Here is a 371,117-nt window from a genome sequence, read left to right as displayed (position 1 = left end):
CGCTACAGTAATGGGCGACTACTTGCCGCTTAAAGGCCAAATCATGGATACTACGACGGCCCCTTCTTTTTAATTGATTCATTGGTTTACATTTTTGGGTGTAAACCTATTTTAGGATGTGACCCTTTGCCCTAACTGAAACCCCTTTACAGGTAGCCGGGAGGCCCCGATACGCCCTAAAGCGTCTTATGCTAAACCCCGTTTGTGACACATTTGCCCTTTTGCCGGGCAATATGGGCATGATCCGGGCTGCAGTGATAGTTGGATCAGGCAAATGATATTTACGGCCTGTATGCGCCTGAAAAAGGCTGTTTTTCCCATAATGAACGCAAGGGGGCAGGAGGAGGAAGGCGGCTTTTCTGCAAAAAAGAGGTCATTTCACCGGTTTTTGCGTGCTTTTTCAGTCCCGATTTTTGTTTTTCAGGGGGTGGGAGTGCGTGGTTTTAAGGGTATGTTTTTGGAAACCGCATTTTTGTGCGTCCCGGATGCGGGACTGCGGCGGTCCTGGTTTCGGGTCTGTGCAGTCCCTTTTCCGGGACTGATGCAGTCCTGTTTACAGGACAGGGATGAGCGTAGTTGTATTCAAAAAAACCTTAGCTTTAGCGTATCCCAAAAAGCGCCCCATGACAAAACTGTTTTTCTTCGCCGCAACCCTTCTTACCATGAACGTCAACAATTGTTCCGCGCAGGAGATCCCGAAACTCGGCCAGGCCTGGACGGGAAGTACAGAAGGAGGGTTGTACGTACCGCCACCATACGGCTTTGAAGACATGATACGTTTCGATGTAGGCAAGATTAAATTTTCCGGAGCGGTACATAAAGGGAAAATCATATTCATCAGCACCAGGGACACGGCGTTCCTTATCAACGGCAAAAAGTATATAGGCCAGCCGCTTTCTTCTCTTGAGAATAAACAAGACATTGAAAAAGTGCTCGGTTGGGGGCATTACGTGAAGATTGACGATGAATGGTATGCGGGATTTGACTTTAAAAGTGTGAATCCCGAGTCTAAGGTGCTGTTTGTATTTAAATACGAAACACCGAAGGGTAAGGTGTTTGACAAGTAGTAACGTTCAAACTTTGATAATTGCACGTTAACCCGATGTTCCAACACCAATTTCCCTTTCGCGTAAAAACTTTTCCCGATTCGAATACCGCATCCCCATACCGCTCCGCACCTTTGTACCCAATCTAACTAACTCAAAAAACCGAGCATGAAACGTTCTTTCCTGCTGTCAATGCTTTTTGTATTGACGGCGTTAATTTCCTATGCCCAGACCGGCGCTATCAGGGGCGTTATATCCACCACTGAAAACAAACCCCTGGCAGGGGCTTCCGTGCAGCTGCAGGGTACCGCCCACAAAACGGTCACAGATGAAAAAGGCAGTTATCTCCTGCGAAATATACAGCCCGGCAACTACCTGCTCCATATTACCGCCAGCGGCATGTCCGCCCGCGAGCGGCAGGTGCAGGTAGACGCCGGCACTACTCAAACCATAGAAATAGTGATGGAATTCCAGACCCAGCTGCTCCAGGAAGTGGTGGTGGAATCCAAATCTTTCATGGAAAAGAGTAACGAAGACGTATCCAAGCTGCCGCTCCGCAACATGGAAAACGCGCAGGTGTACAACACCATCTCTAATGTGGTGCTCCGCAAACAGATAGCCATGACGCTGGAAGATGCCATGAAGAACGCGGCCGGCGTGTCCAAACTCTGGGATGCCACCAACCGCATAGACGGCGGCAGCTTCTTCACCTCCCGCGGTTTTTCTACCTCCACCAAAGCCCGCAACGGCCTGGCCAACATCGTGAATACCAACGTAGACATGACCAACGTGGAAAGGATAGAAGTGATCAAAGGCCCTTCCGCCACGCTCTTCGGCGGGGTTATCACCTCCTATGGCGGCCTCATCAACCGTGTTACCAAACAACCTTACTTCCGCAACGGCGGCACGGTAGACCTGGCTTTCGGCAACTACGGCTTCTTCCGTACCTCCGCAGATGTGAACGCCGTGCTGGATAAAGACCAGACCATGGCCATGCGCATGAACATGGCCTGGCAGCAGCAAAACAGCTGGCAGGATGCAGGCTTCCAGAAGAACTACAACATTGCGCCTTCTTTCACCTACAAGCCGAACGACAAGCTCCGCATCACCCTGGACGCTGAGCTGACCGGCAGCAAAGGCAACTCCAACGGCGGCAACTTCATCTTCTTCATGCCCCCTACGCAGATCAACAGCGCCCTCCGCGGCCTGCTGCTGCAGCAAGGCTTGCCGGAAGGAACGGTAGACGGCATCATGGCCAACGCGCCCAAAACCTTCGTGGAAGCGCTGGGCACCAACCGCATAGACCAGCTGAAAGTGGACTACAACCGCTCTTTCATCTCTGACGAGCTGTATAACAGCACCCAGTCCAACTCCATTTTTGCAGACATAGAGCACAAGCTCTCCGGCCATTGGAAATCCCGTACGGCGGTTACCTATAACAATACGCAGAGCAGCGGCTACATGGGTTATTCCTACCTGCTGCCCAATTATTTCGGCACCTTCATCCGTTCCGCGCTGGGTGGCAACCCTTCCTTTGGCGGCGCTGGGCACGACAGCCTGGCGCGCATGGTGTGGAACCCCACCGGTCACACGCGCACCGTGGAAGTGCAGCAGAACTTCATCAGTGACTACACCTGGGGTAACGTGCGCAACCGCGCGGTGGTAGGGCTGGACTATTCCAACTTTTACTCCCGCACCACCTACCGCCGCTACGTGGGCAGCCTGTTTGGAGTAGTACCTTATACCGATGTGTTCGATGTAGTGTCTGCCCAGGGTAACGTGCCCAACTATCGTGACCTGAGCTATAACCGCGTGCTGGACATGTACGCCAAAACGCCCAATTCCAGCCTGGATTACAATTACGATAACCGGGTGTACAGCGCCTATGCCAATGATGTGGCCAACCTGGGCAAATACGTGATCGTATCTGCCGGCGTTCGTGTAGATCATTTTGACGCCAGAGGCGCCTATAACAATACTACGGGCGAATATGAAGGCGGCTACAAACAGACGGCGGTGTCTCCCAGGGCAGGCCTCATCATCATGCCCATCCCTGACAGGATCTCCGTTTTCGCCAACTACCAGAACGGTTTCGTAAACCAGAACGGTACGGATGCGCAGGGCAACACTTTCAAGCCTGAACAGGGCAACCAGTGGGAGGGCGGCGTGAAGTTCAGTGACGGCAAAGGCAAGATCACGGGCAGCCTCAGCTACTACGATATTTTTGTGAAGAACGTGGTGCGTGCGGACGTGAACAATCCCCAGTTCAGCGTGCAGGACGGCGAGCAGCGCAGCCGCGGTTTTGAAGCAGACGTATTGGCCAACCCGCTAGATGGCTGGATGGTAATGCTGGGTTATGGTTATAACGATGTATGGATGGTGAAGGCAGACGCCGCTACGGAAGGGCTCCGTCCCGCCGGCACCGGCCCGCGTAATACGGCCAACTTCTGGACCAACTACACCTTTACCGGCACGGCGCTGAAAGGCCTGGGCATTGGCATCAGCGTCAACTACGCCGGCGAGTCTGTAGCCGTGAACCAGAAACCGGACGGCGCGCTGATGCTGCCGGAATACACACTGGTAGGCGCTTCCCTGTCTTATGACCACCCGCGTTTCCGCTTTGGCCTGAAAATGAATAACCTGACCAACAAGCGCTACTGGATGGGCTGGACGAACATGATCCCCCAGATGCCGCGGCAGTTGATCGGCACTATGAGCTTTAAGTTCTGATAACGAAAATGGCCTGGAAGAACCTCCAGGCCATTTTTTTATAAATAGTATTGAAACCTACCAGATCACCCTCAACTCAGACCGCCTGTTCAGCCGGTATTCTTCCTCGTTGCAAGGCACGCCGTCCGCACACCTGTTCACCGGGTCAAGCTCTCCTTTATTCACGTAGTAGAGCCGTTTTTCGCTGATCCCTTTCCCTGCCAGATAGTTGATAGCAGAGAGGCAACGCTTGGCAGACAGGTTATTGTTATACGCATCTGACCCGCGGCTGTCTGCGTAGGAGATCACAATGATCTTCCACTCAGGATGCCGCTGCATCACGCCCGCTACCTGGTCAAGGATGGCCTGAGATTCCGGCAGCAGCCGGGCGCTGTTGTAGTCATACAGGAATTTCAGCTGTTCCAGGGTTTGTTTATCTGCTTCCTCTTCCGCGCTATGCTGCTGCCTGGCAGGGGTATTTTGGTGTTGCGGGGCAGGAGGGTGGATGTTATGCGCGGTAGTAACGGCGGGGGGCTGAATGCCGTTGAGCTTGTTGAAAAAGTCTACGTCTGTAAAATAGTAGATATCATCACTGCCGGCGCCGCCCTGTTTGTTGGAGGCAATGTATCCCTGCCGGCCGTTGTTGTCTGCAATAAAACCGATGTCATCCGCGCCGGAGTTGAGCGGTGCTTTCAGGTTCTCCGGTGTTTGCCAGCTGGCTTTCTCTCCCTTGGCGCGGAAAATATCATAGCCGCCGAAGCCGGGGAAGCCCTTGCTCGAAAAATACAGTACGCCTTCTTCGTTTATTGTAGGGAAAGATTCCGCGGCTATGGTGTTGATGCCGCTGCCGCAGTTCACAGGCGCGCCCCAGGTACCGTCTGCCTGTTTTTCTGAGTACCAAAGGTCTGTTTGCCCCTGGCCGCCGGGACGGTCTGATACGAAGTAGAGCACATTGCCTTCCCGGTTCAGCAGCGCGTGGCTGGAAGAATAGCCTGCCAGGTTGATGCCGGGCAGCAGCACGGGCTGGCTCCAGCGGCCGTCCGTTTTCACGGATTGCCATATCTGCAGCTGGCGCTTGCCGTTCACTGCGCCTTTGCGGCTGGTGAGGGGAACGTTTTTGCCCTGTATGTTGATGGTGGCGTACAGCGTGTCTTCCGCGCTGCTCAGGCAGGCGGGGCCGATGTGATAGTCGAATGTACCCATTACGCCGGGCAGCAGCTCTTCCAGGTGCATCACAGGGTTGCCGGGTGTGTTTTGCCGGTAAGTGTATGCTTTGTAAAAAGGTTGTTGTGTGCGTTTGTCTGTTGACGGGTTGGCTTCGGAAAGCCCGCTTAGTACCAGCTCCCTGTAGCCGTTAGACATGAGCAGCAAGCCGCTGCTCACCCGGCCGTTCACCAGGTCTGAGCCGGGTGTGTTCAGCTCTTTCAGGGGCTGCAGCTGCAGGGAGGCGGGCGTTTGTTTCCATATGGCCGCACTGTCGCAACCCTGCAGGGCTATGTTCTTCAGCTGCGCGCTGTCTGCGTTGGTAGTGGTGAACAGGGCGTATTGCTGCCGTGCGGAATCATATTGTTCCAGCTGCCGCAATACTTCGCCGTAGGCAAAGTAAGCAGCGGCGGGGTGATTGGGCCGGGCAATGATCTGGCGGTAGAACAAGGCTGCTTCCGTGAAGCGGCCGGTTTCCCGGTGGCTGTGGGCCATCTTCATCATCAGGGGCAGCGGCGTTCTGTCTTTTTTGCTGCGGGCTATGCGCTGGTACAGCGCGCCGGCCACGGCGTACTCTTCCCGTGCATAGGCTTCTTCAGCCAGCTGCAGCACGCTTTTCTGCTCCTGTGCTTGCAGGCTGCCGGCCAGCGTTATGGTGAGGATAAAAGTTAAACTGCGTTGTATCATACTTCCTGCATAATAAGGTTAAAAATACCGGGGGCTCTGTACGGAATACTTTTTGGACCGCAGCAGGAACCCAAGGGATATTTCGTGGGAGCCAGACTGGTAACCGGCCATTTTGTTCACGTTCAGGTCATAGGAATAACCGATGCGCAGCTGCTCCGTGGCGAAAAAATCCACCATGGCGCTGGCCGCGTTCTCTTCCTGCAGGTCGCGCTGCAGGGCCGTCTTTTTCCAGATGTTCACATTGGTGCGGTAAGAGCCGCCTACCCAGAGCTTTTCGCCGATCAGCAAAAAGGCATTGAGGTCAAGCGCGGTGGGGCCTTTGAAGTCTTCCTTCATCAGGAAAGACGGCTTCAGCTTCAGGTGCTCTCCCAACGGGAATACCGTACCGGCCGTGAGGTACATATGCTGCGTTTTGCGGATGGTGGAATAGTTATTCCCTTTCCAGTTATACCGCGAAGCGTCTGTATATAGTGAAAAGAGGTCCATCACGGCAACGCCCGCGTAAAACCGGGAGGTGTAATAATAAATGCCGAAACGCGCGTCTGGCACCCAGGTGCTGGTTTTGCCGGTGGGGATGGCTTCGTCGTTATTGTCTACATATTGCAGCGCGGCGCCGTCAATGGAGTACTGGCTCACCCCGCCGCCGATGCCGATGCAGAGGCGGCGCGTGTTTTCCGCATCCAGCGGGATGCGGTAGGAGTAGGAGCCGTAGAAAGATACAGCCTCCTGCGGCCCCAGGCGGTCAAACAGCACCTGGCCGCCCAGGCCTACGCGGCCGTCGCTGCCGGGCGTTACCCCGTCTAAAGACACGCTGCCGGTACGCGGCGCGCCGGGAAAACCGGCCCACTGGTGGCGGTAGGTGGCGTTCAGGTAAAGGTCTTCCTTGTAACCCGCATAGGCCGGGTTCACGGTAAGCCCGTTAAACACATACTGGCTGAACTGTATGTTCTGCTGCGCTACTGCGCAGGCTCCCGGAATGAGGAGCAACACCGTTATCACTGCCCTGAGCATTGTTTGCATGTTGTATGTTTAAGATCAGCAGAGAATTTTGTTATTATCGTACTATGAGCACCCATCCTTTGTATGTTTTGATACCGTCAGGTTTCTTCACTTCCAGTATGTAGAAATAAGTGCCTTCGTTCAGGTCTGAGCCGTTCCAGTCGTTGCGGTAGTCATTAGACCGGTATACCTGGCTGCCCCAGCGGTTGAACACCTGCAGTTTGGCGCCGGGGTATTTTTCAACACCGCCAATGATGAACCTTTCGTTCTTGCCATCCCCGTTGGGAGAGAACACGTTCGGGAAGCTCATGTCCTGCCCGTCTATCTGCAAGCGCATGGTGGCCTTGTTATTGGACGGGTCAGCGTCCATGGTAGTGCTGCCTGCCTCTGCGGTAGCTTCCAGCGCGCCGCCTTCCACTATCCTGCAGCGTACTTCCAGCTGCAGGGAGCCGTTGGGCAGCATTTCACCGATGGTCCAGATCACTATTTTATTGTCTGTATTCACCGTTACCTGGCCTCCAGTTGCCGTGGTGTTGGATGGCAAACCCAGCTGGATGGGCAGGGTATCTGTTACCACCACGCCGCTGGCAATACCGTTGCCGATGTTCCGCACGGTGATGCGGTAGGTGATGTCCTGGCCAAGACGGTACGGGCCAGTAAGCGGTTGTACCATTTCCTTGATGATGATAAGGTCTCCCACCGGAACGTCTTCACTGGTAATGGTGACGGTGGCCTGGGCTGCGCCTGCTGCATAAGTGAAGCCGGCAGACTGGCCGCCGGTGATGGTCAGCGTTACGGTTTCAGGGTCTTCCACCAGCAGGTCATCTGTTATTCTTACGGGAACGGTTACACTGTTCTCTCCGGCAGGGATGGTGATCACGCCGATGATGGCCTGGTAATCTGCGTCAGCAGTGGCTGTGCCGCTAATGGTGTAGGCAACGGTAACTGGTTCCAGGGTACGTTTGCCGCCTGCAATGCTGATAGTAAACTCGCCATTGATGGCCGGTTCAGCGGCATCGGGCTGGCTGGCGGTTACTTCCAGGCTGAGGTGGGTGGCGTCATCGTCTGCAATGGTAACGGTGGCCTCCGTGGTACCCAGGATATACGTGATACCGGCAGCGCTGGCGCCGGTAAGGGTCAGCGTTACGGTCTCGGGGCCTTCCACCAGTTCATCGTCAGTTACCGTTACAGGCACGCTTACGCTATTGCCGCCGGCGGGTATTTCCGCTGTGCCGGAAAGCGTGGTGTAGTCTGTTCCGGCCGCTGCCGTACCTGCTACGGTGTAGGTAACGGTAATGGGAGCGGAGGGTGTTACGCCGGCGGGCAGGCTGATGGTGAAGCTGCCGTTGGCGCCGGGCTCAGCACCGTCTGCGCCCCTGGTAACGCTTACTACCAGCTTGGCCGGGTCTGCCTCATCGTCCATAATATCGAGAGAGGCGGTATTATTATCACCGGGCGTCAGGGTGAAGCTGGCGGAGGTACCGCCTGTCACTTCCAGGATAAGGGTTTCGGTGCCTTCAATCAGCAGATCGTCTACTACGGTTACCGGTACGTCTACGCTGCCGGAGCCTGCGGGTATTACGGCAACACCGCTGAGGGCGCTGTAGTCATCATCTGCCGTTGCGGTACCGCCGGTTACATAACTCACCGTGATGTCTTCGGTAGCTGTGATGCCATCCGGCAGTGAAATGGTGAAGCTGCTGTGTATATCCGGCTCTGCCGCGGTGGTGTTGCTGATAACGTTCAGCACCAGGTTGGCAGGGGCGTTGTCATTGTCAGTAATATTGATGGTCACGCTGCCGCTGCCGGTAAAGGCATTGCCGTTGCTGCTGCCGCCGGTGAGCGTGAAGGTCACGTTTTCCAGCGGTTCTATCACCTGGTCGTCTATCACGGCAACGGGTATTTGTGCGCTGCCTTGACCGGCCGGGATAATCACGGTGCCGGTAAGCGCGGCATAATCTTCGTCTTCCGTGGCGCTGCCGGTTATGGTGTAGGTAACCGTGATGTCTTCCGCGGTGGTGATATTGGCCGGCAGGGATACGCTGGCGCGACCGGTGGTGCCGGGCTCTGCCGCATCGTTCACCTTGGTGAGGGTGAGCACGCGGTTGGCTGCGGTGTTATCATCATCTGCAATGTTGACGACGGCGTTGCCCGTGCCGGTGAAGGTAAAGCTGGTGCTGGTACCGCCGGCCAGGGTCATTATAACGGTTTCCGTGGGCTCAATCACCTGGTCGTTGATGATGGCAACAGGTACGGTTACATGAGGCAGACCAGCCGGGATAGTAACGGCGCCGGTGATGGCGGTATAGTCAGTTCCCGCAGTGGCGGTGCCGCTGATAGTATAATTAACGGTGACATCTTCCGTTGCAGTCACGCCCGTTGGCAGGCTGATGGTGAAGCTACCGTTGGAGCCGGACTCTGCGCCGTCTGCGTTTTTGCTGACCGTCAGCTCCAGGCTGCCGGGTGCGGTACGCTCATTGTCTGCAATGGTTACGGTAGCGTTGCTGGTGCCGGTAAAGTTAAAGTTGGTGCTCGTGCCGGCCGTAAGGGTGATGGTGACGGTCTCATCCAGTTCTATGAACTGGTCGTCAGTCACGGTAACCGGTACGCTGACGTCGCTCCGGCCGGCGGTGATGACCGCTGTGCCGGAAAGGGCGGTATAGTCTGCATCCGGAGTGGCGGAGCCGCTGATGTTATAGGTCACGGTTACATCTTCAGCAATCGTAATGCCTGAAGGCAGGCTGATGGTGAAACTGCCGTTGGTGCCGGGCTCTGCCGCATCTGCGGTTTTGCTGACAGTGAGGGTCATGTTGGCGGGTACGCGGCTTTCATCGTCCATGATGTTCACAACTGCGGTGCCGAAACCGCTGAAAACAATGCCGGGGCTGTGGCCGTCAACTACCATTATCTCAACGGTTTCGGCCGGTTCTATCTCCTGGTCGTTGAGCACGGTTACCGGTACGTTCACGCCGCTCTCACCCATGCGTATCTCCGCTATGCCTGTAAGGGCGGTATAGTCTGCGTCAGGGGTAGCGGTACCGTTGATTGTGTAGCCTACCAGTACAGGGCCATCCACCAGCACGCCATCGGGCAGCGAGAAGCGGAACATGCCGGGCGTACCGGGTTCCCTGCCGTCTGTTACTTTCGTGACAGTGATGGTGCGGTTGGCCGGTGTGTTATCGTCATCAGCTATGTTCAGCGTTGCGGTTCCCGCTGTGGAACTAACGCTCCAGCTGAAGCTGTTGGAGGCAGCGCTGAGGAGGGTAAGGATGACTGTCTCCGTGTCTTCAATGTACGGATCGTCAATGGCGGTAATGTTGACCGTTACGCTGGGCTGGCCGGCGGGAATTACCGCAGTGCCGGTCAGAAGATTGTAGTCCCTTCCTCCAACGGCGGTGCCGGTGATGCGGTAGGTAACCGTTACGTCTTCCGTAGCCAGCACAGAGCCTGGCAAGCTGATGGTGAAGCTGGTGGCTGCCCCGGCGCCTTCTGTAATATCGGCTCCCGCTGCAACGCTGATAACCGTGTTGGCCGGGCTGCTATCATTGTCTGCGATATTCACGGTGGCGCTGTTGTTACCGCCGGCCGTGAAGGTCAGGCCGCCGTCTGCACTGCCGCCGGTAAGCGTCAGGGTAACGGTTTCTGTTTTCTCTACCAGGTCGTCATCATCCACCGTTATTGTTACGGTAACGCCGTCATCACCGGCGGGGATGGTGAAGGTGGATGGCAATGCGGTAAAGTCGCTGCCGGCCGTAGCGGTGCCGCTGGCAGTATAGTGTACGGTGATGTCCTCCGCGCAGGTAACCCCTTCCGGCAGGCTGATCCTGAACGAGCCATTAGCAGCACCCTCAGCGGCGTTGCCGGTGTTGGTAATGGACAGCACCATTTTGGCGGGGTCTACATCATCGTCCGCTAAATTCATGGTGGCTGTGCTGGCCCCTGGCATCGCGGTATAGATAAAATCATTGCCATCTGTACCGCCATTCAGGCTCATGATCACTGTTTCGGTGCCTTCAATGATCATGTCATCCGTTACGCGGACGGGGATGGACAGGCTATTCGAGTATGCCGGCAGGGTGATGGTGAAGACGGAGTAGTCTGTATTCCGGGTTGCCGTACCACCCATGCTGTAAGTGAGCGTGGTGTTGGCAGACGATGAGTAGCCCGCAGGCAATGATACTGTGAAAGTACCACCAGCTGATGGCTCAGCGGCATCTATAGTTTTGACAACAGAGAGGCGGCGGTTGTTGGCTAAAGCTGCGTCATCGTCCGCAATGAGCAAGGTGATTTGCTTATATGCCTCGTCCGGCTCGAATACATAGACATTGCTGCCATCAGTAGCGCTGCCGGAAAGCAGCGTGAATGTCATCGTTTCCAGATCTTCAATGATCTTGTCATCCTTCACCTTGAGGTCGACGGTAACGCTATTCACGCCGCGCGGTATCACAATATCGCCGAAAGACTCGTAGTCCAGGCCACTTGTGGCGGTACCGGAGACACGGTAACCTACCGTAACGGGCCAGGCGGACGTAGTGGTGACGCCTGCCAGTTTTACTGTAAAGGAAGTATGTGATGTGGGCTCTGCGGCATTGCCCCCTGCAATGACCTGCAAAGGCGTTGTTGCAACGGCGTTGGCATCAATAATGTCTACGGCTGCCGAACTGTTGGACGGATCTACCGTGAACGGGTAGGAGGCTGATCCTGCGGTGGTGAGGTTGAGGATCACCTTTTCCGGGCCTTCAAAAATACCGTCATTGCCGGCGTCAACATCGATATATACTTCATTGGCTCCGGCCGGTATTACAATATTGCCACCGCTGAGCCCCAGCAAATTGAAGTCTGTATTAGGGGTTGCGGCTATGACTCCGGGAGGCGGAATGCCATAAACATACCGGATCACCACATCTTCCGAACTGGTAACTCCCGGCTGCAACGAAATGCGGTATTGCCCGTTGGTGCCACCTTCTATAGCATCTGATACTTTGGTGAGCAACACCACGTTGCTGTTACCGGCAAAGTCATTATCCGTAATGTTCACCGTGGCACTGCCGCCGCCGGGAGCAACCGTAAAGGCAAAGTTGGTGGAATTGCCGCCGGATATGTTCAGGATCACGGTTTCCGTGGGCTCTATCACTGTATTGTCTATAACAGTAACCGGCACCAGTACGTCCGAAGAACCGGCGGGTATAATGACATTCCATGTAATAGCCGTGTAATCTGTACCCGGCGTAGCCGTTCCTGCGCCTACCGAGTAGGTAACCCTGATATCCTGAGATGTTCGTACGCCCGCTGGCAGCGAAACACGGAAGTTGCCGGAGGTGCCGGGTTCCGCCGCGTCAGCTACCCTGGTAATGGTCAGCGCCCGGTTGGCCGGCGTATTGTCATTGTCTGCAATAGTCAGAGAGGCGCTGCCGGCAGTGGTGCTGGCAGGGAAAGTAAAGTTGGTGGAAGTGTTGCTGCCGAGCGTGAGCGTAACAGTTTCGTTTAATTCAATCAGGTCGTCGTTCGTAACGGTAATTGGAATCACCACTTTGTTCTCGCCAGCGGGTATCACTGCTGAAATGGCAACGGCCGTATAATCCTCCCCGTTCGTAGCGGTGCCGCTCATGGTATAATTCACCGTAATTGCTTCTGCTGCGGTCATATCCGTTGGCAGGCTGATGGTGAACGAGCTGTTGGTGCCTGATTCAGACGCATTGCCGGCGGTAGTTACACTTAAAGTGCGGCTGGCGGCCGTGTTGTCATTATCCACAATAACCAGGCTGGCAACACCTTGTGTGGCGCTAACGGTGAAACTGCCGGTAGATGTGCTGGTACCGCCGGTGAGTGTGATGATGACGTCTTCGTTGCCTTCAATGATCTTGTCATCGGTAACGGTAATGAACACGTCTGCACCATTGCTGCCTGCAGGGATCACCACGCTGCCAGTCATGTTCGTATAGTCTGTTCCGTTGATGGCCTTGCCGCTCATGGTGTACGTAACAGATACATCTTCTGATGCGTTGATGCCTGTTGGCAGGCCGATGTAATAACGGCCTGCGGTGCCGCCTTCCGCGCCATTGCTGCCTGTAATTACAGACAGTATCCGGCTGGCCGGGGAGTTGTCGTCATCCAGGATATCTACGGTGGCAATATTATTGGTAGTGCTGATGGTATAGGTATAGCTGGCGCCGGTGGCTTCGCCAAGCGTTACCTCCACGGTTTCGGTGTTCTCAATGAAACCGTCGTTGGTAACTATTACCGGCAGGTCAACGCTGTTCTGGCCGGCGCCAAGAATGGCCGTGCCGGTCAGCGGCGTATAATCTGTTGGGCCGGCAGTGCCGCCAATGGTGTAAGTGATCGTAATGTCTTCTTCCGCGTTCACGCTGGCCGGCAGGCTGATAGTAAAGTTGCCGTTAGTGGTAGGTTCCTGCGCATCCGCAGTTTTGGTGATGGAGAGAACGCGTTTGTTCGGAGAGAACGCATCTACCGTAACGGTCACCGTGCTGGATGCCGTACATCCGCCCGTACCGGTTACTGTATAGGAGATGTTTGCCGTACCTCCGGTTACGCCGGTTACAACACCGGCTGCGTCTACAGTGGCTACGGCCGTGTTGCTGCTGGCCCATACGCCGTCTGGCGTGGTGTTGGAAAGGGTGGTGGTACCGCCCGCAAACAAGGTAAGGGTACCGGTGGTGGCAGGTACCACAGGCATGTCATTCACTGTCATTACCTGCTGCTGGCTGGCGCCGCAGCCGTTTGCATTGGTAACGGTGTAAGTGATGGTGGCCGTGCCCGGCGCTACGCCCGTTACTTCACCGGTGGCGCTTACCGTGGCAATGGCCGCGTCACTGGTAGTCCAGGCGCCGCCGGTGGTAGTGCTGGCCAGGGGAGTGGCTTCTCCCTCACAAACGGCTGTGTTGCCGGTGATGGGGGCAACGGTGACGTCGCTGCGGGTGATAACGATATTATCTGAACGGGAGCAGCCGTCCGGGTAGGTTACAGATACGCTATAGGTGCCCGGTTCTGTTACTGTAATTGTTTTGTCTGTGCTGCCGGTGCTCCAGGCAAAGGAGGCCAGGGGAGAGGCAAAGAAGCCGTCTGTATTCAGCGTATGGGGGAACTCCGTTGGGCAAAGGGTAATATCAGGGCCCAGGCCTAATATAGGCGTAGAGCCGTTGTAAGGTGCAATGTTCCAGTTGGTATTATTGCCCAGGTCTTCGCTATGTTCCAGCGCCCTGAACGGCGTAATGCCGGCCGCGGTAATATTGCGCAGCCTCACGTAGTCAAACTCTACGTCGCCAGCCGTTTTTGTAACGGTAAAGGTGCCGGTGGCGGTTGAGCTGGTGATCTCCGTCAGGTTGCAGGGGGTGCCGCTGCCGAACCATTCTTCTGTAATGGTGGTGCTGGAGCCGTTCAGGAAAGTATATGTCATGCCGGGGGAAAAGATCAGCGTACCTATGGTGTTGCCGGTACCGTTGATGAGCCCCCTTCCTTTAAACTCCAGCCGGCCGATGGTATTGTTGGCGGCAATGTACGCCTGTGATGTGCCGATGGCAGCGCTGAATACAAGATCGGTAATCGTGGTTTGGCCGATGCCTATATTCGCTGAGGAACCGGTGAGCACATCCACGAAGTTATATTCTCCGCCGTTCACCTTAAAAAGCGTTGCATTTATCCGTGAACCGGCCGCCTGTATTGTTTTGTTGCTCCCAATGTATTGCCACTTGCCGGAAATGGTGGCATTCCTGATATCCATATGGGTGGGTTTGCCTTGCGTTTCATCCTGAACAACGGACACATTAACTGTGCGGCCGCTCAGGTTCAATCCACCGCTTGCCAGTACTATTACTGAATTGGGATTATTGAAGTTGTCAGCGAAAGTAAGGCTGCTGCCGGCCGGCTTGATGATGTCCATGCTCAGGGTGCCCAGGCTGGAACTATTGGATGTAAAGGTGGCGTTGGCCGGGCCCATGAAGGCAACCCTGACATTATTGTCTACGGCCGGGTTCATCACAAGGTTCCCCCATATCTCAAGAGTGAGCGTTGCGGTTTTGGTGAACGACGGTGCGTTGGCGGCCCCTGTCCAGTCCATATTCCGGCAGTAGGCATTCCCCTGGGCAATAGTAACGGCGCTGCTGCCGGCCGTAAAGCTGTTAGCATCAAAGAATACATCGTTACTGACTGTTGGCACACAGGCGCCACCGGCGCCGCCGCTGGTAGTGCTCCAGTGGGCAGACTCGTTCCAGTCTCCGGAACCGCCCACCCAGTAGCGCGGGCCAGCCGCGGAAGCCGTTATATTAAACCCTGTATTGCCGCCTGCATCCGCACCCGATACGGAAATGGGAACGCCAGTGCCAGTGGCGGTCATATTCAGCAGGTAAACATTATTAACATCCTGTGTGGAGGAAGGGCCGAAGTTGAGTATGGCGGGAGTGCCGTCTAAATCCCTCAATTCTCCCAGGCCATTACAGTCAGGGCTGTTGAAGCGGAAAAGGCCGTTGATGGTCTGCGTGCCCCTGAAATAATAAGTTCGGGACGGGGCCAGTAACAGGTTATTGATGGTATTGGTGCCACGAAAATCTACCCCGCCGCAACGTACCTCCAACGTGCCAATCGTGTTGCCGCCGTTGCCGCTCAGGGCAGTAACGTCTGTGGTAAGGCTGGTACTAGTAAATACCAGCTCGTCAATGGTGGTGCCGGTGATGTTGACCGTGTTGATAACGGCATCGGAATGTACTTTCGGATAAGCATGGCCGTTTACAACAAAGTACACCTTTGCAGTAATAAATGAGCCTGCCCCGTTGTTCTGGGAAACGGCGTTCCTTGCATCTATGGCCCAGTCATTCACATTGATGGTGGCATTACTGAAATCAAGGGTACGTACGGCAGTGGTCTGGCTTCTGAACTCGGCCACGTTTACCGTGCGCCCCGGCATCAGGAACTTGCCGCTGGCCACTCTCAGGCTGCAGGTGGGGAAGGTTACGTTGTCAGTAAGGGTGATGCCGCCATCTGTACCTGTTTTGTCAACATTGAACAAGGGGTTGCCCAGGTTGCATCCGTTGAAGGTGAGGGTGGATGCTTCCGTGCCTTTCAGCGTTATGACATCTCTTACATATTGGGTATGTACCGCCTGCAGGGTCAGCGTAGGATCTAGTGAAACGGAGCCCCAGATCTCCAGCGGGTACCCGCTGGTTGCCAGAATGGGTGAATTGGCCACGTTTGTCCAGGTCATGTTATGACACCAGGCGGTGGTGGTTAAGCTCACTGTTTTGCTGGTACCGGTAAAACCGCTGTTGGCGTCAAAGATCACATTGTCTGTAATGAACGGTACGCAGGCACCGCCGGGCCCGCCGCTGGTTGCGCTCCAGTGGGCCTTGTCGTTCCAGTTACCGGCGCCGCCTACCCAGTACAAGGTGGAGTTGCCGGAAGCCATGGGCTGAATGTTCCAGCCGGTATTGCCGCCGCCATCGTACCCGGGAGCGGAGACAGGGGCAACGCTGCCGGCAACGGTGAGGCTGGTCACATAAACGTTCCGGATATCTACGGTAGCGCCTGCGCCAAAAGTAAGCTTTGCGTTGGCGTCTGCCCCCCTCAGTTCACCCAAAGCATCACAGTCAGGCGTATTTGCCCGCATTAGTGTATTAATAGTATTATTACCATGGAAAATGTAACCTTTCCCCGGCGCCAGTATCAGCTCGCCTATTACGTTGCCGGCACCTGCCAGACGGCCACCGCCCTTGAATTCGAGGCGGCCTATGGTATTGTTCGCACCTATGCGCTGGGTACCTATATTTGAATTGGCGGCGGCAAGCGTCAGTTCCTCGAAGGTGTTGCCGACGATATCCATATCCGGGTTGTTCCTTTCTGCGAATACTTTCGAGAACGTAAGGCCTACTGAGTGAAACATGTCTGAAGTGACGGTGGAGCCTGCGGCAGTCAGCGTCATATTGGAGCCCCTGCTATCCCAGGTACCGCCAAGCTTGATGGTAGCGTTGGTGATGTTCAGGCTTCTGAGGGTAGCACCGTTAGCTGTCAGGCTGCCAAACTCGTGGTTCAGCCCTGACATATTCAATGTTCCCGTTGTGAGCACAAGGTTGTTAACACCGCCATCAGCGGTAAGCCCGTCCAGCAAAGTAAGCGAGCCACCGGGCTTGTTTACAATGAAATTGTTATACAGTCCGTAACCAACCCTGGCCGCACCATTATTCCGGAAAGTGGCGTTAGTGCTGCCGGTAAAATTGATGGTCTGGATGGCATACCGGACGGTGGCAGATAGCTCGAGGTTGCCGCTCACCTGCAGCTGGAAGGAGCCGTAGTTCCTGAACACGGCGGCTGTAGTAACGCCTGCCCAGGACATATTGCGGCAATAGGCATGGCCGGTGGTAGGCAGCGTCACAAGCGTGCCGGCAGCCAGGCCGCTGTTCGCATCAAAATACACATCGTCTTCTGAACTTGGTACAATCGATTTATTGGCCACGCCGCCTGAAGTGGAGGCCCAGTGGTTGAGATCGCTCCAGCTGCCGGCGCCGCCTACCCAATAATAATCATCCGCATAGGAACGGGCTGCCAATAATGTGAGGATGCTGAACAGGATTAGTTTTTTCATCTGGTGTTGATATAACAGGGGATAATAATAAATGCATCAGTCACGCTCCGGGGGAAGCATGATGAGTTAAACAAGACCACTTATGTTGTGTAGGAAAGTAGCTTTCTTACATAGGACTGGTAATGATTAATTTTTCTTACAGTTAATGCTGCGCTAAATTAGCAGCAAGCGGAGGTAAACAGGGTAGTATTACTACGATTTGAGTGTCGAAAATTTACTACAAATTACAGTTGCTTTGAATTTGAGGGCAACGCTGACATGTACTTGTCAGGGAGAAATGCAGAGATAAACTTATAACTTTTTTATTATATTTGCCATGCTGTTTTAAAAAATGCGCCCTGATAGCCTTACATATGAAGTTGCGTTTCCCGGCGCCACCCTGCAGCACTATGTGAGCCACTTCTGGCAAAGCCGTTGGGCTACCGGCGTGCAAGACCATTTCGTGTACCATTCCACTGCCAATACAAACACGGAGCTGGCCTTTGCCTTCCGCCCTCGCAACAGGCACGGCCATGAACCGGTGTTTTCCGCCGTACAGGGCCATACGGACAGCCACAGCCGCATTGATACCGGCGGCTTCTCCGAAATGTTCGGCGTATCGATCCATTCGTACGCCATCCCTTTCTTCTTCGATATTCCTTCCGCGCAGCTGGCCAACCATGTAATAGACCTGGCGGAACTGCCGGGCGCCAACGCCGCCTTCCTTGCCAAGAGCCTGGCTGCCGGCCGTAGCTTCAGCCAGCGCATGGCCATCATGACGGCATACCTGGAAAAGCGGTTGAGACGGGGGCATGAAGACCAGACCATCCTCCACGCCATCAGGAAGATGAAAAACATGCGGGGGCTTGTCAGTATCCGGGAGCTGGCGGCAGAGTGCGCGTTGTCACAGAAACAGTTCGAGAGACGGTTCAGGGAGTTTTCCAGCTTCAACCCCAAGCTGTATGCAAGAATACTTCGTTTTGAATCCTCCCTGTCCGCATACAAAAAGCTGGACAGCCTCACGGCCCTGGCCCACCACCTGGGTTATTACGACCAGGCCCATTTTATCAACGACTTCCGGCAGTTTTCCGGCTTCAGTCCGCGTCAGTACATGGCCGTGATGCCATATTGAGAATGTCTCTTTTTTCCAATTCCGGTAAAACACCGGCGGCTACCTTTGCCCGATATGGCAACTTCGCAAAACAACCTCCGGGAGAAGGTGATACCCATTATGCCCTGCCCTGACATCAGGGCCCAGGTGGCGTTTTACAAGGAACTGGGTTTTGAGGTGCTGGGCGTATACACGTCCCCCAACCCGTACGCCGCCTTGCGGCGCGGGGATATTGAGCTGCATTTTTACGGCACCCGCAAGGTAGCGCCGCATGAAAACGCTACCATGTGTTTCCTGATGGTGCAGGACGTGGATGAAACGAACCGCCTGTTTACCGACGCATTAAAACAGTACTACGGCAAAATTCCGCGCACGGGCTTCCCGCGCATCACCAAAATACGTAACCTCGTGGGAGACCGCCGGTTTACGCTGGCAGACCCCGGCGGCAATACACTGTTCATAGGCGTAAAGAGCACTGAAGAAGACCGTTTTTTTCGCACGCTGAACAGCGCTGCGCATGCCAAGGCTTTTGCCGCATTGTATGATGTACTGTATTCCAAAGAAGATCCCGGGCTGGCAGACAGCATGCTGCCGAAATACAAAAGCATGGGTGAAAACCTCACCGGGCTTGACAAGGCCAAATACCTGCTGCTACTGCTGGATGTACAAAAACACCTCGGCCGCAAGCCGGAAGACGCCGGCCTGGTGCAGTTTATCAGGCAAGAGGCGGAGAATACCCCGGACTGGAAGAAAATAAGAGAGAAACACCTTGAAATACTAAAGGGCGAAGGGTAACTACAATACCACCGGGTTCAGCTCGGAAGCCGCCGGCCCGCCTATGGGCAAGCCCATCAGCCAGGTGGCGTGGTCATTCCGCTGCCACTTGTGTTTAGGTTCGGTGATCTTTGCGTCTTCCGCCATATAGATCACCGTCATCACTTCCCGCATGTTGGGAGAGTTATTGCCAGGCGCGCTGTGAATGGTGTAACCGTAATGCCAGGTAGCGTCTCCCGCGTTCATGGCTGAAGCCCGGGTAACGGGGAACTGCTGCTTGCGCACGTATTGGTTGAACGCATCTTCAGATTCGTCTGATATTTCATAGTCGAAAACAACCCCGTTTTTGTGGGAGCCGGAGGCAAAGGTGAGCATGCCCATGTCTACATCAATATCCACCAGCGGCATCCACATGGTAATGGTGTTGTGGGTGTCAATAGGCCAGTAATACTGGTCCTGGTGCCAGGGAGTAGGGCCGCCGCCGGGTTCCTTGAACAGCGCCTGGTCGTGGTAAATACGTACGTTCACCACCCCCATCAGGTCTGCCGCCATTTTTGCAAAGCGCCGGGCCAGCACAAATTGTTTCACCCGCTCGTCTACCCGCCAGAGGTTCATGATCTGCAGGAAGGCCTTGCCATAAGTATCCCTGTCTTCCATTTTCCGCTTTTCCGTATTATACCGGCTGGCCGCGTCAACAATCACATTGCGGTAAGCGGCCGCTTCGCCGGCATCCAGCACGTGGGGGATAAGGATATGCCCGTTTTTACGGAAGTTTTCCGCCTGTGAAGCGGTAATTTCCCTGGCATCGTTCAATGCAGGCAGGGTGGAAGTGATGGTATTCATAACGCATAGATTTAACAGTACGAAGTAAGGCATCTGCCCGCGGGAAAAAAATGGGGAAATTGGTTGTTTACTGGGGTATTTTATCCATTCAGGCCAAATATGTTTACTTTACAATAAAAAAGGCAATGCTGAAAGCATCTTACGAAGTGCTGCAGCCCGCGGGCAATCACTCCTTCCTGGTCAGAACGTTCGGGAAATCAGGCTTTGCCGCCCCCTACCATTTTCACCCGGAGTATGAACTGACCTGGATCGTGAAAGGGAGCGGCAAACGCTACGCCGGCAGCAATATGGCCAATTTTTCGGATGGAGACCTGGTGCTGCTGGGCCCGCATGTGCCCCATTGCTGGAAGCTGCAGCCTGAGGGAAAGAACAGACCCGCCGCGCGCTCCATCGTGATCCAGTTCACGCCAGATTTCCTGGGAGACGGTTTTTTCTCCAGGGCCGAACTGGCCAACATCCGCCAGCTGTTCCAGAGAAGCGGCAGCGGCATCCAGTTCCTCCAAAAAACACAGGCGCAGGTACAGGAACAGATCAAAGGATTGGCCGAAGAGCGGAACAATTTCCGGAAGCTGATGCGGCTGCTGGACATCCTGCAGCAGCTGGCCCTGTCAAAAGAATACCTGCTGCTGGACCAGCAGCGCCTGATGGCCGAGCTATCGCCCGCCAACCAGGCCAGGATCAGCCCCATCTTTGCCTACCTGGTAGAGCACTTCAGGAGAGCCGTGTCACTCAACGATGCCGCCGCCATTGCCGGCATGACGCCGAACGCTTTCTGCAAATACTTCAAGCGCATCACCCGCAAAACGTTTATGGAAACGGTGATAGAATACCGTATCAATTACGCCACGCAGCAGCTTATACAGTCAAACAAAAGCATCACTGATATTTGTTATGACAGCGGGTTTGGGGATGTGTCTCATTTTTACAAGATGTTCAGGGGGAAGATGGGAGTGAGCCCGTTGCATTACAGGCAGCAGTTTGGGGCGTTGTGACAAGCATTTAACAATCTATGATAAGACGAAATAGAAAAATATCACTGGCCATCTCCCTTTTTTTAATGGGAACGATCAATGCATTTGCTTGCAGCTGCCAGGGCGAAGGCTCTGTTCCTCAAAACATGAAGCGGTCAGACGCGGTTTTCAGCGGGCAGGTGATATCCTTCACACTGACAACCAATTACGACAGCTTGAGAATTGTAGTAACCGGTGATACAAGCAGTTTAGATATGAATTGGCGCCAAATCCCAATTGCCGTGGTGAAAATAAAGGTTGATAAAATGTATAAAGGGAAGCACGCTTCCGATACATTGACAATTTTGACGCCTTCAACCAGCGCTGCCTGCGGTGTCCGTTTCCAAACAGGACGGAAGTATATTGTCTATGCCAGGGCATCTGATGAATTGCCACTGGTACCCAGAAGACGATCATTGGACAAAAGAACATTCTGGACTCACCTATGTACCCGAACACAGGGCTGGAACACATTAGAAGAAAAAGAAATTCTGAAACAATATGTTTGATAGGGGCAGCCTGCGCTGGTAAATTCAACTTATTGGCAAATATTAAATATGTTTATGCATGATGAATAAGTATTTTTATCCAATAATTGCCAAAGACTTCCCGAAGTCGTAAATTTGCCAAAACAGATGAATATGGAAAATCTATTGGCCCGTATTACTTTAAACCCGGAAATTAGTCACGGTAAACCTTGTATCCGAAATACGCGATATACAGTAGAGTCCATTTTAGAATACCTTTCTGGTGGTGACACAATAGAAGACATCCTGGAGGAGTTTAAAGACCTGGAACGCGCTGACATATTTGCATGCCTTGCCTATGCTGCAGCTTCTATGAAATTTAAAGACATTGAAGTGCCTGCTGCATGAAATTCATTATAGATGCACATCTTCCGCCGTCTTTAACAGTTTACTTTGAAGGGCATGATGTTATTCATACATCATTGCTCGAAGACGGAAATTTTACAACCGATGGAACAATTAATGATCTTTCCATAGCACAGAAGCGAATTGTAATCACGAAGGATACTGATTTCTACTACTCGTTCACCACAAAACGGGAGCCTTATAAGTTAGTTTTAGTGAAGTTGGGAAATATGCGGTTAAAGGAAATTAAAGGCTATTTTGAACGTAATGCCGCGCAATTGATAGAACTTCTGGAAACTCATTATTTTCTCATCCTGGAACCAGAGCGTATCAGAATACTGGAATAGGCAAGCCAATAAGAAAGCCTACACAGCTTCATGCCCAGCTCGCGGAAGGCGGGCAACACTTAAGCCCCAATGTCACGGCTCCAGGTCAAATTCCCCCCGCCAATTGTCGCGTTCAACCCTGCCCTTATACGCATGCATAGCTTATTTTTGTAAAGCCATGAAAGCAACATATCTCACACCCGCTGCAAGCATTGCTGAATATGTGCAGGAAATACTTGTCATCGAGCATTTCCGCGTAACCACTCCTTTTGTATTGCCCATCTTCGCCAACGGCATGCCTACGTTGCTGTTCCAGACGGCGGGGGGACAGATCGGGAATGCCACCAACAACCTCACCCTCTTCGGGCAAACGGTATTCCCGGATACGCTGACCATTACGGAAAACTTCACCCTGATCGCCTATTTCTTTAAGCCCTACGCCCTGAATACATTATTCGGCGTTTCCGCACGGGAACTGACAGACAGCCCCATTGACCTCAACCTGCTGCCTGCCCCGGTGAGGGCCGGCCTCCAGGAGCAATTGCTGAACGCTGCTACCAGCGCTGAAATGATGGCGCTGCTGGATAAGTATATTCTCAGCCTTACCACCAAGATCAAAACCGATGTGCGCATTATCAAATACGCCGTAGAGAAAATTGCCGGCGCTCCCTCCAAAAAGAACCTGGCGGAAGTGCAGCAGGAGCTGTATATGACGGGGCGCACCTTTCAGCGGCTGTTCGAGAAAAACATAGGCATTGTCCCCACCCAGTACAGGCGCATCAGCCAGTTCAATGCCGCCTTCCGCCAGCTGAACGGGCGCCGGTTCAAAAGCCTGACAGACCTTTCCTTCCATCACGGCTACGCAGACCAAAGCCACTTTATCCGCACCTTCAAGGAGTTTACGGCCCTGACGCCCGGTGAATACCTGGCCTATACCGGCGCCTGAATTTTGTCAGTTTCGTTCTATTTCCCCGCTTCAGCCCGGCATAACTTTGACCTATCATTAAAATATTATCAACATGACAAACAACATCTATCCCTGCCTCTGGTTTGACGGGCAGGCCCAGGCAGCAGCAAAGTTTTATTGTTCCATTTTCAGGAACTCAAAGATCAAGGCAGACAACCAGATGGTAGTAGAGTTTGAGCTGGACGGTAAGAGGTTCATAGGTCTCAATGGCGGGCCCCAGTTCAAATTCAATGAAGCTATCTCGTTTGTGATAGACTGCGAAACCCAGGAAGAAATAGACCACTACTGGGAAAAACTCACAGCAGACGGCGGCAGTGAAGGTAATTGCGGCTGGGTGAAAGACAAGTTCGGCATATCCTGGCAGGTGGTGCCCACCATTTTACCGAAGCTGCTGAGCAACCCGGAAAGGGCGCAGCAGGTGATGGAGGCCTATATGAAAATGAAGAAGTTTGACATCAAGGCGCTGGAAAATGCGTAAAAAGTAAAAGCCGCCTCAATAGTTACTGAGGCGGCTTTTATTGAATGACATTAAAAAGTTGGAGGCGGTGCGTTCAGGTCTGCATCCAGGAAGTCTGTTACCATAGGTACCCACCAGTCTGCACGCAACATCATGCCTATATGTGTGGTACCCGGTAAAATAGCCAGGCGGGAATGGGGCATGCCGTGTATGTCTCCCATCTTTCCGCCGCCTTTGGCGCGGAACAGCTCCAGCGCATGCTCGTACCGTACGCCGTCTGCATCGCCAATGGCCATGAAGATGGGCGCCTTTATGTTCTTGACCTCTTTGGTCCAGTTGTAAGGCTTCAGATCTATGCTGATTATTTTTTTGATATAGTCCGCAAAGCGGGCCGGGTCGTTGCCCAGGCTGTCATACTGTTTTTGGATGGCGGTGCCTTTGAACATGTCTGCCGTCATGGTAGCAAAGCTGGCTTCTACGTCCGGCCACCAGCCGTCGTGCGTATAGGTGCCGGACAATACCACCAGGCGGCGTACCTGCTCAGGGTGGCGTACGGCCATCTGGAAGGCTATGCCGCCGCCCATGCTGTAGCCCAGTACGTCTGCGCTGTCTACCTTGAGGTGTTTCAACAGGGCGGATACATCGTCTGCCATTCCTTCATAACTGAGTTCGCGGGGAATATCTTTTGTGCGGCCATGGCCCTGCATTTCCGCTACTATCACCTGTCTGCCTGCAAATTTGGGTATGATGTCAGCCCAGTTGATGGGGATGTTCATAAAAGAGCCATGCAGCAGTACAATGGGTTTCCCTTGCCCGTATACCTCATAATACATGCTCAGCCCGTTTATTTCAGCGTAGCCGCTTTGGCCGGGCTTTACATGCTGACTGTCTTTTTTTTCCGCTGTTGTGGCGGAAGCATTTTGAGCATCCCGGGGGCGGGGCTGGCAGGCTGTGATGAGCGCCGCTATAACAAAGGCGAACGAGATACCGGTTAATACATGCTTGTTCATATCGTGTGTGTTTTTTACGATACAAATCTCGTCAACAAACCGATACCGCTTGCAGTGCGTATGCGACAATTGAAGGGTAAAAAACGACAGTATGCTATGGATATTGCGGGTTGGGCTGTTGCGGCACCGGCGCGTTCACATCCCGCTGCCACTGCTGCAGCATGGCCTTGAGTTTTGCCAGCATCTGCGGTTCCGAAGCTGCCAGGTTTTGCTGCTCTCCGGGGTCGCGCTCCAGGTTGTACAATTCAAACGCATTGTCTTCAAAGTACTGGTGCAGCTTCCAGTTGCCAAGCCGCATGCTGCTGCCGGGGCGGGTACGGAACAGCGGGTCCTGGGCCTGGTCTTCCTTTTTATCATAGGCCTGCAGGTAAACGGGGTAATGCCAATACAGCGGCCGTGTTGCCATAGTGCCGCCGTTGAGCACCGGCAGCATGCTTTGGCCGTCCAGTTGCAGCGTGTCTTTGTTGATGGCCAGCAGGTCAAGCAGCGTGGGGAAAAAGTCCATATTGGTGACGGGCTCGCTGGTAACAGCCGGTTTGATGCGGCCGGGCCAGTGAAAGGCCAGCGGTACCCTGATGCCACCTTCATAATAGGAGCCTTTGCCGGCTCTCAGCGGCGTTTGGTGTGAGGTGGCCCTGATGCCGCCGTTATCTGATGTAAAGATGACCAGTGTATTGCTGTCCAGCTTCAGCTCCTGCAATTTGTTCAGCAGGCGCCCGGCGTTCATGTCCATATTCTCTATCATGGCTGCATACACGGCATTGGCCTGCCCCGGCGCCTTTTGTTTCTGCCCGTATTTTTTCACCAGCCCGTCAGGGGCCTGCAGCGGGGAGTGAACGGCGTAGTAGGGGAGATAGAGAAAAAAAGCTTTGTTCCTGTTTTCTTCCAGGAAACTGATGGCTTCATTGGTAAGCCTGTCTGTGAGGTATTCACCGGGCTTGCCGTCTTCGAGGGCGGGAATTTTATAGGGAGAAAAGTAAGACGGTGGATGCCCCTGGTGCGTGCCGCCTTTGTTAATATCAAAGCCGTAGAGCAGCGGGTCGTTGCTCAGGTGCCATTTGCCGATGATGGCGGTAAGGTAGCCTGCCTGCTTCAGTACTGCGGGCAGGGTGGTAAAGCGGCGGTCGAGCACATTTTTATTGGGCGTAGGGATGATCTTTCTTGTTTTTGCATTGCCCCGTTCTGATGTGCCAACGGTGTAAATGCCGTGGCGCGGCGTGTTGAGCCCGGTGAGCATGCATGCCCTGCTGGGAGCGCAATTGGCGGCAGCGGCGTAGCCGTTGGTGAAGATGAGGCTTTGTTTGGCAAGCTTGTCCAGGTTAGGGGTTTCGTAAAACCGGCTACCCATAAAGGCGAGGTCTTTCCAGCCCAGGTCATCTGCTACTATGAGGATGATGTTGGGGCGGTGGTACTGCTTTTGCTGAGCTTTAGCGGTGAGTGTTGCAGCGGCAATGAGCAACGCTACGGCGCACCGCAATATATGTTTACGGGAGAATACGGCTATTTGCATGCTGTAAAATAGAAAATTTTCTGACCATCAGGCAAGCCCTTCATTCAGGATGGCAGTTAGTACATTCCCGGCTTTCCCATCATCGTCCAGCAAGGGATTGTAAATGGTGACCGTCATGCCCATGGCCTTCGGGTGCTGGCTGAGGGTGCGGATGGCAAGTGTGGCTTCTTCTTGTGTGAGCCCGCCGGGCAACCGGTATTCAACTGCCGGCATCATATCATCAGATAATACGTCAGCATCAAAATGTATCCAGAAACCCTGTACCGCAGATTGTTCCATGTACGCAACGGTTTTTTGCAGGGCAGTGTTGATGCTATGCCGGCGGATGAAGTCCATGTCAAACCGGAGGATGGTGGTATCACGGATGTCACGTGAGCCATAGCGCTCCGCTTCTTCCATGTCCCGCTGCCCGATCTGTACAATGTCTTCATCCGGCACGTAGGGAGACATGCTGTTAATATCGCTGATCACAGCGGGGCCGCGCCCGGAAACAATGGCCAGGTCCATATCCGCCACTTCGCCCAGTGTGGAGGCGGAGGGCTGGTAAAAATCCGCATGGGCGTCTACATGCACCAGGCCGTAACGCCCGCGTTGCTTCAGTGACAGGGCGGGGCCCAGCAATATGCTGCAATCTCCGCCCAGCACCAAGGGGAAATATGTGTCATATAGCGGCGTTAATGTGTCCGCCAGCCGCAGGGCAAACGCCGCAATACCGGGGCCGTTAAGCAGCAAGGTGTCTTCGTCACGCTCCGGGTTAAAGCCTGCATTCAAGTCCGGCATTTCCGTATAGCCGTTCTTCGTTTTGTAAATGGCGGGTAACAGGCCGGCTTTGCGCAAGGCTGCCGGCAGCTTTTCAACACCGTTCGGTTTTAACCCCAGGATAGAGGGGGCTGCTATGATCTGGAGGGGCTTCATAACAGGGCGGTTTCCATAAAAGTATCAAATAACCCGCCAACAGCTCATCGATATATCGCCCGGGAATAAACGAAACTATTTGCAATACAATGAAACTTTTTGTAGTTTTCATCGAAACTTTTTAAAAGCGAGTAAAACTACCATTTAATCTATGAATGCAAGAAGAACGTTCTATCAACTGATTTGCCTGGGGGCTTTTACGGGCCTTGCCAGCGCAGGATTTAGCCAGGCGCCGCAATGGGACAAAGGGCAGCCCTTTACCGAAGCGGGTGACCCCGTAAAGACTGACAACAGCGCCTGGCAAGCCGTAAAACCGGGTTTGCACAGCTCTTTTGTTTCTATAGACAAGCGTTACGCCAAATCAGCAGTTCCCGGGGTAAAGGTGGAAAAGACTGCGCAGGTAACAGGCTGGAAAGGGGAGCGTTTATCTGCCCAGTTGCTGCTGTGGACTACCGACTCCATTCCCGGTGTGAAAGTACAGCTGTCTGATTTTACATCTCAAAACGGCAAAAAGCTGGGTGCTTCCGCCTATGCCCGCTTTGAGCGCTATATACTGACTGACGAGTTTGGGCCGGGATGCGGTAAACGCAAACCGGGAGACTTTGCAGCCTCTCTGTCTCCAGACCTGTTGGACGATCTTTCTTCCTTCAACCTGGAAAAGAATAAGGTAAGGCCGGTGTGGATCACCATAGAAGTACCCCGGAACGCCGCGAAAGGCATCTACGCCGGGAAGGTACAGATCACCACTCCCGGTGGCAGGCAGCAGGAGCTGAGCCTCTCTGTAGACGTGATAGACCACGTGCTGCCCGAAGTCTCCACCTGGAGCTTCCACCTTGACCAGTGGCAGCACCCTTCCGCCGTGGCCCGCGTCAACAACTTGGAAATGTGGAGCCAGGCGCATTTCGACGCCCTGAAGCCGCAAATGCAAATGCTGGCCAACGCCGGGCAAAAAGTGATCACCGCCACGCTGAACAAAGACCCCTGGCATGTACAGACCTTCGATCCGTATGCGGACATGATCATCTGGACGAAAGAAAAAGACGGCAGCTGGTCTTACAACTATGACGTGTTCGATAAATGGGTATCTTTCATGATGGGCCTAGGCATTAAAAAGATGATCAACTGCTACTCCATTGTTCCCTGGAATAACGAGATACATTACAAAGACGCCGCCACCGGCAAGTTTGTAGACGTTGTGGCCAAACCCGGTACAGATACTTTTGCCATCATGTGGGAACCCTTCCTGAAAGACTTTGCAAAACACCTGCAGCAGAAAGGCTGGCTTGAAATTACCAACATAGCGCTGGATGAAAGGAACAAAGATGAGATGGGCGCGGCTTTTGCCCTCATATCGAAAGTAGCGCCCTCGCTGGGAGTTGCTTATGCAGACAACCAGAAGACCTACAAGCGTTATACTAACAGCGATGACGTGAGCACGGCGGTACACCACCCCATAGATCCCAAAGATCTTGCGGAACGCCGCAGCAAAGGCCTGAACACTACATTTTATATTTATTGCGGCAATAGCTTCCCCAACCAGTTTACTTTCTCAGACCCCGCAGAGTCTGTGTACGCCGGCTGGTATGCCCTGGCGGCGGGGTACGACGGGGTGCTGCGCTGGGCTTTCAATTCCTGGGTAGAAAACCCGCTGGTAGATTCCAGGTTCCGCACATGGCCTGCCGGGGACACCTACATCACCTACCCGCAAGCCAGAAGCTCCATCAGGTATGAGCGTTTGCTGGAAGGCATACAGGATTATGAAAAAGCGCTGATCGTGAAAAAGCTGCTGGAGCAAAAGAAAGACCATAACCGGCTGAAAGCGTTCAACGCGGCCATAGTCAAGCTGAGCAGCCACTCCAGGTATGACGGCTGGAATGAGGATTTGAATGCGGCTAAAAAGCTGCTGAACAGTATTTCGGCAACGCTCACCAAATAATTAACGCTCACCAAATAATTATTAAAAAGAATGCTGCAACCTGGCAGCATTCTTTTTTTCAGGTTATCGACTTCCTGAATGCAGAAGGGGATAACCCGGTATGTTTCCTGAAATATTTGACAAAGTAGGAAGGGTCGTCAAACCCAAGCCTGAAAGCGATCTGGCTGATGCTGTGCCCGGAATGGAGGATCATCCGCTGCGCTTCCAGCACTATCCGCTCCTGGATAATGGTAGACGGGCTCTTGCCAACCAGCTGCATGGTCAGGTCAGATAAGGTCCTGGTGGAGATATGCATCATACCGGCATATTCCGCTACTGAAAAGCCTTTCCTGTAATGCTCCTCTACTGAATTGACAAACCTGAGCAACTGCTGCCTTTTTTCGTTCACCCGTATGCCGGGCGCATGGGCCTCCGGCTCATTTTTCCTGCGCTGCACCTGTATCAGGAACGCTTTAAGATAACTCCGCAGCAGCTCTTCCTGGGCAAACGCAACATGCAGCAGCAGCTCTTTTTTCATCAGCCTGATATAGTCGTCCAGCATTTTACCCATACCGCTTTCTACACTACAGGAAGGCTGCTGGTAGGGATTGTTGAAAAGATTGAATTTCAGGAACAGTTCCATTTCACTGCTCTGCTGGATGAGGAAAGATTCGTTAAAATGGATCAATATACCGGCGTAGTCCGTTTTTTTGTCAAAGTAATGCACCTGGTTTTTGCCGATAAAAAAGATAGTGTTATCCCTTACGTCATACGCTTTAAAGTCAACGAAGTGTTTCCCTTTTCCTTTCTTGAACCAGATGATCTGGTAGAAGCTGTGGATGTGCGGGCGTGATGCGTTGTGCAGATGCTCCCGGAGGTAGGGCCCCAGCTCATGCAGGGCAAACTGCAATTTGCCGGGCGGGTGAAGGTCAAGGTGATATTCCTCAATTTTTCCTGGTAGGTTCCTAGGCATGAAATGGTGCTGATGTCTGCCGCAAAATATTGAATTTTACCAATTTGCAAACCGCCCCTCTTGCACCGGAGGGGCTACCTTGCCGATTTTTACCATTATTTCTCTCATTATTGCATGCCCGTTACTGCGGTAAAACCCCAACTTCGCGCCATGAAAATACCGGAACGTGTCATCATAGCCGGGGGCGGGCTCAGCGGCCTGTTGCTGGCATACCTGCTCAGGAAAAAAGGAACGAACTATCTTTTACTGGAAGCGGCGCCAAGGCTGGGAGGCAGGATACAAACAGTGAATGGGGCACTCGGTACCCCGCTGGAACTTGGCGCCACCTGGTTCTCTGAACAGCATCCGCACCTGTGTTCCCTTGTTGAAGAGCTTGCGCTGGAGAAATTCCCGCAGTTCTCGGCGGGCATTTCCATTTTCCAGACAAAGTCTTTTGAACCGCCGCAGCAATTCTTCGTGCCGGAATCTGAATCTCCCTCATACCGCCTGCGCGGCGGAACAGGCCAGCTGATAAAAGCGCTGTCTGATCAGCTGGATGACAAGAAGATCGTTTTAAACGCCAGGATTGAGACTGTGGAAGAGGCCCACAACGGCATAAAAGCCACCACCAGCCGCGGAACACAGTACGAAGGGAGCAAGATCGTTATCTGCCTGCCGCCTCAACTAGCCGGTACTACCATCCAATTCAAGCCTTCGTTACCCGGCGCAATTGCCGCGCTGCTGCCGGATGTACAGACCTGGATGGCCGGCGCCATAAAATTCACCCTGGAGTACCCCACCCCGTTCTGGCGGAACAGGCAGTTCTCCGGCATGTTATACAGCCATGCCGGGATAGTAGTTGAAATGTATGACCATACAAATTTTGAGGAAAACAGGTTTGGTTTCACGGGCTTCCTGAACAGCGGCGCATCCGCCTACCATCAGGATGTGCGCAAGGAGCTGGTGCTGGGCCAGCTGACCGGGTTGTTCGGGGAAGAAGCAGGGAACCCTTCCGCGTACTTCGATAAGGTGTGGACGGATGAATACCTGCAGGCCGGCGCGCCTTCCTTCAGCTATCCGCACCAGCACAACGGGCATGAGCTGTTGCAGCGATCTTATTATAATAACAAGCTGTTCTTTTGCGGAACTGAAACATCCACGCAATGTGGCGGATATATGGAAGGCGCTGTAACAGCGGTAAAGAGATGGGCCGCCGCGCAATTGTGAGGACAAAATTTGTATTTTGGCCCAATATCCTTCATGCTAAACCAATGTTGTACAATGGCCGGTGAAGAAAGTAAAGCGGTAAAACTAAAGGAGATAGCTGTGTCTTGCCTGAAGCTGGGCACTATTGGCTTTGGCGGCATAGCCGGGATGATCACTACCATAGAAAATGAAATGGTGATCAGGCGGAAATGGATAGACCACCAGCATTTTATGGATGTGCTAAGCACCTCTTACATCATTCCGGGGCCCAATGCTGTGGAAGTGGTGATGCATTGCGGAAAGGAACGCGGCGGCCGCGCGGGGCTGGTAGTAGCCGGGGTTTGTTATATCATGCCAGCCATGCTCATGTGCCTGCTCATCGGTTATTTTTACCGGCAATACAGCGCGCTCCCGGATGTGCAGCACTTCATTTTCGGCATCAGGCCGGCCATCACCGCGTTGATAATCGGTACCGTTATCCGGCTATCGGGTACCACATTGACAAATAATAGACTGCTTATTGCGTTGTGCGTCCTGGTCTTTATCGGTTCTCTTTGCGGTTTGAATGAAGTATTGCTGATCATTGGCGCAGGAGCGGTTAACTATCTTTATTACTCCGCCAGGAGCCACCTGCCGGTAATAGCAGGCCTGCTTTACTCGCCCATATTCCTGCAGGCAGGCGCCCGCTTTTCAGACAGTAAACTGTTTTTGATATTCCTTAAAATAGGCGCTGTATTGTATGGTAGTGGTTATGTGCTGTTTGCCTACATGGATGAAGCGCTTGTGCGGAATAATCACTGGCTGAACCACCAGCAGCTGATGGACGCAATAGCCGTGGGGCAGATCACGCCAGGGCCCATATTGTCAAGCGCAACATTTGCAGGGTATATTATTGGCGGCACAACGGGAGGGGTGGTGGCCACCATCGGCATTTTTCTGCCTTCCTTTTTTATTTCTTTCTTCTTGCACAAGTTACTCTCGTCTGCCCGGAAGAGCCAAAAACTGCGGGCGTTTTTAGATGGCCTCAGCGCCGCGTCTATTTCAATCATAGCGGTGGTAGGGATACATCTGTTCACTTCATCTATCCGGCAATGGCAGGGCTCCGTGATTTTGACCGCGTGCCTGTTCCTGATGCTTTTTGTCAAAAAGCTGAGCCCTGTGCTCATTATCCTGGCCGGCAGCATCGGCGGTTTTTTATTGCTGGGGATCTAGTTCATGAATGCTCTCAGCAGCAGCCCTGCTACGGCCGCAATCAATATGATCAGCGGCTCCGGCATTTTTTTAAGCTTCAGCAAGGCCAATACTGTTACCAGCGCAATACCGGCAGTATAAAGGTCTGTGAGCGACCGCCTCCCCAATACGATCACCGCCCCTGATATGGCCCCGATGGCGGCGGCCGTTACCCCGTCTACAAAAGCCTTGATGCCGGGGTGTTTCCCGTACTTGCGGAAATAGGGGGCCGGCAATACCGTAAACAGGTAGCAGGGAAAGAAAGTGGCAAATGCCGCTACGCAGGCGCCTGGAAAACCCAGTACAAGGAAGCCGATGAAACCAACCGTGATCACTACCGGGCCGGGCGTTATCATAGCCACCGCCACGGAATCCATAAACTGCTGTTCGTTCAGCCAGCCAAACTCTTTTACCACACCGCCGTAAAGGAACGGCACAATGGCCAGCCCGCTGCCGAACACAAAGGCGCCGGCCTTCGTGAAGTACAGGAACATCTGCCAGAGGGAGCCTGCCGGCGCCTGGGTGGCAGCCTGCCATACAGCAGGGAAAAGTACCGATTTTGTTATGCCGGACTTGCTGCCGGAAAAGCTGATGTTCCTGGGCGGCGCTTTTACCAGCCAGTACAAGGTGCCAGCGCCCAGGAAAAGCCATACGCTTTCCGTTTCAAACCAGACGGTATATACGGCAGACAGCAAGTAGATGCCAATCAGCCATGGGTTGCTTCCGATGGATTTGCGGGTCAGTTTATACGCGCTCACGGTTATGATGCCTATTACCGCCGCGCCAACGCCATAGAAAATTGCCTGCATCCAGGGGATGCCGCCCCAATGTACATAAGCTGCGCCCAGGGCAAGCACCATAAAAAAAGAGGGCAGTACAAAGGCCAGTCCTGCCAGTGTAGCGCCTAATACCCTGTAATGCACATAGCCGATGTAAATGCCCAGCTGCGCCGCCAGCGGGCCGGGAGCCAGCTGGGCAAGCGCCAGGCCTTCCCGGTAGTCTTCTTCGCTGATCCATTGGCGCCTTTCCACCAGGTCACGGTGCATGTAGCCTGCCAGTGCTACAGGGCCGCCAAACCCCCATGTTCCCAGCTTCAGAAAGTATAATACCAGCTCTTTCAGCGTATATGGCAAGTGGTTATTTCCCATTTATGATTGTGTCTTTGCTGCAATTTGGGGCGTTGCGGGTGCAAAAAATAGAACGGAAATGAGGGTTTGCACGCTTTTTACTTTTTGGGAATTTTTTTCCCGATCCGATCAAACATCCTTCCCCCAAACGGCTACCTTTGCGCCGTTACAGGTCAAAATAAAGGAAGAAATACAGGAAAACTTCTTCCGGGAAGCAAAACATTACAATATTAAGAAATACATTTTGTCATGAGAGTATGCTATTTAGCATTAATGATATCGATGCTGGCCACCGCCGGCACTTCAGCACAAGACAGCAACCAGCCAAAAAGACTAACAGATACCACCAGCCAGCTAAAGGAGATCATTGTCACGGCCAGCCGCGTTGCGGAAAGCATCGATGAGGTGCCATCTTCCGTAACCTTCTTGTCCCAAAAAGACATTGTGCAGCTGGGCCAGATCAATAACAACCTCCCTAACATCCTCATGCAAAAGGTGCCCGGACTTTCCCCCAGTGAAGAAAGCCAGAACAATTTCATCGGCAAGCTGCGGGGCCGGAACTTCCTGGTGCTGATAGACGGCGTACCGCAATCCACCCCCTTGCGCAACGGCGGCCGCGATCTGCGGACGATAGACGTTTCCGCCATAGACCACATCGAAGTGATCAACGGGGCCTCTGCCATGTACGGCAACGGCGGCGCCGGGGGCATCATCAACTACATCACCAAAAAACCGGTGGCCGGCAAACCTTTCAGCTCTTCCACCTATTTCAATAACAGCCTGAACCTTGCCCATTCCGGAGATACTTACGGCTATAACCTTTCCCAGGTGTTCAGCGGGCAAACCGGTAAATTCAACTACCTGGTACAGGGCAAAATGGCGCGCTCCGGCGTGGTGAGGTCTTCAGACGGTACGGTGATGAGCCCGTTTTACGGCCTGGGAGAAACCAAAACCTATAATGCGCTCGTGAAGCTGGGGTACGATTTTTCTGCGAAACACCGCATTGAGGTGATGGGCAACTATTTCAACAGCATCCAGGACAGCAAATACATCGGCACCAAAGGCAACTTCGGCGTTTCGCCGGCCGTGGGCATTAAAGGAGATACCAACATCCTGGGCGGCACGCCATATAACAAAACCCTCAACATCAGATACACCGGCACTTTCGGCAAAACGGAAGGCAGCGTCACAGCGTACTATAATGATGTCAACGCTGTGTTTGAGGCGTTCAACCAGGTTTATGCAGACCACTGGGGGGCGCGGCTCAACCTGACCACGCCGTTTGTGCTGCCGGGCAACAACTCCGTACAACTGATCTACGGCATCGACTTCCTGAAAGACCATACCGTTCAGAAAGACATGGCGGAAAAACTGGTAACGCCTGACATGAACGTGAACAGCGTTGCGCCCTACCTGCAGTCCAAGTTCATCCTGGGGCAATACTGGATAGTGAAAGCAGGCGCCCGGTATGAAAACCTGGGGTTCAAGGTGAGCGATCTTACCAAAGGCACCCAGTTTACCCCCGGCGCCTCCAATACTTATAATGCCCTGGTATTTAATGCGGGCCTGCGGTATAACAAACTGCGCTACCTGCAGCCCTTCGCCAGCTTTTCACAGGGCTTCTCCATTGGAGACGTAGGGCTTGTGCTCCGCAACGGCATTTCCCTGAACGCCATTGACGCATCTCCGGTGAAAGTGAACAACTATGAAGTGGGGCTGAACGGTGAGATCAGCCGCGTACAATATGAGGTGACAGGCTATTATAGCACCACTAAAAAAGGTACTTCTTTCGCAGAGATCACCACGGGCAATTTCGGGCTCACCCAACTGCCGCAGCGCATTTACGGCGTTGAAGCCGTGGTGGGCGTGAAGGCTACAGACTGGCTTGGCATAGGCGGCCTCCTGGGCTATATGGACGGCAAGGAAGACCCTAAAAATGACGGCTCTTACGATGCCAAGGTGGATAACGCTTCCATTTCCCCCCTGAAAATAGGTGGCAATGTAGACCTGAAGCTGACACCCAAATGGGATTTCTCGGTGCGGATGGTCAACATCGGCAGCCGCAACGTGTTCCCGAAAGACAAATGGAACTACGGCAAGTACCCCGTATCAGGCTACACGCTGTTTGACCTGTATACTTCCTATCAGCTGAAATGCGTAACACTGAGCTTCGCCGTCAATAATCTCTTTAATGCGGATTATTATCCTGTTCATTCAGAAGTGCGCGGGGCTACAAGTGAGGGGCGGTATTATATCAAAGGGTCAGGCACAGTGGCTAACCTCGGGATAGCGGTGAACCTGTAGTTCCCGGCTTAACCGGTTGATGGCTGCACCACTACCACCACATTCCCTTTTTTATGCTGCTGCTCTACGTAAGCATGCGCCTCCGCAACCTGGCTGAGGGTATAGCGCCGGTCAATGACAGACTTTACATGCCCGGCTTCTATCAGCTCTTTCAGGGAATTTAAATATTCGGCCTGCAGCTTCACCGTTCCCCTGGCAACAGAAACATATCTTCCCCCAGGCGCCAGGGCTCTTTTGCAGGCGGATGCCTGTTTTTTGCCAACGGCATCGAAAATGATATCATATTGTTCGCCCTGGCGGGTAAAGTCTTCTTTGGTGTAGTCGATCACTGTATCCGCCCCCAGGGACTTTACCAGCTCCACATTGGCCGTGCTGCACACTGCGGTAACCCTTGCCCCGCAATATTTTGCGATCTGCACGGCAAAAGTGCCCACACTGCCTGAAGCGCCATAGATCAGCACGCGCTGCCCGGCTTGAATATGCGCCTTTTGCTGCAGGAAATACAGGGCGGTAATGCCTCCAACGGGAACGGCCGCGGCCTCCTCATAGCTCATATTGACAGGTTTTAATGCCAGCGCGGCCTTTTCAGGCATGCATTTGTATTCGCTGTAGCCCCCAAAGGCAAAGCCGGGTGTGGCAAACACCTGGTCTCCCTTCCTGAACAGCTGCACGGCCTTGCCGGTTGCCTCCACTTCCCCCGCCAGCTCAAAGCCCAGTATGGTGACCCTGGAAGGCTTAAAAAGGCCATTGAAAAACCGCGCCAGGAAAGGGTCTGCTTTCCGCATGCGCCAGTCACCCGCCGTAACGGTGGTGGCGTAGACCTTTATCAGCACTTCATTGTCTTTAGGAACGGGCTTTTCAACATCTTCCAGCTGCAATACATCAGGCGGGCCATATTTTCTGTATACAACGGCTTTCATTTTCCGGAATAGTTTAGCTGCTGTAAAATAAGGCGGACCATCAAGTATTAAACTTTTTTGTTCTTTAAAAAGATATTAACTTTTATTGAACAGATGATACATCGGGCGGAAAAAACCTGATAATATGCATCGTTGTTAAAATACAGCCGGAAATAGCGCCATAACAGCTGACAGGAGCGGCGTTTTATGGCTAATTGTAATAAGGATAAGGAATACCCTTGCCGGTTTCGCACAGCAGCCGCAAGCTCCTGAGAAAAAGGGCCCAGTCGTAGCTGCAGCTGGCAAACCCCGGCGTATATTCTTTCCAGCCATCGTGGCGGAGAGACAATACAGTGCCTTTATCTGTAGATTGCAGCTGGAACGTAACCGTTGTGCCAATCCAGTCCTCATAACCTTTAATACAAAGCCATTCTACTGTTTGAGGCGGTTCCAGCCTGGTGACCTTCATTTCCTTGAAATACTCGGGGCCAAAGGCAAAGCGCAGTATACGGCCTGTTTCCGGCTGTGCTGTTGTATCAGGCGTCCACCATCCTGCCAGGCCTTTTTCAAGGGTCAGCGCATCGTAAACCGTTTCAATGGAGGCCTGGATCAGCAGCCTGTGATAAATGCTTTTCATAACAGATCTTTTTTATGATAAAGTTATTTTCTAAAAATGGCTTTGAGGGGTGGTTAACTGGACTTTCTGACGGGTTGATCTGGACAGCAATAAGGGATAAGCAATAGAGCTGGCACCGGATTTGGGGTAACGAATGTCCAAACCCAAAAAGGATCTTATGGACCCAATACAACAACACAAGGTTTTTCACCGGAACATGGAGGTGAACGGCCTGGATATTTTCTACCGGGAAGCCGGAGACCCTGCCAACCCCGCTGTTTTGCTCATGCACGGGTACCCCAACTCTTCTTTTTTGTACAGGAGACTAATACCGGCCCTGGCCGCGGAAAATTTTTATGCTATTGCGCCAGACTTTCCGGGAATGGGTTACAGTTCTTACCCTTCACAGGAAGCGTTCCCGTATACTTTTGAGAATTATGCCAATACCATCTCTGCTTTTGTGGAGAAAAAGCAGCTGAAGCAATTTGCGTTATACCTGCATGACTACGGGTCAGTAATAGGCATGCGCGTTGCTCTAAAACACCGGGAGAAAATAACCGCGTTAATGTTCCAGGACAGTAATGCCTACGAAGAAGGGCTGGGCAAGGAATGGGATGCCTGCAAAGTGTATTGGGATAACCCCACAAAAGAGAACAGGGAAAAAATAGGGGAGTTCCTGAATGAAGAAGGCTGCAAGGCGCAATACCTGGCAGGTGTACCGGAAGGGCAGGCCGAGCTGTTCACGCCAGACGCCTGGACGCTTGACTGGAACCTGATGAACCGCCCCGGCCACACGGCAGCGCTGTTTTCTTTGTTTGAAGATTACCCGTCTCACCGCGCACTGCTACCCAAATTCCAGGAGTTTTTCCGCAGCGCCAAACTGCCTACCCTGGTGATCTGGGGTAAATACGACGCGTTCTACAGCGTGGCGGAAGCGCCCTGTTACAAGCGGGATAACCCTGATGCGGAGGTGCATATCCTGGAAGCGGGGCATAAGGTGCTGGAAAGTCATTTTGAGGAGCTGGCGCCTGTTATTATTGATTTTCTGAAGAGGAAGATCGTTTAGAATACCCGGGCCATATACCGCTGCAGATAAATATTACGTAAATTCAGAATTACTTTAGAATTGATCGTAAACTTGCACGGTGTATGAAGATCCTCATAATTGAAGACGAACCAGACCTCAGCAGAAGCATTGCCGGGTATCTTGCTGATGAGAATTACCGCTGTGAATTGGCTGCTACATATGACGAGGCCATCGAAAAAACGGAACTATATGATTATGATTGCATCCTGCTGGACCTGATGCTTCCGGGCGGAAGCGGTTTAAAGATACTGGAAAACTTGAGGTCAAGAAATAAGCAGGACGGGATTATTATAATTTCTGCAAAAAACTCGATGGATGATAAAGTGACGGGCCTTCAGACAGGCGCAGATGACTACCTGGCCAAACCTTTTCATCTGCCTGAGCTGGCCGCCCGCATCTATTCCGTTATCCGCAGAAAACAATTCAGCACCACCAATATTGTAGAACAAAATGAATTGAAAATTGACCTGCTGGCTAAAACGGTGACCATACATGATAAAGAGGTGCCGCTTACAAAAAAGGAATTCAGCCTGCTGTTGTATTTTGTCAGCAACAAAAACAAGGTAATTTCAAAAAGTTCCATTGCAGAACAGCTTTCCGGCGATATTGCGGATATGTTTGACAGTTACGATTTTATATATACCCACATCAAGAACCTCAAAAAGAAGCTGCTCGATGCTGGCTACGGAAATTATCTTAAAACCCTGTATGGGTCAGGATATAAATGGGTGATATGAGCAAGTTGATGAATCGTTCATTGAAGAAGTTTATTATATATGCCGCGGTGGTATTGGCTTGCAGCATACCGGTGTATTACTTTTTTTTAAGCGAGTTGTGGCAGTATGAACTGAACGAGCATGAAATTATTCTCACGGAACAAGCCGGCCGGGAAGACAGTTTCCTGATTATTGGCACTGTAACCCTGCTCACCATTTTGTTTTTCAGCTTGTTGATTGGCGGACTGGTGCTGCTGAACCGCAATATTTCCCGTCAGCTCTGGCAACCCTTCTATGACAGCCTGGCCAAGATCAAGAACTTTGACCTGAACGGCCAGCACGCAGTGCATTTTGAAAAAACAGACATTACGGAATTTGCAGAGCTTAATCTGCAACTGGACAAGTTGATAAGCAGGTCCATATCGGCATATAACCAGCAAAAGGAATTTGCAGACAATGCTTCCCACGAACTGCAAACGCCTCTTGCGATCATACAATCCAAGCTGGATTTGCTGCTGCAAAACAAATCAGTAACAGATGAACAGTATGTTCTGATTGAAGACGCCTACAGGGCCCTGATGCGGGTAGGGCGTATCAACAAGAACCTGCTGCTGCTTGCCCGTATAGATAACAGCCAGTATATGGATGAACAGCTGGTCAACCTCTCCGAACTGCTGGAAACATCTGTTGCCGCATTCAGCCAGTTCGCGGAAGCAAAACAGCTCATACTGGAATCTTGTATCGCTAAAAACGTAGAAGTGAAAGGGAACAGGGACCTGGTAGAGATACTGGTGAATAATTGCCTCAACAATGCTATCCGGCACAGTGCGCCCAATAACACAATTGGGATCAACCTCTCTGAAAAAATACTTGTTTTTTCCAACCAGGGCAATGAATCACTTGTTCAGGAGCAGCTGTTCAAGCGTTTTGGCGTTGCCTCCTCCAAATCTCCCGGCACGGGCCTGGGTTTGGCGCTTGTAAAGCAGATAGCCGGCCGCTATAACTGGAGGGTAGATTATGCTTTTTCGAACAAGCGTCACGTCTTTTCTTTATATATCTAGTTCAGAATTTCCCCCAAATCAGATCGTACCTATGCAGTGAAAAAAGTTAAAATGAAAAAAAAGGCCTTATCTGTACTGGTCCTGCTGTTAGTGCTGAAAATCAATTTGTATGCTCAGCAGGGCAAGGCAACAATATCCGGGTTGATCAGGGATGAGGGAAATAAAGCTACATTGTCCTTTGTAAATGTTGTGCTCAGGAACGTCAAAGACAGCTCGCTGGTAACAGGTACAATTTCGGGTGAAGACGGCAGGTTTTCCCTGCAGGGAGTGGGCAGCGGGAACTACCTTTTATCTGTCAGCCTCATGGGGTACCGGCCCGTAACGCAGCCACTGCTGGTAGGCCATCTCAGCAACTTTCTCGACCTGGGGAATATTGAGCTGGAACGGGATGCAAAGATGCTGGACGAGGTAACAGTGAATGCCAGGCAGGAGATCATTTCTTCAAAAATGGACAAGAAAACCTTTGCACTGTCTGACAATATCAGCCAGGCTGGCGGCTCCGTGCTGGAGGCCATGAGGAACCTGCCGGGTATCACTACCAGCCAGGACGGCAAGGTACTGCTCAGGGGCAGTGAAAAGGTGATGATACTGATAGATGGCAAACAGACGGCGCTGACCGGCATGGGCGGCCAAAGCGGCCTGGATAACATTGCTGCGTCTGCCATTGAAAAAATAGAGATCATCAATAACCCCTCCTCAAAATATGATGCCAACGGCAGCGCCGGTATCATTAATATCATTTACAAAAAGGAGAGAAATGAAGGGTTCAGCGGAAAGGTGGGCCTGGCAGGCGGCCTGGGAGCGCTTTGGGAAAAGAAGGGCAACTATCCCGGTATAAGGCCCCAATACCGCGCCACGCCGAAAATAAACCCGTCCTTATCATTAAACTACCGGAAGAGGAAGGTGAACCTGTTTTTCCAGGCAGACAACCTCTACACCCAAACCTTGAATAAAAATGAGTTTGTTGACCGGTACTATGACAATGGGGATGTTGTACGGCAGCAAACAAAAAGGAACAGGAACACCAACTTTGCTACCTTGAAAACAGGGATAGACTGGCTGCTGAATGATAATAACACCATTACCGTTGCAGGGCTTTTCAGCAGCGAAAAAATTATAGACAGGGGAGATGAGCCCTTCTTCAATAAGGATTTAAATGAAAGGATGCGGCTCTGGCAGTTCCTGGAAGACGAGGTGAAAACAACCGCCACCGCCTCTGCAAACTGGCAGCACAAGTTCAGGCAACCGGGCAGGGTATTGAATGCGGGCTTTAATTATACCTTTCACCGGGAAGACGAAAAATATTTCTTCACGAATATTATGCCTGCCTATACCGGGCTTGACTCGTTCAAGCTGCTCTCTGATGAGCATGTTGCCGATCTGAATATAGATTATGTACAACCGTTGCGATACGGGCGTTTCGAGACAGGTGTCAAATTCCGCAGAAGATACATACCCGTAAACATGCAGTTCAAGCCGGGCCTGCATTCTCCGCTGGATGAAAGTGCCGGAGGAGCGGCCAGCTATACGGAAACTATCCCGTCTGTTTACGGAAATTATATTTACGAAAGCAACAAGCTGGAAATGGAAGCCGGTTTAAGGGTGGAGCATGTAAGCCTGGATTATTATGTGAACCCCAACCACCCAACCTATAAAAGTGATGGCTACAACTATACGCAGCCTTTTCCTAACTTGCGGCTGGCGTATAAATTTGACGAAAACAACAAACTCTCGCTCTTTTATAACCGCCGGGTAGACCGGCCTAATGAGGTAGATATCCGTATTTTTCCGAAGTATGACGATGCGGAGATCATAAAAGTAGGCAACCCTGCGCTCAGGCCTCAATTCACCAACATTTTCGAACTGGGGTACAGGACAGGCTGGAAAGAGGGATCCCTGTTCTCTTCGCTATACCATAAGAGAATGGATGCCACCATTGCCAGGATAGGCACCACCATACCGGGCAGCACCCTGATCTACAATATTTTTCAGAATACAGGCAAAAGCTTCAATAGCGGTATTGAGCTGATGTTTTCCCAAAAGCTGGCCAGCTGGGTAACGCTCGGCCTGAACCTCAACGGCTACCAGTCTGTTATTGATTCCTTTGCTGTCGTAAACAAATATCCGGTAGAGAACGTGTTTGCGGCGGCCAGGGAAGATATGTTTTCCGGAAACATCAAACTTAACGGGCTCTTCCGCCTCCCGCGTAAACTGGAGGCCCAGCTTACGGCCATTTACCAGGCGCCTGACCTGGTACCGCAGGGCAAGGTATTCTCCCGCTTTTCTATTGACGCCGGCCTTAAAAAAGGAATACAAAACGGAAAAGGAGAACTGTTTGTGAACGCTACGGATATTGCCAATACGCTTGTACTGAAAAGGGAAATAAAGGGGGCCAACTTCAGTTACATCAGCACGGATCATTATGAAACGCAGGTATTCCGTATAGGATATAGTTATAAATTTTAGTGCAGGGTGCCCTCCTGCAAAGGGCACCCCGTTCTGGTTATACTACTCGCCTACAGGGATCGGCATATCTACACCGGTTGCCGCCGCCACGCCGAAGTTTGGCGAACCGTCGCTGTTCCAGCTGAGCTTCTGCATCCTGGGGGCCCTCATGCCATTGGTAGTGCTTGCCACGCTGCGGGCGTGATAGATAAACCAGTGCTCCTTTTTCGTTACGCCATTGGGATCTGTATAGCTGCTGGTGAAGAAGCCATTATGGCCTGGCCCGTACACGGAATTGGCATCATTTCTTACAAATACCTGCTTTTTATTGATCCAGTCCGCCGCCACAGTGGGGTTGCCGCCGCTTCTCAGCTGTATCTGGGCAAGGCAATAATTGTCACTCGTATACCGGCTGGCGGAATAGATGATGAATACCGGGCTGCTGGCATCCCGCTGCAGCATGATGGGGCCTTCATTCACGCCCAGCCCGATGGAGCTGGGCTCATGTTTCTCCCAGGTATTGGTAGGGGAGGATATTTTGATCCTTGGGCCGCTGATGGTCCAGGGGTTAGACATGGCAGCCAGGTAAAGATACTGCTTGTACCTGCTGGCAGTGCTTTCCCAGCCAGACCAGATGAAATAGTTAGTTGACCCTATGGTGAGTATGGAGCCGTCAATGGCCCACTGATCGCTGGAGTCGAAGATCTTTCCTTTGAATGTCCAGGTGCCGGTCATGGGGTCTGCATTGGGGTTTTCCAGTACATACATACGGTGAGAATCTCCGGTGCCATCATTAGCCGCAAAATAGATGTACCACTTACCGGACAGGAAATGCAGTTCCGGCGCCCATATGTTGGAAGAGTACGCCGTACCTGCAGGCGGTGTCCAGATAACAGATTCCGGGGCTGTTGATAATAAAGACATGGAAGTAGTTTTCCGCAGGCCAATGTTATTACCCCGGGTATACATGAAATAATAGTAACCGTCTTTTTCGGCAACAAAGGGGTCTGGCCTGCTGGCATTGATCAGCGGGTTCTGAAAATAGAGATTGTGGAAATTGAACAGGTCCTGGTTGCCGGTGATGGCCGATTTCTGCCTGAGCTTGGCGCCAGGGGTAGTGCTTTGCGGGTCCAGCACCATTTTCATGCCGGTGGCTTTGTTGGTCAGTGAAAACACGTTATTGCTCCCCGAATAGGTTATAGACCAGGCCTGGGAATCGCTGCCGCTATCCGTTCCCTGCTGCAGAATATCCCCGGAGGTGGAGGAAGGGGACTGCAGGCATTTGTTGCTGGTCACGTTCACCAGCTTGTAATACGTAGCGTCAATTTTTACCAGCTTCCATTTCTGGCCGTTATTGGGGAACCACCACCACTGCTGAATTTTCTGGCCTTCCGCGGTGGAATTACCGGTTACTTCCACTACCGGGCCGGCGGGGGCAGATGAGGTAACGCCCCTGATGCGGTAGGTAGCGCCATCTATCAACGTTCCCAGCGGCGGCGCCGCACTGAGCTTGGCGCTTCCGGGTAGCAATTCGCCACGGGTATCAGCATTTTCTTTCGGGGTTTCTTTCTGGCAAGCCGTTGCCAGCAGCCACATAGTGGCGGTGAGGGTTGTGAGGGTCTTGATTTTCATAACATAGTTCTCTGTGCGGCAATTCACGTGGAAAAATTGCAGCGGGGTTTATAATTGGTTAATCAGGATAGAAGTTAAGCAATATATTCCGGAAATGGAACAGCACCTGCTGAAAGAGGTGCTGTTCCCGGAGATTATTGTGAGGTAATGATTTTGTAATCTTCCGTTAGTCCATAGTCATATAGGTCATACGCATTACCAGGCGGCTGTATCTTTATGTTATACCACTTCCCGGGGTCTGTCAGGCCGGGAGCCGGCTTGTTGTAGAAGGGCCCCAAAACGTTTTTCAGGCTGCCTGTTACCGTGATCTCCACCTTGTTATGGCCTTTCTTTACAAATTTGCCTATTTCAAGCCTGTTGGGCTCTCCAATGATGATGCCGGCAAACGCGCCGTTCACTGTTACGGATGCCACGGTACCTTTCCAGCTACCCAGTTCCACTGCATATGCTTGGGCAGGGTTGGTTACCTGGAAGGTTTTACGGTAAGTAATACCCTCACCGTATAACGGCAAGCCCTGTTTGTTCCAGTATCCTAATTGCAGCGGCTGGGGCGCTGCAATGTTCCATCCCCGCTCTGCCGCTTCCAGGTTAAAATCTCCCAGGATGTACACCGGTTCAATTTCTGCAAATACGCTCATGGGAGACACTGTTAAGGCCAGCTGGTTATCACCGGCTTTGAGGTGGCGGCCTATGTTAAATACGCCATAAGAACGGTCAAGCCACCACTGGCCGGGCTCCATTTTGACCGCCACACCGTTGATCTTCACCTGTTGCCAGAGGCCGGGCTGCTCTATTACCGCCTTGAAGTGGCGGGCATCCACACCGGCTGCCAGGTTAAAGTGATAGATGGCGGTATAGCCGGTGCCGGTGGAAAAGGTATCTCTGCTCACAATGGCATTTTTATATTGGGTGCGGTTATTCCAGGGGTTGCCTACACCATCGGTAAACCCGAAATGTTTGAACGCGGTATTGGAGGCTATACCTGTATGGAGGCGGGTATAGCTGGTGTCTGGCTTATACAGCTGCAGATCGCAGAAGTCTATGGTGAGCGTGTTGTAGGCAGGCCTGTTCACCACAGTGGCGGAGGCATTGAGCGGTATCCATTTGGCAGGCGTATTTGCCTCCCTGTAACCGGGCATTTTTTTGTCTGCTATGAACAGCATCAGGCTGCCGGCGGGGGGAACGTTAAAGTTAAACATCACCTCCTTGTTACGTACGGTATGTGCATAGCGGGTAACACCGCCATTGAACATATCCAGGGCCAGTATGTCATTGCCGTTCATGGTAACCTTGCCGACGGAGGCATGGGTCATGCTGGCATTGGTGAGCAGCAGCAACTGGCCGTTGGCCAGCTTGCGGCGGTGGTGGTAAATATTGCCGCCAATGCTGTCTCCCTGCGCAGGGGCTATGGTAAAGCCCTGGTTATGCAGCTGCTGCAGGAGCGCTTCACGGCTCGCACTACTGACCTTTGGCAACGGCAGGGCAGCCAGTTCGCTGCTGGCCGCGCCGTCTACCAGCTGCAGCTGTTCGAAACAAACTACCCGTCCACCGGCTGCCGCAAATGCTTTCAGCAACCGGAAAGCAGGCCCGTCTATGTTTTCCATGCCCGGCGGGACCACCACCGTATTATACCCCCGCTGGCCGATCACAAAGTTCTTCCCGTCAATGCGGCCATGGTCTTTGATGATGTTTTCCGAGCCCAGGTCATACTCCAGGTGCAGGCGTTGCATCAGCGTCACAAAATCATTGAAGCTTTTCCCTATTTCTGACAAGCGTTTGTTTTCACCGTCACGGGCGTAATACATCCATGCAGAGGTAGTAGGCTCAATTACCAGTATGTTGTTGAATTGCTGCCCGCGAGACAACAGGTAATGCATCCGCGCGTAGTAGTTGTTCATGACCTTGTAGTACCGCCACCATGGCTCATGGTAAGAGAAGCTGGGCGGGTAGTCATATTTCCGCGCGCCCTGCAGCGTCATGAAAGACAGGTGCTGGTTCATGAAGTTGACGCCCAGTACATACTGCCAGTCTGCCAGCCGCTTCATGTCTTTAAACGTCAGTTCCCAGCCGGCGCCGCCATAGGTTTCGGAGAGCGTACGCGTTTTCCCCAACTGGTTGGCCACGCTGCTCAGTTCCTTCACCGCGCGGATATTGCCAAACTGAACGGGTTTGTCTTCGTTGTACTGGTTAAACAGCATGTCTATACCGGGCATCTGGTGCCAGGCGTACATGGCCATGTTATCAGGGCCATGGTAGGGGCTTGGCCAGCCGTGCTCCCAGTAGTGGCCCGTCCAGACCAGGTTCCTGGCTTCCATGTAAGCAGATACCGGCTTTGACCAGCGGTCAATAAACAATTGTAGCAACACAACGTAGTAGTTGTGGCGTACGCGTTTCCACTCGCCGGTTTCTTTAAAAAGAGAAGGCAGGTGCAGGCGCAGGTCGTAGCCCCAGGTTTTGCTGAAGGCGTCAAACAGGTCTGGCGTCCAGCGAACGGAGTGGCGGCCCTCATTGATAATGGTGGGCTCGTCGGAGAAAACGCCTTTGATCGTTTTGCCGAACTCGTTGCCGGCTATTTTTTCGTATCCCTTATAGGTAACGTCAATAAACTTTTCCGTAACGCCTTTTGCCATCAGGTCTACGTAAGACACGCCGATGGGGCCTGCCACCGTTCCGCGGTTGGAACGCTGGTAATTTGTTTTTCTGAACAAACGGTAAGCGCCGGTTTTCCCTTTTTCATCCGCCACGCTGTTGGTGACGTCTTTGTAGCTGCCGTTTACGTCTTTAAGGATGAGGAAGCAGGCAGACAGGGTATCCGGCAACTGGTTTGTTTCTTCCATGTACAGCATCTGCCCCTGGTTGTAGGCCTCCGGCATCTCATCTGCCAGCAGCCCGCCGGCAAAGCCGGTGGGGTAGGAGTTCTCATCATAGATCCAGGTATTCAGGCCCAGCTTTTTGCCCTGCTCCATGGCATACCTGAACAAACTGTACCATTCTTCAGACAGGTACTCCGTAATTAATCCCGGCCGGGGGTGAATGATAACGCCGCCAAAATCATTCTTGCGGAAATCATGCAGCATGGAGTCTATATCCCGCCTGTTCACTTTTGAGTTCCATACCCAGAGCGGCGCTGTGCCGAAATCTTTACCCGGTGCTTTAAACCCGGCAGTAATGTCTTCAAACCGCTGCTCCTGTGCATGTACGGTGCCGGTAGCCAGCAATGCCGCAAGGAGTATGAACCCGTATATCTTCTTATACATGATTGTTACTGGTAATTGTCGTAAACTATTTTCACTTTATAAAAGCAGGCGCCGTGTACCGGCCTGGAGCCCTGGAACTGGCCGCCTGCAGTATAAAAGTCAACCGTGCTGGATGACCAGGCGTTGAGTGAACAATATACAACAGGACGGGGATTTTTGTTAACATCCGGCCGTATCAGCACTATTTGCCCGTTTGGCTGGTTGCCTATTCCTTTTACGAAGGTGAGGTTATTGGTAGGGGATACGGACAGACTCTTGCTGGTTTTGTTGAAAACATATTCCCCGCCGTTGCTGGTTACCCACAACAGGTTGCTGTTGCCATGGTAGGCGCTGACCTCGTGGCCCCAGGGCGTAGGCAAGGTTACCCTGTATTGTTTCAGTTCCGTCAGCTCCGGCTGGGCATCCGTACCCCCAACCGCCAGCGCCGTGAGTATATGCGCATTGTTGGTCACATCCTGGCCGGTTACCCAAAGGCAATTAAGCGCCGGGTCCCACAGCGCGGCATGTGCTGCGCCCAGGGTGAACTCTGCGTAGGTGTTGTTACTGGCGCCCTGTGAGGTAGCGTATACGCGCACCCAGTTACCGTCAGACGCGGCCAGGGCCAGGTTGCCGTTGGGGAGCAGCTCGGCTGAATGCAGGTTGCCTGTTATTACCCTTGACCATATGCGCTGCCCGGAGTGGTAGGCAATAATGGCGGCAAAACTGTTATCGCTAACGGCAGCGAAGGTACCATTCTGCCACACAGGCATCTTCCTGATCTTAAAATCCGTACCGCCGCCAAACTTGTTGACCTCATCAGTGGAGAAGCCCATCGCAGTAGTAGGGGCCCAGCGCCATTTTTTTGCTTCAGCGGTGTTCCAGTCGGTAACAGCCGGGTCATAGATCTCTATTTGCTTCGAAGCGTCGTTTGTCAGTGCCAGCAGGTTGCCGGGGTAGGGTTCAGGGGCCTGGACCGGCGGCGGGTTGGTGCCTGGACCGGGAGCTGTATTAGCTCCCGGTTTTTTACTGCAGGCTGAGAGGATGACTAACAAACCGATGATTATTCTCTTCATCAATATCCGAGGTTTTGTGTGAGCTTATCGTTTAGCAGTATTTCTGCGTTGGGAATAGGAAACAGCAGCCGCTCCTGTGTTACATTATAGCTGCCGGATTCCAGGTAGCTGTATGTTGCTTTCTGTTTCACGCCAAACGCTGTCATCACGGCAATGGCTTTGCCGGTACGTACCAGGTCAAGCCAGCGCTTGTTCTCGAAAGCCAGTTCCACTCTTCTTTCATGCAGGATGGCGGTTTGCAGCACGCCTTTATCGGTACTGGAAATATTATGTGTAGCATCGCCGAAGGCCCTTTCCCTTACCGCATTCAGGTATGGCAGCGCTTCACCTGCTTTGCCCTGTTCAACCAGGCTTTCAGCAAGCAGCAGCAATACTTCCGCATAGCGGTAAACCGGCCAGTTGTCATTGGTCTGGCCGCCGATAGTATGCACATGCAGGAATTTCTTCGGGAACGGGCGGCCTACCTTACCTGCGGGCGGGGTGTAGTTCAGGGCGGGTTTCACCGCAGTGGCGGCAAAATCGTCGTTGGCGTTGAAGGAGCCCTCCGCAATGGCAATAGTTGCATTTAGCCGCAGATCTCCGCTTTCATAGGCATCTATCAGGTCTTGCGTGGGAGTATTGTAACCACCGTCGTTGGTAACGTTGTTGTAGTTAATGCCGGTGACAACAGACGTATTGGTCATGCGCGGAATGAAATTGTAGACAGATGCCTGCGTATTGGCCTGCGGTACTGCCAGCGCGGTGTTGAACTGGATGTCGAACACGGATTCCCTGCTGTTTTTGTTAACCAGCTCAAAAGCGTCGCTGTATTTCGGGAAAAGGGAATAACCCATGGCCGTTACCTGTTTCAGCACGCCTTCAGCCAGGTCGTATTTCTTCAGCGTTACATATACGTCTCCCAGCAGGGTTAACGCAGCGCCTTTGGTTGCGCGGCCTGTTTGCGGGAACGTGGGCGCAGCCAGTTTGGCGGCGGCGTCTGTAGCATCGGCAATGATCAGGTCATATACTTCCTGTTCGGTAGCGCGGGGAACATAGGTTTCATCACGGGAGAGGGGGGCGCGCTTATAGATGGGCACACCGCCGTAGTAACGCACCAGGTCAAAGTAAACGAGCGCACGGATGAATCTGGCCTGGCCCAGAATGGCATTGCGGTTGGCCTCTGCCAGTTGGATGTCGTCTATATGATCTATGATAACGTTGGCGGCGGAAATGGCGCTGTAGGCCGAATTCCACTTGCCGGGCGTCTGGTTATTGTACTTGTCATCCAGGAAGTCTGCAATGGCAGTGCGGTTGGTAGTGGCTACCGCCCGGTCTGAAGATTTATAGTCGTAGTGCGCATTGTCAGACCGCATTTCACTCATGGCCCAGGCACTTTTATTGTTATAGAGGCCGCGCAGCTGGGCATATGCGCCGTTCACTGCCAGCTCGTAGTCATTCAGGTTTTTAAAGTAGCTATCCAGATTAACCCTGGTGGGATCGGTTTCTTCGAGGAACTTTTTGCAGGAAGTTTGCCCCAGGCTGAATATTACCAATATTAAAGCAACGATCTTTTTCATGTTTACTGATTTTAAAGGCCAAGGTTCAAACCGAATGTGAATGTTCTTTGCAGCGGGTAAGCGCCCAGGTCTTGCCCCTGTTGCGTCACAAATGCCAGCCCTCCGCCGGCGCTTACTTCAGGGTTGCCGGGGTAGCTGGTGAAGATGTATACGTTCTGCGCGGAAGCGTATAATCTCAGGCTCTTGATGAAAGGCGTTCTGAACTTCTTCAGCATATACCCCAGCGTGATGTTGTTGATGGTAAGGTGAGACGCGTCGTGCACAAACAGTGAATTGTCTGTACGGTACGCTGCGGTAGTACCGGCTAAAGTGCGTGCCACGCGGCCATTGCCCGGCTCGGATTCAGAACGCCAGCGCTGCAGCAGCTCCGGTGGACCGTTAAACACGCCATCCAGGTTGTAGGTACTCTCCTGCATGCCGTTTTTCAGCTTGTTGCCATAGGTGCCAGACATGGTGATGCTCATATCAAAGTGCTGGTACTGGAAGCTGTTGGTGAGCCCGAAGATAAATTCGGGATTGGGGTCTCCCAATACGGTCTGGTCTTCAGGGAACGTGATCTTGCCATCTCCGTTGAGGTCTTTGAAACGCACCGTGCCGGCCTGAGACAGGGTAGTAGTGCCCGTTCCGTAGTATTTAGGCCCTGCATCCGCCTCTGCCTTGTTTTTAAAGATACCGTCAAACACATACCCGTAGAATTGCCCGATGGGCTTGCCTACCAGGGTACGGAAATCCGTAAATTCAGATAAAGTGATAGTAGGGTCTGCGGCAAACGGAATATTGTTCAAACCGATGCGTTTCACAAGGTTCCTGTTGAAGGCAATATTGAAATCGGTATTCCACTTTAATTTCCCGGTCAGGTTCTTGCTGCTCACAACAATTTCATGCCCCCATTGGCGGATGTCTCCGAGGTTATCCTGTACGGTGCCGAAGCCGGATGAACGGGGCACCGGGAGCTCGAAGAGCAGCCCTTCCGTCAGCTTGCTGTAATAGTCGTATGACAGGTTCAGCCTGCCGTTCAGGAATCCTATGTCAATACCGGCATCAAACTGGCGGTTGCGCTCCCAGCCAAGGTTAGCGTTGCCAAGGATGTTCTGTACCTTGCCGGAGGCCAGGCTGCCGGAGAAGGTGTAGTTGGAATTCCCAATACGCGCTATGGAGGAGTAGTTGCCTATTTCGTTCATGCCCGTTAAACCGTAGGTAACTCTCAGTTTCAGGAAGCTCAGCGGCTTGAAGTCTTTAAGGAAAGCCTCATCGCTGGCTATCCAGCCTGCGCCGAAGGAGGGGAAGGTACCCCATTTGTTGTTGGCGCCAAAGCGGGAAGACCCGTCACGCCTTACGGAGGCCTGGAGCAGGTACCGGTCTTTGAAGCTATAGTTCAACCTTCCCAGCAAAGACACCATAGACCACGCTGCAAAGCTGGTATTATTGGTAGTGAAGCGCGTAGCTGCACTCAGGTAGGGTATCCTGTTATCCGGGAAATCGCGGCCTACCATATCGCTGGAAAAACCGGTGGAGCGCTGAATGGTAAAGCCGGCCAGCGCGCCCAGGGAGTGGTCTCCAAAACGCTGATTGTAATTGAGGGTATTCTCGTTCAGCCACACATAATCATTATTGACCAGGGCCTGGCCATAAGCGGAGTTATTGCCAGGCGGCGGGTTCTCCATGGGCAGGGCATTGAAGCCGCCCATGGAAGTGGAAGGGATGAACCGCTCACGGTTCACCTTGAAAAGGTCAGTGCTGCCGGAGGTGCGGAAGGTGAGGAAGTCTGTCAGCTTCACTTCAGCAAAAACGTTGGCCAATACGCGCAGGCGGTTGGCGTCGTCTTTTACCTCGGTCAGCTGCCTGAGCGGGTTGGCCCATACGAACTGGTTGGTGAAACCTGTAATACCTAATGCCAGTGAACCGTCTGGGTTGTAAGGAGAGCCCATGGTGGGAATCATGGAGGCCGCAGCAAAGATGGCGCGCTGGCCGTCTACATTGAAGCCGTTACCCTGCCTGTTGTTATGTTCCAGCTGCAGGGAAGGCGCTACGCCAAAGCCGATCTTTACACGTTTGCCGGGGGTAAAATCCCCATTCACGCGCAGCGAAAAGCGCTTGTAGCCGGTGTTTACAAGAATACCCTGCTGATCAAAATATCCGGCCACCACGCTGTAGGCCGCCTTCTCCGTACCGGAGTTGATGGCTATGCTGTAGTTCTGTACCGGTGCTGTTCTGGTAAGCTCACTGAACCAGTCCGTTCCTTTACCATATTGCTCAGGGTTCTGGTATACCGCGGGAATGCCGCCGGTATAACCCTCATACCTGATCTTGTCTTCATAAAAACCTTTCATGTAAGTAGCCAGCTGGGTGGCGTTCATTACAGGTGGAATCAGTTCACGCATGAGTGAGGCGGTGCCATAGTAGGAGTTGACATTGATCTGTGTGGCCCCTGCCTTGCCGCGTTTGGTGGTGATCATGATCACGCCGTTGGCCGCGCGGGAGCCGTACAGGGCGGTAGAAGCCGCGTCTTTCAGGATGGTGAAAGATTCAATTTCGTCAGGGTTGATGTTATTGATATTATCCGGGTTGCCAAGCATGGGCTGCCCGTCTACCACCACCAGCGGCCGCACATTTGATGTAAATGAAGCAGCTCCGCGGATGCGCAGGTCCATACCCTGGCCGGGGCGGCCGGTGGTTTGCGCCACCTGTGCTCCCGGCAGCTTGCCCTGCAGCCGCTCAGCGAAAGTACCGGTGGGCTGGTCTTTCATATCGTCAGCATTCAGTTTGCTGACAGAACCCACAATGTCACGCGTGTTCTGGCGGCCATACGCCACCACTACTTCCCCCAGCTGGGCGGTAGCTTGCTCCAGTTGTACGTTAATGGTGGCCTGCCCGTTGATGGCCACTTCTTTGGGGGTGTAGCCCAGTAACCTGAACTCCAGCACGCCGCCGGTTTCAGGCACATGCAGCGAGTAGGTGCCGTCCGGGAGGGTAGCCGTACCCGTTGATGAATTTCTCAGCCGGATGGCCACGCCCGGCAAAGGGTTATTATTCACGTCCGTGACGCGGCCTTTGATGGTAACCGCCACTACGGCAGGCTCCGGCGTGCGGGTGATGACGATGGTATGCTGACGGATGGTATAGGTAAAAGGTTGGTTGGCGAAGCATTTTTTGAGCACTTCTTCCGCCGTTGCATCCGTTACCTGCAACGCTACCGGCTTCGCATCCTTCAGGATGTCTACATTCCAGAGAACGTTATAGCCGGTTTGTTTCCTGATCTGGTGGAACACGTCCCTGAGCGTGATCTCCTTGGCTGACAAGGTCATCTTCTGGGCATAGGAGGAGGCGCTGACTTCCATTAACGCTGCGATCATTAAAACAACGGTCAGTTTCATAACCAACACAATTTTTTTGAGCGTAGCGCCAGCATTCCCCTGGCGCACGACAGGTATGTAAAATTTCATTACATTTGGATGTTTGAGTTTAAAAATCAGATTACTGTGACTACAATAAGCCTAAGAGACTTGTTTTTTGCAGGGTCTGCTCAAATTACCGGCCGGGGGCGCTGGAACGCTCCCGGTTTTTATCTGGCCCCTGCCTGCGGCAGATTTTTTATGGCATAACGGTGATCCTCCTTCCTTCTAGTTTAAAGTGAACAGCGCCGGTTAATTCCAGCATATTTAATACTTCAGATACGTTTTTGGAACGGGAGAGGCTGCCGGCAATGGCTTTCTTCGAAATATCTCCCTCATAGCGCACTTCTACATCATACCATCGGCTCACCTGCCGCATGATGTCTTCCACTTTCTCGTTATCGAACAGGAAGTAGCCGTTTTTCCATGCAACGGCCGCTTCCGTATCTCCGTCCTTCACCTGCATACTGCCGGCGGCCACATTCAGTATGGCTTTCCTGCCCGGCGTCAGCAAGGCATTTGCCGCATGGTAATTCACCTTCACCCCGCCTTCCAGGAGGGTCACCACATGCTGCGGTTCATCAGGGTAGGCATTAATGTTGAAATGCGTGCCCAGTACCCGCACGTTCATAGCCGTGTCTGCCCCGGCCTTGATGGCAACATAGAACGGCCGGTTCCGGTCTTTGGCCACTTCAAAATAGGCTTCTCCGGTGAGGGTCACTTTCCGTTCGTTCTGCGGGAAAGCGGCGGGGAAATGGAGAGACGAGCCGGCATTCAGCCACACATTGGTGCCATCCTGCAGGGTAAGCCGGTATTGGCCGCCAAAGGGGGTGCTGAGCGTATTGTAAACAACGGTACTGTTCCCGGAGGAGGAAAGATTATCGTATTGCACATGCCCGCTGTCCGTTTTGTTCACGGCCGAGCTGCCTTGCTGGCTGATAGTGCCATCCCCGGCTTCTTCCAGCACCACTTTCTCCCCGTTGGCCAGGGTGAGAACGGCTTTGTTGCCGCCGGGGCCAACATCCTGCACAAGCGGGGTATTGGCAGGCTGCCCCTGCCTTTGCAGCCGGGGGAAGGCAAAATATCCCGCCACCGCCAGTATGAGCAGTACAGCCGCTGCGGCCGGTATAAAGTACCGCCGGCGTTTAACGGCCGGTGTGCTGATCTGTTGCTCCAGGCGGTTGAGCATGCGTAGGCGCACCTGCTCTTCTTCATCGGCATTATCAGACAGCCATTCAACGTCAGCTTCGTTATGCTCCTGGTACCAGGCCATCAGCTCCGCTTCTTCCGCAGGCGTAATGGTGCCGTCAAGGTATTTTTCAATGAGGTGGATGATGTTGTTTTTCAACGGAGGTAATTTATCGTTACAGGGAGATGTACCCTAATGGGGTGGTTGACCCTTAGTAGCCGTAAAAAAAATTCATCATGGCAAAGACCGCAGCTTCAGCTTCAGCTCTTTCAGTGCCTTGGTGAGATGTGCTTCGGCCGTTTTTTCGGAAATGCCCATGCTGCAAGCTATTTCCCGCATGCTGAGGCCTTCCGCTCTGCTCAATCTGAATACCAGCCGGCATTTTTCAGGGAGCGCTTCCACAATGCCGTTGATCTGCTGCTGCAGAAACCTGGTGTGGATCTTTTCTTCATCCCATACCACTCCTGGAGAAACGGCCGCCTGTTCAACAATCTGCGCCCTCCGTTTCTGCCGCACGTACTGTTTGAATACAGACAAGCGCACGGCTGTAGCCAGGTAAGCGCCAATGTTGTCTATACGCAGGTTTGTCCGCCTGTTCCAGAGGCTGATGAACACCTCCTGTACAATCTCTTCCGCAATGGTCTTATTCCTGCTGTGGGAATAGGCAATGGCCAGCAGGGATTTCCAGTAACGCTCATAAATTTCGGCAAAGGCCTCCCTGCTGCCCTCCCGGAGGGACACAAGTAAGGCTGCATCAGGTAATTGCCGGTGCCATTTCATACTACAAGCGCATATGACGGGTATTGGCACCGTTCGGTACAATGCCCTTCATGACGTGGATCTTCTGGTTACAGGAATATGTACCACCAGGGCGGGCAATACCCTTAGTGGCATCACAAATTTTTTCAGGGAAGCAGGAACCCGAGGAGAATAATTGCCCAGATGAGGGGGCGGTTGAGGTGTATTTTCAGTACTTTCAGCGCTTTGGTGAGATGCGCTTCGGCGGTTTTCTCCGCTATGCCCATCCATTGGGCTATTTCCGGTATGGCCAGGCCTTCTTCTCTGCTCAGCCTGAACACCAGGCGGCATTTTTCCGGCAATTCCTCTACTATACCATTGATGTGCTGCTGCATGAAGCGGGAGAAGATCTTTTCTTCGTCCCGGGAAGCCGACAGCGGGTCTGCCGCCTGCTCCGCTATCTGGCTCCTGCGTTTCTGGCGGGCATACTGCTTGAAAACAGACAAGCGCACCGCGGTAGCCAGGTAGGCGCCAATATTGTCTACATACAGTTCATTACGCCTGTTCCAGAGGCTGATGAAAACTTCCTGTACTATTTCTTCGGCAATAACCTTGTTGCGGCTGTGCAGGTAGGCAATGGCGAGGAGCTTCTTCCAGTAGCGGCGGTAGATTTCGGTAAATGCCTCCCTGGCGTCTTCACGGAGAGACGCTAACAGGTCTGCATCAGAAAGTTGCCGGTGCTGGTCCATGCGGGTGGTTATACTTCGCAAGATTAAAAAAAATAATCGAGCAATTGCAGGGGGACATAAAAATATAATATTGTTACAGATATCAATAGCAGAGGTCTGTAAAAAAGCTTATATTGAAAGCACCGGAATCCGGTATCAGACCAAATCAATCATCATGTTATCACGTAAAATGAAGCTCACCTATACTATTTTGTTATTTCTCCTGCCTGTGACTGTTTGTGCCCAAACCGATCTTCCTGTGCTGCAGGCCGGCACTGTTAGTGTAAGCGGCGAAGTAACCATCCCGGTATCTCTCAGGAAAGATAGTATATGGTTATTTTTGAGAATTCCCCAGCCATTTACAGGCGAATTCAAAACCTATAAAACGCTGCTCGATTTTGCCGGGCAGTTTGAACTGAAGGTCAATACAGAAACAAATCTGAGCAGATGCGTAGTAAGTACGGACATCGATTTAAATAACATGGTGACCGTGCTGTTAAAAAACGGCGAGGAAAGTAAAATATCCTTCAGTTATAATAACGATGGCGTGATTGATAGGCTGGAGGTCAATGATATGCACGGATTTACTGAAGAAGAGCTTATCCAGGGCCCGGCGAAGTTTTCCGAATTGACCACTTATAGGACCGGTACGCCTATCGCTCCCTTATATGATAAAGCTTTTAGCGTCTATATAGATCACGTAAACGGTATATTGAAGAGAAAGCGGATGGTTTTGACCAAACCGCCCCTTTTATCCGGAAAGATCAACGAGATCATATTCAGGGATTATTCACTGGCAGTATACCACATGTATGTATTCAGTTATCATGATCAAATGGTTTTAAACTACAGGAGAACGAATGATGGAAAAATGCCGGACAGTTCAGCGATAAGAAAGCCTGTACGGGAGGATTATGCGTTCCTTAAAGACCTTGATCTGAATAACCGGTTATATCTGTATAGCTTTAATTACCCGCTTTTTACGCAAGAGCTGCTGCAAAGCAATGCATTAAATATCCCGCGTATTCAAGACACGCCCATCAATGAATGGATGAAAAGTGTAAAGGATATGCTGGGCACGCTGACCGGTTCTGATCAAGGCCTGTTTTATGACATACTGGTAGGGAATGCGTATGCCATGCAATTAAATACAGAGCTGAAACCATTGACGTCAAAGCAGGTTGAAAACATCAGAAACTATTACAAGGGAGGCGATCTGGAGAAGATACTGCTGCGAAAAAACGAAGAAGTAACGCGGCTGGCCATGCTAAAAGAGACTTTAGTAGTTAACAATACACCAGTTACCGCTCCCGAAGAATTAATGAGTGCTATTGTCTCCAGGTATAAAGGAAAAACCGTTATTGTCGATTTTTGGGCAACCTGGTGCGCGCCTTGCCTTGAAGCCATGCAAGCATACAGGGACTTAAAAAAACAGTTGGTTGGTAAAGACGCGGTATTTGTCTACATAACCAGCCCGTCATCACCCCAAAAATTATGGGAAAGGCACATACAAGGCATCGGAGGGCAACAGTACTACCTGACCTCAAAAGAGTGGAGGCATGTATTAGACAGCTTCAATTTCAGTGCTATCCCCACGTACATGATATTTGACAAGACCGGAGCATTAAAGCAGCAATTTACCGGGTACCCCGGGAACGAGGAGATGCAGCGGCGAATTGAAGCGGCGCTGTAAGCCGGCTTTCATACACTCTTCAACACCTCCACCGGGTTGCTCCTGGCCGCCCGCATCGTCTGTGACCCTATCATCATGAACGCAATCAGCAGCACTACCACCAAACCAATAAACAGTTCCGTAACCTGCACCGGCGTGTGGTAAGGGAAATTGACCAGCACAACATTCCTGAAGAAGAGGTAGGTTGCCGGCAGGGCAATGAGTGCCGATATAGACAGCAGCAGCAAAAAGCCGCGGCTCAGCAGGAACACCAGGTTGCCGGAGCTGGCGCCCATCACCTTCCGGATGCCGATCTCTTTCAGCCTTGTTTCGGTGGTGAATACCACCATGCCGAACAATCCCATAGAGGCAATGGAAATAGCCAGGAAGGAAAGGAACCCGATGATCTTGATCATAGTGGAAAATTCGCTGTAGGCATCTTCTATGGCTTCATCGTAAAACTCGGCCTCCAACGGGTGCACCCGGTCAATCTTTTTCCAGGTAGAGGCTATTTTGGCCATGGTGGCCGGCATATCTGCGCTTTTTATTTTGGCGCTGATGATGGCCCTGTCTTCAGGCGTCCAGAAGGTGAAGGCCACCGGGCCAATGAGGTTCTCCACTTTGCCGTAGTGAAAGTCCTGCATGACGCCTACAATGGTCATTTTACGCCCGTTCAGGGAGACCTGTTCCCCGATGGCTTTTTCCGGGTTGCCGGCGCCGATGTTGAACCGCCTTAGCACCTGCTGGTTCACGATCACCTCGCTGACGGCCTGCGCGGTGGCGGGGCGTGCAATAAAGTTCCCGCCGGCCAGGAGTTTGTAACCGTGCAGCGGCAAATAGTTCTCGTCTACGTGGTTGGTCATCACCAGCACAGAATCTTGGGAATCTTTGTATTTCATATTACCGCCCCAGGCGTTCCCTACGCCGGTAGTAACCAGTGACCGGGAGAGGGCGGTTACTTCCGGCATCTCGCCCAGCTCCTTGAGCATGGCATCGGGCTTATTGCCCAGCATGTTGATGTTGAGGATATTTTCGGTGTTGAAGCCCAGGTCAAACGCCAGGATGTTTTTATACTGCACATACCCCACGGCGGTGGTGGTAATGAAGATCAGGGTAACGGTGTATTGCACTACCACCAATGCGCGCCTGAGCGTCAGGTGTTTGAACACCTTCCCCGGAGAAACATTGCCGAATGCATTCAGCGGGCTCACTTTCGAGAAGAATACGGCGGGCATGAAGCCGGCAATCACCCCCACGGTCACTGAAAAAACAATGAAGGCCGCCACCATGGCAGGCGTAAGATCGAGCTTTACCAGGCGTTGCATTTCCGGGGCCATGTTGATCAGCAGCGGCCGCAGCAGGAGGAACAGGAGGAATGACAGCAGGAGGGCGGCCAGGGAGATCATGACCGCTTCGGCCAGGAACTGTTGCCATATCTGGCCCCTGCCGGCGCCTATAGCCTTGCGGAGCCCTATTTCCTTAAAGCGGCGCATGGCGCGTGCAATGGAAAGATTGGTATAGTTGAAACATGCGGATAATATCACCACCAATGCCAGCCCGCCGAGTATCCAAAGCACAACAGGCGGCATGTGAGGGCCCATGAATGGAGGGCCGCCCTCTGACTGGCGGAGGCTTTCTCCAACCACTATATTATACAATGGAAGCAGCTCCAGCTGGATCCTGGTGTCTTTTTCGGCAAGGTTTTCTTCCCGCGCCAGCATGTTGAGCTGTGACTGGATGGCGGCCATGTCCGCATTTTCAGCGGGCAGGAGGTACACGGCGTTGTGCCACATATTGGTCCATGCGGCAAAATTTTTATCGGCTTTGTTGACTTGTACCGCGGTAGACAATGATACCAGCGCTTCAAAATGGAGGTGTGAAAAGAATGGGATGTCTTTCATGATACCCGTCACCAGGTAATCAAGCGTATCTATTTTGACAGCCTTGCCCAGCGCGGCCTGGTTGCCGAACAGCTTCCTGGCGGCTGTTTCAGTGAGCACAATGGAGTAGGGGTCTTTCAGCGCCGTTTCGGGGTTGCCTTCCATCATCGGGAATGTAAACACCCTGAACAGCGAAGGCTCCGCCCAGTAGCCCTGAACGGGGAGGATGTTGTCTCCCACCTGCGCATCTCCGGAAAAGTTGTTGCGCATAATAACCACTTCTTCGATGCCGCTCACTTTCTGGCGGATGAGCTGGCCGGTTTTGATAGAGGTAGATGCAAACTTGCCGCTTTCTTCACCTTTAGATGTGTAGATGTTGGTGATGCGATAGATCCTTTCCCCATGCTTGTGGAACTTGTCGTAAGACCGGAGGTCCAGCACAAACGCTATCAGCAGCAGCCCAACAGACATGCTGATGGCCAGGCCTATGATGTTGATGGCGGAGAACAGCTTGTTGCGCAGGAGGTTGCGCCCTGATGTTTTGACGTAGTTGCCGATCATGATCCGGTTCATAAAAGAGGTGGAGAATATTGATTTTCGTACCGTATAACTTCTGAAGAACTTGATGGCGTCAATCATATAGATCAGCCGGGCACGGCGCGGCCCCAACCGCTGCACGTTGCGCTCAAAACATTCGTTGAGGTCTCCCGTCAGGTCTTCCACAAGCCCCGGCTTGCAATACCATGCTATAAACTGCTGCGCCCAGGAGGGGGGACGGTGCTGCCCTTGGTCTTTCATGCTACACGTTTTTCCAGGCAAGCGCCGGTATCCGGGCCCACAGCTGGTCCCGCATAGACTTGGCGTTGAGCAATGCCGTTTTTCCCTGCATGGTGAGTTCATAGAATCTCTTGCGTTTGCCGCCACGGGCCTTGGTGGCTTCTCCCAGCTCGCTTTTCACCAATCCTTTCTCTTCCAGGCGGTTGAGCACCGCATGTACCACGCCCAGTTTTACGGAACGGCCTGTATGGTCAGAGAGCTCGTCGCAAATGGCTACGCTGTAGGCGTCGTTAACCAGCGCAGCAACGGTGAGCAGCACCAGTTCTTCAAATTCTCCGAGGTTTGTGCCTTTCATGTTCAGTATTAATTACGTAAATGTATGTAAAAGTCGGATATTATACATACAAAAGGTGAATATTACGGATGGTGTGCATAAAATATACCCTGGTATTTGAATTCCCGCTGGAGCAAACTATATTTGCAACGTTATTGCATTTTTATAGTGCCTGATGAGAGAGAGTAAACAAATATGGTTCAGAAATATCCTGGCAGGAGTGTTGATGCTCCTGCTGGCTGCACCTGCTACCTTAAAACATCTCCATCATCATCATGAGCACCAGGTTCACCACGTTGACAAAGAAGGGAGCAGGATAACGGCGGTATGCCCCGTTTGTGAAGCGCCCTACACGCACGTGTCTTTTACCTTGCCTGTTCCTGGCGGCGAACCCATCGTACCCCATTTCTTTGAAATATCTTTGCGGCATCCCCGCACGGTATGCTGGCCGCAACGGGCCTTTATCCACTCCGGCCCTGGCAGAGCGCCACCCTTCACTGCCTAACTGCTTCCTTCCATTACCCGCGGTACCCTTTCCGCGCGGCATTTCCTTTTTCTAAAAAAGTGGATATTGAAAAATATTTACGCGGGCTTCCTGTGGAAGCTGGTCAGCCGGCATGCCATGGCCGTGTCTGCCTGCATATGCGTGGCGTTGCCTTCAACAGCGCAGCCATCCTATACTATCAGCGGCTCCGTCAGGAGCGAGACCACCAAAGCTCCATTGGCAGGGGCGAGGATAGATGTTCTTCCCATAGAACAGTTCGCGCTGTCCGGCCATGACGGGGCTTTTCTGCTGAAAGACGTTCCGGCAGGGAAGTACAGGCTCAGCGTTACCCGGCCGGGCTTTGCACCGGTACTGGTTGATGTTACCGTTCCCGGCCCTTACCTGGGGGATATTACCCTGAGAGAACGCATTATGGGGCTCAGGGAAATATCCGTTACCGCCAGGCCAAGAATATTAGGATCGTCTTCCATCATTGACAAATCTGCCATCATTCATACCCAGCCCGTAAGCCTGGCTGATGTGTTACAACTTGTACCGGGGCAGCTTGCAACCAACCCCAATCTCGGCGCTGCCCAGCAAACCATGTTACGGCAGGCATCCGCTACAACTGATGCGTCCAGGGCCAGCGCGCTCGGCACGCAGGTGGTCATGGACGGCGTGCCTGTTTCAAATAATGCCAACCTGCAGAGTGATGTAACCATACTTAACTCGGCTCCAGGCGCGTTGCCGCCGTTCTCTTCCGTTGCCGGGAGAGGAAATGACCTCCGGCAAATACCTGCGGATAATATTGAGAACATCGAGGTCATCCGCGGAATTCCCGGCGCGCGGTTTGGAGACCTCACTTCAGGACTGATACTTGTGCAATCCAGGATAGGCGTCATGCAGCCGGAACTGCGCACAAGAGTAAATCCTGACCTGGTGCAGCTTGCATGGCTATGGGGCTTCCAGGGAAAGAACAAAAACAGCACCTTCAACGTTGGCGCAGACCTGGCGCGCTCCCGTGCGGATGTACGGGACCGGCTGAACCAGTATAGCCGCTTCCAGGGCCAGCTGTCCTGGCAACAGGCATGGGGAAAGGCAAAACGTTTTTCCACTACCAACATTCTCTCCGCGTACAAAACGCTGGACAAGCAGAAGCAATCTCCCGATGACCTGCGCTATCAGAACACAAACTACGCTGATGACTATGGCGTGAAGGTCAGCTCAGAAGGGAAATGGGAGGCCAGCCGCCCCTGGCTGCAAAACCTCCACTACACGGTAGCGCTGACCGCCAGCCGGCAATCAGCCTATTATCAAACGCTGGTAACGCGGGATGTTTTCCCGCTTTCCGATGCCACCACAGATACCACCCAACAGGGGTTCTTCGGAAAAAGCGAATATCTCAACCAAACCACGGTAGACGGGCGCCCGGTTAACGGCTACGCCAGGCTGGAAGCCTCCGCCGTAAAAAGTACGGGCGCGCTGATGCACCGCCTGTCTGCAGGCGCGGAATGGCGCATGGATGTAAACTTTGGCGAGGGGAGGCAGTTTAACCCGCTCTACCCGCCTCGGCAGAACTATAGCATGGGAGACCGCCCGCGGAGTTATGCCAGTGTTCCCGCCTTGCACCAGCTTGCCTATTACGCGGAAGACAAGGTGTCCGCATCCCTGGGAGACCGCAAGCTGATGGGCCAGTTCGGCCTCCGCCTGGATAATGTGGCGCCCCGGGGCATTTTCCGCAGCAGGTACAAAACCATTGCCGCGCCAAGGATCAACCTGGCCGCCGAAGTGGTGCGTAACCTGTGGCTGCGCGGCGGCTACGGCATTGCGGCAAAGGCTCCCCCGCTCAGCTATCTCTACCCCGGCAACCGTTATTTTGACCTGGTGAACTTTAACTATTTCGCGGAGAACCCGGCGGAGCGCCTGGCCATCATTACCACGCGCGTGATTAAGCTGGATGGGCTGCAGCTAAACCCATACACCGCCGAAAAGTGGGAATTCGGGTTTGACCTGGAACAACCACTTTTCTCCGCCAACATTTCATTCTTTAACGAAACCACCCGCAACGCCATTGCCATCAACCGGGAGCTGAAAGCCTTTGCGTATGACAAGTTCAAGGCCATAGAAAAACCCGTTGGGGCCCCGCCGGTGCTGGGCTATGAACGGACGGACACCTTCTTCGCCCCGTATGACGTGCCCGTCAATAACAGGAAGATCATGAACCGCGGTGTTGAATATGCTATTGACATCCCGGAGATACGCAACATCCGTACATCATTCAACATTACGGGCGCTTACATCCGCACGGAAACTTATGACAACGGCCCGTTCATAGATGCGGCAAAGGCTTACCAGGGCGCTACGGTGCCGGAGCTGATCGGCATTTACCGTTCCTCGGGGCGGGTGGTGTCTTCACGGATGAATACGAGCGTGCGGTTCATACACCGGTTCCCGCAGCTGAACATGATCTTCTCCGCGTTGTGGCAAACGGTGTGGATCAGCAGGAACAGCCCCGTGCCGCTCGGCATATACCCGGAGGCCGTACTGAACAGGAGGGGAGAAGTGATCCTGCTATCGCCGGAACAGGCAAAACTGCCCGAATACGAGTCATTGATCAGGGTGCAATCAGACCTCAGGGCAACCGCCTATCCGCCGTTACACCTCTTCAACCTGCGGCTCACCAAAGAATGGAAAAACGGCGCCGGCTTTTCTTTTTATGCCAATAATTTCCTGAACTACCGCCCGCTGCATTACGATGCCAACCTGAACGGGCTTATAAGGCGCAATGAACCGCTTTTTTTCGGGGCCGAGTTCAACTTCAGATTAACAAAAAAACAAACCAATAAATAAATATGAAAAAGATTACCACTCTCGTGCTGCTGGCAGGCATGCTGTTTACGGCCTGCAACAATAACCGTTCAGGAGATATCAGAACGGCCAACGTTACGGTAAAAGTGAATTATCCCTCCACCTACAGCCAGCAAAACGCTTCACAGGCAAGCGTTACCATCACCAGCATGGCCGACGGGTCAACAAAAACCGCTACCACGGGAGATGACGGCCAGGCCGTTTTTTCAGGCGTATTGCCCGGCAGCTATAACATCAGCGTTACCCGCAGCCTGACCGCCCAGCAGGCGCTGACGCTTACCGGCGTCAGCCAGGAGCTGACGCTGAACGCCGCATCCAGCAACGTAGCAGTAAGCGGTACGCAGGATGCAACGTTCACGCTGGAGCTGCAGGGCACAGTGGCCGGCAGCCTGCTGATAAAGGAAGTATATTATACCGGCAGCAAAACAGCAGCCGGCGGCACGTACTTCAGCGATCAGTTTGTGGAGATCTATAACAATTCAACGGATACGCTGTACCTGGACAGCCTCTGCATTGGAGACGCCTACGGCAACTCCGGCCTCATCAATCCCAACTCGCTGCCCACGCCCTTCAATACAGACAACCAGCATGTGTACCTGAATAATGTATGGCGCATCCCCGGCACCGGGAAAGACCGGAAGCTGGCGCCGGGCCGGAGTATTATCGTTGCGCAGGACGGTGTTAATCATAAAGACCCGCTCCTGAACCCCGCCAGTCCCGTTGATCTTTCAAAAGCCGATTGGGAAACGTACAATGAGCGCCCTGACGGCAGGGATGCAGACGCTCCCGGCGTACCTAACCTGGAGCGGGTGTACTTCACCGGCGGCTTTGACTGGCTGCTCACCGTATTCGGGCCCGGTGTGGTGATCTTCAAGGCAGACTTCAATTCCCTGGAAAAGGTGGCCATCCCCGGCACTACGCTAGACCCCAGGATAAAGGTGCCGAATGCAGCGGTAATTGATGCCTTTGAAGGTCTTAAAGATGCCGGCAGCGTTGCCTACAAACGTATCCCCACAGCGCTGGACGCCGGTTTTGTTCACGCTGACGATACTTACAATATGCAGAGTTTCCGCCGCAAAACCGCTACTACCATTAACGGCAGAAAAGTATTGCAGGATACGAACAACAGCAGCACAGATTTTGAAAAACTGGCCGCACCCGCGCCGAAAGTATTCCAGTAATGCAAAAGCTCAGTATGTCCCTGGCCGTTCTGGCAAGCCTGTGCTGTACCGCTGCTGTACAGGCACAGGCGCCCGGCCGGGACACGTTGCATGCTTACGAAGATGGCCGCCTTCCAGACATGTTCCCGCTCACGCGGAACCCCGCTTCCTTATGGCAGTCAAACCGGCCCCATTATACCCGCGTGGCCGGCGGGTGGGAACATACTGGCGGAAAGCTGCGCAGGCCGATGGCCGCCGCGGCGGCCAATCACTTCGGTATAGCAGCCGCCGGGTATGCAAAGGCCAATGGCTGGACCTACCAGGGCGCCGTGTCATACAACAAGCAGCTGGAGCAGGATGTTGCATGGAGCGGCGTTTATGACCCGTATGAAGGCAACCCGTTCTTATGGACGGACAGCAGCAGCGGCAATTGGGAGCGAGACCATCTCCGGGTGTCCGCCACCGTTAATACCCCCGTATTCGGGCGCCGCTGGCATGCGGGCCTGAACATTGCTTACCACGTTGGCTCCGGCGCGCGTAAAAGCGACCCCAAGCCGTTCTACCGTTACAGGAATATTTCACTGGCGCCCGGCCTCACCTGGAAGGCCGGGAAACATGCCGGCATTGGCGCCTATGGAAAAGTACAGTCTGTGCAGGAAGACAATGAGCTGGGGTTTTATAACACCGGCACCGGTAATGTGCTCCTGTACAGGCTGCGGGGCTATGGCACCTACACACGGGCGCCGTTCGTAAACGCGGAAAGGCAGCGCCGCGGCATGTTGTATGAAGCAGGCGCGCACTACAGTTACAGAAAAGGCCGGCTCTTTACACTGGTCAGCATCTACGGAGCGGTAAACGAAGAAACGGTGTACGAAGGCGTGATCAAACGGCAGGCATATGGTTATTACCACGAGAACCGGTTTGGCGGAGCGGCGTCGTTGTTTGCTGAAGGCATAGACAGAGGCCACTTTGCCGCCATTTCTTTCGATGCCGTTAATGGCCATGCCGATGATGTAGCGTACCATGCACAAACCGCTTATTCCACACGGCGCCGGCTATCGGCAAAAGCAGGGTACTGGAAAAGGAACATCCAGTTGGAACTGCGCCCCTTCCTGCAGCAAGACGAGTTTGCCGACATGGCCACCGCTACCGGTTTTAATACCACAAGCGCCGGAGGGCTGCTGGTGCTCAACTGGAGAAAACAACTCTCTCCCCGTACCTGCCTGCAATTGAAGCCCGCTGCAGGGTACCGTCACGTGCTGCAGGATAGTTGGCAGCAAGGCGCCAGCAATGTGATAGTGCGGGAATTGATATTCCCGGACTACCGGTATTTTGCCAGCTCCCGCACCATGGCGTCCCTTACATGTGCTTACATGCTGCATTCAGGCCTACACATAACACACGGTATCGAAGCACATGCAGGAGGGGAGCTTGGGCCTGAAAACACTGCCAACAAAACCATCCGTTTAAAATATTCAATCCTTTTTTAATGAAGTATTTACTTTTTTCTCTCACCATCATCATGGTGGCATCCTGCCAGGTAACACGCCCGCTGGCCAAACTGCAGGCTGACCACCGTAGCCTGGCAGACAGTATGCTGGCTTATGCGTTAGACCATGAGGCTATCTACACCTTACTGGATACCATCAAACCGATCAGCAGCGTAAAATTCCTCCGGCTCCCGGTGGCAAAACCGGCTTCCGTAAAGGACGGTGACCAGGTGGTGACCCCGGCAGACAGCCTGCCTGCGCTGGCAGGAAAGTATGCGAAGATCTGCGCTGCTTTAAGCAAGGGAGACCACCAGTTTGTAATGATGCCCTTTGCCCGTGCTGAGGGGCATGTGCGGTATGTGGAGATATATGTTGTGCGCAAAAGCAGGTTTGCCTCCTTGATGGCGCAGCATGCCGCTTTCTTCGGCCAATGGGGCTTTACGCCGGATAGTGACCCTGCCGTAGTGCTCCCCGTCATTGAATACGAAAGCCGGCACGACCGTAACCGCGCGTACGGGCTGCTGTTCGGCTATCCTTTATACGCCGTGGATTTCTTCGTGGCCGCCAACCAGCAAACCGAGCGGGATACCACTATCAAGCTGGTGCCAAGGGATTTCTTTGCCATCCCCGTATACGCAGGCAACAAAGGATATTTTACCTATGCCATGCCCAAGGGGCATACACCCTCCGAAACCGATTCCAGCATTTACCGCCGCGCCGTCAACACCCTTGCACAATATAAAGCACAAAGGCAGCGGTACCTCACCGCTACGGGCTTGAATGCGCTGCAACTCTGGAATAACTGGAAAAACAAACCATAAGCATGGCGAGGTTCAGGCCCGCGCCATACGTTGTGCTGGTGGCAATAGGCCTCATCTGGGGCAGCACCTGGATGGTGGCGAGGGAGGCACTGGAGCGCATGCCCGTGATGCTGCTTATGGGGATTAGGTACTTGATGGCTGGCGCACTGCTGACGGGGTTCTACCTATGCAAAGGCCGCCCCATACCTTCCGCCGGTACCATGTGGCGGCTGCTGCCTGGCTCTATGCTGATGTTTACACTAAACGGCTGCCTCAGCTACTGGAGCATTCTTTTTATCCCTTCCCACATTGCAGCCATCATTGGCAGTCTTGCCCCGCTGTTCATATTCCTTCCCGTAGTAACTGCCGGGAAGGCGAACATCAGGCTGCCCGCTGCCATGCTGCTATGCGTGGCGGGGGTGGCGCTGCTGGTGGCCCGGCCTCCGGGGCAAATGCAGATGGCGCATATTTGGGGATATGTATTGTCTTTCGCAGCTGTTTTGTGCTGGAGCGCAGGCGTCATATTCATGCGCCGCATCAGGCCGGACGTAAGCGTTTACTACGGGCTGGGCTGGCAGATGTTATGCAGTGGCCTGATCTTGTTTATGGCAGCAGCGGCGGCAGGGGAGATGCAGCAATTCCCGGCAGTAGACCTGCCTTTACTGGGCGCCCTGGCATACCTGGTAGTGCCGGGTTCAATTTTCGCATTTTGGGCGGTAGGGTATGTGTATGACCATCTCCCGGTGGGCGTTGCATCTTCCTATGAGTATATCAGCATACTGGTAGCATCCGCACTGGGCTATCTGTACCTTGAAGAGAAGATCACCCTGTACACAATTGCCGGCGGGCTTGTTACGCTGACCGGTATCTGGCTCATACGGAAGTACAGTAAGAGCTAACGCCGCCGGGATTTGCACACTACTCCACCTGCTGCTCTTTCAGCAATGCATCACCCGCCTGCCTGTGCTTCAGCAGCCGGATGTATTTCAGCGCAAGGCGGTTGTTATATTCCTCATACGCCTTCTGAGACCATTTAATGGCAAGTTCCAGCTCTCCGTTGATCTCGCAGATGATGGCCATATTGTAGCAGGCCCTGCCCGCCACGGTGCTGCTAGGGTTGGTGGTTTCTTTCTTCCACAGTTCCGCTGCGCCGTCCCAGTTGCCGGTTTGCGCTTTACGCCGGGCTGTTCTGAAATTGTCGGTGCCTTTTACATAATAATCCCTGGTTACCCTTGTGCGGTAGGGAATGATCCGCATGGCATAATATTGCCCCGCTTGTGCGCTCACTTCCTTTACCGCCTCTTTGCGGTTGATCAGCGCGCCGGCGGCAGCGGCCGGGTTGATGCCCCTGCCGGAGAAAGTAAGGTCCCTGGCAAGGGGAAATTCATCCAGGATGTTCCTGCTGGCAGGGTCATAGATCCGCCAGCCCGTTTTCACCGTGGTCAGCATGCTGGCGCGGTGTTCCAGTCCCGGTACATTGCCCAGCGGGGTTTTCAAAGTAACCGGTGCGGTGGCGTAGCTGACCTTTGAATCGGTATCGAACAGCTCCAGGGAGAAGAGGGCGTCTACTTCATGTTCCTTGCAAATTTTATCTACCGTTTCCCAGGAGAGCGGGGCGGAGAAGAGGCCCGGGGCATTGATGGTCAGGTCCAGCTCGCCCAGCGCTTTTACATCGTTGAAGCGGTTGTTCTTCAGCAGCTCTTCCGTCAGCCCTCTTACGCTGCTTTGCGCCCCTTCGGCGTCCAGCTGTTTCCCTTCCAGGCTGAATATCTTGTCAACAGCGTCTACCGTCTTGTGCTGCGCGGTAATGGTAGTCCTGTTCACCACACCGGGATGTTTAACATAGGCCGGTATGGTTACCGGCGCCGGTTTCAATACATTGATGTGTACCAGCTCGGTAGTTTTGCAGGAAATGCAGGTAATTGCGGCTAAAGCAATGAAAAGCAGGCTTTTCAGCTGTGTTTTTACAGGCATAGGATTGGTGGTTGTCTCTCGTTGAATAGGTGCTCGTCATAAAGTTACATATAATAAAATTAACATGCAACTAGCGGCCGATCCTGTCCTTGATCTCCTCATTCGCAGAACTTTTGTTTTTGTTCAGCTTCAGCTTGTTGTTGCCGAAAGCATACCGGAGGCTCAGGGATACCGTGCGCGTGTAGTACTGCTCTTCCTGGTAATGATAGGCATATGCAGGGTTGGGGTGGTACAGCAAGCGAGAGTTCCCGTTGGTACTAAAAATATCCGCCAGGTACAGCGTGGCGCTGCAATTCCTGACGGTTTTCCGGATGCCCAGGTCTGCCGAGAACAGGCCATTCTGCCTTTCATACGCCATGTTTTTGAAAGCGCTGTTATACTTGAAAAGTGCGAACCCCAGCCAGTTCCCCTTTCCGGAGATGGTCAGGGTGTTGTTCCATGCCAGGTTATAGTGGAGATTGGCGAGGCGCGTGGTATGGAAAATTGCCTGCTGTTGCCTGATGCTGTACCGGGTGTAATTTACATTGGTCGAGAGGCTTGCGTTCCAGACCTTCTTAACGAGGTACTGCTGGCTGAAGAATGAAAAATAAGTATTGTTCGTATTGCCGTAATTGAGGTATGTTTTCTTGAGCAAGGTGGTATTGTTCTCAACAAGCGGGACGATGAGCTGGCCAAACTGGTTCCTGTTAACGGTATGCCCGGCGGAGAAGTAATATTTGTTTTGCAGGGTGTACATGATTTCCGCGTTATACGTGGTCACGGGCTGCAGAAAGGGATTGTTTTCCTGGATGTAACCCCGGTTCAGGTAAGTTCTGCCGGGAAAGAGCTGCCTGATACCGGGGCGGTTCAGTTTTTTGGAAAGCGAGAGCGAAATATTGTTTTGTTTACTGACAGCACAGGAGAGGGAAAGGCTGGGAAACAGCCCCAGGTAATTGGTATCTGACTGAATACCGTCTTTGACATTTACGGAAGCGTAATTGAGCTGTTCCGCCCGCAGGCCCGCAACGCCGTTGATCTTGTCAGAGAAGGATTTCGAAAGGCTGAGATACGCTGCTACATACGTTTCCCGGTATTTGTAATGGTTGGTGAGTTGCTGGTTGAGCTGGAATTTGCCGGCAATGTCATCCCAGCTGTAGTAGGTCAGGTTGTTGGTTAGCCGGGTGCTGCTGAATTGTACGCCTGTACTGATTTTGTTTTTGCTGCTGAGCTGCACGCTGTAATCCGCCCGCTGGGAAAGGTTGAAGAATTGCTGGGGCAGATGGCTCCTGTACCGGGCTGTTTCCCCGAAACGGCCTTCCGTCTTGTCTTCCTGGTAAAACTGGTTGTAATCGATATTGACCGTAAACGTGCGTTTGCCCAGAGAATCAAACGCATGCTGAAAATAAATGTTCCCGAAATTGTAGGTATAGCGGTCTTTCCCGGATACCGGGGAAAAATAGGGAGAGCCGGAGGATGGAGGTGGAACAGTTTGGCTGGTGCTCCTGCTTTTCCCGTTCACGGTTGAGTAAAACCCGTTAAAGCTGAACAGGCTGCTTTTCCCCATGTCATAGTCCAGCCCCAGCCCGCCGCCGGTCACCATATACCGGCGGTATGATGCCGAAGAGATATTTTCCCGCCCGGCCTCCTTAATGATCCCGCTCTCTTTTGTGTGATAATTAAAGCTGTTGTTCAGGAAGGGAGACACACGGATGCCCGTTTTACCTTTCCGGTAATTGACCGCGCCATTCAGCAGAGTGGTATTGTACCTGGCCTGGTCGCTGCCGGCCACCAGGTTGCCAGACCATCCTTCATTGAACATTTTCTTAAAGTTGATATTGATCACTCCTCCGGCGGCATCTGCCGGGTATTCGCTGCCGGGGTGGGGAATGATCTCGATGTTTTTGATGTCAGCAGCGGCGGTAGAGCGGAGCGTTGCCATGATCATTTCCTTCGGAAGGCTGGATTTCCTGTTGTTGATGTAAACAACGGTTCCTGCTTTATTGATGATGGAAAAGAGGGCGGTCTTTTCATCGTACTGCACCAGTGGCGCAAATTTCAGCACCTCCAGGGCGGTAGCGCCGGCAGACAGGGACTTGTCTGGCGTAAAAATGAAACGGTCTGCCAGTTTTTGGACGATGTGCGCGGCGGATGCAACGGTCACTTCCTGCAAAAGCGTTTCCGTTACCCGGATCGTTAACGTATACGGGCTGTTTTGCCCGGTAACGGCTACCGTGTCTGACCGGTGGTTCAGATAAGAAGCGAAAATAAAGCATTGGGCGGCCAGGAGGCTGTCTATGTTGAACCACCCCAGGCTGTCAGACAATACGGTTTGGGCAATGGCCTTTTTGCTGCCGCAGAGCAGGTATACCGATGCATGGGGGACAGGGGAGCCGTTGCTGTTCTTGACGTGTCCGGATACCGGACGTTGCGGGAATAGGAAGAGCGGCGTTAGCAGTAAAGCTAACACGAGCATAGCGTGTTTCATACAATAAATTGAGGGGATTACTTCATACCGATGGCCTGTTTCACCTTTTCCTTGCTGTTCCGGGAAATGGGTATCTCATGGCCTTCTTCCATCAGCAGCCGGTCTCCGTCTACCCGTATCCAGCTTTTGATAAAGGCGCTGTTTACCAGGTAAGACTGGTGGCACCTGATGAAGCCATGCGCGCTCAGCAGCTCCTCATACTCAAATATGGGTTTGGAGGAGGTGAGCTTCTGGTTGTGCTGCAGGTAAAGCACGGTGTAATTATTATCCGATTTGCAGAACAAGATGGTTTCCGGGCTGATGAACAGCGTCTCTTTGTTGCCGGGTACGGCAATCTTGAGCTGGTTTTTGTGGCTGATGGAATACACCAGGTTTTGCAGGCGTTCGTTTTGTTTTTCTTTCTCAATGTTGGCTATGGCCCTGTTGACGGCATTCACCAGTTCCGTGGTATTGATGGGTTTTAACAGGTAGTCAATGGCCGAGAACTTGATGGCCTGTATGGCATATTGATCAAAGGCGGTAACGAAGATCACCTCAAAATCGGGCGCTGCTATGCTTTTCAGCAGGTCAAACCCGCCCTTGTCCGGCATCTGGATGTCAAGGAACAGAATAGCGGGGTTTGTTTCCATCATCACCTGCAAGCCCTGGTCTACGCTGGTAGCGGTGCCTGCAATGGTAATTTTCGGGCAATACTTCCGGAGCATGATCGTCAGGTTCTCAATATTGCTGATCTCGTCATCTATTATAACTGCGCGGAACATTTTATAACCAGTTTTTGAATGATATAATCACGGTGGCGCCTTTGTTCGTACTATCCAGCTGCAGGCCTGTCAGCTCTTCGCCATATTCCCGGTTTTGCAGGCTGATCCTTTTCCTGGAAAGGCTCAGGCCGTAACCTTCCTGCAAGGCCGCGGTATCGAAGCCCGGGCCGTTATCGGTTATCTTTACCAGCATGTCATTTTCCTGCTTCAGTATATTGATTGTCAATACGCCCTCTCCGTTCATTTTGGAAAAACCGTGCTTGATGGCATTTTCAACAAAAGGTTGCAGCAGGAAGGGCGGTATCACGGTGGTGAAAAGGTCAATGTCCGCATCCACTGCAAGATCATAAACAAAGTGATACCGCAGCTGCTCCAGGCCAATGTAAAGCTGCAGGTTTTCCAGCTCTTTGGTGAGGGGGATGTGATCTGACTTGCTTTCTTTGAGCGTTTCCCGTAAAAGCGCCCCGAAAGAAGAGAGGTAGGTGCTGGCGGCGTCTACCTGCCCCTTCATCACCAGCCCCTGGATGGAGCTTAGCGCGTTGAACGTAAAATGCGGGTTTAACAGCGCATGGATGTTCTGCAGGGCTTCCGTAGATTGTTCGGCTTTTTTATGGGCCAGCGCGGACGCCTGTTTCTGTTTACGGTATTTGGCCAGGAAGTACCAGCCCGCGGCGGCCACAGCCAGAAAGGCCAGGGTAGCCGCATAGAAGCCGGCTGTGTTATACCAGGCAGGGGCCAGGGAGAACCGCAGCTCAGTGATGCTCTCCGGCTGCCGGGTAAACCGGGTAAGGAGCCGGTAGTTGCCGGGAGCGAGGTTTTCCAGGAGGATGTAATTGTTGGCCCGCTCATTGCCCGCCCACTGCCTTATTTCCGTGTTCCCTTTGTACAACGCGTATTCCAGTGCTTCTTTCCGGTAGATCTTTGCATCTATCTGCACCAGTATATTGTTTTCGTTATGCGCCAGCTGCAGCCGGGCAGAATCCCCGGCCAGGCTGCTGGTATACTGGCGGTGCCAGCCCAGGTCTTGCCGGTTATCCGAAAAATGATCCTCATTTTTTATAAGGCTGGTAAAGGCCCGGGCATTGTCAGACGTACTGAGCAACGCTATAGCCGGGGCTTTTTTCTTAAAATAGACAACCCTGGAAGAAATGACCTGGCCGGCCTTGTTCCTGAGCTGCGCCACCAGGTATTGCCCGGTGCCGGCGCGGTAGTTCCCGCTGATGCCGCTGCCGGCCTTCATGCTGCCGATGGATTGTTCCGTAAAGCGGTTCACCGGCCCCCAGGGAGTAATGACCGATTTATTATCCAGTAAAACGGTGAATTCATAATCCCGCGCGTTTTTTTCATTCACGCCCGGCAGCAGGAAATACACGCCGGCAGTGTCATACACAAAGAAAAGCGGAGTTTGGGCATTGAGCGCTGTGTCAATGCCTAATTTGCTGCCGGGGTTCCAGTGGGAGATGCCCACCACGTTCTTGTCAAAATTGTGGTAGTTGCCGTTATAGGGAATGGCCACGCCAATGGAAGGCGTTCCTTGCGCATTGTCAATGGAAGTGGAGTAGTTGGGCCAGTCCAGTTGTGAATAGGCCCTGGTGGATATAATTAATACCGATATAAGTAGCAGCTTTTTCATGCCGTAAAAATACTTCCATGAAATCCGGGCTAAGGGCGGCATTGTGCGAAGTGTATGAAATACTGTGAATGCTGCAGTTATTGCCGGAATCCGGCAGCGGCTGTCATCCAATTCTACTATTTGCGTCACGGGAATCAATATACGTCAAACTTATAATAGAATTTTCGCCGCAAAAGTCAATTTAAATGACTATCTTTGTCAAAATAAACAACTGGCTTCTGCCCCCGCTTCTTCTGAATTAGTTGGAATTACTTCTTTTCTTCCTCAGTCTCTACTCTTCCAGCGGCCGTACTGCCTTTTATCGTTTATTGATATTTCATACCGCAATTTTGCGACATCACTAAAACAACAAAATATGGCTGAATCTTTTTCAAAAAAGGAAAAGAGAAACAAAAAAGCAAAGCTGAAAGAAGAAAAGGCCCAGAAAATGAGGGACCGGAAGCTGAACAATGACAAGGGAAAAAGCCTTGAAGACATGCTGGCCTTTGTTGATGAGAATGGAAACCTTACCCCCGTACCGCCCAAAAGCGCCAATGAAGGCATGGGTTTGCACGAGCTGGCAACCGTAGCCAGAAACAGGGCCATTCCCCAGCCAGAACCCGCCAGAACCGGTGTTGTTACCTTCTTTAATACCTCCAAAGGATTCGGGTTTATTGCTGATGACAATTCAAAGGAAAGTGTATTTTTCCATGCCAACCAGCTGCTGGGGCCTGTGAAGGAAAAGGATAAGGTCTCTTTTGACCGGGAAAGAACATCACGCGGGTACAACGCGCGTGATGTAAAGCCCCTCGGGTAAAAAGATATCAGGCGCTAAAAAAGTTCAAAAGCCACGCAGATCATGCCATCTGCGTGGCTTTTTATTTAAATTCGTAGCCTAAACCTGACTAGCCATGAAGTGGAAACTCATTTTATCATTTTTGCTTTTAACCACGTGTTTTGTTGCATCCGGCCAGGAGAAGCCGGCTGAAAAAGGCCTGATCAAAATATCCGTCATGTACCCTTATGCCGAGGGTAAAACCTTCAACATGGCGTACTATGAAGCCAAACACATGCCCATGGTGGCAGGGTTTCTAGGCTCCAACCTGGTGAAGTATACTATTGAAAAAGGGCTTTCCAGCGGTATTCCTGACCAGCCTTTGCCTTTTATGGCCATCGGTACCTTTTATGTAAAAAGCCTGCGTGAGTACCAGGCGGCTATAGCTCCAAACAGGGAGGCGATCCGGGCGGATTTTGCGAAGTATACTGATGTGGCGCCGGTTATTCTGGTGAGTGAGGTGGTGAAGTAGGCTATTATACATAAACCATATCTTTGTCTGCTACACTACTCAATTGGCTTATGAAACGAACCGCATGCTTCTTCCTGGCTTTTTTTACCTGCCAGTATTCTTTTTCTCAATCTGCCAAAGATTCCGCGAATGTAACAAAAAACGCAGCAGCGTTATTTGCTCCATGGCACCGTTCAGACGCACCTGGGCTTTCGGTAGCTGTTTTAAAGGGGGAACAGGTTTTATTCAAAAGAAGTTATGGGATGGCAAACCTTGAGTACGGCGTTCCCATGAAGAGCAATACGGTTATGAATGCCGCTTCCCTGTCAAAGCAGTTTACCGCTTTTTCCATTGCCCTGCTGGCCGGCAACGGCACTATTTCTCTTTCGGACGATGTGCATACATACATCCCTGAGCTTCCAGACTACGGGCATAAAATTTCTATCTTACACCTCGTTACGCATACAGCAGGGCTGAAAGACCAATACGATCTGCTCTACCTGGCCGGATGGGGGCCGGATGATGTGATTACCAACCAGGACGCGCTCCGGTTGATCCTCCAACAAAAAACCTTGAATTTCACGCCCGGCAATCAATTTTTGTATTGCAATTCCGGGTATTCATTATTGGCGCTTATCGTAGAGCGGGCTACGGGGCAATCTTTCCCCCAATGGACAAAACAGCATATTTTTCTTCCGCTTGGAATGAACAACACCTTTTTTCCTGAGGATTACCAGCAGATCATTCCCAATCGTGCTGAATCCTACAGTATAACCGAGACCGGCTACAAAAAAAGTATTATTCATTCTACTACCAGGGGTGCAAACGGCTTGCACACAACAGTGGATGACCTGATAAAATGGGTATCCAATTATTCCAGGAAAATTGCAGGTAATGACAGCATAATCCGCATGGTGGAACATTTGCCAGGCAATGCCGGCCAGGGGCCGGAACTGAAGTATGGGTTCGGACAGGCCATCACCAGCTACCGCGGGCAAAAACTGATCTGGCATGATGGTTATGACGCCGGCTACCGCTCATACATCGGCCGGTTTCCTGACCAGGCGCTGTCTATCATCATTTCAGGGAACATGGAACTGCTGGACCCAAAGAACATTGCCATGCAGTTGGCTGATATTTACCTGAAAAACTCCTTTAGCCCGGGTACATCTCCCACCACGGCCCCGCAAGTGAAAAACATGGCCCCTGAAACAGTGGAGAAGGCAATAGAGGGCTATTACAGGTTCTCAAAAGACAGCCTGCTCTACATTTATGTGGTTGACCATAACATCTATGGCAAATTTGCCAATGAACCCAGCCGGTTTGATATTTATAGGGTATCGGGTAACAAGTTTGCCGGCAAGGATAAACCGGTTCAATTCACCTGGCATAAAGCACGGCAGGGCAGTGCGGATACAATGCTGTTCACTGTCGGGAACAAAACCTGTCCGCTCGTCAAATTGCAGGATGTTGACCTGGGCGCCTACCGGGAGTATACCGGAGATTACTATTGTGAAGAATTATCCGTCAACTTTAAAATTCAGCTAAGCGGCGATAAAATAGTGGTTGTGCAGCCCCGGAACAGGGTTGTTACGATAAAACCCATAGACGCAGACCACTTTGGAGGAGAGCACTGGTGGCTGCGCGATCTTATTTTCCAGAGAGACGCCAACAAGTCAGTTGCCGGTTTCGAGATCAATAACGGGCGTGCGAAGCATATACGGTTTAGGAAGTTATGATCCTGGGTAGTCTGTAAATCATCTAAAAAACTGCCACTCGCCATCACAGCACTGCTTCTTTACACAAAAAATTTTTGCGCAAAAAGACAGTTTGATCAGCCAATTGGAAACGAAATGAGCAAACGCCAAAATATACACGTTGAAAATGGCGGAATTGATGCCGGATGAGTAGTCTTCAGGCGCCCCCGGTTGGATTCAATTTCAATAGTTCCTCTACTAACACCCACACCATTGTACCTGGGTTATGATCTGCATAGTCCCGCCTTTCGCCATAGGTTTCGGCAAGCCGTTTCCCATTCCGGATCGCATTTTCGATACTGCCATATTTCTTTAAGAAAGTATACATTTCTGCACTATTCTTTTCATAAGTATAATCATCTCCCAAATGTGGCTTTAAGTTCTGCTCAATCAAAGCCTGGTATTGCTGCCGGCTCATGCCATTCTGGTAATAATGAAAATGCAGCAAATACCATAATTCAAACGCTTCGTTACTCCATGCACAGCCAATTACGGGGTTGTTTTGTGCACAACGATTAATCGCATTGTTAAAGTCATTCGCGGCAAAGCTGTCCCTGTCAAAAACCACCCAAAGCTTGTCTACAGGACGTGTACTGTTTTTTTCACAAATAGCTTTTAAACGCAACGCTTCATCTACCAGGGATTGTGTATTGCATCCTGTACCCTCAATATCTATCTGGTATGCAGTCAGAACGCCTTTAGGTAAATCCCGCTTTAAGCCTTCGAAATAGTTGGGTTCAGTTGCTTCGCCTTCGCATACAATTAAATAGTACATGCGTTTGGCACGAACATTCTGTTTACGCTTTTGTTCCTGCCTCGCATAGCGCTTAAGATGTTCATTGGGTATCTTTATCTTTCTTGCCATTCCTTAACCACATTTGACAGGTTACCAATGAAAGGAATGGCACCGTACCGGCCTTCAATATAGTCTTTCTCAAAAGAACGGTCTTTACGAACGGTTTTGCCTTCTTCCTTATATTCAACCAATGAATACATTTCGGATGCGCCATACTTATTTTTCTCTACAAAGTAGATTTGATCTCTTCGGTAATTTCCATAATTCAGGAGATTGGTATCGTGAGTGGCAAAAACCAGCTGTGCGTTTTTTTGATTGAATTCAGCTGAATTGAACAACCTGGTGATAGCAAGTGTTAGCAAAGGGTGCAAGCTGGCATCCAGCTCATCAATTATTAAAACCCCGCCATCATTCAATACATCGAATACAGGACCTGAAATATTGAATAACTTATTGGTACCCGAAGATTCCTGGCTTCGCATGTCAAATTCCACCTTCCCGGCCACTTTATTTTTAGCGTCATATTTTCTGTGAATGGTCCGGATGTCAATGCGGAAAGAATCCTGAAGGTCTGTAATCAGTTGTTTTACCACGCTTTCCGGGATATTATCCGGCAATTCTTTGGGATCGAAAGGTAATTTATCTGTTGTAATGTCATCAAATCCCAAATCCAGTTTTTTATAAAAATCCAATAGAAGGGGGCGGGTATTCCTGTTCTCCAGCAACCCAAAGGTCACTCCTTTATAGTCTTCGTGGCTTAGCCCTGATACAGTAATAAAGTTGTTGAACCATTGCATGATCTTTTTTGCCGTCTTGCCATTAAACTGGTCAATCACCGTAAGAAAAAGAGCATTTTCCCTTGTTCTTTCTTCCAGGTCTTTTGCTTCAGGGAAGGCCTTTTCCATTACCTCTATGCCGTCTTTTTCCCGGATGAACAGCGGCTTTTCAGATTGTTTGACTGCTTCATACAGCCACTCAGCATGTATGGCGGTATTGTCCACTTCAAACCCGTACCTATACCGGATATTGTCAATAAGGAAAACCACTTCAAAAAAAGAGGGCGCGCTTTCTGTTTCAGTATTTAAAAGAAAAGGAGTAATACCGAGCTCTTCGGTCGAAGATTTTTCAAAGGAATAAAGGATAAGTCTCCGCATTGTTGACATGGCCCTGATAAAATTGCTTTTCCCACTTGCGTTGGCACCATAGAGTACGGTACCTTTTAGCAGATCATATCTTTCTGCAGAGAATATATTGGTACCCTTATGTTCTTTAATTGAAGCAGCAAGAAGGCTTAAAGTTGTTTTATCCTTGAAAGACAGGTAGTTAGCTATCGAAAATTCGATCAACATTTTGAGAGATTTTCTCAAAAATACCAATTATTTTGTTTAATTGAGAAATTTTCTCAAAAATGGAATAGGTGAGGCCAGTTAACAACCCATTGTTGCCGGCCAGTATGCTATAACTGAGGCTGATGTTAATCATTCCAGGCAGCTGCATTAAGCGGTTACGCAGGTAGTCCATCTACCATCACCTGGGCAATTGCAAACTGTAATATCACCAATTCCTTCCGCAAGGGGATGCCGCGCTGTTAACTAAAAGAATTTACCTGCGAAAAACTGCAATTTATTATTTTACACCTATGGATTCTGAGACAAACAAAATGAAACTCTCTTCAAAAGCAGCAACCATTCTGGATCAAATCAATACCCAAACTAACCTTGGAGACCTGAGGAAAATTGCTAAAGACATCAAAACGGATCACGGGCTGGCTATAGAATTATGGTCAACTGGCCAGCTCCTTCCCAGGCTATTGGCCATCTTATTGATGGATCATAAGCAAGTTTCACAAGACCTGGTCAATACGCTTGACAAGGATATGTATACCCATTCATTTGACGAGCGAAATCAGTTAATGGACTGGTTCATGGCCAACCAGCTCACGAAAAACAAGAAAACAGTTGCACTGATCGAATCATGGGAAAATAGTTCTTCCGCTCTGCAAAGACGGGTGTTCTGGTACTACCAGGGCCGTTTAAGGTGGACAGGACAAACACCGCCTGCCAATACACCGGAATTATTAACTAAAATAGAGGCTAACATTGCCAGGGAAGAACCGGAAGTTCAATGGGCCATGAATTTCACAGCGGGCTGGATTGGGGTTTATGAAAAACAGTACCGAAACCGGTGTGTTGCGCTTGGAGAGAAAACAGGCCTTTATAAAGGTGACAAAGTATCAAAGGGGTGTACGCCAGATTATTTGCCGGAGTTCATTGCTATTGAAAGTAACAAGCGGAATTTATGATGTCGGAGTACCTGGCCGGCCAAAGGAAGAGCAGTCCCGATTTTCGTCTTTCGATCTGCCATTTTTCGATAACTTTCATCCCTGTACGCTCTCCTTTTTGTCAATATCTAACCCGAACCTAGTTGCTCTTCGAAAACCGCTAACGCCAATCGTTCTCCTTTTAGAATCTATTGAATCCCCCTTGCCGCCCGGCCCCGCCGAATGCCTTAAATTCAGTGAAAAAACATGTTATGGCAAAGCAAACAAGTTTGTTAAAATTCACCGGCAAGCTGGGTAACGTTATCGGCTACAAAGTGGGCAAAAAGTACTACCTGCGCAGTATGCCTGAGGAAGTACGGCAAAGCCCGCACAGCAAGGTGAGCAGCCGCCACTTCGGCAAGGCCAGCCGCCTGGGGGCTACCGTACGCCACGCCCTGCATGGCCTGCTGCATGTAAAGCAGGACAATAAGCTGATCAACAAGCTGAATGGAAGCTTGCTGGGCGTATTGCGGCAGGATGACCTGCACCGGCAGAAACGTTTTATACCGCGGTACTTCCGTGACCTGGAGCGTTTTTGTTTCACCACGCATGCAGACCTTGCAAAGGTATTGCCCGTACAGGCTTCTGTTGTCCGTAATGCGGGGGGCAACATCGAGGTAACCGTTCCTGCCATCCTGAAGCATCTGGCTAATCCCAGGGCCACGCACGTGGGCATCAGGGCGGTGGCCGTATGCCTGGAGCGCGGCTTCACCAAGGCCAATGCAGCAGCGTCTGAAATGGTGATGCTGAAGGCAGACGAACCTTCTGCGGCGTTTTCGCTGACGGTGCCGGCTGACCGGGACGCGGTCACCTGCGTGATACTGGAGGTTACTTGCTGGCAGGTGGAACATGGCCGCCGGTATTTAATGGGCAACCAGAAATTTATGGCGGCACAGATCATTGCGGTGCTGCAGCCGGAAGCGGCGGTGGTTGTGCGGGAAGAGCATGTACCGCATGGTGCACAGCGGCAGCCGCGCATGCAGCTGCCGGTAATGCCGGGATTGGTCATTCATCATCCGCAACGGGAATAGTATGCGCTTTGTTCTTCGTTTTTACGCCCTTTACCGCCTTTCCAGCCCCGCTGAACGCCCCTGCATGCCCTCACCTCACTTTTTCGCCCTTAAAACGCCCTGAAAGCACTGTTCCCCGCAGTTTTTTGTCTTACCCGTGATACGCCGAACGTATTTTTGCACCCTTTTTTGCCGGTATTAGCTCAGAACGGCATCCCCACATCATCTCTACACCAAATGCAGGGCATTTCCGCATCAAGTCCACCTGGCGTTCGCTTTCCCTTCGCTGACCCTTCGGTATTCCCTTTATGTTGACTCGGTGATGCAATTGTCTAGTATAGATACGATAAGCCTCACTTATAGGTCTGGCTACTTTTGATCATACAGGCTGTACCGAAATAGTTGTCTCAAAGGTAAATTCTGTTCAGGACAGTCATTTCTGTTCTATGTTGCTCCCGCATTCCTGCGTAAACTTGCCTTTGACCGGATTTTCAACAACTTAAACTGCATCAAAGTGATTAACAGCAAAGGCTTTGCAAGCCAACCATTAAAAACATCCGTTCTGGCAGCCCTTATTTTCTTCAGCGCTTCCGGCATGGCTGCAGCGCAACAGGCTGCGCCAGGCGGCTATCCTAAAGTTACCGGTTATGTGGGCCTGCTTCATCCCATAGTGACTTTTAGCGCTGACAAACCGCATTATAATTTCGACGGAGCCTATACCGTAGGCTTGCCTACCGGAATCAATCTCTGGAAGAGCCAGCATACAGGCTTCTCAATGGAGTTTGTACCCACTATTCGCGCTACGGGCGGCACCAGCAAGATGAGCAATTTCTGTTTCCATCCGGGCGTACTTTTCGGGCTGGGCAAGGGTTGGGTGGCAGCGGCTCGCGCTGCATTTGAAACATCCGGCAGGTACGGCTTCACGCCGGTATTGAATAAAACAGTGATCAAGGGAAACCATCTTAGTATGTTCGCGGCTGTTCCCATACCCGTGCGGTTCGGTAATGACCAGCCGGCTACTTTAACCATCGGCTTCCAGTTCGGAGTCACTTTTTAGCGAGATAGTTTCTTTGTCATTCTCAAAAAAAACTTAAATTCGGCCTACTCCTGGTTTAGCGATATCATCTTTTACTCACAAACAAATTTGTGTTCGGTGAATCCCAAAAAACAAGATTTTGATATGCTGTTTTCCGGTTTAGAGCGCCTTGGGCAGCAGTTATCAGATGCCGTTATGAAAGAGATCAAAGCCGCCGCGCAGCTATGCACATTCAAGAAAGGTAACCCTGTGCTGGCATATGATGATGGTCCGGAGAGCGTTTATTATATTACGCAAGGCATGGTAGTCATCAAGTTCAGGGAAGATGGAGAGGAAGGAGTGCGCCATTTCATGCTGGAGGGCGATATATTTGTTTCCAGCAGGCAATTGTTCCGCTTGCTTAGAAGCGAGCACAACATTATAGCGCTGGAAGATACCCGCTGCCTGGCTATGGACAGGACCGCCCTGCTGGATATGAGCGACCTTCATCCATCACTGGCCAGAGTGAGCAGACTATACTCTGAACGTTACTGTGTAAGCGCTAACGAGAGGAGGCATATTCTGTTCAAGGCTCCCCCGAAACGCTGTGAGCACATGTTAGACAACCACCCAGAGGTATTTCACCGGGCGGATGATTATCACCTGGCGTTGTACCTCGGCATGAAGGAGCGTACCGTGAAGCTGACCAGGGAACGGATGCTTAGTAAAAAAACATAGCGGGCGTTCAAACCAGGCTGTATTCACGTGAGTTAATCCTGGTGGAAGTTTTGTTGGCAATGTGGTAGACCGCTTTTACCAGGTTTTGGAGCAGCTCAACGTGGAACATCATACCGGCTCTTTCTTCCTTGCTCCATGCATCCGCGTGAGAACTGCCCATGGCGGCGAGCAATAGCTCCCAGGTGCGGAGGTTTGCTTCATCGGGGGAAGCGTAGGAGGAGAGGAGTTCCTGCACCGCGGGGGTGTTTAGAAAATTGTTAGTTTTAGGGTTAGCGTTAAACATATGGTTGAGTTTTTGATGCTGTATGAAGGTACTAAATTATTTAGTATTATGAATTGATCGGTTAACTTTTTTTATCCATTTTTTGATAGCATGATGAAAAGTAATGAAGACTTCCTGAAAGAGCTTGGCGAGCGGTTGAAGATTGCAAGGAAAAAGAAAGGTATCACTATTGCGGAACTTGAAAACCTTACTGGTATTCATGGTACGGTGATCTCCAAAATTGAGAACGGGAAGAAGAATATTTGGATTACTACCTTGGTGCGGTTGGCGGAGGGGTTGGAGGTGAAGATGGGGAAGTTGGTGGAATAAACGTTTATTACACCAATGCCTGATGCCGTCTCTTTCGTTGACAATTAGTCCAATAGCACAAATATGCTATTGGTTCCAATGTTGCAGATTTATAAATTCGTTAAAAGAGAATGACTGGTGTCATATGCCCCGCAAAGTTGTTCACCCCAAAAACTGTTTTGATCGAAATTTGCTATTACCAACTAACTTATGAAAGCTTACACACCAATTATATTCTTCTTCGCAATCACGTGTATTCCTGGATTTGGATGTATGAACAAAACAGCCAATGTTACCAGCCTGACATTATACAATACCATTTCTGAAGATAAAAACTTTGGCAGTTACCATCTAAAGGATATGGGAAGGTACCATAAACAAACTTACAATGATCAAAAGGTATTGGATCTCATTAAGTCTGCAAGGCCTTCTAACGAACTTTTTCTATGGAAGGGGTATATAGTTGGTGCATTCAGCTACAAAAATAAAGATACTGTTTTAGTTAAAATCAGCAGGTATGGGGGATTTTTTAGTATTCACAATAGAGTGTACATATTTAATGAAGAGGAGGAAAGAAGTGAATGGGGAGGGGTAATCGATGAGTTTGTGGACAAGTCAACGCGGGAAACGCTGCAGTGATTCCAGTGGGGAAGACGGAACAGAAAGGCAACGTTGAGCATTGTGCAGATTGTTCAGGTGAAACATTAATCGCATTATTCGCCGTTAGTATATTATATTTAATACAATAAAACATACCATGAATTTCACTGACCGGGAGATTGAAGAATTTAATGCAGCCTACGATTTCGCATGTAAAAAAATGGAAGGGTTATTAATACTTGAGGAATACCGGAGGGGAAAATTGAATTTCTTTGAAAGGATCAGAGCAAAAAAGGCCATTGAATCGTTTGAGCGAGCTTTGTTAATCGATCCCGCGCATTGGCAAAGCATGTTCTTTCTTGGTAAAATCTACCAAAGAATGAATTTGCATGAAAAGTCCCTGGCATATTTTGAGTTGGCACTTGGGATTGAGCATGTCAACCACAATTTACCCCAGGAAGCAGCCCTGGCTGCTATGCACTTGAGCCAGACCGATAAGGCGATTAAATATTCCGCGGAGGCTATTAGACGCAAACCTAATGATGCTGCATTGCTGGGGAATCATGCAATGAACCTATTAATTGCCGGGCAGGATCAGGAAGCTTTGGAAACCATAAGTCTCGCAATATCTTTAAACTTTGATGATAAAATTAACCGGCACATCTTTGATAAGATTTCAGGTGTGATTTCCGGAAGCATGAAGCGGCCGACTTTTGCTGATGTAATTTGATAAATGACTTCAAATCTCTTGCCTGTGAATTCCTTCATTTTCCGTTGTATCCCAGCTAACGCCAATAGAGGTTGAGAATTCAAAATTCCCTATATTATGAACAGATACTATTCTTTCTTAGTGTTATTCCTTCTGATTATGGAATGTAAGTACAATTCCCACCAGGTGGAAAAGGACTACATTAGGAACCTAGAAGAAAAGAACAAGGCTTTGGAAAGAGAATTAGAAACTTTAAAAAAGCAATTCAAATTTGTCAGTAATCCTCAAAGGGAAAAGCACGTGACTAAAACCTCCAAAGATCATTTTACCTTGGGCTCTACAGAGGCAGAAGTAATCATAATCATGGGCGATCCAGGAAGCTATATTATCACTGCTCCAGAGGCAAAAAGATTTCATTACGGATTAAGTACAGTGTATTTCTATAAGGGGAAAGTCATAAGTTATGACAACCTGGAAGGAAACTTGAAAGTTAAGGTAAGGAGATAGACTTAAGCTGAAAGAACCACCGCTGAACAGGCTGCAATTTGCTATTACACTAGCAGCCAAACGACATACCGCCTGCCGCACAATATTTTGACCTGACCGTTAGATCAAATGGGAACTATCAAGTATTACTGATTGCATTACTATGACCAATACTTATCACCTGATTCCTTTCTTATGTGTGAATAAACCACCCGATCTAAATAATTTATCGCCTCAACCATATTTTTAAAATGCCTTTCAACGTCATTAAAAGTAACTGCTGGTGCACCCTGATGAGCAATCGCCTCTCTGAGACTCAAAAAAGACTCAATATTAGTTTTAATATCTTTTCGGGCTTTTCGATTAAGGTCACTTATAATATTGTTAATTCCAACTCTGAAGTAAAGAATTTGCAAATTCTTAATTGATGGATACTTATTTGTGCCGATAATATTTGTTGGAAACACCTGATTTGTAAAATTAGCGGCATTATCAATAATTCCATAATACGGGCTGTCAATTGAAATGCTCTTCAAAAGTGAGCGCTCATCGGAACTATTGTAATAACTTCTGTAAAAATTCACTTGTCTATCCAGTAAAGTCTTAGTTCTAATATTTCTAGGAATTGCATTAAGTGTCGCTCCCTTACTCCTATAACTGTATAGTAAGTCCTCGATTAAGTTTTTAGTAAAATCCTCTATTCTTGCTGATAAGAGAAAAATACACGATTGGTTGACCAGCTGCTTGTGGCCATAAGTTAGTGGAGATGATTTATAAGAAACTTTTTTGGCAAGCTTCAATAGTTTGTTAACTTCAATTTCAAACTCTTTTCTTGCCCTACTCTTTGAATACGGCATTACTTAAACACTGTTTGAATGAAGTTTGAATAGTCTGTAACCCTCTTTATAACAACATTCTTATCCGTAGTTGCCTTGGTAATTGTGCTATAAAATTCTTCATTGCTTAGTAAGGTCTCAAGCCTGTCAATTACATCATCCTTATTTACTGCATCAATTTGCTCTAATGTTGGATTTAAAGTATTCATTGAAAGCATCTGCGCTTCATACAAGGCCGTATTTGCTTTAAGTCTTTTTCTATTTCCATCAAATGTCTTAAACGAAAAATCTCCATAAAGGAAATGGCACTTATTGAGATTTGCCTCGAAATTGTTTGCAAGATTATTGACGGCTGCCTCTGGCATTTGCCTATTATCCTCTGCATACTTATTAAGAAAGACAGTCATTGGCTTTTCATAGATATTCAACCGATCTAATAAAGCAAAATATCTTAATACTAATTCATCTCCTTTCATTCTATTATCATTAGACGTTGAAGTCAATTTTTTGAACAACGAACCTTTCGCCAATTCTTCCACCTTAGTCATTAAAGTTCCGTTGTAAATTCCATGTCTTAATTCTTGAGGGTTCAACTTCACCGATCCAGTATTTAGTCGCTCAAAAACATCAAACTTAATTTGTGGGTGAGTTTCCTTTAAGATTGCGATGCAGCGTATTGTTCTATTGATAATGTGACGCTGAAATCTAGGATCCAATTCAGTAAAAGTTAGCCCATCTAGCTCTGGATATGTTGCAAGACCTGTCAACGGGAATCCATCGTTAAGGAAGAGGCTTATACTGGTTAGCCTTTGATTACCGTCGATGACAGACAAAGTCTCATCTGCATTCTGACTTAAGTACACAACCGGAATGGGACACTGGATGATTAAAGACTCAATAAGCCTAGACGCTTGAGTTCTATTCCAAACATATCCTCTTTGGAAGTTGGGAATAACAATATGTTGGTTGTTGATATATTCATTAATGGTGGAAACAGTGAAATCATAGGTTTCTGTTATTAATTTCCTCTTTTCTGCAGGGATGTTCAAGACTTCCACTTCAAATTCATCTGTGTCTGGAAAAATCCTATTTGCAAGTATTGTCGATTTATTATCCATATAGCCATCATATTTAGGGATCAGCATAGCCAGGTAAATATAGGCATAAATATTTATATTTAAAACACCAAAAATAACACTCCAAATCTGCCGTATTGAGAGACTGGGAAATACTTTTATCCTATACTAGCAGCTGTTGGCATGTAAGTTCAACCCAGAGCTTTATTTTACCCCGTAATAGAGGTGTTAGTTCATAAAGTAAATTTCTGATTAGTGCTGGGTTCACAGTTTGAATGTGCCGCTTTGGTGCTTGTTTGTATAATCGTCAATTCAAAGAGGCGTCCGTCCGCTTTAACTTGAGCTACAGTATACTTTCCTGCATTCAAGACATTTGCTAAATTTTCGCTATTTTTTAAATTGTGAGAATGGCTAGTTTTTATTGATGGCTTTTCTGACAATGATTGGTTAAAATTTTCAGTAAAAAAGACGGCCAATAAAAATGAACAAGCGTACCACAAGCATATATTACATTTTGTTACACTGCTGATTTTCCATATTTATTTATGAACAAAAAGGAAAGGCAAATAAAGGCACAGGAGAACTGGCTCAATTATTATCAGGAGCTCGAACATCTTATCTCTATCCAACAGAATGTCATTACAAAGTACTGGAAAAAGGAGGTCGAAATAGTACCAAGAAATAGTACCAAGAAATAGTAAAATGCACTACAGAAATCGATAAGAATTCTGGCTCACATGTCTTTAAATATCACATACCAGTAATTATAATTTCCTCCGCCAATGATATTAAATAATTACTGTCGCTGGCAATGATTAGCTGGTTGGCGACTTCTTTAACATAATTATTTATGGCGAGCACTTCTGAGGGTGTGGCATCGAGACGGTTACATCGTTTATGAGTACTACTATCGGCAAAGTCACTGTCTATAATCACATTTTCAATACGCAAACAATGTTTATAACTGATTGGGAGATAGAAAACACCCACCACGAAGTTAGTATTGAGACATTCTTCATTATTTACACCAACACCCGGATTGTCAGTGGTAATGAAAAATGGCCCATCTACAGGTGATTGCAGAATTGTCCACCTGTTTCCTAGAATCGCTTTTCGGAATGCGGCGTTCCGTATACTGTCCTTCTCAAATCTCTCTATGATGCTAAATTTATGCGCCCGCTCCATGAGAGTAGGGTCACCTAGTATACGCGCTTTCATAATCTGAGCTATTACAATCAACTCTTCTGGCGAATCATGATGAAACCTAGCTCTAGTTTGTGGATCGTTGATGATATCATCAACAATTTTGTCTATTGATGTATTTAGAATCCCCTGCATAGTATTTCTCCACGCTGGATTTCTTATTTTTAATTGTATTATGAAATCTGATACTTTTGTGGCTTCGTCTCGGGTAATTGCGCTTGTTTCCGTCAGTTTCTGAATAATATTTCCATAAGTATTTTCAAGCAATTGAAATAGATCTACCTCTATATAAAGTTTAGAATAAGCACTTAAATCGAATATTTTTTCTTTTAACGCCGATTTTATAAGATAAAAATTATCAAGAAAACAAATAGTGCTTGGTTGTTTGTAATTAATTTTAATCTGGCCCCATTTTTTAACAGAATCAATATTTAAGACATGTAGTTCTTTATTGGCAATGAATTTCCGTAGATAGCATTCGGGAACAAAATGGTGTTTCCTGGGATCATTATGCATCAGTATGGCAGCTTGGTTCATATTCTGACTCTTTGCAAGGAATTTTAACTGAAATTGTCTTTTTCTATTTCTTTTAATATTATTTGTAGCTAGTATATTCCATGAATTTTTCCCAGTACGGTTTTGACGGTGATTCAACAGATCTGGTTTCTGGATTATAGTTGACAATTTGAAATCCATCATTACTCATCACAGGACTATTTGGGTTGTAGTTTTCAGAAAACTCAATTTTAATCCCCTCTAAGACCAATCCAATATTTAAAACAGCTTGTTTAATCAATGTAAATGTCACATACGTTATGCAGTAGTTTTTGTCCTTAGCAAATGTTTTTTTAAAAGCGGATTTTATTTTGTCCGAACACTTAAATTTTACTTCAACTTCACCGGAAAATAATTCCCAAGAAACACTTGCGAAGGAAGTTGATTTTTTGCGGTGAATTAGTTCAGCTCTGTAATCATTAAACTTACTTATAAAATCCCGGTCTACATTTCTTATACTTTCTTTAAACTTCCGTTTATCAAAGTCACTGGCGTCAGAATAGCAATGTTTAGCTAATGTAATCCATTGCAGATTTGCCTGTGGATTCTTACCAAATACAAATTGCACAAGCATTGCTAGATAGTCAAATGCAGAGGAAAGATGAAAGATTGTGCTGTCATAAATTGCCATTATTTCATCAGCCGCAAAATCAAAATATGGATTCCCCATAATAAATCCATCAAAAACCTGTGGATTTTCCTTTAGCATCTTGGCAAATCTGTCTTCAATATCTATTTTCCGTGTTAACATTAGGTAAAAATGAAGCTTTGAACTATTAAGTCGATAGTGGATATTATCTCTCAACTCAAAAATAGCGTGCTTCCCGTCTTTCGATTGCCCCAATACGTTATTTATGTGATAACTATAATCCATGGCTAATGCCATAAAGCCATTGAAAACTACTTTAATTAGTTCTTCAATTTTGTCAAAGTATTCTTGGGGCTTGTCTATAGTTTGAATGGTTATCATAAAAATTCCTTCTATCTCTAATATACGCACGAATAACAAGTAAACCTAGAGTTGAAACGAAACCGACAATTATCTAGTTTTCAATAGGGGGCTCGGAAAGGGCCGTAGCGTCGACATTTGTATCATTGTAAGGCGGATTTTATTAACCGTTGGCACAAAATCCTAGCAACCATTTTTCAGCGAGTTTGGCGCCAATTTCACAGGAATCGATAGCTGAATTTGAAAATTGCAAGTATAGCTATCGATTGTTCACCCAACCGCCATATTGGGAGTTTATTTTTGAGGCAACGGCAGCTCAAAAATACCTACCAAATATATTTTAACTGCTTCACAACCCAACTAAATCAACCCCATCTCCCTGGCTTTTTCCAGCAGGTTTATCGTTTTGTTTACATTAAACTTAGCCAGCAGATTCTTCCGGTGAGTCTCAACCGTCCGCGAGGATATAAACAGGTTCTCAGCAATCTGCTGCGTACTCAATCCATCTTTCAGACAGCGCAGTATGTCTTTTTCCCGGCGGGTTACGAGCGGTTGCTCCCCCCGCAGGGTGTCACCGAGTAAGGAGGCTACCAATTGCTGCATTTCCCGGCTGTAATACGTGCCGCCGCTGTAAACCAGGTTGATGGCCCGCTCAATCTCATCTACCGAAGCATTTTTTAGCAGGTAACCGGAAGCTCCGTTGCTGACCATTCTGACCAGGGTGCTCCGGTCGTCCCGTGAGCTGATGGCCAATACTTTTATTAATGGGAATTGCCTTTTGATGGCGGCGCAGACATCTGATCCGTCCCCATCGGGCAGGTTAACATCCAGCAACACAATATCCGTATCCTGCTTTTCCAATTGAGCAAATAGCTCCGAGATGTTCTGCGCGGCGCCCACAATTACCATGTTGTCTATATTGGCAATCATCTTCTGCAGTCCTTCGTTGATCAACGGATGGTCGTCACAGACCATTATTTTTATGGTTTCCATGGCTATAACATGATTTCAATATTAACAACGGTGCCCTTACCTTCCGTGGAGTCGATCTGCATGCTGCCGTTCAGCATTTTTATACGGCTCCGGATATTGTACAGGCCTATTCCTTCTTTTTTTATTGCAGGGTCAAAGCCAACGCCATCGTCCTCAATGGTCAGGAGCAGCAGCCGGTCTTCCTGGATGCAGTTGATCAGGATGTTGCCGGCCTTTGCATGTTTTACGGCGTTTGTTATCAGTTCCTGCAGCACCCTGAAAATAACCAGCTCCTTTTCTTCAATGTTCAGCCCTTGCAACCCTTTAAAGTAGAAATGGAAATTGACACCTGATGCCCGGAGGGAGTGACAAAAATCCCTCAGGTTGTTCTCCAGCCCATTGTGCTTGAGGTGTTCCGGCACCAGCCGGTGCGTGGTGTGGCGAAATTCCCTGATGGCGTCATCAAGCAACCCTACCGTGCCGTTGATCCCGAATATATCCTGCCGCTTGATGGCATTTTCCAGGTTTAGCTTAATGCCTGCAAAAGTGCCCCCCAGGCCGTCATGAAGCTCCCTTGCCAACCGCTTGCGTTCCTGTTCCTCCCCGTAGATCAGGGCGCTCTTTACCTCCACCTCTCTTTCGGAAGCCATCAACTGTAGCTGCTGGCGGACTTGCTTCTTCCGGTTGCGGAGCGTGACGATGAATATCCCCCCGGTTAACAAGGCGGCTATTACCGCAAGGGCAATAATGAACAGTTTTCTCCGGTTGGCATTCTCCAGTTTCAGGATCTTGTTTTCTTGCTCTGCGTTTCCATACCTGGCGGTGATCTCGGCAATTTTCGCCTTTTCCTGCACCGTCCGGATGCTGTCTGACAATACCTGCCAGCTTTTCAGGGAGTGGTAGGCAGACACAAAATCTCCCAGGCGGGCCTCCACCTCCGCCCGGAGCTTTAGGGTACCAGCCCGGTTGACACGTGAAAAATCATCACTGTTCTGCGCAAGAAGGCTGTTTAGAACCGCCCTGCTTTCCTTGTATTTTCCAAGTTGCAGCAGGGAATTGGCTTTTTCATAGTTGAGTTTTATGACGGAAATAGTGGTGGTGGGGCTCTTTGCAGCATAGGTCAGCCCCTGGTTGAATTGTTCCACGGCAGCACTGTGGTTATTTTTCAAGCCATAATACTTGCCAAGGTTAAGGTAGTAATCAGCATGGTAGGCCGGATCACCAACCTGGCCAAGGTGCTGCTTTCCAAGTTCCAGGTAGCGATACACTTCGCCGGGGGATTTATCCAGGTAGATCAGGCAGCCGGCGCTGGAGATATAGGCATCGGCAAGGATCATAGACCTTTTGACCGATGGCTGAACGTGTTCAGCGGCTTGAATACCCTGGCTGAAACAGGAGAGGGCGGCCTGGTAGTCTTCCTTGTTGCTATATACCGTACCGATGGCATTGTATGCGGACGCCACGCTGCTCATATCCCCGATCTTCCTTGCAAGGGGGATCACCTTGTTAAGCAGGATGTCCGTGTACTCATCCTGCCTGCCGTCTATCTGCAGAAAGATGCCATAGTTGTGCCACGCCCTGGCAATGGTCTGTGTTGCCCTGTAGGTATCATAGAAACTAAGGAGCGTGATGGAGCGCTGATAAAGGCTTTTGGTACGCGCACTGTCTGCCGTCCATATAATTTGTCCCTCAAAAAAGGGATCAAATGCCTGTAGATATTTGTTTCCGCCGGTCAGTTTCCTGGCTTCCCTGAGGGTGCCATATGCCAGTGCCGTGTCCAGCTCCGATTGCAGGTTGACTATATCATACAAGAGGAACACCTTGTTTTCGACGTTCCGTTCTTTTTCCACCAGCTGCTGCAGACTGTCTATAGCAGGTGTCTGCGCCATCACCGGCAGGTAAAAAGTCAGGCACACAGCCAACAGTAACCCCCTAAGATCCATCCGGATTAATTTTCTTCAAAATCTGCAAATATTTTCAGTTAAGGAACCCCTGGATATAAATATACCGTTTTCACGGTATGAAATATACCGTTTTCGCTGTATAGTTCTTCGTATCAGTCCGCGATAACTTTGCTAAAAATGTATTTCTATGATGAGAAAGCAAAATTTAAAAAGAACATTACTCGCGGCGTTCACTGCGCTTTTTATCGTTGCAGGGCTGATGGGATGCAGCAAGAAAAATGATCCGGGCCCCGGATCAGGCAATGGATTCAAAACTACGGATATCCAGATTTCGAATATCGTTGCGGAGCAGGAGGGTGCCGGCGGCCAGGTGCATGTATCGTACGACGTGAAAAATGTTTCCGGGAAAGATATGGTTGTATATAGTCCTTTTGATATCCTCTGGACGGTCAAGACAACAGACGGTACGCTCTACCAGCAAGAGCGGAGTGTTGCTGCATTAAAGAAAGATGCCGTCAGCCCGGACGATGTATGGATCAGTGTTTCTGCGGGTAAGGTGGCGGATTTGTCAACATTGAAATATGAGGTGCTGTTGGATGAATAGCTGGTTTATCACGGCTCTTCAAAAAACGTCACCGCCCCGGTTTCGAGATGATAAACGCCCCCAACTATCTTAATGGCCCCGCTGTTAGCCAGTTCCGCTATAGTAGGGCTTTGTGCGGTGATCTGCTTGATGACGTGACGTACATTGTTTTCCGTAACATTCCTTACAAAATCAGCATTTTTCCCGTTCCTGCTTCCGGCAGGGGTCATTGTTTCATTATCAATTGCCGGCTTGATTTTTTCCAGCAACTGCGTGAGGCTTCCAAGGCTCACATCGTCACAGGCGCCTTTTATTGCACCGCATTGGGTATGGCCCAGCACTACTATGATCTTTGAGCCGGCCAGCCGGGTACCAAATTCCATGCTGCCTATAACGTCCTGGTTAAGGACATTCCCTGCTATCCGTATGCTAAAAATGTCTCCCAATCCCTGGTCAAAGATGAGCTCAACGGAAGTACGGGAATCCATACAGCTAAGTACCGTCGCAAACGGGTATTGGCCATCCCTGGTGGCATTCACCTGGCTCAACAGGTCCCGGTTCGCTCTCAGGTTGTTAACAAACCGTAAATTGCCCTCTTTAAGGTACTGAAGTGCTGTTTCAGGTGAAAGGTTGCTTTGGGACTCTTTGGAATGCTTATACATAATCTGTGATTGAAGGTGCTTTCGTAATTTCAAATTATCCAATCGTATCAATATCGAGCCCAAGGTCTATTGCATGCCGTATGATCATGGCGCCCAGCTGCCCGCCTCCCAATATTCCCATTTTTAAATTTTTGCGCATAAAATTCAATTGGTCCGCAAAGGTATAAAACTATCATAAAAGATAGCAATGCTATCCTTTCAGCTTATTGTTGTTCCCGTCAAGTTTAAAATTCACCCCCTTCAGGTCAGTGTTATACGCATAGCACTTTTCCGTATTTCATGGCAGGCGCGCCTGAGGCCAGCCAACAATTAAACCGACTCAAACTTTCCGTTATCACTTCTCGTATATTATGTGCATCTGATCAATTTTGCATTTGAAAGGTTCACAAAGATATACTGAACAGGAGCTCGTTTATTTGTTAAAGCAGCGCCAGCAAGCTGCTTTCGGATATTTGTATGATCACTATTCTGCAGCATTGAATGGCGTTATCAGCAGTATCGTACCTGATGCCGAAATGGTAAGTGACGTATTGCAGGAAGTGTTTGTGAAAATCTTTCGCCAGATAGAAAATTATGACCAGTCCAAAGGAAGGCTGTTCACCTGGATGTATCAAATTGCCAGGAGTACGGCTATAGACACCATCCGAAGCGCGGACTGGCAAAATTCCCGCCGCAATAATTCACTATTGGAGAACTATACGTCATTGCCGGATAAAACGCAACATCTTTCAGAGCAGTACGGATTGCGTAAAATAGTGCAAATGTTGAAGGAAGAGCATAAAGTACTGGTAGATTTAACATATTTTCAGGGTTACAAGCAGGATGAAATTGCAAAAATGCTCAATATCCCGTTGAGCACTGTTAAAACCAGGCTGAGGGCAGCATTGGTCCAATTGAGAAAACAGGTTAAATTATAACGTGAATATACAGGCATACATAAAAAGCGGTGTGATCGAAAGCTATGTACTTGGCATAGCAGACCCAGCCGATGTTGCCGAACTTCAGCGGTTAAGTCTTCTGCATCCCGAAATTGCCGAAGCTATCCGGGAATGTGAACTATGGCTGGAAGCGGCTTTCAGGGCTGAGGGCGAAGCAATACCTGTATCCGGCGATGCCAGGCAAAGAATACTTGCCGCCCTCGGCAGTAAGCCTCCATCAACCGAAAGGCTTGCCGGCAATGTTCCCGCCGCCGGGAAATTACGCTACAGCAGCATTTCGAGATACCTGGCAGCCGCCTCATTATTATTGCTAATGATAAGCCTTGGCGTTAACCTGCATCTCTACAATAAGTACAAAAAGGCCGCTAGTGATTACAGCTCGCTGCTGGGCGAAAGAAGTTTGATGCTGGCGGAAAACAAAGTTTACAAGGCAAAGCTTATTTCACTGGATAGCAGCATACAGTTAATGTCTGACCCGGCCGTAGTGAAGATTGCCATGTCTGGCGTACCCGGCAGGGAAATCAACAAGGCAACGCTCTTCTGGAATACAAGCAGCAAAAATGTCTACCTGGTCACCAGCAATCTCCCGCCGGCGCCGGCCGGCAAACAATACCAGCTTTGGGCGCTGGTAGATGGAAAGCCTGTTGACGCAGGCGTATTGCAGGATTGCGACGGGCTTTGCCAGTTAAAGCCGGTAGAAAAAGCGCAAGCCTTCGCCATTACGCTTGAAAGAGCAGGCGGCAGCCCGGCGCCTACCCTGGAGCAAATGTATGTAATCGGGAATGTAGCATCCTAGTGCACATTGAATCATACGCCGGTTCACCCATCAGAATATTACACCGTTGAAACTTTTTGCTTTTTTCACTCGTATATGAAATATGCCGTTAAGCAAAACATAATGGCGTACGAAAAACAGGCCTCCGCGCCCTATTTTATTCATCAGCGGTAGATAACCATCAATCTCATTTGTTATGAAAAGATCAAACACGCAATTGCCGTATTCCGGCAAGAAGGGAAACGCTTTGCCCGGCGCAATTGACCGGAGAAAATTCCTTTCCTACATTGGTGTAGCGGGCACTTCCGCGGCGGTTATTGCCGCCTGCAGCAAAAACGACAATGATAACCGGCCGCCTGCTGGCAGCATAGATCTGGGAAGTGGCGACATCGGCATCCTCAACTATGCGTACGCGCTGGAACAGCTGGAGGCGGCATTCTACACACAGGTAATTGCATCTCCGTTCAGTGGCATCACCGCCAATGAGCAGGCCCTTCTTACGGACATCCGGGACCATGAAGTAGCACATCGTGATTTCTTTAAAGCAGCGCTTGGCGCAAAAGCAATTGCAAACCTACAGGTGAATTTCTCCGCGGTCAACTTCGGCAGCCGGGACAGCGTACTGGCAACAGCCAAAGCATTTGAAGACCTGGGCGTATCTGCATACAATGGCGCCGGGCAGCTGTTGATGGACAGCAATTACCTGCTGCTGGCCGGCAAGATCGTATCTGTAGAAGCCCGCCATGCGGCGTTGATCCGGGACCTGATCAGCAACGGTACCTTTGCCGACAACACGGTTATAGATGCAAACGGGCTTGATCTGGCCAGTAAGCCGGCAGACGTACTGAAGGCTGCCGCGCCGTTCCTTAAATCCGTAATATTTGCCGGCAACCTGCCTGCCTCCTGATAAAAGTTCGTTCACCTAAAAAAGTTTACCATGAATATTCATAACATAATTACCGAGCTGGAAAAGGTTGACCCGGAAGTAGGTGACCGCCTGAACTCCCGCAGAAGCGCCATGAAGCAGTTTGTATCATTCAGCGGACGGGTAGCCCTGGCTGCGCTGCCGTTTGCCCTGGGAAGCATGTTCAAAAAGGCGTATGGCCAAAGCGCTCCAGGCATTGCAGGCGTATTGAACTATGCGCTGACACTGGAATACCTGGAGGCGGAATACTACACCAAAGGCGCCGCTTCCGGAGTAGTACCTGCGGGAACACCCGCTGTTGGCGCCATCAACACCATACGTGACCACGAAAATGCGCACGTTGCCTTCCTGAAGACAGCGCTGAATTCACTGGGAGCCACTCCTGTGGCTAAACCAACATTCGATTTTACAGCAGGCGGCGCATTTGCCAACGTATTCACCAATTATGATACATTCCTGGCAGTTGCCCAGGCGTTTGAAGATACCGGCGTCAGGGCCTACAAAGGACGGGCTGCCGAGCTCATCAGCAACAATGCCGTGCTCACAGCCGCCTTGCAGATCCATTCGGTGGAAGCGCGCCACGCGTCCCATATCCGTCAAATGCGAAAAGCCCGCGGCGCCAACCTCAAGCCGTGGATTACCGGTAAAGATACGGGCGGGATCGGTGCGGCCGTTCAACCGGTATACGACGGCGAAGAACTTACCACGCAGGCCGGCGTAAATATCACACAATTTGTATCTGCCAACGCCGCCAGCGAAAGTTTTGACGAGCCGCTGTCAGCCAACCAGGTATTGGCTATTGTTGACCCGTTCATCGTATAATTTTTTCAACTCTAATACTTAACAGCAATGAAAATTACAATGTATACAGCAGGAATTTGTTTACTCCTGCTGACAGGCAACTGCATGCACGTGCAGGCCACTGCAGTGAATACCTTGAAACATGCGGCCAATGAAGGAGAATGGAAGAAATCTCCCAATGGCAGCTGGCCGGGTATGAAAGACGGGAAAACCTACTGGTATAAACTGGATAAAAAAGGCGGGCTGTGGTGGAGCACCGACGGGGAGAAATGGGAGGCCGTTAAAGAAGGCGCCTGGGCAGACAAGGAGGGTAAATGGTTAAAGATCCACAACAAAAAGCTGGTGTGGAGCGCAGACGGCAAAACCTGGTCAGAAGTGCCGCAGTGGCAATGGCAGGCATCTGATGGCAAGTGGTATAAGTTTGACAACAAATGGGGGCTTTGGGTAAATGGTTAATTGGACATGTGATCTGCAGAATTATTTGCAGTGAATCAGCGCCATCCTTCCGGATGGCGCTTTTTTTAATGTAACGTGCAGGTACTTCCATGCTCCTTTTAAATGCCGGTTGCCGTTGCCGGCAGCCACCCGGCTAACGGAGGCATGCTGAAATACGCGAAAGCCTGTGAGAAGGCGATCAGGGCTATTCTCAAATAGCGAATGGTCATAAAAAGCAAAAAAACGCTCCATCAGGGGCGGGTTTTTGCTTTTACTTTGTATATTGGCTGGTCATGAGAGTTTAACACGGGGGCAAACACTACAAAATCACACTGCAGGGGTATGGACGACCAAAAACTGTTGACTTATTTACAAGTTGATAACGAGCTGGCTTTTGAGGGAATATTCAGAAAGTACTTTATTCCGCTCACGGGTTTTGCCAATGGTTATATGGACGATACCGAGCAGGCCAAAGACATTGTGCAGGCAGTGCTGCTGAACATCTGGGAGCAACGGGACTCGCTCAGGATACATACTGCGCTTAAACCCTACCTTTTTAATGCGGTCCGGAACAGTTGCCTGAATGAGTTGAAGAAAAGCAAAGCCCGGCAAAAGCGGCTGGCGGGTTTGCTGACCGAAACCTCTGACGAGGTGAATTCCCGGATGGAATACGCCGAATTGCGGCAGCAAATATATGCGGCCATACAAAAGCTCCCCGAGGAATGCAGGCGCGTATTTGTGCTGAGCCGGTTCGAAAAGCTGAAATACAGTGAAATCGCTTCCCGGCTGGGGATTTCCGTAAAGACCGTTGAGGCCCAGATCAGCAAAGCCTTGCGGGTTTTGCGCGTACAACTGGCCGGAGCGTTGTTGCTGCTGCTGGCGTTGCTGAAACTGTAATCACGGCTCCCAGAAAAATTTTCACTCACCCGTAAGGGTATCCCCATCTTTTTTTGTCTTGTAAATAATTTATGGAACCTTTTGATCAAACAGACCTGGAATTAATCAGCAAATACCTGGGCGGGAACGCTACAGCAGCGGAAATCGAACAGGTGTTAGCCTGGGAGGCGTCTGACCCTGCCAGGGCGCAAATGCTGAAAGAATGGAGGAAGTTATGGCAGCAGTCCGCCGAAGCGGCTTTGTACGGGCAGATAGATATGGAAGGGGAATGGGCAAAAATGAAGGGGCGGATGACGCCGGTACCCGGCAAAGTCGTTCCTGTCCGCCGTAATGCCGGGTGGTGGAAATGGGCGGCCGCAATATTGCTGGTCGGAGGCACGGCCTGGTGGGCGTTGACCAGTCAGCGGAAAGTAATGCCACCGGTCGCTTACAACCAGGTGACCCTTTCAAAGGGGCAGCGTATGCAGCTGGTGCTGACCGATGGCACCAAGGTCTGGCTGAATGGTAACACGGTACTGCGGTACCCCTCCGCCTTCGGACCGGACCGGCGGGAAGTGGAGATCACCGGTGGCGCATACTTTGAAGTGGCGGAGAATGCTGACGCGCCGTTTATCGTCAAAACGCCAGATTACGCCGTACGGGTGCTGGGAACGGAATTCAGGGTGATGGCTTATCCCGGCAACCCCGTATCTGTGACTACCCTCGTAAAAGGCGCCGTACAGATTGAGGGATATGACAGCGCGGGAAGGGTACAGGTACTGAAAGCCGGGCATGAAGCAGTGTTCGACCGGGAAAACAAAACGATGAGCGTACATGCCTCGGACCTTACCCGCAACATGCAGATGAAGGGAGTGGTATTGTCTTTCAAAGGTATTACCATGAAGGACCTGGCGAAAAAACTTGAAGCGACTTATGGAATAAATATAAAACTGGCTGATGACAGTCTCCGAAATCTAAAGTTCACAGGAAAATTCTACGATGATGAAACGGTATGGAAGGCGCTGGATGTAATCAGCCTCACAGCGCCCGTCAAGTACACTTTCACTGGAAACGAAATCTATATCTACTGGCAATGACCGGCTGACACGCCGCGATTAGCAGGAAGGCCGGACCTGTAGCACAAATAAGGAATTCCTTACGGTTCATGTATGGAAAATGCATTGTATCACGCAATAGCAATGGCTATGCCTATGCACAAAAAAACGGGAAATGTTAGGACCATTCCCCGCTTGGATGATTGCTGATACAACTTGAACCGTTGTTATCAACAATACTCAACCAAAGTAAAAGTATGAAAAAAAAATCCATTCTGCCTGCATCCCTGTGGTGCCGGCCCAAAATTCCACTTGCTATGAAGCTTTCTGCATTTCTTACCTTTTGCTGTATCCTGCAGGCGAATGCATCGGTCGTATTCTCGCAGCATACCAAACTGACCGTCAAGGTCAAAAACGGCACCCTGGATTCCGTGTTCAGGGTGATCGAAAACAACAGCGATTATTCCATTTTTTACAAACAGGGCCAACTGGATGTAACTAAAAAAATCAACCTGAACGCAATCGATTGTGGAGTGGAGACGGTCCTCACGGAAGCGTTAAAAGGTACCCATACCACGTTTACCATTGCCGACCGGCACATCGTCATCATCCCGGATAGCCGCGCCAACGCCGGTACATCCGCCGGCCGTTCCGCCGCCGCCGCCGACATCATCGTCAAAGGCACCGTTACCAGCCGGGAAGGCCAGCCTTTGCCCGGCGTAACGATCATCATAAAGGGCAGCAGCACGGGTGCGATCACCAATGAGCACGGACAGTTCTCCATAAAAGTTCCCGATACCCAGTCCATCCTCGTGTTTTCCTTCATCGGCTATCTTCCGCAGGAAGCGCCGGTAGGCCATAAAACCAGTCTCTCGATCATACTCGAGGAAGATCGCCGGAAGCTCGATGAAGTGGTGGTGATCGGTTATGGCGCCGTCCGGAAAACCGACGTAACCAGCGCCATCACGAGCGTATCCGAAAAGGACTTTAACCGCGGCGCCGTGGTGTCGCCCATGCAATTGATACAAGGCAAGGTGCCTGGTCTCGTGATCGTCAACAACCAGGGGATGGACCCTAACGGGCAACCGTCTGTACAGCTCCGTGGCATCTCCTCGGTGAAAGGGAGCGGCGGCCCCCTGATCGTGATAGACGGGATTCCCGGCGGCAACCTCAACAACCTTTCCCCGGAAGATATCGCCTCCATGGACGTGCTCAGGGATGGTTCTGCCGCGGCCATCTACGGCACCCGCGGCACCAACGGCGTGATCATCATCACCACCAAACGCGCCAGGAACGGCGCCGCCACCGTGAACTACGATGGATATGCCTATACCGACCAGGTCAACAAATTCCCCCGCGTACTCACCGCGGATGAATACCGCGCATATGCCGAAGAGTACAAACGGACCAACCCTACCTTCGTGCTCAATGACGGCGGCGCCAACACAGACTGGTTCAAGGCGCTGGTTAAAAAGCCCCTCAGCCAGGTGCATAATGTTTCTGTATCCGGCGGCACGGACAAATCCAATCTCCGCGCGGCCGTATCGTACCGCGACCTGAACGGGATCGCCATAGGCACCTGGAGAAAGATCGTGAATACACGGTTGAGCTTCACCCAGAAAGCCATCGACGACAAACTCACCATCCAGGGTAACTTCGCTACCTCCTTCCTCCATTATAATAAAACGGATAATTCCATTTTCGGGGATGCGGTGGGCCGTAACCCAACATTCCCGGTCTTTAATCCTGACGGTTCCTACTTCGAAGACCCGGTAGACCGCACGGGCAACCCCTACGCCAGGCGTATGCAGTCCACAGACGGCGAAAGGATCAAACACATCAACGGTAGCCTGAAGGGCATCCTCAATCTCGCTCCCGGCCTTAATGTCAGCGGCTTTTTCGCCATGCAGCGACGGGACGTGATCTCCTACTATTATCAATCCCGCGATGCATGGACGAGCAAGATCAACGGCCAGAACGGGAACGCCAGCCGCAGCACTTCATTTGACTACGACAAGACGTTCGAGTATACCGTTGACTACGCCAAAACAATCGGCAAGCACAGCATCACCGGGCTGGCGGGCTACAGCTACCAGGATTTTATGTCGGAAGGTTTCAACGCCTCAAACCAGAACTTCCTCACGGATGCCATGAGCTACAATAACCTCGGCGCCGGGCAGGCTTTTAAAGCTACGCCGGGTACAGGTTCCGACCTGGGCAGCAGCAAAAGCTCCAGCAAGCTGATCGCTTTCTTCGGAAGGGGCATTTACAATTACGGCGACAAATACCTGCTGACCGCCTCCGTACGCCGCGAAGGCTCCTCGAAGTTCGGCAAGAATAACAAATGGGGCTGGTTCCCGGCGGTGAACGCCGGCTGGCGCATCAGCCAGGAGCCTTTCTTCACCAAAGGTTTCGTGGAGGATCTGAAAATACGCGCCGGCTACGGTGTTACCGGCAACCAGGGGCTGGGCTCCTACGCTTCCCTGCAAACGCTCACCACGGGCGCGCAGTTCCTTTGGAACGGCGTGTTTACACCTACCTACGGCGCGTCCAACAGCTCAAATCCCAACCCGAACCTTCGCTGGGAAAAGAAAACGGAATACAACTTCGGGGTAGATTACACCTTCCGCAACAGCCGCATATCGGGTAGCCTGGACGTCTACAACCGCGTAACCTCCGACCTGCTCCTGGACGCCACCGCGCCGGTGCCTTCGCTCATTGCACAAACCAGCGTGGTTAACCTCGGCGTGATCCGCAATACAGGGGTGGAACTGGGGTTGAATACGAACATCATTGAGCGCAAGAAATTCTCCTGGACCAACAGCTTTACGTTTTCCTACAACGAAAACAAACTGGTGTCCACTTCCTATGGGGCCGCCAACAGCGCGCCGGTAGATCACTACGGTCTTCCGAACAACATGGGCAACGCTTTCCGCCGCCAGGCCGGCCAGTCTATCGGCAACTTCTACGGCAAAGTGTTCAAAGAGTTCGACGACAGCCAGGGGCCGGGTAAAAACCAGTGGGTGTTCTACACCCATGCGGAAGATCCTTCCCTGGATGCGCAAGGCAAAAAGATCATCGGCAACGGGCTGCCCAAGATGTTCATGAGCATGAGCAACAACTTCTCCTACGGCCGCCTGGACCTGTCGATTTTTTTAAGGGGCAGCTTCCTCTTCGATATCCTCAATATCACGGATATGGTGTATATGAACAAAGTCCGTTTCTCCGACAACTTCCTGAAAAAAGCGCTGGACCAGCCGATCAACGGTTCGTACGCATACTCTGATTACTTCCTGGAGAAAGGGGATTTTGTGAAGCTGGACAACCTCACGCTGGGCTACAATTTCAACACCAGCAAGATCAAGTACCTGCGCAAGGCCCGCCTGTATGTATCCGGCCAGAACCTGCTGACGTTCACCAGCTATAGCGGGCGCGATCCGGATATTGAAGTGAACGGGCTGGAGCCGGGCCTCGGCACCATGAATTTTTATCCGCGTACCCGTACCCTTACGGCAGGCGTCAACCTTGGATTTTAAGCCATCACCAGTAAAAAATCAAACATGAAAAGCACGTTTCAACATATACGGCAAAAACGCTCCGGTTTATGGATGGCAGGCATTTTGGGCTGCGCGGCCAGTATCGGGATGAGCGGCTGCACCAACCTCGACGAGAAGGTATACAGCAGCGTTACCAAAGAATCCTTCTTTAATTCGAAAGAAGAGGTGATCGCCAACTATATCCGTCCATATTCCCATATCGTGGGGAGCTACCAATACCGCATCTGGCACCTGAATACCCTGACCACCGACGAGGCGGCCATGCCGTACCGCGATGGCACCCCGCCCGCGGACGGGGGAGATCAGATCGTCGGAATGCACTGGCATACCTGGACGCCCGACGACTCGGAAATTAAGAACACCTGGGATGCGATCTATCGCGGCGTAGGTCTCACCAACTCCACGCTCGAAAACATGGAGTTCGTCAATTTCCAGAAACTGAACGTAGGCCTGGACAAGGAGATGGTGCTTGCGGAAATGCACTGCTACCGCGCCTGGTACTACTGGCTGCTGATGGATATGTGGGGCAATATCCCCATCTCCGAAAAAGTGGGAGAACCGATGTATCCGGAAACGAGGCCCCGGAAAGAAGTATTTGCCTACATCGAGAAGGAAGTATTGAACAACGTAGACAAGCTGCTCGACAAGGGCGCTCCCAATACCTACGGGCATATGACCAAGCCCGCCGCCTGGGCGCTGCTCGCCAAGCTGTACCTGAACGCGCAGGTATACGGCGGCACGTTGACGGAGAACGGCCTGCAGCCCGGCCCCGAGCGCTGGGACGATTGTATCACCTATTGCGACAAGGTGATCAACTACACCACCGGCGGCGGTTACCAACTGGACGCCAATTGGAACGATCCGTTCAAGATCAAGAACGAGCTGTCCAAGGAAAACATTTTTGTGGTGGTGTACGATACGGCTTATGCAACGGAAATGAGATGGAACTACAAGGTGCTGCACCAGGAGCACCAAAAAACCTATGGTTTCTCCTGGACGCCCCAGAACCGTTTTATGACGCATAATAACTTCTTCGGCCTTTTCGGCGCCACGGATAAACGTAAGGCGCAATGGCTCTATGGCCCGCAGTTCGCGGCGGACGGGGTGACGCCGCTGAAATGCCTGAGCGGCGCGCAAAAAGGCAAGCCGCTGGTGCTGGACCCGTACTTCGTGAACGCTCCCGGCGATACCGCCACCATGCTCACCGCCAAGGAGTTCCATGGCGCGCGCAACGTGAAGTTCGAATTCCAGAAAGGAAGCAGGATCAGCCACATGAGCAACGATGCGCCGGTGTATCGCCTTTCGGACGTAATGATGATGAAAGCGGAAGCCATCATGCGCAAAAACGGCGGTACGGCTACGCCGGAAGCGGTCAACCTGGTGAATGCCGTACGTAAAAGGGCCTTTGCCGCCGGAGACCCGAAAGCGGAGTATACCGTTGCCACCCTCACGCTGGACGAGCTGCTCAATGAAAGAGCCCGCGAATTCGCCTGGGAAGGATGGCGCCGGAACGACCTGATCCGCTTCGGCAAGTTTACCAACCCGGGATGGGATAAAAAACAATCGGAGCCCTGGCGCATCGTATTCCCCATTCCCAACAACACGCTCAGCGTAAACCCGAACCTTAAACAGAATCCTGGCTATTAAATCTATCTGAATGAAAAAAATAATGTTGTTATTGACGGTTTGCACCTTCTGCACGATGGTGGCTGTTGCACAAAAGCCCGTGCTGACCAGGAAAGAGAAGAAGGCGGGATGGCGCCTGCTGTTCGATGGAAAAACGACCTCCGGCTGGAAAGCCGCCAATGGAAAGCCTTTCCCCAATAAGGGGTGGGCCATCAAGGACGGCGTTCTGCAAACGGATCCCGCCAGCGGTCACGGTGGAGACATCGTGACGGAAACGACCTACCGGGATTTTGAACTATCGCTGGAGTTCCGTATTACCAAAGGCGCCAACAGCGGGATAAAGTATTATGTGCTGCCCAACAGCTCGCTTGGGCTCGAATTCCAGGTCATCGACGACCAGGTGCATCCCGACGCTAAATTGGGCAAGGAGGGGAATCGTACCCAGGCGGCGTTGTATGACCTTATCGCGCCGTCGTCCGCCAAAATGAACAAGCCGGTGGGGGAGTGGAACCATGCCCGTATCATTTCCAGGGGTGCGCATGTGGAGCATTGGCTCAATGGCGTAAAAGTACTGGAATTTGAAAGAGGCAGCGCGGCGTTCAAGGCGCTGGTGGCCGGCAGCAAGTACAAAAACATCAAGGGATTTTCCGAGGTTACGGAGACGCCGGTCCTCTTGCAGGAGCATGGCGATGCGGTGGCATTCAGGAACATTAAAATAAAAGCATTGTAATCATCTCAAAATATATTATCTGATATGGAGAATTCACGGAGAGATTTTATCAAAAAACTGACGACAGGGTCTGCCGCCGTAGCATTCGGCGGTCTGGGCCTCGGGTTTTCAGCGAAGAGCTATGCCCGTATCGTAGGGAGCAACGAAATGGTAAGGGTGGCCCTGATGGGCTGTAATGGCCGCGGTTCTTTCCTGGCCCGCGCATTTACCCAGCAGAAGAACACGTCGGTACACTACATCTGCGACGTTGATCCGAAGGCGATCCAGAAAGGGCTCGCGGCGGTCAGGCGCGCAGGTGGCAGCAACGACCCTAAAACGGAAGAAGATTTCCGCAAGGCGCTGGCCGACAAAGACGTAGACGCGCTGGCGGTGGCGGCGCCTGACCACTGGCACGCGCCCGCAACGATCATGGGCTGCCAGGCAGGGAAGCACGTGTATTGCGAAAAACCGCTCAGCCATAACCCCAACGAAGGGGAACTGGCCATCGCCGCGGCCCGCAAATACAAGCGTATCGTACAGATGGGAAGTCAGCGCCGCTCCTGGCCCGTACTGACGCAAGGTATCCAGGAGCTGCACAATGGCGTTATCGGCAACGTGCATATGGCGAAAGCATGGTATACCAACAACCGCGGGTCCATCGGCAAAGGCGTACCGGCAACTCCGCCGGCCGGCTTCAACTACGACCTCTGGCAAGGCCCTGCGCCCCGCAAGCCTTTCCGCAGCAACCTGATACACTACAACTGGCATTGGTTCTGGCATTGGGGCACCGGTGAAGCGCTGAATAACGGCACCCACGAAATTGACGTGATACGCTGGGGCCTGAAAGCCGATTATCCGCTGCTGGTCAATTCCACCGGCGGCAGGTTCCACTACCAGGATGATTGGGAAACGCCGGATACGCAGCTGATCACCTATAACTGCCCCGGTAACGTAACGGTGCTGTGGGAAGGCCGCAGTTGCAACGGCCGCCTGGTAGAAGGCGCCGACCGCGGCGTAATATTCTATGGCGAAAGCGGCAGCATGAGCACCGGCGGCAACAGCTACACCATTTACGACCAGAAGAATAAAATTGTGAAGGAAGTTAAATCCGATGCGGTGATTGACGGGCGGAATACGGCCAGTCCAAGCGAAGGGCTGGACGCCATCCACATCACCAACTTCATTGACAGCATCCGGCAAAACAAAATGCCGAACGCCGATGTGGAAACGGGGCATAAGAGCACCTTGTGGGTACAGCTGGGCAACATCGCACAGCGGGTGGGGCATACCCTGAACATAGACCAACGCAACGGTCATATCCTGAACGACAAGGAGGCTTCCAAATATTGGAGCCGCCAATACGAACCAGGTTGGGCGCCGAAAGTATAATGGAGCAAACACAATAGAGAGACGAGGCGTGGGGGAATTTTCCTTCACGCCTTTTTTTGTCACTTCCCGTAAGGGCAGGTAGAAAAATAACATTATGTGAATACTAGGACTACGGTTGACAGAAACAAATATACATCTTGAATTGGATTTAAATTGAAATACATCTTTAAGGGGAAGGCGCTGCTGCCGCGCCATTCCCCTTGCCCCATCCCGGCAAGGGTTTCAAACAATGGTTAAGTTTTAGATTGTAATCGTTCTCTAAGTATCTCGTAGGGTGTTTTGCCCTTCAGGGCAGCATTAGGTCTATGGCAGTTATAGAAGTTCTCCCATTCCTGCAATTTCTTATTAATGTCGATGTCACCTGTGTATTCGAGCAACTGGTAAAACTCTTGTTGATCGGTCAAGTGAGACCGTTCCACCTTGCCGTTTAAATGTGGGCTAGCTTTTTTGATGTAGACATGCCGGATGCCCAAATCTTCGCAATGCCAGTGAAATTGGGCCTGAAATTCGTGTCCGTTGTCGGTTTGAATAGTATGAATCCGGAATGGGAATTTGTTCCGTATATAGTCTACAAATTGAATTGCGCAGCTTTGATTATGCTTGTTATATATTTTCAATGCCCGAGCTCGTGTCGCATCATCAATTGCTGTGTACTGAAAGCGCTTAACTTCTTTCCCGGAGGATTTATCAGTAAACGATAGAAATTTGACGTCTACCTGGATCCTATGCCCCGGCACCTGCTTTTCGTATCTTTTAAATTGCTCCATGGATCTTTTCCGCTGATTCCGCGGTAGTTTATTCAGACCATTTCTTTTAAGAACATTATATACTCCCGCTGGAGAAACGGCAATATTGTGGTAACGCTTCATGTACCAAGATATCCGCAATTGCCCTAAATGGTAGGTAGTTCTTAAGTGTATAATTTGCGCTTCAATATCAGCCGCAATACGCAGCTTCGGATTTTCAGGACAAGGCTTACTATTAATTAATGCGTTTTCTCCCTCACTTTCATAGTCTTTCTTCCATTTATAGTAGGTTTCCCTGGATATGCCAAAGTAGCGACAGGTTTTTGATACATTTCCCGACTCCTGGCCGTGTTGAATTATTCTAAGCTTTCTGCGAATATCCGATAGTTCCTTTGGACTCATTATATAGACATTTGATTGACAAGATAAAAACTGTCAACCAAAGTCATGATTTCCATATTTTATGGGTTTAATGTAGCATCCAATGTGGTTTTAAATTCATTTTCGTTTGCATAGTTGTAAAACGGAGAAGCTGTAATTAAGTATTTATCCGTATAAATTTTGATAGTCTTTTGTTCGGTTCTGATTTCATTCAAAAAGTCTTCTTTCCACTTATCATTGGCTGCTAAATGTGTTCCTTTGGGTTCTATGAATACCTGGAAAGTCATTTGTTCTCCGTCTCGTTGTTTGCAGAATAATAAAAAGTCTGGTTCAAAGGCCCGTCCGTATTTGTCAAATATTTTGACCTCCCGTTCGTTTCGAATCAAATAAATGTTCTCAAACTTGTGCATTAGACCTTCAAGTTTTCTTGCAAACAATTCTACGAACTTCTTTTCCTCACTTGTTCCATAATTAGCGTTATAAACATACCAAGGCTCCTTTGCCACCAAAGTTTCTTGCCCATCTGCCCGTTCGCTGTCTCTGTAAACTTTGATTTCTTTATCTTTAAAAACCTGGTGGATAGGCAATTTCATATAGGCTGAACCTTCGTATTCGGTCGAAATGCTCTTAATGTCCGCTTCAATGGTTTGCAAAAGTCCGTTCAGGGCCTGCAAATAATCAAATTGACTGATCTCTTTGAGCCGGTTAGATGTTCCGCTAAAAGTAATTTCCAAACTTGCTAAAAAATACTCGCTGTTAATAAATTCAGAAAGTGACCCTACGCCAGGAAAGTAATGCGATAAACTATCAAAATAAAAAAACGGATTTTGACTTAATGCAAAACGAACAATGTTCTTGGGAATATCGGTCAGCTTTATGTCTTTAGTTTTGATACTCTCTTCATTCAAAGTTAGATTTTCCCTTTCAAAAAAAGCACCTGACATTCTACCTCCTCCTGAAGACAGCGTATGACGATAGTTTGTTCTTGTAACTCCTAAATCGACAAAGGATTTTATATTATTAAAACTCCTGGGCACCTTCTTGTTAAAGAAAACGTGCCCATTTCGGTAAAAATCCGTTCCCTTAAAGTCCGATTTCAAAATGAGCTGCTTCGTTATCAAGTTTTCATCATCCTCATAGATACCCGATTCCACGAGCGCTTTCTTCAGTTCCGAAATGTAACGACTATCTTCTTTTGTATGGTAATAAAGTTCTTCCAATATTTTCATGTCATTGGAAATATCATCATCATATTTTCGAGTGTATTTATCTTGTCCTTCTTCCAAGGCAAACGGATAATATCTTGCACCACGTCCAATTAACTGTGCTTCTGAAAGTGTGACTTTTCCTGGCTTTCCATCCTTCTCGTCGCGGTCTTCGTATAGGCGAACTATATCAAACAAATTCAAAACGTCCCAACCCTCATTCAATTTCTGAACGGCAAAAACGGCTCGAATTGGATTGTTTTCATCTTCCAATGTATTGAGTAAAATCTGGTTTTGCTCCGCCTCTGTATCATTATTGGCACTGAGGCAATTTTCAAGTCGAAAATTGGTTTGAATTCGTTTTACAATGTCGTTGGCAGAAAGACCTTTAGATTCAAAAAACTTAAATGCTTTTTGAACGATTGAAACAGTAGAAGTTTTTTTTATTTTCTCCACCATTGCTATCGAAAACTCATCAATCAGTTTATGGAAATTCTCTTTATTTTGCTCGGATTCCCTAATTGTTTTTTTTGCCTTGAACAGAATTACGGGCTTTAAATTGATATTATTTGAAGTGGCTAATTCCTGACGATACAAATTTATAATCAGAGCTTGTATGATCCGATCCCGCTCGTCATATAGAGACCGAATAAGATTGATTTCTTTGGAATACTTATCAATCCTAAATTGGGCAAGATCATATTTGAAAATAACCTTGTCTTGATACTTGTTTACAATTTCCTGGCTTTCATAGTCTAAGGTCGCCGTGAATTCTAAAAGTACATTCTCGAAATTCTGATTGAGGATTTCCAAAACAGTTCCTTCCCAGCTGCCATATAAAGCCCCGTTGCTTTTGGTGGCTGAGCTTAAGTGGTGAGCTTCGTCCGCAATCAATACAAGCTTCTTATCCTTAAAATCCTCATAGGTTACGCTGTTTTCTTTGGTATTGTTTAGATCAATATGCAATTGCTGAATTGTGGTAAACTTAATATTAATATTCTGATTGTCAGCTTCCTCAAAGTTGTCAACCTCTTTAATTAGCACTTCTTTTCCGTCAATTACAATTTTGTCGCTAAACAAATATTTTAAAGCCTGTGGATTGACGAAGTTGTTCTTGGTTTTCTGAATGATATTATTACTGTTTACGAAAAACAAGAAATTTTGATACCCCTTTTCATAAAGGTGCAGTATCAAACCTGCCATTATCAACGTTTTCCCACTCCCTGTTGCCATATTATATAGTAAGTGAAACGGCCTGCGTGGCTTGCCTGCAAATTCTTCTGATTGGCAAAGAATAAAACGCTGAAAGGCTTCAATTTGATAGGGCCTCCGACCGAAGCCGGATTTAAGATTATCGGTTATGTGATTGGGAATGGCAACTTGGGCAATGGCTCTTTTACCAAATTCCTGTAACAATATGTCATATAAAAACGCCATTTGCTTAGTCTTTAATTTGATAAAAATCTCTGGTTACTTTCTTTTCTTCTTCGGTGCAGTTGAAATCCTGATCGTTGAGCGAAGAAAGATTTACATAAAGTTGGTTTTTGTCCAATAGTTCACAAAGGTGTCTTTTCTGTTCTTTAAGGCTCAGTTTTTTGAAATCTTCAATGTGCTCTTCTTGTTTTTTTATATCTACATTGTAATTCAGGAATGACTTGGCCTTCATCTGTTCCCAAATCTGTAAAAGCGTTTCCGTCTTTTTTGCTGCTTCAAGCTGCTCTATGAAAGTTTGATTATACTTTTTGAGCTCGATATATACAAAATCGCCCGAGTTGTCTTGTTCAATAATTTTTTGAAGGCGTCTAGAAGTGACAAATTCAATGTAGTCAAGCTGTTCAGTAATAATAAATTGACGGTTTCCATCGTCCTCTTTGTTTAACTCTAGTACTGCATGTGCTGTAGTTCCACTGCCACCAAAAAAATCAAGGACAATATCATTGGCTTGCGAATCAGTAAATATTTCAATTGCATCTTTGACTGTGTAAATTGACTTGGGATAACTGAATAATTTGTTCCCATCAAAAAGTTTTTTCAAAAGCATTGTACCATTTGCCGAGGCATCATATTTTGAATCGCTCCATATAGTTTTAGGTTTTCTGCCTTCTTTAATACGGTCTTTCAGTTGAACTGTATATTTACTCTCGTTAATAACTACGTTAAAATCACCATTTTTTGCTGCTTTTAGGATCGCCTTTCTGTCTGACCATCTCCAAACCCTTCTTTTCCCAAATACATCAACCGGCAAAATTTCTATTATATCTTTTCCATTTTTTTTTAAGAAACTAGCAGGTTCTAAATTTTTCAATTGACCGGAGTCATCAAGCAGTAAAATTTCTTTTGGTTGGTATTCATCCTCTCCACTCCCAATTCGTTCGCCGCCAACTGCTATGATGTTTTTATCCTTTTTTGAATAATATAATGTAAACTCAGAATTGGGTCGTTCCACAGGAGTTGAAGTTCCTCCGCTTCTTCTAAATGGTAAGAATCTATATTTTCCATTATTGTCAGATTTATCAAAATCATCCTCCTGGTCCTCAGTCAATGTCTGGTTATTTACAACTACTTCCGTAATTTTTTTGGCATAGAATAAGGCGTATTCATGACAGGTTGCGAAATGTGAATTAATGGTTCTTCCACGAGGATTGCTTTGAACAACTATAGTTCCAATATAGTTTTCTCTTCCAAGAACATCATCACACAATACTTTTAAATGAGCGTACTCTTCATCATCTATGGCTATACATATTGCTCCGTTATTGTCTAAAAGCTGTCTTGCAACCGCTATTCGGTTTTGCATAAATGTTAACCATGTTGAATGGTTAAATGTGTTGTTGTATTTAAATGTATTTGCGGCCCCACCTGTATTATAGGGAGGGTCAATATAAATGAATTTTACTTTACCTGAAAATTGGTTTTTCAGGGTATGTAAGCATAATAGGTTGTTGCCTTTTATAACTAAATTATCGGAGATTATACCATCCTTATTCCTGTTTATCTGGATCAATGGTTTTTCTCCTTTGGCACTTATGCGTTTGGCATTAGTCAAGATTTTTGGCTCTAACAGTTGGGTAATTTCGTCTTGTGCTAGAATCTCGTTAAAGAAAATTTCTTCTCGCTTGTCTTCTTCTCGGCTTTGCCCACCTTCTAAAATGCAATCCTTAAATGGCCACACTAAAGCCACTTCATTGCGCTGTTTCAGGTATTTGCCGTCAATGGTCAACCCTAGTTTATTTTTGTATTGTGTATAACTGTCGTTCAAATAATTTTTCTGCTCCAAGAATTGAGTAAACAGGTTCTGGTTAAATACCAATGTGCCTTTTACATTCACAAAAAACTTGTCTTTTAGTTCGGCATTGTCGAGCAACAATCCAATCAGTTCTTCATCAAAATTCTGTGCCTTGTTCAGCACTACCCACTTTTTCAGTTCTCCGTTGTCGGTAACGAAGTTGTGTGTTTTTTTCAGTTGTCGCTCTAATGTATCGTATAATTTCATCTATTCTATTTCAAAATTTTTAATCGTCAAATTTGCTTTTTTTCGTCTATGCGTTGACAAAAGTTGTACATTTGGTTCTAAAGCGTCAGTCGTATCTCGACAAAAGCCAATGTGCCATTTGCGGGTTGGCGTTTTTTACAATGACGCATAACCCGTAAATATATGCAAAATCCTGTTAGATGCAAGGATAGCAATACTTTTTTATTTCCCCATGCGAACGAAAGAGTCATACAGATGCAGTAGGCTTTTGAATTTTTTTCAGCTTCTCACTCTTTATGAAGAGTTCCTTCTTTGGTAGTTCATTTCTCGTACCATCCTCTTCTTCTTAACCGTATGTAAAACCTAAAGGTCTTAACGCCATTCTGGTTGTATACCACAATTTTCCCCCAAATGATGTTACATACAGTTTGCTTATATATAATTATAGCCCAGTACCGGGCGGAGCAGATTAGAAAGTTAGGGGATTTATTAATAAAATAGGATTTTTGCGCTCCAGCTGCATGGCGTCCTTTTTTTCCGGGTGCGCTGAGTGATTTACGTTCTCGCGTTCCTGATCCCAGTATTCCGGAAGTATTTTCCGGCCGAGAGAAAATTCAGCCCGTTCCCCGTCTACCGTAATCCTGGCCCAAATAGGCGCCTTGCCGTCCTTGCTTGCTTTCTTCTTCGAGAGGAAGAATAAGATGGAAAGATGTTCGTTAACTTTCATTTCGCACAAGTTCTTAGGTTTTTGAATGTGCCTAAAACCGCTACGCAATCAATGGTAGGGGACCTAATTTACGGTCTTGAAGTAGGTCTCCGAACAGGTCCCCGAACGATCTGATAGACTTTGTGCTTTCTTGTGCGAATTATTCCGTAAAACCCTGGAGTGATGAAGAGTTTAAACGAAAAAGGCGCTATTTCTAGCGCCTTCTGTGATCCCGCTGGGATGTGTAAGGCACTTTTCTTCTTTTCACCGCCTTACATAACACTACAATAACTCTATGATTTTCAATATTCTATAACACCGCTTAGGCTTTAGGTTTACGAACTTTATAAAGGCTGACGCAATTTTTATAGAGTAAATTATAGAGTAACTATGATGCTTCCAATCAAGCCCATTTGCAAAAAGAATTTCACGCGCCGGGACGGCACCAGCATTGTTTTTATCCAGTATTGCCAGTCCATTGACCGCCGCACCCTTCTGAACACGGGAATCGCCATACCCCCGGAGTACTGGAACCGTAAGCGCCTCCGTATTAATGATGACCTTCCCGCGGCATATGGCGCGGTGGCAGACCTCAACGAGCAGCTCCAGAAAAGCCTTAGGAATGCTCAGGATATTGTAAACCATGCGGTAAAGGAAAAGCTGCCAGATACGCTGAATTTCCTCAAAAAGACCTTTCTGCCTGATTTTAACCCGGATTCGCTGGTAAAAAAGGCGCAGCAGGAACTAGCCGCCAGTCCAGTTACAAACCTTGACCTGTCATTTCAGATCGATGATTACATTAAAAGCAAGGCCAGCAAAGTAACTCCCGGCATGCTGAAGGTTTACAAGAACATGAAAGATCACCTGGACGCCTTTCAAGCCTTCCGGGGCAGGAAAATCACTTTCGATTGCTTCGACTATAATTTTTATGAACAGCTTGTTCATTTCCTGACCTACGAATATGTTCAACGCCGCCGCAAAGTGGAGATTAAAGGATTAAAAACCGCTACGGTAGGGAAAACCATCAAGCAACTGCGCATTTTCTTACGTGAGAGGATGCGCCGCAAAATAATTGCCCCTATTGACCTTTCAGACTTCAAAATACTGGACGAAGAAGCAGACGCCATCTACCTTTCATGGCCGGAAATAGCCCGCATATACCATACTGATTTAACAGATTATCCTCACCTGGTTAAATACCGCGATCTGTTTGTTTTGGGGTGCCTAACCGGGCTAAGGTTTTCCGATTTCTCAACCATTCGCCCGGAAGATGTGCGCCAGGGCATGCTCCATAAGAAACAGGGAAAATCTGACCACTGGGTGGTTATTCCATTGCGGGAGGAAGCCGAAAATATTCTGGTGACCAAATTTAAAGGGCATATCCCGGATGTGTGTAACGTGAAATTCAACCTGTACATTAAAGAAGTGGCAAAACTGGCAGGCATCGCAGAATCCATTAAATTTTCGCATAAAAGGGGTAATAAGGATGTGGTAACCGTAAAACCTAAATATAGCTGGGTTACTTCCCATACATGCCGCCGGTCGTTTTGCACGAATGAGTTTCTGGCGGGTACTCCGGCAGAGCTAATTATGAAAATCAGCGGGCATAAGAGCTTACGGGACTTTTATAGATACATACGGATTACACCGGAGGAAGCAGGCCGGAAGATCCGGGAAATATGGGAAGCAAGACAAGACCAGAACATATTGCGCAACACTTTGAAGAAAGCTATTTAAGAAGACCGGGGGCGCTATCGCCGCGCCCCCGTACCCCCAAGGCGGGGGTTTCCAAACAATTCAAACGCATGCGAAGCTCGCCAGTTCCTCTACTTCGTTTTTGAGCCACCGCTTTTCTTGGCTTTCAGCGACTTCACAATGACCGGCATCAACTCCATTATGTCAATTTCAAACGCCGTTGCCAGTGCCAGTAGGTTATCCATCGTTAACAGGTTCGGATTGTGGACACGCCTGTAAAGCGTATTATAATTGGTACCCGTGTCTTTACTTACTACCGTTATCGGTAGAATATCAAAAATATCTGCAAATTGCTTTATTTCGTTTGCCTTTATCAGTGATCTGACGGCGCTATATCGTTTATCCTTCATCTGTGGTTATTTGGCAGATGGAATATAAAACCTAACCTTCATATCAACTATGTATTTATGCCAAAATGAATCTTAAAACTTCTATATTGAAAATTATTTTACCAATTCTGAAATTTTTGTATATTCGTACTGATTTTTAATCTTTGCGCTTGCAGATATTGTAAGCGACTTTGTTCTCTGGCCAGCACCCTTGGAAAGTACACAACCGGAGAACAGAGCGAGGCTCACGTTATTGCGTGGGCTTCCGCTTAAGTTCGTTCGTGTACTTTCCAAGGGTGCTGGGCGACTGGGCGGGGCCTGCGCATTTTTTTTGTCCGGCTCACATGTTAAACACTTACAATATGACTATATGCAACCTTCTTTATTCCTTCGGGAGCCGGCAGATGTAACCTTTGATATATTTAAAGCCCACGCCCTGCTCAAAGATCAGTCTACCATCTTCAGGAATCTAATGCACGAGGACGGGCCGAATGTGATACAAGCCATCTTTAATGAGGTGACCGTAACAGTTGATCTCTTTGAGGGAGAAATTGAATGCGGTCTGCAAACCCTGCATAGCCTTGTTTCCTACTATAATGCAGATATTATCCGGCACAGGGAATGGCTGCAAGCCTCTACATGCAAAGCCCTCTGGTGTTTCTTGTCTGACCGTATAGAATCCTTTGAAAGTGACCTCAACAAAATCAGTATGGCCTTTGGCATGCTCTTGCAACGGTTTAAATGGTTACTTATAGCTGACTGGCTGCAACCATTGCTCGTACCTGAAGGGCAGCTCATTGTCAAAACCAATAAATGCTTTTTCTGGGCCATTGGTGACGACAGGGATGCCATATTGGAAAAAGTCTTTTCTACACACTTTAAAAATTGTCATCATGAATCCTTCTGTTGAACTGGATGTGCGTTCGTTTCTGCATTCGTCCTGTGTTGACGACACTTATAGGGAAATTTGCATGCTCGCGGGGCTGCCCCGCACCAACCGGGTTAAGCTGGAACAAAAAGGCATTGTCAAATCACAATTATTAAATTTCCAACGGCTTATTGGCTTGGAGGTATTTACACTTGCCAACATCATTGGCATATCTCCCCGGTATTTCTATTACCTGAATTTAAAAGACCGGTTGTCCCCCAAAGCCATTCCGCGCCTGATGGCTATCCTGTACCTGTATAGTGATATCTACGCCACATTTGACAACCGGGAATACGCTCATATATGGGTTAGCTCTCCCGCAAGGGAACTGAATTGGGAGGCGCCCGTGAAGCTAATGCCCTACATGCTCTGCCACGAGGAAATAAAGCGGTTCTTACGCCAGTTGCAAAATGAAAAGGCTCCTTTGGAATAGATGCTTTTTCCGAAAACGCTGGGGCATGTTCTCCCGTTGCAAAAAGCATCTATTCTAAAGGAGCAGCCTTGCGGCAGCCGGTGAAGATTGAACCTACAGCCCAAGGCCGCGCCGCCGCTTGATCGGTTGCATGATGCGGGGGCGGATGTGATGCTTATGCAGGATGGCTTTTTGAATGCCCGCAAAAGAAAAAGACCGGTCTATGCTGCTTCCCTTAAAGGCATATTTTCCCTTCCGGTAGCTAATGCCCTGAATTTCCCCCGTTGTCTGCTTTTTCTTGTAAAGAATGTCAATGCCCTGTTTGAGCAACAGGGCTTCCAGTTCGGAAAACCGGGAAGACTGGGGCAAGGCGGCCGTTATTGCCTGAAATATCTCATACCGGGTGGCTTCTTCTTCGTTAAGGGCTTGCAGGTTGGTTTTGGTTAAGTCTTTCCTCGTGGCTTCAATTAGCCGGTACTGCCTGGTCAAAGCCTGCGCGGCTTTCTTTCCTCTTAAACCGATCCAGCTATCCGATATTACAACCCCGTCATGGTTCACAAGGTTGGCTATAATATGCAAATGGGGGTGAGCTTTTTCAGTATGTTTGACAATGACAAGCTGGGTATTGACCAGCCCGATCTGGCGGAGGTAAGCTTTTGCAATGTCCAGCATCAGCCTGTCTGTCACCTTATCCTCCGGGTGAAAGCTGAGAATCCCATGAAAGACGGCTTTCTTTTTATTGGGTACCAGTTGCCGGGTTTGTTCAAAGTCAAAGGCCATTACCCGCGGGTTATAATCCCGGACATCTTCGGAGTGTAGCAGTTGCGTACGCCTTTCGTCCTTGCACACATAGCGACAGCACCCGTAAAAAGTCTTTCCGGTAATAACTTTGCTAATCATGCGCCCAATTTTTTTAGAATGCCGTCAATTCTTTCACAAAAACTGCCTAACAGCGCCTTTGTACCGGTCATTCCCTGCTGGTGGCAGAGGCGAGCCATCTGGTTAAGGTTATTTGCCATTCCCATAAGTGTCCGCCGGTACTCCCGGCCTTCCTCGTCCAACCGGGCGGGCACTGTTCCTTGCAGGGTAGTTCTCCGCATGTAGGTCATCAGGCGCAAGCCTGCTTTATCAGCGTTTTGCTTTACAAGAGCCAATTCCTCACTATTCAACCTGACCCCAACTTGAATGGTTCTTTTGTTCGGGCTGGGTGGTCTTCCACATCTCTTTTCTTTCATCAGCATTTTCTTTAATGAGTTCAGGGACTGCCCGCTGGCGGGCAGCCTTTTGCGACCAACGGGAGCAAAAGCGAGCGCGTTTTTGCGAAGCAAAAACACCGCTCGCTAACGGAGCGAAGCCCGTTCCGAATCCGCGTACAGGTGGCAAGGCCGCCTGTACAATCTCCGCAGACGGGTAGCGAAGCTGCCCGTCAATCTTCCGGGCAACCTTCCCGTTCATCTTCCGGCTTTAGTAGTTGCTGGATGTCGTTCCATAGGAAATAAACTCGGGATTTGATCTTGTAGGGCTTCAGCCTGCCGTCCTTGATCCAGTCATAAATGGTCTGGCGGCATACCTGGAACATGGAGCAAACCTCTGTGATCTTAAACAGGGGCTTGTAGGTGAGGCCAGGGGTTTCATAGGCCGGGGCTACTGATCGGACCTTTTCAGCCTGCTGCATTTCTTCACGTACAATCTGGCGGACACTTTGCCAGAACTGCGCCGGTTCATAAGGAAATAACATCGGCGCTGCTGTACTTCCTTTGTTCACATTGTCTTGCATAGCTCAAAGATTTTTCTGCAACTATAGCAAAACAACAAGCCCGTAAAAAGTAAAGTATACTTTTTACGGGCTTGACAATATTTGGCATGATCTTTACGTAGAACTACGCTTCTTAAATTTCCTGTCTAGGTTTGCCACAACCTCAATCCCATAGGGAAATTCGATACCCTCAAAAAAGCTACGGGCTTCTTCCAGGCTTTTCTCAATCTCGGTTTGCTGGTGAGGGGAAAGCTTCTTCGTTTTACAGGTAATCAGCTTTAAGTCTTCATGCATAGCATCAGGGTCTTTTCCGAACAGGTGCATTAACAGCCTTCCATACTGACGGGTTACCCCCGAAATCGCTAGTCCACTGGCATTGGCAAAGGCGAAATAAACGACCGCCGCAGCGAAATTTGACATTTGCGCCTTCTGACACTTTTTGAGGTGCTGTAGCTGCTTGCCTTCGTAGATTTCAATGATGGTGTCCAACTTGGGCAGGAAATCGACGTAAAAGAGTTGGCCGTATAGCCAGAAGGTTAGGACTGATAGACTAATTATTCCTGCCAGGAAGAAGCCGGGGAATGTAAATTGGTTAAAATTGGTGCTAAATGGTAAGGCAATGAACACCGATGCCAGATAAAATGCGCTAAAATGGGTTAAAACGTGTTTAATCCAGTAGTTAGCAATGACCTTTTTTCGGGTGGCGCTTGTGCTCCAGCCGGGGTAGTCTTTGCGGCAATTCTCATGGGTGGTTACAAATGCTTGCTGGATGTAGGTATTCCCAACGGGGAGATCAAAGGTGGCGAAGGATTGCAATCGCGTCAAAATCTGTTTCATACACTATTCCTTTTTTCTTTAAATTACAAAGAATAGCTGAATTTAAAAATACCTGATGAAATTATTAAAGGTAGAGTTTACAACTCTGGGGTTCTATATAGGTATCATCGATGGTATTTCTGTTGTAAATTCCCAAAATTAGAAGTATTACTGCGTATGGATTTAAATTTATTTTTAACTATTGTTGCTACAGTCATCGCGGTAATAACGTTTTATTATACCTATGCTAAGCAACCTAAGGAGGATGTAAACTTTTCCCTTCAGCAGTTTGAAAGGGGAAAAGAATTTAACGAAAAGCTGATTGAAAAGCTAACAAAATTTGCTTATTCTAACAATGCGCATAACGCACATCTCATGCAAGGGGTGACTTTTAAACAAGGAATAGACTTACTAACGCGAGCATTAAGCGAGATATATAATGATACCAACTATGCCTTGTTAAAAAATAAGGCTACGGCAGGAAAATCTTTGGATTATCTTACAAAGATACTGACAAATAATTATGAAAATATGATTCAAGTTGATACCATTTTTGAATTATATGTGAAAAATCACCCCCTTACAAATGCTTGAATAGACCATCTAAATACCTACGGATTTTAAAAGGTTGTAACAGCAATGAAAATAGTCTTACATGGGCATATTCAATAACCGCGAAATAGCTTTAGCCTCATGGGTCCTTATTGGCATCATAGCTTCCTTTTTCAACACCACTTTAAGAAGATCACTAGGGGAAATTCCATCTATAATGTTCAAAAAGCAATTAGTAGGAATCTACCTGATCGTCGTCCTCCATTTTGCCTTTTGCATTTGGGTTCTCTATCAGGTAAGGTTGTGGGACTACACGTTACTGAAAGACGCAATACTCTGGGTGCTCTTTGTGGGCTTTATTACAGTATTCAGGCTAAACCAGGTTTCCGAGAATAAAAATTATTTTAGAGATGCTATTTTAGATAATCTAAAGTTAACCGTATTGCTGGAGTTCATTGTAGGTCTATATACATTTAGTTTAGTAGCTGAATTTATAATAGTACCTATAGCGATCTTCATAGTGCTACTACTTGAGGTGGCTAAAACCAATCAAAAATACGAAGCTGTTAGGAAGGTCGTAAGTTTTATAGTTATAGTTTATTCAGTTTTTTTACTTTCATACAGTATTTATCACATTATATCTAATTTTAAGGATTTTGCAACAGTAGGCACTTTACGAAGTTTTTTTCTAGCCCCCCTTTTATCTGTTTTATTTCTACCATTAATTTATTGCATGTCTGTTTATATGATCTATGAAACAACATTCATTGTAATAAGAAGAGCTATTCCTGTCCACTTACTAGGACAGGCAAGGAAATATGCCATTATACAATTGGGGTTAAACACTTCTGCATTGATAAGGTGGCGAAGCGGTTTGTTTAGAAAGGAAGTAAGGACAAGTACAGATATTCTAAATTCCATAGAGGAAATAAAGAAGCGACAAGCAATTGAGAAAAGACCACCGCCAATATCCTATGAAGATGGTTGGTCGCCCTTTGAAGCAAAGAACTTTCTTGCGAAAGAAGGAATACCCACAGGTTATTATAACCATAGTTGGGAAAAAGATTGGTCTGCGATGTCTACATACGTAAACCTGGACAACTCAATAATTCCGAACAATATTGCTTATTATGTATGTGGAAGTGAATTTGCTGCTACGAAATTATGGCTGGTTGCAAACATAAGTTCGCTCGAAAATTCAATTCTCGCTCATAAGGCCTTAGTAGAATATTCTAAAGTTCTATATAAAAAGGCTCTAAGAGGAGATTTTCCTGAGGTTATTGAAAATGCATTATGGCTGGGCGAAAATCAAATTTTAACATTAGCCAGCGTCAATATTTCCGTTTCCAAGAACATTTGGGAAAGTAAAATCCCGGGATATAATTTAAACTTTGAAATCAAGCACGTAAAGGATAATAGCAGCCTTTCTGTCTAGCATAAGGGTTTTAGCACAATTGATCACATGTAGTAAATTATTATCTTGTAATTTTACTGAATTCGTTATCTGATTTTACTTAAAACCATTCGGACCACATGGGAAATATTAGATTTTTTGATATTGTTTAAATATTTTTGAGAGTTGATTATCCACATTATATTCGTATAATAAAAATATAATATGTCATTATCTTTAAGCGCGGAACAGAAAGAGCTTTTGAAAATTTTTAGAATAGAGGAGCAATATGTTATTCCATCATACCAAAGACCGTATTCCTGGGAATTCGATCAATGTTTTCAATTATACAATGATCTGTTAGCTGCCTTTATTGCAAAGCAGGACTATTTTATTGGCAATATTATAATTGCTAAAGCCGAAAATAATAAAGATTCGCTAGATGTAATTGATGGTCAACAAAGACTTGTTACATTGCTGTTACTTTTCAAGGTACTCTATGTACTCCAACCCGAAATGAAAGTTTTACAGCAACTGCTGGAAAAACAAGATTGGGAGGGTATTAATACAGTTTCTAGAATAAGATCAAATGTTTTTGAAGCAAATGACGAAGAAGCTATCACAGATATTTTGAAATGCACTATAGAGAGTTTGCAAATGCGGTTAAATGCCGTAATAGACAAGAATGGCAAAGTGACCGAACGAAAATGTGATAGTCGATTTGAGGCCAATACATTGCATTTTTTAAACTGGATTCAATATTATTTTAAGAACAAACCCGCGGATTTAAAAGAATTTATACACTTCCTATTAAAGCAAGTTTATTTATTGCCAATTGAATTAAGCGGTCTAACTCAAGATGAATCTAACGAAAAAGCGCTGGTAATATTTGAAACAATTAATAATCGAGGCGTGAATCTTGAAGATGCTGATATATTTAAAGCGAGGTTATATAACAAAGCGAGAAACGTAAAGGAAGAGAAAATATTTATTGAACAATGGATTGAATTTAAAAACAGCTGTCAAAGTTTAAACCTAGACATAGATGATATCTTCAGATTCTATTCTCATATTATTAGAGGTAAAGAAGGAATTACTTCTAGCGAAACGAACCTTAGAGTGTTCTTTATTAATGAGAAGTTTTCTCCATTTGAACTGAAGAAGTACAAAGAAGTATTAAATGATTTATTTAGAATAATTGAAATACTTGAGGCACTCAATCAGGAAAAGGCTAAACAAACTGAAGTAACAAAATGGCTTCAAGTAATTGACGCCTATACGAACCAATACCCTAAATACGCTATTGTCAATTATTTGTTCGTCAACAATTTAACATTTGACGAAAGATTTTTGAGCTTCTTGAAGTCTGTAATAAGATATGTGTACTACCAAGGTTCGACATCAACAGTGAAGTTTGAGGTATATAATATTATCAAACAAACGTCTTCACATTTAGAAGTTGATTCATATTATTATGAGGATATTTCTCCTGATTACTTCAACTATTTAGGTAGATTGAAAAAGGGATTTGCTTTACTTGCATACTACATTAGTTCAGACGTAGCTTTGCCAACATATAATGTAGATAAGATCATTACCTTAAAAGATAAGGGGCTACTTTCAGAAGATTGGCAGAATATAGACCTAAACGATATAATTGATAGTCTCGGAAACTTCTTGATTCTTGATATTCCAAAGCGATACATTCCATTCGATAAGAAACCAGAGTATTTCAAAGGTTCAAGTATAAAGGAGATACGAGAGCTATTTAACTCTGGTAAGTTTACATTTTCAGATTATAAATCTAGGGATAACGAGTTAAAAAAGCGCCTTGTTACATTTTTTAAGCAAAGTACTTATGAATAAGTTAAGATTAGAGGGCTTTAAGGCATTTGAAGAAGAATTGGCCATCTCTCTAGATAACAAAAAGAACCTCCTTTTATATGGCGAGAATGGAGCTGGAAAGAGTTCACTTTATGAAGCGATAAAAGTCATTTTCTTTAAAGATAAAATAGAATCAAGTATCAACGCGCAAACACCGGAGGATCTTCAGCAATTAAGAAGCGAATTATGGAATTCTTATAATAACAAGGTTGCCAGTGAAGATTTTAAAATAGAGATAAATGATACCGACTATAAAAATTTCGATTCCTCTAGTTATCAGATTTTCATGATATCAATTGAAGATCTTAATGTTGGCGACAACATAAATTTACAATCGCTTTTAGAAAAAGTTTATTTTACCATAGATAGTACATCTGACATTTGCAGAAACCACCACAATTTCATCGAAAGTGAAGTTAATTCTGCACTTCTTAATTTTCACGAAAGCGTTAATATTGAAATTGATGAGGAAGATGAATATAAAATTAAAATAATCGATGTTAGAAAAAATATCGAACGGAAGTCTGATTTAAGAAAGTATTTTAATGAGGCTAAGTTGAATTTAATATTTCTTTTGATTTTGTTAAATTCAATTATCGTATCTAAAGATGTGGCCAAAACTAAAATTTTGGTCTTAGACGACTTCATAACTAGCCTAGATACTTCCAACCGGACATTCTTAATTAAGTACATCTTTGATAAATTCCAAGACACACAATTATTAATTTTTACGCACAACATCAGCTTTTACAATTTGATTATGCATGTTGTAAATGACATAGAAAAATCTAATAGAAAATGGGTATTCTCAAATTTGTATGAAATTAACAATAAGCATAAAATTTATATCAAATCAGAAATTGAAAAAGTTCAAACGATAAAAGATGCTTTCAATAATCTACCAGCTAATCCTAGTCAGGTTGAGATTGAAGGTATAGGAAATAGAGTTAGAAAAAAATTCGAAATATTACTATATGAGTATTCTAAATTGCTCATGATAGGTGCAGTTGAAGATAGTAGGAAAATTCTAGAACGAATCGCTATTGGCAAGTCTTGTTATTATCAAAATAAAAAAACTGCATCCGATTTAATAGAAGATATAGAAGGACTATTATCGGAAAATATCCCCAACAACTTAATAGCTAGATTACAATCTTTAATTAGTCAATACAAAAATTCAGGATTTGATAACTTCCAAAAGATTTCAAAAGAACTGAAATTGTATCAAAAAGTAACGATGCATCCAATGTCTCATGGAGTAGCAGGAATGTCTACTTTTACAACCAAAGAAATTTTAAGATCTTTAGAACTGTTGGAAAAAATGGAAGATTATTTAAAAGAAATGGTTAACACTAATGTGGCTACCGTTTAGCTGATTAAAATCGGGTAAAATGCAACTTCCTTTTGTTACCTTGCTGAATAGGACAAGATAAATTAATATATATTATCTTCGTCTAGATAGTTCGCTCTTTATAAAGCTACGTCCACCAGAAAAGCCCCTCGCGGCTTTTATAGAATAAATTATAGAGTAAAAACAGAAAACCCGCGACTAGCGCGGGTTTAAGTAGATTCCAGTGATCCCGCTGGGACTCGAACCCAGGGCCCATACATTAAAAGTGTATTGCTCTACCAACTGAGCTACGGAATCAATCACCCGTTCATTTTGGGATTGCAAAGATAGGAATTATACATTTCATTCCAAATAATTTTAAAAAATATTGACAACCAGCACAAACACCACCTCAAAATCGTACACAAAAATCCACCCCCACAGTAAAATTTGCTCAGAGAATTAAATAGCTTTACCCCCGGCATATAAATTTGCAGAAATCCAAAATCGCCTATGCAGCACCCTGAAGACGATGGCTCAATGAAACCCGTGGCGCAGATATTCCATGAATATTATTCCGCCCTGGTAGGGTATGCCTGCAAGTTTGTAGACCTGCATACGGCGGAAGACCTGGTGCAGGACGTGTTCATCCAGGCCCACGGCAAGCTCCCCCTCAACCCCCGCAGCTATCTTTTCCGCAGCGTGCATAATAAATGCCTTGATTACTTCAAACGCCAGCAGGTTCATCGCCGCTTTGTGCAAGACGCGCTGCTCACCCAGCAGGAGCTGGAGCACTTCAACCCTGAAACCGGCCATAAAAGCCTGCTGGAAGCATCAGATGAGCGCAGCGTATGGGAAGCCATTGAGCAGCTGCCGCCCAAATGCCGGGAAATCATCAAGCTGCGGTACCTGCAGGGCCTCAAAACGGCGGAGATCTCCGATGCCATGGGCATTTCTTCCCGCACCGTAGAAACACAACTATATAAGGCCATCAAACAGCTCCGGAGCGTATTCCGGAAGTTCAGCATATTTTTTTCCAGTTTTTTTTGACATCCCGTACGTAGTTTTTATTCCCTCATCGTCTATACTATCGAAATGGCACCAATACCCGAAAACAGCGAAATAGATTACAATCTCCTGGTGAGTGTTCTGAGCGGCAAGGCCAGCCCGGAAGAAGTGGCGTTTGTCACCGCCTGGGCAAAGCAGTCTGATGCCAACCGCGAGCTGTATTTCAGGGTAAAAGACCTGCTTGACCTGGAAAAGGCAGGAGAGCGGCAGCTGGATGTGGAAGCGCGCTGGCAGGAAGTGGCGGCCCAGTTGCCCCAACGCCGCGCCGGCTGGCTGAAGTACGCGGCCATGATAGCGGTGCTGCTGCTGGCGGGAGGTACGGCCTTTTATTTCGGCACCCGCAGCCCGGAGCAGGAGGTGCGCATAGCGGTGAGCGGCAACGCGCCGGCGCAGCTCAAAATGCTGCCGGATGGTACAAAGGTGTGGTTAAAGGGAGGCAGCTCCCTGCAGTACAAACCCTCCTTCGGGAAAACAGACCGGGAAATACGCATCACCGGTACGGCCTACCTGGATGTACAGAAAGGTACCCTGCCGTTTGTGGCACATACGGATAAAATGAGCGTTACCGTATTGGGCACGGCGTTTACGCTGCATGAAAGCGCGGTGATAGTGACCCAGGGCAAGGTGAAGGCCAGGGCAGGGGAGCGGGAAGTAACGGTGCAGCCCAATGAAAGGGCCAGGCTGCAGCCGGGCGGGGCGCTGGAAAAAGACCGGGTGAACGCGCAGCTGTTCGGCGCCTGGAGAGATGGGGACTACAAATTTGACAATACCACATTAGCGGAAATAAAAGACGTATTGATAAGCAACTATGGGTACGAAGTAGAGATACAACGGCCCGAAGCATTTAAAGGCACCACAATTAGCGGACGTATAGCTATGGAAAACGAAAAAACAGTGAAGGAAGTGCTGGCGGCCATGCTGCAAGCACATATTGAAAAAACCGGGAATAAACTGATTATTCAACCAAAGTAAAAGAACACAGCAGTACCAAAATCGAAGTAATTCCATTTTACAATTTCATCTGACCTAACCAAAATTTACGTTATGAAATTTGGACGTCTACGGCTATGCCTTGGAGTAGCCAGTGCATTGCTATGCCTGCAGGCTATTGCCCCCGTTGCCCTGGCACAACAATCCTTTGCAAGTGCAGGCCGCCTTACCCAGCAGCGCAGTACCGGGGAAGCGCGCACCATTCCCCTGAAAGACGCGCTGGAAACAATTTTCCAGAAGTACAAGCTGCGCGTGGCGCACAATGAGAAATTCACGAAAGACGTGCGCGTGCCGGAACAGCTCACCAAAGAGCCGGTGAGCCGCATCATTCCCTCCATGCAGCAGGCGTTGAAGCCCTACCGCCTCTTGCTGAACCGCATTTCAGATTCCCAGTTCATTATTGCCCCGGCGGAAGAAACGCCCGCGCCGGCGCCGGCCACCGGCAAGCAGGCGGCTAAAATACGGGTATCCGGCACGGTAAAGGACGAGCTGGGCGCCGTCATCATTGGCGTAACGGTGCGCGTGGCGGGCACTACGCAGGGCACGGTTACCAACCCGGAAGGGTATTACTCCATTGAGGTGGAACCTACGGATACCCTGGAGTTCTCTTTTGTTGGCTACGAAACGCAGAAGCTGAGCGTGCGCAACCGCATGGACCTGCACGTGGTGATGGAAGCGAGGGAAGGGGGGCTGAATGAGGTAGTGGTAGTGGGTTTCGGTGCGCAGAAAAAGGTGAGCCTGGTAGGAGCACAGTCTACCGTACGCCCGCAGGAGCTGAAGCTGCCGGCCCGCAGCCTCATGAACGCCCTGGGCGGCAGGCTGGCGGGCATTGTGTCTGTACAGCGAAGCGGGGAGCCGGGGTACGATGGGGCGGATATCTACATCCGCGGCATTTCCACCTTCAGCTCCAGCCCGCAGGGGCCGCTGATCATTGTAGACGGTGTGCCTGACCGTTCCATCACGGATATTGACCCGGAAGATATTGAGACCTTCACCATCCTGAAAGATGCCTCTGCCACGGCGGTGTATGGTACCCGCGGCGCCAACGGGGTCATTATTGTGAACACCAAAACGGGCCGCGCGGGCAAACCGCAGATCAACGCGGAGCTGAGCCATGCCATGACGCGCTTTACCCAGCTGCCTGATTATGTAGACGCGCCTACCTTCATGCGCCTCTACAATGAAGGGCTGCAGATGCGCGGCAGAACGCCTATCTATTCGGAAGACCAGGTACAGAAACACATCACGGGTGAAGACCCAGACCTGTACCCGAACGTAGACTGGTTCAAGCAGATATTCAATGAATGGGGGCTGAACCGCAAGGCGGGCCTCAACGTACGCGGCGGCTCGGAGTTTGCCACCTATTACATCAGCGCCAATTATTATTCTGAATCGGGCATGATGAAGCGTGACAAGCAGCAGTCCTACAACAACAACATCAAGCTGGACCGTTTCACTTTCTCCACCAATGTAGACGCCAGCATGACCAAAACCACCAAGCTGGAGCTGGGCGTGAACGGCTTCATCATCAACAGCAACTACCCGGGCATTGGTACGGGAGACCTCTTTAACCTGGCCTCCATGGTACCGCCCCACATCATACCGCCGCAGTACTCCAACGGCCTCTGGCCCAAGATTCCCAGCGGCGGCTTCTACAGTCCCTATCGGGATCTTACGCAGCGTGGCTACGCCACCGAGTACCGCAACAACATCCGCACCAACCTGCGGGTGCGCCAGAACCTTGATTTTGTGCTGAAAGGCCTCTCGCTCACTTCCATGTTCGCGTTTGACTCCTATAACTGGAACAACCTGAACCGCAAGCGCAACGTGCAAACCTACATTGCGGAAGGCCGTGATGCGGACGGGGAGCTGGTGATGCGGCTGGTGGAAGCGGGCTCTGACGTGCTGGGCTACGAAGGCTCCCGCGGCGGCAACCGCCGCTTCTACACGGAAACGGCGCTGAACTACGCCAACAGTTTCGGCAAGCATGATGTTTCCGGCCTGCTGCTCTTCAACCAGTCTGACTATATCAATGGAGACGCTACAGACCTGGTGGCCTCCATTCCCTTCCGCATCCGCGGTGTGAGCGGCAGGGCCACCTACGGGTTTGACAACCGCTATTTTACGGAAGTGAACTTCGGCTACAACGGTTCGGAGAACTTCACGCCCAAACGGCGCTACGGGTTTTTCCCCTCTTTCGGCGCGGGCTGGGTGGTGTCTAACGAGCGTTTCTTTGAGCCGTTGAAACAGGCCATCCCGCACCTGAAGTTCCGCTACACTTACGGGGTTTCCGGTAACAGCAACACCAATTCCCGCTTCCTGTTCATGACGCGCATCAACAGCGGCAGCTATGGCTACCAGTTTGGCGTACCGGGCAGCACGCAAAATTTCGGCACGGGTTATGAGGAAGGGCAGGTGGGCTCTGATGTAAGCTGGGAAACGGCCAAAAGGCAAAACCTGGGCTTCGAGATCAAGCTGTTCAAAGACCGCCTCTCCCTGATTGCCGACCTGTTCAAGGAGCACCGTACGGGCATCCTGCTGCGGCAAACAGACATTCCGTACGCGTCGGGTTTTACCACGGGCAACATTCCTTACGGCAACGTGGGCATTACCCGCAACAAGGGCATAGACCTTACGCTGGAATATAACCATGCCTTTAACGAAGATTATTACATCGGCTTCCGTGGCAACTTCACCTATAACAAGAACGAGAACGTGGCAGACGGCTTGCCGCCCTGGCAATACCCCTGGCTGAACCGCACCGGCCACCCCATCAGCCAGCGCTTTGGCTACGTGGCCACGGGCCTCTTCCAGGATTCCGCGGAGATTGCCCGTTCTCCCCGCCAGTCTGGAGATGTACGCCCGGGAGATATCAGGTACAAAGACCTGAACGAAGACGGCATCATCAACAGCTTTGACCAGCAGGCCATTGGCTACGGCGCCGTTCCGCGCATCATTTACGGCATCAACCTGAGCGCGGGCATAGGGCGGTTTGACCTGTTCATGTTCTGGCAGGGCGCGGCCATGGTAGACTTCATGTACTCCAGCGGCCACAGTACCAACCCCTTCTACGAAGGCCCCACCATCGGCAACCTGTACACCAACGCTACAGACCGGTGGACGCCTGACAACCCCAACCCGAACGCCTTTTATCCAAGATTGTCTACCCGCTCAGACGTAACCACCAACTACTACACCAGCACCTGGTGGATGAAACGCGCTGATTACATCCGCCTGAAGGAGATACAGGCCGGCTACAACTTCGGCATGAGAAGCCTGCGGCGCTACGGCGTGAAAAACATGCGGTTCTACCTGCAGGCCACCAACGTGCTCACCTTTTCTCCCTGGAAAATATGGGACCCCGAGCTGGGAGACGGCCGCGGTACGGTATACCCGCAGCTCTCTGTTTTCAACGCAGGCTTACGTGTAAACTTCCAATAAAAACAGAAAGATCATGATCACTACGATACATAAAAAAATCATGCCGCTGGTACTGCTGGTGCTGATGCTGGCGCCTTCCTGCCGCAAAGGCTTTTTGGATACAGTGCCTGATAACATTACCACGCTGAAAGACATTTTTACCAGCAAGGCCATGACGGAACAATGGCTGGCACGGTGTTACAACATTATGCCCAGCATGTGGGACCAACCCTACAACAACGTATGGAGCGGCCAGTCTGACGAGGTAGACTATGCCTGGGTACAGCCCGGCATCAACTCCGGCGCCATTACGCCAGACAATGCCAGCCCCAATAACTGGAACCCGTATTACCAGACCATTCGCCAGTGCGCCATTTTTATCAGGGAGGCGGTGCAGAACAAAGAGATCAGGGAGCAGCCCAACGGGGAGCAGCTGCTGAAACAATACATTGCGGAAGCGCGTTTCCTGCGTGCGTATTACTACTGGCTCATGATGAAGCAGTACGGGCCGGTGGTGCTGATGGGTGAGGAGCCGAAAGCGCCAGAAGACAACTTCCAGATACCGCGCAGCTCCTGGGATGAGTGTGTGGCCTACGTGCTGTCTGAAATGGACAAGGCGTATGCAGACGTGCCGGTGGTGCATGTAAACCCCGGCAGCGGGGAGGTAGATAAAACGCAGATAGGCCGTATTACCCAGCCGGTGATTGCGGCGGTAAAATCACAGGTGCTGCTGTTCCACGCCAGCCCGCTGTTCAATGGCAATACGGAGCTGGCCAATTTCAAGAACTTTGATGGCAAGCAGCTCTTTAACCAGACGTACGACAAGGAACGCTGGAAAAAAGCGGCAGACGCGGCGCTGGCGGTGATCAACCTGAACCGCTACGAGCTGTTCAAGGTGTCTCATGCAGATCCCTTCCAGGCGGCTTTCCTGTCTTACCGCAACCTTTTCTTTGACGGTTATACGAAAGAAGCCATCTGGATACGCTCTTCCAGCGCAGACGGCCATTGGGAAAGGCATGTAAGCCCCCGTGCGGCTAACGGCAACGCCTGGAACGGGGTGGCCGTTACGCAGGAAATGGTAGACGCCTTCCGCATGGCAGACGGCAAGGCCATTACAGACCCTGCCGGCAGCTATTCTGAAACGGGCTTCACCAATACGGCCACCAGCTTTTTCGTAGCCGGTACGTACAACATGTACGTAGGCCGAGAGCCGCGTTTTTATGTGAACGTAACCTTCAACGGGGCTACCATACCGGTGGTGCCTGATGCCAAGTATTCACGCGTGGAGTTTTTCTTCACCGGCAACAGCGGCAAGAACGGCGCGCCGAGAGACTGGCCCAGCACGGGGTACACCGCGCGCAAGAACGTTCACCCCACAACAGATTTCAGGAACAGCAAATATGTAGCCCGCCCGTCCATGATGATCCGCCTGGCGGAGATCTACCTCAACTATGCGGAAGCATTGAACGAGTATGATCCCGGCAATGCGGAGGTGCTGCTCTACCTCAATATGGTCAGGAACCGGGCCGGGCTACCTGCTCTCACCGGCGGCAGCCAGGAACAGCTGCGCAAGGAAATACGCCTGGAAAGGCAGCTGGAGCTGATGTTTGAAGGGCACCGCTATTGGGACGTACGCCGCTGGAAAATACCTGAGCAGCCTGATGCGCACCAGGGCGGCCAGTTTCACGGTATGAACATTGAGAAAGGTACCTCGCTTTCCGACCCCGAATTTCACAAACGCACCGTAGTATTTACACGCGCGGCCTGGCAACCCAGGTTCTACTTCTATCCCGTACCCCAAAGCGAGATAGACAGGAACAAAGTGCTGGTACAGTTTCCCGGGTACTAGCAAGCTTTGTTCAAGGCAGATGAACGGGCGTATCGTTGTACGGTACGCTCGTTTGTTTTAACGGCCTTTGCGTTTTACGTTGAAGGCTACAATTTCGCTGATGAGCTGGGCGCGGCCTTCTTCCGGCCGGCTGAGGAATACGTGATGGGTGGCGTTGGGCAGCACTACAAATTTCTTCTTGGGGGCGTTCACCAGGTGCTCTTCCAGCGCCTGCATGTCTTCCGGGCGGCTCCAGGTATCCCGCCCGCTGCGGATGCAGAGAATGGGCACGCGGATGTCTCTGGCATGCCAGAGGCCTTTGCCCTGGGCGGTGTAGAACGCTTCTACGCGGTAGCCGCCGGGTACTTCCAGCAAACTGTCCGGGTAAAAACCTACCGCGGTTTCTGCATAGGCCTTGGCAATGGCGGGGTCATAAAAGCTGTCTTTTTTCCAGGAGGCCAGCAGGGATGTTTTGGTGGCCCTGCGCATGGAAGAAATGGTGGTATAGTCAAACTGGGTGGTGTCCATCCAGCTGCGGAAGGTTTCCGTATACGGCCAGGGGGCGTTAACGCTGTAAAGGGAATTGAGGAGGATGAGAGACGAAATTTTATCAGGGTACATGCAGGCATAGTAGCCGATCCATTGCGCGCCGGTAGACCAGCCGAAGAGGCATACCTGCTTTTTGCCGCTGCGTTCTATGATATAATCCACCACCGCATCTATGTCATGAGACACTTCTTTGGAGCTGCCGGCAATGATCCAGCGGCGGGTGGTATCATAATCAGGCCGGGTGCTTTTTTCCCAGCCGCGGGCGTCCATGATGTACACGTCCATGCCTTCCAGGGCCAGGTCTTGCGCCAGGGAGCCGCCGGGGATGGGCAGGTCAAAAGAGGCCAGTCCGCCGGGGCCGCCGCCATGTACCAGCAAAATGGGCGGCTTGCGGCTTCGCTTGCGTGCTTTTACCTCCCGTACAAAGATGCGCACGCCAGGGTCGCTGGCCACCATAGCATCCTGCCGGGTTACGCTCTTCTGCGCAGCAGCGGGTTGAATTGAAAACAACATGGGGAGCAGTAACAAGGTTTTCCACATAAGTGATTTGACTGGTGGCCCCAAAAATAATGCAAAATGTGCAACCTGCCATGGAAACAGCCGTAAAATGAAGCGAAAAAACTACAATGAATAGCTAAAAAGCAGGCACTCCCGTCGCCCCTAAACCGTAATTTGTGCAAACGGTTGCATAAAGCGCCGCGCATGTAAAATTCCATGAAATAAAGGCGCTCCGCCAAGGAGGCCATACTAAAACTGACAAATGAAAAAGATTGCTGCAATGCTGGCCGGCCTGCTGCTGGCACAAGGCCTCCAGGCCCAGAATTCCGCCAATGATCAAAGAATGAAATGGTGGCGCGAAGCGCGCTTCGGCATGTTCATTCACTGGGGCGTATACGCCGTGCCCGCCGGCAAATACAAAGGGTACCCCATGGCGCGGGGCGGCGGGGAATGGATCATGAACCGCAGCAAAATTCCGGTGGCGGAGTACCAGGGGTATGCCAGACAGTTCAACCCCGTAAAGTATAACGCAGAGCAATGGGTGCTGATGGCCAAGAACGCGGGCATGAAATACATCGTGATCACCGCCAAGCATCACGACGGGTTTGCGCTCTTCAACTCCAAAGCCAGCAAATGGGACATTACAGACGCCACGCCCTACGGCAAAGACCTGCTGAAACCGCTGGCGGAAGCCTGCAAAAAACACGGCATCAAGCTGGGCTTTTATTACTCCCAGGCGCAAGACTGGAACAACCCCGGCGGCTCTGTAGCCCGCAAGGAAATGCGCGAAGGCTGGCCCAACCCTGACTCCGCGAAGATAGACGCCTACACCAAAGCCCACAAAGGCCATTGGGACCCGGCGCAGGAAACACAAACCTTTGACCAGTACATCAGCAACGTGGCCGTGCCGCAGGTGAAAGAGCTGCTCACCAACTACGGTGAAGTGGCGGTGCTCTGGTGGGATACGCCTACCAACATGACAGACGAGGCGGCCCAAAAACTGCAGGCGCAGCTGGCCCTGCAGCCGAATATCATTACGAACGACCGGCTGAAACGCCCCAACTTCCCGGGAGACTATAAAACGCCGGAGCAGAAGATCCCCAACCTCAGTGACCTGGATGGCCGGGACTGGGAAACCTGCATGACCATGAACGGCACCTGGGGTTTTAAAAGCTATGATCATAACTGGAAATCTGTAGAAACCATGGTGCGCAACCTGGTAGACATTGCCTCCAAAGGCGGCAACTACCTGCTCAACGTAGGGCCCACCGCGGAAGGGGAATTTCCGGCGGAGAGCATCAAAAGCCTGCAGGGCATAGGGGAGTGGATGAAGGTGAATGGCGAAGCTGTTTACGGCACGCAGAAGAACCCGCTGGTATCTCAGCCCTGGGGCCGCATTACGCGCAAAAACAACACCCTGTACCTTTCCGTGTTTGAGTGGCCGGCCAATGGCCAGCTGGAAGTGGCGGGCCTGCAACAAAAAGTAAAACGCGCTACGTTATTGGGCAGCAACCAGCCGGTGAAAGCGGCGGCAGCGGGTAATAACACCAGCTTCAGCCTGCCTGCGGCGGCGCCCAATGCCATTGCCTCGGTAATAAAGGTAGAGCTGGACGGTGGTTTGTAAGCGGCTGTTCAGTTCACGGCCGCAGGGTCTTGATTGAACATTTTGGAAAGAATAGCATAGAGCTCCGGGTGATGCTCCTGCATGCGCCCGGGGTTCTCAAAAAAGTATTCAGACACCACGGCCAGGAACTCGCTTTCATTCATGGCCGCATAAGGGTTGATATCTGACTGCCCGGTTTCAATCCTTTTGATCTCTTCATGCATCACCTGCAGCCAGGGCACGCTATAACGGTGCTGCAGCAGGCTTTGGGGCATACCGTCTACTGTGCCGTCTGTTTTGTCTACCAGGTGAACAAATTCATGTATGGCGGTATTACTCTTATCCGTGTATTCCGAAAAACCATAGCGGAGCGCATTTTTGCTCAGTAACATCTGCCCGTTGAGCGGGCCGCTGCCCACCATGCCCAAAATAGTGCGCCGGTCTCCTTCAAACTGGTATTTTTCATCGAACGTATCGGGGTAGAGTATCACGTTGGTGAGGTTGCGGTACTTCCAGCCGGGGAAGGCAAAAATGGGGATCACCGCGCTGGCGGCTATCAGCACCCTGTCCAGCTCCTCCACATTGGTGCCCACGCCTTCTACCGTTACATGCCCCATAAATTCCGTTACTTCGGAAGCAAATCGTTTTTTTTCTTCGTCACTCAGCTGCCGGTAGTATTTTACATGCTGCCCTAACAAAGCTTCCACCCCGGGGGCGGCTTTCACGCGCGGTTTGCGCCAGAACCACCAGAAAAGGAAAAGGACTATTACAATCGGTATCAATGCTGCTGCCATCATCTCAAATATCGTATTCCGGCGGCAACCTGACAACATTTTTTCGTCATTATTGTTTATATTCAGAAACACTAACTATAGCTTCATGTCGCGTTGGGTCCGTATTTCTCTTATTTCCGCAGGCAGCCTGGTGGCGCTCGTCATTCTTTTATGGCTTATACTGGCGCTGGTAGTGCGCAGCCGCAAACAGGCCATTCTCACCGAAATTACCACACAGCTCAGCAGCCGCATAGACGGAGACCTGGTGATACGGGATATGGAACCCTCCCTGCTGCGGGGTTTCCCCAATATTTCCGTTACCCTCAAAGACTTCAGCCTGAAAGACAGCCTGTATAACCGCCACGGCCACACGCTGCTGGACGTAAAGGAGCTGTTCGTAAAAGTGAACACCTTTGCCCTGCTGCGCAAGGAGGTAGACATCCGGCAGGTAACGCTGGAAAACGGTACCATCTACCTCTATACAGACAGCACCGGCTACTCCAACACCTACCTGTTCAGCGGCAAAAAGAAAAAACAGCCCGCTAAAAGCAAAGAACCTACCATACAAGACATCCGCCTGCGCAATATTGTATTCACCTTCGAGAACCACCAGAAGTTCAAGCTCTACCAGCTGGACATCAAAAACCTCCGCGCGGAAATGGACTACAAGGCAGACGGCTGGGTATGCCACGTCAGGAAACAGATACACATCCGCAGCCTGGCCTTCAATACCACTAAAGGCAGCTACGCCAAAGACAAGATGCTGACGGCGGATATCAACCTGAACTGGGCCGCGGCCAATAAAACGCTCACCATCCCCGAGCAGGAGTTCCGTTTTGACGGGCAGCCGGTGAAAATAGGGGCGGAGTTCAACTTTACCTTCAAACCGGCGCATTTCAACCTGCATATTGCCGCGGAAAACATCGGTTTCCGCATGGCCTCCTCCATGGTAACGCCCAATATTTCTTCCAAGCTGGACAGCATAGATTTTGAAAAGCCCCTCAATGTATATGCGGACGTGCGCGGCCACATGCAGTTCAGGGATACGCCCTACGTAAACGTCACCTGGAACACGGCCGGCAACGTGATGACGGGCAAGAACATTACGCTGGAAGGAGTAGGCTTCAAAGGCGCCTTCCTGAACGAAGTGGAGCCCAACAAAGGCCACAACAACGCCAACTCACGCCTGAGCATATACGATTTTACAGCGGCGTTTGACAGCATACCCGTTACCGCAGATACCATCCGCGTGCTGAACCTGCAAAAGCCGCTGCTCACCGGGCGGTTCAAATCAAAGTTCCCCCTGCAGCGCCTCACGCACCCCATTGGTCCGGACCTGTTCAACTTCACCAAAGGGGAAGGCCTGGTAGATATTGAGTACGCCGGCGGCTGGGACCCGAAAGACACGGTGGCCGGCTACCTGCGCGGCACCATACAGGTGCGGAACGGGGCCTTTGTATATGTTCCCCGCAACCAGACGGTGCAGGAGTGCGAGGCCACGCTCGATTTTGAGGGGCAGGACCTGTATTTCCGCGGGGTGCGCCTGCGCAGCGGCAGCAGCACCATGCAGCTGGAAGGCAGCGTAAAGAACATGCTGAACTTCTACTTTGCCGCGCCGGAAAAGATACAGATGAACTGGACGCTCAACAGCCCGCTGGTGAACCTGAACGAGTTCCAGTCTTTCTTCGTGAAACGGCACCGCAAGGCCGCCTCTGCCCAAACCCGCAAAAACAACCGCCACCGCCACGCGCGGGTAATGAAGCAGCTGGAAGTAGTGCTGGAAGAATGCAGCGTGAACATGCAGCTGGCCATAGACAAAGTGCGCTACCGCCAGTTCCAGGCCAACAAGGTGCGGGCGGGGCTGGAGCTGTCTAAAGAACAGCTCCGCGTGTTTGAGGTGGCCCTGCAAACGGCCGGCGGCTCCATGATGGTGAACGGCAACATTCAGCACGCCAGCAACGGGAACGACAAGTTCAGGCTGGACGCGCGCATCAAACAGGTGCAGGTAGACGAGCTGTTCCGCCAGTTCGAGAACTTCGGGCAAAACGGCATTGAGGCCAAAAACCTGAAAGGCATCTTCTCCGCCACGGCCAACATCAGCGGCGGCATGCGGGAAGACGCCACCGTGAAACCGCACTCCATGTTCGGCACGGTTACCTTTGACCTCAACAAGGGCGCGCTGGTACACTATGAGCCGCTGGAAAACCTGGGCAAGTTCATTTTCCGGAAGCGGGACATGTCTAACATCACCTTTGAACGCATCAACAACCAGCTGGACATACGCGGCAACAAGATCATTATACACCCCATGCTGATAGCGTCCAGTGTGCTGAACATACAGGTGGAAGGAGTGTACGGCATGCCCAAAGGCACAGACATCAAGCTGCAGGTGCCCCTGCGCAACCCCAAAAAAGACGAGCTGGTATCTGACGCAGACGAGCTGCGCAAACGCCGGAAGAGCGGCATTGTGCTCAACCTGCGCGCGGTAGACGGGGAAGACGGGAAGGTGAAGCTGAAACTGGGCAAAGGGAAAGATGATACCGCAAATGAGTAAATAAATCCCCACTTCATATTTGGCCCCCCTTGCCTGCAGCCTGTTTGCGGGCAGGAACCCTTTTTGCTGCATATACCCGGTACACCAATTGATTACATCTAAAAACAGAACAAGATGGAACAGCAAGCACTGAAAGACAAAAAGGTGGCCGTGCTGGTGGCCGATGGTTTTGAAGAGGTGGAGTTTACCAAACCCGTTGAAGCCTTACAGGAAGCCGGCGCAGCCGTAGACGTGATTTCCCTGAAAAGCGAGCCCGTAAAAGCATGGGCGCATACAGACTGGGGCGGCACTTACCCGGTAGATAAAAAAGTAGACAGCGTAACATCTGCGGATTATGACGCGCTGGTACTGCCCGGCGGCGTGATGAACCCTGACCTGCTGCGCAAGGAGAAAACCGCGGTAGACTTTGTGAAAGGTTTTGCCGATGAAAAGAAACCCATTGCCGCCATCTGCCACGGCCCGTGGACGCTGATTGAAACGGGCATGGTCAATGGCCGTAAAATGACATCATATCCGAGTTTAAAAACCGACCTGGTAAATGCAGGTGCTGAGTGGGTAGACCAGGAAGTTGTAGTAGACAATGGCCTGGTAACCAGCCGGAACCCTGATGACCTGCCGGCGTTTTGTGACAAGATGATAGAAGAGATTGCAGAGGGGCAGCACCTCTCAAGATCCAGAGGAGTCCATCAGTTAGGTTAACCCGCAGCAGGGAGGCAGCTATGTTGCCTCCCTGTTTTTCTTTGCTGCCATGAGGCAGATTGTGTAATTTTATACACACGGCTGTTCCGGTAACGGCCTGTTTTTCACAGGAGAATATTTTAGCAGGATTTTCGCTGTATAACACGCAAAACCCTTTTTTGTATGGACCAGGAACATGAAATGGACAAGCCGCACGCTGGCTTTTTGTATGACAATACCACCGTTATCAACGTATCCAGAACCGGCCGCATTATATCCGCCGCCGCCGGCGCCGCGCTGGTATACGCCGGCCTGCACGATGTTGGGAAGAAACCCCTCACCAGCCTGGGCCGCCTGCTGGCAGGCGGGTACCTGCTGTACCGTGGTATTTCCGGCAACTGCCCCCTGCAGGCTATTGTGGAAGACAAGCTGCATACCCGCCACGCCCGCGCCGTCAACATCCGCACCTCCATGGTGGTGAACGCCCCCATTGCAGACGTATATGCCTACTGGCGCCAGCTGGACCACCTGCCCGCCTTTATGGGCCACCTGCACGATGTAGAGCTGCTGGACGACAAACGCTCACACTGGACCGTGAAGCTGGTGGGAGACCTGGCCCTGGAGTGGGACGCGGAAATAGTAGATGAAGTAGAGAACGACTTTTTTGGCTGGCGCTCCCTGAACGGCTCTGCCGTGTCTAACGCCGGCAAGGTGCGCTTCCGTGAAACCCCGGAGGGCGGCACGGAAGTATTGGTCACCATTTCTTACAGGCCGCCCGCAGGCTACGCCGGGGCCGGGCTGGCACGCTTGCTGAACCCCGCATTTGCCAAACTGGTGCGTGACGATGTGAAGAATTTCAAACAACATATGGAGAGTCTCTACTAACAACTAATAAAAAAGAGAAACCCCGGATACAGTTCCGGGGTTTCTCTTTTCACAACCAACATCCTGTATGCTATGGCCTGAATGTTTTAAAAGTGTCTGGTTTTGGCAGGTTGGACGTATCCCTGTCTTTCTTGTCTTTTTTCTTCTTTTTCTTAGTAGAGTCCTGGGGGACAGTATCTTGTACATTCAAGCTGATCCCATCGTGGGAGCTGGCGGCCAGCGCGGGCTGGCTGGAGAAGCTTCTGCTTCCCATAAGAACTACAATAAACATGGCGATAATACCAATGGGTGCGATTTTTCCTTTCATGGTTAAAACTTTTTATGTTGACAATTGCATTAAACGGTGATGTCTTTCGTTTCATCCTGGTTGGCAGCTTCGTCAGGGTTGCCTGCATCTTGTGAAAGGGGAATATCTTCATCCCTTTCATCTTCTTCTCCTTCCAATTCCAGATCTTCATCTTCGTCATAGTCAGCATCATCTTCCTCTTCTTCTGCCTGTTCAATAGCTTCATCATAGTTGATATCCTCATCTCCCTGGGGGTCTTGTGGTACGTTGGCTGTGCGGCCTTTGCCGGGAGGGTTTTGCCTGGGTTGCATACTGGGTCCGGTTTAAATGGTTATTAAATTGTTTTCGTGTAAAAAAGGCCAAAAACCGAACCATTGCCAACAGCAGGAAAATTGCAAAGTAACAGCCGCAAAACTGTGTACTTTTTTGCCCAACAACTGTTCACGGCAGTAACTGTTTTCCACGCAATGCGTCCAGTACCCTGGTAATGAGCCGGTGCCGCGCCTCGTTATAGGCGCTGAGCTGGTTATTGTCTATCCAGAGGGTGATGGTGAGCTTGAGATTGGCGCCTTCGATGTTTGCAAAATACACTTCGGGCGGGCGGTCTTCGTCCAGCAGCTCTTCCTCATCCGTAATGTTGCGGATGGTCTGGATGATCTCCTCCAGCACGGGTGGCGGCTCCTTGTTGAAGGGCACCATTACGTTCAGCTCTATTTTCCTTTCTTTGGTGCGGGAATGGTTGATGATGGGTTTCTGGAAAATGTCTTTGTTGGGGATGATGATGAACAGCCCGTCAGACGTGCGCATGGTGCTGCTGCGGAACTGGATGTTCTCTACCGTGCCGGTGAAGCCGTTGGTCTCTATGACGTCTCCCACATCAAACGGCTTGCGGAAGGTGATGTAGATGCCGGAAATGAAATTGGCCGTAAGGTCCTGGAAGGCAAAGCCCAGCGCCAGGCCAACGATGCCCGCGCCGGCCAGGAGGGAAGACACCGCCTTGTCCAGCTTCAGCACTTCCAGCGCTGTGAACAGGCCAATGGTGAACACAATGATGTAGGCCAGCCCGGCTATGAGGTTGCTGATGGCCGTTTTATCGGAAATACGGCAGGAAATGCGGTACACCACCCGGCGGATGAATTTGGCCAGCAGGTAGAAGACAATGAAAATAACGATGGCCAGGGCCAGGTTGGGCAGCATTTTAATGGCCGCTTCGCCCCAGCGCTGCAGTTTGTCGAAGATCAGTTTTGTCCATTCCATGGCAAAAAGGGGTACAAATACTGCACCAGCGCCCGGGGCAATGCGCAGATACCTTGCGTACCAATCCGTATATTTGCCGCATGTACGCCATTGTAGACATTGAAACAACAGGGGGGCACGCCAGTGCCGGCTGCATCACGGAAATTGCCATTTTTGTGCACGACGGGCGGGAGATCGTAGCGCATTTCGAGACCCTCGTGAACCCCGGGCGGCCTATTCCGCGCTATATACAGGCCCTGACGGGCATCACGGACGAAATGGTGGAAGACGCGCCGCCGTTTGAAGACGTGGCGGCCCGCGTGTTTGAATTGCTGCAGGGCCAGATCTTCATTGCCCACAACGTCAATTTCGATTATTCTTTCCTCAAATACCAGCTGGACGGCTGCGGGTATACCCTGCAGGCCAAAAAGCTCTGTACCGTGCGCCTGAGCCGGAAAGTGTTTCCCGGTTTCCCTTCCTACAGCCTGGGCAACCTCTGCCGGCAGCTGGGCATCAACATACAGCAGCGCCACCGCGCCAGCGGGGATGCGCTGGCCACCGTACAGCTGTTTGAACGACTGATGGCGGCAGACAGCCAGGGCGCCATTGCCCAGGCCCTGCATGCCCGCTCCAGGGAAAAATGGTTGCCGCTGCACCTGCCGCAGGAGCAGGTGGCGGAGCTGCCTTCCTGCCCCGGCGTATATTATTTTCACAACAACAAGGGCAAGGTGGTATATGTAGGCAAGGCGAGAGATATTAAAAAGCGGGTCACCAGCCATTTCACCGGCAACAGCGCCGGCCGCCAGCGGCAGGAGTTTCTCCGCAACATACACCGCATTACGTATGAAAAAACAGGCACGGAGCTGATGGCCTTCATCCTGGAATCTATCGAGATACGCCGCCTCTGGCCGGAGTATAACAATGCCCAGAAACGCATCGAGTTCAAATTCGGTATTTACACGTTTGAAGACCAGCAGGGTTACCTGCGGCTGGCCATCGAAAAACGCCGCAAATACACCCACCCGGTGTTCACCTTCAACCTGCTGGCAGACGGCCACCAGCTGATGCGGGAGCTGATAAGGGAGTTCAAATTATGCCCCAAGCTCTGCTTCCTGCAAACAGACCAGGACGCCTGCACCGGCATGGCTGAAAAAACCTGCAAGGGCGCCTGTGAAAAGAAAGAAAAACCCATACGCTATAATAAACGGGTAGCCGCCGCGCTGGAAAGCCTGCAGGCCCGCCAGCCTTCTTTTGCCATTCTTGACGCCGGCCGCATGGCCACGGAACAAAGCTGCATCCTGATGGAAAAAGGGAAGTTTTACGGCATGGGCTACGTACCCAGGGACGTTACCGTGTCTGACGGCGCCATGCTGAAAGACTGGCTCACACAATACCCGGAGAACGATTTTATCCGCAACCTGCTACATCAGTACACCGCCTCCAAAACGGCGCGGCTGGTAAGCTTCTGATACGCAAAAGGCCGGCAAGGATAACCCGCCGGCCCTGTTGCGTCGATTTTCTCTTGCCTTACGGCGTTACCGTAATTTCCAATTCTTTCAGCACCTGCTTCTTATCATGGATATTTGAGTTGGCGGCCACAAAAGTGGCTTTATAAGTGCCGGGCTGGGTATAAGTATGGGTATACTCTTCCAGCCGGGAATTGGCATATCCTTTTACCGGAACGCTGCGGTCTGGCCCCATGTCTACACTGCCGGGCTGTACCGGCTGTGAAATGCACCAGTCTTCCGTATAGGCCGTTGTATTGACGGCGTTTGCCCGCAGGGTAATGGTGGTGGAGGTAATAGAGGAGCGCCCGGTTTCTTCCTTCGGCCCCTCATACACCAGCAGCCAGCCGGCGCTCACCTGGTCTGCCAGCGTTTGCGTACCGATGGAGGTATTGCTCTTCAATGAAAAGCTCTGCACCCTCCACGTTCTGCCCGCGCCCAGGGTGGCTACAGGCTGGTTCATCACATATTTAAATGCAATGAACAGCGGCTTACCATCTACCACAATATCATTCAGGCTCTTGCTGCCGGAGTTGATGTAGGTAGTGCCGGTAGCGATGGTAAACCGGTTTGTAATGTCTACCCAGGTGGCGGCCTTCACATCTCCAATGTTGTACTTGCCGTTGAAGTCTGTAGAGGCCCAAACGGAGAACTGGTTGGCCTGGGAGCCGTACTGCGTGTTGGTGTTGAAAGACATGAACACTTCACCGGCTTCCACAATGCGGCCGTCTTTGAAGGCATAATCGTTCCCCACTTCCCCGGAATAAAAAGAGATCAGGCCGGGGTCTCCATTGAACTTGAATTTAACGGCCTCACCGGTCTTTACGGTAAGGGATTCTGCCGTTACGTCAAACGCTGGATCATCTACATCTGTTTTCTGGCAGGCAGTGGCGGAAAGGAGGCAACCCAGCAGCAAATAATATATCGGTTTCATAATTGCAGTGTTTTAAGGTTAGCGGGATGTTACCAGCCCGGGTTTTGTGTGAGGGCTTTGTTCAATCCTAATTCCCTGGCAGGGATGGGCCACAGCTCGTCTCTTGCGCTGGCGTTGGTGTAGGAGCGGGCAGCGTATTTGAAAGCGCTGGGCGCCTCGCCGTCTATCTGGTTGGCCACGGCCTTCATAACGGGCATAAAGATGTTCCAGCGTACCAGGTCTCGTTTGCGCAGGCATTCAAAGGCCAGTTCTCTTGACCTTTCGTCCTGGATGAACTGGCGGAAGCTTTCTTTGTCCAGCCCGGTGATGTCTGCCGCATCAGGCGTGCTGGCCGGTTTGCCGAACGCCCTTCTCCTGACCTGGTTCAGCGCTTCGTACGCTTCCCCGGTAGGGCCGTTCACTTCATTTTCCGCTTCGGCAAACATGAGCAGCACGTCTGCATAACGCAGCAGCGGGAAGTTGATGGCGCCGCCGTTCTTGTCTTTCGGCATTACCACTTCATGTTCCCGGCGCCATTTGCCGCTGTTCCTTTCATAGATCTGGCTGGCCGTCCAGTTGGTTTTTACGGCCGGGTTGCCGGCGGTGCGGTAGGGGGCTATGGTCCAGTCTCTCCGCAGGTCTCCCGCCTCAAAGGAGCGGAAAAGTTTGCCGGTAGGGTTGAGGAAGCCATAGCTGTAGGCAAACTTCGGGTCTGGCGGGTCTGTAGAGTAGGCAATGCCGTTGTTGCTGCCTACGCGGCCCGTTTCCCGGTAAGCGCCCTGGGTGTTGCCCCAGAACTCTAATTCCCAGATGCTTTCCTTGATGTCATACTTGTCCTGGCAATAATTCATGAACACGCCTTCAAAAGAGGGGTTGAGCGCGTGCTGGAAACCGTCTTCCTGCGGCTGCATCACTTTCAGCGCCCACTCCCGCGCGGCGGCGTACTTGGTGGCATCATTGATTGGGTGGCCGGCCATATAGAGGCAAACACGGGCCAGCATGCCGCGTACGGCAGACTTGCTGATGCGGCCGCCGTGGCCGGCCTCGCTGGCGGTGAGCACCAGCCCTTCTGCCGCCGTCATATCAGCCACCACCTGGTCATATACTTCTTTGGCCGTAGCCCTGGGAAAGTTCACGGCGTTGGCGGAACCTACCGGCTCCAGTATCAGCGGCACGCCGCCGAAGTTGCTCACCAGCAGCAGGTAGTAGTAGCCCCGGAGGAAAAGCGCTTCGCCTTCAATGGCATTGCGTTTCTTTTCGTCCATAGCGGGCTTTTTAACGTTGGCCAGCAGCAGGTTGGCGCGGTTGATGCCCTCGTATACAAAACGCCACCAGGAAGTAATGATGGGGTCTGTGGCAGACACGTCATATACAGACACGCCGGTCAGCTCACCGGAGCGGGAATAAAAACCTTCATCCGCATCCAGGCCCATTCTGCCCAGCATCCTGTCACCATATGTTTCAGACTTGCCCAGGTTGCTGTACACACCGGCCAGGGCAAATTTGAGCTGTTCTTCATTACTGTAATAATTCACCGGCGACAAAAAATCATTGGGCCTGGTGCCCAGGAATTTTTTACAGCCGCCTATACCTACGCAACAGCAGGCTATCAGCAAAATGTGTATGTATTTCATATGCATCTTTGTTGAGTATGGTTTAGAAGGAAGTATTGAGACCGAAAACAATGGTGCGCGCCCGCGGGTAGGCAGACCAGTCAAAGCCCGGCGTGAGCGTGCTGTTGCGGGTAGATACCTCGGGGTCCATGCCGCTGTAGTTCGTCCACGTGTAAAGGTTCTGCACGGAGGAGAACACGTTCAGGCTGCGGATGTGCGCGCGTTTCAGCCAGGCTGAAGGCAGTGCATAGCTCAGGGAAATGGTTTTCAGGCGCAGGAAAGAACCGTCTTCCAGCACCCTTGAAGAATAGGCGCCGCCGGGGCCCTGGCCGCCGGCACGGTGCAACGTGTTGCTGGGGTTCTCCGGCGTCCAGCGGTTGGCGTAGTTGGCAAACTGGTTGATGTTGCCGCTGCCTTTGCCGTTGCCTTCAAACAGCAGGCGGTTGGCGTTGTAGATCTTGGCGCCGTAAGACCACTGGAAAAATATATGCAGGCTGAGGCCGCGGTAGGTAAAGTTGTTGGAGAAACCGCCGAAGTGTGTAGGCATGGTGCTGCCAATCACCGTCTGGTCATAGCTGTCTACCACACCATCCCCGTTCAGGTCCCGATAGCGGATGTCTCCCGGTTTGATGTTGGCGCGGGCGCTGCCGTTGGTGGGCCGGTCTGGCTTCAGGATGTACTGGCCGGAAGGGGTTTGGTCAAAGTCTTCAAACTGGTACACGCCATCCCAGATATAACCGAAAAACTGCGCCGCGGGGCGGCCAATTTCGGCTACGTAGAGGAAGGAGTTGTTAAACGCTGTTTCCCATGATACGAGGGAGAGCATCCTGGTTTCATCATCACTCAATGCCAGCACCTTGCTGTTGTTGAAGCTGATGTTGAAATTACTTTCCCAGCTGAAGTTCTTCTTGCGCACGTTCACCGTAGTGAGCGTCAGCTCCAGGCCCTGGTTCTGCATTTTACCAATGTTCTTGAACGCGCTGGCGTACCCCGTAACGTAAGGCATATTGGCGCGCAGCAGCATATCGTGCGTGGTTTTGCGGTAGAGGTCTACGTTTAGCTCTACCCGGTCACGGAAGAGGCCCAGGTCGTACCCGAGGTCTATCTGCTGCGTGGTTTCCCAGCGCAGGCCGGCATTGCCCAGGTTGTCTGCATGCACGCCTTTGGAGGGCGTTTCATTGCCCCAGGAGTAGTTGTCTGCCGCAGGGAAGCTGAGAGAGGGGAGGTAAGAGAAGTCTCCTACGCGGTTGTTACCGGTAACACCAAAGCTGCCTCTCAGTTTGGCGTTGGAGATGAAGCGCAGGCCTTTCATGAATTGTTCATCACTCATACGCCAGGCCACGGCACCGGAGGGGAAATAGGCCCACTGGTTGCCGGGCGCAAATTTGGAAGAACCGTCTGCACGGAAAGAAAAGGTGAGCAGGTACTTGGATTTGTAATTATAGTTCACCCTGCCCAGGAAAGAGGCCAGGTTGGAACCGGAATACAGGGAGCTGGAAGAAACGGGAATACCTTCGTCCATGCCGCTGAGGCCCAGCTCAGGGTTGGGTATCTGCACCACGGCATAACCTTTCTGCTCCCGTTTGAAACCCTGCATGGTAAAACCGCCCACTACGTCCAGCGCATGTTTGCCGAAACGTTTTTTATAGGTCAGCGTGTTCTCGTTCATCCAGTCGCGGCGGTTATCATTGCTGGTATTGGCCTGCACGCCGCGGGAGCTGGGCAGCAGGGGCGTACCGCGGGAAGTATTTTCATTGTAGAACTCGTCCCGCTGGTCCAGCCGGTTGTTGATACCCGCAGTTACCTTGAGGGTCAGTTCCGGCGTGATGGCGTAGGTGGCGTAAGCATTGGCCATGAGGTTGGTGCTGCGGCGCTCGCGCAGCTCGTTTTTGGCGGATACGATGGGGTTCACCCGGTAGTCGTTGGCATGGTCTATTTCAGGGTCCATCAGCTCATCTTCCAGCGAATTGTCATCGTCAATATCAGACTCGCTGCCTGTTACCGGCCGGTAAGCCCAAACGGCATACATGAGGGTGCTGGTGGCGGAGCCGGCCACGCTGGCGGGAGAGGCCAGCTGCCCGAAACTTTTGATCTGGCTGTAGTTGATGTTAACGCCGGTCTTCAGTTTTTTATTGATGGTCTGGTCTAACGCGATCCTTCCCTGGTAGCGGTTCTGGCCGGAGTTGATCACCACCCCGTCTGCGCTGTTGATAGAGCCGGAAATGGAATAACGCGTCTGTTCGTTACCGCCCCTTACGGAAAGGTTGTGTATCTGGGTGCTGCCCGTGCGGAAGAGCTGATCTTGCCAGTTGATGCCGGGAATGCTTTTATAGGAATCCAGCGTTTTACCGTCTTTAAGATAAGTGGCCGTGGCGCCGGTGGGGTTTCTTTCCAGCATGTAACGCACAAACTCGTAGGGGCTCATCATGTCCATCCGTTTGGTAACCTGGTTAATACCCAGGGAGCCGTTGTAGGCTACTACCGGTTTGCCGGACTTGCCTCTTTTGGTTTCTATCACCACTACGCCGTTGGCGCCGCGGGCGCCGTAGATAGCGGTGGCGGAAGCGTCTTTCAGGATGCTGATAGACGCAATATCATCAGGGTTGAGGGCCGCGTTTTCCGGGTCTTCAATAGGGAAGCCGTCAATAACGTAAAGCGGAGAATTGCTTTGTGTGAGGGAGTTGGCGCCCCTGATCACAATGTTGATGCCTTCGGCGCCGGGCTGCCCGTCATTAGAAGACACCTGCACGCCTGCAATGCGGCCGGCCAGGGCCTGGTCAAAAGACTGTACGGGAGCTTTGGCAATATCGTCCATGTTGACGAGGCCTACGGAGCCGGTGAGGTCTTTTTTCCGTACCGCGCCGTAACCCACTTCAATTTCATTGAGGGTGGTGGCGCTTTGGGAGAGGCGTACCTGCAGGCTGGTGTTGGCGCCTACCCGCAGCTCGCGGCGGCTGTAGCCCACAATGGTGAATACCAGTGTGTCTGTGGGCGCGGCCAGGATGCTGAAGCGGCCGCTGGCGTCTGCGGAGCCGCCGGTGCTGGTGTGTTTTACGCGGATGCTGACGCCCGGTATAGGCTCGCTGGTTGCTGCGTCGGTCACCGTGCCGCTGATTCGTTTACGGTCCTGCGCCTGCCCTTGGTAAAAAACACCTGATACCAGCAACAGGAGGAAAGGGATTCCCATTCGGCCACTAAGCCGTTTACACGTAAGGTTCATACGGTATGTTTTTAATGAATTAAAATGATCAGCATCAGGCTTTTACGGCCTCATAAGCAGGGCGGGGGAGGTTGTTCCCCTTTTTGCAAACGTTTTCATGCATGCAGGTGCGGTTGTACAGCCACAGTTGCGCGTGGTGAGGGGCAAATTGCCTCCATGGTATGAATTGCGCTTCGGTAAACGTGTCTTCAAGCCGTGGAAATTTGCCTTGCAACCTGCGTTATGCAAGCAGACGCCGGTGATTAAACCGGTGCCCGCCTCATGCCCGTGTACGTACCCGTATCCTGTCGGTAAAAGCCTGATCTGTTTTTACAGCTAATTGCGTTTTTGTGATTCTTAAATGATTATGAAACCTGTTCTGTTGTTGCCGAGCCGTTGGCCTGTTTGCGAAATCAACATTTAACGGCAACCCTCTTACATTTTGGTCAATAAGTGCGGGAATAATAAACGATGGACGAAAACGGGTACGTACACGAAAATAGGAAACAAGTTCAAAAAATGAAACTTTTTCACTTATTAATTTTTCTGAAGAAGTGGAAAATGTGTTTTTTTGACGACGGGCCGGGTGTTTGCGTCAGGAGGCTTGTAACCGGATGGTGCAAAAAAAAACGGCGCACCCGGAGGGAGGCGCCGGTTTTTGAACATTTTGCGGGCTAGAACAACTCCGGTCCCCCACCTGCCTCCCGCCAGCCGGCGGCCTTCTTTTCTTCTACGAGCCTGCTTTTTTCCTTCTCCGCATCTGCCGCGTCCATACAGGTCTGCACCTGGATCTGCCCTTTGGTACCGGTTTTACCTTGCCTTATAAATAACCGGGCGCCGCTGATGGCGGCTTCCCAGAACTTTTCGTTTTTGCCTTCTCCCTGCAGCAGGCGGGTGGTGCCTTCCGGCACGTTTTGCTGCGGCAGCAGGCTGTTAAGCGGCGCTGCGCCGGGCGCCTTGCCCAGGTGCCTGAGCAGGTCTTCCATTACCCGCTGCGGCTGCAGCAGCCAGTCTTTGGCGTATACGGTAACGGTTTTCCAGCCGAAGTTTTCCAGGATGGCGGGGCGCTGGTAATATTGTTCCAGCACGTTGCCATGCTGGTAATACTGGTCATCGTCTACCATGATGCTGAGCGCATAGGCTTTGTCTTCCGGCTTGACCTTGACCGCCAGCGAACATTTGAAGCCTGACTGGCCTACCTGTTCATTTACGGTAAAGCCCTGCTGCTCCAGCTGCTCCCTGATCTCGCGCAGTATAACGGTACCGCCTGTACGGGGGCGGGTAGTGTGCCGGCCGGAAGAAAGCCCCTCCAGTATACCCGATGCGGCGCCCATATTGCCGGTGCTCACCATTTCCGCGTACTGCAGGAAACGGCGCAGGTAGCTGGCGCCGGCATTGTACACATTCGTGATCTGGTGGTGGCGGATGCTGCTCACTACGGCCATATGTTTCTTTGCGCGACTGAAAATTACGTTCAGCCGCTTTTCCCCGCCTTTTTTATTGATGGGGCCAAAGTTCATCAGCATTTTGCCGCGGTGGTCCGGCGCGTAACAAACGCTCATGATGATGATGTCTCTTTCATCTCCCTGCACGTTTTCCAGGTTCTTCACAAAGAGCCCGGTGAACTGTCCGTCTTCCGTGCGCTCGGTGGCATCTTCCAGCAGCTCCTCAAATTTTTTATCCGTAGCGGCCAGCGCCTCCAGCGCGGTATTGATAGCATGCTGCTGCTCCTGGCTGAAGGCTACAATGCCGATGCTTTCCGGCATTTTTTTGAGCAGCAGCTCACGCACCAGGTGGGCAATGTAAGTGGCCTCCGCGGTGTTGCCGCGTTTGAGGTAAATGCCGCCGGGCAGGTGGTGAAAGCTGATGCTCCTGTCTTGCAGTGCCGCGATGTTAAACAGGGCGTCTGAGGGCTCTTTTACGCTGATAGCGGGTTTGGGCGCATCGTGAATGCTGCGGTCAGGAATGGTGAGCAGCGCGGCATCATAAAACGCGTGGTTGCTGAAGCTGATCAATGTTTCAAAATGGCTGCGGTAGTGCCAGCCCAGCATGTAGCTGTTCATTTTGCGGGCGCCCTGCACCAGCAGGCTGTCTGCATCTGCGCTCAATATCTCGTCCTCTTCATCGTCCCGCTCCAGGTCATCAGGGTCTCCGCTTTTGGCGGAAAAAAAGTCTGTAGGCGGCATCTGCCGGTCATCTCCCACAATAATGGTCTGCGGGGCCCGGTAGAGGGAGGGCACGCCTTCTTCCAGCGTGATCTGGCTGGCCTCATCAAATATAACAGCGTCAAAGAAAGGCTGGTCAAGCGCCAGGGAATCACTCACGCTGAGGGGGCTCATGAGCCATACGGGTTTCAGGTCTTTGAGCACCAGCCCGCTGCTGCGGCTGGTCAGCTCACGGATGCTTTTGTACCGCATGCTTTTGGCAAATTCGTTCTCCAGTATTTTGCGGCCTTCCGCATAGGCGCGGGCGTATTCCTGCTGCGTTTCTTCCACCTGGCTGGTGGCCTTTCCGCTGAGCTGCACGTGCTCTTTAAAACGGCCGCGCACCTGCGCGCGGATGTACTCCGCATTCAGCTGCAGGAGGGTATGGTAACAATGCCGCACCTGCTCCACGGCGCTTTCCAGCGTTTGGCCGGTGGTGTTGGCAAAACCTTTGTTGTGGCGGTAAAAATGCCGCAGGGTTTTATGGGCCATGCCGGCTTCCATTTCTTTCGGTTCCCACGGATACGTGCGCAGCGCCTGTTTGAGAGCGCCGGGCATGCCGAGGTAATTGCCCAGCGCGGGCAGCAGCTCTTCCAGCGCGGGCGCGTTGAGGCGGATGCTTTCCAGCGTGTCTGCCAGCGTGCGCAGGTTTTGCGGGGGCGCGTCCTGCAGCACCTGTTGCAGGCTTTGTTCCAGCTGATGGATATTTTCGTGCAGGCGGGCCAGTTGTACCACGGCTGCTTCCGCATGCGGGTGCTGGAGCAGGTATTGCAGCCCGGGCTCTTTCAGGTATGCCTGCAGCCGTTCTATAGACAGCCAGGTGAGGTCAATGTTATCTATATGGTACTGCTGCTGGGTGCTGCGGCGGGTATCTGCGACCAGGCGGGCGGCATCGTACTCTTCTTTCAATGACGTTAACAGCTGGCTGAAAACGGGCGGCACGCTGTGAGCGGAAAAATCGTACTGCGCGTGCAGGCGTTTTTTGAGCCGGCGCCAGTTGCCGGAAAGGAAACTCCAGAAAGAATTTTCATGCTGTGTTGCAATGGCCAGCGCCTGCAGCGTATCCTGCTCGCTGAACTTCTGCCGCCAGCCGGTGTTTTTGGCCGCGGCCTGCTCCGCGGCTTGCTGCAGTTCCCGGCATTGCTGCACGGCCTTTGCGAATTGCTGCGCCTGTTGGGTTTGCGGATCTACCAGCGCCAGGTTGCCGCTTTCCGCCAGCGGCAGCAGGAGCGTAGCATGGCGCACCAGCTGTTGCAGGGTGGAAAGGTCTTCTGCTTTCACTGCAGCGGTATTCACCGCCTGCATGATATTTTCCAGCAGGCCGCTGCTGCGTGTTACCAGTTTTTGCAGCAACGTGATGGGCTGCTCCGCGGCAAACACCTGCTCATTCACCTTGCTGAGCGGGTGGGTGGCAAATACCGGTTCTGCACCGCTTTCTTCCAGCGCTTCCCCCAACTGCTCCACCATGTTGCCGTATTGCAGCCATTGTTTATAATGCGGCACGGCCTCTTCTTCTGCCGCTTCCATGACCCGCAGCTGCGGCCGGAGGGCCAGTAGCCTTTCCATCAGCGCTCTTATGCCCAGGCCGGCATGTTCCTGCTCCTGCGCATGCGTATCGTGAAAATGCTGCAGCAGCTGCAGTTGCTGCTGCAGGTTATGCAGCAGGGCGCTGCGCCGGAGGGTAATGCTGTGCAGGTCAGGGCCGGTTTTGATAAAGGCTTCGTAGGTATGTTTCAGGTCTTTGATGAAAGCGCGTTTGTCTCCCTGGCTGTCATGAATATAACAGCACAGCTCGTCCAGCCCTTGTTGCTTCAGGCGGTGATACACCACATCCAGCGCCGCGCGTTTTTCGCAAACGAACAAAACCTGTTTGCCGCGGGCCACAAAATCTGCAATAAGGTTGGTGATGGTCTGGCTTTTGCCGGTGCCCGGCGGGCCTTGTATAATGTAGCTGCCGCCGTTGCGTGCTTGCACGATGGCCTGCGTTTGGGTAGGGTCTGCCTGGATAACATGGTACCAGTCTTCCGGCAAGGCGGCGGTGGTCTCCGCTTCGCTGACGGGACGAGGCTGCGCGCTGAACAGCTGCTCAAATACCGGGTGCTGCTGTGGCTGGTCTAACACCGCATTGTAATCCTGCACCAGGCTCATTTTTTTGTAATTGAAATTGCCCAGCACCACGTGGCAGGTATCAAACTCCCAGCGGTAGGGATTATCTTGCCCTTCCGCCATTTCAAACAGCTCATGCTCCGCAGCGGGAACGGGCTGCGGGTTTTCCCTGCGCAGTTTCTGGTGGTATTGCTGCAATGTTTCGCGCGCTTCCTTATAGATCAGCCTGATCCTCGGCTTCTGCATGTATTGCAGCACTATGCCGCGGTTGGCGCCTTCTATTTGTACCTGCAGCTGGCGGTGGAACTGTTCCACGCTCATTTCTTCCAGGTCTACCATATCCGGCAGCACAATACCATATAGCTCCCGCAGCTGGTTGGCCAGCACGGGGTTCACTTCCGCGTTGTTATCTGTAATGTCCAGCACGTACTGATCTCCGGCGGCATGTTTTTTCTTTTTCAGTTCTGCCGGTATCAGCAACAGCGGGCTGAGAATGCTTTCTTCCGGCTCTTCCGGGAGGTTGTACCATTTCAGGAAGGCCACCACCAGCTTCAGCTGGCTGAACCCGTACTCCTGCACATCCCGCCGGGCTTCCAGCCGTATTTTATTGAGCAAAGCGGGCAGGTAAGGATGGTCTTCAAAACGGAGGTATTTGTTGAGAGACAGCTCCTGCATGCCGGTTACTTTCTCCGCCACCTCTGCGTTCCAGGTAAAAAGCAGCTCCGGGCGGATGCTCTGGTGGTGCAGCACCATGGGCACGCTGCTGAGCGTGAGGTTGGCAAAACGGGCATTGGGCTTGTAAAAGAGCAGGCGGTTGCGGCGGCTGGTATCAAACAGGCGGTTGCGCAATTTGTTCAGGATGAACTCCTGCCGTTCTTTCCGTTCATGATGTACCCAGCCGGCCAGCTCGCTAAGGTCTGCCTGTTTTTCCGGATCAAAATCCCGGTAATGCTCCAGCCGGTGAATGGCTTCCGGCAGGTCTTGCGTGCGCTGCGCCCGGTCCAGCTCCGTCATTTCCGTAATGAGGGTGCCAATGGCGGGGTGCAGATGCCGGTGGCGAAGCGGGTGCAGGCGTTGCCGCGCCAGCTCGTCCAGCTGCTCCGGGTCGTAAAGATCAAGGCCCAGGGCCATGGAGGCCAGCACCAGGCCGAGGCAGAAAATGTCTGTCTGCGCATCGTGATGGCCCAGCAATATTTCATAGCTGCGGTAGCCCGGTATGTAGGCGGCATGCCGGAGCGGCTGCTGCGGGTCTTTGTGTATCAGCAGGTTAATGGCGGTTTCACTGTCTGTGTCCAGCTTCACTTTATCTACCACTTCCAGGTGCGGGTTATGTGCGCTGAAAAGGGCGGTCACCCGTTCCGGCGCGTCAAGCGGGGCGTGGGCCAGCAGCTCGTCCGTTTGTACGGCGCGGTTATTGACCAGCAGGGCATCCTGCTCAAATGCTGCTACCAGGCTGGCTTCATGGATACGTTGTACCTGCTTGAAAAGGGGAAGAACGGCGGCAATTACATCGTCCGTTGTATAGTTCCCGTGTTGAAAGGCAGTTGCCAGGAACTGCCGGAAAGAGATCGTAGTCGTCAAAGTAAAATATTATGCTGAAAGAGAAAGCCGGCATAGCTGACAGCCTGCTCAAAATTACCGATTTCCGTTAGCGGCCCCAAAGCAGAAGGATACATTTTTCCGGTTTGTTGCGGGAATTGCCCTGCTCGTCGCATTCCCTCCATCAATACCTGCATGGCGGGATATTTTGCACAAAAAACAAGCGGATATGAAAACTCTCTGCATCTTTTTTTTGCTCGCCGTTACGGCTTCTTATAACGCCTTTTCGCAACAGATTATTGGAAGGGTGACAGATAAAAGCGGCCGCCCGCTGGAAGGGGCCGGGGTGGCCATTATTGGCACCGCAGACGGCGCCACGTCAGATTCCACAGGCGCCTTCCGGTTCCAGACCAGCGCTGCCGGCCCGCTCATGCTGCAGGTGAGCTACCTGGGCTATAAAACCCGTGAAGTGCCCGTGCAGGCGGGCGTACCCGTCACGGTAAAACTGGTAACAGACCCGGCCACGCTGGCCCCGGTAGTAGTGTCTGCCGGCAGCTTTACGGCGGGAGATAAAAGCAAAGGCGCGGTGATGACCGCTATGGACGTAGTGTCTGTTGCCGGTAACGGCGGAGATGTGGCCAACGCCGTGCGCACCTTGCCCGGTGCGCAGCAGATCGGTGAACGGGAAGGGTTGTTTGTGAGAGGCGGTACCGGGCTTGAAACGCGGCAGTTCATAGACGGAACATTAGTACCGCAGCCTTACTTTGCCGCACTGCCTGGCCTGCCGCAATTTAACCGCATTTCTTCTCCTTTTTTGTTTGACGGCATTGTGTTCAGCAGCGGCGGGTACTCCGCGCTCTATGGCCAGGGCCTCAGCGGGGCGCTGGTGCTGGAAACGCAAGACCTGCCAGACAAGTCATCCGCCGTTGTGGGCATTTCACCCATGGTGGCCGTGGCCGGCGTACAACGCCTGGCGCGCAACAAACGCAGCAGCTTCAGCCTGAATACCCGGTACATGACCTGGGAATATTATGCGCGCCTGGTACCGCAAAACCCTGAATATGCCAAAGGGCCGGCTTATGCTATTACAGAAGCCAACCTCAGGGCCAAAACCGGGAAAACGGGCATGCTGAAAGTATACGCCAATTTCGGTTACCACCACGCCGGGCTTTACAAAAATGATGTAGACAGCACCGCGCTGCGGAACGGTTTTATGTCTGAAGACCGCAACCTGTACGTGAACATCAGCCACCGCAGCATGCCGGGCAAAAACTGGCGGCTGGACCTGGCCGCGGCCTTCAACCATAATACAACGGATATACGAAGAACCGTCACAGATGCTTTTAAAAACCCTGTTCACATTCCGCAGGCGCCATATCTCTATAAAGAAGGAGACAGCAGCGCTACAGAAACCTTTGCCCAGGCGCGTGCCGTAATCAGCCGTTATTTTCCCGGCAGCCAGGTGCTGCGCGCCGGGGGAGAAGTACAGCTGGGCTGGCGTGACGAGCTGTATGCCGCCTTTGCGGAAATGGAATGGAAACTGGCCACGTCACTGGCGCTGCGCACCGGCTTGCGGTTTGAGCACTCCCGCCTGCTGCGTGACGCTGTGCTGGCGCCACGGATCAGCCTTGCTTACCGCCTCGGCAGCAACTCGCAGTTGAACGCGGCATACGGCGTGTTTTACCAGAAGGCGGAGATGCCCTACCTGTTCACCAACCCTGACCTGCCGCAGGCCAAGGCTACCCACTACATCCTGAACTACCTGCGGCATGGCAATAACCGGCTGTTCAGGGCGGAGCTGTTTTACAAACAGTACAACCGGCTGCTGACCACTACCGGCCAGCCGGCCATGAACGGTCGCGGCCAGGCCCATGGGCTGGAGTTTTTCTGGCGGGATAAAAAAAGCATCCCCCTGCTGGACTACTGGGTGAGCTATTCCTACCTGCATACCAAACGGGAACACCTCCATTACCCTGGTTTGCTGGCGCCGTCATATGCCGCCCCGCATACGCTCTCCATAGTGGCCAAACGTTTTTTTGAGCCCATCCGCACCAGCGTGAACCTTTCTTACGCCTATGCCGCGGGCCGCCCGTACTATGATATTTCAGCCACCGGCCAGCTGCGCGACAAAGGCACCACCAAAGCCTACAGCGTGCTGAACCTCAGCCTGGCCCATATGCTTTCCCTGTTTCCGCACTGGAAGGAAAAAGACTTTACGGTGATTGCATTGGGTGTTAACAACATACTGGGCACCAAACAGGTGTTCGGATATGAATACAGTTACAACGGGGCCAACAAGGCGCCGCTAACACTGCCGGCTACACGCAATTTCTTCATCGGCATTTTTATGAGCCTGGGAATAGACAGAACGGCAGATTACCTCAACGAAAATTTATAATAAAACCACATAACATGAAAAAGATCATTGTATTTCTCATGATGGCGCTGCCCATTGCGGCCTCCGCCCAGGAACCTGCGGCACAACAGCTTGCCACCGCCGTATCACGGCTCAATACCGCACATGCCACCGCTGAATACCAGCAGCTGGCCAACCAGTTTCAACGGCTGGCCGCCGCTCAGCCGGACCAGTGGCTGCCGGTTTATTATGCGGCCGTGGCCAACATGCGCATTGCTTTTCTCAACAAGGAGAAAGCTATGCTGTTCAGCGCCCAGGCCGAAGAGCAGATCAAACAGGCCATCAGCCTCCTGAAAAAAAGCGGCGGCAGCCCGAAAGATGAAGCGGAAGCCTACACCGTGTACAGTTTTATTGAACGCGCCAGGGTAGAAGCAGACCCTATGGTGAACGGCCGCCAATACGGCCCGCTGGCCGGCCAGTACCTTGCACAAGCCCGCAAGCTGGACCCGCAGAACCCGCGCGCCCTTTACCTGGACGGCCTCATCAAATTCCAGACACCAGCCATGTGGGGAGGAGATAAGGAGAAAGCAAAAGAGCTCTTTACGGCCGCCTTGCAGCAGTTTGCAACCCCTCCGGCATCGGCCGTGGCGCCGCAATGGGGGCAAAGCGATTGTAAAAGCATGCTGGAGCAGGCAAAATGATATTCGTGTTAAATATGCTTTAAAGCAGATCGCTATTTACAATGTAATGGAAAATAAATAATTAAACCGTACAACAGGAGAAGAGGGCTGGTGCAGCGCTGGCTGTGGCGCGGGGTAGTGGCAGAATGGGGTCCCATATTTGCGTTTTGGGCACACAAATCAAGGCCTGTTCGTAATTGCCCCGCACCGGCTCTCTTTTTCACTAAAAAACAACATAACATGAAAGCATCTACAGAAAGGAAGATCATCAGGTGGCTGCACATCATCCTGAGCATACCGGTGATAGGGTATATTTACGGGCCGGTGGCTGCCATCCCGAACGCAGCTTCGGGGGTAAGGTGGGTCTTCTTTCCCCTCATAGTGCTCTCCGGGTTGTGGTTGTGGAAAGGGCAGTGGTTGAAAAAGCGGTGGCAGGGAAAGACGGTGGTGCGGTGAATGCTGCAGCTGCAACCGCTCATACCCGGTGCGGCAGGCAGCGTATGCTGTACAAAACAAAACGGCAACCGCCTTTGCCGGTACAGTAGTGATGTAAGCTGGTACAGGGCAAGGCGAAGTCAGGCAGTGAACTGCAGCTCGCTCAGCCCTTTGTACAGCCCTTCTTCCTTGCCCATCAGCTCTTCATGCGTACCGGCTTCTACTACACGGCCCTTGTCAAGCACCAGTATCATATCCGCGCGGCGTACGGTGGAAAGGCGGTGGGCAATTACCACGGAAGTGCGGCCGTGCATGAGTTTATCCAATGCATCCTGCACCAGTCTTTCAGATTCCGAGTCAAGTGCGGAGGTGGCCTCATCCAGGATGAGGATGCGGGGATCTTTCAGCACGGCGCGGGCAATGGCAATACGCTGGCGCTGGCCGCCGGAGAGCTGGATGCCGCGCTCGCCCACAATGGTGTTGAGGCCTTCGGGGAATTGCTGGATAAACTCCCAGGCATTGGCCTGCCGTGCGGCATGCATGATTTCCTCTTCCGTGGCGCCGGGGTTGCCATAGGCAATGTTTTCACGGATGGTGCCGCCAAACAGGAACACGTCTTGCGGCACTACGGCCATCTGGTTGCGCAAAGTGGAAAGGTCATATTGCTGCGCGTCTTTCCCGTCAATGAGGATGCGGCCTTTCACCGGGTCATAAAACCGGAGCAGCAGGTTAACGATGGTGCTTTTACCGGCGCCGCTGGGGCCTACCAGCGCTACCTGCCAGCCGGGCGCAATGTGAAAGCCCACGTCTTGCAGCACGGGAATGTCTTTACGGGAGGGATAATGAAAGCTGATATGTTCAAAACGGATGTCTCCCGCTATGGACGGTATTCTTTCGGCGGGAGGCAATGGGCGGATGTCTTCTACTGGCTCATCGTGTATTTCCAGCAGGTTTTCCGAGGCGCCCAGTGCGCGTTGCAGGCGGGTGTAGATCTCCGCCAGCCCGCTGATGGAGCCGCCAATAAAACCGGAATAGAGGATGAAGGAGAACAGCTGTCCTACTGCAATATCGCCGGAGGCCATGAGCAGGGCGCCTTTCCAGATAACGGCCGTCATAGCGCCGAAGAGGCCCAGTATCAGGAAAGATACGAACGCGCCCTGGTAGGCGCCTGCCTTTACGCCGGTGGCAGCGGCCTCATCTGTTTTCTTTTTATAGCGGCCTATTTCAAAAAACTCGCTGGCAAAGGCTTTCACGTTAAAAATACCCTGCAGCGTTTCTTCTACAATGGTGTTAGATTCTGCCACCTGCGCCTGCACCTGTTTGGAGAACTTCCTGATAAACTTCCCGAACACCACGGCCAGCACGCAAATAACGGGCACAATAGCCAGCATGAACAGCGTCAGCTTCCATGAGGTAACGGCCAGCAGGGCTATACCGCCGGTAATGATGATCACCTGGCGGAGAAACTCCGCAAGGGTAGTGGTAAACATATCCTGCAGCTGGGAAATGTCTGAAGAAATGCGGCTGTTCAGCTCACCCACGCGGCGCTCCGCAAAAAACTTCATGGGCAGCCTGATGAGGTGGTTGTAAGTGGCCTGCCGAAGGGCGGCCAGTGTTTTTTCTGTAACAGATACAAAGATGCGGATGCGGAAGTAGGAGAAAAGAGACTGGAGGATGAGCACGGCGGCCAGCAGCAGCCCGATGCGGTCCAGCTGCTCCAGCAGCTGCCCCTTATGCCCGGCGTCTACCAGGTCTCCCAGCAGCTTGGGAAAAGCCAGGCTGGCGCCGCTGGAAAGCAGCAACATCAGCAGGCCTACGGCAAATTGCCAGCGGTAAGGTTTGGCGTATTCATAGAGTCGTAGGGCCTTTCGTATCCCGATCAGCGAAATTCTTGCACGTTTCTGCGGTTGCTCCATAAGTCGAAATTAAGCTTTCCTTATGGAGTAGACGAGCGGCGGCGGGAAATATTGTATACTGTTATCAAAAGAAAGGTTAATGTTTCCCCGGCCAGTATACACACGTACCGGAGGGAGCTGTGCCAGAACTCGCCTGTCATCCAGAAATAAAAGGCCACAGGCAGGGTCACCGCCAGGCCCAGGAAGGCCAGCAGGAACTTGGTGTTCACGGCAAAGGAGTAAGCGGCGAAACCGCCTTTGGCGGGGCGCGGGCCCATTTTACGGAGGCAGTAGATATTCTCATAGATGTCTGCCACCCAGGCAACGCCCTGCAAGGCGGCTACCAGCCAGAAAAAGTATTCGCCGCTGCCGGTTTTGGCGCCGATGATAACACAAAGCAGCGCTGTGGCGGGGTACAGGCCCAGCATAAAAAGAAAATCTACCCACAAATGGGCTTTCAGGGCCCGGTGAGCGGTGGGCTGCAGGTGGCCGATGAGGTTGTCCATTTCCGCTTCGGAGGCGGGGAACTGCAGGTCAAAAATGGTGAACGGCTGTTCTTCCCCGCTGCCTGCACGCCGGTGAAACTTTTTGGCCAGGCGGTTGAGCCAGAGGGCGGCGGCCAGTATGAGGCCGAAACAAAGCACAAAATAGAAACGCGGGTCTGTCATCTTATTTCTTGCTTTTGGTGAGGATATTGGATGCGCCCCGCAGGTCTTTACCGGAGGTGTTAACGGCCTGGTGCACCACAATGCGGGCGGTTTTATATTCTTCCCAGCTAAAATCTTCCAGCAGGAATTTACCGGCCGCCTGCGCGCCCAGCACAAAAAGCTCCCGCTGCTTGTCTGGCGGTATGTTGAAGTCCAGCCAGTTATATTCATGCACATGAATAACGCCAATGCCTTTTCGGAACAGGCTGTTCTTGAGCAGGAAATCCTTGTCGTAGTAATACCGCACCGTGTTGAACAGCTTGCCCAGGTAAGCGCCCAGGCCCAGGTTGTCTGCCTGGTTCTGCGTATTGTCCGCGGGCAGCGCATCGTCCAGCTCAATACCGAGCGTAGGCAGGCGCGGAATGGTCACTTCAGGGTTGTAGAGGATGTTGATGGGGAAGTTGGAGAGCACGCCGCCGTCTACAAAACGCACGGCGGTGGGAATATCTTCCGGCTCCATCAGCAGGTGGTTGCGCCAGTGGGTCTGGATGATGGGCAGCTCCCTGGGAATATTGCGGATGATGTGTGACTCGAAGAAGATGGGAATGCTCATGGAAGCCCGTACAAACTCCGCCGGGTGCAGCTCCTGCTGGTTTTCCCGGAAGAGGTTCCACATTTTCGGGAACTCTATCTTGTTCTGGGTAATGATGTCTGAAGTGATGAGGGTGATATCCGGCTTCAGGCCTTTGGTGGGATCATCTCCCAGGCTGCGGTCTGTTTCCACGTTGCGGATGTGCAGGCCTTCCGGCATTTTGCCCGCTACGCGCTCCAGGTCTTCAATGGTTTCCACGCCGTTTTCCGACATGATCATTTTGATCCAGTCCATAAAATTCCTGCCGGGGTTGATGCCGAAGCCGCGGTTCTTCAGCCGCGCCACCAGGTAGCTGCCGTAGCCGGCGGCCAGCGCCAGTCCCAGCAGCATCATACCGGTAAGGATGTAAGATACCAGCGCAATGCCGTTAAACACGGGGTAATGATGGCGCAGGCCGGTGCTCACCACATCCATCAGCAACAGGGCCGCCAGCGTAAGGCCTGCACGGCGGACGCCGTTTTTGATGCGCCTGGCGAAGTGCTCCGTTTTGATCACCCATTTGATGAGCTTCTGCGCAAAGGGGTGGCCGTCTACGAAATCAAAAAATGGTTTGCTGCAGAGGTACTGGAGGATGCGTTCGGATTTGGTGAGGCGGGCAGCTTTATCTTCCTGCACTACCGCCAGCAGCGTGGTGTTGATGGCGCCGGCGCTGGTACCCGCCAGCCGCATGAAGCGGATGCCGGCTTTTTCAAGAATGTACGTATAGCCTACCAGGGCCACACCCAGCACGCCGCCGCCTTCCTGTACCAGGTGCACGTACTGGTGACCGTCTTTATCAAGCGTGTCTGACACTACCAGGCGCTCGAAATTATCTCCGAACCGGTTTTTCAATGCATCTAATACCGCGGTTACTTCCGGCACCTGGGTGAAATAATCAGGCCCCGGTTTTTGACTGGAAGGCATGCTGGATAGTTTTTGCGGGTGTTAACAGATATCTTCCAATTTACGACATATGGGGCACAAAAGCAATGGCTTACTCAAACGCCCGGAAACCCTTATGCTGCGCCAGCGCCAGCATTTCCTTGTCTCCGCTGCTGTCTCCGTAAGCGTAAATGGTATGGAAAGTGGTGAGGTGAACAGCTTCCCTGATCCTGCATACTTTTTCATCTCCGTTGCAGTTGCGGCCGGTGAGCAGGCCGGTTACCAGCCCGTTCTTCACTTCCAGCACGGAGCCCAGGCAGGGGATGCCCAGCGTATTGCTCCAGGGCGCCACCCAGTTTTCTGCGGAGGCGGTCACAATGTACACTACATGACCTTCCGCCTTGTGCCAGGCCAATGCGTTCAGGGCCTTGGGCCGCAGTATGGCGGGCAGGCGCTCCTGGCAAAAAGCGTTGCAGGCCTGCTGGAACTGCGTTACGGGCATATTGCGGAAAAAGTATTTCAGCACTATTTCTTTCATCCGCTGGTTGGAGATCATCTTCAGCTTGAAAAGCACCAGCAGCGGGCTCAGTACGGCCATGCCGGCATAGAACGCCGCGGCGCCTTTCTGGAAACGGATGATCTCAAACAGCGTGTCTTTGCTGGTGATGGTACCGTCAAAGTCAAAGAATGCAATAACGTTCTTCACAGCTTGAGCTTTTTGAACATAAACTCCGGGATGCTTTTGATAATGAGCATGATGTAACGCCAGAACCAGCGGGTGTAGATCACGTTCTTTTTGCGGGCGGCGGCCTTGTACACATCTTCCGCTACCTGCTCGGGTTTGGCGGTGAGCAGGGGAGGGAGGGTGAGATTTTCCGTCATGCGGGTGTACACAAAACCCGGCTGCACGCTCATCACGTGCACGCCTGCATGAAACAGGCGGTTGCGCAGGCCCGAAAGGTAGGCGGTGAAACCGGCTTTGGCGCTGCCGTACAGGTAATTGCTCATTCTGCCGCGCTCACCGGCCACAGAGCTGATGCCTATGATGGTACCGGTTTTGCGGGCGGCCATATCTTCCGCTACAATGTTGAGTATAGATACGGCCCCTGTATAATTGGTATGTAAAATGCGGGCGGCTTCTTCCCATTGCTGCTGCCCTTTTTCCTGGTCTCCCAGGTACCCGAACACGCAGATCACCACATCCGGCCGCGCGGGCAGGGAATGGTAAAAAGCGGAATGACTCTCAAAATCAAGTGCGTCAAAGGCATGGGCGGAAGCAGACACGTTGTGCCTGATCTGGAGGTCCTGCTGCAGCGTATGCAGCTCTTCCGGCCGGCGGGCGGCCAGCTGTACCGTATATTGTGCCTGTGCATATCTGCGGGCTATTGCCACAGCCATATCTGAGCCTGCGCCAAGTATTAAAACCGAAGGTGTCATGCTATTCAAAAAATACTTTGTTGGTCGGCAAATAAATGATCAAATAAAAACTCAGTATCCACAGAACAATGGTTAATTGAATGAAGCGGTCTTTGTACAGGATTTTGGTGGGAGAGCCCGTATTGTTATCAACGTAGGCGATTTGCAAATATCGCATTAATCCGGCAATTACAAAAATGCTGGTGTAGTACAGGCGATAGGTGTTAAAATGCTCCATGGTGGCGGGCGCCATGGTATACATGATGTAGGCTACAATGATAACGGCAGACACCAGGGCCAGGGAAGTATTGAGAAAATCCATATTGTACCCTTTGGAGGCTTTGCGCATATCTTTGCCGGAAGCCATTTTGAGCACAATATCATCCCGCCGCTTGGCCAGCGCCATAAAGAGGGCCAGCAAGAAGATCATGAGCATCAGCCATTCAGACACGGCCACGTCAGACGCTACGCCGCCGGCTTTGATGCGCAGCACAAAACCGATGGCAACAATGAACACGTCCAGGATGGAAATATTTTTCAGCCCGAAAGAGTAGGCCATGTTCAGCACGAAATAAATAGACAGCACAAAAGCGAACTTGTGGCTGATCATCCAGGCGCCGCCGAAACCTGCTATCACCAGTACGGCAAAAATGGCCAGGGCGGCGCTTTTTGAAACGGCGCCGGAGGCAAGGGGGCGTTTGGATTTTTCCGGGTGGGCCCGGTCTGCCTCAATATCACGATAATCGTTGATGATGTAAATACTGCTGGCCAGCAGGCTGAAGCAGGCAAAGGCGCCGATGAGCACAAGTACTTTATCGAAATCAAACATCTGGCCGGCAAAAAAGAGCGGAATAAACAGGAAGAGATTTTTGGCCCAGTGTTTCGGCCTCAACAATTTTAAGTATTGCACGGGGATTAAACTTTATTGCGCAGCAAGTTACAATGAATTTAAGGATTTGTAGCTATTTTTGCACTCTTTAATATAATAATATCATTATTTGTAAACTACCCCCAGCATGAATGGTCCCTTTTTGACACAGCGCAGAGCCACGATTATTGAATGTATTTTGATTATCGGCCTTGCTCTTGTACCGTTATTTGCCACTTTCCCTTACCGTGTAAACATCTTTTTATCGTGGGAGGGCGCATACCGCCTGTCTGAAGGACAGCTGCCTTACCGCGACTTCGGCACCCCGCTGGGTTTTGGTTACTGGCTGATGCCGGCGCTTTTCTTCAAACTGTTCGGGCCTTACCTGGTATCCCTGGTGAAAGCGCAGGTGCTGCTGAATATCATGGGCGGCTTTTCTTTCCGTTCCATCATGAAGAGTGTAGGCGTGCCCGTTGGCGTAAGAGTGCTGGCCGTGCTGGTGTTCGTACTGTCTTATTCTTTCCCTAACTTCTGGCCCTGGTACAATAATACCGTGATCATTTACCAGCTGGCGGGCCTGGCCTTGCTGCTGATTGGCCTCAACGGCGGTAAATGGCGCTGGGCGGCTATTTTCGGAGCGGCATTTTTCACCTTCCTGAGCTTTTTCACCAAACAGGACGGGGGCGGGCTGGCCATGCTGCTTTGCCTGGCCCTGCTGGGCTACCACAGCCTGCGGCACAAACGCTGGCAGGAGCTGGCAGTGTTCCTGGGCAGCTACCTGGTAGTGGCGCTTGCCTTTATATTGCCGTTTGTGCCCTACGGCTTCGGCTACTGGTTCAACCACGGCCAGCCGCCGCACAACTCCCGCCTGTCTGTAAAAGATATTATAGACGAGTTCCTGGTGGCTTCACAATGGCTGAAGTTTTACCTGGTAATGGTATTGCTGCTGATTGCCCCTGCGTTGCGGGATGTAAAGGCCCTCTGGGCAGACAGCCGGAAAATGATGTTCATCCTGCTCACCATCGGCATTATTGTGGAAGCCAGCCTCTTCCAGGTAACCAGCTACACCCCGCCGGACAATAACATCTTTTTCCACGCCTTTGCCTTTGCTTTTATTTTCACACAGCTCAGCCAGCTGCTGCAGCTCAAAACGGACAGCTTCCGGCCTTTCCTGGCCGGCGTAGTGCTGGTAGGGCTCTGGTGGTCTGGCGCGTTCTACAAGTATGTAGACCGCGTCCTGAGCCGCATTCTGCCTCCGCCTGTGGCCACTGTGGAAGGCGGAGAGAACGTGATCTCCCGCAATAATTTCATGCTGCATACAGATACCACAGACGTGCCTACCTCTGAATGGATCTTCTCCAGCCTGCCGGCGTTCAAAAAGATCTACATGCCGCCCTCCACGGTACAGGGCATAGACCGGTTGATGGCCCTGCCGGAAGTGAAAACAAAAGGGAAGGAACTGAACGTATTGAACCTCACTGAATTAACGCCCCTTAAACACAGTATTGGCTACAAGGAGGAAATAGGCCGCAACATTCCCCTCTGGCATCACCTGGGCGTAGGCATGTTTAACCGGCAGCTGGAGGAGTACAAGGGCAGGATTGCCCGGAAAGAGTATGATATAGTGCTGTATGAATATGCCCCCACGCTGAACAATTTCTTCCCCTTTGCCCTGCGCGATGATCTGAAGCAGCACTACCGCCAGGTAGACAGCTTTCTGGCGCCGCGCCGGCCCACCAACGCCACTATTGAAGTGTATATGAAATAAAAAGCGCTTACCTTGCGGCTCTTTGTTGAATAACCGCCACACGAAACCATGCAGCGCAGCACCAACAAGTCTACTTTGATACTGGCCCTGGGCCTGGTATACATCCTTTGGGGGTCTACCTTCCTGGGCATGAAGATAGGCGCTGAAATATTGCCGCCTTTCCTGTTGACCACCCTGCGCTTTATACTGGCCGGCAGCATTATGCTGGCATACGGGCTGTGGCAGGAAAAAGAAAGGCCCAGTGCGCGCCAGTGGATGAATGCCGCCATTGTTGGCGTATTGCTGATCGGCATCGGCAATTCCAGTGTAGCATTGGCCGTTACCGTAATGCCCTCCGGCATGGTGGCCCTGTTCATTGCAGCGCTGCCGGCCTGGTTCATTTCGCTGGACTGGGCTTTTTTCAGCAGGAAGAAACCGCAGGCTCTCACGCTTTGGGGGCTCTTTCTCGGCTTTGCCGGCCTCTTCTATATTTTTGACCCTTTCCACCTGCTCACCGCCGGCCCTACCACCAACCGCAGCATTCCGCTCTGGCCCATTCCGCTGCTCACGCTGGGTTCCGTGGCCTGGGCGCTGGGCTCGCTGCTGTCTCCCCGCATGAACATGCCTAAGCAAATGACCGCCTCCGGCATACAAATGCTGGCCGGCATGGTGGTGGGCCTGATATTGAGCCTTTGCCTGGAGCTGGATAACTGGCATCAATTCGGGGAAATGACGCTCCGTACCTGGAGCGCGGTGGTTTACCTGGTGCTGTTCGGCTCCCTGGTGGGCTTTACGGCTTATAGCTGGCTGGTGAACAACGCCCCGCCGCAGCTCACTTCTACTTATGCGTACGTAAACCCCGTGGTGGCTATTTTCCTGGGCTGGCTGATACTGGACGAGCAGTTGTCTGCCCAGTCGCTCACCGGCTCTGCTATTGTAATTGCGGGAGTAGTGCTGATGACGTTGAAGAAAAAATAGGCCCGTTACTTGGCCAGCTCCACTTCAAATTGGGTAATGGCGCCCTGCTGCAGCAGCAGGTTGTTCAGCAGTTCCATCCTGGGCATGGTACCCGTCACTTCATACTTGCCCTCCAGCAGGCCGGTCTCTACGCGGGTAGTGGATATTTTTTTTACGGAACTGCAGTAACGGGCAAACAGCTCTTCAAGCTCCGGGGTGCTCATGGCAGCCTCCTGGTATTTAATGGCATAATACTTCCTGTCACGGCGGCGGTTGATGACATTCTCCACGAAAGACAGTCCCCACAATACCAGGAGCGTGATCAAAACAGCAGTACCCGCCAGCGCGTACGCTCCGATACCGATGGCCATGCCTATGGCGGCAGACATCCAGATAGTGGCGGCGGTGGTAATACCGTCTATGGTGAAGCCGCCCCTGAAAATAACACCGGCGCCGATGAAACCTACCCCCGTGAGAATATTGGAGGCCACCCGGTCTCCCGTAGTGCCCGGCATGTGGCTGCCCACAATGGTAAAGAGGGCGGAGCTGGTACAGATGAGGGCTATAGTGCGGATACCGGCCGCCTTGCGCTGCACTTCCCGCTCAAAGCCCAGTAAAAAACCCGCTACCATGGCTACCAGCAGGCGGAGGAACATTTCTTCGCTTAACAACATGTAAAAAAGGTTTAATCAACAAACGCCGGGCACGGGAATGCCGTTAACAGACAGGAGGCTGTCCAGCCGCAGCACCAGGCCATTGTCCAGCTGCAAAAATTCTGCCTTGTTCAGCGTGTAGAGGTTACGGATGCGGGCGCTCACTTCCTGCCGGTGCCCCTGGCCGTCCGTAAAGGCTATCACACAGAGGGTTTGCATGGTGGCCCAGGCTTCCAGGCGGTCATAATAGTTGCAATCAATAGGCTGATACGGCCTTTCCGGTGTTTCCATAAATTCGTTTTCAAAATTACGTTGTGGAGGACTATTTTTGCAGCACTGAAAAAATAAAAAAATAATCCGGCATGTTAGAGTCTACATTTAAGTTTCCCAATCAGACAGCCTTTTATAAAGGTAAGGTACGGGATGTGTACACCATTGAAGACAAATGGATGGTAATGTTCGTGAGCGACCGCATTTCCGCCTTTGACGTGGTTTTGCCCCGTCCCATCCCTTATAAGGGACAGGTATTGAACCAGATTGCGGCCATTATGCTGGACGCTACCAAAGACATTGTGCCCAACTGGGTAAAATCCGTTCCGCTGCCCAACGCTACGGTAGGTCTGAAATGTGAGACCTTCCCCGTCGAAATGGTAGTACGCGGCAACCTGACCGGCCATGCCTGGCGCACCTACAAGAGCGGCAAGCGGGAGCTGTGCGGCGTGGCGCTGCCTGAAGGCCTGAAGGAGAACGATTATTTCCCTTCACCCATCATTACTCCCACTACCAAAGCGCATGAGGGGCACGACGAAGACATTTCCCGCGAGGAAATTATTGCCCAGGGCCTGGTAAGCAAGGAAGACTACGAAAAACTGGAAAAATACACCCTGGCGCTGTTTGAACGCGGGCGCGAGCTGGCGGCCAAACGCGGTCTCATACTGGTAGACACCAAATATGAGTTCGGCAAAATAGGCGATACCATTTACCTGATAGACGAAATACACACGCCTGACTCCAGCCGCTTCTTCTACGCCGAAGGCTACGAAGAAAAACAGAAAGCAGGCGAGCCGCAGAAACAGCTGAGCAAGGAGTTTGTGCGCGAGTGGCTGATGGAAAACGGCTTCCAGGGCAAAGAAGGCCAGCAGGTACCGGAAATGACAGATGCGTTTATTGAAAGCGTGAGCAACCGGTACATTGAGCTGTTCGAGAACATCACGGGGCAGCAATTCAAAAAAGAAGATGTGTCACCGGCGGATGCGGAGAAGAAGATAGTGGATACGTTGAAGAGTTTGTAATATGAAAGGAGCGGGGTGACCCGCTCCTTTTTTTGTTTTCATCAGGAAAATCCGGTTCCTGGTCATCGTCAGTACGCCAGGATCCTTAAAATATCATAAACTGTTAATTGCGATAGTCGACTGTCGTAATTAACGTTAATTGCGACAGTCGACTATCGCAATTAACAAAATTTATCGGTTCTTACAGTAATAGTTAACGACTATTAATTATCATCTCTCAATACAAAATAAACCCCCTCAATTTCTTCTCCTTCACAATCCTGATATCCTTGCCGGCCACAGCCACAATCCCTTCCTGCCCCCATTCATTCAATACTTTGAAAAGCGTTTCATAAGTGGTGCCCGCATAAGAGGCAATATCCTGTTTGGTGAGCAGGTTATTGATGTTCCCGTCTGCATCCGTACCGAAAATGGTGCGGATAGTGAGCAGTGCCTCCGCAATGCGGCCTTTCACGTCCATGTGTACCATATTGCGCATTTTGTGCTCCGCTTCCTGCAGCTCTCCGGCATACAGCATCATCATGCTGATGGCCAGGCCATTGTTCACTTTGAGGCTGGAGAGAAAGAACTCCGTGGTGATGCAGCAGGCGCTGCCGGCTTCCAGGGCGGTGGCGGTAACGGGGAAATGCTGTTCCTTGCCCATGCCGCGGTGGCCCAGCACGTCTCCGGGCGCTGCAAATTTAATGATGAGGTCTTTAGCTTCTCCCCATTGTTTGTGCACCTTGATGGTGCCGCTGTGCAGGAAATAAAAGTGCGTGGCCGGTTCTCCCTCTGTAAAAAGCACCTGGCCTCTTTTGAAGGAGACTATTTCAGCCCGCGCCGCAATTGCGTCGTACCACTCCGGCAGGCTGTGCTTGCAGAGAAAACAGTGGGGATGATCAGAAATCATTGTTTATACAATATATTTTCACTGTTGTTTTATAAATTTCCATACGAAAGTATTGCATAAGCTATACTTTTGCAACATGAAAGACGAATCTATCGCTATTTCCCCTTCCCTGGAGACCGAATTTGACCAACCGGCGGAGCCTTCCGGCTCGCCGGTTTCCATCCGGGTATTTTTTCTGAGCGTGCAGGTGGTGCTGAATGCCATCATTATCGGGTTCATCGCCCGCGGCCTGGTAGCGCTGATCAACCTGATCACGAATATATCTTTTTACGGCCAGTTCTCCTTTGCGGAGCACGGGCCGGCGGGCAACCAGCTGGGCGCCTGGGTAATAGCGGTGCCGGTATTGGGCGGCATTATCATAGGCCTGATGGCGCGCACCGGTTCTGCCGCTATCCGCGGCCACGGCATTCCTGAAGCTATGGAACAGGTGCTTACCAACGAGAGCCGCATCAAACCCATCATTACCTGGCTCAAACCCCTCTCAGCCGCCATTTCTATAGGTACCGGCGGGCCGTTTGGGGCAGAAGGGCCCATTATTGCTACCGGCGGGGCTTTCGGCTCCCTGGCGGGGCAGATCATGCGCATTACGCCGCAGGAAAGGAAAGTGATGCTCACAGCGGGCGCTACGGCCGGTATGGCGGCTATTTTTGGCACGCCGGTGGCGGCGGTGCTGCTGGCCATTGAGCTGTTGCTGTTTGAATTCTCGCCGCGTTCCATTATACCCGTAGCCCTGGCCTGTGCCACGGGCGCGGCCATGCATTACCTGTTATTCGGTTCCGGCCCCGTGTTCCCGATGGCCGAAGTACCGGCGCCGGGTTACCGGCAAATGCTGTGGTATGTTGGCCTGGGGGCCATCATAGGCGTGCTGGCGGCGCTGGTATCCAAAAGTGTTTATTTTATTGAAGACCTGTTTGAAAAACTGCCCATCCACTGGATGTGGTGGCCGGCCCTGGGCGCCGTGGCGGTGGGTGTTACCGGTTATTTTGCACCTTATACGCTGGGCGTAGGGTATAACAACATCACAGAGCTGCTGACCGGTTCGGTGCCTTTACAATTGGTGCTGGGCTTGTGTTTCATGAAGTTCATCTCCTGGTCTGTATCCCTGGGCAGCGGCACTTCCGGCGGCACGCTGGCGCCGCTGCTCACCATTGGCGGCGCCTGCGGTACCGGGCTGGGCATGCTGGTGCTGCATTATTTCCCGCAGAGCGGGCTGCATTTGCCTACCTGCGCCCTGATAGGCATGGCCGCCATGTTTGCCGGCTCCGCACGGGCACTGCTCACCGCCATTGTGTTCGCTTTTGAATGCACCATGCAGCCGCATGGATTGCTGCCTTTGCTGGGCGCCTGTACCAGCTCTTACTTCATCTCCTTCTTCCTCATGAAAAATACGATCATGACGGAGAAGATCCACCGCCGCGGCATTCATACGCCTGATGCTTATGAGCCGGACGTACTGCAGCATATGAAGGTGGAAGAAGTGATGCAGAAGCTAGCTGCCGTGCAGCCGCGCGGCTTCCAGACGCTCTATGTATACCCCGGCAGCCCGTTGACGCTGGCCATGCAGCTCATGAGCCGCTACGGCCTCAGCTCCCTGCCGGTGGTGAACAAGGAAAACAAGGAAGAAATGCTGGGCACGCTCACCGCGCCGATGATATTTGCGGCTTACAGTCGCCATAAATCCGCCGGCCAGCAATACCAGCGCGCTATTTCCATGAAAAGAAGAGGCTTCCGTTTATTCCTGCGCGGAAAGGGTTTGCTGAAAGATGCCCGAAATGCATAGCAATGCCTACATTTGTGTAGCATTGACTATTCCAAAGACTCTGAATACAAATGAAACACCTGGCAGCTTTAAACAAGTATTTTGTAAAATATAAATGGCGTTTTTTACTGGGCATGCTGTTCACCGCCGTATCCATTGTGTTCAGCGTTTTTCAACCCATTATGGTGCGGCAGATATTTGACCTGCTGGAAGCCAACCTGAAAAACTACCAGATGATCAGCGATACCGGCCTGAAATCCTTGTTCAGGGGCGGTTTTACCAAAACGCTGGCCTTCTACGGCCTTTCCATACTGGGCCTGGCCTTGCTGAGCGGTTTCTTTATGTTCCTGCAAAGGCAAACGCTCATTGTGATGAGCCGGTATATTGAGTACGATCTCAAGAACGAAATATTCCAGCAATACCAGCGGCTTGACCTTACGTTCTTCAAACTGAACCGCACGGGAGACATGATGAGCCGCATTACGGAAGACGTTTCCCGTGTGCGCATGTACGTGGGCCCGGCGCTGATGTATGCCACCCGTACAGTGATCATGATGGTGATGATCATCTGGCTGATGTGGAACGTGAACCCCACGCTTACGCTCTACACTTTATCCCCGCTGCCTTTGCTGGCGCTCACCATTTATTTTGTGAACGCCGTGATCCATAAAAAAAGCGAGCGCATACAGGCGCAGCTCTCTAACATCACTTCTGTTGCACAGGAAAACTATTCCGGCATCAGGGTGATCAAATCTTACGTGCAGGAAGCGCCCAGCGCGCAGCACTTTGAAGAAGCCAGCGAGGCGTACAAACACAGCTCCATCAGCCTAGCCAAAACCGACGCCATGTACCAGCCGGCCATGGCGCTGATGATAGGCCTCAGCGTGATACTCACCATTTTTATTGGCGGCATGCAGGTGATCAACGGCAACATCACCATCGGCAACCTGGCGGAATTTGTGCTGTATGTGAACATGCTCACCTTCCCGTTCTTCTCCATAGGCTGGGTAGCCTCCATGATACAGCGTGCCGCGGCCTCCCAGCAACGCATCAACGAGTTCCTGGATGAAAAGCCGCAGATCAAGGATGCGCCGGATGCGCAGGCGCCCGAGCTAAAAGGGGACGTCCGCTTTTCCAACGTATCATTCACCTATACCCATACCGGCATACAAGCGCTGCGTAATTTCAACCTGCATATCAAACCCGGAGAGAAAGTGGCTATCATTGGCAGAACGGGCTCCGGTAAAACCACCCTGGCGCAATTGCTGATACGCATGTTTGACCCGCAGGAAGGCAGCATATTGATAGACGGTACAGACATCCGCCAGATGAAGCTGGCCAGCCTCCGCAACCAGATCAGCTATGTGCCGCAAGACGTGTTCCTGTTCTCTGACACCATCAGCAACAACATCCGTTTTGGCGAGCCGGGGGCAGATGAAGCAGCCGTACAGGCAGCCGCACGGCAAGCATCTGTAGAAAAAGACATCCTGCAGTTTCCCGAAGGTTTTTCAACCGTAGTAGGGGAGCGTGGCGTAACCCTCAGCGGCGGCCAGAAACAGCGTGTATCCATTGCCCGCGCGCTGATCCGCAATCCCAACATCATGGTGTTTGACGACTGCCTGTCTGCCGTAGACGCCCGTACGGAAAAAGAGATCATAGGCAACCTGTATGCCTACCTGGAAAATAAAACAGCCATTATCATCACGCACCGCATCTTTTCGCTGTTCTCGTTTGACAAGATCATTGTACTGGACGAAGGAGGCATGGCTGAGAGCGGTACACATGAAGAATTATTGTCAAGGAATGGTTATTACGCAGAGCTGTACGCACGTCAGCAAACAGGGGAGGAGGAAAGTGTAAACGGGTAATTTTCATTGGGTTGTAATGCGCTTCCATCAAGGATTCCGCGAAATATAAGATGATTTTTCAAAATCATTTAAAATTATTTTGATATTTGTAAAACAATAGTATATTTGTTGATTATTGATCATTCAAACAGGATTTGATTCGTTAACACTTAAATCTATCAACTGTGGCGTACGAAAACAACAATCAACAGGAAAGAAACAACGACAGCATCTTTTCCAAGAGATTGAAAGCGGGCAAAAGAAGAACTTATTTCTTTGATGTAAAAACGACCCGGGGGAACGATTACTTTTTGACTATCACCGAAAGTAAAAAACGTTTCAACGATAACGGTTACGACAGGCACAAAGTATTCCTGTACAAAGAAGACTTTAACAAGTTCCTGAATGCTTTAACCGAAACTATCAATTATGTAAAAACAGAATTGATGCCCGATTTCGACTTTGATGCCTACAACCATGACTACTCTGAAAGCCGTGATGACGAGCAGGACGGTGAAAGCTTTAGCGTAGAAGCATCTGCTGCTGCACCCCGCGCACAGGTAGCTGCTGAAGCAGAAGCTGAAGCGCCCGCCCCCTCCGGTGAGGATGTAGACAAATGGTAAATCTTCTCCCTGTCAACGATAAGATTATTAAAACCTCCGGCCGCACCGGGGGTTTTTTATTGCCGGAAACTGCCCATAAAAAACGGGAAACCATTCAGCTGAACAGTTTCCCGCTTAAACCGCCTTTAGCGGTGCGTATTATTTCCGCAATTGTTTGTAAGCGTTAATAAGCCCGTTGGTAGAAGCATCGTGAGAGCTTACCGGCGTATTGTCTGCCAGCTCCGGCAAAATGCGGTTGGCCAGCTGTTTTCCCAGCTCAACGCCCCACTGGTCAAAGCTGTAAATATTCCAGATCACGCCCTGTACAAATATCTTGTGCTCATACATGGCAATGAGGGCGCCCAGCGTATGCGGCGTTACCTGTTTCAGCAGGAAGGAATTGGTAGGCCGGTTGCCGGTAAACACCTTGAAGGGCACCAGCTCTTCCGGCGTGCCTTCCGCCCTCACTTCATCCGCCGTTTTGCCGTTCATGAGCGCTTCTGTCTGCGCAAAAAAGTTAGACAGCAGTTTGGGATGATGATCTCCAATGGGGTTGTGGCTGATGGCAGGCGCAATAAAATCGCAGGGTATCATTTTAGTACCCTGGTGTATCAGCTGGTAAAACGCATGCTGGCCGTTGGTGCCGGGCTCTCCCCAAACAATGGGGCCGGTCTGGTAGCTCACAGGCTCCCCCGTTCTGTCTGTATACTTGCCGTTGCTCTCCATGTTGCCTTGCTGGAAGTAGGCGGCAAAGCGGTGCATGTACTGATCATACGGGAGGATGGCTTCGGAATCCGCATCAAAAAAGTTACCGTACCACAGGCCTATGAGGGCCATGATAACGGGGATGTTGGCGGCGAAGGGCGTTTCCCTGAAATGCACGTCTGTAGCATGCGCGCCGGCCAGCAAGGCTTCAAAGTTTTTGTAGCCGATGGTGAGGGCGATAGACAGGCCGATGGCAGACCACAGGGAATAACGGCCGCCTACCCAGTCCCAGAAAGCGAACATGTTTTTGGGATTGATGCCGAAGGCGGTCACCGCTTTTTCGTTGGTAGAGAGCGCGGCAAAATGCAGCGCGATATCTTTTTCCTTACCGCCGTTCTCCAGGAACCAGCTGCGCGCGGTATGCGCGTTGGTCATGGTTTCCTGCGTGGTGAAGGTTTTGGAGGCAATGAGGAACAGCGTTTCGTCTGGTGTTACTTTTTTCAGCGTTTCGGCAATATGGGTGCCGTCTACGTTGGATACAAAGTACGGCTGGATGCCTTCTACCCAGTAGGGGCGAAGGGCTTCCGTGACCATCACCGGCCCCAGGTCTGAGCCGCCGATGCCGATGTTGACAATATAACGGATACGCTTACCCGAAAAGCCCCTCCACTCGCCGTTGTGTATGCGGGCACAGCAGTCTTCCATCTGGCGGAGCACGGCGTTCACTTCCGGCATCACATCTTTCCCGTCCAGCAGCACCGGCTGGCTGGAGCGGTTGCGCAATGCGGTATGCAGTACGGCGCGATGCTCCGTGGCATTGATCTTTTCAGCGCCGAACATGGCCTTTATAGCCTCATCCACCTTGCATTCTTCCGCCAGGCCTTGCAGCAGCCGCATGGTGTCTGCATTGATGATGTTTTTGGAATAATCGAAGAGGATATTTTCAAACTGGAGGGAAAAAGACGCAAAACGTTTAGGGTCTGCCGCAAAAAGCGTGCGCATGTGCGTTTTTTTCATGTCTGCCGCATGGGCTTCTAACTGTTGCCAGGCTTTGGTAGCAGTTGGTTGTACTGTAGGGAGCATACGATCTGATTATGTAATGAAGGGTAAAAATACACAGTAATGCGGGATATTCAACCCACCGGCCTGCGCCTGCGCAGTATTTGCAATAGCAGCGCCAGTGCCAGCACGGCAATAATGATGGTGGCGGCGGCTACTATGGGCGCTGATTCCCTGCCGCCTTCGGCCTCTCTTTTCAGCACAATGCCGTAAAAGGCCCAGAGGTTGGCCAGCCCGAAATAAACATTGTTGAAGCGGAATATCATGAACAGGGCCACCAGCGTGCCGATGGTCATCATGGCCAGCGCCCAGGCAACGGGGGAGATGCGGTTCCAGCCGGCGGCCGCCACCCAGGCGGAAATGTTGGCCAGGGTGGCCACGCTGATCCATCCGAAATAAAGACCGAAAGGAACGTGGATGAACAGTTTTTCCCGCAGGCCCGCGCCGGGATGGGCAATGCGGAAATTGCGGTGAATGATCACCAGGGTGTAGAGAATAAACAGCATGAGCAGCACAGACAGCCATATGGCATTGTAATGCCAGGCAAAAAGCCAGGAAGCATTCCCCAGGCAGTTGAGCAGGAACCAGCCTTTCATACGTATGTGAAAGGCTTCCAGCTCCGGCAGGTGGCCGCGTGAAAAGGCCAGCCACAACTGGTAGCTGGTAAAGGCCAGGAGGCCCAGGTAAATTACGCCCCAGATGGAAAAAGTAACACCGGCGGGGGTGAAGAGATTGGGGTACAGGGCGGAAACTTCGCCGGTGGTGCGACCGTTCAGCGCGCCGGTATTGGCCATCACGTTCACGCCAAGCACTACCAGCAAGCCTATCAGGTTGAAAGAAGCCTGCTGCCGGTAATGGGGAATGCTTCTCCGGGTTTCCATGTGGTTGTTTTATTTGCATTTCATTAACAAAAACCTTTCCAAACTGCCCGTCTGCCCTGATTTACACCTTAAAAATGAGGGCATTAGCGGGCGCAAACACGTTTCATAATTCGTTAATAAAGGATTATCTTTGCGCACTTATGACAATAGAACAACTGAAAGATATAAGGGACCGTCTGTATGTCCTGGGAGGTTTTCTTTAACGTCCGGGACCGTATAGATAAAATAGAAAACGACCGGCAGATGACCCTCGCGCCCGGCTTCTGGGACGATAACGAAAGGGCTACGGCCATTCTCAAGGAAATCAAGGTAAACAAGTTCTGGGTAGACCTTTACGAACAGGTACGTACGGCTATTGAAGACAGCGCCGTGCTGCTGGAGTTCCAGAAAGAAGGGGAAGCCACGGAAGAAGAAGTGAACGCGGCCTACCAGCATGCGCTGGACGAGCTGGACGGGCTTGAATTCAAAAGCACCCTGAACCAGCCGGAAGACGAGATGCCGGCCGTGCTCACCATCAACTCCGGCGCCGGCGGCACCGAAAGCCAGGACTGGGCCGAGATGCTGCTGCGCATGTACCGCATGTACGGGGAAAAGCAGGGCTGGAAAGTGAGCGAAATAGACGTGCAGTACGGAGACGGCGCAGGCATCAAATCCGCCACGCTGGAATTTGACGGCGAGTTTGCCTATGGCCTGCTGAAAGCGGAAAGCGGCGTTCACCGGCTGGTGCGCATTTCACCGTTTGACTCCAACGCGCGCAGGCATACTTCCTTTGCTTCCGTATTTGTATACCCGCTGATAGATGACACCATTGAAGTAGAGGTGAACCCGGCAGACCTGGAATGGGAATTTTACCGTTCCGGCGGCAAGGGCGGGCAGAACGTGAACAAGGTTGAGACCGCGGTACGCCTGAAACATATTCCCTCCGGCATCATCATTGAATGCCAGCAGGCCCGTACCCAGGGAGAGAACAGAACAAAGGCCCTGGCCATGCTGAAAAGCCGTTTGTACGAAGAAGAGCTTCGCAAGCGGGAAGAGCTGAAGAACGCCAGCAATGCTAACAAACGCAAAATTGAATGGGGCTCGCAGATCCGTTCCTACGTGTTCCATCCTTACAAAATGATCAAAGACCACCGCACCGAATACGAAGTGGGCAACGTACAACCTGTTATGGACGGAGAACTGGACGGCTTCATCAAGGCTTACCTGATGATGCAGAAAGAAGAAGAAAAAAGCTGATCACCAACCATCAGCCGCAAGAACCATATTGAATCACGAAACAACAACAATCTAAGCCATGCACAATGCTTATTTTGACTTTGCAGCACCAAGCAATGAACCGGTTATGAGCTTCGCCCCCGGCTCCCCCGAAAGGGCGGCACTCAAAAAACAGCTGGCTGCTTTCAAGGCGCAGGAGATGGACATTCCCATGTACATCGGCGGCAAGGAAGTACGTACCGGCAAAACCGTAGACATTCGCCCCCCGCACGAGATCAAACACAAGCTGGGCCATTTCCACCAGGGAGACGCCAGCCATGTAACAGACGCTATCAACGCTGCGCTGGCGGCGCGCCGGCAATGGGCAGACACGCCCTGGGAGCAGCGCGCGGCCGTTTTCCTGAAAGCCGCGGAACTGCTGGCCACCAAATACCGCGCGCATACCAATGCGGCCACCATGCTGGGGCAGAGCAAAAACGCCTACCAGGCAGAAATAGACAGCGCCTGCGAGCTGATAGATTTCCTTCGTTTCAATGTACACTACCTCACCGAAATTTACCGGCAGCAGCCCGTTAGCTCCCCCGGGGTTCACAACCGCCTGGAGTACCGCCCGCTGGAAGGTTTTGTACTGGCCGTAACGCCTTTCAACTTTTCCGCTATAGGCGGTAACCTGCCCACTTCCGCCGCTATGTGCGGCAACGTGGTGGTATGGAAACCGGCCAACACACAGGTGTACCACGCCAGCTTCTTCATGAAAGTGCTGATAGAAGCCGGCCTGCCGGACGGGGTGATCAACCTCGTGTATGCAGACGGCCCCCTCATTGGCGACGTTTGTTTTGCGCATCCTGACTTTGCGGGCATCCACTTCACCGGCTCTACCGGCGTGTTCCAGACCATGTGGAAAACCATCGGCAACAACATTGCGAAATACAAAACCTATCCCCGCATTGTAGGGGAAACAGGCGGTAAGGATTTTGTGATGGTGCACCAGTCTGCCGATGTAGATACAGTGGTAACCGCCCTTGCCCGCGGCGCTTTCGAGTTCCAGGGCCAGAAGTGCTCCGCCGCTTCCCGCGCGTACCTGCCCGGCAACATTGCAGCAGACGTCAAGACCAAACTGGCTGCCACGCTGAAAACCATGAAGATGGGCACCACGGAAGATTTCTCCAACTTCATCAACGCCGTGATAGACGAGCGCTCTTTCGACAAGATCGCAAAGTATATAGACAACGCGAAGAAAGACCCCGCCGCCAGGATCATTGCCGGCGGCAACTACGATAAATCTGCCGGTTACTTCATTGAGCCTACGGTGATAGAGACCACAGACCCGAACTACGTGACCATGTGCGAAGAGATCTTCGGGCCCGTGCTTACTGTCTACACCTACGATGCAGCACAGTATGAAGAAACGCTGGAGCTGGTAGACCGTACCAGCACGTACGCCCTCACCGGCTCCATCATTGCGCAAGACCGCTACGCTATTGAGCTGGCTACCCGCAAGCTGGTGAACGCGGCAGGCAATTTCTACATCAACGACAAGCCCACCGGCGCAGTAGTAGGGCAGCAGCCCTTCGGCGGCGCCCGTGCCTCCGGTACTAATGACAAGGCCGGTTCACAGCTGAACCTTTACCGCTGGCTGAGCGCCAGAACAGTAAAGGAAACGCTGGTACCGCCTACAGATTACCGTTACCCGTTCTTACAGGAAGCTTAGTAGTAAATACATTCAACAGCAAAGCCGGCCTCACTGGAGACCGGCTTTGTCATTTTATGATGTATTGCATTACAGCTTTTTGATGGCTGCCATGGCTTCCTCCACGTGCTGTGTAGCCTGGGTGAGGGAGTTGAACTGGTGTACGATGACACCGTTCCTGTCCAGCACATACGTAACACGCCCCGGCAGCATCATGGTTTTGGGCACCCCGAAGAGCTTGCGCACTTTATTATCCGTATCGGCCAGCAGGGTGAACGGCAGTTTGTATTTCTCCGCAAACTTTTTGTGGGAGGCTACATCATCTGCGCTGATGCCTACTACCTGCGCGCCCGCATCTTTGAACCCTTCAAAAGAGTCCCGGAAAGAGCAGGCTTCTTTTGTACAGCCGGGCGTATCGTCTTTCGGATAAAAATAGACTACCACAGGGCCTTTGGCCAGTGCGGAAGATAACTTGAAGTTATGCCCGTCCTGGTCTTTCAATTCAAAATCAGGCACTTTGGAGCCGGTGGTGAGCTGTCCCTTGGCGGTAGCGCCAAAACCGAATATTGCCAATGTGAGCAGCATGGTATGGAAGATTTTCATGGTCCGTAAAATATGATCTGTATCAAAGCTACAAAAGCTGTACCACATCAAAATGTTAAAAGAGGAAATTGACGCCGATGGTGAGGTTGTCAAAGTCGAACGTGTTGCTGATACCCACGTTGTGCGTGGTGCTCTTTGTTTCGGCTATGCCAGGCACGTCCAGGATATGCTGTTTGTGTTCGGAATAGGTATAACTAAGCAAGGGGCCGAGCGAGGCCAGCAGGTTGATGTTATGCCTCAGTCCGAACTGCAGTCCCGGCCTGTAGGCCACTTCCGCCGTCCGCATTTTTGAAAGGTAGAAGTGGTTGGCGTTGAAAACATAATTCTTGGAGCCGCCGTACCTGATCACGGCATCATTAAAGACGCCCAACCGGGTTTTCCATAAAGGAATAATGTAGCGGACAAACGGGCCGGCGCTCCAGGCTTTGAAAGGCTTGTCTTCTTCGAGAGTAGTCGAACTGTAGTAACTGGCTTCCACGCCAATGGCAAAATTGGGCCGGAGAAACCAGCCGAACTGCGGGGAAATACCCCAGGTGGAAGTATTTCTTTCTATCCTGCCTGTGGGAATGCCGCTGCCGTCCCATATAAAATTCTGGCTTTTCTGGCTCGAGAAATTAAACCCGGTACCAACAAAAAACTTTTTTTCTTTCGGTGCTTCCTGGGCCAACAGGGGAGAAGCACAAAGGGTAAGCATGGTTGCCGTAAAGGCAAGCGTCAGGTAACTTTTTTTCATAAAACGAATGTTTTAGTTAACGCGCTGAAATGCGCAATTTCAATACCGCCGTTCCTTAATATTATGTTAATGGTATATACGTGTTATGCTGCCCGTTTATCTTTCCTTTTTTATTCTGCCCCTTTAATCCTTATTTTTGAGCATCTAAAATCCAGTTTGTTTTGAAATCTATTTTGACGGATCGGCAATTAGCAATCACCATCGACCGGCTGAGTCACCAGCTGATAGAAAATCACCCGCAGTTTACCAACACCGTGCTGATTGGCCTGCAACCCCGGGGCATTTATTTGTCAGACAGGATCTATCACCAGCTGCAAACGCTGCTGCCGGGCGTACAGGTACCTTACGGGAAGCTTGACATCACCTTTTACCGGGATGATTACAAAAGCGGCAAAGGCTTTCATACGCCCAATGAAACGGATATCGATTTTTCCATAGAGAACAAACACGTGGTGCTGGTAGACGATGTGCTGTACACCGGCCGTACCATCCGCTCCGCTATGGACGCCATGCTTGACTTTGGCAGGCCGGCTACCGTAGAGCTGCTGGTGCTGATAGACCGGCGCTTCAGTCGCGAGCTGCCCATTCAGCCTACCTATACCGGCCGCACCATAGACGCCATCATCACGGAAAAGGTGAAGGTGCTCTGGAAGGAGCGTGACGGGAAAGACGAAGTTGTATTGATTGCCTAATTCATTTATATTTGCATCCTAGAATGTCACTGTCTGCTAAACATCTGTTAGGTATACGCGATCTGAAGCGTTCGGATATAGAGCTCATTTTCAAAACAGCCGATCAATTTAAGGACGTTTTACAAAGGCCCATCAAGAAGGTCCCTTCCCTGCGGGATACCACCATCGTTAATGTATTTTTTGAGAACTCCACCCGTACCCGCATTTCATTTGAACTGGCGGAAAAGCGGCTGGGCGCTGATGTGGTGAACTTCTCCGCTTCAGGCTCTTCCGTATCAAAGGGGGAAACGCTGATAGACACGGTCAACAACATCCTCTCCATGAAGGTAGACCTGGTGGTGATGCGGCATTCTGCCACGGGCGCGCCGCATTTTCTCAGCAAACACATCAACGTACCCATTGTGAACGCCGGAGACGGCATCAATGAACATCCCACACAGGCTTTGCTTGACGCATATTCCATCCGTGAAAGGCTGGGCAGCGTGGAAGGCAAGAAGGTAGCCATCTGCGGAGACATCATGCATTCCCGCGTAGCGCTTTCCAATATCTACTGCCTGAAGAAGCTGGGCGCGGAAGTAACCGTGGCCGGCCCGCCCACGCTCATCCCGAAATATATTTCAGAGGCCCTGGGCGTGAACGTAACGTACAACATCCGGGAAGCGCTGAACTGGTGTGATGTGGCCAACATTCTGCGCATACAGCTGGAAAGGCAGAACATGCCGCTGTTCTCTTCCCTGCGCGAGTATTCGCTGGCATACGGGGTGAACCGGCAGCTGCTGGACAGCCTGCAGAAAGAGATCGTGATCATGCACCCCGGGCCTATTAACCGCGGGGTAGAATTAAGCTCCGATGTGGCAGACTCCGGCCAGTCTATCATCCTTGACCAGGTGGAGAACGGCGTGGCTACCCGCATGGCGGTGCTGTACCTGCTGGCCAGGAAAGAAGATTAGGCACTACTACGAATACAATACAGAAAGGCGCCCCGGCATTCCGGCGGCGCCTTTGTTATACATGGGAGAGACTAATCGTTTTTCAAACTTTCTACCGGGTTGGCATTGGCCGCCCGCCAGGTTTGAGATACAATGGTGAGCATGGCAATAGCCATCAGCAGGCCGAAACACGCCAATATGCTGCCGAGGCCAAAATTTACCCGCAAAGCAAAGTTCTGCAGAAAAAGGCGGCTGGCCAGGTAGCCGATGGGCAGGGCAATACAGCCGGATATCAGAATGAGTGACATGAACCCTTTAGACAGCAGCAGCACCAGGCTTTTTACATCTGCGCCCATCACCTTGCGCACACCTATTTCCTTTTTACGCAGCCAGTTGGTGTATATCACCAGCGCCAGCAGCCCCATAGCGGCAATCACAATGGTCATGGCCGCCAGGTAACCGAGGAAGGAAATATCTCCCCAGTTCATCTGGTCTTCATACAGGGCATCTTTCAGCCACGTTGCTTTCACCGGCGCGCCGGGGTAAAGCTTTTGCCAGGCAGCGGCTACCTGCTGCATCAACTGCGCGCGGTTACCTGTATTCACCTGCAGGTTGAGCAGGCTGTAATCTTCTCCCGTTGAGCGGAACACCAATGGCGCAATGCGCACGCCCATGTTTTCATAATGAAAATCTTTCAACACCCCGCGCACGGGCGCCTGCACAGAATCGTTGAGCCAAACCATGCGCCCCACGGCATCCTGTGCTGATTTGAAACCCAGCGCCAGGGCGGCCGCTTCATTCAGCAGCAGCTGCGCTGTTTGCTGCTGCGGCGCAAAGTTTTCTCCCGCCGCCAGCTGCAGGCCCAGCATGGGTATGAACGCGGCGTCCGCATTGTAGTAGCTGAACTGCTGGGGTTTGTCTACGCGGCTGGCGGCCAGGGCCATGCGGCTGCCCCTGAACCGGCCAAAGTTGCCGGATGTGGCCGCAACCGCTTCCACACCGGAAAGCGCCGTCAGCTCCTGTTTAAGCAGGTCAGGGGGATGGCCCTGCAGATCTATGGTCAGGATGTTATCTGCACGGAAACCAGGGTCAGCCGTGGCCATGAAAGCAAACTGCCGGTACATGGTAAACAGCGCAATGGTGATCAGCAAGGAAAGTGACAGCTGGAAAATGATCAGCCCCTTGCGCAGGTTCATTCTGCCGAACAAGCGGTAAGAAGGCATGCTTTTCAGCACCTGCGAAGGGTTGAAGGCCGAGAGTATCCACGCCGGCAGGCTGCCCGCCAGCAGGCCGGTAAACAGGCTGAAGGCCAGCAGTATGAGGCCCATCTGCCAGAGGGAGACGGCCGGCGGGTAACTGTCCGGCTGGTGATTGAAGAGGTTCACCTGCCGGATGAGCCGCAGCAGCACGGCAGCCACGCCCAGGGCCAGCAGGGAGGTGAGCACGGCTTCCAGTATATATTGCCCGAACACCTGCAGGCGCGTGGCGCCGGATACTTTCCGGATGCCCACTTCCCGCGCGCGGGTGAGCGAGCGGGCTATGGAAAGGTTGGTATAGTTGAAACAGGCAGATACCAGCACAATAAGGCCAACGCCAATGGCGGCCATCATTTTCCCCCAGGTGGTGCCGCTGCCGAGGTTATTGTATGTATCGTCCCAGGAGGGCGTGATGCGCTCCAGCGCCTGTATGGGAAAGCTGATGGTGCCTTGAGATGGGTCTTTATACAGGCCGCGCGCCAGCTGCGCCAGGGACGCTTCCAGCACGGCAGGTTTCACCTGCGGCTGCAGCAGCACGTACGTATAGGCGTCCATGTAAGAGTTCCATTGCTGCAATGCTTCCTTCAGCACTTTCGATTTTTCAAGCTGCGCAATGGCGGCATCTGAAGCAAAGGCGTCAAATTCTATGTGGGAGCGGTTTAGGCGGGGGCTCAGCACACCGGTTACCTGGTAGCTGCCCAGCGCGCCCATAGACAATACTTTGCCAACGGGATTGGTATTGCCGAAAAAACGCTGCGCCATGTCGTGGCTCAGTACCACGCTGTTGGGCTGCTGAAGGGCCGTGGCGGCATTGCCGCGGGCCAGCGTGAACCCGAATACCCTGAAGAAAGCCGGAGAAGTGAAAGCGCCGTTCACATACAGCTCCTTGTCATCTCCGGTGGCTTTGCCCTTGAATGCGGGGTAAATGCGCGCTACGTCTGTCACTATGCTGTTTTCTGCCGCTACCGCCTGCTCCAGCGGAAGGGGAGAGCTGGCCATCCGGAAACTTTCACCCTGCGGGTTGCGCAGTTCCGTCAGCAAACGGTAAGTACGGTCAGGATGGGGGTGGAAGTGATCATAGCTGAGGTCTTTCACCGTGTTGTTGATCACCATCATACATACCGTCATGCTCAGGGCAAGGCCGAATATATTGATGAAGGTGAACAGCTTGTGCTTAACTATATTGCGGTAGGCGATCAGAAGGTAATTACGCAGCATGCGGGCAATTTAGGCAAGCTTTTTCAAAGCCGGTGCCAGGTATTCAGAATTTGTTACTCAGTTTGAAATAAATTTAATATAATTATATTATGTTCAAAACCGGTCATCTTCCGTCCGCTACAGAACAATAGTCAAAATTGATTAGTTTAGGGCATGCGAACCATTTTATTATTGTTGGTATCCAACATCTTTATGACCTATGCCTGGTACGGGCATCTGAGAAATACCAATGTGCCGCTGTGGAAAGTGGTATTGCTGAGCTGGGCGGTTGCATTTTTTGAATACTGTTTCATGGTGCCGGCTAACCGCTTTGGTTACCTGGACGGGTTTAACGGCTTTCAGCTGAAAATGATACAGGAAGTGATCACGCTCACCATCTTCTGCGTGTTTGCCGTGATGTTCCTGAAAGAGCCGCTGCGGTGGAATTACCTGATATCTTTTTCGCTGCTGCTGGGCGCGGTGTATTTTATGTTCAAAAAGTGAGGATGCGGCTGTCGAAAACCGCTTTCGCTGCTGCCGGGCCATGAGGCGTAAAGGCTTTTCAGGTAAGGATTACAACTGCACGCGCCCGTCCGGTGGCCAGAAATTCAATTGATCTTCCCTTTACAAATCCATCAGCGGTAACCTTTTGCCGCTTTAAATGCCTATTTTTGAAAACTTGATAAAAAACCGGTAACTATTTCATGTTGAACATCCGATCTACAGGTTGGCTGATGGCCGCATTATTACTCTTTGCCAGCCAGCTGCGCGCGCAAACTGCCGCTCCGCTGCATGCCGCTGAAATCAAACTGCAGCTGAAGAAGCTGAATACGCTGGGCAGCGTGCTGTACATTGCCGCTCACCCTGATGATGAAAACACGCGGCTGCTGGGCTTCCTGGCCAAAGAAAGCCTTTACCGCACCGGTTACCTCTCACTCACCCGCGGAGACGGCGGGCAAAACCTCATCGGCAACGAGCAGGCGGAGCAGCTGGGCCTCATCCGCACCCAGGAGCTGCTGGCAGCCCGCCGCATAGACGGGGCCGAGCAGTTCTTTACCCGTGCCAACGATTTCGGCTTCTCCAAAAACCCGGAAGAAACATTTACCATCTGGGACCGTAAAAAAATATTGGGAGACGTGGTGTGGGTGATCCGCAACTTTCAGCCGGACGTGATCATTTGCCGGTTCCCGGCAGACAGTCGCGCCGGCCACGGCCACCACACCGCCTCCGCCATGCTGGCCGCCGAAGCCTTTGACGCGGCGGCAGACCCGCAGCAATACCCTGAGCAGCTGGCCAGCGTAAAACCCTGGCAGGCCAAACGCATTCTCTGGAACACCTTCAATTTTGGCGGCAACAACACCACCGCGGAAGACCAGTTCAAAATGGACGTAGGCGCCTACAATGCGCTGCTGGGCAAGGGCTTTGGCGAAATAGCCGCAGAAAGCCGCTCGCAGCACAAAAGCCAGGGCTTCGGCGTACCCTCTTCCCGCGGTACCTCCATGGAATATTTTGTCACCATCAAAGGCGGCCCCCCGCAAACCGGGCTGCTGGACGGTATTGACGCCACCTGGCAACGCGTGGCCGGCGGCAACGCCATTGGTACGGCCATCAGCAAAGCGCTTGAACAATACAACGTAGAAGATCCTTCAGCGTCCGTACCCGCACTGCTGGCCATCCGCAAGCAGATATCCGCGCTGCCGGAAGGATACTGGAAAAACCAGAAGCTTCGTGAAACAGACCAGCTCATACTGGCCTGCGCCGGCGTTTGGGCCGAAGCTTTCAGTGATATGGCGGAGGTTGTGCCTGGTGAAACCATGAGCAGCAAGCTGCAGCTCATTAACCGCAGCAAAGTGCCCGTGCGCCTGCAGAAGATCAGCATCAACGGCAAGGAGAGCACTTCGTCAGCACGTGAGCTGGCGTTCAACCAGTTCATCAACATACCGCAAGATGTGCCTGTACCGGAAAACACCGGTATTTCACAGCCTTACTGGCTGCAAACGCCACACCCCATCGGCATGTACAACATTGCAGACCCCGCCTGGGTGGGCCACCCGGAAAACCTGCCGGCGCTGACCGCTACCTTTTATCTGCAAGTGGGAGACCAGGTGATACCTGTTGCCCGGCCTTTCATTTACAAGTATACAGACCCGGTAAAAGGCGAAGTGTACCGCCCGCTGGTAATTGCCCCCCCAGCTGTGGCCTCGCTCAACAACCAGGTATACGTGTATACGCAGGCCGCTCCGCAAACCGTACCGGTAAAGGTGCGCGCCATGAAAGACAATGTGAAAGGCAGTGTAAAACTCTTGCTGCCACCGGGTTTCAAGGCAGATAAAACCGCCATCCCGTACACGCTGGCCGGCAAAGGAGATGAAACGGAAGTAAACTTCCAGGTGCAGCCCGTGAAAATGAACGGGCGTAATATTACCGATACCATGACGGTAGCGGTGGAGGCCAACGGGAAAGAATACACGAACAGTATGACAACCATCCAGTATGATCATATTCCTTCCATCACTATTTTCCCGCCGGCCGCTGCGCGGCTGGTAACGGTAGACCTGCAGCATAACGGCCGCCGGCTGGGTTACATTCCCGGCGCGGGAGACAAGGTGCCCGAGGCGCTGCGGCAGGTAGGTTATATGGTCACCATGCTGGATGAAAAAGAGATCATGAACGGCTCCCTCAAAGAGTACGATGCCATCATTACCGGCGTACGCGCCTACAACACGCAGCCCCGCCTGCGTTACTGGCAGCCCCGCCTGCTGGAGTATGTGAAGAACGGCGGGGTGCTGGTGGTGCAGTACAATACCAATGGCGGCCTGGTAACAGACCAGCTGGGGCCTTATCCCTTCAGTCTTTCCAGAGACCGGGTAACGGACGAGACCGCCCCCGTGAAATTCCTGCTGCCGCAAAACAGTCTCTACAGCCATCCCAATAAGATCTCCGCTGCAGACTTTGACGGCTGGGTGCAGGAGCGGGGACTTTATTTCCCCGGCAATACAGACGCCGCTTACAAAAAGCCGTTCGAAATGAACGACCCGCGTGAGCGCGCCCTCAGCAATTCAACAATCATTGCGCCTTACGGCAAAGGAAAATATGTGTACACAGGCCTCTCGTTCTTCCGCCAGTTACCGGCGGGCGTACCGGGGGCGTACCGGTTATTTGTGAACCTGATATCAAAACCGGGCAACTAATTTATTATTGACTATGTCTGACAGAAATAAAAGGATCAACATCTCCGCGGGCCTCTGCATCATACTGGGGCTGATCATCGGGTTTATGATCAAACGCGTGCACATCGGCCTCCTGATTGGGCTGGCGCTGGGCTTGCTGAGCGGAGGCCTGTTGTCTAAAAGAAACTGATATGGAAAATTCACCACAGGAAAAACCGCCGCTGTTTTCCCGCTGGGCCGCCTGGTATTGGGTGGTAGGGGGATTTCTGGCAGCGCTGATCGTTTTTTTCTATTTGTTCACTAAACACTATTCATGAGCCTTCAGGACTGGATCGTACTCATTTTCACGTTACTCGCAATTATCCTGTACGGTGTATGGAAAAGCCGCGGACAAAAAGACCTGGACAGTTATTTCCTGGGCAACCGCGCCATGCCCTGGTACATCATCCTGCTGTCTATCATTGGCACCCAGGCCAGCGCCATCACCTTTTTATCCGCTCCCGGCCAGGCCTATACAGACGGTATGCGGTTTGTACAATATTACTTTGGCCTGCCGCTGGCCATGATAGTGATCTGCATCGCTTTTGTGCCCATCTTTCACCGGCTCAAGGTGTATACGGCCTATGAATACCTGGAGCAGCGGTTCGACCTGAAAACGCGCACGCTTACGTCTTTCCTCTTCCTGATACAGCGCGGGCTTTCTACCGGCATCAGCATTTACGCGCCGTCTATCATCCTGTCCTCCCTGCTGGGCTGGAACATTTATTACACCAATATTTTCATGGGCGGCCTGCTCATCATCTATACCATGTACGGCGGTACCAAGGCGGTATCTTACACCCAGTCACTACAGCTGGCCATCATATTTTCAGGCATGTTCCTGGCGGGCTGGATGGTGATGCACCTGCTGCCGGCAGACATCGGGTTTTCCGAAGCCCTGCACGTGGCCGGCAAAATGGGCAAGCTGAACGTGATCGTCACGGATTTCAGCTGGACGGACCGGTACAACATCTGGAGCGGGGTAATCGGCGGTTTCTTCCTGGCGCTGTCATACTTCGGAACAGACCAGAGCCAGGTAGGGCGTTACCTCACTGCCAAAACCCTTACGGAAAGCCGTATGGGCCTGCTGATGAACGGGCTGGTGAAAGTGCCCATGCAGTTCCTCATCATGCTGATAGGGGCGCTGGTATTTGTTTTCTACCTGTATTTCAGGGCGCCTATCAACTTCAACCAGGGCCTGCTGAACCGGGTGCACAACTCCGCTTATGCGCCGCAGATGCAGGAGCTGGAAAACCGGTTTGATTCCCTGACCGTAGTGAAGCAGGGCCATGTAAAAGCGCTGGCGGCCGCGCTGCAGACAAAAGACGATCATATCATCGACCAGGCGCAGCAGCAGCTGAAAAATACCGAGGGAGAGGCAGACCTGGTGCGTGACTCTGCCAACGTGCTCATTAAACAGGTGGCGCCCGGCGCGGAAACCAATGACACCAACTATGTATTTCTCCATTTTGTGGTGAACAACCTGCCGAAAGGGCTGGTGGGCCTGCTCATAGCCATCATTTTCCTGGCCTCCTGGGGCAGCATTGCCGCCGCCCTCAACTCGCTGGCCTCTACCACCATGGTAGACGTATACAAACGCATGGTGAACCCGGATGCCACGGAAGCGCAATACCTGCGCATGTCCAAGATCTGGACGCTGATATGGGGCGTTTTCAGCATTGCCGTGGCCCAGTTTGCCACCGGCATGGGCAGCCTCATTGAAGCGGTGAACATACTGGGCTCCCTGTTTTATGGTACCATACTGGGCATTTTTGTGGTGGCCTTTACGATGAAGAAAGTGAAAGGCAACGCCACTTTCTGGGGCGCCGTGCTGGCGGAAATACTGGTGGTGGTTATTTACCTCGTTAATATTGTCTCTTTCCTCTGGCTCAACGTGATAGGTTGTTTGCTGGTGATGGTGCTGGCCTGGGTGTACCAGCAGGCGGAAAACCTTAACGGGGCCAAAGCAACTGCAGGGAAGTGACCCAGGCGGGAAAGCCCGTGGCAGCGCTTGCCATAAAAGAACGCTAAAAAAGAAAGAGGCTGACGGCTACATTGCCGGTCAGCCTCTTTCAGTATCAGGTGTTCACGCTTACAGCGTAGCTATCAATTTCTCGTTCAATGCCACATAATCAGCGTTCTTGGCTTCTTTGGCGAGGGAAATAGACTGCTCTGCGGTGGCTTTGGCGCCGGCCTTGTCACCCGCTTTGGCCTGGATCTTGGCTTTCAGGTGATAGATCCAGAAGGCTTTGGGGTTTTCTTTGGTGGCGGCGTCTGCCCAGCCCAGCGCGGTTTTCAGATCGCGGTTGGTTTCAAAATAATAGGCTGCGGCCTGGAAGTACGGCTTTTTGTCCGTTTTCATGGCTTCGTCTATCTGGGCCATCACCTTGCCGTCTATGTCTGCTGTAATTTCAATGGGCACAAGGGTTTTGTCCCACATCAGCATCATGGTCATAGCGCTGGGGCGTACGTCCTCAAACAGGATCATGAAAGACTGGATGGGGAAGGGCAGCTCCTGCGCTTCAGCCTTGAAACGGGCCACGTCTTCTTCCTGCTTGTACCCGTCAACACCCCAGTTTTTCAGGCCTTTGTTGATCACAATTTCCCAGCCGCCCTGGTTGGGAATAGTGTACAATACGTACTCACCCTGGGGAATGGCGGTGCCGTTCAGCTTTACGTCTTCCCCGAACTTGATGCGGGTGGCCGCGTTGGCGCCGGTGCGCCACAGCTTGCCATAAGGCACCAGGTCTCCCATAATGGTGCGGTCTTTCATGGCAGGGCGGGAGTAGGTCACTTCCACGGCAGACAGGGCAAAGTCTTGCTTGATGGTTTGCGTGGGGCTGGGGGCCGGCATTTTGATACCCTGCGCAAAGGCAGGGGCGGCGGCCAGCATGCAAATAGCGGCGGTAGACAATAACGCAGATAGTTTTTTCATCGGTTTAAAATTTTGATGTAAGAAAAGTTGTGGGCAAAAATAAGGAAAATGGCTACTCTATCAGCCCGTTCCGGAACGCATATAATACCAGGCCTACGGTATTCTTCACATTCAGCTTCTCCAGCAGCTTCTGGCGCAGGCCTTCTACGGTGCGGGGGCTCAGGAAGATCTGTTCCGATATTTCCTGCGTGGTACATTCATTGCAGATCAGCTTCAGCACTTCCAGCTCCCGGTCTGTGAGCTGCACTTCGTTTTTGAAAGTAGGCTTGAACTGCTGCTTGTTTTTGTGGAGTACTTTCTTGAGCAGGGCCAGGTTTACGTTTTCGTTGAAATAGAAGCCTTTTTCGAAAGTGGTGCAGATGGCTTCATAGATCTCTTCCGGTTCACTGTTTTTGAGCAGGTAGGCATTGGCCCCGTTCTCTACCAGGTGTACAATAAAGTTATCGTCTTCGTACATGGTGAGAATGATGACCTTCACCTGGGGGTATTTCTCTTTTACCTTGATGGTGGCCTGAATACCGTCCATCCGGGGCATCTTCAGGTCCATGAGTATCACGTCAGGCTGCTGCTCCTGCATGATCTGGAGCAGATGCTCACCGTCTTCCGCCTCAAATACCACGTTGATATTGGCGTAGGGCGTGAGCGTGTTGATCACTCCACTACGGAATATCTTATGGTCGTCAGCAATTGCGACTTTAATAGGCGGCAGCATAGCAGAAACAAATTTAGCTTAAACAACAGGCTGATAGTTCTCCACCCGTATCTCGGCCACTGTACCGGCGGGCGAATTTTTTACAAAGGTGATATTTCCCCCGATAATATTCAAACGGCTTTCAATATTTTTTAAGCCCAGGTGGCCTGTTTTTTTCCGGGATTCCTCGTATTTGTCCACCAGTTTGGCGTTACCATCGTCTTCCACGCGGATGGTGAGCAGGGTGGGGGTGCTCTGGTAGGTAATGAACACATGCTGGGCCTCGGCGTGCTTGAGCACGTTGTTCATCAGCTCCTGCACCACCCGGTACACGTTCAGGGCTTTTTCCCGGTCTACCGGGTAGGTGGTGGCATCTGTTTTGAAGGAGATGGCAATCTGCTTGTTCTTGTTCATCAGGCTGCAAAAGGAGTCCAGCGCATGGCTCAGGCCCAGGTTTTCCAGGGTGGTGGGGTGCAGGCTCTGGGAAATGAAGCGCAGCTGCTGGATGATGGTGTCTGTAAACTCCTTGGTTTCCTTGATCCGTTCCTTTTCCCCGTTGCCGGCCAGCTGCTGGAGGTGGTTAAGGTTCAGTTTGAGCACAGACAGCTGGGCGCCCACCTCATCGTGCAGGTCTTCCGCAATCCGCTTCCGCTCCGTTTCCTGCCCCTGCAGTACGGCCACCAGGCGTTCTTTCTGTATCTGCAGGTCTTTGTCTTTCAGCTTCAGTTTATATTGCACTACCTGTTTTTGCTGCAGCACTACCATCACCACCACAAAAATACCCAGGCTTAACATGACGATAGTGCCTATTAGTATAAGTTGTAATGTGTTCATGCCCTGGCTCGTTTAATTTTTGAGAGCCCAATATAAAAAAGAATTGCCTGAATTATGCCGGCGCTCCAGGTAAGGCCGGCGGTAATCTGGTAAATGGAGCGCAATACCTCATCCGGGCCGCCCTGCTGAATAAAGTTAAAGGTGAGGGACAGCAGGAAGGAGCAGCAGAAATTTACGAACAGCCCGGCATTGAACCAGAAAACGGGCAGGGAATTGATGTAGATGGATTGCTCAATGAGGCCTTCATCTTTCATCAGCTGGAGGAAAAATATCACGCCGTAGGCAATAAGCAAAAAGGTACGGAAGGAAACAAATATGGAGTTGAAGCGCAGCATGCCTTCAATGAACAGCATATCTACGGCAAACAGTACACAGGCCAGGGCCAGGAATACCTTGATGATCTTGTGGAGGTGCCCGGTGTTTTTCAGGACATGGAGGTAGAAGAATGTCAGGATAACAAACTGGACCAGCATCATGGCGGAAACAAAGGCCATATTATTACCGTAGGCGCGGGCGAGGAGGTCAGTTCCGATGCCATAAATTCCGCAGGTGATCAGGTAATAGAATATGAGGCGTTGTTCCTTGTTAAAGATCCGGTAATTTAAAGAGAAGGGGATCAAAAGTAAAATTTCGATCCCCACCATACTATAAAAGATATAATGATGAAGCGGCACTTAGAAATCTTTATCCGTTATCTGAATTTAGAGGATTGGCTTTCGGACAATCATACGGGCACCATACGTCAGTGCTCAGAATATCTTCTGCCGATGCATCTTTAGCAAGGCCTTTCTCGAGCGAAGGGAGAATGTCGTTGCCGTCTTTATCTGTGGCAACCAGTACAAATTGTTTGTCTCTTTTGCCGTCACCATCAATGTCCAGGCCGTAGTAGATCCTCAGCCCGGTAGCGCCTTCCTTGTTCAGCAGCGAGTTGATCTTGTTCATGCCGAAAAAGCCGGAAAGGATGGGTGATTTGTGTTTTTTGCGTTCCACCTGGTCTACCCGGTAGGCCATGGTTTTTTTTGCGCCGGTAACGAGGGAAATGAAATTACCTACGTCTTTGTTAAACTTTGACATGTTGTTTAGAGTTTTAGGGAGTTAGTACTAAATATCGGGGTAAAATTATTACAAAATATCACTTTTCAAAGTTGAAAAAAAGGGGGCGGACAATTCTCAAACCGGCTTGAAAATCAATACAGAACCGCTATGGCAGGGCATTTAATGTATCCGGGGCTACTGCGGCAGGGGTACAGTTTGCGTGTTTCCCCCCTCAAAATACGTAGAACTACGCATTTCTGAATTATGGGGACTTAACGCTTGACTGCCAATACATTCTTCCCAAACTTTGTGGCATTGAAAGTGAAGAGGACAGGAGGGTTATAGAAACCGTGTTAATTCCAAAAGTTTACACGCACTCGGGCCTTTCTACCATAGTTTGTTGCGTTAGGTATGCAGAGGGTGGCCGGTTACCCCAGAAGCCGGTAAGTTGAATAACAGAAAACAGTTACCCCCAAAATTGTAAAGAACCAAAAGTGATCGCTATGAGTTACCTATTAATCGGAAACATCTCTGCGCTGATCTGTGAAGAGAACATCGAACCCCTTGCAAACGCGCGTATCAGGATCTACCTGCCATCCCAGAATTACGGGGTGGAAGAGCTGGCACGCGGAATTTTTAAGGACCTCCGGCGGCTGTCTGAAAGAGACGTGCAAGCCAAAACAGATCACCTGTTGGCCGAATCCATGCTGGACGAGCGGGGGAATTTCAGCATTGCCTGGGAAGACCTCCACCTGTTTACCGAACCGCTGGAAATGGACATTTGTCTGAACAGCGTTCCGGGCAAGCATGGCGGCCAACAGGAATGGGTCCAGTTTCATCTCAGTACGTTTGTGCCCCATTGGAAACGGTCTAAAGACAAATACCTGGGCGCTTTTGCATATGTGGTGCCGGCAGACAAGTGGGCCGGTATCCGCCGTGAGTTTGGCGCCTGGGTAATTGCCGGGTCCGTAAAACATATGGATACCCTGCACGGCATGGGCCACCTTCGGGTAGAAGCCTGCAATGCGCTGAACGACAAGTTGCTGGGCTGGTGCCATACCAGTGACAGCGGCCGCTACCGCCTCTATTTTTCCAGGAAAGACATCAGCGGCGGCAGCCTGCTGCACATCCTGAAAAGCGGGGATAACATTTTCAGCGAAGGGCCAGACGTGTACTTCAGGGTATATGAAGGCAACCGCCTCATCTGGCAGGAAAATAAAGACATTGCCCTGCAGCCGGAAAGGCAGCAGCTCGGGTATTGCACCAGGCTCAACCTGTTCATCAGGCCCCGGGCTGCAGAAAAAAAGCCGGTAAGATTATCAGGGTGGTTAAATGATCTTATTCAAAACGGCCGCTCCAAACCACATTATAAAGACCAGTACGTAACGTACTAGTCCTCCAATGTTGGAAAGCCCCAATTTCTACAACAGCTACCCAGCCTCAGCCAAGCCTCCCAACGGGTAGCTGTTTTTTTTGCGCATCAGAACCCCGGATGGTACTGTTGCAGCATATCCCGGAGGTATTCCCTGTTCAGATGCGTGTAAATTTCCGTAGTAGTAATACTTTCGTGGCCCAGCATTTCCTGCACGGCCACCAGGTCTGCGCCGCCTTCTACAAGATGGGTGGCAAAGGAATGACGGAAGGTATGGGGGGAGATGGATTTGGTGATCTGCGCCTTTACGGCCAGCTCCTTGATCAGTAAAAAGATCATCACCCGGCTTAGCTGCGCACCGCGGCGGTTCAGGAACAGGATGTCTTCATGCCCCTTTTTAATGGTCATATGCCGGCGGGTATTATCATTGTACAACCCGATGTATTTAATGGCCGAAGAGCCGATGGGTACCAGGCGTTCCTTATCTCCCTTGCCGGTTACGCGTATAAATCCTTCATCGAGATAAAGCTGTGAAATTTTCAGGGAGATGGCTTCACTCACCCGCAGCCCGCAACTGTACATGGTTTCAATAATGGCCTTGTTGCGGTGGCCTTCCGGCTTGCTCAGGTCTATCTGGGCCATGAGCTGCTCTATTTCTTCGAAACTCAGAAAATCAGGAAGCTTGCGCCGCGCCTTGGGCGCTTCCAGCAATTGGGAAGGGTCTGCCGGTATCAGCTGCTGCGTGAGCAGGAAACGGAAAAAGGCCTTGATGCCGGAGATGATGCGGGCCTGTGAAGTGCCCGTCATGCCCAGGGAGGCCACCCATTCTGCACAGCCCTGCAGATCTTTCAACGTTACCTCCTGCGGGGCCAGCGGCCTGTTCATGGCCGTGAGGTATTGTGTGAGCGTTTTTACGTCTCTCACATACGCCTCTATGGTATTGGGCGAAAGCGAACGTTCAATTTTAAGGTGAATGGTGAAACGGTTGAGGCTGGATTCCCACATGCTGTAAAAGTACAGCAATCGGGCTAAAAAAAGTGAAAATGGAAGCACTCTCCATCCGGGAAATTTCAAGGCAGCCCCCTGGTATATCTGCCTGTCAGGTTATTGTCTCCATTCATACGCTTCAGTAAGTGCTTCCATCCCCTGGTTTTGTCATAGGGGGTCTGGTTGTGATATGCTTCGGTAAAATAAGAGAGGGATAGTAAGCTAAAAATCTCTCTGTTGATGGTCCTATGAAAATGCTTTTAATTGTACTGCAAAGATGCGGTAAACCGCCGTGGGAAAGTACTCACAGCGATTGTGTGTTTGCTCAAAGCGGCTCAACATGGGTTCACGTCGGGTTGTCTGCGCGTGGGCGTAACTTTCGGAATGCAGTCTTTCGGCAGCTTGCCGTAATACTTGCTGAACGCACGGGAAAAGTGGCCCAGGTTCTGATAAGAAATTTCATTGGCTACCTGCGCCACCGCGTAACGGCCGGTACGCAGCAGCGTCATGGCTTTTTGCATGCGGCACTCGGTGTAGTACTGGTACACGTTTTTCTCGTATATCTTTTTGAAGAGCGTGTTGAATTTTGACTTGCTCATAAAAATGTCCGACGCCAGCTTTTCCACCGGCGGCAGTGGCCTGGAAAGGTCTGCCAATGTTTCATTCATAAAACGGATTATCTTTTCCCGGTCTACAATACTGATCTCTTCCTCATCGTCATACTGTCCCAGTATTTTGCTCCAGGACACGGACAGCAGGTGCATCACAATACCCTTGCATGCCGCCGCCCTCAGCTCAGGCAAAACGGAGGAGAGGCTGGTCAGCTGTTTGGCAATGTTGTATATCTGCATGTCCATGTTCTCGTAAAAGAAAAAATCTGTGCCTGTTTCCGTTACCAGCCGCTGCCCGCCGGGCAACTGCAGCTCCCCTATATGGGTGATCATCCATTCGTTGGAAATGGCCAGCACAATATAATTGAGGGCAGAGCCCTTTCTTCCCTTGAACATCACTTTTACGCCGGCTTCGCATACCAGCAGGGAACGCAGGTTGCTGCCGTTGGTTTCGCGCACAAAGTTCTTCACCACTTCCTGGCTCTGGTAGCTGCCCATATTGTAGCAAAAGTAACAGGCTTTATAACGTTGGCGGTTTACATACTCAAGCGTCAGTTCACTATTGGGTAAAAAATCTACAAAACACATGAACAGGCCGGGTTCTATTTCATTCAGTTCAATAAATCCATTGGCAACGGTTTCGGGGAAAACATATTTGTTGCCTTTGGTGCGGAGGGGCGTTCCTGTCATTTGTCTGATTGCTGCAACAACATCATGGAGACCTCCCGACCCGGCATAGGGATCAATTTGCAGGTGAATCGGTTTCATTGGCTAGGCTAATTATAAATATAGTCAAAGATGAATGGAATACCAGCAAGGATAATACTCCTGCAGCACTCTATTTTGCTCTTTGAGCGCTCAATATAATATTATAATGACGCGCAGGATAGTCTCTCACACAAACATGTAACATTCATCACATCTGCTAAACAGCTGTTTTTTTATATAAAATTATATCTGAATGACGATACTATTGAAAATATTTAATCAAAAGGCATTCTTTTTTAGAAATAGACGAACAAAAAACCTGATTCTTTTACTACTTTTACGCCCGCTGAGTTTTAGCAATAATGTTATATTGAAAGCATATTAACCACTGTTATGTCGGAATCATCCTCAAAAAAGATCCAGAAACTGTTGGTGGCCAACCGGGGCGAAATTGCGGTGCGTATCCTTCGGGCGGCATCGGAACTGCGCATCAGAACGGTGGCTATTTTCACGTATGAAGACCGTTATTCCCTTCACCGCTATAAAGCGGATGAAGCTTACCAGATAGGGAAAGACGACGAGCCGTTGAAACCCTATCTTGATATTGAAGGCATTATACACCTGGCCAAACTGCAGCAGGTAGACGCTATTCACCCCGGGTACGGTTTTCTCAGCGAGAACGTGCAGTTTGCCCGCCGCTGCCGGGAGGAAGGGATCATTTTTGTAGGGCCGGATCCCGAAGTGATGGCGCAGCTGGGAGATAAAGTGGCCGCCAAAACATTGGCCCGCAGGGTAGGGGTGCCGCTGATAGAAGACAGCCAGGTGAAGCTGGAAGATGTGGCTACCGTAAAGCAGGAAGCGGAGCGAATTGGTTTCCCCATTATACTCAAAGCCGCTTCAGGCGGTGGCGGGCGCGGCATGCGCGTAGTGCGCTCCGCAGACCAGCTGGAAAAATCTTTCACCGAAGCCCGCAGTGAAGCAGGCAAGGCGTTTGGAGACGATACCATTTTTATAGAGAAATTCATTGAAGAGCCCAAGCACATTGAAGTGCAGCTGATGGGAGATAACCATGGGCATATTGTGCATCTTTATGAGCGCGACTGTTCTGTGCAGCGCCGCTTCCAGAAGGTGGTGGAAATAGCGCCGTCTCCCAACCTGCCGCTGGAAACCCGCAACGAGATTTACGGCTATGCGCTGGCGCTGGCCCGTGAAGTGAAATACAACAACGTGGGCACCGTTGAGTTCCTGGTAGACCGGCAGCACAAGGTGTACTTCATAGAAGTGAACCCCCGCATACAGGTGGAGCATACCGTTACCGAAGAAGTAACAGGCATAGACATTGTGCGCTCCCAGATATTGATTGCCCAGGGCCACCGCCTCTCTGACCCGGAAATTTTTCTGAAGAGCCAGGAAGACGTGCGGCTGAACGGTTTTGCCATACAATGCCGCGTTACCACGGAAGACCCCGAGAACAATTTCACGCCAGACTATGGCACCGTTATAGCCTACCGCAACGCCGGCGGCTTCGGCATCAGGCTGGATGAAGGCAGCGCCTATTCCGGCGTAAAAATTTCCCCCTTCTTTGACTCCATGCTGGTGAAGATCACCGCTTCCGGCCGCACGCTTTCCGGCGCGGCGGGGCGCCTGCACCGTACGCTGAAAGAGTTCAGGATACGCGGGGTGAAGACCAACATCCGCTTCCTGGAGAACGTGATCACCCACGACATTTTCCGCAGAGGCAATTGCACCGTAAGTTTCATAGACCAGCACCCGGAGCTGTTCAAGCTGTCTCCCATCCGCGACCGCGCCACCAAAACGCTCATGTACCTGGCAGACGTTACGGTGAACGGCCATCCGGACGTGAAAGGAACGCCAGACGGGCGGAAGTTCCGCGTTCCGCATGTACCTTATTTTGACCCGCTGCAACCCGTTCCCCCCGGCAGCCGCAACCGGCTGCAGGAGCTGGGCAGGGAAGGCTTTGCCCAGTGGCTGCGGAACGAAAAGCCCGTGTACTTTACAGACACCACCTACCGTGATGCGCACCAGAGCCTGCTGGCCACCCGCGTGCGCTCAAAAGATATTATGGCCGTAGCCGAAGGCTATGCCCGCAACAACCCGCAGATATTTTCCATGGAAGTATGGGGCGGCGCCACTTTTGACGTGGCCATGCGCTTCCTGCACGAGTGCCCCTGGCGCAGGCTGCAGCAAATACGGCAAGCCATGCCCAATGTGCTGCTGCAAATGCTGTTCCGCGGCTCCAACGCCGTGGGCTACTCCGCATACCCTGAAAACCTCATTGCCAGGTTCATTGAGAAAGCGGCGGAAAACGGCATAGACATTTTCCGCATCTTCGATTCCCTCAATGACATTGAGGCCATGAAACCCAGCATCGGCTTTGTACGCAACAACACCAGCTCCCTGGCGCAGGCCGCCATCAGCTACACCGGTGATGTACTGAAGAAAGACAATACCAAATACACGCTGCAGTATTATACAGACATGGCCAAACGCCTGGAAGACGCCGGCGCCCACATGCTCTGCATCAAAGACATGGCCGGCCTGCTGAAGCCGCAAGCCGCCACCGTACTGGTAAGCGCGCTCAGGGAAGCGGTGCAGCTGCCCATAGTGCTGCACACGCACGATACGGCTTCCGTACAGTCTGCCACCTACCTCAAAGCCATAGAGGCCGGTGTGAACGTGGTAGACTGCGCCATTGCCTCCCTCAGCGGCCTTACCTCGCAGCCCAGCCTCAACGCCATGGCCGCCATACTGGAAGGCCACGAGCGCAGCCAGCCCATGGACCTGGCTTCGTTAAACGCTTACAGCAACTACTGGGAAGATGTGAGGGAATACTATTATCCCTTTGAATCAGATATGAAAGCCGGCACCGCGCAGGTGTATGAGAATGAAATACCCGGCGGCCAGTACTCCAACCTGCGCCAGCAGGCGGAATCGCTTGGGCTGGGAGACAAGCTGGAAACCATCAAGCATAATTACGCCGTGGTGAACCGGCTGTTCGGGGACATTGTGAAAGTAACCCCCAGCTCAAAAGTAGTGGGAGATATGGCCCTGTTCATGACCTCCAATAACCTGACGGCCGAAGATGTGCTGGACGAAAGCCGCAACCTGGCTTTCCCCGCATCTGTTACCGGTTTTTTCAAAGGCGAGATAGGTTTTCCCTACGGCGGTTTCCCGGAAAAGCTGCAGCGCATCGTGCTGAAAGGCCAGGCGCCGCTCACCGGCAAGCCAAATGAACATCTGCCGCCGGTAGACTTTGACAGCGATTTTGCCGCCTTCCAGCTCAAATACCCGCTGGCCGAGTTCCTGGATTACCTGAGCTACCACATGTTCCCCAAGGTGTTTGACGAATACTACCAGCATGCGCAGGTATACGGCAACGTAGAAGCCATTCCCACGCCCGCGTTCTTTTACGGCCTGCACCTCGGAGAAGAAATACTCATTACCCTCAGCAAAGGCAAAACCATTATTGTAAAGCTCCTCTACATACTGCCACCTGACGAGAGCGGCATGCGCACCGTAGTGTTTGAGCTGAACGGCTACGCCCGCCGCGTGCAGGTGAGAGACCGCGCCGTAAAAAGCGAAGTGCCCGTTAATAAAAAGGTAAGCAACCCGGAGCTGGAAATAGGCGCGCCGCTGCAAGGCAAACTCAGCAAGCTGCTGGTGAAGTCCGGCGACAATATTCACGCCAACACTCCGCTGTTCATTATAGAGGCCATGAAAATGGAAACAACGGTAACGGCTACACGGGATACGAAGATCAAGGCGGTACACCTGCCTGAAGGCACTATGGTACAGCAGGACGACCTGGTGATAGAGATGGAGTGACCGGGTGTGTTATGATACTTTGCGCCGCATTGCCGAGGGTGATGCGGCGTTTTTTGTTGCAGGTACTGCATAGTTGGTACTTTGCGCCGCGTTGCCAGCGATAAGGCGGCGTTTTTGCCGCCGGTAGTGCACAGCTGATACTTTCTGGCGTGTTAGCCGCGGCAGCAAGGCGTTTTTGTGCCCGCGTAAGGAATAGCGCTCCCTTGCAGGGCCATGTTCCGGCCCGGCGTAACAATGGAAGGGCAGGGAGATGCCTATTATATTAACATGTCGGAAGAACCGCTGCGGTAGAGGAAATTCGGGGTACAAACGGCCGGAAGCCCTATGGTAACTGAAGGATCAGCGAAGGGTAGGTGGACTTGATCCGGAAATGATGCGGACTTGCCCTGGAAATGACCTGGCATTGATGCAGTTTTACATTGATATTAATTAGCATTTATGCCGCAATTTTGCGCACCCGTCCTGAAAATAATATCAGTTTGCTGCTGCTGTATAAAAAGAAGTGAGCTGCTGACAAGCAACTATCCTCCTTGAGCATGGCAAAAACGCACGCCTCATTCCATCCGGCACCGGATAAAAAAGGGGCTGACCAGTGTCTGGTCAGCCCCTGTATACACAGCAGTGTCAATTTAGAATCTTTCCAGCCCGCTGAAAAAGAAATTGCCTTCAATAGCGGCATTTTCATCAGAGTCTGAACCGTGAACCGCGTTGCGGCCAATAGATTCAGCGTAGATCTTGCGGATGGTGCCTTCTTCTGCCTGCGCGGGGTTGGTGGCGCCTATCAGCTTGCGGAAGTCTTCTACGGCGTTGCTCTTTTCCAGGATGGCAGCTACAATATGGCCGCTGCTCATAAATTCAACCAGCTCACCGTAAAAAGGCCTTTCCTTGTGAACAGCGTAAAACTCACCGGCTTTTTCAGCGGACAGTTTCGTTAATTTCATGGCTACAATGCGGAAACCTGCGGCGCAGATCTTGTCCAGTATGCCTCCGATATGCCCGTTCTGCACAGCGTCGGGCTTGATCATGGTAAATGTTCTGTTACTCATATTGTGAATTAGTCGTTTTACGCCTGGGTATTCCCCCGTTTGCCGTTGACGGCTGGGGACAGGAGGGGCAAAAGTAATGAGTTTTTGTTTAGCAGTAAAAAATTTTGAAATTCTGGCCCAAATGAAGAACTTCGCACTTCCTTTGCTTAAACGAAGGCGGGGTACCTTTACAACTGATTGTCACTTATATATTTATATAGATTTTAGGAATGAAGCCAATTGAGGACATCAAACCATTACTGGACAGCCCCAAAAAAGTGGTGGTAACCATGCATCAGAAACCTGATGCAGACGCTATGGGCTCATCCCTGGCCATGTACCACTACCTTCGCCGCAAAGGGCACGATGTAACTGTTATTTCTCCTACCAATTTCCCGGATTTTCTGAAATGGATGCCCGGCAGCGAGCAGGTGCTGGACTTTGAGTCTGGCCAGGAAAAGGCGCTCAAGGCGCTGGAAGACGTGGAACTGTTGTTTTGCCTCGATTTCAACCACCTGGGCCGCACCAAGAACATGCAGCCAGTTCTGGAAAAGCTCCAATGCATCAAAATCCTGGTAGACCACCACCTGGAGCCGCAGCCTGATTTCGACTACGGCATCAGTGACACCACCGCCGCATCCACCGCACAGCTGGTATACGAGATCATCTACCGCCTCGGGGATGAACATTATATTGATAACGACATTGCCCAGTGCATATACGCCGGCACCATGACAGATACCGGCTCTTTCCGCTTTGCTTCCACTTCGGCCCGCGTACACCGCATGGTGGCTGATTTGCTGGAAAGGGGGCTGGAACATGAGTATATCCACCAGGCCATTTATGATAACTTCCTCGAAAACCGCCTCCGCTTCATTGGCCACAGCCTCCTGAACCGGATGGAGGTATTCTACGAAGCCAATACGGCCATTATGGCCATTCCTTACAGCGACCTGAAACGTTTTGACCTGCAAACCGGCGATACGGAAGGACTTGTAAATTTCCTTTTGTCCATTCAAGGCATTAAATTAGCAGCATTGATCATTGACCGGAATTCAGAAGTCAAACTCTCATTTCGTTCCAAAGGCAATTTCGACGTAAATACATTTGCACGCAAATACTTTGAAGGCGGCGGGCACTTTAACGCCTCCGGAGGCCGCAGCACGGACTCCCTGGAGAAAACGGTGCAACGCTTCCTGAAGGCCATGCATGAAAATGAAGATCTTTTGCAATAACATTCCGTCATAACGGATACTAATACAGACAAATCAAAATAAACTGATGAAGTCGCAAGACTCCATCAGACCCGTAAAAATCAAAATAAACTGATGAAAAAGAACAATCTGTTACTTGTTGCATCACTGGGCTTGCTGGTTGCAAGTTGCGGTAAAACCGGTCCGAGAAAAACTCCGGGTGGTATTGAATACACTGTGGAGAAAGCAGGTAAAGGCGAGAAGCTGAAAGAAGGCGATACCATCATGGTATACTTTGCTTCTTACCTGAATGACTCCCTGCTGATAGACACCCGCAAAGAGCAAGGCGTGGCATTGCCGATGGTGATCCAGAAATCAAGGGATAAATTTGACCTGATGGACGGATTTGCCCAGCTGAGCGAAGGCGACAGCGCCATCTTCATTCTGCCGCTGGACTCCATGCAGAACAAACCGCCGATGGCCAAACCCGGCGACAAAATGAAAGTGCATTTCGTAATTGAAAGCAAGTACTCTGTTGCCAAACAAAACGCAAAAGAAGAAAAAGAGATCAAGGAATATATCGACAAAAACAAGCTGAACACCACCAAATCTCCCAAAGGCGTTTACATTGCCGTAACCCAGGAAGGTACCGGTGCACAGCCTAAAAACGGCGATATTGTTTCCGTGAACTACACCGGCAAACTGCTGGACGGCACCGTGTTCGACTCTAACACAGACTCTACCGTACGCCCCGGCATGCCGCTGCAGCCCCTGGAATTCCCCGTTGGCGAAGGCCGCGTAATTCCGGGATGGGACGAAGGTATTGCCCAGCTGAAGAAAGGCTCCAAAGCTACCATGGTTATTCCTTCCGCGCTGGCTTACGGCCTGCAGGGCGGTGGCCCCACCATCAAACCCAACAGCATCCTCGTGTTCAACGTAGAGCTGCTGGACGTGAAACCGGCACCTGCTGCTCCGGCTGAACCGGCCGCGCCCGCACCGGCTAAATAAGCTGCAACAAGTAAATTGAAATAATGAAGCCCGGCTGATTTGGCCGGGCTTTTTTTGTTATATTTATTGTTGTTAATTGTTTTAATCTAAAACTCCCTATCTATGAAAAAAGGAATGTTAACCGGTATGTTCTGTTTTACCCTCAATCTTGCCGTATCAGCACAATCCATTATTAAAGAAGAAAACAATATGGTTGGAATTGCTCTGGGTACTGCGTCACCAACGTCCACCCTTGACGTTGGCGGCAGCATTGTTACGCGAGGCGGTTTTTGTAGCACTGTTAGTGGCGTTGATATTGGCGGTTTCCTTTCACTAGACAACCCGGCTAAGACCGTGGCTGGCACTGCTAATAGATGGACAATCTATAATATGGGCGGCGGCTATGGAAATAGCCTTCAGTTTTGGGCGTATGATCAACAGAGTTGCGCGGGTGGATTATGTGCCCCACGCCTGGTGATCATGGATAACGGAAACGTAGGGATCGGCGCGAGCGCCCCGGAAGCCAAACTTTCAGTCAATGGCGGCATCCTCGCTACCAAAATAAAAGTCAACCAGAACCTCACCTGGCCAGATTACGTTTTCGAACCAACCTACCAGCTCCCGTCACTCTACCAGCTCGAACAATTCATCCGTCAGAACAAACACCTCCCGGACGTTCCCTCCGCTGAAACCATTGCCAGAGAAGGGCTTGACCTGGGAGACACGCAGGCGGCACTGCTGAAAAAAATTGAGGAGCTAACGTTGTACGTGATCGAACTGAAAAAGGAAGTGGACGATCTGAGAAAAAGTGTAGCTGCAGAAAAAAAGTAAAAGGCGCCGGCTGCCTCCAAACAGAAAGAGCGCAAGCGCCTCAATAAAAAACAAAGGCCGTCCCAGCGCAGGAACGGCCTTTGTCACATATCGATCAGGCTAGTGAATGCCTGTATAATTATGCGGCGTAATCGCCTTCAGTTCCTTCTTCAGCGCCGCGCTGATCTTCAATCCGTCAATAAATTTATGCATGGTTTTCTGCGTGATCTGGTCACCGCCGCGGGTGAGCTCCTTCAGCGCTTCGTACGGCTGCGGGTAGTTTTCCCGCCGCAGCACCGTCTGGATGGCTTCCGCCACAACAGCCCAGTTCTGCTCCAGGTCCTGTTCCAGTTTCGCGTTATTGAGAATGAGCTTGCCCAGCCCTTTTTCCAGTGATTTGAAAGCCAGCAGGGTATGCGCAAAAGGCACGCCCACATTGCGCAGAACGGTAGAATCCGTCAGGTCACGCTGCAGGCGGGAAATGGGCAGCTTGGCGCTCAGGTGCTCAAACAGCGCATTGGCAATGCCCAGGTTGCCTTCGGCATTTTCAAAATCGATAGGGTTTACTTTATGCGGCATGGCGGAAGAGCCCACTTCGTTCTTTTTGATCTTCTGCTTGAAATAGTCCATGGAAATGTAGGTCCATACATCGCGGGCAAAGTCTGTCAGGATGTTGTTCACGCGTTTGAGCGTATCAAACTGGGCGGCCAGGTTGTCATAGTGCTCTATCTGCGTGGTGAACTGCATGCGTTGCAGGCCCAGCGTGCTGTTCACGAACTTGTTACCGAATTTTTCCCAATTGATGGAAGGGAACGCCACGTTGTGGGCATTGAAGTTGCCGGTAGCCCCGCCGAATTTGGCGGCAAAGGGGATCTGGCCCAGCAGGCGCACCTGGCCTTCCAGCCTTTCTACAAACACCAGTATCTCTTTACCCAGGCGGGTAGGGGATGCGGGCTGCCCGTGCGTTCTGGCCAGCATGGGCACTGCTTTCCATTCTTTGGCCAGCTTTTTCAGGTGCAGTATGAAATTGCTGATGGCGGGCAGGTATACATGCTCTACCGCTTCTTTCCACAGCAGGGGAGTGGCGGTGTTGTTCACGTCTTGCGAAGTAAGGCCAAAGTGTACCCACTCCAGCTTGTCTTCCAGGCCCAGGTTCTTCAGCTCGTTTTTCAGGAAATACTCCACGGCCTTCACGTCGTGGTTGGTGATCTTTTCCGTGTCCTTTACCAGTTGGGCGTTTTCAATGGTAAACGACTGGTAAATATTGCGCAGTGCGGGAATTTTCGCTTTGGGCAGGGTGAACAGCTTCTGTTCTGCCAGGGCAATAAAATATTCCACTTCCACCTGTACACGGTAACGTATCAACGCAAATTCCGAAAAATAAGGGGCCAGTTCTTCCAGTTGCCCCCTGTAACGCCCGTCTACCGGGGAAATAGCGGTTAAAGCTTGTAATTGCATCATGTATTGATTATCCAGTCAAAATTATTGCCCCCGGCCACCCAAAAACAGGTATGTTCGGGAATTACGTTATTTTAGCAGGCTCAAAATTACAGAAATTGGAACGGAAAGTAAAAGTAGCGGCTGTCAGTTATTTGAATACGAAGCCTTTGTTGTATGGTTTCAGGGACCACAAGGTGATGCGCTCCATGGAGCTCAGCGTGGATTACCCGGCCAAAATAGCCCGCCAGCTGATAGATGGCGAGGTAGACCTGGCCCTGGTACCGGTGGCCATCATTCCCAAATTGAAAGAATATCATATTGTATCAGATTTTTGCATAGGCGCTGAAAGCGCGGTAGCCTCCGTTTGCCTCTTCAGCGATGTGCCCCTGCAAAACATTCACCGCATTTACCTGGACTACCAGAGCCGCACGTCTGTGGCCCTGCTGAAGCTGCTGGTGCGTGACCACTGGAAGCTGAACGTGGAGTTTATTGAAACCACGGAAGACTACCAGCATCTCATCCGCGGCAACGATGCCGGCCTGGTGATAGGAGACCGCGCGCTGGCGCAGCGGGAGGTATCCCCCCTCGTATTTGACCTTGCTGAGGCCTGGCTCCGCTTTACCAGCCTGCCGTTTGTGTTTGCGGCCTGGATCAGCAACAAGCCGCTGCCGGTAGAGTTCATCCAGGAGTTCAATGACGCCAACAGCATAGGCCTCAACAACCTCCCGGCCGTGGTGGCGGAAAACAGCAGCCCGGGTATAGACCTCACCGCTTATTATACCAAAAACATCAGCTACCCCCTTACGCCCTCCAAGCGGCAGGGCATGCAGCGGTTTTTAAGTTACCTGCAATAATTTGCTGATAATCAGCTAATTTTTGCGTAACTTAGGAAACAAACCGTCTTTATGAAAGTAGGCATTCTTGGCTCCGGCGTTGCAGGCACAACGCTGGGGCATGGGCTTATTCGTTTAGGCCATACCGTTATGATAGGAACGGGGCATCCGCAGAAAGACGGGCTGCGGCAGTGGTTGTTCGAAAACAGCCAGGGAGGCCAGGTGGGCAGCTTTTCCGCGGCGGCCGCCTATGGGGACATTATCATTCTCTGCACGGGCTGGCCCGGCACCAAACAGGCCATTGAAGCCGCCGGCATCTGGAATTTCAAGAAAAAGATAATACTGGACGTTACCAACCCGCTTGACGGGCGCGGCCCGGATGAAGCGGGCCGCCTGCAGCTGGCGCCGGGCAACAATCCCTCCGGCGGGGAACAGGTGCAGGCCTGGCTGCAGGACGCCCATGTGGTGAAAGCCCTTAACAGCACAGGCAGCGCTTTTATGATAGCGCCGCATTTTGAAGACGGCCCGCCCACCATGTTCATGGCCGGCAATGATGACCTGGCAAAGAGAGCCATTAAAGACCTGCTGTCCCAGATGGGCTGGCAAGACGTGGTGGATACCGGCAATATAGAAATGAGCCGCTACCTGGAAGGCTTATATGTGATCTGGTACGCGTACGGTTTCCGCACGGGGAACTGGCGGCATGCGTTCCGGTTATTGCGGAAGTAGGTGTTTAACGCCCCACCGTTTTCCTGAATGAACGAATGGCCAATACCGCCGCTCCTGCCGTGAGCAGCGCGCTCATATAAAACGGCGCGCCGGGAAAAAGGAACGGCCGGTCTTCTTTCGTAAAATAGTGGAAAAGCCCTGTCATGATCAGGGGGCCTACAATATTGGTGAGGCTGATCAGGCTCGTCATGGTGCCTTGCAGCTCCCCCTGCTCCGTAGGCGGCACCTGGTTACTCATCACGCCCTGCAGCGAAGGCCCGAAAATACCGCCCAGCCCGTACAGCACCAAAATCGCAAACATCATCCAGCCCGCATTGGCCAGCCCGAAAAGCAGAAAGCTCACCATGTAAATGATCAGGCCCACGTATACGGCGCGGTGGTAGCCGAGTTTGGGCAATACGATCCGGATGAGGCCGCCCTGCACTATAGCCGTCATCACGCCGGACAGGGAAAGGGAATAGCCTACAATGTCCATGCTCCAGTCAAATTTGAACATGGTATAGTACGTCCACGTGCTCATAATGGCGTGCACGGCGGTATAGATGAGGGCAATAGCGCCCATGAGGGAGTACACCTGCGGGTATTTTTTGATCTGCTTCAGCGCGCCCACCGGGTTGGCCCGCTTCCAGCTGAAGGGGCGGCGGTTCTCCCGCGCCAGGGATTCAGGTAAAATGAAGTAGCCGTACAGCCAGTTCAGCAAAGACATGCCCGCCGTTAGCAGGAAAGGAGCGCGGATGCCGCCCCAGTGGCCCACCCAGCCGCCTATTACCGGTCCCAGTACAAAGCCGATGCCGAAGGCCATGCCCAGCAGGCCAAAGTTCTGCGCCCGTTTTTCCGGGGTGCTCACGTCTGCAATGTAGGCAGACGCGGCCGTCATGCTGGCGCCGGTAATACCTATAATGATACGGCCTACGAACAGCCATACAATGGTGGGCGCAAAGGCCAGGAAAAGATAGTCTACCCCCATGCCGAACATGGAGATCAGCAGCACAGGCCGCCGCCCGTACCGGTCGCTCAGGCCCCCCAGTACAGGCGCGCAGACAAATTGCACCACCGCGTAGGCAAAGGTGAGCCAGCCCCCGTAAATGGAAGCGTCACTGATGTTTCCGCCAATCAGCTCTTCAATGAGTTTGGGAATAACGGGGATGATAATGCCAAAACCGATAAAATCAATGAGAAGGGTAATAAAAATGAACGTGAGCGCCCCGTTTTTCCTGCCGGACATATAAAAAATTTGCGCAAAAATAGGGGAATGAGGATACGCGGGCGATATTAAATGACAAACAGCGTTCGTCTTTGTGGAACGATAATTGTAAAACCCTATACATAAATGAATTGTTTAACCTTAAAACCTCTCACTATGTTACGCTGGGCACTGATATTCTTTATTATCGCCATTGTGGCGGCTGTTTTCGGATTTGGAGGCGTTGCGGCCGGCGCCGCTGAAATAGCCAAGATCCTGTTCTACATCTTTATTGTGATATTCCTGATCTCCCTGATAGTGGGGCTGGTAAGGAAGTGATCAGGCATCTTCTTCCTGCATGGAGATCAGCTGCAGCACGCCGGGGTCCGCTGCAAAGGCTTGTTGCAGCCGGTCTCTGTGCGTATCGGTAATGAACACCTGGCCGTAGCCGGGCCCCTGTACCAGCGCTATTAGCCTCGAAACCCTTTCCTGGTCAAGTTTTTCAAATACGTCATCCAGCAAGAGCACGGGCGGGAACTGCTTGTGGGCCCTGATGGCCTCATACTGCGCCAGCTTGAGGGCAAACAGGAAACTCTTGCGCTGCCCCTGGGAGGCGCTGGTTTTCATGGGGTGGTCGTCCAGGAGGAAAAGCAGATCGTCCCGGTGAATGCCCTGCGTCGTGCGCTGCAGCTGCTTGTCACGCAGGCGGTGCTCCTGCAGCAATTTGTCCAGGCGCTGCTCATGCAACTGGCTCTGGTAGCGGAAGGCCACCGTTTCATGGCGTCCGGCCAGGTAATCGTACCGCTCCTGCACCTGTGCGGTAAAATTCTCCAGGAAAGCCCTTCGCGCCTCAAATACCGGCACCCCATGTTGTACCAGTTGTTCATCAAATACATCCAGCAATGGGTCAGGGGAGTGGCGCATGTTCAACAGGGATTTCAGCAGGCTGTTGCGCTGCTGCAATATTTTATGATAGGCAATAAGATGGTCCAGGTACCCCGGCTGCAGCTGGCAAAGCAGCGCGTCCAGCCAGCGGCGGCGGTCTTCGCTGCCGCCCAGGATGATCTCCGCATCGTCCGGCGCTATCATCACCGCCGGGAACTGGCCGATGTGCCGGGAGAACCTTTCATACGGCTCATCGTTCAGCGATATTTCCTTTTTCCCGTCCTTCACCGTACAAACCACCTTTTCCTCCTTCCCGTCACGCAGAAAATACCCCTCCAGCCGGAAACCGTTGGTATGGTACTGCACGTTCTGGCTTTCCGCGGCGTGGAAGTAGCTTTTGGTGAAACAGAGGTAATACACGGCATCCAGCAGGTTGGTCTTGCCGGAACCGTTGCGCCCGGTAACACCTACTATGCGGCGGGAGAAATGAAAGACCCTGTGCGTATAATTCTTGAACTGGGTGAGCGATATTTTTGAGACAGACAACAAGCTTTCCGGGAATAATTAATATAATCAGGTAAATATTTTTAACGCATGGAAATGCAATATTTTGTATTGCACGGCGGCGGTTCTGCAAAATTGCTTGAATTTGCAGATTTTCCTGTTATATTTGCGAACAAATTTGAAAATAGTGCAAACTTTAACAGACGTGAAGACGAAATTCACCAAAGAGACTTATCTATACTGGTACGAATTGATGCTGTTACTGCGCCGCTTTGAGGAAAAAGCGGGGCAACTGTACGGTATGCAAAAGATCCGTGGTTTCTGCCACCTCTATATTGGCCAGGAGGCTATTGCCGCCGGCGCCATGACCGCCACCAAACCCGGTGACAAATTCATTACCGCTTATCGTGATCACGCGCTGGCCATTGCCAAAGGCATTTCCGCGAAAGAATGTATGGCTGAGCTGTATGGTAAGGCAACCGGCTGCTCCAAAGGAAAGGGCGGCTCCATGCACTTTTTCAACAAGGAACTTGGTTTCTTCGGCGGCCACGGTATTGTGGGCGCACAGATAGGTACCGGCGCAGGGCTGGCTTTTGCAGAGCAATACCTGGGTACGGATAACGCCGTGCTGTGTTTCTTCGGAGACGGCGCCGCCCGCCAGGGTATGCTGCATGAAACCTTCAACATGGCCATGCTCTGGAAGCTGCCGGTTGTGTTCATCTGCGAAAACAACCATTACGCCATGGGCACTTCCGTTTCCCGTACTTCCAACGTACTGGACATCTATAAACTGGCCGACGCGTATGAAATGCCCGGCGATTCTATAGACGGCATGAGCTGCGAGGCCGTGCACGAAGGCATTGAAAGGGCCATCACCCGCGCCCGTGAAGGCGGCGGCCCCACCTTGCTCGAGATCAAAACCTACCGCTACCGCGGCCACTCCATGAGCGACCCGGCTAAATACCGCACCAAGGAAGAGGTAGAAGAATATAAAGAAAGAGACCCGCTCACCCAGGTGCTCAAAACCCTGGTTGACAACAAGTGGATCAACGACGCGGAAATTGAAGCCATCAACGAACGCGTGAAAGCTGAAGTGGAAGAGTCCGTTAAATTCGCCGAAGAAAGCCCCTGGCCTTCAGACGACGAGCTGCTGAAAGATGTGTACATCCAGCAGGATTATCCGTTCATCGTAGACTAAACGGCTCCCTGTCACCACTTTAAAATCATTAACCATCACAACAACAATGGCAGAAAACAAACCACACACCAAACAGCCGGTAACAGCCGGCAAAAACGAGGACTTTGACCTGCAGGCTACGGCAGACAGGGCGCAGGACTTTTATGCCAGAAACAAGAACGTTATCAATATTGGCCTGCTGGCCGTTATCGTGATCATTGCAGGCTTTTTCGGGTACAACCGTTTTGTAAAAGCTCCCAATGAAAAGAAAGCGCAGGAAGCCATTTTCCAGGCACAGAACTACTTTGCGGTAGACTCCTTCAAACTGGCCCTCAACGGGGACGGCAACAACTACGGGTTTCTGCAGGTAGCGGAGAAGTTCGGCGGCACCAAAGCCGGCAACCTCGCCAAATACAGCGCAGGCGTATGCTATGTGAAACTGGGAGATTACCAGAAAGGTATTGATATGCTGAAAGCCTTCTCCAGCAAAGACCTGGTGATCCAGTCACTGGCCGATGGCCTGATCGGAGACGCTTACATGGAGCTTAACAAAGCTGATGACGCCGTATCTTTCTACAAGAAAGCAGGCGCCGGGGATAATGAGCTGACTTCCCCCATTTACCTGCTGCGTGCAGGGCTGGCGCTGGAAAAAGCCAACAAACCCAAAGAAGCCATTGCGGTTTACCAGGAAATCAAGCAAAAATATCCACAAACCAATGAAGGCCGCGAAATGGAGAAATACCTGGCCAGGCTGGGAGTGGTGAAATAATTTCGGGAAATGTCTATACACAATCAGACTTTACTCAACAACGCTGGCATTCTTCAAATGGAGGGTGCCAGTGTTGTTATTGTTTATACGGAATGGAATGACTTTGTGGTGAGTGAGCTGGCAGCAGGCTGCGAGCGGGTGCTGGACGAGCACAAGGTAAGCCATACCAAACTGCGGGTGCCCGGTTCTTTTGAGCTGCCCTTTGCCTGCAAACAGATCTGGGAGCAAACCAAAGGCACGGGTGCGCAACCCTCCGCCATCATTGCCTTCGGTTGCGTGATACGCGGGGAAACACCGCACTTCGACTATGTTTGCAATGCCGTTACAGACGGCATTTTGCAATTAAACCTGGAGCTGCCGGTACCGGTTATTTTCGGCGTGCTCACCGTCAACACCGCAGAGCAGGCTACAGACCGGCTGGGCGGCGCCCACGGCCACAAAGGGGAGGAGGCTGCGCTAACGGCCCTCAAAATGATCAGCTTCCAGCGGCAGTTATTAAAAAGCGTAAAGTAGAAAATTAAGATATGCGGAAGATCAGGTAAAATCCGCATTGTATGAAACCCTGTTGTACCTTAGTTTTAATTTTTTACGGACCCAAACAACGACTCAATGAACGTACAGCTTTTTATACCCTGCTTTGTAGACCAGCTTTTCCCCGAAACCGCTTTCAACATGGTGAAGGTGCTGGAAAAACTGGGCTGCAACGTAAGTTATAATACGGAACAGACCTGCTGCGGCCAGCCCGCGTTCAACGCAGGCTACCAGGAAGAATGCCGCTCTGTAGCCACCAAATTCCTGAAAGATTTTCATACCTACGATTATATTGTGGCGCCCAGCGGCTCCTGTACCGGTTTTGTAAGAAACTACTACGGCAAGCTGTTTGACAACTCCGCCGCCCATAACGACGTAAAGCTGCTCAGGAAAAACCTCTACGAGTTCACCGAATTTCTGACAGACGTGCTGCACGTCACCAACGTTGGCGCCACGCTGGAAGGCGTAGGCACCTATCACGACGCCTGCGGCGCCCTGCGCGAATGCGGCATCAAAGACGGCCCGCGCAAGCTGCTGGCCAATGTGAAAGGGCTGGAACTGCGCGAGATGAATGACAGTGAAGTATGCTGCGGTTTTGGCGGTACCTTTGCCGTGAAGTTCAAACCCATTTCCCTGGGCATGGGAGAGCAGAAAGTGCACAACGCGGCAGACAGCGGGGCGGATTACCTCATCTCCACAGACCTCAGCTGCCTCATGCACCTGGACGGCTACATCCGCAAACACGGGCAGCAGATCAAGATCATGCACATTGCCGACGTACTGGCCAGCGGCTGGTAAACAATACTGAACCCTTTAAAAGTTTTTGACCATGCAATACTGGTTAGTGAAATCAGAACCTTTCAAATACTCCTGGGACCAATTTGTAAAAGACAAAAAAACTTTCTGGGATGGTGTACGCAACTACGCCGCCCGCAACAACCTCAAGGCCATGAAAAAGGGAGACCAGGTGCTCTGGTACCACAGCAACGAAGGCCTCGAAATTGTTGGCATCGCCAAGGTAGTGAAAGAACACTATCAAGACCCCACCACGCCAGACCCAGCCTGGGTGGCGGTAGACCTGGCCCCGGTCAAAAAGCTCAAAAAGCCGGTAACGCTCGTCCAGATGAAGGCCGAGAAAAGTCTCGCCAATATGGACCTCATCCGCCTGGGCCGCCTCAGCGTAGGCACCGTAAAGCCGCAAGAGTTCGAAAAGATCATGGAAATGGCTGGCATGTAAAAATATACGGATGAAACAGAAGATGATTGTGCTGACGGGCGCAGGCATCAGCGCCGAAAGCGGGCTGCGCACCTTCCGGGACAGTGACGGCCTCTGGGAAGGATACGATATTTACGAAGTGGCATCACCCACCGGCTGGGAGAAAAACCCCGCGCTGGTACAAGACTTTTACAACCTGCGCCGCAAAGACGTGCTCGGCGCGCAACCCAACGCCGCGCATACCGGCCTGGCCCAGCTGGAAGAAATCTACGATGTACGCATCATCACCCAGAACATAGACGACCTTCACGAGCGCGCCGGCTCCACCAAAGTGCTGCACCTGCATGGTGAAATACTGAAAATGCGCAGCGAGCTGGACGAAACAAAGCTGTACCCGGTAAACGGAGATATCCTGATGGGAGACCTGGCGCCGGATGGCGGCCAGTTCCGTCCCCATGTTGTATGGTTCGGTGAAGCCGTTACCATGATAGAGCCCGCCATCCTGGAAATTGTGCAGGCAGACGTGTTCGTGCTCATCGGCACCTCGCTCAACGTATACCCCGCCGCGGGCCTCATTGATTACCTCCGCCCGGATGTGCCCAAATACATTATAGACAAAAAGATCCCCGCCGTAAAAGGAAACGGTTTTCACCTCATTGAAAAGCCGGCTACGGAAGGAGTGGCAGAGCTGCTGCGGTTGCTGAAAGAAGGGCCGCAATAAAAAAAGCCGCCTCTTTAAAAGGCGGCCCGTTCATTCCACATGATTCAATCTCATTTACAAAATGGAGTTTGTCACAGGAAAAATATCGTGCTACTCGAAACTTTCTTCAAAACGGATATCGTACTCTTCCAGCTCCCGCAATACCGGGTTGTAAACTTCCGGCATTACCGGTACCTGCAGCCCCGTTAGCTGCAAACTGCCGGAAAGCAGCAGTTTGGCCATGATGCCCAGCGGCAGGCCCACTGTTTTAGCCATGGCGGTGCGGAGATTGTCTTCTCCCTGTACTATCATGTAACTGTGCAGGCGGGTAGACATGTTTCTCCGTTCAAACTCTATTTCATGCAGCATCACGATCATGTCTTTATCCGCCGGTTCCATTTTCAGCCGGTCTTCCAGCACATGCTGCAGCACCACTGCGTTAGACTGTTCCCCTAAGTTAATCAATTCTCCATTGAGAATGCCCAGGTATTTCAGCTGCCGTACCAGCTTGCTCTTGCTGCTCACGCCCAGGAACTGCGCAACGTTCTCTTCATTGCTAAGCTGCTTGTCTACCTTGATGTTCTGGGACGCCCATTTGAAATAGGTCACATTATCCGTAGGGTGCTTTTTACTGTCGTCTGTCAAACCCAGCTTCACCAGTGCGTTCCAGCCCTCACAGAAGTCCGGGTAGCGGAGGGTGGCCCGCATGAAGGTGGGAATATTGCCGAGGTTGTATACGTCTATATAGCTCAGAGAATCCCGGTTGGGGTAATAGGCCAGTTTGCCCAGGCCCGGCACCTGCACGGTTTTGGACTGGTCAAACAGCTGCGCGTACTCTATTTCTTTGGTTTTTCCCTTTTCCTTGTAAGTGGCGCCAGAACTGCCGGCCAGCACTATGTTGCGGGCGTTCCAGGATATTTTGTACTGCCAGGGGTTGTCATTGCTCTCCGGAGAGATCAGCCCGCCGCAATAAGATTTGAAGGAAGAGATCTGCCCGCCTTTTTTCTCGATGGAATGAATGAGCTTCATGGCAGACATGTGGTCAATACCGGGGTCAAGCCCCATCTCGTACATAAAAAGCAAGCCCGCTTTCTGAATGTCTTTCTGAAGTTTCCGTATCTCGGGGTCTATGTAAGAGGCCGTCAGCAAGTTTTTGGAGAAGTGAAGGCAGTCTTTCGCAATGATGATGTGGAGCGCAGGGGGCAGCAGGGAGATCACCAGGTCTGTTTCCTGTATGAGCTGCTGGCGAACGGCCTGGTCTTTCACGTCAATGGCCGCCGGTGTGGCATAATAAGATTTGCCGATCTTGGATTTGATCAACATCAGGTCATTGTCCGCCACGGTAATATGCCACTTTTGCCTTGGAGCATTGGCCAGTAAGTAATCGATCAGGAAAGTTGCAGATTTGCCGGCGCCAAACAACAGAATATTCTTCATATGTTTTTTGGAAAATGGTTAAAACTACAGGGAGTAAACAATAAAATCCCGCGGAATGTTCAGGCAAGCCAGTAAAGCCCGGCCTGCAGGTGAATTATTTACTCCACAATTACGCTTTGATTTTCATAGGGTTATAAACAAATAGCTTGCCAATTTGTATTCGGCAGTTATATATCTAAATTAAGATATATAGAACATTTACCGGAGATGACGCGAATGTACAACAAGGACTTCAAGCCGCAAAATTCCCCTGGCGCCGGCGCGGCAAATCTCTATCCGCAATTTATTCACATTCCACCCCCAAACCGGCTATATACGGGCAGAAAACGTTATATTTGCTCTTTATTAAAAGGCACTCAAAAACCTGTAAACCAGTAACATAATGATAGAGAATACGGACAATCAGGACAATCAAAAGGAAGGTAGAATTGTTCAGATCAACATTGAGGAGCAGATGAAAACGGCCTACATCGATTATTCGATGTCTGTGATCGTTGGCCGTGCGCTGCCGGACGTAAGAGACGGCTTCAAACCGGTACACCGGCGCGTGCTGTTCGGGATGAATGAACTGGGAAACACCCACAACAAACCCTACAAAAAATCCGCCCGTGTGGTGGGAGACGTAATGGGTAAATACCATCCCCATGGAGACGCCTCCGTATATGACACCATGGTGCGTATGGCGCAGCCCTGGTCTTTGCGCTACATGCTGATAGACGGGCAGGGTAACTTCGGCTCCATAGACGGTGACATGCCGGCCGCCATGCGTTATACGGAAGTGCGGCTGCAGAAGATTGCCGAAGCCATGCTGGAAGACCTCGATAAAGATACGGTTGACTTCACCCTCAACTTTGACGATACGCTGGAAGAGCCGGTAGTACTGCCTACCCGCATTCCCAACCTGCTGGCCAACGGCGCCTCCGGTATTGCCGTGGGCATGGCCACCAACATCATGCCCCACAACCTGTCAGAACTGGTAGACGGGCTGGTGGCCATGGTAGACAATAAAGACATTACCATAGACGAGCTGGTGAAACATGTAAAGGCCCCTGATTTCCCCACAGGCGGTATCATTTACGGCTTTGAAGGCGTGAAACAGGGCTTCGAGACCGGCCGCGGCAGGGTAGTGGTAAGAGGCAAGATTACTTCTGAAACCAGCAAGTCCGGCAAGGAAAAGCTCGTTATTTACGAACTGCCTTACCAGGTGAACAAGGCAATACTGCACCAGAAAATTGCCCAGCTGGTGAACGATAAAGTGATAGAAGGCATTTCCGATGTACGGGACGAGTCTGACCGCGAAGGCATGCGCCTGGTAATAGATCTGAAGCGCGAAGCCATTCCCAACGTGATCATCAACCAGCTGTACAAATACTCCGAGCTGCAAACTTCCTACGGCATCAACAACGTGGTGCTGGTGAAAGGGCGGCCCAGGGTCATGAACCTCAAGGAACTGCTGGGCGAGTTCATCGAGTTCCGCCACGAGGTAGTTACACGCCGTACGCAATACGAGCTGCGGGAAGCAGAAAAGAAAGCCCACATCCTGGCCGGTTACCTGATTGCGCTGGACCATCTGGACGAAGTAATATCCCTCATCCGCAACTCTGCCACACCTGAAATAGCAAGGGAAGGCCTGATGACCAACTTCGAGCTTTCCGAAATTCAGGCCAAAGCCATACTGGAACTGCGCCTGCAACGGTTAACAGGCATGGAGCGCGACAAGATCCGTGAGGAATACGAAGACATCATGAAACTCATTGCCCGCCTGAAAGAAATCCTCGCAGACGAAGGTTTGCGTATGCAGATCATTAAAGACGAGCTGCAGGACGTGAAAAAGAAATTCGGTGACGAGCGTAAAACGGAGATCCAGTACCTGGCCGCCGAAATGCGCATAGAAGATATCATTGCTGAAGAAGACGTGGTGATCACCATTTCTCACCTGGGGTATATCAAACGTACCTCCGCGTACGACTTCCGCCAGCAGAAACGCGGCGGCCGCGGCGCCATAGGCGGCAAAACAAGGGACGAAGACTTTATTGAACACCTGTTTGTGGCCAGCACGCACCATACCATGCTGTTTTTCACAGAAAAAGGTCGCCTGTACTGGATGAAGGTGTACGAGATACCGGAAGGCGAAAAGTCCGGCAAGGGCCGCGCTATCCAGAACCTGATCACCCTGCCGTCTGATGACAAGATCAGGGCTATCATAGACATCAAGGACCTGGGAGACGAAGAATTCATCAAAAATCATTACATCGTGCTTTGCACCCGCAATGGCATTATCAAGAAAACGCTGCTGGAAGAATTCAGCCGCCCCCGCGCCAACGGTGTGAACGCCATTACCATCAACGAAGGCGACCAGTTGCTGGAAGCCAGGCTCACCAACGGGAACAGCCAGATCATGATGGCTGTACGCAGCGGCCGGGCCATCCGTTTCCCTGAAAATACCGTGCGCGACACCGGCCGTGGCGCCATTGGTGTGAGGGGAATTGAGGTGGATAATGAGAAAGATGAAGTGGTTGGTATGATTTGTGTTGATAAAGAAGACAAAACCCGTACGGTGCTGGTAGTATCCGAAAAAGGCTTCGGCAAACGGACAGACATTGAAGAATACCGCATCACCAACAGGGGAGGAAAGGGGGTAAAAACCATTAGCATTACTGAAAAAACCGGGTCCCTGATAGGCATTCTGGACGTTACAGAGTCTAACGACCTTATGATCACCTGCAAATCTGGCATTACCATCCGCATGGCCGTGGCTGATATCCGCGAAGCCGGCCGCGCCACACAGGGCGTTCGCCTCATCCGCATGGACGATTCGGACGAAATTGCCGCAGTGGCCCGCCTGGACGAGCAGGAAGAAGAAGTGGCCGCCACAGAAGTGAACCTGGACGCCAGCGCAGAAAATGCTGAAAACGAAAACGGGGATGCTCCCGCCGCCGGTGAGAACGGAAATGAGGAAAACACGGAAGCATAAGCTTTTCGAACCATAAACAATTAACGATAATTTTTCAAAAATTTGAGCCACATGAAAAAACTATTTGTATCTCTTCTCTTTTGCGGCGCCAGTATGGCCGTAATGGCGCAAAAGGCAAAAGTGAGCAGTGCGGATGACAATCTGAAGAGCGACAAGCTGGATGCCGCCAAAGCGGACATCGAGGCAGCCTTATCTAATGAAAAAACCAAAGACGACGCCAGGACCTGGTATGTAAAAGGAAAGATCTATGAAGCCCTGGCCACCAAGAACAAAAGCGCAGCAGACGCGCTGGTGGCTTATGATGCCTTCAAGAAAGCCCTGGAAATCAATCCCAAGCTGCCGGAAGCATTGCTGGAAATGAACAACCGCATGTTCAACGTGTACGCAACGGTGGGTAACGCCGGCTACGCCAACCTCAACGAGCAGAAATGGGACTCTTCCTATGCCTATTTCAAACAGGCGTCCGAGATCCGCGAATTTTACAACGGCAAAAACCTGGGTGGCTCTATTCCTACAGATACAGCAATGGTTTTCTATTCCGGTTACGCTGCCCAGCAGGCTGGCAAGAAGGATGAGGCCTTCAATAGCCTGAAGGAAGCCGCCAAGCTGAAGTTCAAAGGCGAGCCCGCCCTGTATGTTGTGCTGGCACAGCAGTACGAAGAGCGCGGAGACAATGCCAACTGGATTGCCACCATCGATACCGCTAAAGCTTACTTCCCTAACGACAAGCGCTTTAACGATATGGAAATGCTCTATTATTCCAAAACAGGAAAGACGAATGAGCTGATCTCCATGATGGAAAAGAAAGTGAACGAAAATCCGAACGATTTCCCGCTGGCGCTCGACTACGCTATCCGCCTGGATAACGTAGCCAATCCCCGCGATGAAAAAGGCAACGACCTGCCCAAGCCCGCCAACTATGACGAGCTGATGGACAAAGCCGAAGCCGCCTATAAAAAAGCGCTGGCCCTGAAAGGAGATGACGCTACCGCCAACTTCCAGCTGGGCGCGCTGTACTTCAACCGCGCCGTTGCGTTCAACAAGGAATTGAACGGCATGGACAGCAAACAGCAAAGCTCCCCCAAAGCAAAAGAGCTGCAGGGTAAAGTTCAGGGCCTGATGGACCAGTCTCTGCCTTTCTTCGAGAAAGCAGACGCCGGTTTCTCTGCCCAGGGCAAACTGGAGCCTAGTGACAAGCGCACTTTCGAAAGCTGCCTCTATGCATTGCAGAAGATCTATGCCATCAAGAGCCAGCCTGAAAAAGTGGAGGCTACAAAGAAAAAACTGGAGAGCCTGCAATAATCCACGCAGGTTCAACATAAAAAAAGGCAAGGGGCAATCCTTGCCTTTTTTGTTGCCCCATACTGCCTATATAATTCCACACTGTTGTTTACGCAGCATCTTTTTGCACGCTACGGCTGTTCAGCTACGAGTATAATTCCCAAATGGTTATATATACGATGCAAAATTATAGAGTAAGCTCAGCGGCCTTGGCATGGTAATTACCCTTTGTTCAGCAGCAACTTATTCAATTAACCATATCAAATCCTTAAAATTATGGGCACACCAATTAAAACAACGGAAAGAGAGGCGCCACAGTATCGCCAGAGAGACGATCGCAGTACGGCGCAAGGCCATACCCGTGAAGCCGATGACATGGATGAATTTGATGATGACCGTAACCAACAGTTGGAAGGCTATGATGAAAACGAATTCGATGCAGCAGATAACCGCAAACGCAGGGAAGCAGAAGAAGCCGATGGCGATACTGCCGCCCATGAACGCCGGGAAGTTAGAACGCCCAGCCGCAGGGGATTTGCTGCTATGGATAAAGAAAAACAAAGAATGATTGCCAGCAAGGGAGGCAAGGCCTCACATGGTGGCGGCAGAAAACCTAGTAAAAACAGGTAGACGGAATCCGCGTTTTACTCATCTGAATGGTTGGATGTTGCTCTGTCAGCATCCAACCATTTTATTTATGTAAATTGAGTGCATGAAAGCAGTAGCTGTTACCTCGTTCAAGGCAATTCCCCAACTGATGGACCTCCCTGAGCCCCAGGTAAAAGAAGGCCAAATCCTCATCCGGCTGGCCGCGGCCGGTCTTAATCCGTTTGACTGGAAAATGGTAGACGGCATCCTTAAAGACCACATGCCGCATGTATTTCCGCTCATCATGGGGGTAGATGGCGCAGGCGTGGTTGAGGCCACCGGGGCGGGCGTTACCCGCTTTAAAAAGGGAAACCGTGTGTACGGCCAGATGCTGCATGCGCCCGTAGGAGAGGGCTCTTACGCGGAATTTGTGGTGGTGCCTGAAAAAGCGGCCATAGCGGCGGCGCCGGAAACGCTTTCGCTGACGGATGCGGCCGCCGCGCCCACAGCCGGCATGACGGCGCTGCAATTGCTGGATAAACTGGGCCTTTCCGCCGGGCAAACCTTGCTGCTCATCGGCGCCACAGGCGGCGTGGGCTCCTTTGTGATACAGCTGGCCAAAGCAAGAGGCCTGCGCGTGGTGGCTTCCGTATCAAGCGCAGCGGATGCGGAAAGAATGAAAGCTCTTGGAGCGGAGAGCACGGTAAATTATAAAGAGAATGAAGCCTACCCGGGGAATGTAGATGCCCTGGTAGACCTGGTAGACCAGGCTGCGGATTTTGCAGAAAAAACAGCATTGGTAAAACCTGGCGGCGCCGTGCTCACCACACAGTTTGTAGCAGATAAAGCTGCGCTTCAGGCCCGGCAGTTACGTGGCGGCAATTTTGAGACCAAAGGTACACCCGCCTCGCTGGATGCTTTGCGGCAAGCTATAGACAAAGGGGAAATAAAGATACCGGTAGACCGTAGGGTGAGCCTGGCGCAAGCCCCTGCCGCCATTGCTGAAAGCCGGGAAATGAAAAGCAAAGGCAAAACCATCATCGTTATCAATGATCAGCTTTAAGCCCCCAGTTCATCCCTCACTTTTTTAGGTAAGCCTTTTACCACCAGGTCATAGGAGTTCTTTGTCCACTCCAGCAGCAGCCTGTCTGGAACAGTGCCGTCAAACAGCACCGTGTTCCAGTGTTTTTTGTTCATGTGATAGCCCGGCAGAACAGCCTCGTAACGTTCCCGCAGTTCTACCGCCTCATCGGGGTCACATTTCAGGTTAACGCTTTCAAATTGCGTAACATCTGTGAGGGCAAACACTTTTCCTTTTACATAGAACACCAGCGTGTTTTCATCAAACGGGAAACCTTCGGTAGTGCCGGGAAGAGACAGGCAATATGTGTGAAATTTTTCCAGGTTCATAGTACCTGCAAAAATAGGGAATCCATAAAAAGGAGCGGAGCGGAAAAACAATTTGCCCATTGCTTGCTAAAAAAATAAAAACTATTTTAGCTACCTGTCAACAAAAATGCCCAAGGCAGCACCGCTGCCGGTTAACCTGTATTGTGGGCGAAATTTTCATTTTTCCCGGTTACGTGCCCGTGCCTCCGTGCTGCCAGAATACCGGCCAGGTATTAATCTATTAAATGCAACACTGATGAACAAAAACACCGAAACAACAGACCGCCGGTCATTCCTGAAAACCTCAGGCCTGGCAGTGTTGGGAACCACTTTGGCGTACCAGAGCGGCTTTGCCACCACCTTGCTGTCTGGCGCGCCGCAGGTATTGAAAGTTGGGCTGATAGGCTGTGGCGGAAGAGGTACCGGCGCTGCCGCACAAGCCCTGCAGGCAGACCCCGGCGTGGTGATCACCGCCCTGGGAGATGTGTTTGAAGACCGGCTGGAAGAAGCCTATACCGCCCTGCAGACCATTGACAGCAAGCGGGTAAAAGTAGACAAGAATCACAAATTCATTGGCTTTGATGCCTACCAACGTGTGCTGGATTCCGGCGTAGACGTAGTACTGCTGGCCACACCGCCCAATTTCAGGCCAGACCATCTGACCGCGGCCGTCAACGCCGGCAAACACGTGTTTTGCGAAAAACCCGTGGCCGTAGACGCTCCGGGCGTACGCAAGGTGCTGGCAGCCGTTAAAACCGCCAAAGAAAAAAGCCTGTCTATTGTGTCCGGTTTCTGTTTCCGGTATGATGCTTCCAACCGCGCTGTATTCGGTAAAGTATTGCAGGGCGATGTGGGCGAGATCAGGAGCGTGTCTACCTTCAGGAACGGTGGCGGCCTCTGGTCAAAACCCCGGCAACCCGGCTGGACGGACATGACCTACCAGCTGCGCAACTGGTATTATTACAACTGGCTGTCGGGAGACTTCATTGTAGAACAGGCCGTGCACAGCATAGACATGATGCAATGGGTCATGGGAGACCGGCTGCCCGTTAAAGCCACCGGCACCGGCGGCCGGCAGGCACGCATAGACCCCATTTACGGCAATGTATACGACCATTTTGCCATCGAATTTGAATATGCTGATGGCGCCAAAGGCTATCATTTCTGCCGGCAGCAGGAATCTACCGCCGGCCGAAATACCGTAGACGTGATGGGAACAGACGGCAACGCTATTGTCACCATTGGCAGCCGCCAGGAAATAACCGGTAAAAACAAATGGAAATACACCGGGGAAAAGAACAACATGTACCAAACGCAGCACAACGAGTTATTTGCCTCCATCCGCAACGGCAAGCCCATTAATGACGGGGAGTGGATGGCCAACAGCACCATGCTGGCCGTATTGGGCCGTATGGTGGGCTACAGCGGCCAGGTCATTACCTGGGAGCAGGCATTCAATTCCGATAAGGAGCTGGGCCCCAAAATAGATGCCTACAACTGGGACCTTTCCTGGGAAGTACCGCCTGTGGCCGTTCCCGGTGTTACCAAAGTGATTTAAAAATTAAAAAATTACCATGAAATTAATCCTGAAAGCAGCCCTGGTATTGCTTGCACAAGCTTCGTACGCCCAATCTACGCCCATTGAGTTTGGCAGCGAGCTCAATATAGAGCAGGTGAAAGCCGGCGCCAAACTGAAAGCCGCGCCCATACAATGGATCAATGTGAATACCGCGCCGGATACCTGGCGGAAAGACAAAGACCTGCTGATCTGCTCCGGCAAGCCCATTGGCGTGATGCGGTCTGAAAAGGAGTACCAGAATTTCATTCTCCACGTGGAATGGCGCCATATGGAGGCCGGGGGCAACTCCGGCGTTTTTGTATGGAGTGATGCCAGGCCGGATTCCAACAGCCGGCTGCCAGGCGGCGTGGAGGTACAGATGCTGGAGCTGGACTGGGTGAACCTGAACCTGCGCAACGGGGAAAAACCGCCGATTGCTTACGTGCATGGAGAGCTATTTGGCGTGGGCGGCGTGAAAACGGTTCCTGACAATCCACGGGGCGAACGCAGCAAATCCGTAGAAAACCGCTGCAAAGGCAAAGGCGAATGGAATACCTATGAAGTGGTATGTGTAGACGGCACCATCAAACTATCTGTGAATGGAAAATTCGTGAACGGCATCAGCCAGTCAACCGTCAGGAAAGGGTACCTGTGCCTGGAATCTGAGGGGGCTGAAATTCATTTCCGGAATTTGAGGATTGTGGAATTACCATAATAGCGGGGGATATTTCCCCTGTTTTTTATTTAACATAATGTAAATTATAATCCACTATACAAACTTGAATTCCGCTTAACTCGCTGGTTCTTATGGTATTGAATTTTCGGCATGTCTAAACCAGAGCCGCGTCTTTGTGAGGATATCTGGGAAGCACTGCGCTATGTGTGCAGGTCATCCGTAGGAAAAGCATTTTATTTTTACATTGCAGAAAAAACGATGCTCACAGCAATTAATCCCAAACTGCCCATGCGCAATAAGTCAGTAACCCGTGACTTTTACCTCACTCAGCTAGGTTTTAAGGAGTTCGGAAACGCTGACTATGAGGGCTACCTCATGGTGGAAAAAGACAACGTCCAGATCCATTTTTTTGAGTTTAAAGGCCTCGATCCCAAGGAAAACTACGGGCAGGTGTATATCCGCACTAATGACATTGACGGCTTGTACAAGGCGCTTTTGAATAGCAACGCCAGCATACACCCGAACGGACGTCTAGAGGTTAAACCATGGGGCCAGAAGGAATTTTCAATGCTCGATCCGGACAATAACTTGCTGACTTTCGGTCAAAGCGTGTGAATGTAAAGAGGCTTTAAAAATATTACAATAATCAGATTTTCAGCTATTTACAGACTTATTACTGTTATTTTACTAGCAGAATTGACAATTATTTCTCCTCACCGTCCGTGCCGGACCCGGTGAAACCGGATTCTAGGGCTGCAAACCGCGCAAATAAAGACAGTCAAAGCGTATCTACTATTTTAGATATATCCCATAACTAGCTGTATATCAACGAAACTACCCGATTAAAGAGATGAAATCGCATTTCAATTCCATTAACATAATGATAATCAATGAGTAAACTTGCGAATGTTCCAATAAAATATTCAGCAATCCCCTCCTGAAAAACCCCAATAAAAAAAGCAACTGAACATTCATTCAGTTGCTTCTATAAAAAGAGTTTACAATTTCACTTTAGGCGGCCTGCTTCTTCGGCGCTGCTATTTTAGCGGTAGCGGTCTGCCGGAGGCGGATAATCCCCATCCAGTGCATCACTTTCATCACCGGGTAAGTGGGGTCAAACTCGTACCATTTCTTGGCAAAGTTGGCGCTGTCCTTATGCATGTGGTGATTGTTCTGGAACAGCTCGCCCAGCAGGAAGATGCCCCAGGGCTCAGAGTTCCTGGAATGGTCTCCATTGTCGTAATTGCTGTAACCGTACTTGTGGCCGCACCAGTTCACTACCGCGCCCTGTACAGGCCCGATCAGGAAATGAATAGGCAGCAGCAGGAACCACCAGAAGCTGGGAGCAAATATGGCATAAAATGCAATGTAAATACCTACCCAGATGAGGCGGGTTACCCGGTGGTCACCAAATTTGTCAAGCGCTTCCCAGGTGGGCAGCGGGTCTTTGGTGAACTGCGCCTCAGGCATCTCGGTACGCGTTACAAAGCTCGCGTAGATCTTCCGGGTGTGGATCATCATTTGCCACACATCTTTGAAGAAATGCGGGGAATGCGGGTCTTTCTCAGTGTCGCTGTACTCGTGGTGCATACGGTGCATCACGCCATACGCACGCGGGATCAGATAAGATGAGCCCTGGAAGAACCAGGTGCAGAAATAAAACACCCGCTCCCAGCCCTTGCTGGTGTCATACATCTGGTGAGAAGCATAACGGTGCAGGAAAAACGTATGGAAAAAGAGAGATAAGAACCAGTGTGAGAAAAAGAATATTAAGATCGCTGTCATGTAAATACCACTTCGTTAATAGATAAGAAAATAAGGTGCGAAGATAGGCTTAAATACCGAGCTTTCGCAGTATTTAACAAGATACTAATGTATATAATAAATAAACATGTAAATATCGGCCTCTATTCTATCTGTACCCGCCGCAGCTCCAGCAGGTTCAGTCCGTTGCTGGCCAGCCCTTTGACATTAGGCTGACGGAAGCGGGCAGACATATCGTAGAACAGCGGCACCACCGGCGCATCGTTGATGACCAGCTGGTCCATTTGCCGGTACAGGCTGTACCTGACGGAATCATTGATTTCCTGGATGGCCCGTTCATACAAGCGGTCAAACGCCGGGTTATTATAACGGGTATAGTTGGGGGGCGAAGGATTTTTACTGTAAAACATGGCCAGGTAGCTTTCAGCATCGGGGTAATCAGCTATCCAGCTGCCGCGGAAAAAAGGTACGGCAGATTTGGCCACCTGGTCCATCAGGGTGCCCTTCTGCACAATTTCCACCTGTATGGGAATACCCATTTCCTGCAACTGGTGGGCCACGTAATCTGCCAGGTCTGCATAAATAGGAATGGATACGAGCTTGATCACCGGCAGCCCCCTCCCGCCGGGGTAACCAGCTTCTTTCAGCAGCTCCCGTGCTTTGCGGGGATTATAGCTGTAGCCTTTTACCTGAACGGAATCGAAAGAAGGCAGGCCGGCGGGTATAAAACCGGAGGTAGCGGCATGGCCGATGCTGTTGCGCAGATAGGTCATCATTTTTGTACGGTCAAAACCGTAATTGATGGCCTGCCTGATCTTCAGGTGCCGCAATGGTGACCCGGCCACGCCCGGTTTGGTAGCGTCCATCACAATACCGAAATATTCTGTGTTTAAATAAGGCGCTTTTACCAGTACTATTTTCCCTTCCCACTCCTTTTTCAGCGCCCCCTGTTTGGTCAGCACTTCGTCTTTAAAGGAGGCCTCAATGTCATTGATAAAATCAAGCTGGCCTTGCCGGAACAGCAGGAACTCCGTGCCCTTGCTGTCTACAAAGCTCACCTTCACCGCATCAAGGTAAGGAAGGCGCGTGCCGGCGGCATCCTGCTCAAAGTAGTTCGGGTTTTTGTGCAATATGAGCGCCTGCCCTTCGTCCCAATAATGAAAAATGAACGGGCCGGTGCCGCAGGGGTGCTTCCGGAAATCTTTCCCGTATTGCTCCACCACCTCATGCGGTACTACGGAACAGTATTGCATGCTGAGAATGCCCATAATGGGATGGAACGGGCGCAGCAAGGTAAGCACAAAGGTGCTGTCATCTTTGGCGGCAAAGCCGGTGACGGGGTCTACCTTGTCATTAAATATCCAGGAACCGGGAGATGCGGTAGCTGGGTCTACAATCCGTTTCAGGCTGTAGGCCACGTCATGCGCGGTCATTTTCCGGCCGTTACCGCCGGGGAACACTTCATGGTCATGAAAGTAAACGTCTGTTCTGAGATGAAAGGTATATACTCTCCTGTCTGCAGACACCTCCCAGCTTTTGGCGAGAGACGGTACTATGTTCAGCAGGCTGTCTGGCTCCACCAGCGTGTTGTACAACTGGCGCACGGCCCAGATGATAGCCTGGTTCTTGGCAAACGCCGGGTCTAGTGACGGGATGCCTTCCGGCTGGTTGTAACGGAACACCATTTTCCCGCTGTGCGACACCTGGCCGCAGGAAAACAGGAAAACGGTCAGAATAAGCAGCAGATATCTCATATAAAAAACGGCTTTAAGGTAGCCAGAAATTGAGTGAAAGCCAAGAAAAACTATGCCCGTCTCCCCCATTTAAAATATATTGCCGTTTAAATCGAACCCGGGAATGAGAAGCCTTCTGTTTTTACTCGCCAGCCTTGCCCTGCTGCAACATACCACCGCGCAGCAAACCGCCACCTTTACCCGGCAAGACACCCTGCGCGGCACGCTCACGGCAGACCGCAACTGGTGGGACGTTACCTTTTACGACCTGTCTGTCACCGTCCACCCTGCCACAAAAAGCATAGAAGGCCGCAACGTGATCCACTACCGCGTACTGCGGCCCGCCAAAAGATTGCAAATAGACCTGCAGCAGCCGCTGACCATCAGCAGCATAGCGCAAAACGGGCAGGAGCTCCGCTTCACGCGGGATGGCAACGCCTGGTTCGTAGACCTGCAGGCACCGCAGCCGCAGGGAAAAATAATGCAGCTGTCTGTCACCTACGCAGGCAAACCCAAAGAGGCCAAAAACGCTCCGTGGGACGGTGGCGTGGTATGGGGCAAAGATTCCCTGCAGCGCCCCTGGATAGCCACTGCCTGCCAGGGCCTGGGCGCCAGCGTGTGGTGGCCTAATAAAGACCATCAGTCGGAGGAGCCGGACAGTATGCGTATACACGTTACCGTGCCCGCCGGGCTCACCAACGTCAGCAACGGCCGCCTGCAAGACTCCGTGAATAACAACAACGGCACCACCACCTTCAACTGGTTTGTCAGCAACCCTATCAATAATTATGACGTAGCGCTGAACATTGCGCATTACAGCCATTTTTCAGACCGCTATAAAGGAGCTGCAGGCAACCTTGATCTCGATTATTGGGTGCTGGACTACAACCTTTCCCGCGCCAAAACACATTTTGCCGTGGTGCAGCCCATGATGAAGTGTTTTGAGCACTGGTTCGGCCCCTATCCGTTTTACAAAGACAGCTACAAGCTGGTGGAAACGCCACACCTGGGTATGGAACACCAGAGCGCCGTGGCATATGGCAACCAGTATAAAATGGGCTACCGCGGTGCAGACCTCTCCGGCACCGGCTGGGGTAAAAAATGGGATTTCATCATCATTCACGAAAGCGGGCATGAATGGTTCGGCAACAACATTACCACCAAAGACATTGCGGATATGTGGGTGCATGAATCATTCACCAATTATTCAGAAACCCTCTTCACAGAATGCGAGTACGGTAAAGATGCCGCCGATGCTTACGTACAGGGCATCCGCAAAAAAATAGCCAATGATATTCCCATTACCGGCCCTTATGGCGTAAACCGGGAAGGCTCCGGAGACATGTATTACAAGGGCTCCAACATGCTCCACACCATCCGCCAGATCATCGGCAACGATGAAACCTTCAGAAAAATACTACGCGGACTGAACAAAACCTTTTACCACCAGACAGTTACCGGCCGGCAGGTGGAGCAATACATCAACAGGAACAGTGGTAAGAATTTTGACAAGGTGTTTGAACAGTACCTGCGCCGCACCCAGCCGCCGGTATTCGAGTACAGCCTGGTAGACAATACCTTGCGCTACCGCTGGGTGGCAGACGTAAAGGGTTTTGACATGCCGCTTAAAGTAACCGTAGCCGATGGCAGGTTCGGGTTCATTTACCCCACTGCGGAATGGAAAACAACGCGCCTGAAGCTGAGCGCCGCAGATAAATTTGAAGTAGACCCCAATTTCTACGTGAAGGTGAAGGCGAACTAGCTGTAATGCAGTAAACAGGTCTGAAGTTTGCGGCCATTTCACAAAACCATGTTGTATGATGAACAAACTGCAAACCTTTTTCACCGCGTATGAACAGCGCTTCAATGACGTGCTGGGCGGCGGCGCTACAGATGTGGAAGCCACTGCCGGCGCCTTTGCGGACTATTTTGTGGAGTCAAGCCCCAAGGGCGTAATGGGCGGCAGGAACGATGAAAAGTTCAGGGAAATGATACCCAAGGGCAATGAGTTCTACAAGAGCATCGGCACGCTTTCCATGAAAATTGACAGTCTTGACATTACCCAGCTGGATGAGTTGCATGCCGTGGTCAAAGTTCACTGGAAGGCTGGTTACAAGAACAATATCAACATTGAGTTCGATGTATTTTATATGGTCACCCTGGCTGGCGGCGAGCCGAAGATCTTTGCCTACGTAACGGGTGATGAACAAAAAGTTTTACAGCAACATGGCCTCGTACCCAAACAATAAATCATTACCTTTGACGCATGCGTTACAAAGTTGTCAGTATGGGCGATGCACTGAAGGAATACCTCAACAAAAGCCGGTTCAAACCCAGGCTGATGGAGGTGCGTATACAGGAAAACTGGGAACAGGTGGTGGGTAAAACCATTGCCCGGTATACGGAAAGCGTGCAGCTCTTTGACGGCAAGCTGGTGATCACCACTACGGTAGCGCCGCTGAAGCAGGAACTGAATTATTCCAAAGACCGCATCATTCGCCTGGTAAATGATATGCTGGGTGAAGAAATTGTGAAAGAGGTCATGATCAGGTAGCCCTACTGTTTGGCAACCATACCGCTCGCTACCGCTTCCCTCTCTTTTTCCCGGTTCTGTATGCCGTTGATGATCCGGCTCACGTCATTGACGGTGAGTTTGGTGCGCAGGTGCGCCATTACCATTTCCGTATCTTCCTGCACCAGCACCACCAGGTTATCCAGCCGCTCATTCCCTCTTCCGTCAGACAGCAGAAATACGTTGGCGCCTTTGTGCTTTACTTCCACCAGCGTTTCAAAATCCTGCGCTTTTTTCAGCTCTTCTTTCAGCAGGTCTACAGACTCCCTGGGAATGGCCTGGCCTTTGGGCATGTGAATGGTATACAGTTTTACGCTTTTCACTTTTTTGAGCGCCAGTTTGATCTCTGCCGCGTCTCCGTCAAAGGCGGATTTGGGAACAAACCAGCTGGCTATGCGCAGCGGGATGAAGCTGAGGCCAATGCGGAAGGTGGCGCCGTCTCCGGAGAAGTCGTTCGTAAACTCCCGCAGTTGCTTGCGCTGGGCGGAAGCGGAAGAAAGCAGGAAGAAGGCTGCAAGAATGAGCAATGTCTGTTTCATAACTAAAGGGGAAAACGGTTATTGAATTACTTTTTTCCTTTGCTGCCCTTGCCCAGCTTACCCAGGTTCTCAAAGCCGTCTATCTTCATATCTCCGGCAATGGCTGAAAGGTCTGAAAGACTGATATCTCCGAATAGCGAGAGCGCTACAAACTCGCTGGAGCTGCCTACCAGCATCACCAGTTCGGCAATATTGCCGCTGGGGTGCTCTTTCACCATGAACTTCACGTCTGCCTCCTTGTCCCGCACCGTCATCAGCTCTTCCAGGCCGGTGCCCAGGAAGGAAACGGCTTCCTTGAACAGGCGCTGGCCGTCTTTGGCATCTTCCTTTACCAGTATGCGCATGCCTTTCAGCTTGGAGGCCACGTTCACGATCTTTTTGGCGTCCGGGTCGTCCATAGACAGTTTGGAGAACATGCTGAACATTTTGGGCGTGATGTTGATCACGGTGAAGTCAGGGTGGTCCTGGTACTTCAGGAAAAACTTGTCTATGGTGCTCTGTGCAGCGGCCATTTGGCTGGTGCAGAGTGCTATAATTAACAGGAAAGTGATCCTTTTCATTTGCTGATATTTAGTTTCCAGGCTCCGGGGCGGCCGGCGCCAGGAAGTTTTTTTAGAATGGCGTTTAATTTCGGTCGGTTTCCAGTATTTCCGTGGCTTCACTGAAATAGCTGAGCTTTTCCATTTGTGTTTTACCCCTGTTCAGGTTCCGGGAAAGTATCTGCAGCGCTTTCTGCGTTTCCTGGTAAGCCAGTTTGGGATCGTTATACGTATCGCGGATGGCGTACCTGTCTGCCGCCATGTCTTTTTTCTGGAGAAACTGGTTCACTGCGTACCCCATTCCTATACCTACCAGCAGTACGGCGGCGTACTTCGTCCAGCCGTGCCAGAACGGGCGGATGACGGTGGCAGTTTCCCAGGGAGCCTTTACATCTGTGAAAAGCTCGGGCATGCTGCTGCCCTCCCCTTCTTCATGGAAATAGCGGAACAGCGGCGCCGCCTCCTGCAGGTCTGGCGGTAATGTGCCCTCATGAGCGGCATAGAACTCGCGCAGCTGCAATTCTTCAACCTCTGTGGTTTCACAGGCCCAATACTTTTCAAGCAGGGCGCTGATGTTACTGTATTCCATATACATGCAAATTTTGCAATTGTTCCCGCACCTGTTTTCTGGCCCGGTGCAGGTTTACTTTTACTTCACTCATTTCGATGCCGAGCGTATCTGCAATTTCCTGGTAGCTCAACCCGTCAATGTCTCTCAGCTGCAGAATGGTCCGGTACTTTTCAGGTAAACGGTAGATCAGTCCGTGCACCCTTTTCATCAGGTCGCTCCGTTCCGTGCTCTGGTGCGGGTTGTGCTGGTGCGCTGCCGGCACTTCCTGCGCACGTTCCAGATCGTCCGTGATCCGGTACTTCTTGCTCTTCAGCTTGTCCAGCGCCAGGTTGCGGGTGATGCGCATACACCACGCTTCCAGGTTCTGGAGTTCGCCCATCTTCTCCCTGTTGTGCCACACTTTTACGAATGCGTCCTGGATGATGTCTTTTGCATCCTCCTCATTGCCCAGCAGCCGCAACGCGAAGCGGAACAGCTTCTGCTTGATAGGCATGATTTGAGCAAGGAATACTTCAGACGACATTTTCAGGTTTTTGGTTTGGCGGAAGGAGGCATTCCTTCTAGTGTGTTACAATAAGAAGACGACCCTCCGGGAGGTTTGTTACAAAATACGAGAAAAAAATTTCAGCTACCTGTAAATCAATTACTTAAACGGATGCGGGGATCTATGATGCTGTACAGCAGGTCTGCCAGCAGGTTAATCAGCACAAATATGCCGGCCGTGAAAAGCACGGCGCCCATCACTACCGGGAAGTCGAATTTTTCCAGGGCGTCTACCGTTACCTTGCCTATCCCCTTCCAGCCGAAAATATATTCCACAAAGAAGGCCCCGGCCAGCAGCTCCGCAAACCAGCCGGTAATGGCGGTCACCACCGGGTTCAGGGCGTTGCGCAATGCATGTTTATAGAGGATGGCGCGGCCGGAAAGGCCTTTTGCATAGGCGGTGCGGATATAATCCTGCCCCAGCACGTCCAGCATGGCGCTGCGGGTGAGCTGTACAATGATGGCCAGCGGCCGTATGCCCAGCGTGAGGGCGGGCAGCACCAGGTTGCCGAGGTTGAGCACCCGCCCCTGGAAGGGATCAATATCGTACAGGCTGCCGGTCATGTGCAGCCCGGTATAGTCTGTTAATACAAAACCGAAAACGTAAGCCAGTACAATGCCGGTAAAGAAAGAGGGCGCGGAAATGCCTATCACGCTGGCAAACACCGCGCTGGTATCCATCCAGGTGTTTTGTTTCACGGCAGACAGTACGCCCAGCGCTATGCCCAGCACCGTAGCCAGCAGCATGGCCGCCAGGGCCAGTACCAGCGTACCTGGCAGCGCTTCCGTGAGAATTTCCCAGACGTCTTTTTTACCCTGGTAGCTTCTGCGCAGGTACGGTGTTTTAAGTACCAGCGCCTTTTCACCGCCAACAGAAAAGAGGGCTACGCCGTTGAGGGATTCCTGCAGCTCCTGCCGGGTATGGATGCCTATGGGAGACAGATCATTCAGGTATAGCAGGAACTGTACGCTCTTGGGTTTGTCAAGATGCAGCTCCTTGCGGACGTTCTCCAGGGAGGTTACATCCGCCCGCTGCCCCAGCGTGAGCCGCGCAGGGTCTGCCGGCAGCACGTTGAACAACAGGAAAATGACGATCACCACGCCCAACAGGACGAGGATGCCGTAGCCCAGTTTTTTAAGGAAGAAGCGCAGCATTTATGTTGTTACGGAATATCGTTGTAATGCCATTTGCCCTTGATGGTTCCTTTATCCAGCAGCAGCAGGCAGGGCGTGCTGCGGCCGGCCGTCTTGATGGCGGTACCGTCCATCTGCAGGAAAGGCATCTCTATCCGGTGGGCGGCCTTGAACAGCTCCAGGTCTGCCTTGTTGGAGCTGGTAATGCCGAACACCACTATCTTCCCCTCCTGCTGCTGTTTCAGCAGGGCGTTCACCTTGTCTTCCCAGCCCCAGCCGGCCTCGTTCACGTCACGCACCAGCAGCAGGTACACCGGGCGCGTTTCTTTCAGCACCGCGTCATTCTGGTTATTGCCATCAAAGTCTGTGAGTATGAAATCTTTAATGGGCGGCTCCGCATTGCCTTTTTTAATGAGCTTGTCTTTACGGTCTACATACTTCCAGGTAGAATCCTGCCAGGGGTAGTTCTCTTCGGAGAACTCCTGCTGTTTGCCGTCTTTTTCATAGATGAGCACCGTTTCATACACATCAGGCGTGGAGCCGGGAGGCGCTTTCATTTTTTCAGGAATATTGTTGCCTACTTTATACGGCAGGCAGTCTACAATGGGCAGGTGCGCCAGTGTATACCATTGCAGGGCAACGGGGAACAGGACGGCCAGCAGCATCACTATATTGGTAGTCCGTTTGGAAAAAAGCGGCTCTATGCGGTTGCGGAAAATGAAGATAACCACTATCATCACCAGCAGGATGACGTCTTTCCAGAAAGACTGTTCCGCGGTGAGTTTGATACAGTCCCCAAAGCAGCCGCATTCCCTGATGAGGCCGCTGAAGAGGGCAAAACCGGTAAGGAAGGTGAAGAATATGATGAGCAGCAACAGCAGCAGCGAGAAGATACGCATGCGGTAGCCCAGCAGCACGGCGAAACCGGCAATGATCTCGAAGGCGTTCATCACCAGCGAGAAAGCCAGCGAGAACGGTACCAGGAACGGCAGGTGCAACACTTCAAAAAACTCGTCCATTTTATAGCTCAGGCCCAGCGGGTCATTGGCTTTAATAAGGCCGGAGAAAATAAAAAGCACGCCTACCACCAGGCGGAACAGGATCAGGATTGGTTTCATAGTCACAAAGTCGTTAAAAATTATTTTTCATCCAACAGGATGAGCGCGAATACCGCATAGTTGACAATATCTACATAGTTGGCGTCTATTCCTTCGGAAATGAGGGTTTGCCCGTTGTTCCGCAATATCTGTTTGATACGGAGCAGTTTGGTGAGAATGAGGTCTACGAAAGACTCCTGGCTCAGGTCTCTCCAGGCTTCCCCGTAATCATGGTTTTTATTTTCCATTACCTCCCGTACAAAACCGGCCTTTTCCCGGTAAAGGCGGTCTGCCTCTTCCACCGGCAGGTCTATATACGGGTTGTCTGCCGGCAGGCCCATTTGTATCAGGGCAATAATGCCGTAGTTGATGATGGCCCTGAACTCCCCCGCAATATCATCCTCCACTTTCTGCTGTTGCAGCTCCTGTATATTGCGGATGCGCTGAGCTTTGATAAATACCTGGTCTGCAATGGACACCGGGCGCAATACGCGCCAGGAGGTACCGTAGTCTTTGGTCTTCTTAATAAAAATATCCCTGCATTTTTCGATCACCGCCTGGTATTGTTCCAGTGTTCTGCTCATAATTTGTATTAAATTGCCGGTTCTAGTATGCAAACCGAATGAAATTCAAAAATACATTATTACATAAAGATTTCACTATCTGTTGCCGCGGAAAGTTGGTAGACCTTTCCACGCCCGCAGTAATGGGGATTATCAATATAACGGACGACTCTTTTTACGCCGGCAGCCGTACCCGCGCGCTGCACCAGGTGGTGGAACGCGCCGGGGCCTTGCTGGAGCAGGGCGCTGCTTTCCTTGACATCGGCGCCCAAAGCACCCGGCCGGGCGCTGTAACCGTAGGCGCCGCGGAAGAGGCGGAACGCCTGCTGCCCGCCATCCACGCCATTCTCCACCATTACCCGGAGGCGCTCCTTTCTATTGACACCTTCTACGCTGCCGTGGCGGAAAAATGCGTACATGCCGGCGCCGCCATGATCAATGACATCAGCGCCGGGGAGATGGACGCCGCCATGCTTCCCACCGCCGCTTCCCTGCAGGTACCCTACATTGCCATGCACATGCAGGGCACGCCGGCCACCATGCAGCATAACCCGCAGTATGAAGATGTTACGCAGGAGGTGCTGGACTATTTCATCCGCAAGGTGCAGCAATGCCGCGAAGCCGGTATTAACGACGTGATCATAGACCCTGGCTTCGGCTTTGGCAAAACGCTGGCGCACAACCATATATTGTTGCAGCAGCTGGACGCGCTTCACCTGGCCGGCGCTCCTATACTGGCCGGCGTGTCCCGCAAGTCCATGATATACAAGCTGCTGGGCAACACCCCTGCCGATGCGCTGAACGGCACCACCGTGCTGCATACCATGGCCCTGCTGAAAGGCGCGGCCATTCTGCGCGCGCATGATGTGAAAGAAGCCCTGGAATGCGTGCGCATCGTGTCTTACCAACGTTCTTTACAGCTCTGACCAATTATTTCTATTTTTACCATATGAAGGATGTATATCAATTTTACGGATTTGAGTTTCGCTGGCTGAATGTAATAGACCTGTTGATCGTAATTTTCCTGGTGATCCAGTTATACCGGCTGCTGAAGGGCAGTCTTGCTTTCAATATTTTCATAGGGCTGCTGATGGTATATGCGGCATACTTTGCCGTACGCTCCCTGCAAATGCCCATCCTCACCAATATCCTGGAAAATTTTATTAATGTAGGCCTCATTGCCATCATCATCATTTTTCAGCCGGAGATCAGGAAGTTCCTGCTGGTGCTGGGCAAAAAAACGCCCCTGAGCAAAGACAGCTTTTTCACCAAGCTCTTTTTGCCAGACCGGTTCAAGAGCTACAAGGAAGAAGAGAACATCATCAATGAGCTGATCATTGCCGTGAGCCACATGTCTGCCTCGCAGACCGGCGCGCTCATTGTGATTGCCACCACTTACAGGGTGAAGTTCGACACCGCTTCCAGCATTGCCATAGACGGCAACGTGAGCGCCAAGCTGATAGAGAGCATTTTTGAGAAGAACAGCCCGCTGCACGACGGCGCGCTTATTATAGTGAGCAACAAGATACTGGCGGCCAAGGTGATACTGCCCGTGTCTGAAAACCCCAACCTGCCCACCCGCATCGGCATGCGCCACCGCTCCGCCGTGGGCATTACAGAGCATAGTGACAACCTGGCCATTATTGTTTCTGAAGAACGGGGCACCGTGTCTTATGCCAAAGACGGGCAGCTGGTGCAGAACGTGTCTCTGGAAGAGCTGAAGGTGAAGCTGTATGAAGTGCTGGTGGACGGGTATTGACGGCTGCTCCCCGCCATGCTGATGCGTTTGCAATCAGGAAGCGCACGGCCCTTCGCCCGATGGTATCCCCTTATAAATACAAAGTCCTCCCGTTGGTACGGGAGGATCTATGTTTGGGGGGATGACTCTATTAAAATGACGTTATTCCAGATGAACATCAAGCCGCTGCTCTCCTACCTGCAACACATACTCGCCATGGGGCAGCGTTTTCACCTGCAGGGTATAAATGCCTTTATGGTGGCCGCCTTGCAGGGGTATCATTCTCACCGGTTCAAACCCGCTGTTGTAAATAGTGCACTGTACCGTTCCCTGCTCCTGCTCCATTGCCGGAACCCGTATACATACATGCCCTTCCGGGGCAGGTAATTGTTGCATGGCAACAGTAAGCGGATTCAAAAACAATATAAAACTCCAGATATACATAAGAACCACCTTTTACAGGGACTATTCGCTTTCTTTGGTTCTTACAGGAAATGATCAAAAGATTGGATACCTCAAATATACAAAAGTATTCAAATCTGATATCCTCAAATTTGTTAACTCGATGTTAACCAGTCAGAACGCATCTTCAAAATGTGTAATCTCTTCCAGGCCAGGCGCCAGGGTCACGGAAATGATGTCGAAGCGGATATTGTCAGGGTTCAGGGAATGCCGGTACAGGTAGTGGTCTGCCGCGCGGAGCAGCAGTTCCTGCTTCTGGTTGTTCACCGCTTCTTCCGGCATGCCGAAGAACTGGGTGCTGCGGGTTTTCACTTCCACAAACACAATGGTGTTGCCCTGGCGGGCAATAATATCTATTTCTTTTTTACCGTATGTCCAGTTGGTATGCAGCAGTTCGTATTGTTTGCCTTGCAGGTAGGCGGCCGCCATCTGCTCCCCCTTTTTGCCCAGCTCGTGATGAGATGCCATCTGATTTGTCTATTTTTACGGCTTAATAATGGAAAAGATGCAACGCTCAAAGGTATTTTATCTCAAAGGAAAGGTACAACATTATGCCTGGGGAGGATATTCCTACATCCCGGAAATGCTGGGACAGCCGGTAACAGACCAACCGGCCGCGGAATACTGGATGGGCGCCCACCAGAGCGCGCCTTCAGAGCTGGAAACACCGCAGGCCCCGGTTTTGCTGAACGATTATATTGCCGGCGCCCCCGCGGAGATACTGGGGCCCGCAGCCGCCTCACGCTTCGGGGAACTGCCCTACCTGTTCAAGATACTGGATGTTAAAGACATGTTGTCTATACAGGTACACCCCACCAAGGCAGAGGCCGAAAAGGGCTTTGCCCGGGAAAATGAGGCCGGCATTCCCCTCAACGCCCCCCACCGTAATTATAAAGACGCCAACCACAAACCGGAGATCATGGTGGCGCTCAGCGAGTTCTGGCTGCTGCATGGCTTTTTGCCGGAAGAGCAGCTGAAGGCCGTACTGCAGCAGGTACCGGAGCTGCGCTCACTGCTAGGCACGTACGAAAAAGAAGGTTACTTCGGTCTCTATAAAACCGTGATGGAAATGCCGCAGGAGCAGGTCAATACCATGCTGCGCCCGCTGGCAGACAGGATACTGCCTGACTACAAAGCCGGCCGGCTGGAAAAAAGGGAGCCCGCCTTCTGGGCCGCCCGCGCCATAGACAATGACCCGGCGGGACTGGAGCGGCTGGACAGGGGTATCTTCTCCATCTACTTTTTCAACATCGTATATGTAGCGCCCGGCGAAGCCGTTTTTCAGGACGCAGGCATCCCCCACGCCTACCTGGAAGGCCAGAACGCGGAGCTGATGGCCAATTCAGACAACGTATTGCGCGGCGGCCTTACGCCCAAACATATAGATGTGCCTGAACTGCTGAAGCACACCCGCTTTGAGGCCGTGCATCCGCATATCCTGAAAGGAGAATCCGTTCACAACGGCCAGGAGCACATCTACCGCACACCCGCGCCTGATTTTGTGATCAGCACCATCCTGCTGCAGCCCGGCCAGGTGTATGAGCACACCGCCACAGCACCTGAAACCTGGATAGTGCAGAGCGGAGAAGGTACGGTGAACGACCTGGCCCTGCGCCGCGGCACCTCCATATTCGTAGCCTTCGGCCAGACCTACAGCATCACCGCCGGCTCTGAACTGGTAATCTTTAAAGCGTCTATTCCTTAATTGATTATATTTGTACTGTATAAATGCAGCATCTGTATGAAGAAAGAAACATTATCGAACATTACACTCATTGCAGCGCTTATTTTCCTGACCACACTGTGCCGCCTCCTTACCAATCAAATGGCCATCTACAACTTTACGGCCATTGGCGCCGGCGCCCTGTTTGCAGGCGTGGTGCTGAAGGATAAGAAATACGCGTACATTGTTCCGCTGGCCGCGCTCATCCTGAGCGATGTGTTCTTCCAGCTCTTTACCGACATCCCCGGCTTCTACGGCGGCGAAATGCTTTTCGTATACGGCGGCTTTGTGCTGATCACTTTCATGGGCACGCGCATCCGTAAACCGAAAGCCGGCAACATCTTCCTGGCTTCCATTGCTTCAGGCCTGTTGTTTTACCTGATGTCCAACCTGGGCACCTTCCTGTTCCGCGATATGTACCCGCATACGCTGAGCGGCCTGCTGGCCTGCTACTGGGCAGCTATTCCGTTCTACAAGAACGAACTGTTCGGCAGCTTTTTCCTGAACACCATTATGGGCAACGTGTTTTACACCGCCCTGCTGTTCGGCGCCTATGCCGTGCTGAAACCGGTGTTTGTAAAGCAACATGCTACTGAAAGGCAGTTGGCCTGATTCAGATAAAATCATTAAATTAGAAGGCTGCCGGTTGGTAGCCTTTTTTTCGTTCATCCTTTACCGCAGTTCCCATTCTCTCAAAGCCCGTACCCAGATAATTCCACCAGCTTCCTGATATCAAGAATAATGATCTTTCTGCCCTTCGTGGCCAGGATGCCTTCCGTTTTAAACTCTTTCAGGAAACGCACCACGTTCTCATTGCCGGTGCCCACCATATTCGCCAGGTCGTGGCGGGAAACGTTCACCACCACCTGGTCTGTAGGGCCGCCTTCTTCCTTGAACTTTTCCCGGAGCACTATCAGCGCTATGGCCAGCCGCTCTTTAACAGACCGGGTGGCAAACACGGAAATGCTGTTGGTCAGCACCGTAAACTCATGGCTCAGTGTTTTGAGCAGCCGCTGGGGCAGCACGGCAGACCTTTCCAGCACGTGTAAAAAATCTTCTTTCGCTATGAAGGCGATCACGCTCTTCTCCAGCGTGGCCGCGGAATCAGGGTACCGCTCCCCTGCCAGCACGGCGTGGTAACCGATCAGCTCTCCGGAATTGGCCACGTAGATGATCTGCTCCTTCCCGTCTCTTCCCATCTTGTACTTTTTCACCTTGCCCTGCCTGATGAACAGGATGCCTCCCGGCAAGGCGCCTTCGCGGAACAGGATCTCGCCTTTCCCGTACTCTTGCTCGTACATGTGCGCACAAAGCTCCTCATACTCTTCCGGCGGAAGATTATTCAAAACAGACTGTGATGTAAAGTTCCACTTGTCAATCGGGAACAGGCCGGATAAGCTCATATAGTAAAAATATCGCCCTCAGAAATTGACATTTTGCAGTTTTTAACCTGCAATAGTGCAACTTTTCGGGTTGTTCTCAAAGGTACTTTTGTAGCATGAAAGTATCAACAATTTCACTGCACAACCGCCTATGAACCTTTCTTCCTTAAAGCCGGCCTTATTTACGAACAATGCGGCATTTGACTGGCTTTACCCGGAAAGGGTGCAGCAATTGTCCAAACGGCACTGGACGCCCATCAGCATAGCCCGCCAAGCGGCTCGCTTCCTGGCGGACGCTCCCGGCAAACGGGTGCTTGACATTGGCAGCGGCGTGGGCAAATTTTGCCTGGTGGGCGCTCACTACTGCCCGGAAGCCTTTTTTTATGGCGTGGAGCAACGGCCGGAATTGTATCACTATGCCCAGGCCGCCAAGCTGGCCGTGCAGAAAAATAATGTGCAATTCATCAACGCCAACTTCACTGAGCTGAGCTTCGATGATTTTGACAGCTTCTATTTTTACAATGCCTTCTTTGAGAACCTGGACGATGATGACCGTATAGATCACCAGATCGAGTATTCCGTGAGCCTGTACACCTACTATACGCGGTACCTGTACAAGATGCTGGACAGCCGGCCCGCCGGAACACGGCTCGTAACGTTTCACAGCTTCGAAGAAGAAGTGCCGCCCAGCTACCAGGTGGTACAAATATCTGATGACCTGATGCTAAAAATGTGGATTAAAAGATGAGCAATACCAAACCCGTTTACCAAGGAAAGAAAAACAGCTACCTCTCTACCCTGCTGTTCAACAAATGCCCCCGTTGCCGCAAGGGAGAGCTCTTTGAGACCAAAAACCCTTACCGGTTGGGAAAGGTGTTCAACATGCACAAAAAATGTCCGAAGTGCGGCCAGCCCACGGAGCTGGAGCCTGGCTTCTGGTACGGCACAGGGTACGTGAGTTACGTGCTGTGCGTGGCCTTCTCTACTATCAACCTGGCCTGGTACTGGCTTTTCATCGGTTTAAGCTGGAGAGACAACAGCATTTTTTACTGGCTGGGCATCAATACCTTTCTGCTGACGGTCACCATGCCGGTGCTCATCCGTTTATCCCGCACCCTGTACCTGAGTTTCTTTGTTTATTACGATGAAGACACTGAAAAGCTATAAGCTCAACCTGCTCGAGCCATTCGATGGATACACGCAGGCACAGTTTCTGAGAGACCTGCTGGCCGGGCTCATTGTAGGCGTGGTAGCTTTACCCCTGGCCATTGCCTTTGCCATTGCCTCCGGCGTATCTCCTGAAAAAGGGCTGTACACCGCCATCATCGGCGGTTTTATCATCTCCGCCTTCGGCGGCAGCCGCGTACAGATTGGCGGCCCTACCGGCGCTTTCATTGTGATCGTCTACGGCATTGTGCAGGAAAGCGGCGTCAGCGGGCTCATCATTGCCACTTTTATTGCCGGCATTTTATTGATAGCCATGGGGGTGGCCAAACTGGGCAGTGTGATCAAGTATATCCCCCATCCACTGGTGGTAGGGTTTACCACCGGCATTGCCGTTATTATTTTTTCATCACAGCTCAAAGATTTCTTCGGGCTGCAGGTAGCACAGGTGCCGGCAGACTTCTTCGGCAAGTGGGAAGCGTACTATGGCAGCTTTCATACCATCAACCCGGCTGCGGCCGCGCTGGCCGCAGGCACCATATTGATCATGCTGTTTTTCCCGCGCATCACGCGGGCCGTGCCCGGCTCGCTGGTGGCCATCATTGTCACTACGCTGGCCGTGCAGCTGCTGGGCCTCCAGGTAGAAACCATCGGCAGCCGCTTTGGCAATATCCCCTCTTCCTTCCCCACTCCTTCCATTCCGCATATAGACTGGCAAACCATCAAAAGCACCATTCAGCCGGCCGTGGCCATTGCGCTGCTGGGCGGCATAGAATCCCTGCTGTCTGCAGTGGTGGCAGACGGGATGACGGGCGGCAACCATAAAAGCAACAAGGAGCTGATAGCACAGGGCGCCGCCAATATGGGCTCAGCGCTGTTTGGCGGCATTCCCGCCACAGGGGCCATTGCCCGCACCGCCACCAATATCAAGAGCGGCGGCCGCACGCCCGTTGCCGGCATAGTACATGCCATCACCCTGCTGGTGATCATGCTGGTAGCGGGCCAATGGGCAACGCTGATACCCATGAGCTGCCTGGCGGGCATACTGGTAATAGTGGCCTATAACATGAGCGAGCTGGATACCTTCATCAACATAGCCCGCGGCCCGCGCGGAGATGCGGCGGTATTGCTCGCCACCTTCCTGCTGACGGTAGCCTTTGATCTCATCATTGCCATTGAAGTAGGCATGGTGCTGGCTACCTTTCTTTTCATGCGCAGCATGATACAGATCAGTGATGTGAACCTGCTGCTGAAAGGCCGGCCAGATAACAGCACCGGCAACAATGCGGAGGTGCCCGCCGGTGTGGAAATATTTGAATTGAACGGCCCGCTTTTCTTTGGCGCCGCTTACAAGTTCAAAGACTCCATCAGGCTGGTGGAAAAGAAACCAAAGGTGCTGATCGTCAAAATGCAGAAAGTGCCGATTATTGACGCCACCGGCCTGCAAACCATCAAAGACCTGGTGCGCACCTGTGCCCGTGATAACATCCGGCTGGTGGTTTCAGGGCTGCAGCCGCCGGTGTATGATACTTTGAAGAAGAGCCGCCTGCTGTTCCGCATCGGCAAAAGATATGTGGTGGCAGACCTGTCTGCGGCGCTGGCATTGTCTGAGCAGGTGTTGGAAGAGGAAATGTAAAGAAGGTTATACTTCCATTTGCAGAAACCAGTAATCTTCGTGCTTTAATTTTGTAAATGCCGGAACGCTGACGGGCGCCGCAAACAACGGGCAATCCGTCACCACCGTATGAAACTCCCCATTCTCCCCGCATACGTCCACGCCCTTTTCTTCCAGTTCAGCAATCAGCGCATCATCCATCATTCTTCCCAAAAAGCTCTCTCCGAGGTGGCTGTTGCAGGAAACGATCATGCAGCGGATGCCTTCCTGCAGCATGCGGTGTACCAGCGTCTTGCGTTCCTGCTGCCAGAGCGGCAACAGCGCTTTGAGGCCGGCGGCGGCGCATACTTTTTCTTCCCAATCGCGGTGCGGCTGCAGGTCTATGTCCCCGAACACTACCGCTTGCGCGGCATGGGTGGCGGCGGTGTTTTGCAGGGCGGTGATGAAGTTCTGTTCATACTGTTCCCAGCTGCTGGCAACGGTATGCAGCGGCAGGTCCATAGCCTGGGCCTGCTGTTGCAGCAGCCATTCGGGGAGGCCGTGAGAGCGGGATATGCGGCCGTTCTCGTTCAGCACGTTCAGCAGCGCCACGGGACTGTGGCCCTGCTGAATGGCCTGCATGAGGGCAAAGCAGCTGTCTTTTCCCCCGCTCCAGGATGCAATCATATTAATCATCGAGTTTCAATACGGCCAGGAAGGCTTCCTGCGGTACTTCTACGTTGCCGATCTGGCGCATGCGTTTTTTCCCTTCCTTCTGTTTTTCCAGCAGTTTGCGTTTACGGGAAATGTCGCCGCCGTAACATTTGGCGGTAACGTCTTTACGCATGGCGCTGATGTTTTCCCTGGCCACAATTTTGGCGCCGATGGCGGCCTGTATGGCAATGAGGAATTGCTGGCGGGGCAGCAGCTCTTTCAGCTTTTCGCAGAGCTTGCGGCCGAAGTCGGAAGCGCGGCTGCGGTGAATGAGGGCGCTGAGGGCGTCCACTTTATCACCGTTGAGCAGGATGTCCATCTTCACAATGTCACTGTCGCGGAAGCCGATGGGCGTATAGTCGAAAGACGCGTAGCCGCGTGTCTGGCTTTTCAGTTTGTCGTAGAAGTCGAACACGATTTCCGTGAGCGGCAGCTCGAACATCAGCTCCACACGGGTGGTGGTAAGGTAGCTCTGGTTGAGCAGGATGCCGCGTTTGCCCAGGCAAAGCGTCATGATGTTGCCGATGTATTCCGGTTTGGTGATGATCTGCGCGCGGATGAAGGGCTCCTCAATGCGTTCCAGCTTGGTGGGGTCCGGCATTTCGGAGGGGTTGTTCACCTGTATCACTTTGTCTTTCGTATCGTAGGCAATAAACCCTACGTTGGGCACGGTGGTGATCACCGTCTGGTTGAATTCCCTTTCCAGCCGCTCCTGGATGATCTCCATGTGCAGCATGCCCAGGAAGCCGCAGCGGAAACCGAAGCCCAGCGCCTGGGAAGTTTCCAGCTCATAGGTGAGCGACGCATCGTTCAGCTGCAGTTTGTCCATACAGTCACGCAGCTCCTCAAAGTCTTCCGTCACTACCGGGAAAATACCGGCAAATACCATGGGCTTCACCTCTTCAAAACCCTGGATGGCTTCTTTACAGGGGTTGTTGGCCAGGGTGATGGTATCCCCCACTTTCACTTCCTTGGCATTTTTGATGCCGGTAATGATGTAGCCCACATCTCCCGCAAATACCTGGTTTTTAGGCTCCAGGCCCAGCTTGAGAATGCCCACTTCCGCCGCTTCGTACTCTTCCCCGGTGTTCACGAACCGGATCTTGTCCCCCTTGCGGATGGAACCGTTGTATATCCTGAAATAGGCAATGATGCCGCGGAAGGAGTTGAACACGCTGTCGAAGATGAGCGCCTGCAGCGGTTCATCTGCATTGCCTTTGGGGGCGGGAATGCGGTTAACGATGGCTTCCAGTATTTCTTCAATGCCGATGCCCGATTTGCCGGACGCCAGCAGTATGTCTTCGTCTTTTACCCCTATCAGCTCAATGATCTGGTCTTTCACCTCTTCGATCATGGCGCCGGCCATGTCAATTTTATTGATAACCGGGATGATTTCCAGGTCGTTATCCAGCGCCAGGTACAGGTTGGAAATGGTCTGCGCCTGGATGCCCTGGGCGGCGTCTACCAGCAGCAGGGCGCCTTCACAGGCGGCCAGCGCGCGGGACACTTCATAGGAGAAGTCTACGTGGCCGGGGGTGTCTATCAGGTTAAAAGTATATTCCTGCCCGTCTTTGGCCTTATAGTTCATCTGGATGGCGTGGCTCTTGATGGTGATGCCCTTTTCCCGTTCCAGGTCCATATCGTCCAGCACCTGCGCCTGCATGTCACGGTCAGAAATGGTTTTTGTGAACTCCAACAAGCGGTCTGCCAGGGTGCTTTTACCGTGGTCAATGTGTGCAATGATGCAAAAATTCCGGATATTCTTCATATATAAACTCCTAAGATTCCTGCGTTCTAAGGTTCCGGGTACTTTGCAGACCGTTTCCATCGCAGATCAGGCTCAGTTCAAGGCGCAAAGGTATTAAATTTTGTTCTTCTTTCATGTGTACCGCCGTTCAATTGGCTGTATTTCTTTACTTTTAAAGCAAAAATATCATATGGCACTGCAACAACAATTTGAAGAGGCCGTAGCCGCCAGCAAAACGCTCAGCAGTAAACCGGATAACGACATCCTGCTGCAACTCTATTCGTTATACAAACAGGCTACCGAGGGCGACATCAACATTGAGCCTCCCGCCAATATGTTCGATTTTGTAGGCAAGGCCAAATATGACGCCTGGAACAACCTGAAAGGCAAGGGCAAGGAAGAGGCCATGCAGCAGTATATAGACCTGGTGAATAAATTAAAAGGATAAAAGGCGGATTGCCTAACTTTGAGGGATATGGTACCGAATTATATGATCAGCGAAAAGACGCAGCATTTCCTGGAACTGGAAGAACAGCATGGCGCGCACAACTACCACCCCCTGCCGGTGGTGCTGGAGCGCGGCGAAGGCGTGTACGTATGGGATGTGGACGGGAAAAGATATTACGATTTTCTATCAGGCTATTCCGCTGTGAACCAGGGCCACTGCCACCCTGCTATTGTGGCCGCGCTGACAGAACAGGCCGGCAAGCTCACCCTTACCTCCCGCGCGTTTCACAGCAGCCTGCTGGCGGAATATGCAGCGTATATAACCCGCTATTTCGGATATGACAAGGTACTGCCCATGAACACCGGCGTGGAAGCGGTAGAAACAGCCTTGAAGCTGTGCCGCCGCTGGGGTTACGTGGTAAAGGGCATCCCGGAGAACAAGGCAAAGATCATTGTGTGCACAGACAACTTTCACGGCCGCACCCTCAACGTGGTGTCTTTCAGTACAGACCCCACGGCCCGCAAAAACTTCGGCCCCTATATGCCGGGCTACGAAGTGATCCCCTTCAACAACCTGCCCGCGCTGGAAAAGGCGCTGCAAGACCCGAATGTGGCCGGCTTTATGCTGGAGCCCATTCAGGGTGAAGCCGGCGTAGTGGTGCCGGACGAAGGGTATCTCTCCAAAGTGCGCCAGTACTGTACAGACGCCGGCGTACTGATGATAGCAGATGAAATACAGACCGGCCTCAGCCGCACCGGCCGCCTCCTGGCGTGCGACCATGAAGCCGTGCGGCCCGATGTGCTGATACTGGGCAAAGCCCTCTCCGGCGGTACAGTTCCCGTATCTGCCGTGCTGGCGGATAATGATATTATGCTCACCATCCAGCCCGGCGAGCACGGCTCCACTTACGGCGGCAACCCGCTTGCCTGCAAGGTGGCCATGGCCGCGCTGGAAGTGCTGCGCAATGAGCGCATGGCCGAAAACGCCGTGAAAATGGGCCATCTGCTGCGGGAAGGCATTGAAAAAATTGAGTCTCCTTTTATTAAAATAGTCAGGGGCAAAGGCCTGCTGAACGCCATTGTAATAGACCACCCGCATAAAGATGCGGCCTGGGAGCTGTGCCTGGCGCTAAAAGAGAACGGCCTGCTGGCCAAACCCACCCATGGGGACAAGATCCGTTTTGCGCCGCCGCTTACCATTAACGCGGCGCAGATCACGGAATGCGTGGAGATCATCCGCAAAAGTTTAGAGGCATTAAACCACTGATACGCATGAGCACAAGCACCAAAGCCATCAGAAGCTCCGGCTGGAGAACAGACCTGTTGATCGGTTTCCCGGACGGGCTGCTGCTGCTGTTGTTCACCACGCAAATACTTTATGCCAAAAGCCTGGCGGTAGACTCGTTTTACATCATTCACCTGCTCATACTGGGCGTAGGCACCCTGCTCATGACCATTGCCGTTTTCCGCGCCAACCGCGGGGATGATGACGACGGTAAAATGTCTCCCGAAGAACGCGCCAAGCTGCAAAACCTGGATATCTCCCGTCCTACCATAGAACATATTGCAGAAGAAATGGAGCGTGACCAGCAGATATGGGAGAAAACACTGCAGGAAGAACAGGTAGAGCTGAAAAGTTTCGGGCTGGGCCATGCCATCAAAAGCGCCCTCACCACCGGTTTGTTTTTCCTGCTGGGAGGCGCCATTGCCTTCATCCCCTACCTGGCCAGTGAAGATTTTCCCTTTGCCGCCAACGTAAGCCTCAGCCTGAGCCTCATTGCCCTGCTGCTTTTTTCTTACCTGAAGTCAAGAATTACCGGCCAGCGCCCCATGCGCCTGTCTATGCGTTACCTGGTAACCGGCGGGCTGGTGATACTGGCCTCCTACCTCATAGGCATGGCTATCTAGTAAACTGCCGGCGGTGCGCCAGCACGCAGATAAAAGCCGTCAATGCGCCCAGCAATGAAAGGTACAGCCCTATTTTCTGATCAGGACAAATACCCATCTCGCAACGGGAGTAGATCAGCATGTTCCTGAACGCCCACGCCGCCAGGAAGGCAGACGTAAAGAGGTTAACGCGGGGCGACCAGGCCTTCTGGATCAAAAAGAACACCAGCACCATTACCGCTACCGCAATGCTCAGCTTGCCCGGCTCCCCGAAGGCGGAACCTGCACTCTGCAAGCCGGTGAACACCAGCGTTTGCCCGTTAACCGGTACACTGATCCACGGAAGAAAAGCACTGATAATAACAAGTACGGCCGCAATAGCGCCTATGATGCTCGTTTTGGTCATGAGATTAGAATTGAACGGCAAAGTAAGGGAGAATTTGCGGGAAAGAGAAATAGTTTGCGGTATAACATCACCGCTGCCGGCAATAGAAAATGCGGGGGCTTTTTTGTTGCAAAACAAGAGCAGTCCCGATTTTCGTCTTTCGATCTGCGATTTTTAGATAACTTCCATCCCTGCACGCTCTCCTTTTTGTTAATATCTAATCCCAACCTAGTTGCTCTTCGAAAACCGCTAACGCCAATCGTTCTCCTTTTAGAATCTATTGAATGCCCGTTGCCGCCCGGCCCCGCTGAATGCCTTAAATTCAGTGAAAAAACATGTTATGGCAACGCAAACAAGTTTGTTAAAATTCACCGGCAAGCTGGGTAACGTCATCGGGTACCGGGTGGGCAAGAAGTACTACCTGCGCAGCATGCCGGAAGAAGTGCGGCAAAGCTCCCGCAGCAAGGTGAGCAGCCGTCACTTCGGCAAGGCCAGCCGCCTGGGGGCTACCGTGCGCCATGCCCTGCACGGCCTGCTGCACGTGAAGCAGGACAATAAGCTGATCAACAAGCTGAACGGAAGCTTGCTGGGGGTATTGCGGCAGGATGACCTGCACCGGCAGAAACGTTTTATACCGCGGTACTTCCGTGGGCTGGAGCGTTTTTGTTTCACTACGCATGCAGACCTTGCAAAAGTATTGCCCGTGGATGTGTCCGCTGTGCGTAATGCAGACGGCAACATTGAGGTAACCGTTCCTGCCATCCTGAAGCATCTGGCTAACCCCAGGGCTACGCATGTGGGCATCAGGGCGGTGGCCGTATGCCTGGAGCGCGGCTTCACCAAGGCCAACGCCGCAGCGTCTGAAATGGTGATGCTGAAGGCGGATGAGCCTTCGGATGCGTTTTTGCTGACCGTGCCGGCTGACCGGAACATGGTCACCTGCGTGATACTGGAGGTGACCTGCTGGCAGGAGGAACATGGCCGCCGGTATTTGATGGGCAACCAGAAGTTTATGGCGGCGCAGATCATTGCGGTGCTGCAGCCGGAAGCGGCGGTGGTGGTGCGGGAGGAACAGGTTCCTTACAGCTCCCAGCGGCAGCCGCGCATGCAGCTGCCGGTAATGCCGGGATTAGTGATTCACCATCCCCAACGGGAATAGTATGTGCTTTGTTTTTCGTTTTTACGCCCTTTACCGTCTCACCAGCCCCGCTGAACGCTCCTTCATGCCCTCACCTCACTTTTTCTTCCTAAAAACGCCCTGAAAACTCTGTTTCCTGCTGCTTTTTGCCTTGCTCGTGATACGCTGAACGTATTTTTGCACTTTTTTTTTGCCGGTATTAGCTTAGAACGGCACCGCCAGCTCATCTCTACACCAAATGCAGGGCATTTCCGCATCAAGTCCACCTAGCGTTCGCTTTCCCTTCGCTCACCCTTCGGTATTCCCTTTATGTTGACTCGGTGATGCAATTGTCTAGTATAGATACGATAGGCCTCACTTATAGGTCTGGCTGCGTTTCAACTGCCAGGCATTGCGGGTGGCTACCCCGGCGGCGAGGTGTTCGGCGTTGATGTTGTTCAACAACCTATTTTGCGATCTTTCGACGAAGATCATTGGCTAGCTCCCAGCCGATTCCCTTGATAGCATCCCTTTCTACTGGGGAAAGTTTCGCGGGGGACTCCCGCTTTTTGTGGAAGGTTGACTTCCGCCAGGCCAGTTCTTTGCAAACACGCTTACGAAAAGCGGTTTCCAGTTCCGTAAAAGTTTGCGATAAAGTTTTCAGTTCGTTTTTCTTCTTTTTCATGGAAAGCCGGATTAATGAACAATGTGAGTAAAGTCAGAAAGTGGAACCGGCGCATAAAAAAGGCGCGGAACTCAACCTGCCGCCCAGACCCGCGAGGATTGGAACACGGACAAGAAGAGTCCGCGCACGAACGCGGGCAAGCCTTCCTCTCGTGTTCCTTGTTTCGCGGGTCTGGAACGAGAATTCGGGCTATGCGCTTAATATCTTAAAGCTGCAAAGCTAATATTTTCCGAAAGCATTTTCTGATGCTGCCTTCGGGAAACATGTGATTGATGCAGTGAGAGAACGAAGGAAGAAACTGGGGATTTCTCAGGAACAGCTTGCCCATCACTTAGGCTACAGTGAAGGATTTACTGCCAATATCGAAACTCCTAAACGAAGCTCTAAGTACAACATTAAGCATATAAATGAGCTTGCAAAAATTTTGAAATGTTCGCCTAGAGATTTTTTCCCTAAAGAGCCTATGTGACTAGAAATATTAATTTGCTTGTGTGAGAGGCAGACAAATAGTGATGCGTCTATCTCAGTAGCAGCCTGGGAATAATATCCTACATTCTTCTTTTATTCCAAAGCAAGATTGCTTTAAGAATCGCTAGCACAACAAACATCGGTATAAGGAAAAACACTAGACTATAGAAAGCCCAACCGGAGGATACGACATCCGTCATTTCCAGCATATATAAAACAACACTATATACCAATAATATCAAGATCAATCCAAGCCCACAGTTGACTATACTTTCCCTTGACTTAGGTCGTAGTATGATAAAGAAGCACGAAGCTATTAATACCGGTATTAAGATAACCTGGATGATGCGTCTCAATCTATCCATGGGCGGTCTTTTCTTCCTGGGTGCGTTCCAGGGCAATATCCTGGGTTTCGGCCAGTACCAAACCTTCTGCCCCGGCCTCGGCTTCCAGTGCTTTTAAGAATATCATGCGCCGCATAGCCTTAAAACACACAGCACCCACTGGATGCATGAGGCTCTTTTACGGCAATTTTAAAAAAACTATCTCTTCAGCCTTTGCCAAGTTCTATTATGCAATATATACACCACACCAGCATCACGCCATGCCCGCAGCAAATTACGCAAATCGGAAACTGAACTCTCCTCAAGTAAAAACATATACTCTCTTTTCTTCCCTCCTTCCTTGAATTTCAAATAGTTACTCGTACCTTGTTTCATCATCAACGATTTGCCTCCATAAAACTCCCCGGCAACTTCAAGTGCAAAAACCTCCAATCCTGTAATATCCAAAATCGAAAATGAATACTGCCTTTGTGAATCGTCAATAATAATTTCCTTCTTAGTCAGTCTAATGGTTCCAACAATATCATAGGCCTTAATTAATTGCAGGGGAAGAACTGATGCGAAAAATAGAACAATTAACCCTAAGGTCACCTTTCCTGGCCAAAAAGCTGTGCTAATACACATCAGGGGTATCGTAATTAAAACTAACCATGTTAAAACCCTGAACAGGTATGTTCTCTTAAACGTTATCAAGGGGAGTGTAAGCATCGTCCGGAAGTTCGTTTTGTTCTATTTCTAATTCTTGTAAAGACTTTCTCTATCCGTTATCCGTCGAAAGATTGCTATTTCATCAAGTACATCGACATCGTTTAACAAATCAACATCGGTAGTACCTAGATCAATCACTACGTCTGTGTTCGCCGCACCTGTTCCTACCCTAAATTTCGAAGTAATTTCGTAAGCAAACTAATCCTTGCGTAACGGCGCCTTCACAATTTCATGCTCCCGCATGCTGGTTCACTACATCGCGAAATGGCCTACTTAATTCTACTTTTTTTAATGCGTGATCTATTGGTATAATATCCCAGAACCAGTACGCCAACAATCAGTAATATTACCAGCTCAGGCCGGCTCCCAGGCCACACTAATTCACCATAATCCTTATACCTCAATAACTGAATCTGTTGACCGATTTTGTAAGCCCCTTCCCGATACTCTTTTTTGCTGATTGTCATATCATAAATACTCTTATCGACAGATACTTTAATAAAATTGTATCTATCACATGTTCCGGGAACGGATACAACAACGGCTGCAACCTCTTCACCGAAATAACGCATAACTGCCAATTTTCCTATTGATGCAATTCCCCATACCATTAGCAAAATGCATAATAAAATCAATGCTTGGTAAAAAAATTTGCCCATTTCTATTTAGCTATCGATCTAACTATTGTTTTTTTACCACGCACTTTGAAAACTTCAAAAAAGCCACAAAAATCATATAATTCAGCACTAGCGGGAAAGTATTTTATCAGTACCTGTAAAATATCATGCAAATCATCCTTATGTGTATTGCTTTCAATTTTAACTTTATCATCTATTAACAATAGGCATTTAAACGAATCATGTACAAAATGCTTCTCGTCAGCCATTAGCTTAATAGATCTTAACACGCTATCAATGTACCTATTGTCAGATTCCGAAATCTTGAAAACAGCCAAATCTACTATTGAGTCATTTTCCTGGACTTTATAATTAATAGTATCATTTTTTTGATAACAGAATCTTAACGCAGCTTGCCCCTCACTATTAAAATCTACTAGGTAGTAGGAGTAATAATTAGGACATTCAATTATGATACTGCCACTCTTGAAGGATGGCTTACTATCATGTTTCTTGTTCGAGTTCTTAACGCCACCGCAGGCCATCAAATAAATGGACAACCCGAATAATAACTGTAAAGAAAATAACCTTCCCATATACCTATAAAATAGTTAATTTTAGTGTTCGAACGATAGCCACTTTCCTCAATTCTATGCCCCTACCCGTCCACCATCCGCAAATTCCCATACTTATTCCGTTCAGCTTGTTGATGGTTTTGACCATCATTTCGCAAGGTCACACCAAAAGGATTATAATACATCTCCGCCAGCCGAAAGCCAAATCAACTCTTTGACTTTAAGATATCTATTTTAATCACCTGAATTGCTTTTGGCAAGTATTCAAAATTAATTGCACGTTGTTTTTTGGTCATCATAAGTGAGTATTTATTTTTTCCACACAAAACCGGTTCATAGTCTGAAAACTCCTTATAATAAATAATAACCGGAAGCACATAAAAACTATCATACAGATAGCACCTGCTGGTATCTATACAATTGACTTCGGTCGCCTTTTGTTTCAGGAAAGACCGTTGATCAAAATACTCAACCCTTCGACCATTTCGCAATTGCAAGTTCGGCACTGGATTTAACACTTTATCCAATGCATCGCTGGCAAACGGATAAAAGAAATCGTGAAATCCCAACAATTTTACTTCATTCGCTGTTCCATCGTAATCATACATATAGTTGTGCGCCGACAGAAAAAGAATTCCGAATTCTTCACGAATCAGCGTATCTTTTTGAGAGAAACACTTCTCGGCGTAAAAAAAGAGGATTGATATACTAATAAAAAATCTCATAATCATTACTTTGTCTCCTAAGCCGCCATTTGTAAGAGTTAGAAAGCTAATGAATTTTCTATACTTAGGGCTTTTAAGATTTCTGCTATTCGCTTTAAATCGTAAGGTATAGCTTCATCATCGGATTTAGTCAAACGATGGATTTCAGCTAAATCATCTGACAATTGCCCCAATGAGATCTCACTTGGATCGTTGTAAGGATCGTATATTTGATCACTCGATATATCCCAATAATAATCATTCTTCAATTCCACTTCATTTCCCTTACTGTTTTTCAGCTCTAGAAGCAAAAGTGCGGTTATATTAATCAATTCATCAATATTTACTTTCATTGTTTATCGACCGTTTAATTCCGAATATTATTTCGAAATATTTGAATGGAATAACTTCCAAAAGTCAGCTTTAATTGCTCCTGATCTTTAGGCGCAATATGCGTCCAGACAGAATATTCCGCCATCGCAACACGGCATCACCGCTAAAAACGCATCTTAACTTCCTATCCTTCTATTAGAAATCCAAGTCTATCCCTAGTTCTAGTTTTCTTTCTTTAAACATATTCTCGTCAAATGGCCCCATAACATAAGATTGAAGAATACTATCACAGTTAGCTTTTAAGCAGTCCAAATTTTTAATCCTAAAATATTTATCGACAAAGTAATAATTTTCTTTACTGTCTTTCATCTGTAGAGTCTTTACTATTATCCATTTGTTATTGGATGTGGCGGCTTCTACGTATTCACCATTATTCGCCTGTCTTTCGCGGGTAGGAACCACTTGTATTCCTCCGTGACAGCGTCCTTCACAATAAACAATAATCCTATCTTCGTCTCCATCACCATCCCACAATGAAAAATTATTGCCCAAGGGGTGATTATACCATTCATTACAAGAAGTAGTGAACAATGCACTCATAAAACAAATGCCAGAAAAAATAAAACGGATCTTCTTTTGCATAGAGACAAATCTAGCAGAATAACTACCCTATCATTTCAACTTCCAATGTGCCTGGCTCTGAAGGTCTAATCCAATATCATGAAAAAAATTCGCAACCATCACTTCACACCTAAACCTAAAGCGGATAATCACATTTCCAGGGATAAGTAAATCTTTTCAGATCAACACCTAATTGCTCTAATAGATTAAAAGCTCCTCTTCCGTTTTTGCATAATATCTTCTTTCGTTAACCATATCCTCGCCTGCGAAATATTCATCTATTTTATCCTCCCCTATTTCAAAGTCAAGGACACTCGATGTTTATGTAATGATGGCCCCAATTCTGCAACAATAAGCCCCCCGCTTCTAAATCTATTGTAAATAGCAGTATCCAACATATTTCTTTTAACTACGTAGTAAAAAATCACCTCTGACCTAGAGTTTTATAGATCAAAGCATCCTTGCCGGAACCTTTATTGGGTAGTGTCTGACATACCAGCAATATTATTCAATATTTTGGCGCTTGTTAAACACAACTATTTTTTACCCCCCAAAAAAAATTGCCAATCCAAAGCTGCTAACTATGCTGACAATCCCATATAAAAATAGAAGCTTACTTTTTCGACTTCTTACCAATTCTGGCTTTCCCAGCCACTTACCTTCTATTACTTTGAAAGAATGATTTTCCTTATACAAGTATCTTCTGTAGTTGTAAACTTCAAAGATCAAAAACACAACGAGAAGAAGGAGCTTGTCAACATGCACTTTTCGTTTGTCAAGGAACTGAATCAGGATCATAATGGTGAACACGTTCAATGTTTGCAATCCTGCTAGTATAGAAACCGATGTTGCTTCAGCTCCCTTTTCTTTGTATCCCGAATAGAATCTGCAGATCAAATAATATAAAAAGTCAAAAAACAGCATTGATAAATCGCAATAAATTAGAATACTGAAAATATCACTTCGTCCTACACAAAAACACTGACAATCTGGCTGATAGTTTCACTTTTCATAACTCCATCTCTCAATTCACCGTCCAAAACGCTGTTCCTTAGGCAACTAAGTCTTTCCAAAACAAACAACTTCACATCATCAAGTGTTTTATGTTCCAGATATTCCAAATCAAAGTCTATTAGTATTCCCCGCCCCCTTCTAAAAATGTTTATTCCCCAGAAAGGGTTGGCCCATCCGTTTTCCCTCGCATTTTTCATTTCATATAAAGTGCCTGAAGAATCAATCAAAAGAACTCCGTCAAAAACACCTCTTTTTAGCAGTTCCCTTGATGTATATTTAAGCGCACACTCAGTCTTAATACCATATAGATTTAAATCACTAAATTCTTTATATGCCAAGACAGGATATATCATACTATCTATTTTTATTGAGTTTTCCCGGCGTGTAGGCCTGAAGATATCGATGCCTGCTTTGAAAAACAGAAAATACCACCTTTATCAATTTTTATTAGATCTCTCCAAATTTGATAAGATTCCCAATAATTTCTCCCAATCAGATACATCTACTGCCTTCTTCCGATAATTGCTTGCTGCTGTCCATCAATCGAGAAAATTAATTTCTCATCCTCCTGCTGTACTTTAACTTGTTCTTCCTGACCTTAATATCCTTTCTTTTAAAAAAAGAGTTATTTATAAAACTAAAATGCAACTCTTCATCCTGAATGCCAATCACCAAAAGCTCAAATCTATTCATATAAAATATATAGATAAGAGAAGTGAACATTAACACCATGCTAAAAAATAGAGATATCCTTTCGTTATTAAACCTCTATTTGTTCCTGGCAATTAGTAGAATAGAATTATCATTCCTGATAGAGATTTTCGACTCTCTACTTCTTCCCCTTATTGACGTAATTCGCTAAACGCCATCCCCACGATATAGTTCAACTTCTAGATATTGCACGTCATTTTCAATGTAAAAATCCAACAAGATTTTTTCTTTATAAGATACAGCTGTCAACGTAATAATTCCAGATGAATCATCGTAAAAGTGAAAATCAAGGTTAAAATCATGCAATGAGGACAACTTCAATGCACCACAATCCCTGGACAGAGCATTAAGTAAGTAAAATGGCTGATCCTGGCACTTAACATTGTCAGTTATAAGACTTTTTAATCCTTCCTTATCCGGGAAAAGCAACTTTTTTGAAATTAAAAGAGAAAAGTCAGGCGATTTAGCTATAAAGTCATCCGTCTCAGCAATTGAGAGTAAATCTCTTTTGGGATCACCGTTTTTTTGCAGCTTTTCTAGAATGGAATTGTATTCTTTAAAATATCGCTTCCCATAAAGCCTTCTCTTTTTTTGTTCATGCGTTTCCATCAAAAGAATATTATAAGTTGCATAATGCTGCGCCCCTTGCTAACGCCGTTCCTCAACGCTCCCACTTGAGGTATCAGGATTGTCAAAAGCGGCTAAAAGATACCTTACATTCAAAACTAAAAAAAGCACAAACAAAAGAAGCCCCCACGGTTGGATCGTAGGCAATGTCAATCTGGCATCACCAAACCCGACCCAATATCGAACAGTTGTATAGTTCGCTGTAATAATCGCAAAATTAAATGAAGCAAGTAACAGGGTAATACCGGTCAATAAAATCCCTATTCTAAAATTAAATAAGTACACAACAATGTTCACAAGCACCAAGCCCCCTGAAATGAGATGCCTAATTCGCGCCACGTGGGTTACGGTTAGAATTTTCATCCACGCAAAAACTACAAATACAAGCAAGACTAAAAATGGTATCAGTCTCAGCAACTTCTTATAATCCATATTAAAGCTCATAGGTACCTGATTTTTCACATCTCCCCATCACTTCCCCCCCGCCTCACAATACTGATTAATAAACCGCTTATACATCGCCGCCAGATGCGCAGACGTCCCCTCCCCTTCATTGATGCTATGCGTACGGTTAGGATACGGCATAAACTGGAACACCTTTTTATGCCTGATCAGCTCATTCACCAGCATCTCCGCGTTCTGGTAATGCACGTTGTCATCTCCGGTACCATGCACATACAACAGGTTCCCCTGCAGGTTCTTCGCGTACGTCAACGGCGAGCCTTTGACAAAGTCTTCCCGGTTTTCCTGCGGCAGGCCCATGTAACGTTCCTGGTAAATATTGTCATACGTGAGCTGGTTGGTAACGGCGGCAATGGCTACGCCGGTTTTATAGATCTCCGGGTATTTGAACATCAGGTTCAGCGTCATGGAGCCGCCGCCGCTCCAGCCCCATACTGCTACCCTTTCCGGGTCAATGAAGCGCCATTTAAGAATCTCTTTGGCGGCCATGGCCTGGTCATGCGCATTGAGGATGCCTACCTTGCGGTAAATGCTCTTGCGCCAGGTGCGACCTTTGGGCGCGGGCGTGCCGCGGTTGTCCAGCGAGATGCAGATGTAGCCGTCTTGTGTGGCGTTGCCATACAGGAAGTTGATGCCTGCGCCGTAGGTGTCGGTTACGGTGCAGGAGGCGGGCTCTCCGTATACGTAAAAGAGCACGGGGTATTTTTTGGTGGAGTCAAAGTTTTCCGGCCGCGCCATCCAGCCGTCTAGCGTTACACCATCTGCGGTGGTTACCTGGAAGAAGGTGGTCCTGCTGGGGGCCATGGCGGGCATGGTAACGGCGTTGGTGGCGGTATTCTGATGACCGGGCAGGGTCACAAATTCGTTCATGGGTTTTACCACATGGCTCTGGTACAGGTGCAGGGCGTAATTGCCCGCGGGCGATATGTTGTACTCGTGCGTGCCGGGCTGGCTTTCCGGCGTGATGCGCACGGCTTTGCCGCCGGCCAGCGGCACTTCGTAGAGGTATTGCTGGGTGGCGTTCTCCGGGGAGGCCAGCAGGTATATTTTCCCGCTCTTTTCGTCTATGCGCACAATGCGGATCACGTCATAATTGCCGGGGGTGAGCAGCTTCTCATCCTTGCCGTTGCCGGATACGCGGTAGAGGTGCCGCCAGCCGTCTTTTTCACTCACCCAAACAAAAGCGCGGCCCTGTTCTATCCAGTCCCAGCCTTTGATCTCGTCGTCATCCCAGCGGGATTTAACATCTATCCACGCTTCATCCTGTTCGGTATAGATGGTGCGTACCTGGCCGCCGGCGGCTTCGGCCAGCATCAGGCGGGAGGTGTTCTGTTTCCGGTTGAGCTGCTGCAGGATCAGCTCCTGCTTGCCGGGCACCCATTCCATACGGGGAATGTAATGCTGCTGCGGGTCTCCGGGTACCTGCAACCAGGTGGTTTTGCGGGTTTGCAGGTTTACTACCCCCACCCTGCAGGCTGACGGGCTTTCCCCGGCCTTGGGGTATTCTACGGGAATGGTGTATGAATAGATAGAGTCTGTATTATCTATCATGAGGAAGTCCCGGATCTTGCGGGCGTCTATCTGCCAGTAGGCAATGCTCTTACCGTCCGGGCTCCAGCGGAAACCATCGCGACAGCCAAATTCTTCTTCGTACGCCCAGTCAAACGTACCATTAATGAGGCGGCGGGAGCCGTCTTGCGTCAGCTGGTCGGTTTTGCCGCTGGCCAGGTCTTCCACGTACAGGTTATGCCCGCTTACATAGGCGGCCCTGGTACCGTCTGGCGAAAGTTTGGCGAACATCAGGGACGCTTCCGGGAGGTTTTTACCCAGCTGCCGCAGGGCGCCGGTGCCGCGGTTTAGCAGCCAGTAATCTCCGCGGGTATGGTACCGCCATACTTTGCGGGTATTGGTGAATATCAGCACTTTCTGCTCATCGGGCGAAAAGGTGAAACCTGCTACGGCCAGCGGCTCCCTGGCGCCGGCGGGGGTCAATGCCTTGGCGGTGATCTTGTCTGCCGGCTGGAGGTCTTTTACCCGGTAAGCGGTAATGTCACCCTCCCCCTCCTGCCAAACGGCTTCCCCGTTGCGGGCCCACTGAACGTCCTGGGCTAAGGCGGAATAAGCAGAAAGGGCTATGAAACAGAGCAGGAGCAGAAAACGCTGCATGGGCATATGGAGTCGGAAAAAATTGTGCATGAGTAAAATAAGGGAAATTCGGCCAATCTCCGAAAAGGAAAATGTTAAGTGGCAAGGGGGAGCTTGAATTGGCCCAAAGTTTGGCCTGTAAAGGGCGGAACAGCATTATTACAAAAGCTCAACTACGTATTTAGAGGTCTTCAAATAATTTATTCATAATAATTTTTGACAATTTATAAAAATGTGTATTTTTATGGCGTACAAGAAGTCCTATTGAAAAACTAGAAAAAATGGTACAAGTATCCTATTCTTACAAAAACCGGGAATTCTTTCATCTGGAAGATTCCATCATGAACCAGATTGCAGAAAGTGGAAAACGTATGCTTTTCGCCCTCCTGGAACCGATTCACGACGTTTTGTTGCATGAGAACGGCAAGATCCGGATTTGCCTGGACGAGCAGCCCAACATTGAGCTGCACGGTTTCAGCGCGCCGGTGAAACGCCAGATTGAATGCACCCTGCGGGGCGAAGACCTGGAAAACTGACCGGATACACACCACCTACTGATATTGCGGCGCCCTCACCTGCGCCGCATTTTTTTATAACAGCCTTCTCCAATGACGATTAAGACGACCCGTACCATCAAGACCCGTGGCAGCAAAACGCTGCTGGGCAGATTCCTTCGCATTCCCGGCCTCATTCTATCTTTTCCCCTGCTGGCAGCTGGCATAGCCATGCGCCTCACCTGGCTCACGGTGCTGGCTGGCGCCCTGCTGTTCTGCACCCTGGCCATCAGGCTGGTACGCAACCGCACCGTGGTCAGCCTGGACGAAAAGGGCATCCGTTACTCCAGCCCCTTCCGGCAGCTGCAATTTAAATGGCATGAGATACAGGCGGCCGGGGTGTATTACGTGAAAAACGGGCAGGTATTTGAGGAATATGCTGCTGGAAAAGAGCTGCCGGAGCCTGATAACGAGGGCCGCACCATTTTTGTATCTACCCGCAGCGCCTACTCCCCCGCCCGCCACCGCCGGCTGGTGAACCGTACAGACATGCATTTCCGCTGGAACAGCGAAGCCTGGAAGGTGATTGCGGCCCGGTGCCAGGCAACGCCCCCGGGACCGGGCAATACGGCTCCTTCAGCAGCGGAGGGGCCAAAGGCGGGTTGAAACAGCGTCCGGGCAACCGGGCAACACAGCACCCTCAGAAAGGCCTGTTGAACTTCTTAAACTATCTCCCTTTTCCTCCATACATAAAAAATCCCCGGCAGCCAGGCCACCGGGGAATCTTATTGCATCCAGTAAATATTTATCAGCGGCTGCTGTTGATCTTTGACACCAGGCGCAGAATTTCAAGGTAGAGCCATATCAGCGTTACCAGCAGGGCAAAAGAAGCGTACCATTCAAAGTATTTGGGCGCGCCCTGGGTAATGCCGTTCTCTATCATGTCAAAATCAATAATGAGCATCAACGCGGCAACAGCGGTGACCACTACGGAAAAACCGATGCCTATCAGGCTGCCTTCATGGAGGAAGGGAATGCTGATGTTAAAGAAGCCCAGTACAAAGGCGATCAGGTAAAAGATAGCGATACCGGTTACGGCGGCGAACATCACGGATTTGAACCTTTCCGTAGCGCGGATGATGCGGGCGCGGTACAGCACCAGCATGCCAATGAACGTGGCAATGGTAAGCCCCACGGCCTGCAGCACAATGCCATCCCAGCGGCTGGCGTAATAAGCGGAAACAGCGCCCAGCAAAAGACCTTTTGCCAGGGCGTAGGCAGGCGCCAGGTAAGCGGCCCATTCTTTTTTGAAGGAAATAACCAGCGCCAGCACCAGGCCGCCAATTGCACCGCCTATCATGTAAGGCATCACGTTCTCGCCCCTGGCAAAAGCACCCCAGGAATACACCGCGGAGGCCAGTACCAATGCCAGCAGGAACGCCATTTTACCAACAGTACCGTTCAGCGTCATAGACTCGCTGTATTGCGCGCGAGACGCTTCCTGGAATGTTTTTTCACTCAGTACAGGGTTTTTCGATTCAATTAATGCCATATTTCATTCTGTTTTGTTGATTCTTTCAAATATACATTTTTTTCCCTAACGGGCCGGGGAAGGGGGACTCCTATTCTTCCTTGCCGCCCTTTTCGCCTGTAAACCAGTGCTCTTTGTCGCGGAACAATACGTTGAACGTAGTAAGGGAACCGTAAATGCGGGTGATGTACTGCTGCATGTTCACCTTGTCCTCATCACTCAGCAGCTTGTGCGCATTGATCTGCTGCTCCAGCACCCGCAGGCGGTCGCGCACCATCACTATTTTATGGAAAAATACCTCCACGGGCACCTCCTTGGCTTTGAGGGAAGGGTCTTTGGGCTGCAGCACCATGGTGCCGCCGGCCCAGCGCTCTCCCAGGGGTACCACTTCAGTAATGCCGCCCCAGAGGCGCAGTATTTTCAGGAGGGAGGTTTCTACGGCAGATACAGTTTCTACTTCCACCGTCTCGTTTTCTGCGTACAAAATTTCGAACAGGGGGTCTGTTTTGTCTACTTCCACCACGCCCTGGTTAATGAAAGTGATCACATACTGGGCATACTTTACGCCAATGATAACGCCCGGGCCGTAACGCGCGTGCTGCACACGGGAGCCTACGCCTGCTGTCAGTTCTTCCATGCTTTTTTTGGGCAGTAATATAATACAAGATGTTGAGATCAGGCATCGTTTTCCGTGGTGGCATTGATCTCACGCCCTGAAAATGAGAGGATGGTATTGATGAGCATACGGCGGATGCGGCGCTCGGTTTCCTTGTCTGGCCGGGGTATGAGGAACTGCACCTTATAGTGCACCAGGTCTTTCTTGATCTCCAGTATTTTCAAAGAAAAGCTGTTCTCCGTGATGTTGCCGGCAAAGGGCCGCAGCACGCTTTTCAGCTCCTGCTCCAGCTGGTCCGGAGAGGATTGGTATTTGAGGTCCAGCTCAAACTCTATGGTCAGCTTCTTGATGTTCTGCTTGCTCTGGTTCAGCACCATGGTAGAAAAGATCACGGAGTTGGGGATCAGCACTATATCATCGTCATCGTTCTGCAGCACCACGTTAATGAGCGTAATGTCCAGCACCTTGCCGCGGTACTCTCCCACCCTGATCTGGTCTCCGAGTGACAGCTGGTCTGAAAACATGATGATGAGGCCGTTGATCATGTTGGCAATGTATTCCTTAGACAACAGGGCAAAGGCCGCCGCGGCAATGCTGAGACTGAAAAAGAGGTCTTTGATATTGGCGCCGAAGAGCGTCAGCAGTGCTACCAGGAACATCACGGTATTCAGCACGGAAGAAATACGGTTGATGCCCAGCACAAAGTTATCCCGCGTGAGACGCTGCAGCCGGTGTTTGCTGAGGTACCAGGATATCATTACTATCCAGCCGATGGAAATGAGCAGGTTGGCGCCCAGGAAGAGAGACAGCGCGTTGGTAGCGCGGCCCAGCCATTTGTATTTCTCGAACCAGTCGTGACTGGAAAAGTTGAAGAGCAGTACGGCCAGGTACACTACCAATTTTATCACAAAAACCAATATCTCCTTCCGGAACTTCTTTTTATTGTATGTGGCCTGATCTATTACCATGGGTTTTCGGCTTTTACCTTCCGGCTGCAAAAATAGGTAATTATGGGGCATGTAGAAAGGGCCGCCCGGAGGCAGCCCTTAAAATTCCCGTCAAACTTATGGCAAATGCAAATCCCTGGCGCCTGATACTTCGGCAGACACTTCTCCCAACATGCGGTTGGGTGCGTCAGGGTCAGTGCCGGGGTCTCCATTGCAGTTCTGCCCGGTGTATACCTTCACAAAATCAATATAGGCCAGGCTGACCGCTTTCCCGTCCTTATCTACCGCCCGGTCTATGTCAAACTTGTTATAGCCGCGCCCTTCTTCTTCTCGTGCCTGCAAAAAGATGGCGGAGCCGTTGTCCGCATAGCCCCAGTCCAGGGGCTTGTTGGTAATGAGGCCAATGCCGTAATCCGGATTATAGGCCTGCTGCAGCGTGTTGGGCAGCAGGGTGCCTTCAAACACCAGGGAGTCCTGGTTGGCGGCCCAGGCCGGGTAATAAGACTGGTTGTGGAACATGTTGCGGAGCACGTAGCCGGTGCGGCCCTGGTTGTCTTTCCATAGTACATCGTCCGTAAGGTTCTTCGGGTGGTAATAAACGATGCGGTATTTTTTGACGGTGCCGGTTTTGGCGTATTCGCTGCCGGCCAGCTCGTACCAGGCATCATCGTCCGGCAGGCCATTGCCGTTCAGGTCTTGCATCACCATCACGATGCCCGGTTCAGACCATTCCTGGTCTTTGTTCACCAGCGGGTTGCCGTAGATACCAAGGTCGTAGCCGGCCTTGTTCTCAATAGAATGGTCAAAGCCAAACACCACATAGCCGCCGTAGCCGCCGAGGGAAAGCAAGGCGTTAGTGCCGCCCGCCAGCGCCTGCGCGCCCGCCGGGGTGCCGGTGCTGCCGCTGTTCACAAACTGACCGGGAGCAGGCAGGTAGTCAAATACTTTGGAGATAAACTTTTTGCTGGTGTCTGTAGCCGGACGGAAGTAGTCTGGCTGCGGGGCGGCCCCGTCTTTTTTGGAGCAGGCATACAGGCCAGTTGCCAAAGCCAGGGCCAGTACGCTGTTTTGCATGGTACGTGTTATCATATCTTATTTGTTTTTCAGGAATACAAAATGAGCAGGTATATCGCCGGTCATCACAGACCATTTGCGTTTGCCCGTTTTATCGTAGCAATGCAGGGTGCCGGGCGTTACATAGTCTTTCGCATCGGTCACATATACATCGTCTGTATCAGGGTCTACGGCTATGCCGTACGGTATCCTGATGTTTTTTTCCGTGCCGTCTGCAATAAAATTCCGGTCAAGCTTCGTTTCGTTCTTCACATTCAGCAAGGTATAGCTGATGGTATTGCCGCCGGTGAGGTAGCTCCATTCCACGCTGTAGATATAGGCCAGGTCTTTGTGAATGAAGAGGTTGCTGGCCGCTATTTCCAGCGTTTGTTTCACTGTGTCTGTCCGGGTGTCAATTACGTATATGCGTGAGGGTACGGTATAATAATCCCCGCGGGAGGTAACGTACAGGTCTCCGTACGCGTCCAGCGCCATGCGGTGCAGGTTGATGCCGGCCTCTATGCGTTTGATTTCCTGCCCGGTATGCAGGTCAATCACAGAAATGGTTTTTTCATAATTCGGCGGACTGTAGCCGCCCGAGTTAGCCACATACAGCTTACTGCCCGCCACCACCAGCTGCTCCGGGTTGCGCCCGGTCTTTATTTCATTCACGATGGTGAGGGTCGCGGTGTCCACCACGGCCACATATCCGTCATTAGACGTGATGTAGGCTTTATTTTTATAGAAGTCTACATAGCGGCACTGGTTCACGTTCAGCTGTTTGATGCGGCGGCAGGTAGCTGCGTCTACCACTTCTACCTTGTTGGAGTTATTCACCACGATGTACATCATCGAACCGTAAATAGCTATATAGTTCCCCACGTCTCCCAGCCCCTTTGTTACCTCCGGGTTGTAGGCGGTAAACACCCGGCGGTGGTATTGCCCGGTTTGCAGGTCGAGGTAATCAAGCGATGCCTTGTTCATATTCATGTTACCTTCATTCAGCAGGTACAAACCCGCAGCAGTGGCTTCCAGTGGCGCCGCGCGCTGGAAGCCGGGAATGCCTTGCGTTTCCACCCGTGGAATGGTGACGCCTTTTCTGCAGGCCGCCAGCAGGCATATCGCTATCAATAATCTGTACATCATCTCAAAAATTATAGTGCAGCGAAAAACGGTAGTTCCTTCCCGGCATGGGGAAGTTGAGTACCACATCGTAATACTGGTTCAGCAGGTTATTCACTTCAGCAGAAATGCCGAAGGCCTTGTATTTATAATGCAGCGATACATCACTGGTATACCAGGGTTCTATATAATTCACGGGAATGTTGGTTTTCTGCGAGTACCGTTCGCCAGTGTAAATAAAACTGTAATGAAGGCCCCACTCCCGATACGTAAGGCCCGTGGTGAGAGAGCCGCTGTGCCAGGGCGTGTATGGTATCTGGTGGCCGTGGTTGTAACCATTGGGTGTAAGGTCTTGCGCCTGCTGCCAGGTATAGTTGATGCCGAAATTCCAGTAGAGAGATGTAAAGAACTGGAGGCCAGCGCGGATATTCGCATCTATACCGTGAACGCCTACACGATCAAGGTTCATCATCGTCCACCGGAAGAGGTTGGCGGCCGGCACGGCCACTATCTTGTCTTTCACGGAATTGTAATAGCCATCTGCCTGAACGGCAATATATACCAGCGGGCCAACGGCGGTTTTACTGTAACTGAAACCAATGTTATACTGGTGTGTATACTCCGGCCGCAGGTTGGTATTGCCTACAAAAGTGTAATACAGGTCGTTGAAGGTGGGCATGCGGAAGATGTTCTTGTAGAATGCCCGCAGCCGGAAGTTCTCGCCGGCGAAGGGCTGCCATGAGGCAGACACGGATGGCGTCAGCTCCCTTTTGCTGCCGGCGCCGGTGAAGAATTGCACGGTTTCATCTACCATGGTACCCAGGGCGCTGGCCTGCAGCTCAACACGGGAGAAGTGAATGCGGGTGGCCAGTGCGGCAAGACCGGTGTACCGGGTGGGATAAGCAAAACGGTAGATATTGGCGTCCAGCGTGTTGATGATCACGTCTGTGCTCAGCACGGCTTCCCACCAGGGTTGGATATGATACCGCTGCGCCAGTGAGAGGTATCCCTCCTGCTGGGTGTAGCGGTTGTCAAGAAACCCTGCTTCGTTGTTATACTCCGGGTCTTGATACCGCGTGAAAAGATGGGTGTACCTGGTACGCAAGGCCAGTGAATAGCGGGAGGAGAAACTTTTGTTCCAGGTTGCCTGCAGGAACATATCCCTGTCTTGCAGGCGCTGGCTGTACTCAAAGTGATTGGCCACAATGGCGCCGGGCAGGCCGCGGGCGGAGCGGTAAGCATAGGCTTTAATGCTCCATTGGCTGCTGTCTTTAAAGCTGCCCTGCAGCGCGGCCTCCAGCCGCCAGGCCTGTACGTCCGCATTGTTGCGGACGGCAATGGTATCATACACGCCGTTGGTATAGCGGTATTTGTAGCGCCCGTGCGCATGCGTCCATTCGCCGCTAACGCTGGCGCTTGTACGTGCTGAAATCTTTTGCTGCCACAGTATGGCCGGGTTGATCAAACCGAAAGAACCTGTTTTAACGCGCAGCTTGCCGTGGCTGCGCTCCCCCTGGCGGAACTGCGGGCGGCGGCTTTCTATATAGAGCGAGCTGGCGGAGGCAAAGCCGCGGGCCGGCTGGAAAATATTGTTGTGCTGGCCGCTGTAAAGGCTGAGGCTGTCTATATTATCCAGCGAGAACTTGCCCAGGTCTACCTGCCCGTTCTGCGCATTGCCCAGCTGCAGGCCATCGTAAAACACGGCTGTGTGATGGGTGCCCATGCTGCGCACGTTGATGGTTTTCAGCCCGCCAATGCCGCCATAGTCTTTGAGCTGTACACCGGAGAAGAAGCGCAGCGCATCGGCCACGGAGAGGCTGTTCAGTTTTTGCAGCTCCTCTCCCGCCAGCACCTGCACGGGGTGAGACGTATTGATCACCAGCGGTATTTTAACGGACGTAACCGTTACCTCTTTCAGCGTGTCTCCATCGTTTTTGTGCTGCGCTGCGGCGCTGCCTGCAAAAAGCAGGCAGGCCCACAGGCAGCGGTTGATCTTATTCAGAGGCATGGTTCACTAATGAAAAACTACCATAGCGGGGAAATACCATCCTTTATAGAGAACGGTTTTCTTCAGCGCGCCGGAAGTAGCGTCATACAACAGTACCCTGTTCTCGTTGCCGCTAAACTGGCCGTTGATGGTGGTAATTACCAGCTCATTGGTGCGGGCGTCATAAGCTACGCCTGCGCCGTAGAAGTACTGGCCTTCCGGCAGGGTGATAAAGGGCGCATCCAGGGAGGCGGCGTTGCCAATGGTATAGCGGTAGAGCTTGTTCCCGTAGCCCCATCCTTTGCCCGGCTCAATCACATACACATTGTTCTCTTTGGAAGAGGCTGCCATGGAAACGCTTCTCCAGGCGCCCCAGGGAGATACCGCCTTGAACTTCATCTTCACGGAATCCAGCTTGAGGGTAACAGGGTTGATGCTCATCAGCAGGGAATCTTTTACGGCATACACATCTCCGTTCCTGGCTTGTACAAAACCGATGGTGGCTTTAGCGGGTATCTGCACTACACCGAAGGTGGCCGCATCCAGCACTACCATGCCGTCTTTGGAGGAGTGAACAAACACATAGTCTCCCGCCTTGAGCATATTGCCCACCGTACCGGAAACGCCGCCCAGTTTGGCGCCCAGCCCCAGCGTGTTGAGGTTGAGGGGATAGATGCCGTCTCCCGCGCTGAGGAGGCCGCGGGTATTATCTATGCCCACAAAGGTCATAGCATTGCCGCCGGCGGGTTTATCTATGCGGCCGGTTTCTTTCAGCGTCAGCGCATCTGCCACTACCAGCGGGCCGCCGGCCTTTACCACCAGGTATAGCTTGCCGTTGTAAACGGCGCCGTATTGCAGGGTGTTGGTCAGGCCGCCCAGTGTTTTACCGGGATTTTCCTGTTTGTACACCCATGTTCTTACCGTGTCTGCACCGTACTCATAAAAGTGTACACTGCCGGTTTCCGTACCGAACCATCCTTCGTTCAGTACAAAAAAACCGTTCTCGTACCGGCCCCATACCTTGATGTTGTAAATGAGCGAATCTGTGCCCGCGGCATTGCTCATGCGGAAGGAGATGCGGTACTGGCCGCTTTCTTTCGCTTCAAAGGTGTACACGGAGTCCGTTCCGGTGGGCGTGCCGTTCACGTTCCACTGGAAAGTGGCGCCCAACGGCTGGTTTAATTGCGGGCTCAGCCGCAGCGTTTGGCCGATGTGGAGGGAGTCCGTTGTTTTGGCGGCAGAAATCACCGGGCGCTGGAAAACCGGCCCGTCATTCCTGTTACAGGCGGCCATCAAGGCGAGCAGCGCCAGGCCCGCAAAGGGGCGTAAATGTTTCTTCATATGCTTGCTGTTTGTACAATGACAAATTCACGGCATGCATATGCGGTACATAGGCGCATAGCATGCCCAACGCGCATAAAAGGGGGATCAGTAAAATGAGAATATAACGCCCGCAAAGGCTTTACATTCCTGGCTTTTCACCCGAAAGCGTTGAATGATGTTACACCTGGCAGGTCTTCTGGCTCTCCTGCTTTTCCGGCGGGCCTTCCCTTCCCTGTGGGGAAAGTGGCTTGGAGATGATCTCCGGAAAAACGTCCCGATCATTACATCGGGGCAGGATTACAGCTACGGGGATAGCTCCGGCATTGCACCGGATTCCCTTTTAATACATACCCGTTTTACGGGGTACTGTAACCAAATGTGGCGCAAACCTACGGTTCTGTGTGGAATTATCCAAATTGGGAAAGATGATAGCGCATGAAGCGCATTCCGGATAAGCGCCTTCACCCGGCCTGCGCAAAGCACACACAGGCAGGCCTATATGATCTTATGTATGGAAGATAAACCTGTTAGCATGCAACACGCAACAAGCCTATGCCCCCTCCAGCAGGTGCAGCGCCTCCAGCAGCATGATGCCGCTCATCTGAATGGACGCGTCTTGTCCCGGAGTGGCGGGCGCCTTGCGCCAGCGGGTATCAAAAATATATTGCGGGCGGAGCGTGCCGTTGTCAAGCAGGCTGCGGCCGTTGTTGCGCAACCACTCCTGGAAGCGGGTTTTCACGGGTGCTTCCAGGTTGCCGTGTAATATAAGCTGTGTGAAGTAGCGGATGAAAATGCCTTTGAACAGGCCCCCGTCTCCATTGTTCTCCCCTTTCAAAATACCGCCGGGCGAGAAGCGTACGGTATCTTCTACTACGTACTGCGCCGTGCGCAATGCATCTGCCAGGTAGGCAGGCTCACGGGTAATGGTGTACAGCTCCAGCGCACCGCCCAGCCAGGTGCCCTGGTTGTAGGTGAATACCATGCCGGGGCGGGTATTGGTTTGCGGCACGCCGTCCTTTACTTCAATATTGTCCCACACGGTGCCGTTGGCGGGGTTCACGAGATATTTCTTTTGCCAGTCGTAGATCTGTTTGGCAAAGGCCAGATCTTCCGGCTGTTTGAACAGCTTGTAACGCCGCGCGGCAATGATCATGGCCGGGCCGTTGGAGCAGGCATTCTTGGAATGGGGCGTGGTTTTCATCCACATAATACCGCCGCCGGCTACGGGCGTCCAGCCCTTTTTGATGTCCGTCCACAGCGTGTCCGCCACCGCGGCGTACCGTTTGTTGCCGGTGGCTTCATAAGCCCGCAGCAGCGCCAGCGCCAGCCATTGCTCATCGTCATAATATTCATTGAACCACTGGTTGCCGTTCTTCCGGCGCATGCCGTCCAGCAGCTGATCCAGCTGCTGCAGGTAGCGCTGGTGGCGCGTACGCAGGTAGCCGTCTACCAGTATATCTGCCGCATGGGCGTTCCACCAGTAATCAAATGCATTGTTGCCGGTGTTGTTATGTTTGTAGTAGTGTTGGGAATCTGACCAGTATTGGGTGTTGAGAGCGTGATAACCACTGTCTGCCGCGGCGCCCCACTGTTGGGCACGGGCGTTGATGCAACCCAGGAATGCTATGAGGAAAAGTACACTGCGCATGCAGCAAAATAATGAATACTGCGGATACTTTCCAAACCGGCCGTTACCGCAGCCGCACCGGCTCCACGCGGAAACCGTTTTCCCGGAGCGATAGCAGCAGGCTGCTCTTGTATTGCAAATGCCCCAGGCCTACTGCTACGAAACATCTCTTTTCCTTTAAAGCCTTTAACAGGCGGGGCATCCAGTAGCGGTTGCGTTCTATTACCAGGTGTTGAAGGTCACTCCCTACCTCTTCCGGCAAAGGCTTTTTGAACATATAATCAATCTCCATCCTGGCATATTCCTTCTCAGACAGGAGTTTGCCGTAGGTTTCGCTGCTGTGCAGGTCTTTTATGATATTCACAACGGTGGCAGCCCATTGCTCGTCACTGCCGCCCTGCGCCCTGGCCCCGTCACGGATGGCAAAGCCGCTGTCAAGCAGTACTACCGGTACGCCTTTTATTTGGCCCGCTTTTCTTACATATGTATCCACAGACCCGTCTTGCCCCTGGTAAGTACCGCCCCCTTCTGCCTGCTGCATGGCAAAAATGGCCTCTGCCAGCATGTGTACGGGCAAACCGGCGCTGTCCATCATACCCAGCAGCCCTTCCTGCCGCCGGGAAAAATAATCATCCACCAGCCGGTAATCTGCCGGGGAGAACAGTTCTTTAAAAGATTTTTTGCGGGCCTCCAATGAAGGCAGGCCTGCATTTTTCAACTCTTCCTTCCCTTCCACCACTATACATTCCGCCTCATGGATAAGTTTTGAAACATACTGCATGGTATCCAGGAAAGTACCGGGGTAAGCGTGATTGGTGCCCAGCACATAAGAGCTGCCCGGCAGGCTGCGGTGGCTTACTTTCCATAAAATGGTATGCGGGCGGTCAGGCAGGGAACGCTGGGCAACGGCCAGCACCGGCAGGAGCAACAGGGAAAAAAGGATAGACCTCATGAGAATAGCGGAAATTTATATACAAGATATAACTTTCCGGGAAATGGATGCTCCTATTTCAGCTTGATAGAAAGGCTGCCCGGCGTGTTCTTCACTTCAAAAGCCGCTTCTTCATAAGTGGCAGGGCGCATGGCCGGCAGCACGTTGTTGGAAAACCCGTATTTCTCTTTGGGGATGCCCACCAGGTTGGTATCCAGGTCTTCATTCCCGTTCTCGTCAAGAAAAACGGAAATGGCATACCGGCCCGCGGGCACTTTGTCAAATTCCACGATCACTTCGTCTTTTGCCTGCACCGGCACTACCTTGGCCAGCGCTGTCTTTTGGGGTTTCATAAAAGCGTCCGCACTGCCATACCAGCCAATGTAAAGTTGTCCCTTTTTGTTCTCCAGGTTGGTCACCTTTACCTGGTACCTGGTTTGTGCAGTGGCGGGGAGGCTGCTCACCAGAGCGGCCACCATACCTGCATAAATGTAACGTAAGCCCATAAAGCTGTTTTAAGTATGAGGGAAAATACTGTGCCAGAGCAGATGGCGCACTATTTGATGCTTATGCAATGATAACCACTTTTTATTACACCCATTAAAAGCAAGATCATGGCAAAGTATTCAAAAAAAGCGGGCAGCAAGGTAGAACGGGCCATGCATGAGATGCATGAGGGTAAACTGAAGAGCGGACGCAGCGGCAAGAAGGTCACCAATCCTAAACAGGCTATTGCCATAGGCCTTTCCGAAGCACGGGAAGAAGGCGCCAAAGTACCGAAGAAAGCCGCCGGCAAAAAGGCCGCCACCCGGAAAGGCGGTACCCGCAAGGCCGCAGCCAAAAAAGCTGCACCTAAAAAAGCGGCGGCAAAAAAGGCGGCTCCGAAGAAAGCAGCTGCTAAAAAGGCTACCACCCGGAAGTCGGCTACACGAAAAGCCGCCGGTAAAAAAGCGGCCGCCACGCGCAAGCGCAATGCCGCCCAAAAAAGAAGCACCAGCAAGGCCACCGCATAAAATCAAAGCCGGTCCCGCAACAGGGCCGGCTTTTTTGTGTAGAAATTCATCCACAGATAGTATCGCCTTAACAAAAAGCCCGGCAAAAGCCGGGCTTCGGTCAGAATAGCGTAGAGAAAAACAATCAATTCGTCAACCGCATGGTAGCGCAGGCGTCTGCGGTAACGGTAACGGTACCGCTCCACGACTTGCTGCTGCACTTGGCGGTAAATGCATATGTGCCGGGGGCCAGTGAAAAGTTAGCTGCGGAAGAAGCGCCGCAGGAAGGCGTGCCGCTGGAATAGTAGCCGGAGATACTCTTGGTGGTGCCGCCGCAGGTTACGCTGATGGCGCCGCACTTGAGGTCTACCGCCGTCCAGAACATTACATTCCCGTTCCTGGCGGTGCCGCTATTGGCGGTGAGCGTTACCAGGTTGCAGCCACCGTAGTTTACGTTGATGCTGCCGCTCCAGGTGCGGCTGGCGCCTACCGCCGTATAACTGTAGGTACCCACGGGCAGCTCGAAGTTAGCCGCATTGGAACCGGTGCCGCAGGGCGGCAGCTGGGGATACCAATATCCGCCGTTGGTGCTTTTCGTTTGCCCGTTCACGGTAACCGTGATGTTCCCCATTTTGGAATCGTTGGTGTAGAAAGTGTACTTGCCGGTTTTGGGTGGCGTGGTGCCTCCCCCGCCGCCGGTGCCGCCGCCGCCGCCGCTGCAGCCCCAGTTGCTGACCTTCTTGTAAGGCGTGGCATTGTGCGTTTCAAGGTACTGGTTGGGCACGCCTACCATCAGCGTGCTGCCGTCCAGCTTCAGGGGTATTTTAAGTGTGTTGCCGCTGATCACGAAAGTCATGGAAGGTTCGGAAGCGTTGAACGTGCCGGTGGTAATGGTACCGTTATTGCAGGTTTGGGCCACGCTGCCGTTGAGGTAGAGGTAGGTGGTTGCCTGCCCGTCATTCCGCTGCCAGTAGCCGCCGTAGCTGCCGGAAGACGTACCGCCTCCGCCGCCAGTGCCGCCTCCGGTACCGCCTGTACCGCCGCCAGTACCACCGGTTCCACCGGTACCACCAGTGCCGCCGCTGCCGCCGGAATTCTCGATGTCATCATCTTCGTCAGTAATTTTTTCGCAGGAGTTAAACAAAACGAACATCAGACCCAGTAATGCCCAGGCTCTAAGGGGAATGGAATACATATAGTGTGTATTTGGTGATTACGGTGCTTCGGCAGGTTGTTCCAGTAAAGGGATGATCAAAACCATTTGCTGGCAACAAAAGTAGACTGCGGGCTCTTAGCGGGAAATACTTAAAAATAGGTATTTTTTAAAGGGGTGGTTTTGGCGGCGGCTTTGTATAGCCTGCCGTGAAGGATGCAGCACATTCAATAAGGCTGTTGTGCTATGAGCAAAAGGCAATGCATTATTCCCCGGACGGAGACAAGCTTATAACTGCATGCGTAAAAGAAAGCCGCCCCGGTGGCGGAGCGGCTTCCTGATCAGTTCTATTAGTCTGCTAGTCTACCTGACAATTCAATAATCTACATGATAGTCTTTCGGAAAATTTTTCCCGGCCCAGGCTTTTTTGGCCGTCCATTCTGCAGGCGGGTCTGCCCAGAAAGCGTTTGAAGCCGGCAAGCCCAGTGGCAGGAAAGATAGCGTGGCCATGTAGAGGCTGCCTGTGGAGGTGTAATAGTCCGCCACCTGCGGGTCATGCCCCACAAACCCCAGCATGAGCCAGCCGTCTTTGGTGAAGGTGCCCGGCGCGCTGTACATGTTTTTCTTCACCAGTGTAAGCGCACTCCTGACCTGCGCGGGACTGATCCCTTCCGGCAGCAGCTCCATCAGCGCCACCTGGCTCAAGGCCTGGAAAGCGGCGGTGCGGTAGGTGATAGAACGGCCGATGGGCGGAAATGTACCTTCCGGGGAAATCATCCTTTCCTGCTCCAGCGCGTAACGCTGCATGCGTTTCAGGGCTTCTTCGTAATCCTTTTGCAGCGCCGGCCGGCGGGCGGCCAGCACCGCCAGCGTGTCTGTCAGCATGGGGTGTATCACAAAAGAATTGTAATAGTCAAAGGCCAGGTTCGGCCCATCTCCATACCACCCGTCTCCTTTATACCATTCCTTCATTTTGACAATGCCTTTCATCAGCCGCTCCTCATCCGGCTCCATGCCCGCCTGCAGCAAAAACGCTTCCGTGAGGGAACCGAACAGCAGCCAGTTGCTGTTGAAGGGCTTGCGGTTGCGCAGTGACCTGAAGGCTTCGATAATATTCGTTCTGGTGGTTTCGTCCAGCGGTTCCCAGAGTGCCTTTGGCGCCCGCAGGAAAGACTGTGCCAGGTAAGCCGCATCCACAATAGGCTGGTAATCCGTTTTGAAGTTCAGCGCGTCCGGACTGCCGGGCGCAAAACAACGGCGGAGGCCTTCCAGGGCATTCTCTCTCATCTTTTTCCGGGCAGCTCCTTCCCTGCTGCCATCATCAGGCAGGGCCAGCCAGGGCGCAATGCCGGCAAACGTTCTGCCCACCGCCTCCAGGTAAGTAACATGTATGGAACGCTTGTCAAAGGTGGGCGATTTTTCTACCGGCATGTTTTTCACCAGCGTGCCCGCAGCCAGGTTAGACACTACGGGCGTGGCTATTTTATGCAGCAGCTGCCACCAGTATTCCCTGTCTTTTCCCGGGCGGCCGGGTAATGCCTCCTTTGATGGGTTTCGCGAGCCTGGAGCTCCCTCCAATGCGTGAACCGGCACAGACACATTCCGCGAACCGTCCGTTCCACTTCCTGCGCCTGCCAGCAATGCTCCCGGGCGCAGTGCCCCTGCTATACCCGCCAGTGATATGGCGCCTAAAAACTTTCTTCTTTCCATGGTCCCGATTTATAAATACCAGTTTTTGTAGCGGTGCAGTGCTTCCAGGTAATAATAGTCCGCGTAGGTGAGCGGCACGTCTACTTCAGATTTCAACGGCAGCGCGCCGGTGCTGTGCATGAGCAGGAAGCCGCCGTTTTCTCCCAAACGCGCGCGGTAGGCAGGAGAAGAAAGTGAGCGGATGATCTTTTCCGCCGCCGCCACATAGGTTTTCCGCTCCTTTCCGCGAACGTAGCGGCCCAGTTCCAGCAACGCAGACGCCATTACCGCGGCCGCAGATGCATCCCGGTAAGTGTTGGGGATGCCGGGCGCGTCAAAGTCCCAGTAAGGCACCAGGTCTCCCGGCATATTGGGGTGATGCAGCATGAACACCGCAATGTTCCGGGCGTGGCGCAGGTAACGTTTGTTGCGTGAAAACCGGTACATCATGGTATAACCGTACAGTCCCCAGCTTTGCCCGCGGCTCCAGGCAGATGAATCTGCCGCGCCCTGGGCCGTTACTTTCTTCAGCACCTGGCCCGTTTGCAGGTTGTAGTCGATGACGTGATAAGAGCTGTAGTCAGGCCGGAAATGGTTTTTCAGGGTATTGTCAGCATGCGTGAGGGCTATCTGCCGGTACTTTTTGTCTCCCCCGTTATCACTCACCCAGTAGAGCAGTTCCAGGTTCATCATGTTGTCAATGATCACCGGCCCCTGCCATTTGCGGCTGGCGTTCCACGACTGAATAACGCCCGCCCCGGGGCGGTAGCGGGTAGCGAGGGAGGCCGCGGCCGTGTCTATCGTCCTTTTATAGGCCGGGTTGCGGGTAAGGCGGTAGGCGTTGCCAAAGCTGCAGTACATCATGAAGCCCAGGTCATGATTGCCGGTGTAGTGTTTCTCTTTTTCGAGGATGGCAAGGCGGCGGTTGGCCTCCTGCAGTGTGGCCGTGTCTCCCGTATGCTCGTAGATGTAGAGGAGCGCGCCCGGGTAAAAGCCGCTGCACCACCATTTGGTGTCACTGGTTTCCACCTCGTTACGGTCAGCGTAGTACGTTTTGGGCATCCTGTCTGGCGGTACCTGGCGACTTAATACCTTGTATTGGTTGGCGGCGAATTGAAACTGTTCCTGTATCAGCTCCTGCATGTCCGTTTTCCCTGTCTTTTCCTGTGCCTGCGCCCAGCCGTAGCTGAACAGGAAGAGGCACATCATCCATCCTTTTCTCATGTTCTGTTGGTTTACCCTGCATCTAGCAGCGGGACGGTAAAAATAGACCGGCCCGCTCCCTGTTTTGCAGGCTTAATTCGTCAAAAAGGCGGGTGAAATGTTGCATTTTGGGTGAAATGGGGTTAATTATCAGTTTGTTATGCCCCGGGGGTGCGGGGAAAAGGCGGTTTGGAATGACCCGCCTCCGACAGAAAAGGCGGCCCTGTTTGAGCCGCCTTTTTATGTTCAGGTTTCTTAATATCTCAGGCAAAATGCCCCGCCAGTATTTTCAGCTTCTCCGGGTCTATGATATTGCTGATCTGCAAAATGCGCCCGGTTTCCGGAGATACGTCAAACACCTGGCATACGTACAGCCGGTCTTTCTGATAATAGAGAAATGCCGGCTGGTGGTTGATGGTGGTGAACTTGACGCTGGAGCCCTGCTGGTAAGTCTGGTATACATAGAGCAGCAGTTCCGCCACATCAGCCGCGCCGGTGCAGATGCGTTTCACCACGTTCATCTTGCCGCCGTCTGCATAGAAGGCAATATCTTCCGCCAACAGGCTTTCCAGCTTTTCCATGTTGCGGCTGCGGATGGCGGCAATGTAGTTCTCCAGCAGCACATTGGTCTGCGCCGAGCGGATGCCCGGCCCGGCAGGTTCCCCCGGTTTGAACAGCTTGGCCTTGGCGCGGCTCAGCAGTTTACGGCTATGCTCTTCCGTTGTACCCAGGATGTCTGCTATTTCCTGGTGGGCATAATCGAAGCTTTCTTTCAGGATGAAGGCCGCCCGCTCCCTGGCGTTCAGCTTTTCCAGCAGCACCAGCAGCGAGTAAGACAAAATATCCTTCAGGTACACATTGGTATCCGCCGCTTCCGTGGCCACCGGCTCCGGCAACCATACTTCCGGCTGCACCGTGCGTTTTTTCCTGTTTTTGGCGTTGATGGCGTGGTTGATCACGCTTTTGACCAGGTAGGCCTTTTCGTTCTCTATACCCTCCCGCGGAGAGGCATAATAGGCCGTGAGCACGTCCTGCACAATATCGCGCGCATCTTCCGCGCTGCCCGCAATATTATAGGCGTATGGGAACAACTGGTCCTGATAGTCTTTCATGATGATGGTGCTTTTACAAGTTCTTTCCGGAGCAAGTGCAGGTTCATGACCACTATGGAGACAATGATCAGCACAATGCCCAGCCACTGCCAGCCGTTCACCCGCTCATGCAGGATCAGCCAGGCCATGCTCACGGAAACGGGTATTTCAATGGCAATGATGATAGCGCCCAGCCCAATGCCCGTTTTCGGAAACCCGATGTTAAAGAGCAGCGGCGGCACAATAGTGCCGAACAAGGCCAGCAACAGTCCCCATTTCCAGAAAACGGAGAGGTGGAACTGCGCCGGCATGTTCAGCAAGCCCACGGCCAATACCATGACCGTGGCCCCTAATAGTATAAAAAATCCTTTCTGCTGCGGCGGCATGCCGGTAGCCACGCTGTTAGACACATACAGGGAAACCGTATAGGTAACCGCCGCCGCCATGCCCCAAAGCAGCCCCTCCAGGTGGAGGCTGCCTTCGGCAGACAGTACATTGGTGGCCAATACGGTGCCCAGCAGCACAATCACCATGGCCATCACTTTATTGACACCCGGCCAGCGGGCAGCCAACACGCTTTCCAGCACTACGCCCATCCAGATGGTTTGCATCAGCAGTATTACACAGATGGATACAGGCAGGTATTGCACGGAGAGGTAATAGAAAAAGCCCGTGAGCCCGTAACAAGTGCCGCCGGCCATCAGTTTCCATGCATCCCGGCGGACCTGTTGCGGCGTTTGGCGGGGCGCTTTCTTTTTGAACAGCCACAGGCAGGCCATTACCGCAAGGCCGGGCAGGTACTGCGCAAAAGTCACTTCCGTGGTGGAATATCCTTCGTCATATGCCAGTCGCACCAGGGTAGCCAACACCCCGTAACTCGCTGCGCCAATGCCTACGTAAAGAATGCCTTTCAATAAATTCCTGTCCATGCCGCCTGTTTTTCTACTGCAATGATACGTTTACTTTGTAATTCCCCGCCACCGTTCTGAAGGCCTTGTTCAGGCGGTTCCAGGTATTGACGGTAGCGATGGCGAGGGTGAGGCTGGCAATTTCCTCTTTAGAGAAATGAGCGGCTAGTTCCTGGTAAATCTCGTCGTCCGCGTCGCAATGAATGGTGAGGGCGTCCGCATAAGCCAGCGCGGCTCTCTCCGCGTCACTGTAGTACGGCGTTTCCCGCCAGGCGGCCAGGCCGTGCAGGCGCTGTTCAGATTCCCCGCCGTGGATGGCGTCTTTATAATGCATGTCAATGCAGAAGGCGCAGCCGTTGATCTGGGATACGCGGTAGTACACCAGTTCCTGCAGTTTGGCGCTGAGGCCGGAGGTGCGTACGAAATTGCCGGTTTTGAGGAGGCCGTCCATAAAGCCTTTGGGTGTTTCCTGAAAAGAGATCCTTGGTTCCATTTTGTTTAAATTTTTGAAGGTTCTCTAATAAGACACAATTGGGGGGAGGAACGTGACGGGGGGTGAGGGATTTTTTTTGGGGGTAACGGTTGTTCGATGGAAATGCCGGGATTTAGCTCTTATGGGAGGACGCCTTGCTTTACCATTTCTTTCACCTCCTGGATTTTTTTCCTTGTCCATGGAGCGAATTGTTTTTGGGTAAAATAGGTTTTTCTATTTATATCAATGCGTATCATGTCTTCAATATGCCTTGATGTGGCATTCTGAATTACTTTTATTTGTACGTCTTTTCTGTTGCGCCTAATTTGCTTTACCTTGTTGAAATGAAGTGTTTCTATCTCAATATCCCCATTATCGTCAATATAGATCTTATATAAAGTATTGACAGACATTCTCAGGCCGTACAAAATGATTAGCAGTAAGATGCCACTCAATATGATAACGGTGGATAGATCAAGTCCATAGCTTGCCAGAAGGTATAAACCAAGCAACATCAATAATAATAGAAATCCATACGTTGTACGCCAAAACCGGGTATGGAAAGACCTGTTACTTTCCTCCACGCCAACAATTTCATTTCTCACGTATTTAAGTTTTTTGTCTCAGCTTTACAGATTAATAAACATACGAAGTACTAAAAACAATATGGCAGGCCCTGCAACCAACAGTATAATAGATACTACGTTACTATCATCGTCATCCTTAATCAGAAATATTTTTGGGGCTTTGAGGTCATACATAATGGTCACTTTCATCCCTTTTTGGTAAGATGTGAAGTCGGCTCTTACGATATGCTCAGATTCAATAATTTCGCCCTCGTCCGTTACAAACCGGATTATAGGCGATTTGCTGAATATTCTGTTCGATACCCCGTACCGGAATCCGACAACCTCACCTACGGAGGCGACTCCGCTCCTTAGAAGGCGCTTCCTTCTCTTTACTAAAGCAAGTGCCTGAGCAACGGCAATTATGCTTATTATTAAGAAGAAAAGTGCTTCGTAGTTGAAGCTTGCAAGCTTTTTCACCAAATCCATCAGGATCAGTTTTTTATGGATATACTTTTACACATTCAAGCTATTATTTATTACTCAGATCATAGTCATGCATTTTGATGATCCTTCTGAACTGGTCTTTGATCTGCTCCAGCCGTTGCATTCCATCATATTCATAATAGGTCACCTTTCCTGCTGGATCTGTTTCGCTGGTTACCCCAATCAATGGAGAATAAGTGTAAGTAGTCATCGTAGCTTTTGAAGGATGCAATCTGACCTCATCCACAAGAACGCTACCACTAAGTGTGACGGAAGTCAAATAATTCAGGTTGCGTTTGTAGAACGTCCAGTCACCTTTTGTATCAATGGCATCTGCTGGTGCCCCACTGATATTCCCGGCACCCGTACTTTTTGCCCAGTAAGTCAGCGTGTATTCTTTATCATAGGAGAGTCCGCCTTTTACCAAAGCACCACTGGAAAGATCATAACACTTGTTACCAGCAGGAGCAGTGATGTCTATAGCAGCAGTCCCGCTGTAATCCCAATTTCCCTTGCCATCCGCTTCAAAACCCGTGTAGGCTGCATCTGCTTGACGTGCATTTACAATTTCAGCAACGGGGTACATTCCATTATAACTCCAAAGGTAACTGTAAGATGATCCGTTTTCTACGGTAAACTGAAGCGGATTCCCTTGCGAATCGTAACTATCATATGTTAAAGCTGGCTTATACCGGCTGTCTACGCTAAAAGAACTGAAAGGCTGATCAAATGGCATCACCCCTATCGGTTGATTACTAAATTTGAAGGAAGTCTGTGCTATAGGAGATGCAGTTTCCAGCTTGAATACTTTGTCAACCAAACCTTTACCGAAGGACTTATATTGTGAAACAGTTCCAGAAAGGATGGTTCTACCTTCTGCCGTCTCCCTGAAAGTGACCTGTTCAATGGGAAAAGCTATCAGATGATTGGCTTTCATATAGTCTATGAAAGGAGTACCTGAAGCGTAGTCATCAGGATAACTTGTATAAGTAATGATTTTGCTACCATCACTTTTGAGTGTTTCTGTTCGGGTCGGTTGAAGATGAAGGGGATTATCGTAGTATGTTTTCTTGTATACATCAATGGAAGAAGTTCCATTGTTGGCGTAGAGATATTCAGTGGTTGTTTTATTATATAAAAAACGCGTCAATATATTGTATTGCGATGAAAGAACGCCAATTATTGGATTGGGGTTGGGATTACCGTTATGGTCTGGAAAGGTGAAATTAAATGTTGGTTTGATCTCGATAGCAGTAATTTCTGAGCTGACACCATCCACTGTTCCTTGCTCACTTATAACTCTTTTTTTAATAACTCCCTGTGAATCAAAATAATCAGTACTTGTTTCTCTTCCCCTATACATATTCATTGATGTCAGATGAGCTACTAGTTCTTCAGAAAAGCCATTATTAAATTCATTTACTACATCTGGATAGTGGAAATAGGTGGTAAAGTTATGAACTATAGAAGAATTGTCTTCAAATCGTTCCGTTACTCTACTATAACCAACAGGTGCTCCCTCAGGCACATCGTTAATAGGGTCGGAACTAAGAAAAACACCAACTGTATTCTGCCATAGGGCCTCCAGTGGCACAAAGTGAACCGGAAACATCGATAGATATCCACTCGAAATATTCGACCCTTCCATATTATATTCAAAATTTCTGGTCGTTACTTTGATCCCATCAAAGTTTTTAATGGATTGGATGCGTAATCCTCCGCCTACTTTGGAGTGAACCGGCACGGTGGTATTAAAGCTAACAAGTCCATTCGCAAAATGGATATCCGAACTTGATGGGTTCAATAGTTCGCTGGTATTAAATACTGAGCTTAGTGTATAGGTACCGGGTCCCCAAGTATATATCGCCGTTTCATATGTACTTGATGGCATCCATGCCCTGTTGGGGCCACCTGGTTTGACGCTTCTGCTAACAGTAACAGCAGTTGGTTCAGTTAGGGAAAATGTAATAGTAGTAGGATCCAGATCAAAGTAGCCATCCTCATATTGAAAAGAATACGCTACCGGAGTGTATTCTACCATTGGGTTGCTTGCAAACGAAATGCCTTGATCACTATAGTCATTAGGCGAGTACTCAAATTCCGTATATCCACCGGTTGGATAAGTAATTTTTGTAAGTATCTCAGCCTTCATTCTTTCCGCATTAGGCGTTCTGTCAGCACTACCAAGAAATTTGGCGTAGTAAGACGAATAAGTAATAGGGATTCGGCTTAATTGGTTACCTGCAAAATTGTAATATCCCCAGTAATCAACGCTGTTTGTATTATATGGGTTGGGATTATCCATCGTCGGTGCAGGAAATTTAGTGGGATTGTACTCAAATAAATACTGCTGATCAGATACATTACTAGCGTCTTTTAATGTCAAAGTGTGCAGCTTTAATCTTTCCTGCTCGTTTTCAACGTATCCCAGTTCCCATCTCCTTATTTGTTCACCATTTATATTATATAATACAATTGCATCCAGTTTTTTTTCCTCCGTTGAACCGGCTGGGGCTCCATTAGGTACATAATAAGGATCGTTACGCTTTGATTTGACGAAGGAAACCTTGCCCCCATTAAACTCAATTTCGTCAAGATAAGTAACATAGTCCGCATGGTTCCCTGTAAACTTCTGGGATTCGTTGAACAGAAGCCCGCCGTTCAAATGTCCTATTATCATTTTTTCCGTCTCAAAAAACTTAAAACGTGCGTTATTGAGAGGTGTTACATACTTTAAGGTAATACTGTCTCCTGAAAGGTTCTTTATTTTTGTGAGATACCAGGCTGATCTAAATAAATCCGGTGAATTATCGTATCTCGTATATTTTGACCATTCTGGCTGGCTGAAGGTATATACTACCCCATCTTCGGTTGTAATTGTGAATGACTCAAACCCGTAAAGCGTCTTGTTTACCTCTATCTTGAATGGTTGCACTTTGGTCAACCTGATATTCCTGTTCCAGTCAAACACAAACTCTCCTGCCCTACCGCCAAAATTAAATAAATACTTATCCGATTTGGCATCCATCAGCCTTGCAATATAGTGCTCAAGATAGGTAGTTGTCGGTATGTAACCATTCAACATGGACTGAATGTCTGTTATTGATTGATAGAATCCGCCAGCTACATCGTCGGGCAAGTCTCTCGCTACGCGAGTAATAACGCCGCCCGCATTGAGGCTGAATCCCAGTCCAACCCATCCAGGCACGTCTGCCGGTCGGTTGCCTCCTGCGTGATAACTTAGCGAAATATCCAATGAAAGGCTGCCGCTTTTTATATTGAGTAACTCCTGGCCGATATTTACCAACCCATTGTATAAACTAACAGGGTATTCACCGTATTTCCCTAGCGATGAGGCGGTTGGAGAAGGACGGATGATTTTTTCTCGCTCTGCCCTTGAGATATCGAATTGGGCAAATAACTGGATGCATGGAAGCATGTATAGGACAAATAGGATTAGGGACTTATTCATATAAGAGTTTATATATCACAATTTATTTGACATAGATACATATACCGCGGATAATCCGTGATTAATACTACAACCATTTACACAAACGAACAGCATTAAAGTCATCTTGCTATTATACTCTAACATTGGATCTCAGAGAGCATTATTGCGCCGTTCATAAGCTAAGAATACGTCTGAATTGTTCCTTTTTAGCTTAAGATTATTTGTATAGTACTTAGATTAGTACATCGCTGACCAGGTTAGTTTTCAAATACTTTCAATAACTTCTCCCAATCAGATACATCTAATGCTTTCTTTCGAACAATTGCTTGCTGCTGGCCATCAATTAAAAAAATCAATTTTTCATCCTTCCGTTGTACTTTAACTTGTTCTTTCTTGACTTTTATATCCTTTCTTTTAAAGAGAGAGTTATTTACAAAACTCAAATGCAACTCATCATCTTCAATACCAATTACCAACAACTCAAATCTATTTAAATAAAATATATAGATAAGAGAAGTGAACATTAACACCATGCTAAAAAAATAGAGATAACCCTTTATCATGGGAAATATAAAAAACAACACCACAGCTAATAAACCGATGCCAATCATCATTAATACAATCATTCTGTTCAACAAAAAACCTTTACATTTAATAGTCATATCTGTTATTTACTTGATAATAAAAAATAAAGCTTCATATACTCTCCACTTGTTATAGCAATAAAATCGACAAAGCATCACTGTTTTAACGCCCATATAGCGGGGCCAAGAAATCTACTTTTTTAACCGTATTTTCACTAGGCGTCACTAACGGCGAAGGCTTGGTGTTTTTGGCATTTTTATTTTCATTTTTGTTTGTGCTTCCATTATTCCCAACTTCTGTCGCGTTCGTTTCATTATTTGAATTTGAAACTCTTCTTATTATCCCGTCTGATCCTCCTGTAGATGCATTATCCATATCATTTATTCCATATGATATGGTAATAGCTGTTGATGGCGCATCCTTCAAAGTTGGTGGAGTTTTTCCGAACATCAATCCCATACCAAAATCAACCCAAGCTCCAGTTATCCTTCCTATTGGCTTCTTTGGATCATTTTTAACTATTTTATCCACCGCCATCCCGCTTACTTCTCCTATTCCGCCAGGGATATTGCCGGCAGAACCATTGTCTTTAAATCCAGCGACCATCTGACTAATTCCAAGTCCAATAGATGGAACGCTAACAGTTATTAACCCCGCTCCCAATACTTGAGTTAGGCCCGTTGGTGCCGCCGTCATAAGTGCACCACCAACTACGCCTAAGACACCACCTACGGTGGCACCCGCTCCTTTTAGAACAGCATCCCAATCAGTAAGTCCTCTCAAATCTAGTCTTCTGATAGGATTATTTAATACATAGGCGTAAACTGAATATTCGTAGTGCCTTTCAGCCATAGAATCAACACTATGCCATCTCCCAATCTGCTGATCATACATCCTAGCTCCATAATCATACCACTCTAAACCTCCACCATCTGCAAACTCCCCATTCTGCAACTCCTTCCCGTTGTAACCGTACTTGTTCTGCTCCAGCTTGTTGACAGCCTTCACACTAATCCCCGCCATCGTCAAGCCAAAGGGATAATAATGCGTCTCCTCCAGCACCGCTCCAGGGTTGTTGGTCACCACCAGGTTGTCAAAGAACACGTCCTGCGGGGTCTCATTACTGGTGTAAACATACAGGAACCCGCCCTTCCTGATCACCATCTTGTCCTGCGCCAAGGTCTGCAACTGGTCCGGCTCTGCCTTCACCTGCCTTACCCCGCTGTTCTCGTCCACTAAGTTAAACTCATCATCGAATAACGCAAAATTCAGATAAGCTTTCGGGCGATTGGTCTGCGCCGGGTCGGCCGGTTCCTTCTGCTTCATCCGCTGGTAGCCGTCGTTTAAGAACTGCTCGTTCAACGGGCTGCGGGAAAGACCCTCTCCCGGCGTTTCCTTGTCACCACCGCCCGGCTGGCCACCGCCAAACGCTCTCAGCAGCGAGGTGGCCATGTCTGCCACCGGTACCAGGGATTTATCCTGCTTGCGCCCGATGGACTTATAAAATGCCTTGGCACCAATGGAGATCGTATCCCCCGCCATCACCTTCAGCACCAGCGACGGCCCCACCCGTTTGTCAGGGTGCTGACCGTTGAGCTTGGCCACCTGGCTGTTCTGGCTGCCGGCGGTGGCGTCCTGCGGGTAACCCGCCGGTTTGGCGCTGCGGCTGGACTCGATATTGCTGAACAGGGCGTTTTCCGTAGCAGAGCGCTCCGTTTCCATGCTGGCCAGGTACAACTGCTGCTGGCTGCCTTCCGTCAGCACCATCCGTACGTTGCCCAGGTGGTCTTTGATAAAGTAGTCATAGGTGTAATGCACCGGCTGAATGTCCGTGTTCACCCGGATGCGGCCTTCCTCATGGCTGATCAGCCGTAGTACGTCATCCTCATACACCAGCCCGCCATTGTAGGCCGTAACGGTGGTCTTGGGCTGTGGCCCGGTCAGGTCTTCCACCGTTTTGCGGTGTTTGATGCCAGCCGCGTCATACACGTACCGGATCGTGCCCTTGCCGGGGATGGTGATCAGCTCCGGCAGGTTCAGGTGGTTATAAGTAATGCCGGTAATGCCCTTGTTGTTATCATACTTCAGGTTGCCGTTGGGATCCTGGTCGTAGTCCAGGTCATTTGCATTGCCCGTGGTGATCTCCTTGAAGTCCCCCAGCGTGGAGGTTGGGTTGTTGGCAAGGTCATAAACGCCCTGTAGCCGGTTGCCGGTGGTAGCATTGGCTTTCGTGTAATTGTAACGAAGATCGTCAATGGGGCCGCTGGTGCCCGGGCCGGTCTTGCCCTCCTGCTGCATCCGCAAAATGTTGCCATTGGCGTCATAGGCGCTGGTGGGGGTTACCCCGTCCCCCATTTTTACGTTGAACCTGGTTGCCGGGTTCTCTGCCCAGGCATGCGTTGTTGCAGGGCTTTCTCTAAAGTCTCCCTTCAGCAGCCGGTTGGCCGGATCATAGCTGTAGCCGTAGGAATGCTTCACCGTGGAGTTATTGGTACCCCGCCACTTGATGCCGGCAATGTTGCCGTTGAACTGGTTATCGGAGAACCCGTAGTCATAGTTCAGCTCCTGGCCGAAGTAGTGACCGTCGTCCGTGTTGTCCACATAGGCCTTGTTGATGCCCCGCAGCCAGCCACGGATGTTATAGTCATAGCTCAAGCTCTCCAGTTCGTTGCCGTCGCTCTTCTTAAAGGTCTTTTTCTTCAGCTGCCCCAGCGCGTCATACTCGTTGGTGGCAATGTCTGTCACCGTGCCGTTATCACCCACCTTCTTCTGCACCTTCAGCAGCCGGCCACCATGGTCATAGCTCAGCATGGTCAGCAGCTTCACCTCCGGGGTCACCGTACTGCGCGGGTTGCGCAGTACCTGGGCCGTGCTCAGCACCTGGCCATTAAAGTTGTAGAGGTTGGAGACGATGTCTTCCCCGCCCGTGGCATTGTCTGCCAGCACCTGCAGCACCCGGCCTTTGGCGTCATAGCGGGTGGTGGTCACCAGCCAGCGGTCATTGGCGCCGTTGCCTTCCAGCAAACGCACCTTGGTGCCCGTTACCAGTCCTTTGGTCTGGTTGCTGACAGGCAGGGCGTCGGTATGCGGCTGGGTCTCCGTATTGTAGGGAATACCGCTCAGCAGCCCGGGTTGGGCGGCTTTGGCGCCCTCGTAGGTATAATCGTCGTAATAAGTATAAGTTAGCGGTTCCAGCTTGCTTTGGTCAAGGCCGGATAATGGGTTGCTGGCGTAGATCGTTTCCGTGGTCTGGGTGCCGTTGGGGTCCAGCAGGGTCTCAAACTCACTGGTCTGGCTGTCAAAGCCTGGCTCAAAGATGATCTCCTGGCCGGCTTTGTATACCAGCCGGTTATCATGGCTGTTGACCACCAGGCTGGAGGGTACCTTGATCTGGTGAACGATGGTTTGGGTGGAGGTAGGGCTGCCCAGGAGCGTGGACAAATCGGCCGCCGTTTGGGTAGTCGCGTACAAGGCCGTCATCACCGGCCGGTTCAGCTCATCGTAGAAAGTGGCCAACCATTTGCCCTCTCCACCTGGCATAGGGCGCATGTTGCCATCCTGGCTAAACACCAGCCGGTCTCTTACGTCATAGACCATCTCCACCGGCGCTGCGCCCGGTACCTGTTTAAGCACCATCCGCTGCCGGTGGTCATACACGTAACGGAAGCAAAACTCTTTGCGGTGCAGGGTATCCGACAGGCTCCAGCCCATGCCGGGCAGTAGCTCCACCATTTTAGGCGGCAACACATACCGAAGGTTACCCAGCTCATCATACACGTAATAGGTACACAGCCAGCCATCATGCCCTTCACTGCCCGCTGTTGCCGTCAGCTGCACCTTTTTCAGGATCACACGCCCTTCTTTATCCTTGAACTCCACCACTTCATGGTCGGCTTCGTCTTTGGTAACGTTCTTATACAACTGCCCTGCCTCGTAGTTCGCCGGCCGGGCAATGGGGTAATCTGCCGCGTTGGGGCCAATGTCCCAGATCTTTACCGCGTCCCCTGGTGTGTTCACCAGGTACTGGTTGCTGATCCCTCTGCCGCTGCCCGCCCAGCTGTTACCCGGCGCCAGCGTCTTCTCCACCCGGTTCAACGGGCTCGGTTCAAACTTCGTCTCGCTATAATAAACCGTTTCCCCGGGGTATTGACCGGGAAGGAAAGATGCCTGCTCCCCGAAAGGGTTCAGCCGGAACTGGCCGGTACCCGAAGCACCGTAAGGCAAATACTTATACTGCTCCCGCCCGAAGTTGTCATAGTGCACCGGCGCCACCAGGTCATTGCCGGAGCCTGGCAGGATGTGCTTGCTCACCGTTTGCAACGGCCGCCCCAGCCCGTCAAAGTACTGCGTGGTCTGCCGCACGTCCTTCACCTCCCCGTTGGCAACTACCACCGCAGGGTCGGTAATGCCCATGGCCGGCTCCCAGGTACGCACGTAGTTTACCTTCATCGTAGAGGGGTAAACAGCGGGTGAAGTCACAGCCGAAACAGTAGCAGCGGGGGGCGTATTGGAAGCAGAATCATGAGGCTGCTGAGCGAAAAGGGGCAAACCCGCGAACAGGAGTCCTGAAAAAAGGGCCAGTACAGGAATAAATTTTTGCATAGGGAGCAAGGTATTAGGTTTACTGGGAACAAACCGGGTTACAATTCAGGCATCACAACGTTCCAATATTAAACAAGTATAACACTTTATTCCCAGTATTCCAACCCCTACTCCGGATACTTCATCGCCTCATAACCTAATAATCTTCTCCATAGCCCTATCTGCCCTATCCCGTAAGATTCCAGGTACATAAAAAAGCCAATGATCACAGAAAAAGGCTCGCTTGGCATCTCCGGAATAGGCGACGGCGGCGGAGCGTTCAGCTGATCTTCCGTTAAAGAAACCAGCTTGGCGCGCAGCACCGGGGTTATTTTGTTCCAGTCTTGCTGGTATTCCGCCAGCGGAGGATAGGTAACACCGTCCTGTATACCTTTGAAGTTCTGCAAAAACGTTTCAAACTTCGGCTCCAGCTCCAGGCCGGCGGCTTTTGCCAGCATGCAGCGCAGCTGTACCAGGTTGCCCGTTAGCCATGCCACGTGATTGGCTTTTGTATTCAGGCGGTTGTGGGCGTCTTTGTCTGAAATACCGTCTATTACATTCGGAAAAAGACTGGTATGGAGGTCATACAGCTGTATGAGGCTCTTGATTGAATTGTTCTTTTCCATGGTTATTGCTATTTATAACAAATGTAACCAAAGGCAGCAGGTTACACCGGGTGTGGATACGGCAGGATGTAGGGCATTTGCGACAATTGTAAGCCTACCAGTTTCCCGGATAATTTACCATCTTTACATATCATGAAATACCTTTTCCTTGCCGCAGCCACCCTGCTCACCGCGTACAGCTGCCGCACCCACAAATCCACTATCTCCACCCTCGTCTGGGCAGAGGAATTCAACAACAATGGCGCCCCGGACCCGCAGAAATGGGATTACGCCATCGGCACCGGCAACAACGGCTGGGGCAATGCCGAATCGCAATACTATACCAACCGGCCGGAAAATGTGACCGTATCTGACGGCACCCTCAAGATAAAAGCCCTCAAAGAGCCATATAACGGTAGTGAATACACGTCTGCGCGCCTCCTCACCAAAGGCAAATTTGCGTTCAAGTACGGTAAAATAGAAGTGCGCGCCAAACTACCGTCCGGCGGCGGTACCTGGCCCGCCATCTGGATGCTGGGCAACAATATTTCCAGCGTGGGCTGGCCGGCTTGCGGGGAGATAGATATCATGGAGCACAAAGGCAACGAGCCGGGCAAAATACATGGCACCCTGCATTACCCGGGGCACTCCGGCGCGCATGGCAACACCAACACCACGATGATCTCCAACGCTTCAACGGAGTTCCACAAATACACGGTAGACTGGACGGCCGGCACCATCAGGTTTTATATTGACGATGAGCTGTTCCATACCGTCAGCAACTCCAGCGCCATACCTTTCAACCAGGAATTTTATGTGCTGCTCAACCTTGCCATGGGTGGGCATTTCGGCGGGAAGATAGACCCGGCGTTCAGTTCCGCCGTTTTTGAGATAGATTACGTGAGGGTGTACAGGAATTAACAACACATTATTCATGCGGCAACCTCACCAGCATCACTGTTCCCTCCACCGAAGGTTCAATGTTCAGTTCCCCTGCATGCAGCTGCACAATTTTTTTGCAGATAGACAAACCCAGGCCATGGCCGCGCGTCTGCTGGGCGTTACTGCCGCGGTAGAAGGGCTCAAATACCTTGTCTGCCTCTGAAGGCGGGATACCGGGCCCGCTGTTGATGACGCGCACCAGTATGTTGCTGTTATCAAAATCTATGGTAATGCGCGCGGTATGGTCTGGCGAGAATTTGCAGGCATTGTCCGCGAGGTTGATGAACAATACTTTCAGCAGGCTTTCATTGCCGTTGCAGGTTACCAGCGTGTCCTGCTCGGGAGCGCGGAGAAACTGGATGTCTACGCGGGCGCTGCTCTTGCGCTTTTCGCGGATCACTTCCGCCGTTTCCCACAGCAGCTCGTCAATGCGCACGGGCGTGAACACAAACTCCTGGCGGTTCAGCTCTGATTGCGCCAGCTGCAGCAGGCCGTTGGTAAGCTCAGACAATCCTTCCGCGTCTTCCAGTACAGATTGCAGCACGGCCTGGTACTCCTCCCCGCTCCGGCTTTTGGCCAGCGTTACCTGCAGCTGGCTGATGATGGAGGCCAGCGGGGTGCGCAGCTCGTGGGAGGCATTACTGACAAAACTTTTCTGCAAATCAAACGAGTGGCTGAGGCGCTGCAGCATGGTGTTGAAATTGGCGCCCAGCTGGGCTATTTCGTCTTTCCCTTTTACGGCCACGCGGGAGTTTTGCAGGTTGTTGGCGTTGATCTGGTCTGCCTGCTCCACCAGCCGGTCTATGGGCTGCACCATTTTACGGGCAAAAAAGTAACCGATGCCCACCAGCAATACCACGGCCGCAGCCAGTTCTATCAGCAAGATGCGGCGCAGGTTCTGCAGATTCTGAAAACCGTATTTGTCGAAAGAAGAAACGAGCACCGTTACAGACACATTGTCTTCCCGGTAGTGGATGCCTACGGTTTCCCCGTTGCTGTCGTTTTGATGGTATTGCCCGTGCTCCCTGATGTAGTTGAGCAGGTAACGCGGGGTGCGCACCGCGGTGTCCAGCATATTGGTGTAAAGCAGCTTGTAATCGTCACTGTACACCAGGATGCTTTCCTGGTAAAGGTCCTGGAAGGTGGTTTTATCCAGCTTGCGCAGCAGCCCTATCTGCACCTGGTCATTCTCGATGATCACAGCGCCAATGGAGCGGGCGCGGTACTCCAGCCGGTCAAGGTATTCAGCGCGGCGACTTTGGGCGGAGAAATAATACGCCAGCACGGCAAAAGCTATCAGCAGAAAGGCTGCAGACAGCGTATAATAAAGGGCTATTTTGTATTTGATCTTCATTCTTCGGCCAGGTAATACCCCATTCCCGTTTTGGTATGCAGCAATTTGCGGTCAAAGTCTTTGTCTATTTTTTTCCGGAGGAAGTTGATGTACACTTCTATCACATTGGTGCCCGTATCGAAATCGATATTCCACACCCTTTCCGCAATGGTGGTCTTTGAAATCACCTTGCCTTTGTGCAGGGCCAGCAGCTCCAGCAGCTGGAATTCCTTGGCGGTGAGGGGTATTTTTTTACCGCTGCGCCATACTTCCTTGCGCTCCCGGTCTATTTCAAGATCGGCAATTACCAGTTTGAAACGCTGGTCAGGTACTACATCCGCACCGGCCCTTTTGAGGAATACGCGGATGCGGGCCAGCAGCTCCCGGAAGTCGAAGGGTTTTACCAGGTAATCATCCGCGCCCAGTTCAAAGGCCTGCATCTTGTCATCCATACCCCCAAGCGCCGTGAGCATGATCACCGGCACCTTGCTGTTGCGGCGGCGTATCACTTCGCAGATCTCGTAGCCGTTATTATAGGGCAGGTTGAGGTCGAGTATCACCAGGTCAAAGTCTTGCCCGGCGGCCAGGCTTTTGCCCATGCGGCCGTCATACGCCACTTCCACTTCAAAACCGTTCTCTTCCAGCCCCTTTTTTACGGCGTTGGCTACTTTTACCTCGTCTTCTACGATCAGTATCCTTTGCATATTGCTAATCTAGGAAATTCATTCCGTATGCTTGCGGTTGGGCAGCACATTCTCCCGGCTCCAGGTGATCTTGTTCGTGAACGGATGACTGCGCACCGCACAGTTTTCCACCTGGCAGTGCTGGCAGCTGGCGGGGATGCAGGGGTCTATATGAATGAAAAACTCCACTTCGTGCGCGCCCAGCTCCCGGTTCACCAGCTCTTCCATTTCTTTCACGGCGTCATGCGCCTGCTCCAGGGAAAGATAGTACGGCAGGGTAACGTGGGAGTCTATATGGTAATTATTGCCGTACTGCTGCACGCGCATGTTGTGTACATCTATCCATACCGGGCGGCGGTGGCGGTTGAGGATGTCAATCACCCGGTCTACCACTTTCATGTCTGTTTCGTCCATCAGCCCTGAAATAGACTGCCGCATCAGCTGGTAGCCTTTCCGGAGTATCAGCAGGGCAATGATCACGGAGGCCACCGGGTCTATCCAGGTTTGGCCGGTAAAGTAAAGGATAACGAGGGCGATGATGAGCGCGGCGGAACTGTATACGTCTGTGAGGATGTGCTCCCCGTTGCCGGTGAGGGTGATAGATGGCAGGCGCCGGCCGGAACGTTTGAGGTAAAGGCCCAGCAGGAGGTTTACGATGGCCGTAATGCCGATCACCCAGATGCCCGCATCTATTTCCCTTAGCTCCGGTTTCAGGATGAAGAACTGCACGGCCTTGAACAGGATAAGTATACCGGCAATGAAGATCATGGCGCCTTCAAAACCGATGGAGAAAAATTCTACCTTGCCGTGGCCGTAGGGGTGGTTCTCGTCTTTCGGCTTGCCGGCCAGGTAAATGCTGTAGCAGGCAAAACCGCCGGCTACCACGTTAATGATAGATTCGAGCGCGTCAGACAAAATGGCCACGGAACCGGTAAGAAAGTAGGCCGAGAATTTGGCTACCGTCAGTACCAGGCTGATGCCCAGCGAAAGCAGGATGATGCGCAGTTCTTTTCTGATCAAAACGGCAGGTTTTGTTGGATATGGCAAAGAAAAAGGAAATTTCGTTAACTTCTTCCCTTGTATTTTTGCGTATGCACCTCCGTGAGGAAATACTGAAAGAAAACTCCAGGGCCCAAACGCTCCGTATTGCCCATTGGGTGGGCAAGGACCCCGAACGCACCGCCGCGCTCGCCCACCTCTTCCTGCATGATGAATACCGCGTGGTACAGCGTGCCGCCTGGATACTGAGTTATGTGGCTTCCAGCCACCCTTCCCTGCTGCAGCCTCACCTGCCGCAGATGGTGGCGCGCATGGGAGACCCCGGCATACCGGTGGCGGTTAAACGAAATGTTGTGCGCATCCTGCAGTTCATGACCGTTCCGGAAGCATTGCAGGGGCCGGTGATGGACTATTGTTTCCGCTTCCTGGAAGACCCCGCTGAAACTATTGCCGTGCGGGCTTTTTCCATGACGGTGCTGGCCAACCTGGCGCAGCAGTACCCTGACATCCGGCATGAGATCATTTTGCTGATAGAAGAGCAGCTGCGGGAAGGGGCTTCACCAGGGTTTAGAAGCCGGGCAAAAAAGACGCTGGCGCAGCTGGAGAAGCTGGGGAAGAAAGAGCGGCGTCATTGACGGCGCCGCAACACGCCGGCCGGTTAGTTCGCATATTCACCGCACAAAAAAAGCCCGGAGCATCCTCCGGGCTATATAAATCTATTTCGATAACACTTAAAAACTAGTTATTACCTGCAGGCTTGTCTTCCGCCGGTTTATCAGCCGGAGGCCTGTTGGCATATTTGATCTCGATGGGCCTTCTCGCAGGCGCAGGGGCCGGCGCCGCCTGTTCGCCGCCTTCACGGGGCTCACGCGGCTCTTTGGGGGCCTTTTCTCCACCCGGTTTCTTTTTGGCGGATTTGGGCGCAAAGATGGCAATCATGCGTTTGCCTTCCATCAGCGGCATCCCTTCCAGGGCGCCTACCTCTGCCAGGCGTTCAGCGAACTTCAGCAGTATCAGCTCTCCGCGCTCCTTGAACATGATGGCGCGGCCTTTGAACTGCACGTATGTTTTAACCTTGTTGCCTTCCTTCAGGAATTTTTCGGCATGTTTGGCTTTGAAGTCAAAATCGTGATCATCGGTGTTAGGCGTGAAGCGGATCTCCTTCACTTCGCTCTTGTGAGCGTTGGCCTTCATTTCCTTCTCTTTCTTCTTCTTCTCGTAAAGGAATTTATTGTAATCGATGATGCGGCAAACAGGGGGAGCCGCATTGGGGGATATTTCTACCAGGTCAAGCCCTTGGTCTTCCGCCATGCGCAATGCCTCATCGGTTCTGTACACGCCAGGCTCCACATTATCGCCCACCAACCTGATTTCTGGAACACGGATCATCCTGTTGGTACGATGTTCCTGTTGTTGTTCTCTTCTGAAATTCGGGTTTCTACCCCGGTTAAAGTTTGGTCTTGGTCCTTGTTGCATTAAAATGTTGAATTGTTAGATAATAATGATGATACTGCCGGTGGACTTTTCAAAACCAACAATAGCATACTACTGGTTAAAATTTGTTTTATGAAAACAAGCAGATCATTCAAAAGGTTTGCGGTTCACCACTTCGTCCTCCACCACTTTGATAAACTCCGCCGTTCCCATGGTCCCGAGATCTCCTTTGGCCTGCCGGCGCACCGCTACTTTGCCGTCTGCTTCCTCTTTTTCTCCTACCACCAGCATGTACGGTATTTTTGCCAGCTCTGCCTCCCTGATCTTTTTACCGATCTTTTCGTTTCTATCATCAATTTCAGCGCGAATTTCCGCTTTTTTTAGCAATTCTGCCACTTTTTCTGAATATGGCAGGAACTTGTCACTGATGGGCAATATTTTCACCTGCGTGGGGGTCAGCCAGAGGGGGAATTTGCCTGCGCAGTGCTCTATCAGCACGGCAATGAACCGCTCCAGGGAGCCGAAAGGCGCCCGGTGGATCATGACGGGCCGGTGCGGCTTGTTGTCCGCCCCGATGTATTCCAGCTCAAAACGCTCCGGCAGGTTGTAGTCCACCTGGATGGTACCCAGCTGCCACTTGCGGCCCAGAGCGTCTTTCACCATAAAATCAAGTTTCGGGCCGTAAAATGCCGCTTCCCCGTATTCCACCACGGTGCGCAGCCCTTTTTCGGCGGCAGATTCAATAATGGCCTGCTCCGCCAGGTTCCAGTTCTCGTCTGAACCGATGTATTTGCTCCGGTCTTCCTGGTCACGCAGGGAGATCTGGGCGGTATAATCCGTAAAGTTAAGGCTGTTGAATACGTAGAGCACCAGGTCTATCACCTTGCAGAACTCTTCCTTCACCTGGTCTGGCCGGCAGAACAGGTGGGCGTCGTCCTGCGTAAAGCCGCGCACCCTGGTCAGGCCGTGCAGCTCGCCGTGCTGCTCGTAGCGGTATACGGTGCCGAACTCCGCAAAGCGTACCGGCAGGTCTTTGTAAGACTTGGGAGACGCCTTGTAGATCTCGCAGTGGTGGGGGCAGTTCATCGGTTTGAGCAGGAACTCCTCTCCCTCTTCCGGCGTATGGATGGGCTGGAAGCTGTCTTTCCCGTATTTCTCGTAGTGCCCGGAGGTGATGTACAGGTTTTTGTTGCCGATGTGCGGGGTCACCACCGGCAGGTAGCCGCTTTCCACCTGGGCTTTCTGTAAAAAGTTCTGCAGGCGCTCCCGCAGCATGGCCCCTTTGGGCAGCCACAGCGGCAGGCCCAGCCCTACCTTTTCGGAAAAGGCGAACAGCTCCAGCTCCTTGCCCAGCTTGCGGTGGTCGCGTTTTTTTGCTTCCTCCAGCAGGGTCAGGTACTCGTCCAGCTCCTTCTGGGAGGGGAAAGTGATACCGTAGATGCGGGTCAGCATTTTGTTGTTCTCGTTCCCCAGCCAGTACGCGCCGGCAATATTGGTGAGCTTTACGGCCTTGATGAAGCCGGTGCTGGGAATGTGCGGGCCGCGGCACAGGTCTGTGAAGTTGCCCTGGGTGTAAAAGGTGATGGAGCCGTCTTCCAGCTTCTGCAGGAGGTCCAGCTTATAAGGGTCGTTCTTTTCCGTAAAGTACTGGATGGCATCGGCCTTGGACACGTCCTTGCGCACGTAAGCGTTGTTCTGTTTGGCCAGTTCGTTCATTTTGGCCTCCAGCTGGCGCAGCTCCTCGTCGGAGATGGCGCGGCCGTCCAGGTCCACATCATAGAAAAAACCGCCGTTTTCCAGCGGGGGGCCGTAGCCGAACTTCACTCCCGGGTACAGGCTTTCCAGCGCCTCCGCCATCAGGTGGGCGGAAGAGTGCCACATGGTTGCCTTGCCGTCAGCGTCCGTCCAGGTCAGCAGTTGCAGGGTGCCGTCTTTCGTAATGGGGCGGGTAGCGTCTACCACCTGTCCGTTAATTTTAGCCGCCAATACCTTGCGGGCCAGTCCTTCGCTGATGGATTTTGCAATGTCCAGTGCTGATACGCCTTGTTCGTACTGTCTTACCGCGCCGTCCGGGAATGTAATGTTGATCATAAATCCTTTTCTCAAATAAAATGCATGCGAAATTACGAAATCAATTATGAATTGCAGCACCAGCCTTATACAAATTATTGCGAATTACGATGAATCGACTGTAATGCAAACGCAGCGCCTGTTCCGCCGTGTCAAAACCGGATGCCCGCCGCCTACGGCAGATTCCCTTATTTTAGCGCCATGAAAACAATGGCAGACAAGATCATCCACTTCAACACCCACCTCGCCTTCAAAGGCACGCTGCCCCCCGGCATCCGCATCATGAACCCCTTCCGGGAGCAGCCGGGCGTGGTAGACATCATGACCACCTTCTACCGCAAGTTCTACAACGATACCCGCCCCCGCAAACTCATACTGGGCATCAATCCCGGCCGTTTCGGCGCCGGGGTGACGGGCATTCCCTTCACTGATTCCGTACGCCTGGCAGACCCCTGCGGCATTGAGATACCCGGTATCAAAACCTACGAGCCCTCTTCCGTTTTTGTATACGATGTAATTGCCGCCTATGGCGGCCCGAAGGCTTTTTACGGCGATTTTTTCATCGGCGCCATGTCTCCCCTGGGCTTTACCACCCTCAAACCGGGCGGCAAGGAGGTGAACTACAATTACTACGACAGCAAGGCGCTGACAGACGCGGTGATGGACTTTATGCTGGACTGCCTCCGCAAACAGCTGGCGCTGGGGCTGGACGCGCAGGTGGCCTACGTGCTGGGCACCGGCAAAAACGCGGCTTTCATCAGCAAACTGAATGAGCAATACGGCTTTTTTGAGCGTATTGAGCCCCTGGAGCACCCCCGGTTTATCATGCAGTACCGGCTGAAACGGAAAGAAGAGTACATCAACAAGTACCTGGAGGCCTTTAAAATTTAAAATCCCAGGTAACAGCAGGAATGATGGGAAACAGAGACACCTGTTTGGCCTTTATTTCCAGGTCTCCGTTCAGCACCGCGCCGGTCTGGTCAAAGTAAATGAAATACGGGTTCAGGCGGCTGTAGGTGTTGTAGATGGAAAACGCCCAGTTGCTGGTGAATTTGCGGCCCGGTTGCTTCTTCCGGGGCGTGTAAATGGCCGAAAGGTCCAGCCGGTGGTAGGGTTTCATCCGGTAGCTGTTCAGCTCGCCATACTCCTGCATCAGCACGCCTTCCACAAAATAGAACTTCTCCGGCAGCGTGGTGGTGTTGCCCGAACCGAAAATGAACACGCCGGAAAAGCTCCAGCGGGGGTTCAGGTCATACATGGCCACCAGCGCCAGATCGTGCCGCCGGTCATATTTGGCAGGGAAACGGTTGCCGCCGTTCAGGTCGGGAAACTGCCGCCAGGTCCACGCCAGGGTATAGCCCACCCAGCCCGTCAACTTCCCTTTTATTTTACGGAGAAACAGCTCCAGGCCGTAAGCGTAGCCGCGGCCGAACACAAATTCCTCTTCCGGGTCGTTTAAAGACGGGGTGTAGCCGGAGCGGTATTCTATCTGGTTCTGCAGGTCTTTGTAGTAGGCCTCGGCAGAGGCTTCCCAGGCATTCTCCTTAAAGTTGCGGTAATAGCCCACGGCATACTGCCAGGAGAACTGCGGTTTTACATTCAGCGTGCTGGGCACCCAGATGTCTGTAGGCAAGGTGCTGCCGGCATTGGTGACCAGGTGAATGAACTGGTTGTTGCGGGTAACAGACGCCTTGACGGAGTTTTCGTTGTTCCAGGCATAGCGGAGAAGGATACGCGGCTCAAAACCGCCGTAGCTCCGCACTTCCTGGCCCCGGCCATAGGTAACGCTGTCTGTTTTGTTGCCGTCTTCGTCACGGATGTAACGGGTGTAAGGGCCTATCTGCCGGAAACCGCTGTAGCGGAGGCCAATGTTGACCTTTACCTTTGGACTGATCTCCCAGTCGTCTTGTATATACAGCGCCGCTTCATGGGCGTATTTGCGGAAACCGTTATCAGGCTTGAAGGTAGTGGTATCCTGGCTGCCGCTGACGGAAGACGGGGTGAAACGGTGGTAGATGTAGTTGCCCCCGAATTTCAGGTGATGTTTGAAGTTGATGAAATAATCAAAGTCCAGCTTGCCGTTGTAATCCCGGATGCCGGAGTTGAGGTTGATGCGGAAGGTTTGCTGCACCGCGCTGAACTCGAACTTGTAGTCATTGTAGATCAATGAGGTGTTGGCAAATAGTTTTTTGCTGAACACGTGGTTCCAGCGCAGGGTGGCCGTGTTGTTGCCCCAGGGGATGTGCGTTTCGAAGCTTCTGCCGCTGTTGCGGTAGCGGAATACGTCACGGCCCAGGTAACCGCTGAGAAAAAGACGGTCTTTATCCGAAAAGCGGTAGTTCACCTTGGCGTTGAGATCATGAAAGTGATAGCCGGAGCCGTAGAACGAGCTTCTTTTTTTCACGAAGGGTTTGGCGAGGATGTCTGCGTAGGTTCTTCTCCCGGAAAGGATAAAGCTGGCCTTGTCTTTCACCAGGGGGCCCTGAATACTGAGCCGGGAGGCAATAGCGCCAATGCCTCCTTCTACCTGGAACGCCTGGTTATTGCCGTCTTTCATCACCACATCCAGCACGGAAGAGAGCCGCCCGCCGTAATTGGCCGGCATGCCGCCTTTGGTGAGGGTAATGTCGCGGATGGCGTCTGCATTGAAAACGGAAAAGAACCCGAAGAGGTGGCCCGTGTTATACACCGGCGCCTCATCCAGCAGAATGAGGTTCTGGTCAGGCGCGCCACCCCGCACGTAAAAGCCCGCATTGCCCTCTCCTGCCGCCTGTACGCCCGGCATCAGCTGTATGGCCTTGAGGGGGTCTACCTCTCCCATCAGGGCCGGCAGTTTTTTCATTTGTTCGGCCGCCAGCTCCACCTTTCCCATTTCCGTGTTTTTCACGTTCTCGTCTTTCCGTTTTTCCATGATCACAATTTCGCGGGCCTGGAAAGACCTGGGCACCAGGGAGGCGCTGAGGCTCAGCGGGCCCTTGCCCACCTCAATGGTCTTTTCCTGTGCTTCGTAACCTATAAAAGAAAAAACGAGCGTATAGGTGCCGGGTGTGAGGGTAATAGCATAAAAACCGTAGGTGTTGGATTGTACCCCGCTGCTGGTGCCTTTGATGCCGATGCTGGCGCCCATGAGAGATTCTCCGGAGGTGCTGTCACGCACGTAACCGCTAACGGCAAAGCGCTGCTGCGCAAGGAGCGGCTGCGAGAAAAAACAGGCTGACAATAAAAGAAAGATATGGTAACCAACCTTCATCCCGAACTGATTTGCAAATGATCAACGCCGGGTATGCGGGAAAACAGGAGGAACTACGGGAAGGGTTTCACCGATGTCCGTGGTACATGGAAAACAGGAGGAACTACGGGAAGACTTCGCCGTTCGCGGCATACGGGATGAACAGGACTACGCCGCCAATGCCGCCGGCATGGCGGCTATCTGCACCGCTAAAACTTCAGTGTGTCTGTTACAGAGCCGCAGTGCAGCATTTCATCACCAAAATAAGGGTTGAGGATTTCCGCCTTGTCGCTCAGCCAATACGCGCCGCGGTCGTTAAACGCCATCGGGCAGTACTGCCTGAAAACGGTGGTATTTTTAAGCCCGGCAATCAACAGAAAATCGTACAGCTGGTCAGATACCATCTGGAAAGAGAGGCGGCGGCCTTCCAGCCCTGCTTTTTCCAGCAGCATGCCTTGCAGTTCCGCGGAAATACCGCCTACCTGCCCGGTCAGCAGGCTGGTGCGGGAAGAGTCCAGCCCCATGCGGGCTACCGGCAAGCTGTCCAGGTGATACTGGAGCGCGGCGCCGGCAATGTCTGCCGCCAGGGTGTCTGCTTTTACCAGGGCGGCGGATAGCTGGTAATATGCCGTCATGGTCACATGCATGGAATCGTAAAACTCCTGGGGAAATACGCCGCCAATGGCTTCCAAAGGCTTGTCTTCCGCCGCTTTTTCTTCCCCGTTGCTGGTCTGTGGCTGATTGCAGGCCGCAAAAACCGCTGTGAGGGCCATTATTCCTAAAATTCCGCGTATTCCCATGAGTGTCCTTTTGCAGCAAATATAGCACCAAAAAATATACTATCTTTGCGGGTTTAATAGCAATTTGACCTATGCTCATCGCACTGCAGGATATTACATTTGAATTTGGCGCAAGAACCATCATCGAAGATTCTTCCTTGCATATCATTCCCGGAGACCGCATCGGGCTTATTGGCCTGAACGGTACGGGCAAGTCTACCCTGCTCCGCATCATCAACGGAGAATATACTGTTTCCAAAGGCAGCATCAACAAAATACGCAACCTCAGCATCGGGTTCTTCAACCAGGACCTGCTGAGCTTTGAAACAGACGAGTCCATCCTCAGCGTGGGCATGACAGCCTTTGAGCAGGCCCTGAAAGTGGAAAAAGAACTGGAGGAGCTGACCGCCAAACTGGAGCACTCGCAAGATGACGCGCTGCTGCATGAATATGCGGACAAATTGCATGAATTTGACACGCTGGACGGGTATAACATCCGCCACAAAACCGCCACCGTGCTGGAAGGCCTCGGCTTCAGCACGGCAGACCTGGAACGCCCCTACAGCGAATTTTCAGGCGGCTGGCGCATGCGCGTACTGCTGGCCAAACTCATTTTGCAGCAGCCTGACGTGCTGATGCTGGACGAACCTACCAACCACCTCGATCTCCCCTCCATTGAATGGCTGGAAAAATACCTGTCCAATTACAGCGGCGCGGTGATCATTGTGTCTCACGACCGTTTCTTCCTGGACAAAATGGTGAACAAGATCGTAGAAGTGTACCAGCAGCAGCTGCACCACTACGCCGGCAACTACAGCGACTACGAAGAGGAAAAAGCCCTCCGCCGGGAGCTGCAGCAGCGCGCCTATGAAAACCAGCAAGACTACATCCGCCAGCAGGAGCGGTTCATAGAACGCTTCAAGGCAAAAGCCTCCAAGGCCGCGCAGGCACAGAGCATTGCCAAGCGGCTTGACAAGCTGGAACGCGTGGAACAGGTAGACGGCGGCCCGTCAAAGATCAGGATGAACTTTTCCGTTGACAAAATGCCCGGCAAGATCCTCTGCACATTAGATAATGTCAGCAAATCTTTCGGCAACCTGCACGTTCTCAAACACGCCAAAGCGGAAATCAACCGCGGCGATAAAATAGGCCTCATTGGCGCCAACGGCAAGGGTAAATCCACCCTGCTGCGCGTGATTGCCGGCACAGAGCCCATCCAGGGCACCCGCATCCCCGGCCACAACGTGGTAACCAGTTTCTATGCACAGCACCAGCTGGAATCTCTCCACCTCGATAATGAGATACTGGAAGAGCTGAAAAGCTGCGGCAGCGGTAAAACCGAAATGGAGCTGCGCTCCCTGCTGGGTTGCTTCCTGTTCCAGGGTGACGACGTGTTCAAAAAGATCCGCATCCTGTCCGGTGGCGAAAAGGCCCGCGTGGCGCTGGCCAAGGTGATCATCAGCCAGGCCAACTTCCTGATGCTGGACGAACCGACCAACCACCTGGACATGAACTCCGTGGAAATGCTCATTGACGCGCTCGGCAAATACGAAGGCAGCCTGGTGCTCGTTTCTCACGACCGTTACTTTGTCAGCAAAACCGCCAACAAGATCTGGGAGATCGTAGACGGCGAGATCAAGGAATTCAAAGGCACCTACACCGAATGGGAGGAATGGAAAAAACGCCAGGCCCTGGCCGCCCTGCCCCCCAAACCGGATAAAAAGGAAAAAGCCACGCCTGCCGCCGCAGCCACCGCTGCACCGCAACCAGCCAAAGCCCCCGCTGCGCCCGCCGCCCCCAAAGGCGCTATAGACAAAGACCTGCAGCGGGAACTGCAAAAGCAGCAGAAACAGTTCCAGCGGCTGGAACAACAGATTGCCGCGCTGAAAGACAAAACGCAGCAACTGGAAGCAGACCTCGCCAACCCCGAGGTTTACAGTGACAAACAAAAGTTCGTCACCGCAGAAACCGCCTACAAGAACGCTACCGCTGAACTGGAAAAAGCCAACAAGGAATACGAATCGGTATTTGAAAAGGTAATGGAACTGGAGGAAAAGATGCAGGGGTAAAACAAGCTGCCCTATAACAACGCTTTGCCCCGGCACCTGCCGGTACTTCCACTCCTCCCCCGTCAGTCTCTTTCCCTTCCGGGCTGCAGCAAAAAACGCAGCGCGGGCCGCTTTGCCTGTCAGTTCCTTTCCGGACCGCCCGCCGCCGCAGCTTCCAGTGTTTCAGCCGCATGAGCCGGCCGCCTGTTAAAAAATTCCGGGGGAAGGGGATGCGCCGCAAGAAACTCCCTGGCTTCCTTTCTTAACTGCAATACATTCGGGCAATTTGCCGTACGCTGTTCCCAGATATCGGCATCGTTCATAACATGCCTGCGTTTTTTTGTTAAATTCATAATGATCGGTTTTTATAAAAGTTTTCTTGTAACTGCAAATGCATCGTAATTCACATTCTTCACAGCAGGCACGTGATTCTCTAAATCATATTTCACAATTTTCGGGATCACTCCCCTTGGGCCAACACTGTCAAATGTGTACGTCAATGATGAAACACTGACCGAATAAGGATATCTTTCCAAATGCATAACGTTAACAAACAATTGAACACAAAAGAACACCTTCCTTTTCAGAATTTTTCACACCTGTGAACTTTTTTTTTTGCATTTCATCCCGCATTCCGCGCCCTTCGTGTAATCTGAATGTGCCGATAAAAGCTTACATTTAAATTGCCGTATGAACGTTCTCCGAAAGATCATCCACTGGCGCCTTCACCACGTGCTGTTCTGGCTGGCATTTTTTGTGGTCTGGCTCACATTGCGGATAGATGATTACCCGGATGTGCTGCCCACCGTCCTTGCCGGTCTGCTGAAAGTGCTGTCTCTCGCCGCAGCCGTTTATTTCACCAACTACGTGCTCATCCCCCGTTACCTGTACACCAAACGGTATTTCGCCTTCCTGCTCGCTTTCACCGCCCTCGTATTCGTCACCGGCTTCATCGTCATCAGGCTGCTGGACCTCATTTTGCAGCCTTACGCCTCCAGCATCACCCATTGGCCCAATCAAACGCTCAACAGCCAGCTGTACGACGTGTATATTCCCCTCTTTTTTATGGTAGGCGCCGCAGCAGGCATCAAATTCTACATAGACCAGCTCCGCACGCTCAACCGCCTGCAAAGCGCCCTGCGCGCAGGCGCTGAACAGGAGCTGCAATACCTCCGCTCCCAGATCAACCCGCATTCGCTTTTCAATTCCCTCAATACCATCTACTTCCTGATAGACAAGGAAAACCGCCAGGCCCGCGAAACACTGATGAAGTTCTCGGAACTGCTGCGCTACCAGCTATATGAATGCAATACGGAACGGATCAGCATTGAAAAGGAAGTGCTCTACCTCCGCAACTACGTGGCCATTCAGCGCCTGCGGCATGGGGAACAATACCGGATAGCGTTCAGCAGCGCCCCTGAAGTGAAAGATTTCAGCATTGCGCCGCTGCTGCTCATCCCCTTTATTGAAAACGCTTTTAAACATGTGTCCTCCCATCTCTCCCCCAACTTCATCCATATCGATATGCACATGAACGAAGGGCAGTTCCGGCTCTCCGTAGAGAACACGCGGGAAGACAAGCCCTCCCCGGCTAACGGCGGCATAGGCCTGGCCAATGTGAAAAGAAGACTGGAGCTGCTGTACCCTGGTAAACACCAGTTGCAGATACAGAACGGTGGACATCTATATTCCGTTACCCTCAACCTCCACATAACATGACCATCCGCTGCCTCATAGTAGATGATGAACCTGTGGCCCGCAAAGGCCTCAGGGAATACATTGCAGACATTCCCTTCCTGGAGCTGGCCGGCGAGTGCGACTCCCCGGTAAAAGCGCTGGCCACCCTGCAAACACAACCCATAGACCTGCTGCTGCTGGACATACAAATGCCCCGCATGACGGGCCTGGAACTGCTACGCTCCCTCCCCCAGCCGCCGCTGGTCATATTCACCACCGCGCATCCTGACTACGCCGTGGAAAGTTTTGAGCTGAACGTGCTGGATTACCTGCTCAAACCGGTCTCTTTCGAAAGGTTCATGAAAGCCGTGATGAAAGCCCGCGCATACCTTGATACGCAGCAGAAGAAAGATGCAGACTACTTTTTTATCAAATGCGATAACCGGCTGGAAAAGATCAACTACGAAGACATACTTTTTGTAGAAGCGCTGCAGAACTATGTGGCCATCCATACGGCTGCCCGCAAGTTCACCACCTACCTCACGTTCAAGGGCGTGGAAGAATACCTGCCCGCGGAAAGGTTCGTGAAAGTGCACAAGTCGTTCATTGTGGCCATAGACAAGATCTCCAGCATTGACGGCAACGAGCTGGTGATAGGCCGGCATCACATTCCCGTCAGCAGGAACCTGAAAGATGAAGTAATGGAAAAGATATTGAACAAGCGGTACCTGAAACGTTAGGTGGTACGCCTCCGCCGCTTGTTGAACAGCATCAGCCCCTTGTCTATCCCCTTCCGCAGCTCCGCCTGCTGCTCCTCCGGCAGCGCCAGCACTTCCGTGCACGCATCGCTGCAGCAGCCCTTGTATTTGGCGGCGCATTTTTCACACTGTATAAAAAGAAGATGGCAGCCTTCATTGGCGCAGTTGGTATGCGTATCGCAAGGCTCGCCGCATTGGTGGCACTGGCTGATGATGTCTTCGCTGATGCGCTCTCCCAGGCGGTCGTCAAACACGAAGTTCTTGCCGCGGAATTTGTTGGGCAGGCCCAGCTCGCGGGCTTTATTGGTGTACTCGATAATGCCGCCTTCCAGGTGGAACACGTTTTTGAAACCCTGGTGCAGCATGTAGGCGGAGGCCTTTTCGCAGCGGATGCCGCCGGTGCAGTACATGATGATGTTCTTGTCTTTATGCGGCTGCATCATTTCCACGGCCATGGGCAATTGCTCGCGGAAGGTGGCGGAAGGCACTTCCAGCGCCTTGTCAAAGTGGCCTACTTCGTACTCGTAGTGGTTGCGCATGTCTATGATCACCGTATCGGGGTCTTCCGCCAGTTGATTGAAGGCAGCGGCGTCTACATAACGGCCGCGTTTTTCCATGTCAAACGTGGGGTCTGTAATACCGTCCGCAACGATCTTTTCCCGCACCTTGATCTTCAGCACCCAGAAAGACTTGCCGTTGTCATCTACCGCAATGTTGAGCCTGATGCCGTTGAGGAATGGAATGGCGTACAGTTGTTGCTTAAACGCCTCAAAGTGATGCTCCGGAATACTCACCTGCGCGTTGATACCTTCATGCGCCACGTAAATGCGGCCGAAAACGCCCAGGGAAGAGAGAGAAATGTACAGGCTGTCCCTGAATGCCTGCGGGTCTGCTATTTTGGCGTACTGGTAAAAGGAAACCGTTACGCGGAAAAATGTTTCTGCTGCCAGCTGGCGCTTTAGCTCAGTGGCAGACAATCTGTTATGTAATACCATGTTTGAATTTTAAGGACGAACGCCGGTCGAACAAAATTCTGTTTATACTGCCTGCCAAATAGCCGTTTGGCAGAACGCCGCAAAGGTACGAAAAATCTTTTCCACATAGGGTACCGCTATCCGCTTACCGGGTTAAAATATTGAAAACCACAACAAATTATTTAATTCGTTCATTTATAAGGATTTTTCATGCTTATGGCTGTTAAAAAGTGTGGCACGATATTCGGAAATGGGATGGTATTGCAAGAGAACGGCCCCGTGAGGACAGTCAATTATTTAACCCTAAACGCAAACCTGTATGAATATTTACGCTTACTATTTTTTCGCAGTGGTCTTAGGCCTTTGGGCATATCGCCTGGCAGTGTATTTCTTTGGCGGAGAGAATAAAACTCCCAAAAGCTCGTCCGCAAGAAACTATCGCAGAAGAATGGAACGTTCCTGACAAAGATATCAAGGCAAGCAAACGGGGCTGATCAAAAAGCATTTACAACGCTTTTGGGTCAGCCCCGGATTTTTTGTTGCATATATAATTCTCTTTTTCTACCTTAGACCCAAGGTAACTACTCCACGATTATGTCTACGCCGCAAAAAAGGCGTTTATCAACCAATAAGGGCCTGCAAACCTAAACTATCAAGATTCACAGGACCAGTACAATGAAAACTGAACATTTTTACGGTGACTATACGGATAGTGAGCTGATCAGCTACGTCATACAAGACAATGAGCATGCGTTCAACGAGCTGTTTGCCCGTTACCGCAACCGGCTGCTGGCATATTTGATGAAAGTATGCAAGAGCCCGGAAACGGCGGAGGAAATTGTGCTGGACATTTTCGTAAAAATATGGAACGGCCGCGCCACCATGCGGGAGGTGGAAAACCTGGAGGCCTTCCTCTTCACCGTGGCCCGCAACAAGGCGCTCGATTTCCTGCGGCAGGTAAAAAAGAGCCGGCAAAAGCAGGAAGCCCTCTGGCAGCATATGCAGGAGAACATGGCAGACACGGCAGACAAAAACCTGCTGCTGGAAAACCTGGAAGCCAGCATCCGCCATGCGGCGGCGGGCCTTTCGCCCCAGCGTAAAATGGTGTTCCTGCTCAGTCGTGACCATCATCTTACCTATGAACAGATAGCCGAAAAGCTGCAGCTCTCTTCCAACACTGTACGCAACCATCTTTCCGCGGCCCTGCAGGTGATCCGCGCGCATATTTCCCCCGGCCTAGACGTGATAGTGCTCTGCGCATTGCTCACGCTGTAAAAAAAATTTTCCCGCCCATTAGTACACCCTGCTTTTTTTAACGTCTCTCAGTTATGGAACAAAACGCATCACAGCGCCAGGACTATCTTTTTCAGCGGTATTTGCAGGATACCATTACTGAAGAAGAGTACGCCGAGCTTTGGGAGCTGCTGCAGCACCGGGAGCAGGAAGAGCTGCTCAGCGGCCGCCTGCAGGAGCTTTGGGAAGCTGCGCGCCATGCGCCGCCTTTGCTCAGTGATGCGCAATGGGCGGAAAAGTTCCGGAAGGCGAAGGCGGCCAAACCGGCCTTTACCTGGCGCCGCCTGCTGCCGCGCGTAGCGGCGGCCGTACTGATACTGGGCGCGGCCACAGGCGCATATTTTCTGCTGCGGCAAAAACCCGCCCCGGTTCCTGCCCTAGCGGTAGTACAGCAACCGGCAGCAAAAAAAGACCTGTTGCCGGGCGGCAGCAAAGCCGTGCTGACGCTGGCAGACGGTACGGAGCTGGTGCTGGACAGCGCGGCCAACGGCCAGGTGGGCACCCAGGGCAATATCAGCATCGTAAAGCTGGACAGTGGCCGGCTGGCCTACCAGGCGCCGGGCACAGCACCGGGAGAAGTAGTGTACAACACGCTCTCCACGCCGCGGGGCGGACAGTTCCAGCTGCTGCTGCCAGACGGTAGCCGCGCATGGCTCAACGCAGGCTCCTCCATCCGCTTCCCCAACGTCTTTGCCGGCAAGGAGCGTAAAGTAGAGGTGGCGGGCGAAGTGTATTTTGAAGTGGCCGCCGACGCGCAAAAACCTTTTGTTGTGCAGGCCGCAGGCACGCGGATAGACGTGCTGGGCACCAGCTTCAACGTACAGGCGTATGAAAACGGCCGCATGGCCACCACCCTGCTGACGGGCAGCGTAAAAGTGAGCAGGAACGGCGCTTCCATCACGCTCAAACCTTCCCAGCAGGCGCTGACCACGCAGGAAGGCACGCTTCAGCTGGTACGCCACGCCGACCTCGATGAGGTGATGGCCTGGAAGAACGGCCTGTTCTGGCTCAATGGTACAGACATGGCCACACTGGCAAAACAGCTCTCGTTATGGTATGATGTAGAAATTATTATCAGGGGAAATATTTCACAACGTTTTACTGGTACTATTCCACGCAATGTAAAAGCGTCAAGGGTGTTTGAAGTGCTGCAGGAAACCGGCAGCCTGCACTACACCATTGAAGACGGGCGCATTATTGTTTCACCGTAGATTATCCCTCATTCAGTTACCAAATTAAAGTATGATGTATGTTTGAAAATTCATTTTTCAAAAGCGCCGCCATGCTGCTAAGGTCCGCTATGCTTACACTGCTGGCCGTATGCCTGCTTTCCGGCACCGTCTCTTACGGGCAAAAGGTCAGTATTTCACAGAAAAACATGCCGCTGGCGGAAGTGCTGAAAAAGATCAGGGAACAAACCGGGTACAACTTCGTTTTTCCCAGCGATGCCATGGAAAAATCTGTACCCGTTACCCTCGATGTAAAGAACGAAGACCTGGAGCAGGTGCTCAAAACGGTTTTTGCATCACAACCGTTCACCTACTCCGTTTCCGACAAGATCATTATCGTAAAACCGCGGAAAGCGCCGGCGGCAACCTCTGCGCCAGCTGCGCAGCCCATCCAGGTAACCGGCCTGGTAACAGATGAAGACGGCACCCCGCTCACCGGCGTTACCGTGCGCATCCAGGGCAGCCCGCAGGGTACTACCACGGCTCCCAACGGCACTTTCTCCCTCCGCGCGGAACCGAACGCGGTGCTGGAGTTTTCCTTCATCGGCTTTGAAACGCAACAGGTATCCTTGCAGGGCAAAACGCACCTGGAAATAAAACTGAAAGAAAAGGCCGCCGGCCTCAATGAGCTGGTGGTAGTGGGTTACGGCACGGCTAAAAAGAAAGACCTCACCGGTTCCATCACCAGCGTAGACGCTGAAAAATACAATACGCAGGCCGCCACCAACCTCACCGAATATTTCAGCGGCACCATTGCCGGCCTCAGCTCTAACCAGGGTACCTCGGCCCAGGGCGGCGGCTCGCTGGAGATCAGGGGTACCAACTCGCTGCTGGGCCAGACTTCCCCCCTCATTGTGCTGGACGGGGTGATCTATAACGGCAACCTGCGGGATATCAGCCCCTCAGACGTAGCCACCATAGACGTGCTGAAAGATGCCAGCGCCGCCGCCGTGTATGGCTCCCGCGCGGCCAATGGCGTTATCATCGTTACCACTAAAAAAGGCGCTACCGGCCTGCCGGTGATCAACTTCTCCGCCACGGTAGGATATGCCGAAGCGGGCAACGATTACAGGCCGCTGGGGCCGCAAGGCTACCTGCAGTTCCGTAAAGACCTGTTTGACATTGTGAAGCCGCAGCATCCTTACTACTACGCCAGCCCCTTTAACCTGCCAGACAGTGTGTCTGTTGACCAGTGGCGGGCTTTCAGCAACAACCCCAATGCCAATGATACCATTGAATGGCTGGGCCGCCTGAACCTGAACGCTACCGAAATACAGAACTACCTGGCCGGGAGAACCACCAACTGGTATGACGAAGTGATGCAGAAAGGGCTGCGCGAGAATTATGACATCAGCGTATCAGGCGGCGCACCGAAGATCAACTATTACTTTTCTACCGGCTATACCCGCAATAAAGGCATAATACTGGGAGATGAAGTGAAGATCTTCCGCACCCGCCTCAACCTTGAAGCGCGCGTGGCGGACTTTATCAGGATAGGCATGAACTCCCAGTTCTCCGGAACAGACAATAGCGCCGTACCGGTCAACAACGACAACCTGGACGATTTCAGTCCCTACGGCAGCATGTACAACGCAGACGGCACTTTGAAGCTCAACCCGCAGGATGATGCCCTGTTCCGCAACCCTTTCCTTGACAACCGGTACAAAGACCAGTTCAATAAAACCAACGCGCTGTTTGCCACCTTCTACAGCGAAATCACATTGCCCTTCGGGTTCAGCTACCGTATTTCGTTCCAGAACAGGCTGGCCAACACGCGCAATTATCAGTTCTGGCCTTCCAATACGGTAACCGGCGGCATCAGCCACACTAACGGGTACGGCACCAGAGACGATGAGAATACCTATGAATGGATGGTAGACAACATTCTCCGCTGGAACAAAACCTTCGGACAGCACTCTTTTAACGTTACCTTTCTGGCTAACGCGGAAAAATGGCAGCAGTGGAGCTCCCGCCAGACCAACGAAAACTTCCAGCCTAACGGCAATCTGTCCTGGCACGGCCTGCAGTTCGGCAGCAATCCCACCCTTACCAACAACGACATGGTGCAGACCGGTGATGCACTGATGGCCCGCCTCAACTATTCGCTCAAAGACAAATACCTGCTCACCGCATCGTGGCGGCGAGACGGCTTTTCCGCCTTCGGGCAGATGCACCCGCGGGCTGACTTTCCCGCAGTAGCGCTAGGCTGGCGTATTTCAGACGAACCGTTCTTTAAAGCGAAGTGGGTAGACCAGTTGAAGCTGCGCGCCAGCTGGGGCGTGAACGGCAACCGCGCGGTACCTGGCCCTTACGCCGCCCTCTCAGACCTTGACCGCAATGTATATTCAGACGGCACCCTGGTGCTGACCGGCGTTACCAACGCCAGCATGGCCAATCCTAACCTCAAATGGGAACAAACCGAATCCTGGAATGCCGGGCTTGACCTCACGGCGTTCAATAATAGAGTGAACCTTACACTAGATGTATACCGCTCTTTCACCAACGACCTGCTGCTGAACCGCTCCCTGCCCATCATCACCGGTTACGCCAGTATGACCACCAACCTGGGCCAGCTCTCCAACAGAGGAGTGGAGCTGAACCTCAGCACGCACAACGTTCAAAACAAACGCCTCTCCTGGCGCTCCACCTTTACACTCACCGCCAACCGTAACAAGATCGAAAAACTCTGGGGAGATTATGAAACACGCGTCATCAACGGAAAAGAAGTAACGCGGGAAGTGCCGGACTATGCCAACGGCTGGTTCCCCGGCCAGTCTATAGACCGCATCTGGGCGTATGACATTGTGGGCATCTGGCAACAGTCGGAGATCAACGCCGCCCGGAAATACGGCCTCGCGCCCGGTGACTTCCGGGCCCGTGACGTGAATGGAGACAGCGCCTACCGCCAGTTTGACGACAAGGTGTTCCTTGGCTACACCACCCCGCGCTACCAGCTCGGCCTCCGGAACGATTTTACCATTCTCAAGAACATAGAGGTAATGATATTCCTCCGCGCAGACCTGGGCCAGTACGGCGCAAGAGGTGACTTTAACCGATCCGGCTCCAATGTGTATGACCGGAGCAACGCCTGGGACCTTCCTTACTGGAGCAAAACCAATCCCTCCGCCCGCTACCCGCGCCTCAACGTGAACACCATTGCCTACGAAGGAGGTATTGTGATGTACGAGTCTGCCGCCTTCCTCCGCTTGCAAGACCTGTCTGTAGCCTACAACTTCCCCAAAGCCTTGCTGGCGCCGGTGAAGCTGTCTGCCCTGAAGGTGTTTGCCAGCGCGCGCAACCTGCTCACCATCACCAAATGGACAGGCTGGGACCCGGAGTCACGCAACAACGCCATGCCGCGCATCTTTTCTGTGGGCTTAAATACAACGCTGTAAAGCATGCTTAACATTAAATGTGGAAACATGAAACTGTTTAAATATATACTACTGCCGGTACTTTGCAGCGTGATGCTGTTCTCCTGCTCCAAAGACTGGCTGAAGCCTGAACCGCTTTCTTTCTTTGCGCCGGAAAACCTGTTGATAGATAAAAAAGGGTACGAAGCCTTTATGATCACGCTGCGCAAAAACCTGCGCAACTCCTTTTACGGAGAGCTGCATACCGTTGTGTCAGAAGGCGTATTCTCCGAGCTGGGCGCCGCCGGGCCGTTGAACAATAACGGCATCCGTAATATGGACCTGCAGGTAACACCCAGCGCAGACGGCAACTACTCCGTGCTGGACAACTATGAATGGAGCTACCGCCCCATCCGTGTAGCCAACACCGTTATTACCCGTATAGACGCCATTACCTGGGCCAGCGAGCAAGACCGGAACAGCATACTGGCGGAGGCCTATTTTCACCGCTCCTACTGGTATTACCTGCTGGTGCACGAGTATGGGGACGTGCCTTTCATTGGCAAGGAGCTGACCACGCCCCGGCTTGATTTCAGGAGCCATGCCCGCACCACCATTCTGCAGAAGCTCACGGAAAACATGGAGTTTGCCGTGCAGTGGCTGCCGGAAACCACTTCGCCCGGCGCTCCTTCTAAAGCTGCCGGTCTTCACCTGCTCACCAAGATCTACCTGGCCACTGGTAATTTTGAGAAGGCCGTTACCACCGCTACGGCGGTGATTGGCGGCAAACATAAACTGGTACAGGCCCGCTTCGGCATAGACGCGTCCAAGCCGTACCGCAACTACATCTGGGACCTGCACCGTCCGCCCAACATTCATACCGCCGCCAATACAGAAACCATCCTGGGTACTATAGACCGCTGGGAGCTGCCGCAAGATGCCCGCACCAGCGGCACCTTCACCATGCGCAACTATACGCCCACCTGGTGGACGCGCGTGCTGGACAGCCGGGGCGCCAACGGCACGGTAGACAATGGCCTGCAATACGACAGCCTGGGCCGCGGCAATGCCAACCTACGCCCTTCCAACTACTATGAATATGAGCTGTGGACAGACCCCAACGACCTGCGCCGCCGGGACGGCAACTGGATATTCAAGGAAGAGCTGAAATACAACAATCCCCGCTCCGTAGACGTAGGCAAACCCATAGATCCCAACAGGCTGCGCGCAAAGGCAGACACTTTCCAGCACTACTTCTCCTTCCCCTACTATATTGCCTACGTGCCGCAGGGCGGCGCCGGCCAGGTGCCCAACGGCGGCAATGGTGACTGGTACATTTACCGCCTGGCGGAAACCTACCTGCTGCGGGCGGAAGCCTATTACTGGCTGAAAAACTACGCCGCCGCCGCGGAAGACATCAACGCCGTGCGCCGGCGCGTAAAGGCCAAAGAGATCACCGCCGCAGAGGTTACCATTGAGTACATACTGGACGAACGCGCCAGGGAGCTGTACGCGGAAGAGTTCCGTAAAACGGAATTGACGAGGATTTCCTATATTATGGCAACAAACCACCTCAACGGGTACACGCTGGAGAACTTCAGCACCAAAAACTACTGGTATGACAGGGTGATGGCCAAGAACAATTTTTACAGAACGCACCTCAAATGGGGCGAGAACGAATGCCGCATCAGCCCTCACCACGTGCTGTGGCCGGTGCCCGCGGAGGTGATCAACACCAATACGCTGGGCATTATCAACCAGAACATTGGTTACCCCGGCGCGGAAAAGAACCAGCCGCCGTTGACGGAGATCACAGATAATGATTGATGAAAGGAACAAAATGAAATACATGCACCACATCAGGCTGACAGCCCTGCTCCTGCTGGCGCTTGGCCTCACTGCCACCGCACAGCAAAAGCCGAACGTACTGTTCATCTGCATTGACGATCTGCGGCCGGATTTCGGCTGCTATGGCAACAAGGAGGTACACTCTCCCAACATAGACGCATTTGCCGCCAAAGCGGTAGTGTTCAACCGGCAATACGTGGCCGTGCCTACCTGCGGTGCATCGCGCGCCGCCCTGCTCACCGGCCGCTACCCGCGTACAAAGGTGGGGCTCAGCAACGATGCCGCTGAAAAGATGATGGCCGGCAAGCCTCGCGGAGAAAAGCCGGAAACCTTCATCGAAAACCTGCGCCGCAACGGGTATTATACCGTAGGCATCGGCAAGATCAGCCACTCCGCAGACGGTTATATTTATCCCTACACCGCGCCCCGCAGCAACGAGCTGGAGCTGCCCAACAGCTGGGATGAAATGCTGATGGACGCAGGCAAATGGAAAACCGGCTGGAATGCATTCTTTGCCTATGCAGACGGCTCCAACCGCCAGGGCAGGAAGGGTGAAGTAAAACCCTACGAAGCAGGCCCGGACAACGACGATGCCTACCCTGACGGGCTCACGGCGGCGCTGGCAGTAAAAAAGCTGAAAGAGCTGGCCGGTAAAAAGCAGCCGTTCTTCCTGGGCGTGGGTTTCTTCAAACCGCACCTCCCTTTCAACGCCCCGGCAAAATACTGGAAGCTGTATGACGAGTCCCGCATTTCGCTCACGCCTTCTCCCGGCATCCCTGCCCATGTAAGCACCGCCAGCCTGCACCCCAGCGCAGAGTTCAAGTCTTACAAGGCCGGAGATGAAAAGCCTTCCCTGGAAGGCCCGGTATCAGACGCATACGCCCGCAAACTGCGCCACGCCTATTATGCCGCTATCAGCTACATTGATGCGCAAGTGGGCAAACTGCTGGCCGCACTTAAACAGAATGGCCTGGATAAAAACACGATCATCGTGATCTGGGGAGACCACGGCTGGCACCTGGGAGATGACCTGGTTTGGGGCAAACACACCATCTTTGAATGGTCGCTGCGCAGCGCCCTGCTGGTAAAAACACCGGGCATGCAGCGCGGTTTCACCTGTGAGCGGGTAGTGAGCGCCACAGACATCTACCCCACCCTCATGGAGCTTTGCCGCGTAAACACCCCGGTAGAAACGGACGGCGCCAGCTTTGCGCAGCTGCTCACCGCCCCCGGCGCCGCGCCAGACTGGCGGGACCTGGCTTACAGCTACTTCAGGCAAGGCATTACCGTACGCACGCCGCGCTACCGCCTTACAAAATACTTCCGTGCAGAAGAGCCCACCGTGGAATTGTACGATCATCAAACAGACCCGTATGAGAACCGCAACATTGCGGCGGAACAACCGGCGCTGGTGAAAGCGCTGATGAAGGAATGGGAAAAAGGGAATACCGGCGTGTTCGGGCAATAGGTACAACCAACTGCAAACCTATAAACCCCGGCACAAAAATGCCGGGGTTTCACATTGTTTACATTTATATCATTATTGTGCCATAACAACACATAACCTCCCTTTACGAACCTGCCAGCTGCCGTTTGATGCAAACATCACCAAAGGCCATTTTTAGCGCTTTCAGGCCGCATTTTCCCGCCCGACAATCCAAGTATCCAAACCGTCACAAAAACCCAAAATCAGGCAAATAAGAAAGAAAAACACAAAAAACACGCCCAGCCTGCTGACATCCTCCTGCCATCCTTCGGTGATCCTTCGGTGTTGTTCGGTGGCAGTACGGGTTTGAGGGAGTTTAACCGAAGGTTGACCGAAGGATCACCGAACGTTCACCGAAGGATAACCAGGTAGCGGGCGTAAAAAATTTATTGCACACATCCGCAAACAAACTATAAACTTTTATTCAAACCTGAACGCGCTCCCCAATATTCCCCCGAAGCCCACGCGTACGCCTATACGCGTATCTGCCTGGCTCTGGTAACCGGCCACCACATCTACCCGTATCACTTTAAAAATGTTTTCCAACCCGGCAAACACCTCCACGTAATTATTGGCCCTGTTCACATAAAACGCGTTGGAACCGGCCACCAGGTTCCATTTCAGCCGGTTGAACAAAGGTATCTTGTTGGTCAGCAAACCGTTGAAATGATGCTCCACGTTGGCGGCAGCGTAAAAGCCCGCGGAGGTGCTGTACTGGTAATACGGCGCCAGCTGGAAGCTGTTCACGTACTTGATGTTGTAAAATGTCTGGTTGCCGTTGAAATGCTGCAGGTCTGGAATGCTGACAGATTTATTGTTGAAGAAGCCGCCGGCGGAAAGGTTGTACTGCAGCGCGCCCAGCAGCTTGAAGTTCATATCGTCCCGCACGCTGAATTTCCATTTGTCAAAATCACCGTCTATAAAACCTTTGGTGTATTGCAGCGTAAACGTAGGGTATTTGGAACCAATGGCCTGCTTGTAGCGCGGGTATTCAATAAAACGCTGGCCGGGCTGGTAACGCAGCATGCCTGATACGGTCAGCACCTGCTCCCGCTCAAAAGGAAGGGCCGCCAGCTCCTGCGGGTGGTTGGGCGTAAAGGTTTTCCGGGCGTCTTTGAACACCACAAAATCAGTAGTGTTCTCTACTGGTATGCGGCTTTCGTAGTTCACTTCCGCGCTCAGGTGCATGGCGTTCTGGAAGTTGCGGGAAAACTGCGCCCGGGTAAACCAGATTTCGTACAGCTTCATGTAGTTCTCTTTCAGCAACAGGGTGTACAGCGAGTTCATAATGGGGCCAATGGGGTTTTCCCGGTTGAACTGCTGCACTTTTTTACCGCCTTCCAGCGTCCATACATTGCGGGAGCCGAAGCCGTCTTCGTTGTTGCCAAAGAGGCGCAGGCCGGTGTACGCGTTGAGGTGGGTATTGTTGAAGCCGTAACGTACATTATTGGTCCACGTAAGCACACGGCGGTTGGGCAGGCTGAAGGTGACGCTCGGCTCAATGACCATGGACACGCCTTCCACCGTGTTGTAGCTGAGCCCCCTGATGAGGGAGCGCATGTTGAAACGGTGGGCCTGTATAGTAGTGTCCCGCCGGAAATACCAGGTATGGCCCCAGCCGTTCAGTACTACATCATCCAGCTTTACCGGCTGCGGTTTTTTGCGCAGGGAATCAAGGTGGTAGCGGGAGCGCGAAGAATCCCGCCGCGCCTGGGCAATGCTGTCTTTCACTTTGAAGTCTCTCGCCTCATCGGCCTCCAGCGGCACGGGGCGTATGCTGTCCCAATATTGCAGCCCGCGCTGGGCCGCATCCTTTTCATACTTCATGATCACCTTGTTGAAAAAGCCTTTCGGGAACACGGGGTGGAGGTTGTAGTTGGAATACACCTGCACGGAGTTGCCCACTACATCAAACCCGAACATTTTCAGGGCCAGGTATACCACCTGGTCTTTGGTGCGCCATACTTCCGGCGTAACGGGCACATGCGTTTGCCGTATCACCAGCGTGTCCAGCAGCTCCAGCTGGTATTCTTTGGTGAGCATCAGGTCTGTGCTATGAATGCGCCAGTCATCTTCCGTGATGAAAATATGCCCGGCAAACAGCGGCTCGTATTTCCTCCGTGGTATTACCTTGATCTTGTTCACCAGCTTGCCGTCATCCATAAAAGAGCCTTCCAGCCGGTATTTGTAGTAGAAGATGGCGTTTTCGGAGATGGGGGAAATAAAGCCGCGCGGCCCCAGCTGCGAGGTAATGGCTTCTACATTGTTGTCGTAAAAACTGATGGTGGCCGGAATGCTGAAACCCAGGCCGCCGCCGCTTTGCCGGCTGGAAATAACGTCCAGCTTGGTGTTGGGCGCTTCGTAAGAAACACGGGTAACGGATTCTGACAAGCCGAAAATGCCCTTGCCCGTAGAGTCTACCCCAACATCTTCCGTATCTATTTTCTGGCCGAATACCTTTTTGGGCATCTTCCGCATTTTGGCCTGCAGCTTCATATAGGTGTCTACCGTATATTTTTTGACCTGCTGCTGGTAAAAAGAGCGCTTTTTGATAGCCTGGCGGATGATGGCGTAGGCAGGGTCTTCCCCGCCTGATTTGATGACCACTTCCCTGATCTGCAAGCTGACAGGCTCCAGCACAAAATCTGCCTGTACTTCGGCGCCAGTGGCCTGTACGGCCTTTTCCACCTTTTTATAGCCCATGTACTGGCAAACAATGGTATAGCTGCCGGCCGCCACTTCCAGGTGGTATACGCCGTCTGCATTGGTGGTTACGCCGTTGGTGGTGCCTTTGATCATGACGGTGGCAAAAGGCAGGCGCTCGCCTTTCTGGTTGGAAACGGTGCCTTTGATGAGGGTGGCTTGGGTTTGAACAGCAACGAACAAAAGCAGGGAAAGGAGTAGATATTTCATCATATGTCAAAAATAACGGATGGCCCTACACGGCATACGCCCCTGCCGCTGTTTTAAAGCAACTTTAACAAGTGGTGCTCAGCCTCTCCCTGCGGGCTTCCTGTACCGCAGTACAGAAGCGGAAAGCGCGCTGAGCGCCCCTACTATACCACCCAGCACCGCGGTGATCACCACCATCAGGCCTGGGGAGGGAGACTGGAGGATGAGGTTGGCCATGCGCGTAGCCAGAATATGATCGTTACGTACATCCATGACAGTGGCCAGCACGCCCCAAAGCAGGAAAACGGCCAGGAAGCCGCTGATGAATGCCTTGCCGGGCGGCTGCGGGTATAACAGGGCTATTACGAATGCGGCCAGCGCCACGCTCCACCAGTCCAGAAAAATACCCAGGATGTAACCGAGCAGGGCCGTCAGCAATAGGGAGAGGATAAAACGCATAGAACAGACAATATAATTTAAACAGTACTCAATTTAAGGAATCCTGGAAATATGGGGCAGGTGATGTTTGGGGTGGCAAACAATACCGGGCGCAACGTCAGCGCGCTGCGCCCGGTATTCATTTATTTACTGGCGTCAAGCGCCTGTTCAATATCCTGCAGAATGTCTCCGGCATGTTCCAGGCCAACGGAAATGCGGATGAGCCCGGGCGTAATGCCCACGTTCAGCCGCTCCTGCTCGCTGAGCTTGGCGTGCGTGGTAGACGCCGGGTGAGAAGCAATGCTGCGGCTGTCTCCCAGGTTGGCGGTGAGGCTCAGCAGCTCCAGCTTGTCAAGGAAGCGGCGCCCTCTTTCCAGCCCGCCTTTCAGCTCAAAACAAACAATGCCGCCGCCGCCTGTCATTTGTTTTTGGGCAATGGCGTATTGCGGGTGGCTGGGCAGGAAGGGGTATTTCACCCATTCCAGGCTGGAGTTGCCTTCCAGCGCGGTGGCCAGCGCCAGGGCGCTGGCGGAGTGGCGCGCCATCCGTACATGCAGGGTTTCCAGCGCGCGGCTCAGCACCCAGGCGTTGAAGGGAGACAGGGCCGGCCCGGTGCTGCGGCAAAAGGCCCGCACTTCGTCTACCAGCTCGCTGCGGCCCAGCACAATGCCGCCCAGCACGCGCCCCTGCCCGTCTATCCACTTGGTGGCGGAATGCGTTACCAGGTCTGCGCCCAGGGCCAGCGGCTTCTGCAGCGCGGGCGTAGCAAAGCAGTTGTCTACGTTTACGATCACCTTGTGCTGCTTCGCTATTTTCACCAGCGCCTCCAGGTCAACCAGGTCAAGGCCGGGGTTGGAAGGCGTTTCCACGAAGATCATTTTTGTATTGGGCCGTATCAGCGCTTCCACGCTTTCCGGTTTGGTCAGGTCAAAATACGTATGCTCAATGCCCCACTTCGGCAAAAACTTGGTAATAACGGTATGGGTGGAGCCGAATACAGAGGCGGAAGACAACAGGTGGTCTCCCGTTTTCAGGAAAGCCATGAAGCTGCCAAACACGGCGCTCATGCCCGAAGCGGTGGCAAAACCTGCCTCCGCGCCTTCCAGGGCGCACATGCGGTCTGTAAACTCCTGTACGGTAGGGTTGCTGAAACGGGAATAGATGTAAGCGTCCGTTTGATCTGCAAAAGCGGCGCGCATGGCCTCCGCATCTTCATAACAGAAGCTGGAGGTCAGGTACAGCGGGCCGCTGTGTTCCATGTGTGAGGTGCGTTCGGATTGTATCCGGATGGCCTGGGTTTCCGGGTGCCAGGTTGGTTTGTTCCTTCTTTTCTTCATGCGCTTGCTTTGAATCTGCCTATTGATTGAGCTTTATTTCCCAGGTAAGGCTGGTTTTGCCCTGGCGCAGCGTTTCCGCCACGGAGCAGTATTTGTTCATGGACAGCTCTACGGCGCGGGCCGCTTTGTCTGCATCTATGTTGCCTGTAAGGTGAAACACAATGTGCGCTTTTTCCCAGAGAGACGGCTCTTTGCCCTTTTCCCGCTCCGCCTCAATTTCAATGCGGAAGTCTTTGATCTCCTGGCGCTGCTTCTTCAGGATCATCACCACGTCTATGGCGGAGCAGCCCCCAAGGCCCATGATGAGCATCTGCATCGGGCGTACGCCGTTGTTCTTTCCCCCGTTCTCTACGGATGAGTCCATCAACACCTTGTGGCCCTGCTCGTCCACTGCCTCCATGTTAAAACCGTCGTCTATTCTCTGTAAAGCGATCTTCATATGTGTTTGCTGATTTGGTTACAAATTTACTGGTAAACCGGTAAAATAATAAATAACCGGTAGTATTATATGACAAGCCGCATTCATAAAGCCATAATTGATTACATGTAATTTGTAATTCGTATCTGACTTTTGTAGGTTTGCGCAAATTTTGTTAGCAGGTGCCATTGCAAACCTTCCATAGCCATCAACCATTTACGCTCGAGTCCGGCGCGGTGCTGCCGGGGCTGGAAATTGCCTATCATACTTACGGAACGCTTGACCGGCATGCCAGTAACGTGGTGTGGGTATGCCATGCCCTTACCGCCAATTCGGATGTGGCTGACTGGTGGCAGGGCCTCATTGGAGAAGGGCGGGTAATAGACCCTGCAAAACATTTTATTGTATGCGCCAACATACTGGGCTCCTGCTATGGCAGCTCAGGGCCGCTTTCTGTGAACCCGGCCACCGGCGCGCCCTGGTACCGCACGTTCCCCCAGGTCACCATCCGGGACATTGTGCATGCGCACATGCTGCTCCGCAAACACCTGGGCATAGAGCAGATACACCTGCTGGTGGGCGGCTCCATGGGCGGCTACCAGGTAATGGAATGGGCCCTCATGGAACCGGAGCGTATCAGCAAGCTGTTCCTCCTCTGCACCGGCGCGGCGGAAAGCCCCTGGGGCATTGCCGTGCACACCGCGCAGCGGCTGGCCATTGAAGCAGACGGCACCTGGGAAGAAGCGCAGCCCCAGGCGGGCGCCAAAGGCCTCAAAGCGGCCAGGGCCATCGGCATGCTCACCTACCGCAACTACCACACCTTTGTGCGCACACAAACAGACCCTGACAAGGAAAAGACAGACCACTTCAAGGCTTCCTCGTACATCCTCTACCAGGGAGACAAACTGGTAAAACGCTTCAACGCCCAGAGCTACTGGCTGCTCACCAAAGCCATGGACAGCCACAACATAGCCCGCGGACGGCACGAAGAAATATTCACCACCCTGCGCCAGATCACCCAGAAAACCCTGCTGATAGGCATTACCAGCGATATTCTCTGTCCCCCGGAAGAGCAGGTGCTGCTGGCTACCCATATGCTCAACACCATCTACCACGAAATAGACTCTCCTTATGGCCACGACGGGTTCCTGATAGAGTTCGAAAAGATAGGCGGCATACTGGCCGGTTTCCTGGAGCAGGAATAATTATATCAGATTTATTCAGCCCTTTAATTGACTATTAATCAATCCATTAATAGATTTTTTTTCATTTATCCAAAAAACCCTTAACTTCTGGGAAGAATTTAAAAACAGTTGTAACCCTGGCGCGTGCCGCATGTAAATTTTCTTTATATTTAATTAAAGCACTGTTTAAATACCTTTCAGATCAGCCAAACTCCTCATTAAATTCTCACTTTATGAAATGCACTTTACGTATGCAGTGCCTGCTGTTTGTAATGTTGCTGGCAACATGGCAAATAAGCCCGGCACAAACCCAGCACACCATTACCGGTACCGTTGTTAACTCCTCCACGGGCCAGGGCATGCCCGGCGTAACGGTTTCCGTGAAAGGCGCCGCCAGCGGGGCCGTTACCAATGCCAACGGCGAGTTCAGGGTCAACACTACCCGCTCCCTCCCGCTCACGCTGGTATTCTCCTATGTAGGCTTCAAATCTCAGGAAGTGGCGGTTGCAGACGCCTCCCAGGCCGTTAACGTACAGCTGGCCTCCACGGAAATACTGGGGCAGGAAGTGGTGGTATCCGCCAGCCGCGTTGCCCAGAGCATCCTGGAATCTCCGGTGTCTATTGAAAAGCTCAGCACCCGCGCCATCAGGGAAACGCCCACGCCCAGTTTTTACGATTTCATCAACAACATGAAAGGCGTGGAAAGCAGCGTGCAAAGCCTCACCTTCCGTTCCGTAACCACCAGGGGCTTCAATGCCAACGGCAACACCCGCTTCAACCAGTTCATAGACGGGATGGACAACCAGGCCCCCGGCCTCAACTTCTCCGTGGGCAACATTGTAGGTATCTCCGAGCTGGACGTGGAAAGCGTGGAGCTGCTGCCGGGCGCCTCTTCCGCCTTGTACGGCGCGGGCGGCACCAACGGTACATTGCTCATGACCAGCAAGAACCCGTTTGATTACCAGGGCCTCAGCCTCCAGCTGAAAGGCGGCATCAACCATGTTGGCAACTCCCCGCGCGGCCAGACCGGTTTCATCCCGGAAATTACGGCCCGCTACGCCAAGGCCTTCGGCAAATTCGGCTTCAAGGTGAACGTTTCCTACCTGCAGGCTAACGACTGGTGGGGAGCGGATTCTACCAATTTTGACCGCATTACCCTGCAAACCAAAGGCGGCTTCAGCCACCGCAACGATCCCAACTATGACGGCATTAATATTTACGGGGACGAGATCAATAACCGCTTTGACGCCACCGGCGGCCTTTTGAACGGCGTTACCGTGTCAAGAACCGGGTTCAGGGAACAAGACCTGGTAGATTACGATACCAAGAGCCTCAAAACCAATGCGGCCTTCCATTACCGTTTCAACTCCGAGCTGGAGCTGATACTGCACGGCAACTGGGGCATGGGTACCAGTGTGTACACGGGCGCCGACCGCTATTCCCTCAAAAACTTCAACCTGGGCCAGTACAAGATTGAGCTGAAAGGCAAACGTTACTTTCTCCGGGGGTATACCACGCAGGAACGTTCCGGGGAAGCCTATAACGCCACCGCGCTGGCCTCGCTGCTGAACGAGTCTTACAACCCCAGCGTAATCCGCAATGGCGCCGGCGCAGTGATCGGCGGCTGGTTCCCTGAATATGCTACGGTATACAACCAGGCGCGGATGGGCGTATTCCCCGGCGCGCCGGGCATAAAAGACAGCGTTACCGCCCATTCCATTGCCCGGGCGTATGCAGACAGGAACAGGCTGACGCCCGGCACCCCGCAGTTTGACAAGGCGATGGATTCCCTTACCAGCCGCTACATCGGGGTGGGCGCCGGCAGAGGCGGCGCCAAGTTCAACGACAAGACCAATCTCTACCACTATGAGGGCATGTACAACTTCTCAGACCTCATCAAAATATTTGATCTGCAGGTGGGCGCCTCCTACCGCCGCTACGCGCTCAATTCCGAAGGCACCATTTTTGACGATGCCGTCAATGACATCAAGATAGATGAGTACGGCGGCTTCCTGCAGGTGGGCAAAAAACTGGCAAAAGACCGGATAGCCTTGCTGGGCTCTGTGCGGTACGACAAGAACGAGAACTTTGAAGGCCGCTTCACGCCCCGCCTTTCCGCCGTGTTTACCGTGGCGAAAGACAATAACATCCGCCTCTCCTATCAAACCGGCTTCCGCATCCCCACTACCCAGAACCAGTACATAGACCTGCTGGTGCGCGCCAATACACGGCTCATCGGCGGGCTGCCGGAAATGTATGAGAAGTACAACCTCAACAACAACAAGGGCTATACACAGGAAAGTTTCCAGCGTTTCCGCCAAACGGGCAACCCGGCAGACCTGCAGCAGTATACGCCGCAGCCCTTCAAGCCGGAAAGCGTGCAGGCCTATGAAGTTGGTTACCGTGGCCTGATAGCCAACCGGCTGCTGATAGACGCTTATTATTATTACAATTCCTACAAAGACTTCATCAACATCATTGCGCTCATCCAGAGCCCTGACGGTACGCTGCCGGGCCTGGCCAATCCCAATATCTTCTCTACCGTGAACAATAACCCGGACAAGGTGGTGACGCAAGGTTTTGCATTGGGTCTTGACTACGTGGTGAACACCTGGCAGGTGAGCGGCAACGTATCTTATAACGACATGACCAAAGCACCGGTAGGGCTTTACAATGATTTCAATACGCCCAAGGTGCGCTTCAACCTGGGCCTGGGCAACAGGAACGTGTACAAGAACCTCGGCTTTAACGTGAACTTCCGCTGGCAGGATGCCTATATCTGGACTTCCACGTTCGCTGTGGGCGAAGTGCCCTCTTACAGCACGCTGGATGCCATGGTCAGCTACCGCGTGCCTTCCGCCAAAGCCACTATCAAGCTGGGCGGCTCCAACGTGCTGAACAAGTATTACACCACCTCTTTCGGCAACCCGTCAATTGGCGCTGTTTATTATCTCAGCCTCACGTTTGACGAGCTGCTGCGGTAACCCCTCCGGCTCCTGTTTATTTGCCATAATAGCGAAGGCCCCCCGGTAATCCGGGAGGCCTTCTATTTTGTTGTAACCCTCATGATCGCTCATGGGTATCTTTGGTCTATACGTTGAAGCGGAAATGCATCACATCCCCGTCGTTCACAACGTACTCTTTGCCTTCAATGCGTAAGCGGCCGTTATCGCGGGCAGCGGCTTCGGAGCCGTATTTCACGTAATCTTCGTAAGAGATCACTTCCGCCTTGATAAAGCCTTTTTCAAAATCCGTATGGATCACGCTGGCAGCCTGCGGCGCTTTCCAGCCCTGGTGAATGGTCCATGCGCGCACTTCCTGCACGCCGGCCGTAAAATAAGTGATGAGGTCCAGCAGCTTGTAAGTAGAGCGGATCAGGCGGTTCAGGCCAGGCTCCGTCAGGCCGTATTCGGAGAAAAACAGCTCTTTGTCTGCCGGGTCTTCCATTTCCGTGATCTGCGCTTCAATGGAGTTGTTCATTACTATCACCTCTGCCTTTTCGGCCTTCACGGCCTCTTTCAGCGCTTCAGAGAATTTATTGCCGGTCAGCAGGGACGCTTCGTCTACGTTAGCCACGTACAGCACGGGTTTTTCCGTAAGCAGGAAGAGGTCTGCAATAGCATTGCGCTCTTCTTTGCCCAGGTCCAGCTCGCGGATGTTCTTGCCTTTCTCCAGGTGCTCCTTGCAGCGTTTCAGCACTTCAAACTCGGCTTTGGCCTTCGGGTCGCCGCCGGTTTTGGCCATCTTTTCCGTACGGGCAATCTTCTTCTCCACGCTCTCCAGGTCTTTCAGCTGCAGTTCGGTATCAATGATCTCCTTGTCCCCTACAGGGTTAATAGCCCCTTCTTCACGGAGAATGTTATCGTCTTCAAAACAGCGGATCACGTGCACGATGGCGTCTACTTCGCGGATGTTGGCCAGGAACTTGTTGCCCAGGCCCTCCCCTTTGCTGGCGCCTTTCACCAGGCCGGCAATGTCTACGAACTCTATGGTGGTAGGCACCGTGCGGTTCGGCTTCACCAGCTCTTCCAGTTTGGAGATGCGCTCGTCAGGAACGTCTACCAGGCCTACGTTGGGCTCAATGGTGCAAAAGCGGTAGTTGCTCGCCTGCGCTTTGGCACTGTTGGAAACTGCGTTAAACAAGGTTGATTTCCCCACGTTCGGTAATCCTACTATTCCTGCTTGTAAAGCCATTTTTTCAAAAATTTGCGCAAAGATAACACATTCTCCTTTATGATTTGTCAATCAGGGGTTACGAATTATTGCTTTTTGTTATTTAATTATTTATTTATTTCGTCAGTTATTCCTTATTTTCCGCCGTTATTCCCTATTTTGTTCCGCAATAATTTGTAACAGACTGCTATGGCGTTAAATTATGTTTGGATAGCCTTTTTTGTGATAGGGTTTCTGGTGGCGCTCTACCGGCTCATTTTTGAGGGAGACACGGAAATCTTCGGGAAAATGATGACGGGCACTTTCGAGAACGGGAAAACGGCCGCCGAAATAGCCATCGGGCTTACCGGGGTGATGACCTTCTGGCTGGGCATCATGAAAATAGGCGAAAAGGCGGGTGTGATAGAAAAGCTGGCGCAATGGGTGAACCCGCTGTTTTCCAGGCTCTTTCCCGGCATACCCAAAAAGAACCCCGCCATGGGCTCCATTGTGATGAACTTTTCCGCCAATGCCCTGGGGCTTGACAATGCGGCCACGCCCATAGGCCTGAAGGCCATGAAAGAGCTGCAGGACATCAACCCTGATAAAGACACGGCCAGCAACTCGCAGATCATGTTCCTGGTGCTGAACACGGCCGGCATCACCATCATTCCCACCGCCGTAATGGCCGTACGCCTCTCTATGGGCGCAGCCAACCCCGCAGATATTTTTATACCCACCATGCTGGGCACCTTTATTTCTTTCATATCCGGCATTGTGGCCGTGGCCGTGGTGCAGCGCATCAACCTCTTCCGCCTGCCCGTGCTGGTGTTTGTAGGCGGCTTTTTGCTGCTCATGTTCGGCATCTACACCTGGATGCACAATATGCCGACCGACCGGATCGCGGCCTATACCGCCACAGTGGGCGGCGTGCTGATATTTGCCGTGCTGCTGGCCTTCATACTGATGGGCGTAAAAAAGAAGATCAACGTGTACGAAACCTTTATAGACGGCGCCAAGGAAGGTTTCACCACCGCCGTGATGATCATTCCTTACCTGGTGGGCATCCTGGTGGCCATCGGCGTGTTCAGGATAACGGGCTGCCTGAATTTTATTACAGACGGCATTGCCGCCGTTGTGGCCGCGCTGGGCATGAATACAGACTTTGTGCCCGCCCTGCCGGTGGGCATTATGAAAACCTTCAGCGGCGGCGGCGCCAGGGGCCTGATGGTGGAAGTGATGCAAACCTATGGGCCAGACTCCTTCCAGGGGCGCATGGCCTGCATTCTGCAAGGCTCTACAGAAACTACTTTTTATGTACTGGCCGTGTACTTCGGCTCCGTGAACATCAAAAAAACAAGACATGCCCTTGCCTGCGGCCTGGTGGCCGATGTTGTAGGCGTGGTAGCGGCCATTCTGATAGGATATTTCTTTTTTCACTAACCATTAACTGATGCAAGAACGAAAACCATTACATGAAGACTGGATTGCCGTGATACTGGCCTTTGCCAGTATTGTGCTGATCCTGCTGGGCCTGCACCCCGCCATGCCCAAATTTTCCTGGAGCAGCGGCAGCGAGCTGCTGGAGCAGTTGGGCAGCGCCGGCAACTTTACCCGCATGGGCGGCCTCTTTATCTGGGTGCTGGGCAGCCTCGTCATTGCCTTCCTGCTGGGCGGCAAAAAAGTAACCGCCGGTTTGGCCACGGGCCTGCTGGCCATTATGGTCATTTCCATGTTTGCGCAGGTGATCACCGGCAATACCTGGGTGCGTGACCTGGGTATTGAAATTGTGCTCTTCAGCCTGCTGCTGGGCCTTTTTATCAGCAACGTAACCGGCCTGCCGGAATGGATCAAACCCGTGCTGCAAACGGAGCTGTTCATTAAAACCGGCCTGGTGATGCTGGGCGCGGGCATTATTTTCCAGGAAATACTGAAAGGCGGCGGACTGGGCGTTTTACAATCCGTAGTGGTGGTGTTCACCGTATGGTACACCACTTTCTGGCTGTGTAAAAAATTCGGGCTGGACGATGAGTTCCGGATGATGATCTCCAGCGCGGTGAGCATCTGCGGCGTATCTGCCGCCATTGCCACTTCCGGCGCCATTGAAGGAGACAATAAAAAGCTCAGCCACGTGATCTCCCTGGTGCTGATAGTGGCCATCCCCATGATGATATTCATGCCTTACATTGCCCGGTGGATGGACATGTCTCCCGAAGTGGCCGGCGCCTGGCTGGGCGGCACCATAGATACTTCCGGGGCGGTAGTGGCCGCGGGTACCATGCTGGGGGAAGAAGCGCTGAAATACGCTACGCTGGTGAAGTTTTCGCAAAACGTGCTGCTGGGCGTGGCCGCGTTCTTTATCTCCATCTGGTGGACGTACTCCAAAAAGGAGACCAACCAGCCCAAACCCGGCCTGCGCACCATCTGGGACCGCTTTCCCAAATTTGTGCTGGGCTTCATCCTGGTATCGCTCATCTTCTCCTTTGTTTTATCTCCCGACACGGTAAAAGCGGTGAAAGGCAGCATCAAAGACCTGCAAACCTGCTTCTTTGCGCTGGCCTTTGCCTGCATAGGCCTGGAAACCCGGTTCACGGATATTTTCAAGATGGAAAACGGCCGGCCTGCCATGGCATTCATTATTGCGCAGGTATTCAATATACTGGTTACGCTGGCCATGGCTTACCTGGTATTTGGCGGCGTGCTGTTCAGCAAACCGTAACGGTACGTCACATCAATAAAAAACCTCTCCGGTATGGCCGGAGAGGTTATTTTTTTCAGGCTGTTATCAACCGTCGTACTTGCCCGTTTTGTCTTCAATGGTCACGTCTGCATGCTGGTTGTTCTGTATTTTCAGGTATACCAGCAGCTGCCCCGCCCCTGCTTTGAAACACACTTCCTGCGCGCGTTTCACAATATCCATCAGCTCATCGTACCGCCCTTCCATAACGGTCTCGAAAGGGCATACCCGGTACTTTACGCCGGAGGCCTGGATAACGGCAATGGCCTCGTCCACCACGGCGTACACTTTGTCTGAGGCTACCTGCGGCACTATCTGCAAGGCCAGGTTCACGGTATGTTGATGCATGGTCTGTTACTTTTTTTTGAGTATCACTTCGTATAAATCTGTGCGAAGATCTTTCAGGTTTTGCACACTTCCAAATGCATGCAGCTCTTTGAGCAGCACCAGGTCTACGTCTGCCACTACTATCATTTCCGTGTTGGGCGTGGCGTCTGCCTTGATGCCGGTTACGGGAAAAGCAAAGTCTGAAGGCGTGAGCACGGCAGACTGCGCATATTGCAGGTCCATGTTGTTCACTTGCGGCAGGTTGCCCACGCAGCCGGCAATGGCCACATAACATTCGTTTTCGATGGCGCGGGCCTGGGCGCAGAAACGCACGCGGTTGTAGCCGTTCTGCGTATCCGTCAGGAAGGGCACAAACAGTATCTGCACGCCCTGCTGCGCCAGTATGCGCGTCAGTTCGGGGAATTCCACATCGTAGCAGATCAGGATGCCCACCTTGCCCGCGTCCGTATCGAACACGCGCACTTCGTTGCCGCCCTTCATGCCCCAGGAATACACCTCACTGGGCGTGGGGTGTATCTTTTTGAAAGACTCGTACGTACCGTCCCTGCGGCAGAGGTAGGAAATATTGTACAGCAGCTCGTCTTCCACAATAGGCATGCTGCCGGTAATGATGTTGACGTTGTAAGACACGGCCATTTTTGAAAAGGCCTCCCGCAGCTCTTCCGTGTATTTGGCCAGCCCGCGGATGGCCGCGGCCGGGTCCAGCTGGTTGAACTCCATCATGAGCGGGGCGTTGAAAAACTCCGGGAACACTACAAAGTCCGCCTCATAATCACTCACCGCATCCACAAAAAACTCCACCTGCTGCAATAGCCCGGCAATGCCGGCGTAGCTGCGCATCTGCCATTGCACCAGGCCTATGCGCACGGTTGACTTGTTGTAGCGGATGGTATCCCGGTCTTTTTCGTAATAGATATTGAACCACTGCAGCAGCGTGGCAAAGCCTTTAGACGCCGCATCGTTGGGCAGGTAGTTCCGCAATATCTTCTTTACAATAAAATCGTTAGAGAACTGGAAGGTGAGCGTAGGGTCATAGATCTCCTTGTCACGCACCTTCTCGATGTACTCCCGCGGGCTCATTTCCCCGGCGTACTTTTCGTAATTGGGAATGCGCCCCCCGGCCACAATGCCTTCCAGGTTCAGGTGCTCGCAGAGGGCCTTGCGGGCATCGTACAGGCGGCGGGCCAGGCGGCGGCCCCGATACTCAGGGTTGACGAACACTTCTATGCCGTACAGCGTGTCTCCCTTCGGGTTATGGGTATTGAACGTATAATAACCGGTGATCTGCTCGTAGGTATGATCGTCCCCGAACTTTTCATAGTCCACAATGATAGACAGGGCGCAGCCCACCACCTTGCCGTTAACGGCCACGGCTATCTGCCCTTCGGGAAAAAGGCTCGTCAGCCGCTGAATGGTGCCCTCCCGCCAGTAGCTGCCCGGCATGTCTGCATAGGCGCTCAGCATGGACTCTTTCAGGTCACGGTAGTCTTCCGCCGTCAGCTGGCGCACTTCTATTGTTTCTTCTGCCATATTGATATTCTTTGCGTGTAAGGAAAGTTAAGGAATATTCCGTTTTGGCAGGAAAAAGACTATTTTTGTGCGCCGGTGCCATCATCCTTTACCGAAAAACCGCAATTGATCATTACTAAAGTCAAGACCTCATGTTTCAACGGTTAAAGGACGCCTGCCGCGGCCCCTGGTACAAAAAAGCCATCATTCTGGTTAGCCTCCTGCTGGCTTCTTTTTATCCCATTTACAAGAATTATTATTATGCCCGCGGTACGCAGCAATACGAGCGTCATATCCGGTTCATGGAGGGCAATTCGGAATTTTTCAACCCCTGGCAATACCGCGTGCTGTGCCCCCTGCTGATAGAGTCCGCCAAATGGGCGTATGATCACAGCATAGACAAGCTGATACCCGCAGAAACCGTCATACATTTCGACGATAAAAAAGCGGCAGATGAAACGGCCGTTTTCCAGTCGCAGCTCAATAACAAGGAAACCTTCATTTACCTGCTGATCTTCATTGCCTTCCGGCTGGCGCTGCATGCGGCCATTTATGCGCTGGGGTTTGCACTGTTTGCCTGCTTTACGCGCAGCAACTGGCTGATAGGTTTTACCCTGCTGTTCGTTTCTTTCTGCATGGGCAATGGCGCGCACAACAGCGATCTGTCTTTTAATACCTACATGGACCTGGTGCTGTTCCTCTGGATGGCCTGCGTGATACTCTACCGGAAAAACGACTGGTGGATATTGCCTATTACCATACTGGGCGCCCTCAACCGGGAAACGGCGCTGCTCATACCCGGCCTTTATTTCCTGGCCGCGGCGGTGATGCGCCCGGAAGGGAAACCGCTCTTCGGCTGGCCATGGCTGCGCATACCCGCCCCGCGCGTGTGGACGGTTACGCTGGCCAGCCTGGCCGTGTTCTTCGCCATTTTCCTGGCCATCCGCAACTACTACGGCTTCCGGCCGCCAGATCTCGTGTCTGTTCACCAGGTGCCGCTGGGGCTGCGGCTGCTGAAGCTCAACCTGCTCAGCGGCCAGGCGGTGAAAACCTATTTTGAAATATACGGCGTGCTGGGCATGCTGCCCCTCACCGCCCTGCTCAGCTTCCGGTACAACTCCATATTGCTGAGAATATGGGCGCTGCCGCTGGTGCCCGTGTGGCTGGGCGTTCACCTCATTGGCTCCATGGCGGCGGAAAGCCGGTACTACCTCATTCCCCTCATGCTGGTGCTGCTGCCCATGCTGCTGGAAATGATTGAACGGGAGTATAACAAACGCCTTGCACAACCTGCATAAAAAAAGGGCTGCACGGAGAACCCGGCAGCCCTGCGATCTGTAATACACCAGGGGGGCTGGTTATTTCTTTGCCGGCCCTTTTTTCGTAGCCAGCATATTTACTTCGTCCAGCAGGCGGAACTCAAAGTCTCCGTACTCCTGCAGCTTTTCGGCAATTTCATTGTTGCCTGAAAAGGTATGTTCATAAATTATTTCGATGTGGGGATGGCTGGTAATGAACTCCCGGCTGCCTTCCAGCATTTCCAGCTCCATGCCTTCAATGTCCAGCTTCATCACAATGCGGTCTTCCGGGGCAACACTGGCGCCGGCCATCATTTTGTCCAGCGTGGAGATCTGTATCTTGTTCCGGCCCTTGCCGCTCCGGTCTATAGTGCTGGAGCTGGTCACTACCGTTTTTACGTCAAAGCTCACTACTTCTTCCTTGCTGCCAAGGCCGCAGGGAAAGAGGGTTACATATTGCGCTACGTTGTTGAGGTCTATATTGGTTTCGCAAGCCTGGTGGTTCACCGGCTCAAAGGCGAAACACCTGATCTTGTGAGCGCCCAGCCATACGCAGTACTCCCCGATGCAGGCGCCTACGTCTATGAACACGTCTATTTTGCCGAGGTTTTGTTTGATGTAGTCATGCACTTCCTTTTCATACGCATAGTTGATGAACTGGAAATCGTTAGTGCCGGGGCGCAAAAAGAAGGTGCCGAACTGAGAGCGGCTGGTCCAGGGGCGTTTGGGGGGCTTGTTGAATACCAGGTAGCGGCAGGCTGCCTGGATAGACTTCCAGTCGGAGTACCTGGCGTATTCCCAGAAATAGCTGATGTACTTCTGATATTTTCCTACGTTCCTCAGGGAAGGATAATATGCGTTGTCTTTCATTGTAAAATCAGTTTAGTGTCCGGTGCGTTTTAATAAATCTTCTATATACACCACCTGTGTGTTTTCAGTTTTGAGGTAGGTTTTACTTGCTTTTTTGATGCGCAGCAGCGCCCGTGCCTGGTAGTACATGAACACAGGCAGGTACAGCAGCGCTTTTACGATGGCTGTGCCGTGGCTCATCACTCTCACAATGGCAAAGAAGGTGATGATGAACAGGGCAATGATGGCCGCCCATACCAGCGCCCCGCCGGTAAAGAGGCTGATGGCCAGGCAAATGAAGGCCGCGCCCAGCTGCAGCAGCAGCGGCGGCCGCATCAGCTGCAGGCCAAAGAATACGAGGTTGAAATTGAAGGTGCGCAGGCCTTTCCACAACACGTCCCAGGCGTAGCGGAAGTATTTGAAATAGGCATGCAGCCAGCGGGTGCGTTGTTTCTCCAGCGCCTCGCCGCTCTCTATTTTCTCGTCATACACCACCGCTTCTTCCGCATAGGCCAGTACCGGCACGCGTGTTACAATATCCGCCTGCACCTTTTTATCAAAGCCGCCCAGGAAGTTGTTGTACACCACGGAGCGGTACAGCGCCGTTTCAATGGCAATACCCAGGCCCCAGATGTGGGCAGACATGCCCAGCTCCATGCGCATGCGCCGGTCTACAAAATTGTAGTACAGGTTGCCCGCCGCGTCCAGCCTTGACATGAGGCTATCCGTGTTTTTAGGCAGCATGTTGGTTTGCACGGCGCGATAGCCCAGGTTGAAGTAAGTGTTGAGCACGGCCAGGTAATCAGGCCGCACCAGGTTGTCCGTATCAAAAATGATCAGCGCGTCATGCGCTTCCACGAAGTTGTTAATGGCGAAGTCTATAGACTTTATTTTGGCGTTGAGCGCAGCGGGCGGCTGCAGCACTATCACGTTGGGATCATTGAACTGCACGTCTACCCGGTCGCAGGCATCCGCCACCACGTATACCTTGAAGTTGCGGTATGTTTGCCGCAGCAGGGAATCTACCAGCGGCGGCACCAGCTGCAGGCTTTTGTGGGCCGTAATGATGGCCGCAAAGCTGTATTCCTTTTCCTGCGGTTTGGCCGCGGCTTTGGCGTAGGGCGAGGCTTGCAGGCCCAGCAGCCGTTTGATGCCGTACACCAGCAGGAAGAAGGTAGGCAGCAGCAGGTAGAAGGCCAATGCCGCCTGTATGGTCCAGAATATGAGGTGTAAAACTGTTGTCATGCTAGTACCTTGTTTTTAGCGGTCCAGATGTCTGCATATACCTGCTCCACCTGGCGGGCCATGCCCTCCACGTTGAAGCCGTTGCGTACCGTTTCCAGCGCTGCCTGCTGCAATATGCCGCGCAGGGCCGCATTATTGGCCAGCGTAGTAATGGCTGACGCCAGCTCGTTTTTATTGCCGGGGGTAATCATCCACCCGTTTTCCTGGTGGCGGATGATCTCTTTGGAGCCGTCTACCCGCGTTACGATCACGGCGTTCTCCATGGCCATGGCCTCCAGCAGCCCTATCGGCAAGCCTTCCCAGAGGGAGGGCAGGCAATAGATGTCTGTAGCGGCCAGCAGCTCCGGTACATCCTGCCGGAAGGGCTGGAATATTACCTGCCCGGCAATACCCAGCTGCTCTGCCAGTTGCCGCGCTTCAGCGGCCAGCTCACCCTCCCCTACCATCAGCAGCGTAATTTGCTGCCGGCTTTCCAGCACCCGCGCAAAAGCGCGCAGCATGGTGAGCGGGTCTTTCTGTGCCGTCATCCGTGCAATGAAACCAACCAGTATATGTTCTTCCGGAATGCCCAGCTCCTGCCGGATGTTGCTCTGCACTGCGGTGGTGCTGAACTTGCGGAGGTCTATGCCGTTGTTGATCACCGTAGCGCGGAAGTTGCGGAAATGCGCCCTGCCCGTCTGGAAGTTGGAAGCGCTCACGGCAATGTTCCTTTGCATGTTGGCCGTGAGAAAACGTTCAGACATCACACGCGCCCACTTTATGGGAAAAGACTGGTCGTCATGAAAAGACCAGCCGTGAATGGTGTACAGCATGGGTATTTTCAGTGACCGCGCCGGGAAAAAGAGGTTGCTGGCCGCCCTTGACCCGTGCGCATGCACCATGTCAATATTTTTCTCTACCAGCAGGGCCTTCACTTTTTTCCACTGCCCCAGGTCAAATGCCTTGAGGGAGGGTATCACATAATGCTCCACCCCCATTTTACGCAGCTGCTCAATCATGGGCCCGCCCGTGAAAGACAGCACCACAGGCTCATAACGGCTGCGGTCCAGCTGCCCTACCAGGCTCAGCACATGCGTTTCCCCGCCGCCAATAAGACCCTGGCGGATGGTTTGCAGTACGCGTATTTTCCTTTGCGGCAACATTATGCGGGTGTAGCGGCAGTTTCGGCCTTGGGAGCCCAGCCCTGCGGTAATTTTTCTGTTATCTCGATGTTGTCGAATTCCTTGCTCTGGCGGGCGCCTACTCTTTGCGCCCATTTGGCCATGCGTTCAATGCCTTCCGCCAGGGTTACGCCTGAGCCGCTGCCGAACACGCCATGCGCCTTGGTATGGTCTGAATAGGCGTGCATCACCTCGTTGCGGGCCTGCAGGTAGTTAATGTCAGGCGTAACGCCGAAGCAGCTGCATACCACCTTTGCCAGCTCGTTCACGGTGTAAGGCTTGTCTGCCCCGATGTTGAACACCTGGTTGTAAGCGGCGGGCAGGTTAACGGATTGGGCTATGGGAATGGCCACGTCGTCTATATAGCTGAAGGCGCGGGTCTGCTCCCCGTCACCGAACACGGTGAGCTGTTTGCCCTGCATGATCTGGTTCATGAAAATGCCTATCACGTTGCGGTACTTGTCCCCAATATTCTGGTTTTCGCCGTACACGTTGTGCGGGCGGAACACCACGTAATTCAGGCCAAACATTTCATGGGCTGCCTTCAGGTCAAGCTCTACCGCGTATTTGGACACGCCGTAGGGATCTTCCGGGGTGGGGATCATATCTTCCCGCATGGGCAGCTGCCCTGCGCCGTATACCGCAATGGAAGAGGTGAACACAAAACATTTCACCTTGTATTTTACCGCCTCATTGATGAGGTTGATGGAACCTATCAGGTTGTTGTTATAGTTGAACCGGCGGATGAAGTGGGAAAGGCCTTCGGCCGCGTAAGCCGCCAGGTGGTAAACATAATCGAATTTGTACTCTGCAAACAGGCTGCTCACCAGCTGCTCATCTGTTACGGAACCCTGTACAAACACCGCACCGGCGGGAATATGGTCTTCAAAACCACCGCTCAAGTCGTCCAGCACCACTACTTCATGCCCCATGTTCAGGCAATGGCTCACCACATGGGAACCGATGAATCCGGCGCCGCCGGTAACGAGAGATCTTATTTTCATGTTGATGTTTTTTTAGATAGTTGAATAACTTGAATTGGTCACGTTCCAGAACGTACCTTTCAGAAAAGACTTCAGGTGCTCAAACTGCCCTTTCACCGTGTATTTCAGTACAGATTTGGGGAAGGTGAAAAAGGTGAAGAAGAGCAGGAAGCTGGTCAGCTGCAGCTTGTTGGTATTGCGGCGCATGTACAGAATACGGTTGCGCGTATGGTAGTACGCCTTGATGGCGCTCTCCTTGCCCATGGTGATAGACTCCTTGTGGTAGATCAGGCCCTTGCCGGTATAATAAATGGTGTAACCGGCGCGGATGATGCGGGCAGACCAGTCAGACTCTTCATAATATATAAAGAACTTGTCTGCGAACATGCCTACGTTCTCGATTACTTCCCTTTTTACCATCATGGCGGCGCCATGTGCGCAATGGGTGGGGCCTTCGCCGTCATACTGCCCTTTGTCTTCTTCCCGGCTGCCTACGGCGCCTGTTCTCCCGGTCAGCAGGTTCATTTTATGGAAACCGGCGTACTGGATAACATTGGGATGGTGAAAGAAACGGATCTTGGGGCATACCACGCCAATCTTCCCGTCTTTGTAAAAAGGTTCCAGCAGGCGCTCTATCAGGTCTGGCGTTACTTCCGTATCGTTATTCACAATAAAGATGAAATCGCCTTTGGCATGCTGCATGCCCAGGTTGTTGCCGCCGGTAAAGCCCAGGTTCTTTTCGCTCAGCAGAATTTTCAGGTTGGGGTAATTACCTGCGTTCATCTGTGCCGTAGGGTTTACGGTTGAGCCGTTATCCACTACAATTGTTTCAAAGTTCCGGTAGGTTAACAATTTGGTGGACTCCAGGAATTCGCAGGTAACGTTGGTCTGATTGTAGTTCAATGCAATGATCGATACCAGCGGTTGCAAGTGTGGTTCCATTGTGTTCAGTAGTATTCAGTGTGTTAGTAAAATTCTCTGTATCCTATACGTTCTCTTTTTGGATCAGTGCGCCAGGCGTATTGGCAAGAATACGCATGTCGTAAAAAAATGAGTGTTTTTTGGCGTAATCTATGTCCAGTCCTATTCTCTCATCCACGCTCATATCTTTCTTCCCTCTCTTTTTCACCTGCCACAGCCCGGTAATGCCGGCGGGGGCAATGAACCTTTCCGCGTAGCGGTCTGTGGTGAGCGTAGCCGCTTCGTACAGCGGCAGCGGCCGGTTGCCCACCAGGGACATGTCTCCTTTGAGCACGTTGATCAGCTGGGGAATCTCGTCCAGGCTGGTATTTCTTAAAAAGGCGCCTATTTTAGTCACCCTCGGATCGTTGGAGAGCTTGAAAAACACGGCGCCGTTTTTGTCGTCTTTATTGTCATACTGGTTCAGGTGCTGCAGCTCCTTCACTTTCTTGTCTGCATCTGCCACCATTGTCCTGAACTTGTAGAATTTGAATATCTGGTAACGTTTGCCGGCCCTTGGCGCTACATAGAACACGGAGCCTTTAGACTCCAGCCTGATGGCCGCGGCAATGATGAGGAAAAGCGGGCTGAGCGCCACCAGCAGGCTGCCGGCTACGGCAATGTCAAAACCGCGTTTGGCAACGCGGCCGGTTAAACGGAATACGTCCTGCACATTAACACGGCGGCCGGCCTCCTCGGCGGCGGCCAGCTGTTTCACTTTTTGTGCAAAAGACAATTTGTTGCTGAAAGCTTCAAAAGTGGTAGACGCGGTAACGATACCGTCTATGCCGCCGGTAGTGGCCAGCCTGTCTTTATCCGCCTTGTCAAATTTCTTTTTGTATACAAACAATGGTACTTTGCTCAGTGTTTTGCTGCTGTGTACATACTCCACAAAAGGTTTGAAAATGTCCGCGTGCTCATCCATGTTAAAAACGATGAACCCCGGCAGCTCCCTGGCCTGCAACTGGCGGCGCAGCACTCTCTTCACACCCGCAATGCCATCTGTGGTAATGGCCAGCACGCCCGTTTTCAGTAAAATATGATCGTACGCGTCGCTCCCGCCAATGGATAAATTGTAAGATACCTTGTGGGCCGCGGGCATGGTAATGACGCGTGATCGCGCTTTTTCCTTGGTAACAGGTAAACTTTGAGACAAATTGTACATCATAATTTCAGGGCTTTACAAATTCGGCAATAAGATGTTGTATTCGGTTTATGCAGTCAGCATCCTGGCCGACAATTGCATGTTCTTATCAATGGTTGACATCAGATTAACGGGGTCAAAGGGTTTCCTGATGAAGTCTACGATCTTGTTGGCGGCGCTCTCCTGGGGAGCTTCCACGCCAGACAGCACAATCACAGGTACATCGTTATACAGCTCATTGGCGCTTAAATGATCAATGAGCTCCCAACCGTCTATATTAGGCATCTGAATATCTGTTACGATCATATCGGGCTTATTTCCCTTGGCAAGCCAGAGCATGGCACTGTAGCCATCTGTAGCAGATACCACTTTGTATTTTCTGCTCAGGAAAGTTTCCAGTAAAAACCTGATCGGCTCGCTATCGTCTATTATAAGTATTGTCTTTTTCATTTGAACTTTTTAACGTTAACCACTTAATCGATTCTTACATAAGGATGCAGGTCAAAATCTGGATGCAGGAGCGGCGTATGGCAAAAACATTCCGCCTCAAGCATGACGACTTTCGGTTCCAAGGGTTAAGGTTAAAAATATTCAGGTCAGAAATTCAAAGGAGATGGTTCAGTTGTATGGTATGAGCTCTAAAATTAGAGAGAAATATTGATCTGAGCAAATTATTTATAATAAGAGCCAAAACATCAATAAATCTTCAAATCTTGCGTAAAACTATAATAATAATCATTCTGTAATATCTAAAATTGGTAAATGGCCTGTTTTTCTTGGTAAACGGTTTGAATCAGGAAGTAAATGATCACTTTTTTTTGTTTCGCGTATAGTACGGGCATACTGGTAATTAAATTGTTTTATAAGTTTGCTTTTCAAAATACCCCCAAGGCCCTGCCGTACTATATGGAAGCATTGATAATAATATTCTTGTGCAGTTTCTTCATCTTGTTCTACAGTTATGCCGGATACGGGCTGCTGGCCTGGTTGATGGTGAAGCTCAAACGTTGGCTGTTCCCTCCAAAGGCTTTGCCCGCGCAGGAGCTGCCGCCCGTCACCCTGCTTATAGCCGCTTACAATGAGGCCGGTTTTATAGAACAAAAGATACACAACACGCTGCAGCTGGATTACCCTGCGGAAAAGCTGCAGGTAATGATCGTAACAGACGGCTCTGCAGACGGCACGCCGGATATCATACGCCGCTACCCTTCTATTATATTGTTGCATGAACCGGAACGCAGCGGGAAAACCGCCGCCATTAACCGGGCCATGCTGCAGGTAAGCACGCCCATTGTTGTTTTCTGCGATGCCAATACCCTGCTCAATAAAGCCGCCATCCGCAACCTGGTAAAACATTATGATGATCCGCATACCGGCGGCGTGGCCGGGGAAAAGAAAGTGGTGGCCGGCGGAGAAGACGGGGCGGCGGGCATGGAAGGCGTGTACTGGAAATATGAATCCGCTCTCAAAAAGCTGGACGCGGCGCTGTACAGCGTGGTAGGCGCAGCGGGAGAACTGTTTTCCATCCGCACCGCCCTCTTCAGGCCGGTAGAGCCGGAAGTGGTGCTGGACGATTTTATTATTTCCCTCCGTATCAATATGGCCGGCTACCGCATTGCCTATGCGCCAGACGCCTACGCTATGGAAGCGCCTTCTTTCTCTATAACGGAAGAGCATAAACGCAAAGTGCGCATCAGCGCCGGCGGCTTCCAGTCTATTGTTATGCTGAAGCCGCTGCTGAATATATTCAGATATCCCCTGCTGTCTTTCCAGTATATTTCTCACCGCGTACTGCGGTGGACGCTTTGCCCCCTCTGCCTGCCGCTGCTGCTGCTGAGCAACACCGCGCTGGTGGTCATGGGCGCAGGCCCCTGGTTTACCGCCTTCCTGGCTGCTCAGCTGCTTTTCTACGGACTGGCGGCCATCGGGTATGTGCTGGCCAACCGTTCCGTCAGGGTCAAAATATTTTATATACCTTTCTATTTTCTTTTCATGAACGTGGCCATCTTTGAGGGTTTTTTCCGGTACATCAGGAAGCGGCAGTCCGCAGCCTGGGAAAGGTCTTCCCGCAGCATGGCCACCGTATCTTCCTGATTCATATTATTATACTATACAACAATGAGTACCGTAAAGAACCTTCTGAAAAAAACAGCGCTCCCGGTGTACCTCCGCCTGCGGGGCATGTATTATCAAGGCAATAAAGTAGAATGCCCCGTTTGTAAAGGCAAATACGCCCGCTTCCTGGAAGTAGGCTACAACCGCCGCCCCGCCCAGTGCCCCCGCTGCCGCTCCAATGAACGAGACAGAACTTTCTGGCTCTTCCTGGAAAAACATCCGGATTTCCTGTTCCCCGGCGTGAAAATGCTGCACGTGGCCCCGGAAGAGATCTATTACAAGCGCTTCCGCAAAGACCCCTCCATACAATACACCGCGGGAGACAAGTTTATAGACGAGTACGAGAACACTTACCCGGAAGATACCATTTACCTGGACCTCACGGACATGAGCAACATCCCTGACAATACCTACGATGTGATACTCTGCAGCCATGTACTGAGCTGCATACCGGACGATGCCCAGGCTTTCCGGGAAATGCGCCGCGTGCTGAAACCCGGCGGAAAGGCCATCATACAGGTGCCCGTGCGGGAAGACCTGCCCGTTACCCATGAAGATCTGACCATCAAAGACCCCCAGGAAAGGATCAGGCTCTTCGGAGACCCCAATTACGTGCGTTTCTACGGCCGTGACTATGAGCAGCGGCTGCAGGCCCAGGGCTTCAAGACCCACTTCATCAGGGTGAGCGATATGCTGGGCAAAGAGGAAATTGAACGCTACGGGCTGGTAGGCACAGATGAAATACAGCTTTGCAGCAAATGATACAAACAGCTTTGTACCTGCCCAGCAGGTACAAACAAATAAGCAGGAATTTTAATTAGACCAATTTATTTATATAAATATTTATACCGGAAATTTCTATACGTTCACACTGTAAACCGGTCAATTCACCGGGTATTTTATAGATTTTACGAATTTTTTGTGAGCGTGTTAGTTTTTTCTTTATATCTTGCACCAGGTTTTTTCCAGGTTAGTATATATACAAGATACCTGACCAGTAAGTAAGCCATTAGCACCGAATTACATTTACGAAGGAAAAAGCTGATACAATTTTTACCATCTCCTATCTCAAGCCACTGGTTATTTACAGTATTGTTTAAGGCTGCGTTTGCACGCTACACCCCAGTAAATCACCTGATATTTTTAACCACCCATCCTGCGGAAAATCTGCGTAATGTGCTGAATGCATACGATGTAAGTAGGCTATGATACCTCTTATACATTATTACCGGATTTCAACTACGATCTATGAATAAATTTTACACGCTGTTATTATCCTTCCTCTTCGTGATAGGATTTGGTTCTGCACAGGCCCAGACAGGTATATTGGACCCCAGTGATCCGATTGTGGAATACAACCCCTCCTCCCCTCCTGCTGTACCTAACTGGGGCATTCTCTCCAAATGGGTAAGGACCAACCGGCTGAGCTGGAATTCAACTTCCTACAAAGCCTACTACTACAAAGGCGTTCATTTCCGGCTGAAGTTCCCCAAATCTTACCAGCACGGTGTGAATGACGGCAAAAAGTATCCCCTCATCATCTTCTGGCATGGCATCGGCGAAAAAGGCACCGTGTATGATAACGAATATTCCCTGCTGCATGGTGGTGAGCTGCACCGCAACGCGGTAGACAACGGCCAGTTTGACGGCTTCCTGCTCTACCCGCAAAACATTGGCGGCTATTTTGGTAACGTACAGTTTGACGCTGTGCGTGATCTTATTTATGAGCACCTGGTGCCTGAAGTGAAGGTAGACCAGTTCCGTATTACAGAAGGCGGCCTCTCCGGCGGCGGCGGCGCCACCTGGGAATTTATGATACGCCACCCCAAGGTGGTGGCGGCAGCTACCCCCATCAGCGCTTCCAACGCAGCGCTCACCAACAGCCTGCAAACATGGAAGTTCATTCCCGTATGGCTGTTCCAGGGCGGCAGTGACGTAAACCCTTACCCCGCATCTTCACAAGGTGTATATAACGCGGCCATGGGTGTGGGCGCAAACATGCGGTACAGCGAATACGCCGGCTTCGGCCACGGCTGCTGGTACCAGGCATGGGGCGAAGCGGATTATTTCCCCTTTGCCAACCGCGCGCACAAAGCCAACCCCTGGCCTTTGTTCGGCAGAACAGAATTTTGCCCCGGAGACCCCATCAATGTAACACTGGGCGTAACCGCGGGCTTTGATCAATATGAATGGCGGAAAGACGGCGTAGTAATACCCGGCGCCACCAGCAACACGCTTACCGTAACGTCCATCGGCACGTACGATATGCGTTTGAGGGACGGCTCCACCTGGTCTCCCTGGTCTCCCATACCGGTGCAGATCAAGATCAAGGCGCCTACCGTAAGCCCCAACATCACCCTGGCAGGCCTCTCCAGCAAAGTGCTCCCCGCGCTTGACGGGAAAGACAGCGTAGTGCTGCAGGTACCCGCCGGTTATACCTCTTACCTCTGGAAAAAAGCTACTGACGGCATTACCCTGGGCACCCAGCGTACCTTTACCGCTAAAGATTCCGGTTTGTACGTAGTGAAAGTGACCGAACAGTTCGGTTGCTCCAGCGAGTTCTCCGTTCCTTTCAAAGTGGTGAAAGCCACCGGCATACCCGCTCCGCCGCCGGCCAGCAGCCTGCAGGCAAAAGCCACCTCGCAAACGCAGGTGCAGCTAGACTGGAGTGACAACCCCAACCCTGCCAACAACGAAACCGGCTTTGAAATATACCGGGGCGAAGCCGCGGGCGGCAGCTACAAGCTGATAGCCATCACCGCGCCCAACGCCACTACCTACACAGACAACGGGCTCAACCCCAACAAAACATACTATTACGTGGTAAGAGCGGTGAACGAGAACGGCGCCGCCCCTGCCAGCAATGAGGCCAGCGCTACCACGCAGCTGGATACCACGCCGCCCACCGCCCCCGGTGCGCTCACGGTAACCTCCAAATCACGCACCTCCGTAGGCCTGTCATGGACGGCCTCTACAGACAATGTAGGCGTGAACAAATACGACATTTACATCAACGGCAGCAAAGTGTATACCCTGCCCGGCACGCAGACGTCATTCAACTGTACCAACCTGGTGCCCCAGCAGTCTTACAACTTTGTAGTGAAAGCCAGGGACCTGACCGGCAACGTATCTCCGGCCAGCAACCAGGTACAGGCTACCGCGGTTATGAGCGGCCTCAATTACAAACACTATCATGGCTCCTTTGATGTGCTGCCTGACTTCAACACCCTTACCCCGGTAAAAACCGGCAATACCCCCACGGCAGACATCAGCGTGAGAACGCAGAACGATAACTTCGCTTTCCTCTGGGAAGGTTATATCAACATTCCCGTTACCGGCAACTATACGTTTGAAACGTACTCTGATGACGGCAGCAAGCTCTACATCGGTACCTACAGCCACACCGCTACCCCGGTAGTGAACAACGACGGGCTGCATGGCTCCGTTTACGCAGAAGGCACCAAATACCTCACGGCAGGCGTGTATCCTTTTGCGGCCACCTTCTTTGAAAAAGGCGGCGGAGAGGAAATGAAGATCTACTGGAAAAACACCGCCCATGGCGTAACCAGCCGGCAGGAAATACCCGCCAGCGCGTTCATGGAACAGGCGCCCCCGCTGGGAGCCAAACCTGCTGCGCCCACCAATATACTGGCTACGGCAGTGTCTTACAGCAAGATCAACCTGACCTGGAATGATAACAGCACCAACGAGACCGGTTTCGAAGTTTACCGCGCCACCAGCCTCTCAGGGCCGTTCCAGATCATCACCACCACCGGCGCCAACGCCGTGTCTTACGCAGACAGCCTGCTGCAGCCGGCCACTACCTATTACTACAAGGTACAGGCCATCAATAGCAACGGCAACTCCGGCTTTGCTGCCGCGGAAGCAGGCGGCCTGTCATACGGCTACTATGAGTTCTCGGACATTACCCAGCTGCCCAATTTCAACAGCCTCACCCCGGTGAAAACAGGCACGGTTGAGAACGTAACGCTGGATGTACGCAACAGGGAGAACAACTACGCCATCAAATTCAGCGGCTTCATTACCATCCCCACCGCAGGCACGTATACGTTCTATACGGCTTCTGACGATGGCAGCAAGCTCTATATCAACACCTTCAACTCCAACGGCCAGGTAGTGAATAATGACTACCTGCAGGGCACCACCGAACGGTCTGGCACCAAACAGCTGAACGCCGGTGTATACCCGATATATATCACCTTCTTCCAGCGTACAGGCGGCGCAGAACTGCGCGCCAGCTATGCTGGCCCGGGCATTGCCAAACAGCAGATACCCAATACAGCCCTCGCTAACCCGCGCATGTCAGCCACCACGCTTCCGCTGCCCCCGGCGCCGGCCGCTCCCTCTGCGCTGACCGCGGCCAACGTACAGGCTAACCAGATCACCCTGCAGTGGAATGACAATGATGCTACAGAAGCATTCTTCGAGATCTACCGCTCTGTGGGTGACAACAGCAACTTCAAGCTGCAGGATACCGTTGCTGCCGGCAACGGCGCCACCGCGGTATTTACAGACAAAGGCCTGTTCGCCAACGTGAACTACTTCTATAAAGTAAGGGCCGTGAACATTGGCGGCAACTCCGCGTTCAGCAACGAGATCACCGCGCTGACGCTGAACAACGCCCCAGTGCTGAACGATCAGCCGAACCGCTTCATGCGGTACGACGCCCAGCTCTCCGTACCCGTAATAGCTACGGATGCAGACGCAGAACAGATCACCCTCGCGGTGACCAACCTGCCTGCCTTCGGTACCTTTACAGATAACGGGGACGGTACAGGCACCATCCTGTTCAGCAACCCGGGCGTACAGGATACCTATAGCAACATCACCATCACTGCTACAGACCAGCATGGCGGCGTGGCCAGCAAAGTGTTCCAGCTCACGGTGAACGCTAACTACAAGCCCATACTCGGCGCCGTGTCTAACGCCACGCTCGCTGAAAACGCCACCGCGCAGATCAACCTGGCCGTAACTAACGATAACGGTACGGACGATCTTACCTGGACGTACACCAACCTGCCGTCTTTTGCTACGGTAGTATCTAACGGTAAAACTTCACAGGTTACCCTGCACCCCACTTTTGCAGACGCAGGTACTTACAACGTGACCGCAAAAGTGGCAGACAATATGGGTGGAGATGATACGAAGAGCTTCACCATTGTGGTGAACGATGTGAACCCGAACTTCTTTGTGTACGTGAACTTCAACGGCGCCGTATACGATGCGCCCGCGCCCTGGAACAACACCAAGAAGGCTGCCATGGCCCTGAACACTACCATTACCGATCTGAAAGATCATAACGGTAACAACACCGGCTACGGCATCAAGGTGATCACCCCCTGGAACCAGATCAACTACGGCAGCAACCTGTTCAACGGCGGTATGTATACCTACCAGAACTCCGGCGTGTTCCCTGACAACGTGATGGTAAGCTCCTTCTGGACCACCAGCGTGAAGCAGACCTTCCAGGTAACCGGGCTGAACCCGAACTACAAGTACAATTTCACCTTTACCGGCAGCCGCAACGCTACCGGCAATTATACGGCAGACTACAGCATTAACGGCACCACCGTGTCTCTCAATGCTTCCATGAACACTACCGGTTCCGTAACCATCCCCGGTGTGTCTCCGGATGCCAACGGCATTATTCCGGTAGACCTGCAGGCGCCCACCGGCTCTCTGGCAGCGCACATCAGCGGTATGAAGATAGAAGCCGTATTTGACGACGGTACCGCTCCGGTGAAACCCACCAACTTTGCGGCCCGCAATACCGCTTCCGGCATCAGGCTTTCCTGGAAAGACCTGGCCTACAACGAGACCAAGTATGAAATTTACCGGTCTACGTCAGAGAACGGCACTTACGAGCTGCTGAACCCCAGCGGTTTCAACGCTAACGACACCGCTTATACAGATGCCACTTCTTCCGCCAACGTACAATACTATTACACCATCCGCGGGGTGAACGCCGCAGGCGCATCCGGTTATACAGATACCATTGCCATCCTGGGCGAGAACAAACTGCCGGTGGTTAGCGCCATCAGCAACGTGAACCTGAAAACCGGGGACGTGCTGAACATTGCGCTGACTGCTACAGACAGCCCGGGTGAAACCCTCACCTTTACCACCACCGGCCTGCCGGCTTTTGCAACGCTCAACAATACGGGCAACGGCACCGGCAGCATAGACCTGGCGCCCACCAATACCAGCATCGGCAAATACACGGTAACGGTAACGGCTACAGACAGCTATGGCGGCAAAGGTTCTCAAACCTTCACCATCAGCGTAAGAGACAAGAACATCACCTCCATTTACGTGAACTGCAACGCGGTGAACCCTGAAGGCGCTCCGTGGAACAACTTCAACACCCACCCCATTGCAGGCCGCGCCATCACCAATATGCTGGATGAAACCGGCGCAGCCAGCGGTGTTACCATTACCCTGGTAGACGCTATGACCGGCTCCAGCATCTTCGGGCCCATCACCGGCGATAACTCCGGCGTATACCCTGACAACGTGATGAACACCCTGTACTTCGAACAGTCTACCACGCCCAAGCGCATCCGGCTGTCTGGTCTCTCTGCGGCCAAGAAGTACAACCTCGTGTTCTTCGGCAGCGAAGGCAACGTATCTGATAACAGGATGACCGTTTACACCGCAGGCGGCCAGTCTGTACAGCTGCAGGCGGCCAACAACACCACCAATACGGTGCAGCTGAACGGTCTTGTTGCAGACGGCAGCGGTAACATAGAGTTCACCGTAAGCAAAGGCGCCGGCGCCCTCTACGCTTACCTGAACGCACTGGTAATACAGTCTTACGTAGAAACCGCCACCCCGCTGGCCCCGGATAACCTGAAAGCCCAGGGCAAGTCAAGGACCTCCATCCAGCTGAACTGGAGCAACAAGGCCAGCAACGTGACCGGTATTGAAATTTACCGCGCCGCCACGCTCAACGGCACTTACAGCCTGGTAACCACCGTAGCGGCCAGCGCCACTTCTTACCTGGACAACAACAGGAGCGAGAACACCCGCTACTATTACAAGATCAGGGCGAAGAACGGCAGCAACTTCTCAGACTACTCCGCTACCGCCAGCGGCAGCACGTTGAGCCACTCTATTTACATCAACTTCAACGTGAACAACCCCGCCGGCGCGCCGTGGAACAACACCAACCAGCTGCCGAACGTAGGTCAGAACATAGGCCAGACGCTGGAAAACATGAAGGATGACATGGGCAACCCCGTAAGCACCATCATGTTCATACACCGCAACTTCACCGGTACCATTCCCAACGGTATGAACACCGGCAACAACTCCGGCATCTACCCGGATGCGGTAATGTCTGTTTGCTACTATGTAGACAAGGGAGATACCGCGGGCATCACCTTCTCCGGCCTCAACCAGTCGATGGCCTACTCCTTCATATTCTTTGCCAGCCGCCAGGGCGGTGGAGATAAAGTGATAGGCGCTTACACCATCAACGGTAAAACCGTAGAGCTGAACGGCCAGAACAACATCAGCGAAACCGTGCGGATAGACAACGTTGTTCCTGACCAAAACGGTGAGATACGCCTCAGCATCAACGCAGCGCCCTCGGGCCAGCTGGGCTACATCAACGGCCTTGTAATAGAAGCAGCTTCCAGGCCGCAGCCTGAAGGCGGCCAGCAGGGCACCCAGGGCATGATGATGGCAAGAAGCAGCGGCGCAGGCAGCAACACCAACGTGGCGCTGATAGACGATGAGGCCAAAACTGCAGGCACCGATCACATTACTATCGAGAACGCCTACCCGAACCCGGCTACTTCATTTATGAACGTGCTGGTGAAAAATGACGGTAAGCCTGAAAAAGTAGTAGTGAAGCTGTTCGATGCATCCGGCAGGATCATCATGGCCAAACCAGGCCTTGAACTGCCCACCGGCACACAACTGCTCCGCGTTGATTTCAACCCGGGCATACGGCCAGGCATCTACATCCTGCAGATCGCTACGCCAGACAATAGAAATGTGAAAGTGATCAAAGTGATCAAGCAATAACGTTAATCCGGCTACTAAAAAATCCGGTTCACGAACCGGATTTTTTAGGGCTTGTTAAGTTAAATTATTTTATACTTTAAAGAATCCTTCAATATGGATCTGATTTATCTGTTTAACTCATTAATGCGCAGGAAGTGGCTGATCATCATCAGCAGTGTGCTGGCTGTTGTGATCGCATTTCTGTTCACCATGAACCAGAAAAAGTTATACCGCTCATCAGCACAGATGGCCACGGGTTTTACAACGAGCGATCAGGTAAAATTGAAGGACGAGAACTTCAACATCATCGAAATTGACGTAAAGTTCAATAACGTGATTGAAGCCCTCCGTTCTACCAAGGTGCTGAGCATGGTGGCGTACAACCTGATGCTGCATGACCTGGAGAGCCCGGACAAGGCTTTCCGCCAGCTCACGGACGAAGACAGGAAAAAAGACGGCTTCCGCAACATTACCAAAGACGCCGCCGTCAAGATACTGAAAGACAAATACACCCACGAGAAGCTGCTCAGCTCCTACAACCCGGAAGAAAAGAAAGTGCAGGAACTGATGAAGGTGTATGAGTACGACCTGGAAAGCATCCGCAAAATGCTCTCCGTGGGCCGCATCCAGAAAACAGACTTCCTGGACATCCAGTTCTGGTCTACCAACCCGGAGCTGTCTGCCTATATGGTGAACGAAGTGTGCTCCGAATTTCTGCGCAGCAACGAGTCTGCCCGCTCCCAGCAAAACGTGCAATCTATCCAGACCATGGAGAAGCTGGTGGCCCAGAAAAAAGCGGACCTGGATGAAAAGATCAATAACCTGCGCACCATGGGCGGTGTGGACGTATCTGTAGAAAGCTCTACCAAGCTGGAGCAGATCAGCTCCCTGGAAAGCCGGATGACGGAAGAGCAGAACACCCTCAACAGCGCCACCCTCTCCCTGCAGCAGCTCACCAAGCAGCTGGCTGAAATGGAGCGTACCAACGCCCAAACCGCCAGCGCTTCCAGCGCCGCTTCCGCGGAGCTGAGCAAGCTGCGCACGCAGATGAATGAGGCCAACCAGGAGTACATCAGCAAAGGCGCCAAAGACCAGGAGCTGTATAATAAATATACCAAGCTGAAAGCCGCCTACCGCGACAAGCTCAACAGCCTGGCCACCAGCGCCGCGCCGGCCAGCACCATTACCAAGGCAGACCTGCAGCAGCGGCAACGTGAGCTGGAACTGCAGGCCAATACCTCCCGTCAGAACATTGAGACCTATAAAACAAAGATCCGCGAGCTGAACAACAGCGTGGGCGCGGCCGCCAGCCGCAGCGCCACCAACCTGGCCCTGGAGAAAGAAGTAAGCATTGCGCAAACGGAATATGAGAACATCAAATCCCGCTACGATGCGGTGATGAACAACACCATTGTGCCCCTGGACAACTTCCGCCAGATACTCTACGGCCAGCCCGCCGGAGAGCCGGAGCGCTCCAAGCGCCTCATCATACTGGCGCTGGCCGGCATGTGCATGTTCGTGTTCTGCTGTATTGCCATCATTTTCCTGGAATACATAGACGTGTCTATCAAAACCCCGTCTCAATTCCTGAAAACCGTTGGCCTGAAGCTGCTGGGCGTGGTAAACAAGGTGAACATGAAGAAACAGCCCATTGCCAACATTTTTGACACGGAACAGAAAAAGGACGACCAGGCCGTTACCTTCCGCGAGCACCTGCGCAAGCTGCGCTTCGAGATAGAGAACAAGTCTCACAAGGTATACCTTTTCACCAGCGCCCGCCCGCGCGAAGGGAAATCCACCATCATCAAGGCGCTGGCCCACAGCCTCAGCAAAAGCCAGAAGAAAGTGCTGATCATAGACACCAACTTCATCAACAACACCCTCACCCGTGAGTTTGAGGCCAAGCAGGAGCTGGAAAGCTTCTCCGCCGCCGGTAAATACGATTATAAAGAGGTGCAGGGCATCATCACCCCCACCGGTATTGAGGGGGTAGACATCATTGGCTGCCAGGGCGGTGATTATACGCCTGCGGAAGTGCTGGGAGACAATAACCTGCTCAACAACCTCGCTCCCCTTACGGAAGCGTATGATTATATACTGATGGAAGGCGCCGCGCTCAACGTGCGCTCAGACAGCAAGGAGCTGCTGAACTTCGCGGATACCATGATCTCCGTAGTGTCTGCCAAATCTACCATCAAACAAACAGACAAGGAATCTTTCCAGTACCTGCAAAGCATGAACGGGAAATTCACCGGCGCCGTACTGAACTGCGTAAACAAGGAAAATATTGACATGTAGGCGCCATGGCACTGAAGCTCTTCAATACCGACACATTGCATAACAACCGGCTGGCCTGGATAGACTACACGCGGGGCATTGCCATCATACTGGTGGTATACCGCCACGTGTTTGAGGGCATTTCCCGCACGGGCACGCCCACGGCAGATGTAAGTTACCTGGAGCATGCCAACATCCTGTTCTACAGCTTCCGCATGCCGCTGTTCTTCATCCTGTCTGGCCTGTTTGTTGGCAGAAGCCTGGGCAAAAGAACGGTAGAAAAGCTGGTGGCCACCAAGTTCAACATCCTGCTGTACCCCTACTTCCTCTGGTCCATACTGCAGGTTACCTTGCAGCTGGCCCTCAGCAATTATGTGAACGCAGACCGTTCCCTGGCGGATTACGGGTATATCCTGTTCTTCCCCCGGCATATAGACCAGTTCTGGTACCTGTACGCATTGTTCAATGTATCTGTATTGTACATTTTCACCCGCCAGAAGCTGAAGCTGCACATCTGGCAGCAGCTGGTGCTGGGTGCGGCCATGTACTTCCTCTCCAGCTATTTCAGCCAGCAGCATATAGACCTGGGTTTTGTGAGTGACATTCTGCACTACTACCTGTTCTTTGCGCTGGGAGACCTGGTGTCTGGCCGCGTGCTGGACGAGCGCAACTTTTCATATTTCGCTTCCTGGAAAACATGCCTGCTGCTCCTGCCTTTCTTTGTGGCCGGGCAGGTGTATTTCCTGCAGACAAACCTCAGCCGGAACGATAATATGTACGTGGAAACCTGGCAGCCCCTGCTGTTTGCGCTGATTGCCATCACGGGCTGCGCCTTCATGTGCATCCTGTCTTTTTTGCTGCAGCGCTACAACACGCTGAAGGTACTGCGGGTGGTGGGTTACCATTCCCTGTACATCTACGTGTCTCACGTGCTGGTAGCCTCCGCCGTGCGCATGGTGCTGATGAAAGCGCTGGGCATTACCAGCGTGCCCCTGCTGCTGGCGCTGGGCCTGGTAGCGGCCATTATAATACCCATGATGATATACAATGTTGCCATGCAATGCGGCGCCTGGTGGCTGTACAGCCTGGAGCGGCCCGCCGCCCGAAAGGAAAAGCTGCTGGTGCAGAACGGATAACTATAAAACAGTTTTTGAATAAACAGCGATGAGCGAACAGAAATATACCTACTGGCTGAGATCCGGCATTTATAGTGGCCTTCAAAAGGCGGCTGTATTGCTGTTCGGCATCGGTAGCGTGCTTGTTTTAACCCGCACCCTGCCCATTGCAGACATGGGCACCTGGAACCTCTTCCTGGTATTCACCGCGTTCATTGAAGTGATCAGGCATTCTCTCATCAAGAACGCTGTGATCAAGTACCTCAACACTTCAGACAAGGCGGAGCATGCCGCTATTCACAGCGCCTCCTTTGCGCTCAACAGCATTACCACCCTGGTAATCCTGCTGCTGATAGTGCTGTTCATGGGGCCTGTTGGCCATTTGCTGAAAGCCCCTTCCCTGGCGGGTACCATGTACTGGTTCCTGCCCGGACTGCTGCTGCTCATCCCCTTCTCCCATTTTGAATGGGTGCAAAATTCCAATGCGGATTTCAAAGGCATTTTCTGGGCATATCTCTTCAGGCAGGGTACTTCCTTCGCGCTCATTATCATCAGCCTGCTGGCAGGCATACACATCAGCCTGGCCCTGCTGGCCGTCTATTACAACATCGGCATTCTCAGCGGCGCGCTGGTATCTGGCCTGTTTGCCCGCAAGTTCCTCACCGGCCGCACGCGCATAGACTGGAGCTGGACGCGCAAGCTCTGGCACTTCGGCAAATACGTGTTCGGCACCAACATCAGCGCATCCGTTTTCCGGAATACAGACCAGATGGTGATCTCCTACTATCTCTCCACCGCTTCCGTGGCGCTGTACGGCGTATGCCTGCGCATTTCCAACCTGGTAGACGTGCCCTCCCAGGTGCTGGCAGACATCCTTTTTCCGAAAAGCGCGCAGATGATGGAGAACGGCAACATGGAAAGGGTAAAGTTCTATTATGAAAAGGCGGTGGGCGCCGTACTGGCCATTGGCCTGCCGGTAAGCCTCATGGTGCTGCTGCTGCCCAGGCTGGTGCTCTACATCATTGCCGGGGCGGAATACCAGGTGGCCGCCCCCATTCTGCAGGTTACCATGCTGTACGGGCTTTTTCTGCCCTTCATCAAACAGTTCGGCACCATTATGGACTCTATCGGGCTGCCCAAAACCAACTTTGCCGTAACCACCATTACCGCGGTGTGCAACATATTTATCTGCTGGGCCTTTACCCGGTACTTCGGGCTGATGGGCGCCGCCTACGGCACCATGACCTCCTATGGTATCTGTTTCCTGATCACCCAGGTGATCCTGTACAGGAAAATAGGCAGCAGCATCACCAATACCTTCCGGCATATGATACTTTTTTACCCCGATATAGTGTCTGTTTTACAACAAAAAATTCTCTTAAAATGGAAAGCAAGATGATTAAAGGACGGGATATTCTGGTAGTGGGCCTCCAGCCCTGGGATATTGCCATTGGCAGTAACTGCAAGAATGTGGCGAAAGAATTGTCGCAGTTCAACCGCGTGCTGTACATCAACCGCGCGCTGGACAGGATCACCCTCATACGTTCCAAAAACGACCCCAAAGTACAAACCCGCCTCAAAAGCCTGAACAAAGAAACGGACGACATCAACCAGATAGGCCCCACCTTCTGGACGCTTGACCCGCGCACCATCCTGGAATCCGTAAACTGGATACCCTTTGCGCCCGTGTTCGACTTTGTGAACAGGATCAATAATAAAAGAATGGCCCGCCAGATCAACCAGGCGCTTGACAGGCTGGGCTTCAAAAACGTGCTGCTTTTTAACGACAACGAATTTTACCGCGGCCAGTACCTCACGGAGCTGCTGCCCGCCGTAACCGACTGTATCTATTACAGCCGTGACAATATAGCCACCCACCCCTTCTTTGTACGCCACGGCAAACGCCTGGAACCTTCGCTGATGCGCAAGGCCACCATGGTGGTAACCAATTCGGACTACCTGGAAGACTATGGCCGCAAACATAACCCTGAAACCTACAACATTCTGCAAGGCTGTGATTTTGAACGGTTCTTCCCCTCCACCCCCTTCACCCTGCCGGAAGAAATGAAAGGCATACCGGGGCCCATTATCGGGTATATGGGAGCGCTCATCGTTTCCCGGCTGGATATCAAAATACTGGAGCATATTGCCGCCAGCCGCCCCCAGTGGAGCATTGTGCTGGTAGGCCCGCAAGACGGTACTTTCCGTAAAAGCAGGCTCCACAAAATGCCCAACGTCTACTTTCTGGGCAACACCACGGAAGCAAGGGTGCCCCAGTTCATCCAGTTCTTTGACGTATGCCTCAACCCGCAGCTGGTGAACGGCATGACCATCGGGAACTACCCCCGCAAGCTGGATGAGTACCTGGTGCTGGAAAAACCCGTAGTGGTAACGGAAACGCTGGCCATGAAAATGTTTGACGGCTACATCTACCAGTGCAAAACCAAAGAAGACTATGTGGTGAATATTGAAAAAGCGCTGGCGGAAGATCCCAACAGCGACATGCGCAGGGCCCGCCGGGAATTTGCGCTCACCCATACCTGGGAAACCAGCCTGGGTAAAATGACGGCGCATTTCCAGGCATTAAAACAGGCACAATAATCTTTACAGATATGTCAGATAACCGGTTCAGCAACGACAGCATACAGGAAATTATGGTGAGCGTATTTGTAGCGTTCACCATGGTATTCCTTTTCCTTAAAATGTTATTCTTTTAAATACCGCAGGCGTGAACTACCCGTCACTTCAAAAAAAACCGGGCATTTTCCAGATGCTGGGCAGGCTGGTAAAGCAGCAGATAGCCGACAGGAGGCTTCACTCCGTAATGGGCTATACCCTGTTGGCGCTGGTGGCCACAGTGATCGCATTTGCCGTGGCTGTAATAGACGAACGGCTGGGTATTGTGATCATTGCCGGGCTGCTGGGCGGTACCGCCGCCTTTGTATGCCTGTTCAATACAAAGCTGGGGTTCTATCTTACCATTACGGTGTCTTTCTTCATGTTCTTTGTGAACCGCATGATGCATGACGCCTTGCCGGTAGGCGCCGCTATAGATGTGATGATACTTTTCACCTTCATCGGCATCTATTTCCGGAAAACCATGCTGAAGGAAAAGTACTGGCAGCATTCCAGGAACCCCATCACAGCCGTGTATTTCCTCACCCTGGCCTACCTGCTGGTACAGGTGTTCAACCCTTCCATGGATTCTGTGGCGGGCTGGGTGTTCGCTATCCGCAAGTTCATCAACTTCCTGATGATCTTCTACATAGCGCTGCACATATTTGACAGTTACGACAGCATCAAGGAATTTATCAAGCTCTGGCTGGGCCTTTGTTTTGTAGCCGGCGTGTACGGCTGCTTCCAGGAGTGGCACGGGCTGCTGGGCTTTGAGGAAAGATGGGTGAACTATGACCCGCTGCGGTACAAACTGTATTTCCAGGCCAGCCACATGCGCAAGTTCTCCATCCTGTCAGACCCCACCGCCTTCGGCATATTGATGGCAGACGCGGTGATATTCATACTGGTGCTGATGATGGGCAATATTACCCGCAAAATGCGCAATACCCTGCTGGTGCTCCTGGTGCCTATTGTGCTGGGCATGGCCTATTCCGGCACCCGTACCGCCAATGCCATGCTGCCTGCAGGATTGATCATTTTTGTGCTCATGACCATTACCAGCAAAAAGACGCTGGCCTTCACCATTGCAGGCGTGGTGGTGTTCATTGTGGTGCTTTTCGGGCCGTTCCACAACCCCACCATTCAGCGCGTACGCAGCACCTTCATGCTGTCTGAAGACGGCTCTTACAACGAAAGGGACATTAACCGGCAGAGCATACAGCCTTACATGCTGCGCCACCCCATTGGCGGCGGCCCTTCCACCTCCGGCATTATGGGGCTGCGGTACAACCCGCACCATGTGCTGGCCGGCTTCCCGCCAGACAGCGGTTACCTCCATACCGCCATGGAGCTGGGCTGGGTAGGCCTGGCGCTTACCTGCTTCACCTATTTTATTGTGATGTGGACAGGCATACGGAACTATTACCGGAGCCGGTCTCCCGAAATAAAAGCAGTATACCTCGCCGTGCTGGCGGCCCTCTACGGGTTCATGATTGCCAACTATGCACAGGTGGCCATTGGCCAGGTGCCGGGATGCTTTTTCTTTTTTGCCATGCTGGCCATGCTGGTCAAGCTGATCACATTCGACAAACCAGAACCACAAAAAAATAACAACTCAAGTGTATGAAACAGACACTCCTTACATGCTGTATTGCATTGATCGCAGCAAACCTGTATGCACAGTCTACACCCGGCGTCACGCACGGTGTGCCCAACGCCGTGTATGATTCCATCATGAAAGTCCGCCTGCCGGAGCTGGTGATGACTAACCCGCAGCTGAATATTACCGAACTGGAAAAGGCCAAGACACGCTCCGAGATCACCAAATCCGGCGCAGCCTGGCTCAACTACGTAACCGGCAGCGTCAACATCAACGACGTAACCACCGGCGCCTTCCGCAAAAACAACCCGGAGCTGGCCAACCTCTACTACCCGCTCTGGAACATTGGTATTACCGTTCCCCTGGGCTCTCTCATCAGCAAACCGGCAGATGTGAAAATAGCCCGCAGGAATAACGAAATAGCCATTGAGCGCCGCGAAGGCATGGAAAGGCTGTTGAAACGCCAGGTGCTTTCCCTGTTTGAAGAGTTCCGCATGAAGCGTGACCTGCTGGAGAAACAGGATGAGCTGACGGAAGAAAGCGAGGCCGCCATGGAAACGGCTGAAGTAAGACTGGCCGGCGGCACAGGTTCCGCACAGGAGTTTGCCACCGCCCGTAACGTGTATTATGATCACATGGCCCGCCAGAGAATGCTGCAGAAAGAAAAAGACGTAGCCGAGCTGGAAATTGAGGAGCTGATAGGCATGCCCATGGAAAACGTAGTGGGTAAAAAATAAATGTTCAAAGAATACAGCATGAGATCAATCTTGTTTGCCGGCCTGGTATTATCCTTACTGGGGGCTGATATGGCAGCATATGCGCAGCGTAACATGCAGCGCATAGAAGTAAACGTAGGGCCTAAGGAGAACCGAGGCGCCCTGCTCCAGCTGCCTGATGACTATTCCAATACCAAACAGCGTTACCCGCTGATACTTTTCCTGCATGGCAAAAGCAAGGCCGGTAACGATCTTTCCAAACTGACGCTTGACGGCATCCCCTACCTCCTGCATCATGGCGTAAAACTTAATACCGTAAACCCGGAAGACGGGAAGCTGTACAAGTTTATTATACTGATGCCGCAGGCGGTTTCCTGGGGCCTCAAGCCCGCGCAGGTAAACGCCGTGCTGAACGATGCCATCCGCCGCTACCGCATAGACACTTCCCGTATCTATATTACCGGCTACAGCGCCGGCGGTTCCACCACTGTTTCCGCCCTCACGGAAAACAAAGCCCTTACCCGCCGCTTTGCCGCCGCCGTATCCCTGTCTCCCGTATTGCTGGATGACAAGAACATGGCGCAATTCAAGCTGGTGGCTGATGCCAACGTACCCTGCTGGTATTTTGCCGGGGAGCAGGAGCCGTATTTCCTGCGCACGGTGAGGCGCTTTATTGACAGCACCAACCAGTACAAGGAAGGGCTTACCAAGCTCACCATCGGACAGCACGGGCACTGTTGCTTTAAAGACATCTATACGCCTTCCTACAAGGTAGGCGGCCTCAACATCTACGAGTGGATGTTGCAGCATAAACGGAAAGACTAGCACTAACAGGATAAACAGGATATGAGGATCTATTTCAAAAATCTGGACGGGATCAGGTTCATAGCGGCCCTGCTGGTGGTATTGCACCACGCGCAGTTTTTCAAGGGCCGGTACGGGCTGGGCAGCCTCGACTTCTTGCACCATACACTGGAAACGGGCAGGACCGGCGTGAACCTCTTCTTTGTGCTGAGCGGCTTCCTGATCAGCTACCTGCTCATGGAAGAAAATGAAAAGAGCGGCACCATCAATTTCAAAAACTTCTACATCCGCCGCATGCTGCGCATATGGCCGCTGTACCTGGCCTATGGCATTTCCCTCACCCTGCTGGCGCCATTTGTATTCACCAAGCTGGGTTTCCCCGCTTTGACAGACATGGGCACCATTCTCACCAACCTGTTGTTCCTGCTGCTCTTTGCCGTCAATTTCCAGCTGGCTTTTTTCCCGTATAACACAGGCATACTTGAAATTACCTGGTCTGTTTGCGTGGAAGAACAGTTTTATCTGCTGTGGCCGCTGGTGCTCCTGCTGTTCCGCAACCGCCTGAAACAGCTCTTTGTATCCATGCTGGCGCTGGGCGTGCTCAGCAAACTGCTGCTGTTCATCATTCCGTCGGTATTCAACGTGCCCACGCAGCGCATGCTTGACATCAACTACCTCATGCTGTTCGACAAGCTGGAGCTTTTTGGCAGCGGCATGTTCGGGGCGTATATACTGTTTCACCGCCACCGCTACACCGCCTTCTTGCAAAAGTTCTTTACCCGTCCCATGCAGTGGCTGATGTTAAGCATTACCGTGCTGGTAGTGTTCAATGTGCTGAAAAGTGAATTTGTCAGCCATTATTACCTGGACAATTTTATTCATGCCGGCCTCTTTGCCTACCTGATGATGGCGGCCGTTTCGGAGAACTGCGTGTTTAACCTGGAATATCCCGTACTGAGAACACTGGGCAAAGTGTCTTACGGCATTTACCTCTTCCATACGCCCGTATGCCAGCTGGTGATGCTGGCCTTTATGAAGGTATTCACCAACCTGCATTCCATAGTGGTGTATGACCTGCTGTACCCGGCGGTTTGTGTGGGCGTAACCTGCATTATAGCGTATTATTCTTACGAGCTGTTTGAGAAACACTTCCTGAAGCTGAAAACGAAGTTTGCTTTCCTGCATACGAGGATATAAAAAAAAGCCGGCTAGTAGCCGGCTTTTACTATTTTATAAACGTAGTTAAATCCTTGCCCGTCCGAGATCCTGACAATGTAAATGCCGTTCCCGAGATCGCTCATGTCTACTTCCGTCTGTATCACAGGGTTGTCTCCAAGGCGGATGTGTTTCTGCACCTGCCCGGCCATGTTCAGCACCAGCAGGCTGAGCGCTTTCACCTCTTCTTTGCCCTGCAGGTTGATGCGCACCTGCATTTTGGTGCTCACCGGGTTGGGGAAGAGCGCAACCGCCACAGAATCTACACCGGCGTCTTTGATCACCACCACTTTTACGGTGGCCGTGGCAGTAGCGCCTTTATTATCGGTAACCGTTAACTGGAAGCGGTATTCTCCTGCTATAACCCCTGCAATACCAGTCTGTATGCTGCCAGGAGACAGGATGGAAACCGTTGCCGGCCCAGAAAGCTGGCGCCAGGAGTAAGATACGATGCTGCCGTCAGGATCATGCGACCCCGAGCCTATCAGCAACAGTTCTTCCTCATTCACGTTGATGGTCTGGTCGGGGCCGGCGTTTGCAACCGGCGGCTGGTTACCCTGCTGCACTTCTTTCAGCACGGTAACGGTTACACGGTCTGCTGCGGTGGCGCCCTGGTTGTCTGTTACCACCAGCTCAAAAATATAGGTACCTTCTGTAAGTCCCGTAATTGTAGTAACTGCTGAACCAGGCTGGGAAATGGTGGCCGCGGGGCCGCTTATTTTCGTCCAGGCGTAGGAGGCAATGCTGCCGTCTGCGTCTGAAGAGCCGCCGCCATTCAGCTGGGTGGCGTTAGCCGGCTGGGAAATAGTAATGTCTGCGCCCGCGTTAGCTACCGGCGGCTTGTTAGGTACGTCTGCCTTGTGAACGGTAACGGTTACACGGTCTGTGCCAGTGGCGCCCTGGTTATCTTTTACAGTCAGTTCAAAAACATAAACGCCTTCTGTCAGGCCCGTAACGGAAGTGCCGGCGGCGGCGGGCTGGCCAATGGTAGCAGCAGGGCCGCTGATTTTAGCCCAGGCGTAAGAAACAATGTTGCCATCTGCATCGCTGGAAGCACTGCCGTCCAGCTGCGCACTGGATGCCGGCAGCGTGATATTCACATCTGCACCGGCGTTGGCCAACGGCGGCGTATTGGTTGCAGCAATAACAGTAACCGTAACATTGCTGCTGGCAGTAGCACCGCTATTATCTTTTACAGTGAGCATGAATACGTATGTGCCGGCCTTGGTAATGCCTGTAACTTCCGTAACAGCGGACCCCGGCTGCGCAATGGTGGCAACAGGGCCGCCCAGCTCGGTCCAGGTGTAGGATGCAATGGAGCCGTCAGGGTCTGAAGACAAGCTGCCATCCAGCCGTATGCTGTTCAGCGGCAGGGTAACCGTGTTATTGTAACCCGCATGCGCAACAGGCGGCTGATTGGTCGCTGTTTTAACTGTAATGGTCACATTACTGGTAGCAACAGCGCCTTTGTCATCTTTCACTGTGAGCTGGAACACATAGGTGCCGGCCGTAAGGCCTGTTACATCTGTTACAGCGGAGGCAGACTGCGCAATAGTGGCTGCCGCCGGGCCGCCCAGCTTGACCCAGTTGTAAGATGCAATGGTACCATCCGGGTCTGCAGATCCGCTGCCGTCCAGCCGTACACTGCTCACCGGCAGCGTAATGGTAGTATTATAACCTGCATTCGCAACCGGAGGCAGGTTGGTGGCCGAGTTGACCGTAACTGTTACGTTACTGGTGGCAATGGCCCCTTTATCGTCTTTTACTGTCAGTTCAAATACATAGGTGCCGGCAACAAGACCCGTAACATCTGTAGCCGCGGATGTAGGCTGTGCAATAGTAGCGGCCGGCCCGCCTATTTTCACCCAGTTGTAGGAGGCAATAGTACCATCCGGGTCTGAGGAAGCGCTGCCGTCCAGCCGTATGCTGTTCAGCGGCAGGGTAACGGTATTATTATAACCCGCGTGTGCAACCGGCGGCTGGTTGGTAGCAGTTTTAACGGTAATGGTCACATTACTGGTGGCTACGGCGCCCTTATCATCCTTCACCGTCAGCTGGAACACATAAGTGCCTGCCGTAAGGCCGGTAACATCTGTTGCAGCGGAGCTGGATTGTGCAATGGTGGCGGCCGGGCCGCCCAGCTTGACCCAGCTGTAAGACGCAATGGAGCCATCAGGATCAGCAGAGCCGCTTCCGTCCAGCCGCACGCTGCTGACCGGCAGGGTGATGGTAATGTTGTCGCCGGCGTCGGCAACCGGCGGCTGGTTGGTGGCCGAATTGACGGTAACCGTTACGTTACTGGTGGCTACAGCGCCTTTATCGTCTTTTACCGTCAGTTCAAATACATAGGTGCCGGCAACAAGGCCTGTAATGTCTGTAGCGGCAGCTGTCGGCTGCGCAATAGTAGCAGCCGGCCCGCCTATTTTCACCCAGTTATAGGAAGCAATAGTGCCGTCGGGGTCTGAGGAAGCGCTGCCGTCCAGCCGTACGCTGTTTACAGGCAGCGTAATAGTGACATTGGGACCAGCGTTGGCAGCCGGCGGCTTGTTGGTGGCCGTATTGACCGTAACCGTTACGCGGGCCGTGGCGGTAGCGCCTTTATCGTCCTTTACCGTTAATTCAAATACATAGGTACCGGCGGTAAGGCCAGTAACGTCTGTGGCGGCGGCGGTAGACTGTGCAATTGTAGCTTCGGGACCGCTTACCTTGGCCCAGTTGTAAGATGCAATGGTGCCGTCAGGGTCGGAAGAAGCGCTGCCATTCAGGCGAACGCTGGAAGCAGGCAGCGTAATGGTTTGATCTGCGCCTGCATTGGCCACAGGAGGCTTATTGGAGCCGGTGCCGCCGCCACCCGCCAGCTCATATGCGCCAATATCAAATGCTGCGCCGCCGGGCCTTGTTTTATAGTTGATGTCATATTTAACTCCGAAGGAAGATACATCCCGGCCGGCGTCTATAGCGGCAGAACCGGCGGCCAGGCTGAAGTCAAGCCCGGCGGCATTTACAAAACCCGCTTCCGGCAGCGTTCTCACAAAGAGGTTGTTGGAGGCTTCGAAATTAACGGTGCCTTGTGTAGCCAGGTAGGCTTTCTCCTGGTGAACTTCATACTGCCCGGGGTTTACTACAATGTTATTATAGAAGAGGTTGCCCGATGCCACGGTACCGTAAGTATTCAACAGCCTGATGCCATTACGGCTGGGATTGATAATGGTATTGTTGAAAACCTGTACCTGCAAAGGTTTGTCAGGGTACATATTTTTCCGGTCGTCAATAAATATACCATCGTCCATCATCGGCTCTATGGGATTGGTACCCGCGCCGGTCAACAGGTTGTTGTATATCTTGATCTGGCCAATACCGAACACCATCAGGTTGGGGCCGGCGCCATTGCTTACCTTGTTATTGCGCACCACGCCGCTGGCGGAGCCGCCCAGCAGGATGCCTGCGTTTTGGCCGTATGCCTTGGCAATGCCGTAATTGCTGACGTCGTTATCATAAATTTCCACGCCTACCGGTGCGGTAGACACCTGGATACCGTCCCATCCCGTATTCTTGGTAATTACATTGTAGATCTTCACGTTCTCGATGCGGGGCGGGTACACCGTTACCGTTTGGCCGTTACATACTATCTCTGTGCCGTTCGGTGACGTATTGCCCACGTACAGGCCCTCCACTTCCGTATCATGCACATACAGGTCATGCAGCTTCACATTGCGGATCACAAAGTTGGGATGCTGGTTGATAGCTTCGCAATCAGGGTTGATCTTGGCAAACATCCCCACACCTACATGCCCTATTTCTATATGGTCTACCTCATAGTCCGTACACTCCTTGCCTACGGCCATACCCGTTTGCAGGGGTTTGGCGCTGCCGTCTACCACAAAGCCGTACTTGTCTGAGCTGCCCGTGCCGGTGATCCTGAAATATTTTGAGTTCACGAAACCCAGGCCGTAGTTGCCATTGTTGCCGAACTTCACCTGGCCGCCGCAGTTAATGAACACTATCGGCTTGTCTGGCGTACCGGTAAAGTTGTTGAACATCAGCGATACATAGTTGCCTGCCATTACACACACCGTATCTCCCGGCTGAACGCCCAGCGTGTTGCCGTATATCTGTGTACCGCTTTGCGGGGTGATGGTGAATTTGCAGTTGGCGCAGGAAGGCGCTGCAGCCGGCGCAACCGCCACCTGCGTTTGCGCGGTGGAAGACAGGCCGTTCTGGTCTGTTACTTTCAGCTCAAATGTATAGGTACCTGCCACCAGGTTGGTCAAACTGGCTTTGGCGGCTTTATCTCCGGTAATGCTGAATTGCGCAGGGCCCGCCACTTTTTTCCATTCATAGGTGCTGATGGCCGCAGTGGCCGGTTTGGAGGCCGAACCGTCCAGCTGGGCGGTATTTGCAGGAAGCGTGAGGCTCACCTGCGGGCCGGCATTGGCTACCGGGGGTTGCTGCACCGGCGGCGGAGGCGTAACAGTGCCTTCCTGGGTGTATTGCAGCATCCATTCGTAAATATTGGGATTGTTGGTATTGTGCGTAGGGTCATAGGCCGCGTCCCAGGTAACGGCGTTGTGGCCGCCGCCCTGAACAACGGTAGATTTGGCCTTTACCGCCGGGTTACAGCTGTTGTATTTTGTTTCAAACGTCTGCAGGTTGCTCAGGAAATTAATTCCTCCGCTCAGGTCTGAAGAGCCGGCAAATTGCCATACCGGCACGTTGGCCGCCACTACCGTGTTGCATATATTGCTCACCAGCTGCGCGCCCATGCCGGCCGGTGAAACCGGTACAACGGCGGCAATATTATCTGCATATTGCTTGCTGGTGGATACGTACGTCCACACCCCCTGCCCGCCCGCGCTCAGGCCGGTCAGGTAAATACGGGACGCGTCTACCCGGTACCGGGCTTTCATATCCTCAATGATAGATTGCGTCATATCCGCACTGGCCCAGCCGCCGGAAAACTGCGGAGAAACAACAATAAACTTGTATACCTTGCCGCCAACCGTAAAGTTCATTTTGGCGCCTTTGGCAATCTGCTTGGGAAGGCCCTGGTTTAATACCAAATTAAGATTTGTGCCTGCCTCTCCAATACCATGAATAAAAATGATCAACGGATATCTCTCACTCGTACTGCTGTAGTCATCAGGTAAATGCAACCATGCCCCGGTGGTAGCGCCGGCTGTAGAGGTCTTCACCTTGATAGCGGTCTGATCGCCCTGAGCATATAGGGAGGTGAAAGAAAATAGTAAGGCTGTTAAAAAGGCACAGGGGAGTGCCTTTAAATAAGTTCGGTTTTTCACTAAAGGTTAATTTAACAGTTTCCAGATAATGCCTTTCCGGTCTAGAGCCTCACTAATCGTCATTCATCCGTACAAAAATAGTGTTTAAATGCTTGTAGTGGTAATATTTCCAGCAAAAAACACATATAAATTAATCAATCATTCATAATTAAATTTAATGCATAAAACTGTTAATTCCAAATATTAGGAACGACCTGTGTTTTAACTTATTTTATTATTTACATATAAAAGGAAACAACCGTTAGTCACGCCGGATGACTGATTTACCCCTTATTTCTTGCAATCGGTTGTAAATCAATATGCCTTTCACCGCCGCTTCAATATCCAGTTCCGGCCGCTCACAATTGAAGCGGTGCAGTATGTGGGGATGGATGTCCGCACGCTGGTTGCCGGTACCGAAAATAAGGTCTACCGCCGGCTCAGGGCCTTGCAACAGCTTGTCAAAGAAGGCTTTGGGAATGCCTGCGTCTGAATGCGGGAAAGCAAAGGCCCTGTAATCCAGCTTAAAACGGTTTACCAGCGTTTCAACGGACTCCGTGGTTTGCTGCAGCATTTCTTCCAGCGTAAGGTCTTGATAGTATGGATGGTCTACACTGTGGCCGCCAATGGCAAACCCCTGCTCTACCAGTGCTTGTATCTGTGCGCTGCTCATAAAAGGTTGATGCTCCGCCAGCCAGGCATTAAAATCTAAGCCCAGTACCGTCCCGGCCGCGTCTGTCAGCGCCCGGTTGCCGTAGCGGATGCGTTTAACGGCCTGGATGATGGCTTCCGGGCTGCCATCCGTATGCAGCACCTCTCCCAGTGCCGTCAGCGTAGCCTTGCTTTGCGGTTGCTGCAGCGCTTCCACCAGCAGGCTCATCTTGAAGCGGTAAAAGAGGGAACGGTTGTCAATAAAAGCGCTGTTCAGGAAAAACGCGGCGGGCACGCCCTTTTGCCGGAGCAGCGGCGCTATCACCTCCGCTACTTCTTTCAGCCCGTCGTCGAACGTCAGCAGGAAAGCATGCGCAGGCAGCGGCGTTTGCCGGCGGGCGGCCATTATTATTTCCCGCAGGCCAACAGGTTTAAAATGTTTCAGCAGGTAATCCAGGTCACGCTCAAAGGCACGCACACCTTTGTATGGGTACAGGTGTTTCACGTACGGCAGTTGCTCATTGCTCACCAGGTGGTGATAGGGTAACAATAAACGCGTGGGGGCGCCTTTCAGGAGGGATAAGTTGACCAGCCTGGCGGCCTGGTAGTACATTTTTTTGGCAATGCTCATGGTAGCGGCAATCCTTTGGGGTGTAAATTAAGGCATAAAACGATGAAAGCACAAGGGCCGGCGGGATTCATCCCTGCCGGCCCTTGCATATCTTGCGGAAAGCTTACAGACCGAAAGCCTGCTTCACTTTCTCCACATAATCCAGTTTCTCCCAGGTGAACAGCTCCACCTCTACTTTTTTCTCTGTTCTTTTACCGGCGTTGAACACTTTGGTCACCACCTTGTTTTCGCGGCCCATGTGACCATAAGCGGCAGTTTCGCCGTACATGGGGTTGCGCAGTTTCAGGCGTTGCTCAATGGCGTAGGGGCGCAGGTCAAAAATGCTTTCTACCTTGCGGGCAATTTCACCGTCGTTCAGGTTTACCTTGGCGGTGCCGTAGGTGTCTACAAACACGCCGCAGGGTTTGGCCACGCCAATAGCGTAAGAAACCTGTACCAGCACTTCGTCGCAAACGCCGGCAGCTACCAGGTTCTTGGCAATGTGGCGGGTAGCGTAGGCTGCGGAACGGTCTACCTTGGAAGGATCTTTCCCGGAGAACGCGCCACCGCCGTGAGCGCCTTTACCACCGTAGGTATCTACAATGATCTTGCGGCCGGTGAGCCCGGTATCGCCATGAGGCCCGCCAATCACGAACTTGCCGGTGGGGTTGATATGATAGGTGATCTTGTCTGTGAACAGGGCCTGCAGTTCGGGCTTCAGCTTAGCCTTCACGCGGGGTATCAGGATGTTGATCATATCCTGCTTGATCTTGCCCAGCATTTCCTCGTCAGCGGCAAAATCGTCGTGCTGGGTGGAAATAACGATGGTGTCTATGCGGATGGGCTGATTATCGTCGGAGTACTCGATGGTTACCTGGGATTTTGCGTCGGGGCGGAGGTACTTGATCTCCTTGTTCTCGCGGCGGAGGGCTGCCAGCTCGATCAGCAGCTTGTGAGCCAGGTCTAGCGCCAGCGGCATGTAGTTCTCGGTTTCGCGGGTAGCGTAGCCGAACATCATACCCTGGTCTCCCGCACCCTGCTCTTCAGGGTTCTTGCGGTCTACACCCTGGTTGATGTCAGGTGACTGCTCGTGAATGGCTGAGAAAATACCGCAGGAGTTAGCTTCAAACATGTACTCGCTCTTGGTGTACCCGATCTTGCGGATCACTTCACGGGCAATATCCTGTACGTCCAGGTAAGCTTCTGATTTCACTTCGCCGGCCAGCACCACCTGCCCGGTAGTTACCAGCGTTTCGCAGGCTACTTTGGAGCTGATGTCATAAGCCAGGAAGTTATCGATCAGTGCGTCGGAAATTTGGTCGGCAACTTTGTCGGGGTGTCCTTCTGAAACGGATTCGGACGTAAATAAGTAAGGCATAAACTTAAGAGTTCTGAAGATTATAGTTGAGTGTAAATGATTCTAAGTTTTATGTTGGCCGGTGGCGTGGCATTGCCCCCTCCTGCTTTCACCCGCTTCATGTCTATAGCATACCGGTTGGAAACAGACATCAGCTTCAATACTGAATTGTCCATTTTTTTATCGATAATGAATTGCAAATGCCGTGCAATATTAAACTTATATTGAACAACCTTGATACCCCCTACATTAGAAATGACGGTTTTATTACCACCGAAATAAGCGAGGTTGGGTTGGCTGGGATTGCCGTAATCCAGCATATACCCCAGGCTGTCATGTGTAATGTAGCGGTACAGCATCAGCCTGTCAGGCTCGTCAAACAGGTGGTCTTTCCCGGCGAAATCGCTTGATATTTCGGTCACTACCAGTTCCGCCTGGTTGATCACCGCCTTGGGGAAATTTTCCAGGCCGGGTATCTGCACCTGCGTATAGATGCCGGGGGCGTCCTGCAGGTAGATCATGCTGTCTCCTTCCGGTTTGCCGGTGTTGATGTATTTGGACACTTCGGCGTTGGTGTAGTTGCGTACAAAGTAGTTGGCATGCCCGCTGCTGGTAGACTTGAAAGGGAATTCCGCCTTCAGCGAGTCGTTCTCGCTGTTCTTGTAGAACACCACTACACGGGTTTCCCCGTTGTTGAGAATGGGGAACAGCATGGTTTTGCTGCTCAGCGTGTCCGGCACAATGGCCAGGCCGTTCAGGTATATCTTGAACGCCGAGTCGCTGAGGAAGGCCGCGTCTGCCCGCTGCTGCAGCAGGCTGTTGCCGAAGGCCGCGCTCAGCGGGATACGCAGTGAAGGCGCTCTTTTCTCCCCGTAAATATTAATGGAATCTTTCGGGTATACCGGGTAGGTGGATACAGAACCGATCATTTTAGACTGGTCGTAAGAAAGGGGCCGGGTATACGTATAGTAAGAATCTATTTTGAAGTTGGGCTCGTTCATTTCGTACACCTTCAGGTTGATGGGCTGGTTTTCCCCGTACCAGGTGGTGTCCGTACCTACGTACAGCACCACGGAATCCAGTATGTGCCCGGTACCGGCAAAGGTGAACTTTTCTTCCGGCAGGCCTATCTGGGTATACAGGAAACCGTGAGATTTGCCGAAAATGATATCGTCCGTAACACTGCCCAGCGCGCCGGTATATACGTCAGCGCCGGTTACTACGCTGGAGTCTGCTACGGCTATGTTATGGGTGATCAGGCTGTTGATGGTGGTATCCAATACGTTCACTTTGTCTGCCCCGGGTATCAGGTCCTTGCCTAATATAGTAGACTCGTTACAACCTGAAAATGCATATAATCCCGTAAAAACGGCCGCAGCGGCAAAGGCTTGAATCCTGAAATTGATCTTCACGTGTTTTGTTTGAAACGGTTTGTTGTTGCGTTGAAAGCACTGTTCCCAAAAAGAAAAAATTAAAAATAAAAAGTAATTGTGCAATTCGGATAGCTCCTGCCAATTTTAACTTTTCATTTTTAATTCCCTCCGGGTCATTTGGAACCCAGCAATTGGTGATACAGCTGAAGGTAGTCTGCCAGGTCTTCATTGTCTTTCCTGTAAGGCAGCACTACTTTCCCTTTCTCCGCTTTCAGTTCTTCCACCAGCTTCTTGTCAGCCTTGTCGCTTGCCAGTACTACCGCGTCGGCGTATTTGGCAGCGCCCCTGTTAAGAGCGGTATTGGTACCTTCTTTATATAATTCCAGGTCTTTTTCCTTGATCTGGTTGCTGATAATCGCTTTCTTGGGGAAGCTGGCGCCCAGTTTTTCCTTGAAGGAGTTGGGTTCCAGGGAGAACACCGTTTTTGAATGGGCAAAAACCGGCTCTTTTTTATAGGCAGTTTTGAGGTATACGGGGATGAGGGAGGTCATCCAGCCGCTGCAATGGATAATGTCCGGCGGCCAGCCGAACTTCTTGACGGTTTCCAGCGCGCCCTTGCAGAAAAAGACGGCCCTGGCAGCATTATCGTCATAAAACTTGCCGTCATCGTCCGCAAATACGGCCTTGCGCTTGAAATAATCCTCATTGTCCAGGAAATACACCTGCAACCGTGCATTGGGCAGAGAAGCCACTTTAATGATCAGCGGGTAGTCATCCCCGTCTATTACAATGTTAATGCCCGAAAGGCGGACCACTTCATGAAGGCGGTGCCTCCTTTCATTAATATTGCCAAACCGCGGCATGATAACCCTTACTTCAAGACCGGCCTCATTAGATTTGATCGCCATTTTATTCACCATTGCCGCATAATCACTCAACTCCAGGTACGGCGACATCTCTTGGGCAATAAAAAGAATTCTTTTCTTTGTGGACATTTAAAGCTGATTATTAATGCAGTTATTTTTAATTTGGCTTGCAAAACTACGAAATTTTTAGGTAAAAAGGGCCAAATTGTCACTTTTAACATCCTTTTAAGCAAAGGTTTATGTATCTATTCAAGCAGAGAGCGGCGCTCCGGGATTTCCTGGAGCAGGAAAAAAAGGCAGGAAAACGTATAGGCTTTGTACCCACCATGGGCGCCCTGCATGAAGGCCACCTGTCACTGGTGCGGGATGCCAAAGCAGCAACAGACCTGGTAGTATGCAGCATTTTTGTGAACCCCACCCAGTTCAACGACCCGAAAGACTTTGAAAAGTACCCCATCACCATCAATGAAGACATACAAAAGCTGACCAGCGCCGGCACGGACGTGCTCTTCCTCCCCTCTGTGACGGAAATGTACCCTGAAGGGGTAAACGCGCAACACCCCAATTACGATTTCGGCTATGTGGAAACCGTGCTGGAAGGCGCCCACCGCCCCAACCACTTTCAGGGCGTTGGCATTGTTGTGCACAAGCTGCTGGACATTGTGGCCCCTGCAGACCTGTTCATGGGGCAGAAAGACTTCCAGCAGTGCATGATCATCAAGCGGCTGCTGGAAATCACCGGCATTCCCTGCCAGCTCCACATCTGCCCTACCCTCCGGGAAGCGGACGGCCTGGCTATGAGCAGCCGCAACATGCGCCTGAGCCCCGAAGAACGGAAAACGGCCGTACAGATCAGCCGCAGCCTCAAAGCGCTGGTGCGCAACATCCGGCAGCAGCCCTTCGGGGAACTCAGGGAAACGGCCCGTAACGAGCTTGAAAACGCCGGTTTCCTGGTAGATTATATCGAAATAGCCGACGCCGGCAACCTGCAGATACTCAGCGCGCCCATCCCCGGGCCCATGGTGGCGCTGGCCGCCACCAAGCTGGGAGAGATCCGCTTAATTGATAACATGCTGATTTAGTGCAGGTTATATGCCCTAGTGCGTCAAATTAAGGGTCATTTCTTCAAAATTGGCGCATAAGTAATTGAAAATGACCTGATTGTAAATTCCCTACAACGGTGTTTTTGCTGAAAACATACACTCCCCATGCACTATGGTGGGAGTATCCTGGGAGTAAGGTGGGGGTTACTACGGAGTAAGGTGGGAGTAACTACGGAGTAACGTAGGAGTAGCCATATGGCAACCCCTGGGCATCCTGTGCGCGGCCTTATTTTCATAGTACGTTCTCCGCAGGTGTGCAGTACGTATGTAGTACCTATGTAGTACCTCTATATAAGGGGGTACTACAAACGTACTGGAAAGGTACTGCAAACGTACTGCAAAGGTACTGCAAATACCCTGGCGCCATACTGCCGCTTGTCTGGTCTAATACTGGGTCTTGTCCTGATATAGGTTTACACCTTGGTTTAGAAAATACTGATATTGGTTTACAATGCTCAAAACTAATCCTGATTCCGGCTTACAGGGTGAATTTTTGGTCCTGGTTACGGTTTACAGGCG

At 51.6% G+C, this 371,117-nt stretch carries 306 protein-coding genes, 1 tRNA gene and 1 riboswitch; of the genes, 148 read left to right on the top strand and 159 right to left on the bottom strand.

What is annotated here, in order from left to right; translation table 11 throughout:
• Window positions 1-623: 623 nt before the first annotated feature.
• Together ABDW36_RS17850 and ABDW36_RS17845 are read left to right on the top strand one after the other, a co-directional pair.
• Window positions 624-1,067, top strand: a complete 444-nt coding sequence (locus tag ABDW36_RS17850; protein ID WP_343703290.1) for a hypothetical protein — start codon at window positions 624-626, stop codon at window positions 1,065-1,067.
• Between the two features lie 147 nt (window positions 1,068-1,214).
• Window positions 1,215-3,776: a TonB-dependent receptor gene (locus ABDW36_RS17845; RefSeq protein WP_343703289.1), complete on the top strand. Its 2,562-nt coding sequence runs from the start codon at window positions 1,215-1,217 to the stop codon at window positions 3,774-3,776.
• 57 nt (window positions 3,777-3,833) lie between these two features.
• On the opposite strand, the gene ABDW36_RS17840 is transcribed toward ABDW36_RS17845, so the two are convergent.
• From ABDW36_RS17840 to ABDW36_RS17830, 3 genes are read right to left on the bottom strand one after another with little or no spacing between them, the layout of a single operon-like run.
• On the bottom strand, window positions 3,834-5,645 hold the full coding sequence (locus ABDW36_RS17840; RefSeq protein WP_343703288.1) for an OmpA family protein: 1,812 nt from the start codon (window positions 5,643-5,645) through the stop codon (window positions 3,834-3,836).
• Between the two features lie 18 nt (window positions 5,646-5,663).
• A complete protein-coding gene (locus ABDW36_RS17835; RefSeq protein ID WP_343703287.1) occupies window positions 5,664-6,665 on the bottom strand; it encodes a type IX secretion system membrane protein PorP/SprF in 1,002 nt (333 codons plus the stop codon).
• 34 nt (window positions 6,666-6,699) lie between these two features.
• Complete coding sequence (locus ABDW36_RS17830) at window positions 6,700-17,232, bottom strand: Calx-beta domain-containing protein (RefSeq protein WP_343703286.1); 10,533 nt, start codon at window positions 17,230-17,232, stop codon at window positions 6,700-6,702.
• A gap of 331 nt (window positions 17,233-17,563) precedes the next feature.
• Here ABDW36_RS17830 and ABDW36_RS17825 point away from each other — a divergent pair, with 331 nt between their 5' ends.
• A complete protein-coding gene (locus ABDW36_RS17825) occupies window positions 17,564-18,343 on the top strand; it encodes an AraC family transcriptional regulator (protein ID WP_343703285.1) in 780 nt (259 codons plus the stop codon).
• 54 nt (window positions 18,344-18,397) lie between these two features.
• The gene (locus ABDW36_RS17820) at window positions 18,398-19,117 is read left to right on the top strand and encodes a hypothetical protein (protein WP_343703284.1); all 720 of its coding nucleotides are present in this window, start codon (window positions 18,398-18,400) and stop codon (window positions 19,115-19,117) included.
• Here the strand turns inward: ABDW36_RS17820 and ABDW36_RS17815 are convergent, their stop codons facing one another.
• Window positions 19,118-19,939 (bottom strand): phytanoyl-CoA dioxygenase family protein, encoded by an 822-nt coding sequence (locus ABDW36_RS17815; protein WP_343703283.1) that lies wholly within the window; start codon window positions 19,937-19,939, stop codon window positions 19,118-19,120.
• A gap of 125 nt (window positions 19,940-20,064) precedes the next feature.
• On the opposite strand from ABDW36_RS17815, the gene ABDW36_RS17810 reads away from it, so the two are divergent.
• The 6 genes from ABDW36_RS17810 (at window position 20,065) to ABDW36_RS17785 (ending at window position 23,592) form a co-directional block, all read left to right on the top strand.
• Entirely contained in the window at window positions 20,065-20,931 is an 867-nt protein-coding gene (locus ABDW36_RS17810; protein ID WP_343703282.1) for an AraC family transcriptional regulator, read from the top strand.
• Window positions 20,932-20,948: 17 nt separating this feature from the next.
• Complete coding sequence (locus tag ABDW36_RS17805; RefSeq protein ID WP_343703281.1) at window positions 20,949-21,458, top strand: hypothetical protein; 510 nt, start codon at window positions 20,949-20,951, stop codon at window positions 21,456-21,458.
• 132 nt (window positions 21,459-21,590) lie between these two features.
• The gene (locus ABDW36_RS17800; RefSeq protein ID WP_343703280.1) at window positions 21,591-21,824 is read left to right on the top strand and encodes a DUF433 domain-containing protein; all 234 of its coding nucleotides are present in this window, start codon (window positions 21,591-21,593) and stop codon (window positions 21,822-21,824) included.
• Window positions 21,821-22,168, top strand: a complete 348-nt coding sequence (locus tag ABDW36_RS17795) for a DUF5615 family PIN-like protein (protein ID WP_343703279.1) — start codon at window positions 21,821-21,823, stop codon at window positions 22,166-22,168. Before ABDW36_RS17800 ends, ABDW36_RS17795 begins: the two co-directional genes overlap by 4 nt.
• 157 nt (window positions 22,169-22,325) lie before the next feature.
• Window positions 22,326-23,093, top strand: coding sequence for an AraC family transcriptional regulator (locus tag ABDW36_RS17790; RefSeq protein WP_343703278.1), 768 nt, complete (start codon window positions 22,326-22,328; stop codon window positions 23,091-23,093).
• A 73-nt stretch (window positions 23,094-23,166) separates the two neighbouring features.
• Window positions 23,167-23,592 (top strand): VOC family protein, encoded by a 426-nt coding sequence (locus ABDW36_RS17785; protein WP_343703277.1) that lies wholly within the window; start codon window positions 23,167-23,169, stop codon window positions 23,590-23,592.
• Between the two features lie 50 nt (window positions 23,593-23,642).
• Here the strand turns inward: ABDW36_RS17785 and ABDW36_RS17780 are convergent, their stop codons facing one another.
• The 3 genes from ABDW36_RS17780 to ABDW36_RS17770 form a co-directional block, all read right to left on the bottom strand.
• Window positions 23,643-24,581, bottom strand: a complete 939-nt coding sequence (locus ABDW36_RS17780; protein WP_343703276.1) for an alpha/beta hydrolase — start codon at window positions 24,579-24,581, stop codon at window positions 23,643-23,645.
• A gap of 94 nt (window positions 24,582-24,675) precedes the next feature.
• Complete coding sequence (locus ABDW36_RS17775; protein WP_343703275.1) at window positions 24,676-26,091, bottom strand: sulfatase; 1,416 nt, start codon at window positions 26,089-26,091, stop codon at window positions 24,676-24,678.
• 27 nt (window positions 26,092-26,118) lie between these two features.
• Window positions 26,119-27,006, bottom strand: coding sequence for an arginase family protein (locus tag ABDW36_RS17770; RefSeq protein ID WP_343703274.1), 888 nt, complete (start codon window positions 27,004-27,006; stop codon window positions 26,119-26,121).
• A 151-nt stretch (window positions 27,007-27,157) separates the two neighbouring features.
• Here ABDW36_RS17770 and ABDW36_RS17765 point away from each other — a divergent pair, with 151 nt between their 5' ends.
• Window positions 27,158-28,942, top strand: coding sequence for a glycoside hydrolase domain-containing protein (locus ABDW36_RS17765; protein ID WP_343703273.1), 1,785 nt, complete (start codon window positions 27,158-27,160; stop codon window positions 28,940-28,942).
• Window positions 28,943-29,000: 58 nt separating this feature from the next.
• Here ABDW36_RS17765 and ABDW36_RS17760 read toward each other — a convergent pair whose 3' ends face one another.
• Window positions 29,001-29,894 (bottom strand): helix-turn-helix transcriptional regulator, encoded by an 894-nt coding sequence (locus tag ABDW36_RS17760; protein ID WP_343703272.1) that lies wholly within the window; start codon window positions 29,892-29,894, stop codon window positions 29,001-29,003.
• A 150-nt stretch (window positions 29,895-30,044) separates the two neighbouring features.
• Between ABDW36_RS17760 and ABDW36_RS17755 the strand changes: the two genes are divergently transcribed.
• Together ABDW36_RS17755 and chrA are read left to right on the top strand one after the other, a co-directional pair.
• On the top strand, window positions 30,045-31,100 hold the full coding sequence (locus ABDW36_RS17755) for an NAD(P)/FAD-dependent oxidoreductase (protein WP_343703271.1): 1,056 nt from the start codon (window positions 30,045-30,047) through the stop codon (window positions 31,098-31,100).
• 54 nt (window positions 31,101-31,154) lie between these two features.
• Window positions 31,155-32,291, top strand: a complete 1,137-nt coding sequence (gene chrA, locus ABDW36_RS17750; RefSeq protein ID WP_343703270.1) for a chromate efflux transporter — start codon at window positions 31,155-31,157, stop codon at window positions 32,289-32,291.
• On the opposite strand, the gene ABDW36_RS17745 is transcribed toward chrA, so the two are convergent.
• Window positions 32,288-33,457: a chromate transporter gene (locus ABDW36_RS17745; RefSeq protein WP_343703269.1), complete on the bottom strand. Its 1,170-nt coding sequence runs from the start codon at window positions 33,455-33,457 to the stop codon at window positions 32,288-32,290. The two genes, chrA and ABDW36_RS17745, sit on opposite strands and share 4 nt — an antisense overlap.
• A 252-nt stretch (window positions 33,458-33,709) precedes the next feature.
• On the opposite strand from ABDW36_RS17745, the gene ABDW36_RS17740 reads away from it, so the two are divergent.
• Entirely contained in the window at window positions 33,710-35,740 is a 2,031-nt protein-coding gene (locus ABDW36_RS17740) for a TonB-dependent receptor (protein ID WP_343703268.1), read from the top strand.
• A gap of 8 nt (window positions 35,741-35,748) precedes the next feature.
• Here ABDW36_RS17740 and ABDW36_RS17735 read toward each other — a convergent pair whose 3' ends face one another.
• Together ABDW36_RS17735 and ABDW36_RS17730 are read right to left on the bottom strand one after the other, a co-directional pair.
• Entirely contained in the window at window positions 35,749-36,660 is a 912-nt protein-coding gene (locus ABDW36_RS17735) for an NAD(P)-dependent alcohol dehydrogenase (protein WP_343703267.1), read from the bottom strand.
• Between the two features lie 190 nt (window positions 36,661-36,850).
• Window positions 36,851-37,276, bottom strand: coding sequence for an SRPBCC domain-containing protein (locus ABDW36_RS17730; protein WP_343703266.1), 426 nt, complete (start codon window positions 37,274-37,276; stop codon window positions 36,851-36,853).
• 157 nt (window positions 37,277-37,433) lie between these two features.
• Between ABDW36_RS17730 and ABDW36_RS17725 the strand changes: the two genes are divergently transcribed.
• The 4 genes from ABDW36_RS17725 to ABDW36_RS17710 all read left to right on the top strand — a co-directional run bounded on the left by ABDW36_RS17725 (window position 37,434) and on the right by ABDW36_RS17710 (window position 42,585).
• Window positions 37,434-38,321, top strand: a complete 888-nt coding sequence (locus ABDW36_RS17725) for an alpha/beta hydrolase (RefSeq protein ID WP_343703265.1) — start codon at window positions 37,434-37,436, stop codon at window positions 38,319-38,321.
• A gap of 83 nt (window positions 38,322-38,404) precedes the next feature.
• Window positions 38,405-39,079: a response regulator transcription factor gene (locus ABDW36_RS17720; protein ID WP_343703264.1), complete on the top strand. Its 675-nt coding sequence runs from the start codon at window positions 38,405-38,407 to the stop codon at window positions 39,077-39,079.
• On the top strand, window positions 39,076-40,119 hold the full coding sequence (locus ABDW36_RS17715) for a HAMP domain-containing sensor histidine kinase (RefSeq protein WP_343703263.1): 1,044 nt from the start codon (window positions 39,076-39,078) through the stop codon (window positions 40,117-40,119). The genes ABDW36_RS17720 and ABDW36_RS17715 overlap by 4 nt, the downstream gene beginning before the upstream one ends.
• 51 nt (window positions 40,120-40,170) lie before the next feature.
• Entirely contained in the window at window positions 40,171-42,585 is a 2,415-nt protein-coding gene (locus ABDW36_RS17710; protein ID WP_343703262.1) for a TonB-dependent receptor, read from the top strand.
• Between the two features lie 42 nt (window positions 42,586-42,627).
• Here ABDW36_RS17710 and ABDW36_RS17705 read toward each other — a convergent pair whose 3' ends face one another.
• From ABDW36_RS17705 to ABDW36_RS17670, 8 genes are all read right to left on the bottom strand, one after another.
• The gene (locus ABDW36_RS17705) at window positions 42,628-44,196 is read right to left on the bottom strand and encodes a family 43 glycosylhydrolase (RefSeq protein WP_343703261.1); all 1,569 of its coding nucleotides are present in this window, start codon (window positions 44,194-44,196) and stop codon (window positions 42,628-42,630) included.
• A 134-nt stretch (window positions 44,197-44,330) separates the two neighbouring features.
• Window positions 44,331-47,453, bottom strand: a complete 3,123-nt coding sequence (locus ABDW36_RS17700) for a glycosyl hydrolase (protein WP_343703260.1) — start codon at window positions 47,451-47,453, stop codon at window positions 44,331-44,333.
• 5 nt (window positions 47,454-47,458) lie between these two features.
• Window positions 47,459-48,505 (bottom strand): DUF6528 family protein, encoded by a 1,047-nt coding sequence (locus ABDW36_RS17695; protein WP_343703259.1) that lies wholly within the window; start codon window positions 48,503-48,505, stop codon window positions 47,459-47,461.
• Window positions 48,505-50,061: a RagB/SusD family nutrient uptake outer membrane protein gene (locus ABDW36_RS17690; RefSeq protein WP_343703258.1), complete on the bottom strand. Its 1,557-nt coding sequence runs from the start codon at window positions 50,059-50,061 to the stop codon at window positions 48,505-48,507. Before ABDW36_RS17690 ends, ABDW36_RS17695 begins: the two co-directional genes overlap by 1 nt.
• 11 nt (window positions 50,062-50,072) lie before the next feature.
• On the bottom strand, window positions 50,073-53,435 hold the full coding sequence (locus tag ABDW36_RS17685) for a TonB-dependent receptor (RefSeq protein ID WP_343703257.1): 3,363 nt from the start codon (window positions 53,433-53,435) through the stop codon (window positions 50,073-50,075).
• Between the two features lie 217 nt (window positions 53,436-53,652).
• Window positions 53,653-54,801 carry a FecR family protein gene (locus ABDW36_RS17680; protein WP_343703256.1) on the bottom strand — a complete coding sequence of 383 codons (1,149 nt, stop codon included), beginning with the start codon at window positions 54,799-54,801 and terminating at the stop codon, window positions 53,653-53,655.
• Between the two features lie 75 nt (window positions 54,802-54,876).
• Window positions 54,877-55,422 carry an RNA polymerase sigma-70 factor gene (locus ABDW36_RS17675; protein WP_343703255.1) on the bottom strand — a complete coding sequence of 182 codons (546 nt, stop codon included), beginning with the start codon at window positions 55,420-55,422 and terminating at the stop codon, window positions 54,877-54,879.
• A 125-nt stretch (window positions 55,423-55,547) separates the two neighbouring features.
• Window positions 55,548-56,150: an RNA polymerase sigma-70 factor gene (locus tag ABDW36_RS17670; protein ID WP_343703254.1), complete on the bottom strand. Its 603-nt coding sequence runs from the start codon at window positions 56,148-56,150 to the stop codon at window positions 55,548-55,550.
• 133 nt (window positions 56,151-56,283) lie between these two features.
• Between ABDW36_RS17670 and ABDW36_RS17665 the strand changes: the two genes are divergently transcribed.
• On the top strand, window positions 56,284-57,801 hold the full coding sequence (locus ABDW36_RS17665) for a TlpA disulfide reductase family protein (protein WP_343703253.1): 1,518 nt from the start codon (window positions 56,284-56,286) through the stop codon (window positions 57,799-57,801).
• Window positions 57,802-57,809: 8 nt separating this feature from the next.
• On the opposite strand, the gene ABDW36_RS17660 is transcribed toward ABDW36_RS17665, so the two are convergent.
• From ABDW36_RS17660 to ABDW36_RS17650, 3 genes are all read right to left on the bottom strand, one after another.
• Window positions 57,810-60,458, bottom strand: coding sequence for an ABC transporter permease (locus ABDW36_RS17660; protein WP_343703252.1), 2,649 nt, complete (start codon window positions 60,456-60,458; stop codon window positions 57,810-57,812).
• A gap of 1 nt (window position 60,459) precedes the next feature.
• Window positions 60,460-60,792, bottom strand: a complete 333-nt coding sequence (locus ABDW36_RS17655; protein WP_343703251.1) for a helix-turn-helix transcriptional regulator — start codon at window positions 60,790-60,792, stop codon at window positions 60,460-60,462.
• 232 nt (window positions 60,793-61,024) lie between these two features.
• Window positions 61,025-61,201: a hypothetical protein gene (locus tag ABDW36_RS17650; protein ID WP_343703250.1), complete on the bottom strand. Its 177-nt coding sequence runs from the start codon at window positions 61,199-61,201 to the stop codon at window positions 61,025-61,027.
• A 141-nt stretch (window positions 61,202-61,342) separates the two neighbouring features.
• On the opposite strand from ABDW36_RS17650, the gene ABDW36_RS17645 reads away from it, so the two are divergent.
• The 5 genes from ABDW36_RS17645 to ABDW36_RS17625 are packed head-to-tail and all read left to right on the top strand — an operon-like array spanning window position 61,343 to window position 68,472.
• Window positions 61,343-64,105: a TonB-dependent receptor gene (locus ABDW36_RS17645; protein WP_343703249.1), complete on the top strand. Its 2,763-nt coding sequence runs from the start codon at window positions 61,343-61,345 to the stop codon at window positions 64,103-64,105.
• 2 nt (window positions 64,106-64,107) lie between these two features.
• Complete coding sequence (locus ABDW36_RS17640) at window positions 64,108-65,304, top strand: DUF4876 domain-containing protein (protein ID WP_343703248.1); 1,197 nt, start codon at window positions 64,108-64,110, stop codon at window positions 65,302-65,304.
• Window positions 65,304-66,773: a DUF6850 family outer membrane beta-barrel protein gene (locus ABDW36_RS17635; RefSeq protein ID WP_343703247.1), complete on the top strand. Its 1,470-nt coding sequence runs from the start codon at window positions 65,304-65,306 to the stop codon at window positions 66,771-66,773. Before ABDW36_RS17640 ends, ABDW36_RS17635 begins: the two co-directional genes overlap by 1 nt.
• Complete coding sequence (locus ABDW36_RS17630; protein ID WP_343703246.1) at window positions 66,773-67,594, top strand: hypothetical protein; 822 nt, start codon at window positions 66,773-66,775, stop codon at window positions 67,592-67,594. Before ABDW36_RS17635 ends, ABDW36_RS17630 begins: the two co-directional genes overlap by 1 nt.
• A 2-nt stretch (window positions 67,595-67,596) precedes the next feature.
• On the top strand, window positions 67,597-68,472 hold the full coding sequence (locus ABDW36_RS17625; RefSeq protein WP_343703245.1) for an EamA family transporter: 876 nt from the start codon (window positions 67,597-67,599) through the stop codon (window positions 68,470-68,472).
• A gap of 19 nt (window positions 68,473-68,491) precedes the next feature.
• On the opposite strand, the gene ABDW36_RS17620 is transcribed toward ABDW36_RS17625, so the two are convergent.
• The 4 genes from ABDW36_RS17620 to ABDW36_RS17605 all read right to left on the bottom strand — a co-directional run bounded on the left by ABDW36_RS17620 (window position 68,492) and on the right by ABDW36_RS17605 (window position 74,405).
• Entirely contained in the window at window positions 68,492-69,547 is a 1,056-nt protein-coding gene (locus tag ABDW36_RS17620) for a DUF6340 family protein (protein WP_343703244.1), read from the bottom strand.
• Window positions 69,548-69,617: 70 nt separating this feature from the next.
• Entirely contained in the window at window positions 69,618-72,011 is a 2,394-nt protein-coding gene (locus tag ABDW36_RS17615) for an outer membrane beta-barrel family protein (RefSeq protein WP_343703243.1), read from the bottom strand.
• 17 nt (window positions 72,012-72,028) lie between these two features.
• Entirely contained in the window at window positions 72,029-72,772 is a 744-nt protein-coding gene (locus tag ABDW36_RS17610; RefSeq protein WP_343703242.1) for a LytTR family DNA-binding domain-containing protein, read from the bottom strand.
• Between the two features lies 1 nt (window position 72,773).
• A complete protein-coding gene (locus ABDW36_RS17605) occupies window positions 72,774-74,405 on the bottom strand; it encodes a histidine kinase (RefSeq protein ID WP_343703241.1) in 1,632 nt (543 codons plus the stop codon).
• A 64-nt stretch (window positions 74,406-74,469) separates the two neighbouring features.
• Here ABDW36_RS17605 and ABDW36_RS17600 point away from each other — a divergent pair, with 64 nt between their 5' ends.
• The 3 genes from ABDW36_RS17600 to ABDW36_RS17590 all read left to right on the top strand — a co-directional run bounded on the left by ABDW36_RS17600 (window position 74,470) and on the right by ABDW36_RS17590 (window position 77,409).
• Window positions 74,470-75,201, top strand: coding sequence for a cold shock domain-containing protein (locus ABDW36_RS17600; RefSeq protein ID WP_343703240.1), 732 nt, complete (start codon window positions 74,470-74,472; stop codon window positions 75,199-75,201).
• A gap of 94 nt (window positions 75,202-75,295) precedes the next feature.
• Window positions 75,296-75,691, top strand: a complete 396-nt coding sequence (locus ABDW36_RS17595) for an EthD family reductase (RefSeq protein WP_343703239.1) — start codon at window positions 75,296-75,298, stop codon at window positions 75,689-75,691.
• Window positions 75,692-75,741: 50 nt separating this feature from the next.
• Window positions 75,742-77,409, top strand: coding sequence for a serine hydrolase domain-containing protein (locus ABDW36_RS17590; RefSeq protein WP_343703238.1), 1,668 nt, complete (start codon window positions 75,742-75,744; stop codon window positions 77,407-77,409).
• Between the two features lie 175 nt (window positions 77,410-77,584).
• Here ABDW36_RS17590 and ABDW36_RS17585 read toward each other — a convergent pair whose 3' ends face one another.
• Entirely contained in the window at window positions 77,585-78,292 is a 708-nt protein-coding gene (locus ABDW36_RS17585) for an RloB family protein (protein ID WP_343703237.1), read from the bottom strand.
• Entirely contained in the window at window positions 78,277-79,572 is a 1,296-nt protein-coding gene (locus ABDW36_RS17580) for an ATP-binding protein (protein ID WP_343703236.1), read from the bottom strand. The genes ABDW36_RS17585 and ABDW36_RS17580 overlap by 16 nt, the downstream gene beginning before the upstream one ends.
• A 290-nt stretch (window positions 79,573-79,862) precedes the next feature.
• Between ABDW36_RS17580 and ABDW36_RS17575 the strand changes: the two genes are divergently transcribed.
• The 4 genes from ABDW36_RS17575 (at window position 79,863) to ABDW36_RS17560 (ending at window position 83,306) form a co-directional block, all read left to right on the top strand.
• Window positions 79,863-80,525, top strand: coding sequence for a DNA alkylation repair protein (locus tag ABDW36_RS17575; protein WP_343703235.1), 663 nt, complete (start codon window positions 79,863-79,865; stop codon window positions 80,523-80,525).
• Window positions 80,526-80,755: 230 nt separating this feature from the next.
• On the top strand, window positions 80,756-81,574 hold the full coding sequence (locus tag ABDW36_RS17570) for a hypothetical protein (protein ID WP_343703234.1): 819 nt from the start codon (window positions 80,756-80,758) through the stop codon (window positions 81,572-81,574).
• A 493-nt stretch (window positions 81,575-82,067) separates the two neighbouring features.
• On the top strand, window positions 82,068-82,610 hold the full coding sequence (locus ABDW36_RS17565; RefSeq protein WP_343703233.1) for a hypothetical protein: 543 nt from the start codon (window positions 82,068-82,070) through the stop codon (window positions 82,608-82,610).
• A gap of 174 nt (window positions 82,611-82,784) precedes the next feature.
• Window positions 82,785-83,306 carry a cyclic nucleotide-binding domain-containing protein gene (locus tag ABDW36_RS17560; RefSeq protein WP_343703232.1) on the top strand — a complete coding sequence of 174 codons (522 nt, stop codon included), beginning with the start codon at window positions 82,785-82,787 and terminating at the stop codon, window positions 83,304-83,306.
• Between the two features lie 7 nt (window positions 83,307-83,313).
• Here ABDW36_RS17560 and ABDW36_RS17555 read toward each other — a convergent pair whose 3' ends face one another.
• Window positions 83,314-83,541: a hypothetical protein gene (locus ABDW36_RS17555; RefSeq protein WP_343703231.1), complete on the bottom strand. Its 228-nt coding sequence runs from the start codon at window positions 83,539-83,541 to the stop codon at window positions 83,314-83,316.
• A 138-nt stretch (window positions 83,542-83,679) separates the two neighbouring features.
• Between ABDW36_RS17555 and ABDW36_RS17550 the strand changes: the two genes are divergently transcribed.
• The 4 genes from ABDW36_RS17550 to ABDW36_RS17535 all read left to right on the top strand — a co-directional run bounded on the left by ABDW36_RS17550 (window position 83,680) and on the right by ABDW36_RS17535 (window position 85,693).
• Window positions 83,680-83,898 (top strand): helix-turn-helix transcriptional regulator, encoded by a 219-nt coding sequence (locus tag ABDW36_RS17550; protein ID WP_343703230.1) that lies wholly within the window; start codon window positions 83,680-83,682, stop codon window positions 83,896-83,898.
• Between the two features lie 189 nt (window positions 83,899-84,087).
• On the top strand, window positions 84,088-84,516 hold the full coding sequence (locus ABDW36_RS17545) for a hypothetical protein (RefSeq protein WP_343703229.1): 429 nt from the start codon (window positions 84,088-84,090) through the stop codon (window positions 84,514-84,516).
• Between the two features lie 118 nt (window positions 84,517-84,634).
• Window positions 84,635-85,207 (top strand): hypothetical protein, encoded by a 573-nt coding sequence (locus ABDW36_RS17540; protein WP_343703228.1) that lies wholly within the window; start codon window positions 84,635-84,637, stop codon window positions 85,205-85,207.
• A 96-nt stretch (window positions 85,208-85,303) separates the two neighbouring features.
• Window positions 85,304-85,693, top strand: coding sequence for a hypothetical protein (locus ABDW36_RS17535; protein WP_343703227.1), 390 nt, complete (start codon window positions 85,304-85,306; stop codon window positions 85,691-85,693).
• A 140-nt stretch (window positions 85,694-85,833) separates the two neighbouring features.
• Here the strand turns inward: ABDW36_RS17535 and ABDW36_RS17530 are convergent, their stop codons facing one another.
• The 6 genes from ABDW36_RS17530 to ABDW36_RS17505 all read right to left on the bottom strand — a co-directional run bounded on the left by ABDW36_RS17530 (window position 85,834) and on the right by ABDW36_RS17505 (window position 93,152).
• The gene (locus ABDW36_RS17530; RefSeq protein ID WP_343703226.1) at window positions 85,834-86,529 is read right to left on the bottom strand and encodes a HEPN domain-containing protein; all 696 of its coding nucleotides are present in this window, start codon (window positions 86,527-86,529) and stop codon (window positions 85,834-85,836) included.
• Window positions 86,529-87,653 carry a DUF262 domain-containing protein gene (locus ABDW36_RS17525; RefSeq protein ID WP_343703225.1) on the bottom strand — a complete coding sequence of 375 codons (1,125 nt, stop codon included), beginning with the start codon at window positions 87,651-87,653 and terminating at the stop codon, window positions 86,529-86,531. Before ABDW36_RS17525 ends, ABDW36_RS17530 begins: the two co-directional genes overlap by 1 nt.
• A gap of 681 nt (window positions 87,654-88,334) precedes the next feature.
• Window positions 88,335-89,441 carry a DUF4238 domain-containing protein gene (locus ABDW36_RS17520; RefSeq protein ID WP_343703224.1) on the bottom strand — a complete coding sequence of 369 codons (1,107 nt, stop codon included), beginning with the start codon at window positions 89,439-89,441 and terminating at the stop codon, window positions 88,335-88,337.
• The gene (locus ABDW36_RS17515) at window positions 89,383-90,342 is read right to left on the bottom strand and encodes a hypothetical protein (protein ID WP_343703223.1); all 960 of its coding nucleotides are present in this window, start codon (window positions 90,340-90,342) and stop codon (window positions 89,383-89,385) included. Before ABDW36_RS17515 ends, ABDW36_RS17520 begins: the two co-directional genes overlap by 59 nt.
• A gap of 309 nt (window positions 90,343-90,651) precedes the next feature.
• On the bottom strand, window positions 90,652-91,284 hold the full coding sequence (locus tag ABDW36_RS17510; protein ID WP_343703222.1) for a response regulator transcription factor: 633 nt from the start codon (window positions 91,282-91,284) through the stop codon (window positions 90,652-90,654).
• A gap of 2 nt (window positions 91,285-91,286) precedes the next feature.
• Window positions 91,287-93,152, bottom strand: a complete 1,866-nt coding sequence (locus tag ABDW36_RS17505) for a sensor histidine kinase (protein WP_343703221.1) — start codon at window positions 93,150-93,152, stop codon at window positions 91,287-91,289.
• A gap of 202 nt (window positions 93,153-93,354) precedes the next feature.
• On the opposite strand from ABDW36_RS17505, the gene ABDW36_RS17500 reads away from it, so the two are divergent.
• Window positions 93,355-93,771, top strand: coding sequence for a hypothetical protein (locus ABDW36_RS17500; RefSeq protein WP_343703220.1), 417 nt, complete (start codon window positions 93,355-93,357; stop codon window positions 93,769-93,771).
• Between the two features lie 8 nt (window positions 93,772-93,779).
• Here the strand turns inward: ABDW36_RS17500 and ABDW36_RS17495 are convergent, their stop codons facing one another.
• Window positions 93,780-94,412: a carbonic anhydrase family protein gene (locus ABDW36_RS17495; protein WP_343703219.1), complete on the bottom strand. Its 633-nt coding sequence runs from the start codon at window positions 94,410-94,412 to the stop codon at window positions 93,780-93,782.
• A gap of 374 nt (window positions 94,413-94,786) precedes the next feature.
• Here ABDW36_RS17495 and ABDW36_RS17490 point away from each other — a divergent pair, with 374 nt between their 5' ends.
• From ABDW36_RS17490 to ABDW36_RS17470, 5 genes are all read left to right on the top strand, one after another.
• The gene (locus ABDW36_RS17490) at window positions 94,787-95,329 is read left to right on the top strand and encodes a sigma-70 family RNA polymerase sigma factor (RefSeq protein ID WP_343703218.1); all 543 of its coding nucleotides are present in this window, start codon (window positions 94,787-94,789) and stop codon (window positions 95,327-95,329) included.
• Between the two features lie 31 nt (window positions 95,330-95,360).
• Window positions 95,361-96,146 (top strand): anti-sigma factor, encoded by a 786-nt coding sequence (locus tag ABDW36_RS17485; RefSeq protein WP_343703217.1) that lies wholly within the window; start codon window positions 95,361-95,363, stop codon window positions 96,144-96,146.
• 175 nt (window positions 96,147-96,321) lie between these two features.
• Window positions 96,322-97,032 carry a ferritin-like domain-containing protein gene (locus ABDW36_RS17480; RefSeq protein ID WP_343703216.1) on the top strand — a complete coding sequence of 237 codons (711 nt, stop codon included), beginning with the start codon at window positions 96,322-96,324 and terminating at the stop codon, window positions 97,030-97,032.
• 30 nt (window positions 97,033-97,062) lie between these two features.
• The gene (locus ABDW36_RS17475; protein ID WP_343703215.1) at window positions 97,063-97,872 is read left to right on the top strand and encodes a ferritin-like domain-containing protein; all 810 of its coding nucleotides are present in this window, start codon (window positions 97,063-97,065) and stop codon (window positions 97,870-97,872) included.
• A 27-nt stretch (window positions 97,873-97,899) separates the two neighbouring features.
• Window positions 97,900-98,307 (top strand): hypothetical protein, encoded by a 408-nt coding sequence (locus ABDW36_RS17470; RefSeq protein ID WP_343703214.1) that lies wholly within the window; start codon window positions 97,900-97,902, stop codon window positions 98,305-98,307.
• 21 nt (window positions 98,308-98,328) lie between these two features.
• Here ABDW36_RS17470 and ABDW36_RS17465 read toward each other — a convergent pair whose 3' ends face one another.
• Window positions 98,329-98,538, bottom strand: a complete 210-nt coding sequence (locus ABDW36_RS17465) for a hypothetical protein (protein ID WP_343703213.1) — start codon at window positions 98,536-98,538, stop codon at window positions 98,329-98,331.
• Between the two features lie 90 nt (window positions 98,539-98,628).
• Here ABDW36_RS17465 and ABDW36_RS17460 point away from each other — a divergent pair, with 90 nt between their 5' ends.
• From ABDW36_RS17460 to ABDW36_RS17435, 6 genes are all read left to right on the top strand, one after another.
• Window positions 98,629-99,183 (top strand): RNA polymerase sigma-70 factor, encoded by a 555-nt coding sequence (locus ABDW36_RS17460; protein ID WP_343703212.1) that lies wholly within the window; start codon window positions 98,629-98,631, stop codon window positions 99,181-99,183.
• 71 nt (window positions 99,184-99,254) lie between these two features.
• On the top strand, window positions 99,255-100,259 hold the full coding sequence (locus ABDW36_RS17455) for a FecR domain-containing protein (protein ID WP_343703211.1): 1,005 nt from the start codon (window positions 99,255-99,257) through the stop codon (window positions 100,257-100,259).
• Between the two features lie 275 nt (window positions 100,260-100,534).
• Entirely contained in the window at window positions 100,535-103,753 is a 3,219-nt protein-coding gene (locus tag ABDW36_RS17450) for a TonB-dependent receptor (protein WP_343703210.1), read from the top strand.
• A gap of 24 nt (window positions 103,754-103,777) precedes the next feature.
• Window positions 103,778-105,421, top strand: coding sequence for a RagB/SusD family nutrient uptake outer membrane protein (locus ABDW36_RS17445; RefSeq protein WP_343703209.1), 1,644 nt, complete (start codon window positions 103,778-103,780; stop codon window positions 105,419-105,421).
• A gap of 10 nt (window positions 105,422-105,431) precedes the next feature.
• Complete coding sequence (locus tag ABDW36_RS17440) at window positions 105,432-106,130, top strand: DUF1080 domain-containing protein (protein ID WP_343703208.1); 699 nt, start codon at window positions 105,432-105,434, stop codon at window positions 106,128-106,130.
• 24 nt (window positions 106,131-106,154) lie between these two features.
• A complete protein-coding gene (locus ABDW36_RS17435; RefSeq protein ID WP_343703207.1) occupies window positions 106,155-107,498 on the top strand; it encodes a Gfo/Idh/MocA family oxidoreductase in 1,344 nt (447 codons plus the stop codon).
• A 233-nt stretch (window positions 107,499-107,731) separates the two neighbouring features.
• Here ABDW36_RS17435 and ABDW36_RS17430 read toward each other — a convergent pair whose 3' ends face one another.
• The 4 genes from ABDW36_RS17430 to ABDW36_RS17415 all read right to left on the bottom strand — a co-directional run bounded on the left by ABDW36_RS17430 (window position 107,732) and on the right by ABDW36_RS17415 (window position 114,029).
• On the bottom strand, window positions 107,732-108,646 hold the full coding sequence (locus tag ABDW36_RS17430) for an IS481 family transposase (protein ID WP_343703206.1): 915 nt from the start codon (window positions 108,644-108,646) through the stop codon (window positions 107,732-107,734).
• A 59-nt stretch (window positions 108,647-108,705) separates the two neighbouring features.
• Window positions 108,706-111,267, bottom strand: a complete 2,562-nt coding sequence (locus tag ABDW36_RS17425) for a DEAD/DEAH box helicase family protein (RefSeq protein WP_343703205.1) — start codon at window positions 111,265-111,267, stop codon at window positions 108,706-108,708.
• Between the two features lie 4 nt (window positions 111,268-111,271).
• The gene (locus tag ABDW36_RS17420) at window positions 111,272-113,323 is read right to left on the bottom strand and encodes a site-specific DNA-methyltransferase (protein WP_343703204.1); all 2,052 of its coding nucleotides are present in this window, start codon (window positions 113,321-113,323) and stop codon (window positions 111,272-111,274) included.
• 448 nt (window positions 113,324-113,771) lie between these two features.
• The gene (locus ABDW36_RS17415) at window positions 113,772-114,029 is read right to left on the bottom strand and encodes an Arm DNA-binding domain-containing protein (RefSeq protein ID WP_343703203.1); all 258 of its coding nucleotides are present in this window, start codon (window positions 114,027-114,029) and stop codon (window positions 113,772-113,774) included.
• Window positions 114,030-114,398: 369 nt separating this feature from the next.
• Between ABDW36_RS17415 and ABDW36_RS17410 the strand changes: the two genes are divergently transcribed.
• Window positions 114,399-115,745, top strand: coding sequence for a phage integrase SAM-like domain-containing protein (locus ABDW36_RS17410; RefSeq protein ID WP_343703202.1), 1,347 nt, complete (start codon window positions 114,399-114,401; stop codon window positions 115,743-115,745).
• Window positions 115,746-115,834: 89 nt separating this feature from the next.
• On the opposite strand, the gene ABDW36_RS17405 is transcribed toward ABDW36_RS17410, so the two are convergent.
• Window positions 115,835-116,113 (bottom strand): helix-turn-helix domain-containing protein, encoded by a 279-nt coding sequence (locus ABDW36_RS17405; protein ID WP_343703201.1) that lies wholly within the window; start codon window positions 116,111-116,113, stop codon window positions 115,835-115,837.
• A 349-nt stretch (window positions 116,114-116,462) separates the two neighbouring features.
• Between ABDW36_RS17405 and ABDW36_RS17400 the strand changes: the two genes are divergently transcribed.
• A complete protein-coding gene (locus ABDW36_RS17400) occupies window positions 116,463-117,002 on the top strand; it encodes a hypothetical protein (protein WP_343703200.1) in 540 nt (179 codons plus the stop codon).
• On the top strand, window positions 116,986-117,453 hold the full coding sequence (locus tag ABDW36_RS17395; protein WP_343703199.1) for a hypothetical protein: 468 nt from the start codon (window positions 116,986-116,988) through the stop codon (window positions 117,451-117,453). Before ABDW36_RS17400 ends, ABDW36_RS17395 begins: the two co-directional genes overlap by 17 nt.
• Window positions 117,454-117,546: 93 nt before the next feature.
• Here ABDW36_RS17395 and ABDW36_RS17390 read toward each other — a convergent pair whose 3' ends face one another.
• The 4 genes from ABDW36_RS17390 to ABDW36_RS17375 all read right to left on the bottom strand — a co-directional run bounded on the left by ABDW36_RS17390 (window position 117,547) and on the right by ABDW36_RS17375 (window position 120,025).
• Window positions 117,547-118,332, bottom strand: coding sequence for a relaxase/mobilization nuclease domain-containing protein (locus ABDW36_RS17390; protein ID WP_343703198.1), 786 nt, complete (start codon window positions 118,330-118,332; stop codon window positions 117,547-117,549).
• On the bottom strand, window positions 118,329-118,667 hold the full coding sequence (gene mobC, locus ABDW36_RS17385) for a plasmid mobilization relaxosome protein MobC (protein WP_343703197.1): 339 nt from the start codon (window positions 118,665-118,667) through the stop codon (window positions 118,329-118,331). The genes ABDW36_RS17390 and mobC overlap by 4 nt, the downstream gene beginning before the upstream one ends.
• Before the next feature lie 191 nt (window positions 118,668-118,858).
• A complete protein-coding gene (locus ABDW36_RS17380; RefSeq protein ID WP_343703196.1) occupies window positions 118,859-119,209 on the bottom strand; it encodes a helix-turn-helix domain-containing protein in 351 nt (116 codons plus the stop codon).
• Window positions 119,210-119,302: 93 nt separating this feature from the next.
• Window positions 119,303-120,025 carry a hypothetical protein gene (locus ABDW36_RS17375; RefSeq protein ID WP_343703195.1) on the bottom strand — a complete coding sequence of 241 codons (723 nt, stop codon included), beginning with the start codon at window positions 120,023-120,025 and terminating at the stop codon, window positions 119,303-119,305.
• A 156-nt stretch (window positions 120,026-120,181) separates the two neighbouring features.
• On the opposite strand from ABDW36_RS17375, the gene ABDW36_RS17370 reads away from it, so the two are divergent.
• The 4 genes from ABDW36_RS17370 (at window position 120,182) to ABDW36_RS17355 (ending at window position 125,205) form a co-directional block, all read left to right on the top strand.
• Entirely contained in the window at window positions 120,182-120,598 is a 417-nt protein-coding gene (locus tag ABDW36_RS17370; protein ID WP_343703194.1) for a hypothetical protein, read from the top strand.
• 61 nt (window positions 120,599-120,659) lie between these two features.
• On the top strand, window positions 120,660-121,991 hold the full coding sequence (locus tag ABDW36_RS17365) for a hypothetical protein (RefSeq protein ID WP_343703193.1): 1,332 nt from the start codon (window positions 120,660-120,662) through the stop codon (window positions 121,989-121,991).
• A gap of 183 nt (window positions 121,992-122,174) precedes the next feature.
• A complete protein-coding gene (locus tag ABDW36_RS17360; protein ID WP_343703192.1) occupies window positions 122,175-123,815 on the top strand; it encodes a DUF262 domain-containing protein in 1,641 nt (546 codons plus the stop codon).
• On the top strand, window positions 123,808-125,205 hold the full coding sequence (locus ABDW36_RS17355; RefSeq protein ID WP_343703191.1) for a hypothetical protein: 1,398 nt from the start codon (window positions 123,808-123,810) through the stop codon (window positions 125,203-125,205). Before ABDW36_RS17360 ends, ABDW36_RS17355 begins: the two co-directional genes overlap by 8 nt.
• A gap of 203 nt (window positions 125,206-125,408) precedes the next feature.
• Here ABDW36_RS17355 and ABDW36_RS17350 read toward each other — a convergent pair.
• A tRNA-Lys gene (locus ABDW36_RS17350) sits at window positions 125,409-125,481 on the bottom strand.
• Window positions 125,482-125,676: 195 nt separating this feature from the next.
• Between ABDW36_RS17350 and ABDW36_RS17345 the strand changes: the two genes are divergently transcribed.
• From ABDW36_RS17345 to ABDW36_RS17330, 4 genes are all read left to right on the top strand, one after another.
• A complete protein-coding gene (locus ABDW36_RS17345; RefSeq protein ID WP_343703190.1) occupies window positions 125,677-126,213 on the top strand; it encodes an RNA polymerase sigma-70 factor in 537 nt (178 codons plus the stop codon).
• Window positions 126,214-126,258: 45 nt separating this feature from the next.
• A complete protein-coding gene (locus tag ABDW36_RS17340) occupies window positions 126,259-127,203 on the top strand; it encodes a FecR domain-containing protein (protein WP_343703189.1) in 945 nt (314 codons plus the stop codon).
• A 72-nt stretch (window positions 127,204-127,275) separates the two neighbouring features.
• The gene (locus ABDW36_RS17335) at window positions 127,276-130,662 is read left to right on the top strand and encodes a TonB-dependent receptor (protein ID WP_343703188.1); all 3,387 of its coding nucleotides are present in this window, start codon (window positions 127,276-127,278) and stop codon (window positions 130,660-130,662) included.
• 13 nt (window positions 130,663-130,675) lie between these two features.
• Window positions 130,676-132,490: a RagB/SusD family nutrient uptake outer membrane protein gene (locus ABDW36_RS17330; RefSeq protein ID WP_343703187.1), complete on the top strand. Its 1,815-nt coding sequence runs from the start codon at window positions 130,676-130,678 to the stop codon at window positions 132,488-132,490.
• A gap of 57 nt (window positions 132,491-132,547) precedes the next feature.
• Here ABDW36_RS17330 and ABDW36_RS17325 read toward each other — a convergent pair whose 3' ends face one another.
• Complete coding sequence (locus ABDW36_RS17325) at window positions 132,548-133,531, bottom strand: alpha/beta hydrolase (RefSeq protein ID WP_343703186.1); 984 nt, start codon at window positions 133,529-133,531, stop codon at window positions 132,548-132,550.
• Between the two features lie 247 nt (window positions 133,532-133,778).
• Here ABDW36_RS17325 and ABDW36_RS17320 point away from each other — a divergent pair, with 247 nt between their 5' ends.
• Entirely contained in the window at window positions 133,779-135,140 is a 1,362-nt protein-coding gene (locus tag ABDW36_RS17320; RefSeq protein WP_343703185.1) for an alpha-L-fucosidase, read from the top strand.
• An 8-nt stretch (window positions 135,141-135,148) separates the two neighbouring features.
• Here ABDW36_RS17320 and ABDW36_RS17315 read toward each other — a convergent pair whose 3' ends face one another.
• The gene (locus ABDW36_RS17315) at window positions 135,149-135,916 is read right to left on the bottom strand and encodes a M90 family metallopeptidase (RefSeq protein WP_343703184.1); all 768 of its coding nucleotides are present in this window, start codon (window positions 135,914-135,916) and stop codon (window positions 135,149-135,151) included.
• Window positions 135,917-135,998: 82 nt separating this feature from the next.
• Between ABDW36_RS17315 and ABDW36_RS17310 the strand changes: the two genes are divergently transcribed.
• From ABDW36_RS17310 to ABDW36_RS17300, 3 genes are all read left to right on the top strand, one after another.
• On the top strand, window positions 135,999-138,446 hold the full coding sequence (locus ABDW36_RS17310; protein ID WP_343703183.1) for an AsmA-like C-terminal region-containing protein: 2,448 nt from the start codon (window positions 135,999-136,001) through the stop codon (window positions 138,444-138,446).
• Window positions 138,447-138,560: 114 nt separating this feature from the next.
• Window positions 138,561-139,145 (top strand): type 1 glutamine amidotransferase domain-containing protein, encoded by a 585-nt coding sequence (locus ABDW36_RS17305; RefSeq protein WP_343703182.1) that lies wholly within the window; start codon window positions 138,561-138,563, stop codon window positions 139,143-139,145.
• Window positions 139,146-139,307: 162 nt separating this feature from the next.
• Window positions 139,308-140,009, top strand: coding sequence for an SRPBCC family protein (locus ABDW36_RS17300; RefSeq protein WP_343703181.1), 702 nt, complete (start codon window positions 139,308-139,310; stop codon window positions 140,007-140,009).
• Between the two features lie 70 nt (window positions 140,010-140,079).
• Here ABDW36_RS17300 and ABDW36_RS17295 read toward each other — a convergent pair whose 3' ends face one another.
• The 3 genes from ABDW36_RS17295 to ABDW36_RS17285 form a co-directional block, all read right to left on the bottom strand.
• Complete coding sequence (locus ABDW36_RS17295; RefSeq protein ID WP_343703180.1) at window positions 140,080-140,316, bottom strand: hypothetical protein; 237 nt, start codon at window positions 140,314-140,316, stop codon at window positions 140,080-140,082.
• A 29-nt stretch (window positions 140,317-140,345) separates the two neighbouring features.
• On the bottom strand, window positions 140,346-140,606 hold the full coding sequence (locus tag ABDW36_RS17290) for a hypothetical protein (protein ID WP_343703179.1): 261 nt from the start codon (window positions 140,604-140,606) through the stop codon (window positions 140,346-140,348).
• Between the two features lie 130 nt (window positions 140,607-140,736).
• Window positions 140,737-141,552, bottom strand: coding sequence for a mechanosensitive ion channel (locus ABDW36_RS17285; protein ID WP_343703178.1), 816 nt, complete (start codon window positions 141,550-141,552; stop codon window positions 140,737-140,739).
• Window positions 141,553-141,632: 80 nt separating this feature from the next.
• On the opposite strand from ABDW36_RS17285, the gene ABDW36_RS17280 reads away from it, so the two are divergent.
• The gene (locus ABDW36_RS17280; protein ID WP_343703177.1) at window positions 141,633-143,000 is read left to right on the top strand and encodes an exonuclease domain-containing protein; all 1,368 of its coding nucleotides are present in this window, start codon (window positions 141,633-141,635) and stop codon (window positions 142,998-143,000) included.
• A gap of 58 nt (window positions 143,001-143,058) precedes the next feature.
• Here ABDW36_RS17280 and ABDW36_RS17275 read toward each other — a convergent pair whose 3' ends face one another.
• The 5 genes from ABDW36_RS17275 to ABDW36_RS17255 all read right to left on the bottom strand — a co-directional run bounded on the left by ABDW36_RS17275 (window position 143,059) and on the right by ABDW36_RS17255 (window position 154,807).
• Window positions 143,059-143,970, bottom strand: coding sequence for a DUF5017 domain-containing protein (locus ABDW36_RS17275; protein ID WP_343703176.1), 912 nt, complete (start codon window positions 143,968-143,970; stop codon window positions 143,059-143,061).
• A gap of 29 nt (window positions 143,971-143,999) precedes the next feature.
• Complete coding sequence (locus tag ABDW36_RS17270) at window positions 144,000-145,583, bottom strand: RagB/SusD family nutrient uptake outer membrane protein (RefSeq protein ID WP_343703175.1); 1,584 nt, start codon at window positions 145,581-145,583, stop codon at window positions 144,000-144,002.
• Between the two features lie 22 nt (window positions 145,584-145,605).
• Window positions 145,606-148,749, bottom strand: a complete 3,144-nt coding sequence (locus tag ABDW36_RS17265) for a TonB-dependent receptor (protein ID WP_343703174.1) — start codon at window positions 148,747-148,749, stop codon at window positions 145,606-145,608.
• A 686-nt stretch (window positions 148,750-149,435) separates the two neighbouring features.
• Window positions 149,436-154,652 carry an AAA domain-containing protein gene (locus ABDW36_RS17260; protein WP_343703173.1) on the bottom strand — a complete coding sequence of 1,739 codons (5,217 nt, stop codon included), beginning with the start codon at window positions 154,650-154,652 and terminating at the stop codon, window positions 149,436-149,438.
• Window positions 154,649-154,807 carry a hypothetical protein gene (locus tag ABDW36_RS17255; protein WP_343703172.1) on the bottom strand — a complete coding sequence of 53 codons (159 nt, stop codon included), beginning with the start codon at window positions 154,805-154,807 and terminating at the stop codon, window positions 154,649-154,651. Before ABDW36_RS17255 ends, ABDW36_RS17260 begins: the two co-directional genes overlap by 4 nt.
• Window positions 154,808-154,839: 32 nt before the next feature.
• On the opposite strand from ABDW36_RS17255, the gene ABDW36_RS17250 reads away from it, so the two are divergent.
• From ABDW36_RS17250 to ABDW36_RS17240, 3 genes are all read left to right on the top strand, one after another.
• The gene (locus ABDW36_RS17250) at window positions 154,840-157,008 is read left to right on the top strand and encodes a TonB-dependent receptor (protein WP_343703171.1); all 2,169 of its coding nucleotides are present in this window, start codon (window positions 154,840-154,842) and stop codon (window positions 157,006-157,008) included.
• A 14-nt stretch (window positions 157,009-157,022) separates the two neighbouring features.
• Window positions 157,023-157,667 (top strand): hypothetical protein, encoded by a 645-nt coding sequence (locus tag ABDW36_RS17245; RefSeq protein ID WP_343703170.1) that lies wholly within the window; start codon window positions 157,023-157,025, stop codon window positions 157,665-157,667.
• 219 nt (window positions 157,668-157,886) lie between these two features.
• Complete coding sequence (locus ABDW36_RS17240; RefSeq protein ID WP_343703169.1) at window positions 157,887-158,102, top strand: hypothetical protein; 216 nt, start codon at window positions 157,887-157,889, stop codon at window positions 158,100-158,102.
• 119 nt (window positions 158,103-158,221) lie between these two features.
• Here the strand turns inward: ABDW36_RS17240 and ABDW36_RS17235 are convergent, their stop codons facing one another.
• The 6 genes from ABDW36_RS17235 to ABDW36_RS17210 all read right to left on the bottom strand — a co-directional run bounded on the left by ABDW36_RS17235 (window position 158,222) and on the right by ABDW36_RS17210 (window position 164,462).
• Window positions 158,222-159,997, bottom strand: a complete 1,776-nt coding sequence (locus ABDW36_RS17235) for an ABC transporter transmembrane domain-containing protein (protein WP_343703168.1) — start codon at window positions 159,995-159,997, stop codon at window positions 158,222-158,224.
• A gap of 20 nt (window positions 159,998-160,017) precedes the next feature.
• Entirely contained in the window at window positions 160,018-160,644 is a 627-nt protein-coding gene (locus tag ABDW36_RS17230) for a hypothetical protein (protein ID WP_343703167.1), read from the bottom strand.
• Between the two features lies 1 nt (window position 160,645).
• The gene (locus ABDW36_RS17225; protein ID WP_343703166.1) at window positions 160,646-162,178 is read right to left on the bottom strand and encodes a patatin-like phospholipase family protein; all 1,533 of its coding nucleotides are present in this window, start codon (window positions 162,176-162,178) and stop codon (window positions 160,646-160,648) included.
• A gap of 70 nt (window positions 162,179-162,248) precedes the next feature.
• Window positions 162,249-162,842, bottom strand: a complete 594-nt coding sequence (locus ABDW36_RS17220) for an HAD-IB family hydrolase (protein ID WP_343703165.1) — start codon at window positions 162,840-162,842, stop codon at window positions 162,249-162,251.
• Complete coding sequence (locus ABDW36_RS17215; protein ID WP_343703164.1) at window positions 162,839-163,573, bottom strand: SDR family oxidoreductase; 735 nt, start codon at window positions 163,571-163,573, stop codon at window positions 162,839-162,841. The genes ABDW36_RS17220 and ABDW36_RS17215 overlap by 4 nt, the downstream gene beginning before the upstream one ends.
• Window position 163,574: 1 nt before the next feature.
• Window positions 163,575-164,462 (bottom strand): decaprenyl-phosphate phosphoribosyltransferase, encoded by an 888-nt coding sequence (locus tag ABDW36_RS17210; RefSeq protein WP_343703163.1) that lies wholly within the window; start codon window positions 164,460-164,462, stop codon window positions 163,575-163,577.
• Window positions 164,463-164,619: 157 nt separating this feature from the next.
• Between ABDW36_RS17210 and ABDW36_RS17205 the strand changes: the two genes are divergently transcribed.
• Together ABDW36_RS17205 and ABDW36_RS17200 are read left to right on the top strand one after the other, a co-directional pair.
• Window positions 164,620-166,188 carry a hypothetical protein gene (locus ABDW36_RS17205; RefSeq protein ID WP_343703162.1) on the top strand — a complete coding sequence of 523 codons (1,569 nt, stop codon included), beginning with the start codon at window positions 164,620-164,622 and terminating at the stop codon, window positions 166,186-166,188.
• 48 nt (window positions 166,189-166,236) lie between these two features.
• A complete protein-coding gene (locus ABDW36_RS17200) occupies window positions 166,237-167,145 on the top strand; it encodes an EamA family transporter (protein WP_343703161.1) in 909 nt (302 codons plus the stop codon).
• A gap of 5 nt (window positions 167,146-167,150) precedes the next feature.
• Here ABDW36_RS17200 and ABDW36_RS17195 read toward each other — a convergent pair whose 3' ends face one another.
• Window positions 167,151-167,798, bottom strand: coding sequence for an MgtC/SapB family protein (locus ABDW36_RS17195; protein ID WP_343703160.1), 648 nt, complete (start codon window positions 167,796-167,798; stop codon window positions 167,151-167,153).
• Window positions 167,799-167,813: 15 nt separating this feature from the next.
• A complete protein-coding gene (locus ABDW36_RS17190) occupies window positions 167,814-168,068 on the bottom strand; it encodes a hypothetical protein (RefSeq protein WP_343703159.1) in 255 nt (84 codons plus the stop codon).
• Window positions 168,069-168,139: 71 nt separating this feature from the next.
• Between ABDW36_RS17190 and ABDW36_RS17185 the strand changes: the two genes are divergently transcribed.
• Window positions 168,140-169,069, top strand: a complete 930-nt coding sequence (locus tag ABDW36_RS17185) for a phosphoribosylaminoimidazolesuccinocarboxamide synthase (protein WP_343703158.1) — start codon at window positions 168,140-168,142, stop codon at window positions 169,067-169,069.
• A gap of 217 nt (window positions 169,070-169,286) precedes the next feature.
• Here ABDW36_RS17185 and ABDW36_RS17180 read toward each other — a convergent pair whose 3' ends face one another.
• Window positions 169,287-169,958: a Crp/Fnr family transcriptional regulator gene (locus tag ABDW36_RS17180; protein ID WP_343703157.1), complete on the bottom strand. Its 672-nt coding sequence runs from the start codon at window positions 169,956-169,958 to the stop codon at window positions 169,287-169,289.
• A 76-nt stretch (window positions 169,959-170,034) separates the two neighbouring features.
• On the opposite strand from ABDW36_RS17180, the gene ABDW36_RS17175 reads away from it, so the two are divergent.
• The 3 genes from ABDW36_RS17175 to ABDW36_RS17165 all read left to right on the top strand — a co-directional run bounded on the left by ABDW36_RS17175 (window position 170,035) and on the right by ABDW36_RS17165 (window position 174,187).
• Entirely contained in the window at window positions 170,035-171,738 is a 1,704-nt protein-coding gene (locus ABDW36_RS17175; RefSeq protein WP_343703156.1) for a chloride channel protein, read from the top strand.
• Window positions 171,739-171,788: 50 nt separating this feature from the next.
• A complete protein-coding gene (locus ABDW36_RS17170) occupies window positions 171,789-173,585 on the top strand; it encodes an ABC transporter ATP-binding protein (protein WP_343703155.1) in 1,797 nt (598 codons plus the stop codon).
• Window positions 173,586-173,749: 164 nt separating this feature from the next.
• The gene (locus ABDW36_RS17165; protein ID WP_343703154.1) at window positions 173,750-174,187 is read left to right on the top strand and encodes a DUF3276 family protein; all 438 of its coding nucleotides are present in this window, start codon (window positions 173,750-173,752) and stop codon (window positions 174,185-174,187) included.
• A 138-nt stretch (window positions 174,188-174,325) separates the two neighbouring features.
• On the opposite strand, the gene pgi is transcribed toward ABDW36_RS17165, so the two are convergent.
• Together pgi and ABDW36_RS17155 are read right to left on the bottom strand one after the other, a co-directional pair.
• Window positions 174,326-175,954 carry a glucose-6-phosphate isomerase gene (gene pgi / locus ABDW36_RS17160; RefSeq protein WP_343703153.1) on the bottom strand — a complete coding sequence of 543 codons (1,629 nt, stop codon included), beginning with the start codon at window positions 175,952-175,954 and terminating at the stop codon, window positions 174,326-174,328.
• A 50-nt stretch (window positions 175,955-176,004) separates the two neighbouring features.
• Window positions 176,005-176,811, bottom strand: a complete 807-nt coding sequence (locus tag ABDW36_RS17155) for a hypothetical protein (protein ID WP_343703152.1) — start codon at window positions 176,809-176,811, stop codon at window positions 176,005-176,007.
• A gap of 140 nt (window positions 176,812-176,951) precedes the next feature.
• Between ABDW36_RS17155 and prfB the strand changes: the two genes are divergently transcribed.
• Both prfB and pruA read left to right on the top strand, forming a co-directional pair.
• A protein-coding gene (gene prfB, locus ABDW36_RS17150; protein WP_343703151.1) for a peptide chain release factor 2 occupies window positions 176,952-178,047 on the top strand; the annotation gives its coding sequence in 2 pieces (ribosomal slippage) (window positions 176,952-177,011 and window positions 177,013-178,047; 1,095 coding nt in all).
• A gap of 58 nt (window positions 178,048-178,105) precedes the next feature.
• On the top strand, window positions 178,106-179,737 hold the full coding sequence (gene pruA / locus ABDW36_RS17145) for an L-glutamate gamma-semialdehyde dehydrogenase (protein ID WP_343703150.1): 1,632 nt from the start codon (window positions 178,106-178,108) through the stop codon (window positions 179,735-179,737).
• Between the two features lie 69 nt (window positions 179,738-179,806).
• Here pruA and ABDW36_RS17140 read toward each other — a convergent pair whose 3' ends face one another.
• Both ABDW36_RS17140 and ABDW36_RS17135 read right to left on the bottom strand, forming a co-directional pair.
• On the bottom strand, window positions 179,807-180,319 hold the full coding sequence (locus tag ABDW36_RS17140) for a peroxiredoxin (protein ID WP_343703149.1): 513 nt from the start codon (window positions 180,317-180,319) through the stop codon (window positions 179,807-179,809).
• 55 nt (window positions 180,320-180,374) lie between these two features.
• Window positions 180,375-181,052 carry a hypothetical protein gene (locus ABDW36_RS17135; RefSeq protein ID WP_343703148.1) on the bottom strand — a complete coding sequence of 226 codons (678 nt, stop codon included), beginning with the start codon at window positions 181,050-181,052 and terminating at the stop codon, window positions 180,375-180,377.
• 161 nt (window positions 181,053-181,213) lie between these two features.
• Between ABDW36_RS17135 and pyrR the strand changes: the two genes are divergently transcribed.
• Window positions 181,214-181,744, top strand: coding sequence for a bifunctional pyr operon transcriptional regulator/uracil phosphoribosyltransferase PyrR (gene pyrR / locus ABDW36_RS17130; protein WP_119080818.1), 531 nt, complete (start codon window positions 181,214-181,216; stop codon window positions 181,742-181,744).
• A 23-nt stretch (window positions 181,745-181,767) separates the two neighbouring features.
• Window positions 181,768-182,694, top strand: coding sequence for an aspartate carbamoyltransferase catalytic subunit (locus ABDW36_RS17125; protein WP_343703147.1), 927 nt, complete (start codon window positions 181,768-181,770; stop codon window positions 182,692-182,694).
• A gap of 71 nt (window positions 182,695-182,765) precedes the next feature.
• Here ABDW36_RS17125 and ABDW36_RS17120 read toward each other — a convergent pair whose 3' ends face one another.
• Window positions 182,766-185,147 carry an ABC transporter permease gene (locus ABDW36_RS17120; protein ID WP_343703146.1) on the bottom strand — a complete coding sequence of 794 codons (2,382 nt, stop codon included), beginning with the start codon at window positions 185,145-185,147 and terminating at the stop codon, window positions 182,766-182,768.
• 153 nt (window positions 185,148-185,300) lie between these two features.
• On the opposite strand from ABDW36_RS17120, the gene ABDW36_RS17115 reads away from it, so the two are divergent.
• The 5 genes from ABDW36_RS17115 to ABDW36_RS17095 all read left to right on the top strand — a co-directional run bounded on the left by ABDW36_RS17115 (window position 185,301) and on the right by ABDW36_RS17095 (window position 190,319).
• Complete coding sequence (locus ABDW36_RS17115; protein ID WP_343703145.1) at window positions 185,301-185,630, top strand: DMT family protein; 330 nt, start codon at window positions 185,301-185,303, stop codon at window positions 185,628-185,630.
• Window positions 185,631-185,830: 200 nt separating this feature from the next.
• On the top strand, window positions 185,831-188,317 hold the full coding sequence (locus ABDW36_RS17110; protein ID WP_343703144.1) for a PIG-L family deacetylase: 2,487 nt from the start codon (window positions 185,831-185,833) through the stop codon (window positions 188,315-188,317).
• A 13-nt stretch (window positions 188,318-188,330) separates the two neighbouring features.
• Window positions 188,331-188,486, top strand: coding sequence for a hypothetical protein (locus tag ABDW36_RS17105; protein WP_198674136.1), 156 nt, complete (start codon window positions 188,331-188,333; stop codon window positions 188,484-188,486).
• A gap of 1 nt (window position 188,487) precedes the next feature.
• On the top strand, window positions 188,488-188,613 hold the full coding sequence (locus tag ABDW36_RS17100; protein ID WP_262697066.1) for a hypothetical protein: 126 nt from the start codon (window positions 188,488-188,490) through the stop codon (window positions 188,611-188,613).
• Window positions 188,610-190,319 (top strand): sodium:solute symporter, encoded by a 1,710-nt coding sequence (locus ABDW36_RS17095; RefSeq protein ID WP_343703143.1) that lies wholly within the window; start codon window positions 188,610-188,612, stop codon window positions 190,317-190,319. The genes ABDW36_RS17100 and ABDW36_RS17095 overlap by 4 nt, the downstream gene beginning before the upstream one ends.
• 108 nt (window positions 190,320-190,427) lie before the next feature.
• On the opposite strand, the gene ABDW36_RS17090 is transcribed toward ABDW36_RS17095, so the two are convergent.
• From ABDW36_RS17090 to ABDW36_RS17070, 5 genes are read right to left on the bottom strand one after another with little or no spacing between them, the layout of a single operon-like run.
• The gene (locus ABDW36_RS17090) at window positions 190,428-191,270 is read right to left on the bottom strand and encodes a DUF2911 domain-containing protein (protein ID WP_343703142.1); all 843 of its coding nucleotides are present in this window, start codon (window positions 191,268-191,270) and stop codon (window positions 190,428-190,430) included.
• A 52-nt stretch (window positions 191,271-191,322) separates the two neighbouring features.
• Window positions 191,323-191,982, bottom strand: a complete 660-nt coding sequence (locus ABDW36_RS17085; RefSeq protein ID WP_343703141.1) for a response regulator transcription factor — start codon at window positions 191,980-191,982, stop codon at window positions 191,323-191,325.
• Window positions 191,983-192,000: 18 nt separating this feature from the next.
• The gene (locus ABDW36_RS17080; protein WP_343703140.1) at window positions 192,001-192,795 is read right to left on the bottom strand and encodes a sensor histidine kinase; all 795 of its coding nucleotides are present in this window, start codon (window positions 192,793-192,795) and stop codon (window positions 192,001-192,003) included.
• Window positions 192,792-193,439, bottom strand: coding sequence for a hypothetical protein (locus ABDW36_RS17075; protein ID WP_343703139.1), 648 nt, complete (start codon window positions 193,437-193,439; stop codon window positions 192,792-192,794). The genes ABDW36_RS17080 and ABDW36_RS17075 overlap by 4 nt, the downstream gene beginning before the upstream one ends.
• Before the next feature lie 40 nt (window positions 193,440-193,479).
• Window positions 193,480-193,869: a hypothetical protein gene (locus tag ABDW36_RS17070; RefSeq protein ID WP_343703138.1), complete on the bottom strand. Its 390-nt coding sequence runs from the start codon at window positions 193,867-193,869 to the stop codon at window positions 193,480-193,482.
• 464 nt (window positions 193,870-194,333) lie between these two features.
• On the opposite strand from ABDW36_RS17070, the gene ABDW36_RS17065 reads away from it, so the two are divergent.
• Entirely contained in the window at window positions 194,334-195,224 is an 891-nt protein-coding gene (locus ABDW36_RS17065; RefSeq protein ID WP_343703137.1) for a hypothetical protein, read from the top strand.
• 86 nt (window positions 195,225-195,310) lie between these two features.
• Here the strand turns inward: ABDW36_RS17065 and xerD are convergent, their stop codons facing one another.
• Both xerD and ABDW36_RS17055 read right to left on the bottom strand, forming a co-directional pair.
• Window positions 195,311-196,207, bottom strand: coding sequence for a site-specific tyrosine recombinase XerD (gene xerD / locus ABDW36_RS17060; protein ID WP_343703136.1), 897 nt, complete (start codon window positions 196,205-196,207; stop codon window positions 195,311-195,313).
• A gap of 317 nt (window positions 196,208-196,524) precedes the next feature.
• The gene (locus tag ABDW36_RS17055) at window positions 196,525-197,490 is read right to left on the bottom strand and encodes a helix-turn-helix transcriptional regulator (protein ID WP_343703135.1); all 966 of its coding nucleotides are present in this window, start codon (window positions 197,488-197,490) and stop codon (window positions 196,525-196,527) included.
• 411 nt (window positions 197,491-197,901) lie between these two features.
• Between ABDW36_RS17055 and ABDW36_RS17050 the strand changes: the two genes are divergently transcribed.
• Complete coding sequence (locus ABDW36_RS17050; RefSeq protein ID WP_343703134.1) at window positions 197,902-201,354, top strand: pyruvate carboxylase; 3,453 nt, start codon at window positions 197,902-197,904, stop codon at window positions 201,352-201,354.
• A 629-nt stretch (window positions 201,355-201,983) separates the two neighbouring features.
• Here ABDW36_RS17050 and ABDW36_RS17045 read toward each other — a convergent pair.
• Window positions 201,984-202,400, bottom strand: a complete 417-nt coding sequence (locus tag ABDW36_RS17045) for a nucleoside-diphosphate kinase (RefSeq protein WP_343703133.1) — start codon at window positions 202,398-202,400, stop codon at window positions 201,984-201,986.
• Between the two features lie 209 nt (window positions 202,401-202,609).
• Between ABDW36_RS17045 and ABDW36_RS17040 the strand changes: the two genes are divergently transcribed.
• The 3 genes from ABDW36_RS17040 to ABDW36_RS17030 all read left to right on the top strand — a co-directional run bounded on the left by ABDW36_RS17040 (window position 202,610) and on the right by ABDW36_RS17030 (window position 205,390).
• Entirely contained in the window at window positions 202,610-203,614 is a 1,005-nt protein-coding gene (locus tag ABDW36_RS17040) for a DHH family phosphoesterase (protein ID WP_343703132.1), read from the top strand.
• A gap of 93 nt (window positions 203,615-203,707) precedes the next feature.
• Window positions 203,708-204,580: an FKBP-type peptidyl-prolyl cis-trans isomerase gene (locus tag ABDW36_RS17035; protein WP_343703131.1), complete on the top strand. Its 873-nt coding sequence runs from the start codon at window positions 203,708-203,710 to the stop codon at window positions 204,578-204,580.
• Window positions 204,581-204,682: 102 nt separating this feature from the next.
• Window positions 204,683-205,390 carry a hypothetical protein gene (locus tag ABDW36_RS17030; protein ID WP_343703130.1) on the top strand — a complete coding sequence of 236 codons (708 nt, stop codon included), beginning with the start codon at window positions 204,683-204,685 and terminating at the stop codon, window positions 205,388-205,390.
• Window positions 205,391-205,489: 99 nt separating this feature from the next.
• Here the strand turns inward: ABDW36_RS17030 and purB are convergent, their stop codons facing one another.
• The gene (gene purB / locus ABDW36_RS17025; RefSeq protein ID WP_343703129.1) at window positions 205,490-206,830 is read right to left on the bottom strand and encodes an adenylosuccinate lyase; all 1,341 of its coding nucleotides are present in this window, start codon (window positions 206,828-206,830) and stop codon (window positions 205,490-205,492) included.
• Between the two features lie 95 nt (window positions 206,831-206,925).
• Between purB and ABDW36_RS17020 the strand changes: the two genes are divergently transcribed.
• Both ABDW36_RS17020 and ABDW36_RS17015 read left to right on the top strand, forming a co-directional pair.
• Window positions 206,926-207,663, top strand: a complete 738-nt coding sequence (locus tag ABDW36_RS17020) for a menaquinone biosynthesis protein (RefSeq protein ID WP_343703128.1) — start codon at window positions 206,926-206,928, stop codon at window positions 207,661-207,663.
• A 51-nt stretch (window positions 207,664-207,714) separates the two neighbouring features.
• Window positions 207,715-208,371, top strand: a complete 657-nt coding sequence (locus ABDW36_RS17015) for an NAD(P)-binding domain-containing protein (protein ID WP_343703127.1) — start codon at window positions 207,715-207,717, stop codon at window positions 208,369-208,371.
• A gap of 4 nt (window positions 208,372-208,375) precedes the next feature.
• Here ABDW36_RS17015 and ABDW36_RS17010 read toward each other — a convergent pair whose 3' ends face one another.
• Window positions 208,376-209,596, bottom strand: a complete 1,221-nt coding sequence (locus ABDW36_RS17010; RefSeq protein WP_343703126.1) for a TCR/Tet family MFS transporter — start codon at window positions 209,594-209,596, stop codon at window positions 208,376-208,378.
• Window positions 209,597-209,731: 135 nt separating this feature from the next.
• Here ABDW36_RS17010 and ABDW36_RS17005 point away from each other — a divergent pair, with 135 nt between their 5' ends.
• On the top strand, window positions 209,732-209,893 hold the full coding sequence (locus ABDW36_RS17005) for a DUF1328 domain-containing protein (protein ID WP_343703125.1): 162 nt from the start codon (window positions 209,732-209,734) through the stop codon (window positions 209,891-209,893).
• Here the strand turns inward: ABDW36_RS17005 and recF are convergent, their stop codons facing one another.
• Window positions 209,894-210,988, bottom strand: a complete 1,095-nt coding sequence (gene recF, locus ABDW36_RS17000) for a DNA replication and repair protein RecF (RefSeq protein WP_343703124.1) — start codon at window positions 210,986-210,988, stop codon at window positions 209,894-209,896.
• Window positions 210,989-211,148: 160 nt separating this feature from the next.
• Between recF and pdhA the strand changes: the two genes are divergently transcribed.
• From pdhA to ABDW36_RS16970, 6 genes are all read left to right on the top strand, one after another.
• On the top strand, window positions 211,149-212,141 hold the full coding sequence (gene pdhA, locus ABDW36_RS16995) for a pyruvate dehydrogenase (acetyl-transferring) E1 component subunit alpha (RefSeq protein WP_343703123.1): 993 nt from the start codon (window positions 211,149-211,151) through the stop codon (window positions 212,139-212,141).
• A gap of 46 nt (window positions 212,142-212,187) precedes the next feature.
• A complete protein-coding gene (locus tag ABDW36_RS16990) occupies window positions 212,188-212,889 on the top strand; it encodes a tetratricopeptide repeat protein (protein WP_343703122.1) in 702 nt (233 codons plus the stop codon).
• A 9-nt stretch (window positions 212,890-212,898) separates the two neighbouring features.
• Window positions 212,899-213,402 (top strand): 6,7-dimethyl-8-ribityllumazine synthase, encoded by a 504-nt coding sequence (gene ribH / locus ABDW36_RS16985; protein ID WP_119080796.1) that lies wholly within the window; start codon window positions 212,899-212,901, stop codon window positions 213,400-213,402.
• A gap of 96 nt (window positions 213,403-213,498) precedes the next feature.
• Window positions 213,499-214,218: a (Fe-S)-binding protein gene (locus tag ABDW36_RS16980; protein ID WP_119080795.1), complete on the top strand. Its 720-nt coding sequence runs from the start codon at window positions 213,499-213,501 to the stop codon at window positions 214,216-214,218.
• A 31-nt stretch (window positions 214,219-214,249) separates the two neighbouring features.
• Complete coding sequence (locus ABDW36_RS16975; protein WP_343703121.1) at window positions 214,250-214,657, top strand: EVE domain-containing protein; 408 nt, start codon at window positions 214,250-214,252, stop codon at window positions 214,655-214,657.
• Window positions 214,658-214,667: 10 nt separating this feature from the next.
• The gene (locus ABDW36_RS16970; RefSeq protein ID WP_343703120.1) at window positions 214,668-215,357 is read left to right on the top strand and encodes a Sir2 family NAD-dependent protein deacetylase; all 690 of its coding nucleotides are present in this window, start codon (window positions 214,668-214,670) and stop codon (window positions 215,355-215,357) included.
• Between the two features lie 90 nt (window positions 215,358-215,447).
• Here ABDW36_RS16970 and ABDW36_RS16965 read toward each other — a convergent pair whose 3' ends face one another.
• Window positions 215,448-216,773 (bottom strand): saccharopine dehydrogenase C-terminal domain-containing protein, encoded by a 1,326-nt coding sequence (locus ABDW36_RS16965; protein WP_343703119.1) that lies wholly within the window; start codon window positions 216,771-216,773, stop codon window positions 215,448-215,450.
• A gap of 382 nt (window positions 216,774-217,155) precedes the next feature.
• On the opposite strand from ABDW36_RS16965, the gene gyrA reads away from it, so the two are divergent.
• The 4 genes from gyrA (at window position 217,156) to ABDW36_RS16945 (ending at window position 222,679) form a co-directional block, all read left to right on the top strand.
• Window positions 217,156-219,747: a DNA gyrase subunit A gene (gene gyrA / locus ABDW36_RS16960; RefSeq protein ID WP_343703118.1), complete on the top strand. Its 2,592-nt coding sequence runs from the start codon at window positions 217,156-217,158 to the stop codon at window positions 219,745-219,747.
• Window positions 219,748-219,798: 51 nt separating this feature from the next.
• Window positions 219,799-221,049 (top strand): hypothetical protein, encoded by a 1,251-nt coding sequence (locus tag ABDW36_RS16955; RefSeq protein ID WP_343703117.1) that lies wholly within the window; start codon window positions 219,799-219,801, stop codon window positions 221,047-221,049.
• A 255-nt stretch (window positions 221,050-221,304) separates the two neighbouring features.
• Window positions 221,305-221,658, top strand: a complete 354-nt coding sequence (locus ABDW36_RS16950; protein ID WP_343703116.1) for a KGG domain-containing protein — start codon at window positions 221,305-221,307, stop codon at window positions 221,656-221,658.
• Window positions 221,659-221,740: 82 nt separating this feature from the next.
• A complete protein-coding gene (locus ABDW36_RS16945) occupies window positions 221,741-222,679 on the top strand; it encodes an NADP-dependent oxidoreductase (protein WP_343703115.1) in 939 nt (312 codons plus the stop codon).
• Here the strand turns inward: ABDW36_RS16945 and ABDW36_RS16940 are convergent.
• Complete coding sequence (locus tag ABDW36_RS16940) at window positions 222,676-223,026, bottom strand: MmcQ/YjbR family DNA-binding protein (protein WP_343703114.1); 351 nt, start codon at window positions 223,024-223,026, stop codon at window positions 222,676-222,678. The two genes, ABDW36_RS16945 and ABDW36_RS16940, sit on opposite strands and share 4 nt — an antisense overlap.
• Before the next feature lie 235 nt (window positions 223,027-223,261).
• Between ABDW36_RS16940 and ABDW36_RS16935 the strand changes: the two genes are divergently transcribed.
• The 3 genes from ABDW36_RS16935 (at window position 223,262) to ABDW36_RS16925 (ending at window position 225,854) form a co-directional block, all read left to right on the top strand.
• Entirely contained in the window at window positions 223,262-224,563 is a 1,302-nt protein-coding gene (locus tag ABDW36_RS16935; RefSeq protein WP_343703113.1) for a Gfo/Idh/MocA family oxidoreductase, read from the top strand.
• 16 nt (window positions 224,564-224,579) lie between these two features.
• A complete protein-coding gene (locus ABDW36_RS16930) occupies window positions 224,580-225,278 on the top strand; it encodes a DUF1080 domain-containing protein (RefSeq protein WP_343703112.1) in 699 nt (232 codons plus the stop codon).
• 111 nt (window positions 225,279-225,389) lie between these two features.
• Window positions 225,390-225,854, top strand: a complete 465-nt coding sequence (locus tag ABDW36_RS16925) for a VOC family protein (protein ID WP_343703111.1) — start codon at window positions 225,390-225,392, stop codon at window positions 225,852-225,854.
• Window positions 225,855-226,250: 396 nt separating this feature from the next.
• On the opposite strand, the gene ABDW36_RS16920 is transcribed toward ABDW36_RS16925, so the two are convergent.
• Together ABDW36_RS16920 and ABDW36_RS16915 are read right to left on the bottom strand one after the other, a co-directional pair.
• Window positions 226,251-227,024 (bottom strand): acyl-CoA desaturase, encoded by a 774-nt coding sequence (locus ABDW36_RS16920; RefSeq protein WP_343703110.1) that lies wholly within the window; start codon window positions 227,022-227,024, stop codon window positions 226,251-226,253.
• A gap of 122 nt (window positions 227,025-227,146) precedes the next feature.
• Window positions 227,147-228,757 carry an ABC transporter substrate-binding protein gene (locus ABDW36_RS16915; protein WP_343703109.1) on the bottom strand — a complete coding sequence of 537 codons (1,611 nt, stop codon included), beginning with the start codon at window positions 228,755-228,757 and terminating at the stop codon, window positions 227,147-227,149.
• A 103-nt stretch (window positions 228,758-228,860) separates the two neighbouring features.
• Between ABDW36_RS16915 and ABDW36_RS16910 the strand changes: the two genes are divergently transcribed.
• From ABDW36_RS16910 to ABDW36_RS16900, 3 genes are read left to right on the top strand one after another with little or no spacing between them, the layout of a single operon-like run.
• Window positions 228,861-230,498, top strand: a complete 1,638-nt coding sequence (locus ABDW36_RS16910; protein WP_343703108.1) for a M1 family metallopeptidase — start codon at window positions 228,861-228,863, stop codon at window positions 230,496-230,498.
• 55 nt (window positions 230,499-230,553) lie between these two features.
• Window positions 230,554-230,985 (top strand): hypothetical protein, encoded by a 432-nt coding sequence (locus ABDW36_RS16905; RefSeq protein WP_343703107.1) that lies wholly within the window; start codon window positions 230,554-230,556, stop codon window positions 230,983-230,985.
• Window positions 230,986-231,002: 17 nt separating this feature from the next.
• Window positions 231,003-231,290 carry a DUF721 domain-containing protein gene (locus ABDW36_RS16900; protein ID WP_123847279.1) on the top strand — a complete coding sequence of 96 codons (288 nt, stop codon included), beginning with the start codon at window positions 231,003-231,005 and terminating at the stop codon, window positions 231,288-231,290.
• 2 nt (window positions 231,291-231,292) lie between these two features.
• On the opposite strand, the gene ABDW36_RS16895 is transcribed toward ABDW36_RS16900, so the two are convergent.
• The 7 genes from ABDW36_RS16895 to ABDW36_RS16865 form a co-directional block, all read right to left on the bottom strand.
• Entirely contained in the window at window positions 231,293-231,847 is a 555-nt protein-coding gene (locus tag ABDW36_RS16895; protein ID WP_343703106.1) for a DUF4252 domain-containing protein, read from the bottom strand.
• Between the two features lie 26 nt (window positions 231,848-231,873).
• Window positions 231,874-232,407: a DUF4252 domain-containing protein gene (locus ABDW36_RS16890; RefSeq protein ID WP_343703105.1), complete on the bottom strand. Its 534-nt coding sequence runs from the start codon at window positions 232,405-232,407 to the stop codon at window positions 231,874-231,876.
• A gap of 64 nt (window positions 232,408-232,471) precedes the next feature.
• Window positions 232,472-232,975, bottom strand: coding sequence for a hypothetical protein (locus ABDW36_RS16885; RefSeq protein ID WP_343703104.1), 504 nt, complete (start codon window positions 232,973-232,975; stop codon window positions 232,472-232,474).
• Entirely contained in the window at window positions 232,962-233,450 is a 489-nt protein-coding gene (locus tag ABDW36_RS16880; RefSeq protein WP_343703103.1) for a sigma-70 family RNA polymerase sigma factor, read from the bottom strand. Before ABDW36_RS16880 ends, ABDW36_RS16885 begins: the two co-directional genes overlap by 14 nt.
• Window positions 233,451-233,596: 146 nt before the next feature.
• Window positions 233,597-234,655 (bottom strand): ABC transporter permease, encoded by a 1,059-nt coding sequence (locus ABDW36_RS16875; protein ID WP_343703102.1) that lies wholly within the window; start codon window positions 234,653-234,655, stop codon window positions 233,597-233,599.
• Window positions 234,656-234,663: 8 nt separating this feature from the next.
• A complete protein-coding gene (locus tag ABDW36_RS16870) occupies window positions 234,664-235,752 on the bottom strand; it encodes a BT_3928 family protein (protein WP_343703101.1) in 1,089 nt (362 codons plus the stop codon).
• 20 nt (window positions 235,753-235,772) lie between these two features.
• Window positions 235,773-236,315, bottom strand: coding sequence for a DUF1599 domain-containing protein (locus ABDW36_RS16865; RefSeq protein WP_343703100.1), 543 nt, complete (start codon window positions 236,313-236,315; stop codon window positions 235,773-235,775).
• Window positions 236,316-236,353: 38 nt separating this feature from the next.
• Between ABDW36_RS16865 and folP the strand changes: the two genes are divergently transcribed.
• Window positions 236,354-237,220, top strand: coding sequence for a dihydropteroate synthase (gene folP, locus ABDW36_RS16860; RefSeq protein WP_343703099.1), 867 nt, complete (start codon window positions 236,354-236,356; stop codon window positions 237,218-237,220).
• 23 nt (window positions 237,221-237,243) lie between these two features.
• Entirely contained in the window at window positions 237,244-238,053 is an 810-nt protein-coding gene (locus ABDW36_RS16855) for a diadenylate cyclase (protein WP_343703098.1), read from the top strand.
• 141 nt (window positions 238,054-238,194) lie between these two features.
• Here ABDW36_RS16855 and ABDW36_RS16850 read toward each other — a convergent pair whose 3' ends face one another.
• Window positions 238,195-238,428 carry a hypothetical protein gene (locus ABDW36_RS16850; protein WP_343703097.1) on the bottom strand — a complete coding sequence of 78 codons (234 nt, stop codon included), beginning with the start codon at window positions 238,426-238,428 and terminating at the stop codon, window positions 238,195-238,197.
• Window positions 238,429-238,608: 180 nt separating this feature from the next.
• Window positions 238,609-238,962: a YraN family protein gene (locus tag ABDW36_RS16845; protein WP_343703096.1), complete on the bottom strand. Its 354-nt coding sequence runs from the start codon at window positions 238,960-238,962 to the stop codon at window positions 238,609-238,611.
• A 37-nt stretch (window positions 238,963-238,999) separates the two neighbouring features.
• Here ABDW36_RS16845 and manA point away from each other — a divergent pair, with 37 nt between their 5' ends.
• Both manA and ABDW36_RS16835 read left to right on the top strand, forming a co-directional pair.
• Complete coding sequence (gene manA, locus ABDW36_RS16840) at window positions 239,000-240,199, top strand: mannose-6-phosphate isomerase, class I (protein ID WP_343703095.1); 1,200 nt, start codon at window positions 239,000-239,002, stop codon at window positions 240,197-240,199.
• 36 nt (window positions 240,200-240,235) lie between these two features.
• Window positions 240,236-240,829, top strand: a complete 594-nt coding sequence (locus ABDW36_RS16835) for a DUF6580 family putative transport protein (protein ID WP_343703094.1) — start codon at window positions 240,236-240,238, stop codon at window positions 240,827-240,829.
• Window positions 240,830-240,909: 80 nt separating this feature from the next.
• On the opposite strand, the gene ABDW36_RS16830 is transcribed toward ABDW36_RS16835, so the two are convergent.
• Window positions 240,910-241,620, bottom strand: coding sequence for a Crp/Fnr family transcriptional regulator (locus ABDW36_RS16830; protein ID WP_343703093.1), 711 nt, complete (start codon window positions 241,618-241,620; stop codon window positions 240,910-240,912).
• Window positions 241,621-241,750: 130 nt separating this feature from the next.
• On the opposite strand from ABDW36_RS16830, the gene ABDW36_RS16825 reads away from it, so the two are divergent.
• Genes ABDW36_RS16825 through sulP form a run of 3 tightly spaced genes read left to right on the top strand, consistent with a single transcriptional unit; the run spans window position 241,751 to window position 244,399 of the window.
• Entirely contained in the window at window positions 241,751-242,347 is a 597-nt protein-coding gene (locus ABDW36_RS16825) for a class I SAM-dependent methyltransferase (RefSeq protein WP_343703092.1), read from the top strand.
• Window positions 242,344-242,766, top strand: coding sequence for a DUF983 domain-containing protein (locus tag ABDW36_RS16820; RefSeq protein WP_343703091.1), 423 nt, complete (start codon window positions 242,344-242,346; stop codon window positions 242,764-242,766). The genes ABDW36_RS16825 and ABDW36_RS16820 overlap by 4 nt, the downstream gene beginning before the upstream one ends.
• Entirely contained in the window at window positions 242,744-244,399 is a 1,656-nt protein-coding gene (sulP, locus tag ABDW36_RS16815) for a sulfate permease (protein ID WP_343703090.1), read from the top strand. Before ABDW36_RS16820 ends, sulP begins: the two co-directional genes overlap by 23 nt.
• A gap of 6 nt (window positions 244,400-244,405) precedes the next feature.
• Here the strand turns inward: sulP and ABDW36_RS16810 are convergent, their stop codons facing one another.
• Both ABDW36_RS16810 and lepA read right to left on the bottom strand, forming a co-directional pair.
• Window positions 244,406-245,044 (bottom strand): diphthine--ammonia ligase, encoded by a 639-nt coding sequence (locus ABDW36_RS16810; protein WP_343703089.1) that lies wholly within the window; start codon window positions 245,042-245,044, stop codon window positions 244,406-244,408.
• Between the two features lies 1 nt (window position 245,045).
• A complete protein-coding gene (gene lepA, locus ABDW36_RS16805; RefSeq protein ID WP_343703088.1) occupies window positions 245,046-246,839 on the bottom strand; it encodes a translation elongation factor 4 in 1,794 nt (597 codons plus the stop codon).
• Window positions 246,840-247,008: 169 nt separating this feature from the next.
• Here lepA and ABDW36_RS16800 point away from each other — a divergent pair, with 169 nt between their 5' ends.
• From ABDW36_RS16800 to ABDW36_RS16790, 3 genes are read left to right on the top strand one after another with little or no spacing between them, the layout of a single operon-like run.
• Window positions 247,009-247,266, top strand: coding sequence for an acyl-CoA-binding protein (locus ABDW36_RS16800; protein WP_343703087.1), 258 nt, complete (start codon window positions 247,009-247,011; stop codon window positions 247,264-247,266).
• A 27-nt stretch (window positions 247,267-247,293) separates the two neighbouring features.
• A complete protein-coding gene (gene rocD / locus ABDW36_RS16795) occupies window positions 247,294-248,532 on the top strand; it encodes an ornithine--oxo-acid transaminase (protein ID WP_343703086.1) in 1,239 nt (412 codons plus the stop codon).
• A 5-nt stretch (window positions 248,533-248,537) separates the two neighbouring features.
• Window positions 248,538-249,173, top strand: coding sequence for a VIT1/CCC1 transporter family protein (locus ABDW36_RS16790; protein ID WP_343703085.1), 636 nt, complete (start codon window positions 248,538-248,540; stop codon window positions 249,171-249,173).
• On the opposite strand, the gene ABDW36_RS16785 is transcribed toward ABDW36_RS16790, so the two are convergent.
• The gene (locus tag ABDW36_RS16785; protein WP_343703084.1) at window positions 249,166-249,558 is read right to left on the bottom strand and encodes a hypothetical protein; all 393 of its coding nucleotides are present in this window, start codon (window positions 249,556-249,558) and stop codon (window positions 249,166-249,168) included. The two genes, ABDW36_RS16790 and ABDW36_RS16785, sit on opposite strands and share 8 nt — an antisense overlap.
• 319 nt (window positions 249,559-249,877) lie before the next feature.
• On the opposite strand from ABDW36_RS16785, the gene ABDW36_RS16780 reads away from it, so the two are divergent.
• A complete protein-coding gene (locus tag ABDW36_RS16780; protein WP_343703083.1) occupies window positions 249,878-250,696 on the top strand; it encodes a hypothetical protein in 819 nt (272 codons plus the stop codon).
• Window positions 250,697-251,120: 424 nt separating this feature from the next.
• Here the strand turns inward: ABDW36_RS16780 and ABDW36_RS16775 are convergent, their stop codons facing one another.
• The gene (locus tag ABDW36_RS16775) at window positions 251,121-251,339 is read right to left on the bottom strand and encodes a hypothetical protein (RefSeq protein WP_343703082.1); all 219 of its coding nucleotides are present in this window, start codon (window positions 251,337-251,339) and stop codon (window positions 251,121-251,123) included.
• 265 nt (window positions 251,340-251,604) lie between these two features.
• Between ABDW36_RS16775 and ABDW36_RS16770 the strand changes: the two genes are divergently transcribed.
• On the top strand, window positions 251,605-251,808 hold the full coding sequence (locus ABDW36_RS16770) for a helix-turn-helix domain-containing protein (RefSeq protein ID WP_343703081.1): 204 nt from the start codon (window positions 251,605-251,607) through the stop codon (window positions 251,806-251,808).
• A 541-nt stretch (window positions 251,809-252,349) separates the two neighbouring features.
• Here ABDW36_RS16770 and ABDW36_RS16765 read toward each other — a convergent pair.
• From ABDW36_RS16765 to ABDW36_RS16720, 10 genes are all read right to left on the bottom strand, one after another.
• Entirely contained in the window at window positions 252,350-252,775 is a 426-nt protein-coding gene (locus ABDW36_RS16765) for a hypothetical protein (protein WP_343703080.1), read from the bottom strand.
• 353 nt (window positions 252,776-253,128) lie between these two features.
• Window positions 253,129-253,518 carry a hypothetical protein gene (locus tag ABDW36_RS16760; protein WP_343703079.1) on the bottom strand — a complete coding sequence of 130 codons (390 nt, stop codon included), beginning with the start codon at window positions 253,516-253,518 and terminating at the stop codon, window positions 253,129-253,131.
• A gap of 2 nt (window positions 253,519-253,520) precedes the next feature.
• On the bottom strand, window positions 253,521-254,072 hold the full coding sequence (locus ABDW36_RS16755; RefSeq protein WP_343703078.1) for a hypothetical protein: 552 nt from the start codon (window positions 254,070-254,072) through the stop codon (window positions 253,521-253,523).
• Between the two features lie 185 nt (window positions 254,073-254,257).
• The gene (locus tag ABDW36_RS16750) at window positions 254,258-254,776 is read right to left on the bottom strand and encodes a hypothetical protein (protein ID WP_343703077.1); all 519 of its coding nucleotides are present in this window, start codon (window positions 254,774-254,776) and stop codon (window positions 254,258-254,260) included.
• Between the two features lie 38 nt (window positions 254,777-254,814).
• Window positions 254,815-255,108: a hypothetical protein gene (locus ABDW36_RS16745; RefSeq protein ID WP_343703076.1), complete on the bottom strand. Its 294-nt coding sequence runs from the start codon at window positions 255,106-255,108 to the stop codon at window positions 254,815-254,817.
• A 175-nt stretch (window positions 255,109-255,283) separates the two neighbouring features.
• A complete protein-coding gene (locus ABDW36_RS16740; protein ID WP_343703075.1) occupies window positions 255,284-255,730 on the bottom strand; it encodes a hypothetical protein in 447 nt (148 codons plus the stop codon).
• Window positions 255,731-256,677: 947 nt separating this feature from the next.
• Window positions 256,678-257,076: a hypothetical protein gene (locus ABDW36_RS16735; RefSeq protein ID WP_343703074.1), complete on the bottom strand. Its 399-nt coding sequence runs from the start codon at window positions 257,074-257,076 to the stop codon at window positions 256,678-256,680.
• Between the two features lie 505 nt (window positions 257,077-257,581).
• On the bottom strand, window positions 257,582-258,043 hold the full coding sequence (locus ABDW36_RS16730; protein WP_343703073.1) for a hypothetical protein: 462 nt from the start codon (window positions 258,041-258,043) through the stop codon (window positions 257,582-257,584).
• 39 nt (window positions 258,044-258,082) lie between these two features.
• The gene (locus ABDW36_RS16725) at window positions 258,083-258,505 is read right to left on the bottom strand and encodes a hypothetical protein (protein WP_343703072.1); all 423 of its coding nucleotides are present in this window, start codon (window positions 258,503-258,505) and stop codon (window positions 258,083-258,085) included.
• 27 nt (window positions 258,506-258,532) lie between these two features.
• Window positions 258,533-260,689: a DPP IV N-terminal domain-containing protein gene (locus tag ABDW36_RS16720; protein ID WP_343703071.1), complete on the bottom strand. Its 2,157-nt coding sequence runs from the start codon at window positions 260,687-260,689 to the stop codon at window positions 258,533-258,535.
• Window positions 260,690-260,949: 260 nt separating this feature from the next.
• Here ABDW36_RS16720 and ABDW36_RS16715 point away from each other — a divergent pair, with 260 nt between their 5' ends.
• Window positions 260,950-261,204, top strand: a complete 255-nt coding sequence (locus ABDW36_RS16715) for a hypothetical protein (protein WP_343703070.1) — start codon at window positions 260,950-260,952, stop codon at window positions 261,202-261,204.
• A 72-nt stretch (window positions 261,205-261,276) separates the two neighbouring features.
• Window positions 261,277-261,828 (top strand): hypothetical protein, encoded by a 552-nt coding sequence (locus tag ABDW36_RS16710; protein ID WP_343703069.1) that lies wholly within the window; start codon window positions 261,277-261,279, stop codon window positions 261,826-261,828.
• A 142-nt stretch (window positions 261,829-261,970) separates the two neighbouring features.
• On the opposite strand, the gene ABDW36_RS16705 is transcribed toward ABDW36_RS16710, so the two are convergent.
• The 10 genes from ABDW36_RS16705 to ABDW36_RS16660 form a co-directional block, all read right to left on the bottom strand.
• A complete protein-coding gene (locus tag ABDW36_RS16705) occupies window positions 261,971-262,714 on the bottom strand; it encodes a Bax inhibitor-1/YccA family protein (protein ID WP_343703068.1) in 744 nt (247 codons plus the stop codon).
• A gap of 70 nt (window positions 262,715-262,784) precedes the next feature.
• Window positions 262,785-263,330: a hypothetical protein gene (locus ABDW36_RS16700; RefSeq protein ID WP_343703067.1), complete on the bottom strand. Its 546-nt coding sequence runs from the start codon at window positions 263,328-263,330 to the stop codon at window positions 262,785-262,787.
• A 38-nt stretch (window positions 263,331-263,368) separates the two neighbouring features.
• Window positions 263,369-264,277, bottom strand: coding sequence for a mechanosensitive ion channel domain-containing protein (locus tag ABDW36_RS16695; RefSeq protein WP_343703066.1), 909 nt, complete (start codon window positions 264,275-264,277; stop codon window positions 263,369-263,371).
• 96 nt (window positions 264,278-264,373) lie between these two features.
• Window positions 264,374-265,345: a hypothetical protein gene (locus tag ABDW36_RS16690; RefSeq protein WP_343703065.1), complete on the bottom strand. Its 972-nt coding sequence runs from the start codon at window positions 265,343-265,345 to the stop codon at window positions 264,374-264,376.
• A gap of 3 nt (window positions 265,346-265,348) precedes the next feature.
• Window positions 265,349-266,455, bottom strand: coding sequence for a YncE family protein (locus tag ABDW36_RS16685; RefSeq protein WP_343703064.1), 1,107 nt, complete (start codon window positions 266,453-266,455; stop codon window positions 265,349-265,351).
• A gap of 1 nt (window position 266,456) precedes the next feature.
• A complete protein-coding gene (locus ABDW36_RS16680; protein WP_343703063.1) occupies window positions 266,457-268,439 on the bottom strand; it encodes a TonB-dependent receptor in 1,983 nt (660 codons plus the stop codon).
• Between the two features lie 6 nt (window positions 268,440-268,445).
• Window positions 268,446-269,759, bottom strand: a complete 1,314-nt coding sequence (locus ABDW36_RS16675) for a DUF5074 domain-containing protein (protein WP_343703062.1) — start codon at window positions 269,757-269,759, stop codon at window positions 268,446-268,448.
• A gap of 150 nt (window positions 269,760-269,909) precedes the next feature.
• Window positions 269,910-270,133: riboswitch (cobalamin riboswitch) on the bottom strand.
• A 158-nt stretch (window positions 270,134-270,291) separates the two neighbouring features.
• Complete coding sequence (locus ABDW36_RS16670; protein ID WP_343703061.1) at window positions 270,292-271,389, bottom strand: glycoside hydrolase family 76 protein; 1,098 nt, start codon at window positions 271,387-271,389, stop codon at window positions 270,292-270,294.
• A 43-nt stretch (window positions 271,390-271,432) separates the two neighbouring features.
• Complete coding sequence (locus ABDW36_RS16665; protein WP_343703060.1) at window positions 271,433-272,320, bottom strand: TraB/GumN family protein; 888 nt, start codon at window positions 272,318-272,320, stop codon at window positions 271,433-271,435.
• A gap of 53 nt (window positions 272,321-272,373) precedes the next feature.
• The gene (locus tag ABDW36_RS16660) at window positions 272,374-272,805 is read right to left on the bottom strand and encodes a DUF2141 domain-containing protein (RefSeq protein ID WP_343703059.1); all 432 of its coding nucleotides are present in this window, start codon (window positions 272,803-272,805) and stop codon (window positions 272,374-272,376) included.
• 108 nt (window positions 272,806-272,913) lie between these two features.
• On the opposite strand from ABDW36_RS16660, the gene ABDW36_RS16655 reads away from it, so the two are divergent.
• On the top strand, window positions 272,914-273,312 hold the full coding sequence (locus tag ABDW36_RS16655; RefSeq protein WP_343703058.1) for a DUF6496 domain-containing protein: 399 nt from the start codon (window positions 272,914-272,916) through the stop codon (window positions 273,310-273,312).
• 124 nt (window positions 273,313-273,436) lie between these two features.
• On the opposite strand, the gene ABDW36_RS16650 is transcribed toward ABDW36_RS16655, so the two are convergent.
• The 12 genes from ABDW36_RS16650 to ABDW36_RS16595 form a co-directional block, all read right to left on the bottom strand.
• Window positions 273,437-274,444 carry a hypothetical protein gene (locus ABDW36_RS16650; protein WP_343703057.1) on the bottom strand — a complete coding sequence of 336 codons (1,008 nt, stop codon included), beginning with the start codon at window positions 274,442-274,444 and terminating at the stop codon, window positions 273,437-273,439.
• 375 nt (window positions 274,445-274,819) lie between these two features.
• Window positions 274,820-276,154, bottom strand: coding sequence for a DUF2264 domain-containing protein (locus tag ABDW36_RS16645; protein ID WP_343703056.1), 1,335 nt, complete (start codon window positions 276,152-276,154; stop codon window positions 274,820-274,822).
• Window positions 276,155-276,163: 9 nt separating this feature from the next.
• Window positions 276,164-277,357 carry a glycoside hydrolase family 88 protein gene (locus tag ABDW36_RS16640; RefSeq protein WP_343703055.1) on the bottom strand — a complete coding sequence of 398 codons (1,194 nt, stop codon included), beginning with the start codon at window positions 277,355-277,357 and terminating at the stop codon, window positions 276,164-276,166.
• Between the two features lie 242 nt (window positions 277,358-277,599).
• Window positions 277,600-278,448 (bottom strand): sigma-70 family RNA polymerase sigma factor, encoded by an 849-nt coding sequence (locus tag ABDW36_RS16635; RefSeq protein WP_343703054.1) that lies wholly within the window; start codon window positions 278,446-278,448, stop codon window positions 277,600-277,602.
• A complete protein-coding gene (locus ABDW36_RS16630; RefSeq protein ID WP_343703053.1) occupies window positions 278,445-279,356 on the bottom strand; it encodes a DMT family transporter in 912 nt (303 codons plus the stop codon). Before ABDW36_RS16630 ends, ABDW36_RS16635 begins: the two co-directional genes overlap by 4 nt.
• A 13-nt stretch (window positions 279,357-279,369) precedes the next feature.
• The gene (locus ABDW36_RS16625; RefSeq protein WP_343703052.1) at window positions 279,370-279,828 is read right to left on the bottom strand and encodes a carboxymuconolactone decarboxylase family protein; all 459 of its coding nucleotides are present in this window, start codon (window positions 279,826-279,828) and stop codon (window positions 279,370-279,372) included.
• 119 nt (window positions 279,829-279,947) lie between these two features.
• Window positions 279,948-280,412 (bottom strand): hypothetical protein, encoded by a 465-nt coding sequence (locus ABDW36_RS16620; protein WP_343703051.1) that lies wholly within the window; start codon window positions 280,410-280,412, stop codon window positions 279,948-279,950.
• Window positions 280,413-280,436: 24 nt separating this feature from the next.
• Window positions 280,437-280,862 (bottom strand): DUF3592 domain-containing protein, encoded by a 426-nt coding sequence (locus ABDW36_RS16615; protein ID WP_343703050.1) that lies wholly within the window; start codon window positions 280,860-280,862, stop codon window positions 280,437-280,439.
• A 43-nt stretch (window positions 280,863-280,905) separates the two neighbouring features.
• Window positions 280,906-284,298, bottom strand: coding sequence for a hypothetical protein (locus ABDW36_RS16610; RefSeq protein WP_343703049.1), 3,393 nt, complete (start codon window positions 284,296-284,298; stop codon window positions 280,906-280,908).
• Window positions 284,299-284,570: 272 nt separating this feature from the next.
• Window positions 284,571-284,975, bottom strand: a complete 405-nt coding sequence (locus ABDW36_RS16605) for a hypothetical protein (protein ID WP_343703048.1) — start codon at window positions 284,973-284,975, stop codon at window positions 284,571-284,573.
• Window positions 284,976-285,060: 85 nt separating this feature from the next.
• Window positions 285,061-289,347: a DUF6443 domain-containing protein gene (locus ABDW36_RS16600; RefSeq protein ID WP_343703047.1), complete on the bottom strand. Its 4,287-nt coding sequence runs from the start codon at window positions 289,345-289,347 to the stop codon at window positions 285,061-285,063.
• A gap of 260 nt (window positions 289,348-289,607) precedes the next feature.
• Entirely contained in the window at window positions 289,608-290,105 is a 498-nt protein-coding gene (locus ABDW36_RS16595; protein ID WP_343703046.1) for a DinB family protein, read from the bottom strand.
• A 75-nt stretch (window positions 290,106-290,180) separates the two neighbouring features.
• Here ABDW36_RS16595 and ABDW36_RS16590 point away from each other — a divergent pair, with 75 nt between their 5' ends.
• A complete protein-coding gene (locus tag ABDW36_RS16590; RefSeq protein WP_343703291.1) occupies window positions 290,181-291,005 on the top strand; it encodes a glycoside hydrolase family 16 protein in 825 nt (274 codons plus the stop codon).
• A gap of 7 nt (window positions 291,006-291,012) precedes the next feature.
• Here ABDW36_RS16590 and ABDW36_RS16585 read toward each other — a convergent pair whose 3' ends face one another.
• Genes ABDW36_RS16585 through ABDW36_RS16575 form a run of 3 tightly spaced genes read right to left on the bottom strand, consistent with a single transcriptional unit; the run spans window position 291,013 to window position 294,062 of the window.
• On the bottom strand, window positions 291,013-292,380 hold the full coding sequence (locus tag ABDW36_RS16585) for an ATP-binding protein (protein WP_343703045.1): 1,368 nt from the start codon (window positions 292,378-292,380) through the stop codon (window positions 291,013-291,015).
• Window positions 292,377-293,063: a response regulator transcription factor gene (locus ABDW36_RS16580; protein ID WP_343703044.1), complete on the bottom strand. Its 687-nt coding sequence runs from the start codon at window positions 293,061-293,063 to the stop codon at window positions 292,377-292,379. Before ABDW36_RS16580 ends, ABDW36_RS16585 begins: the two co-directional genes overlap by 4 nt.
• Before the next feature lie 18 nt (window positions 293,064-293,081).
• Entirely contained in the window at window positions 293,082-294,062 is a 981-nt protein-coding gene (locus ABDW36_RS16575) for a cation diffusion facilitator family transporter (RefSeq protein WP_343703043.1), read from the bottom strand.
• A 71-nt stretch (window positions 294,063-294,133) separates the two neighbouring features.
• On the opposite strand from ABDW36_RS16575, the gene ABDW36_RS16570 reads away from it, so the two are divergent.
• Window positions 294,134-294,676, top strand: a complete 543-nt coding sequence (locus ABDW36_RS16570; RefSeq protein ID WP_343703042.1) for a hypothetical protein — start codon at window positions 294,134-294,136, stop codon at window positions 294,674-294,676.
• A gap of 103 nt (window positions 294,677-294,779) precedes the next feature.
• Here the strand turns inward: ABDW36_RS16570 and infC are convergent, their stop codons facing one another.
• Window positions 294,780-295,517, bottom strand: a complete 738-nt coding sequence (infC, locus tag ABDW36_RS16565) for a translation initiation factor IF-3 (protein WP_343703041.1) — start codon at window positions 295,515-295,517, stop codon at window positions 294,780-294,782.
• Window positions 295,518-295,622: 105 nt separating this feature from the next.
• Entirely contained in the window at window positions 295,623-297,566 is a 1,944-nt protein-coding gene (gene thrS, locus ABDW36_RS16560; RefSeq protein ID WP_343703040.1) for a threonine--tRNA ligase, read from the bottom strand.
• A gap of 180 nt (window positions 297,567-297,746) precedes the next feature.
• On the opposite strand from thrS, the gene ABDW36_RS16555 reads away from it, so the two are divergent.
• The gene (locus tag ABDW36_RS16555; protein ID WP_343703039.1) at window positions 297,747-298,436 is read left to right on the top strand and encodes a uracil-DNA glycosylase family protein; all 690 of its coding nucleotides are present in this window, start codon (window positions 297,747-297,749) and stop codon (window positions 298,434-298,436) included.
• Here the strand turns inward: ABDW36_RS16555 and ABDW36_RS16550 are convergent.
• Window positions 298,426-300,795, bottom strand: coding sequence for a TonB-dependent receptor (locus tag ABDW36_RS16550; RefSeq protein WP_343703038.1), 2,370 nt, complete (start codon window positions 300,793-300,795; stop codon window positions 298,426-298,428). The two genes, ABDW36_RS16555 and ABDW36_RS16550, sit on opposite strands and share 11 nt — an antisense overlap.
• Before the next feature lie 188 nt (window positions 300,796-300,983).
• On the bottom strand, window positions 300,984-301,547 hold the full coding sequence (locus ABDW36_RS16545; protein ID WP_343703037.1) for a hypothetical protein: 564 nt from the start codon (window positions 301,545-301,547) through the stop codon (window positions 300,984-300,986).
• Window positions 301,548-301,645: 98 nt separating this feature from the next.
• Here ABDW36_RS16545 and abc-f point away from each other — a divergent pair, with 98 nt between their 5' ends.
• The 3 genes from abc-f (at window position 301,646) to ABDW36_RS16530 (ending at window position 306,018) form a co-directional block, all read left to right on the top strand.
• A complete protein-coding gene (gene abc-f / locus ABDW36_RS16540) occupies window positions 301,646-303,622 on the top strand; it encodes a ribosomal protection-like ABC-F family protein (RefSeq protein WP_343703036.1) in 1,977 nt (658 codons plus the stop codon).
• A gap of 669 nt (window positions 303,623-304,291) precedes the next feature.
• Window positions 304,292-305,320, top strand: coding sequence for a histidine kinase (locus ABDW36_RS16535; protein ID WP_343703035.1), 1,029 nt, complete (start codon window positions 304,292-304,294; stop codon window positions 305,318-305,320).
• Window positions 305,317-306,018 (top strand): LytTR family DNA-binding domain-containing protein, encoded by a 702-nt coding sequence (locus tag ABDW36_RS16530; RefSeq protein ID WP_343703034.1) that lies wholly within the window; start codon window positions 305,317-305,319, stop codon window positions 306,016-306,018. The genes ABDW36_RS16535 and ABDW36_RS16530 overlap by 4 nt, the downstream gene beginning before the upstream one ends.
• Here ABDW36_RS16530 and ABDW36_RS16525 read toward each other — a convergent pair.
• Entirely contained in the window at window positions 306,015-307,031 is a 1,017-nt protein-coding gene (locus ABDW36_RS16525; protein ID WP_343703033.1) for a rhodanese-related sulfurtransferase, read from the bottom strand. The genes ABDW36_RS16530 and ABDW36_RS16525 overlap by 4 nt on opposite strands.
• A 654-nt stretch (window positions 307,032-307,685) precedes the next feature.
• On the opposite strand from ABDW36_RS16525, the gene ABDW36_RS16520 reads away from it, so the two are divergent.
• From ABDW36_RS16520 to ABDW36_RS16500, 5 genes are all read left to right on the top strand, one after another.
• Complete coding sequence (locus ABDW36_RS16520; RefSeq protein WP_343703032.1) at window positions 307,686-308,285, top strand: RNA polymerase sigma-70 factor; 600 nt, start codon at window positions 307,686-307,688, stop codon at window positions 308,283-308,285.
• Window positions 308,286-308,338: 53 nt separating this feature from the next.
• Window positions 308,339-309,514 carry a FecR domain-containing protein gene (locus ABDW36_RS16515; protein WP_343703031.1) on the top strand — a complete coding sequence of 392 codons (1,176 nt, stop codon included), beginning with the start codon at window positions 308,339-308,341 and terminating at the stop codon, window positions 309,512-309,514.
• A 71-nt stretch (window positions 309,515-309,585) separates the two neighbouring features.
• Window positions 309,586-312,927 (top strand): TonB-dependent receptor, encoded by a 3,342-nt coding sequence (locus tag ABDW36_RS16510; protein ID WP_343703030.1) that lies wholly within the window; start codon window positions 309,586-309,588, stop codon window positions 312,925-312,927.
• Between the two features lie 27 nt (window positions 312,928-312,954).
• Window positions 312,955-314,712: a RagB/SusD family nutrient uptake outer membrane protein gene (locus ABDW36_RS16505; RefSeq protein WP_343703029.1), complete on the top strand. Its 1,758-nt coding sequence runs from the start codon at window positions 312,955-312,957 to the stop codon at window positions 314,710-314,712.
• A 22-nt stretch (window positions 314,713-314,734) separates the two neighbouring features.
• Window positions 314,735-316,201 (top strand): sulfatase, encoded by a 1,467-nt coding sequence (locus tag ABDW36_RS16500; RefSeq protein WP_343703028.1) that lies wholly within the window; start codon window positions 314,735-314,737, stop codon window positions 316,199-316,201.
• A 438-nt stretch (window positions 316,202-316,639) separates the two neighbouring features.
• Here ABDW36_RS16500 and ABDW36_RS16495 read toward each other — a convergent pair whose 3' ends face one another.
• The 4 genes from ABDW36_RS16495 to ABDW36_RS16480 all read right to left on the bottom strand — a co-directional run bounded on the left by ABDW36_RS16495 (window position 316,640) and on the right by ABDW36_RS16480 (window position 321,325).
• Entirely contained in the window at window positions 316,640-319,135 is a 2,496-nt protein-coding gene (locus ABDW36_RS16495) for a DUF5686 and carboxypeptidase regulatory-like domain-containing protein (RefSeq protein WP_343703027.1), read from the bottom strand.
• A gap of 75 nt (window positions 319,136-319,210) precedes the next feature.
• On the bottom strand, window positions 319,211-319,570 hold the full coding sequence (locus tag ABDW36_RS16490; protein WP_343703026.1) for a hypothetical protein: 360 nt from the start codon (window positions 319,568-319,570) through the stop codon (window positions 319,211-319,213).
• A 122-nt stretch (window positions 319,571-319,692) separates the two neighbouring features.
• The gene (locus ABDW36_RS16485; RefSeq protein ID WP_343703025.1) at window positions 319,693-320,886 is read right to left on the bottom strand and encodes an aminotransferase class I/II-fold pyridoxal phosphate-dependent enzyme; all 1,194 of its coding nucleotides are present in this window, start codon (window positions 320,884-320,886) and stop codon (window positions 319,693-319,695) included.
• Between the two features lie 19 nt (window positions 320,887-320,905).
• Window positions 320,906-321,325: an OsmC family protein gene (locus ABDW36_RS16480; RefSeq protein WP_343703024.1), complete on the bottom strand. Its 420-nt coding sequence runs from the start codon at window positions 321,323-321,325 to the stop codon at window positions 320,906-320,908.
• A gap of 161 nt (window positions 321,326-321,486) precedes the next feature.
• Here ABDW36_RS16480 and metX point away from each other — a divergent pair, with 161 nt between their 5' ends.
• Together metX and ABDW36_RS16470 are read left to right on the top strand one after the other, a co-directional pair.
• On the top strand, window positions 321,487-322,509 hold the full coding sequence (metX, locus tag ABDW36_RS16475) for a homoserine O-acetyltransferase (protein ID WP_343703023.1): 1,023 nt from the start codon (window positions 321,487-321,489) through the stop codon (window positions 322,507-322,509).
• A gap of 212 nt (window positions 322,510-322,721) precedes the next feature.
• A complete protein-coding gene (locus ABDW36_RS16470; RefSeq protein ID WP_343703022.1) occupies window positions 322,722-325,472 on the top strand; it encodes a TonB-dependent receptor in 2,751 nt (916 codons plus the stop codon).
• Between the two features lie 106 nt (window positions 325,473-325,578).
• Here ABDW36_RS16470 and ychF read toward each other — a convergent pair whose 3' ends face one another.
• On the bottom strand, window positions 325,579-326,682 hold the full coding sequence (gene ychF, locus ABDW36_RS16465) for a redox-regulated ATPase YchF (protein ID WP_343703021.1): 1,104 nt from the start codon (window positions 326,680-326,682) through the stop codon (window positions 325,579-325,581).
• A 168-nt stretch (window positions 326,683-326,850) separates the two neighbouring features.
• On the opposite strand from ychF, the gene ABDW36_RS16460 reads away from it, so the two are divergent.
• Together ABDW36_RS16460 and ABDW36_RS16455 are read left to right on the top strand one after the other, a co-directional pair.
• Window positions 326,851-328,083 (top strand): nucleoside recognition domain-containing protein, encoded by a 1,233-nt coding sequence (locus tag ABDW36_RS16460; protein WP_343703020.1) that lies wholly within the window; start codon window positions 326,851-326,853, stop codon window positions 328,081-328,083.
• Between the two features lie 10 nt (window positions 328,084-328,093).
• Entirely contained in the window at window positions 328,094-329,359 is a 1,266-nt protein-coding gene (locus tag ABDW36_RS16455) for a putative sulfate exporter family transporter (protein WP_343703019.1), read from the top strand.
• 66 nt (window positions 329,360-329,425) lie between these two features.
• Here the strand turns inward: ABDW36_RS16455 and ABDW36_RS16450 are convergent, their stop codons facing one another.
• Together ABDW36_RS16450 and ABDW36_RS16445 are read right to left on the bottom strand one after the other, a co-directional pair.
• On the bottom strand, window positions 329,426-329,725 hold the full coding sequence (locus tag ABDW36_RS16450) for a thiamine-binding protein (RefSeq protein ID WP_343703018.1): 300 nt from the start codon (window positions 329,723-329,725) through the stop codon (window positions 329,426-329,428).
• 6 nt (window positions 329,726-329,731) lie between these two features.
• Window positions 329,732-331,255 (bottom strand): bifunctional GNAT family N-acetyltransferase/carbon-nitrogen hydrolase family protein, encoded by a 1,524-nt coding sequence (locus ABDW36_RS16445; RefSeq protein WP_343703017.1) that lies wholly within the window; start codon window positions 331,253-331,255, stop codon window positions 329,732-329,734.
• 131 nt (window positions 331,256-331,386) lie between these two features.
• On the opposite strand from ABDW36_RS16445, the gene ABDW36_RS16440 reads away from it, so the two are divergent.
• Window positions 331,387-332,532, top strand: a complete 1,146-nt coding sequence (locus tag ABDW36_RS16440; RefSeq protein WP_343703016.1) for a hypothetical protein — start codon at window positions 331,387-331,389, stop codon at window positions 332,530-332,532.
• A 60-nt stretch (window positions 332,533-332,592) separates the two neighbouring features.
• Here ABDW36_RS16440 and ABDW36_RS16435 read toward each other — a convergent pair whose 3' ends face one another.
• From ABDW36_RS16435 to ABDW36_RS16405, 7 genes are read right to left on the bottom strand one after another with little or no spacing between them, the layout of a single operon-like run.
• Entirely contained in the window at window positions 332,593-333,402 is an 810-nt protein-coding gene (locus tag ABDW36_RS16435) for an FkbM family methyltransferase (RefSeq protein WP_343703015.1), read from the bottom strand.
• 12 nt (window positions 333,403-333,414) lie between these two features.
• Window positions 333,415-334,626 carry a glycosyltransferase family 2 protein gene (locus ABDW36_RS16430; RefSeq protein ID WP_343703014.1) on the bottom strand — a complete coding sequence of 404 codons (1,212 nt, stop codon included), beginning with the start codon at window positions 334,624-334,626 and terminating at the stop codon, window positions 333,415-333,417.
• A complete protein-coding gene (locus ABDW36_RS16425) occupies window positions 334,623-335,768 on the bottom strand; it encodes a glycosyltransferase family 4 protein (RefSeq protein ID WP_343703013.1) in 1,146 nt (381 codons plus the stop codon). The genes ABDW36_RS16430 and ABDW36_RS16425 overlap by 4 nt, the downstream gene beginning before the upstream one ends.
• Window positions 335,768-336,790: an NAD-dependent epimerase/dehydratase family protein gene (locus ABDW36_RS16420; protein WP_343703012.1), complete on the bottom strand. Its 1,023-nt coding sequence runs from the start codon at window positions 336,788-336,790 to the stop codon at window positions 335,768-335,770. The genes ABDW36_RS16425 and ABDW36_RS16420 overlap by 1 nt, the downstream gene beginning before the upstream one ends.
• A gap of 12 nt (window positions 336,791-336,802) precedes the next feature.
• A complete protein-coding gene (locus ABDW36_RS16415) occupies window positions 336,803-337,711 on the bottom strand; it encodes a glycosyltransferase family 2 protein (RefSeq protein WP_343703011.1) in 909 nt (302 codons plus the stop codon).
• 43 nt (window positions 337,712-337,754) lie between these two features.
• The gene (locus ABDW36_RS16410) at window positions 337,755-338,897 is read right to left on the bottom strand and encodes a sugar transferase (RefSeq protein WP_343703010.1); all 1,143 of its coding nucleotides are present in this window, start codon (window positions 338,895-338,897) and stop codon (window positions 337,755-337,757) included.
• 45 nt (window positions 338,898-338,942) lie between these two features.
• The gene (locus tag ABDW36_RS16405; RefSeq protein ID WP_343703009.1) at window positions 338,943-339,323 is read right to left on the bottom strand and encodes a response regulator; all 381 of its coding nucleotides are present in this window, start codon (window positions 339,321-339,323) and stop codon (window positions 338,943-338,945) included.
• 480 nt (window positions 339,324-339,803) lie between these two features.
• On the opposite strand from ABDW36_RS16405, the gene ABDW36_RS16400 reads away from it, so the two are divergent.
• The 11 genes from ABDW36_RS16400 (at window position 339,804) to ABDW36_RS16350 (ending at window position 359,344) form a co-directional block, all read left to right on the top strand.
• On the top strand, window positions 339,804-340,967 hold the full coding sequence (locus ABDW36_RS16400; protein ID WP_343703008.1) for a glycosyltransferase family 2 protein: 1,164 nt from the start codon (window positions 339,804-339,806) through the stop codon (window positions 340,965-340,967).
• Window positions 340,968-340,991: 24 nt separating this feature from the next.
• Complete coding sequence (locus ABDW36_RS16395; protein ID WP_343703007.1) at window positions 340,992-341,750, top strand: class I SAM-dependent methyltransferase; 759 nt, start codon at window positions 340,992-340,994, stop codon at window positions 341,748-341,750.
• Between the two features lie 486 nt (window positions 341,751-342,236).
• Window positions 342,237-349,040 carry a fibronectin type III domain-containing protein gene (locus tag ABDW36_RS16390; protein WP_343703006.1) on the top strand — a complete coding sequence of 2,268 codons (6,804 nt, stop codon included), beginning with the start codon at window positions 342,237-342,239 and terminating at the stop codon, window positions 349,038-349,040.
• Between the two features lie 93 nt (window positions 349,041-349,133).
• Window positions 349,134-351,317 carry a Wzz/FepE/Etk N-terminal domain-containing protein gene (locus tag ABDW36_RS16385; protein ID WP_343703005.1) on the top strand — a complete coding sequence of 728 codons (2,184 nt, stop codon included), beginning with the start codon at window positions 349,134-349,136 and terminating at the stop codon, window positions 351,315-351,317.
• Between the two features lie 5 nt (window positions 351,318-351,322).
• Window positions 351,323-352,432 (top strand): acyltransferase, encoded by a 1,110-nt coding sequence (locus tag ABDW36_RS16380; RefSeq protein ID WP_343703004.1) that lies wholly within the window; start codon window positions 351,323-351,325, stop codon window positions 352,430-352,432.
• A gap of 28 nt (window positions 352,433-352,460) precedes the next feature.
• Window positions 352,461-353,810, top strand: coding sequence for an oligosaccharide flippase family protein (locus tag ABDW36_RS16375; RefSeq protein ID WP_343703003.1), 1,350 nt, complete (start codon window positions 352,461-352,463; stop codon window positions 353,808-353,810).
• Window positions 353,795-355,012 carry a glycosyltransferase gene (locus tag ABDW36_RS16370; RefSeq protein WP_343703002.1) on the top strand — a complete coding sequence of 406 codons (1,218 nt, stop codon included), beginning with the start codon at window positions 353,795-353,797 and terminating at the stop codon, window positions 355,010-355,012. Before ABDW36_RS16375 ends, ABDW36_RS16370 begins: the two co-directional genes overlap by 16 nt.
• A 127-nt stretch (window positions 355,013-355,139) precedes the next feature.
• Window positions 355,140-356,654, top strand: a complete 1,515-nt coding sequence (locus ABDW36_RS16365) for an O-antigen ligase family protein (RefSeq protein ID WP_343703001.1) — start codon at window positions 355,140-355,142, stop codon at window positions 356,652-356,654.
• Window positions 356,651-357,364 carry a TolC family protein gene (locus ABDW36_RS16360; RefSeq protein WP_343703000.1) on the top strand — a complete coding sequence of 238 codons (714 nt, stop codon included), beginning with the start codon at window positions 356,651-356,653 and terminating at the stop codon, window positions 357,362-357,364. Before ABDW36_RS16365 ends, ABDW36_RS16360 begins: the two co-directional genes overlap by 4 nt.
• 18 nt (window positions 357,365-357,382) lie before the next feature.
• Window positions 357,383-358,168, top strand: a complete 786-nt coding sequence (locus ABDW36_RS16355) for a prolyl oligopeptidase family serine peptidase (protein WP_343702999.1) — start codon at window positions 357,383-357,385, stop codon at window positions 358,166-358,168.
• A 21-nt stretch (window positions 358,169-358,189) separates the two neighbouring features.
• Window positions 358,190-359,344 carry an acyltransferase gene (locus tag ABDW36_RS16350; RefSeq protein ID WP_343702998.1) on the top strand — a complete coding sequence of 385 codons (1,155 nt, stop codon included), beginning with the start codon at window positions 358,190-358,192 and terminating at the stop codon, window positions 359,342-359,344.
• Between the two features lie 11 nt (window positions 359,345-359,355).
• Here the strand turns inward: ABDW36_RS16350 and ABDW36_RS16345 are convergent, their stop codons facing one another.
• The 5 genes from ABDW36_RS16345 to ABDW36_RS16325 form a co-directional block, all read right to left on the bottom strand.
• Window positions 359,356-364,422, bottom strand: coding sequence for a PKD domain-containing protein (locus ABDW36_RS16345; protein ID WP_343702997.1), 5,067 nt, complete (start codon window positions 364,420-364,422; stop codon window positions 359,356-359,358).
• Window positions 364,423-364,900: 478 nt separating this feature from the next.
• A complete protein-coding gene (locus tag ABDW36_RS16340; RefSeq protein ID WP_343702996.1) occupies window positions 364,901-365,920 on the bottom strand; it encodes a polysaccharide deacetylase family protein in 1,020 nt (339 codons plus the stop codon).
• 103 nt (window positions 365,921-366,023) lie between these two features.
• Entirely contained in the window at window positions 366,024-367,277 is a 1,254-nt protein-coding gene (gene metK / locus ABDW36_RS16335) for a methionine adenosyltransferase (protein WP_343702995.1), read from the bottom strand.
• A gap of 20 nt (window positions 367,278-367,297) precedes the next feature.
• Complete coding sequence (locus ABDW36_RS16330; RefSeq protein WP_343702994.1) at window positions 367,298-368,668, bottom strand: DUF4270 family protein; 1,371 nt, start codon at window positions 368,666-368,668, stop codon at window positions 367,298-367,300.
• 134 nt (window positions 368,669-368,802) lie between these two features.
• Window positions 368,803-369,624: a glycogen/starch synthase gene (locus ABDW36_RS16325; protein WP_343702993.1), complete on the bottom strand. Its 822-nt coding sequence runs from the start codon at window positions 369,622-369,624 to the stop codon at window positions 368,803-368,805.
• 110 nt (window positions 369,625-369,734) lie between these two features.
• Here ABDW36_RS16325 and panC point away from each other — a divergent pair, with 110 nt between their 5' ends.
• Entirely contained in the window at window positions 369,735-370,577 is an 843-nt protein-coding gene (gene panC, locus ABDW36_RS16320) for a pantoate--beta-alanine ligase (protein WP_343702992.1), read from the top strand.
• Window positions 370,578-371,117 lie beyond the last annotated feature (540 nt).

The organism is Chitinophaga sp., assembly GCF_039596455.1.
Lineage (GTDB): Bacteria > Bacteroidota > Bacteroidia > Chitinophagales > Chitinophagaceae > Chitinophaga.
Note: the sequence above shows the minus strand (reverse complement) of the source record. Positions and strands in the feature narration are given on the sequence as shown.

What these genes read in the sequence shown, in the direction of transcription:
- ABDW36_RS16950 (WP_343703116.1), top strand. Translation starts at nt 221,305, where the DNA reads ATGGGCACACCAATTAAAACAACGGAAAGAGAGGCGCCACAGTATCGC.
- ABDW36_RS16890 (WP_343703105.1), bottom strand. Translation starts at nt 232,407, where the DNA reads ATGAAAAGGATCACTTTCCTGTTAATTATAGCACTCTGCACCAGCCAA.
- ABDW36_RS16955 (WP_343703117.1), top strand. Translation starts at nt 219,799, where the DNA reads ATGAAAAAACTATTTGTATCTCTTCTCTTTTGCGGCGCCAGTATGGCC.
- ABDW36_RS17595 (WP_343703239.1), top strand. Translation starts at nt 75,296, where the DNA reads ATGAAGTGGAAACTCATTTTATCATTTTTGCTTTTAACCACGTGTTTT.
- ABDW36_RS17640 (WP_343703248.1), top strand. Translation starts at nt 64,108, where the DNA reads ATGAAAAAGATTACCACTCTCGTGCTGCTGGCAGGCATGCTGTTTACG.
- metK (WP_343702995.1), bottom strand. Translation starts at nt 367,277, where the DNA reads ATGCCTTACTTATTTACGTCCGAATCCGTTTCAGAAGGACACCCCGAC.
- ABDW36_RS17535 (WP_343703227.1), top strand. Translation starts at nt 85,304, where the DNA reads ATGAACAGATACTATTCTTTCTTAGTGTTATTCCTTCTGATTATGGAA.
- ABDW36_RS17530 (WP_343703226.1), bottom strand. Translation starts at nt 86,529, where the DNA reads ATGCCGTATTCAAAGAGTAGGGCAAGAAAAGAGTTTGAAATTGAAGTT.
- ABDW36_RS16800 (WP_343703087.1), top strand. Translation starts at nt 247,009, where the DNA reads ATGGCACTGCAACAACAATTTGAAGAGGCCGTAGCCGCCAGCAAAACG.
- ABDW36_RS16685 (WP_343703064.1), bottom strand. Translation starts at nt 266,455, where the DNA reads ATGATGTACAGATTATTGATAGCGATATGCCTGCTGGCGGCCTGCAGA.
- ABDW36_RS16420 (WP_343703012.1), bottom strand. Translation starts at nt 336,790, where the DNA reads ATGAAAATAAGATCTCTCGTTACCGGCGGCGCCGGATTCATCGGTTCC.
- ABDW36_RS17250 (WP_343703171.1), top strand. Translation starts at nt 154,840, where the DNA reads ATGAAAACTCTCTGCATCTTTTTTTTGCTCGCCGTTACGGCTTCTTAT.
- ABDW36_RS16585 (WP_343703045.1), bottom strand. Translation starts at nt 292,380, where the DNA reads ATGAAGATCAAATACAAAATAGCCCTTTATTATACGCTGTCTGCAGCC.
- ABDW36_RS16515 (WP_343703031.1), top strand. Translation starts at nt 308,339, where the DNA reads ATGGAACAAAACGCATCACAGCGCCAGGACTATCTTTTTCAGCGGTAT.
- ABDW36_RS16555 (WP_343703039.1), top strand. Translation starts at nt 297,747, where the DNA reads ATGAAAACAATGGCAGACAAGATCATCCACTTCAACACCCACCTCGCC.
- ABDW36_RS17375 (WP_343703195.1), bottom strand. Translation starts at nt 120,025, where the DNA reads ATGAAACAGATTTTGACGCGATTGCAATCCTTCGCCACCTTTGATCTC.
- mobC (WP_343703197.1), bottom strand. Translation starts at nt 118,667, where the DNA reads ATGAAAGAAAAGAGATGTGGAAGACCACCCAGCCCGAACAAAAGAACC.
- ABDW36_RS16945 (WP_343703115.1), top strand. Translation starts at nt 221,741, where the DNA reads ATGAAAGCAGTAGCTGTTACCTCGTTCAAGGCAATTCCCCAACTGATG.
- ABDW36_RS17840 (WP_343703288.1), bottom strand. Translation starts at nt 5,645, where the DNA reads ATGATACAACGCAGTTTAACTTTTATCCTCACCATAACGCTGGCCGGC.
- ABDW36_RS16580 (WP_343703044.1), bottom strand. Translation starts at nt 293,063, where the DNA reads ATGCAAAGGATACTGATCGTAGAAGACGAGGTAAAAGTAGCCAACGCC.
- ABDW36_RS16975 (WP_343703121.1), top strand. Translation starts at nt 214,250, where the DNA reads ATGCAATACTGGTTAGTGAAATCAGAACCTTTCAAATACTCCTGGGAC.
- ABDW36_RS17825 (WP_343703285.1), top strand. Translation starts at nt 17,564, where the DNA reads ATGCGCCCTGATAGCCTTACATATGAAGTTGCGTTTCCCGGCGCCACC.
- ABDW36_RS17065 (WP_343703137.1), top strand. Translation starts at nt 194,334, where the DNA reads ATGAGTTACCTATTAATCGGAAACATCTCTGCGCTGATCTGTGAAGAG.
- ABDW36_RS17615 (WP_343703243.1), bottom strand. Translation starts at nt 72,011, where the DNA reads ATGAAACACGCTATGCTCGTGTTAGCTTTACTGCTAACGCCGCTCTTC.
- lepA (WP_343703088.1), bottom strand. Translation starts at nt 246,839, where the DNA reads ATGAAGAATATCCGGAATTTTTGCATCATTGCACACATTGACCACGGT.
- ABDW36_RS17075 (WP_343703139.1), bottom strand. Translation starts at nt 193,439, where the DNA reads ATGGTGGGGATCGAAATTTTACTTTTGATCCCCTTCTCTTTAAATTAC.
- ABDW36_RS16450 (WP_343703018.1), bottom strand. Translation starts at nt 329,725, where the DNA reads ATGCATCAACATACCGTGAACCTGGCCTTGCAGATAGTGCCGCAGGTA.
- ABDW36_RS16655 (WP_343703058.1), top strand. Translation starts at nt 272,914, where the DNA reads ATGGCAAAGTATTCAAAAAAAGCGGGCAGCAAGGTAGAACGGGCCATG.
- ABDW36_RS17820 (WP_343703284.1), top strand. Translation starts at nt 18,398, where the DNA reads ATGGCAACTTCGCAAAACAACCTCCGGGAGAAGGTGATACCCATTATG.
- ABDW36_RS16600 (WP_343703047.1), bottom strand. Translation starts at nt 289,347, where the DNA reads ATGAAGGTAAACTACGTGCGTACCTGGGAGCCGGCCATGGGCATTACC.
- ABDW36_RS16820 (WP_343703091.1), top strand. Translation starts at nt 242,344, where the DNA reads ATGAGCAATACCAAACCCGTTTACCAAGGAAAGAAAAACAGCTACCTC.
- purB (WP_343703129.1), bottom strand. Translation starts at nt 206,830, where the DNA reads ATGATGCAATTACAAGCTTTAACCGCTATTTCCCCGGTAGACGGGCGT.
- ABDW36_RS17655 (WP_343703251.1), bottom strand. Translation starts at nt 60,792, where the DNA reads ATGAAAGGCACAAACCTCGGAGAATTTGAAGAACTGGTGCTGCTCACC.
- ABDW36_RS16380 (WP_343703004.1), top strand. Translation starts at nt 351,323, where the DNA reads ATGGCACTGAAGCTCTTCAATACCGACACATTGCATAACAACCGGCTG.
- ABDW36_RS16510 (WP_343703030.1), top strand. Translation starts at nt 309,586, where the DNA reads ATGCTGCTAAGGTCCGCTATGCTTACACTGCTGGCCGTATGCCTGCTT.
- ABDW36_RS16680 (WP_343703063.1), bottom strand. Translation starts at nt 268,439, where the DNA reads ATGCCTCTGAATAAGATCAACCGCTGCCTGTGGGCCTGCCTGCTTTTT.
- ABDW36_RS16390 (WP_343703006.1), top strand. Translation starts at nt 342,237, where the DNA reads ATGAATAAATTTTACACGCTGTTATTATCCTTCCTCTTCGTGATAGGA.
- ABDW36_RS17345 (WP_343703190.1), top strand. Translation starts at nt 125,677, where the DNA reads ATGCAGCACCCTGAAGACGATGGCTCAATGAAACCCGTGGCGCAGATA.
- ABDW36_RS17285 (WP_343703178.1), bottom strand. Translation starts at nt 141,552, where the DNA reads ATGGAATGGACAAAACTGATCTTCGACAAACTGCAGCGCTGGGGCGAA.
- ABDW36_RS17080 (WP_343703140.1), bottom strand. Translation starts at nt 192,795, where the DNA reads ATGAACACATTACAACTTATACTAATAGGCACTATCGTCATGTTAAGC.
- ABDW36_RS16500 (WP_343703028.1), top strand. Translation starts at nt 314,735, where the DNA reads ATGCACCACATCAGGCTGACAGCCCTGCTCCTGCTGGCGCTTGGCCTC.
- ABDW36_RS16375 (WP_343703003.1), top strand. Translation starts at nt 352,461, where the DNA reads ATGAGCGAACAGAAATATACCTACTGGCTGAGATCCGGCATTTATAGT.
- xerD (WP_343703136.1), bottom strand. Translation starts at nt 196,207, where the DNA reads ATGTGGGAATCCAGCCTCAACCGTTTCACCATTCACCTTAAAATTGAA.
- ABDW36_RS17495 (WP_343703219.1), bottom strand. Translation starts at nt 94,412, where the DNA reads ATGTATAAGCATTCCAAAGAGTCCCAAAGCAACCTTTCACCTGAAACA.
- ABDW36_RS17190 (WP_343703159.1), bottom strand. Translation starts at nt 168,068, where the DNA reads ATGGAAACACCGGAAAGGCCGTATCAGCCTATTGATTGCAACTATTAT.
- ABDW36_RS16900 (WP_123847279.1), top strand. Translation starts at nt 231,003, where the DNA reads ATGCGTTACAAAGTTGTCAGTATGGGCGATGCACTGAAGGAATACCTC.
- ABDW36_RS17685 (WP_343703257.1), bottom strand. Translation starts at nt 53,435, where the DNA reads ATGAAACTGACCGTTGTTTTAATGATCGCAGCGTTAATGGAAGTCAGC.
- ABDW36_RS16790 (WP_343703085.1), top strand. Translation starts at nt 248,538, where the DNA reads ATGAGCACAAGCACCAAAGCCATCAGAAGCTCCGGCTGGAGAACAGAC.
- ABDW36_RS16445 (WP_343703017.1), bottom strand. Translation starts at nt 331,255, where the DNA reads ATGGCAGAAGAAACAATAGAAGTGCGCCAGCTGACGGCGGAAGACTAC.
- ABDW36_RS16615 (WP_343703050.1), bottom strand. Translation starts at nt 280,862, where the DNA reads ATGGATTTGGTGAAAAAGCTTGCAAGCTTCAACTACGAAGCACTTTTC.
- ABDW36_RS16760 (WP_343703079.1), bottom strand. Translation starts at nt 253,518, where the DNA reads ATGGGCAAATTTTTTTACCAAGCATTGATTTTATTATGCATTTTGCTA.
- ABDW36_RS17030 (WP_343703130.1), top strand. Translation starts at nt 204,683, where the DNA reads ATGAAAAAAGGAATGTTAACCGGTATGTTCTGTTTTACCCTCAATCTT.
- ABDW36_RS16635 (WP_343703054.1), bottom strand. Translation starts at nt 278,448, where the DNA reads ATGAAAGACTATCAGGACCAGTTGTTCCCATACGCCTATAATATTGCG.
- folP (WP_343703099.1), top strand. Translation starts at nt 236,354, where the DNA reads ATGAAATTCAAAAATACATTATTACATAAAGATTTCACTATCTGTTGC.
- ABDW36_RS16935 (WP_343703113.1), top strand. Translation starts at nt 223,262, where the DNA reads ATGAACAAAAACACCGAAACAACAGACCGCCGGTCATTCCTGAAAACC.
- ABDW36_RS17430 (WP_343703206.1), bottom strand. Translation starts at nt 108,646, where the DNA reads ATGAGTCCAAAGGAACTATCGGATATTCGCAGAAAGCTTAGAATAATT.
- ABDW36_RS16830 (WP_343703093.1), bottom strand. Translation starts at nt 241,620, where the DNA reads ATGAGCTTATCCGGCCTGTTCCCGATTGACAAGTGGAACTTTACATCA.
- ABDW36_RS16785 (WP_343703084.1), bottom strand. Translation starts at nt 249,558, where the DNA reads ATGACCAAAACGAGCATCATAGGCGCTATTGCGGCCGTACTTGTTATT.
- ABDW36_RS17400 (WP_343703200.1), top strand. Translation starts at nt 116,463, where the DNA reads ATGCAACCTTCTTTATTCCTTCGGGAGCCGGCAGATGTAACCTTTGAT.
- ABDW36_RS17090 (WP_343703142.1), bottom strand. Translation starts at nt 191,270, where the DNA reads ATGAAAAAACTATCTGCGTTATTGTCTACCGCCGCTATTTGCATGCTG.
- ABDW36_RS16545 (WP_343703037.1), bottom strand. Translation starts at nt 301,547, where the DNA reads ATGGCCCTCACAGCGGTTTTTGCGGCCTGCAATCAGCCACAGACCAGC.
- ABDW36_RS17235 (WP_343703168.1), bottom strand. Translation starts at nt 159,997, where the DNA reads ATGGAGCAACCGCAGAAACGTGCAAGAATTTCGCTGATCGGGATACGA.
- ABDW36_RS17675 (WP_343703255.1), bottom strand. Translation starts at nt 55,422, where the DNA reads ATGAAATGGCACCGGCAATTACCTGATGCAGCCTTACTTGTGTCCCTC.
- ABDW36_RS17095 (WP_343703143.1), top strand. Translation starts at nt 188,610, where the DNA reads ATGAGCCTTCAGGACTGGATCGTACTCATTTTCACGTTACTCGCAATT.
- ABDW36_RS17390 (WP_343703198.1), bottom strand. Translation starts at nt 118,332, where the DNA reads ATGATTAGCAAAGTTATTACCGGAAAGACTTTTTACGGGTGCTGTCGC.
- ABDW36_RS17440 (WP_343703208.1), top strand. Translation starts at nt 105,432, where the DNA reads ATGAAAAAAATAATGTTGTTATTGACGGTTTGCACCTTCTGCACGATG.
- ABDW36_RS16970 (WP_343703120.1), top strand. Translation starts at nt 214,668, where the DNA reads ATGAAACAGAAGATGATTGTGCTGACGGGCGCAGGCATCAGCGCCGAA.
- ABDW36_RS17315 (WP_343703184.1), bottom strand. Translation starts at nt 135,916, where the DNA reads ATGATGGCAGCAGCATTGATACCGATTGTAATAGTCCTTTTCCTTTTC.
- ABDW36_RS16355 (WP_343702999.1), top strand. Translation starts at nt 357,383, where the DNA reads ATGAGATCAATCTTGTTTGCCGGCCTGGTATTATCCTTACTGGGGGCT.
- ABDW36_RS17340 (WP_343703189.1), top strand. Translation starts at nt 126,259, where the DNA reads ATGGCACCAATACCCGAAAACAGCGAAATAGATTACAATCTCCTGGTG.
- ABDW36_RS17355 (WP_343703191.1), top strand. Translation starts at nt 123,808, where the DNA reads ATGAATAAGTTAAGATTAGAGGGCTTTAAGGCATTTGAAGAAGAATTG.
- ABDW36_RS17320 (WP_343703185.1), top strand. Translation starts at nt 133,779, where the DNA reads ATGAAAAAGATTGCTGCAATGCTGGCCGGCCTGCTGCTGGCACAAGGC.
- chrA (WP_343703270.1), top strand. Translation starts at nt 31,155, where the DNA reads ATGGCCGGTGAAGAAAGTAAAGCGGTAAAACTAAAGGAGATAGCTGTG.
- ABDW36_RS16875 (WP_343703102.1), bottom strand. Translation starts at nt 234,655, where the DNA reads ATGCTGCGCTTCTTCCTTAAAAAACTGGGCTACGGCATCCTCGTCCTG.
- thrS (WP_343703040.1), bottom strand. Translation starts at nt 297,566, where the DNA reads ATGATCAACATTACATTCCCGGACGGCGCGGTAAGACAGTACGAACAA.
- ABDW36_RS17830 (WP_343703286.1), bottom strand. Translation starts at nt 17,232, where the DNA reads ATGAAAAAACTAATCCTGTTCAGCATCCTCACATTATTGGCAGCCCGT.
- ABDW36_RS17435 (WP_343703207.1), top strand. Translation starts at nt 106,155, where the DNA reads ATGGAGAATTCACGGAGAGATTTTATCAAAAAACTGACGACAGGGTCT.
- ABDW36_RS16725 (WP_343703072.1), bottom strand. Translation starts at nt 258,505, where the DNA reads ATGAGCTTTAATATGGATTATAAGAAGTTGCTGAGACTGATACCATTT.
- ABDW36_RS16605 (WP_343703048.1), bottom strand. Translation starts at nt 284,975, where the DNA reads ATGACTATTAAATGTAAAGGTTTTTTGTTGAACAGAATGATTGTATTA.
- ABDW36_RS17475 (WP_343703215.1), top strand. Translation starts at nt 97,063, where the DNA reads ATGAATATTCATAACATAATTACCGAGCTGGAAAAGGTTGACCCGGAA.
- ABDW36_RS17575 (WP_343703235.1), top strand. Translation starts at nt 79,863, where the DNA reads ATGGATTCTGAGACAAACAAAATGAAACTCTCTTCAAAAGCAGCAACC.
- ABDW36_RS16495 (WP_343703027.1), bottom strand. Translation starts at nt 319,135, where the DNA reads ATGATGAAATATCTACTCCTTTCCCTGCTTTTGTTCGTTGCTGTTCAA.
- ABDW36_RS16965 (WP_343703119.1), bottom strand. Translation starts at nt 216,773, where the DNA reads ATGAAGAATATTCTGTTGTTTGGCGCCGGCAAATCTGCAACTTTCCTG.
- ABDW36_RS16810 (WP_343703089.1), bottom strand. Translation starts at nt 245,044, where the DNA reads ATGATTGCATCCTGGAGCGGGGGAAAAGACAGCTGCTTTGCCCTCATG.
- ABDW36_RS16460 (WP_343703020.1), top strand. Translation starts at nt 326,851, where the DNA reads ATGGCGTTAAATTATGTTTGGATAGCCTTTTTTGTGATAGGGTTTCTG.
- ABDW36_RS16350 (WP_343702998.1), top strand. Translation starts at nt 358,190, where the DNA reads ATGAGGATCTATTTCAAAAATCTGGACGGGATCAGGTTCATAGCGGCC.
- ABDW36_RS17705 (WP_343703261.1), bottom strand. Translation starts at nt 44,196, where the DNA reads ATGAAAATCAAGACCCTCACAACCCTCACCGCCACTATGTGGCTGCTG.
- ABDW36_RS16665 (WP_343703060.1), bottom strand. Translation starts at nt 272,320, where the DNA reads ATGAGGTCTATCCTTTTTTCCCTGTTGCTCCTGCCGGTGCTGGCCGTT.
- ABDW36_RS16360 (WP_343703000.1), top strand. Translation starts at nt 356,651, where the DNA reads ATGAAACAGACACTCCTTACATGCTGTATTGCATTGATCGCAGCAAAC.
- ABDW36_RS16625 (WP_343703052.1), bottom strand. Translation starts at nt 279,828, where the DNA reads ATGGAACCAAGGATCTCTTTTCAGGAAACACCCAAAGGCTTTATGGAC.
- ABDW36_RS17225 (WP_343703166.1), bottom strand. Translation starts at nt 162,178, where the DNA reads ATGCCTTCCAGTCAAAAACCGGGGCCTGATTATTTCACCCAGGTGCCG.
- ABDW36_RS17335 (WP_343703188.1), top strand. Translation starts at nt 127,276, where the DNA reads ATGAAATTTGGACGTCTACGGCTATGCCTTGGAGTAGCCAGTGCATTG.
- ABDW36_RS16925 (WP_343703111.1), top strand. Translation starts at nt 225,390, where the DNA reads ATGTCTAAACCAGAGCCGCGTCTTTGTGAGGATATCTGGGAAGCACTG.
- ABDW36_RS16710 (WP_343703069.1), top strand. Translation starts at nt 261,277, where the DNA reads ATGACGATTAAGACGACCCGTACCATCAAGACCCGTGGCAGCAAAACG.
- ABDW36_RS17505 (WP_343703221.1), bottom strand. Translation starts at nt 93,152, where the DNA reads ATGGCGCAGACACCTGCTATAGACAGTCTGCAGCAGCTGGTGGAAAAA.
- ABDW36_RS17155 (WP_343703152.1), bottom strand. Translation starts at nt 176,811, where the DNA reads ATGGAAACCCGGAGAAGCATTCCCCATTACCGGCAGCAGGCTTCTTTC.
- ABDW36_RS17580 (WP_343703236.1), bottom strand. Translation starts at nt 79,572, where the DNA reads ATGTTGATCGAATTTTCGATAGCTAACTACCTGTCTTTCAAGGATAAA.
- ABDW36_RS17590 (WP_343703238.1), top strand. Translation starts at nt 75,742, where the DNA reads ATGAAACGAACCGCATGCTTCTTCCTGGCTTTTTTTACCTGCCAGTAT.
- ABDW36_RS16440 (WP_343703016.1), top strand. Translation starts at nt 331,387, where the DNA reads ATGTTTCAACGGTTAAAGGACGCCTGCCGCGGCCCCTGGTACAAAAAA.
- ABDW36_RS16520 (WP_343703032.1), top strand. Translation starts at nt 307,686, where the DNA reads ATGAAAACTGAACATTTTTACGGTGACTATACGGATAGTGAGCTGATC.
- ABDW36_RS17720 (WP_343703264.1), top strand. Translation starts at nt 38,405, where the DNA reads ATGAAGATCCTCATAATTGAAGACGAACCAGACCTCAGCAGAAGCATT.
- ABDW36_RS16940 (WP_343703114.1), bottom strand. Translation starts at nt 223,026, where the DNA reads ATGAACCTGGAAAAATTTCACACATATTGCCTGTCTCTTCCCGGCACT.
- ABDW36_RS17455 (WP_343703211.1), top strand. Translation starts at nt 99,255, where the DNA reads ATGGAACCTTTTGATCAAACAGACCTGGAATTAATCAGCAAATACCTG.
- ABDW36_RS17420 (WP_343703204.1), bottom strand. Translation starts at nt 113,323, where the DNA reads ATGAAATTATACGATACATTAGAGCGACAACTGAAAAAAACACACAAC.
- ABDW36_RS16480 (WP_343703024.1), bottom strand. Translation starts at nt 321,325, where the DNA reads ATGAAGATCGCTTTACAGAGAATAGACGACGGTTTTAACATGGAGGCA.
- ABDW36_RS17620 (WP_343703244.1), bottom strand. Translation starts at nt 69,547, where the DNA reads ATGCCTGTAAAAACACAGCTGAAAAGCCTGCTTTTCATTGCTTTAGCC.
- ABDW36_RS16530 (WP_343703034.1), top strand. Translation starts at nt 305,317, where the DNA reads ATGACCATCCGCTGCCTCATAGTAGATGATGAACCTGTGGCCCGCAAA.
- ABDW36_RS17450 (WP_343703210.1), top strand. Translation starts at nt 100,535, where the DNA reads ATGAAGCTTTCTGCATTTCTTACCTTTTGCTGTATCCTGCAGGCGAAT.
- ABDW36_RS16370 (WP_343703002.1), top strand. Translation starts at nt 353,795, where the DNA reads ATGGAAAGCAAGATGATTAAAGGACGGGATATTCTGGTAGTGGGCCTC.
- ABDW36_RS17730 (WP_343703266.1), bottom strand. Translation starts at nt 37,276, where the DNA reads ATGAAAAGCATTTATCACAGGCTGCTGATCCAGGCCTCCATTGAAACG.
- ABDW36_RS17650 (WP_343703250.1), bottom strand. Translation starts at nt 61,201, where the DNA reads ATGCCGCAAAGATATTTCAAAGAAATGGGGTACGATGGGTTCGCCGCC.
- ABDW36_RS16670 (WP_343703061.1), bottom strand. Translation starts at nt 271,389, where the DNA reads ATGCGCAGTGTACTTTTCCTCATAGCATTCCTGGGTTGCATCAACGCC.
- ABDW36_RS17410 (WP_343703202.1), top strand. Translation starts at nt 114,399, where the DNA reads ATGATGCTTCCAATCAAGCCCATTTGCAAAAAGAATTTCACGCGCCGG.
- ABDW36_RS16595 (WP_343703046.1), bottom strand. Translation starts at nt 290,105, where the DNA reads ATGGAAAAGAACAATTCAATCAAGAGCCTCATACAGCTGTATGACCTC.
- ABDW36_RS17760 (WP_343703272.1), bottom strand. Translation starts at nt 29,894, where the DNA reads ATGCCTAGGAACCTACCAGGAAAAATTGAGGAATATCACCTTGACCTT.
- ABDW36_RS17140 (WP_343703149.1), bottom strand. Translation starts at nt 180,319, where the DNA reads ATGAAAATCTTCCATACCATGCTGCTCACATTGGCAATATTCGGTTTT.
- ABDW36_RS16915 (WP_343703109.1), bottom strand. Translation starts at nt 228,757, where the DNA reads ATGAGATATCTGCTGCTTATTCTGACCGTTTTCCTGTTTTCCTGCGGC.
- ABDW36_RS17725 (WP_343703265.1), top strand. Translation starts at nt 37,434, where the DNA reads ATGGACCCAATACAACAACACAAGGTTTTTCACCGGAACATGGAGGTG.
- ABDW36_RS17470 (WP_343703214.1), top strand. Translation starts at nt 97,900, where the DNA reads ATGAAAATTACAATGTATACAGCAGGAATTTGTTTACTCCTGCTGACA.
- ABDW36_RS17665 (WP_343703253.1), top strand. Translation starts at nt 56,284, where the DNA reads ATGTTATCACGTAAAATGAAGCTCACCTATACTATTTTGTTATTTCTC.
- ABDW36_RS16980 (WP_119080795.1), top strand. Translation starts at nt 213,499, where the DNA reads ATGAACGTACAGCTTTTTATACCCTGCTTTGTAGACCAGCTTTTCCCC.
- ABDW36_RS16895 (WP_343703106.1), bottom strand. Translation starts at nt 231,847, where the DNA reads ATGAAACAGACATTGCTCATTCTTGCAGCCTTCTTCCTGCTTTCTTCC.
- ABDW36_RS17270 (WP_343703175.1), bottom strand. Translation starts at nt 145,583, where the DNA reads ATGAAATACATACACATTTTGCTGATAGCCTGCTGTTGCGTAGGTATA.
- ABDW36_RS17560 (WP_343703232.1), top strand. Translation starts at nt 82,785, where the DNA reads ATGAAAGAGATCAAAGCCGCCGCGCAGCTATGCACATTCAAGAAAGGT.
- ABDW36_RS16905 (WP_343703107.1), top strand. Translation starts at nt 230,554, where the DNA reads ATGATGAACAAACTGCAAACCTTTTTCACCGCGTATGAACAGCGCTTC.
- ABDW36_RS17195 (WP_343703160.1), bottom strand. Translation starts at nt 167,798, where the DNA reads ATGTTGTTAAGCGAAGAAATGTTCCTCCGCCTGCTGGTAGCCATGGTA.
- ABDW36_RS17265 (WP_343703174.1), bottom strand. Translation starts at nt 148,749, where the DNA reads ATGGGAATCCCTTTCCTCCTGTTGCTGGTATCAGGTGTTTTTTACCAA.
- ABDW36_RS17775 (WP_343703275.1), bottom strand. Translation starts at nt 26,091, where the DNA reads ATGCAAATAGCCGTATTCTCCCGTAAACATATATTGCGGTGCGCCGTA.
- ABDW36_RS17395 (WP_343703199.1), top strand. Translation starts at nt 116,986, where the DNA reads ATGAATCCTTCTGTTGAACTGGATGTGCGTTCGTTTCTGCATTCGTCC.
- ABDW36_RS17700 (WP_343703260.1), bottom strand. Translation starts at nt 47,453, where the DNA reads ATGTATAAGAAGATATACGGGTTCATACTCCTTGCGGCATTGCTGGCT.
- ABDW36_RS17175 (WP_343703156.1), top strand. Translation starts at nt 170,035, where the DNA reads ATGAAAGACGAATCTATCGCTATTTCCCCTTCCCTGGAGACCGAATTT.
- ABDW36_RS16650 (WP_343703057.1), bottom strand. Translation starts at nt 274,444, where the DNA reads ATGTTCGTTTTGTTTAACTCCTGCGAAAAAATTACTGACGAAGATGAT.
- ABDW36_RS16675 (WP_343703062.1), bottom strand. Translation starts at nt 269,759, where the DNA reads ATGAAGAAACATTTACGCCCCTTTGCGGGCCTGGCGCTGCTCGCCTTG.
- ABDW36_RS16505 (WP_343703029.1), top strand. Translation starts at nt 312,955, where the DNA reads ATGAAACTGTTTAAATATATACTACTGCCGGTACTTTGCAGCGTGATG.
- ABDW36_RS16880 (WP_343703103.1), bottom strand. Translation starts at nt 233,450, where the DNA reads ATGCCTATCAAGCAGAAGCTGTTCCGCTTCGCGTTGCGGCTGCTGGGC.
- infC (WP_343703041.1), bottom strand. Translation starts at nt 295,517, where the DNA reads ATGCAACAAGGACCAAGACCAAACTTTAACCGGGGTAGAAACCCGAAT.
- ABDW36_RS16825 (WP_343703092.1), top strand. Translation starts at nt 241,751, where the DNA reads ATGAACCTTTCTTCCTTAAAGCCGGCCTTATTTACGAACAATGCGGCA.
- ABDW36_RS17135 (WP_343703148.1), bottom strand. Translation starts at nt 181,052, where the DNA reads ATGAAAAAAAGTTACCTGACGCTTGCCTTTACGGCAACCATGCTTACC.
- sulP (WP_343703090.1), top strand. Translation starts at nt 242,744, where the DNA reads ATGAAGACACTGAAAAGCTATAAGCTCAACCTGCTCGAGCCATTCGAT.
- ABDW36_RS16425 (WP_343703013.1), bottom strand. Translation starts at nt 335,768, where the DNA reads ATGTTGCCGCAAAGGAAAATACGCGTACTGCAAACCATCCGCCAGGGT.
- ABDW36_RS17295 (WP_343703180.1), bottom strand. Translation starts at nt 140,316, where the DNA reads ATGAAAGGAAAAATCGCACCCATTGGTATTATCGCCATGTTTATTGTA.
- ABDW36_RS17805 (WP_343703281.1), top strand. Translation starts at nt 20,949, where the DNA reads ATGATAAGACGAAATAGAAAAATATCACTGGCCATCTCCCTTTTTTTA.
- ABDW36_RS17770 (WP_343703274.1), bottom strand. Translation starts at nt 27,006, where the DNA reads ATGAAGCCCCTCCAGATCATAGCAGCCCCCTCTATCCTGGGGTTAAAA.
- ABDW36_RS17280 (WP_343703177.1), top strand. Translation starts at nt 141,633, where the DNA reads ATGTACGCCATTGTAGACATTGAAACAACAGGGGGGCACGCCAGTGCC.
- ABDW36_RS17745 (WP_343703269.1), bottom strand. Translation starts at nt 33,457, where the DNA reads ATGGGAAATAACCACTTGCCATATACGCTGAAAGAGCTGGTATTATAC.
- ABDW36_RS17035 (WP_343703131.1), top strand. Translation starts at nt 203,708, where the DNA reads ATGAAAAAGAACAATCTGTTACTTGTTGCATCACTGGGCTTGCTGGTT.
- pruA (WP_343703150.1), top strand. Translation starts at nt 178,106, where the DNA reads ATGCACAATGCTTATTTTGACTTTGCAGCACCAAGCAATGAACCGGTT.
- ABDW36_RS17765 (WP_343703273.1), top strand. Translation starts at nt 27,158, where the DNA reads ATGAATGCAAGAAGAACGTTCTATCAACTGATTTGCCTGGGGGCTTTT.
- ABDW36_RS17370 (WP_343703194.1), top strand. Translation starts at nt 120,182, where the DNA reads ATGGATTTAAATTTATTTTTAACTATTGTTGCTACAGTCATCGCGGTA.
- ABDW36_RS17540 (WP_343703228.1), top strand. Translation starts at nt 84,635, where the DNA reads ATGAATTTCACTGACCGGGAGATTGAAGAATTTAATGCAGCCTACGAT.
- ABDW36_RS17010 (WP_343703126.1), bottom strand. Translation starts at nt 209,596, where the DNA reads ATGTCCGGCAGGAAAAACGGGGCGCTCACGTTCATTTTTATTACCCTT.
- ABDW36_RS17545 (WP_343703229.1), top strand. Translation starts at nt 84,088, where the DNA reads ATGAAAGCTTACACACCAATTATATTCTTCTTCGCAATCACGTGTATT.
- ABDW36_RS17445 (WP_343703209.1), top strand. Translation starts at nt 103,778, where the DNA reads ATGAAAAGCACGTTTCAACATATACGGCAAAAACGCTCCGGTTTATGG.
- ABDW36_RS16570 (WP_343703042.1), top strand. Translation starts at nt 294,134, where the DNA reads ATGCACCTCCGTGAGGAAATACTGAAAGAAAACTCCAGGGCCCAAACG.
- ABDW36_RS17275 (WP_343703176.1), bottom strand. Translation starts at nt 143,970, where the DNA reads ATGAAACCGATATATTATTTGCTGCTGGGTTGCCTCCTTTCCGCCACT.
- ychF (WP_343703021.1), bottom strand. Translation starts at nt 326,682, where the DNA reads ATGGCTTTACAAGCAGGAATAGTAGGATTACCGAACGTGGGGAAATCA.
- ABDW36_RS16715 (WP_343703070.1), top strand. Translation starts at nt 260,950, where the DNA reads ATGGTACAAGTATCCTATTCTTACAAAAACCGGGAATTCTTTCATCTG.
- ABDW36_RS17480 (WP_343703216.1), top strand. Translation starts at nt 96,322, where the DNA reads ATGAAAAGATCAAACACGCAATTGCCGTATTCCGGCAAGAAGGGAAAC.
- ABDW36_RS17790 (WP_343703278.1), top strand. Translation starts at nt 22,326, where the DNA reads ATGAAAGCAACATATCTCACACCCGCTGCAAGCATTGCTGAATATGTG.
- ABDW36_RS17330 (WP_343703187.1), top strand. Translation starts at nt 130,676, where the DNA reads ATGATCACTACGATACATAAAAAAATCATGCCGCTGGTACTGCTGGTG.
- ABDW36_RS17405 (WP_343703201.1), bottom strand. Translation starts at nt 116,113, where the DNA reads ATGAAGGATAAACGATATAGCGCCGTCAGATCACTGATAAAGGCAAAC.
- ABDW36_RS17015 (WP_343703127.1), top strand. Translation starts at nt 207,715, where the DNA reads ATGAAAGTAGGCATTCTTGGCTCCGGCGTTGCAGGCACAACGCTGGGG.
- ABDW36_RS17585 (WP_343703237.1), bottom strand. Translation starts at nt 78,292, where the DNA reads ATGGCAAGAAAGATAAAGATACCCAATGAACATCTTAAGCGCTATGCG.
- ABDW36_RS17810 (WP_343703282.1), top strand. Translation starts at nt 20,065, where the DNA reads ATGCTGAAAGCATCTTACGAAGTGCTGCAGCCCGCGGGCAATCACTCC.
- ABDW36_RS17240 (WP_343703169.1), top strand. Translation starts at nt 157,887, where the DNA reads ATGAAAGCATCTACAGAAAGGAAGATCATCAGGTGGCTGCACATCATC.
- ABDW36_RS16455 (WP_343703019.1), top strand. Translation starts at nt 328,094, where the DNA reads ATGCAAGAACGAAAACCATTACATGAAGACTGGATTGCCGTGATACTG.
- ABDW36_RS17605 (WP_343703241.1), bottom strand. Translation starts at nt 74,405, where the DNA reads ATGAAAAAGCTGCTACTTATATCGGTATTAATTATATCCACCAGGGCC.
- gyrA (WP_343703118.1), top strand. Translation starts at nt 217,156, where the DNA reads ATGATAGAGAATACGGACAATCAGGACAATCAAAAGGAAGGTAGAATT.
- ABDW36_RS17085 (WP_343703141.1), bottom strand. Translation starts at nt 191,982, where the DNA reads ATGCTGCCGCCTATTAAAGTCGCAATTGCTGACGACCATAAGATATTC.
- ABDW36_RS17815 (WP_343703283.1), bottom strand. Translation starts at nt 19,939, where the DNA reads ATGAATACCATCACTTCCACCCTGCCTGCATTGAACGATGCCAGGGAA.
- panC (WP_343702992.1), top strand. Translation starts at nt 369,735, where the DNA reads ATGTATCTATTCAAGCAGAGAGCGGCGCTCCGGGATTTCCTGGAGCAG.
- ABDW36_RS17500 (WP_343703220.1), top strand. Translation starts at nt 93,355, where the DNA reads ATGATGAGAAAGCAAAATTTAAAAAGAACATTACTCGCGGCGTTCACT.
- ABDW36_RS17525 (WP_343703225.1), bottom strand. Translation starts at nt 87,653, where the DNA reads ATGCTGATCCCTAAATATGATGGCTATATGGATAATAAATCGACAATA.
- ABDW36_RS17630 (WP_343703246.1), top strand. Translation starts at nt 66,773, where the DNA reads ATGAAGTATTTACTTTTTTCTCTCACCATCATCATGGTGGCATCCTGC.
- ABDW36_RS17105 (WP_198674136.1), top strand. Translation starts at nt 188,331, where the DNA reads ATGTCTGACAGAAATAAAAGGATCAACATCTCCGCGGGCCTCTGCATC.
- ABDW36_RS17710 (WP_343703262.1), top strand. Translation starts at nt 40,171, where the DNA reads ATGAAAAAAAAGGCCTTATCTGTACTGGTCCTGCTGTTAGTGCTGAAA.
- ABDW36_RS17310 (WP_343703183.1), top strand. Translation starts at nt 135,999, where the DNA reads ATGTCGCGTTGGGTCCGTATTTCTCTTATTTCCGCAGGCAGCCTGGTG.
- ABDW36_RS17425 (WP_343703205.1), bottom strand. Translation starts at nt 111,267, where the DNA reads ATGGCGTTTTTATATGACATATTGTTACAGGAATTTGGTAAAAGAGCC.
- ABDW36_RS16910 (WP_343703108.1), top strand. Translation starts at nt 228,861, where the DNA reads ATGAGAAGCCTTCTGTTTTTACTCGCCAGCCTTGCCCTGCTGCAACAT.
- ABDW36_RS16415 (WP_343703011.1), bottom strand. Translation starts at nt 337,711, where the DNA reads ATGGAACCACACTTGCAACCGCTGGTATCGATCATTGCATTGAACTAC.
- ABDW36_RS17510 (WP_343703222.1), bottom strand. Translation starts at nt 91,284, where the DNA reads ATGGAAACCATAAAAATAATGGTCTGTGACGACCATCCGTTGATCAAC.
- ABDW36_RS17040 (WP_343703132.1), top strand. Translation starts at nt 202,610, where the DNA reads ATGAAGCCAATTGAGGACATCAAACCATTACTGGACAGCCCCAAAAAA.
- ABDW36_RS16735 (WP_343703074.1), bottom strand. Translation starts at nt 257,076, where the DNA reads ATGATATATCCTGTCTTGGCATATAAAGAATTTAGTGATTTAAATCTA.
- ABDW36_RS17660 (WP_343703252.1), bottom strand. Translation starts at nt 60,458, where the DNA reads ATGAAAGACCAAGGGCAGCACCGTCCCCCCTCCTGGGCGCAGCAGTTT.
- ABDW36_RS16750 (WP_343703077.1), bottom strand. Translation starts at nt 254,776, where the DNA reads ATGAGATTTTTTATTAGTATATCAATCCTCTTTTTTTACGCCGAGAAG.
- ABDW36_RS16930 (WP_343703112.1), top strand. Translation starts at nt 224,580, where the DNA reads ATGAAATTAATCCTGAAAGCAGCCCTGGTATTGCTTGCACAAGCTTCG.
- ABDW36_RS17845 (WP_343703289.1), top strand. Translation starts at nt 1,215, where the DNA reads ATGAAACGTTCTTTCCTGCTGTCAATGCTTTTTGTATTGACGGCGTTA.
- ABDW36_RS16870 (WP_343703101.1), bottom strand. Translation starts at nt 235,752, where the DNA reads ATGAAACCAATCCTGATCCTGTTCCGCCTGGTGGTAGGCGTGCTTTTT.
- ABDW36_RS17460 (WP_343703212.1), top strand. Translation starts at nt 98,629, where the DNA reads ATGGACGACCAAAAACTGTTGACTTATTTACAAGTTGATAACGAGCTG.
- ABDW36_RS16865 (WP_343703100.1), bottom strand. Translation starts at nt 236,315, where the DNA reads ATGAGCAGAACACTGGAACAATACCAGGCGGTGATCGAAAAATGCAGG.
- ABDW36_RS16610 (WP_343703049.1), bottom strand. Translation starts at nt 284,298, where the DNA reads ATGCTTCCATGCATCCAGTTATTTGCCCAATTCGATATCTCAAGGGCA.
- ABDW36_RS17715 (WP_343703263.1), top strand. Translation starts at nt 39,076, where the DNA reads ATGAGCAAGTTGATGAATCGTTCATTGAAGAAGTTTATTATATATGCC.
- ABDW36_RS16630 (WP_343703053.1), bottom strand. Translation starts at nt 279,356, where the DNA reads ATGGACAGGAATTTATTGAAAGGCATTCTTTACGTAGGCATTGGCGCA.
- ABDW36_RS17800 (WP_343703280.1), top strand. Translation starts at nt 21,591, where the DNA reads ATGGAAAATCTATTGGCCCGTATTACTTTAAACCCGGAAATTAGTCAC.
- ABDW36_RS16720 (WP_343703071.1), bottom strand. Translation starts at nt 260,689, where the DNA reads ATGCAGCGTTTTCTGCTCCTGCTCTGTTTCATAGCCCTTTCTGCTTAT.
- ABDW36_RS16835 (WP_343703094.1), top strand. Translation starts at nt 240,236, where the DNA reads ATGAAGAAAGAAACATTATCGAACATTACACTCATTGCAGCGCTTATT.
- ABDW36_RS17625 (WP_343703245.1), top strand. Translation starts at nt 67,597, where the DNA reads ATGGCGAGGTTCAGGCCCGCGCCATACGTTGTGCTGGTGGCAATAGGC.
- ABDW36_RS16325 (WP_343702993.1), bottom strand. Translation starts at nt 369,624, where the DNA reads ATGTCCACAAAGAAAAGAATTCTTTTTATTGCCCAAGAGATGTCGCCG.
- ABDW36_RS17005 (WP_343703125.1), top strand. Translation starts at nt 209,732, where the DNA reads ATGTTACGCTGGGCACTGATATTCTTTATTATCGCCATTGTGGCGGCT.
- ABDW36_RS17245 (WP_343703170.1), top strand. Translation starts at nt 157,023, where the DNA reads ATGAAAAAGATCATTGTATTTCTCATGATGGCGCTGCCCATTGCGGCC.
- ABDW36_RS16410 (WP_343703010.1), bottom strand. Translation starts at nt 338,897, where the DNA reads ATGATGTACAATTTGTCTCAAAGTTTACCTGTTACCAAGGAAAAAGCG.
- ABDW36_RS17300 (WP_343703181.1), top strand. Translation starts at nt 139,308, where the DNA reads ATGGACCAGGAACATGAAATGGACAAGCCGCACGCTGGCTTTTTGTAT.
- ABDW36_RS17255 (WP_343703172.1), bottom strand. Translation starts at nt 154,807, where the DNA reads ATGCAGGTATTGATGGAGGGAATGCGACGAGCAGGGCAATTCCCGCAA.
- ABDW36_RS16765 (WP_343703080.1), bottom strand. Translation starts at nt 252,775, where the DNA reads ATGTGTATTAGCACAGCTTTTTGGCCAGGAAAGGTGACCTTAGGGTTA.
- ABDW36_RS16845 (WP_343703096.1), bottom strand. Translation starts at nt 238,962, where the DNA reads ATGGCATCTCATCACGAGCTGGGCAAAAAGGGGGAGCAGATGGCGGCC.
- ABDW36_RS16340 (WP_343702996.1), bottom strand. Translation starts at nt 365,920, where the DNA reads ATGAGCATTGCCAAAAAAATGTACTACCAGGCCGCCAGGCTGGTCAAC.
- ABDW36_RS16855 (WP_343703098.1), top strand. Translation starts at nt 237,244, where the DNA reads ATGAAGGATGTATATCAATTTTACGGATTTGAGTTTCGCTGGCTGAAT.
- ABDW36_RS16885 (WP_343703104.1), bottom strand. Translation starts at nt 232,975, where the DNA reads ATGGAATACAGTAACATCAGCGCCCTGCTTGAAAAGTATTGGGCCTGT.
- ABDW36_RS17100 (WP_262697066.1), top strand. Translation starts at nt 188,488, where the DNA reads ATGGAAAATTCACCACAGGAAAAACCGCCGCTGTTTTCCCGCTGGGCC.
- ABDW36_RS17785 (WP_343703277.1), top strand. Translation starts at nt 23,167, where the DNA reads ATGACAAACAACATCTATCCCTGCCTCTGGTTTGACGGGCAGGCCCAG.
- manA (WP_343703095.1), top strand. Translation starts at nt 239,000, where the DNA reads ATGCAACGCTCAAAGGTATTTTATCTCAAAGGAAAGGTACAACATTAT.
- ABDW36_RS17570 (WP_343703234.1), top strand. Translation starts at nt 80,756, where the DNA reads ATGGCAAAGCAAACAAGTTTGTTAAAATTCACCGGCAAGCTGGGTAAC.
- abc-f (WP_343703036.1), top strand. Translation starts at nt 301,646, where the DNA reads ATGCTCATCGCACTGCAGGATATTACATTTGAATTTGGCGCAAGAACC.
- ABDW36_RS16740 (WP_343703075.1), bottom strand. Translation starts at nt 255,730, where the DNA reads ATGCAAAAGAAGATCCGTTTTATTTTTTCTGGCATTTGTTTTATGAGT.
- ABDW36_RS17415 (WP_343703203.1), bottom strand. Translation starts at nt 114,029, where the DNA reads ATGAAAGTTAACGAACATCTTTCCATCTTATTCTTCCTCTCGAAGAAG.
- ABDW36_RS17110 (WP_343703144.1), top strand. Translation starts at nt 185,831, where the DNA reads ATGTTGAACATCCGATCTACAGGTTGGCTGATGGCCGCATTATTACTC.
- ABDW36_RS16485 (WP_343703025.1), bottom strand. Translation starts at nt 320,886, where the DNA reads ATGAAGAAAAGAAGGAACAAACCAACCTGGCACCCGGAAACCCAGGCC.
- ABDW36_RS17185 (WP_343703158.1), top strand. Translation starts at nt 168,140, where the DNA reads ATGTTAGAGTCTACATTTAAGTTTCCCAATCAGACAGCCTTTTATAAA.
- ABDW36_RS16640 (WP_343703055.1), bottom strand. Translation starts at nt 277,357, where the DNA reads ATGAGAAAAGGATGGATGATGTGCCTCTTCCTGTTCAGCTACGGCTGG.
- ABDW36_RS16690 (WP_343703065.1), bottom strand. Translation starts at nt 265,345, where the DNA reads ATGATAACACGTACCATGCAAAACAGCGTACTGGCCCTGGCTTTGGCA.
- ABDW36_RS16660 (WP_343703059.1), bottom strand. Translation starts at nt 272,805, where the DNA reads ATGGGCTTACGTTACATTTATGCAGGTATGGTGGCCGCTCTGGTGAGC.
- ribH (WP_119080796.1), top strand. Translation starts at nt 212,899, where the DNA reads ATGTCTATACACAATCAGACTTTACTCAACAACGCTGGCATTCTTCAA.
- ABDW36_RS17365 (WP_343703193.1), top strand. Translation starts at nt 120,660, where the DNA reads ATGGGCATATTCAATAACCGCGAAATAGCTTTAGCCTCATGGGTCCTT.
- ABDW36_RS17795 (WP_343703279.1), top strand. Translation starts at nt 21,821, where the DNA reads ATGAAATTCATTATAGATGCACATCTTCCGCCGTCTTTAACAGTTTAC.
- ABDW36_RS16755 (WP_343703078.1), bottom strand. Translation starts at nt 254,072, where the DNA reads ATGGGAAGGTTATTTTCTTTACAGTTATTATTCGGGTTGTCCATTTAT.
- ABDW36_RS17780 (WP_343703276.1), bottom strand. Translation starts at nt 24,581, where the DNA reads ATGAACAAGCATGTATTAACCGGTATCTCGTTCGCCTTTGTTATAGCG.
- ABDW36_RS17835 (WP_343703287.1), bottom strand. Translation starts at nt 6,665, where the DNA reads ATGCAAACAATGCTCAGGGCAGTGATAACGGTGTTGCTCCTCATTCCG.
- ABDW36_RS17360 (WP_343703192.1), top strand. Translation starts at nt 122,175, where the DNA reads ATGTCATTATCTTTAAGCGCGGAACAGAAAGAGCTTTTGAAAATTTTT.
- ABDW36_RS16470 (WP_343703022.1), top strand. Translation starts at nt 322,722, where the DNA reads ATGAAATGCACTTTACGTATGCAGTGCCTGCTGTTTGTAATGTTGCTG.
- ABDW36_RS16730 (WP_343703073.1), bottom strand. Translation starts at nt 258,043, where the DNA reads ATGGAAACGCATGAACAAAAAAAGAGAAGGCTTTATGGGAAGCGATAT.
- ABDW36_RS17215 (WP_343703164.1), bottom strand. Translation starts at nt 163,573, where the DNA reads ATGACACCTTCGGTTTTAATACTTGGCGCAGGCTCAGATATGGCTGTG.
- ABDW36_RS16385 (WP_343703005.1), top strand. Translation starts at nt 349,134, where the DNA reads ATGGATCTGATTTATCTGTTTAACTCATTAATGCGCAGGAAGTGGCTG.
- ABDW36_RS17850 (WP_343703290.1), top strand. Translation starts at nt 624, where the DNA reads ATGACAAAACTGTTTTTCTTCGCCGCAACCCTTCTTACCATGAACGTC.
- ABDW36_RS16430 (WP_343703014.1), bottom strand. Translation starts at nt 334,626, where the DNA reads ATGACAACAGTTTTACACCTCATATTCTGGACCATACAGGCGGCATTG.
- ABDW36_RS16550 (WP_343703038.1), bottom strand. Translation starts at nt 300,795, where the DNA reads ATGAAGGTTGGTTACCATATCTTTCTTTTATTGTCAGCCTGTTTTTTC.
- ABDW36_RS17735 (WP_343703267.1), bottom strand. Translation starts at nt 36,660, where the DNA reads ATGAAAGCCGTTGTATACAGAAAATATGGCCCGCCTGATGTATTGCAG.
- ABDW36_RS17120 (WP_343703146.1), bottom strand. Translation starts at nt 185,147, where the DNA reads ATGCTGCGTAATTACCTTCTGATCGCCTACCGCAATATAGTTAAGCAC.
- ABDW36_RS17740 (WP_343703268.1), top strand. Translation starts at nt 33,710, where the DNA reads ATGATATCGATGCTGGCCACCGCCGGCACTTCAGCACAAGACAGCAAC.
- ABDW36_RS17070 (WP_343703138.1), bottom strand. Translation starts at nt 193,869, where the DNA reads ATGTCAAAGTTTAACAAAGACGTAGGTAATTTCATTTCCCTCGTTACC.
- ABDW36_RS16695 (WP_343703066.1), bottom strand. Translation starts at nt 264,277, where the DNA reads ATGGTAATAGATCAGGCCACATACAATAAAAAGAAGTTCCGGAAGGAG.
- ABDW36_RS16850 (WP_343703097.1), bottom strand. Translation starts at nt 238,428, where the DNA reads ATGCAACAATTACCTGCCCCGGAAGGGCATGTATGTATACGGGTTCCG.
- ABDW36_RS16745 (WP_343703076.1), bottom strand. Translation starts at nt 255,108, where the DNA reads ATGAAAGTAAATATTGATGAATTGATTAATATAACCGCACTTTTGCTT.
- ABDW36_RS16705 (WP_343703068.1), bottom strand. Translation starts at nt 262,714, where the DNA reads ATGGCATTAATTGAATCGAAAAACCCTGTACTGAGTGAAAAAACATTC.
- ABDW36_RS17380 (WP_343703196.1), bottom strand. Translation starts at nt 119,209, where the DNA reads ATGCAAGACAATGTGAACAAAGGAAGTACAGCAGCGCCGATGTTATTT.
- ABDW36_RS16490 (WP_343703026.1), bottom strand. Translation starts at nt 319,570, where the DNA reads ATGCGTTTTATCCTCTCCCTATTGCTGACGGCCCTGCTCGGTTACATC.
- ABDW36_RS17635 (WP_343703247.1), top strand. Translation starts at nt 65,304, where the DNA reads ATGCAAAAGCTCAGTATGTCCCTGGCCGTTCTGGCAAGCCTGTGCTGT.
- ABDW36_RS16780 (WP_343703083.1), top strand. Translation starts at nt 249,878, where the DNA reads ATGGCAACGCAAACAAGTTTGTTAAAATTCACCGGCAAGCTGGGTAAC.
- ABDW36_RS16405 (WP_343703009.1), bottom strand. Translation starts at nt 339,323, where the DNA reads ATGAAAAAGACAATACTTATAATAGACGATAGCGAGCCGATCAGGTTT.
- ABDW36_RS16525 (WP_343703033.1), bottom strand. Translation starts at nt 307,031, where the DNA reads ATGGTATTACATAACAGATTGTCTGCCACTGAGCTAAAGCGCCAGCTG.
- ABDW36_RS17115 (WP_343703145.1), top strand. Translation starts at nt 185,301, where the DNA reads ATGCGAACCATTTTATTATTGTTGGTATCCAACATCTTTATGACCTAT.
- ABDW36_RS17290 (WP_343703179.1), bottom strand. Translation starts at nt 140,606, where the DNA reads ATGCAACCCAGGCAAAACCCTCCCGGCAAAGGCCGCACAGCCAACGTA.
- ABDW36_RS17200 (WP_343703161.1), top strand. Translation starts at nt 166,237, where the DNA reads ATGCAGCGCAGCACCAACAAGTCTACTTTGATACTGGCCCTGGGCCTG.
- ABDW36_RS17550 (WP_343703230.1), top strand. Translation starts at nt 83,680, where the DNA reads ATGATGAAAAGTAATGAAGACTTCCTGAAAGAGCTTGGCGAGCGGTTG.
- ABDW36_RS17305 (WP_343703182.1), top strand. Translation starts at nt 138,561, where the DNA reads ATGGAACAGCAAGCACTGAAAGACAAAAAGGTGGCCGTGCTGGTGGCC.
- ABDW36_RS16645 (WP_343703056.1), bottom strand. Translation starts at nt 276,154, where the DNA reads ATGGAAAGAAGAAAGTTTTTAGGCGCCATATCACTGGCGGGTATAGCA.
- ABDW36_RS16535 (WP_343703035.1), top strand. Translation starts at nt 304,292, where the DNA reads ATGAACGTTCTCCGAAAGATCATCCACTGGCGCCTTCACCACGTGCTG.
- ABDW36_RS17695 (WP_343703259.1), bottom strand. Translation starts at nt 48,505, where the DNA reads ATGAAGAGAATAATCATCGGTTTGTTAGTCATCCTCTCAGCCTGCAGT.
- ABDW36_RS17045 (WP_343703133.1), bottom strand. Translation starts at nt 202,400, where the DNA reads ATGAGTAACAGAACATTTACCATGATCAAGCCCGACGCTGTGCAGAAC.
- ABDW36_RS16990 (WP_343703122.1), top strand. Translation starts at nt 212,188, where the DNA reads ATGGCAGAAAACAAACCACACACCAAACAGCCGGTAACAGCCGGCAAA.
- ABDW36_RS17170 (WP_343703155.1), top strand. Translation starts at nt 171,789, where the DNA reads ATGAAACACCTGGCAGCTTTAAACAAGTATTTTGTAAAATATAAATGG.
- ABDW36_RS16700 (WP_343703067.1), bottom strand. Translation starts at nt 263,330, where the DNA reads ATGGAAGAACTGACAGCAGGCGTAGGCTCCCGTGTGCAGCACGCGCGT.
- ABDW36_RS17230 (WP_343703167.1), bottom strand. Translation starts at nt 160,644, where the DNA reads ATGACAGACCCGCGTTTCTATTTTGTGCTTTGTTTCGGCCTCATACTG.
- ABDW36_RS17465 (WP_343703213.1), bottom strand. Translation starts at nt 98,538, where the DNA reads ATGGAGCGTTTTTTTGCTTTTTATGACCATTCGCTATTTGAGAATAGC.
- ABDW36_RS16920 (WP_343703110.1), bottom strand. Translation starts at nt 227,024, where the DNA reads ATGACAGCGATCTTAATATTCTTTTTCTCACACTGGTTCTTATCTCTC.
- ABDW36_RS16435 (WP_343703015.1), bottom strand. Translation starts at nt 333,402, where the DNA reads ATGAAAGACAACGCATATTATCCTTCCCTGAGGAACGTAGGAAAATAT.
- ABDW36_RS17055 (WP_343703135.1), bottom strand. Translation starts at nt 197,490, where the DNA reads ATGACAGGAACGCCCCTCCGCACCAAAGGCAACAAATATGTTTTCCCC.
- ABDW36_RS17690 (WP_343703258.1), bottom strand. Translation starts at nt 50,061, where the DNA reads ATGAAAAAGATCGTTGCTTTAATATTGGTAATATTCAGCCTGGGGCAA.
- pgi (WP_343703153.1), bottom strand. Translation starts at nt 175,954, where the DNA reads ATGCTCCCTACAGTACAACCAACTGCTACCAAAGCCTGGCAACAGTTA.
- ABDW36_RS17180 (WP_343703157.1), bottom strand. Translation starts at nt 169,958, where the DNA reads ATGATTTCTGATCATCCCCACTGTTTTCTCTGCAAGCACAGCCTGCCG.
- ABDW36_RS17325 (WP_343703186.1), bottom strand. Translation starts at nt 133,531, where the DNA reads ATGTTGTTTTCAATTCAACCCGCTGCTGCGCAGAAGAGCGTAACCCGG.
- ABDW36_RS16395 (WP_343703007.1), top strand. Translation starts at nt 340,992, where the DNA reads ATGAGTACCGTAAAGAACCTTCTGAAAAAAACAGCGCTCCCGGTGTAC.
- ABDW36_RS17050 (WP_343703134.1), top strand. Translation starts at nt 197,902, where the DNA reads ATGTCGGAATCATCCTCAAAAAAGATCCAGAAACTGTTGGTGGCCAAC.
- ABDW36_RS17125 (WP_343703147.1), top strand. Translation starts at nt 181,768, where the DNA reads ATGTCACTGTCTGCTAAACATCTGTTAGGTATACGCGATCTGAAGCGT.
- ABDW36_RS17610 (WP_343703242.1), bottom strand. Translation starts at nt 72,772, where the DNA reads ATGTTCCGCGCAGTTATAATAGATGACGAGATCAGCAATATTGAGAAC.
- ABDW36_RS17755 (WP_343703271.1), top strand. Translation starts at nt 30,045, where the DNA reads ATGAAAATACCGGAACGTGTCATCATAGCCGGGGGCGGGCTCAGCGGC.
- rocD (WP_343703086.1), top strand. Translation starts at nt 247,294, where the DNA reads ATGGTACCGAATTATATGATCAGCGAAAAGACGCAGCATTTCCTGGAA.
- ABDW36_RS16775 (WP_343703082.1), bottom strand. Translation starts at nt 251,339, where the DNA reads ATGAAAAAGAAGAAAAACGAACTGAAAACTTTATCGCAAACTTTTACG.